Genomic DNA, 458,450 nt, shown 5'->3' on the forward strand with positions numbered 1-458,450 from the left:
TCGGTCAAGCTGACCGCTGGTTCGAAGCTGAAGGCTGCTGTAGCCAAGAAGTAAGCTTCCTGTCGAGCTTTGCGCAAGGCCCGACCCGCTCCGGAGAAATCCAGGAGGCAGGGACGGGCCTTTTGCGTTATCTGGCACCATTTGAGGCATACTTCTACTTCGCGTAGAATCAGCCATGATTGAAGATTTCCACTAAGAATGGCTGCCCACTGTGTCACAGAAACCCGCTACCCGCGTACTGCGCGGCTGGTTAGCGGCAAGCGTGTGCACCTGGACAGCTTTTGCCGCCCACGCCCACAGCGCGCCGACTGCGCTGTCGGTCGTGGCCATGGTGCTGATTACCTGCGTTTCCGCGGCGATCAGTGTTGTGCTGGTTGGCCGTAAATTCTCCCTGTGGGCAACCAGCCTGGTCGTGCTGCTCAGCCAAGGGCTCTACCACTTGAGCCTGTCGGTGATGAGCCACCCGAGCGGCGATGTTTCCGGCATGGAGCACATCCATCATGCGGGACGAAATCTGGAGCTGGCGCAGAACATCACCGCGCAGTACGCCAACGTGCATACCGAATCGATGCTCTACGCCCACGTGCTGGCCGCGATCGCCAGCGTTGTGGTGCTCAACGGCGGTGAACGCCTGCTCAAGGTCTTGGGCAGCTGCCTCACACTCTCAACGGCCCGGCGGATCCTCGCGCGCATTCGCGTGCAGGCTCCTGCTGCCCGGCCGCTCCGCGCCTACTTCCCCTTGCGCTTCCAACTCAAGCTGGCGCAACTGGGAAGGCTGCCGGAGCGCCGCGGTCCTCCCTGCTTCATTCTTGCCGCCTGAGAAAAGAATCGAAGCGCCCCGACCGGGGCTTGGAAGGAAAACCATGACCGTAGCAACCAAGAAGATCTCGCGCGTGATCGCCGTATTGGCGTTCTCCCTACTGGCCTTTGCCGGCTCGATTAGTGCCGCGAACGCCCACGACCAGCTGATCGGCTCCACCCCGAAGGACGGGGCAACCGTCAAGCAGGCCCCGGAAGACATCACCCTGGAATTCTCCGGTGTGCTCCAGAGCTTATCCGGCGTGGACTCCACGGTGGTCTCGCTGACCCTTGATGGGGAAAAGATCGACGCCGAAGCGCAGACCAAGGGCACCAAGGTCACCATCACCCCGGCCCAGGAACTGGCCAACGGAGAGTACCAGCTGGCCTACCGCGTGGTGTCCTCTGACGGGCACCCGATCGAGAACAAGATCGGCTTCAGCATCGACGCGCCGCAGGCCGAACCGACCCTGGTCAGCTCCAGCGAGCCAGCCGCTCCAAGCGAGACTGCCGGCTCCGCTGACGAGGAACGAGGCCAGAACCCGGTCCAGGAACTGGGCAGCTCGGTGAGCCCGGTCATCTGGGTGATCATCGGCGTGGTCATCCTCGGCGGTGCGCTGGGCGTGCTAGCCAAGTTCATGCGCCAGTCCAAGTAACCCCCACTCTTCCGGTGCGCCAGAGGCCACCGCAGCCTTTGGCGCGCCTGCACACCGATTTTGAAAGCTTGAGAACATGAAATTCCAAAAGACTTCTGCACTGGCCTTGGGCCTCACACTGCTGCTCGCCGGCTGCGCGCAAGGCGCCGGCTCACCCGCACCGGGCAGCGAGCAGCAAACCGTCCGGCAGGCTGAAGCGCTGACTACGAGCGAGACCTGGGCAAAGGCCGCCGAATCAGGCATGAGCGCGGCCTTCGGCATCCTGCACAACTCGTCGGGCACCCCGATTGCACTGCACCAGGTCAGCAACGCGCAGGGCGACGAGATCCAGATCCACGAAATGCGCGGCACCGGCACCGGGATGACGATGGCGCAGCTCGAAGGGGACCTGGTGATCGAACCCGGGAAGGACGCGGTGCTGGCACCGGGCGGAAACCACTTGATGTTCATGGACCTGCAACAGCCGCTGGTGGCCGCCCAAACGGCGAGGCTGACGCTGGAGTTCGCCGACGGGTCGAGCACCGAGGTCGATTTCCCGATCCGCAACTTCGACGGAGCCAAGGAAAGCTACGACGAGCATGCCGGGCATTAGTGTCGATCGCCGGGCGCTGCTGGGCACCACCGCGGCCGCCGCGCTGGGCGGGATGCTCACCGGGTTCGGCACCGGCAAGCTCAGCGTGCCAGCGGCCAGCGCCGCTGAGCCTGGCTACCGCCCGTTCTACGGCAAGTACCAGTCGGGAATCCTCGATCGCCAGCAGGCCCACGCGGTGTTCGCCGGATGGGATCTGCACTGGCGCGAAGGGTCGAAGAAGGACCAGCTGCGCGCGATGCTGCAGATGATCACCGGTGATGCGGCCAGGCTGGCCAGCGGCCGCGGAGTGCTGGCCGACACCGAACCGGAAATGGCGCAGCCCGGATGCGAGCTGACGCTCACCGTGGGGCTGGGCCAGAGCCTGCTCGATGTGGCCGGGCACGGGCAGATCGGCACGTTGCCGCATTTCGCCGGCGACCAGCTCGAACAGCAGTACGGGCAGTGCGATCTGCTGATCCAGTTCTGCGCGCAGGATCCCACGGTGCTGCAGCATGCAGTGCGGGCGGTATCCAAGAACCTGCGCGGCCTGGCCTCCCGGCGCTTCGCCCAAACCGGGTTCGCAAGCCCTGGCGTGCACGGGTTCCGCAACCTGTTCGGCCAGCTGGACGGCGTCAACAACCCCGAGGGGGAGGTGCGCGCGGAAGCGGTGTTCGGCCAGCCGGGCTGGATCGAGAACGGAACCACGCTGGCGCTGCGCAGGTTCGAAATGGACCTGGATGGCTGGGACGAGGTGGACACCGCAGGACGCGACCATGCGCTGGGCCGGCGGCAGGCCGACGGCTCGCCGCTGTCCGGCGGCAGCGTCGATGACCCGGTGGACCTCGCAGCGGTCAATGGGCTCGGGCTGCCGGCGATCGCGGCCAACGCCCACGTGGCGCTGGCCAGGCCGGGCAGCCCCGATGAAGTCATGCACCGGCGGGGCTACAACTTCGCCGGGCAGGCTTCGGGCCTGCTGTTCGCCAGCTACCAGCGCGACCCGGCAACCAGCTTCATCCCGGTGCAGCACCGGCTGGCGGCCGCGGATGCGCTGAACACCTGGCTGAAGCCGGTGGGATCAGGGCTGTATGCGATCCTGCCCGGGGTGGCTGAAGGCGGCTATCTGGGGGAGCAGCTTCAAATGTGAGATGCGCCCAACCCGCCCGGCCGCACGGTGACCGGCCGGGCGAAGAATGAGATGATGAGAAAGTTATGGATACACAGCGTACGGTTTCAGTTGCCCGCTTCATCCTGCCCGGAATCCTCGCTGCGGCGGTGGCCTTCCTGGCGGCGGTGTCGTTCACCGGGATCGCCCGGCCGGCGGAATTGGCCGATCCCGGGGCGTTCGTGCGCTGGTCGCTGCCCATCGCCCGGGCCATCCACCACGCCTCGATGGCGCTGAGCATCGCAGCACTGGTGTTCGCCGCGGCGATCATCCCGCGGGCCGCCAAGGTGACCCGCGATACCGAAGGGGACGCCCATCCGGCATTCACCCGCACGATGAATATCGCCGCCGGGGCGGCGGTGGTGTGGACCCTGTCCGCGGCCACCGTCATGCTGCTGACCTTCTGGGACCTGGCAGGCATCCCGATGAGCCTGGACCCGCAGTACTCGGCAGCGATCCTGGACTACATCCTGTCGATCACCACCGGACGGGCCTGGGCCTGGATGGTGGTGATCGCCGCGATCACCAGCTCGCTGGCGCTGGCAGTGCGCTCCAAGACCACGGTGGGGCTCAGCGCCCTCTTCTCGCTGTTCGGCATCCTGCCGCTGGCGTTCATCGGCCACGCGGCCGGGGGAGACGACCACTTCGCTGCGGTGAACTCCATCGGCCTGCACCTGCTCGCCGTGGTCCTCTGGTTCGGCGGCATCATGGTGCTGGCCCTGCTCGCCCCGACGCTGGGAGGCGAAGCGCCAGGCCGGGCCCGCGGGCAGGTGCTGGCCGGGGTGGTGCTCAAGCGCTATTCTGCGCTGGCCACCTTCGCGGTATTCCTGATGATCGGCTCCGGGCTGGCCTCCGCGGTCATCCGCATCACCGACTGGGACCAGTGGCTGACCCCGTATGGAACCCTGGTGATCGTGAAGCTGCTGATCACCCTGGCACTGGGCATGCTGGGCCTGTGGCATCGGCGGATGGTGATCCCGAAGCTGCTGGAGGGCAAGTTCACCGCGCTGCGCGCGGCCTGGCAGGTCGTGGCCGCGGAAGTCGTCCTGATGGCCGCAGTGATGTCGGTGGCCACCGTGCTGGCGCGCACCGCTCCGCCGACTTCCGACGCCCCGCCGGCCGAAGCGACCCCGGCGCGACTGCTCACCGGCTATGACCTGCCACCGGCTCCGGACACGGCCGCCTGGTTCACCACCTGGCGGATGGACTGGATCTGGGTGGCTGTGTGCCTGTTCGGCCTGGCCGTGTACCTGTGGGCGTTCATCAAGCTCGCCCGCCGCGGGGACAAGCCCAGCGTGCTGCGCCTGGCAAGCTGGATCGTCGGCCTGTTCGCGCTGTTCTACGTGACCAGCGGCGCGGTGGCGGTGTACGGCAAGATCCAGTTCTCCACGCATATGGTCGACCACATGTCGCTGACCATGATCGTGCCGATCTTCCTGGTCCTGGGCACCCCGGTCACGCTGCTGCTGCAGGTGCTGCCTTCGCGCGCCGATGGCACGCGCGGCCCGCGCGAATGGATCCTCTACCTGGTCCACTCGCGCTACTCGAGGGTGATCACCCACCCGATCTTCGCGGCCGTGAACTTCGCCGGCTCGATTGTGGTCTTCTACTTCACCCCGCTGCTCGAACCGGCCATGCGCTACCACGCCGGCCACGAGCTGATGAACCTGCACTTCCTGCTCACCGGCTACCTGTTTGCCCTGTCGCTGGTGGACGCCGACCCGGTTCCCAAGCGCTACCCGTACCCGATGCGCTTGGTGGTGCTGCTGGCCACCGTCGCCTTCCACGCCTTCTTCGGCGTCGCGCTGATGAGCACCGAAACCCTGCTGGCCCCCGACTACTTCGGGAACATGGGCCGCACCTGGGGCGGCACCGCGCTGGAGGACCAGGTGGTGGGTGCCGGGGCGATGTGGGCGATCGGCGAGGTGCCGACGCTGGTGCTGGCGATTTTCGTGGTCATCTCCTGGCTGCGCCAAGACAAGAAGGACACCAAGCGCTACGACCGCCAGGCCGAGCGCGACAACGATGCCGAGCTGGCTGCCTACAACGAAATGTTCGCCCGCTACAAGCAGGCCGACCGAAGGGACCCCCGTGCCTAGCACCAAGAAGATCCTCGCCTCCTCGCTGCTGGCCTGCGCGCTGCTCGCTGCCACCGCCTGCTCCGCGGAGCAGGAGATGCCGCAGGACAAGACCCACAAGATCGCCGTGCAGGGCACCGCGACGCCCAGCGCCTCCGAGAAAGCTGAAGAGCCTGCGGAAATGACCACCGCTCAGGTGGCCACCACCGCCGGGGCAGTGATGGCCGCCGAGCTCGGCTTCCCGGCCAGCGCGAAGATCCAGGGCAAGGACCTCGAATCCCTGGCCACGCCGCCCACCGACACGCTCAAGGACATCGTGGTGCTGCCGGCCCAGTGCTCGGCCCCGATCGAGGATTTGAACTGGTCGCCGGTGCAGCTGGGCACCGAGGCGGCGCGCACCGACTTCACCAACGAGAACCAGTCGATCACCGGTTCGGTGGAGGTCGCCAAGCTCGGCGACCAGGCGGCGAAGTTGGCGGCGCACAACAAGAACGTGGCGACCATCCTGGACGAATGCAAAACCGTGAAGCTCAACGGCCTGGATTACCGCGAGACCCTGAAGTTCTCGGATCCCGGCGTGCCGGAAGCCGATTCGGCGCTGTACTACAGCCGCGACGGGCAGTATGCGCAGGATTCGCTGGTGCTGATCAAGAGCACCGATCAGTACGCGGTGATGGTTTCCTTCATGTCCGCGACCTCGCTGCAGGATGCCACCTTCAACAAGGTGGCCACCAGCATCATGGACACCGTGCTCGCGCAGCTGCCCTAGCGGGAATACCCGGCGCGGGCCGGTGGTTGCACCAGCAAGAACTTCACACTTTTCTCAATGTTGCTTAACACCGTTCGCCCGTTCGGGCGGCGGTGGCAGATAATTGAGGTTCGAATTGCCGCAGCCGCGGCGACAGCGAAAGGATGACCATGAGCACTTCCGAATCCGTCCGCGCCAATTACAAGGTGCGCGCCAGCGAGCTGCTGGGCCGGAACTGGCTGAATACCGGCGGCAAGCAGCTGGATCTGGACGCCCTGCGCGGCAAGATCGTGATCCTGGACTTCTGGACCTTCTGCTGCATCAACTGCCTGCACGTGCTCGACGAGCTGCGCCCGCTGGAGGCGAAGTACTCCGACGTGCTGGTTACCGTCGGCGTGCATTCGCCGAAGTTCGAGCACGAAGCCGATCCGGACGCGCTGGCCGCAGCCGTGGAACGCTATGAGATCCACCACCCGGTGCTCGATGACCCGGAGCTGGTCACCTGGCAGGCCTATGGGGCGCGTGCCTGGCCAACCCTGGTGGTGCTGGATCCCGAAGGCTACATCGTCGCCCACCTTTCCGGCGAGGGCCACGCCCAGGGCCTGGGCTCGCTGATCGAGGAACTGGTGGCTGAGCACGAAGCCAAGGGCACGCTGCACCGCGGCAACGGGCCGTACGTGGCTCCCGAGGCCCGCGAAGGCGACCTGCGCTTCCCGGGCAAGGCCATCGCCCTGGCCAACGGCAACTTCCTGGTGGGCGACTCGGGCCACCACCGGCTCGTCGAGCTGGCCGGGGACCTGTCCACCGTGGTGCGCACCATCGGCGCCGGGGTGAAGGGCTACGCCGACGGCGACGCGGACACCGCCCAGTTCAATGAGCTGCAGGGCCTGGCCGCACTGCCGGCCGAGCTGGCCGCGGAACTCGGCTACGACGTGGTCGTTGCCGACACTGTCAACCACCGCCTGCGTTCGGTCAACCTGGCCACCGGGCAGGTGGGCACCCTGGCCGGCAACGGCGTGCAGCGCCTGCTGGACTCGGAGAACGCCCGCCAGGAAGTCCAGCTAACCGAGCTGGGCACCGACGCGCTGAACATCTCGCTGTCCTCCCCATGGGATGTGCTCTACCACCCTTCGGGCAAGATCATCATCGCAATGGCCGGCACCCACCAGATCTTCGCCTTCGACCCGCGCACTAGTGCGGTGTCGGTCTTCGCCGGCACCGGCCTGGAAGGGCTGGCCGACGGGGCACCGGACCAGGCCTGGTTCGCCCAGTCCTCGGGCTTGGCCCTGGACGGGGAGAACGTGTGGATCGCCGACTCGGAAACCAGCGCCCTGCGCTGGATCGAGGTCGAAGACGGCCAGGCCCAGTCGGTGCACACCGCGGTGGGCACCGGGCTGTTCGACTTCGGCTTCCGCGACGGCGACGCCGAGGCGGCGCGCCTGCAGCACCCGCTGGGCGTTGCGGTGCTGCCTGACCACTCGATTGCGATCGCCGACTCGTACAACGGCGCGGTGCGCCGCTTCGATCCGGCCACCAAGACCGTCTCCACCCTGGCCAAGGGGCTGAAGGAACCGGCCGATGTGCTGGTTGACAGCTCGGTGGACGGCGACCCGGTGCTGCTGGTCGTGGAGACCAACACCCACCAGCTGGTGCGCATCCCGATTCCTGCCGAGGCCCTGGTGGTGGATGAAGGCGCCAGCCAGACCCAGCGCCCGAAGACCCGCGTGCAGGCAGGAAAGCACGAGATCCTCGTGCGCTTCGCAGCGCCGAAGGGGCAGAAGCTCGATGACCGCTGGGGCGATCCGACCCAGCTGAAGATCTCGGCCAGCCCGGAGGAGCTGATCCTCGACGGGGCCGGCACCTCGGTGGGCCTGACCCGCACCCTGGAGCTGAACCCGGAGGTGGCCGACGGCGTGCTGCACATTACCGCCCGCGCCGCGGCCTGCGACGGAGAGCCGGGCGGCGAGATTCCCGATCACGCGGCCTGCCACCTGTACCAGCAGGACTGGGGCATCCCGGTCGTGCTTGATGCGGACGGCGAGAACGAGCTGCTGCTGGATTTGCGCGGCGTGAACTAGAAAAAGGCGCACCCGAGGGTGCGCCTTTTCCATGCCCGTCGAAAGCTGCCGGATGGCATCACAGCGATAATCTGAGGAAACCTCAGCATTTTCCTGCCCAAGTAGCTAGACTGGAGGGCGGGAGGAGCCGGAGGGATCCGGCGATAAGTATGGCGTCGAAAATGTTCCGTGCACTGGAAATACCAAATTACCGGTTGTGGGTGATCGGCGCGCTGGTCTCCAATATCGGAACCTGGATGCAGCGCGTGGCCCAGGACTGGCTGGTGCTCACCGAGCTCACGGACCACGATGCGGTGGCCACCGGCATCACCACCGGCCTGCAATTCCTGCCGGTGCTGCTGCTGGGCCCCTATGCCGGTCTGATCGCCGACCGCTTCAACAAGCGCCGGCTGCTGATCCTCACCCAGAGCTTCATGGGAGCCTGCGCCCTGATCCTCGGCCTGCTGGTGGTCACCGGCACCGCGCAGCTCTGGCACGTCTACGTGCTGGCCACGATGCTGGGCATTGGCGCCTCCTTCGACGCGCCGGCACGCCAGGCGTTCGTCTCCGAAGTGGTTCCGGGCACCCACCTGGCCAACGCGGTGGCGTTGAACAGCGCCAACTTCAACCTGGCCCGGCTGGCCGGTCCGGGCGTAGCCGGTGCGGTCATCGCCCTGGTCGGCACCGGGCCTGCCTTCCTGCTCAACGGCGCCTCCTTCCTTGCGGTGATCTCCTCGCTGGTGTTCATGCGCAAGGACGCACTGAACCCCTCCAAGCCGGTAGAGCGGGCCAAGGGGCAGGTGCGCGAAGGCATCGCCTACGTGAAGAACCGCAAGGACCTGCTGCTGATCTTCTTCCTGGCCGGGGTGATCGGCACCTTCGGGCTGAACTTCCAGATGACCAACGCGCTGATGGCTACCGAGGTTTACGGGGTGGGCGCAGGGGAGTACGGAATCCTGGGCTCCATCATGGCCGTGGGCACCTTCGGCGGCGCGCTGCTGGCGGCACGGCGTTCGGCTCCGCGTTGGCGCTACTTGATCGGCGGCGGCGTGTTCTTCGGCATCGCCGGGGTCGCCAGCGCATGGATGCCCAACTACATCGCGTTTGCCCTGGTGCTGATCCCGGTGGGACTGGGGTCGCTGACCTTCCTGAACAGCTGCAACACCATGGTGCAGACCTCGGTGCCGCCGCAGTACCGGGCGCGCGTGCTGGCACTGTACCTGATGGTGGTGATGGGTGGAACGCCCATTGGCTCGCCGCTGATCGGCTGGTTCGCCGAACTGTTCGGGATCCAGATCGCCGTGACCATCGGGTCCGGGCTGTCGCTGGCCGCCAGCCTGGCGGCGCTGCTGGTCTGGCAGAAGTTCAAGACCAACGCGGTGCCGCTGCGCAGCCAGTTCCGCGAACTGCTCGGGCGCTAGCCGGCCACCTGTTCGCCGCCGGCCACCGGGACCACCGACACTTCGGTGGTGCTGGTTGTCAGCTGGGCAGTGAAGGAGTAGTCCTCCTTGACGGTCTTCTTGGCCTTGGCACCGGTGCGCAGATCCTGCTCGGTCAACGTCAAGGTGGCGGTGGTCTTCAGCGGGGAGAGCACCCAGGCGCCGTTGTAGTAGTTCACTTCAATGGTCGGGTACTTCGAAATGGACCAGTCGATGGTTGCCGGGTCCACGCGCGCAGAGGTGTTGTAGGCGAACGGGCAGCCGGACGGCATCAGCACCTGCTGTTCGGCGCAGTCGTTGAGGTACTTCTTCACCTTGGTGTTGATGGCTGCGATGAATTCCTTGGTCGGCTCCGTCTTCAACGCGATCTCCACCGGTTCCTCGGCAGGCGCGGTGACCACCATGCCGCGGGTGTCGGCCGCGAAGTTCTTGGTGCTGAAGCTCGCGTCGAGGATCGCAGGGTAGAACACCGGCAGGGTGCTCACGCCGGCGGACAGCGGGATCTTCTGCTCGTTGACCGTGACTTCGTTGACGGTGTTGGCCTTGATCTTCACGCTGGGCAGGGTGCTCGGCTCGAAGGCCCACTTGTCGAACAGCAGCCAGGATTTGCCGGCATGGCGCAGCGTGTAGGTGGATTCCTTCTCCACACCGTGGGCCTTGTAGTGCGCGGTGACGGTGCGCAGCTGCTCATCGCCGTCGACCGGCTGGGCCTTGTCCGTGGTGAACTCCGTAATCCCGGCCTGGGTGCGCTTGAGCACGTCCCCGTCCAGGGCCACCGCGTCGCCCTCCGGGACCTGGGCCTGCATCAGGCCCAAGGCCTCGGCGCCTTCGCCCTTGGCCAAATGCTGCTGCAGCGCCTTCACCTGGTGCTGCGGGGAGAAGAGCGTGCGGTTGGCGGCAATCGACCCGGCAATGACCAGGACGATGACTGCCGCTGCGGCCATGGCCCAGCGAAGCGCCAGGCGGGCAGCGGAGATCTGCATGGAATTACGAGTGTTCATCAGTAGCTAGGCTATCTGGTTTCCGGGCCCAGATAGTAAACGGCGTGCTGGAATGAGCGGGTAATATCACCGGCGACGGCGCTTGCGGTTGCCGAAGAAACCGCGGATCAGCTCGCGGCCAATCACCTTGGCGGCATCCATGGCCATGTCCATCATCGGGTTCGCTTCCTGCCGCTCCCGGCCCTGGCGTGGTGTACTTTCCCGAGACGGTTCCGGCGCCGCCTCGGGAACCGGAGCCGCGGCCGGCTGCGCTGCCTGGGCTTTGGCGTCGAGCATTTCGCGGGCAGAATCACGATCCATCGCGGCCGAATATTGCGCCGCCAGTGCCGAGTTGCCGCGGACCTGCTCTAACCGCTCGGAGGAGGCGGGGCCGATATTCGAGCCCGGCGAGGACATCTTGGTCCATGCGACCGGGGTCGGAGCGCCCTTTTCGCCCAGCACGGTCACCACCGCTTCGCCGACCCCGGCCTGGGTCAACGCCTCCTGCAGGTCCAGCTCGCCGGAGGGGAAGGTCTTGATGATCTGCTTGAGCGCGCTCTGGTCCTTGGCGGTGAAGACACGCACCGCATGCTGGATGCGATTGCCCAGCTGGCCGAGCACCTCGTCGGGCAGGTCGGTGGGGGACTGGGTGACGAAGAACAGGCCCACACCCTTGGAACGGATCAACCGGACGGTGCTGATGATCGCGTCGGTGAAGGCCTTGGTCGCATCCTTGAAGAGCAGGTGGGCCTCGTCGAGGAAGAACACCAGCTTGGGCTTGTCCAGGTCTCCGGCTTCTGGCAGGTCCTCGAACATGTCGGCCAGCAGCCACATGAGGAAGGTGGAGAACAGCATGGGCTGGGAGCTGACCGAGGGCAGTTCCAGGATGTTGATGACGCCTGCGCCGTCGCGCACCTGCAGGAAGTCCGCGGTATCGAACTCGGGCTGGCCGAAGAACTGGTCCAGGCCCTGGGTTTGCATGATGGTGATGCCCCGCAGGATCACCGACGCAGTGGACGAAGACACCCCGCCCAGGGCTTCCAGTGCCTTGGCACCGCCGTCGCTGAGCAGGAAGCTGATGACCGCCTTCAGATCGCTCAGGTCATCCAGCGGAAGCTTGTTGGAATCGGCGTAGTGGAAGATCAGCTGCAGGCATTCTTCCTGGGTCTCGTTCAGTTCCAGGACGCGGGCCAGCAGGATCGGTCCGAAAGCGTCCACGCTGGCGCGCACCGGGACGCCCTCGCCCTTGCCTCCCAGGCTGAGGATTTCGACCGGATTGGTGCGCGCAGTGAACTCGTGGCCCAATTCGGCCAGCCGGGCTGCGAGCTTGTCCGACGGCTCGGCAGGCTGCGCCAGGCCGGTCAGATCGCCCTTGACGTCGGCCAGGAATACCGGAACGCCGGCCACCGAGAGCTGTTCTGCCATGGTCTGCAGTGTGACGGTCTTGCCGGTGCCCGTGGCGCCGGCAATCAGGCCGTGGCGGTTGAGCATCTTCAGCGGCAGGCGGACCTGGGCGGCCGGCTCGGCCTTGCCGTCGATCAGCGCAGCACCGAGCTCCAGGCACGCGGATTCGAAGTCATAGCCTTCAACGAGGCTGTTCAGCAAAGTATTCGTTTCCTGGGTCATGGCATCACTCTATTGCTTTTAGAACGGGTGCAAAAGACGCTGGACGAAACTTCGCGTGCGCGGGTTGGCAGGCGTGCCGAGCACCTGGGCGGCCGGGCCGGTTTCCACGACTACCCCGCCGTCCATGAACACCACGGTGTCAGCCACATCCCGGGCGAAGGCCAGCTCGTGGGTCACCAGCACCATGGACCAGCCCTCCTGGGCCAATTCCTTGATGACGGTGAGCACTTCGCCGACCAGCTCGGGGTCCAGCGCGCTGGTGGGCTCGTCGAAGAGCAGCAGGTCCGGCTGCTGCATCAGCGCGCGCACGATGCCCACGCGCTGCTGCTGTCCGCCGGACAGCGAATTCGGGTAGGCATCGGCCTTGGCTTCCAGGCCGACGCGGGCCAGCAGCTTCTTCGCTTCGGCCAGCACCTGGTCCTTGGGGCGATTCTGCACCTCGATCGGGCCGATGCTCACGTTCTGCAGGACCGTCAGATGCGGAAACAGGTGGTGTCCCTGGAACACCATCGCCGAACGATTGCGCAGGATCTGCGCGGACTTGGGCTTCATCCCGGGGCTGAAGGACACCTCCGGGCCGCCGGCGAATCCGACGGAACCGGCATCGGCGATTTCCAGGCCGTTCAGGCAACGCAGGGCGGTGGTCTTCCCCGAGCCGGACGGGCCGATCAGCGCCAGCACCTCGCCGGAATGCACGGTGAAGTCGATGCCCTTGAGCACCTGGTTCGCCCCGAAGGCCTTGTGCAGGCCGGAGACTGCCAGCAGCGGGGAATTACTTGGCGACATACTTTTCAAGCCTTCCTTCAACAGAGTTTTGCAGGGCCGAAAGCACCAGGCAGATCACCCAGTAGATGGCCGCGGCTTCGCAGTAGAGCAGCAGGAACTCATAGGTGGAAGCCGTGATTTCCTGGGCCTTGCGGAACATTTCGGTGACCAGGATGGTGGAGGCCAGCGAGGTGTCCTTGACCAGTGAGATGAAGGAGTTCGACAGCGGCGGCACGGCCACCCGGGTGGCCTGCGGCAGGATCAGCCGGTACAGGGTGCGTGTGCGCGACATGCCCAGGGTGTAGCCGGCTTCCCATTGGCCTTGGGGGACCGAGAGGATTGCCGCACGGATGATCTCAGCGGCGTAGCCGCCGATATTCAGGCTGAAGGCGATGATGGCGCTGGGCCACGGGTCAATGACCAGGCCCACCGAGGGCATGCCGTAGAAGATGACGAACAGCTGCACCAGCAGCGGCGTGCCGCGGATGATGGAGATGTAGATCCGGGCGATCGAGGAGACCACCCGGTTCTTGCTGATCCGCATCAGCGCCATCAGCAGGGCGATGACCAGGCCCAGGGCCATGCTGATCAGGGCCAGCGGAATGGTTGCGGTGATCGCACCTAGGGCCAACGGCCCGAGCGAGTCGAGGAATAACTGCCATTTCGGATCCATGGGCTACCTTTGCGCAAATGAAACTGGCTCCACGCGTTTCCACGTGTGGAGCCAGTCTACTGATAGTGCTTGCTACTTGCTGACGTCTTCGCCGAAGTACTTCTCGGAGATTTTCGCCAGTTCCCCGTCGGCGCGCAGCTCGTCCAGGGCGGTGTCGATGGCCTTGGCCAGTTCGGTGGAATCCTTGCGCAGGGCGACCGCGGATTCGCTCTTCTCCTCGGACTCGGCAGCGATCTTGATGCTGTCATCCGGATTGGTCTTCTGCGCGTCCAGGAAGGTCAGCTTGTCGTTCACGGTGGCATCGACGCGGCCCTGCTTGAGCAGAGTGATCGACTGGGCCCAGCCTTCAACCGGTTCGACATTCGCACCGGCATCCTTGGCGGTCTCGTAGAAGTTGCTGGTCAGCGACTGCGCGGTGGTCTTGCCCTTGAGCGTGTCGAAGGACGTGATGTCGGTATTGTCGCTCTTGGTCACCACCACGCCGGTGGAGACGGTGTAGGGCTGGGTGAACAGGTACTTCTCTTCGCGTTCAGGGTTGATCGAGACCTGGTTGGCGATGACATCGAAACGGCCGGCATCCAGGCCAGCGAAGATCGCGTCCCACTGGGTCTCCTGGAACTTGACCTCGACGCCCATCTTCTCGCCGACGGCTTCGATCACCTCGACGTCGTAGCCGGTCAGCTCGCTGCCCTCGTGGTAGGAGAAGGGGCGGTAGGTGCCCTCGGTGCCCACGGTCAGCACGCCGGAATCCTTGACCTTCTTCAAGGTGTCGCCGGTTTCGGCCGTGGCACCACCCGATGCGCTGGGGGAGGCCGGCGAGCCGGAGGACCCGCAGGCGCTCAATGACAGGGCGATGATTGTGGCGGCAGCCAGCAGGGGTGCAGTGCGCTTCATGATGACCTCACTAGGGGAGCGGATAGAACCAGTAGTCCATAGAACACTCTAGTGATGATCGCTTATTCCTGCGGCGCGAAGTTACCTCAGATTCCGAGGATGATCGCCAGCAGCATCATCAGCGGGATCGCGCAGATGGTGGTGACCAGCACGGTGTCCTTCGCTACGACCACCCCGTGGTCGTAGCGCATGGCCGTTACGAAAATGTTCTGTGCGGTCGGCAGGCCGGCCATGATGACCGAGGCCACCAGCAGCTCTCCACGCAAATTGAAGACCCAATAGGCAAGTACCCAGGCCAGGAACGGGTGCAGGAGCAGCTTGGCAGCCGTGGCGATCAGCACGTCGGCGCGGCGGCCGGTTTTCTTTTCCAGCGGCTTGGAGCCCACCAGCGAGATGCCGAAAGCCATGAGCATGGCGGGAATCGAGGCGCCGGCAATCAGATCGATGGGTTCAAGCACCATCGAAGGCAGCTCGATGCCGGTCAGCGCCACCAGCAGGCCGAGCAGCGAGCCGATGATCATCGGGTTCTTCGCGGTAGCCAGCAGCAAGGCGATCGGGGTGGTGCGGTGTCGAGAGGTGGTGGCATCCAGCATCGCCAGATTGACCGGCTGGTAGAGGGCCAGCTGGAAGAGGATGATCGGGGCCGCATAGGACATGTCGCCGAGCACGTACAACGCGATGGGCAGCCCCAGGTTCGCGGAGTTCACCGTGGAGGCGGACATCGCGGCGATGATGCTCTCCGATGCCGGGCGCTTCAGCGTCCGCACCGTCGCCAGGTAGTAGATCGCCGCAGTCAAGGCCGCGGACAGGGCAGCCACCCAGAGCAGCGGCCCGAGCACGGAGACCGGATCGGACTCGGCCAGGGTGGTGAACAGCAGGGCCGGGCTGGCCACGAAGAAGGTGACCCGGCTGAGCACGTGGCGGCCCTGGTCGCCGAGGACCCCGGTGCGGCCCACCAGATAGCCGACGAGAATGACGACCCAGATGATGGAGAAGCCTTCGAGGACTCCGGTCATCGTGCTCCTTCGCTGGCTGCAGGGACAGAAACGCCGGAGCACCATTGGTGCCCCGGCATTCGCTTGAGCGGGCGACGGGAATCGAACCCGCGTATCGAGCTTGGGAAGCTAGCGCTCTACCATTGAGCTACGCCCGCAGTGCTCCGAGCGGCCTATTGACGGCCCGGGCATCAAAAGCATATCCCACGAATCTTGCGCACCGGCAAACGGCACGGGAAATCGTGGCAAAAGTTACGAAATGCTATTCCGGACGCTTCTCGTTGAGCAGCTGTTCACGCAAAATCGCCACCCCATCAGCGGGGACTTCGAAGCTGAGCTCGTCGCCGGGGTTCACCACGAAGCCGGTGTTCTCCAATGCGCGCACCACGGTGGCGCCCTGGACCTTCACACCGTAGGGTGCCATGTCGATGTACGAGGAAGGGATCCGCTCCAGGGTGGTGAACACCGCTACCACCGCTTCGCCCGAAGGGTTGGTGAGCATCATCGGCTGGGCGTTCTTGTTCTCCCCGGTGACCTCTTCGCGGGAGAGGAAGTACACCTCCGCACTCATGAACGCGCCGATGACCGAACCGGAGAGCTCGGGTTTGTTAAGCCCGGCCTGCAGCATCATCTCGAAGTGAGTTTTGGGCTGAGCCCGCTGCTTGTCCATCGGGGTTTCGATGATCGCATCTGGGCCCGGGGCAGGCTTTTGGTTCTCGTGCGCTTCGGAGGCGTTGTCGTTGCTCATGTATTACAGCATGTCGCGATAAACCTTCAGGTGCAAACGGCGAATGCGGTTAATTCGGGGTAAAGGCCTAAAATGGCAGATGAGCACCCACGATTGAATCAAGGACTGAGCATGCCTGAATTCCGTTATGAGGATCTTCTGCCCATTGGCGAAGACACCACCAAATACCGCAAGATTTCCTCCGAAGGCGTCGAGGTAGTCGCCGGTCCGGACGGGAAGAACTTCCTGAAGGTCGCGCCGGAAGCCTTGGAGCAGCTGGCAGAAACGGCGCTGCACGATATCTCGCACTACCTGCGCCCGGCCCACCTGCAGCAGCTGCGCAACATCCTCGACGACGAGGAAGCCAGCCCGAACGACAAGTTCGTGGCGCTGGACCTGCTGAAGAACGCGAACATCGCCGCCGGCGGCATCCTGCCGATGTGCCAGGACACCGGCACCGCGATCGTGATGGGCAAGCGCGGCCAGCGCGTGCTCACCGAAGAGCAGGACGAGATCTCGCTCTCGCGCGGCATCTACAATGCCTACACCCGGCTGAACCTGCGCTACTCGCAGCTGGCTCCGATCACCACCTGGGAAGAGAAGGCCACCGGCAACAACCTCCCGGCGCAGATCGACCTGTACGCGAACACCAAGGACGGCGCTGACACCAGCTACAAGTTCCTGTTCATGGCCAAGGGCGGAGGATCGGCCAACAAGTCGTTCCTGTACCAGGAGACCAAGGCGATCCTCAACGAGAACTCGATGCTGAAGTTCCTCGACGAGAAGTTGCGCTCGCTGGGCACCGCCGCGTGCCCTCCGTACCACCTGTCCATCGTCATCGGCGGCACCAGTGCCGAGATGGCATTGAAGACCGCGAAGTACGGTTCGGCCAAGTACCTGGACTCGCTGCCCACCGAGGGCGCGATGACCGGCCGCGGCTTCCGCGACACCGAACTGGAAGAAAAGGTCCTGGAACTGACCCGCCACTTCGGCATCGGCGCCCAGTTCGGCGGCAAGTACTTCTGCCACGACGTGCGCGTGGTGCGCCTGCCGCGCCACGGCGCCTCGATGCCGGTGGCCATCGCCGTATCCTGCTCGGCCGACCGCCAGATGCTGGCCAAGATCACCGAGGAAGGCCTGTTTGTCGAGCAGCTGGAAACCGATCCGGCCCGCTTCATGCCGGACGAATCCCACCCGGCCATCGCGGCCCACGACCACGAGACCGATGGCGTCACCGGCACCGGCGGTTCTTCCGTGGTGAAGATCGATTTGAACAAGCCGATGGATGAGATCCTGGCCGAGTTGACCAAATACCCGGTCAAGACCCGCCTGTCGCTGACCGGTCCGCTGGTTGTGGCCCGCGACATCGCGCACGCCAAGATCAAGGAGCGCCTGGACGCCGGCGAAGGGATGCCGCAGTACCTCAAGGACCACCCGGTGTACTATGCAGGTCCTGCCAAGACCCCTGAGGGCATGGCCTCGGGTTCCTTCGGCCCGACCACCGCAGGCCGCATGGACTCCTATGTCGACCAGTTCCAAGCTGCCGGCGGCTCGATGGTCATGCTGGCCAAGGGCAACCGCTCCAAGCAGGTCACCGATGCTTGCAACACCCACGGCGGCTTCTACCTGGGCTCCATCGGCGGCCCGGCCGCGCGCCTGGCCCAGGATTGCATCAAGAAGGTCGAGGTGCTCGAATACGAGGAGCTGGGCATGGAAGCAATCTGGAAGATCGAGGTCGAGGACTTCCCTGCCTTCATCGTCGTCGATGACAAGGGCGAGGACTTCTTTGCCGAGACGCTGAAGCCGACCTTCACCGGCATCCCAGTGCGTGCGAAGTAGGACTTCAAGCTAGTAGGAGCCGCCAGCTGAAAGTTGGCGGCTCCTTTTCCTGTTCGGGCCGCTTTGTCCCGTCGCCGGGAACGAGGAACCAGGTCCGGGCTTGGCAGTGAATCCTGCCCCGGGGTGGCTACTGGGTGAAGCCGAAGCCCCAGTCGCGGTACGGCGGAAGGAAACGCAGGACCAGCAAGTCCTCGTCGACGACAACATCTTCGCCAGCCTTCTGGGATTCTTCCTTCGGCTTTTCTTGCTTGGCCTTTGCCGGTTCCTTCTCGATGGCAACCTCAGCTTCGCTCTGCTTGGCGCTCTCAAGCGAGTCGGCGAGCATCTGGTGGTACTCTTCGAAGGTTTCTGCGCCGGAAGCCAGCATCGCTTCGGCATGCTCGGTTCCGATGTAGCGCACATGCCATGGCTCGTACTTGTAGCCGGTGATCTCTTCCTTGCCCTGTGGATAGCGGATGACCAGGCCGTACTCCACCGCATGTTCGGCGATCCACAAACCGGCCGGAGTCTGGCCGAACTCTGCCTTCAATTCGGCACGGCTGTTGGTGTAGCCCAGGTCTGCGGCCAAACCGAGCTGGTGCTCGCTGGTCCCGGGGCGTGCAGAAATGCGTTCGGCATAGGCAGTGCCGTATTTGGCTTGGTACTGGTTGAACAGCACCGCCTGGCGCTCGTAGGAACGGTAGGCGCTGAGCAGCTTGATCGAGTGGCCGGCGGCGCGTGCGTCGGCAATGAGGGCTTCGACCGCCTTGGCGGCTTCTGGACGCAGGGTCATCGAGCTGCCGGCAACACTCACCAGCTTGCCTGGAACGTAGTCTTCTGGCGAAAGCTTCGTGCTGGGGTTGATCAGGGCCAGGGGGCTCGATGCCGTCGTCAGCTGCGAGCTCTCCACCGCAGGCAGGTCCTCAGCCGGCGCAGCGAGTGCGGCGGTGCCGGAGAGCAGCAGTGCCGAGGCGAGTACGGTGCCAGTCAGCGCGTAGGCTAGACGCATGTTGAATAAACCCTTGTGTTGCGGAGCGATGATGGGAAAACCCAACTTAACGATAGCTGGAAACACTGGGTATTTGGTGAGAAATCCGCCACCGGCGGGTGAACAGGAGGCGCCTGCGGGAATCGACTCGCCGTACATATTTGGCCCAATAGTTCGGCTGCCGGGGAAAGTCAGGATAAATTTATATCCGTGTTGTATTCAGATGGTGATATTCGTCGAGAAATAGCGTCCGGTGAGATTGGGCTGGAGCCCTTTGAACCGGCGATGGTCCAGCCCGCATCCGTGGATGTTCGACTTGACCGGTTCTTCCGGCTTTTCGACAACCACAAGTATGCGCACATCGACCCTTCGGTGGAGCAAGACGAGCTTACCCGCCTGGTCGAGGTCGACCCCGATGAGCCATTCATCCTGCACCCGGGCGAATTCGTGCTCGGCTCAACCTATGAAGTGGTGACCTTGGGCCACGGCGTGGCAGCCCGCCTGGAGGGCAAGAGCTCGCTGGGACGGCTCGGTCTGCTTACCCATTCCACCGCCGGCTTCATCGATCCGGGCTTCTCCGGACACGTGACCTTGGAACTGTCCAACATGGCAACCCTCCCTATTAAGCTGTGGCCCGGTTCGAAGATCGGCCAGCTGTGCTTCTTCAAGCTGACCTCGGACACCGAGCACCCTTATGGTTCCGGCCCTTACGGCAACCGCTACCAGGGCCAGCGCGGCCCAACGGCTTCGCGCAGCCACCTGAACTTTCACCGGACGAGCATCGAGAACTAACGGCAGCACGCCTGGTCATCTAGCAAACGGCGCTGGCTCCCAACGATTGTTGGGAGCCAGCGCCGTTTGCACTCGGGTTGGCTCAGGCGGCCTTCTTCGGCGCGCGGATCGGCAGGAGCAGCAGCAGGCCGAGAGCCAAGACCACCAGGATGCCCAGGATGCCGTAGCGCTGAGCTTCACCGGATGCCACCAGCGGGGTGGCGATGGCGATGGCCCCGGCGAACAGTGCAGGTGCCAAGAAGGACACGGCGCGGCCGGTCGTCGCATACAAGCCGAAGAGTTCCCCTTCGCGCCCTTCGGGAATCAAGCGCGAGAGGTAGGAACGTGAAGCTGCCTGTGCCGGTCCGACGAACAGGCACAGCAGCAGGCCGAAGATCCAGAAACCTGTGGCTTCGGGGGAGAAGAAGACGCCGGCGCCGGCCACCAGCAGGCCGATGAGCGAACCGACAATGACAGCCTTCGGTCCCGCCCAGTCATCGACCCGGCCGCCAAGCACGGCACCCAGGGCGGCAACCACGTTGCCGACGATCGCGAAGATGATCACTTGGGTCAATTCGAAACCGAAGGTGCCGGCGGCAATGACCCCGCCGAAGGTGAAGATCGCTGCGAGCCCGTCGCGGAAGACGGCCGACGAGCACAAGAAGAACAGCAGGTTGCGGTCGCTGCGCCACAGTTCCTTGATGTTGTTGAACAGCACCTTGTAGGTCTGAACCAACGGGATCTTCTTCGACGTGCTCGGCGGTGCTTCAGGGATCACGAAGAACAGCGGCAGCGCGAAGAGCAGGCACCATGCGGCCGAGAATATTGCCACCCAGCGCAGGTTCAGGGATTCATCGGTATTGGCACCCGGCCATTCCACAATGGGCTGCACGAAAAGGAAGAGCACCAAGGCGAGGGCGAGGATGCCGCCGACATAGCCCATGCCCCAGGCGAAGCCGGAGACCTTGCCGACCGTTGCCTTGGTGGAAATCTGGTTCAGCACCGCGTTGTAGTTCACGCCGGCGAATTCGCCGACGACAGACATGCCCGCGATAAGGATAGCGCCGAACCAGAGGTAGGAAGGGTCGGGGTAGACGAAGAAGCAGGCCGCGCAGATCACCACGAGAATCAGCGTGTTGACCACGATCCACAGCTTGCGCCGTCCGGCAACATCGGCCCGGAGCCCGGTGACTGGCACCAGCAGGGCGATGGCCAAACCGCCGACGGCCAGTGCCTGCGAGAGCACCAATGAAGCATGATCGGTATCGCCAAAAAGCTCGCTGGTCAGATAGACGGTGAAGACGAAGGTAATCATTACCGCGTTGATCGCCGCTTGGCCCCAGTCCCAGCTGGCCCAGGCCCATGTGTACCTATTAAGCCACTTTTCACGAATCGCTGACGGTTCGACCTGATTGATTCCCATGCTCGCATCGTACCGGCAACTGGTAATCAGGGAATGAATAGGAACGACTTTTTAGAAAATATCGAGCGATTCAGAAAATCAGCTGGTTGCGGAAAACGCGGGGAATATTCATTAAACGACACATTCCTGCAATGGCAGGCAGCTGCTGGCTGATAAAATTACAGATGCAGACGCTTTTTGCGGCGTTCTGGATACTCTGCCCACCACCAGCCGACAGAGGAAATGCGTGCTAATAATTCTCACTGCGCTGTTTGTGACCGCTCTTTTATGCCCACTGATATTCAGGGCCCTGAAGCGTAACGGTTTCTACGTTGTGGCGGTCGTTCCTGCAGTGGGATTCATTTGGTTGCTGACCCGCATGCCTGCGGTGCTTTCCGCTGACAATTCACTGGCCAATGGTGCGCCAAATGCGCCGCCATCAGTTCAGATGGAATGGATTCCCGGGCTGAACATCGCCCTGAATTTCCGCATGGATTCCTTGGCCGCGACAATCCTGCTGCTGATCCTGGGCGTGGGCGCGCTGGTGCTGTTCTATTGCGCCCGCTACTTCAAGAATGATGATCCTCAGATCGGCGGCTTCGCGGCGAAGATGGTAGCTTTCGCCGGGGCCATGACCGGCCTGGTGACGGCAGATGACATCATCATCATGTTCATTTTCTGGGAAATCACCAGTGTCCTTTCCTACTTGCTGATCGGTTTCAGCCAGGCCCTGATCACCGCGCGCCGTTCGGCCATGAACGCCCTGATCATCACGACCCTCGGCGGTCTGGTGATGCTCGCCGGCATCCTGATGCTCGGCGCGGCGGCCGGCAGCTACCAGCTGTCGGAAATCATGGCGTCGGCCGATGCGCTGGTGGCGCTGGGGACCTTCACCGATGTTGCGGTGGCGCTGATCATCGTCGGTGCGATCTCCAAGTCGGCCCTGGTGCCCTTCCACTTCTGGCTGCCCGGTGCCATGGCGGCCCCGACCCCGGTGTCCGCGTACCTGCACGCGGCGGCCATGGTCAAGGCCGGTGTCTACCTGATCGCCCGCCTGGCCCCCGGCTTTGCCGAGACCGCGCTGTGGGCACCCATGACCGTGGGCATCGGCATTCTGACCATGCTCATCGGAGGCTACCGGGCGCTCAAGCAATACGACCTCAAGCTGATCCTGGCCTTCGGCACGGTCTCGCAGCTGGGCTTCATCATCGCGGTCTTCGGCTTCGGCACGCCCGAAGCCGCCTTCGCGGCGCTGGCCATGACGCTGGCGCACGGCCTGTTCAAGGCGACGCTGTTCTTGAGCGTGGGCATCATCGACCACAACACCGGTACGCGCGATATCCGCAAGCTCACCGGTTTGGGCCGGGCCATGCCGATCCTGGCCACGACCACCGGCATTGCCGCGGCCTCCATGGCCGGCGTTCCGCTGCTGTTCGGCTTTGTCGCCAAGGAGGCTGTCTACGAGGCGGCCCTGCACCTGGATACCGGGTGGTCGCTCGCGGCACTCATCGGCATCCTGCTAGGCGCAGCGCTGACCATGGCCTATTCGCTGCGCTTCTTCTTCGGAGCGTTTGGCGTGCAGAAAAAGAAGCTGCCCGCGCTGCAGTGCAAGGCCCCGACGCTGATCTTCCTGGCCCCCTTGCTGGTTCTTTCGGCGGCGACGCTGTTCCTCGGCCTCTACCCGCAGCTGGTGGAGCCGTTGGCCATCCACTGGTCGGCCGCGCAGGGCGGCCCTGGCAAGATGCACCTGCTGCCCTTCGCCGGCTTCAACGCGGCCCTCGGGCTGAGTGCCATTTCCGTGGGCCTGGGCCTGTGCTTCTTCTGGCTGCGCCACCGCACCGACACCGGCGCCCCGCTGCGCCGGATGATCACCTCAGCCGAGGAGATCTATCGCATGTCGGTGAACGTGCTGGACAAGGCGGCCATTTGGATCACCGGCCGCACCCAGCGCGGTTCGCTGTCCTTCTACCTGGGCGTCATCCTGGTCGTGGTGCTGGTGATTCCGCTGGCCATCGCGCTGACCGTCTACACCCCTTGGCCGTCGAACTGGATCATCGCCGACCACCCGGCACAGCTGCTGATCGGTGCGGTGATCATCGCCGGTGCGGTGATTGCCATTACCGCGCCGAAGCGCTTCATGGCGGTGCTGATGGTTTCGGTGACCGGCTACGGGATGGTCGCGATCTTCGCCCTGCAAGGTGCCCCCGACCTGGCGCTGACCCAGCTGCTGGTGGAGACCATCGTGCTGGTCTCCTTCGTGCTCGCCCTGCGCGCCTTGCCCAAGCGGCTGTGGGTCGGGCTGACCAAGATCAAGTGGGGCCGGGCGATCTTGGCGATCTCCCTGGCCTTGATGGTCGTCTACATCGCCATCGCGATGATGGCCGCGCGCACCGAGGCACGCATTTCCCTGGCTTGGCCGGACCTGGCCTACTACGACGGATTCGGCAAGAACATCGTCAACGTGGCCCTGGTGGATATGCGCGTGTGGGATACCTTCGGCGAAATTACCGTGCTGGCGGCGGCAGCCACCGGTGTGGCGTCGCTGATCTTCGCCGGACGAAGCTTCGGCAACCGGGTACGCGCCCACCACGTGGCTCCGGGCAGCATCGACGCCGGGTCCGAAGCCATCGGCACCAAGGACTCGAAGGAAACCGAACTGCGCATCGCCCGGCGTTTCGCTTCCAGCTCCAACCAGGACTGGCTGATGGCCGGCAACACGCTCGTCGCTGAACGCCGCTCGATCATTTTCGAAGTTGTCACCCGGCTGATGTTCCACACCGTGCTGATCATGTCGGTGTACACGCTGCTGACCGGGCACAACACCCCAGGCGGCGGCTTTGCCGGCGGGCTAATTGCCGGCTTGGCGCTGACCATCCGCTACCTGGCCGGAGGCCGCGTGGAACTGTCCGAGTCGATGCGCATCGCTCCGGGCATGCTGATTGGCGGCGGCATTGCGCTGGCCGGCCTGGCCGGCATCGTGCCGCTGCTGCTGGGCGATGGAATCTTCACCACTTATGCCCTGGAATTCTGGTTCTTCGGCGAGCACAAGTTCGTTTCCTCAACGATTTTCGATATTGGAGTGTATCTGGTGGTCCTTGGCCTCGTGCAGGATGTGCTGCGTTCCCTGGGCAGCGAAATCGATTCGCTGTCCGAAGGCCGCAGCCCGGTGGACCGCCACGATGAAATCCAGGCATCACGGACAGGAGTTGGCCGATGAGCGTGAATATCACCTTCGTCGTCGTCACCGGCGTGCTGCTGGCTGCCGGCTTCTACCTGGTGCTCGAACGCACCCTGACCCGTGTGCTGCTGGGCATCATGCTGCTGGGCAACGGCATCAACCTGCTGCTCCTCACCAGTGGCGGCCGCAAGGGAGCGGCACCGCTGTTCAACCCCGAGGTGCCCGCGGACGAGTATTCCGATCCGCTGCCGCAGGCGCTGATCCTCACAGCGATCGTGATCACCTTCGCAGTGACCGCGTTCCTGCTCGCGATGATCTACCGGTCCTGGACCTTGACCAGCGCCGATGAGCTCACCGATGACACCGAAGATATCAAGGTGTCCCAGAAGACCGCCTACGACGAGGAAGAGGACTCGCCGGTGGCTGAGGACACGACCGAATTCGTCGATGAAGAAGGCCGCCCAGTGCGCGAGGGGGAAGAGTGAATTTCCTGGATCTAGCCCCGTTGGCTGTGGTGCTGCCGATCTTCGGCGCCGGTGCCGCGTTCCTGGCCCGCCGCCAGGTCCGCATGCAGCGCCTGATCACTATCGGCATCCTCACCCTGACCCTGGTGCTCGAAGCCGGGATGCTCGCCGCCGTGTGGGGCGGGGAAAGCTACGCCATCCACATCGGCGGCTGGGACTCGCCTTTCGGCATCGCGCTGATGGTCGACGGGTTCAGCTCGTTCATGCTGCTGGTCTCCACGGTTGTTTCGCTCGCCGTGCTGCTCTTCGCCACCAGCCAGGGCCTGGCCGATGGCGATGAGCCCGGACCGGTGTCGATTTTCCATCCGGCCTACCTGATCCTGCTCGCCGGCGTGTCCAACGCCTTCCTGGCAGCCGACCTCTTCAACCTGTATGTCGGATTCGAAATCCTGCTCACCGCCAGCTATGTGCTGCTGACTCTGGGCGGCACCGCTGAACGCATCCGCGCCGGCACCACCTATGTGGTGGTATCGGTGGTCTCCTCGGTGATCTTCCTGATGGCCATCGCGATGATCTACGCGGCCACCGGCACGGTGAACATGGCAGACCTCGCGGTGAAGCTGCCTGAATTGGGCCAGGGCCCGCAGCTGATCCTGCATGTGCTGCTGCTGATCGCCTTCGGCATCAAGGCCGCGGTCTTCCCGCTGTCGCTGTGGCTTCCGGACTCCTACCCGACCGCGCCGGCACCGGTCACCGCTGTGTTCGCCGGGCTGCTGACCAAGGTGGGCGTCTACGCGATCGTCCGCACCGAAACCCTGCTCTTCCCGGGCGGCTCGGTCAACGCCGGCCTGCTGGTGGTGTCCGCGCTGACCATGGTCATCGGCATCCTCGGTGCGCTGGCGCAGACGGACTTCAAGCGCATGCTCTCCTTCACGCTGACCAGCCACATCGGCTACCTGATCTTCGGCGTGGCAGTGGGCGGGCCGCTGGCGATCGCCGCGACCATCTACTATGTCGGCCACCACATCATCGTGCAGACCTCGCTGTTCATGGTGGCGGGCCTGATCGAACGCCGTGCCGGCAGCTCGAATGTCACCCGGCTCGGTTCGCTGGCCAAGCTGTCCCCGGCGCTCTCCCTGCTCTTCTTCATCCCGGCCATCAACCTTGGCGGCATCCCGCCATTCTCCGGGTTCCTGGGCAAGTTCGGGCTGCTGCATGCTGCCGCGCAGGACGCCGACCCGCTGACCTGGGTAGTGATCGGCGCCGGGCTGCTGACCAGCCTGCTGACCCTGCTGGCGATCATCCGCGTGTGGGCCCGCGTGTTCTGGCGCCGTGCCGCCGATGCCGAGGTGCCCAACCAGGAGCTGGTGGCCGAAGCGACGCAGGTCGCCGACGAGACGCTGACCGGCGGTGCGCAGAACCCGCGCCTGGGCTTGAAGCTGGCCAAGCAGCTGGAAGCCGACTCCTTGCCCTGGGGCATGCGCTATGCCACCGGTTCGCTGGTGCTGGCGGGCATCGCCCTGACCGTCTTTGCCGGGCCGATCTTCGAATTCTGCGAGCGGGTGGCCGCTGAGCTGATCGCCCGTGAACCATATATCAGCTCGATCTTGCCATTCTGATTGGAGGGATGATGCCGAACAAGAACTTTGAACCGCGCGACCAGCGCATCGATGATGCGCTGGATACCTCCGGCGTGCGCCACCGTGCGACACTCAAGCAGGAGTGGCCGCTCCTGCTGCTGCTGCTCTTCGTCTGGGGCGCCCTCTGGCAGGACTTCTCGCTGGCGAACATGATCTTCGGGGCGGTCATTGCGCTGGTGATCGTGAACCTGTTCCCGCTGCCGCCGGTGGTCCTTTCGGGCCGGATCAACCTCTGGTACTGCGTGAAGCTGTTCATCTGGTTCCTCGGGCAGGTAGTCGCGGCCAGCGTCCACGTGGCCTGGCTGGCAATGGTCCGCGGGAAGAACACCCGCAGCGCGATCATCGCCGTCCCGCTGCGCACCGGCTCGGACCTGATCGTGATGACCGTGGGCCACGTGCTCACGCTGATCCCGGGATCCTTCGTGATCGACGTGGACCGCAGCTCGTCGACCCTGTACCTGCACTACATCGACATCCAGTCGCCGGAGGATGTGGAGACGGCACGGGCAGCTATCCGGGACATCGAACGCCGGCTGATCATGGCCATCGGCAGCCGTGACGAGTACGAGGCGATCAAGAGCGAATGCGGACCGGACTTCGCTGCGAGGAAGGGATAAACATGCTGGATATCGTCATCTGGATCTGCGGCATCATGCTCGGGCTGGGTGCCATCGCCTGCCTGATCCGGGTTGCCAAGGGGCCATCAATCCTAGACCGGGTGCTTGCCCTGGACGTGATGCTGCTGATCATCTCCGCCGCCCTGTGCCTGGAGATGGTGCTGCACAAGCACACCGACTACCTGCTGTTCGTGGTTGCCGCGTGCATGCTCGGCTTCATCGGCTCGGTGACCGTCTCACGCTTCGTCTCGGATCAGAGGAATGCCTAATGGAACTCTTCCTCGATATCCTCGTCGCCATCCTACTGATCCTCGGCTGCCTGATGTCCTTGATCGCAGGCATCGGCTTGCTAACCTTCCCGGACATGCTCACCCGCATGCACGCGGCCACCAAGCCGCAGGTGCTCGGCTTCCTGCTGATCTTCGCCGGGTTGGCCATCTACCTGCGCAGCTGGGCGGTCATCCCGGTCCTCGCGTTGGCTTGGGGCATGCAGCTGCTGACAGCGCCGGTTTCCGCCCACATGATCGGCCGTTCCGGCTACCGCACCAAGCACGCGGCCAAGGAAACCCTGTTCTCCGATGAGCTCAGCCTTGTGGTCAACAAGGTCAACGGCGCACCGCCCACCGGAGCAACACCGATGTCCAAGGCCGAAGCGCCAGAGGACAAGTAATGCGAAAAGAGCGGGAGCAGTTCAGCTGAACTGCTCCCGCTCTCGGCTTGCCGCCGAAGCCTATTTGGTGAACTTGGCAACAACCTTGTTGGCGCTGCGGTCGGCCACGGTCTGCATGATCGCTGCCACCAGGGCCGAGACGATCGCGAAGCCCAATGCGCGGCGGAAGGACGCTTCAGCCGCTTCCTCGGTGCCCTTGCGTGGCGCTTTGCTGCCAGTTGCCTTCAACCAAATGAAATCAACCAGCTTGCCACCGAGCATGCCCGCGCCAACGGTGATGCCGGTAGTGACAAGTTTCTGCACTTTATCCATTTTTTCCTCGCGATCAAGCTCGTGACACATCGTTCCTCTGCCCAGCATACCTGCGGTATGGTGGGGGAGCAGTAATTATTCCGACAGGGGAGCGTCAGACTTCTACGAAGTCGCAGGACGCTGAGAGTGCGATGGATCGCAGACCCTCGAACCTGCCCCGGCTAGTACCGGCGAAGGAAGTCGAGCATCTCGGATGCGGATAGGCGCAGCATGCCCTCATTCCGTGCATCCCCCCTCCTTTCCACAGGAGGACCAACAATGAACGAAACAATTTCGAAGCATCGTACCGGCTGGCGTGTCGTCGATATCGTCGTGGCATCGGTGATCGCCGTGGCTTCAGGAGTCATTTTCTGGGCATGGAGTGCCGGCTACGGCCTGTTTTCGCTGGCCTTCGCGGCTTTCCCTCCAGCCACCGCGCTGCTCACCGGCATGTGGCTGTTCCCCGCGGTGCTCGGCGCATTGATTATCCGCAAGCCTGGCGCCGCGATCTACTGCGAGCTGCTGGCCGCCGTGGTTGAAGCGCTGCTCGGCTCGCACTACGGGTTGACCGTGCTGATCTCCGGCCTGGTCCAGGGCCTGGGCGCGGAGCTGGTCTTCGCGGCATTCCGCTACCGCAAGTGGAACCTGGGCGTGGCACTTCTGGCAGGCCTGTTCTCCGGCCTGTTCGCCGGCATTACCGAGGCATACATCCTGGCCTACTACGTCGAGTACACCGCCGGGATGAAGATCTTCCACGTGATCGCCACCGGTGTTTCCGGTCTGGTCATCGCCGGGCTGCTGTCCTGGCTGGCCACGCGCGGACTGGCGAAGACCGGTGCCCTGAGCGCACTGGCGAGCCGGCGTGCACACCTGGAAACCGCAAAATGAGTTCAGTTGCCAATTCCGATGCCGCCTCGCTGACCCAGCGCGGAGCGTCAATCACCGCAACTGGTTTCGGCTGGCAGCACTCGGAGCGGCAGGAACCTGCCATCTCGGGGCTGGATCTGCAGATCCACGCCGGTGAAAAGGTGCTGCTGCTCGGTCCATCCGGTGCCGGCAAGTCGACGTTGCTGCATGCAATGGCCGGGCTGCTGGAAGCCGATGAGGATCAGCAGCTTGCCGGCCAGCTGCTGATTGATGGCAACGATGCGTTCAGCCGGAGCCACCCGGTGGGCTTGATGCAGCAGGACCCGGAAACCCAGGTCGTGCAAAGCAGGGTCGCCGATGATGTGGCCTTCGGAGCGGAGAACCTCGGGATGGATCCGGGCGTGATCCGCCAGCGGATCCCCGAAGTGCTGGACGCGGTCGGATTGGGCGCGCTGTCCTTCGACCACCGCACCCAGCAGCTCTCCGGCGGGCAGAAGCAGCGCTTGGCCCTGGCTGGCATCCTGGCCATGGAACCCGGCCTCATGCTGCTCGATGAACCGACCGCCAACGTGGACCCGCAGAGCATCGGGCCGTTGCGCGATGCGGTGCTGAACGCCGCGAAGCTATCCGGTGCCACGCTGGTTGTGGTTGAGCATCGGCTCGAAGCCTGGGCAGAGCATATGGACCGGGTTATCGTGCTGGAACCGGGCGGGGGAGTCGCGCACGACCTGGATCCGCGTCAGCTGTACACCGAAGAACCCGTGCGCCAGGAGCTGGCTGCCGCCGGGCTATGGGTTCCCGGATATGTTCCGCAGGTGGCACCGGCCGAGAACCTTGCCGGAGCTATGCTGCTGGAAGCGCGGCAGCTGGTCTGCGCCCGCACGGCTACCGCGCCGCATACCCAGGCGGTGGATATGGAAGTGCAGGCGGGCACCGCCACGGTGATTCTCGGCGAGAACGGCGCCGGCAAATCGACGCTGGCCCTGGCCCTGGGCGGTTTGCTGGCCCCGGCCAGCGGTGAGCTGACGGCCACCGCGCAACTGGCCGACGGCCTGGGCAATTCCCCGTTTGCTTGGAAAGCCGGTGCACTGATCGGGCGGATCGGCTCGGTCTTCCAGGAGCCCGAACACCAGTTCGTGACGCAGAGCGTCCGCGAAGAGCTGGCTTTCGCACCCAGCCGTGCGCAGGCGAGCAGCGCCAACGCGCCGAAGTACGACCCGGCCCAGGTCCAGGCGCGCGTCGATGCGTTGCTTGAACGCTTGGGGTTGGCGCATTTGGCTGAGGCGAATCCGTTCACGCTATCCGGCGGAGAGAAGCGCCGGCTGTCCGTGGCCACCGTTTTGGCAGCCTCGCCAGAGGTGCTGATCCTCGACGAGCCGACGTTCGGGCAGGATGCGAACACCTGGCGGGAGCTGGCCGGGTTGCTGGTCGAAGAGCTGCAGCAGGGCACTGCGATCATTGCAGTCACCCACGATGAGCATTTTGCCTCGGTGCTCCAGGCCAACCAGCTGGTGCTCGCTTCCGGCACCCCGGATGCTGATGCCCCGCGCCAAGGGCCGGTGCTCGATGCGCCGGTAGGGCACAGCTGGCTGGCGAAGATCAATCCGCTGGCCAAGCTGGGTGCGGTGGCCGCGGCAACGCTGCCGCTGATCACCACCTTGGATTGGGTCTCGGCACTGGTGATTATCCTGGCGACCGTGGTGTTCTTCCCGCTGGCCGGGCTGAGCCTGCTGAAATTCCTCAAGCGTGCGTGGCCGTTGCTGCTTGCCGGGATCTTCGCGGCCTGGGGCATTGCCCTGGTGGGCCAGGACAGCGGCATGGTGTACGCGCAATTCGGCGCCTTCAGCATCACCGAGGGATCGGTAGCCGGCGGCATCGCCACCGGACTGCGCGCCTTCGCACTGGCCATCCCGTGCATCTTGCTGCTGGCCACCACGAACCCCAGCGATTTGGGCGGGGCGCTGTCCCAGCAGCTGAAGGTCCCGCACCGGTTTGTGCTCGGGGCGCTGGCAGGCATGCGATTGCTTGGGCTGATGGTGGAAGAATTCACCACGCTCACCCTGGCCCGGCGTGCTCGCGGTGTCGGAAACTTCGGCACCGTGGGCCAGCGCATCAGGGCAACCCTCGGCCAGGTGCTGGCGTTGCTGGTGCAGGCGATACGCCGCGCCGGACGGCTGGCAACCACGATGGAGGCCAAGGGGTTCGGCACGGCCAAGCGCACCTGGATTCGCACGGCCACCTTCACCTGGCGTGATGGCATGGTGCTGGCAACCGGAATCCTGCTTGGCACGACCGCCATGGCTGCGGCCGTGCTGGCAGGGACCTACAACCTGGTGTGGTCCTAGCGGATTGCGTCGCTCAGGGCGCTGAGCTCCTCATGGAGCTCGGCGTCCAGCCGCAACGGCTTGGCATCGATGGTGCGCACCGGGGTGAGCAGGCGGATCGATGACACCAGCCACACGCCGTCGGCCTGGTACAGGTCTTCAGGGCGAAGCGGGCCATAGCCCAGCTCCCAGCCGTCCTGCGCCGCCGCATCGAAGATCGCGCTTTGCGTGGTGCCTGGCAGAATGCCGGTTTCCAGCATCGGGGTGAGCAGCCGCTTGGTCTCGCCATCGCGCTGGGCAACCAGCACGGTTGAGGTCGGAGCTTCGAGGATGATGCCGTCAGCCGAAGTGAAGATGACGTCATGGGCGCCGTGCTTGTGCGCGTAGCGCAGGGCGGCCATGTTGATCGAATAGGAGAGGGTCTTGGCGCCCATCATGAGCCATGGTGCGCGTTCTGCCAGCTTCGAGTCGTAGCCGCGGTCCAGCAGCAGGACATCCACGCCGGTTTCGCGCTGTTCCTTGCCCAGCGCCGGTGCCGGGGTGACGGTGACCCAGCAAATGGCGGGATCGTTGTCGTGCTCGCCGCGTGCAGCGACCAGCTTCACCACGGCCTCTTCGGCGCCGCCGGTGGCGTCGAAGTCGGCCACCGCGGTGTCGACCGCGGCATACCAGCTGCGCGAATCGGGGATGGCCAGGTCTGCGACTTCAGCAGAGATTGCCAACCGTGCCAGATGCGCTTCGAATTTGCGGACGGCCTGGTTGGTGTAGAGCATCGATTCGAAGATGCCATCACCTCGCGTGACTCCCTGTGCAGTGACCAGAAGTTGCGGTGCGGTGATATCGGCAAGACGTCCGGCCGGATAGGCAGGATCCAAGAATACAAGTGAGCTCATAAAGACAGATTATCGAACCCCAGCGTCTTCTGCGTGATTTCTGCGGGCGGAGATTCAGACAAGCAGGAGATTGTTCGATAAGCTAATCGAAGGATTTTGGCCTGTATATCGCAGATCAGAGGCCGAAATGCCAACTTCGAGTGTATAGCCAAAGGGGGTGCCTACGTGTGGCCGAGCAATGAAGTCTTCTTGCAGATCGGCGGTGTTCTCTGGAGCGTGCTGGTCGCGATTGAGCTTGCGGTCCGCTACTTCATGATCGGCATCGTTCCGGGCAACCGGCGCCCCACCACCGCAATGGCATGGCTCTTGGCCATCTTCTTCCTGCCCGTGGTAGGACTTGTCGCCTATTGGCTATTCGCCAATCCACGGCTGTCGCGCAGCCGGTTGGAAAAGCAGCGGCGGGCTCACGATGAAATCATGAAGGCCACGAGCCACATGCAGCTGCCCGAAGAATTCCATTCCCAGGAGGAATGGGTCGAATCGGCGGTCATGCTCAATCGCAACCTTGGTGCCATGCCGCTGGAAGGCGGCAACCAAGTTGAGGTCCTTTCCGATTACCGTGCCTCGCTTGACGCAATGCGACTGGAAATCGAAAAGGCCACCCGTTATGTGCACATCCAGTTCTACATCATGGGCGATGACCCGGACTATGTTGGGCCGGTACTCGATGCGCTGGAAGCGGCAGCGGATCGCGGCGTGCACGTCCGATTGCTTTTCGACCACTTGGGGACCTTGCGCGTCAAGGGCTACAAGGATTTCAAGAAGCGCCTGAAGAAGTCCAATATCAACTGGCACCCGATGCTGCCCATCGACTTGATTGGCCGGCGCTGGCGACGCCCGGATCTGCGCAACCACCGCAAGATCCTGGTGGTTGACGGCGAGGTGGCTTTCACCGGAAGCCAGAACCTGATCGAACCTGGCTACAAGCGCGAGTCCGCCCACAAGGTTGGCCGCGAATGGGTTGAAATGATGTTGCGCGTCGAAGGCCCGCTGGTGCGCAGCCTGGACGTCACCTTCGCTACCGACTGGTGGCAGGAGGACGACGACCAGGAAGTGCTGATGGACATGGCCGAGGCCCGCCACCCGCTGGCCTACGAGGAACGCCCTGGCTCCACCCTGGCGCAGCTGCTGCCCAGCGGCCCAGGCTACGGGACCGAGAACAACCTTCGGCTGTTCAATACGCTGATCTATTCGGCCTCCGAACGCCTGGAGATCACCAGTCCCTACTTCGTTCCCGACGATTCGCTGCTCTACGCCATCACCACTGCCGCACAGCGCGGGGTGGAAGTCGAGTTGTATGTTTGCGAAGAAGGCGACCAGTTCCTGGTGCACCATGCACAGCAGTCGTATTACCAGCAGCTGCTGGAAGCCGGCGTGCGCATCCACCGGTATCCGGCTCCCATGGTGCTGCATACCAAGTGCTTCACCGTGGATAACGAGGTGGCGGTGGTGGGATCCTCGAATATGGATATGCGTTCGTTCAGCCTGAACATGGAGATATCCGTGATGCTGCTGGGCCGGGAAATGGTCGATGCGGTCAACCAGGTGCAGAACCACTATCGGGATATTTCTTCGGAGATCACCCTGTCGCAGTGGCGCCGCCGGCCGCGCATGCAACGTTGGATCGACAACGTCGCACGCCTGACGGCCACCTTGCAGTGACGCGTAGCGCTTAGGATTCGTCCGGGAAGCTGGCCCCCAGCGCCTGGAGCACACCACGGGATTTGGTGATGACCTCGTCCCATTCGTCGGCGGGTACCGAATCTGCGGTAATCGCTCCGCCTAAGCCCAAGCTCAAGCGCCATGACTGGTCAGCCAGCTGGTCGCAGACCAGGGTGCGGATCACCACTGAGAAGTCGGCAGCGCCATCAGCACCCAAATAGCCCACCGCCCCTGAGTACAGTCCGCGGGTACGATGGTCTTCCAGCTCATCCAGGATATTCATTGTGGACAGCTTCGGTGCACCGGTCATGGAACCGGGAGGGAACGCTTCACGCAGGGCCTCGGCGGCCAAGTGCGGGGAGGACAGCGTTGCGTCGATGGTCGAGACCATCTGGTGCACCGTCGCATAGGATTCCACCGCGCACAGCCGGGCTACCTTCACCGAACCGGGAACCGCATGGTGCGACAGGTCGTTGCGCAGCAGGTCGACGATCATGATGTTCTCGGCCCGGTCCTTGGGATGCGTAGCCAAATCATGCTTCAAAGCGAGATCCGATTCTTCATTCTCGCCGCGCGGACGGGTGCCCTTGATCGGCTCGGCCCGCAGCTGCCCGTCCTTGGACAGCGCGAGGAAGCGTTCCGGCGACATGCTGGCGATCTGCAGATTGGCGAAGCGCAGGTAGTGGGCAAAGGGTGCCGGGCTGGAGCGGCGCATGCGGCAATAGGCTTCGAATGGATCGAACTGTTCGGCATGGGCGGTCAACTCGGTGGTCAGGCACACTTCGTAGGTGTTGCCTTCATAGATCTCCCGTTGAGCTTTGCGGATCTTGTGCCTGTAGCCGGTTGCAGTATCCGCGCAGCTGAATTCCGGGATGGGCAATTCCCGCCCGCTGCGCAGTTCTGGCGGGTTGCCCAATAGGATGCTCACTGCCGCTGCGGGCTCGGCAATGCTGTGCAGATGCATCTGCTCTTGGTGATGGTCGATGACCACCACGGTGTCCGGCGCGAATAACTGGGCATCCGGGCGTACCCGTCCGGGTTCAACCACAGCCTGCAGATCTGCTGCGCCGACCTCGCGTTTCAGCTCATACCCGAGATACCCCACCCATGCGGGCAACGGATAGCCGGTTTTCGCATCGATTGGCGAGCCAGGCCAGCAGCCAGCCAGGGCGCGGAAGAAATCTTTGCCCAGCCGTACTTCAGCGCCGGGCAGTCGGATGCTCGTGCCGTGGCTGGTAGCGCTCAGCAACGGCGGCTGCTGAGCAGTGGAGAGAGCAAGCACCGAATAGCGATTGCGTCCCAATGGGTCGCTGAGCTTGTGGCTTGTCGATTCCAATAACGCGGCATGCGGAAGGGCAGCGGCCAGTTGCTCGAAAAGCGAGGCCGCATCACCTGGCGCCTCGTAGCTCTGGCGGAATTCCAGGACGCTGGGAGCCGTGTTGGGGCCTGCGCACCGCTGGCGTATTCCGGCGGGCAGGTATGGGCAGGCCAGTGCCCAGATTTGCATGGGATCGCGGTCGCTGGCGGCGTCCATCACCAGGTCGGCCGCGTGGTGCGGGTTATGGGCCTTCAGGTACCGATCTTCCTGCTCGGCCCACATGTCCCAGTACGGGCGGTAGGTCTCGCCGTCGCGGGCCAGGGCCCGGTCGCGGCGGCAGTTTTCCGGGGCCTCAAGCCAGATTCCGAGGTCGAGGTACTTCCGGGCTGCGCCATGGAGCGCGCCGACGCCTTCAACGACAACGATCTCGGCAGGCGAGAAGTTGCTGGATTGGCCGAGGGTACTCGATTCCCAATCCCAGGTGGGGTATGCAGCGGTGAGCCCTGCTGCCAGCTGCGGCAGGATCCGTTCATACAGCTCGAAGGAACTGTGCAGTCCATCCCAACCGTGGTAAAGGTCTTCAAGGCGCAAAATAGCTACGGAGGCTGTGGCTTCCAAGTATTCCGCTAGGTCTGTTGCAAAGGTGCTTTTGCCGGATCCGGAACGCCCGTCAATGGCAATAAGTGTTGGTCTAGCGGTTTCCACGAGAGGTGATATTACTCCGCACGTAATCTACAAGGGCAGGCAGGGAAGCAGAAATGAGTTTCCAGGTCTCGCGGAAATCTCCCGCGTCACCGTACCAAGGGTCGTAAATGCCCTGCTGGTCGTGCGGGGAGCTCGCGGTTCCCGGATCGAAGGAACGGAACATCCGCAGCTGCGGGCGTTCGCTCGGATCGATCTCGGCCAATTCGGGAACGAGATCCTCGAAGTGGTCGGTGTCCATTGCCAGGACAAGATCCATCTTGGCAATTTCGTCCGAGTCGATCTGGGCGGCAATGTGCTCAGCAGCATCAAGCCCATGGCTGCGCAGCGTACTGGCGGCCCGCTCATCGATGCGCTTGCCGACTTCGCCATCGGTGATGGCTCGCGAAATGACCTCCACCTGCGAGACCTCGGCGTCCTTGAGCGCATTCTTGAGCATGTACTCGGCCATGGGGGAACGGCAGATATTTCCCGTGCACACGATCATTATCCGGAACATGGCATCAGTCTATGGGCACAAGGCGATTCGATCGATAGCTACGCGCACGTTTCCCGGCAACAAAACGGCAACGATTCGGTGCGCAGGGCCATGAATGGGTTACGACTAGGGGTTCAAGACGGCTTTGGGGGAGAAAAAAATTAGTGGATCAGCAACAGCAGCGCGGCGACCAGGATGAATAGGATGCCGAAGAGGATGTTCAGCAGCTTGGCACCCCGGTAGGTGGCGGTGAAGCGCTGGAAGGTACGGGCGGTGCCGGCAAAGAAGAAGAACATCACCAGGATGTCCACCACGATGACCGTGCCGATGAAGATGGCGTATTGAGCCAGGAGCGGCTGGTCGGCGCGGATGAACTGCGGGGTGAAAGCCAGGAAGAAAACTATGGCCTTGGGGTTGAGCAGGTTGACCAGGATGCCGCGGTTGAGCATGGCCCAAGGGGTCAGCTTGTGCCCGCTGCTGGATCCGTCGGAGGCGACCTCGGGTTTGGACAGCAGCATCCGGATGCCCAGGTACACCAGATAGGCAGCTCCGGCGTAGCGGATGATGGCGAAGAGCAACGGCGAGCTGGCCACGAGCAGCCCGACTCCGGCTGCGACGATGACCACATGGATCAGCAGGGCGATCTGCTGCCCGAGCACGCCCCAGATGGAAGCGCCCCAGCCCTGCCTCAAGGAATTGCTCATGGTATTGATCGCACCGGCACCGGGGGTGAAGCTGATGACGATGCAGGCGCTGAGAAGGGAAAGCCAGAGTGAAAGGGTCACTGCTTAATGCTAGGTTGCCGGGATGCTGCGGGCTGATTCGTTGCGCGCTGTTACGGCTTCTTCGCGAGCACTGTCCACCCCGGCAACCGCTTCGGCCATGAAACGGGCTATGACCTGCAGCTGCTGTTCGTCGTAGTGGCTGATCACTTCGCGCATTTTGATGCCCAGCGGCATGAACATTTCCCTGCCCTTGCCTCGTGCTTTGGCGGTCATGGCAATGCGGATGACACGGCGGTCCGCATCCGAGCGCTGGCGCTCGATCATGCCCAGTTTTTCAAGGCGGTCGAGCATGGCGGTGGTAGCTGGGGAGCTCAGCTGCAGTTCGCGGCTCAGGTCGCGGGGAGAAGGCAGCTGGCCGCGTTGCTCGTGCTTCATGATGATCGACAGCGCATTCATGTCCGTGCGATGGGTTCCGTACAGTGCTCCGGTGGACTCAACGTACCGATCTGAGGCCTGGCCGAATTCCTGCAGGAGCATGACCAAGCGGTGCTGTTCTCTGGCGCTCATAAGCGCAATCCTAGTCTGAAAAACTCAATAGCCTAGGAAGTATTTCGATAATGGAAATACATCTTGTAGTATTGCGTTCGGGATCGCTGGTCGATCCACCGGCAGCAAATACGAGTGAGGACGGATCAGTGGCGCATCTAGCGAAAACCGGCCAGGCACCGGGCAAGAAGCGAATGAACAAGAAGAACGTCGGCATCAGGGCGGGAATCTATGCCCTGGTGATCGTCCTGTGGCTGGGTGTCGCCGGAATTGGCGGCCCGACCTTCGGCAAGCTTTCAGAGGTCCAGACCAATGACCAGACCTCATTCCTCCCGGCTACCGCGGAGGCAACCGAGGCCCTGGAATGGCAGAACAAATTCCGCTCCACCGATGCAATTCCAGCGGTCGTGCTACTCACCAGCGATGCCGGGGTCAGCCGGGAAAGCGCCGCGCTGGTGGGCGAAGCGCTCAACGGCTTCACGCATCTTGACGGCCAGATCACCGGCCCCTTCCTCTCCGAGGACGGCAAGGCCGCTGAATTCATTGTTCCGGTCTCCGACGAGGTGAAGGCCAACGAGGGAGTCGACGAACTGCGTTCGCTCCTGGCCGCCGAGAAGCCCGAGGGCGCCAGCGCCTATGTCACCGGCCCGGCCGGCTTCAGCGCCGACCTGGTCGAAGCCTTCGGGGGCATTGACGGAGTGCTGCTGGGCGTGGCGCTGGCCGCCGTGCTGGTGATCCTGCTGCTGGTCTACCGCTCGCTCCTGCTTCCGTTCACGGTGCTGCTGACCTCGGTGGTGGCGCTCTGCGCGGCAATCGTCGCGGTGTACTTCATGGCATCCGAAGGATGGATCCGCCTGGACGGCCAGGCCCAGGGCATCTTGTCGATCCTGGTCATCGGCGCGGCGACGGACTACTCCCTGCTCTTCGTGGCACGGCACAAGGAAGCCCTCGTTGCAGGTGAGGACAAATGGCGGGCTGTGGCATCCGCGTGGAAGGGTTCGGTGGAACCGATTGCCGCTTCGGGCGGCACCGTGACGGTGGGCCTGCTGTGCCTGCTGTTCTCGGATCTGAACTCGAACAAGGCGCTGGGCCCCATCGGCGCCTCGGGCATCATCTTCTCGATCATCGCCGCGCTGACTTTCCTGCCGGCAGTGCTCGGGTTGCTGGGCCGGGCCGCCTACTGGCCATTCCCGCCCAAGCCGGCGGCCGCGGATGCCCAGGGCCAGCAGAAAGAAGGCCTGTGGGGCCGCATTGCGCGTTTTGTCGCCAATCATCCGCGCCCGATCTGGATCATCACCGCGCTGGTGCTGGCCGTCGGAGCGCTGGGCATGACCCAGCTCAAGGCCCATGGCGTGCCGCAGAGCGAGCTGGTGGTGGGCGCTTCCGAAGCGCGAGATGGCCAGATCGCCCTGGGCGAGCACTTCCCTGGCGGATCGGGCTCCCCGGCCACGGTGATCATCGATGAAGCTGAAGCACAGACTGCCCTGGAAAAGGCCCTCGATGTCACCGGCGTGGATTCGGCCTACCTGCAGGCCGAAGACGGGGGACCGGCGATGGCCGCCCGAGGAGCCGAGCCGTACAGCGTCGAAGGCCGCAACCTGATATCGGTGACCCTGTCCGATGCGGCGGACTCGGATGCCGCCAAGCAGACCGTAGTCGAGCTGCGCGAGCAGATGCACGCGCTCGATGCCAACGCCCTGGTCGGCGGCACCACTGCGACCCAGCTCGATACCAACGAGACGGCGATTGCCGACCTGTTCAAGATCATTCCGATTACACTCCTGGCCATCTTGCTGATCCTGATGCTGCTGCTGCGCTCCATTCTGGCGCCGGTGCTGCTGATCCTGACCACTGTGCTTTCCTACGGCACCGCCATGGGCATCAGCGCGCTGGTCTTCAATAACGTCTTCGGGTACGTGGGCGCAGATCCGTCCGTGCCGCTGTTCGGCTTCGTCTTCCTCGTGGCGCTGGGCGTGGACTACAACATCTTCTTGATGACCCGTGTGCGCGAGGAATCCTTGAAACGCGGCACCCGCGAGGGCATGCGCGTGGGCTTGAAGGTCACCGGCGGCGTGATTACCTCCGCCGGCGCGGTGCTTGCCGCGACCTTTGCCGCATTAGGTGTTGTGCCGATCATGTTCCTGGGCCAGCTGGGCTTCATCGTGGCCTTCGGCGTGCTGCTCGATACCTTTGTGGTCCGCAGCCTGCTGGTTCCCGCGCTGGTTGAGGAAATTGGACCAAAGGTCTGGTGGCCCTCGAAATTGGCGAAGAGGAAGTTCGAATTGAACTAGCAAGAAGTTCGCAGAATCCGGGAGTGCAAGTGGTGAACATCTCCCGGCATAGCAGTGCAAATCGGGGCCGCTCACAGGCGTGCCCCGCTTGAGCACTGTAGTATGGATCTTTGTGCGTCACCGGAAAATTCTGTGGCGTATGCGTCGACAGTTTAGATTTCCCCTCCAGTAGATCGCCCGGACAACCTCCGCCGGTTCACTTTTGGTAGCAGGCCTTGGCCTTGCACGTTGCGGACTTCCTCCTGGCTCGGCGAAACCCAACGCCTGCATCAGGCGTGCGAATCAGAGAGAAAGTTTGAATATGTCCGTAACTTTTAGCGCCCTCGGTGTGCCCGAATACCTTGCCAAGGTCCTTGCCGACAGCGGAATCGAATCCGCCTTCCCGATCCAGGAAGCGACCCTGCCTTCGACTCTCGCCGGCGGCGACGTCCTGGGCCGCGGTCAGACCGGTTCCGGCAAGACCCTGGCTTTCTCGCTTCCACTGGTAGCGCGTTTGGCAGATCGCCCGCAGCGCCGCAAGGCTCGTTTCCCCCGTGCGCTGATCATGGCTCCAACCCGCGAACTGGCAACCCAGATCGCCAAGACCGTTGAGCCTTTGGCGAAGGCTGCCGGCCTGCGCACCACCGTGATCTACGGTGGCGTGGCCCAGAGCCGCCAGGAAAAGGCCATGAACGAGGGCGTTGACATCGTCATCGCCTGCCCAGGCCGCCTCGATGACTTGATCAAGCAGAAGATCGTCGACCTGTCCCAGCTGGAAATCTCAGTGCTGGACGAGGCCGACCACATGGCAGACATGGGCTTCTTGCCTGTAGTACGCCGCATCATGGACCGCATGCCAACCGGCATCCAGCACATGCTGTTCTCCGCCACCTTGGATAACGGCGTGGACAAGGTAGTCAAGCGCTACCTGAGCCACCCGACCATTCACTCGGTGGATGCTCCCGAGGCCGCTGTGAACACCATGGAGCACCACGTCTTCGTCATCGGCAACGATGATAAGAAGGACCTGATCCGCGTCCTGGCTCAGGGCACTGCCCGCCGCATCATGTTCATGCGCACCAAGCACCACGCCAAGAAGATGGCGCTGACCCTGTCCAAGGCTGGCGTTCCAGCAGTGGACCTGCACGGCAACCTGTCGCAGAATGCCCGTGACCGCAACCTTGCTGCTTTCGCTTCAGGCGAGGCGAAGGTGCTTGTCGCTACCGACGTTGCCGCTCGTGGCGTGCACGTTGATGGTGTGGAACTCGTGGTTCACATTGATCCACCTGCGGAGCACAAGGCTTACACCCACCGTTCGGGCCGTACCGCACGTGCCGGTTCGGATGGAACTGTAGTGACCATCTGCACCCCTGATCAGCAGGGCGACGTTTCGACTTTGTTGAAGCAGGCCGGGCTGAAGGTACCTTTCGAAAAGGTCAACCTGAACTCGCCAGTTGTGGCTAAGGTCGTCGGCGAAGTTGCTGAGCATGTTCCATACATTGCTCCAGTGCAGCAGAAGCGTAACCCAGCGAAGAAGAAGCCTGCTGGCGAAACTTTGAACGCACGCGGTGGGCGTGGCGGCGGACGAAATGCTCGTGGTGGGAAGCCTGCCGGTGAGGCACAGGGTCGCGGGGGAGACCGTCGCCGTTCAGATCGTTCCGGTGCATCGAACCAGTCGGAGCGTCCAGCACGTGAATCACGCGGTGCTAATGCTGAGCGTCCTTCACGTGGTGCCTACACCGAGCGTCCTTCACGTGGTGCCCGCGGTGCTAACGCGGACCGTCCAACAAACTCCTCGCGCTCAGCACGATCCGGTGGTCGCACTGCTGCAGGTGCCGCAGGTGGCCGCTCACGTGGACCACGCCGTGCATCAAGCCCTGCTACCGGCGGGCGCTAAGAACTAGTACCCAAAAGAAGCTCCAGACAGCCAAAAGCTGTCTGGGGCTTCTTTTTGGTGGTGGGGTTGCGAGCGGATCGGAAAATGAGAATCGGGACTTTTACACCAGATTGTGCAAGCGTTTCCTATGTAATAAGTTGGAAAATTACTGAAAATTTTGATGTTTTACCTGCATCCGAGTGTAAATGTTGGAAACGCTTGCACTTGATGGAATTCGCTCAGTAGTGTGGGCTGAATCACTGGCAAGCCACCTAGTGTGGCCTGCCGCTCGCACCTTCGAATTCAATGGAGCATTTCATGAACAGCCGAAACGCTGCTTCCTCCGTGCGCAGTCAGTCACTGCCACCAGGCCTTCATAAACGTAGTTGGCGTCGTTGGGTCACCGCCTTGGCCGCGACCCCGATGCTGGCGCTCGCACCCATGGCGCCACTGGCTAGTATTCCTGCCGCGGCAGATGAAACTTCTGTGACTCTGGCCGGTTCTTTTCAGTCGTTGTTGGGATGTTCCGCTGACTGGATGGCTGACTGTGAAGCTACCAGTCTGCAATCCACGGACCAGGAAGGGCAATACAGCCTGGAAGTGGAAGTTCCGGCGGGGAACTATGAATACAAAGTAGCGTTGAACAAAAGCTTTGACGCGTCTTATGGACTCGACGGGGGCGAAGAGAACATTCCCCTAGCACTGAGCGCGGATAGCCGATTGCGCTTCACCTTTGATACGGCTACGGGGCTGACGCAGGTTGTACCACTGGACCTTCGCGGAGAATATTCCGATACTGACGCCGATTTGGTCTCTGCGCCGGTCAGGCAAGCCGGCTCTGGTGAGCAGTTTTATTTCGTTATGACAGACCGCTTTGCCAATGGGTCAACGGCTAACGACACCGGCGGTTTGGAAGGCGATCGGCTAACCACCGGGTTTGATCCGACGAACAAAGGATTCTATGAAGGCGGTGACATCGCAGGCCTACGCTCCAAGCTTGACTACATTCAAGGCCTTGGCACCAGCGCCATCTGGCTCACACCCAGTTTTAAGAACATGCCGGTTCAGGGTAGTGGTGATGATGCCAGCGCCGGATACCACGGCTATTGGGTCACCGATTTCACTCAGATCGACCCACATCTAGGCACCAATGAAGAACTCTCCGAACTGATCGATGACGCCCACAAACGTGGCATCAAGGTGTATTTCGACATTATCGTGAACCACACCGCAGATCTCATCGATAATAAGGAAAAGAAGTATTCCTACGTTGAGCAATCTTCCGTTCCTTATAAGGATGCTCAGGGCCAAGCCTTTGACCCGGCGGACTACGCAGGCAGTGATACCTTCCCAGAGCTAGATGCTTCCAGTTCCTTCCCCTATACCCCGGTTGTTTCTGATCAAGTCAAGAAGGTTCCCGACTGGCTCAATGATCCAACGCTCTATCACAACCGCGGGGACTCAACATGGGAAGGCGAGTCGGTCACCTACGGCGATTTTCAAGGTCTTGATGACCTCATGACCGAAAATCCTAAGGTCGTCAACGGTTTCGCAGAGGTCTACAAAAACTGGGTGGACTTGGGAATTGATGGCTTCCGCATAGACACCGCAAAACATGTGAATTTCGAATTCTGGGAACAATGGACCAAACAAGTTCAGGACTATGCACGAGCCCAGGGTAAAGACGACTTCTTCATGTTTGGCGAAGTTTATGATGCCGATGCAAAAAAGCTATCGCCCTACGTGCGTAAGACGGAAATGAATTCCGTCCTTGATTTCACGTTCCAATCTGCGGCTGCCGGTTTCGCGGGAGGAAATTCAGCCAAAACGCTAAGCACGCTGTTCTCGGCGGATGACTACTACACCACGGCAAACACCTCAGCTGATGCCTTACCAACCTTCCTCGGTAATCACGATATGGGACGCATTGGGTACTTCCTGAACAACAGCAATCAGAAACTCAAACGTGTTGAACTGGCCCATGAACTGATGTTCCTGACCCGTGGCCAGCCGGTGGTTTACTACGGTGACGAACAAGGATTTGCCGGCACCGGTGGAGACAAGGATTCTCGCCAATCACTGTTCGCTTCTCAAGTCTCGGACTATCAGAACCAAGAATTGATTACTGGAGAAAAGCTCGGAAACCAAGATCGTTATGACAGTGATTCTCCGCTGTATCAGCACATCGCGGCCCTCTCTAAACTTCGCGGATCAAACAAAGCGCTGAAGGGAGGGGCGCAAGTAGAGCTATACGCCCAAGATTCCAAGGGAGTTTATGCTTTCTCGCGTGTGGACCGTGACGAGAAAACCGAATATTTGGTGGCCCTGAACAATTCGGAAGAATCCGCTGATATTGAGTTGTCGACTCTGACCTCCGACGCAAGTTACTCAGCGCTCTATGGCGCGGAAGGCAAACTCAGCAGTGCTGCGGACGCTAAACTCAACGTGACGGTGCCAGCGCTATCTGCGGTGGTTTATAAAGCTGACAAAGACGTAGACAGTGCTGCCTTCACACCTGAGATTGCCGCTCCAAAATCTGGGGCAGGGCTCAGCGGCGTATCACCCGTATCCGTGGATCTAGGCGAACAGGCGTGGGCTGAGACAAGCATGTCGTGGCGTGAAGTAGGCACCGAGAAGTGGCACCTACTGGGCGTGGCAGAAGGCCACACCCCACGAGTCTTCCACGACGTTTCATCGCTACCACAAGGCACCTTGGTGGAATATCGTGCGGTGAGTACCAATGCCGCAGGTGAACACAGCGCCGCTTCCACTTATGCTTCCGTGGGCAACGATGTATCCGGGTTCGCGAAGGAAAAACCGGTTGAATCGGACATCTCCATGGTCACCGTGCCAGGAAGCCATAACATCGAAATGGGTTGTGTCACGGACTGGGATCCGGCCTGCGAGGCCGCCAAACTTACTGAACAGCCTGGCGGGGTCTACTCTGGTGAATTCGAAGTCCCGGCAGGGGACTATGAATACAAGGTAGCCATCAACGGATCATGGGATCTGAACTACGGCGTTGGTGGCGTTGCCGGTGGTGACAACCTCAAATATTCTCACGAAGGCGGGTCCGTCAAGTTCTTCTTCGATCCACGCAATAACATCGTACAAAGTGATCAACAAGGTCCCATGATCACCTTGCCGGGAAGTTTTCAAGATGAGTTGGGCTGTGCTTCCGACTGGGATCCAACCTGTTTGGCAACTTTGATGGCTGACCCAGATGCTGACGGTACCTACGAATTCACTGCGGAGAAAATTCCGGCCGGCACCTACGAGTTTAAGGTGTCGCATAACTTCGGGTGGGAGGAAAATTATGGCGTTGACGGTGCTGCCGGAGGTGCTAACTACAGTCTCTCGGTGACCGAGGGGAAGCCGGTGAGCTTCAGCTATGACTCGAAGACTCACCTGCTGCAGATTGGTTCTGACACCCAAACAGTCGACGGCGTTGGTCAAATGAAAGCGCAGTGGATTTCTGCAGATACGATTGCTATTCCCCGTGATCTGGGTAGTGGCGAAAGCTATGCCCTCTACGCTGCCAAGGACGCCGGCTTGAAATTGGAGGGAAACGAGATCTCCGGTGCGAAGCCACTTGAGCTCAAAGAAGTTATTGGCGGGTTGAGTGCAGAGCAACGTAAGAAGTTCCCGCATCTTGCTGACTACCGTGCTTTGCGTATTGACCTTAAACGCGAGGACGTAGCCTCTGCATTGCGCTCACAAATGGCCTTGGCACGATTCGACGGTGAAGGAGATTCCAAGAAACTCACCGCCTTCACCGGAGTCCAGAGTGCTGGTGTTATCGATGATCTCTATGCCAAGGCGCTTGAAGATGTAGAACTCGGCGTGAGTTTCACCGGGAAACGCCCTACTTTCAGGCTCTGGGCACCCACGGCCCAAAACGCAACACTGCTGATTACTGACAAGAAGGAGAAGACCACACGATACGCTGCTAGCTATTCGGAGGACAGCGGTGTGTGGACGGTCAAGGGCAAGCCTCAGATGGCTGAGGCGAAGTACCGGTGGGAAGTCCAAGTCTTTGTCCCGGAAACCGGCAAGATTGAAACGAACATCGTGACGGATCCTTACTCGGTAGCACTCACGACTAATTCCACCCACTCGGTGGCTGTGAGCTTGGAGGATCCTCACCACCAGCCAAAACAGTGGCGTAAGGCCAAAGCCAAAAACGTCGAAAAGGACGTGGACCGCAGCATCTATGAACTGCAGATCCGTGACTTCTCGATTTCAGATGCTTCGGTGCCCGAGAACCTGCGGGGCCGCTACGGAGCGTTTGGAGCCAACGGAGCCGGAAGCAAGCAGCTCAAACAGCTCTCCGAGGCTGGCCTGACTACCGTTCACCTGCTGCCAAGTTTTGATATCGCCACCATTGAGGAGGAACAGTCTCAACGTGTTGAGACGGACTGTGATCTGAAGTCGCTGCCGGCAGCCTCGAGCAAACAACAAGAGTGCGTTACCGCTCATGGTGATGAGGACGGATTCAACTGGGGCTATGATCCCTTCCATTTCATGGCTCCGGAAGGTTCATACGCAACGAACCCTGAAGGCGCTAATCGGGTGGAAGAATTCCGCTCAATGGTCGGTTCTTTGCACAGCATGGGGCTAGAAGTAGTGCTTGATCAGGTGTTCAACCACACGGCAGCCTCAGGTCAAGCCGATCGCAGTGTGCTCGATAAGATCGTGCCCGGTTACTACCACCGGCTTGATGCTACTGGGAAAGTCGAAACTTCGACCTGCTGCCAGAACCTGGCCACGGAACATGCTGCGGCGCAGAAACTGATGGTTGATGCCCTGGTGGTGTGGGCCAAGGACTATAAGGTTGATGGATTCCGCTTTGACCTCATGGGCCACCACTCGCGAGAAACTATGGAAGCGGTACGCAGCGCATTAGATGAACTGAAACCGGGACGTGACGGAGTGGATGGCAAGTCCATTTACCTCTACGGTGAAGGATGGAACTTTGGGGAAGTGGCGGACAATGCTCGCTTCTATCAAGCGACTCAAGGGCAATTGAACGGTACCGGCATAGGGACCTTTAATGACCGACTGCGCGATGCCGTTCATGGTGGCAGTCCTGTTGATTCATCCTCAACATTCCGTCAGGGCTTTGGTACTGGCTTGGGCACGGATCCCAACGGCAATAAGGTCAATGGGAGCACCGAGGAAGCATTGAAAGACCTCGGCCACGAAACCGACCTGGTGAAGCTCGGCTTGGCTGGCAACCTGGAAGGGTTCGAGTTCCTCACTTCGGATGGCAGCGTGCACCGTGGTGATGAGTTGAATTACCGCGGAGCGAAAGCGGGCTATGCCTCGCAGCCGGGGGAAGTGATCAACTATGTTGACGCGCACGATAACGAAACGCTCTACGACCTCACTGTGCTCAAGTTGCCACGAGATACTTCCATGGAAGATCGAGTGCGAATGAATACCCTCTCGCAGGCAACCGTGATGTATTCACAAGCTGTTCCGTTCTGGCATGCCGGAACCGAGTTATTGCGTTCAAAGTCTTTGGACCGAAATTCCTATAACTCGGGGGACTGGTTTAACCGCATCGACTTCTCCGGCGTGGAGAACACTTTTGGCTCCGGGCTTCCACCCAAGGCGGACAACGGTGAGAAGTGGGATCTGATGGCTCCACTATTAGAAGACCCTGCGCTCAAGCCGGATGCAAAGGCCATGGCTGCTGCTGAAGGCGCTGCTCTGGACTTGCTGCGGACTCGTAAAGAGGTAGGTCTCTTGCGTTTGGGTTCAGCTGATCTCATCGAGCAAAAGGTGAGCTTCCCGCTGGGTGGGTCCGAAGCCGAACCAGGAATTATCGTGATGCGTATCGACGATACCGTGGGCAAGGATGCTGATCGTAAGCATGATGGGGCCTTGGTGCTCTTCAACGCCTCGCCGAAAGATAGCACGCAGACCCTTGAGGAATTAGTAGGTCACGATTTTTCGCTCGCTAAGGCGCTCTCGGGTGGAAGTGATGACCGGGTGAAGTCGGCTTCGTTCGACAGTGCCACCGGTGAGCTGACTATTCCGGCGCGCACGGCGGCAGTCCTAGTGGAATCTCAGGGGTCGGCTAAGTAGTAGATCGGAGCATTCCTACTGGATCATCTGTCGGGATTATCCGCAGGAACATTGTTGGCTGACGATCTGATCTAGCCAGTGTGGCAACCGAGGTTTTCATTGCCAAAGCGTCCACGCTGACTGCGAACAACCCGTTCTCGTTTTCGCGAGAGCGGGTTGTTTCATTGTGCCTGTAGATCAGTTTTGAGGGTCTTAGCGACGACCAAAAATGAAGTAGGAAAGGCTTCCCAGTACGTTGAGGCAACTGACCACGGCCCACAGGGGTTTTGGCCCTCTTATCAGCCGAGCAGGGCGTCGACGAAGATCGCGCAACGCTGCAAACATCAAAGTCAGTTCAATAATTCCAGCGGCGACTACAGCAATTTGAGTTCGGCGATCCAGCTCCCGGAAGGACCGTTTTTTCGGTAGGTTGTGGCGCCGGGAGCGCAGGGTGGATTGGCCTTGAGTGCCTTGCGTGTCCTGTGTCTGAAAATTATTTTTCGGCATGGGAATCATTCTTGCACTTTGTTCGTTGAACAAGACAGAACGCAAAGTTGAGTGTGATTGGCTCAAGTTAATTTGACAGTCGAAACGGGCTGAGTAAACTTGAGTGCAGAACGCTCAATGGGGTAAATCCTCAGCGTTAGTACTTTCAACCAAGGCAAAGGAGAGCCATTATGTCGCGTGCCGTAGGCATTGACCTGGGAACCACCAACTCGGTCGTATCCGTGCTCGAAGGTGGTGAGCCAACCGTTATCGCAAACGCGGAAGGCAACCGCACTACCCCGTCCATCGTTGCTTTCTCGAAGAGCGGCGAAGTCCTGGTTGGCGATATCGCCAAGCGCCAGGCAGTAAACAACATTGACCGCACCATCGCTTCGGTCAAGCGCCACATGGGTACCGACTGGTCCATCGACATCGATGACAAGAAGTACACCGCACAGGAAATCTCGGCTCGTACCCTGATGAAGCTGAAGAACGACGCTGAGTCGTACTTGGGCGAAAAGGTCACCGACGCTGTGATCACCGTTCCTGCATACTTCAACGACGCAGAGCGCCAGGCCACGAAGGAAGCCGGCGAGATTGCCGGCCTGAACGTCCTGCGCATCGTCAACGAGCCAACCGCTGCCGCACTGGCCTACGGCCTGGAAAAGGGCAACGAGGACGAGCTCATCCTGGTCTTCGACCTCGGTGGCGGCACCTTCGACGTGTCCCTGCTGGAAGTCGGCAAGGACGACGACGGCTTCTCCACCATCCAGGTCCGCGCAACCGCAGGCGACAACCGCCTGGGCGGCGACGACTGGGACCAGCGCGTTGTCGACTGGCTGCTGGCCCAGGCCAAGGCCAAGGGTGCAGACCTGTCCAAGGACAAGATCGCCCTGCAGCGCCTGAAGGAAGCTGCTGAGCAGGCCAAGAAGGAACTGTCCTCGGCTACCAGCACCAACATCTCGCTGCAGTACCTCTCGGTCACCCCAGAGGGCCCAGTGCACCTGGACGAGCACCTCTCGCGTGCCAAGTTCCAGGACCTGACCAAGGACCTGCTGGAGCGCACCCGCAAGCCATTCAATGACGTCATCGCAGAAGCAGGCATCAAGGTTTCGGACATCGCCCACGTGATCCTGGTTGGCGGTTCCACCCGTATGCCAGCAGTTGCCGAACTGGTCAAGGACCTGGCCGGCAAGGAAGCCAACAAGGGCGTGAACCCTGACGAGGTTGTCGCCGTGGGCGCAGCCCTGCAAGCCGGCGTGCTGAAGGGCGAGCGCAAGGACGTTCTGCTCATCGACGTCACCCCACTGTCCCTGGGCATCGAGACCAAGGGCGGCGTGATGACCAAGCTGATCGAGCGCAACACCGCCATCCCGACCAAGCGTTCGGAAACCTTCACCACCGCTGAAGACAACCAGCCTTCGGTTTCCATCCAGGTCTTCCAGGGCGAGCGCGAGTTCACCCGTGACAACAAGGCTCTGGGTACCTTCGAGCTGACCGGTATCGCACCGGCTCCTCGCGGCATCCCACAGGTCGAGGTCACCTTCGACATCGACGCCAACGGTATCGTGCACGTATCCGCTAAGGACAAGGGCACCGGCACCGAGCAGTCGATGACCATCACTGGTGGCTCCTCGCTGTCCAAGGAAGACATCGAGCGCATGGTTCAGGAAGCTGAAGCACACGCCGAAGAGGACAAGGCACGCCGCGAAGCTGCTGAGACCCGCAACGCTGCCGAGCAGGCAGCCTACTCGGTGGACAAGCTGATCAAGGACAACGAAGACAAGCTGCCAGAAGAGGTCAAGACTGAGGTTCAGGCCGACGTTGACGCACTGAAGGCTGCTCTTGAGAAGCAGGACAACGACGACGAGGTCAAGGACGCGTTCGAGAAGCTGCAGGCTTCGCAGACCAAGCTGGGCGAGGCAATCTACGCCAACGCCCAGGCTGAGGGAGCTGCTACTGGCGAAGGCGAGCAGGCACCTAACGCTGATGAAGACATCGTCGACGCCGAGGTCATCGACGAAGACGAAGCCGACAAGAAGTAGGGAGTTTAGGAATATGTCCGAGGCAAAGGACCAGAACGAGAACTCCGGCCAGGAGCCGGAGAACCAGCCCGAGGCCGCTGACCAGCAGCCAACTGCTGACGCCCTGGGTCAGGCCGAGGCGATCCTGAACGAAGCTGCTGCTGGCGCTGAAGCCGATGCGGAGCAGCCGGAAGATGCCGGTGCGGTGGAAACCGAACTGCGCAACGACCTGCTGCGCCTGCAGGCTGAATACGTCAACTACCGCAAGCGTGTGGAACGTGACCGGGCAGTGGCGCGTGAAAACGCCGTCCAGTCCGTGCTCAACACTCTGCTTCCGGTGCTTGACGACATCGATGCGGCACGAGCCCACGGCGACCTCGCCGACGGCCCGTTCGCGTCGATCGCCAACAAGCTGGATGGCATTCTGGCTCAGCATGGCCTGGAACGCATCAACGAGGCCGGCGTGGAATTCGACCCGAACATCCACGAAGCCCTGCTTCGCCAGGCTGTTCCGGAGATTCCAGCCGACCACGTGGGACAGGTGCTGCGCACCGGTTACCGCAAGGGAACCAACATCCTGCGCGCAGCCCAGGTGCTGGTAGCCACCGGCGAATAGCCACGAATAGCACAATCGATACTGCCCACTGCCGAGTCCTCGTCAGTGGGCAGTGTCGAATTGGCACTGAAAGGATGGGGCCCTGATGGCAAGTCAGGACTGGATCGAAAAAGACTTCTACGCCATTCTGGGCGTCTCCAAGGACGCCAGCGAGGCGGACATCAAGAAGGCGTACCGCAAGCTTGCACGCAAGTACCACCCGGATACCAACCAGGGGGACGCGGCCGCTGAAAAGAAATTCAAGGACATCTCCGAAGCCAACTCGGTGCTTTCGGATAAGGAAGAACGCGAGCAGTACGACGCGATCCGCGCCATGGGCGGCGGAGCGCGGTTCTCTGCGGGTGGCGGACCGGGTGGCCCAGGCGGGCAGGCCGGCTTCGAGGACATCTTCTCCAACCTCTTCGGAGGTGGCGGAGGCGGCGCTCGCGGTCGTGGCGGACAGCCGGACTTCTCCGACCTGTTCGGAGGCGGCGGCGGTTTTGGCGGCGGCTTCGGCCAAAGCGCACCGCCGCGCAAGGGTGCTGACCGCACGGCCAGCACCACGATCTCCTTCTCCGGATCGATCAAGGGAACCACCATTGGCCTGCGCGAACAGAACGGCGAGGTCATCGACGTGCGCATCCCGGCGGGAATCAAGGACGGGCAGTCGGTGCGCGTGCGTGGCAAGGGCCAGCCAGGAGCTGCCGGCAACGGCGACCTGCTGGTCAAGGTCAAGGTCAGCGAGCACCCGTTCTTCAAGCGCGAAGAGAACAACATCCGCATCCACGTGCCGGTGACCTTCGATGAAGCGGTGCTTGGAGCAAAGATCCACGTACCGACCCTGGACGGGGAATCCGTTGCGGTGAAGGTGCCTGCCGGATCCAACTCCGGACGCACCTTGCGCTTGAAGGGCCGCGGAGTGAAGACCTCCAAGGCCACCGGCGATCTGCTGATCGTCCTGGATGTCGCGATTCCGCAGAACCTCTCGGATGCAGCAAGGAAGGCCGTGGAGGACTTCGCTGCAGCCACGGAGGGCGAGGACCCGCGAGCGGACTTGGCAGCCCACGCCAAGCTCTGAACCCAATAACCTGTTTTCCCTGTCCTGGCATCGAACTGGCAGGGCGGGGAAGATAGACTCAAAGGCAAAAGGGCCAGTATCGTCGGCCCTTGCAGAAAGGTGGTAGAAGCAACGTGAACGGGGAGTACCTGCGACCTGTCTTCGTCATTTCCGTCGCCGCCCAGCTTGCAGACATGCATCCGCAGACGCTGCGCCAATACGACCGCATCGGCTTGGTTTCGCCCAGCCGGCAAAGCGGAAAGCAGCGCCGCTACTCGCAACGCGACGTCTCGCTGCTGCGCCAGGTGCAGTCATTGAGCAAGGAAGGCGTCTCGCTGGAAGGCATCAAGCGCATCCTGGATCTGCAAGATCAAGTCGCGTATCTGCAAACCGAAGTCAATGGGCTTCGCCAAGAACTGTCCGCCGTTCGCCAGGGCCAATCGCGCATCTTCGCCGCGGGCACCGCTGGAGGCGACATCGTTTCGCTGTCCCGGGGCATGCGTCCGGAACGACGTGAACCGACCGTGTCGCTCTTCCCTGTACGCCGCGCCATCGGCCGCTAGATCCGTCCGTGCCTCGCCAGGCGCGCTTCCAACTGGGTGCGCACGGCAGGCCACTCGTGCGGGAGGATCGAGAAGACTACGGTGTCTCGAAGCGTGCCGGTCTTCGGATCATATTTGTGATTGCGCAGCACGCCATCCTGTTTGGCGCCAAGCCGTGCAATTGCTGCGCGTGACGCAGTGTTGTGCCAGTGCGTGCAGAAAGCCACTGAATAGCAATCCAACTCCTCGAAAGCGCGGCGCAGCAGCATGAACTTGGCCGCCGGATTGATCCCGGTGCCTTGGGCGGGCACGGCCAAGAATGTCGAGCCGATTTCCACGCGATGGTTGGCCACGTCGATATTCAGGTAGCTCGTAGCCCCCACCGCTTGGCCGGTGGACAGGTCGATGATGGCGAACGGAGCCATCGCTCCAGTTTCCTGCAACGCCAGACGGCGCTCGATATCCGCCTGCATGGATTCGGCCGATGGGGTGGTGGCAAACCATGCTTCATCCAGCTGGCCGTTGGCGGCGAGCTGGATCAGCTCCGGGGCATGGTCCAATGACAGTTGTTCCAGCCTCACCCCGGCATATTCCATGCTCGGGGCTTGGGAGTAGAACTGGTTCTGAGCAGAAAAGGAGGCCATGAAATCCATCCTAGGGATTCCATGGCCTCCTTGATGCATTTCGGCCGCTAGCCGATGCGCGTGTACGCCAAATCGAAGACCAGGCGTCCAGCCTTCAGCGCCTTGCCCTCGAAGCTGGTGAGGATTCGTCGCTCGAAACGCGGTGCCCAGCCGCCCTGGACGTCAATGAAGTCAGGCTCGGGGTCAAAGCCTTCCATGCCATCGCGGCGCACCTTGGTCAAGTTGCTCTCCTCGCCGGAGAGGTTTCCGGGATGCTGGTTCTCGAAATCAGGGTGGGCTTCGAGGACCTCGCGCATCTGCTCCGCATAGTTCGACCAGTCGGTGGCCAAGCGCAGGGTGCCCCCTGGCTTGAGCACGCGGGAGACCTTGTCCAGGAATGAGGCCTTGATCAGGCGGCGCTTGTGGTGCCTCGGCTTGTGCCACGGATCGGAGAAGAAGATCCAGATCTCGTCCGCGCTGTTCTCATCAAGCATGACGTCCAGCACCTCAGGGGCATTGGCCTGCACGGCGCGGACGTTGGTGATGCCGAAGGATTCGACCTTCAGCATCAACTGGGCCAGGCCTGGACGGTAGACCTCAACGGCGAGGTAGTTGCGCTCGGGATCGTCCTTGGCGGCGTTGGCGATGCATTCGCCCAGGCCGGTGCCGATCTCCACGATCAGCGGTGCCGTGCGGTCGAAGGCCTCGGCGGGATCGAGCTGGAAGTCGTCAGCAACCGAGGTGTCGGCAATCTTGCGGGGCGGCTCGATGACATACTGCTCGGCATTGCGCTCCCAGGCGCTGGCCCGGCGGCCCTGCAGGCGGTTGCCGCGACGCACGAAGGACACCGGCTCGGCACGGAAAAGGTCTGGGTTCCTGGGGGCAGAGCCATGGGGTGGACGCTGCTGCTCGCTCGATTCGCTCATGATGATTAATCCTAGCCGAGCAACCTGCATCGATGCGTGCCGAACGGTGGGGGATTGGACACCCCTAGGGGGAATTCGGGGTGATCCCCGATGGAGCATGAGAGGTAAAAGAAGGAGAATGTAGCCATGACTGATTTAGTGCGCGGTATTCTCAACATTATCTGGCTGCTGTTCGGCGGCCTGTGGCTGGCCCTGGGTTACGTGCTGGCAGGCATCATCTGCTGCGTGCTGATCGTGACCATTCCCTTCGGCATCGCCTCGTTCCGCATTGCCGGCTATGCGCTGTGGCCCTTCGGCCGCACCGTAGTCGACAACGGACCGGTCGGCGCGTTCTCCACCCTGGGCAACATCATCTGGATCATTTTTGCCGGCATCTGGATTGCCATCGGGCACGTGGTGACCGCGATCCCGATGTTCGTATCGATTATCGGCATCCCGCTGGGCATCGCCAACCTGAAGATGATCCCGGTGTCCCTGATGCCCTTGGGCAAGGTCATCGTGCCTTCGGACAATTACATCGGCAACGTTCGCCGCTAGGCAGCACCAAGACGGCAATGGCTGCCAACTCCAATGAGTTGGCAGCCATTGCTCTAAGCCTGAATCGGATCAGCTCTTCAGGTACTCATCGTGCTGGCGGTGCGCCTCGGCGACCTCGACGCGGATCTTGTCCACGTCCTTGGCCTTGTCGCGGTATTTCTTCTCCATGGTCTTCACATACGCTTCTTCTTCCACCAGGGCGCGGTAGATGCGTTCGCGTTCGTTTGGATCCGAGGTGTAGCTCAGGTCGTTGTAGCTGCTCGCATGGCGGCGCAGGTTGCCAATGGCGGTTTGTGCCTTGCCAGCCTTGCTGAACAGCGAAGCGAGAATGGTCAGCACGAGGACGCCGATGATCACGCTCAGCGACAGCCCGGTGCTGATTTCGATGACCATCACGTGCTCGCCGTCATTGATGAATGGCAGGTTGTTCTCGTGCAGCGCGTGCAGGATCAGCTTCACGCCGATGAACGCCAGGATCGCTGCCAAGCCATAGGACAGGTAGATCAAGCGGTCCAGCAATCCATCAAGCAGGAAGTAGAGCTGGCGCAGGCCCATGAGCGAGAACGCGGTAGCGGTGAACACGATGTAGACGTTCTGGGTGAGTCCGAAGATCGCTGGGATGGAATCCAGGGCGAAGAGGATGTCGGTTCCGCCGATGGCCACCATGACCAGCAGCATCGGGGTCAGGACCTTCTTGCCGTCAATCATGGTGAACAGCTTGTCGCCGTCGTACTTGTCGGTGGTGTGGAACAGCTTCTTGGCCAAGCGGATGATGAAGTTGTTGGCCTCGTCGGATTCGTCGTCCTTCTTCAGCAGGTTGCCTGCGGTGAGCAGCAGGATCAGGCCGAACAGGTAGAAGACCCAGGCGAACTGGTTGATCAGCGCCGCGCCGACAAAGATGAACGCGGTGCGGGCGATCAGCGAGAAGACGATGCCGAAGAGCAGTACTTTCTGCTGGTCTTCGCGGGGGACCCTGAAACTGGCGATGATGATCAGGAAGACGAACAGGTTGTCGACGGACAAGGCCTTTTCGGTGATGTAGCCGGCGAAGTATTCGGCGCCCATGTCGATGCCGCCGAAGATGAGCACCAGCACACCGAATATGAGGGCCAAGCCGACATAGATACTGGACCAGATCGCTGCTTCACGCAGGGATGGAACGTGGGCCTTGCGGATGTGGAAGAAATAATCGAAGGCCAGTAGGGCGAGAATCACGACAATCGTGATGCCCCAAATCAAAGGGGAAGCTCCCATAGGGATTCCTGCTTTCGTAAGTTGCGCGCGGACGCGTCCGAGTAAGTCTCTTCACCGACACTGTGGTTGGCCGTAAAACCCGGCAGGACCATGAAGTCCTGCGTATTGACGGATTCAACGATTGTGAATACTCCCTTACGTCCTTTAATCCTAACCCGAAGCGGTGCTCCTGGAAGAATTCTGGTTTACGGATGTCATGTTGATCTGTAATGTACTTCGACTTTGCCCAGTTGGGTAGGCGTCATATGCAATTCGAAGGATGCGGTGGACGAAGTGCTCGAGTGAATTCTTCGGCCCAGGTCTCGGGTCGCCTTGGAAATCCTCGCAGGACTCGGAGCGCTGGCAACAGCATGCGCGGTACCTGCCGATGATGCGTGGCCGGCTAATTCCGTGCGGACAGGATTTGCTCACGCAGGATATCGGCGTGCCCGCAATGCTGCGCCAATTCGCGCAGCATGTGCAGCTGGATCCAGCGCAGCGGCAACGACCCGCGCCGATTGCCGGAGAAAACGTGATCCCCGGTCTTGCCCTTGACTACTTCACGTGACAGTTCGATGGCCTGGGCATAGTCACGCCGAATGGATTCGATGGTGTCGGACGCGGACAAGTCGAAGGACTTGCTGGGCGACGACGCAATGCCCAGTTCGGCCCGGCTCTTGCCGGTGGCTGCTTCGCCAAACCAGACACGTTCGACGAAGATCGCATGTTTCACCAGCCCGAGCAACGTGGTCTTGGATTCAACCAGCTTCAACCGCGCTTCGTCTTCGTCCAGCTCGTCGAGGCTGGAAAGCAGCATCTGCCGGTGCTGATCGATGAATACCTGGACCATCTCATCGTGGGGCAGGGAAAAAATATCTTGGGAATCCGGGTTGGCCATACCTCATCCTAAGACTGCAAATCGCGCTCCACAAGGGGTTTTGCCGCCGAGGCAAAGGGAAGAAAAAATATCTCGAGAATCTTGCTCTAGCTGGAATACTAGGACTAGGAGTAGAGTTGAGTTAAGTACACTCAAGTTTATGGGTTCACTCCAATAGAGAAAGGATGCGCGTGGACACGAAACTCACCACTAAGAGCCAAGAAGCTCTCTCAGCTTCCGGGATGAACGCTTCAACCGCAGGCAATCCGCAGATTGAACCTGCGCACCTGCTGAAGGCATTGCTGGACCAGCGCGAGTCCGTCGCAGTCGCCTTGCTGAAGACTGCCGGGTTGGATGTCGACGCGCTATCCGTCAAGGCGAGCGCTGTCATCAACGCGTTGCCCTCCAGCTCCGGAACTTCGGTTGCCCAAGCTCAGTACTCCCGGCAGCTGCTGCAGGTCGTGAGCAACGCCCAGGCGGCCGCCGCGGAAATGGGGGACACCTACGTCTCCACCGAGCACCTGCTCATCGCCCTGGCATCAGACCAGACCAAGGCGGGTGAAGCCCTGCGCGAATTCGGCGCCACCCGCGAACTGCTGGTGGGCACCTTGCCGACCATCCGCGGCGACCGCAAGGTCGATAACCCGGATCCCGAGGCCACCTTCCAGTCCCTGGAGAAGTTCGGCACCGACATGACCGCCCTGGCGCGCTCGGGCAAGCTGGATCCCGTCATCGGCCGCGACCGCGAGATCCGCCGCGTGGTGCAGGTGCTCTCCCGCCGCACCAAGAACAATCCAGTGCTGATCGGTGAACCCGGCGTGGGCAAGACCGCTGTGGTCGAGGGCCTGGCCCAGCGCATGATCGCTGGCGACGTCCCGGAGTCGCTGCGCGGCAAGACCTTGATCTCCTTGGATCTGGGTGCCATGGTCGCCGGTGCCAAGTACCGCGGCGAATTCGAAGAGCGGCTGAAGTCGGTGTTGGAAGAGATCAAGGCTTCGGATGGCCAGATTGTCACCTTCATTGACGAGATCCACACCGTGGTCGGTGCTGGCGCCTCCGAGGGTGCGATGGACGCCGGCAATATGCTCAAGCCGATGCTAGCCCGTGGCGAGCTGCGCCTGATCGGTGCCACCACGCTGGACGAGTACCGCGAGAACATCGAGAAGGACCCGGCCCTGGAACGCCGCTTCGCCCAGGTATACGTGGGCGAGCCGAGCGTGGACGACACCATCGCCATCCTGCGTGGGTTGAAGGAGCGCTACGAGGCGCACCACAAGGTCTCCATTGCCGACTCCGCACTGGTGGCTGCTTCCACGCTGTCCAACCGCTACATCTCCGGACGCCAGCTGCCGGACAAGGCCATCGACCTGGTCGATGAGGCCGCCAGCCGGTTGCGCATGGAGATCGATTCGGCGCCGGAGGAGATCGACGAGCTGCGCCGCGAGGTGGACCGATTGACCATGGAAGAACTGGCTCTGTCCGATGAGACGGATCCGGCTTCGGTGGAACGCCTGGATGCCCTGCGCAAGGACATGGCTGACAAGAAGGAAAAGCTGGATGCGCTGAATTCCCAGTGGGAAGCGGAGAAGGCTGGCCTGAATCGCGTCGGCGATCTGAAGGTCAAGCTCGATGAACTGCGCAGCCAGGCCGACAAGGCCCAGCGCGAGGGTGACCTGGAGAAGGCATCGCGCCTGCTCTACGGGGAGATTCCGACGCTGCAGCAGGAGCTGGATGCGGCGGCCGCCGCCGAAGCCGACAAGGCCGAGACGCACACCATGGTCGCCGAGGAAGTCACCGCGGATGACATTGCGGAAGTCATTTCGGCCTGGACTGGCATCCCGGCTGGTCGCATGCTGCAGGGCGAAAGCCAGAGGCTGCTGGAGATGGAAGAGATCATCGGGCAGCGCCTGATGGGCCAGAAGCAGGCGGTCGCCGCGGTCTCCGACGCCGTGCGCCGTACCCGTGCCGGCATTGCCGACCCGAACCGGCCCACCGGTTCCTTCCTGTTCCTCGGTCCAACCGGTGTCGGCAAAACCGAGCTGGCCAAGTCGCTGGCCGACTTCCTCTTCGATGACCCGCGCGCGATGGTGCGCATCGACATGTCCGAATACTCGGAGAAGCACGCGGTGTCCCGCCTGGTCGGTGCCCCTCCGGGCTACGTGGGATACGAAGAGGGAGGGCAGCTCACCGAAGCTGTACGCCGCCGCCCGTACTCGGTGATCCTGCTGGACGAAGTGGAGAAGGCGCACCCCGAAGTCTTCGACATCCTGCTGCAGGTACTCGATGACGGCAGGCTGACCGATGGCCAAGGGCGAACGGTGGACTTCAGGAACACCATCCTGATCCTCACCTCCAATCTGGGTTCCCAGTTCCTGGTGGATCCAAGCTTGGAAGACGAGGCCAAGAAGTCAGCGGTGATGAACGTGGTCAACGCTTCGTTCAAGCCGGAATTCTTGAACCGCCTGGATGAGGTCATCCTCTTCGATCCATTGAGCATCGAGGAGCTGGGCAGCATCGTCAAGCTGCAGATCGAATTGCTCGCGCAACGCCTGGCCGATCGCCGCCTGAACCTGGAGGTGGACCAGGCCGCCAGCGAGTGGCTGGCCCTGACCGGTTATGATCCGGCCTACGGCGCCCGTCCGCTGCGCCGCTTGGTGCAGCGCGAGATCGGCGACCGGCTGGCCAAGGAGATCTTGGCTGGGGCGGTGCAGGATGGCGACACCGTGGCTGTCACCCTGGACGAGGTCGGCGACAAGCTCAAGGTGGCCAAGAAGTCCTAGCAACTGGCAACGGCGAGGGTGTGAACAGATGGAAATCCGTTCACACCCTCGCCGTTGCTGTACTCAAGCTGCCTAGCTGTCGGTGGTCTCCCGGCCGTTGGACTTTTCGTCGGCCGGCTTTTCGTCCTCGGACTTCTTCTCTTCGGAGCTATCGGCATCTTCATCGTCGGCGCCCTCGGGCAGCAACGAGCTGCGGACGGTGCCCTCCGAAAGACTCAGGAAGCAGGAAACGGTGCGGTCGCCCTGGGCCCAGGTGCTCTCCGATGGGCGGGAGAAGTGATAGGTCCAGGTGGAATCCAACCCTGCACGCGGGTCCAGCGAGACCGACTTGCACAGGTCTTCGGACTGGGTGAGCAGCACGTTGGCACCGGGGTACTCCTCGCCGTTGACCTGGAAGATGCCGATTACTTGCGCGTTGTGGGAGGAATCACAGGTCACGACGGTCTGCGGATCCAATGGCGACGTGAATCCCCGCAGGCAATCGCCTTGCTCCAGCTGCGTAGGCGGCATCCCGGTGGCAATGATGCCGTCGAGGCCTGGATTCTCATTGCGTTCCACATTGTTCGCAGTTGGCGAAGCGGGCGGATCCACGAGCCTCAACACCACGAAAACCACTGCAGCGGCCAGCGCCAGAACAGCGACAATCATCAGGGCCCATTGGGCACTCTGCCGCTTCGGCTTCTCCGGTTCTGGCTGCAATGGCGGCAAAGCCGCCTGCGGCTCGGGCAGATTGTTTTCCACCACCTGTTGAGCTCCTTCGTGGTTGGGTCGGGCGATCGCTCGCCGGCTCAATACATAGTCGTTGGACTAATCCACAGTCTAGCTGTTTCGTTGGGTGTTGCATTCAGCGCTCGCCGGTGAATCGTGTTAACCTTTAATTACGAAAGAACTGATCACATATTCGGGGGCCTTCACCTTTCACAGGTGGACCACCTCCCGACTCTACTGAAAAGAGGGGGTCACGCCATGGGGCGCGGCCGTCAAAAGGCTAAAGCACAGCGTCAGGCGCGAGATATCAAGTACTACTCGCCATCCACTGACCTTTCGGCACTTGAACGCGAGTTGGGCGTTCGGTCCGATCATCATGCTCAGAATTCTGAGCGTAATGATTCATCGTATGACGACGAATACTCGGAATACGACGAGCTGACTAAGAAGTACTCGGGAGATGACGAAGACGAGTAGCCTCGTCTTCTGATGCCGGGAGTCCTTGGCTCAGAGTGCCACACCTTGAGCATTGAGTGGTACAGCTCTTCAGTACATTTTGCGACAAGCCGCAGCGACTAAGCTAAATTAGCTTTTAGTCGCTGCGGCCTTTGTCGTGCCCAGCAATACTAAGGTGGAACGTGAGCACTCCAGAAGAACTGTCGATCAAGATGGCGCATCATTCGGCGATCCGCTCCATGCAGCGCATTGTGGAGCAGCAAGCGGCGTCCTCGCCGGAAAACGAGGCCCGGGACGGAGTCCAGCGGATGCTGGATGCCGGGAATGTGCTCGTGGTGACTGGCGCCGGCGTATCCACGGATTCGGGAATCCCGGATTACCGCGGCCCCAATGGCTCATTGCAACGCCACCGGCCAATGACCTATCAGGAATTCCGCTTCCGTCCAGAAGCCAGGCAGCGCTACTGGGCCCGCGGCTACGTCGGCTGGCGGCATATGGACAAAGCCGAACCCAACCGCATCCACCGGCGCTTGGTGCAGTGGGAAGAACAGGGGAAAATCAGCGGCATCATCACCCAGAACGTGGACGGGCTGCACCAGCAGGCAGGATCCAAGCGCGTGATTCCGGTGCATGGCGATCTGTCGATTGTCCGCTGCCTGGACTGCGGGAACAGCGAGCATCGCATTGACTTCGATCTGCGCCTCCAGGCAGCCAATGAGGGATACCTGGAGGCCGTGGAGATCGATCCCGGCGCGGTGAACCCCGACGGCGATGTGGAGCTGCCCCAGTACCTGGTGGACCGGTTCAACATGGTGGCCTGCTTGCGCTGCGGATCGCTCGCGCTGAAACCTGACGTGGTGTACTTCGGCGAGAGCGTTCCAGCCGACCGCAAGGAGCGTATCGCGGCACTGGAAGCGGAATCCACGGCGCTGCTGGTGATGGGCTCCTCGCTTGCGGTCATGAGCGGCTACAAGATCCTGTTGAACTTCGTCAAGCGGGATCTGCCGGTGGCGCTGATAACCAATGGCCACGTCCGCGGCGAGCAGAAGGCCACCTGGCGCTGGCGGGTGCCGTTGGAAGACGCGCTGAAGCAATTGGACTAGCGGGAGAATATTTCGCTCCGCAAGGCCATCGTGGTTAAAACCCGATGCGCCGCACTGGAATCAGTGCGGCGCATCGGGTTTATAGGAGCTTTCCGTGGCCTACTTGGCGTACTTGCCGGTCAGCAGCACTGCGCCGCCGTCCACGCCCTTGGCGCCCTGGACGAAGTCCAGTCCGGCATCGGCAGCCGACGGATCGATGTTCTCGACTCCGCCCATGACCCATGCGCCCATGCCTGCAGCGTTCAGCAGCTCGACTGCACGATCAGCGACGGCAGGATCAACGACAGCAACCATGCCCACGCCCAGGTTCAGGGTGCGCTCCAGATCAGGCTGAGGCACGTTGCCCAGCTGCGCGATGGTGGAGAAGACTGCTGGCAGCGCCCAGGTGGAGCGGTCCACGCGGGCCATCAGGCCGCGGGGCAGCACACGCGCCAGGTTGGCTGCCAGGCCGCCGCCGGTGACGTGGCTGAAGCCGTGCACACCGAAGTTCTCGCCGTCGTTCAGCGCGCCGACCAGATCCAGGCAGGCGGTGGTGTAGATGCGGGTTGGAACCAGCAGTTCCTCGCCCAGGGTGCGGCCGAATTCGGCGACCTCGCGGTCCAGCTCCCACTTGGCGTGGGCGATGACGCGGCGCACCAGCGAGTAGCCGTTGGAGTGGATGCCGGAGGAGGCCATGCCGATGACCACGTCGCCGGCCTGCACGCGCTCGGGGCCGAGCAGCTGGTCTGCCTCGATGACGCCGGTGGCGGCACCCGCCACGTCGTATTCGTCCTCGGCCAGCAGGCCCGGGTGCTCGGCGGTCTCGCCGCCGACCAGCGCGGTGCCGGCCAGCTTGCAGCCCTCGGCGATGCCGCGCACGATGTCGGCGATGCGCTCGGGGACGACCTTGCCGGTGGCGATGTAGTCGGTCATGAACAGCGGCTTGGCGCCCACCACGACGATGTCATCGACCACCATGCCGACCAGGTCCTGGCCGATGGTGTCGTGGATGTCCAGCTTCTGGGCGATGGCGACCTTGGTGCCCACGCCGTCGGTGGAGGTCGCCAAGTACGGCTTCTTGTAGCCGGTAAGGAACGATACGTCGAAGAGCCCGGCGAAGCCGCCGACCCCGCCCACGACACCGGAGGTGTGGGTTGCCTTGATCGCGCCCTTCATCAACTCAACGGCACGGTCACCGGCCTCAACGTCAACGCCGGCACCGGCATAGGTGATGGAAGTTGCCTGCTGATCATTGCCGCTCATGGCAGTCGGTTCCTTTTCTGTTCGGGGCGTCGTTTTCCAGCGCCCTTTGCAACGGGATGGTTGGGGATCGTGAAGGGGATTAGCTGTTGATTTCGAACTCGGCATCAGGGCCCGGCTCGCAGCCGGCCTGGTTGCTGCGCTCCAGCAGGTTCTTGCCGCGGCGCTCCTCATTCGGCAGGGCGATCGGGTAGTCACCGGTGAAGCACGCGGTGCACAACCGTTCGCGCGGCTGGCGCGTTGCTTCGATCATGCCGTCTTCGGAAATGTAGGCCAACGAGTCGGCGCCGATGGAGGTGGCGATCTCGTCCACGGCCGCGCCGTTGGCGATCAGCTCGGCCCGCGAGGCGAAGTCGATGCCGTAGAAGCAAGGCCACTTCACCGGCGGCGAGGAGATCTTCACATGCACCTCGGCGGCGCCGGCCTCGCGCAGCATGCGCACCACGGCACGCTGGGTGTTGCCGCGGACAATCGAATCGTCGACCACGACCACGCGCTTGCCGCGCAGCACTGTTTCCAGGGCGTTGAGCTTGAGCTTGATGCCCAGCTGGCGCAGGGTCTGCGACGGCTGGATGAACGTGCGGCCCACGTAGGCGTTCTTCACGAAGCCGTGGGTGAACGGGATGCCGGATTCTTCGGCGTAGCCGATGGCGGCCGGGGTTCCGGACTCCGGCACCGGGATCACGATGTCCGCTTCCGCGCTGTTCTCGCGGGCCAGCTGGCGGCCCATTTCCACGCGGGATTCGTAGATCGAGCGGCCGGCGATGGCGGCATCCGGGCGGGCCAGGTAGACATACTCGAAGACGCAGCCCTTGGGGGTGGACTCGGCAAAGCGGGTGGAGCGCACGCCGTTCTCATCGATGGCGATCATTTCGCCTGGCTCGATTTCGCGGATGAACGAGGCGCCGACGGTAGCCAGTGCAGGCTGCTCGGAGGCAACTACCCAGCCGCGATCCAAGCGGCCCAGGACCAGCGGGCGAACGCCGTGCGGGTCGCGGGCCGCGTACAGGGTGTCCTCGTTCATGAAGACGAAGCAGAAAGCGCCTTCGATTTTCGGCAGCAGCTCCAGAGCGGTGTCCTCCAGGCTCTGGCCTTCGGAACCAGCCAGCAGGGCGGTGACCAGAGCGGTATCGGTGGTGTTGCCCTGGGCGAGCTCGCCGCGCACCTTGCCGCCTTCGGCCTGCTGCTTGGCAGAGACCATGTCGGCCAGGTCGGCGGAGTTGGTCAGGTTGCCGTTGTGGGCCAGCGCGACGGTGCCGGTCCGGGTCGGGCCCAGGGTCGGCTGCGCATTGGCCCAGTGGCTGGCACCGGTCGTCGAGTAGCGGCAGTGGCCAATGGCCAGCTGGCCCGTCATGGAGTTCAGCGTATTCTCGTCGAATACCTGGGAGACCAGGCCCATGTCCTTGTAGACGTTGATGCGTGCGCCATCGCTCGTGGCGATGCCGGCGGATTCCTGTCCGCGGTGCTGCAGGGCATACAGGCCGTAATAGGTGAGTTTTGCGACCTCTTCGCCAGGAGCCCAAACGCCGAAAACGCCGCATTCATCCTGCGGGCCCTTGTCGCTTGGAAGGAGGTCGTGATTTAAGAATCCATCGCCACGCGCCATGTTGGTTATTCTCTCATGTTCCGGTTGGTCGACACCGACCAAGAATGTGGTGGGTGGCGGCCAGGTGCGCGGCCGCCTGCTCTTCTAATTCAGGAGAAAAGCTGCCTAGCCTTGTTGTCCGCTGGAGTCAGTGTCCTCGGCCAGAGGAACTGCCAGATGCTTGGTGGTTTTGCGTGAGGTCACGCGGTCAACAATCACATATGCCAGTGCGCCGATTCCTACGCCCAAGCCTGCGCCGAAGATTGCAAAGAATCCGGAGGCCGAGGCACGGGTGTATTCCTGCGACGGTTCGCCCAGCAGGCCGATGATGAGGCCGACTAGCGCGCCGAAGACCGCGAAGGTCAAAATGAACGGCCAGAACTTGGGCGATGCGTGAATTTGCACTTCAACGCCCTGATCGGCAGGCGACGGTGTAGCGGGGTGTTGCTCCATGCCTTTAAGGGTACTCAATAAGTGGTAGGTGTGCTGACAAGTCTGCCCTAAGTCCCGAAGCGTGCAATTGCCCAGTTTGCAGGGCTTCGGCCCAACTTATGCGGCCAGTAGCCAAGGAAAGCCAGAGTTCAGCACGCATTTCGACCACATTCGGGGGAGTTCCGCGGGTATGCCGAGGCCCGGCTATGCACTGAGTCACACCGAAGGGCGGAACACGCACCTCGACCGAATTGCCCTCGGCGCGGGAAGCCAGCTCCTCCAGCGAGAAGCGCACTGCCATGGCGAGCACGGGCCGGGCTGTTTTTCCTTGTCCCTGCGCGGTTGAGGACCATTCTCGCAAGGCCGCGCGGCCAGCGGTTTCATCAACGCGCCGTTTGATTGCCATGGGTCGATTCCACTTTCTCTCAATGACAGAGAAACGTCATATTCCTCTGTTCGGGATCCCTGCCGCGGATCCGGGAAAACCGTAAATCCAGCCATGCCAACTCTAGTCCAGCTCGCCGAACGCCAGCTGACAGCTTCGAAGGTGCTCAGGTGCAGTACCGGAAGCGAAATCGCCCGGCGTGCGGGGACCCGGCAGCCGTTCGAGTGCAGGGCTGGGCGCTGGCCATGCGTGCGTCATAGACGCGGTTGGCCCATGGATTCTCCGGTAAACTCGACCGCGTGAAGGTACTGGTTATTGGCCCAGGCGGCCGTGAACATGCAATTGTCCGTGCACTGAGTGCAGACCCCTACGTCAACGAAGTTCATTGCGCCCCCGGCAACGCCGGTATCGCACAGGACGTCACCACCCACGCAATCGACGCGGAGGACCCTGCAGCAGTCGTCGCGCTGGCCCAGGAACTGGGCAGCGACCTGGTGGTTGTCGGACCCGAAGCGCCACTGGCCGCGGGCGTCGCCGATGCCCTGATCGCCGCGCAGATCCCGGTCTTCGGCCCGACCCAAGCCGCCGCGCAGCTCGAAGCCTCCAAGGCTTTCGCCAAGAATGTCATGGCTGCCGCCGAGGTTCCCACCGCGATGGCCCATGTGGCCGCCACCCGCGAGGAAGCCGCCAATGCGCTGGATGACTTCGGTGCGCCGTACGTGGTCAAGGACGACGGCCTGGCCGCCGGCAAGGGCGTGGTGGTCACCAGCGATCGCGAAGAAGCACTGGAGCATGCAGATGCCTGCTTCGCGGCCGGCGGCACTGTCGTCATCGAGGAATTCCTCGACGGCCCGGAAGTGTCCCTGTTTGTCATCTGCGATGGCAAGCATGCCGTCCCGCTGTCCCCGGCACAGGACTTCAAGCGCATCTTCGACAATGACGAAGGCCCGAATACCGGAGGCATGGGTGCCTACTCGCCGCTGGAATGGCTGCCGGAGAACTTCGTCGACGAGGTCATGGACCGTGTCGCCTACCCGACCCTGCGCGAAATGGAAAAGCGCGGCACGCCGTTCACCGGCGTGCTGTACTGCGGCCTGGCCATCACCAAGCGCGGCATCCGCGTGATCGAGTTCAACGCGCGCTTCGGCGACCCGGAAACCCAGGCTGTGCTTGCACGCCTGAAGACCCCGCTGGGCGGGGTGCTGCTGGCTGCCGCCACGGGACGGCTCGATGATGCCGAGCAGCTGACCTGGTCCGCGCAGACCGCTGTCGATGTGGTCATCGCCGCCGAGAACTACCCGGACACCCCGGTCAAGGGCGCGGTGATCTCCGGCCTGGACGCAGCCAACGCGATCGACGGCGTGCACGTGATGCATGCAGGCACCTCCTCCGACGCGGACGGGAACATCATCGTTTCCGGCGGCCGCGTGCTGGCGGTGGTGGGCCTGGGCGATGGCCTGGCGGCGGCCCGCGCCGCCGCATACGCCGGGGTCGCCGAGATCAGCTGGGATGGCGCCCAGTCGCGCACCGACATTGCGTTGAAGGCCGAACGCGGCGAGATCGTCATCGCCAACGACAGCAAGTAGAGGACAGCAGAACTCATGGCAGGATTCCAGACCGAAGTGCTCGACCTCGAAGGTTGGGACCATTTCTACTCGGGCAAGGTACGCGACCTGTACGTGCCAGCAGGAGCCAGTTTCGAGGAGACCGACCGGGTCCTCGTGGTGGCCTCCGACCGCATCAGCGCCTACGACTTCGTGCTCTCCAGCGAGATCCCGGACAAGGGCAAGGTGCTCACCCAGCTCAGCCTCTGGTGGTTCGAGCAGTTGGGCGGCTTCGCCAACCATGTGATCTCCACCGATGTGCCGGCCACCGTGGCCGGCCGCGCGATGGTGTGCAAGAAGCTTGGGATGTACCCGATCGAGTGCATCGCCCGCGGCTACCTGACCGGTTCGGGCCTGGCCGAATACAAGGTCTCGCAGACCGTGTGCGAGCTGCCCCTGCCAGAGGGGCTGGTGGATGGTTCGCGCCTGGAGCCGGCGCTGTTCACCCCGTCGGCGAAGGCCGAAGTGGGGGAGCATGACGAGAACATCTCCTTCGCCCAGACCGTGGACCGCGTGGGCACCGAGGTCGCCGAAGCGCTGCGCGAGAAGACCGTGGCCCTGTACGAGCAGGCAGAGAAGATCGCCCGCGCACGCGGCATCATCCTGGCCGATACCAAGGTGGAATTCGGTGCCGATCCGGCCACTGGCGAGATCACCCTGGGCGATGAGGTGCTGACCCCGGATTCCTCGCGTTTCTGGGATGCCGAAACCTACCAACCGGGCCAGGCGCAGGCCAGCTTCGACAAGCAGTTCGTCCGCGATTGGCTGACCTCGGCCGAATCGGGCTGGGACAAGAACTCGGGCGAAGAGCCGCCGCAGCTGCCAGCGGAGATCATCGAGAAGACCCGTGCCCGCTACATCGAAGCCTACGAACGGCTGACCGGACAGGCCTTCAGCGCCTAGCCAGATGCCCAGCAACAGGACCCCGCACCGCCGATTACGGCAGTGCGGGGTCCTGGGCTTAAGCCGAGCCCGCTGGCGGCGGTTGGAAACGGGTGGCTAGACTCGAGGCATGGCGGGCAAAGCGGAAACAGTAGAAGAGTATCTCGGTGCGCTGGAACCGGATTTCCGGGCGGAACTCGAAAGGATTCGGGCCCTGGTGAAGGAGCTGGTTCCGGAAGCAGAAGAAACCATGAGCTATTCAATGCCCACGCTGAAGTACAAGCAGCGTGCCTTGGTTTACTTCACCGCCTCGAAAAAGCACCTGAGCTTCTACCCATCCCGCTGGGCCATTGAGGAGCTGGACGACCGGTTGGCTGGCTTCAGCAAGACCGTCCATGCAATCCGATTCACTCCGGCCGCGCCGTTGCCCGACGACCTGATCAGGGACCTCGTGCTCGTCCATGTCCGGGAGATTGACGCAGGAAGGCAGTAGCCGCCGCCAGGCTACACCAGCGAGTCCTTCCATGCCTTGTGCAGGGCCGCGAAGCGCCCGTCATCGGCAATCAGCTGGGCCGGGGTGCCGTCCTCGGCGATCTTGCCGTCGTGGACCACCAGCACCCGGTCAGCGATCTGCACGGTCGACAGGCGGTGCGCGATGATCAGCGCGGTGCGGTTGCCCAGCAGGGTCTGCAGTCCGTGCTGCACTGCCCGTTCCGAAGGGATATCCAAGGAGCTCGTGGCCTCATCCAGGATCAGCACCGCAGGATCGGCCAGGAAGGCGCGGGCGAAGGAGATCAGCTGGCGCTGGCCGGCCGAGACGCGTCCGCCACGCTTGTTCACGTCGGTGTCATAGCCTTCGGGCAGGTCCATGATGAACTCGTGGGCTCCGACCGCGCGGGCCGCATCCTGGATCTGATCCAGCGAGGCACCCGGACGGCCCAGCGCGATATTCTCGGCGACCGAGCCGGAGAAGAGGAAGGCCTCCTGGGTGACCATGACGACGTGCTGGCGCAATTCCTTGTTGGACAGTTCGTTGATCGGCACCGAATCCAGTTCCAGGGTGCCCGAACGAAGGTCGTAGAAGCGGGCAATGAGCTTTGCCAGCGTGGACTTGCCGGCACCGGTCTGGCCCACCACTGCCACTGTTTGCCCGGCGGGGATCCGCAGGTCGAATTCCTCCATGATCACCGGGCCGTCGCCGTAGCCGAAAACCGCGTCCTTGAAGACCAGCTCGCCGGCCACTTTTCCGATGCTGCGCGGGGCAGCAGGCTCGCGCACGCTCGGTTCCTCCTCCAGCAATCCCGAAACCTTCTCCAGTGCGGCGGTGGCCGACTGCAGCGAGGAGTAGAACATCGCGATCTGCTCGACTGGCTGGAACAGGCGCTTGGATGCGAGCAGGATGGCCACCATCGCGCCGACCTGCATGGTGCCGTCGATGATGCGGAACCCGCCGTAGGCCAGCAGCGAGGCCACCGTCAGGTTGCCGATCAGCACCAGGCCGGGCTGCAGCACGCCGAAGAGGTTGAAGGAACGTACCGAGTTCACCCGGTACTGCTCGGCGAGATCCGAGTAGTTCTCGTCGTTGGCTGCCTCGCGGCGGAACGCCTTGACCGCGCGGATGCCGGTCATCGTCTCCACAAAAGTGGAGATGACCCTGGCCGACACCACGCGGGATTCGCGGTACAGGAGCTCGGAGCGGCGCTGGTACCAGAAGAACAGCAGCGTGACCGGGATGGCGGCCACGCAGACCACCAGCCCGCTGCGCCAGTCGAGGAAGAAAATCGAGGCCAGGGTGAAAACCACGAACACGCAGGAGGAGGCTAGTTCCGAAACGCCCTGGTCCAGCAGTTCGCGCAGCGTTTCCAGATCAGAGGTCTGCCGGGAAATGATCCGCCCGGAGGTGTAGTTCTCGTGGAATTCGAGGCTCAAGCGCTGGGTATGGCGGAAGACCTGCTGGCGAAGATCCAAGAGCATCGCCTGGGAGATCCGTGCCGCGCTGGTGATGTACCAGGAGAGCAGCACGCCGCTGAGGATCGCACCGAGGATGTAGCAGGCACCGGTCAACCCCAATGCGCCCCAGTTGCCTTCGCGCACCTGCGGCAAGGTCCAGTCGATGGCGAAGGCGATCAGCACCGGTAGCAGCACGCGCGCCGCATTGGATACCAGCACCAGCACCACGGTGAGGATGAAAAGCTTCTTCTGCGGCATGGCCAGGGCGGCCAGCAGCCGGAAGGAGCGCTGGCGCACGACCTTGCGTTCGGCCGCAGAGAGCTTGATGGCGTCTTCATTGGCAACGCCCAGGGGCTTGCTCATCGGGAAACCTCCGAGGTGGCTGGCTGCTCTTCGTCGTCCAGGCTGGCGATGACGAAACGGTAATGCTCATTGGTGCTCAGCAGATGGGTGTGGCTGCCCACCGCATCGATGCGGCCATCGCGCAGCAATGCCACCCGGTCGGCGAGCATCACGGTCGAGGGCCGATGCGCCACGATCAGCGTGGTGGTCCCGGCCAGCACGTCGCGCAGCCGCTCGGTGACCAGTTCCTCGGTGCGCACATCCAGAGCCGACAGCGGGTCGTCGAGGACCAGGACGCTCGGGCGTGCCGCGATGGCACGGGCCAGGGCGATGCGCTGGCGTTGCCCGCCGGAGAGCGAAAGGCCCTCCTCGCCGATCAGGGTGTCCACCCCGTCGGGCAGGGCATAGGTGAACTGCGCCTGGGCGACGTCCAATGCTTCTGCAAGCAGCGCTTCGCGCTGCCGCTCATCGAGGTGTTCCGGTGCGCCGAGCAACACATTGCCGCGAATGCTGGTGGAGAACAAGGTGGTGTCCTCGAAAGCCACGGCGATTTCCGCTCGCAGCTGCTCAAGGTCCCAGTCCTTGACGTCCTGGCCATGGACCAGCACCTTGCCGGCGGTGGCTTCGTGCAGGCGCGGCACCAGGTTCAGCAAGGTGGACTTGCCCGAACCGGTGATGCCCACCAGGGCCATGGTTTCCCCGGGGCGGATTTCCAGATTGATGTCGGCCAGGATCGGCCGGTGGGTGCCGGCGGTATCAGGGTAGGCGAAACGCACATGCTCCAGCTTCACGCTGCCATCGCGTTCTGCCGGGATCTGCGGCTGTGCGGGGGAGGCGATGTCGTTGATTGAATCCATCACTTCGAAATGCCGGTCCAGGGCAGTTTTGGTGCTCAGCGTCATGCCCAGCAGCATGCCCATGCCTTCGACGGGGCCGGCGATGACCGCGGCGATCGCGAAATAGGCCACCAGCGAGCCGACGCTCAACGTACCGTTGGCGACCTGGGCAAGGCCGATGACCAAGCCGATGCCCAGAATGGTTTCGGGGACGGCAACGACGGTGAGCAGGAAGCTGGCCAGCGTCTTGGCCTTGGTGATTTCGGTTTCCTGCAGGGACTTGGCCTGGGCGTTGAAGCCCTCGTAGACGTGCGGCCCGCGGCCAAAAGCCTTAATGACCCGGATGCCGTGCACGGATTCTTCCACGGCGGTGGCCAGATCGCCGGCTTGGTCCTGGCTGCGCCGGCTGGCGGCCCGGTAGTCGTTGCGGAAGCGGTAGGCCTTGATGGCAATCGGGATGGAACCCAGCAGGTAGAGCAATCCCAGGATCCACGAATGGGTGAACATCAGCACCAGGCCGGTGACGACGGTGACGGTTTCAACTACCAGCATCATCGCGCCGAAGGCGAGCCAGCGGCGCAAGAGGGACAGGTCCGACATGGACCGGGAGAGCAGCTGTCCCGAGCCCCAGCGTTCGTGAAATGCCACAGGCAGACGTTGCAGGTGCTTGTAGAAGCGGATGCGCATCTGCGCTTCAAGGCCTGCTGCGGGGTTCAGCACGAATTGGCGGCGCAGGAAGATCAGCAGCGCTTCGACGAAGCCCAGCGCGGCGATGATGCCGACGGAAATCCACACTTCCGAGGCCGCTCCATCACGCTGTAGCACGACGTTCACCAGCCAGGCGAGGACCTGTGGGATGGCCAGGGCGACAATGCCTGCTCCGAGCGCGCAGAGGAAACCGCAAAAGAGCCGAGGCAAGATCGGCTTGACGAAGGGAGCGAGACGCTTCAGTGTTGCAGTGAGCGGGACCGGATCATTGGATCCATTCGGTTGAGCCTGAGCCACGGTACCCCGCATTCATCCAGAAGTTTGACAGAGCTACAGACTACCGGCAGTAGTTGGGATAATTCAATCAATGCGCCACTTTGGGAAAGAAGTGCTTCACAATGGATGCGAATAATCCCCGGCCGAGCACCAGCAAGGTGCTAGACCGGGGATGATCTGGAAGAATTTCCTGCTTTAGCCGCGGGCCGCCAGGGTGACCAGCACGGCCTCCGGCGGGCAGGCAAAGCGGATCGGGGCGAAGCGCGAGGTGCCGATGCCGGCGGAAACATTCAACGGAACGGTGTTGCCGTTGTAGTCCCAATCGGTCAAGCCGCGGGCACGCCAAGTCGGCAGGTCGCAGTTGGAGACCAATGCGCCGTACCCGGGGATGCAAACCTGGCCGCCATGGGTGTGGCCGGCGAAAATGACATCGGCCTGCGCCTCGGTGAATTGGTCCAGGACCCGCTGGTAGGGCGCGTGGGTGAGCGCGATCCGCACGTGGGGCGCCTGGTTGCTGGAGGAGGACCCGCGCGGCCAGCCCGCGAAGTGGTCGAGATCGAGGTGCGGATCATCGACACCTGAAAGGTCCAGGCGCAGGCCGTTGAGCACGGTGGAATGCGCGCGGTTGGACATATTGATCCAGCCGGCGCTGCCGAAGGCACGGTGCATCTCTTCGAACGGCAGCTTGTCGCGGGAGGCTGGACTGGGGGTTCCGGTTGAGGGAGCCAAGTACTTGAACGGGTTCTTCAGCTTCGGAGCGTAATAGCAGTTCGAGCCGGGAACGAACGCGCCGGGGAAAGCCATCAGCGGTTCCAGCGCCTTGATCAGGGCCGGTACGCCCTTGCGGTGGCTGAGGTTGTCGCCGGTGTTGATGACGAAGTCGGGCTCCAGATCTGCCAGGCTGCGCAGCCACCGGGTTTTGGCTTCCTGCCCCGGAACCATGTGGATGTCCGACAGGTGCAGGACCTTGATGTCGCCGTATCCGCGCGGCAGGACCTTGAGCGTCTCATGGCGCAGCCCGAACTTCTGGGCCTCCAGCATGCCGTAGCCCACCAATGCGCCGCCGATGGCCAGGGCGCCGCTGGCGGCAAGGGCCGCCGTGCCACTGGCGTGGCGCAATGCCGAAACGAAATTATTCTGTTCAACCATGACTTCTGTGCCATCGTCCTTTCAAGCCCTGCGGCCACTTCTGCTGAAGTTCTCCTATGCCAATCTAAACCGGAAGGCCGCGATCAACCAAAGTTGAACGCGGCCTTCACAGCTCACTAGCTAGTCGTCGGACTTTTTGCCGTTTCCGTTGCCGTTCCCATTGCCGTTCCCATTGCCGTTGTCGTTTCCCCGGCCAATGTCCCGGGAGTCAGGCTTCGAGGTGGATTCTTCCTTTGGCTTGGAATCGTCCGTCGACTCTTCCTTGTCATTGTCCTTCTCATCCGAGTCGGACTTGGATTCCTCTTCTTCCTTCGGCTTCGGCGGAGGCGGCTGGCGGCGGGCCGAACCGAAGCTGTTGCGCTCGTATTCGTGCACAGCCTCTTCCATGAAGTCGACCCAGAGCGGGGCGGCGTAGGTCGAGGAGTCGACCATCCATGGCGCCTTTTCGTCGTTGATCATCGCACCGTGCATCTCGTTCTTTTCGGTTGCGGCCTTGCCTTCCAGGCGGCCTACCCAAGCAGCGGTGGAAATGCCGGTGGTGTAGCCGACGAACCAGGTCGAGGTGGCGTAGTCGTTGGTACCGGTCTTGCCGGCGATCGGACCGTCGACCCGCCCCTTGGACACGCGCTTGGTGGCGATCTTCTGCAGCGTGCCGTTCAGGTCGGCGATGTAGGTCGGGTCGACCTGCTGGGAGCAGGTCTCCTTCTTGACCTTGTATTCGTTGCCGTCCTTGTCGGATACACCGGTGATGGCGCGTGGTTCGCAGTACTCGCCCTTGTTGGCGAACGCTGCAAAGGCTGCAGCCTGGGACAGCGGGGTGATTTCTGCAGCGCCCAGGATGAACGACGGGTTTGCTGGACTGATTGGAGCTGGTCCGCCCTTGGCACCATGATCGAGCAGCCCCAATTTCTTGGTGTAGTCGGCGATGGTGCACAGGTCGGTCTTGTACGCTTCCTGGACGGTCGCGGTGTTAATCGACCAGTACAGGCCGGTATCCACGGTCATCGAGCGGTAGAAGCCGGGGGAAGCGTTCTTCGGGGTCCAGTCAGCGGTGTAGGTGGTGCCGCCGGGCAGGCAGGAGGCCTTCCACTTGTTGCCGGCAGTGAAGTGCTGCTTCTTGGCATTGATCTTCTCGTACATGCGGTTGCCTTCAGCAAGCCAACCCAGCGTGGTGTACGGCTTCATGGTCGAACCGCCCTGGAAGCCGCCAGCACCGCCGAGCGCACGTGGTACCGCGAAGTTGTAGTAGGTGTTCTTGCCCGAGTTCTTGATTTCCGGACCGTAGGTGGTGTTCTGCGCCATGGTCAGGATCTTGCCGGTGCCCGGCTCGACCGAAACGATGGAGGAGTAGATGTCAGTGTTGGACTTGGCATCTGGGTCAATGGCCTTCGCAGCGTCCTTGGCAGCCTTCTTGTTCAGCTTGCTGTTCAGGGTGGTCTTGACGGTCAGGCCCCCGCGGTACAGCAGGTTTTCGCGATCTTCCTTGGTCTTGCCATAGGTGTCATCGGCAAGGATCAAGTTGGTGACGTAGTCGCAGAAGTAGGCATTTTCCTTGGCCGCGGTGCAGCCGGAAGGCGAGATGCTCGGATCCAGTTCAAGATCCGACTTGACTGCCTGGTCGTATTCCTTCTTGGTGATCGCGCCGGTGCGGTACATGTTGCCCAGCACCTTGTTGCGGCGATCGATGGAACGCTCAGGGTTGTTGATCGGGTTGTAGACGTTAGGCAGCTGGACCATGCCGGCAAGCATGGCAGACTGCTGCAAGTTCAAGTCCTTGGCGTCGACCGAGTAGAAGCGCTGAGCGGCAGCCTGCACGCCATACTCGCGACCCGAGAAGAGGACCAGGTTCAGGTAGCCCTCCAGGATCTCGTCCTTGGACATTTCCTTTTCGATAGCCACCGCGTACTTCAGTTCGCGGATCTTGTCTGCATAATCCTTCTGGCCGGAGACGGTGGATTCTTCCGCACCAGTGAGCACCTGGTTGTTCACCAGCAGGTTGTTGACGTACTGCTGGGTCAAGGTGGAAGCGCCAGAGCGGCTCGAGGAGGTGAGGTTGCCGACAACTGCCCGGGCGATGCCCTTGGGGTCGATGCCCTTGTGCTCGTAGAAACGCTCGTCTTCCACCGAGATGATCGCCTTGCGCATGTTCGGCGAGATGTCATCTAGCTTCACAGGCTGGCGATTTTGCTGGTAGAAGGTCGCAATCGTCTTGCCATCCGCGTCAAGGATCGTGGAAGGCTCCGGGATAGGGAGCTTCTCGAACGAGCTCGGGAGCGCGCTGACGATGTTGTTACCAGTGGTCAAACCGGTTTTAGCGATAGCTGCAATGGGCACGAGCATGCCTGCTGCGAGCACACCACACAGGGCACTGATTCCGAAGAATGCAACGACTTTTCCCAGAGTGGTAGCTGTATCAAAAAAGGGGGACTTCTTGGCTGCCATACCCACTAGTTTACAAGGACGCGCTAACGTATCGAGTATGACTAAATGGGAATACGCCACTTTGCCGCTTTTGATTCACGCTACGAAGCAGATTTTGGACCAGTGGGGTGATGACGGCTGGGAGCTGGTAACCGTCGTTCCTGGCCCCAATGGCTCATCTCCAGTGGCCTACATGAAGCGTCCGAAAGCCTAACGGGCAACAACATCTACTGAAGGAGAAATCCCATGCAAGAAGCTACTTCCTCGCGTGTCGAGGCTCGCCTGGCCGAGCTTGGCCATGCCTTGCCAGCCGTGGCAAAACCGGTTGCGGCGTACCTGCCTGCCGTTACTTCCGGCAACTACGTTTACACCTCCGGTCAGCTTCCGCTGATTAAGGGTGAACTCACAGCGGTTGGAAAGGTTGGCGCCGAAGTTTCAGCCGAGGAAGCAAAGGCCCAGGCACAGACCGCCGCGCTCAACGCGCTGGCAGCCATCAAGGCGGAAATTGGTGATCTAGATCGCATTAAGCGCATCGTGAAGGTTGTCGGTTTCGTGTCGTCGGCACCGGACTTCACCGGACAGCCAGGAGTCATCAACGGAGCCTCCGAATTCTTCGGCGAAGTTCTCGGCGATGCAGGCCTGCATGCACGTTCGGCCGTCGGCGTAGCCGTACTGCCGCTGGATGCACCTGTCGAGGTTGAGGTCATCGCCGAATTTGAGTAATTCAGGCCAGTTTCCCGCTGCGCGGTCCCGACGGGCTTTCCCGTCGGGACCGCGCAGCGGCATGGTTCGACGGCTCTTCGACCTGCCGCCGCATCAGATTGCCACCGCCGAAAACTGGTTCTCTTTCGGTTCGCGCACCCCGCGTACCCCGCGGCGAGCGTCCTCTGTGTGCCTTGTGAGGGATTCCTCCCACGGTGTGGAAACCTACCTGACTTATCGCCCCGGGGGCTCTCCTCTGGGCAACGTAGCCTTCCCGGGCGGCAGCCATGAGACGAGCGACCGTGCCACCTACCAATGGTTCGGCCCGAGCCTGTCCCAGTGGTCCAAGCGCATGGACTTGCTGGATCAGCAGCTGGTCCAGGCCTATCTGGTTTGCGCCATTCGCGAGCTCTTCGAAGAGACCGGGATCCTGCTGGCCGGAACCGACGAGCAATCCGTCGTTGAAATGACCGATGCCGAAGACTGGATGACCGCCCGCGAAGCCATCGCCGGACAAGATCTTGCCTTTGACGAATTCCTGCGCCGCCGCGGACTCGGTTTGCGTACCGACCTTCTGCGTCCTGTATCGCACTGGCTCAATCCGAACTTTGCCCTGCGCCGCTTCGACACCTGGTACTTCACCGCCACCGTGCCGAACCGCCAGGAAGCCTCATTGCTTCGTGGAAAAGGAAAATGGGGACGTTGGTCTGCTGCCGGAGACATCTTGGCAAAGCGCGGCACCAGCGAGCTGGGGGACAGCATTGGCCAACCCAACACGGTGAACCTCACGCTCTCGGAGATCAGCTACCCGGCGGTGGAAATGATCCTGGAAGCCATGGCGGAAGCCAACGGAGTGATCGCCTACCTCTCGCGGGCGCGATCGCTGAACCTCAAGCATCCGGATCTGCTGGTGCGCGATGGAATCTACTACCTGGAAGTCCTGGGATCCATCAGCGCCGAGTCCTCCCGGCCGTGGCAGACCACTGCCGGGCACTGATCACACTGCTTAAAACACAACAGGCCGAAAATCCTCTGAGGATTTTCGGCCTGAAATGCTTTGTCGTGCTTTAGCGCGAACGCTGGCGCAGGCGCTGGATGTCCAGGATCACGACGGCGCGTGCTTCCAGGCGCAGCCAGCCGCGCTGGACGAACTCGGCCAGAGCCTTGTTCACGGTTTCGCGGGAAGCACCAACCAGCTGAGCCAGCTCTTCCTGAGTCAGTTCGTGGGCAACCAGGATGCCGTCGGTAGCCGGGCGGCCGAAACGGTCAGCCAGGTCCAGCAGCGCCTTGGCAACGCGGCCAGGAACGTCAGAGAAGACCAGATCGGCCAGGGACTCATTGGTGCGACGCAGACGTGCTGCCAGAGCCTGCAGCAGCTGGATCGAGACCTCAGGGGAGTTCAGGATAGCCTTGCGCATGTTCTCGTGGCTCAGGCCAGCCAGGCGGGTCTCCGACACGGCGGTGGCGGTAGCGTTGCGTGGGTGTGGATCGAACAAGGCCATTTCGCCAAACAGTTCGCCCGGGCCGAGAACAGCAATCAGGTTCTCGCGACCATCCGAAGAGGTGCGGCCGAGCTTGATCTTGCCAGAAACGATGAAGTACAGACGGTCACCCTGATCGCCTTCACGGAACACCGATGCACCGCGGGACAGATCAACCTCGGTCAATTCTTCGGTTAGCGCGGCGAAAACTTCATCACCAAGCGACGCAAACAGTGGCGCGCGACGCAGTACCTCGATATCCATTAAATCTCCTGTCAACAGTAGTAGGCGCTTACTTCATTGTGCCGTATTCGGTAACAATGTGACAGTTTCCACACGTGGTTTAACCAAGAAAATGTTGAAAATCACGCACATTCGACTAAAACTCGCGAATCTGCTCGCAGAAATCCATCAGCTTCTAAGGGTACCTTGGGTCTATACGAACTTTATGAATGAACTGGGGTCTGGGTGCTGGGAATTTTCAGCTGGCTCGATGTAGTCATCTGCGCTGTGTTGCTGATGTTCTTCATCGTTGGAGTTCGCCGAGGTTTCCTGCTGACAGTTGGCGACATGCTCGGCCTGCTCGTCGGTGGCGTCGCCGCATTCTTCGCGATCCCGTTGGTCTCCACCTTTGCCACGAACCCCTGGTGGCGTGTCGGTCTGATGATCGCCACCGCAGCGGTGCTGATCATCCTCGGCCAAGCGCTGGGACGGGTGATCGCGACCCGGATCAGGCACTGGATGAATGTCGATTTCCTGCGTGCCGCAGACCGCATCGCCGGTGGCGTGCTGTCGGTGTTCATCACCGCAACAATCATTGGTGGCTTGGCCTTTTCCACGGCAAGCATGGGTATCCCGAGGCTTTCGCTGGAGATCAGCAAGTCCAAGATGATCGACACGATTCGCGGCCTGACACCCGAGTTTGTCGATGCGGCCATATCCACCGCACGCTCCAAGGTGATCGCTGAAACCCTGCCCGCGTTCCTGGAGCCTTTCGCCCCTCCGGTGCAGGCGCCAGTGGACACCGAATGGGCCGCCAACGACCTGCAGCTGGCAGCCGCGCAATCGGCGGCCAAGATCTCCGGCACCGCCGTGCAATGCGGCGTTAACCTGACCGGTTCGGGCTTCGTTGTCGACCACGAATTGGTCATGACGAATGCACACGTGGTGGCAGGATTGAGTGCTGCAACCGTGGAGGTCGGCGGTGACGAAGTTCACCGCGGAAAGGTAGTTTATTTCGACCCGCAGGCCGACATCGCGCTGCTTTATGTCGAGGGACTGCAGGCAGAGCCCATCGACCTGGCCGCCGAGGACCTGATGCGTGGCGACCCGGCAACATTCGTCGGCCACCCGGCGGGCGGACCGCAGCAGATCCGCGGAGCGCTGATCGCCTCGCGCGCCTTCGTCTCCATCGCCAACATCTATGGCGAAGACCCGTCGCGGATTTCGGTCTACCAGCTCACCGCGGAAGTGGCGCAGGGCAATTCCGGCGGACCGCTGCTGGATGAATCCGGCGACGTGGTGGGTCTGATCTTCGCCAAATCCCGCAGCGATGACGAGGTGGGCTTCGCCCTGAGTCTCGAAGAGATCGAGCAAGCCTTGGAACTTGGCAGCCAGCGGCGCACCAGCATCAAGACCGGCGACTGCGTTTCCGGCTGATGCCTGCGGCTACTTGCCGAGTAAATGCGCGAGCTGCTGCACCGCAAGCTTGTAGCCATGCACGCCCGCACCGATGATGATCGAGCTGGCTACCGGCGAGATATAGGAATGGTGGCGGAAGGCCTCGCGCTTGTGCACATTGGAGATGTGCACCTCGATGGCCGGCAGCTGAACGCCGCTGATCGCATCGGCCAGCGCTACCGAAGTATGGGTGAAGGCGCCAGGATTCATGATGATGCCGGCCGCGGTCGTGCGGGCCTCGTGGATCGCGTCGATGAGCACGCCCTCGTGGTTGGACTGCACCGCACGCACCTCGAGCCCGTAGGCGGCGGCGGTGTCACGGGCCAGCTGCTCGACATCGGCCAGCGTGTCGTGGCCATAGATTTCCGGCTCCCGAGTGCCCAGCAGATTCAGATTGGGGCCGTTGAGCAGCAAGATGGTGTTCGATGCGTTCTCAGTCATGAACCCAAATCTATTACACGGCAGGCATAATCCAGCGTCGTTGCGCTGGCTCCGTAATACAAGAAGCCGCCGTTCTGCCGCACCAGCGGTGCGGCAGAACGGCGGCTTCTTTCGGCAGTGCGTGCAGGGGCTACTTGCCCATGGACTGCGCGATCTGGCTCATGACCGTCGAATCCGAGAGCGTGGTGGCATCGCCGACCTCGCGGCCTTCGGCCACGTCCTTGAGCAGGCGGCGCATGATCTTGCCCGAGCGGGTCTTGGGCAGCTCGGGAACCACCAGCACATGCTTCGGCTTGGCGATCGGACCGATGTCCTTGCCCACGTGGTTGCGCAGGGTCGCCACGACATCCTCGCCCTCTGCAGGCTCGGTCTGCAGGATCACGAACGCGACGACTGCCTCGCCGGTGGTCTCGTCCTTCGCGCCGACCACCGCGGCTTCGGCCACGTACGGGTGGGCGACCAGCGAAGACTCGATCTCGGTGGTGGACAGGCGGTGGCCGGACACGTTCATCACATCATCCACGCGGCCCAGCAACCAGATGTCGCCGTCGTCATCCTTCTTCGCGCCGTCGCCGGCGAAGTACATGTTCTCGAAGCGGGACCAGTAGGTGTCCTTGTAGCGTTCCATGTCGCCCCAGATGCCGCGCAGCATGGCCGGCCATGGTTCACGGATGACCAGGAAGCCGCCTTCGCCGTCGGCCACGGATTCGCCGGCCTCGTCCACCACGTCAATGGCGATGCCCGGCACAGCCACCTGGGCAGAACCCGGCTTGGTGGCGGTGACGCCCGGCAGCGGCGCGATCATGTGCGCACCGGTTTCGGTCTGCCACCAGGTGTCCACGATCGGGGCCGGATGCTCCTTCTTCTCGCCGTTCTTCCCATTGTTGGAGCCGATGACATCGCGGTACCACATCCAGGCTTCCGGGTTGATCGGTTCGCCCACCGAACCGAGCACGCGCAAGCTCGACAGGTCATAGCCGTCCGGGATCTCCCGGCCCCACTTCATGAAGGTGCGGATGGCGGTCGGCGCGGTGTACAGGATGGTGACGCCGTACTTCTCCACGATCTCCCACCAGCGGCCCTGGTGCGGGGTGTCCGGGGTGCCTTCGTAGATCACCTGGGTGGCGCCGTTGACCAGCGGCGCGTAGGTGACGTAGGAGTGGCCGGTGACCCAGCCGATGTCTGCGGTGCACCAGAAGACATCGGTTTCCGGGTGCAAATCGAAGGTGTCGCGGTGGGTGACCGCGGTCTGCGTGAGGAAGCCGCCGGTGGTGTGCACGATGCCCTTGGGCTTGCCGGTGGTGCCGGAGGTGTAGAGCACGAACAGCGGGTGCTCGGAGTCGTGGGCCACCGCGGTGTGCTCAGTGGCGGCGTTGCCGACCACGTCATCCCACCACTTGTCCAGCGCGCCGAATTCGGTAGGTTCGCCGTTGCGCTTGACCACCAGCACGTTTTCCACGGTGTGCCCCGGTGCTTCCAGGGCGGCATCCACTGCAGGCTTCAGCGGGCTCGGCTTGCCGCGGCGCCAGGTGCCATCGGCGGTGACCACGAGCTTGGCGTCGGCATCATCGATGCGGCTGCGCAGCGCGTCGGCGGAGAAGCCGCCGAAGACCACCGAGTGGATGGCGCCGATGCGGGCGCAGGCCAGCATGGTGATCACCGCTTCGGGGATCATCGGCAGGTAGACGGCGACGCGGTCGCCCTTGGCCACGCCCAGGGACTCGAAGGCGTTGGCGGCCTTCTTGACCTCCTCGGCCAGTTGCGCATAGGTGTAGCTGCGGGTATCGCCCGGCTCGCCTTCGAAGTAGATGGCCACGCGGTCGCCCCGGCCGTTCTCCACATGGCGGTCCAGTGCGTTATAGGCCGCGTTGAGCTTGCCGCCGACAAACCACTTGGCAACCGGCGCTTCAGACCAGTCGAGGGTTTCGGTGAAATCGGTGTCCCAGGCCAGTACCTGGCGGGCCTGGTCCGCCCAGTAGCCCAAGCGGTCTTCCTTGGCTGCGTCGTAACGGGCCTGCGTGGCGATGGCTTGATCACTGAAGTCCTTGCTTGGGGCAAAGGAGCGGGTCTCGGTCGACAGATTGTCCAGGGTTTTCGAATCACTCACTGTGTTCGCGTCCTTCCACGTAGTCACAAATGTTTCTCTGTGATCAAAGTTACAGCCTCTGAGGATGAAGATGTGCTTTGTGTCACTGCGATAGCGGAAATCGGGTAATCTGTGCGCCAAACGGTGGATTGAACGCGATGAACAGCATGCCGGGGCAGTGTCCCGGGGTGAAAACCCTGCGCGCTCATGACACGATCTAAAGCGTGGCGAAGAAACTTGAGAATGAAACCGAGCTGGGGCTGAAGCGCCGGGCTCGCAAGATCAACCGGGAACTGGCACAGGCCTATCCCTACGCGGTGCCCGAGCTGGACTTCGAGAATCCCTTCGAACTGCTGGTAGCCACCGTGCTCTCGGCGCAGACCACCGATGTGCGGGTCAATGCCATAACCCCAGCGCTCTTCGCCCGTTTCCCCGACGCCCTCGCAATGAGCCAAGCCGAGCGTGCCGAGCTTGAGCAGCTGATCCGCCCCACCGGCTTCTTCCGCGCCAAGGCCGATTCCCTGCTCGGGCTATCCGCTGCGCTGGTGGAACGCTTCGACGGCGACGTGCCAGCCAAGCTCGACGAGCTGGTGAAGCTTCCCGGAGTGGGACGCAAAACCGCCAACGTCGTGTTGGGCAATGCCTTTGGCGTTCCCGGAATCACCGTGGACACCCATTTCGGGCGGCTGGCCAACCGCCTGGGTTGGACCGCTGAAACCGACCCGGTGAAGGTCGAGCACGCGGTGGGGGAATTATTCGAGAAACGCGACTGGACGATGCTCAGCCACCGGGTGGTTTTCCATGGCCGGCGCGTCTGCCACGCCCGCAAGCCCGCCTGCGGAGCCTGCGTCATCGCCAAGCTGTGCCCGTCCTTCGGCATCGGCGAGGAAATACCGGCCAAGGCGAAAGCGTTGCTCAAGTATGAGCTTGCACCAGGACGGGAAGAGCTGCTGGCGAAAATGATCGCCGGAGCAACTCGCCGCGAGCTGAGGGCTGAAGGATACGGATTGGACGCATGAGCGCACGCTTGGAATTGGAACAAGTCATCGCCCGCCATACGGCGCAGGTCGGGGCAACGCAGCGGCTGCCCAACGAATGGGTGATGAACGAGATGGAGCTCGGAGCCGCGCGCCGGGCCGCGGTGCTGATCCTGTTCGGCGCGGCTGGCGAGGCGGCGCTGGAACCGCGGTCCCAGATGGACGACCTGGACCTGTTGTTCGTGGAGCGGGCAGCGACCCTGCGCAAGCATGCCGGGCAGATCGCTTTCCCCGGCGGCGGCATCGACCAGGAGGATCCGAGCGTTGCCAGCGCCGCTCTGCGCGAGGCATGGGAAGAAACCGGCGTGGATACCGCCGGCATCGAAGTGCTGGGTACCTTGGGGGAAACCGAGCTGCCGGTGTCGAACTTCCTGGTCACCCCGGTGCTCGGGTGGTGGCATACCGAATCCGAGGTGTATCCGGCGGACCCGGAAGAAAGCGCTGGGGTATTCCGCGCCCCGGTGGCGCACCTGCTGGATCCGAAGAACCGCTTGACTGGGGTTGTGCATCGCGGCACGCGGAAATTCAAGTCCCCGGCCTTCGATTTCGAAGACCGGATCATCTGGGGCTTCACCGCGATCGTGCTGGACCGTCTGTTCAACGAGCTGGGGTGGACCCGTCCGTGGGATAATCGGCGCGAACTGCGCATGGCCTGAGGCCCGCTATTTCGCGTCCGCGTAATTCCCTGAAATCGCAACACTGACCGGGAAACGCGGCGAGGCCTGGCCGAACAGCGAGCGTCCGGCGAGCATCGCCGCGTGGAGGATCAGCTCCTGCAGCTGCCCAGCCAATTCGGTGGGGCATTCGAAGACAATTTCGTCATGGACGAAGAACACCTGGCGGCAGCTGCGGCTCCACCCAGCCTGATGGATCAGGTGCCGCGCGTGGCCCATCCACACCAAGGCCCACTCGGCCGCGGTAGCCTGCACGACAAAATTCCTGGTGAACCGGCCACGGGCCCGCGCCGCTGAGTCAGCGGCCCGCTGCGATGCCTCATCGCTGGTGGCCCGCTGCGCCTGCAGCCACTGCTCATCTGCGGGAGGGCAGCCGCGGCCAAGGAAACTGCGCACGCCTCCACCCTGTTCGCCAGCTAGCGCCGCCTGTTCGACAAAACGCATGGCAGTGGGAAAGCTGCGGGTCAGCGCCGCGCCGACGCTGCCCGAAGCACCGCCACCTCCGCCATAGATGACCGAGAGCATGCCCAGTTTGGCTTCATCACGCGAGGCGACAAGCTTGGCATCCAGCAGCCACTGGTACAGGTCGTCTTGCTGGCCAGCCTTTTGCAGCTGCTGGTCATGGGAAATTGCCGCCAGGATGCGCGGTTCCAGCTGCCTGCCGTCGGCCACCACAAAGGTCGACCCCGCCGGGGCGCGAACGACCTGCCGGATGGAATGCGGCAATTGGAGCGCACCGCCGCCTGATGCCGCCCAGCGTCCTGAAATGACGGTTCCCAGCACGTAGTGCGGATGGAACCTGCCATTTTCCACCCATTGATCCAGCCAGGCATCGCCGTGGGTGCTGGCAAGGCGTGAGAGCTTCTTGTATTCGAGGACCTCGGTAATCAGCGGATGCTTGATCTGCTCAAGTTCCCATGCCCGCACCGAACCCACTGCGAAGCCGGCCTTTTGCAGGGCGCGCAGCAGTTCTTGCGGCGAATCGGGATTGAGCCCGGGACTGCCCAACGCCTCAGCCAGCTGCTGGGCCTTGGCAGCCAGCTTGGGAGGCCGTCCGTAGTCGGAGACGCGCTCGCCCAATTGCTCGCGCAGCAGGGCGCGGTGCCCGGGTTCATCCCACGGCAAGCCGGCCGCTTCCATCTCGCAGGCAATCACGGCGCCCACCGATTCGGCATGGATCAATAATTCCAGCCGACGGCGGACATCGGGTTCTTGCGGCAGTGCGTCGCGTTGGGCCAGGTACATGGCGATCAGCTCAGGCAGCGACTCGCCGGTGACAGGCGCGGAGAAGAGCGCATCCTGATTGGCCCATTCCCTGCCCTGGGGTGGCTGTTCAAGGTTGAAATCATCGAGCGCCTTCGCGCTCAGCGGGGAGCGGTGCAGGATGCGCTGCGCCAAGGAGAGAATGTAGGCCTTAGCCAGGAAAACCCCGGCTGCCGCCAGCGGCTGCATCCACGGGGTGGTGCGGAGCATGGCCCAGCGGGGCGAATGCCGTGCTTCGGTTTCGGCGATAAAGCCAGCCAGCTCTTCGCGGGATACCGAGGAAACCGGTTGCAGCGAGTTGCCAGTGTGCTGGTCGCGAAGGTCAATGAGGGCATAGCCATCCGGGTCGGCGGCAAGGAAGGCGATGGCACTCATGGATCTATTGTGCCGTGCCAGTGGACGATATCCCCAGCCGGTTGGCTGGCTGCACGCAGATGAATGGATGGATGCCACGCTCGATGCATGAAATGGCTATCAGAATCCCCATCGGCTAAGCCGCTGAAGAATGCACAACGATTTGTGATGACAGAATCGGATTTCGAGCAGTTGCCGCAGAAGGGGACCAGCGCGCCAGCGGCTGGTGAACGCACTGCGGATGATGAACCGATCTGCACCATCGTGAGCAACGACACGCGGATCATCGAGCGATGCGCGGTGATCGCGGTCGGCGCGGCTGTGCGAATCAACCAATGCGCAGACCCGCAGTTGTTGCCCGGCGATGGTTCGGGGCCGGTGCTGTGGGGCAGCGACATGGCAGCCCTGGCCGAAAACCCGGGCCGGCCGGTAGATGTGCTGGTCGGCTTGGAGGATAGCGAGGCCCTCATCTGGTCTCTGGCCAGCAGGATTCCCAAGGCGCGGGTGGCGGTTCTGCCGTCGGCCAGCCAATGGCTGGGCGAATACCTCGGCCTTTGGGCCATGCGGGCAGGGCATGGGCACACGCTGGCGCTGAATTCCACGGCCGGAGGGTTGGGGACGACAACCCTCTCCCTGCTGCTGGCGCACGCTGGAACACTCAGCGGACTGCGCAGCGCCATGATTGATTTGGATCCGCATTCCCAAGGAGCGTGGCCGCTGGTGTGCGCGCAGCCGCCTATCGGAATCGGCTGGGAGGAATTACAGCAATCCGGCGGTGCGCTGGCGGCCCATCAACTGGCCGAAACTTTGCCGAAACTGCGCGATACAGCCATCCTGACCTGGTCCCGCGCCAACCGAACGCAGGAGCTGGAAGACCAGCTGGTGATTCGGTTGCTGGCTGCGGCCCGGCAAGGGTTCGACCTCGTGGTGGTGGATGCCGGCCGCGCACCGCATCCGCAACGGCTGGCGATGAACCAGTTCATCGACCGGAATATCGCCACCGCCAGTTCCATGACCTTGCCGGCTTCAGGGGAAGTGGTGCTGTGCGGGGAGCAGAAACTGCGCTGCACCCCTCAAGGCTTTCCGGAGATACTTGGTGCCGTCCCTGTCCTTCCGCGGATCAGCAAGGCCCTGGAGCGCGGCCAGCTCTTCGACAGTTTCAAATCCCGGGCACTGCGCCAGCACCTGTCCAACCTGTGCCTGATTCCGCAGGTGAAGGAGCAGCACCCATGAGCCCGGGACGGCACAGCCACAATGCCAGCCCAGCAATGGGCGGGCCCGTGCTCGATGCCAAGATTCTCGAATCAGTGCGTGAACGGGCACTGCTCACCGGCGGGCAGCTCGACGCGATTGCCTTGGCCGGAGCCGTCCACGACTCGGGCGTGGCCCTGGGATCGCAGGGCGCCGCCCAGTCATTGGAATCGCTGCAGCATGAAGTGGCAGGATTGTCTGTCCTTGAGCCTTTCGCCCAGCGGCCCGAAGTCACCGATGTCCTAGTGGACGGTCAGGGGAGGGTCTGGACCGATTCTCCGGCCGGACTGGAACCCACTGAATTCCGGTTTTCCTCCCCGGAACAGGTGCGGACGCTGGCCGTGCATCTGGCGACCCTCGCTGGACGACGGCTGGATTCAGCGAGCCCATTCATGGACATGAGCTTGAAGAACTACCGGGTCCACGCCGTGCTGCCGCCAATTGCCACGGACGGTCCGTTGATCTCGATTCGAGTCAAGCGCAGTGCCCAGCTTGAACTGGGCGCGGTTCTGGAAGGATCCAAGGGCTTTTGGCTGCCGCTGCTCCAAGCCATTGTCCAGCGCCGGATGAACTTCCTGATTACCGGCGGTACAGGCAGCGGAAAAACAACCCTGCTGCAAGCCATGCTGGCCGAGACCAACCCGCAGCACCGTTTGGTCATCGTCGAGGACTCGAAGGAGCTGCAGGTGCCGCACCCGCATGTCGTGTCCTTGCAAACCCGTTCGGCCAACGTCGAATCCGCCGGCCAAGTGGAACTGAAGGATCTGGTTGTCCAGGCCCTGCGCATGCGTCCCGACCGCTTGGTCGTTGGCGAATGCCGCGGGTCGGAGATACGCGATTTCCTGGCGGCGATGAACACCGGGCATCAAGGAGCCGCGGGCACCATGCACGCCAACAACCCGCAGGCGGTTCCGGCACGCTTGGCGGCGTTGGGTGCGCTCGCCGGATGGAGTGTGCAGGCAACCGCGTTGCAGGCCTCCAGCGCACTGGATCTCGTCATTCACATGAACAGGGGCAGCCATGGGCAACGTGGACCGGTGGCACTGGGCAGCTTGGAGACCGGTAGCGACGGCCAGATGCAGATGAGGCACCTGATCGATCTGGAGGGTGCCGAACCGCTTGCCGAATATGGCCGACGCTTCTTGGCGGACAGGTTCGGCCAAGCACTCGCACGCACCGTCGCCACGGCGCTGGGTAACGAAAGCAACAAGGAGCATTGAACCATGCTGATCCTCATCTTGGGCGCGTTGGCCTTATGGCTCTGGATTCCCGCGCACCCGGCCAGCAAAAGGGCCCCGGGCTCATCGCGCAGACGGTGGAACCGCGGGGCAGAGCGCCACCAGGCAGGAGAGCAGCTGCTGAGCACCGACGCACGCATCATCCGTGAATTATCGGCGCTGCTCCGAAGCGGACTGGGGTTCCATCCAGCTGTTGATGCGTTGCTTGAAGCTGAAGATGACACCGGGGACATCATCTGTGCGCTCAAGGATCTCCAAGCAACGCATCGGCTCAGCAACAGCGTACCCGGACCAGATGCAGCACAGGGGCAGGTGCCGGCGGTGCAACGGCTGCACTGGTGCCTGGAACTCTCCGAACGCAGCGGGGCCAGTCTTGCCGACGTCTTGGAACGGCTTGCCGAAGACCTCGAAAGCGCACTGGTAGCCCAACGGGCATTTGACGCGGCCATGGCAGGACCGAAAGCAACCACCAAATTGCTGACCTGGCTGCCGCTGGTGGGGTTTGGATTCGGCCTGCTTCTGGGCATTGACGTGCTGGGCACGATAGCGCAATCATGGGCGGCGCAACTCAGCGTGCTCATTGGGGCAATGCTCTGGATCGCCAATCGGATCTGGTGCCAGCTGCTCATGCAGGCAACCTCTAGCCAGGCATTGTCATGATCCTCTTGATTCTGCTCTTTGGCGCCCTCGCCATCGCATTGGCACTAGGGCCGTCCACTGCGCGAACAATCGGCGAAGGCAAAGCAGCCCAATGGCTTTGGAACAGACGGCAGGACAACGACAAGCCAATCGAGCTGGTCCTGGACCTCAGCGCCAGTCTGCTGGATTCGGGAATGCCCATCACCGAGATCCTGGATCTGCTCGGAAACAGCATTGAACAGTGCGCGGTCCTGCGCAGCGTCGCGCGCTGCCTGGAAATGAACATGGCGTGGGACAAAGCCTGGGAAGCCGTGCCTGCCTGGCTCGCGCCGCTGAGGAAGGCCCTGCACTTTGCGCACAGGACGGGCGCTCCGGCAGCCAACCTGCTGCGCAATACTGCGATTCTGCAACGCCGTGAGCATACGCAGAAAGTTGCACGCCTCGGCGCGCAATTCGGTACCCGCCTTGTGCTTCCCCTGGGGGCCTGCGCATTGCCGGCCTTCATCGCCCTGGGCGTCGTTCCACTGATCATCGCGCTGTTCCCAAGCTTCCAGTAAATCCCGGTCGAAGGTTATGCCCAGCTCGCAAGAAACCGATCTCTGCGCCGTCTGCGCTCGCCGAAGGTAGTAGCACAAGGTCCCCGGCATCGGCGCCGGGGGCAGGTATCCAGAAAGGAAAACACAATGAACCGACGGTTCCGTGAAATCAGGGATCTGCTCCAGGAAGAGCAGGGATCCACCACAGCCGAATTCGCTATGGTCACCCTGGCTGCCGTAGCCTTTGCGGGCCTGCTGATCAGCATCCTGTCCAGCGGCGACGTACGCGGCATGCTGATGGGCCTGATCACTAAAGCATTGTCGCTGTAGGCCATGAGATTCAGTGATGAATCTGGCAGCAGCACCGCAGAATTTGCGGTGCTGCTGCCAGCAGTTGCGATCATGCTGTCCTTGGCTCTGTGCTTTGGTGTCGTTGGGATCCAACAGATTCAAGTTCAGCAGGCGGCCGGGGCCATGGCCAGGGAATTGGCCCGCGGCGAGGATGATGCCACCGCTCGCGCCAGCGGGGTTCGGCTAGCAGGAAACCAAGCCCGATTCTCGCTGTCAACATCCAGCGGCTACTCGCAAGTGCACGTTAGCAAAACCGTGCGGCTTCCAATTGTCGGCAGCCTGCAGGTCCACGGACAAGCCAGCGTGGCAGTCGAATGAGCAAGCTGCAACGCCTCCGAAACGAACAGGGCAGCGGGACGGTCATGGCGACGGCGCTCGTCGTTGTTGCGCTGCTTATCGCTGGAGCGGTCCTGGCATGGGTTGCAGCAACACGAGCTGCGATGCAGGCAGCCAGCGCTGCAGACATGTCGGCGCTGGCTGCCGCAGATACGGCCCGTGGGCTGCGTCCCGGCGAACCCTGCACCGTAGCTGCGCAGCTTGCGCAATCCAACGGTGCGCAGTTGGCATCATGCTCGGTGGAACCCGGTGGCGAGTCGGTGCGTGTAGCAACCTATGTTCCTGTCGGATTCCGTGCCATGGGCGTGGAACTGTATCAGGCCGAAGCCCGGGCGCGGGCCGGAGCGCCACCGCTGGATGCTCCGATGCCCTGAGCAGGCTCATGGGTTCAGCGGTGGTGGGCTGGTTCCACGTCATCGAGCACGGCGGTCAACAGCAAGATGGCGCCAGCCTTGTCCAACGGATTATTGCGGTTTCCGCACTTGGGGGATTGCACGCAGCTGGGGCACCCGTGCTGGCATTCGCAAGCCTGGATGGCATCTCGGGTGGCCCTGACCCAATCGGTGAAGCGCTCGAAACCGCGCTCGGCAAACCCTGCACCACCGGGCTGGGCGTCGTAGACGAAAATTGTCGGATGCCCGGTATCCATATGCAGCGCGGTGGATACTCCGCCAATATCCCAACGGTCGCTCGTGGCAACAAGGGGCAGCAAGCCGATCATGGCATGCTCAGCTGCATGCAAGGCTCCGGGGAATTGGTCAACCGCCAAGCCAGCTCGCAATAGCCGCTGCTCGGTCAGCGTGAACCAAACGGACTTGGTGTTCAGATCCCTGGCTTCAAGTTCCAGGGGCTCTTCTGAGAGCACCTCGTTGGAAGCCACCGACTTGCGCTGGAAGGAAACGACCTGGGTGGTCACCGTCACTTCGCCGAAATGAATCGTCAGGTCCCGATGGTTGCGCTCGCGTTCCTCGGATTCGATGGCGACCGTGGTGAGATCGCGTGCTGTGGTGTAGTAGTCGGGATTGACCCGGGTCACGATCACCACGTGGTTCTGCTCGTCAAGTTCTTCCACATGGTAGCTCGCACCCTGGTGGACATAGATGGCTCCTGGATGCGCCTGATAATGCGTTTGCGGGGAATCCATGGTGCCGAGCAAGGCGCCGGTTTCCGCATCGATGATGTCAACTGGTCCACCGCCATCGGTGCGGATGGAGAACATCGCCGCCGCATGCTGCGGATGTGTCCAAAACCATCCGGCAGGGCGTCGGCGCAAGTATCCGCGTTGCACCAGCGAATCCAGAAGCTGCTCGGTCTGTGGACCGAAAAGTTCGAGCTCTTCAGGGCGCAGGGGAGATTCTTGCGCGGCCGCGCAGAGATGGCCGCTGAGCACATACTTGTTTTGCGGATCAAAGACCGTTGCTTCAACTCCCAAATCGAAGATGGCTTCGGGGTGATGCGCCAGGTAGGTATCCAACGGATCTTCGGCCGCGACAAAGATCGCGAGCGCGTCCTGGCCGGAACGTCCGGCACGGCCGATTTGCTGGAAGAACGACGCGCGGGTACCCGGCCAGCCAGCCACCACAACGGCGTCCAGACCAGCAATGTCGATGCCCAATTCCAGCGCCGAGGTCGAGGTGACGCCCAGCAGCTCGCCGCTGCGCAATTGCTCCTCCACCGCTCGGCGCTCATTGGGCAGGTAGCCCGAGCGGTAGGCCGCAAGCCGGACGGATAGTTCTGGAGCAAATTTTTCCAGATGCTTGCGAGTGAGCGTTGCGATGGTTTCAGCGCCCCGGCGAGACTTGATGAAGACAATGGTTCGAACATGGTCGGCCATCAGGTCGGTGAGGATCGAGGCGCTTTCGGCAACGGCGGTGCGACGTACTGGCGCACCGTTTTCACCTCTGTGCTCGCTCATCGGAGGTTCCCACAAAGCCATCACCAGTTCGCCGCTGGCAGAGAAATCATTGGTTACCGCTTGCGCTGGTGCTCCGATGAGGCGCCCGAAGGATTCTTCCGGGTCTGAGCTCGTAGCGGACGCACCGATGAACACCGGGTAATTGCCGTAATGGGCGCAAACGCGTCGCAATCGGCGCATCAGGTTGGCGACGTGCGCGCCGAAGACTCCGCGGTAGGAATGCGCCTCATCAATGATGATGTAGCGAAGGCGCTTGAAGAACCGGGACCAAGCCGGATGGTTGGGCAGGATGCCGCGATGAAGCATATCGGGATTGGTGAAAACGAAGTTGGCATGCTGGCGTACCCAGGCACGCGTTGCCTGATCGGTATCCCCATCGTAGGGAGCGGCTCGGACACCGGGAACCTTCAAGGATTCCACCGCGGATAGCTGGTCGGCCGCCAGCGCTTTGGTGGGGCAGATATAGAGCACCGATGCTCCGGCATCGGCATCGTTGAACCCGCTGTCCTTGGCTCTAAGCAATTGTTCCAAGCTCGGCATCAGGTAGGCCATGGACTTGCCCGAAGCGGTACCGGTGGAAACGATGGTGTGATGGCCAGAGTGGATGAGATTAGCCGCCTGGGCTTGGTGCAGCCATGGCTGCTGGATGCCCAGGCCCTGGAAGATCTCGATGAGCTCGGCGCTGAGCCACTGGGGCCATGGGCTGGTGATCTCGTCCTTGGCAGCCCTGGTGCGGCGGTGCACCACCGCGTCTGGATCATTGGTCCGGTCGAAGGGATCTAAGAGAGAACGCACTGACTTCACGAGGACGCCTTCCGGACCGGGAACTGCTGGAGTTAAAGACTATCGCCGTGCTTGACGCGGATACGTCAAGCACGGCGATGAGAGCGACTGTGAAGGAGCTAGGCCTTGAACATGACAACCTTGCCCAGCGAAGTCCAGCCCAGTGAAGCATAAAGCTGCTGGCCATCGACGGAAGCGATCAGCAGGCCTTCATCAACATCGTGTTCCTGGGCCAGCGAAGCCAGCGCACGCATGATCAAGGTGCCGAGGCCCTGGCGGCGGAAATCGGCGCCGGTGATGATGCGGTCGAAGATCGCATATCCGTCGACTGCCGAGACGTGGCCGGAGGCGGCAACTACTTCCTGGTTGTCTTCAGGATGCAGCGACACATAGGCATGCGTGCCATCGCGTTCGATCTGGAAAATGAAGCCGTCTGCAGGCAGCGGGACCTCGACGTCGTGGACGGCTAGTTCAGTGACCATCAGCGCTTCGTCGTCGGCGGTGACCTGCAGGCCAACTTCGGTCGCCATTGCGACCAGATTTTCGGCGGAGTCGTCGAATGCCGTCAGGCGGCGGTTTGGGTGCTTCGCCAGAGTTTCGGCGACTGCTGCAAGTTCCTCTTTGGAAGGGCCATAGATGACGTATTCCCAGTCTTCTGTGGTGTCGTGGCGCAGCGCAGCGTGGACTCGTCCTTCGTTACGAGTTTCATAACCACGAGCCCCAGCCCAGCCTGCTACCCAGGTGCCAATCAGTTCATCGCTTGCGTTTGATGCCATAATTTGACCCTACCTTGTCTTTCCTAGGAATTAGCTGACATTGAACTAATCGTTGCCTACTTGAAACTATCGCACTGTCCGAGAGCCCGATATTCCCGGGGAAGATCAATGTGACATTGCTCTTTTCCTCGGCGTTTCGCGGCCCGAAGCTACTAACATTGTAGGGTGGCCATTCATCGCATAGTTCTGTATTACGCTTTTACTCCGCTCCCAGATCCAGAGGCAATCCGCCTTTGGCAGCGCTCTCTGCTGGAGCGCTGGGGCCTGCGCGGACGCATCATCATCTCCAAAGACGGCATCAACGGCACCGTGGGTGGCGAGATCTCCGCAGTCAAGGCCTACGTCAAGGCCACCCGGGAACTTCCCGCATTCAAGAAGATGGATATCAAGTGGTCTGAAGGCTCGGCTGAGGACTTCCCGCGTATCTCCGTTAAGGTTCGCGACGAGATCGTCACCTTCGGCGCCCCTGGGGAACTCGAAGTCGACGAGAACGGCGTGGTAGGTGGCGGCACCCACCTGCGCCCCGAAGAACTGCACGAACTGGTGGACAGCAGGAAGAAGGCCGGCGAGAAGGTGCACTTCTTCGATGGCCGCAACGCCTTCGAAGCGCAGATCGGCAAATTCAAGGACGCGATCGTTCCTGACGTGGAGACCACCCGTGATTTCGTTGCAGAACTGGATTCGGGCAAGTACGACCACCTGAAGGACCAGCCGGTGGTCACCTACTGCACCGGCGGCATCCGCTGCGAGGTGCTCTCTGCTTTGATGGTCAAGCGCGGCTTCCAAGAGGTGTACCAGATGCAGGGCGGCATTGTCCGCTATGGCGAGAAGTACGGCGATGCAGGACTCTGGGAAGGTTCGCTGTACGTTTTCGACAAGCGCATGCACACAGAATTCACCGAAGACGCGGTGACTATCGGTGAATGCGTTGGCTGCCAGGGCCCGACGAACAAGTTCGAGAACTGCTCGAACCCCGCCTGCCGCAATCTGCGCCTGTTCTGCGACGACTGCGCGAAGGATGAAGAGCTGCGCCGCTGCCCAGAGTGCAGCACCGTGGACGCCTGATCACCGCATGGACCAACTGCGGCCCGGACTGTCGAAGTCCGGGCCGCAGTCCTATATTGCCGTCGCCGGCCACAAGCCGGTCGAGGCGTCCTTGACCTCGGTCTGTTCCACCTCGGTCCGGTAAATCTTCAGCCCGCGTGCTTGGTAATTCGGCAGCGCCGCCGGCCCGTCCAATGAACACGTATGCAACCACACCCGGCTGACCGCAGGCAGCTGCGTCCAGCGCGAGCCCAGAGCCCAAGCCTGCCGCAGTGCTTCGCTGAGCAGCACTCCGCCGAGGCCGCGACCGGTAGCTTCAGGAAAGAGCCCGAAGTAGAAGATCTCGACTTCGCTGCCGGCTTCCACGACTTCCGTGACGAGCTCCACATATCCCTTGGGAGCACCCTGCTGGTAGAGCACCCACGTTTCAGAGCCGGGACGTCGGAGCACTTCGTCCCACTGCTCGCGTGTGGAGCCCAGGCGGTCAGCCCAGTTCAGCTCGCTGCCGACGCTTTGGTAAAGGAACCGCGAAAATTCCGGGGTGATCTCGTCGGCCAGTTCAATCCGGGCGTCCTCGGGCAGGGATTTGGACGAAGAGATGATCTCCGCAGGATTGAGCTGTTGCAGATAGGTCACGGTTACTTGGGTCATGCCCACATCATAGGTCGGGCCAAGTTGACTAGCCTAGCTCCCGCCGGTTGCGTTACTCGGTAGACTTGGCGTTGTGAATGCTGCTGAATTTTCTTCCATTGATGACGCTCCGCAGAGCCATAATCAACTGCTCATCGATTCGCTGGCCAAAGACCTGACTGCTGTCGGGTACAACTATGAAAATGTCGAGGGGCTGCTGGGCGAGGAAGCCGCCGCAGCATTTGCTCGCGACCAGCTGCACCCTGCATTGCGCAATCTGGATCGGCGCGGGGAGGATGCCCCTCTGGCTTGCGTAGTCCGCCTCTTCCAATTGGGCCAGACCCAGGAAGAAGCTGCCATCAATGCCGCCTTCCCGACGCTCAAGACTGACGGCCTGCTCAAGCTGGGGCTCGTCGAGTCCTGGGCCAGCGGTTACCGTGCCAAGATCGCCTTGGCACTGCATTCATCGGATGCCGATGGCGAATTGTGGGTGGCCCACGACTTGGGCGCACACCAGCGCCCCGGCGTGCTGCGCACCGACCATGTGCTTGGCATTGGCCAGGCTTCGCTGACCCTGGCGCAGATCACGATCCGCGAAAAGGTCGAGCGCGCGCTGGACTTGGGCACCGGCTGCGGCATCCAGCTCTTCCACCTGCTCTCGCATGCGGAACACGTCACCGCCACGGACCTGTCGGCCCGAGCCCTGGGATTCACCCGGTTCAACCTGATGCTCAACCACCAGGCCTTGGCACTGGATCCAGAGAACCTCGATTCTCGGGTCACCTTGCTCCAGGGAAGCCTGTTCGAGCCGGTGGCAGGATCCACGTTCAATTTGATCGCCAGCAACCCGCCGTTCGTCATCACCCCGCGAAGCAGCACAGAGCGGGCCAAGGACCGTTTCACCTACCGTGATGGGGGAATGGCTGGCGACACCTTGGTGAGCACCCTGATCGAGCAGGCCCCTGAATTCTTGGAGCCGGGTGGTTCCATGCAAATGCTTTCAAACTGGGAGATTCCTCTTCTAGACGATGAATCGAACCAAGCATGGGATGTCCGGGTGCGCCAGTGGTTCGGCGACAAGCTGGACGTATGGGTGATTGAGCGCGAACAGACGACCCCAAGCGGCTACGCGGAAACCTGGTTGCGCGACTCTTCGCAGACCGAAGACAGCAGCTCGTATGTCTCCGCCTACAACGCGTACCTCGATGACTTCGAGTCCCGCGGCGTGGGGGCCATCGGCTTCGGCTTGGTGTACCTCCGCCGCCCGGTTGCAAGCCGCCCAGTCCTGCAACGCTACGAGCAGATCTCGCATCAGGTGGAACAGCCGCTGGCCCCGACATTGCAACGCGATATCGCGATGGCTGACCAGCTGGCAGCGGCCGGCGAAGGATACAAGGATTGGCTCCTGCTGGTGCCTGAGGATGTCACCGAGGAGCGCCACCAGCGTCCGGGGGCAGAGCACCCGGGCGTGATCCTGCTGCGCCAGGGTGCTGGCCTGCGCCGAACTGAATTGCTTGATACTGCGCAGGCAGGATTTGTTTCCGCCTGCGATGGTGAATTATCTGTATCGCAACTAGTCAATGCGCTGGAATCGCTGATAGGCGAGGGGCAGGAAGACTTCTCGGACGTGCTTTATGAAGCAGTGAAGCGGCTCTTGCGACATGGCCTGCTTCAGAAAATGTGAAACAAGCGCTAAAGTTTTTCCCTATGACACGGAACACAATTGAGGAACAAGGTGGAGCCGCCTCGCAAGATGCGGCAAAAATTCCACAAGTTGTCTCGATCACTGACCCCCAAGCGATTCGAGCGTTGGCGCATGACGCTCGACTGATCGTCTTGGATGAGCTCTTTGCTTCGCAGACCACCCGCACCGCTACGGAACTTGCATCGCTGTGCGCGTTGACCCCCAGCGCAATGAGCTATCACCTTCGAGCTCTGGAGAAGTACGGATACGTTATTCGTGCCGCCAGCGAGGGTGATGCACGCGAGCGCCGCTGGCGTGCGGCCGGTGAACGGCTTGAACTGAACACGCAGATCGACTCGGCCAACGCCAAGACCGCGTACTTGAATGTGCAGTTGAACGCATTCCGCACGCGGCTTAATGCCGAAGTCCAACGCCGCGAGGCAGAAGCGAAGGCCGGAATCGCTCCGGAGCCTGACCGCCCGCCGATGCTGACCAGCGGTTTGGTCTTCCTCTCAGAGGCCAAGCAGCGCGAGTTCAACCGCCGGATGCTGGATCTCGTGTACGAATACGAGGCACAGGCAACAGCTGAGGAACGCAGTATTGATTCGCGGCGTATGTTCTACTTAATCTCATTGCTTCCCGAATACCAGAGCATGGGGGAGGCGACATCATAAGCATGCCCGGCTCAGGGAGCGCAGATCCTTCGGTGTAAGATCATCGAGAAATGTGCTTATAGAGTAGGCATGAAGAACGAAGCTGCGATGGCGGATCGAGCAAGGCCCGGGAATGGGTGCCGAAGGTCCGTGTTGTCTAAAGGAGTGCTGTGCCCCCCAAGGCCAAGGAAAAGACTGGTAAGAAACTCGTAATCGTGGAGTCTCCTGCCAAGGTGAAGTCGATCGCCAAGTATTTGGGCGAAGGCTTTGACGTGGATGCCTCTGTGGGCCATATCCGCGACCTTCCGCAGCCCTCGGAACTGCCAACCGAGCTGAAGAAAACCTCCGTAGGCAAGTTCGCTGTCGATCTGGACAACGACTTCGAGCCGTACTACATGGTCTACCCGGACAAGAAGAAGCGCGTTTCCGAACTGAAGGCGAAGCTCAAGGAAGCTGACGAACTTTACCTCGCAACCGATGCGGACCGCGAGGGCGAAGCCATCGCGTGGCACCTGCTGCAGGTCCTGAAGCCAAAGGTTCCGGTACGCCGCCTGGCCTTTACCGAAATCACCAAGGAAGGCATCGCCCGCGCCCTGGAGAACATGCGTGAACTGGATACCGACCTCGTCGACGCCCAGGAAACCCGCCGTGTCCTGGACCGCCTCTACGGTTACGAAATTTCACCGGTGCTTTGGCGCAAGGTGGCCCGCGGCCTGTCAGCAGGCCGTGTGCAGTCCGTGGCAACCCGTCTGGTCGTTGAGCGCGAACGCGAACGCATGGCCTTCATCCCCGCCGGATACTGGGATGTGAAGGGCAACTTCGCTACCAGTGACGGCGAAGCTTTTGCGGCAAAGCTGTCGGCAGTGGACGGCGCCCGTGTCGCCTCCGGCCGCGACTTCGATGACCGCGGCCAGTTGAAGGCCACCCGCAACAAGCTGGCTCACCTTGACCAGGAATCGGCCCAGTCGCTGGTGGCGAACCTGTCGAAGACCGACTTCGAGGTGACCTCTGTCGAGGACAAGCCGTACACCCGTCGTCCGGCAGCGCCGTTCACCACCTCCACGCTGCAGCAGGAAGCATCCCGCAAGCTGCGCTGGAGTTCAAAGATCACCATGCAGATCGCCCAGCGCCTGTATGAAAACGGCTACATCACCTATATGCGTACCGACTCGGTCTTCCTCTCGGGCGAGGCAGTGACTGCCGCGCGCAAGCAGGCCACCGAACTGTACGGAGCCGATTCCGTTCCAGCCAAACCACGCGTGTACAAGGCGAAGAATGATGCGGCCCAGGAAGCCCACGAAGCGATCCGACCGGCCGGTGACATGTTCCGCCGCCCGAAGGACGTTCGCTCCTCGCTGTCCAAGGACGAATACACGCTCTACGAGCTGATCTGGAAGCGCACCGTCGCCTCGCAGATGGCCGATGCCAAGGGCTTCACCGCCACCATCAAGCTGCAGGGCACCGCCAGCGATCAGCGGGTGGCAGAGTTCTCGGCATCCGGCACCGTCATCACCTTCCGCGGTTTCCTTTCCGCCTATGAGGAGGGCAAGGACGAGCAGGCTGTAGAAGCCGCGGCAGAGAATGCCGAAGCGCGCCTGCCGCAGCTGGCCGTGGGCCAGCAGCTGGCTGGCGACGAGCTGACCGCACTAGGCCACGAAACCACCCCGCCAGCCCGCTACACCGAAGCTTCCATCGTGGCTGAGCTTGAAAAGCGCGAGATCGGCCGCCCGTCGACCTACGCGCCAACCATCTCGACCATCATGGACCGCGGCTACGTCACCAAGCGCGGCGGCGCCCTGGTGCCGAGCTGGATCGCGTTCTCGGTGATCCGCCTGCTCGAAGAGCACTTCGCGAAGTACGTGGACTACGATTTCACCGCCCGGCTGGAAGACGATCTCGATGAGATCGCCAACGGCCAGCGTGCCCGCACCGACTGGCTGAACCTGTTCTACTTCGGCAAGGGCGCGGATGCCGAGACCGAGGGCCTGAAGCATGTGGTCGACAACCTGGGCGATATCGACGCCCGGGCGATCAACTCGATCAAGGTCACCGACGACATCACCTTGCGTGTGGGCAAGTTCGGCCCGTATCTGGAACGTGCCATCCCGGAAGGTGCCGAGGAAGGGACCGAGCCGCAGCGCGCCAACGTGCCTGAGGACCTGGCCCCGGATGAGCTGACTGCCGAAAAAGCCGAGGAGCTCTTCGCCAATTCGCAGGTCTCGGAAAAGGACCTGGGCAATGATCCGGAAACCGGTCGCAAGATCGTGGCCAAGGATGGCCGCTACGGCGCCTACGTCACCGAGATCATTCCGGAACCGACCGCGGAGGAATTGGCGGCGCTGCCGGTCGAGTACTACAAGAATGGCAAGCCCAAGCCGCCGAAGAAGCCAACCAAGGTCAAGCCGCGCACCGCGTCGCTGTTCAAGTCCATGACCGTGGAATCGGTGACCTTGGAAGAGGCACTGAAGCTGATGAGCCTGCCACGTGTGCTGGGGGCTGATGCCGAAGGCGAAGAGATCACGGTGCAGAACGGCCGCTTCGGCCCGTACCTGAAGAAGGGCAGCGATTCGCGCTCCATCGAGAGCGAAGAGCAGATCTTCACGATCACGCTGGACGAGGCGCTGGCGATCTACGCGCAGCCGAAGCAACGCGGCCGGCGTGCCGCGGTGCCGCCATTGGCCGAGTTCGGCGTCGACCCGACCAGCGAGAAGAACATCGTGGTCAAGGACGGCCGCTTCGGCCCGTACATCACCGACGGCGTCACGAACATCACCGTGCCGCGCGGCACCTCGCTGGAGGAGCTGACCCGCGAGCAGGCTATCGAACTGCTTGCGGACAAGCGTGCCCGCGGACCAGTGAAGCGCACGGCAAAGAAGGCGCCGGCCAAGAAGCCGGCAGCCAAGAAGGCCCCGGCGAAGAAGGCAACGGCCAAGAAGACCACCGCAAAAAAGACTGACTAGTCTTTCTTGCCAGGCCTAACGAGGAGCGCACCATGAGACTCGGTGTATTGGATATCGGTTCGAATACCGTTCACCTCTTGCTCGTCGACGCATATCCGGGCGCACGCCCGGTTCCCTATGCCTCGCACAAGCGACCCCTGTCCCTGGTGCGCTACCTCAATGAGTATGGCGCCATCACCGAGGAAGGCCAGCTCGAGCTGATCTCCTTCATCAAGGAAGCTGCGCAGTTTGCAGAAAACCACCAGGTCGAGGACTTCATGGCTTTCTGCACTTCCGCGATCCGCGAATCCTCCAACGGCGCTGCCGTGCTGGAACGCGTCGAAGCCGAGACGGGCGTGAGCCTGATGGAACTGACCGGCGAGGAAGAAGCCGGCATGACCTTCTACTCGGTACGCCGCTGGTTCGGCTGGTCATCTGAATCCATCTTGAACCTGGACATGGGCGGCGGCTCGCTGGAACTGGCCCTGGGCGTTGACGAGTTCCCGCAAACCGCATTCTCCGTGCCACTGGGCGCCGGCAGGCTGACCCGCGAATGGCTTCCCAACGATCTGCCGTCGATGAAGGAAGTCAAGGAACTGCGTACATACGTACGCGATGTCCTCGCCGACCCGACCACTGAACTGCGCCAGTACGGCAAGCCCACCTTGGCCACCGCGACTTCCAAGACTTTCCGTTCCCTGGCGCGCATCACCGGCGCCGCGCCGAGCACGGAGGGTCCTTACGTCAAGCGTGTGCTCCATCGGGATGCACTGAAATTATGGACCAACCGCTTGACGGCGATGAGCTGGGCAGAACGTGCAGAATTGCCCGGCGTTTCAGAGATCCGCGCCCCGCAATTGCTCGCTGGCGCGATCGTAGCCCACGAGGCGATGAGTGCCCTGAAGCTGAAATCTGTGCGAATTTGCCCTTGGGCTATCCGTGAAGGCTTGATGCTGAGACGATTTGATCACGTGATGTTTGACTCTGCGACACCGCTCAGTAGTAGCGTGGGAGTTGGGGAAGTAGCGCTGGACAACGAGAAGTACAAGTTTCTCGCCAAACCCAGCAGCTAACCTTCTTGGCTAAACGGTGCCTGCAAGGTGGGCACGGTAACAGGAGGCAAGGCATGGAAGACCAGAAGAGCACAATGAAGGTGCCAGTCACCCTCTCCAGCGCGTCAGTTTATCCGCTGACCGTCCATGATGCCTTCGCTATGGCCAAAGACGTGGGATACGACGGGCTGGAAGTGCTGATTACCGGCAATGCGGCCAGCCAATCTGCCACCGCGCTCAAAGCCTTGATGGACAAGTACCAGCTGCCGATCCTGGCCATTCATGCTCCGACACTGCTGCTCACCCAGCAGGTGTGGGGCTCTGCCTGGGCAAAGATTGAACGCTCGGTCATCCTGGCTCAAGCCGTCGGCGCCAGCGTGGTTGTCGCCCACCCGCCATTCAGGTGGCAAGGTTCCTACGCCGAGGAATTCGCCGAAGGCGTGCAGCGGCTGACCGACACCACTGGGATGAAAATCGCCGTGGAGAACATGTATCCGTGGCGTGCCCGGGGCCGAGAAGCCAAGATGTATCTTCCGCACTGGAACCCCGTCCCGCAGCACTACCAGAATGTGACCTGGGATTTCTCCCATGCCGCCATCGCCAATATGGATTCACGCCAAGCAGTCGAGGATCTGGGCCAGCGACTGGCGCACGTGCACCTGTGCGATGGCCTGGACAACGGCAAGGACGAGCACCTGGTGCCAGGCCTGGGAACCCAGCCGGTGGCCGAAACTCTGCAATACCTGCGCGATGCCAACTGGGACGGAACCATAGCCGTCGAGGTGTCCACCCGCAAGGCGCGCAATGCGGGACAAAAGGAAGAATGGCTGGGAAAGACCCTAGAATTTGCCCGCCAGCACTTAACAGTCGGCAGTGACCCCAAGCCAATGACACAATAGCCATATGAGTGAAGCAACAAAGAATCTGTCCCTGTCCTTCCTCGGTGCTGGCTCCATGAACGGCGCCATCCTGCGTGGCATCATCGGATCAGGCCATGATCCGAAGCTCATCACCGCCACCGTCCGCAGCGGCAAGCGCGCTGCAGAACTACGTGAGCTTGGCATCAACGTCCTGGTCAGCGAGGACGACCCAGAATCCAACCGCAAGGCCGCGGCCAGTGCCGACATCATTTTCCTGGGAGTGAAGCCGGTCGGCATCACCGACCTGTGCGAAGAGATTTCCGGATCCCTGGACGCGCAGAAGGTCGTTGTTTCCGTGGCCGCCGCAATCACCCTGAGCAGCATGCAGGCACATCTGCCGCAGGGCCAGCCGGTGATTCGCTCCATGCCGAACACCCCGTTGATGGTCGGTGCAGGCGTTGTGGGCATCAGCCCGGCTGAAAGCGTCAGCGAAGAGCAAACCCAGCTGGTCACCGACCTGCTCTCCGGCTCCGGCGATGTGCACGTCATCGGCGAGGATCAGCAAAACGCGCTCTCCGCAATTTCCGGTTCCGGCCCTGCCTATGCCTTCTACCTCGCTGAAGCCATGGCCAACGCCGGTGTGGCCATGGGCTTGGACGAGAAGCTGTCCATCGCGCTGGCCCGTGCCACCGTGGCTGGCGCAGGCAAGATGCTCTCGGACCCTGATGCGGATCCGGCGGCCCTGCGCAAGGCAGTGACCAGTCCAAAAGGCACCACCGAGCAGGCCATCGCCACCTTCGATGAGCACGGCATTCCAAAGATCATTGCTGCCGGAACCCAAGCGGCAGCGGCTCGTGCGGCCCAATTGAGCGACGAGCTCGGCTAGACCCCAACACGTGAAACGGCGGTGGCCGGCAACCAACTGGATGCCGGCCACCGCCGTTTTCGAATCCTTTGGCCCTAGGGGCGGGCCGCGAACCGCTCCAGCAGATCCACGTGTCCCGAGACGATCAGGACATCTCGACGCGTCACCATGGTATCGGGGATTGCGTAAGTGAAGTCCTCACCAGGGGACTTCACCCCGACAATGGTCACCCCGTACTTGGAGCGGACCTGGGACTGGGCCAAGGTGAAGCCCTGGGTCTCCTTGGGCGGGTACATTTTCACGATGGCGAAGCCGTCATCGAATTCGATGAAGTCGAGCATGCGACCGCCGACCAGGTGCGCGGCACGCACCCCGGCATCGGCTTCCGGATAGATGACATGGTTGGCGCCGATGCGCGTAAGGATCTTTCCATGGGACGGAGTGATGGCCTTGACCCACAGGTGCTCGATGCCCAGATCCACCAGGTTGACGGTGATCAGCACCGAGGATTCGATGGAAGTGCCGACGCCCACGACAGCAGAGGAGAATTCCTGGGCGCCGAGCTGGCGCAGCGCATCGATGTTGGTTGCGTCGGCCGCGACAACGTGGGTCAGGGTGCTGGCCCACTGCTGGACGAGCTCCGGGCTGCGCTCGATGGCCAGCACTTCGCGGCCCTGCTTGACCAGCGTCTCGGCGACAGAGGCACCGAAGCGGCCCAAGCCGATCACCAGCACCGGGGCATTGTGGTCCATGTTCTTGTCAGCCAATGAGAGGCCTTTCTTCTGGAAGTCTGAACAACGTGTTGCGGTGGCGCATGGTCAATGCGCTGGCGAGTGTAATGCTGCCGATGCGTCCGGCAAACATCAACGCGCTGAGCACATATTTGCCAGCCGGAGGCAGTTCTTGCGATACGCCGGTGCTCAGCCCTACGGTAGCAAAGGCCGAAATCGACTCGAACAGGGCACGCGAGAAGCCCACTGATTCATCAATGGTCACCAGTGCCCCGGTAGCGACCATCACCAGCGAAGCGCCCATGGCGACCACTGAGATGGCCACGCGCATGGTGCCCTGAGGAATCTGCCGGCCGAAGGCCTTCGCGTCCGTATCGCCGCGGACCTCTGCCAGAATGGCCAAGAACATCACGGCAATGGTGGTGACCTTGATGCCGCCAGCGGTGGAAGCTGAACCGCCACCGGCAAACATCAATGCGTCGGTCAGCAGGACGGTCACCTGGTGGATGTCGTTCTGGTCCACCAGATTGAATCCACCGGAACGGGTCATCGTCGAGGCGAAGAATCCATGAATGATCTTGTCGCTCAAGGACAGACCCCCAATGGTCTTGGGATTGGCCCATTCGAATACCAGCCACAGGAAGGATCCGGCAAAGAGCAGGATCGTGGTGGTGAGCATGGTCAGCTTAGTATGCAGGTTCCACTTCTTGATGTTGAACTTGTGCGCCAGGAGCACCATGATGACCGGGAACCCCAAGGAACCGGTGAAAACGCCGGCCATCAAGGGTCCCAGGATCCACAGGTCGGTTTCATAGGGAACCAAACCATCGGAGTGCGGGGTGAAGCCTGCATTGTTGAAAGCCGAGACTGCATAGAAAATTCCGTGCCAGATGGAGGACAGCACGCTTTCGCCCAGAATGTAGAAGCGCGGGATCAAGAACAGCGCGATCACCGCCTGCAGGCTGATCGCCGTGAGGATCACGATGCGCAGCAGCGAGCTGACCTCGCCCAGCGCAGAGGCTCCAGAACTGTTCATGGAGTTCTGGGCCATCAGCTTGGCTCGCACGCCCAGCTTGCGCGATACCGCCAGGGACATGATGGAGGCCAAGGTCAAAATGCCCAACCCGCCCATGAACGTCGCGACCAGCATGATCAGCTGGCCGGCAAATGACCAATGCACCGCGGTGGAGACGGTGGTGAGGCCGGTGACGCACACCGCCGACACCGCCGTGAACAATGCGTCATGCAGCGCGGTGGCTTCTCCGGTGGCCGAGGAAAACGGTGCGGCCAGCAGGGAAGTGAACAGCGTGATGGCCAAGAGGAAAGCGCCAAGAGTCAAGCGCGCGGGGGAGCGCACGGTGAAGTCGGCGACTGCGATGCGAACCGCCAGCCATTTCTTGCGTCGCCGTTCACGCATTTCAGCTGCCCGGGCACTGGGGCCCGGTGCACTGGCTGTGCTCATTTATTTCTCGCCGTTTCCTCGGGAACAGTACTTTGCCATGCGGAATTGAAGTCCTCCTAGTAATTTACGCGTTTCCACCGCTAAACGCTTGCGTTGCCCGCCTGAAGACCCGACAAGCCTCGCAATCTGCCATAAATTCATGAGTTGGATCACTATCGGGTAGCCTGAATTCGTGTTAGATCCGCAGCATGCCCCACGGTCCACCATGGTGATGTGGGATGAACAGTATCTGAAGTACAAATTCAGCGACTGGCATCCGATGCACCCTTCGCGGCTAGAGCTGACCTATCGGCTCAGCGACGAGCTGGATGTTTTCGATGCGCAGAACGTCTCGATCCAGGCGCCAGAAGTTGCCGAGGACGCGGTTATCGGCACGGTTCACGACCAGACCTATATCGACCAGGTACGACGGGTCAGCAACGATCCGGCACTGGTTGCCGAAGAATTCGGCTTGGGCACTGAAGACGACCCGGTATTCGCCGGGATGCATGAAGCAGCCGGGCGCATCGTGGGAGGTTCGGTGATGGCGGCCCAAGCCATCATGGATGAAGATGTTGTCCGTGCAGTGAATTTCGCCGGCGGCATGCACCATGCAGCGAAGAGCAAAGCCAGCGGTTTTTGCATCTACAACGACGCTGCCGCCGCGATCCAGCGCATGCTGGAACAGGGCGCGAAGCGCGTAGTCTACATAGATGTCGACGCGCATCATGGGGATGGCACCGAATCGATCTTCTGGGATGACGAACGTGTGCTGACAATTTCCATCCACGAATCGGGATTGTCGCTTTTTCCGGGAACCGGATTCGCCAATGAAATCGGCGGCAAGGATGCCCAGGGCAGCGCAGTCAATGTCGCTCTTCCGGCCATGACCGGGGACTCCGGGTGGATGCGTGCTTTCCATGCGATCGTTCCCCAACTGGTGCGCGCCTTCAAGCCGGAAATCATTGTCTCCCAGCATGGATGCGATGCGCACCGTGATGACGACATGACCAATTTGAAGCTGTCGGTCGATGCCCAACGCCAGGCCGCCTTGGATATTTCCCATCTGGCGGACGAACTGTGCGAAGGCCGTTGGCTGGCTACCGGAGGCGGGGGTTATAACGTCACTGCCGTCGTGCCGCGTACCTGGACCCATCTGACCGCGATTGTCGCCGGCAAGCCGGTGCCGTTGCGCACCTATGTCCCCGAGACTTTCCGCCGCTATGTCCTGGAAAAGTACGGGCGTGCCATGCCTTATCTCATGGGCGACGATGCCCAGTTGTGGTGGCGCAATTGGGAAGTTGGCTATGATCCGGCCGATCCGGTGGACCGGACCATCATTGCTACCCGCAAAGAAGTTTTCCCGCTATTTGGCCTTGATCCCTGGTTTGACTAGCCTCGGGTCGTTGCGACCACTGGGCGCAGCAACAGGACTTCACAGCTTTTTCGAGAAGGAAATTGATTGCCATTCATTCATATGCCGTTAGGGTTATGAGTGTGGCAATTGATGAAGTATTTTCGGCGTTGGCTGAGCCGACCCGACGCAGGATCATAGAAGCGCTCAAGTCCGAGCCGAAAGCCGTGGGCACCTTGGTCACGGAACTGGAGATTTCCCAGCCGACCGTTTCCAAGCACCTGAAGGTATTGCGCGAAGCTGAGCTCGTGAGCATGGCCGCTGCCGGGCAGCGGCGCATCTACAGCATCGACACCGCTGCGCTCGAAGACCTCGTGCATTGGTGCACCGAATTGGTTCCTGCACCAGCGGTGGACCAGGAACCGGCAACGGCCGAAACCGGAACCGAGGGGCAGCTGGCTGTGGCATCGAATCCGACCGCCCAGCAGATCGGCCGCCGCGTGGGCCAAGGCTTGGAACAAGTTACGGGACGTGCGCAGGAATTCTTCGAGAAACTTCCTCGGTTCGGACGCCGACGCTAGGCGTTGTCCAGTCTTCGACGCTGCAACCGGGCAAAATGGTCAATCTTTTAAGTTACGCGCGCAATCCTGTTTTATAACAAGAAAATTTTGTTCAGAATGCCCAGCATGGCATTCTCGTGTGCGGGGCAGTGACGCCGGCTATGAGGCCCCTCGTGCGCCTGTGCCTGCCCCAAGTGATGAGGAGAAGAACTTGGACAAGCACTTAGCGACGATTCGCGACGAAGTCTTCCGCCGCAATCCCGGCGAAGCAGAATTCCATCAGGCCGTCACAGAAGTATTCGAGAGCCTTGAAGCCGTATCGGTCAAGCACCCTGAATACGCTGAAGCCGCAATCCTGCAGCGTTTGTGCGAACCTGAACGCCAGATCATCTTCCGCGTGCCATGGGTTGACGACGAAGGACGCGTGCAGATCAACCGCGGCTTCCGCGTTGAATTCAACTCGGCACTAGGCCCATACAAGGGCGGTCTGCGCTTCCACCCATCGGTCTACCTTGGCATCGTCAAGTTCCTGGGCTTCGAGCAGATCTTCAAGAACTCCCTGACCGGCATGCCAATCGGCGGCGGCAAGGGCGGCTCGGACTTCGACCCCCGCGGCAAGTCCGATGGCGAAGTCATGCGCTTCTGCCAGTCCTTCATGACCGAGCTCTACCGCCACATTGGCGAATACACCGACGTGCCAGCAGGCGACATCGGCGTGGGTGGCCGCGAAATCGGCTACCTCTTCGGCCAGTACAAGCGCATCACCAACCGCTACGAGTCCGGCGTGCTGACCGGCAAGGGCTTGAGCTGGGGCGGTTCCCTGGTTCGCCCGGAAGCCACCGGCTACGGCGCAGTGATCTTCACCGAAGAAATGCTCAAGACCCGCGGCCAGACCTTCGACGGCCAGCGTGTGGTCGTTTCCGGTTCGGGCAACGTGGCAATCCACGCCATCGAGAAGGCGCAGGCACTGGGAGCCAAGGTCGTCACCGCCTCCGACTCGGCCGGCTTCATCGTCGACGAAGGCGGCATCGACCTGGATCTGCTGCGCCAGATCAAGGAAGTCGAGCGCGGGCGCATCTCCGAGTACGCCGAACGCCGTGGCAGCAAGAAGGTCAAGTACGTCGCAGGCGGCAGCGTCTGGGACGTCGAAGGCACCGTGGCCCTGCCATGCGCAACCCAGAACGAGTTGGGTGCCGAGGCTGCGAAGAAGATGGTCGCCGCTGGCACCATTGCCGTCGCCGAAGGCGCCAACATGCCTACCACCGCTGAGGCAACGTCGATCTTCCAGGATGCCGGAGTGCTCTTCGGCCCAGGCAAGGCCGCCAACGCTGGCGGTGTCGCCACCTCGGCCCTGGAGATGCAGCAGAACGCCAGCCGCGATGCATGGACCTTCGAGCACACCGAGCGCCGCCTGACCGAGATCATGGTCGGCATCCACGACAGCTGTGCTGCCACTGCAGACGAGTACGGCATGCCAGGCAACTACGTCGCCGGTGCCAACATCGCTGGCTTCGTGAAGGTTGCTGACGCCATGCTAGCGCAAGGCGTCATCTAGTAATTCAGTTTGTTGCAATCCGCGTGGATTCATCGGAACCCCGGTGAATCCACGCGGATTGTCTCATTCTGGCATCGAAATATGCGATTCAGATGGTCACCGGTGTGTTTCGTGATGCAAAAGTTACAAAAGTGCGATTAGACTAGTACAAAGCGAACGTGAACCTGAACCGCCGATGTTGATCCAAAGTCGTGTAAGTTCATCTTCGCTAAAATAACGCGACGAATTAGAGATCAGCGTCAGGAGAATATCCCGCATGACGGATAAACAGAATTTTGCCGGAGCCCGATTCATGACTGTGGCCGAAGTCGCCGACATGATGCGTGTTTCCAAAATGACCGTTTATCGGCTGATCCACGCCGGTGATCTGCCAGCTGTTCAGTTCGGTCGCTCCTATCGTGTTCCGGAAAACGCCGTGGAATCATATCTGAATGCCGCGGCCATTGATCCGCAGCACGGTACCGGTTCCTACGGTCGATAGTCCGCGCGATGGTCAGAGCATGGCCGAAAAGCGGGTAATCTGTTAAGGAACGTTTAACGTCCGGTCAACCTTGTCCTTGTGCTCGCGCGCAAGCAGGCGTTTGGGGTTGACGCATTTATTTAGTTTGTGAGGAACCACTATGGGCTCTGTTATCAAGAAGCGCCGCAAGCGTATGTCGAAGAAGAAGCACCGCAAATTGCTTCGCAAGACCCGCCACCAGCGTCGCAACAAGAAGTAAATCTGCTTCTGAGCGTTTGCCGCTTGGCAATCATCGCCACCGCTTCACAGTGATACTGCTGAACGGTGGCGATTGCTTTATCCAAAACCGCTCAACGCCCGCCTAAGAGCCGGAACGGCGCACGAATGAACGCCGGGCAGCCCAGAGCGCGCCAAGGACGCCAGCGGCCTTCAGGCCCAGTTTGGCGGCCCGCTGGCCGGTGCGGAAGTCATAGACCTGCCAGCCGCGGCGCTTGGCGTAGGCGCGCAGCCGTGCATCGGGATTGATGCACACCGGATGGCCCACGGCTTCAAGCAGGGGAACATCATTGTAGGAATCCGAGTACGCCCAGGACTTCGATAACGAGATTCCGCGAGCCTTCGCCAGGGAGCGCACGGCCTGGGCCTTTTCCGCAGCATGCAGGATCGGACTGGCCAGCGCTCCGGTGTAGAAACCGTCTTCGCTGGCCACTACGGTGCCCAGTGCGCCGGTAAGTTCCAGGCGATCTGAGATGACATTCGCCACTTCCAGGGGAGTGGCAGTGACCAGCCAGACCTCACGCCCCACCGTCCGATGCTGGCGGGCAATGGCTACCGTCCCGGTCCACAGCTTGGGTTCGATGTATTCGTCATAGATCTCGTTGCCGATCTTCTCGATCTCTGATACCGGAATCCCGCGAACCATCATCAACGCACGGTCGCGGATCTGGTGGATGTCCCCGAGGTGCTCGCCTCGGGCGGCGAAGCGCAGCTGCTTGAGCGCGAACCAGAGGATTTCGCGGAACTGGAAGAAACGGCGCTCATGCAGCTTGCGGGCCAGCAGATACAGCGAGGCGCCGCGCACAAGTGTGTTGTCGACATCGAAAAAAGCGGCGACCGTTTCCGGCGCCAGGGCGGAATTCGGGCTGGGGTGTGGATCGATGGAAGGCATTTGATCCAGTTTATTTCATCGCCAAGTTTAAGCGTGGTTACGGCTCGTGAGATTATAGGCAGGTGAGTACTTTGCATCAGATCCAGCTATTGGTTCGAGAAGGCTGCCACCTGTGCCACGCCGCACGCGCAACCGTGGCCGAGGTGACTGGACGGCTGAATATGGAGTTTTCCGAACTCGATATCGACCAGCACCCTGAACTGCTGGCAAAGCACCACGAAGAAGTGCCGGTGCTGCTCATCGACGGAGCAGTCCGCGACTTCTGGCACATCGACGCACAGCGTCTCGAACGGCTGCTGCGCAGCTAGCCGCGGCGGAATTCATGAATATGCGTTGTGCTCGTCCAGAGCACCGAAAAGTGCGGGAGAACGAAGATGTCAGAGCTTGAAGCCCGGGTCCTGCCTGAGGCCACGCTGGCTCGACTGACTCAATACCTGCGCGCGCTGAACGCCCTGGAAGCCCAAGGCCTGGAACGCACCAGTTCCGGGGTGCTGGCCAAGGAAGCCGGCGTTAACCCCTCCATCTTGCGCAAGGACCTTTCCTGGTTGGGATCCTACGGAACCCGCGGTGTGGGCTATGTGGTCCGCGAGCTGGCAGAACATATCAGCCGCACACTTGGCTTGAACCAGGACTGGCGTGTGGCCATTCTCGGCGCAGGCAACCTCGGCCGGGCGCTCAGCGGCTATGCAGGGTTCAGGACTCGCGGCTTCAACGTCAAGGCGATTCTGGATGTCGATCCTGCACTGGTGGGCAGCGCAGTTGGCGAACTGCATGTGGAAGCCATCGCGGACTTGGCTGCTGTCGTGGAACGCGAGGAAATCAACATTGCCGTCCTAGCCGTCCCCGGAGAAGCCGCGCAGGATCTGGTCTACGAACTGGCCGAGCTGTCGGTCCGCTCGGTGCTCTCCTTCGCGCCGAAGCCGCTGCGCGTACCAGCGGGAATGAATCTGCGGCGCGTCGACCTGTCCACCGAATTGCAGATCCTTGCCTACCTCGCCGTCCAAGGCTGAAACTCCGGCAAGCAGAAAGGCGTAGCCGCATCATCCTCCGATGGGATGACGCGGCTACGCCTTGATTGTTCTTGCGGGGCCTAGCGAAGCTGCAAGGCCAGGGGTTTAGCGGAAGCCCGCAAGGCGGGCCTGACGGCGCTGCGCAATGTATTGCGAGGACGGGCGCAGCCAGGAGAAGACCACGCCGGCAACGCCCAGCAAGATGCCCACAACGTAGACGGCATTGATGATTCCGGCCTGGGTGTCGGCGAACATGCTGATCATTGGAACGGTCGTCACGAGGTTCAGCAGCGAAATCGCACCGAGGATCGTGGCGATAATGCGCATGGCGCCCACGCCGCGGCCAACGAAGAAGCCCACCAGGAAGTACAGGCCCAAGGTGATGACCATGCCGACAATCACGAAGCTCGACATCATGGAATTGACCTGGGACATGAACGCTTCAGGGCTGGCCATCATCTGCTCGACCAGCGGATCCTGCTCCATGCCAGGAGTGCTCTGCATCTGCTTCTCGAACTCTTCTTGGACCAAGGACCACTGCTGGCCAATCATGTTCGCCATCATGTTGGAGTTGGCCATCAGCCAGCTGGCCAGGGCGCTGAAAATGCCGGCGAGCAAGATCAAGCCAAAGGCGATGGCCAAGGTCCGCGGACGCTCGGTCGGCGGCTGCACGCCAGCGTAGCCGCCCTGCTGGCCATACTGGTCGTAGCCCGGAGCCTGCGGCTGCCCGTAGGGATTCGGATTCTGGCCGTACGGGTTCTGGCCATAGGGCGAGGGCTGCTGGCCGTAGGGGTTTTCACCGTAAGGGTTCTGCGATGACCCCTGGCCCGAAGGGTTCGGGTTATAGGGCTGGCCCGGCTGGTTAGGATCGTAGTCGCTCATCATGCATCCTTCTGGGTCGAACTATCTTATTTACCAAGCGTAGTGGCAGGTCATTGTGTGCAACCCCTCCGAAAGGATGGTTTTTCCATATGGGATTCCAATGCGTGTCCTGTGAATAGTTGACGGTGGCCACAATATGGCTAATTTGCACCGAATATTTGAGACACTGGAATCATGCCATTATCGACTGTCCATTTGTTGCGCCATGGGGAAGTTTTCAACCCTGACCGTATGCTCTACGGCAGGATCCCCGGCTTCGGGCTCTCGGAACTGGGATTCCAGATGGCCGATGGGGCAGGCGAATATTTTGCCAAGCGCCAGGCCGAAGGCGGCAACGTGGTCCGGTTGGTAGCCTCTCCGCTCTTGCGTGCCCAGCAGACTGCCGCGCCGACCTCCAAGGCCTTGGACCTGCAGATCCACACCGACGAACGGGTGATTGAAGCGGGCAACAAGCTCGAGGGCCTGTCCAAGGTCGCAGAGCACCTGCGCCAGCCGAAGTATTGGCCACTGCTGGTCAACCCGCTGAAGCCTTCATGGGGTGAAGCCTACGTCGAGCAGGTAGCCCGCATGCGCCTGGCCATGGACGAGCATCGCAAGGCAGCGGTCGCCGAACACGGCGAAGGCTCCGAGGTCATCATCGTCAGCCATCAGCTGCCGATCTGGGTGACGCGCCGAGCCGCCGAGAAGAAGCGTCTGTGGCATGATCCGCGCCAGCGCGAGTGCACCCTTGCATCCATCACCAGCTTTGATTTTGAGGGAGACGAATTGGTCTCCGTGCGTTACACCGAACCGTGCCCCGAGCTGCTTGCCGGCGCGGCGAATATCCCTGGAGCCTAAAGCAAATGACTGATCCCGTGCCTAATCCTCGCCCGTTGAGCCGCCGTACCATGCTGCGATCGCTGATGGTTGCCGCCGCCGTGGTGCCGCTGGCTGCCTGCAGCGGCAAGGAAGATGCGCTGACCGCGCAAGCGAACAGCGGCGACGGCAAGAACTACATTGCCGGCGACGGTGCAGTGGAAGAATACGAAGTCTCCAAGCGCAGCGAACCGGTGGCCATCAAGGCCACCACGTACCATGGCACGGACATCGACTTCACGCAGTGGCAGGGCAAGCCGGTCGTCATGAACTTCTGGTATGCCGCCTGTGCACCGTGCCGCATCGAAGCGCCGGATCTGAAGGAAATTGCCGAAGAGTTCGGCGAGAAGGTCGAATTCATCGGCATCAACGTACGCGACGAAGCCGAAGCCGCGAAGGCCTTTGAACGCACCTTCGACATTCCCTACGAGTCCGTGCAGGACACTGACGGGGCGATCCAGCTGGCGATGACCAAGTACGTGCCGCTGCAGGCTGTTCCATCCACGCTGGTGCTGGACCGCAAGGGACGTGTCCGTGCCCGCGTGATCGGTGCGGTGGAGCCGGGTACTCTCAAATCGTTGATCAGCACCGCTCTGACCGAAGAGTTGTGAGCTGAGCAGTGACCTCTAATCCCTTTGCCGACATCGTCCTGGACGGGTCGTTGCTCCTGGCCGCACCAGTGGCCCTGCTGGCCGGATTGGTCTCCTTCCTCTCGCCTTGCGTCCTTCCGCTGGTGCCGGGCTATCTCGGCTACGTCACCGGATTGACTGGCGCAGATTTGAAGGACCACCGCCGCGGCCGGGTCGTCTCCGGCGTGCTGCTCTTTGTCCTGGGATTCTCTGTGGTCTTCATTGCCGCCGGCGTGCTCTTCAGCCAGGCGTCCGCATGGCTGAGGTTCAACGGCTCCTGGGTCACCCAGGCGTTGGGGTTGGTCGTGGTCTTCATGGGCATCGTCTTCATGGGCGGATTCTCCTGGATGCAGCGGGACCGCAAGATCCATAAGAAACCGCCTGCCGGCTTGTGGGGCGCCCCGGTGCTGGGCTTGACCTTCGGGTTGGGATGGGCGCCGTGCATCGGACCGACGTTGAGCGCGGTATTGATCATGTCCACCGGAGTGGACGCGAACGTGGGCCGCGGAACCCTGCTGACCGTGTTCTATTGCCTCGGGTTGGGCCTGCCCTTCATCCTGATCGCAATGGGTCTGCAGCGCGGCATGCAGGCGCTGGCGTTCTTCCGCAAGCACCAAGTACTGATCATGCGTTTGGGCGGGGGACTGCTCATCGCCTTGGGCCTGGTCATGGTGACAGGGCTCTGGGGAACATGGGTAGCAGAACTGCAAAACTGGTTTGCCAATGAAGTGAGGTTGCCAATTTAATGGCGAAAAATCAACGGAAGTCCAAGGGAACCGGCGACGTGCCTGCCCTGGGATTCGTGGGCTCCATGCGCTGGATCTGGACCCAGCTGACATCGATGCCGACAGCACTGTTCCTGCTGCTGCTGCTCGCTGTCGCTGCGGTGCCGGGCTCGATTTTCCCGCAGCGCGATGCCAACCCCGAATCTGTCGCCCAGTATCTGGAGCAGCACACCACCGCTGGCCCCTGGCTGGACCGCTTCCAGATGTTCGACGTGTACTCCTCGGTGTGGTTCTCCGCGATCTACATCCTGCTGTTCATCTCGCTGATCGGCTGCATCCTCCCGCGTGTGAAGAAGCACGCCAAGGCCTTGCGCACCCCGCCACCGCGGACCCCGGCGCGCCTGGACCGCCTGCCCCAGTACAGCACGCATGAAATTCTTGAAGGCGAAGCCGATACGCCCGATGACCAGCAGGTCATCGATGATGCGTTCAGGATCCTGAAGAAGCGCGGCTACCGCGTCGAGCGCCGCGAGGATGCCACCGGTGCCTCGGTGGCCGCTGAGCGCGGGTACACCCGCGAAATCGGCAACCTGCTCTTCCACATCTCGCTGGTGGGCGTCCTTGCTTCCGCGGCGATCGGCGGCTCCCTGGGCTACACCGGGCAGCGTGTGGTGGTCGAGGGGGAAACGTTCGTGAACTCGCTGGTCGCCTATGACTCCTTCACCCCGGGCACGAACTTCAATGCCGATAACCTCCCTGGCTACGCAGTGACCCTGGACAAGTTCGATATTGTCTTCGACCGCGAATCCGAATCCCACTTCGGCCAGCCTCTGGACTTCACCGCCCACGTGCAGGTGCGCGAATCGGCCGATGCCGAGCCTGTGAAGCAGGAACTGAAGGTCAACCACCCGCTGCGCATCAAGGGCGCCGACGTCTACCTGGTCGGCAACGGCTACGCGCCGGTGATTACCGTCAAGGACGGCAACGGCAACGTCGCCTACTCCGGCCCGGCGGTCTCCATCCCGCAGGACTCGGTCTACACCTCGATGTTCGTGCTGAAGGTGCCGGACGCAGAACCTTCGCAGCTGGGCTTCCAGGGCTTCCTGCTTCCCACCGCGCTGGTGGACGAGAACGGCTTCGGCATTTCCGGCGACCCCAACGCCATTAACCCGCAGCTGCACCTGAACTCGTACTTCGGCGATCTCGGACTGGACGACGGCAACCCGCAGAACGTGTTCGTGCTGGACACCGACAAGATGGAGCCGCTGAACAGCCGTGATCTGGATGCCGGCGGCATCATCCTCGAAGCCGGACAGACCTACGAGCTGCCCGACGGCAAGGGCTCGATCACCTTTGACGACCTCAAGCGCTATGTCGCACTGGACGTGAACCACGACCCGGGCAAGCTGCCGATCGGCATCTCTTCGGCTCTGGCGTTGATCGGCTTGTCGATCTCGCTGTTCACCCCGCGTCGCCGCGTTTGGGTGAAGCTGAAGAATGACGACGGCAAGCGTAGTATCGAATACGCATTGCTGGCACGTGGCGAAGATCCGCGTCTGGAACGCGAAGCCGCAGAACTACAAAAGATCTTTGACAAGGCTTGGCCATTGGCAAGCCAGGAGCAGAACCAAGGAGCCGTAAATGGATAACGCAGGGGCATTAGCGCCTATTAATGAAACGCTGGGTGAATACAGCCAGCTGTTCATGCTGCTGGCCGCCATGGTCTATGGGGTCGTCTTCATCATTTTCGCCTTGGACCTGGCAAAAACCAACAAGTCCATCAGCGAAATGGATTCCCAGGCGCTCAAGCGCGACGAGGAACTGCTGGTCAGCGCCGGCAGTGCCGCGGTGGGCACCAAGGCCCGTGCCAGCAGGGGTGCCGCCGCGCGTGCCGATAACGTCGGCGAGCACATCGTGACCGACAAGATGGAATACACCCAGCTGTCATCCAAGCGTCCGATGGCGCGCATTGCCGTGGTGCTGATGTGGCTGGCAGCGGTCCTGCACGGCGGCGCAGTGGTTTCCCGGGCAATGGCAGCGCACCGCGTGCCGTGGGGCAACATGTACGAGTTCCTGTCGACCGGTGCTTTCCTGGTGGCCCTGGTGTACCTGCTGGTGCTGATCTTCAAGGACCTGCGCTTCATGGGATCCTTCATTTCCGGCCTGGTGACCTTGATGCTGTGCGGTGCCACCATCGGCTTCCCCACACCGGTGGGCCACCTCGTTCCCGCTTTGCAGTCGCCATGGATCGTCATCCACGTTTCCATCGCGGTGCTGGCTTCGGCGCTGTTCGCCATCAGCTTCGCCATGAACGTGCTGCAGCTGATCCAGCATGCCCGCATGAACCGCCTGGCCGCTGGCCAGAAGGACAAGTTGCCCTTCATGCGCGTGGTGCCGGGCGCCGGCGCACTGGAGAACTTCGCCTACCGCATCAACACCATCGCCTTCGTGATGTGGACCTTCACCGTGATCGCCGGAGCGATCTGGGCTGAAGCCGCCTGGGGCCGTTACTGGGGTTGGGATCCAAAGGAAGTCTGGTCCTTCGTGATCTGGGTGGTCTATGCAGGCTACCTTCACGCACGCGCCACCGGCGGTTGGACGGGTCCACGCTCGGCCTGGTTGTCCATCATCGGCTTCCTGTGCGTGGTCTTCAACTTCACCATCGTGAACATCTTCTTCGACGGCCTGCACTCCTACGCCGGAGTCTAGACCCAAAAGAAATCGGCACTGCGAGCGGTTTCCCTTTCAGGGGAGGCCGCTCGCAGCGTTTTATCCGCGCAGTGAAGGGCGCCGTGTCCAGCCGAGGCGCAAGTAGCCTGCAAGTGGCCCATTGAGCCCGTCCGGAGCCCGGAGAAGCGGTCCGGGGCTAGTCCAGCCACCCGGTTGCCCGGGGCTCCAGGGCACAAATAAAGCCCAGCTGCGCTGGCTAGGCGTGCTGGGCTGGCTGCCGGGAACCCCGGCAGGTCGAGAGGGCTATTCGGAGTCAGGCGAAGCGCTGTCTGAGCCTTCTGGGTTGTTCTTGTGCTCCGCGCTGGGCTTTGGCTCCTTGGCCTCCGGCTTGGCTGGTTTCGCGTCGTCGGCCTTCTGCGCTTCCTCGCGTTTGGTGAGGTCTTGCTCACGCGCCTTCAGGTCGGCTTCACGCTGCTGCTGGCGGCGCCAGATCTCCAGCTGGCGCAGGAAATCCTCGTCATCGTCCGGAGCCATGGACTTCTGCGCCGGGGCATCATGAGATGCTGCAGGGCGCCCCAGGAGGAACCACAAACCTGCTCCGACGAGCGGTAGCAGGATGATGACCGCGAACCACGCAGGCTTAGGCAATGAACGTATGCGGCTGCGTTCTGCACGAGCGCATTCGATCAGGGTGTAGATCGTCAAAGCAACCGAAACCACTGCGGCGAAAATTATAAAGCGGACCATGCTTCCATTCTAGTGATAATCCTGTTCACAGGTTCATCGGTAGACTTGAGACTATGCAGTTCGTGAAATATACCGTTATCCGCCTAGGCGTATTCCTCGCCGTTTTCCTAGGCCTCTGGTGGGGTCTGAGGTGGCCAATCTTCGTTTCCGGAATTATTGGCCTCATCGTGGCCTTCGCGGTGGCCTACCTTTTCTTCAACAAACTTCGTCTACGGGCGAACGAAGATATCCGCAATGCCTTCAACAAGACCTCGGCCAACAAGACCAAGAAGCAGCTGGACGACGAAGCTGTCGAGGATGAATTCGACGAATCGCAGCGCAAGCAGACGCCTCACGCCGAGTAGTTCCCGCTACGCAGGTCAATCGAGAACTGCATGGCCCAGCCAACCACCCTGGCCGGCACGGCAATTAACGAGATGGGCTGGCCGGATCGCATGATCCGGCCAGCCCATCGTCTTATGCAGTCATTGCTGGAGCCTAGGCTAGAACCTCGATGGCGATCGCCAGGGCGAAGAGCACCGCGTAGACCATATTCACAATGCCGGTCTGCTTGAGCACCAACACCAGTTTGGGAAGCCGCTGCTCGCGAAGCATCAGCAGCGATGGCGCTGCCGCAGGAATGAAGGTGATCAGGATCAGCCACATCCACGGGAAGTCGCCGGTGGCCAGCAATGGCAGCAGGATGGCTACCGCCAGCATCAGCACATAGCTCAGGCGGGCGTTGTGTTCGCCAAGGCGTACCGCCAAGGTAATCTTCCCCACCTCTTTGTCGGTAGGAATGTCGCGCACGTTATTGGCCATCAGCAGGGCGCAGCCAATCAGCCCGGTGCCGATGGCACCCCACAGTGAAGCCATGGTCAGCTGGTTGATCTGGGTGAAAGTGGTGCCCAGGGTGGCAACCAGGCCGAAGAAGATGAAGACGTAGATATCGCCCAGACCTCGGTAGCCATAGGGGTTCTTGCCGCCGGTGTAGCCCCAGGCGGCGAAGATCGCGGCAACGCCGACCAGCAGCAGCGGCCAGGCTGAGGAAAGGATAACCAGGATCAGGCCGAAGGCGGCGGCCAACCCGAAGCACCCGAATGCGGCATTGCGCACGTTCTTCGGCTCCGTGAGCTTGGACCCGGTCAGGCGCAACGGGCCGACGCGTTCGTCATCGGTGCCGCGGATGCCATCCGAGTAGTCGTTGGAGTAGTTCACTCCCACTTGGAGCAGCAGGCCCACGAGCAGAGCCAAGATGAAACGGATCCAGTGAATGGTTCCGGTTTCACCGAGCGCGGCCGCGGTGCCGATGACGACCGGGGCAATGACGATGGGCAAGGTGCGCAAGCGCGCTCCGGAAACCCATTGGGAAAGTGTGGCCACTTCCTGTCCTTTCAGGGCAAGTGAAAACTCGTACCCTCTAGTTTCCCGCGATTAGCCGTGCAAGGCGAATTGAGGCTAGTCGCGAATGCCCAGTTCCTCGATGAGCAGCCGCCGGTTGAACTTGCCGTTGGGCAGCTGCGGCAAGCCGTGGGGGTAGTGGCGCACGTGCTTTGGCACAGCCTCCTTGCCCAGGGTCCGGCGCACCGCGTCAAAGGCATCGGCGGTGCTGGTCGGGCCCGAATAGGCCAGGCCCACGCTTTGGCCCCATTGCGCATCGGGCACCGGAACCACGATTGCCTGCGTAAAGAATTCCTCCAGCAGCCCTTCGATCTTCGATGCCGAAAGCTTGATGCCACCGGAATTAATCACGTCATCGACGCGTCCGATGATCTTCAAGCGCTGTCCGTCAACCGTGCCCAGATCATCGGTGACATACCAGCGCGCACCATCTCGTTCAACGAAGTGCTCGGCCGTGGCTTCGGGGGCGTTGGCGTATCCGTCGGCCAGCATCGGTCCGGAAACCCAGATGCGTCCCTCATGCTCGGCCAGCTGCACGCCGGGAAGCGCGGTGCCGTTGTAGACCAGGCCGCCGGAGGTTTCCGAGGAGCCGTAGGTCTGGAAAATCTTCAGCCCGTGATGCCGGGCGCGGGTCAGCAGATCCCGGCTGGCTCGTGCCCCGCCCAGGAGGATGGCATCGAAGCGCTTCAGCGCCTGCAGGGTTTCCGGAGCCGGGTTGTCCAGCAGCCGGGCCAGCTGGGTCGGCACCAGCGAAGTCATCCGGCGGGACTCGACCATTTGATTGGCCGCTTCGGTGAAAGCCGTGGCCGAGAAGCTCCCCCTGGTGTCCATGGCCACTGGCTTGGTGCCGGCGAACAAGGAACGGGTCAGCACGCTCAGGCCCGCCACGTAGTGCACCGGCAGGGCCAATAGCCACTGGCCTTCGAAGCCGAGGAACTCGGCCGTGGCCTGCGCGCTGGATGCCAACGCCGAAACGCTGAGCACCGTGCGCTTGGCCCGGCCGGTGGAACCGGAGGTCCGCACTACCGCCATGGGCTGCTCGAAACCCGGCAGGTCCGTTGGGGCCAGGTACTCGATGCGCGATCCGTTGGGGCTGCGCTCATCGAGCAGCACCTCAACGGCCGGGCCCTCGTCATTGGCCGCCTTGGCCAGGGCCGCGAGCAGTTCAGCGAGTTGTGCGTCCATATCCGGTCCTCGTTCCTCCGCGCTGGATTAGAAGTAGTAGGGGTAGTTGGACCAATCCGGGTCGCGCTTGCCCAGGAACGCGTCGCGCCCCTCCACTGCTTCGTCGGTCATGTAGGCCATGCGGGTGGCCTCGCCTGCGAAGACCTGCTGTCCGGCCAGGCCATCGTCGGCCAGGTTGAAAGCGAACTTCAGCATGCGGATGGCCTGCGGGGACTGGCGCGCGATATCGGCTGCATACTCCAACGCCACCTCTTCGAGGCGTTCGTGATCCACCGACTCGTTGACCGCGCCCACGCGGACCATGTCATCGGCCGAGTACTCGCGGGCGAGGAAGAAGATTTCGCGGGCTGTCTTCTGCCCGACCTGGCGGGCGAGCAGCGCCGAACCGTACCCGGCATCGAAGGAGCCGACGGTGGCGTCGGTCTGCTTGAACTTGCCGTTCTGCTTCGAAGCGATGGTCAAATCCGAGACCACGTGCAGCGAGTGCCCGCCGCCGGCAGCCCAGCCATTGACAACGCACACCACAACCTTTGGCATGGTGCGCATCAGGCGCTGGACCTCCAGGATGTGCAGGCGTCCGGCACGTGCCGGGTCGATGGACTCGCGGGTCTCGCCCTCGGCATAGCGGTAGCCGTCGCGGCCGCGGATGCGCTGGTCGCCGCCGGAGCAGAAAGCGTGCCCGCCGTCCTTCTCCGATGGTCCGTTGCCGGTCAGCAGCACGGTGGCCACATCGCTGGTCATGCGGGCATGGTCCATGGCGCGGTACAGCTCGTCCACGGTGTGCGGGCGAAAGGCGTTGCGCACCTCGGGGCGGTCGAAGGCGATGCGCACGGTGGGAAGGTCGCGCACGATGCTGCCATCAGCGGTTCGCTCAACCTGGCGATGGTAGGTGATGTCGGTGAAGTCGAATCCCTCGACCACGCGCCAGCGCGTTGGATCGAAGACATCGGAGACCTTCTCGGGCAATGCGGAATTATTCAGGCTACTCACCCTATGAATGCTAGTCGGTTTCGTCCCGAACTCTAAGAAAGGGGGAGTAGACTCTTCACGGCCCGACTGGCGGTTGCGCACGGAATCCCCGCCTCGAAGCCTTGGACCACCCAGTGAGTCACCGGATTCATTTCACGATTTTGCACGGATCCATTCAACGCTTCCGTAGGTCAGGAGTTCATCTATGCCATCTGCCCAGCATCAACCGGCAGCCCCGGAAATCAGCGCCGAGGGCTACAAGAAATCCCTGAGCCGCCGCCACGTCCAGATGATCGCGATCGGCGGAGCCATCGGCGTGGGGCTGTTCATGGGGTCCGGCGGGCGGCTGGCCTCGACCGGGCCGGCACTGGTGCTGTCCTATCTGGTGGCCGGTGCGCTGGCCTACCTGCTGATGCGGGCCCTGGGTGAATTGATCATGTACCGCCAGACCTCAGGCTCCTTCGTCTCCTACGCCGCTGAGCTCTTCGGCCCGAAGGGCGCCTTCGTCTCCGGATGGATGTACGTGCTGAACTGGATCATGACCGGCATCGCCGAATTGATCGCCATCGGCCTGTACTTCCAGTACTTCTTCCCGAATGTCCCGGTGACCGTGTCCGCATTCTGCGCGCTGCTGCTGCTGGTGGCCATCAACCTGTTCAGCGCCAAGGCGTTCGCGGAGTTCGAGTTCTGGGCGGCCTGCATCAAGGTTGCCGCGATCCTGCTGTTCCTGGCCGTGGGCACCTACATGGTGGTGACCAACGCCCAGGTCGGAGAGCACACCGCATCGGTGGCCAACCTGTTCATCGGCGATGAGAACGGCGAGGGCGGCATGTTCCCGCGCGGCTTCTTCGTCAGCATCCTGGTCCTGAATTCGGTGATCTTCGCCTACAACGCCATTGAACTGGTGGGCATTGCCGCCGGCGAGATGGAGCACCCGGAAAAGGAAGTTCCTTCGGCAATCCGCGCCGTGGTCGTCCGCATCCTGGTCTTCTATGTCGGCAGCGTGTCCCTGCTGGCCATGGTGCTGCCCTGGAACGAGTATGAATCCGGGGTCAGCCCATTTGTCACGGTCTTCGAGAAGATGGGCCTGGGCTGGGTGGGAAGCGTCATGAACCTGGTGGTGATTACCGCAGCGCTGTCCTCCTGCAATTCGGGCTTGTACTCCATCGGCCGCATCCTGCGCACCATGAGCGGCAACGGGCATGCCCCGCAGTGGCTTTCCAGGATGAACAAGCACTTTGTGCCTTCAGCCGGCATCATCACCGTGGGCGTGGTCTATCTTGCCGGCGTCATCCTGAACATCTGGCTTGGCGATTCCTTCGCCTTCGACCTTGCCTTGAACACCGCATCCATTGGTGTGCTGTTCACCTGGGCCTCGATTTTCGGATGCCAGCTGATGCTGCGCAAGAAAAAGGGCGCTGTGTCCTCGCTGCCCATGCCGGGTTCGCCCATGACCGGCTGGATCGGATTGATTTCCCTGCTGGTGATCACCGTCTTGATTTCCTTCGATACGCTGACCGGGGAGAACGGCGAGGTATTCCCGGTAGGGCTGTACACGATCGCGACGATTCCGCTGTTCGCGGTGCTGCTGTGGGTCGGCTGGCGGTTCGCCCGCAGGCACGCCCGGTCGAGCATCGACTTCTAGCCGCCGGGCTTTCGGCACCAAGCACCAAGGGGGCGCATCTGCACTGCAGATGCGCCCCCTTGGTGCTGTGCTGGCTCAGGACGTCCGGGTTTCGTCCTGTTGCACTGTGGCCAAGATGCCGGTGTCCAGGGCATCGGGGATTTCTGTCCCGCGCAGCGAGGCTCCGGCGGTCTCCGGCATGAACTTGATGGCGATCGCGCCGATGACGCAAGCTGCCATCATGTAGATCGCAGGGAAGAGCAGGAAGCCGGTGGAATCGATTGCCGCTTCGTTGACCATCGCGGCGGTACCGCCGAAGATGGCGGTGGCGACGTTGTAGGTGATCGCGAAGCCCGCGAAGCGCACCTGCGAGGGGAACATCGCCGGGAAGGTCGCGGTAATGGTCGCCAGCTGCGGGATGTACAACAGTCCCAGCACAGCGAAGCCGACAATGGCCCAGGCGAAGGACTGGCCCATGAGCCAGAACATCGGCAGCGCCAGCACGAACAGGCCGATCACCGAGGCGTACCACATCGGACGGCGTCCCACCTTGTCGGAGAGCGAGCCGGCGAACGGGATGACCGCCATCATGGCGACTTCGCCGATCAGGATGGTGGCCAGCGATGCGCTGGAGCTCAGCCCCAGCTGGGTTTCCAGGTAGGTCGGCATGTAGCTGAGCAGCGTGTAGTTGACGACGTTCAGCGCGATGACCAGTCCGGTCATGGTCAGCATCGGTCGCCAGTACTGCATGACCAGTTCCTTGAGCGAACCGCCTTGCTGGGCTTCGCCGGCCTCTTCCATCTCCTGGAAGACCGGGGTGTCTTCCAGCTTGCTACGCAGGTACAGGCCGATCAGGCCCATGGGCAAGGCGAGGAAGAACGGGATGCGCCAGCCATAGGCCATCATGGCTTCTTCGCCGAGCATCAGCTGAAGGGCCAGCATTACCGCGGTACCGAGGGCGAAGCCGCCCAGGGTGCCGAATTCCAGAAAGGAGCCGAAGAAGCCGCGCTTGCGGTCCGGCGCGTATTCGGCCATGAAGGTTGCCGCGCCGCCGTATTCGCCACCGGTGGAAAAGCCCTGGACCATGCGCAGCAGCACCAGCAGGATCGGGGCTGCGACGCCAATGGCTTCATAGGTGGGCAGGACACCGATGAGGAAGGTGGCCAGCGACATCATGATGATCGTCAGGGCCAGGATCTTCTTGCGGCCCAGCTTGTCGCCCAGCGGGCCCCAGACCAGGCCGCCAATCGGGCGGACCAGGAAGGAGAGGGCGAAGGTGGCCAGGGCCATGAAGGTGCCGCCCTCGGTGGGGAAGAAGTGGGCGGTGATGTAGGTGACGGCTACGGCGTAGACACCGTAGTCGAACCATTCGGTCATGTTGCCCATGGCCGAGGCGGCAGTGGCCTTGCGAACTTCTTGCCGGCCTTCCTGCGTGTTCATGTCCGGGCCGATGTCGTGGTCCAGGTCGGGTGTGAAATTATGAGAATTCGAGTTGTCGTTTGGCTGGCTATGTTCCGGTTGCATTGCTGCTCCGTTGTTTTCAGCTTTCCGTCGACCGATCGCCCAAGGGCCAGATAGAAATTCATCGCCTTGGCCGCGGTCCACGATCCGAGGGTTTCCCGGAGTCGGTTAAATACCAGAGGCTATTCGAATCATTCTGCAAAATCAAGCACTGACATGGATTTGGTTCCGAGGGTTCGCGGATAAAACGGTAGTTGGCCTGTGGGCTGGCCACGTGGAATAGCAGGCCTGAAAATGTTCAATTGTGAAAAAGCGGCGATCCGCGACTTTATTATTGAACGAATGGTCGGTAAGTTTAGGTGTTGAGGGTCACTAACCATTTCGGCATAAGGAGCACAAATGACCGAGGCATTTCTCGTAGGTGGAGCACGCACGCCGGTAGGCCGCTACGGAGGGACGCTCAGCGCTGTGCGCCCCGACGACCTGGCTGCGCTGACGATCCGCCGCGTCATCGACGACGCAGGCATCGACCCGGCAGACATCGATGAAGTCATTTACGGAAACGCCAACGGCGCCGGCGAGGAGAACCGCAACGTGGCCCGCATGGCTGCGCTGCTGGCAGGACTTCCCATCACCGTTCCTGGCATCACGGTCAACCGCCTCTGCGCCTCCGGCATGAGCGCCATCACCATGGCCAGCCATATGATCAAGGCCGGTGCCGCCGACATCGTCGTCGCCGGCGGCACCGAATCCATGTCGCGGGCTCCCTGGGTCATGGAAAAGCCGGCCAAGGCCTTCGCCAAGCCGGGGGCAACCTTCGACACCTCCATCGGCTGGCGCTTCACCAACCCGCAATTCCTTTCCGGGGAGTACGCCCGCGATGGCAAAGCCACGTTCTCCATGCCGGAAACCGCCGAGGAAGTCGCCCGGGTCTACAACATCTCGCGCGAGGACTGCGACCAGTTCGCCGTCGAATCCCACGCCAAGGCCATCGCCGCCATCGAAGCTGGGCGCTTCCGCGATGAAATCGTTCCGGTGACCGTCAAGGGCCGCAAGGGCGACACCATCGTGGATACGGATGAAGGGCCTCGGCCTGGCACCACCATGGATGTGCTGTCCGGACTGCGCCCAGTAGTCAAGGGCGGCAGCGTGGTCACCGCCGGCAACGCCTCGACGCTGAACGACGGAGCTTCGGCGATCCTCGTGGTTTCCGAACGCGCCATCAAGAAGTACGGCCTGACCCCGCGGGCACGTATCGTCGACGGGCAGGCCGCGGGCCTGGAACCGGAGATCATGGGCATGGGACCGGTTCCGGCGACGCGCAAGGTCCTCGAACGCGCCGGCGTGGGCATCGAGCAGATCGGCGCCATGGAAATCAACGAAGCCTTCGCCAGCCAGTCCCTGGCCAGCATGCGCGAGCTGGGCGTAGACGCCTCAATCGTCAACCGCGACGGCGGCGCCATTTCGCTGGGCCACCCGCTGGGTTCCAGCGGTTCGCGCATTGTCATCACCCTGCTGGGCCGCATGGAACGCGAACTGGCCTCCGAGCAGCGCAAGCTGGGCGTGGCCACCATGTGCGTGGGCGTCGGCCAGGGCACCGCAATCTTGCTGGAAGGCGTCTAGGCATGAGCGATCTGAAGAGCGAATTCACCACCCTCAAGCTGTCGGAAACCGATGACCGGCTCTGGGTGCGCCTGCACCGGCCGGATGTGCGCAACGCCATCGACCAGGCCATGGTCGACGAGCTGCACGCCATCTGCGCCTACCTGGAGAAGAACCCCAAGATCCTGATCATCGCCGGCACCCCCGCAGAAGCGCCGAGCGAAGCCAACCCCAAGGGGCGCAAAGGCATCTTCGCTTCGGGCGCGGACATTGCCCAGCTGCGCGAACGCCGTCGCGATGATGCGCTCGCCGGGATCAACTCGGGCATCTTCGACAGGATCGCCAAGCTGCCGATGCCGGTGATTGCAGCCCTCGACGGCTTCGCGCTGGGCGGCGGTGCCGAGCTGGCCTATGCCGCGGACTTCCGCATCGGCACCCCCGAGCTGCGCATGGGCAACCCTGAAACGAACCTGGGCATCATGGCCGCGGCCGGCGCCACCTGGCGGCTGAAGGAGCTGGTCGGCGAACCGCTGGCCAAGGAAATCCTGCTGGCCGGCAAGGTGCTCACCGGCGAGCAGTGCCTGGCCGCCAACCTGGTCACCGAATTGCATCCCGCCACCGAGCTGGATGCGGCGGCCGACGCCTTGGCGGACCGCATCGGAGCCCAGGATCCTCTGGCGGTTCGGATCACCAAGTCGGTCTTCCATACTCCCCGCGAAGTCCACCCGGTCATCGACACCTTGGCCCAGGGCATGCTGTTCGAGTCCCAGGCAAAATTCGACCGCATGCAAGCATTCCTAGATCGAAAGAAGAAGTAAGCATGAGTGCACAGACCAGCTTCACCTCCGGCGCACTGCCGCAGCAGATGGGCGTGCTCGGCGGAGGGCGCATGGGCGCCGGCATCGCCCACGCGTTCCTGATCAGCGGCAGCTCGGTGACGGTTGTCGAACGCGACAGCGAGTCGGCGCAGGCCGCCTATGAGCGCGTGGCAGCATCAGTGGACAAGTCGATCGCCCGCGGCGGGGTGAGCGAAAGCCGCGAAGAGCTGCTGGCTCGTTTCTCCACCAGTACCGATTACGGGCAATTCGCCAGCGCGCAGCTGGTGATTGAAGCAGTCCCCGAAATCTGGGATCTGAAGGTCTCCTCGCTGCAAGCGGTGGAGCAGGCCTTGGGCAGCGATGCCGTGCTCGCATCCAACACCTCGTCGCTGTCGGTCAGCGGACTGGCCGAGGAATTGCAGCGTCCGCAGAACTTCCTGGGCCTGCACTTCTTCAACCCGGTCCCGGCTTCCACCCTGATCGAGGTCGTGATCGGCAAGCAGACCGACCAAGCGCTGGTGGGTGCATCGCGCGGTTGGGTTGAAGGCTTGGGCAAGATCGCGGTCGTGGTCAATGACGCTCCGGGCTTCGCATCATCCCGCTTGGGCGTGGCAATCGCGCTGGAAGCGATGCGCATGGTCGAGGAAGGCGTCGCCAGCGCCGAAGACATCGACAATGCGATGGTCCTCGGGTACAAGCACCCCACCGGCCCGCTGAAGACCACCGACATTGTCGGTCTGGACGTGCGGCTGGGCATTGCAGAGTACCTGCATGAGACGCTGGGGGAGCGCTTCGCTCCGCCGCAGATCCTGAAGGACTTGGTGGCCGAGGGCAAGCTGGGCCGCAAGACCGGGCAGGGCTTCTATACCTGGTAGGACATCGATGAAAAGGGCTGCGCATGCAGCCCTTTTCGCGTTCCGGCAGGTGTTTCAGGCGATCAAGCCGCTGTGGCGCGCACGCAGCACCGCATCGAAGCGATTCGTGGCGACGAGCTTCCGCGCCGCCGGCGCCAGATAGCTCGTGACGGTGCTTTCGGCTAAGCCCATATGCGCGCCAATCAAGGCATTGCACGGGACCAGCACCAGATGGGAATCCACTTCGAGCTGACGCGGCGAAAGGACAGAGAGGCCGACGCCTTCATTTGCCTGGCCATGGAAGCCTTCAGCGCAAGCACGCTGATTCACGAGCTCGGCGGCTGGCCGGGCCGGATATCACCGCACTCCTGGCCTGGTACGGCTTTTGCCATCGGCGACAACACCACCTGGCGTCGTGCGGTGCTGCCCGTCTGAGCCCAGTGGGCGTACAAACCGGTGGTCGGCAAGCGCCGGCTCAGAACAGATGGCTCAGCAACGAAGAAAACAACTCATCCGGGTCATTGGGCAGTCCCTTGGAAGCGAACCACTCGCAAAGATTCACGCAATCGCGATGCAAGAAGTCCAAACCGTTCGGGTTGCCGGCGAGATCGACGCACTGCGGAACATCGATCACCACCAGGCGTTCGCCGGATACGAGAAGGTTGTATGCCGAAAGGTCGCCGTGGGCGACCCCGAGTCCGGCAAACCTCTCCAACGCGTCGACGAGCTGGTCCCACAGCGCTGGCAGGCGCGGATCAAAGCGCGAGAGCTGCTGCAACCTCGGAGCCGCCGCATGCTGGTCCTCGGGATCGGCGATGAACTCCATCAGGATTTCGGTGCCGTCGATTTGCACCGGATAGGGGACCGGAATTCCCGCCTCGTAGCAGCGCAACAGGTAGGTCCATTCGGCGTTGGCCCACTGCAGCGCTGCCACCTGCTTGCCGTAGGTGGAGTTGTTGCGGATGGCGCGGTTATCACGCGAACGCCGTGCGGAGCGCCCATCGCTGTAGGCCTGGGAACGGCTGAACTGCATTTGCTCACGTGAACGGTAGCGCTTTGCGGCCAGAAGGCTGCTGCGATCTTCGGTGGCACGTTCCAGCAGGAAGACATCGCCTTCCTTGCCGGTTTTCAGGATTCCCAGCTCCGTGTCAATAGCGGCGGCGTCTTCGATGAGCCAGTGCGGATACGGCTTCGGCCCGCGCAACCCCTTTTCGATAAATGGCCACGTCGAGTACCGTTGGCCGTCATCCGGTTCACCGGTATCGGATTCGTTCCAGACAGGCTTGTGCTTGCTGAATTTCAGTTGCTCATCGGCATCTGCGGAGCCGGCATCGATCAGTGGTGAATGTGCGGCCGCGAGGCCAGCGGGGTAATGCATTGGAAATAGTCCTTGGAAGTAGTGGGGAGTGACGGGTACAGGCGGAAAGCAATCATCGTTACCCCTCCTTCGCTAGACTGATTGACGTTTGTCAATGACTAAAACTCTACAACATGCCAGCGATGTGTTGCAATGGGCCTATGAACCAAAGCCTGAATTACCGCAAGCAAGCCGGAGATCTGGAATGGAACGGAGCCGTCAATGCGCGGCATGTCTGCGGGGCGTTCTACCGCATGGGCAGGCACGAGTGGCTGACCGACCAGGGGTGGCGGCAGCTGCAGGATGACGGCATTGACCGGATCATCGACCTGCGCAACCCGAGCGAGATCAGGCGCCGCGAACATGACCCGGTGGTTGCCGAGCCGAGCATGCGGGGTATCGAGCTGATCAATCTCCCGCTGGAATCCCCAGGTAACGAGCGTTTCGAAGCGGTCGCGGTCCCGTATATGAACCACACCGGGATGTACCGGCTGGTTTGCGAGGAATTCGGGGATCAGCTGGTGGCGGTCTTCGAGAATCTGGCGGCAACCCGCAGCGGAGCGGTGATCCACTGCTCCGCCGGGAGGGACCGCTCGGGCCTAGTGGCGACGCTGCTGCTGGATTTGGCCGGGCTCCGCGACGAAATCCTGGCGCAGGACGAAGCGGCGGTGCGCGGCATCAATGAATGGCATCGGGTCTCGCCGCGCAAGCACCCCCATGAGTCCCACCAGTCTGCCGGTGAGCTGGAGGCTATCATCAGCAGCCGCGCCGCCGAATTGGAGAAGTTCCTGGACTGGCTCGGCTCTGCGGAGGACTACCTGCTCGGCCAAGGCCTGAGCGAGGACAGCCTGTCCGCTGTCCAGGCGCTGGCTCGACTCAATATCCCATGACAGCGCCGCAGCCGCGCTGTAGGCTCGGGGAATGGATGGAATACCGCGGCATCATGCCTTGAACTATGTTGAACTGACCGTCACCGACCTGCAGGCGGCAACGGATTTCTACGCGGCCGCCTTCGGCTGGAAGTTCATCGACTACGGTGACCAGTACGCTGGCATCCTCATGCCGGAAGCGAGCACTGAAGAGTCCGGGGGACTGCTGCTGTCCGACAAGCCGCGGCCTGTTGGCGGGCCCTTCGTGCTGCTGTATTCCGACGACCTGGATTCCACGGCGCGCGCCATCGAGGCCGCTGGCGGATGGCTCGACCAGCCGGCCTATCCCTTCCCCGGCGGTCGCCGGCTGCATTTCACTGATCCCTCCGGCAACGAGCTGGGTGTCTGGGCCAGCCGATAGCGAGCTTCGGCCGGTTGTCGGCGCTGGCGCTTCACCTCGTTCTCTTGCGCAGTCATTCAGGTGTCGTCGATCACGCCAATGCTGATATGGTTAACACTATTACTGACCGACCGTTCAGAAAGGAATTGCGTCGATGACGACAGCCCAGATTGGTGCAGTACCAAGTTTCATTGCCGGCCAATGGCAGACCCCAGCAGCCGAGGGAGGTACCGAAGTCCTCGACGCCAACACAGGCGAGCTGCTCGCCACCGTCACCAAGGAACCCCTTGATGTCGCCGGCGCCGTCGCCTACGGCCGAGAGACCGGCCAGCGGGAACTTGCCAAGCTGTCCCTGCATGAGCGCGCGCTCAAGCTCAAGGAACTGGCGCTGTACCTGAACGAGCGGCGCAAGGACCTGTACGAGGTCTCCTTCAAGACCGGTGCTACCAAGATCGATTCGGTGGTGGACATCGACGGCGGCATCGGCGTGCTGTTCACCTTCTCCTCCAAGGGCCGGCGCGAGCTGCCCAACTCCAACGTGATCCTGGATGGGCCAACCGAACCCCTGAGCAAGGACGGCTCGTTCATCGGCACCCACATCTACACCGCGATGGCCGGTGTTGTTGTCCAGGTCAACGCATTCAACTTCCCTGTGTGGGGCATGCTGGAGAAATTCGCTCCTGCCTTCATCGCCGGCGTGCCAACAATCGTCAAGCCGGCGACCCCCACCGGTTACCTCACCGAAGCGGCGGTGCGCATGATGCTGGATTCGGGCATCCTTCCTGAAGGATCCCTGCAGCTGCTCTCCGGATCCGCCCGCGACATCATGGACCACCTGGACTACCGGGACATGTTCGCATTCACCGGCTCGGCATCCACCGCCAGCAAGCTCAAGGCGCACCGCAACGTCATCGACGGGGGTGTCCGCTTCGCGGCAGAAACCGATTCCCTGAATGCGGCCATCCTCGGCCCGGACGCGGTGGAAGGAACCCCTGAATTCGACGCTTTCGTCAAGGTTGTCGTCAATGAGATGACGTCGAAGGCCGGACAGAAGTGCACCGCCATCCGCCGCAACATCGTGCCGGCCGCTCAGGTTGACGCGGTCATCGCCGCCATCGGCAAGCGCATCGATGAACGCGTAGTCATCGGCGACCCGCGTGTTGAGGGCGTCACCATGGGCGCTTTGGCTTCGCTGGAGCAGCTGGCCGACGTGCGCGGGGCCGTCGAGGACATGATCGCTGCCGGCGGCGAGCTGGCCTACGGCCGGCTGGATGCCCCGGCGGTACGAGTGGCTCCGGAAACCGATGCCGTAGCGGAATCCGGTGCCTTCATGTCGCCTGTGGTGCTGCGCTGGAACGACGCGCGCAACCCGATCGTGCACTCGCGCGAAGCGTTCGGCCCGGTCAGCTCAGTCATCGGCTATGGCAGCGTCGAGGAGGCAGTGGAGCTCGCCGCCATGGGCGCCGGATCGCTGGTCGCGACCGTGTGCACCAATGACGCCGAATCCATGCGTGCCCTGTCCCTAGGCATCGCCGCCCACCACGGGCGCGTGCACATCCTGAACCGCGAAACCGCCCGGTCCACCACCGGCCACGGATCCCCGGTTCCGCACCTGGTCCACGGCGGCCCAGGCCGCGCCGGCGGCGGCGAAGAACTCGGCGGCATCCGCTCGGTCAAGCACCACATGCAGCGCACCGCGGTCCAGGGCTCGCCCAACATGATCACTGCGCTCAGCGGAGTCTGGCATACCGGCGCCCAGCAGTCGCTGGCAGGCAGCCCGAAGTTCGGCGGCAAGCCGGAGAACGTCCACCCGTTCCGCAAATCGCTGGCCGAGCTGAAGATTGGTGACGGTTTCGCTTCGGACCTGCGCGAAGTCAGCTTGGAGAAGATCACCGAATTCGCCAACGAAACCGGTGACACCTTCTACGCGCACACCGACCAGGCCGCCGCGGAAGCCAATCCGTTCTTCCCCGGCATCGTGGCCCATGGCTACCTGCTGGTTTCCTGGGCCGCGGGGCTGTTCGTAGAGCCTGCTCCGGGACCGGTCCTGGCCAACTACGGATTGGAATCCCTGCGCTTCATCACCCCGGTGGCTGCCGGAGATTCAATCCGCGTGACCCTGACGGCCAAGAAAATCACGCCGCGAGTCACCGATGAATATGGCGAGGTCGCATGGGATGCGATCTTGCACAACCAGAATGATGAGATTGTCGCGACCTACGATGTCTTGACCTTGGTGGAGAAAGAAAACCTCACCTACGCCAACTTCGAAGGCTAAAACGCAACTTCAGCAAGGGTGGATGCCGTCAACCACGGCATCCACCCTTTTGCGTGCTCGGAGCCAGGACAGCTTTGCCGGATATCTATGAAAGCGTTTCCAATTTTGGCAAGATTTGACGCGGAGTGAAAAAATTTTAGGGCAATTTACGCGGACATTTTCGCGGGTTTAATGTATTTACAGAAATTTACTTATTGGAGAGAGATAAGAAAACGCTTACAGTTGTGTCGCAGGTCACGCGTTGATGGGGAACGTGTGGTTGAGCGATCCCGACGCTGTCGCGTCGAGCTATCGCAGCCCGATCATCACAACAAAGGAGTTTTTCTGTGGGACTTTTGCCATCACGCGCCAAATCAACACAACGCCGGCACGGAGCCAGGACGGTGAAGCCGGTGGCAGCACTCGGCGCCTCGCTCGCCCTGCTCGCCGCACCGTTGTTCGCAGCACCCGCCCAAGCCGCCACCCCATCCAACGACGGCAAGGATGTCATCCTCAACCTGTTCCAATGGAACTGGAATTCGGTAGCCCAGGAATGCGAGTCCAGCATCGGTCCAGCAGGATATGGCTACGTCCAGGTCTCGCCTCCAGCTGAGCACCTGCGCGGCACTGCATGGTGGACCTCGTACCAGCCGGTGAGCTACAAGGTGGACTCGAAACTGGGCAACCGCGAGGAATTCTCCGCCATGGTCAAAAGCTGCAACGACGCAGGCGTGAAAGTGATCGCAGACGCCGTGGTCAATCACATGACCGGAGCCGGGCAGACCGGTACTGGAACCGCAGGCTCGGCTTTCTCCGATGACAACTTCCCAGAGTATTCGGCCCAGGACTTCAACGATTGCCGCACCAACATCACCAACTATGCCGACCGCTGGCAAGTGCAGCACTGCCGCCTTGTGGGCTTGCAGGATCTGAAAACCTCCAGCAGCTACGTCCAGCAAAACATCGCCGACTATCTCGATGACCTAGTCTCGCTTGGGGTATCCGGATTCCGCATCGATGCCTCGAAGCACATCCCCGCAACGGACCTCGAAGGCATCAAATCCAAGATGAAGAACCCCGGCGTGTACTGGGTCCACGAGGTGATCGGGGCGTCGGGTGAACCGATCCAGGAGAGCGAATACCTCGGCAGTGGCGACTCGCACGAATTCGACTATGCGCGGCAGCTCAAGCATGATTTCGACGCGCAAATCGCCAACTTGCGCTTCATCGGCGACGGCAAGCTCACCAGCGACCGGGCCGGGGTTTTTGTCACCAACCACGACACCGAACGCAACGGCGAATCCATGAACTACAAGTGGGGCGCCAAGTACCTGCTGGCCAATGTTTTCATGCTCTCCTGGCCTTACGGATCGCCCACCGTGTATTCCGGATACACGTTCACCGACAAGGATGCAGGCGCTCCGGGCGCCAGTGACGCATCGGTACCCAATGCCGACTGCGACTCCTCCGCCTGGACCTGCGAACAGCGGCAAGATGAAATCACCGGAATGGTGGGCTTCAACAACGCCGTCGGCGACGCGGCTGTCAGCAATTGGTGGGACGATGGCGGCAACCAGATCGCATACGGCCGCGGCAATAAGGGATTCGTAGCCATCAACAACACCTCGGCGGCAACCACCCGCGAATACACCAGCTCGCTGGCCGCTGGCACCTATTGTGATGTGGTGTCCGGAGGCGATTGCTCGAAGACCATCACTGTGGGCGCCGACGGCAAGTTCACCGCGACACTGCCTGCCTACGGTGCCATGGCCCTGCACATCGGTGCCGTATCCGATGGCGGATCAGGAACGCCGGATCCGGTCGAAGACACCGCTGATGTCAGCGTCGTGGTCACCGCCCAAACCGTCTGGGGGCAGAACATCCGCATCGTCGGCAACCGACCGGAACTAGGCAGCTGGGATCCGGCCAAGGCGCCACAGCTATCAGCTGCCAGCTACCCGAGCTGGAGCGGAACGGTGGACCTTCCGGCAGGAACGCAGTTCGAATACAAGTACGTCAAGTACGACCAGAGCGGCAATGCCACGTGGGAATCAGGGGCCAACCGCATCGCGACCGTGAATGCGGACGGTTCCCTGAACCTGAACGACAGCTGGCGCAATTAGCCACAAAAAAATGATCCCGCCCCAGTTCACACTGGGGCGGGATCATTCTAGGTTCAGCTACTTTTCGGTTTTGGCATTCAGCTTGTCCATGGTTGCCTGCTTGGCTTTTTGCAAGGCCAGCTCTTCCTCGTCCAGCTCGACCTGCACCGGCTCGGCAGCCTGGGCAGGAAGGCCGCGCCACAGGAAGTAGCCGTACGCGGCGGCCAGGGCGATGAAGACGAACAGGCCCATCATGCCCAGCATCGGGGAGATCAGGAAGTAGACAACCAGATCGGCAACGGCAGCCACGGCCAGCACCAGCCAGCCGGCGCGCACGCCGCGGGCAACCATGACAAATGACGCGAAGATGGCCGCATCGGCGAAGTAGAGGACCCAGATTTCCGGGGTTGCGCTCATGAAGCCGCCATTGAACAGGAACGGGCCGAAGCGCAGGGCAACCAGCAGGACCAAACCCACGAACAGGCCGAGCGCGGACCATGGCGTCACGGCAGTGCTCGTGACCACGCGGGTGAATTTGCCCTTGAGCTCGAAGCGGGAGAAACGCCACAGGCCGAAGATGGCGATCAGCAGCAGCGGAACGGCGTAGATCAGTCCCAGTAGATCGAACTGCATCGAGGTAATGACCGGGCCAACGAAGACGCCCAGAATCAGGGTCCACCAGCCCAGGTCATTGCGGTGCGCCAGCAGAGCCGCGGAGACGAAGACAAGCAGCATGCTCGCGGCAGAAAGCAGGATCTGGACAAAGGAACTACTGCTGTCGGCGGTAGCCATGAAAAGGGTTTCTAAGATGGAATCCACAGCGCTCTTCACTTGGTTGATCGAGAATGTCCGGTGCTGGAAGCACCCCTTCGATGCTAGCTGTGAATTCTGTGAGGATGGCAAGATTGCCAGGTTGGATGCGCCACATCCAGGTGCCTCCGCACCCGGTTAACGACATTGGCTCCCACCTGGAAGGCGGGAGCCAACGCGTAGCCTTGCCGTGCAACTAGGCGTTCACGGTATGCAAGCCATTGAAGAGCAGGGAAACGGCTTGCTCTTCAAGTTCGGTTCCGTTGATGGGCCCGTCGGCGCGGTACCAATCCACCACCGAGTTGATCAAGCCGAAAAGCAGCCTTGCAGTTGCCCGTGGTTCCAAATCGGCACGCAACTTGCCATCCGACTGCGCGGCGGTCACCAGCTCCGCCAGCTGGCGGTCCATGGCGCGGCGGCGCTGCAGTGCTTGGCGCTCCAGTTCAGTGTTGCCGCGCAGTCGCAGCAGCAAGGTCACGTAGGAACGCTTGTCCAGCAGGATCCGGAACGTCGCGCGCAGGAAGAATTCCAGGCGTTCATCTGCGGTGCCCTCATGGGAGCGGACCTCGGCGATCACTGCTTCCAGGGGAATCAGCGCTTCGTCCAAGGCCAGCCTCAACAGGTCCTCTTTGGACGGGACATGGTGGTAAATCGCGGATTTGCTGATACCCAGGCGGTCGGCGAGCTTGCCCATGGAGGTTGCGTCGTAGCCGTATTCGTTGAATGCCTCGACAGCAATGCGCAAAACGGCTTCTTGATCGTATCCGGGGCGGCCACGCTTGGCCGGACGGTTGGCAGTATCGGTAAGTCCCATGATTACTTCATTATCCCATGTCCCGGCCGGGACTAGTTGGAGCGCATGTCGTAGATGCGCTTGAGCTTGCCCATGGAGCGTTCCAGCGATTCCGGCTCGACAACGTCAATGGCGCAGGACGAGCCGACATGGATCTTGATGAGCTTGGCCAGTTCCTTGGCACCGTTGGTTGCATCTTCGATGGTCGCCTCGCTGCGGCGCTCCACCTTGACTGCCAGCTGGTCCATGCGATCCGGACGGGTCAGGATCAGCTGGAAGTGCGGCGAAAGGGTCGGCACCTTCAAGATCAGTTCCTCGATCTGGCTTGGGAACAAGTTCACGCCGCGCAGGATGATCATGTCATCGCTGCGCCCGGTGATGCGGCCCATGCGGCGGTGGCCCGGGCGGCTGGTGCCTGGCATCAGCCGGGTCAGGTCATGGGTGCGGTAGCGGATGATCGGCAGGGCCTGCTTGGTCAGCGAGGTGAAGACCAGTTCACCGTGCTCGCCATCTGGCAGCACCTTGGTCTCGTCGAAGGCATCAATGATTTCCGGGCGGAAGTGGTCTTCCCAGATGTGGCTGCCATCCTTGCGTTCTCCGGATTCGCCAGCCACGCCAGGGCCCATGACCTCGGAGAGGCCGTAGATATCGCAGGCGGTGATGTTGAACATCTCTTCCAGCTCGTGGCGCATCTCTTCGGTCCACGGCTCGGCGCCGAGCACGGCCACCTTCAGCGAGGTGGATCGCGGATCAAGGCCCTTGCGCTGCATGGCATCGCCAATGGTCAGCAGGTAGGTCGGAGTGCAGAGGATCGCGTCAGGCTCGAAGTCCTGGATCAGCGAGATCTGCTTGTCGGTCTGGCCTCCGGACATGGGGATGACGGTGGCGCCAAGGTACTCGGCTGCGGCATGCGCACCCAGGCCGCCGGTGAACAGCCCGTAGCCGTAGGCGTTGTGGACCTTCCAGCCTGGCTTGACCCCGGCCATGCGCAGGCAACGGGCGCCGAGCTTGGCCCAGTCTTCCAGGTCCTTCTTGGTGTACCCAACCACGGTGGGCTGTCCGGTGGTGCCCGAGGAAGCATGGATGCGGGCGACCTCATGCTGCGGAACGGCAAACATGCCGAATGGATAGTTCTTGCGCAGATCTTCCTTGTCGGTGAAGGGGAACTTGGCGAGGTCGCTCAGTTCCTTCAGATCATCGGGGTGCACGCCAGCGGCATCGTACTTCGCCTTGTAGTACGGCACGTTGTTGTAGGCATGGTGCAGAGTTTCCTTCAAGCGGGTCAGCTGGATCGCTTCGATCTGCTCACGGCTCATGGTTTCTTCTGGATCAAGCGGATTCGGAAGGCTGTCGCGGTCGGTGTTCTGGGACATGCTGGAACTTTCGTGTCGAGTGGGCTGGGTGCTTAGCGGTTCTTTGGTTTCGGGACGGTGCGCGAACGTCCGCGGAACTCTGCGACGGTTTCGATTGAGCCGTCGCCCGCTGGCTGGGTCACCTTGATGTCGTAGATCCCGCTGCGGCCTTGCTGCGAGACACGGTTGCCGGTGGCAGTCAGCACTCGTCCGGGAATGGCTGGCTTGAGGAAGTTGACGTCGGCACCGGACGCGACAGTGATGGTCTCATCCGAGCCTGCCTGCGGATTGCAGCTCAGTGCGAACGCAGTGTCGGCCAGAGCGAAGATCATCCCGCCGTGGCCAATGCCGAAACCGTTGAGCATTTCCTGCCGGAGCGTCATGGTGATGACAGCGTGGCCGTCGGAGACCTCAACGACTTCGATTCCCATCCACTGCGTGGCGTAGTCATTGTGAAGAATGGCGTGCGGGACCGAATTCTCTACCTGCGTTTCGCTCATCATCTTCCTTCGCCGAATTATTTACCGAACGATCATTAGGTAATAACATTATGTGAGCTAAGTCAAGTTAGGCGAGCGTTTTGGCGGTACTGTTTCAGCGAGGGCAAACAGGAGAACTAGCGGGTGAAAATTCGCTGGTGCACGTCGAGGATGAACGGCTCCTTGATCCGGTTGTAGTCCATGACCAGTCCATTTTCGCCATCGCTCGCAGCCAGCGCACGGGCAGCGTTCCGCTTGACCGAGGCATATGCCAGGCGGTCAGTTTCGTTGTGTTTCAGATGCTCGCGGAAAATCAGGTGCCGCAGGTACTCGGGGCTTCCCGCGCTGAAGACATGGATATTGGCTTCGGGAAGCAATGAACCGGCAACCGGCTTGAGCATGCGGTGGCCGTACCACCCGGGTTCGCGGTGCCAGAGAATGATGCCGGTGGAATCCAGCGCTGGGACGTAGGACGCTTCCTGGTTCGCATCGGGGACCAGCAAGATGATGTCGATGATCGGCTTGGCTGGAAGGCCTGGAACGGACGTGGAACCGGTGTGCTCAATGGCCAGCGCGGTGGAACCCAGTGCATCGGCGATCTGATCGCGCAGGCGGTGGAAGTCCTTGGCCCACTGTTCGGTCGGTTCGGCAATCGCGATCAGTCCGCGCATCAGTTCGCCGCCGACAGCCTCGTATCCCGGATCTTCTTCCGGCTGGCTGGTCAGCAGCGGGTAGCAGGGCAAGGTGCACAGGTACCGCTGGGCCTCCGGCCAGCGCGGGTCGGCAGCCGACGGCGAGACGAGGCAACCGAGCGCACGGTAGAAGCCCACCGCATCATCATCGGTGGTGGCCCAGATGTTCTTCTGATAGGTGTCGCGCAGTCCAGCCAGCAGGGCGGAGCCCAGACCCTGTCCTTGCAGTGCTGGATCGACGGCAAGATATTCGACGCAGATCGCGTAGCTATCGCTGTGCCGGTATGCAGCCAGTGCCGTGACGTCGCCTGAGGCAGTCGTGCTGGCAAGGACCTCTAGTCCTTCGCATCCATCGAGCAGCGTTTCAAGCGCCTGCTCGCTGGCAGGTTCGGCGGCCAGCACCAGCAAGCGGCGTACCGCAGGGTCGTTGCGGTAGTCGCTGATCTTGATGTGGTGCATGGCCGCCGTTCCTCCGGTTGTCAGATTTCTTCAGTACATCCCAGCGCATCCAAGGCGAAGGAATAGTCCCACGCACGGGACTTCCAGGACTCGTAGCGCCCCGACGCGCCGCCGTGCCCGCCATCCATCTCGGTCTTCAGCACAATCGGTTCCTGCCCGGTGCCGATTTCACGCAGCTTGGCCACCCATTTGGCTGGCTCTACGTACAGTACACGGGTGTCGTTCAGCGAGGTGACCGCAGCGATCTTCGGGTAGTCCTGTGCCGTGACATTTTCGTAAGGGCTGTAGGACTTCATGTAGTCGTAGACCTCCTTGCTCTCGATCGGGTTGCCCCATTCTTCCCATTCCAAGGCCGACAGCGGCAGCTCTGGATCAAGGATGGAGGTCAACGCATCGACGAAAGGCACCTGTGCGATGATCGCCGTGTACAGCTGCGGGGCCATATTCGCGATGGCTCCCATCAGCAGTCCGCCGGCCGAACCGCCCAGAGCGGCGATGCGCTGCGGATCGGCCCAGCCGGAATCGAGCAGGTACATGGTGGAATCAATGAAGTCGGTGAAGGTGTTCTTCTTGTGCAGCTTCTTGCCCTGCAGGTACCAGTTGCGGCCGAGCTCTCCGCCGCCGCGCACGTGGGCGATGACAAAGACCACGCCGCGATCCAGCACGCTCAAGCGGGGGATGCCGAAACCAGGATCCATGGAAGCCTCGTAGGAGCCGTAGCCGTAGATCAGCACCGGCTGGGGAACCGAGGTATCCAGGTCGGCCCGGCGCATGATGGTCAAGGGAATCCTGGTGCCATCGGCCGCGGTGGCCCACTCGCGCGTGGACAGGTACTTGGCCGGGTCGAAGTTGTTCACCGGAGTCTGCTTGCGCAGCACCAGCGACTGGTCTTCCAGCCACAGGTCGTAGACGCGTGCGGGGGTGAAGTCAGCGGTATAGCCGATGCGGATCAACGGCGCCTCCAATTCGGCGAAGGTCGCCGAGGCGGTGAACAGCTCATCCTCGAAGTCCGGTTCAATGGCCGGCTGCTGGGCTTCGGTACCCAAGCCGTCCAAGGCAAGCAGCTGGACGCGCTCGCAGGTGTCGCGGCGAACCGAGAGCACCACGTGCGAACCGGTAATTGCCGTGCCTTCGATCTTGACGGTGTCCTCATGGGCCACCACGGTGCGCCACTGGGCGGGGTCGGTGTTCTCTCCCAGCTGATTCACGGAAGCCAGCGACACCATATTGTTCGGTGCTTCATGGTCGTGGGTGATTAACGCCTGGCCAGCGCCCGGCATCAGATCGATTCCGTGCAGCAGGCGCAAGCTGCGCGGCACCAGCAGGGCTACTGCCGCCGAAGGATCGAGCAGGTCCAGCATGCTGGTTTCGGCGAATTCGGAGTTGCCGCTGGAGATCATCAGCGTCTTGCGGTCCGGGCTCAGATCGAAGCCGAGCCACATGCCTGGATCAGTCTCTTCGAAAATGATCTTGTCGTCCGCTGGGAGGGTGCCCAGCCGGTGGGCGCGGATCTGGTGCGGCCGCCAAGTCTCGTCAACTACCGTATAGAAGATCGTTGAAGAATCCGGGGAGAAGGCCAGCCCGTAGAACACCCCTTCAATGGTGTCTTCCAGCAGCTTGCCGGTTTCCAGGTCCTTGATGAACAGGGTGAACCGTTCATCGCCGGCATTGTCGACGCAGTAGGCGAGCAGGTTGCCGTCCTCATTCAGGGCCATGCCGCCGAGCGAGAAGAACGGCTGCCCTTCGGCCAATGCGTTGCCGTCGAGCAGCACCTCTTCGGCAGGCAGCGCGGTTTCCGGGTCGATGACCGGGGGCGTCCAGTCGGCCACCAGGTCCCCGGTGTCCGAGGCTTTGACACGGCACTGGATCGTGTAGGGCTTGCCTTCGGCCGAACGGGTGAAGTACCACCAGCCGCGTCGGCGCACCGGAACCGACAGGTCGGTTTCAACGGTGCGGTCCTTGATCTCGCTGAACAAGGCATCGCGCAACGGCTGCTGGCCAGCGGTAATGGCGTCGGTGTACTCGTTCTCCGCGGTCAGGTGGGCGATGACCTCCGGGTTGGATTTCTCGCGCAGCCATTCGTAGTTGTCAATGAAGTCGTCGCCGTGGAAGCTGCGGGTGGTGGGCAGCTTCGCGGCACGAGGAGCATTTGCGGTCAATGATTCAGGAGTCATACCACTATTCAATCCCACCGCCGATGCTTGCGGGGGTAGCTATGCTCAGCGCGGACAGAACCGCGGTTTCAAACCGGTAACGATGCAAGTGCAGGCGAGTCGTGGGGTACCGGCTAGGCTTTATTCGTCCTAGGCTTGCAGGCAGAACGTATCATCTGCACCTTGGGCCATTCGCCCTTCAGCACGAGAAAGCGATTCATCAGTGGAAAAGAAAAGAACAGCTGCCCCCGCCGGGCGCCTGGCCAGGTGGATAGCCGCGGCTGCCATCGGTTTGATGGCATTGGTCGTGGGCGCACCGTCGGCCCTGGCCCAAGGCAGTGAAAGCGTCGAGGGCCAAACCTATGTCATCGGCACGGATACGACGTTCGCGCCGTTCGAGTTCCGCCAGAACGGCGAGCTGACCGGTATCGACATGGATTTGCTGCGCGCCATTGCCGAAGACCAGGGATTTGAAGTCGAAATCAGGTCCTTGGGCTTCAACGCCGCGTTGGCAGCCCTCTCCTCCAACCAGGTGGACGGCGTGATCGCCGGCATGTCGATTACCGACGAGCGCAAGGAGATCTACGACTTCTCCGAGCCCTACTTCGAGTCCGGCGTCCAGATGGCTGTCGCTGCGAACAATGACGAGATCACCAGCTATGAGGACTTGAAGGGCAAGACCGTTGTCGCCAAGACCGGCGCCGAGGGCGAGACCTACGCCAAGTCCATTGCCAAGGAATACGGCTTCCAGGTCAAGTCCCTGGATCAGTCGGCCACCATGTACGAATCGGTCAAGGCCGGCTCCGCCGTTGCCGTTTTCGATGACTACCCGGTGCTGGCCTACGGCATCGCCCAGGGCAATGGCCTGAAGACCGTCACCGACAAGGTTCCTGGCGGTTCCTACGGCTTCGCTGTGAACAAGGGCGAGAACACCGCGCTGCTGGCGGCCTTCAATGACGGGCTGGCCGAGCTGAAGGCCAGCGGAGAGTACCAGCAGATCCTGGACTCCTACCTTGCCGATCCGACCGCGGCGCAACCGAGCAACTTCTTCGATCTGCTGGTCAAGTCCATGCCGGCGCTGATGACCGGTTTGTGGCACACCCTGCTGGTGACAGCGATTTCCTTCGCCATCGCGATGGCGTTGGGCCTGATCTTCGGATTCATGAAGATCTCCGGGAACATCGTGCTGCGCGGCATCGCCACGACCTTCGTGAACATCTTCCGCGGCACCCCGCTGCTGCTCTGGGCATTCATGTTCTACTTCGGCCTTCCGCAGGTGACCGGCTGGGAGATCAGCGTCTGGACTGCTGGTGTGCTGACGCTGTCCCTGAACGCCGGCGCCTATGTCGCCGAAATTGTTCGCGGCGGTATCCAATCGGTGGATCCAGGCCAGCTCGAAGCGTCCCGTTCGCTGGGCCTGGGCTACGGGAAGTCGATGCAGAAGGTCGTGATCCCGCAGGCCTTCAAGATGATGACCCCGTCGCTGATCAACCAGCTGATCATCAGCCTGAAGGACTCCTCGCTGCTGCTGGCTATCGGCTTCACAGAGCTGCTCTACCAGGGCCAGCAGATCTACGCGGCGAACTTCCGTGTCACTGAAACCCTGCTGATCGTCGGCATCATCTACTTCATCGCCATCATGGCGCTGACCAAGTTGGCAAATTATGCCGATCGGAGGTTCAACAAGTGAGCACCTCAACCGTGCAAAGCGACAACGTGAAGATCCAGGTCAAGGACCTGCACAAGTCCTTCGGGTCCAACAATGTGCTCAAGGGCATCGACATGGACGTGCGCGAAGGCGAAGTGGTGTGCGTGATCGGACCGTCGGGGTCCGGCAAGTCCACCTTGCTGCGTTGCCTGAACAAGCTCGAGGACATCACCTCAGGCAAGGTCGTCGTGGACGGCTTCGATGTCACCGATCCGAAGGTGGATATCAACGAGGTGCGCCGCCATGTGGGCATGGTGTTCCAGCACTTCAACCTGTTCCCTCATATGAGCGTCGCAGAGAACATCATGCTGGCGCCGGTCGAGCTCAAGAAGATGGGCAAGGCCGAAGCGCGGGAGCGTGCCCTGGAGCTCTTGGAACGCGTTGGCCTGCGCGAGAAGGCCAACGCCCGTCCGGCCTCGCTTTCCGGCGGCCAGAAGCAGCGTGTGGCGATCGCCCGCGCGCTGGCTATGGCTCCGGGCATCATGCTCTTCGACGAGGCGACCAGCGCTCTCGATCCCGAGATGGTCGGCGAAGTGCTGCAGGTCATCAAGGAGCTCGCCGATACCGGAATGACCATGGTCCTGGTGACGCACGAGATGGGCTTCGCACGTGAAGTAGCCGACCGGGTGGTCTTCATGGCTGACGGAGTTGTCTGCGAGCAGGGCGAGCCTGAACAGTTGTTCGGCAATCCGCAGCAGGCGCGCACCCAGGACTTCTTGTCCAAGGTCCTCTAGGCAGCAGCCGCACAGCCGGCCGGAAACCGTGCTGTCCGCAACTAGTTGAATCTGGTTGCGGGCAGCACGGTTTTTTCGTGACAAAGCTTACGCGGCAAATCCCTTCATATTATTGAAGTTTCAACTAATTTTCCAATAGGGTTGGGGCAATAAATGAATGGGACTTGTCCCTGCATCTCAATCCTTAGGAGTTCACTAATGTCCGCTCTGGAAAATAGCGCAGGCCTGCAGACCGCTGCCCGCACCCTGCTTCGCTTTGCTTTCGGTTTCCTCTTCCTGGCCCACGGCTGGCAGAAGTACTTCCAGTTCACCATCGAGGGGACTACCGCTGCCTTTGGGCAGATGGGTGTTCCTGCCGCCAACCTGCTTGCCCCGCTGGCTGCAACCTTGGAGATCGCTGGTGGTGCCGCGATTATCCTCGGTCTGCTGACTCGCGTGTTCGCAGGCCTGTTGGGGGTGCAGATGATCGTCGCGCTGTTCATGGTTCACGCTGCAGGTGGAGTCTTCGTGGAAAATGGCGGCTTCGAGCTCGTCTTGGCACTGGCTGCCGGCGCACTGGCGCTGCTTCTGGTGGGCCCTGGCCGGATCTCGCTTGATGCGCTGATCTTCAAGGGCAAGAAGGCGGACAAGGTGCTCGTCAACGCCTAAGCCCCAGCTTTCGCAAACCCCGGGAAATCTTTCCCGGGGTTTTGTTGCGCCTGGAGGCGGGTTCATGTTGACGTGATCGAGCGCACTCTGACATACTGAACGAACGGTCAGTATGTAATTTGTTTTCGATGAGGTGAACCCATGGCCCCGACCACACCGCAGGAGCCGGGACTGAGTGCCGTCCCGAGCTACGAAGAAGAGCAGTCCCAAGCGCGTTTCGACGCCTTGATCGATCAGGACTCCCGCGTCGAGCCACGCGACTGGATGCCTGAGAAGTACCGCAAGACCCTCAGCCGCCAGATCTCGCAGCACGCGCACTCCGAAATCATCGGCATGCAGCCTGAAGCGAACTGGATTACCCGCGCTCCATCGCTGAAGCGCAAGTCCATTCTGATGGCCAAGGTGCAGGACGAAGCCGGTCACGGCCTCTACCTCTATTCGGCCGCCGAGACCTTGGGCACCACCCGCGACGAGTACAACGAGCAGCTGCTCTCCGGCAAGGCCAAGTACTCCTCGATCTTCAACTACCCCGCACGCACATGGGCGGACATGGGTGCTATCGGCTGGCTGGTCGATGGGGCGGCCATCGCCAACCAGGTTCCGCTGTGCCGTGCTTCCTACGGCCCCTACGGCCGTGCCATGGTCCGCGTGTGCAAGGAAGAATCCTTCCACCAGCGCCAGGGCTTCGAGATCCTGCTCTCGCTCTCGCGCGGCACCGAAGCGCAGAAGAAGATGGCCCAGGATGCCATCAACCGCTTCTACGAGCCAGCCCTGATGATGTTCGGCCCGCCAGATGAGCAGTCGCCGAACTCCCAGCAGTCCATGGCTTGGAAGATCAAGCGCTTCTCCAACGACGAACTGCGCCAGCGTTTCGTCGGCATGATCGCCGAACAGGTCAAGGTTCTCGGCCTGACCCTGCCGGACCCGGAGCTGCACTTCGATGAAGAAAAGAAGCAGTGGATCCACAAGGATCTGAACTGGGACGAATTCATGGCAGTGATCAAGGGCAACGGCCCAGTGAACGCGCAGCGCATGGAACGCCGACGCGAAGCGCACCGCGAGGGCGCCTGGGTCCGTGAAGCCGCCGCAGCATACGCAGCAAAACAAGCACAAAGTGAGGTTGCCTAGCATGAGCCAACAGAGCAATTGGCCCCTGTGGGAAGTATTTGTCCGTTCATCTCGTGGACTCTCGCACGTCCACGCCGGATCCCTGCATGCGCCGGATGCCCAGATGGCCGTGCGCAACGCCCGTGATCTGTACACCCGTCGCAACGAAGGCGTGTCCCTGTGGGTTGTGAAGTCCACCGACATCATCAGCTCCGACCCTGATGAGAAGGACGCCTTCTTCGAATCCCCGCAGGGCAAGGACTACCGCCACGCGACCTATTACAAGGCCAGCGAGGGAGTGAAGCACCTGTGAAGCACGAAGAACTCGACGAAGCCCTCGACAGCTTCGGTGATGCGCTGGCTTCGGCCACCCGCGTCACCCCGGGCAACGCCTTGCGCCCGGAAGACATCGCTGTGGACGGCGTCAAGCCGAGCGAAGAAGTCGCGCAGTACGCACTGACCCTGGGCGATGACGCCCTGATCCTGGCGCAGCGCATGTCGCACTGGATTTCCCGCGCTCCCGAGCTGGAAGAAGACGTTGCCCTGGGCAACATTGCACTGGACGTCCTGGGCCACGCCCGCTCCTTCCTTACCTACGCCGGGCTGGCGTGGGACAAGACCGAGGACGATCTGGCCTACTGGCGCGAGGAAGAGGAATTCACCTCGCTGTGGATCGTCGAGCAGCCCAACGGCCACTTCGGCGTCACCATCATCCGCCAGCTGATCGTCTCGATCTTCCAGAACCTGCTGTACAAGCAGCTGACCGAATCCAAGGATGAAACCCTGGCCGCCATCTCGGCCAAGGCAGTCAAGGAAGTCGACTACCACCGCGACCACGCCATCCAGTGGACCATCCGCCTGGGCCAGGGCACCGAGGAATCGGCCGCCAAGATGCGCCACGCCCTGGAAATCCTGTGGCCGTACGTCGACGAGATGTTCCGCGATGAAGAAGTTCACCAGAACCTTGAGGGCATCGCCGTGCTGCCTTCCACCCTGCGCTCCGCGTGGGAAGAAGAAATCACCGCGGTACTGGACGCAGCCGGCTTGGAGATCCCTTCCACCGGTCAGGCCATGGCCTACGGCCGCCGTGGCGAGCACTCCGAACACCTGGGCTACCTGTTGGCGGAGATGCAAGTTCTCGCCCGCAAGCACCCCGGTGCCAGCTGGTAATTACGCAACTTTTGCCCGAATAAGGGGGAAGCAGTCTTGAGCAAAACGATCGCTGACGCCAAGGATCTGTTCGCTATCGCGTCCAAAGTGACCGACCCGGAAATCCCGGTGCTGTCCATTGCAGACCTGGGAATCCTTCGTGAAGTGAATATGGCCGAGGACGGAACCGTGCAGGTGGTCATCACCCCAACCTATTCAGGTTGCCCGGCGATGGATGCCATCAATGAAGACCTGTACGCCGTTTTCGGCGATGCCGGATATGAAAAGGTTGATGTCAAGCTGGTGCTGACCCCAGCGTGGTCAACCGATTGGATGACCGAGGAGGGGAAGAGCAAGCTCGAAGAGTACGGGATCGCTCCACCCACCGGCAAGGGCCACGCAGGCCGCGTCACCCTCGGCATGAGCGTGAAGTGCCCGCGGTGCCACTCGCTGAACACGCGTGAGCTGGCCCGGTTCGCCTCGACTTCCTGCAAGGCGCTCTACACCTGCAAAGACTGCTTGGAACCCTTCGACTACTTCAAGGTGCTCTCATGACCGAACAAACCACACCCACCCGACGCCGGGCGTCCTTCCATCGGCTCACTGTCTCGAACGTGCGCCGGCTGACCAAGGACTCAATCGAAGTCACTTTCGCCATTCCTGCGGAACTGAGCGATGAATACGACTACGTTGCAGGCCAGTACGTGGCGTTGCGCAAGGAAATTCCCAACGCCGAGGGCGAACTCGTCGAGCTGCGCCGCTCCTACTCCATTTGCGCCGCTCCAACCGGGGATGAGATCAAGGTAGCGATCAAGCGCGACCTCGGAGGCCTGTTCTCCACCTGGGCCAACGAATCCCTGGCTGCGGGCGACCAGATCGACGTGATGAGCCCCGCTGGTGCTTTCATTTCCAAGCACAAGCTCACGGAGATCAACGATCCATCGACCATCGACACCAAAGCCCAGGACCGCTTCGTGGCCGTGGCCGCCGGCTCCGGCATCACACCGGTGCTGGCCATCGCCCGCACGATCCTGGAAGCCAATGACCACACCCGCTTCGACCTGATCTACGCGAACAAGGCAGCCATGGACGTCATGTTCCTTGAGGAATTGGCTGACCTGAAGGACCGCTATCCATCGCGTCTGGCGCTGCACCACGTACTCAGCCGCGAACAGCGCATCTCGCCGCTGCTCTCCGGCCGCATCGACGCAGAGAAGCTCACCACGTTGCTGACCAACGTGGTCCAGGCGCCGAACGTGGACGAATGGTTCCTCTGCGGCCCCTTCGAGCTCGTCCAGCTGGTCCGCGACCAGCTAACCAGCCTGGATGTTCCCGCGGAAAAGGTCCGCTTCGAGCTGTTCACCACCGGTGAGCCGACCAAGCCGCAAGGGCATATCGGCCGCCCGGTCGAGGTGGACGAGAACGAGGAAAGCTATGAGATCAGCTTCAACCTCGATGGCCTTAAGGGCGAAGTCAAGTCACCGGTGCGCGCCAACGAAACCGTGCTGAACGCCGCACTGCGCGTCCGCCCGGACGTTCCGTTCGCCTGCGCCGGCGGCGTGTGCGGCACCTGCCGTGCCAAGGTCACCTGCGGCACGGTCACCATGGCCGAGAACTACGCGCTGGAACCCGAGGAAGTCGAGGCTGGCTACGTGCTGACCTGCCAGTCGCACCCGACCAGCGAGAAGCTGAGCGTCGACTTCGACGCCTAGAAAGGCCAGGACGAATCCATGATCGAACTGACGATTGCCGATTCAATCGCACGCGTGGTGCTCAACGCGCCGCAGAAGATGAATTCCCTGGACGAGGTGGCACTGGCCGAATTATCCGAGGCCTATGACAAGGCCGCGGCGGCCGTGGACACCGGAGAGGTCCGCGCCCTGGTGCTTTCCGGCGAAGGCCGCGGTTTCTGCGCCGGACGCGATATCTCAGGAGTCAACCCGGCAGATGACGACGTCATCGGCTACCTCGACGGTAAGGTGCAGCCGCTGCTGGAGAAGATGTCCAGCTTCCCGGCTCCCACCTTCGCCCTCGTGCAGGGCGCTTGCCTGGGTGTCGGCCTCGGCCTGGCTGTGGCCACCGACGTGGTGTACGTTGCGGAGAACGCCAAGATCGGCTCGCCGTTCGCTAACTTGGGCGCGACCTTGGACTCCGGGGGACACTGGCTGTTCACCGAGCGGCTCGGGGCTCACCGCACCTTGGACATGATCTACACCGCCGAGCTGATTTCCGGTGCCGAAGCTGTGCGTTCGGGCCTGTTCTCCCGCGCCTTCCCGGCGGAGGAATTGGCCGAACGCGGCGAGGAGATCGTCGCCAAGGTGGCCCAGGGGGCCACCCAGGCCTTCGTCGCGTCCAAGCAGCTGGTTGCGGAAATCCGCGACCAGCGGGTAGGCCTGTGGAACTCGATGCGCACCGAAAACCGGGCGCAGGCAGCCTTGTGCGACACCGCTGATTACGCCGAAGGATTCAAGTCTTTCCAGGAGAAGCGCAAGCCGGTGTTCACTGGCAAGAAGTAGTTTCCCAGCAAACACGAGAAGAGCACCTGGTGGCATCCAGGTGCTCTTCTCGTGCGTTAAACGAGCCGGCTATCGGGTGTCGGTGTCTTCGAAAATCAGCAGGGTCTGCGTATCCAGAACCGTTGGCAATGACTGCAATTGCTCAAAGACCACACGGCGCAGGTCCAGATTGTCTTTGGCGCGCACCAGCAGGATCACGTCGAAATTGCCGCCGACCAAGCCCACATGGTGCACCTCGGGAATCGATGCCAGATGGTCACGCAACTCGCGCCAGGAATGCTGGCGGAGTTTCAATGTCACGTAGGCGCTGGCCTTGAGTCCCGCCTTGACCGGATCAATCACCGCCGTATACCGGGTAATCACCCCGGAATCCTGGAGCTTTGCGATACGCGAGTAGGCGTGGGCCCGCGATACGTGCACCTTTTGCGCCACGGTGGTGACCGACTGGCGTCCGTCGCTGGTCAGCTCCGCGAGGATCGCATGATCGACATCATCGAGTTTTAGCTCCGCTTCCGCGGCCATTGATTCTCCTTGTTGACGTGCCGGACGTCTCTATTCCAAACACAATCTATTGACACTTTTCGTCTACGAGTATACGGATACTATTCGCAACTTTCCACGATTCCCCGCCGGACTGGATACAGAATGCCACTCATACCCATAATTGATTGCAAATGATGTTTAGGTGAAGTGAGTCACAAGCTGTTGTGCTCATGGACCAGCCAGAACCACGAAAGGTGGGAGAACATGAGCACTGAAGCGCATGCGGATCGCATCTCTGAGGTCAGCAAGAAATTCGGGATTACCCCTGAAGACTACATGCTGCCAGCACGCCACATGATCAACCTGTTGAACCCGGACGGAACCCTGCGCCCAGAGGATCAGCAAGGCACTGAACCGGGCCACGAGTACCCGCTGCCGAGCCCGGCCCGGCTGCTCGAAGCCTACGCTGCCCTGGTCACCGGCCGACGCGTCAACGACCAGAACTCCGCGCTGGTCCGCCAGGGCCGCATGGCGGTCTATCCCTCCAGCCATGGACAGGAAGCCTGCCAGATCGCGGCAGCATTGTGCCTGGGCGAGAACGACTGGCTCTTCCCGACCTACCGCGACACCGTAGCGGTGCTGACCAAAGGCGTTGCACCGATGGAAGTCATGACCAGTTTCCGCGGCGAATGGCACTGCGGTTATGACCCGAAGGCCTATAACTGCGCACCGATGTCCACTCCGCTCACCACCCAGCTGCTGCACGCAGTGGGTGTTGCACACGCTGCCAAGCTGCGCGGCGAAGACACCGTTGTCGTGGCGATGTGCGGCGATGGCGCCACGAGCGAGGGCGACTTCCACGAAGCGCTGAATTTCGCAGCGGTCTTCAACCTGCCGGTGATCTTCTTCGTGCAGAACAACAAGTACGCCATCTCGGTTCCGCTCTCGCAGCAGAGCGCAGCCCCATCCTTGGCTCACAAGGCTGTCGGCTACGGCATGGCCGGCGAGCGCGTGGATGGCAACGACCTGATGGCCTTGATGGCCATCATGACCCGCGCGGTGCGCATGGCCCGCGAGGGCAACGGCCCGCTGCTGATCGAGGCCCACACCTACCGCATGCAGGCGCACACCAATGCCGATGACGACAAGCGCTACCGCGAGGACTCCGAAGTCCAGGAATGGATCGCCAAGGATCCGGTGACCCGGATGAAGGCATACCTGGATGATGCAGGTCTGTTGACCGATGAGACCGCCGCCAAGATCACTGCGGATGCCGAAGCCGTTGCCAAGACCCTGCGCGATGGCATGAACCAGGAAGCCAACACCGATCCACGCGAGCTGTTCGAGCATGTGTACTCGGCCAAGAGCCCGCAGCTTGCGGAACAGCAAGCCATTCTTGTCGACGAACTAGACCGTGAGGAAGCCTAGGATGACTGCCACTACTTCGCGCGTGAACCCGAACGTCAGCGCTGCCACCGCACGAGCCGCAGCAAAGGCTGCCAACGAGAACCAGCCGGTGACGTTCGGCAAGGCGCTGAATACCGCCTTGGCCGATGCGCTGGTTGCCGATGACTCGGTAGTGATCTTCGGAGAGGATGTGGGAACCCTCGGCGGTGTCTTCCGCATCACCGATGGCCTGACCGCACGCTTCGGCTCCGAGCGCTGCTTCGACACCCCGCTGGCCGAATCCGGCATCGTCGGCATGGCCGTCGGCATGGCCATCAACGGCATGCGACCGGTCATCGAGATGCAGTTCGATGCGTTCGCCTACCCGGCCTTCGAGCAGATCGCTTCGCATGTTGCCAAGATGCGCAACCGCACCCAGGGCAAGCTGAACCTGCCAATGGTGATCCGCATTCCTTACGCCGGCGGCGTCGGCGGCGTGGAGCACCACTGCGATTCCTCGGAAGCCTACTACGCGCACACCCCGGGCCTGAAGGTCTTCACCCCCTCGTGCGTCGAGGACGCCTACCTGATGCTGCGCGAAGCCATCGATTCGGATGATCCGGTGGTCTTCTTCGAGCCGAAGAAGCTGTACTGGTCCAAGGAGCAGGTTGACCTTGGGCAACTGGCCGAACAGTACGAGGCAAAGAAGAGCGCCACGACCGAGGGGCAGGCACGCATCGCCCGCCCGGGCAGCGATGCCACGCTCATCACCTATGGTCCAAGCGTTTCCACCGCAATGGAAGCCGCCAAGCTGGCAGCCGAGGAAGGCATCAGCCTGGAAGTAGTGGACATCCGCAGCATTGTGCCATTCGATGACGAGACCGTCTGCGCATCGGTCCGCAAGACCGGTCGGGCCATCGTGGTCGCCGAAGCCCAGGGCTTCGCCTCGGTAGCCAGCGAAATCGTAGCCCGGGTGCAGGAACGCTGCTTCCACTCGTTGGCGGCTCCGGTGCTCCGCGTGACTGGATTCGATATTCCTTATCCGGCACCAACGCTGGAGAAGTTCCATCTGCCAAGCGCCGAACGAATTCTCGACGCAGTTGACCAGCTTCAGTGGGAGGCGTAAATGAGTATCAAGACTTTCCTCTTGCCAGACCTTGGCGAAGGGCTGACCGAAGCCGAGCTGGTGCGTTGGATGGTTGCCGCCGGTGACGTCGTTGCGGTCGACCAGCCCATTGCAGAGGTGGAAACCGCGAAGTCGCTGGTGGAAATCCCTTGCCCATTCGAAGGTGTCGTCTCCACCTTGCATGGGGATGCCGGCCAGATGATGCTGGTGGACGAGCCTTTCATTTCGGTGAACACCGGCGGTGAAGACGCTGCGGCCCCTGCCGGCGAAGAAGCCGAACGTGCCCAGTCCTACCGCGAGGAAGAGCGCGCCGGCACCCAGGTTCCTGCCGAGGATGATGCAGAATCCGATGAAGGCAGCGGAAATGTGCTCATTGGCTACGGCACCTCCTCTGCCCAGCGCAAGACCAGCCGCCGGCGCAAGCCGCGCTCAGGGGTCGCGTCGGCCGCGGTCCAGGCACCAGCTGAAGCGGTGCGCGTGATCAACCCGCTGGTACGCAAGCTGGCTCGTGACAACGCATTGGACATCACCACGGTTAAGGGCACCGGTCCAGAAGGGCTGATTCTGCGCACAGACGTGGAAGCCGCCTTGTCAGCCGATGCGGTGCAGCCTGAACCGGCAACACCTGCAGCGCCGATGCCAACTCCCGCAGCCTCAGCTTCGGCCTCGGTTGCGGTGCCGGTGGCCCAAACTGGGGAAGCTGATGCGAAGACCGGCCTGCCTGTAGCTTCCTCACAGGTGCTTTCGGGCGTGCGCAAGACCATCGCCAACGCGATGAGCACGTCGCGCCGGGAGATCCCCGAAGCGACCGTGTGGGTGGATGTCGACGTCACCAAGCTGCTGAAGCTGCGTTCGAAGATCAAGGAGGCAGACGGCCAGGCCCCGAGCGTCATGGCGCTGGTCGCCCGCTTCGCTGTGGCCGGATTGCAGCGTTTCCCGGAACTGAACAGCCGCATCGACGTTGAGGCTGATGGTGGATTGCGCCATACCCTCTTCGAGGGCGTGAACCTTGGCTTCGCCGCCCAGACCGACCGCGGCCTGGTTGTGCCCAATGTGCGCGATGCCCACAAGCTGAATGCCAAGGAACTGTCGGCCGAGTTCGCTCGGCTGGCTTCGGTGGCGCGCGAGGGCAAAGCGGGCGTTGCCGACCTGTCCGGCAGCACCTTCACCATCAACAACTATGGCGTGTTCAATGTTGACGGCTCCGCGGCCATCATCAACTACCCGGAAGCTGCCATCCTGGGGCTTGGGCGCATCGTCGAGAAGCCATGGGTGGTCAATGGCAAGATCAAGGTCCGCTCCATCTGCGAGATGACACTGAGCTTCGACCACCGGGTTTGCGATGGCGGAACTGCGGCCGGCTTCATGCGCTATGTCGCTGACGCGATGACAGATCCAAAGGCCGCGCTGGCGTCGCTCTAGCGTCCACAGTGCCCAGTTCTCGCTCTTTCGAGTGACCATGGTGCCCGTCGAACCTCGCGAGGAACGGCGGGCATCATTCTTTTTGCTGGCATTCTGTCAATGCTCGACGATTTATTCCCATGTCAAATACTAGTTGGTAGAGTTAGATCGTTAATCATTTCTGTGCTGGAAATAAGTTGTGCCCGTCTGCTTGCTTGGAAAGTGGGCCAACCGGCACAAAGCAGCGAGAGCAGGGGATTGGGATGGCAATCGCAGGGACCGGAATCAGGAATCGGCCGCTGACCTGCCTGCTGCTTCTTCTCCCAGCAGCTCTTTCGGGTGCCACCTATGCGCTGCTTGCTGGCGACCTGCCGGAAATGACCGCCACGCACTGGAGCTCTACCTACCCGGACGGGTTCACCCGAACCGCCGTCTTTGTCCCGGTCTGCATCGGGCTGACCATCGTTGGTGCCATCACCGGGATGTTGTCCTTGAAGCTGCGCAACAAACCGGCTTTGCTCATGATGCTGCTCTTCGCCGGTGGCCTGCTCGCGTGGAGTGCAGCTGGCGTTTTCGTCAGCTCGGCGGTATCGACAGCGCTCGCCGAAACACCTGAAACGGCAGTGCTGGGCGGCATGATGGTTTTGCTTTTTGCCTGCGCGTTGCTGGGCATAGCGCCGCTGTGGGCCAGCGGCATCTACCAGCAGTACACACGGCAATTCAACGAGGACCGCCAGCAACGAATCGATGCAGCCCAAAGCGTACAGCGGACTGACGCGACGGAGGCATTCGCCGAGCCACAGCCAGATTCCAGGCAAGCGGAGTTCAAGCAAACTATGGCCGCACCATGGTGGATGTGGATGCTATGCCTCGTGCTGTTCGCAACACTGATCGTTGCTGTAGTGCTGCCCTTTCTGGCCGGTGGAAGCCACGACGGCAGCTTGGCGAGCGTCATCCTTCCCGTGGCCCTGTCAGCCGCAGTCTGCGTGCTGATGCTAGGCGTGATCTGGATCCGCGTATCCATCATCGGCGATCGTTTCCGGGTATCTTCCGCGCTCTTGGGGATCCCAATGCGAACTATCAAGATCACTGACATTGAATCTGTGACCAGTGAAAAGATCAATCCCATGATGTGGGGAGGCTGGGGCTGGCGGATCATTCCAGGCGGTTCGGCCATCGTGATGAGAGAACACGACGGCCTCGTTTTCGACCTCAAGAACAAGAAGCGATTCGCCGTGACCATTCCGGACTCAAGGCAGGCTGCGAACGTTCTCAATGCCCGCATGGGCTAGGCGGAACAGCAGCATGCTTGATTCCTGTGCCGGTGCCCTATTTCTTCAAGGTGCGCATGGGGCCGATGACCACCGAGCGCAGCACTAAGCCGGATACCAGCGACGCGGCCACGACATGGATAATCCCCAAGGCAGCGTAGGCCAATTGCAGGAACTCCGGAATTTTCTGGATGTGCGGGTGCGGCAGGACGAAGGACAATCCGATGACCGCAGCCCAGAGAACCAAGCTGCCGGCCCCGACGTTCCTCGACCAGGATCCCTTGGGAACTTCGTGGCTCAGCGGCTGGATGCGCTGGAGCACTGCCGAAGCCAGAACCAGCCAGAATCCTGCCACCACGAATCCAGCGGCAATGTCGCTTGGGCGGTGCCAGCCGCAGATCAGGGTGGCCAGTCCCGTCACCGTGGCGAATAACCAGGCAATCGGTTGCACCACTGGACGCAGTTTCGGTGGCGACACCAGATACATCAGTCCCATGGCGGCAGCGGCGGCGGTGGTATGCCCCGAGGGGAAGGAATTTCCTGTAGTGCCGAAATTGAAATCCGGGCGGGTCAAGACCTCGTGCTTCAGAAGCTGCGTGGTGCCGGCTGCGGCTGCGGCCGCGAGGATCGCTACGATGGCCCGAAGGAAATGGCGGTCGCGAATCACCCGATACAGCAGGAATACTGCAGCAATCGCGCCACAAATTGCTGGCAAGAGATCCAGGAATTCGCGGACCGGATTGAGCAAGTCGGTCCGGGGCCACCATTGCGACCACGCGATGAATCCTGCCTGATCCGCCCATTGCCCACTGCGTTGCTGAACGAAAAATATGTACTCAAGACAGAAAAGCGCAACCAGCAGCAGCAAGGCCCACCACCACCTGATATGGTGCGGGCGCGTGGAGGCTGAATGGCGGGGCATATCTCTAGGGTGTCATATCCGGCAGGCGGAACGGCACCGTTCAGGCATGTAACCATGCCCACGCTCGCTAGGCTTGGACTATGAGCTTTGAACTACCGCCCCTTGAAGAATTGCTGGCGCATTCCCATGTTGTCCGCCTTCCGATGCGCGTGAAATTCCGTGGCGTCACCCAGCGCGAGGCCCTCCTGATCGAAGGGCCGGAAGGCTGGGGCGAATTCTCTGCCTTCACCGAGTACGGAGCTGCGGAAGCCGCACGATGGCTGGCCGCCGGAATCGAGGCCGCCTACCAGCCGTTCCCCGAACCGCTGCGCACCAGCATCCCGGTCAACGCCACCCTGCCAGCGGTTGCGGCGAAGGATGTAGGGGCGGTTCTTGAACGCTACGACGCGCCGCACACCATCAAGATCAAGGTGGCAGAACAGGGCCAAGGCCTCGACGAAGACCTGGCCCGCGTGGCTGAAACCCGGCGGCTCTACCCGCAGGCAGCGCTGCGCGTGGACGCCAATATGGGGTGGGATATCACCCAGGCGGTTCCCGCACTGAAAGCACTGAGCGAGTACGACCTGCAATACGCAGAGCAACCGGTGCCTGGCATTACCGGTCTGGCGGAAGTCCGCGAGCAACTGCGCAACGCCGGAAACCCGTTGAAGATCGCCGCAGATGAAGCGGTACGCAAGCACACCGACCCCCTGGAAGTCTCGCGGTTGGGCGCGGCGGATCTGATGGTCATCAAGGCCCAGCCGCTGGGCGGCATCAGCGCTGTGCTGGACATTGCCAAGCACGCGGAACTGGATGTCGTCGTCTCCAGCGCACTGGATACCTCGGTAGGCCTGGCCCAAGCGGCGGCATTGGCCAGCGCACTGCCAGCATTGCCCTATGCCTGCGGCCTGTCTACCGGCACTTTATTATCCGAAGACGTTTGTGCCGAGCCGTTGCTGGCTACCGCCGGATATTTGCCGGTGCGCCGCATTGAGCCGGATCACCAGAAACTGGAGAGCCTGCGTCCAGAAGAGGCGCGCGTAGGCTGGTGGCGGCAGCGGCTGGAATCCTGCTATGCGGAACTGGCTAGGGCATAGCACTACTCAGGAATCTGTTTCCCTGCCGTTCACCTTTGCGTTGCATTTAGAACACTTCCAAGTGAAAACCTCAGTTCGAGTCATTCCCCTGACGATGAGCCACATACTGAGGAAGTGAGCGGATCATGAATCCAACCCGTACCCTTTTGCCAATGCTGGGCCACACCCGCGGCGGCCGTTCTGCAGCTACTTGCCACTTCAAGTGCGCTGACGCCTGCACCAAGCCGGATTGCAACACTTCGTCCAATGGCTACTTCAAGGACATCGCCGACAAGTCGATGTCCCGCCGCAGCATGCTGGGCCTGGGCGCCGTCGGCGCCTCGGCACTGGTCATCGGCCCGCAGCTCTTCGGCGCTGCTGACGCGACCGCGGCGCCACTGGTGCCAATGAAGCCAGGCAAGGGCGGGCACCTTTCGTTCGACGCCATTGAGCCGGTGTCACGTTCGGTAGATACCGTTTCAGTTCCTGACGGCTATGACTGGAACGCCATCATCCGCTGGGGCGATCCGCTCTTCAAGAACACCCCGGCATTCGACGCCTCCAAGCAGTCGGCCCGCAAGCAGGCAGAGCAGTTCGGCTACAACTGCGACTACCTGGACATCATCGTCGACAAGTACTCGGGCCGTACCGGCGTACTGGTGGCCAACCACGAATACACCAATGAAGACATGATGTTCGACGCTGCCTGGTTCGAAGCGAACAAGGACGAAGCCCGCAAGATCGCGATGAACGCCCATGGCTTCTCGGTCGTCGAGGTCAAGCGCAAGAAGAACGACAAGAAGTGGAGCTACGTGCAGGGTGGCGAGCGCAACCGCCGCATCACCGCCAGCACCGAATTCCTGGTCGACGGCCCAGCGGCAGGCAGCGACCTGCTCAAGACCGCTGCTGACCCAACCGGAACCAAGGTCCTTGGCACCCTGAACAACTGCGCCGGCGGCACCACCCCGTGGGGCACCGTGCTCTCCGGCGAAGAGAACTTCGACCAGTACTTCCGCGGCAAGGGCACCGCTCAGGAAGCCCGCTACGGCATCGGCACCGGCGCGACCGACCGCGGCTGGGAAGACATCGACCCGCGCTTCGGCCTGCACAACGACGGCTACGAGAACGAGGCCAACCGCTTCGGCTGGGTCGTCGAAATCGATCCGCAGGACCCAACCTCCACCCCGGTCAAGCACACCAACCTGGGCCGCTTCAAGCACGAAGGCGCCAACGTGCGCATTGCCAAGAACGGCAAGGTCGTTGCGTACTCCGGCGACGACTCGCGCTTCGAATACCTGTACAAGTTCGTCTCGAAGAACACCTATTCCAAGCACGATCGCAAGCACAACATGGGCTTGCTTTCCGAAGGCGACCTGTACGTTGCGAAGTTCGAAGGCAACTCGCCAGCAAGCGAAATCGACGGCAGCGGCGCTGTCCCGTCCGATGGCGCCTTCGACGGCATGGGCACCTGGCTGCCGCTGGTGAAGAACGGCGAATCCAAAGTCGATGGCATGAGCATCGACGAGGTGCTGGTCTACACCCGCCAGGCAGCCGACAAGGTCGGGGCCACCAAGCTGGACCGTCCGGAAGATGTCGAGCCGAGCCCGGTCTCCGGCAAGGTCTACGTGGCGCTGACCAACAACACCGACCGCGGCAAGGAAGGCAAGGAAGGCGCCACCGAAGTCAGCCCGCGCGTCCGCAACCGCGACGGCCACGTACTGGAAATCACCGAGGCCGGAAACGACGCCACCGCGGCGAAGTTCACCTGGAACATCCTGCTGGTGGCCGGTGACCCCAATGTGAACGGATCGACCTACTTCTCCGGCTACCCAGCCGACAAGGTCTCGCCAATCTCCTGCCCGGACAACCTGGCCTTCGACTCCAAGGGCAACCTGTGGATCTCCACCGACGGCGCCCCCGGCACCATCGGCTACTCCGATGCACTGCACAAGGTCACCCTGACCGGCAAGGACCGCGGCCGCGTCGAGCAGTTCCTGGCCGTGCCAACCGGCGCAGAGACCTGCGGCCCGCTGATCCATGACAAGGACAACTCGGTTTTCGTTTCCGTGCAGCACCCGGGCGAAGGCGGCAGCTTCGCCAGCCCTACCTCGCTGTTCCCGGATTTCGTGAAGAACGCCGCTGATGCAGGCAAGGGCCAGTTCTACGGTCCACGCCCATCGGTAGTCCAGGTCTTCAAGGAAGACTCGAAGCCGGGCAAGGGCAAGGGCCGCAACAAGTAGACGCAGCCAGCCCGAGCCCCCAGGGCGCCGGCAGGATCCATCAGCGGATCCTGCCGGCGCCCTGGCGCATTCCAAATCGGTTCTCCGGCAGCCCAAGGCATAGACTTGGATAATTGCCTTCAGCTATGGAATCTAAGGAGTCATGCCGCGTGGGAATGCAGCAACCTGACGAGCAACGCGCCATCACCACCGCTCGCCACGTACTCTCCGCAGTGATCCGCGCGGGAATCAGGGATCTGGTGATTTCTCCCGGTTCACGCAGCGCCCCATTGGCCTACGCCGCGGCCGAGGCCGCCGCTGCCGGGATCCTGGATATCCACGTGCGCATCGATGAACGCTCTGCCGCCTTCATGGCCCTGGGCCTGGCCCAAGGCACCGGGCGGCCGGCAGCAGTGGCCGCCACCAGCGGCTCTGCCGTCGGGCAGATGCTGCCGGCGGTGATGGAAGCCAACCATACCGCGACACCGCTGCTGGTTCTTTCTGCTGATCGCCCCGATGAATTGCACGGCACCGGGGCAAGCCAGAGCACCCGCCAGAAAAACCTCTTTGGCGAGCACGTGCGCCTGGCGGCCAATGTCCGTGCCGGTGCTGACCCGCAGCATGAACTCGCACAGGCCTTGGCTGCCTTGGCCGGCAACGAGCAGGATCCGGCCGGACCGGTCCAATTGAACCTGCAGTTCCGGGATCCGCTGACTCCAGCACCCCAAGAGCGCATCGAGGAACAACGCTGGACTGCGATTGAACCCGGGCAATGGCCGGCACCGCGCCAGCCGGATATGTCGACCCTGCCCGTCCAGCAGCTCAAGCCACGCCGGAGCGTGGTCGTCGCCGGGCATGGGTCTGGCGAGGAGGCGCAGCAATTCGCCCAGGACCTGGGGTTGCCATTGTTCGCCGAGCCATCGTCCAACGCACGTTTCTCGGCCAATGCCATAGGCCACTACCGCCCGCTGATCACCGTGGGCCTTGAGCGCATTGAACGCGTGGTGCTCTTCGGCCGCCCGACCCTGAGCCGCCCGGTGGGCAAGCTGCTAGCCGACCCGGCGATCGAATCGGTGATCTGGCAGCCGGTGCCGGTGGCATGGTATGAGCAGGGCCGGCGACGCGAGACCCCGGTCAGCTCGTGGAACGAACTGCAGGAATTCGCCGGCTCTGGTGCACCGGGCTGGCTCGAAGCGTGGCAGCAGCTCGATACCCAAGCCTTGTCGGTGCGCCAGGATCTGGGCCGGGAGTCGGCGGCCAATGGGGCAGATGTCGCCGAGGCCATCTGGGAGCACGCACCGGAAGTGCTCCTGCTCGGCTCTTCGAACATCGTCCGCGATTTCGACTTGGCGGCCCGCCCGGCACCAGCACGAACCATGACCGTGCACGCCAATCGCGGCCTGGCCGGAATCGATGGAACCATCGCCACCGCCCTGGGCCTGGCCCAGGGCAGCAAGCGTCCGACACTGGCGGTGATGGGGGACATCACCTTCGCGCATGACGCCAGCTCGCTGTCCTGGACTCCGGGTGAAGAGCAGCCCGTGGTGGACATCGTGGTCTACAACGACGGGGGAGGAGCAATCTTCTCCACCTTGGAGCACGGTGAAGTTGACCGTTCGGGCCGCTACGCCAATGCGGTGGAACGGCTCTTTGCCACCCCGCAGCGGCTGAGCCTGCCTGCGCTCGCCGAAGCCTATGGGTGGCAGTACGCCAAAGCAGAAACCAAGGAAGAGCTTGGCGCCGTTCTGGCCGCACGGCGCACGGCGAACCTGCGGCTGATTGAAGTGCCGGCCTCGCGCAGCAGCCTGCGCGCCGAGACGCTTGAGCTGAACCAGGCGATCGGGCAGCTGTCCTGGCCAACCCCCTGAAGGCCGCTGCGAGGCAAAAAGGAATCCCCTGCGCTGCCAGTACATTTCACTGGCAACGCAGGGGATTGCTGATGCGCTGTGGTGCTTAGATGTCGACGTGCGTCGGATCGAGCACGCGGCGCAGGAAGTCCTGCGTACGCGGCTGCTGCGGATTGCCGATGACATCCGCTGCCTTGCCTTCTTCCACCACGACCCCGCCGTCCATGAAGAACACCCGGTCTGCAACTTCCTTGGCGAATGCCATCTCGTGGGTGACCACGAGCATGGTCATGCCCGCCTGGGCCAGGTTCTTCATGATGGACAGCACCTCGCCTACGGTTTCCGGGTCCAACGCACTGGTTGGCTCATCGAAAAGCATCAGGGTCGGTTCCATGGACAGCGCGCGTGCGATGGCTACGCGCTGCTGCTGGCCGCCGGAAAGCTGATCGGGGTAGCGGTCGCCGAAGTCGCCCAGCCCTACGCGTTCCAGGTGGCCCAAGGCGATTTTCTCCGCCTCGGCCTTCTTGCGCTTGAGCACCTTGATAGGCGAAACGGTGCAGTTTTCCAGCACCGTCAGGTGCGGGAACAGGTTGAACTGCTGGAAGACCATGCCCACTTGCTGGCGCATCTTGTCCAGGTTCACATCGGGATCGGTGGCGTTGAAGCCGCCGACCATGATGGTGCCGCCATTTGGCTGCTCCAGCAGGTTCACGCAGCGCAGCAGGGTGGACTTTCCCGAGCCGGAAGGACCGATCAGGCAGACCACCTCGCCCGGAGCAACATTCAGGTCAATGCCCTTGAGCACTTCGTTGCTGCCGTAGGCCTTGCGCAGTCCGGTGATTTCCACGCCCGAAGCATGGACTGAAAGCTTATTGGTGTCGCTCGACATTTCCAGGTCCTCTCTATCGCTTGGTCTTTGCGGCGCGGGATTCGAACTTGCGGGCCACCAAGCTCAGCGGGATGGTGATCACCAAGTAGAACAGGCCGGCGACAACCAGCGGGGTGATGCCGGCATCGATTTGCGAGATGCCGTCGCGGCCGAACTTGGTCATTTCGTACTGGGCCATCGAAGCACCGAGGATGAAGGCCAAGGAGGTGTCCTTGGTCAGCAGGATGATTTCGTTGGTCATCGGCGGCAAGACGATCTTGAAGGCCTGCGGGATCACGATGGTGACCATGGCGCGCCATGCTGGCATGCCCAGTGAACGAGCGGCTTCGGTCTGCCCCTTGGGCACTGCCTGCAAGCCTGCACGCAGGGTTTCTGCAATGTATGCTGCCGAGACCAAGCCCAGGGCGCACATGACGTTGACCGGCTGCGGCCACTGTGTTCCAAAGGCCTGCGGCAAGCCGAAGCCGAAGGCCAAGAGCACCAGGATTGCCGGGACGCCGCGGAAGAATTCAATGAATGCGGTGGCGAACCAGCGGTAGGGCGCAAATGACGCCATTTTCATCAGTGCCAGAAGCAGGCCAAGGACCAAGCCGAAGGCGAAGGAAATGATGGTGTAGAAGATGGTGTTCTTCAGGCCCACCAGGATCATGCCTGGGAACATTGGCCCCAGCTTGTCGAAGGAGAAGAAGGCGTAGACTGCCTTGTCCCAGTCGACTGCCAAGACCAATGCGATGATCGCGATGATGAAGATGGCGATCTGGATGGTCTTGCTCATGCGGGCGCGCTGACGGGTGGTCATTGCCATGCTTGATTACCTCTCATGCAGGAAGCGGAGGCAGGGCTGCCAACCTGTGGGCGCAGCCCGATGCCCCCGCTTGCCTTGAAATCAGATGATGCTCGAGAATTACTTCTCGCCGAACCACTTCACGGTCAGTTCTTCCATGGTTCCTGCATCGGTCAAGCGCTTGAGGGTGCCGTTGACCAATTCCAAGGTCTTTGGCTGGTCCTTTGGAACTGCAACGCCCAGCTGCTCGCCGGTCTTGAAGTCGGCAACAACGCTGAAGCCTTCTTTGTCCTTGATGGAGTAGCCGAGTACCGACTGGTTGCCCAGCAGCGCGTCGACCTGGCCAGCCAGCAGTGCCTGGGTCTGCAAGCCGGCATCCTCGAAGCCTACGATGTTGGTCAGGCCCTGTTCCTTGGCGTACTTCTCACCGGTGGTCGCCTGCTGGACGCCGACCTTCTTGTCCTTGGCGGATTCAAGATCCTTGATGCCTGAACCGTCTGCCGAAATCAGCACCAGGTCGTCATCCATGTACGGGGTGGAGAAATCCATCTTGGCCGAACGCTCTTCGGTGATCGAGATGGAGGAGATCGCTATATCGCACTGGGTGTTGAACAGGCCGGATTCGATGGAGTCGAAGCTGGCGTCGATGACGTTCAGATCCAGTTCTGCATCCTTGGCAATCTCAGCTGCGATGTCCATGTCGAATCCGACGTTCTTGCCATCCTTGACGAACTCGAATGGCTCGTAAGGAATATCTGAGCAAATGGTGAGCTTGCCTTCGTTCAGCGGGAATGAACCAGCTTCGGCTTCACCTTCAGAACCGGAGCCGGAACCGCAGGCGGTGAGCGCCAGCAGTGCAACGGAGGTGACAGCAACTGCGGAGGCGAACTTCTTCTTGAGACTACGCATAGGATCAGAACCTACTTTCGGGTAATGCGAGTGGATCATTGCGTAGCCATAATCATAACCACGCCAGCACTAGGCTGAGATTCACCTCACACATGACGCGCCGAGAGTAAGGATTGTTTATGCTCAACCGGGTGCTACCCGGCCGCCTTCCCTTGTGCGGACTGGGCCTACTCGGCGCCCAAGGCTTGGCGCATGGGACGCATCTTGGCCCACGACTCGGCTAATTCATCTTCCGCCACCGAGCCGGGGACAATGCCGCAGCCGGCGTACAGGCGCATCAGCTTTTCGTCTTCCAGGATTCCGCCGCGCAAGGCGATGCCGAATTCGCCATCTCCACGGCTGTCAACCCAGCCGACCGGACCTGCATACGGGCCGCGGTCCATTCCTTCCAGTTCGCGCAAGAGCACGCCGGCCTTCTTGGTCGGGGTGCCGCATACGGCTGCGGTCGGATGGAAGATCTCGGCAACATCCAGTGCGGTAGGCAGGGTGCCGGCGGCATCTGCGCGCAACTGGGCACGGACGTCGCTGGCCAAATGCCACACATTGGGAAGCTGGAGAATGAATGGTTCCTCCGGGGCATTCATGCCGTGCGAAATGGGATTCAAGGACGCGGTGAGCGAATCGATGGCCAGCTGGTGCTCATTGCGCTGCTTCGGATCCTCAAAGAGGTTGCGGTGCGCGAAGTCGGGATCCTCGGCACCAGCGGCAGCGCGGTCCAGGGTTCCGGCCAAGACGCGGGCCTCGGCCAAGCCGCCGGTCACGCGCACCAGCATCTCCGGGGTGGCGCCTACCAAGCCGTCAACAGAATAGGTCCAGCAATTGCCATACTGCTCGGTTAGCGCATCGACGATGCGGGCCAAGTTGATCGGGGTGGAACTATGCGCCAACACGTCACGGGCCAGCACCAGTTTGGAGATTCCGCGTTCCTCGAAATGTCCCAGCGCATGGTCCACGGCTTCAAGGTAGGAACCGGCGGTCAGTTGTCCGCTGGTCAGCTCGATGCTGCCCGTTTCGGCTGCCGGCAAGGATGCATCTGCCATCGCTGATTCGGCGCGTGCCAGGGCCTGCTGGTAGGTCAGTCCGTTAAGTTCCTCGGCGCTGCCGGTAACGGTGATCCATGACTTCTCCTCATCGCGGCCGATAACCAGCTGGGGGATGACCATGCGCGATTCGAAAACGCTGGTGAAGGAAAATGCGAAAGAGCCAAAAGACACCAGGCCGCTGCCCGGGCGGGAGATCGGGTCGATGATCCGAGACTGCTCGATGACCTGTGCGAACCATGCGCGTGCACGCGCAAAGCGCTCTTCACCGTGCGTGTGCAGGCGGGCGGCAGTGCCGAAGCCGACCAAGCCGTGGCCATTGCGGGTCCATACCAGGCTTCGGTGACGCAATGAGTCGGCCAGCAGTGTTTCGGGGGCATCGAGGTATTCGAAGGTGATGCTGGTGAGAACAGGAGCCGACGGCTGATGAGCGCTGGCGCTAAGAACGGGCGAATCTGCAGACATGATAAGGCTAAGCCTACCGCGCAATGCCGGGGAAAAAGGCTTGCGGGTGTCCGTGGTCACCCCTGTGAGATCGGCCGGGTCGGGTGAGAAGTGCAGGGGGAACCCGGTAAACTCTAAATCGACCTCTCAGGTCGCTGGTACCAGACCGGTAGGCCCGGCTCCGGCCATGCCAGCAATGTGCAGTCGAAAGCATCGGCTAGAGTGAAGAGATGTTTGCGTGCATCTTGCAGGCAAGATTGCCTTCGCACACCGCGATGGCCAACCCGATGAAAGATAAGTAAGCCGTAGAACAGTGACTGATTCGAAGAGCAACTGGACCGCAGCCGGACATGACGTGTCCGACTCGATTGAGCTGAATCCTGAAACCGCTGCATTAGCTGCGGCCATCAATCTTCCCTCGGGCTTCGCTTTGCTGGCCGAGGATCCGGACTTCGGTCCGGCTATTTCCATGGGCATGGCAAAGGTGGAGAAGCTGCTGCGCGATGCGCTGGCCAACTCCGACCCCTTGATCGACGCATCCAGCCGCCACCTTGTCGAGGCCGGGGGCAAGCGCGTACGCCCGCTGCTGGTGCTGCTGACCTCCCTGCTCGGCGAGGGCGTCAACGATGAGGTCATCAAGGCGGCGGCTGTCGTGGAACTCACCCACCTGGCCACCCTGTACCACGATGACGTCATGGACTCCGCTCCGATGCGCCGCGGTGCACCGACCGCACATGAAGTGTGGGGAAACTCCGTTGCCATTCTCGCCGGCGACCTGATCTTCGCCCGTGCCTCGGTGTTCGGCTCCGAACTGGGTCCAGAAGCAGTCATGTGGCAATCACGCACCTTCGAACGCCTGTGCCTGGGACAGCTGCATGAATCCATCGGCCCCCGCGAGGGCGATGATGCCATCGAGCACCACATCCAGGTGATCAGCGACAAGACCGCATCGCTGCTTTCGACCTCCGGCGCTTTCGGCGCGCGTTTCGGCGGTGCGCCTGACTACATCGAGGTGCTGCGCGAGTACGGCGAGAAGGTTGGCATTGCCTTCCAGGTCGCCGATGACGTGATTGACCTGGCGTCCAAGGAAGCCGATTCGGGCAAGACTCCGGGCACTGATTTGCGCGAAGGCGTGCCGACCCTGCCGATTCTGCTGCTTCGCCAGGCGGCTGCGGACGGCGACACCCAAGCACAGCAGGCTGTCGAACTGGTCGATGCGGACCTGACCAGCGATGAAGCCCTGGCGGCCGCTGTAGAAGCAGTGACCGCCCATCCGGCAATCCACGAGGCCTGGAAGGCCGCGCGCAAGTGGGCCGATGATGCGATTGCCGTCCTGGCTCCGCTGCCAGAAGGCACCGTGAAGCAGGCGCTGATCTCCTTCGCCGATGCGGTGGTTACCCGCGAAGCCTAGACGGGATTGAACAAGCAAACCCCGGAAGACTGCGAAAGCCTTCCGGGGTTTCCTTGTGCTCGGGGCCTGCTTCTGCCCACATGCATGCTCCTGCCTATCTGATGATATCCTCGCGGGTCAGCGGCTGCGGATGTTTGGGGGAGAAGAGCGCCAGGCGCAGCTGTTCCGCTTTGCTCGCCCGCTCCTGGATTGAAACCCGGTGGCGCAGCTGCCGATAAAGCTCGTCATCGGCGTAGCGCGGGAAAACATGCTGGTGATAATGCCACACGTGCTGATTGCCCGCCGGCTCATTATGCTGCCGGGTACTCGTGCCTTCCGGATCCCAGGCCAGCTTCATCGCCAAGGCGACGCGCTTGGTCTCGCGCATGATGGCGGCACCAGTGGCCTCATCGAGGTCATAGAGCGCCTCCAGATGCGCGGTAGGAATGATCATCACATGACCGCCGTAGTTCCCGAACCCATCACAAGCCATGATCGCTGCCACAAGTTCGGTCTGATAGATCAGATCTGTGGGCGCGCACAAGTTGTCCTGACTGAAGGGCAGGTCGTTGACCAGCTCGCAGAAAGGGCACGCGTAATTGGCTGGTTCATGGGAACGGTGGAGCACTAGTCCTCCAATTCGGCGGCCAGCTCTTCGAAGACCCAGGCGAACATGTCCAGGGTGAATTCGCTGAAGGTGCCTTCCTCGCTGGTCCATTTGCCCTTGGCATTGTTGCGGCGGTAGACGATTGGATCGGGAACATCGAGCTGGGACGCCTTGAAGCCCCAGACGAACTTCTCTTCCTCGTCTTCCAGGAACAAGAGGTAGCCGTCTTCGATTTCCAGTTCTTCCGGATCGAAGAAGTAGTGGTAGGCCTCCATGAAATCTTCATTGTTGCCCAGCGCACGATAGAACTCTTCAAGGACGAAGGGAATCGGCACCTCGGACTGCGCCAGCCCTTCGCGCAATTCTTCGGCGCTCAGGCCATCGGTCTCGTTCCACTGGTCTTCCAAGTACTTGGGAACCAGGGAACAGAACTTCTCTAGAAACATGTCTGCCATGTCTTTATCCTATCGAGATTAGCCCAGCTCAAGGGCGCTCAACGCGATCCAGAGCTGGACTCGGTCGCTAGTCACATTCGGGTCGTAGCCGGAAAGGTCTGAAATCTGCTGGATCCGGTAGCGCACCGTGTTGCGGTGCAGGCCCATGGACTCTGCCACCGCGCCCACCGAGCCATCGCGGTTGAGATACTCGCTCAACGTCAGCAACAGGTCGGAATCGTGGGAGGCATCGAACTCCTGCAGCGGCCCCAGCACTTCGATGGCCAAATCCTGCAGGGGAACATCGTGGGCGGCGAGCAGGAGCGAGGTGAGTGACAGCTTGGTAGGCTCGTTGACCCGTTCGCCGTGGCGCAATGACTCCAGGGCCTCGAAGTAGCTCCAGCGGATGCCGGTGGTATTCGGGTAGCGTCCGCCGTAGCCCACGCGCGCCGGAATGCCGGCCGCGAGCAGATACTCATCGAGGTGCTTGACCGACAGCTGCACCTTGCTATGCGCAACGATGATTGCCAATCGGCCATCGATGATCGCCGAAACCTGCGAGGAGAGATCGGAAGGCAGCGGCAGGGTTTGCAAGCGCTCGATCTGGCTTGGAGCCTGGACCAGGATGACCGAATGCTCGCGCTGGGTGTTCAAGCCCAGAGCGCCCAGGCGTCCAGCCGCATCGGCGCCGACCAGGGCGCCGCCGGCGAGGTCTTCGAGCACTTGGCCGTTGGCGTGGCGCTGCGAAGCGCGCAGCCGGGACTTGTTCGCCAGTTCCAGGCCGATCAGCGACTGCGCGTAGTCGACTACTTGCTGGTGGACGTAGGGCTCGGCAATATGCAAGGTGCACTTGTCGCGCAGCCCGGTGGCCACCGGGCGTTCATGCCAGGAACGCGCCGGATCATAGTCGCCGCTGATCACTTCTCCGTGCAGGGTCAGTGCCACTTGGGTGCCGAGCATGCGTTCGAGTTCCTCGAGCATGCTGTCAAGATCCGAGGAGAGCAGTGTCTGGGCCAGCTTCTGGTGGGACTTCAGCAGGCTTTCAACGCGCTTGAGATGATCGGAGTTCAGTGCTTCGGCAATCAGCCGGGTGATCGCAGCAAAAGGTATCTGATAGGGAACCTCGAAGACGGGAAGTCCTACTTCGCGGGCGGCGTCAACGGTCGCCTGCGGTACCGAATCGTGCTCCAGTCCTGTGCCAAAACCCAAAGCTACGGCATCATTGGCCGCAAGGACATGGACGAACTGCCGTTGCGCGGCTTTGGTCTTCTGGCGAACGCCCGTGGTCAAGACAATTTCTCGTCCGGTCAAGAACTGCGAAGGGTCGAGTAGTTCGGTCACCGCACCCCAGGTGATGACCATGCCATCGCGGTGACTGTGTTCAGTTAGCGGCCGAAGATCGAGCTCGTCATGTTCCAGAAGACCGCGTAAACTAATTGCCATATAGTCATTCTAGTGGGAGAGCGAAAAGTTCCCGATTTAGCAAAATGCTCAAAATGTGGACACGCAAGCTCTAGAAATGACCACAATGTGAAAGTTTTGCAGTAGCTTAGACACATGAGCACTCCATCTTCATCGCAGGGCGCTCCACTCGCAACAGAGAAGCGTGAGACTTTCAGCTCCCGAAAGTTGTTCATCCTCTCAGCGATTGGTTCGGCCGTTGGTCTGGGAAACATCTGGCGTTTCCCCTATGTCGCCTACGAAAACGGCGGCGGCGCATTCTTGATCCCGTACCTGGTCGCAATTCTCTGCGCCGGCATCCCGCTGCTGTTCCTCGACTACTCGATCGGCCACCGCTACCGCGGCTCCGCCCCGCTGGCGTACCGCCGGGCTAACCGCAAGGCTGAGGTCCTGGGTTGGTGGCAGGTACTGATCTGCTTCATCATCGCCATCTACTACGCGGCCATCATTGCCTGGGCCGCCATGTACTGCTGGTTCTCCATCACCAAGGCATGGGAAACGAACGCAGACGGCGCCTCCGGCTTCTTCATGAACGACTTCCTCAAGGTCTCGGACAACGTCAATGTCGGGTTCGACTTCGTGGGCAACATCTTCATCCCGATGTTCTTCGTCTGGCTGGTCACCATCGTGATCATGGTCGCCGGCGTGAACAAGGGCATTTCCCGAGCCAACGCGGTCTTCATGCCGCTGCTCATCGTGATGTTCCTGATCCTGGTCGTCCAGTCGGTCTTCCTGCCAGGCGCCATCGACGGCCTGAATGCATTCTTCACCCCGGACTTCGCGGCACTGTCCAACCCGGCGGTGTGGGCTGCAGCCTTCGGGCACATCTTCTTCTCGCTGTCCGTTGCCTTCGGCATCATGGTGACCTACTCGTCGTACATGAAGCGCAAGAGCGATCTGACCGGTTCGGGCTACGCTGTCGCCTTCGCCAACTCCAGCTTCGAACTGCTGGCAGGCATCGGCGTCTTCGCCGCTCTGGGCTTCATGGCCTACAACGCCGGCAGCTCCGTGGACGAGGTTGCCACCTCCGGCATCGGTTTGGCTTTCATTGCCTTCCCGACCATCGTGTCCGAAGCGCCGCTGGGCTCGCTGATCGGTGTGCTGTTCTTCGGCTCGCTGGTCTTCGCAGGCCTGACCTCGCTGATCTCCATTCTTGAGGTGATCGTGGCGGCATTCCAGGACAAGCTGGGCTGGAAGCGCGTCCCAGCGACCCTGGTCGTGGGCATTCCGGTTGCAGTGATTTCGCTGGTGCTGTTCCCGACCACCACTGGCCTGTACCTGCTGGACACCATGGATGCCTTCGTCAACCAGTTCGGCATCCTGGCCTGCGCCCTGGTCCTGGTAATCGTCTTCGGTGCCGGGCTGGGCATGCTGCCGAAGCTGGCTAAGCACCTGAACCGCCATAGTTCCATCAAGCTGGGAACCGGTTGGAAGGTCCTCGTTGGCGGCATCGGACCAGCAGCCTTGGGCTACATGCTGATCAACGAATTGCAAAGCAAGATGGCCGAGTCCTACAGCGGTTACCCTGTCTGGTTCAACGGCATCTTCGGCTGGGGCATGGCCGGTGCGCTGATCGTTGGCGCGATCGTGCTCTCGCTGATTCCATGGAGCAAGAACTCGAAGATCGATGACCCCGAGTTCGACCAGCATCGTGCGAATGTCGAGGCCGAGGAAGTTCCTGAAGCCGCTGGAAAGGAGTACTAGCCATGAGTGCCATCGCGATTGTCTTCATGATTATCTCCATGCTCACCATCTGGGGCGGCCTGGCCGTCTCGCTGATCAACCTGAGTCGTCATCCTGAAAAGCAGGACGACGATGTGATTGAGCCAGCTGGCTCGGCAGGAAACTAGAACCTGCACGCAGCATCAGGATTGGAGGCCTCTGCGCTTCAAGCTACGGCTTGGAACGCAGAGGCCTCTTTCTTGTGCAAATGCACTAGGCGACACGGAATGCGTTGTGCCATTCAGCGTAGTCCGCTGGTGGCCAGGAGAATACTCTCTAGTTATAGAGAAAACTGGGCAAGCGAGCTCACCAACAAGTTCTGGAAGGACAAGCACATGGACGTTACCTACCGCATTGATCAGAAGCGCAAGATCAACGGTCCGTTCCCCGGCCCGAAGTCGCAGGAACTGACCGCCCGTCGAGCCAAGGCAGTTGCCGCAGGCGTGGCTTCCAGCCTGCCGGTATACGCCGCAGAGGTGGATGGCGGCATCATTGTCGATGTCGACGGCAACCAGCTGATCGACCTGGGATCCGGCATCGCGGTGACCACCGTTGGCGCTTCGAATCAAGCGGTAGCCAAGGCCGTCGCCGAGCAGGCAGCCCGCTTCACGCACACCTGCTTCATGGTCGCCCCGTACGAGAACTACATCGAGCTGGCCGAGAAGCTCGCTGCCATCACCCCGGGCAACTTCGAGAAGCGTGCGGTCTTCTTCAACTCCGGTGCCGAAGCGGTAGAGAACGCCATCAAGGTCGCCCGCATTGCCACCGGCCGCCAGGCAGTGGTCGCCTTCGACCACGCCTACCATGGCCGTACTAACCTCACTATGGGTCTGACCGCCAAGGCAGCTCCATACAAGCGCGGCTTCGGACCGCTGGCACCGGAGATCTACCGCATGCCAATGAGCTACCCGTTCCGCGAGGAAAACCCGAACATCTCCGGCAAGGAAGCTGCCGAGCGCGCCATCCTGGCCATGGAGAAGCAGATCGGTGGCGACCAGATCGCGGCGATCATCATCGAACCGATCCAGGGCGAGGGCGGCTTCATTGTTCCAGCCACAGGCTTCCTGCCGCGCATTGCCGAGTGGGCCAAGGAAAACGGCATCGTCTTCATTGCCGACGAAGTCCAGGCAGGCTTTGCCCGCTCCGGCGCATGGTTCGCGTCGGATATCGAGGGCATCGAGCCTGATATCGTCACCCTGGCCAAGGGCATTGCCGGTGGCATGCCGCTGTCGGGCATCATCGGCCGCGCCGAACTGCTGGACTCGGTGCACGGCGGCGGACTGGGCGGCACCTACGGCGGCAACCCGGTAGCAGTGGCCGCAGCCCTGGAATCCATCAAGTTCATGGAAGAGCAGGACCTGGCGGGCCGCGCCCGGCAGATCGAAGAGAAGTTCTTCACCCGCTTCGGAGCGCTGCAGAAGGACATCAAGGAACTGGGCGACATCCGTGGCCGTGGCGGCATGGTCGCGATGGAATTCGTCAAGGCCGGGGGCAAGGAGCCGGATGCCGCACTGACCAAGGCGATCGCCGACGAATGCCTGGCCCAGGGTGTGCTGATCCTGACCTGCGGCACCTACGGCAACGTGGTGCGCCTGCTGCCGCCGCTGGTCATTGGCGACGAGCTGCTCGAAGATGCGTTCAACGTCCTGGAAGACGCCATCCGCAAGGCTATCGCCTAAGCAGCTGCGATCTAGGCCGAGTACGGCGAAAGCCTCGAATCTCCCTTCGGAGATTCGAGGCTTTCGCTTACTCAGTTCTCATGCCAACCGGTGCTCAGCCCAGCTTCTTCGGTTCGGGCATGGAACCAGTGCGAGGAATTCGCATCATGTCCACGAGTACGAAGATGACTGCAACCCAGACCAGTGCGAAGCCAACCCAGCGTTCAAATGGCATGTGCTCGCCGAAAACCAGCAGCCCCAGGATGAACTGCAAGAGCGGGGCGAGGAATTGGAGTGAGCCCAGCGTGCTCAATGGCAAGCGGCGAGCCGCACCCCCGAAGAGCAATAGTGGAACAGCGGTGATGATGCCGCTTCCGGCCAGGAGCAGGAGCCCCGGAACGTCAGCCGAGAACAGTGCCGACTGATCGGCAGCAGCCAGCCAGATCAGATAGCCGAAGGCCAACGGGGTCAGCCAGACGGTTTCAATGGTCAAAGATCCCAAGGCGGTGCCGCTTTGGCCCACCTTGTTCTTCACCAGACCATAGAAGCCAAAGGAGAATGCCAGCCCGAGGGAAATCCACGGAACCCGTCCCAGTCCGACGGTCAGGACAACCACGGCAACAGTGGCGACGCCGACGGCGATCCACTGCAGGCGACGCAATTTTTCCTTCAGGACCACGACGCCCAGGAGGATCGCCACGATTGGGTTGATGAAGTAGCCCAACGATGCTTCCAGCACATGCCCGGTCAAGACAGCCAGCGCGTAGAGCGTCCAGTTGGCCGCGATCAGCACACTGGCCAGTCCCAGCTGCCACATGGCCTTGGCGTCCCTAAACATGGCCAGGAACTGCTTGAACTGGCGGGTGAATGCCAGCAGAAGCAGGCAGAAAACCAGCGAGAAGATTACCCGGACGCCAACGAATTCGAGGGCCGAGATGGCAGGCAGCAGTAGGAAGTAAGCCGGGAGCATGCCCCAAATCAGGTATGCGGAGGTGCCTTGGATCAGCCCATAACTATGTTCCGAGCGGATCGGTTTGGCAGTACTTAAGGACATGCAGGGCGCACACTTTCAGAATCGCAATAGGTCGGAGGAACGGGCTAGCCGGAAATAAGCTGTGGCACCGCATCTTAAAACTACAACGTCCAGCCTCCCGGTATATTCCCCTGCCCTGCGGGTGCCTGCAACCGGGGGTGCCGATGTGATCTTCTCACCGGAACATATTTGGAATTCCAGTCGTTGACTAGACTAGAGAACACCAACTTGGTTTGCTTCATTGAGGGAGTGCATCGCCGTGCATGGACATAACAACGGACTCAAAACCGCCTTTTTGATGGGTGGAATGTTCGCCCTGTTGCTGGCCATCGGCTCGCTGATTTCCGCGGGTACCGGCCGTTCGATGTTCATTTGGATCTTCGCCTTGATCGGCCTCGCAAGTACCGCCTACAGCTATTGGAATAGCGACAAACTGGCCCTGCGCTCAATGCATGCCTACCCGGTCATCGAAGCGGAACAACCGGAAATGTACCGCATCGTTCGCGAGCTTTCGATGAACGCGCAGCAGCCGATGCCGCGCCTGTATGTTTCCCCAACCACTTCGCCGAATGCCTTTGCTACCGGCCGCAACCCGCAGAACTCGGCGGTGTGCTGCACCGAAGGCATCTTGCAGCTGCTTAACGAACGCGAGTTGCGCGGCGTGCTGGGCCATGAACTGATGCACGTCTACAACAGGGATATCCTCACCTCATCGGTGGCCGCGGCCATTGCCGGCGTGATCACTTCGGTGGCGCAGTTCCTGATGTTCTTCGGAGGCGGCAACAGCAACGACAACCGCGGGGTGAACCCGATCGCTTTGATTGCCTTGTCGCTGCTGGCACCATTGGCTGCGTCCATCATCCAGATGGCTGTGAGCCGCACCCGCGAATACGACGCCGACGAAGATGGTGCCAAGCTGACCAATGATCCCCTGGCGCTGGCAAGCGCGCTTCGCAAATTGGAATCGGGGATCTCCCACGCTCCGCTGGCGTCGAATGACCAGAAGCTGGTCAACAGCTCGCACCTCATGATCGCCAACCCCTTCGGTTCGCGCCTGAAGCGCATGTTCTCCACCCACCCTCCGATGGAAGATCGCATCGCGCGGCTTGAAGCAATGGCCGGCGGCCGCGGGTACTAAGCCGAATGCGCTGGAGCAGGTGACCGCTCCTGCGGATCGACCTGTTGTAGCAGCGCTCCATGGGCGATCGGAGACTCGCGTCTGCGGGAAGTTGAAGCCCTGGGGGGAAGCCTCAAAGGCGTTAACCCAGAACCGTGATCGCGGCATGCTTCTCATCAACAGACCACGAGGAGAAAGAAAAATGACCGACAGCGAAATCCGTTTTCCTTCGCTGGGTGATGCGATTGCTGGCCGGTTGACGACAGGTGTGGTGAAGGGAGCGGTTGCCCTCCTGCTCGCGTGGATCATTACGCTGTTCATCGATGTCGACATGGCGTTTGACAGGATCGCGGTCGCACTAGTTCTTGCGTTTGTCCTATCCGAGATTGCGGGCGCAGTCATTGAGCGGCCCATCGTGCTCCGCGATCGCAGGCCCAATCCCGGCGGGTTTGCCTACGTTTTCCTGCCGTTCACGGCGTCAATAGTGATCAGTTTTGTTGCTTCTTACGCTCTCCACCGTTCCATAAGTGCCAGTGCAGTGGTGACGGCTGCAGTGGCAATCTGCAATTTGGCAGAGCTGCTCTGGATGAAAAGTTGGATTCCTGGGCCGACTCCTGAGGAAGAGCAGGCCACGATCGATGAATTCACGGCGATGACGAAGGAGCATTTTGCCGACGATGTGGAGGAGATCAAGCGTGGTGCCAGGGAGAGGACCCGCGACAGGTACTACAAGAAGAAGGCCCGTGACGAGGCCAAGGCGCAAAAACGCAAAGGCGATGGCAAACGGACACGTTGAGCAGTCGGACGAGAGTTTTCGGTAATCCAGCAAGAGCCGAGGGCTGTCACCCATCCACCACGGATGGGTGACAGCCCTCGGCTCTTGCGAAGTACGCCTAGCAGGCTGAGATGAGCCCTACCGGAAGTTCACGAACTGCAGGTCTGCTTCTTCGAAGTCGCGCAGCAGAGCCATGGTGGCCTGAAGATCATCGCGGGACTTGGACGAAACGCGCAGCTCATCGCCCTGGATCGTGGACTTGACGCCCTTAGGTGCCTCATCGCGGATCAACTTGTTGATCTTTTTGGCGACATCCTGGGCGATGCCCTCCTTGATGCTCGCTTCGATGCGGTATTCCTTGCCCGAAGCGAAAGGGTCACCGGCATCCAACGACTTCAGCGAAATGCCGCGCTTGACCAGTTTGGACTGGAAAACATCCAGTACAGCGTTGACGCGCTCTTCCGAGTTGGCCTTCATCAGGATCTTCTCGCCGCTGAAGTCAATTTCAGCGCCAACGCCCTTGAAGTCGTACCGCTGGGCGATTTCCTTCTGGGCCTGGTTCATCGCGTTGGCGACTTCCTGGCTATCAACCTTGCTTACGACGTCGAATGTGGAATCACTAGCCATGTGAATACTCCTAGTTGAAACGGGTCTGATTCGCTTCATAGCCTACCGGTTTTAACCTTCAAATTCGGGGTGTGATCAGGCTTACAGCAAAAATGCCCCTCTCGATTTCACAACTCCGGAAAACTCCTGTAGAGTTATTTCTCGTTCCGACAAGAGCAAATGTTCTTGAAGTGAACATACTCGGCAGATTACCCGAGTGGCCAAAGGGGGCTGACTGTAAATCAGCTGGCAACGCCTTCACTGGTTCGAATCCAGTATCTGCCACAAAATAACTCCCGGATCCCAGGATCCGGGAGTTTTTTGCATATGGAGAACTTGCGCGCCCATCGGGTTGGTTTTATTCCCGTGCTCAACCAAGATCACGTTTCTACGTATTTCAAATAAGGATCGGCTACCGTATAACCATGGCAACGAAAAATGTGAGCGAAGACGAATTCGCGCAGCTGATTGATGAGAACGACATCGTCCTGGTGGACTTCTGGGCTGCCTGGTGCGGTCCATGCCGCAATTTTGCGCCGGTGTACGAGCAGACTTCCGAGAAGTTCCCCGATGTAGTGTTTGCCAAGGTGGATACCGAAGCGGAACAAGGCTTGGCCCGCGCTGCGAACGTCACCTCGATTCCGACCATCATGGCGTTCCGCGAGAATGTCCTCGTGTTCTCGCAGGCTGGTGCGCTGAACCAGACCCAGCTCGAAGACCTTGTTACCGCCGTCAAGGGCATTGACATGAGCGAAGTGCATAAGCAGATCGCAGAGGAAGCCGCGCAGGCAGACTCCTAGGAATTCCCATAGACTTCGGGCTCCCTTACCGCCGCCGGTGATCCAGCGGTGCGTATCGGGGCCCGAAGCTTTGTTTTCTCTGCCCTGAAAGCTGCAGCAAGCGGACCACGCGTTGCCGATGCGGGGCATAGGGCGCCAGTAGGTCAAGCATCTGCGCATCGCTGATTCTTGAACCGGCAAGCACCTGTCCAACGAAATCTGCCAGATGGAAATCTCCGACGGAAATGTGATCAGCAGATCCATGGGAACGCTGCAGCGTCTCGGCAATGGTCCATGGTCCGATGCCCGGCACCGACGCCATCGCCGCTTCCAGGGTTCCCGGTGCCATTGCCTTGGGCTTTGGCTGGTTTATCGGCTTATCCCCCCACCACTGCAAGCTGCTGGCAACCCGCACCACGCGCGTCATCGTGGTGGCCCGCTGCCCCTCAACACGCGCTGCTTGCCAGTCCCACCGCTTCATCGTTGCCAATTTCTGCGGACCGGGGAAAATCATCAGGCCCTCGGGCGCCGGGCCCGGGGCCCGGTGGCCCAGATGGCGGATCAGCCAGCGCCACGCGTAATTCGCTTCGATCCCGGTGACCCGCTGTTCCAGGATCGCCCCGGCCACGTGCTCGAAGATCCTGCCGGTGCTGGGCAGAATGAAATCCGGATGATCGAAGCGGGAGCGCGCGATGATCTCCGGGAACTTGCCTTCTTTGACTCCCGCGTCGAAATCGGTCCAGTCATCTTTCGCACCCAGCAAGTTCGGTGCCGATTCCATGGCCCACTGGGCGCCAGGACCCCAGGCCTGCAATGCGGCTGGCGAGCTCGGGGAGGGCTTATGGATATGCAAAGTTGCATCCCCGAGCGGCGTCGCAAAGGCCAGCCACGCCTCGGTCTGCGACAGGCGGATCGTCGGATCGCCCAGGCCGCGGCGCAAGATGCCCAAGGTCTTGGGCAGGGCCACCGGACGCTGCGGATCGTAGCTGGCGGTCAACGACTTCTCCATGAAACGCATCCTATAACTTCGTGCTCGGGATTCCTGGGCCAGCATCGCTATCACCAGAGAAAAGCGTGCGTCCACTGCGTGACGTTTCGCTACGCCTCGGAACGACATGTATGACATCCGCCGGTAAAGTTCTTGACATGAAGTATGCGTCCACAGTTCTAGACCTGATCGGCAATACCCCTTTGGTGAAGCTCAACCGAGTCACCGACGGGATCAAAGCCACCGTACTGGTGAAGCTCGAGTACCTGAATCCGGGCGGTTCCATCAAGGACCGCATCGCATTGAAAATGGTCGAGCGTGCCGAGGAATCCGGCCAGCTCAAGCCTGGTGGAACCATCGTGGAACCGACCAGCGGCAACACCGGCGTCGGCCTGGCAATGGTAGGCCAGCTCAAGGGCTACAACACCATTTTCGTCACCCCCGATAAGGTGGGCGAGGAAAAGCGGGACGTGCTGCGCGCCTACGGTGCCAAGGTAGTAGTTACCCCAACCGCGGTGGCTCCGGATTCGCCCGAGTCCTACTACGGCGTATCCGACCGCCTGGTCACCGAAATCGATGGCGCATACAAGCCCGACCAGTTCTCCAACCCGGGAGCGCCTGACAGCCACTTCGAGACCACCGGCCCGGAAATCTGGAATGACACCGACGGCAAGCTGACCCATGCGGTCATCAGCGCAGGAACCGGCGGCACCATCACCGGCACCGGACGCTACCTCAAGCAGATCTCCGCTGACCGCGCTTCCGGCCCGGTGAAGATCATCGCCGCTGACCCGGATGGCTCGGTCTACTCCGGCGGCACCGGACGCCCCTACTTTGTCGAAGGCGTCGGCGAAGACATGTGGCCGGGAAACTACGACCCCTCCGTGCCGGATGCCGTGGAGCCGGTCACCGATGCCGAAGCATTTGAGATGACCCGCCGTCTGGCCAAGGAAGAGGGCCTGCTGCTGGGTGGTTCCTCGGGCATGGCTGTCGTCGCCGCGTTGCGCGCCGCCAAGGATCTGGGCGAAGACGACGTGGTTGTCGTGATCGCACCGGATGGCGGCCGCGGCTACCTGGCCAAGATCTTCAACGACCAGTGGATGCTGGACCAGGGTTTCACCACCGATGAATACTCCGCGCTGGACTTCATCGGCGAGGCGCTGGCCAAGCAAGGCACCGCGACAGTGCCATTGGACACTACCCTGGCCGAGGCGGCCAAGGCGCTGCGCGAGCAGGGCGATGACGCGCTGGTCGTAGCCACTGCACCACTGCCTGCGCGAATCGGCGAGATCCGCGGCGTAATCGGTGCCAGCGACATCACCGACGCGCTGCTGGCCGGTGCAGAACCAACCAGCACGCTGGCAGATCTGGGCGACCTGGCAATGCCATTCATTGGCACCGCAGACACCCCGGAGCATGCGCAAGACTTGCTCAAGAGCCACCCGGCCGTGCTGCTGACCAAGGGCGGCGAAGTGATTGCCGCGGCCACCGCAGCCGACCTTCTGGCCTACACCACCCGCTAGAGACTTCACCACAAAGGATTGATATCGATGACTGAAAACCATCAGGGCGCAAACACCCGCTTTGTCCACGCGGGCCAGGAATTCGAACCGGTTACCGGCGCGGTAGTTCCGCCGCTGCACTTCTCCTCCACCTACGCGCAGGACGGCATTGGCGGCCTGCGCAACGGCTACGAGTACGGCCGCGGCACCAACCCGACCCGCGACTCGCTGCAGGCGCAGCTGGCCGGCGCCGAATTCGGCAACTACGCTTTCTCCTTCAGCTCGGGCCTGGCCGCCGAGGATTCGCTGATCCGCGCCATCCTGCGCCCGGGCGACCACATTGTGCTGGGCAACGACGCCTACGGCGGAACCTTCCGCCTGATTGACCGCGTCCTGGGTGCATGGGGCATCGGCAACACCCCGGTGGACATGGGGGACGAGGCGGCCCTGGCCGCTGCCATCGAGAAGAACAAGGCGAAGTTGGTGTGGGTGGAAACCCCGTCCAACCCGATGATGAAGATCACCGACATCGCGAAGGTCGCTCAGATTGCCCACGCCGCCGGCGCACTGCTGGTCGTGGACAACACCTTCGCCAGCCCGTTCCTGCAGCAACCGCTGACCCTGGGGGCCGACATCGTGGTCCACTCGACCACCAAGTACATCGGTGGCCACTCCGACGTGGTGGGCGGCGCGGTGATCGTCAAGGACGCCGAGCTGGCCGAGAAGATCGGCTTCATCCAGTTCGCCGTGGGCGCCGTTTCCGGTCCCATGGATGCGTTCTTGACCACCCGCGGCCTGAAAACCCTGGGCGTGCGCATGCGCACCCACTCGGAGAACGCCGCGCAGGTGGCCCAGTGGCTGCGTGAACGCAGCGAGGTCGAGCGCGTGCTCTACCCGGGCTTCGAAGACCACCCGGGCCACGAGATTGCCAAGAAGCAGATGTCCGGCTTCGGCGGCATGGTCTCCGTGCAGTTCAACGGCGGGGAATCGGCAGCCCGCAAGATTGCCGAGAGCACCAAGCTGTTCACCCTGGCTGAATCCCTGGGCGGCATCGAGTCGCTGATGAACTATCCGTCGGAGATGACCCACGCTTCGGTGAAGGGCACCGAGCTGGCAGTTCCAGTGAACCTGCTGCGCCTGTCGGTCGGCATCGAAGACCCTGCAGATCTGATCGAAGATCTGGAGAAGGCCTTCACCAACCTGTAAATGCGCATGACGCAAAGGACCTGGGTTCTGCTGCCCGCCAAGGGCAGCAGAACCCAGGTCCTTCGTGCATTGAACCGGGTTCCGGTCCGGCTACCGGCGGCGCTTGGCCGGCTTGGGATCGACGATCTTGAAGTACCTGTTGCTCGCCGGCATCCACATCAGCACCACGCTGAACATGATGATGGCGGCCAGCAGCGAGTAGCGTCCGAACCGCAGCAGCAGCGGCAGTGCGGCAATCAGTCCCAGCCAGGACAGCTGGGCGCGCGCTGCCCGGTCGCCGGTGAACAGCCGGTATCCGAGCACGCCGCAGGCGAGGCCCGCTGCGGCGAAAAAGACCATCAGCGCAATGCTGCCGAAATCCAGTGCGGAGTCCCGGCTCTGCTCATAGGCCAGGAAGCCGCCGAAGCCGAGAAAAAGCACTCCGGCCAACAGCCAGAGCATCTGGGCGACGAACAACCCGCCGGGGGTGGGCTCATCGGGACGTCGTGGAAAAAGTGGTTTCTTCACGTGCTTAACCCTACGTGCTCTGGCGCGGTGCCCGATCTCACACGGCTTCGACACTGACAACTCAGTGCCGTTCAAGCTAGCATTAAGTGTTCGCGAACATCAGGGTATCCCTCTCGCATCCAGCCCAATTTTTGAGGCTGGAGCCTTCTCGTGTTGTATTTTCCGCAAAGTGTGTGCGGGTCTTTATGTCATAGGGGAGCGCTTGATGAGCGTGACTTGTATCTGACTGTGCAGCCTATACGTCGTTTCTTTGGGGACGGCCAAGGCCTATCCCCAAACGAATGAGGTAATTCTTCGTGTCTTCTGACATGCCCGTAAACACCAACGACAACCAGACCCCGGAAGAGCCAACCGTGCTCTTCTCCGAGCTTGGCCTGGATGCCCGCGTGCTTGCATCGCTTGCCGACCTTGGCTACGAGAAGCCATCGCCAATCCAGGCAGCGACCATTCCACTGCTCCTCGAAGGCCGCGACGTTGTCGGCCTGGCCCAGACCGGTACCGGCAAGACTGCTGCTTTCGCACTGCCTGCCCTGTCCCGCATGGCCGAACTGGCTGACACCAATGGCCCAGCCAAGACCCCGCAGATCCTGGTCCTGGCTCCAACCCGCGAGCTGGCCCTCCAGGTCGCCGAGGCCTTCACCTCCTACGCCAAGTACCTGCCGAACTTCACCGTTCTGCCCGTGTACGGCGGCTCCCCATACGGCCCGCAGCTCAACGGCCTGCGCCGTGGCGCACAGGTCGTCGTGGGCACCCCCGGCCGTGTGATCGACCACATCAACAAGGGTTCCCTGGACCTGTCGAACCTGCAGTACGTGGTGCTGGACGAGGCCGACGAAATGCTGCGCATGGGCTTCGCCGAAGAGGTCGACAAGATCCTGGAAGCGACCCCGGAAGAGAAGCAGGTTGCCCTGTTCTCGGCCACCATGCCACGCACCATCCGCCGCATCGCCTCTGAATACCTGCGCAACCCGCAGGAAGTCGCCGTGAAGTCCAAGCAGTCCACCGGCACCAACATCACCCAGCGCTTCCTGCAGGTCATGGGCGCCCACAAGCTGGACGCCATGACCCGCATCCTCGAATCCGAGGAATTCGACGGCGTGATCACCTTCGTGCGCACCAAGATGGCTACCGAAGACCTGGCCGACAAGCTCAAGGCCCGCGGCTTCACCGCTGCCGCCATCAACGGCGACATCCCGCAGCAGCAGCGCGAGCGCACCGTGGAGAACCTGCGCTCGGGCAAGATCGACATCCTGGTGGCTACCGACGTGGCGGCCCGCGGCCTGGACGTCGAGCGCATTTCGCACGTGATCAACTTCGACATCCCGCATGACACCGAGTCCTACGTGCACCGCATCGGCCGCACCGGCCGTGCCGGCCGCAAGGGCGACGCGATCCTGTTCATGACCCCGCGCGAGAAGTACCTGCTGCGTGCCATCGAGAAGGCGACCCGCCAGCCGGTGACCCAGATGCAGCTGCCGTCGCTGGATTCGGTCAACGACCGCCGCATCCAGAAGTTCACCGACCGCATCGACAAGACCATCAGCGGCCAGGACCTGACTACTTTCCGCGAGATCGTGGAGAAGTTCGCTGCCGAGCACGAGGACCTGGACCACCTGGAAATCGCGGCTGCACTGGCTTTGATGGCCCAGGGCGGACGCCCGCTGCTGATGACCGAACCGGTCATGTCGCCTGCGAAGAAGGCCCGCATGGATCGCCCGGAGCGTGGCGAACGCGGTGAGCGCGGTCCACGTGCCCGCAAGACCGCTGCCGAGGGCAACGCCATGTACCGTCTGGCAGTTGGCCGCCGCAACCGCGTGCAGCCAGGCTCGATCGTTGGCGCACTGGCCAACGAGGGCGGCTTCGATTCTTCGGAAATCGGCGGCATCGACATCCGTTCGGACCACACCCTGGTGGAGCTGCCAGCAGAGCTGAGCAAGGACCAGTGGCGTGCACTGTCCAAGACCCGTATTGGCGGCGAAGCCATCGATCTCCAGCTCGACAGTGGCCGCAGCCCGCGCCGTGACGACGATGGCGACCGCGGTGGTTTCCGTGGCAGCCGTGGCGGCTACGGTGGTGGACGTGGCGGCCGTGGCGGCTACGGTGGCGGACGCAATGGCGGACGTGGCGGATTCGGCGGCGGACGCGGTGGCAAGGACCGCTACAGCGATTCGAACCGCAGCGGTGGACGTCGCGACTACTAAGCCTGCAGCGCACAGCTGAATAGCACTGGAAAACGCCCTTGGGGCAAGCCGAAAGCTTGCCCCAAGGGCGTTTTCGCATGCCCGGGCTCATTACTCGGCAGGGGTCCCGACGGGGATCTCGTCCCCGAGATAGACCGTGCCCCCGCTTTCCAGGAACTGCCTGCTTTTCTGCGCCATCCCGGCCAATGCCGCCTGCGCCTCGGCCGAGCCGTATTCGTCGCGAATATCCTGGGAAATGCGCATGGAGCAGAATTTCGGCCCGCACATGGAACAGAAGTGGGCAGTCTTCGCAGGCTCGGCCGGCAGCGTCTCGTCATGGAATTCCTGCGCGGTGACCGGATCGAGGGACAACGCGAACTGGTCATTCCAGCGGAATTCGAAGCGAGCCTTGCTCAGCGCATCATCCCGTGCCGTGGCACCCGGATGCCCCTTGGCCAGATCTGCCGCGTGCGCCGCGATCTTGTAGGTGATCACCCCGGTCTTCACGTCATCCCGGTTGGGCAGCCCCAGATGCTCCTTGGGGGTGACATAGCAGAGCATCGCGGTACCGTAGCGGGCAATCTCCGTGGCGCCGATGGCGCTGGTGATGTGGTCGTAGCCCGGCGCGATATCGGTAACCAGCGGGCCCAGGGTGTAGAACGGGGCCCCGTCGCACAATTCCTGCTGGCGCTCCACATTCTCGCGCACCAGATGGAAGGGGATATGCCCCGGGCCCTCGACCATCACCTGCACATCGTACTGCCAGGCGCGCTTGGTCAGCTCGGCCAGGGTATCCAGCTCGGCGAATTGCGCTGCGTCGTTCGCATCCGCGATGGAGCCCGGGCGCAGCCCGTCGCCCAGCGAGAAGGCCACGTCGTACTGAGCGAAGATCTCGCACAGCTCATCGAAGTGGGTGTAGAGGAAATTCTCCTGGTGGTGCGCCAGGCACCATCCGGCCATGATGGAGCCGCCGCGCGAGACCATGCCAGTGACCCGGTTGGCGGTCAGCGGGATGTAGCGCAGCAGCACACCGGCATGGATGGTCATGTAATCCACGCCCTGCTCGCACTGCTCGATGACGGTGTCGCGGAAAATCTCCCAGGTCAGCTTGTTGGCTTCGCCATTGACCTTCTCCAGCGCCTGGTAGATCGGCACGGTGCCGATGGGCACGGGGGAGTTACGGATGATCCATTCGCGGGTGGTGTGAATGTCCTCTCCGGTGGACAGGTCCATCACCGTGTCGGCACCCCATTTGGCGGCCCACTGGAGCTTGGAGACCTCTTCAGCGATGGAGCTGGTCACCGCCGAGTTGCCGATATTCGCATTGATCTTGACCAGGAACGCCTTGCCGATGATCATCGGTTCGGATTCCGGATGGTTGATGTTTGCCGGGATGATGGCTCGTCCGGCGGCGAGCTCGCTGCGCACCAGCTCGACATCGCATTCCTCGCGCAGCGCCACATAGCGCATTTCCGGGGTGATGACCCCGGCGCGCGCATAGTGCATTTGCGTCACGCGGGCTCCTCCAACGGCCCGCAGCGGAGGGGCCGAACGTCCAGCCCATTCCGCGCTGGCCGTGCCGCGGCGGACCGCTGAGCGCCCGTCGTCGTGCAGATTGCGCTCGCGGCCGGCATAGGTTTCCACATCCCCGCGCTCCCGGACCCATCGCTCGCGGAAGGGTGGCAAGCCCTGGGTCGGTTCGCTTCCCGGTCCGCTGGTGCGATACACCGACAGCGGCTCGTTGGGCTTTCCATTGGGGGAGTCTGCCAGATGGATCTGCGTGACGGGAACAGAAATTCCCGCAGATTCGCGGTAGGCAAGGGTGTGGGCAGGGTGCTGTTCAAATTGTTCCACTTGGAAACTCACTTCCTTCGCCGGCATTACCCGGACAGGTTCAACGGTCGCGGACGGCGATAGCCCGATCTCAGCCCTTGCCAGGGCACCCGTGTGGTCGCGAACAACTTAGCACGCTTGGGAGGAGGAAACGCAAATCCAGTGGTCAGAACAGTGACATCAAGTCAGGATACGGGCACTGGCCCCGGCGGCAGGAGATAGTTTCTGGAAGCGATCAGTCTCTTGCGGCGCGAATACGGAATCTGGGAAAAGGGCGTGGCAGATAACTGGCGAAGCAGCGCGGGCGCAGGCTGAAGCGATGGCCGCGCGATGGGGCACTGAGAGCGGTAGATAAACGAAAAGAGAAGCAATCTGGAACCAGATTGCTTCTCTCATTTCGAGCCCCCTGCCGGAATCGATCCGGCGACCTCGTTCTTACCAAGAACGCGCTCTACCACTGAGCTAAGGGGGCAACAGGTAAATACTTTACACAGGTTTTCGAGGTTTGCAAAATCTGCCGGGGATTTGTTGCTGACATCACAATGTTCCTAATCAAGACGGAAATGGAGGTCGGTGAACGTAGGGGGATTCTGCGCCCGCAATAGCTTGCCTTCATGCCACTGAATTCCGGTTGCCGCACGTGGTGGAGAGTTCACCCACCGGATGCCGCGCACCCAGCCGGATGTCGCGCACCCTTCCGGACGACCCGTGGCCCTGGAGTTCGGGGGGCAGGGGGAGTGTTCTCTTCTGGAGTATTTGTGTTGGAAGATTTGCCGGCTACCTCAAGGGAATTCGGCGCGGAACTCTATCCTGTAAGCCTGAGCGAAGCGGCGATTGACCGCGAGGGGCAACCCAGTGAGCATCGTCACCAGAACACTTTTTGTCCCAGCCTTCGTCCCTGATTGTCTTCAAGGTCTGGCTAAAACCGTTTTGACTAGCAGTTTTATGGAAATCCCCGGGCGCTTTCCAGATCGGTTTGCCGATTTTTCTTTGCCGGGAAATGCGTGTAGAGTATTTACTCGTTGCCCCCTTAGCTCAGTGGTAGAGCGCGTTCTTGGTAAGAACGAGGTCGCCGGATCGATTCCGGCAGGGGGCTCTGAGTGAGAAGCTTTCTTGGCTTCTACTGGATTGTTTCTCACTTGTGGCGGCGTAGCTCAGCTGGTTAGAGCGCACGACTCATAATCGTGAGGTCCCGGGATCGAGTCCCGGCGCCGCTACCAAATCAAAGATCCTCAGCTTCGGCTGAGGATCTTTTTTTGGTTTCCGGGTTCGAAACGGTCTTCGGCGGACCTTGAGCGCTAAAGCCATTAAGGCTTAGTTGTCGGCACACTTTTCGGGGCCTCTGGTGCTGGCTTGCTGTGCCAGCGACAGCAGTCCTTGGAAGGCCTTCGTATCGAATGTCGCCTCGTGGCCTGCTTGGTCATTGGCATCATGGCCGTGTACTTCGGTATGCAACCGTTGCATTTGCATATCGAGTTTCGTTGCAACAGCTGCCGCATCGGCGAGCTCCTGTACCAGATGCTCTGGAACCTCGCCCTCGTACTTGTAGAAAATCTTATGTTCCAGGCTTGCCCAGAAGTCCTGGGCGATGGTGCGGATCTGCAACTCCACTACAACGTCGACAGGGCCGTCGGACAAGAAGACCGGAATTTGCACAATCGCATGAACACTTTTATAGCCGCTAGGCTTCGGGTTCTTGATGTAATCCTTGATCTGGATGACCTTCAGGTCATTTTGAGCGGTCAAGGTGTTCAGGACCTTATAGATGTCCTTGACGAAACTGCAGGTGATGCGCACACCCGCAATATCGCTGAGGTTCTCGCGTATGGCAGTAAGAGACGGTGCGATATTCCGGCGGGCAACCTTGCGCATGATGCTCTCCGGAGTTTTCACCCGGGAACTGACATGTTCGATTGGATTGTATTTGTGCAAGTACAAGAACTCTTCGCGCAAGATCGAGACCTTGGTCAGTACTTCGTCCACCGCAAACTGGTATTCCATCATGAAGCGCTGGAAATCATGGTGGAAGGCCTTCGTCAATCGCTGCAACTCAGCCGGGGAAGGGGTAGTTCCAGCAGCTGAGATTGCCACTGCACGCGTCTCGTCATCAAATGGGACAGAAATCCTGGATCACCTCAACAGATTGTGGCCCGGCCCGCGGTACGTTTCCGGTGCAGTTTCAGCCTACGGGCATCTCCTAAGAATTAGGCCAGAACCAATCGGGAATTTGTTCAGCTAACTTTCGGACTTTGTGTATCGGCCAACCTGTCCGCCGGACCTGGCCATCTGCGGTGAACTATCGTTGGGAGGGGAAACTTCAGAAAGGTCCTGATGGAATTCGCTTCAGCTACCCGGCAGCTATGCCACGGCATCAGCTTCGCAGAACATGAACCCGCCCCGATGCTCCGGCTGCGCAGCGGTGAAACCTGGGGTACCGAGTACCTGGAAGCGGGGCGTTCACTGGCCCTGGAGATCGGAGAACTGAAGTTCTGCCTGGGCTACATCACGATGAAGGCCGACGGCTCGCGCAATACGCTGCCGTGCCCCAAGAACCAGGCCCTGCGCACCGGTACCCAATGCGAGAGCTGCCGCCGGCTGGACCAGTCGAAGTTCATGCACCATTTCCACAAGACGGGCGAAGCCCCCGAAGGCCTTCGCAAGTACCTGGAACAGCCGCACTTCTTGTATATAGCCAGCTTCGCCCACGGCGCGACCAAGGTCGGCACCACCTCGACCAGTAGCAAGTGGACCCGGCTGGCGCAGCAGGGCGCGGTCATTGCGCGTTATGTCGCCCGCGCCAACGACGGGGCGGCCATCCGGGTGCTCGAAGACCTGGTCACCGAGCATGTGGGCCTGAGCCAGCAGGTGAGGCAGAAGTCCAAGGTCAAGGGCTTGGCTAGCTGGGAACTGGACTACGCCCAGCTTGATCAGATCAACGCCGACGCAGCAGGCAGGGCCCGGGACTTCCTCGGCGCGCAGCGGGGCTTGGAGGCCTACGGCGTGCAATTGCGCGACGAGCTGTGGGAGCAGCCGGCTTTCGCCCGCCCAGTCATTGGCGCCTGGGATGCGCATGCGCTGCATGCCTGGACCACGGCCCTGCCCGGAAGCACCGTGAACCTGCGCATCCGCGGCGTGCTGGGACAGAGCATCCTCGCCGACAGCGGCGATGGCACCACCCTGCGCGTGCTGGATGCCGCCGAGCTGAAAACCCGCGAGGTCGCGGTGGTGGAGCAGCGCGGGGACTTCAAGGAAGAGCAATCCGCCTTGTTCTGAGACCAGAATGCTGTCGGGGGAGTCACGCGGAAATGCCCCGGCGGCAATGAGCGCTCCCGGCCCGGGCTGAACTAGACTTGAGCCATGACCAACACTCCTTGGGAATCCGCCTCGCCGCGCTACAAGAAGCTCGTCTTCGCCGCCATGGGCATCATGGGCGTGGGCATCATCCTGGCCATCATCGGCGCCAACATTCCGTCCCTGCCCACGGTCTACACCGCGATCGGCATCATGGTCATCGGCATGCTCTGCCACATCGCCAGCCTGGTTGTCCGGGCCAAGGACGCACGCCAGTGGCGCATCGAGAATGGCCTTGCCGCACCACGGACCAACAAGCGCCCCTCCGACGGGCAGAACTAGGCTCCCGCAAGAATTCCACAGTGTGACCGGGCAGCTGCGCCCGGATTTCGTATCCGGCGGCATCCACGCCCGGCCACGTCCAACAACGTTCAGGAGAACCCATGGGCATCAACCCTGACCTGGTAGGGCGCATCTACCCTGCCGGCGAGTCCTACCAGGTAGGCCGCGAGAAGATCCGCGAATTCGCCGCCGCCACCAAAGCCGCCAACCCGGCGCACTACGACGTGCAGGCAGCCCGCAAGCTGGGCTACAGCGACGTTGTCGCCCCGCCGACCTTCGCAATCATCATCGCACAGCGGGCCGATGCGCAGCTGATCTCCGACCCGGCCAGCGGCATCGACTTCTCCCGCGTGGTGCATGCCGACCAGCGATTCACCCACCACCGACCGATCGTGGCGGGTGATGAACTGCTCGCCGAGCTCTACGTGGACCAGGTCCGCGAGATGGGCGCCGGCGCGATGATCACCACCCGCGCCGAAATCACCACCGCGGCCGGCGAGAAGATCGCCACCACCGTTTCATCGCTACTGGTACGAGCTGAGGACTAAGCATGATTGAATTCGACAGCCTCGAAAAGGGACAGGTCATTGGATCGCACACGGTGCAGGTCAACCGCGCGGACCTGGTTCGCTATGCCGGAGCTTCGGGCGACTTCAACCCGATCCACTGGAATGAGCGCTTCGCCAAGGAGGTGGAACTGCCTTCGGTGATCGCCCATGGCATGTTCACCATGGGTTCGGTCATCGACCTGGTCTCGCAGTGGGTAGGGAACCCGGGCGCCATCATCGACTACCAGACCCGCTTCACCAAGCCGGTCGTCGTCGAGGACCCGGAAGGCTCCAACCCATCGGAGCATGAAGGCACCACCATCTCGGTGGAAGGCAAGGTCGGCGCCTTGGACGCCGAAGCCCGCACCGCCCGCATCGACTTGGCAGTCTCGGCCGATGGAGCCAAGGTGCTGCTCAAGTGCCAGGCAGTGGTGCAGCTCTAGGCATGCAGCTTCCAGGTGATGCGCAGCGGCCGGCAACCCAGTGGCGCAATGCGCTGATGGCCGCCTACCTGGCCAGCGGCCTGCTGATCTCGGCCCTGGTCTCGCGCTTGCCGGCGGTGCGCGACGCCCTGGCGCTAGACCACGCCAGTGTCGGCCTGCTGCTGCTGTGCCTGAGCGCAGGGTCCTTCCTGTCCGTGTCGGTCTCGGGGCAGCTGGTCCTGCGGCTGGGCGCCACCAGCGTCATGCGCATCGCCGCGACCCTGGCCGGCGGCTCGCTGATCCTCGTCGGCGTCGGTGCCGGGATCTTCGGCAGCGCCGTCATCTGCGGCATCTTCCTCTTCGCCCAGGGACTGGGCACCGCCTCATGGAATGTCGCCTCCAACGTCCAAGGCGCGGCCATGGAACGGGCCCTGGGCAAGAGCATCATGCCTGCCCTGCACGGCTTCTTCTCCATTGGCACGGTAATCGGCGCCGGTGCCGGCGCGCTGGGCGCACGCCTGCAGATCCCGCTGCAGTACCACTACGGCCTCATGGGCCTTCTCATCATCGCCACGGTGCTGTTCAGCGCGCGATTCTTCGGCGAAGACTTCAGCCGGACCCCGCGCACCAGCAGCAACGGGTCCTCGCTGAAGAAGGCCTGGACCGAGCCGCAGACCGTGCTCCTGGGCGTGCTGGTGCTGGGCATGGCCCTGGCCGAAGGCGCTGCCGGAGACTGGGTGGCCATGGCGCTGGTGGACGGATACCAGACGAAGGAAGGCGTGGGCGCCATCGGCTACGGCGTCTTCGTGGCCGCCATGACCCTGACCCGCCTGCTCTCCGGCGATTTGATCCTGCGGATGGGCAGGGTTTTCATGATCCGTGCCAGCGCCATCAGCGCGCTGGTTGGCGTGCTGCTCTTCGCCTTCGGCAACAATCTGCCCCTGGCCTTCGTGGCCTTGGCCATCTGGGGCATGGGCGTGGCCCTGACCTTCCCGTTGGCCATGAGCGCTGCCTCGGATGATCCGGTGCATGCCGCGACCCGCGTCTCGGTGGTGTCCACCATCGGGTACGGCGCGTTCCTCGGCGGCCCGCCCCTCCTGGGTCTGCTGGCCGAAGTCATCGGGCTGCTGCCGGCCCTGGGCTCCATCTCCATCCTGGTGGTTGTGGCCTTCTGCCTGTCCTCGAATGCCGCCGGAAGCCGTGCCGGCGGCGAGCCCAAGGCCTAACTGGCCGGGCAGGAAGCCCACACCTACCTCCTCATACGGAAAGTAAACTGAAGCAATGCTGAAGAACCTGACCACGACCCGCGTCGGCGGGCCAGCCCGGCAAATGGTGACCGCAACCAGCGAAGCTGAACTGGCTCACGCAGTAGCCGCCGCGGATGCCGCAGGGCAGGACGTCCTGCTCATTGGCGGGGGGTCCAACCTGGTGATCTCCGATGAGGGCTTCCCGGGTGTTGCCGTGCAGATTGCCACCCGTGGATTGCACCTGGACGAGCAGCCGAATGGCAAGGTGCTGCTGCGTGCCGCAGCCGGCGAGAACTGGGACACGACCGTTGAATACAGCTTGGCTGAGGGCCTGAGCGGGCTGGAAGCGCTCTCGGGCATCCCAGGGTGCACCGGTGCCACCCCGGTGCAGAACGTTGGAGCCTACGGTGCAGACGTGTCCCAGACCTTGGCGTGGGTGCGCGCCTATGACCGCGAGAGCGACCAGGTGCTCAAGCTGGATAACGCCGAGCTTGAATTCGCCTACCGGGAGTCGCTCATCAAGCGCACCAGCACCAATGGGTCCCCGCGCTATGTGGTCCTCGAGGTGGCGTTCCTGCTGGCCCGCGAGAACGAATCGGCTCCGATCCGCTACACAGAGCTGGCCCGCCGGCTCGGGGTTGAAGCGGGAGACCGCGCCAACGCGCTCCAAGTGCGCCAAACAGTGCTCGAATTGCGCCGTTCCAAGGGCATGGTCTTTGATATCAAGGACGCTGACTCGCATTCCACCGGTTCCTTCTTCACCAACCCCATCGTTGAATCCAGCGTCCTGGACAAGCTTCCGCCGAACGCCCCGAACTACCCGGTGGAACAAGCCGGCTTCGTGAAGCTGTCCGCTGCGTGGCTTATCGACCAGGCCGGTTTCTCCAAGGGCTACGGTTTGGAGGGGACCTGCGGATTCGCGCTCGCCGATGGCCGCGCCTCGCTGTCCACCAAGCACACGCTGGCCATCACCAACCGCGGGGAAGCCACTGCCCAGGACATTTTGGCCATCGCCCGCTCAGTACGTGCCGGCGTGCAGGAACGTTTTGGAATTGAACTGGTCAACGAGCCGTTGCTGATTGGCGAAGTGCTCTAAGTGAAATGCTTCCCGGCGGTTGCCGGGGCAAGGGAGGAATGCCGTGGCGGAAGTATCCCTGCGAAAGCTCTGTCCAGCAGATATCGACCTGCTGGAGGTGAACTTCCAATCCGTCCAGGGCGCCGGCGAAGCCCAATGGTTCGGCTTCTGGGATACCAGCAAGCTGCGCAACCGCGTGGCCCAAGACCAAATGATCGGCAGCGCTGACGGTGCGCTGGCAATTTGCCTGGGAGAGCAGGTCATCGGCAAAGCCGATTGGTTCACCGTCACGTCGTGGGGCCGGGCCAACACCTCTGCCTGCTGGGAAATCGCCATCGGCATCTTTGCCGAGTTCCGCGGCCTGGGCCTTGGCACCCGAGCGCAGGAGTTGCTTGTCGATTACTTGTTCTCCCATTACCCGCGGCATCGGATTCAGGCCACGACAGCCGCTGAAAACCTGGCTGAGCAGAGGTGCCTGGAGAAGCTGGGGTTCACCCGCGAGGGTGTCATCCGGCAAGCGCAGTGGCGTGCCGGTGCGTGGCATGACCAGCTGATCTATTCGCTGCTCAGGAATGAGTTGGCCCGCTAGCGCTCACCTGCAGGAAAATGGCACACAGCCCGGAACAGAAATCCTGTTCCGGGCTGTGTGCCATGGTTTGCGCTTCAGGGATGGCTAGAGGCGGCCCTGGGCGATAGCGAGCATGCGGCGCAGCGGCTCCGCTGCGCCCCACAGCAGCTGGTCGCCGACGGTGAAGGCCGAGATGTATTCCGGGCCCATTTCCAGCTTGCGGATGCGGCCTACCGGGATGTCCAAGGTGCCTGAAGCCGCGACCGGAGTCAGCTGATCCACGGTCGCTTCCTTCTCGTTCGGGATGACCTTGGCCCACTCGTTGTCGGCTGCCAGCAGCGACTCGATTTCGGAGACCGGCAGGTCTTCCTTCAGCTTCAGCGTCAGTGCCTGCGAGTGCGAACGCATGGCGCCAATGCGGACGCACAGTCCGTCCATGATGATCTGCTGTTCACCGGAAGTCTGCAGGATCTTGTTGGTCTCAACGCCTGCCTTCCATTCCTCGCGGGACTGGCCGTTGCCCAGATCCGCGTCGATCCATGGGATCAGCGAGCCGCCCAGCGGTACGCCGAACTGGGAAGCGTCGAGGTTTCCGCGCTGGGTTTCCAGAACCTTGCGGTCGATTTCCAGGATGGCGCTTGCCGGGTCAGCCAGTTCGCTGCCCACCGATGCGTTGATGTCGCCGAACTGGGTGAGCAGTTCGCGCATGTGGCGGGCTCCGCCGCCGGAAGCGGCCTGGTAGGTCATCGCGGTGCCCCACTCGACCAGGTTGTTCTTGAACAACCCGCCCAAGCCCATGAGCATGCACGAGACGGTGCAGTTGCCGCCGATGTAGTCCTTGGTGCCAGCGGCCAGGGATTCGTCGATCACCGAGCGGTTGACCGGGTCCAGGACGATGACGGAATCATCGTTCATGCGCAGCGAGGACGCGGCATCGATCCACAGGCCGTCCCAGCCGGACTTGCGCAGCTCGGTGTGGACCTTGGTTGTGTAGTCGCCACCCTGGGCGGTGACGATAATCGGCAACTTCGACAGCGTGTCAATGTCGAACGCGTCCTGCAGCGGGCCGGCGCCCTCAGCGAATGCCGGGGCGTTGCCGCCAGCATTGGAAGTCGAGAAAAATACCGGGTCGATCTGGGCAAAATCGCCCTCGTCGAGCATGCGCTGCATCAGCACGGATCCAACCATGCCTCGGTAACCTACAAAACCAACAGATGAAGTCATGTCTCCATGGTAGGTGCGATGATCGGGCAGAGCCCGGTTCGTTACAAGAGTTAAAGCAGAATCACACCCAAGCCCCAGCAGGGTTCAGGTGTGATTCGGTACAGCGAAAGTTTTACTTTTCCTCAAGCAGCAGCTTGCGGTTCTTGATCGCCCACATCGCCGAGAAGATGAAGATCTGCGTGGGAACCAGCAATAGGATCAGTCCGAAAATCTTGTGGCCGCCCAGAACCATGAAGAAGCCGAGTACGGCCACCACCAATGCCAGCAGCGGGAAGAGCATGTATCCGAGAATGAAGAGTGCCTCGGGGTGCTGCTTGAGCTCTCCGATGTATTTTTTCATGGTCGTTCTAGTCCTTTTGGCGAAGCCAGGTTTCAAAGCGGTAGCGGGTACCGGTGGAGGAAGTATGCCAACGGGCAGCTTCCGATTCTTGGGATGGATCGCAAGCACCCAGAGCGAAGTCGGCGGTGAGCGCGGGTGCAGAGGTGTCTCCTTCGGGGGAGACATCAAGCTTGGTGACCACTGCGAGGTCCAGCAGGTCCAGTGCCTGTGCGTAGACCTTGCCGCCGCCAATGATCCAGACTTCTTCGCCGCCTTCGCTGCGCTGTGCCAGGGCAACGGCTTCTTCCAGGCTCGAGACGGGTACTGCGCCGTCCTTGCGAAGTTGCCCATGGGCATCGGCCTGAGTGGTCAGCACGATGTTGGTGCGGCCTGGCAGGGGGCGGAACCTCGCCGGAAATGAGTTCCATGTGGTGCGGCCCATGATTACCGGATGGCCTGCGGTGGTGCGCTTGAAATGGGCCAGATCCTCGGGAACATGCCATGGCATAGCACCGCCAGCGCCAATGATGCCGTTCTCGGCTTGGGCCCAAATGGCGCCAATTAGCGGTTGCGCTTCGTGCGCGTGGCGCGGATTGGAGGTCATACGGCTACGGTTCCCTTGATGGTCGGGTGGTGCTGGTAGTCGTTGACGCTGAAATCTTCCAGCGTGTAGTCGAAGATCGACTCTGGCTTGGAATTGAAGCTGAGCGTCGGGTATGGGTAAGGATCGCGGGAGAGCTGTTCCTTTACCTGTTCCAAGTGGTTGGTGTAGATGTGCACGTCGCCGCCGGTCCAGATGAACTCGCCTGGTTCCAGGTCGAGCTGGTGCGCCAGCATGCGGGTGAGCAGGGCATAGGAGGCGATGTTGAAAGGCACGCCCAGGAACATGTCTGCACTGCGCTGGTAAAGCTGGCACGAGAGCTTGCCTTCGGCGACGTAGAACTGGAAGAACACGTGGCATGGCGGCAGCGCCATGTTGTGGATTTCTGCGACGTTCCACGCCGAGACGATATGGCGGCGGGAGTCAGGGTTGTTGCGCAACGAGTCGACCAGCTGGGAAATCTGGTCAATGTGGCCGCCTTCGGGAGTTGGCCAGCTGCGCCATTGGACGCCGTAGACCGGGCCGAGTTCGCCGTGCTCATCAGCCCATTCGTTCCAGATGCGAACGCCTTGGTCCTGCAGCCACTTCACGTTGGACTCGCCGCGCAGGAACCACAGGAGCTCGGCAGCCACAGACTTGAAGTGCACCCTTTTGGTGGTGATCAGCGGGAAAGAATCCTTCAGATCGAAGCGGATCTGGCGGCCGAATACCGACAGGGTTCCGGTTCCGGTGCGGTCTTCCTTGGAGGCGCCGTTTTCCAGCACGTCTCGAAGCAGATCTTCATAGGGGGTCGCGATTGAACTCGTCATCATACCTGTCGTGCTGGTGGTCGGCGCTGGCTTATTCACACCTTCCAGTTTAGATCACTCGGGATGCTGCCGGAACAAGGCGCAAGGATGACCCTGCTCGCATTCGAGGCTAGCTGGCGGAAACCACCATGTCGTTGTATTCCGGGTAGCGGTGCAGGTAGTCCTGGACGTAGCTGCATTCGGGAATGATCTTCAGGCCCTCGTCGCGGAACTTGTCCAGAACCAAGGTCACCAGGGCACGAGCATATCCGCGGCGGCCGAATTCCTCATTGACGATGGTGTGCTGAATCGTGGCGATCCCGTCTTCTTCGTGGTAGCCGAGAAAGCCGACGAAAGTGGAACCGTGCCACAGCGAATAGCGGCCACGGCTCGCGTCGTGATCCAGACGCAGGCCATGGTGCACAATCTTCTCGACTGGCTGGTGCGGCTGCTTGGCAGTCATGGCATTACCTCATTCTCGGCTGTGACGTGTGTCCTATTTACAGTCTTATCCCTAATCGGAGCCAGATGCAACGGGTCGAGCCAAGCCATGAGAGAACATCGATGCACGGCATGCAATGGACGGGCAGCGGTCGTCGAGGCTAATCGTGGTACGGCGTGTGGATCTCGAATGAGACAATGCGCGGTTTGCCGGCTTGGACCTGCTGTGCAACGATCAAGGATCCTGGTTCCAAATAGGGATCTTGATCCGGCAGCGCCTGGGCCAGTTCAGCGGTGGAGTTCTTTGCGAGGACCTCCAGTACGAAGGGCAGCACCGGCCGATGGGTGCAAATGACCTGGGAACGGTACTTGTCGAACAGCTTCTGCACGGCCTTGCGGGCTCGCTCAGGCTTGCGCGTGGCAGCATGTTCGGTCAGTGCCTTGATGCTCTTGAGGTTCAACGCGTGCAAGGCTGCGTAGGGCGTAATCGTCTGTACGCAACGCATCCACGGCGAAGAAGCCACGTGCATAGGCTTCCACGCTTCGAGCATCCGCGAAACAGCCTGCGCTTGGCGCCGTCCGGTCGCCGCCAGCGGGCGGTCGCCCTCGGCGCGCGTCCATTTGCCACGCGGCTTGGCCTTGGCATGGCGGACGATCAGCACCGGGTGCGTATCGAGCACGCCAGCGTCATGGGCCCGCACCAGGTCGTCCAGCGGCTGGTTGTCGGTGGCCGCGGACAGCATCCTGGCAGCTTTCTTGGGGCTGACCCAGCGCGTCTCGTCGCATTCTGCGCCGTCGGGTTCGATCACCGTCTGCGGATCGGTCTTGGCCGCCCAGTAGTAGACGACCTTGGTTTTCTGCCCGACTGTGTAGGCAGTGGCCGAAAGCGGGATGCCCAAGGTTATGCGCAACCCGATTTCCTCGCGGACCTCGCGCAACGCGCACTCTGCGATGGATTCGCCCTGGTCCAGCTTTCCCTTGGGCCAGGACCAGTCGTCGTACTTGGGACGGTGGATCAAGAGAACTTGCAGTTTGCCGTCCTTCAGCCTCCAGGGGATCGCCCCGGCAGCCACGATGTCGTATTCGCCAAGGCGGATTTCCTCGGCGTCTGCGGATCGGATGATGTCACGAGCCCTGGTGCGGGTATCGCGCAGCTCTGATTCGTTCACTAGCTGTTACGTCCACTGTTCCGTCGGCGGGCATGTTCTTCTACTAGCCAGAACTGGACATCGGAGAGCGGCTTGCCATCCTCGTCCTGGTAATGGCGGATCCATTCTCCATCGGAGTTCAAGTGCCAGGAAGCGGTCTTGTCATCCATGTAGCGGGCCAGCAGCGTGATCATGCGATCGATGTCTTCCGGGTTGCGCAGCGAAACCAGGGCTTCCACGCGCCGGTCCAGGTTGCGGTGCATCATGTCGGCGGAGCCGATGTACACCAGTGGATCTCCGCCATTTTCGAACATGAACACGCGGCTGTGCTCAAGGAAACGGCCAAGGATGGAGCGCACTTCGATGTTCTCGCTCAGTCCGGGGACACCCGGGCGCAGGGCGCAGATGCCGCGAACAATGACTTCCACCTTGACGCCTGACTGGCTGGCCCGGTACAGCGCATCGATGATGGCTTCATCCACGATCGAGTTGACCTTGATGACGACCTTCGCCGGCTTGCCCGCGGTGGCGTTGACGATTTCCTTCTCGATGTGCGCCAGCAGTCCGGTGCGTACCGAACGCGGAGCAACCAGCAAGCGGTTGTATGTCGAGCGCGGGGCGTAGCCCGAGAGCTGGTTGAAGAGCTTGGAGATATCCTCGCCAACCTCGTCGTCGCAGGTGAGCAAGCCGAAGTCCTCGTAGTAGCGCGCGGTGCGCGGGTGGTAGTTTCCGGTGCCGATATGGCAGTAGCGGCGCAGCTTGTCGCCTTCGCGGCGAACCACCAGGGAGAGCTTGGAGTGGGTTTTCAGGCCAACGATGCCGTAGACCACGTGCACTCCGGCCTGCTCCAGCTTGCGAGCCCAGGAGATGTTGGCCTGCTCGTCGAAGCGCGCCTTGATTTCCACCAGGGCCAGGACTTGCTTGCCGGCTTCTGCCGCGTCGATCAGCGCATCGACAATTGGCGAGTCGCCGCTGGTGCGGTACAGGGTCTGCTTGATGGCCATGACCTTCGGGTCAGCTGCGGCCTGTTCCAGGAAGGCCTGCACGCTGGTGGAGAAGGAATCATAGGGATGGTGAAGCAGGATGTCGCGGCGGCGTACGGCCGCGAACACATTGGCGGCCTTGGCAGTTTCCGATTCGTTCAGGTAGTTGGAAGTATGGCCGACATGCTTGGTGTAGTGCAGCTCGGAACGATCCAGCGATGCGATGACACCGAGGCCGCGCAGGTCCAATGGGGTGGGAAGCTTGAAGACCTCGTCCTCTTCCACACCTAGTTCGCGCGTGAGCAGTTCCATGATTTCGGGGTTGATGTCATCGGCGACCTCCAAGCGAACCGGTGGACCGAAGCGGCGGCGCAGCAATTCCTTCTCCAGCGCCTGCAGCAGGTTTTCTGCATCGTCTTCTTCAACTTCCAGGTCTTCGTTGCGGGTAACGCGGAAGAAGTGGTGCTCAACGATTTCCATGCCGGGGAACAGCAGCTCCAGGTGTACCGCGATGAGCGCTTCGAGCGGGATGAAGCGGGCGGTGCGCAGCGACGAGTGCGCAGCGCGGGTGCCGTCGATGCTGATCAGGCGGGCGATGGTGTCCGGCACCTTCAAGCGGGCGAAGAGTTCTTTGCCGGTCAATGGGTTGCGGACTACCACAGCCAAGTTCAGCGAGAGGCCGGAAATGTAGGGGAACGGGTGGGCGGGGTCAACGGCCAGCGGGGTGAGTATCGGGAACACCTGGGAAACGAACCATTTGGAAAGCAGTTCTCGTTCGGAGGCCGAAAGGTCTTCCCATGTGGTGATGCGGATCCCTTGCTCGGTCAAATCCGGGTAGACCGAGTCGGCGAAGACCTTGGCGTGGCGGGTCTGCAGTGCGTGGGCCGAGGAGAGCAGCAGCTCCAGCTGGTCTACCGGGTTCATGCCGTTTGCCGCTGGCACTGCCAGTCCTGCGTGGATGCGGCGCTTCAGCCCGGCAACGCGAACCATGAAGAACTCATCGAGGTTCGAGGCGAAGATGGACAGGAAGTTCACACGTTCCAGCAATGGCAGATCGGTGTCTTCGGCCAGTTCCAGTACACGGGCGTTGAAGTGCAGCCAGCTGAGCTCGCGGTCAAGGAAACGTTCATTTTTGAATCCGCCATCAGGATGCAAGTCCGGCAGCGAATCGGCAGGTTCTATGCGGTCCTCGTTGACTTTCGAAGAAGGGACATCGCGTAGTTGAGTACCAGTTTCCTTGGGGTAGCTATTCATCTGCTGAACTCACTTCTTTCCTGCAAGTGGACGCTAAAGACACCGCTAGTGGCAGTCCCGAAATAATCGGAACTGCCGATACCCCTAGTCTATCTTCTGCGGACCGTACATGATGTCGGCATCCCAAAGTGTGAAGCCCAGCGAGCGGTAGAGCTTCACCGCTACCTCATTATCGGCATCGACGTACAGGATCACCGCATCAACGCCCAATTCAAGCAGGTAGTTGACGCCGGTGGTGGTCAAGGAACGGCCCAAGCCCAGTCCCTGCGCCTCGGGAACCACCCCGACAACATAGACTTCGCCGGTGGGACGTGCCGCGTCAGCGGAGGCAGGATGGATCTTGGTCCAGTGGTAGGCGAGCAGATTCTCCTCCGCATCGAATGCGAGGAAGAAGCCGGTTGGATCGAACCAGTCCTCGGACATGCGTGCTTCGAGGTCGTCGAGGGTCAGCGAGCCCTGCTCGGGATGGTGGGCGAAGGACTTGGCGTTGGCTTCCAGCCACTGCGGCTCATCCTCGCCAACGCGGAACGTGCGAACCATGATGCGGCGGTCAATCGGGGATTCTTCCAAATAATCGGTGCCTTCGCGGCGCATCCGGAACAGCTCGCGTACGCGGTTCAGTCCTACGCCGGCGGCCAGCTTCTTGGCCGCCTCGTGGTCGCCGTGCGCCCACGCCTGGATTTGCGAGAGGTCCAGCAGCTCGCCGAGCTTGCCCAACAGGGCGCGGCCAATACCGGCCCGACGATGCTCAGGGTGGACCACCAGTTCCAGGACCCAAGGGTGCTCCTCGGATTCCCGAACCGCGACAGCCACACCGGCCAACGTGGAATCCGCACCTTCACCGGCTTCAGCGAGCAGTGCAATTAGATTTCCGTTTGACTCATCGGCTGCCAAGGCCACCAGGGTCTGATCGCTCAACGGCGGATTGCCATCGGCTTCCTGCGCATCGAGTGCTAGTTGACGCACGTCGGACAGCACCCGTTCATCAAGCTCACCGGGGACGTGCTGAATGGAAACAGTGTTCTGTGGCAGTTCGCTCATGCATTTCACGATAGTCGCAAAATGTGGGAAGTGGGTAGGAGTTATCCGAAAGTTATGATTCGGTGTGGAAGCGGTAGCCGACGTTGCGCACCGTTCCAATGAGCTGCTCATGATCGGTGCCGAGTTTCGCGCGCAAACGGCGCACATGCACGTCAACGGTACGGGTGCCGCCGTAGTAGTCGTAGCCCCACACCTCATGCAGCAGCTGCTCGCGGGTGAAGACCCGACCGGGAAACTGCGCGAGGTACTTGAGCAGTTCAAACTCTTTGTATGTCAGGTCCAGCATGCGGTTATCGATACGGGCGGTGTAGCTCAACTCATCGATGCGCAGGCCCGAAGAGCTTTCGGGCTCGACCTGCGCCTGGGCAGGCGCCGATGCGCGTGAGAGCATCAGACGGATGCGTGCATCAAGTTCGGCAGGAATCGCGGAAGGCAGCAGGAAATCCGTCGCGTGCCAGTCCGAATTCAAAATGCCCAGTGCGCCCTCGCTGACAACCAGCAGCAAGGGGAGATTCAAGTTGGCGTGCAAGAGCTGTGCCAAAGAGCGAGCCGGAATCAGATCGGTGCGGGCATCGAGAATGAGCGCATCGCATTCCGGGAGTTGGCTCAGCGACTCTGTGGTTGCAGGGAAGAATGAAATCTCGTGCATCAACAGTTCAAGTGCCGGAAGAACTTCAGCGGCATTTTCGGCATGATTACTTAGGAGCAGTAGGTGAGCCAATCGGTCTGCCTCCTGCCAGATAGTTGCGAAAAAATCACTTTTACGTGTCACAGTATAAGGAATGAATCAGTTGAAGCACGCATGTGAACACGCAAGTGCGGACACATTACCGTCAGGAATCGGAATTTGAGAATCAAGGTTTTATTCAGTGGGCTCGTTGCAGCAGCACTGCTTGTCATTGCCGCAAGTCTGGATTCGATGAGCTGGCTGATGGGTGTGCTCACCGCGGTATTGCAGCTGATTTTCGCCTATACGTGGCCTCGCATGGTTCGCTCCGATGCGCCATGGCCGATCACCATCATCTTGGCGCTATGCTCGTTGGCTGCCACGGCCTTGGCCATGTTCCTGCCGGGCGGGTCGATGATGTCACATAGCGTCGAAGTCATCGCGGTTGGCGTGCTTCTGGTATTTATCAGCCAAGTATTGCGCGGTGCAGAAGCCGAAGGCCGGTTGGCCGGCGTGGTTTCCGGTGTCACTGGCATTGTCCTGGGCGTGCTCGGTTCTGCCTGGGCCGCCAGCGCTTACGCGCCATACGGCTTTGGGTTGACCGTGATCACCGTGGTCGCGCTGCTCGGGGCCGGCGCGGTGTCTGCAACCCGACTTCCGAACCGGATGACGATGATTCTTGCGCCGGTGGTCGCTGCCGCATTGGGCGCGGCGTCCAGTGCGTTGCCCATGGATCTGCTTTGGTACCAGGGTGCGATCCTCGGGTTGCTGGCAGGACTGCTGGTTGGTTCGTTACGCGCCTTGGCTTTGGTCAGCCGCAGCGTGCGCAATCTGAGTGGAATCCTGGGCTTGGCCTGCGCCATCTTGCTGATGAGCGGTGCTGTCAGCTGGTATGCGATGGAAGTTCTGGCATTCATTTAACGGTGAGCGGTTCAAATATGATGCAAGCTGCGTCACGCGTGTCGAAGTTGTCCGGGCTCGCACGCTAAGATGAAGCCATGAATGAAAATTACCTTGCAATCGAAATTTTCTTCCAGGCACTTGTAGTGATCGCCGGTCTCGGAATGGCCGGGTTCGCGGGCCTGGTAGTGAAGCGCCTCTTCCAGGGCCAGAAGTAGAAACAGCGCACACAACAACGTGTGCGCTGTTTTCTTTTCATCACTAACTAAATTAGGAGCGAGTAGTCCATGGCCTTTGACATACCTACGGACCTCACCCCGGAACTTGTACCTTTCGCTTGGCTCATTGGCACCTGGGAAGGTGCCGGCCGTCTTGGCGAAGGCGAAGCCGAGGACGAGTACTTCTGGCAGCAAGTCATCTTCCGCGACCTTGGCGGCCCTTACCTTGAATACCGCAGCGAAGCCTGGTTGACAGAAGCCGATGGCACGAAGCTGCGCATCCTGGCGGTTGAATCCGGATTCTGGTCGCTGGACCGCGAACAGCAGGATGCCGATGCGGGTCCTGGCATGGTGCCGGGGGATATCTTCCCGGTATTGCGTTCGGCTGACGATGTGCAGAAGCTGCACACCGAGGACGGCTTCAAGATCCAGGCGCATATCGTCCGGCCTGATGGCATCTCAGAGCTGTATTACGGCCTGATTGATGGGCCGCGTATTCAGCTTGCCACCGAGAGCCTGCTGCGCAGCAAGAATGCCCAGGCTTACGCATCGTCCACTCGCATCTACGGTCTGGTCAATGGCGAGCTGTTCTGGCGCTGGGATGTCTCCAAGGGCAATATGGACCTCCAGGCGCACGCCTCCGCGGCGCTCAAGCGTGTCACGACCGAAGGGACGGCGAACTGATCATGGCCGCTGGATACCGTTCAGTTCTGCTTGATCGCGCTGGGGCTGTGGAAGCTGGCGGTGTTGATGCCGGTGTCGCAGCCCACTACGGCGCGCCGACCCGTGAAGCACGCAAGCTCGCCGAGGGCCAGGCAGTTGCCGATCTGAGCCACTTCGACGTTGTCGAGATTCGGGGCGAGGATCGGCAGAGCTGGCTCGATACGCTCAGCAGCCAGCGAATTTCCCATCTGAACCCAGGGGGCAGCACCCAGGCGCTGTTGCTTTCGGTCCAGGGTCGCATTGAGCACGAGATGAAGGTGCTCGCCGCCGAAGACCGATTGCTGCTGATTGTTGAACCGGGCGCCGGGGCAGCGTTGGAGCAGTTCTTGAACTCGATGCGCTTCATGCTGCGCGTTGAGGTCAATGACCTTTCCTCCAGCTATGGCGTGCTGGCAGCTACCCGCAAGATCGGCACCGCTGGATCGCTGGTCTGGGAGAACCCATGGCCAGGCATTGCCGAGGGCGGGTGGGCCTATTCCCGCGAAGACCACCCAGGCAAGGAACGTCCATGGTTCTTGCACATCGTGGAGCTGGAGAATCTGGCCGAAGCCGTAGGTGACGAAGAACTAGCCGGCATGATGGCTGTCGAAGCCTTGCGCATTGCCGCGTGGGAACCGCGTTTCGGCGCTGAGATCGACGACAAGACCATTCCCCACGAGCTGGACTGGCTGCGTACCTCGGTGCATTTGAACAAGGGCTGCTACAAGGGCCAGGAAACGATTGCCCGCGTGCACAACATTGGCCACCCGCCGCGCCGACTGGTGTTCTTGGACCTTGACGGTTCCATGCACACGTTGCCTGCCGCCGGCGCCGAAGTGAAGCTGGGAGAACGCACGGTAGGCCGGATTACTTCCGCGACCTTGCATTATGAAGCCGGGCCCATCGCCTTGGCCGTGGTCAAGCGCAACGTCGATCCGGAAGCGGAATTGGCCGTGATTGATGGTGAAACGAGCTATCCGGCGACGCAGGAAGTCATTGTGGCTACCGATGCCGGCCAGGTCGCTGGGCGCTTTACCGGGTTCCTGAGGACTCCGCCCCAAGGCTAGAAGCCTACGACAAGGGCGTGGGGTGAAATGCTTTCCAAGGCATTTCACCCCACGCCCTTGTTGCGTCTCCAGGATCAGCCGAAGAGCACAGCGGCTTCTTCGTAGCGTTCCATGGGCACGCGCTTGAGGTTGTTCAAGGCGGCCCGCAGAGGCACGCGCAGCACCTTGGTGCCGTGCAATGCCACCATGGTTCCCCATGCCTCGGCGTGAATGGAATCCACAGCTGCCATTCCCAAACGGGTGGCAAGGACACGGTCGAAAGCCGTAGGCACGCCGCCACGCTGAATATGCCCCAGCACCGTTGCACGCGTTTCAATGCCGGTACGTTCCTCGATCACTGGCGCGAGCATCTCGCCAATGCCGCCAAGGCGAGCACGGCCGAAGGAGTCGAGGCCGCGTACCGAGAAGGCCTCTTCCATGCCTTCGGGCACGAAGCCTTCGGCGACAACCACCAATGGGGCGCGTCCGCGTTCATGGGCTTCGTTCACCCACTGGCAGATCTGCTCCATGGTGGTGGATACCTCCGGGATGAGTACGGCGTGCGCACCGGATGCCATGCCCGCGTGCAGGGCAATCCAGCCCACGTGCCGGCCCATCACTTCAGCGACCATGCAGCGGTGGTGCGAGTCGCCGGTGGTGCGCAGGCGGTCAATGGCTTCGACGGCGATCTGGTTGGCGGTATCGAAACCGAAGGTGTAGTCCGTGGCGTCCAGGTCATTGTCAATGGTCTTGGGGACGCCAACGATAGGCAGGCCCGCCTCGCAGAGGCGCTGGGCGCCGGCGAGCGTGCCTTCGCCGCCGATGGCGATCAGCGAATCGATGCCATTGGACTTGAGGACTTTGGAAATGTTCTCGGCGCCACCGAGATCACCCTCGAACGCATTCGTGCGCGAGGTGCCTAAGATGGTGCCGCCCTGCTTGGCGATGCCGCGCACAGCGGTTCGGGGAAGATCAAAGTAGTCGCCTTCCTTGACGCCACGCCAGCCGTCGCGGAAACCGACGAACTCGTAATCGTAGCTTTTGATGCCGTTCAGTACCGCTCCGCGGATAACAGCGTTCAAACCTGGGCAGTCGCCGCCCGAGGTCATGATTCCAATGCGCATTGGCCCTCGCTTAGTAAAGGGAAAGCCTTGTGCAGCAGCTGGAGCAAGCAGGCTCCCGATATAGCTGCGACAATAAGGATTTCCATTCGGATGTCATTCAATATCCGCGCGCCATTGAGCATCTACTCTGCGTGCCATTGTACGTGCTTAAAGCCACTAGGGCGAGTCTCACGTCACGGATGTGCGTGAGACCCGCCCTAGCCGGATCATGGCGCCAAGCCTCGTTCGCCGAGTTGGCCGGTCGGGACCAGAACTTAGAATTTGCGCAGCCAGTTCTGCAAGATGATGGTGTTGTCCTGTGCCGGGATCAGGATCCACGCCAGAATATATGCGGCAATGCCCATGACCGGGAGCAGGAACGAAAGCAGCAGCGCAATGCGCACCAAGGTGACATCCCATCCGAACTTGTCGGCAATGCCTCCGGCGACGCCGCCGGCCAAGCGGCCTGGTCCGCGGCGAAGCGGCATGGAACGAAGCGAGTTGAAGAATGCGTCCATCAGATAACTCCTAATAGTTGGAAAGCGTGGAAACTTAGAGGTTGGGGTCCGTGGGCAGAGGTGGTTCAGCTGCGGATTTCCGGGCCTTGCCGGCCGCGGCCAGACCGGAGAAGATCATGGCAACACCAGCCAACGCGACGATGGTGATGAAGAACAACGGCATGTCGAAACTCCATTGCAGAACCAGTCGGCTGAGCGATGCCAGGGCGACAACGATCATGATCAGCCCGAAGACCAAGGTTCCGGTAGGGAATTTTCTAGCTGGAGTGGAAGAAGAATTCATGAAGCTCAGTCCTTAGAAATCCTTGTTGCTGGGGTTCAGGATGGTGGGAGTATCGACGCTGGTGGAGAAGGAGGAAAAAGCGCCGTCGACTTCAACGGTCAGCGTTGGTGCATCGCCGGGCAAGGTCCGCAGATCCTGAGGCAGCTCCAAGTCCATGCCGGATAGGAACGCGCCTTCGGTTTGTACCTTCACCGGAACATTCTCCGGCAGGAGCAGGTCCAGCTTGGAAAATACGGAGTCGATCTCTACCGTAGTGGGCTTGGTAATCGTGCCCAAATGGGTCAGGTCTACCGTGGAGCTGCTGAATGCTGCACTGTACTGGCTGTCGTCTCCGGTTGCCGAGCGAACGAACCCGCGGGTTGAATCACCGAAGGACGTTACAGAGAAGATCACCGTCAACACCAGCAGAGGAATTGCCAAGCCCAAGAGGCCTCCACTGGTGCGCCCGGAAAGGGCGGCCAGGACTATGACGAGCCCAACCAGCAGCAGTCCGCAAGCCAAGGCCACCGTCCAGCCCGAACCAGGCAAAGCAACGATATCCAAGTAATCGGCCAGCATGACCACAGCGATCACCAGCACGGTGAGGCCGAAGACGGTCGTTCCGAGCCATCCCGGAATCGGGTGGCTGACCGTCTTGCGATTCACCTTGGGGTTGTAGGCCTTGGTGTATGCAGGATCTGGTGAGTAGCTATTCTCGTGCTGGCGTGTGGGGCCAGAATCATCTGAACTCATGGGGTGCTCCTTGGTTGGCGCATCTGGATTACCGGCCGCGAACCGGTTCACCGCGCTTGCATTGAAACTCTGGGTGCCATCTCCACGCCATGGATGCTCCAGCGCCGTGGTCTTGCTGGCAGGCTTGGGCGAGGCGGCAGGACTAGTACCGGTTGGCGCCGTCTTTCGGGCCCCGTCCGGCCGCGCAAATCGGGTGTTTTTCCTGCTGAAGATGATGAATGCGATGGCCGCGACAATTGCCACGGGCCATAAGATCGGTGCCAGCGAATCCAGGAACCAGGGAGCCGGGAAGATGCCAAACGCAAAGATGATGACTGCGCCGGTCATGCCGCTGGTCCAGTTGCGATTCACTGCACTTTCCAGATGCATCTTTCCAGCGGCATCAGGCAGCAATGCCCAAGCCAGACCGTAGAGCACCATGCCCAAGCCGCCGAGGACACCGAGCACCACGAAGATGCCGCGGATCAGGACCACATCGACCTTGAAATAATCGGCCACGCCAGTTGCGACGCCGCCGAGCCACTGCGAGTCCTGGCGGGTGACCGGTGATTTGCGCAGCTGTTCGTATATGCCGCGACGACGTTGAGACCCTTCGTTATTCATAGTTCAATGTTCTCGCGTTGCCGGGGTCCAGCGCTATGAGGGGATACCCTGAACTTCCCCTAGGGGTGCCCCTAGATCCGGTGATCAACCGCGAAGAATCGCCAAGAACGTGCTTGACTTAGAACCATGGAAAGTCCTGAACGACGTTTGATGGTTCGCAGCGAAAACCGGCTCGTTGCTGGTGTCTGCGGCGGCCTCGCGGAGCATCTGAATCTGCCGCTGAAGTACGTCCGGCTGGGGTTTCTGGGACTGTCCGTTTTAGGCGGCGTCGGCATACTGCTCTATGCCTGGCTCTGGGTATTCGTCCCGAGCGCAGAAGAAGCGCACGCGGACGAGCTCCGCTCCTGGGGCACCAGGTCTCGCAGCCTTGCTGAAGAGATGAACCGAGTGCAGCAAGGCATTTTCCGGCCACGCGAAGGGTGGGAAAGGAACTCCACCTGGCGTGACACGCTAATCGGTGCGGGCTTGCTGGCGCTCGCCGTCCTGGCCTTCGGGCAATGGACCGGCTGGAATATCCGCTGGGATCTGATCTGGCCTTCCTTGTCCATTATTGCTGGCATTGTGCTGGCCTGGATCCAATTCGATGAGGGAATCACCGAGGGCAGGAAACGTCTGGCACTGCCGTTGCTGCTGCGCTTGGCCTTTGGGCTGGTCCTGGTTATCGGCGGGCTGCTGGCCTTGCTGGGAAACATTGTCGGTGCCGCGGACCTGCTCGGCGGCCTGTGGGCGGCTTTGGCGATTATCGTCGGCGCGACCGTTGTCTTGCTTCCTTGGGGCACCCGGCTATGGCGGGATTTCATCGCTGAACGAAGCTCTCGACAGGCTGCGGCCCAACGAGCCGAGTTCGCCGCTCACCTGCATGATTCGGTTTTGCAAACCTTGGCGGTGATTCAAAAACGCAGTGAAGACCCGGCTGCGGTGAGGACCCTGGCACGTGTCCAGGAACGTGAACTGCGCCAATGGCTGTATGGCAACCACGACCTTGATGACGAAGATGTCATCGTTGAGATTCAGCACGAGGCAAGCCACATTGAACAGTTGCTCTTGCGCGATGTTGAAGTCGTTTCGGTAGGCAATGCGCAGGGCTTTGCCGGACAGCAGGCACTGGTGGCCGCTAGCCGCGAGGCCATGATGAACGCGGCCAAGCATGCTGATGGCAAGATTTCAGTTTTCATCGAATGCTCGGCCGCGCAAGTAGAAGTGTATGTGCGCGACCGCGGCACCGGTTTTGACATCGAAGGAATACCGGCGGATCGTCACGGCATCAGGGAATCAATCATTGGCCGCATGGAACGCGCAGGCGGCACGGCGCAGATCCGCAGCGGCGCATCCGGAACTGAAGTGCAGCTGAGCATGCCATTGGACATGGAGGAAGAATAGGAATATGAGCGCAGAAAACGCCTCCGGGCTGTACCGAGTAGTGCTGGTGGATGACCATGCCATCTTCCGCTCCGGATTACGTGCCGATTTGGCCCAGGATATCGAGATTGTCGGCGAAGCCGGCACCGTGGAAGACGCCATTGAGGTGATCAGTGCGCAGCAGCCGGATGTGGTGCTATTGGACGTGCATCTGCCCGGCGGCCGTGGCGGCGGCGGGGCCGAAGTGCTCAAGGGCTGCACCGGGTTGCTGGGATCAACGCGCTTTCTGGCATTGAGCGTTTCCGACGCGGCGCAGGACGTCGTGACGGTTATTCGTTCCGGTGCCCGCGGGTACGTCACCAAGAGCATTTCCGGGGCGGAGATTTCTGATGCGGTGCGGCGCGTGGCCGGGGGAGACGCCGTGTTCTCGCCACGCTTGGCCGGGTTCGTCTTGGACGCCTTTGGCAGCAGCGCGCCGGTGGCGGAAATTGATGAAGAACTCGATCTGCTGTCCGACCGCGAATTGCAGGTCATGCGGCTGATCGCCCGCGGATACAGCTATAAGGAAGTCGCCAAGGAGCTGTTCATCTCGGTGAAGACCGTAGAATCCCATGTCTCAAATGTGCTGCGCAAACTCCAGCTATCAAACCGGCATGAGCTCACCCGTTGGGCTGTTGACCGCAAGATATTCTGAGCAGCACTGGGGAAAACAATGAAGCCGGGAAATCCATGATCGTGGTGGATTCCCCGGCTTCTTGCGTGGTGACTCTCGCTTACTTGGCTTCGCCCAGCAGCTTGGCCATCCGCGCGACGCCTTCTTCAAGGTCTGCATCACCGAGCGCATAGGACATGCGGATGTATCCGGACGGGCCGAACGCTTCACCTGGAACGACGGCAACTTCGGCGTGCTCCAGGATGAAGGCCGCCAGTTCTGCACTGGTGTTGTTCACAACTCCGCGGATCTCTCGACCCAGCAGTCCGCGCACGTCCGAATAGGCGTAGAACGCGCCCTCGGGGGTTGGGCAGTGCAGACCGTCAATTGCGTTCAGCGACTCGACGATGGCCAGCCGGCGGCGGTTGAAGGCGACCTTCATTTCGTTGACTGCATCCAGCGGCCCGGCCACGGCTGCCAAGGCGGCGCGCTGCGAGACGTTGGAAACATTCGAGGTCGCGTGGGACTGCAGGTTGGTGGCCGCCTTGATGACATCCAGTGGACCTGCCATCCAACCCACGCGCCAGCCGGTCATGGCGTAGGTCTTTGCGACGCCGTTGAGAATGACAACTCGATCTTCGAGCTCCGGGACCAAGGTCGCGATGGAGCTGAAAGAGGCATCGCCGTAGGTCAAGTGCTCGTAGATTTCATCGGTAACGACCCACAGGCCCTTGGATGCGGCCCACTGGCCGATCTCGCGGACCTGCTCTGGGGTGTACACCGCACCGGTCGGGTTCGATGGGGAAACGAACAGCAGCACCTTGGTACGTTCGGTCAGCACGGACTCAAGCTGTTCAACGGTCACCTTGTAGCCCTGCTCTGGCCCGGCGAAGATCGATACAGCCTTGCCTCCGGCAAGCTGGATGGCTTCAGGATAGGTGGTCCAGAACGGCGCTGGAACGATGACCTCGTCGCCTGGATCAAGCAGCGTGGCAAACGTGTTGTACACCGCCTGCTTGCCGCCGTTGGTGACCAGAACCTGGTTGGCGTTCAATGCGTAGCCCGAATCGCGCATGGTCTTCGTGGCGATTGCTTCGCGCAGCTCGGGAAGACCGGCAGCAGGGGAGTACCGGTGGTTCTTCGGATCCTTGGCGGCCTTGACTGCTGCTTCAACAATGTAGTCAGGGGTTGGGAAGTCAGGTTCACCGGCACCGAAACCGATGACTGGTCGACCTGCTGCTTTAAGAGCCTTCGCCTTGGCATCTACTGCGAGAGTCGCGGATTCGGAAATTGCGCCGATGCGGCGAGAAATGCGAGACATTGGGGATTCGTCCTGAAATCTATGGGGACAGCTGTTACACCTCAGTTTAGTTTGCGACCCTGCACTTCAGCATCACAATCTTGAAAATGACACAATAAGGTGCAGATCGGGGTCCGGGAATGCGTTCTGCGCCACACCGGAGGTTGTCAGTTCGACATTTCCGATTTCGTTGCGTAAAGTTATTTCTCGTTGCCGAGACATCGCAACGGACAAAGCAGGAAGTTTTATCCGCTAAGATGTTCTAGGTGGGAGCGGTAAAAAGCTCCGAAGGGTAGTGGCGCAATTGGTAGCGCAGCGGTCTCCAAAACCGCAGGTTGCAGGTTCGAGTCCTGTCTGCCCTGCGCAATAGCGATTTATCGCTTAGCGAATTATCTCATCACGGTGTGTTGCAGTCGAATAGACTATGGCACACCGTGATTGTTTCAACTGGCCAAATTTTTGAAACGAGGAAGAACATGACCGAATCTGCTCTCAGCTCCGGTAAGGGTGGACAGAAGTTGGGTTTCTTTGCCCGGATCTTCTTGTTTTTCCGTCAGGTAATCGCAGAACTTAAAAAGGTCGTCACCCCGACCCGCAGCGAACTGGTGAATTACTTCCTGGTTGTTGTCGGTTTCGTAGTCGTGGTGATGCTGATCGTGACGGCCCTGGACTTCGTCTTCGGGCAGGGGTCGATCCTCCTGTTCACCAACAAGGTAGAACAGTAATTTTTTGCCTCGGCGGTATGATTACCCCGAGGCAATTTAGTGTCATTCAGTCAAAGAAAGCAGGAGCTGCAGTGTCCGACAAGGAACTCGAACCGCAGATTAATGACGAGGTCGATAACGAGTTCGTTGAAGCCGCCGGCGATCAGGTAGAGCCAGCTGTTGAAGCTGGCATCGACCCAACCGAAGCACCAGCACAGGACGCTGAAGACGCTCAGGTTTCCGAAGGCGCAGCTGAAGAAGCTGAAGGCGACGACAACGAAGCCGAAGCTGAAGACAACGTAGCAAAGCTCAAGGAAGAATTCCGCGCTAAGCTCCGTCGCCTTCCGGGTGACTGGTTTGTGATCCACACCTACGCTGGCTATGAAAACCGCGTGAAGGTCAACCTCGAGACCCGTATCCAGACCCAGGACATGGATGAGTACATCTTTGACATCCAGGTTCCAATGGAAGAGGTCGTTGAGGTCAAGAACACCCAGCGCAAGATCGTTCGTCGCGTGCGCATTCCGGGCTACGTCCTGGTTCGCATGGAACTGACCGACGCTTCGTGGGGTGTTGTTCGCCACACTCCAGGTGTCACCGGATTCGTTGGCAACGCCCACGATCCAAACCCATTGAACCTTGATGAAGTGTTCTCCATGCTGGAGCACACCATCGTTGATCCGGTAGAGCAGCCGTCGGCTTCGAAGCCAGGCCGTGCTCCAATTACTGAGGTCACGGTTGATTTCGAAGTTGGCGAATCGGTCATCGTGAACGACGGACCGTTCGAGACGATGCCGGCAACCATCTCGGAAATCAAGCTGGATGCCGCTCAGCTGGTCGTGCTGGTTTCGATCTTCGAACGCGAAACCCCAGTGACCCTGAACTTCAACCAGGTCACCAAGATCCAGTAGTATTAAGTCTTCGTGCTCCATATCGGTCGCTTATCGATGTGAGAGCACGGTTGGCTGTCGCGCCACGACAGCCAGATCCCCGTACCACGCTCCTGTGCTGCGGGAAACGCAAGAGTAGAAGGACCCGACATGGCCCCAAAGAAAAAGGTCACCGGACTCATCAAGCTGCAGATCCAGGCAGGTGCTGCTAACCCAGCTCCTCCAATCGGTCCAGCCCTTGGTCAGCACGGCGTCAACATCATGGAATTCTGCAAGGCTTACAACGCAGCGACCGAGTCGCAGCGCGGTAACGTGATTCCAGTTGAAATCACCGTATACGAAGACCGTTCGTTCACTTTCATCACCAAGACTCCGCCTGCAGCTGAGCTGATCAAGAAGGCCGCTGGCATCGCCAAGGGCTCGGGTGTCCCGCACACCAACAAGGTCGCCAACCTGACCCAGGCACAGGTCGAGGAAATCGCCAGCTCCAAGATGGCTGACCTGAACGCCAACGATCTGGCTGCTGCAGCCAAGATCATCGCCGGCACCGCCCGCTCCATGGGTGTGACCGTAGAAGGCTAATTGCGCCTTCCGCTATTCACCTCGTGAACAGCAACAAAGAATTTAATCTAAGGCGTTTCGATCCGTTGATCGATTCGCCCGTGGCAGGACCGGGCGCGGTCCATATGACCACGACTGCATAAGGAGATAACGCAGATGGCAAAGCGCAGCAAAGCATACGTAGCCGCCGCGGCTAAGATCGACGCGGACAAGTTCTACGCTCCAGCCGAGGCAATCGCCCTGGCCAAGGAGATCGCAGGCGACAAGGCAAACTCGACCGTTGAGGTTGCTTTCCGCTTGGGTGTTGACCCACGCAAGGCTGACCAGATGGTTCGCGGTACCGTGAACCTTCCACACGGCACCGGCAAGACCGCCCGCGTGGTTGTTTTCGCTAACGGCGACAAGGCAGAAGCAGCTCGTGAAGCTGGCGCCGACTTTGTTGGCTCGGACGACCTGATCGAAAAGATCCAGGGCGGCTGGACCGACTTCGACGCAGCAGTTGCAACCCCTGACCTGATGGGCAAGGTTGGCCGCTTGGGTAAAGTTCTGGGTCCTCGTAACCTGATGCCAAACCCTAAGACCGGCACCGTGACCATGGACGTGGCCAAGGCTGTCACCGACATCAAGGGCGGCAAGATCGACTTCCGCGTCGACAAGCACTCGAACCTGCACTTCATCATTGGCAAGGTTTCGTTCGATGCAAAGCAGCTGACCGAGAACTACGCAGCAGCCCTGGACGAGGTTCTGCGCCTGAAGCCTTCGGCTTCGAAGGGCCGCTACATCTCTAAGGCAACCATCGCTACCACCTTCGGTCCAGGTATTCCTGTTGACGCGAACGTAACCCGCGTTGAGGCCTAAGCCTAGTAGTTAGCTAGTTTGAGGGAGCATGTCGAAATTCGGCATGCTCCCTCAACTTTTAAGCCAATAAATTCCTTCGCTGCCGGCACACGAAAGCATGTCTGCGTTTCATGCCGGGCGGCCGCCGGTGATAAGCTTTGACTACCGAGTATTCGGTCGTCCGCGTATGGATCCCCCAAGGCCCTACGCGGGCGAGGCACGAAAGTTTCCCCAAGACTTTCATGTCGGCGGGGCTTGTTGCCAGCGTTCCCCAAGCGCGGGCAAACGAGTCCCGCCATTCTAATTTTTATCTTCCCAGTGACCAGGATCATGGGGATGCTTCCGGCATTGATTTGCTGTCGCGTCGACTGCTCCTATAAACTGGAACTACCGAAGACCGTCGGTTGAACATCTGGTTTCCATTTGTTCCTAAGGATCCGCAAGGATGACCAACGCAGGTTACATAGATTTTTTGACTTTGAATAAGTTGAAACGCCCTGTGCTCCTGCGCGGGGCTATTTTTATGGCCTCGCCGGTTTTGAAACGGTACCGAACAAATCCCCGGAAGGAGTGTTATGGCAACCCCAAGCAAGACTGCAGCGATTGAAGAAATCACTGCGGAATTCAACGATTCGTCGGCGGCTGTCTTGACCGAATACCGTGGGCTTACCGTTGCACAGCTCAAGGATCTGCGCCGCTCGCTTGGTCAGGAGACCAAGTACGCAGTCGTGAAGAACACCTTGACCGCAATCGCAGCGAAGAACGCTGGCATCGATGCTTTCGATGAGCAGCTTTCTGGTCCAACCGCAATCGCCTTCATCAAGGGCGACGCAGTTGCTGCCGCTAAGAGCCTCACGGAATTCGCCAAGACTAACGACAAGCTGGTCATCAAGACCGGTTGGTTCGAAGGCAAGGCACTGGATCAGAGCGGCATCGCTGCTCTGGCTGCGCTGGAATCCCGCGAAACTCAGCTCGCCCGCGTTGCAGCAGTGCTGCAGGCTCCAGCTTCCGCTGCTGCCCGCGCTGTCGAAGCTCTGCGTGCAAAGCTCGAAGAGAACGGTGGCGAAGCTGCCGAGGAAGCTCCGGCAGAAGCCTAAGCTTTCGAGTTCTCTCGCAACGTAAACCCAAATTCATCGGCCCTCAAGGCCAAAAACCGAAAGGACGCCCATCATGGCGAAGCTCAGCAACGAAGAGCTGCTTTCCGCATTCAAGGAAATGACCATCATCGAACTGTCCGAGTTCGTTAAGGAATTCGAAGAGACCTTCGACGTAACCGCTGCTGCTGTTGCAGTTGCTGGTCCAGCTGCCGGCGGCGAAGCTGCTGCTGAAGAGAAGACCGAATTCGACGTAATCCTCGAATCGGCTGGCGACAAGAAGATCGCAGTCATCAAGGAAGTTCGCGGCATCACCTCCCTGGGTCTGAAGGAAGCTAAGGAGCTCGTTGACGGCGCTCCAAAGGCTCTGCTGGAAGGCGTTGCCAAGGACGCAGCCGAGAAGGCTAAGGAAGCTCTGGAAGCTGCCGGCGCAACCGTCACCGTTAAGTAAGTTCAGCGGTCACTCGCAACTTATTGCCAAAGGTCCACAGACGAAAGTCTGTGGGCCTTTGGCCGTTAAGCTGGGAAATTGATACCAATAGTTTTATAACGTTTCTATTAACAGGGTTCATTCAAGTTCATTGTTTACAGTGAAAATGTGCCAAAAACCGTCGCTACCCAGACCCAGAAGCCAGCACCGCGCCTAGGGCTCCTAGACGCCCTGAGAATCACTGCTGCGCTGATTGTCGTGCTCTACCACTACACCGCATGGGGACACGATCATTGGGGAACGCAAGCTGCCGAGTTCTGGCCGGTGCTTTCCGAATTCACCCGCTATGGACAGCTGGGCGTCCAGCTGTTCTTCCTGATATCGGGCTTCGTGATCCTGATGTCCCTCCAGGGGAAGAACGTCATTGGCTTCATCGGTTCGCGCGTCGGAAGGCTCTACCCGGCGTACTGGCTCGCGGTGATCGCAGCGGCAGTACTCTCCCTTCGCATCTGGCCCTCCGGTAACGAAGGCAGGTCAGCCAGCGATATTCTTCCCAACCTGACCATGTTGCAGGCTGGATTCGGCATCACCGATATGGACGGCGTCTACTGGACACTGTGGGTCGAGTTGCGTTTCTACGTGCTGCTCGCCGTGCTCTTGTCCTTGGGCTTCGTGAAGAACAAGCACATCCTTGTGCTTTCGGCTGTTTGGCCAGCATTGGGCCTGTACCTGCATTTCACCAGCTTGGACAAGCTGCAGGAATGGATCGCAGGACAGTATGCGGCATTGTTCGCGGCCGGTATGGTGCTCTTCTTGATCTATCAAAGCGGCCATAGCCTTCTGCGGTGGTTCATGGTCGCTGCCAATACGGCCATCGCAGCATTCTTTACCGGCATCAAGGGGCGCAATGACGCGGACTTGCTCTCAGGCCTGGATATCCCCGCTTGGCATTTCCAGCTGCTGACCGTATTGTGCGTAGCCCTGTTGGCAGCATGCACCCTGACCCCGCTCAAGAATGTCCAGGGCAAGTGGCTCGCGGTGGCAGGTTCCCTGACCTACCCGTTGTACCTGGTGCACCAGTTGTGGGGATGGTGGCTGATCAACCAGCTGCACGATGCCGTGAACAAGTACGTCCTGCTAGCCGGTGTGCTGGTGCTGATGCTGGTCGTCGCCTACCTGGTGGCGCGCTTCGTCGAGCAGCCATTGGGACTGCGGCTGCGCAACGCAACGATCAGGGGATTGACTGCAGCGCAGGCCTGGACCAAGAAAATATTTGCCAAACCTGGGCTGGTTATTCCGGAGTCGAAATATCAGCAATCGTGGCATCAAATCCGCTAACCAAATCCTTGGCGCGAACGAGTAGCCCATGAGCGCGGTCTCCGCTGCCCAATCCGATCTGTTCTGGAACAGGCTCTTCGAAGACGCTGGCATCGACGTAAACCGGCAGTACCGTGTGGGAGCCGAAAGGAGTGATCGTTCCGCTCTCGTAGTGCGTGACATCCCAAGCGATATCGGAGGATGGCAGCGAGAGCTTGTTGACTCCCATGACGCCACGAAGCTTCGCCCAATCAAGTTTCCGTCCACCGGGAATGAGCGCGAAGACGAAGGTGCCATCCGCGCGTTTGATCACCAGTGTCTTGAGCAGTGCCGAGGTCGAGATGCCCATGGCGTCCGCTGCCTCTTCCAGAGAACGGACCTTGTCGCGAGGGACAATCTCAATCGGGATGTTCCTGCGCGAGGCGTCGAGGGTGACTCGGGTAAGTGCCTCATCTGATTGCAGCTTATTCACTTCGTCTCCTATCCGTGGATGTTTGCTCGATCATAGCTAGTGGCCATGGAAGAAGCCACCGGACACACGACGGCGTGGACGCTTATTACCTGCTCGGGAAAACAGCAGTCCAATGTCCTGGGATGACCCGGGAAAGTTTTCAGTAACGCTCGCCGGGAGGCTGGAATCGATGATTTTGATGGCTTTCGGAACTCATTGGACGTGGATGTGACAAAACGCATAGCTGTGCTGGATGACCGGAATATGAATCACGCCATCAATGAATCCCAAGCCTTTGCTTTTCTGGGGGATCCACGCAAACTCGGGCATCAGTTGGGAAAATGCGTAGGGTTATCGTGAAACGATGACGCCAGGTTTCGTTCCTGAACTGCGCCGAGGCACCGAATTGGGGGAGCAGGCGAAAATGGGGGCGAAAACTATAGCACGAATTTCTGCACCGAGTATCGACAACCGGATTTTCCTCCGGTAGAGTAGAAATTTGCGCCTTGCTGTTTGCGCGCGCGGCCTTCATATAGCGGTGGGTTCGTGCGGACGAAAAAGAGGAACTGTCCTATGGCAGGAACCTTAGCACGGTAAGCGTTCGGAAACCTGACGGTCTTTGGAAGGATCCATCTTGGTCGCCTCGAGCAACCCTAACAACCAAACCGCTAGTTCGGCTCGCGATGCTGCATACGCTGGCCGACTTTCTTTTGCAAAGATTCACGAACCCCTTGAAGTGCCTAACCTGCTGGCATTGCAGACGGAGAGCTTTGACCGCCTCGTCGGCAACCAGAACTGGGTAGAGCGCCTGGCCAAGGCAGAAGCCGCTGGCGACTTCAGCGTGCCCAACACCTCGGGCCTGGCAGAAATCTTCGAGGAAATCTCCCCGATCGAGGACTTCCAGGACACCATGTCCTTGAGCTTCTCGGATCCGGAGTTCGCTGATCCAAAGTACTCGATCGCTGAGTGCAAGGACCGCGACGCCACCTACGCGGCACCGCTGTATGTCAAGGCCGAATTCATGAACAATGAAACCGGCGAAATCAAGCAGCAGACCGTGTTCATGGGCGATTTCCCGCTGATGACCGAAAAGGGCACCTTCATCATCAACGGCACCGAGCGTGTCGTTGTTTCCCAGCTGGTTCGTTCCCCAGGCGCATACTTCGAGTCCGCGCCGGACAAGACCAGTGACAAGACGATCTTCTCGGCACGCATCATCCCATCGCGCGGTGCATGGTTCGAGCTGGAAATCGACAAGCGCGACCAGATCGGCGTACGCCTTGACCGCAAGCGCAAGCAGTCGGTCACCGTCTTGCTCAAGGCCCTGGGCTGGAGCGAAGAGCAGATCCTGTCCGAGTTCGGCCAGTACGATTCGATGCGCGCTACCTTGGAAAAGGACAGCATCAAGGATCAGAACGAAGCCCTGCTGGACATCTACCGCAAGCTGCGTCCAGGCGAGCCTCCTACGGTTGAGGCTGCCCAGGCACTGCTGAAGAACATGTACTTCGAGCCAAAGCGCTACGACCTGGCAAAGGTCGGCCGCTACAAGCTCAACCGCAAGCTGGGCGTGGAGACTCCGGTCAACGCCGAGAACGCTTCGGTGCTGTCGCTGGACGACCTGGTGGCCATGATCCGCTACCTCGTTGCACTGCACGCAGGCGAGAAGACTGTCCAGGGTACCCGCAAGGGCGAGATCGTCGATATTCCTGTGAACGTCGACGACATCGACCACTTCGGCAACCGCCGCATCCGCGCCGTGGGCGAACTGATCGAGAACCAGGTCCGCACCGGCCTGTCCCGCATGGAGCGTGTTGTGCGCGAGCGCATGACCACGCAGGACGTCGAGGCGATCACACCGCAGACCCTGATCAACATCCGCCCTGTCGTGGCTGCGATCAAGGAGTTCTTCGGTACTTCGCAGCTCTCGCAGTTCATGGACCAGAACAACCCGCTGGCCGGCCTGACCCACAAGCGCCGCCTGTCGGCTCTGGGCCCAGGCGGCCTGTCCCGCGACCGCGCAGGCATGGAAGTCCGAGACGTGCACCCTTCGCACTACGGACGCATGTGCCCGATTGAAACCCCCGAAGGCCCGAACATCGGCCTGATCGGTTCGTTGGCTACCTACGGCCGCATCAACGCCTTCGGCTTCATCGAGACCCCGTACCGCAAGGTTTCCAACGGCCTGGTGTCCAATGAGGTCGAATACCTGACCGCGGACGACGAGCTGCAGCACTACATCGCGCAGGCCAACGCGCCGCTGGATGAGAACGGCCGCTTCGTTGAAGAGACCGTACTGGTTCGCGAAAAGGGCGGTGGCGGCGAGCCTGTCATCGTCGACGCCGCTGAAGTGACCTTCATGGACGTTTCGCCTCGCCAGATGGTGTCGGTTGCAACTGCGCTGATTCCATTCCTCGAGCACGACGACGCCAACCGAGCACTGATGGGCGCCAACATGCAGCGCCAGGCTGTGCCGCTGCTGAAGTCCGAGCGCCCGCTGGTGGGTACCGGCATGGAGAAGTTCGCCGCAGTTGACGCCGGCGACTCCGTGGTCGCATCCAAGCCTGGCGTGGTCACCGAGGTTTCGGCTGACCTGGTTGTCGTCATGAACGATGACGGCACCGAGTCGATGTACCCGATCATGAAGTTCGCCCGCTCCAACCAGGGCAACGCCTACAACCAGCGCGTGCGCGTTTCGGAAGGCGACCGCCTGGAGTACCAGTCGATCATCGCCGACGGTCCGTCGACCGACTCGGGCGAGCTCTCGCTGGGCAAGAACCTGCTCGTGGCATTCATGTCCTGGGAAGGCTACAACTACGAGGATGCGATCATCCTCTCCCAGCGCATGATCTTCGACGACGTGCTCACCTCGATCCACATCGAAGAGCACGAGGTCGACGCCCGCGATACCAAGCTGGGTGCCGAGGAAATCACCCGCGACATCCCGAATGTCTCGGAAGACATCCTCTCGCAGCTCGATGACCGCGGCATCGTCTACATCGGTGCAGAGGTCGAGGCCGGCGACGTGCTGGTTGGCCGTGTCACCCCTAAGGGCGAGACCGAGCTGACCCCGGAAGAACGCCTGCTGCGTGCCATCTTCGGCGAGAAGTCCCGCGAAGTGCGCGACACCTCGCTGAAGGTTCCGCACGGCGAGTCCGGCACCGTGATCGGCGTGCGCATCTTCGACCGCGACAACGACGACGACCTGTCGCCTGGTGTCAACCAGCTGGTCCGCGTTTACGTTGCGCAGAAGCGCAAGATCTCCATTGGCGACAAGCTTGCAGGCCGCCACGGCAACAAGGGCGTCATCTCGCGCATCATGCCGCTGGAGGACATGCCATTCCTCGAAGACGGCACCCCGCTGGATGTCATCCTGAACCCGCTGGGTGTTCCAGGCCGCATGAACGTCGGCCAGGTCATGGAAATCCACCTGGGCTGGGCTGCCAAGCAGGGCTGGAAGATCGAGGGCGAGCCTGAATGGGTCAGCGCGCTGCCGAACCTGCCTCGCGAAACCGGTTCCACCACCGTGGCAACCCCGGTCTTCGATGGCGCTTCGGAAGAAGAGATTCGCGGCATCCTGGATTCGACCAACAAGACCCGTGACGGCGTGCGCCTGATTGGCAACTCCGGCAAGGCGAAGCTGTTCGACGGCCGCTCCGGCGACCCGCTGCCGGATCCGGTATCCGTGGGCTACATGTACATCTTGAAGCTGCACCACCTGGTGGACGACAAGATCCACGCCCGTTCCACCGGTCCATACTCCATGATCACCCAGCAGCCGCTGGGCGGTAAGGCCCAGTTCGGTGGCCAGCGCTTCGGTGAAATGGAAGTTTGGGCACTGGAAGCATACGGTGCCGCTTACACGCTGCAGGAAATCCTGACCATCAAGTCGGATGACATCCACGGCCGCGTGAAGGTCTACGAAGCTATCGTCAAGGGCGAGAACGTTCCAGAGCCTGGTGTTCCAGAATCGTTCAAGGTGCTCATCAAGGAAATGCAGTCGCTGTGCTTGAACGTCGAGGTACTCGGTACCGACGGCAACACTATCGAAATGCGTGAGTCGGACGAGGAATCGTTCCGCGCCGCTGAAGAGCTGGGCATCGACCTTTCACGGTCGGAGCCGAACTCCGTAGAGGAAGTGTAATCTGGCGCCCTGCCTGCAGGACCTGCAGGCAGCGGCGGCACATTTCCAACCTCATTCGTATCGACTTCAGACACCACAGAAGAGAGAAAAGGACCATATGTCCAGCGATTCCTCATTCGGCCTCATGCGAATCAACCTTGCCACCGCGGATGAAATCCGTGGCTGGAGCTACGGCGAGGTCAAGAAGCCGGAAACCATCAACTACCGCACCCTGAAGCCGGAGAAGGACGGTCTTTTCTGCGAAAAGATCTTCGGCCCTTCCCGCGACTGGGAATGCTACTGCGGCAAGTACAAGCGCGTGCGCTTCAAGGGCATCATCTGCGAGCGTTGCGGCGTCGAGGTGACCCGCGCGAACGTACGCCGTGAGCGCATGGGCCACATCGAGCTTGCAGCCCCAGTGACCCACATCTGGTACTTCAAGGGCGTTCCATCGCGCTTGGGCTACCTGCTTGATCTGGCTCCGAAGGACCTCGAAAAGGTCATCTACTTCGCTGCCTACATGATCACCAGCGTGAACGAGGAACGTCGTCACGCCGAGATGCCGAACCTGCAGGCCCAGCACGACCTGGAGCTGCGCAACCTTGCGAACAACGCGGAAGCCGACAAGAAGGCTGTTGCAGCCGACCTGGAAGCCGAGCTGGAGCGCATGGAAGCAGAAGGCGCCAAGAACGCCGAGCTGAACAAGGCACGCACCCTGGCCGAGAAGACTGTTCTGCAGATCGACAAGCGCGCCAAGGCCGAGGCCGAGCGCCTGCGTGCGGTTTGGGAGCGCTTCAAGAACCTGAAGGTCGCCGACCTGGAAGGCGACGAAGGCCTGTACCGCACCATGCGTGAGAAGTACGGACTGTTCTTCGAGGGCTCCATGGGTGCAGAAGCCATCCAGAAGCGCCTGGAGAACTTCGACCTGGCGGCCGAAGCTGAAGAGCTGAAGACCGTGATCGAGAACGGCAAGGGCCAGAAGAAGGCCCGCGCCCTCAAGCGACTCAAGGTCGTCAACGCGTTCCTGGCCAACGGCAACTCGCCCAAGGGCATGGTCCTCGACGCTGTTCCGGTGATCCCGCCAGAACTGCGCCCAATGGTCCAGCTCGACGGTGGCCGTTTCGCCACCTCGGACCTGAACGACCTGTACCGCCGCGTGATCAACCGCAACAACCGACTCAAGCGCCTGCTTGATCTCGGCGCGCCTGAGATCATCGTGAACAACGAAAAGCGCATGATGCAGGAAGCTGTTGACTCGCTGTTCGACAACGGCCGCCGCGGCCGTCCGGTCACCGGTCCAGGCAACCGTCCGCTGAAGTCCCTGAGCGACATGCTCAAGGGCAAGCAGGGCCGCTTCCGCCAGAACCTGCTGGGCAAGCGCGTCGACTACTCGGGCCGTTCGGTCATCGTGGTCGGCCCGCAGCTGAAGCTGCACCAGTGCGGCCTGCCGAAGCAGATGGCGCTGGAGCTGTTCAAGCCGTTCGTGATGAAGCGCCTGGTTGACCTCAACCACGCACAGAACATCAAGTCGGCCAAGCGCATGGTTGAGCGCTACCGTCCGCAGGTGTGGGATGTCCTTGAAGAGATCATCACCGAGCACCCGGTACTGCTGAACCGTGCACCGACCCTGCACCGCTTGGGCATCCAGGCCTTCGAACCACAGCTGATCGAAGGCAAGGCCCTGCAGCTGCACCCATTGGTCTGCGGCGCGTTCAACGCCGACTTCGACGGCGACCAGATGGCAGTGCACCTGCCGCTGAGCCCAGAAGCCCAGGCTGAAGCACGCATCTTGATGCTGTCCTCGCACAACATCTTGAAGCCTTCCGATGGCCGCCCAGTGGCACAGCCTTCGCAGGATATGATCATCGGCTTGCACCACTTGACCACCAAGCGTCCAAACGAAAAGGGCGCCGGCCGAGTATTCGCCACCGTTTCCGAGGCCATCATGGCCAAGGATCTGGGCGAGCTGCACCTGAACGCACCGATCAAGGTCCGCGTGGAGAACTTCGTTCCTTCCGCAGACCAGCCAGCCCCTGAGGGTTGGGAGCCAGGTACCCCGGCACTGCTGGAGACCTCGCTCGGCCAGGTGCTGTTCAACGACACCCTGCCTGCGGACTACCCATGGGTTGCCACCGTGGCCGGCAAGGATGCGCTTTCGGAGATCGTGAACGATTTGGCAGAGCGCTACCCGAAGATCGTTGCAGCTGCCACCCTGGACAACCTGAAGGACGCCGGTTTCTACTGGTCGACCCGTTCGGGTGTCACCGTGGCGATCTCGGACATCACCTCGAACATGGACAAGACCGCAATTCTTGCTCCATACGAGGAGAAGGCCGCCAAGGTCCAGGCTTCCTACGACAAGGGCCTGATTGCCGATACCGAACGCCGCCAGGACCTGATCGACATCTGGACCAAGGCTACCGACGAGGTTGCCGAGGCGATGAAGAACGGCATGGAAGAGCTGAACACCATTAACCGAATGGTGACTTCCAAGGCTCGCGGTAACTACCTGCAGCTGCGTCAGATCGCGGGTATCCGTGGTCTGGTGTCCAACCCCAAGGGCGAGATCATCCCGCGCCCGATCAAGTCCTCGTACCGCGAAGGCTTGTCGGTTCTGGAGTACTTCATCGCTACCCACGGCGCCCGCAAGGGCCTGGCGGATACCGCGCTGAAGACCGCGAACTCGGGCTACCTGACCCGTCGCCTGGTCGACGTTTCGCAGGATGTCATCGTTCGCGAAGAGGACTGCGGCACCAAGCGCGGCCTGACCGTTGCCATCGCGGACAACTCCGCCGGCATCCGTGTCAAGCACGAGACCGTGGAGAACTCGGCGTACACCCGTACGCTGGCTGCCGACGTGAAGGACGCCGAAGGCAACGTGCTGGCTACCGCCGGCTCGGATGTCGGAGACGTGCTGATCGACGAGCTGTACGCTGCAGGCGTGGACGAGATCCGCGTCCGCTCCGTGCTGACCTGCGACTCGGCTGTTGGAACGTGCGCGCTGTGCTACGGCCGTTCGCTGGCCAGCGGCAAGACCGTGGACATCGGCGAGGCTGTGGGCATCATCGCCGCGCAGTCCATCGGCGAGCCTGGTACCCAGCTGACCATGCGTACCTTCCACACCGGTGGTGTGGCATCGGCTGACGACATCACCCAGGGTTTGCCTCGTATCCAGGAATTGTTCGAAGCCCGTACCCCTAAGGGTGTGGCTCCGATGTCCGAGGTCGCCGGTCGCGTGTCGATCGAAGACGACGAGAAGCAGCTGCGTGTTGTGGTCACCCCGGACAACGGCGACGAGAAGCAGGCCTACCCGGTTCTGCGTCGAGCCCGCCTGCTGGTTGAAGAGGGCGAAAGCATTGCTGCCGGTACCCAGCTGACCAGCGGTACCCTGGATCCGAAGCAGGTTCTTCGAGTCCTCGGCCCGCGTGAGGCACAGAAGTTCCTGGTCCGCGAGGTCCAGGATGTGTACCAGTCGCAGGGTGTAGGCATCCACGATAAGCACGTGGAAGTCATCGTCCGCCAGATGCTGCGCCGCGTCACCGTCATCGAGTCCGGCGACACCGACCTGCTTCCAGCCGAGCTGGCCGATCGTTCGCGCTTCACCGCTGCGAACCGCAAGGCTGTCTCGGAAGGCAAGCGTCCTGCTGCCGGCCGTGACGAGATGATGGGCATTACCAAGGCCTCGCTGGCCACCGATTCGTGGCTGTCGGCCGCTTCCTTCCAGGAAACCACTCGCGTCCTCACCCAGGCCGCGATGGAAGGCAAGGAAGATCCGCTGCGCGGCCTGAAGGAGAACGTGATCATCGGTAAGCTGATCCCGGCCGGTACCGGTCTGGACCGCTACACCCAGGTCAACGTCGAGCCAACCGATGAAGCAAAGGCAACTTTGTTCACCGGCACCTCGGCCTTCTCCTCCGGCCTGTACGACGATGCACTGGAAGGCGGGCTGTCGCCTGAATTCCGTGCCATCTCGATGGACGACTACGACCACGGCTCGGACTTCCGCTAAGCCGGAAGCCGGGACGCCGTAAGGTAGCCTGAACCAATGCCTGCCCGCACACTGTGCGGGCAGGCATTGGGCGTTTAACCGAGACTGCAGCCGTCTACTGGGGGAGAAGTGGTGGGCTGCTGGCAGCGCAGATAATCAGGTGATGGATCTTCTGGATGATTTGACTACCGGTTTACCGTGACGATAAAACCGGCGTCCGGTAGCAGGTGGTCAACAAGCAGTGGCCAGCGCCGGGTTCAGGTAGTTTTCACCTGGCGGCCCAGTGGCGTTCAGCTGCGGCAGATAGCGTGGTCACTGCCCAAACAGGCTCGATGGCGTAAGGGCGAGCGGGGCCTTCGCGGTGAGTTAGCTTACTGTACATGGTGGCTCGGTGGATTAATGCTAGACTGAGATCAATTGTTTTATGTGTGGCAAAATGGACTCCGTCCGGGTTGCGGGTAGGTTGCGCAACGAATGCCACACTTTCGCACGCCTAGGGACTTTTGATTCTGAGTGCGCGGTAAAGCAAGCAGCTAGCTACATTGCGAAGCGCTAAAACTTTTCTAGGCTTAGGCGTTTTCGTCGTGTTGCCGAAGAACTTAGACAATGGAAGGACACGAAAGTGCCTACTATTCAGCAGCTGGTCCGCAAGGGCCGCTCGCCTAAGGTCGTCAAGACCAAGGCCCCTGCCCTTAAGGGCAACCCAATGCGCCGTGGCGTGTGCACCCGTGTGTACACCACCACCCCGAAGAAGCCAAACTCGGCTCTGCGTAAGGTCGCACGTGTGCGCCTTGCCGGTGGCGTCGAAGTTACCGCTTACATTCCAGGTGTCGGACACAACCTGCAGGAACACTCCATCGTGCTCGTTCGCGGTGGTCGTGTGAAGGACCTTCCAGGTGTCCGCTACAAGATTGTTCGTGGTGCTCTGGATACCCAGGGTGTGAAGGATCGTAAGCAGGCTCGTTCCCGCTACGGTGCAAAGAAGGATGGTAAGTAATGCCTCGTAAGGGTCCGGCGCCAAAGCGCCCACTAGTTTCTGATCCAGTCTTCGATTCCCCATTGGTCACCCAGTTGATCAACAAGGTTCTCGTAGACGGCAAGAAGTCCACTGCAGAGCGCATTGTTTATGGTGCACTCGAAGGTGCCGCGGCAAAGTCCGGCACCGATGCTGTTTCGACCCTCAAGAAGGCCATGGACAACATCCGTCCAGCCCTCGAGGTTCGTTCCCGCCGTGTCGGTGGCGCTACCTACCAGGTTCCTGTTGAGGTCAAGCCAGGCCGTGCAACCGCACTGGCTCTGCGCTGGCTGGTTGGCTACTCGAAGGCTCGCCGCGAGAAGACCATGATCGAACGTTTGATGAACGAGATCCTGGACGCATCGAACGGTCTGGGTGCCGCTGTGAAGCGTCGCGAAGACACTCACAAGATGGCTGAGTCCAACAAGGCCTTCGCCCACTACCGCTGGTAAGAACCGCTCGGAAAAGCTGGGCATCAACCGATGCCCAGCGATTCCGGCCTCACCTTATAGGGAGACAACGTGGCACAGGACGTGCTTACTGACCTTAACAAGGTCCGCAATATCGGCATCATGGCTCACATTGACGCCGGTAAGACCACTACCACTGAGCGCATCCTTTTCTACACGGGTGTGAACCACAAGCTCGGTGAAACCCACGACGGTGCTTCGACCACCGACTGGATGGAGCAGGAAAAGGAACGCGGTATCACCATTACCTCCGCGGCCGTGACCTGCTTCTGGAACAAGAACCAGATCAACATCATCGATACCCCGGGCCACGTTGACTTCACCGTTGAGGTGGAGCGCTCGCTGCGCGTGCTCGATGGCGCCGTAGCCGTCTTCGATGGCAAGGAAGGCGTTGAGCCTCAGTCCGAGACCGTTTGGCGCCAGGCTGACAAGTACAACGTTCCACGTATCTGCTTCGTCAACAAGATGGACAAGCTGGGTGCTGACTTCTACTTCACCGTAGACACCATCATCAACCGCCTGGGTGCCAAGCCGCTGGTCATGCAGCTGCCAATCGGTTCCGAGTCGGACTTCATCGGTGTTGTCGACCTGCTGACCATGAAGGCTTTCGTTTGGGAAGGCGACGCCAAGGGCGACGTTTCGCTGGGCGCCGCTTACGAGACCCGCGAAATCCCTGCAGACCTGCAGGAAAAGGCTGAAGAGTACCGCGCCAAGCTGGTTGAAGATGTCGCTGAGGCATCCGAAGAGCTCATGGAGAAGTACCTCGAAGGCGAAGAGATCTCCCTCGAGGAACTGAAGGCTGGCATCCGCAAGCTGACCGTGAACTCGGAAGCTTACCCGGTATTCTGTGGTTCGGCGTTCAAGAACCGCGGCGTGCAGCCAATGCTCGACGCTGTTGTCGACTTCCTGCCAAGCCCGCTCGACGTGGGCGCAATGGTCGGTCACGATCCTAAGAACGAAGAAATCGAGCTCACTCGCGAGCCTTCCGAGGATGCACCATTCTCGGCACTGGCATTCAAGATTGCCGCTCACCCATTCTTCGGCCAGTTGAACTTCATCCGCGTTTACTCCGGCAAGGTAGAGTCCGGCGCGCAGCTGCTGAACTCCACCAAGCAGAAGAAGGAGCGCGTTGGCAAGCTCTTCCAGATGCACTCCAACAAGGAGCAGCCGGTAGATGAGATCCACGCAGGTCACATCTACGCTGTGATCGGCCTGAAGGACACCACCACCGGTGACACCCTGTGCGATCCGCAGAACCCAATCGTCCTCGAATCGATGACCTTCCCGGATCCAGTGATCTTCGTGGCCATCGAACCAAAGACCAAGGGTGACCAGGAAAAGCTGTCGACCGCTATCCAGAAGCTGTCCGCAGAAGACCCAACCTTCACCGTGTCCCTGAACGAAGACACCGGCCAGACCGAAATCGGCGGCATGGGCGAGCTTCACCTGGACATCCTCGTTGACCGCATGAAGCGCGAATTCCGCGTTGAGGCCAACGTTGGCAAGCCGCAGGTTGCATACCGCGAAACCATCAAGAAGGCTGTGGAGAAGGTCGACTTCACCCACAAGAAGCAGACCGGTGGTTCGGGCCAGTTCGCAAAGGTCCAGGTCTCGTTCGAGCCTCTGGAAGTTGTCGACGGCGTAACCTACGAGTTCAAGAACGCTGTTACCGGTGGTCGCGTTCCTCGCGAGTACATTCCTTCGGTCGACGCAGGTATCCAGGACGCAATGCAGTACGGTATCCTCGCAGGCTACCCACTGGTTGGCGTCAAGGCTACCCTCATCGATGGTGCTTACCACGATGTCGACTCCTCGGAAATGGCCTTCAAGATCGCTGGTTCCCAGGTATTCAAGGAAGGCGCACGCCGCGCTAACCCTGTTCTGCTTGAACCACTGATGAGCGTTGAAGTCCGTACCCCAGAAGAGTACATGGGCGACGTTATCGGTGACTTGAACTCCCGCCGTGGTTCCATCCAGGAGATGTCCGACGCTGCTGGCGTCAAGGTCATCCGCGCTGGTGTGCCGCTGTCCGAGATGTTCGGTTACATTGGTGACCTGCGTTCCAAGACCCAGGGTCGCGCAGTTTACTCGATGACCTTCGACAGCTACTCTGAGGTTCCGAAGGCAGTAGCCGACGAGATCATCCAGAAGTCCCGCGGCGAGTAATCGTCTCGGAATAAAACCTGGCCGTGACCCCCATTGCGGGGAAGTGGCCGATCGCGGGCCGGTTCCGTTGGGAAACGGAGCCGGCGCCGCAAACGGCCAACGAGGGATTTGCATCACAATGCAGGTCCCGCAGAGGACCGGAATTTCCTAAATTATCCAAGCCCCCAGTAGACTATTTCTAGTTCGTTTGCGAACCGCGCAGACGAAGAATGTCTTCTGTAAATGTTTCTAGGAGGAACTTGTGGCAAAGGCAAAGTTCGAGCGCAACAAGCCGCACGTCAACATTGGTACCATCGGTCACGTTGACCACGGTAAGACCACTCTGACCGCGGCTATCTCCAAGGTTCTGGCTGACAAGTACCCAGACCTGAACGAACAGCGCGACTTCGCTAACATCGACTCGGCACCGGAAGAGCGCCAGCGCGGTATTACCATCAACATCTCGCACATCGAGTACCAGACCGAGAAGCGCCACTACGCACACGTAGACGCTCCAGGTCACGCTGACTATGTCAAGAACATGATCACCGGTGCTGCACAGATGGACGGCGCAATCCTCGTTGTTGCCGCCACCGATGGCCCAATGGCTCAGACCCGCGAGCACGTTCTGCTGGCCCGCCAGGTTGGTGTTCCAACCCTGATGGTCGCACTGAACAAGTCGGACATGGTTGAGGACGAAGAGCTGCTCGAGCTCGTGGAGATGGAAGTTCGCGAACTTCTGTCCTCGCAGGGCTTCGATGGCGACGACGCTCCAGTGATCCGCGTTTCGGGCCTGAAGGCTCTGGAAGGCGATCCAAAGTGGGTTGCAGCAGTTGAGGAACTGATGGACGCTGCTGACAGCTTCATCCCGGATCCAGTTCGCGACCGCGACAAGCCATTCCTGATGCCAATTGAAGATGTCTTCACCATCACCGGCCGCGGTACCGTTGTTACCGGTCGCGCCGAGCGTGGCACCCTGGCAATCAACTCGGAAGTTGAGATTGTCGGCATCCGCCCAATCCAGAAGACCACCGTTACCGGTATCGAGATGTTCCACAAGCAGCTCGACGAAGCATGGGCAGGCGAGAACTGTGGTCTGCTGCTTCGCGGTCTGAAGCGCGACGATGTTGAGCGCGGCCAGGTTGTCGTAGCCCCAGGCTCGATCACCCCGCACACCAACTTCGAAGCTAACGTCTACATCCTGTCGAAGGACGAAGGCGGACGTCACAACCCGTTCTACTCGAACTACCGTCCGCAGTTCTACTTCCGCACCACCGACGTTACCGGCGTTATCACCCTCCCAGAGGGCACCGAAATGGTTATGCCAGGCGACAACACCGAAATGTCGGTTGAGCTGATCCAGCCAATCGCTATGGAAGAGGGCCTCGGCTTCGCAATTCGCGAAGGCGGCCGCACCGTTGGTTCGGGCAAGGTTACCTCCATCACCAAGTAGTCATTACTTGACGGTGTAGTTCCCTAGCGGACTGAGAAAATCCCCCAGCACTTATGTGCTGGGGGATTTTTTTGGTTAATTGAGAGCGTCAGCTAGTGAATATATCTAGAAGGTGGTCTAATTGGAGAGCGCACCAATTTATTAACTGGGGGAGTGGCTTCAATGATCGGCTGGGTCATCGTATCTATCATCTTGATCCTGCTGGCCTTCGGCCTTGGCCGACGCCAAGGAAAACGGGCTGCTTCGCACAGCCCGCAACAGCTGGATGCTCTGGGTGAAGCCTGGCAGAGAGGCTACGACGAGGCCGTCAGATACTTGGGGCAATCCGGTGGGAAGGCTCCCGCGGAGCCAGCCGTCGACGAAGCCCTGGGGGCCCCGGGGGGGCCGGTACCGCCGGATAATGCGCAACCCGCGCAGCCGCAACCAGCAGCCGTCAACGACGCCGCGCCGGTCGTATCAGGGGCCGAGGCGGTTCGTGGCAGCCAGCCGTACCTCCAGCGAGTTCCTGCTAATGCAGCTTCCGCCTACCGCGCTCCTGCCCCCGCGGCGGCGACCGGGTCTGCGGTGCCGGCAAAGCCGATGAAGGCCCTGACCAAGCGCGAGCGCGAATTGCGCAATATCAATATCACGCTCTACGTCGCGGCTCTGATGATCGTTGCTGCCGGCGCGCTATTCCTGAGCTTCGCGTTGCCACCGCTCTCCAAGCTCATTGCCCTCTTCCTGCTCTCGGCTGCGTTCTACGGCGGCGGTCTGATCACCTATTCTGTAAAGCCTTCCTTGCGGCCAGCGGGTGCCGCTTTCGCCGGCACCGGTTTGGCCTTGCTGCCGTTGTGCGCCATCGCCACGCATAGCACGCTGGAGCTCTCCGGGCCAGCGACCTGGCTGATATTCTCGGCAATCGGCACGGTAGCAGTGGGCTATGCGACGCTGACGCTCAAGTCCCGTGTTTTGGCCTGGGTGGCCGTGCTGATTCTGGTCAGCACCGCCATGGCAGGCGCGGCCACCATGCAGCGCGGAGTCCTCTACTACATGCTGATCCTGCTGGTGCTCTCGATCGTGCTGATGCTTCTCGCCGCACGCAGCGAAAGGATCCGCGCGTCGATCTTCTTCCAAGCGCTGATCGCCACCGCGCAGCTGCTGCCTGCGTTCGTCTTCGTGCTGGCGGCGATCCTTGTCGAGATGCTCACCAGCCGGGATCTGTTCTGGATCTTCGCCTTCCTCACCGCCCAGTTGCTGATCAGTGTCAGGCTGCTCGCCAACCGGCGTTTGCTTCGCACGTATGCTGCCCGCGCCTCGTTCATGGCCATGCTCGTGTCCGGCTGCAACTATCTTGGCTTGACCGCAACGAGCACCTGGCTGGTGCTTGCCTGCGCATTGGGACTACAGGCCGTGGCAGTCCTGCGCTGGGCTACCGGCTATCGGCAGAGATTCGGATTGGCACTCAAGCACTTGCAAATTGAACGCGCGGTGCTGTGGAGCGCCGGGATTGCGTCCGTCTTCTTCGCGTACTTTGCCGCAGAGGGCTTCGAAGCCTTCATGCTCAGCTGCATCGCGGTCCCCGTCTTCATGGCGTTGGCAGTCCCGGGCCTGCTGCGCGGAACCAAGCTGGAAATTGGTGCCATTGCGGTACTTCCGCTCGTGACGCTGGTGGATCTGCAGAATTACAGCTGGCGTCCGCTGCCGGCTTTCGTGCTGGCACTGGTCGGTCTTTCGCTGGCGCATCGCCGCACTCGCAGCCTGCTTAAGGAAATCACCGGCCACGTGCGCTGGGTACTGGAGCTGATTGGCGCAGGAGTGCTCGGCGCGGCGCTCCAGGAGCTCACGACCGATGGTGACGGATCTGCGAATGGCACCGCCTCGTTGATTGCAGTGCTCCTGGTGATGTTCATCTTGTGGGTGGCGAATCTGGCGAGCCGATCTTTGCTGGAACGAGGATTGGCGCAGGCGCACCGGCTGGGGCGTGTGGGTGCTTCGGCGCTGCTCGGCGTGGTACTGCTGCTCGGCCTGAGAATCCTGTCAACCAGGGGCGAAGATGGCTACGGTGCAAGTTCCATGGCGTTCCTCGGGCTCAGCTCGCTGGCTTGGTTCATCGTCGGCTTGGTGGTTGCAGCGGGCCTGGTCATTGCCTCGGGGTGGCGGCTTCGAGACCTTGCTGTCCAGCGACCCGAGCTGGGACAGTCGATCAGCCTGGGGGCAGCAGGACTGCTGCTGGGGCTCTATGCGCTCAGCTTCGGCAGGCATTTCTGGCCGCTGGCGATTTTCATCGGGGCGGCTTCCTTGGGTTATTTCATCTGGTGCCTGCGCCGTAGCATCAATCAGCGGTGGAAGGTCATCTACGCCGCGTTGGCCCAAGTGCTCTTCAGCTCCATGGTGTGGTGGCTTGCCTACAGCATGGAATTCGATATCCACGCCCGGTTCTGCCTGCTGCTGGTTTCGGTGGCCATCCCGCAATTGGTCCGGTTGCTGGCCAGCATCCGCAGAGGCAATGCGCTGCGTAGCGAATTGCGGTGGATGGCAGTTGGCCTGCTGGCGGGCATTCCGGCGGCAACGTTGGCTTACAGGCAGTTCGCCGGCGGCTTGGATCGGGGAGCGGTTCTCCTTGCCTGCTTGTTCTTCGGGCTGCACGGACTGGCTGCATTCAAGGCTGAGACCGGTCTGGCGATAGTGAAGCGGCAGCTCTATCTGCTGGCCCCGATTCTGTCGCTGACCCTGCTGATCAGCATTCCGGCGCTGGCGATGCCCGATGCGACCGGGTGGGTCCGCACCATCTGGTGGAGTTCGCAAGCTGCTTGCGCCATGCTGCTGGCGGTGGGCCTCGGCGCCCTCATCCTTGAATGGCGTTTGAGTGCCAAGAAGCAGTATTCGCTGGCCGTGGCGCTGGCTATCTTCCTTCCTGCGGTATGGGCCGCCGCATGGCAGGCAGGTTCTTGGTGGGCAGTTGCTGCGCACTTGTTAATGGCTTGCGCGCTCATCCTCATGGTGCACACGCGTTCGAGTGCCTGGTATGCCGCCGGATCGAGCATCATGCTGGCTGTGGCAATCCTGCGTGCGGTCTTCGAAGTGCGGCAAGCTGGTGGCGCCTTGATGATGGAACTGATGGATGCCGCATGGGCGCTGGCGGGCACGGGCATGGTGCTGTATCTGCTTGCCATCTTCCATGGGCGAATGAAGGAACCAACACCGGGATATCCTCGCTTCGGCTGCCTTCATGCGGATCCGCCCGGTGCTGCTTCGCGATTGTATTTTGCTGGCATGCTCTTCGCGTTGCTGCTGGCAGGTGGGATCGGCCACCTCGACGCTGGCGCAACATGGCAGGTGGTCGGCGGTGCGCTGCTCATCTTCGGTGTTGCGGTGCTGGTGCGGCTCTACGAGCTTCCCCAGGCGCTGGTGATTTTCGGAGTGGACGGCTTCATTCTCCTCGGGGCCCTGCTCTCGCTCAGCAGCTATGCGCAGATCGCCGGCGCACCGCGGGCCAGCAGCGTGGCAGCCTATGCCTGCATTGTTGCAGCAGTGCTGGTGGTGTGGCGCAATGTCAGAGCCGATGCGCGATTGCAGAAGATCTACCTGCTGGCTGCATCGGCCGCCGGCAGCCTGGCTTTGCTGACGGCGCTGGTCGAATCCAATGGTGCAGCCCAGGTGATCGGCCTGGTCTTCTTCGGCGCACTGGTGGCGTGGGGGCTGAAGCTGGGGGAGCGGCTATTCATCTGGTGGGGTGCGGCAGCCATCACCCTGGCAGTCTTGTGGTTCCTGCGTGACCTGGCGTTCCTCTGGCTGGTGGTCATCGGCCTGGGGCTGATTGCCGCCGCGGTCTTCAAGCTGGTGAAGGTTGACAAGCAGGAATCCGTGCCGGCGAAGCAGGGGAGCCTGGCAGATCCACCGATGCCTGCGGAGCCGGAGCGGACCGGACAGGATGGGCCAGAGCCGTCGTGAGGTCAAGATCACGGGCACGGATAGGCATAAAAGATTTGCGCGATCGTGGCCGACCTGTCAGACTAGATAAGTTGCTTCAGTGCAACCCGGTCCCCATTTATGGGGTAACCGGATCTGGTTTGAACGACCGGGATCGACTCTCACGCAGGATAATGCCTGGGGTTCGGGATCGATACAACTGCTTCAAATTATAAGGCCCCTCGATAAGGTGAAAACTTTGTGGGTGTTTTGTGACTGAAATTTTCACGACACGCCCGAGCGCGGGGGTCGGAGCCTCCTGCGGGTGAGGAACCCGGATCTGATCCGGATTCAGCCGCAGAGCAAGGCGTGCCGGTCCGGAAGGACCCGTATATAGGCACAGAAACTTTAGATAGTGCTAACAGAAAGAGGCATGACGCCATGGCGGGACAGAAAATCCGCATCCGGCTGAAGTCGTATGACCACGAGGTCATTGACGTTTCGGCCCGGAAGATCGTTGAGACGGTCACGCGCGCAGGCGCAACCGTAGTCGGCCCAGTGCCGCTGCCAACGGAGAAGAACGTGTACTGCGTTATCCGTTCGCCACACAAGTACAAGGACAGCCGTGAGCACTTCGAAATGCGCACGCACAAGCGTCTGATCGACATCGTTGATCCGACCCCGAAGGCTGTTGATTCGCTGATGCGTCTCGACCTGCCAGCGGATGTCAACATCGAAATCAAGCTTTAAGGGGAGGTGGCGAGAAAACTATGACCGCAACCCGTAATTTCAAGGGCCTGCTGGGCACGAAGCTCGGCATGACCCAGGTTTGGGATTCGAACAACAACCTGATCCCTGTCACCGTCGTGCAGGCTGACAGCAACGTTGTCACCAAGCTCATCACTGAAGAGCGCGATGGCTACACCGCAGTTCAGATCGGCTACGGCCAGATCGATCCTCGCAAGGTCACCAAGCCAATGGCTGGCCACTTCGAGGCTGCTGGCGTTACCCCACGTCGCCACCTGGTAGAACTGCGCACCGCAGACGCTGCCGAGTACACCGCAGGCCAGGAGCTCTCCGTAGAGGTCTTCGAAGCCGGCCAGAAGGTCGACGTCGTAGGCACCTCGAAGGGTAAGGGCTTCGCCGGCGTTATGAAGCGCCACAACTTCTCCGGTGTTGGCGCATCGCACGGTGCTCACAAGAACCACCGTAAGCCAGGTTCCATCGGCGGCGCATCGACCCCAGGTCGCGTATTCCGCGGACAGAAGATGGCCGGTCGCATGGGTGCTGAGCGTGTTACCACTCAGAACCTGACCATTCACGCTATCGACGTTGAGAAGAACCTCCTGCTGATCAAGGGTGCCGTTCCAGGCGCCCGCGGCCGCGTCGTTCTCGTACGCAACGCCGTGAAGGGAGCATAAGTAAATGACTAAGGCACTTAACGTCGAACTGCCTGCAGAGATCTTCGACGTACAGACCAACGTCCCGCTGCTGCACCAGGTTGTCGTCGCACAGCTTGCTGCTGCCCGCCAGGGTACCCACAAGACCAAGGACCGCTCCGAGGTTTCGGGTGCAGGTCGCAAGCCGTTCAAGCAGAAGGGTACCGGCCGCGCCCGCCAGGGTTCGATCCGTGCTCCGCACATGACCGGCGGTGGCATTGTCCACGGTCCAACCCCACGTGACTACTCGCAGCGTACCCCGAAGAAGATGAAGGCTGCTGCACTGCGCGGCGCCCTGTCTGATCGCGCACGCTTCGATCGCGTCCACGTGATTGAGAACCTGGTTGCTGGCGAAACGCCTTCGACCAAGGAAGCTCTGGCTACCTTGCGTTCGCTCACCGAGCGCAAGAACCTGCTTGTCGTCATCGATCGCGCCAACGATGTTGCTGCCCTCTCGGTTCGCAACCTCGTCAATGTGCACGTTCTGTACGTCGACCAGCTGAACACCTACGATGTTCTGGTTTCGGATGACGTAGTCTTCACCAAGGCTGCCTTCGATGCCCTGGTCCAGAAGGAGGAAGCCAAGTGAGCGCGTTCTCAAAGGCTCCACACGACGTGGTCATCGCACCTGTCGTATCGGAAAAGAGCTACGGTCTGATCGACGAAGGTCAGTACACCTTCGAGGTGGCACCAGGCTCCAACAAGTCGGAAATCAAGTACGCCGTTGAAGCCATCTTCAACGTCAAGGTTGACTCCGTTAACACCATCAACCGAGCTGGCAAGCGCAAGCGCACCCGCTTCGGGTGGGGTGCGCGCAAGAACACCAAGCGCGCCATCGTCACCTTGAAGGACGGCTCGATTGACATCTTCGGCGGTCCGCTTTCCTAAGCGGAGACCACTTTAACGAGGAATATAAATAATGGGAATTCGTAAGTACAAGCCGACTACCCCGGGCCTTCGCGGCTCGTCGGTAGCCGACTTCGCAGAAATCACCCGATCGACTCCGGAAAAGTCGTTGGTTCGTCCACTGACCAAGTCAGGCGGCCGTAACAACTCCGGTAAGATCACCACCCGTCACAAGGGTGGCGGACACAAGCGCGCCTACCGCGTGATCGACTTCCGTCGTCACGACAAGGACGGCGTTCCGGCAAAGGTCGCTCACATCGAGTACGACCCGAACCGTACCGCACGCATTGCGCTGCTCCACTACGTGGACGGCACCAAGCGCTACATCATCGCACCGAACAACCTGAAGCAGGGCGATGCCATTGAGGCCGGCGCAAACGCCGACATCAAGCCAGGCAACAACCTGCCACTGCGTAACATCCCGGTTGGTACCGTGATCCACGCTGTTGAGCTCCGCCCAGGCGGCGGCGCCAAGATGGCTCGTTCCGCTGGTGCATCGATCCAGCTGGTAGCCCGCGAGGGCCGCTACGCTCAGCTGCGTTTGCCTTCGGGCGAAATCCGCAACGTTGATGTGCGCTGCCGCGCAACCATCGGCGAAGTTGGCAACGCTGAGCAGATCAACATCAACTGGGGCAAGGCCGGCCGTATGCGCTGGAAGGGCGTACGCCCAACCGTTCGCGGTGTTGTCATGAACCCAGTTGACCACCCACATGGTGGCGGTGAAGGCAAGACCTCCGGTGGTCGTCACCCGGTTAACCCTAACGGTAAGCGTGAGGGACGCACCCGTCGTCCAAACAAGGAAAGCGACAAGCTCATTGTGCGTCGCCGCAAGACCGGCAAGAACAAGCGATAGGAGCCTGGAAACATGCCACGCAGCCTGAAGAAAGGCCCCTTCGTCGATCAGCACCTGTTCCTGAAGGTCGTTGCTGAAAACGAAAAGGGCACCAAGAACGTCATCAAGACGTGGTCCCGCCGTTCGATGATCATCCCGGACATGCTGGGACACACCATCGCCGTACACGACGGTCGCAAGCACATCCCAGTGTTCGTCACCGAATCGATGGTTGGACACAAGCTCGGAGAGTTTGCCCCAACCCGTACGTTCCGTGGCCACGTGAAGGACGACAAGAAGGGCAAGCGCCGCTAGGCCCCGCGAGGGTACTAGTATCGCTTAGCACTTCTTCGATAGACGAGAGAAGGATAGCAATGGAAGCCAAGGCAATTGCGCGTCACATCCGCGTAACGCCTATGAAGGCCCGGCGCGTCGTCAACCTTGTTCGTGGTCTGCAGACCAACGAGGCACTGGCCATCTTGAAGTTTGCCCCACAGGCAGCTTCGGAGCCGGTATACAAGGTTGTCGCATCGGCAGTGGCTAACGCCCGTGCCGCCGCGGACCGCGCAGGTGAAGCATTCAATGAGGACGAGCTGTTTATCAGCGAAGCGTTTGTTGACGAAGGTCCGACCATGAAGCGGTTCCAGCCGCGTGCACAGGGTCGCGCATTCCAGATCAAGAAGCGCACCAGCCACGTGACTGTGGTTGTTTCAACCACGCAGAAGGGTGGGGAGAACTAAATGGGACAGAAGATTAACCCGAACGGTTTCCGTCTCGGCATCACCACCGATCACGTTTCCCACTGGTTCGCTGATTCCAGCAAGCCAGGCCAGCGCTACGCTGACTACGTGAAGGAAGATGTCCAGATCCGCGCCCTGCTGTCTAACGGCATGGACCGCGCTGGCATCGCCCGCGTCGAGATCGAGCGTACCCGTGACCGCGTACGTGTGGATATCCACACTGCACGTCCAGGTATCGTCATTGGTCGTCGCGGCGCAGAAGCTGACCGCATTCGCGGCGAGCTGGAAAAGCTCACCAAGAAGCAGGTTCAGCTGAACATCCTCGAGGTCAAGAACCCTGACATGGAGGCCATGCTGGTCGCCCAGGGCATTGCCGAGCAGCTTGCTTCCCGCGTGGCTTTCCGCCGTGCGATGAAGAAGGCAATGCAGTCGGCAATGCGCGCTGGTGCCAAGGGCATCCGCGTTCAGTGCTCCGGTCGACTTGGCGGCGCAGAAATGTCCCGCAAGGAGTTCTACCGCGAAGGCCGTGTGCCGCTGCACACCCTGCGCGCGAACATCGACTTCGGCAAGTTCGAAGCCAAGACCACCTTCGGCCGCATCGGCGTGAAGGTCTGGATCTACAAGGGTGACGTTACCGCCAAGGAACTGGCTGCACAGCAGGCTGCTGCTCCAGCTCGTGGCGGCCGTGGCGGCAACGACCGTCCACGTGGCGGCGAACGCCGTCGTCGCAACGATCGCAAGGGCGCTGCAGCTCCGGCTGCGGAAGGAGGACAGGCTTAAATGCTTATCCCACGTCGTGTGAAGTTCCGCAAGCAGCACCACCCGAAGCGTTCGGGCGCTGCTAAGGGCGGCACCACCGTAGCATTCGGTGAGTTCGGTATCCAGGCGTTGACCCCGGCTTACGTGACTAACCGTCAGATCGAAGCCGCTCGTATCGCCATGACCCGTTACATCAAGCGTGGCGGTAAGGTCTGGATCAACATCTACCCAGACCGTCCGCTGACCAAGAAGCCTGCCGAAACCCGCATGGGTTCCGGTAAGGGTTCGCCGGAGTGGTGGGTCGCCAACGTCAAGCCAGGACGAGTCATGTTTGAACTCGGTGGCGTCAGTGAAGAGGTAGCTAAAGAGGCATTGCGTCTTGCAATCCACAAGCTGCCAATGAAGGCACGCATCGTGCGTCGTGAAGGTGGTGAATAGGGATGTCTATCGGTTCGAAGGACCTTAGCATTGAGTCCCTGGACGGCTTCGATACCGCTCGTTTGAACGAGGAATTGAAGAAGGCCAAGGCAGAACTGTTCAACCTGCGTTTCCAGTCGGCTACCGGCCAGCTGGAATCCCACGGGAACCTGAAGGCAATCAAGCGCGATATCGCCCGCATCTACACTGTGCTGCGCGAGCGCGAGCTGGGCATTCGTGAGGATGTCGTTGTTCCGGTTGAAGAAACCAAGAAGGATTCCAAGTAATGAGCGAGAAGGAGAACGGTGTGGATAACGCTACCGAGCGTAACGACCGCAAGACCCTCCGTGGTTACGTGGTATCCGACAAGATGCAGAAGACCATCGTCGTAGACGTTGAGGACCGTGTGAAGCACGCCCTCTACGGCAAGGTTATGCGTCGCAACAAGAACGTAAAGGCTCACGACGAGAACAACGAAGCCGGCATCGGCGACTTGGTTGTCATCGCTGAGACCCGCCCGCTGTCCGCTGACAAGCGCTGGCGTCTCGTTGAGATCGTAGAGAAGGCTAAGTAAGCTTCCCCGCGATTTCACGGATCTCGTGATTGACGAAACGCCCCGGACTTTTCGCAAGAAGAGTCCGGGGCGTTTCTGTATTCAATGCCGTGAATGGCATCTGGCACCGACCCACAGAACGGGACGTGCACTAATTGACCGCAGCTGACGGCTACCTGACCGCTAATAGTAACTGCGGTGTTGGCAGGCTAGATTCTGCCCTGCCGATAAGTTCGAGGGGAATAACCCAGCACCTTCCGGAAATCGGCAGCGAGATGGGCTTGATCTGAATATCCCAGCTCTGCGGCAATGCCAGCGATGGAGGCCCCAGGGTCATCGCGCAGCCTACGGGCTGCTTCTTGCAAGCGATAGCGCCGAATCACTGCCAGCGGTCCCAGACCCAAATACCGTTCCGACATCCGTTGCAGGCTGCGCGAACTGAGCGAAAGGTGTTGGGCCAATTGGGAAACCCTCACGATCCCACGTTCCATGGCGACGGCGTCGAGCAATTCATTGGCACGCAGGCCTTCGCGCGACACGTGTGGAAGATGGGCGTTGAACCACGAGCTGAAGGCATCAGCACAGGCGGCCCCGTTGCTTTCGTGGGAGCCCCGCGTTTTGATCTCGGTGATCGCGGCCAGCAGCTCAGGCGCGTTGAACTGGATTTCCTGGTCCAGCAGCTGCACAGGCTCCACGCCCAGAGCCTGAGCAGCAGCGGGCCGGAGCAAGGCTGCAACGGCCCATCCGCTGCCGGACAAGTCGCGGTGCGATGCTCCGCTGGCCGGGCCGGAAAGCGTTACCCCCTCTGCCTGAACGACCAGATTCATTTGCGGAAAGGGCAGCAATTCCTGCCTTGAGGTGCGTCCCGGGGCAATATCCCATTCCACTAGCCAAAACCACGAGACCAACTGTCTGAGGCACGGATCGGGCGAGTAGCGCTCGATTGCCGGTAGGCGGGCGGGATACAAAACGCCGCGCGGATCTGCTGCAGCTTCCTCCATGGCCTACCACCCGTACAAGTTGTCGCATATTTACAAGATCCAGCGTGCCACACACTCCTAGGCTGAAGATATGGAAAATCTCGAAGAAGCCACGCACGGCGTGACAGGAAGGCATACCACTGCTGGCGTGCCGCATGGGGTCACCAGCTTGACGCCATTCTTGGCGGTACCCAACGCAAGGGCAGCCCTGGAATTCTATGCAGAAGTCTTTGGCGCCACCGTATTGGATTCGACCGAAATGGGCGGGGCAGTAGTCCACGCGGAGATAGATTTCGGCAATGGCCACTTGCAGATTGGCGAACCGTCACCTGCCTATGGATTGGTCGGGCCACCGGCCGCCCCGAACGCCTGCTATTCCTTGGGATACTACTGCGAAAATGCAGATGCGGTAGTGGCCAGGGCCAAGGCCGCAGGTGCCGCGATTCGAGAGCCACTGAGCAACTTCGTCTCGGGGGACCGCTTTGCATCAATCCTCGATCCCTTTGGCGTCCGCTGGTCCATCATGTCAAGGGTTCAGGATCTGTCGACGGAAGAGAGCGCACGGCGTGTAGCGCAGTGGGCATCGCAGCAATCGTGAATTGGACAAAGGCTTAGCTGGACGCGAACCGACCAGCAACGAACGGATGGGAAAGCGTCCTGACCGGAATCACAATTCGGATCGCGTAGGCTCGGGGCGTGATGATTCGACGACGAATGCCGTACTTTCGGTGGTCTGCCGGTGCGGTTCTGGTTCTCGCCCTGGCTATTGGAGCCCTGCCGTATCTGGGTTTCCTCGGCGGCGGATGGATTCCCAAGCTCCAGGCCTTCCAGCCTTACCTCCTGCTCCTTCCGGCAGCGGGCCTCGTTATGGGCCTGCTGCGCAAGAAGTGGATGATCAGCGGATGCCTGTTCGTGCTCCTGCTTTGCGGGACAGTGCCCAACGTGCAACTGAACGCTGTCGAGGGGCAGTCGGGAAACGACAACTCCGAGCTGGTCGTCTTATCGTTCAATGCGTTGAAAGCCGGAGCGGACCCTGAACAGCTCGCGGAAGTGATCAGCAGGACGGAACCGCAGATTCTCGTCCTGGTGGAAACCAGCGAACCATTGCACCGGCAGCTCGCAGGTCGCGGGGCCCTGGACGACCTCGGCTATCGGAGCCACGAGACGCCCAGTGGGGGAGAACGGGATACCGTGATCTTTTCAAAGTATCCATTGCAGGAACGCGCCACCGATCTGGATGCAGAAGCCACGGGTTGGTATTCCTTGCCTGTCGTCGATGTGCAGGCACCTGGCGGCCTCGTGAGCGTGGCCGGCATCCATATCTATCCGCCAGTCGGCGATGCGCAAAGGTGGGCGCGGGGCTTGGCTTCAGTCATCGACTGGTCGGAACAGCAGAAGAACAATCCGGTGATCCTTGCCGGCGACTTCAACTCCGTTCGCTCGCATCCTGCATTCCGGGCCCTGGGGGGAGGATTCGTGCAGGCTGGCGGCTTCTTGCCCAGCCCGACCTGGCCAGCTGGCCGGAGCTTCCCGCCGCTGATCGGCATTGACCATATATTGGCGAAGGAACTCACTGTTACGGGGTCTTCTTCCCATGCGGTTGGAGGTTCGGATCACCTGGCGGTAAGCGCAACGTTCGAGTTCTTGGATTGAACCGAAAAATAATCCCACTTATGGCATTTTGCCCGGCTTTCGTCCGCGAGAGCGCTCGGAGGGAACTCGAAAGGCAGACGGAAGCCGCTGCAAGCGGCGAGCTGCCTCAACCGATGCCAGCACCAAAACCCCGGAATTCAGGGATTCTGGAGTGCCAACGGTGTGACGAACGACGCTCGCCTTTCTCATACCACACCATTTCGGATTCGCGCCACTCTAGGCTAGACTTAAGAATCTGTGCGCATGATGTTCGAGGACTATCCACCTTCGGCATAATGCAGTGCGGTCCAAATCCGTTTGGCCGCGCAAGCGCAGCCTCGATATTTTACGCCTCGGCCCTGCCGGCAATTGGGATCAGCATTCGGTGCGCCCGCGCCAGTGGGGGTAAGCGATACGTATCGTGGAGACCATATCCGTTCCGCAAGGCTCATTCATGAGAACCAGCGAGACGACAGGAGTAAGAAGTGATTCAGCAGGAGTCGCGACTGAAGGTTGCCGATAACACCGGTGCCAAGGAAATCCTTGCCATTCGTGTTCTTGGCGGCTCGAAGCGTCGCTACGCAAGCATTGGCGACACCATTGTCGCTACCGTCAAGGATGCAATTCCTGGCGGCAACGTGAAGAAGGGCGACGTCGTCAAGGCAGTCGTCGTTCGCACCAAGAAGGAAATCCGTCGTGCAGACGGTTCCTACATCAAGTTCGACGAGAACGCTGCAGTGATCCTCAAGGGTGACGCTGCCGATCCTCGTGGCACTCGTATTTTCGGCCCAGTGGGCCGCGAGCTTCGTGACAAGAAGTTCATGAAGATCGTTTCCCTGGCTCCGGAGGTGCTGTAACCATGGGCGCAAAGATCAAGAAGGGTGACCTGGTCCAGGTCATCGCTGGCAAGGATCGTGGCCTGCAGGGCAAGGTCCTGAAGGTCATCACCGAGACCAACCGCGTGCTGGTCGAAGGCGTCAACCGCGTCACCAAGCACACCAAGGCAGGTCAGACCGAATCCGGTTCGGCCACCGGCGGCATCGAGGTTGTCGAGGCTCCAGTGCACGTTTCCAACGTTGCAGTGGTTGACCCAGAGACCAAGAAGCCAACCCGCGTCGGCTTCCGCGAGGAAACCGTTGAAAAGAACGGCGTGTCCAAGACTGTACGCGTCCGTTACGCCAAGGCTTCCGGAAAGGATCTGTAATGACTGAAGCAGCCACCAAGATCCAGCCACGTCTGAAGGCTAAGTACGCAGCAGACATCCGCCCTGCCCTGCAGGAGCAGTTCAACTACGCCAACCCAATGCAGGTACCATCCCTGACCAAGGTTGTCGTGAACATGGGTGTTGGCGAAGCGGCCAAGGACTCGAAGCTCATTGAAGGCGCCGTGCGCGACCTGACCGCAATTACCGGTCAGAAGCCAGTGGTTACCAAGGCCCGCAAGTCGATCGCTCAGTTCAAGCTGCGCGAAGGCATGCCAATCGGTACCCACACCACCCTGCGTAACGATCGCATGTGGGAATTCGTCGACCGCCTGATCACCCTGGCACTGCCTCGTATCCGCGACTTCCGCGGCCTGAGCGACCGCCAGTTCGATGGCAATGGCAACTACACTTTCGGTCTGACCGAACAGTCGATGTTCCATGAAATCGATGTGGACAAGGTTGACCGCGTACGTGGTATGGACATCACCGTCGTTACCACCGCCAAGACTGATGACGAAGGCCGCGCCTTGCTCAAGGCTCTGGGCTTCCCATTCAAGACCAACAACTAATCTCACTACGTTACAGGTCCGCTAAGGAAACCGTAACGAGGAAGGGCTGAAGCCCACATGTCTATGACAGATCCAGTCGCAGATATGCTGACTCGTCTGCGCAACGCCAACTCGGCTTACCACGACACTGTGTCGATGCCGTCGAGCAAGCTGAAAGTGCGCATTGCAAACATCCTCAAGGAACAGGGCTACATCGCCTCGTTCGAGGAAGTAGCAGCAGAAGTCGGCAAGACTCTGACTATCACTTTGAAGTACGGCCCATCGCGTGAGCGTTCGATCGCTGGCGTACGCCGTATCTCCAAGCCAGGTCTTCGCGTTTACGCAAAGTCCACCAACCTGCCTCACGTGCTCGGTGGCCTTGGCATCGCTATCCTGTCCACCTCCTCCGGTCTGCTTACCGACCGTCAGGCTGCAAAGAAGGGCGTGGGTGGGGAAGTCCTCGCCTACGTCTGGTAACGGGAAAGGGGAAACATACAATGTCACGTATTGGACGTCTTCCGATTTCCGTACCTGCCAACGTTGAGTTGAACGTCGACGGCCAGCTGGTCGCCGTCAAGGGTCCCAAGGGTGAACTTTCGATCACCGTCAAGGCTCCTATCACCGTTGCCAAGGACGAGAACACTGTTACCGTCAGCCGCCCGAACGACTCCCGCGAGGCTCGTTCGCTGCACGGTCTGACCCGCACCCTGATCAACAACATGATCGTTGGTGTGACCGAGGGTTACGAGAAGAAGCTCGAAATCCACGGTACCGGTTACCGCGTACAGGCTAAGGGTGCCGACCTGGAGCTTGCTCTGGGCTACTCGCACCCAGTGAAGGTTGCTGCCGTTGACGGCATCACCTTCTCGGTCGAGGGCAACAACAAGATCACCGTTGCTGGTATCGACAAGCAGCACGTCGGTGAGGTTGCCGCTAACATCCGCAAGCTGCGCAAGACCGAGCCTTACAAGGGCAAGGGCATTCGCTACGCTGGCGAGATCATCCGCCGCAAGGTCGGAAAGGCTGGTAAGTAAACATGGCTATCGGAATCAAGGGCAAGAGCAAGTCCGCTCAGCGCGGTCGTCGTCACCAGCGTTTGCGCAAGCACATCGTTGGTACCTCCGTTCGTCCACGCCTGGTTGTCAACCGCTCGGCTCGTCACATCTTCGTACAGATCGTAGACGACTCGCAGGGCATCACCCTGGCCAGCGCATCGACCATGGAAGCAGATCTTCGCGCAAGCGATGCCGACAAGACCGCAAAGTCCAAGCGCATTGGCGAGCTCGTTGCAGAGCGCGCCAAGGCTGCTGGCATCGAAGCAGTTGTCTTCGACCGCGGTGGCAACAAGTACCACGGTCGCGTGGCTGCTGTTGCTGAAGGCGCACGTGAAGGTGGGCTGGCACTGTGAGCGAAGCAACTAACAAGAAGGAAACTCAGGTGTCTGAAGCTACTGAAGCAGTCGAGACTGCATCGGCTCCCGCTACCGAGAACGCAGGATCCCGTCGCGGCGAAGGCCGCGGTCGTGGTGAAGGCCGTGGACGTGGCGAAGGCCGCGGTCGTGGTCGCGACCAGAAGGATAACCGCAACGAAGACAAGGACAAGTTCCTTGAGCGCGTTGTAGCTATCAACCGCGTCTCCAAGGTCGTCAAGGGTGGTCGTCGCTTCAGCTTCACCGCACTTGTGGTCGTTGGCGACGGCAACGGTCTGGTTGGCGTTGGCTACGGTAAGGCCAAGGAAGTTCCTGCTGCTATCGCCAAGGGCGTTGAAGAGGCCAAGAAGTCCTTCTTCCGCGTTCCACGCGTTGGCACTACCATTCCACACCTGGTCAAGGGTGAGGCCGCCGCTGGCGTCGTCTTGCTCCGCCCAGCAGCTCCTGGTACCGGTGTTATCGCCGGCGGTCCAGTGCGCGCCGTGTTGGAGTGCGCAGGCATCCACGACATCCTGTCGAAGTCGATGGGTTCGCAGAACCAGATCAACATCGTTCAGGGCACCATTGCTGCACTGAAGGCTCTGGAAGAGCCCCAGGCTGTTGCTGCTCGCCGCGGTCTTCCGCTGGACGAGGTTGCACCAGCAGCAATGCTGCGTCACATCCAGTCCCAGAAGGCAGGTGCTTAATCAATGGCTAAGAACATTGTTCCAAGCGACGCCAAGCTGGCAATCACCCAGGTCAAGTCCATCATTGGTGGTAACCAGAGCCAGCGCGACGTTGTTCGCTCGCTGGGTCTGAAGCGCATCGGTCACACCGTTGTCCGCACCGCCGATCCTGTGACTGTTGGCATGGTCAACAAGGTCCCACACCTGCTGAAGGTCGAGGAGGCGAAGTAGAGATGGCTGAAGAAAAAGCACTTAAGGTTCACCACCTGCGCCCAGCTGAGGGTGCCAAGACCGCTAAGACCCGCGTGGGTCGCGGTGAGGGCTCGAAGGGCAAGACCGCAGGTCGCGGTACCAAGGGTACCAAGGCTCGTTACCAGGTGAAGGCAGGCTTCGCAGGTGGTCAGCTTCCGCTGCACATGCGTCTGCCAAAGCTGCGCGGCTTCAAGAACCCATTCCGCGTCGAGTTCCAGGTTGTAAACCTGGACAAGATCTCGGAGCTGTTCCCAGAAGGCGGCGAAGTCACCGTCGAGGCACTGGTTGCCAAGGGCGCCGTTCGCAAGAACCAGCCTGTCAAGGTCCTGGGCACCGGCGACATCACGGTCAAGGTTGACGTGAAGGTTGACGCCTTCTCGACTTCCGCAGCCGAGAAGATTGCTGCTGCTGGCGGCTCGGCAAACACCCTCTAATACAGGGTCAAGCCTTTGAATAGTCCCGGTTCGGGTTGAGCAATCAACGCGAACCGGGACTTTCTTTTACTCTCGGCGAAACATTCTAAGATTTCTAATAATTGCTTGGCTGATTAGTCAGTTTAGTCCCAATTCTGCAAACATTCCTGCGCTTTTCGTGTGGCGCATTTGGCAGGATTGCCTAACTGACCGCTAGAATCGTTAGGTCTGGGAAGAATCTCTTCCCCAGACTCAAGCACTTACTTCAGGAGGACGCTTGTTCAGCGCCATAGCCCGAGTTTTTCGGACGCCTGATCTGCGCAACAAGTTGCTGTTCACGCTTGGGATCATTGCGATCTATCGTGTGGGCGTATTCATTCCCGCACCGGGCATTGATTACAGCAACGTTCAGCAGTGTCTGGCAATGGGTGAAACCACCGGTGGACTTTATTCATTCGTGAACCTGTTCAGCGGCGGAGCCCTGTTGCAGGTATCGGTTTTCGCAATGGGAATCATGCCGTATATTACTGCGGCAATTATCGTCCAGTTGCTGCGTGTGGTGATCCCGCACTTCGAGGCACTGCACAAGGAAGGCCAAGCCGGCCAGGCCAAGATGACGCAGTACACGCGTTACTTGACCATCGCCCTGGCACTGCTGCAGGGAACCACCTTGGTCACCCTGGCGCGCACCGGCAGCCTGTTCCCAAGCTGCACCCTTCCGCTGATCCCGGATGACTCGCTGATCGTCATCTTGCTGATGATCATCACCCTCACGGCAGGCACCGGCCTGATCATGTGGATGGGCGAGCTGATCACCGAACGCGGCATCGGCAACGGCATGTCCATCTTGATCTTCATCTCCATCGCTTCGGGCTTCCCATCCTCGATGGGCGCGATCTTCCAGGCACAGGGCATCATGACCTTCATCGGCGTACTGCTGGTGGGCCTGCTGATTGTGGCCCTGGTGGTCTTCGTTGAGCAGTCCCAGCGCCGTGTCCCGGTGCAGTACGCCAAGCGCACTGTGGGACGCCGTACCGTGGGCGGCACCTCCACCTATATTCCACTGAAGCTGAACATGGCGAACGTGATCCCAGTGATCTTCGCCAGCTCCATCCTGGCGCTGCCGCAGATGATCGTCCAGTTCAACCAGAACGACGACGGCACCCTGCCCGAGTGGGCGATGTGGCTGCAGGAGCACTCGGCGACGTCCTCGCCGTGGTACATGCTGGTGTACACCCTGCTGATCATCGGCTTCACCTACTTCTACGTAGCGATTACCTTCAACCCTGAAGAGGTCGCAGACAACATGAAGAAGTACGGCGGATTCATCCCGGGCATTCGCGCAGGTCGTCCGACCGCGCAGTACCTGCAGTACGTGATTTCCCGTATTACCTTCCCGGGCGCCCTGTATCTAGCGTTCGTTGCGTTGATTCCACTGATTGCCTTCGTGCTGTTCAACGCTGATCAAAGCTTCCCATTTGGCGGTACATCGATCCTGATTATGGTTGGTGTGGGTTTGGAAACCGTCAAGCAAATCAATGCTCAAATGCAGCAACGGAACTATGAAGGGCTTCTGCGATGAGTCGACTGCTAATTATTGGACCTCCCGGTGCCGGCAAAGGCACCCAGGCCGTAAAGATCTCCGAGCGCTTGGACATTGTTGCCATCTCGACCGGTGACATCTTCCGTGCCAACGTCAAGGGCGGCACCCCGCTGGGCCTCGAAGCCAGCAAGTACATTGACAACGGGGACTTCGTCCCTGATTCGGTCACCAACAACATGGTTGAAGACCGCCTGAACCAGGACGACGTAGCCAACGGCTTCCTGCTGGACGGCTACCCGCGCACCAGTGCGCAGGTCGATGCACTGGATGCGATGCTGGCCAACAAGGGCATCGCCCTGGACGCAGTGCTGCAGCTGACCGCCGATGATGACGAGCTGGTTGCCCGCCTGCTGAAGCGTGCCGAAATCGAAGGCCGCGCCGATGACACCGAAGAGGTCATCCGCCACCGCCTGAGCCTGTACAACGAAGAGACTCGCGTCGTTGTAGAGCGCTACGAGGAACGCGGCATCGTGCGCAAGGTCGACGGCCTGGGCGCTATCGACGAAGTCACCGAACGTGTTCTTGCGGCGTTGAACGTCAACGCCTAGACACAAGCGTTACAACGCGCAGGGACCGTGCAGCAACAATGGATGTTGCAGCCCGGTCCCTGCGCACTTTTTGCATTGATGGACCTTGCCGAAGCCGGCAACGGCACAGGGCGGGACATCACACTTTAAGGCAGGGGAATCACATTGGCATTAGGACAGCCGAAAATCGAGTACAAGTCCAACTCCGAGATCCTGAAAATGCGCAAGGCCGGGTTGGTTCTGGCTGAAGCACTGGACGAAGCTGTCGCGATGGCCCGCCCGGGCGTGCGGACCGAAGCTATCAACGAGGTTTTCGGCACGGTGCTGGAACGCCACAACGCAACCAGCAACTTTCTCGGCTACCACGGTTTCCCGGCCAACATCTGCGCGTCGGTCAACCATGAGGTAGTCCACGGCTTCCCGTCCGACTACGAGCTGAAGGACGGCGATGTGCTGAAGATCGATGGCGGCGCGGTCGTGGAAGGCTGGCACGCCGACTCGGCCCGCACCGTTCTGGTCGGGGAAAACATCGACCCGGCTGACCAGCGCCTGAGCGATATCACCGAGCAGGCCATGTGGGCCGGCATTGCTGCCGCTGCCAACGCACGCTTCGTCGGCCAGATCGGGCAGGCCATCGATGACTACGTCGCCAGCCAGCCAGGCGACGAGCTTGGCATCCTCGAAGACTACTGCGGCCACGGCATCGGCTCGCAGATGCACATGGCACCGGACGTGCTCAACTACAACTCCGGACACCGCGGCCCACGGATCAAGCCAGGTATGTGCTTGGCCATTGAACCAATGCTCGTACGCGGCGGCATCGAGACCTCCGTGCTGGAAGATGACTGGACGGTAGTCACCAACGACAAGTCCAACGCCTCGCAGTGGGAGCACACCGTAGCCTTCCACATGGGTGGCATCTGGGTATTGACCGCGCACGACGGGGGAGCGGCGGGCCTGGCCCCATTCGGCGTGACCCCATCGCCGATCCAGGGCTAACGCCACCCCGGAATCCAAGGGATCCAGTACGCCACCGCGTTGTGGCGTGCTGGATCTAACATTTTAAATATCGATGAACGATTGGCACTGCGAGAACTAATGCCGTATCGTTGTTTGTTGGTTCTTGATTTAATTGCGCCTAAAACCCTTAGGTTTTCGGTACAGGGATCAAGAGCCGGAACCAATTACTTGTTGGTGGAAATTGCCAACAAAAAAAGTTAGCGGGGAAAATGGGCAAGAAGGAAGGCGTCATCCAGGTAGAGGGCACCGTCTCGGAGGCACTGCCGAACGCGATGTTCCGCGTGGAGCTGCCAAATGGACACGTAGTGCTCGCCACTATCTCGGGTAAGATGCGTCAGCACTACATTCGAATCCTCCCAGAGGACCGAGTGCAGGTTGAAATGAGCCCATACGACCTCAACCGAGGTCGCATCGTCTACCGCTACAAGTAAATCTGCACAACCCAAGACTTTCCCAGCAGGCCAAAGCGCAGTCATGCGCAACAACCGCTGGATGATTGTTCTTCGGCGAAGCTATTTACTGCTCCACATTTAACTGCAACCGCAAAAGGACAAAGCCTTGAAGGTTAACCCTAGCGTGAAGCCGATCTGCGACAAGTGCAAGGTGATCCGTCGTAACGGCGTGGTCATGGTGATCTGCGAGAACCCACGCCACAAGCAGCGTCAGGGCTAATTCCGTTCTTACGGGATTCCCACGCGTAGTCAATTAGGCAGTATCAGCCAGGACAGTAGTTCTGGTGCACCCCCGGATTCGGAGGCCGGGGCCGTGAGCAATCACGGAAGATGCTGCTCCAGACCTCCGTTCGTTGAAAGGTAGCCACTTGGCTCGTTTAGCAGGCGTGGATATTCCACGCGAGAAGCGCGTAATCATCGCGCTGACTTACATCTACGGCGTGGGCAAGACCCGTGCAGAAGAGACCATCGCAGCGACCGGTATCAACCCGGACACTCGCGTCAAGGATCTCACCGATGACCAGCTCGTGCAGCTGCGCGACTTCGTCGAAGGCACCTACAAGGTAGAAGGTGACCTGCGCCGCGAGGTTCAGGCCGACATTCGCCGCAAGGTAGAGATCGGATCCTACGAAGGTATTCGTCACCGTAAGGGCCTGCCGGTCCGCGGTCAGCGCACCAAGACCAACGCACGTACCCGCAAGGGCCCGAAGCGTACCGTCGCCGGTAAGAAGAAGACTCGCTAAATCTTAGCGATCTAGTTCAAATACTTTTTTCGTAGGAGAAGAAATGCCCCCAAAGACTCGTGGAGCGGTACGTAAGCCGCGTCGCAAGGACAAAAAGAATATTGCGCAGGGACAGGCGCATATCAAGAGCACCTTCAACAACACCATCGTATCGATCACCGATCCGACTGGCGCTGTGATCTCGTGGGCTTCGGCCGGCGAGGTAGGCATGAAGGGTTCGCGCAAGTCGACCCCATACGCTGCCCAGATGGCTGCCGAGTCCGCTGCAAAGCGCGCTCAGGAGCACGGCATGCGCAAGGTTGACGTTTTCGTCAAGGGCCCAGGCTCGGGACGCGAAACCGCGATCCGTTCGCTGCAGGCTGCTGGCCTTGAGGTTGGATCCATCCAGGATGTTTCCCCAAGCGCTCACAACGGTTGCCGCCCATCGAAGCGTCGCCGCGTCTAATTGATTCGCTAGGCTTAGCCTAAGAAGTCACCGAAGCATTCACTCGTGGGTGCTCCGGTGACTATCTTGGACTTATTAGCCTGCAAAAGACGAACGGCCACCTCAGGCTACCGTCGTTTCCACCCCCGTGAGGCGTCATATAGCGGACGCTCGCTGAAAGGAAATGTAAGTGCTCATTACGCAGCGCCCAACCCTGACCGAAGAAGTAGTTGCCGAAAACCGCTCCCGGTTCGTTATCGAACCACTGGAGCCAGGCTTTGGCTACACCCTTGGTAACTCGCTCCGCCGTACCCTGCTCTCTTCGATTCCTGGTGCTTCCGTCACCAGCATTCGAATTGACGGTGTACTGCACGAGTTCACCACCGTAGCCGGTGTCAAGGAAGACGTCACCGAACTGGTCTTGAACATCAAGAACCTGTCGGTATCTTCCGAGCACGACGAGCCAGTCGTTGCCTACCTGCGCAAGCAGGGCCCGGGCATCGTTACTGCAGCGGACATCACCCCTCCAGCAGGTGTGGAGTTCCACAACCCTGATCTGCACATAGCCACCCTCAACGCCAATGGCAAGTTCGACATGGAACTGACCATTGAGCGCGGCCGTGGCTACGTGTCTGCCGCTCAGAACAAGAACATCGATGGCGAGATTGGCCGAATCCCAGTTGATTCGATCTACTCCCCAGTTCTGAAGGTGACCTTCCGCGTGGAAGCAACCCGTGTTGAGCAGCGCACCGACTTCGATCGCCTGATCGTTGACGTGGAGACCAAGGAATCGATCACCCCGCGCGATGCAGTTGCATCCGCAGGTACCACCCTGGTTGAGCTGTTCGGTTTGTTCCGCGAACTGAACACTCAGGCTGAAGGTATCGAAATCGGTCCATCGCCAACCGATGCAGCCATGGCTGCTGACATGGCGCTGCCGATCGAGGATCTGGAACTCACCGTTCGTTCGTACAACTGCTTGAAGCGTGAGGGCATCCACTCCGTGGGTGAACTCGTTACCCGCTCCGAGGCCGACTTGATGGACATCCGCAACTTCGGTGCAAAGTCCATTGACGAAGTCAAGGCCAAGCTGGTTGAACTGGGTCTGGCCCTGAAGGATTCCCCTCCAGGCTTCGATCTGGCCGCTCGTAGCGCCATCGACGATGGCGACGAATACGACGAAGGTCTGTAAGACCCGCGTCTAGCGACACACTACTTCATCCGACTGGACGACAGATTCGTCCAGTACGGGTTATTCATCTAGGAGAACTACCATGCCTACCCCTACCAAGGGTCCGCGTCTCGGCGGCAGTGCAGCACATGAGCGATTGATTTTCGCTAACATGTCGGCACAGCTCTTCGAGAACAAGAAGATCACCACCACCCTGACCCGTGCCAAGCGTCTGCGTCCACACGCAGAGCGCCTGATCACCTTCGCAAAGCGCGGAGACCTGGCTTCGCGTCGCCGCGTCCAGGCCGTCATCGCTTCGCGTTCGCGCACCAACAAGTCGATCGTTCACGAACTGTTCGAGAACATCGCACCAGCAATGGCAAACCGCGAGGGTGGCTACACCCGCATCACCAAGATCGGCAACCGCAAGGGCGACAACGCTCCTATGGCTGTTATCGAGCTCGTGATGGAGCCAGTTTCGCCAAAGCAGGCTGTCGTCAAGGAAGCCACCCAGGCTGCCGAGAAGGCTGCTGAGACCGAAGAGGCCTAAGCTTCTTCGAGCTGAAGCTCCCTCGCCTGCAAGGGCAAAAAGAGTCCCGTTGGATCCGCAAGGAACCAACGGGAATCTTTTGTTTAAGCCTGTTCAGTGATGCATGCCGGAGCGCGTGCCCGTCAGATGGCGGGTCTCGAGCATCCGCAACGTGGAATTTCCTAGCTGAACGAATCCATGTCCGGGCATGCCGTATTCAGGTATTCAGTAGCCTCTGAGGCTTCGGCAGTGTCGAGCTCGGCGACTTTTTGCGAAATCTCCATCATATTGGTGCCGTCTGCTTCAGCCAACAAGTCTGCCATTTCCTTGTTCTGCCCGGCAGCTGCGTTCAAGGACGTGGCAAGCTTGCTGTCCTTGGTATTTTCAGCGGCTTCACCCAAAATGGCATTGAACTCATGCATGACCTCGACGTATGCCGAAGTTTCGCCCACCATGAGCTTTGCGCTGGAATCATCCGCCTTCTTTTGCAGATCGCGCTGGACTACCTGGTCATTGATAAAGGAGCAGGTGTCCTCGGTGGACATTTTTCCAGCACCGCAACCAGTGAGCATGAGTGAAGCGAGCGCGAGCGCAGCGGCAGGTGCCGCGAACTTTTTCAGCATGGAGATCCTTAGATGATGAACCGCTGGTCTAGCAGGGTAGCCATTGATGACTACTTGATTATTCTATAGTCAGGATTTACTGCAGGCGGTGTGTGACGTGCTTGGGTCTGCGGACGAAACGCATTTACGGTTCGACCGTGCCGGATTCCTCACCGGAAATTGGGCAGGTCTGATCCACATAGTCCGAATATTGATCTGTCAGATCGACCGCGGCCGCTTCAAGGTCTGCCCCGAACGTTGGATCATCGAAAGCGCGGCCCTCAATGAGGTCGACGAAGTCTTGGAACCTGCTGATTTCTGAGTCCAATGCAGTGCGCAGTTTCCCATTGCTGGTCTGCTCGGAAACTTCGTGGTAGATGCCGATGGTGGCTTCCATGACATCTACGACAGGTTGCGTGTCTTGCTCAATAGCGCCCATATATGCCAGCCCCCACTTGTCCCCGATCGATTGATCGATAGCCAATTCATGAAGCAGGTCGCATGACTGCTCGGTGTTCAGCTGGCCGGAACTGCAGCCACTCAAGCAAAACCCAAAGGCGGTTGATGCTCCAATGATGCTTGCGGTAGTCCTTCGCATGGGAAGTCCTTAGAACGGTGATGATGGCCTTGCCGCCTAAGCGGCAGGACGTTGGATGCACACAGGCTACCTCCGCGGGAGTCCCGCGTTTTTGCGCCTGTGGATAACCGGCCGGAAGGCGGCCATTGATTCGACGGTTGCACAGGTCCTTACGCATAATTGAATGCATGAGTATCCAGCCAGAGAGCATCGATCCCATGGGCACCAACGCATTGGGGGACACCGCCGCACCAGCGTGGATCCGGATGCGCATGGTCCTCGGATACGACGGCGCCGCCTACAGCGGTTGGGCGCGCCAGCCCAATGTCCTAGGCGTGCAGCAGCTGGTTGAGGAAGCATTGGAAATGCTGGTCCGCCGCCGTGTGCGAGTAGTTGTCGCCGGCCGCACCGACGCAGGCGTGCATGCGCGCCACCAGGTGGTGCATTTCGACCTGACAGATGACGAATACGCGGGCCTGCCGCGCAAGGCGCCCCTGGCTCCCGGCCCAGCGCTCGTACGCCGCATCAATGGCATTCTTGGCCGCCAAGAGGGTGCCGTGTGGGTCCATGAAGCCGAGCGTGCTCCAGAAGGCTTCGATGCCCGGTTCTCGGCGCTGGCCCGCCGCTATTCCTACCGGATCGCCGATGGGCAGCAGCGCTGGGATCCGCTGACCCGACACCTGACCGCATGGCACCGCGAAGAGCTCGATGTCGAGGCCATGAATCGCGAGGCGCAAAGCGTGCTGGGCCGCCATGACTTCTTGTCCTACTGCAAGCCTCGTCCGCACGCCACGACCATTCGCACCTTGCAGGAATTCTCCTTCACCCGCGGTGCCGACGGCCTGGTGCTGGCGCACCTGAAGGCCGATGCCTTCTGCCACAATATGGTCCGTGCGCTGATTGGCGCCGCAATGATGGTGGGGGACGGGCGTGAGCAGCCGGGCTTCTTGGCCCAGCGGCTGGCGCAGATGGTCCGTGACTCGAAGACCAAGCTTTCGCACCCGCGGGCGCTGGTTCTCGAAGAGGTCTATTATCCGGAAGCGGGAGAGCTGGCAGAGCGGGCACTTAGAACCCGCGCGCTGCGCACCGATGATGAAGCAGATACGGCCCGCTCGGAAGGCTGATTGGCGTTGAGCCCCGGAATCTTAAGGGTGTTGTTGCTCACGGCATACATCCTTTTTTGGCCGGAAACACTTTAATCCGCTAAACTTTTATGAGTTGTGTATGTCCACGTTCGACACTACACGCCCAAGCGTGACGGCTTAGTTGCATAGTCGCTGGTCTGCTGGGTGTGCGAACAGCATATGGACGGCCGGTTATCATCAGTCCTCACCTGACGTACTGGTCTAAACACAAGAACAACACGACAGTGCCTGTCACTGGGGGATCTCACCGCCTTCAGCCAAGCGACTGTTTGACCAGAAACGAATCAACGTAAGGCAATTACTGTGCGTACGTACACCCCAAAGCCGGCTGACCAGACTCGTCAGTGGTATGTCATTGACGCCACCGACGTAGTGCTCGGCCGTCTCGCCGTCCAGGCCGCAACCCTGCTGCGCGGCAAGCACAAGCCAACCTATGCTGCACACATGGACATGGGCGACCATGTCATCATCATCAATGCAGACAAGGTTGCACTGACCGGTAAGAAGCTGCTGAACAAGCGCGCTTACCGCCACTCCGGTTTCCCAGGTGGCCTGAAGAGCATCAACTACGCAGACCTGCTGGAAAAGAACCCAGTACTGGCTGTTGAGAAGGCTATCAAGGGCATGCTGCCTAAGAACAAGCTTTCGGATGCCCAGCTGTCGAAGCTGAAGGTATACCGCGGCGCAGAGCACCCACACGCTGCTCAGTCGCCGAAGGCACTGGAAATCACCCAGGTCGCTCAGTAGTCCTGGCCCCGAGAAGAAATACTTAATAGGAGATTATCGTGGCTCAGAACGCTGAAGAAACCACTGAATTCGAGGGTGAGACCCCTTCGACCTACACTACCGAGACCGCAGCTTCGACTGTTGTTGCTGACACCGAGCGCGCTCCACTGACCGTGCCAGGTGCGGCTGTTGGCCGTCGCAAGCAGGCTATCGCCCGCGTTCGCCTGGTACCAGGCTCCGGCAAGTGGACCGTAAACGGTCGCGAGCTGGACAACTTCTTCCCAAACAAGCTGCACCAGCAGGATGTTAACGAACCATTCAAGGTTCTGGGTCTGGAAGGCGCATACGACGTTATCGCACGCATCAACGGCGGCGGCATCTCCGGTCAGGCTGGCGCACTGCGCCTGGGCATCGCCCGCGCCCTGAACGAGATCGACCGCGACGCGAACCGCGCCACCCTGAAGAAGGCCGGTTACCTGACCCGCGACGCACGCGTCATCGAGCGTAAGAAGGCTGGTCTGAAGAAGGCACGCAAGGCTTCGCAGTTCTCGAAGCGCTAAACCTTACTTCAAGGTCTTTCCAAGGGCCCTGTCATCCTGCAAAGGATGCCAGGGCCCTTGGGCATTTAACGCCGAGGAACGCAAAATGCTATTAAACTTTTCTCATATCACTGTTATTCCGGGGCTTTGAGCCATTTAAATCAATGCAGAGGGCATATGATTGAATGCGATGGCAAGGTTATTTGGGACCGATGGGGTCCGAGGAAAAGCAAACGAACTGTTAACTCCCGAGCTCGCGCTGGAACTGGCGCAGGCGGCATCCGTGGTGCTGGGCTTGAGCCAACCAGAGGACGGCTACAAGCCAGTCGCAGTGGTTGCCAAGGATCCGCGCATCAGCGGTGACTTCCTGTCCGCCGCAATCGAGGCCGGCCTGGCTGCCTCCGGCGTCGACGTGATGGATGCCGGCACGCTGCCCACTCCCGCGGCGGCATTCCTGGTAGGGGACTTGAACGCTGACTTCGGCGTCATGATTTCCGCCTCGCACAACGCGGCTCCGGATAACGGTATTAAGTTCTTGGCCCGTGGCGGCAAGAAGCTGGACGATGCGTTGGAAGACGCCATCGAAGCCTGCTTGAAGATGCCAAAGCCACGCCCAACCGGCGGCGAAGTAGGACGTGTCTCGCGTTTCGCCGACGCTGAAGACCGCTACATCATGCACCTGCTGCAGGCACTGCCTAACCGGCTCGAGGGCTTGAAGGTAGTCCTGGACTGCGCCCACGGCGCTGCTTCGGGATGCTCCCCGGAGGTCTTCAAGGCTGCCGGCGCCGAAACCATCGTCATCGGCGCAGATCCGGATGGCATCAACATCAATGACGGCTACGGCTCCACCCATCTGGAGAAGCTGCAGGCCGCTGTGCTGGAGCACGGAGCGGACTTGGGCATCGCCCACGACGGCGACGCCGACCGCTGCCTGGCCGTTGACCATGAAGGCACGATCGTTGACGGCGACCAGATCATGGCCATCATGGCACTGGACATGAAGGACCGCGGCGAGCTGAAGGACAACACCCTCGTTGCCACCGTGATGAGCAACCTCGGCCTGACCCTGGCCATGGAAGCTGCAGGCATCACCGTCAAGCAGACCGGCGTGGGTGACCGCTACGTGCTCGAAGGCATGCGTGAAGGCGACTTCTCCCTGGGCGGCGAGCAGTCCGGCCACGTGATCTTCTCCAAGCACGCCACCACCGGCGACGGTGTCCTGACCGGCCTGATGATCGCGGCTCGTGTGAAGGCTACCGGCAAGACCTTGAAGGAACTTGCTGCTGTGCTGACAGTCCTGCCGCAGGTCCTGATCAATGTACGCGGCGTCGACAAGGCCGGAGTTCCGGACTGCGATCCGCTGCAGGACGCTGTTGCCGCCGCCGAGGCCCGCTTGGGCACCACCGGTCGAGTGCTACTGCGCCCATCGGGGACCGAACCTGTAGTCCGCGTCATGGTCGAGGCGGCTACCCACGACCAGGCCCAGACAGAAGCTGAAACCCTGGCCGAGTCGGTCAAGGAGCACCTGTCCCTCTAGGCTCCGCAACTGCCCAGCAACCACTACGTAAATATCAAGAAAACTCACACCCCCGCAGCGCGTTCCATACCGGAACACGTTGCGGGGGTGTGGCATGCTAACTAGTAGGAACCGATCTGGGTTCGCGTTCTCGGAGAGAAGGACTTTCGTGACTCTACGCATCAGCGTGATCGGCACCGGCTACCTCGGTGCAACCCATGCCGCCTGCATGGCTGAACTGGGCTATGAAGTCATTGGACTGGACGTGGACACGGCCAAGCTCGAAGCCTTGGCCGCTGGTGTTCTGCCTTTCCACGAGCCGGGCCTGCCCGAGCTGCTGCGCAAGCACGTGGCCTCCGGGCGCCTGCGGTTCACCGACAGTTACGCAGAAGTCGCTGCCGGCGCGGATATCCACTTCATCACCGTGGGAACGCCGCAGCGTGCTGATTCGCAGTCCGCAGACATGTCCTACGTCGATGGTTCCGTGGACTCCCTGCTGGAGCATATCACCGGCGAAGCGCTGATTGTCGGCAAGTCCACCGTCCCGGTAGGCACCGCACGACGGCTGAGCGAGAAGATTGCCCAATCTGCCAAGCAGGGAAGCGACATAGCGCTGGCCTGGAATCCAGAATTCCTGCGTGAGGGTTTTGCTGTCCAGGACACCCTGCGCCCCGACCGGCTGGTCTATGGATTGCAGGATGGGCGAGGCCTGGAACTGCTGCGCAAAGTCTATGCTCCGATCCTCGCCTTGGACACGCCGGAGATCGCCACGGATCTGGAAACCGCGGAACTGGTCAAGGTCGCGGCCAACGCCTTCCTGGCTACCAAGATTTCCTTCATCAATGCTTTTGCCGAAGTCACGGAGACCGTGGGTGGCGACATCAAGGTCCTCGCCGACGCCATTGGGCACGATAAGCGCATTGGACGCCGGTTCCTGAACGCCGGGGTGGGGTTTGGCGGTGGATGCCTGCCGAAGGACATCCGCGCGCTCCAAGCCCGGGTCAGCGAGCTTGGGTTGAGCCAGACCATGGGCTTCTTGGCAGAAGTCGACCAGATCAACCTGCGCCGCCGCGACCGCGTGGTCTCGCTCGCCTCGCACATGCTCGGCAACGAGCTGGCAGGCAAGCAAGTGTGCGTACTCGGCGTGACCTTCAAGCCGGACAGCGACGACGTGCGCGACTCTCCAGCCCTGGATATCGCCGTACGCCTGTACAACGAAGGCGCTGAAGTCTCGGTCTACGACCCAGAAGGCAACGCCAACGCTGCCCGGCGCTTCCCGCGCTTGAACTATGTGGACTCCTGCAAGGAAGCCGCGCAGAAGGCAGATTTGACCTTGGTGCTGACCGAATGGAACGAGTTCCGGGAAATGAACCCGTCCGACCTTGCCGACGTGGTTGCAAGCAAGCAGCTAATCGACGGTCGCAATGTCCTGGACCGCCCAGAATGGCGGAAGCAGGGCTGGACCATCACCGGCCCGGGAGAGTACTTCGAGCTGGGCAACATGGCTCCGGCGACCACCTCGATTCCGGCGCAGGCCTGAACGGTGTAGCCGGACATGGAAGGGGCGGTTCTCCGCATTAGGAGAACCGCCCCTTTTACGTGTTGCCTACGCAGGCTAGAAGCCGAACTGCTTCATGACCTTGGGAAGATTATCGATCAGGCGAGAAGCATTCACGGTGCCGTCCGCGGCGGTCACCCGGCCCAGATGGCCGTGGATGTACGCCGCGCACGCAGTCAACTCCATCATGCGGCGGTTGGGCACGGTTCGCAGGCCTTCAGTGCCCGTCAGCGAGCTGTCGGAGAGCATGTAGCCGAGGATGCCGGTCAAGACGTCTCCGCTGCCCGCAGTGGCCAGTTCTGGTGCTGAGTGGCTCACCATCAGGCTGTCGCCGTTAGGCGCAACAATGTAGCTGGTCGGGCCCTTGAGCAGGACTACAGCGTTGTAAGCCAAGGCGGCCCAACGGGTCCAGCGAATCGGGTCCTGGGAAAGCTCATCAGGGGTGATCTTCACGCCCGCGCGGCCGAGCAGCATACGAAGTTCCTTTGCATGGGGCGTCAGCACGCGGGGCTGCTCGCTGGGCCCGGCAGGAACCACATCCAGGCCGGATGCGTCGATGACAGCTGGCTGGGGGCTGGCGAAGACATCAGCGATGGCACCAGTCGGGGGAGTGCGTCCATCCAAGCCCGGACCAATAGCCCACGCCTTGATCTTGGCGCTCTTGCCGTGGATCTGGCGGCGCGAGAATGACAGCGCTTCCTTGATCTGCTCATCATCCAACGGCACGGACTCCGGCACGGAGACTGCCATAAGCGGCTGGATGGAATCGGGTACGTGGGTGCGGAGCAGCCCGACTCCGCAAGCCACGGCGGCCTTGGCAGTCAGCTGGGCAGCTCCGGGATACAGGTCGGAACCGGCGATGAGGCCAAGGACTCCACGCTGGTATTTGTGGCGTCCGGCATCCCGCCAGGAGCGGTGCTGGTCCAGCAGCTCGCGGGCAGCCTGCTCGTCCACTAGCTGGGTGCCGGGCTGGACGGAAGAAAAGTCGAATTCCAGATCAGCCACGGTGATCTCGCCGGTAACCAGCGGTCCATCCACGGACAGCAGGCCGGCCTTTATGGCGCCGAAGGTCACCGTGCGTTCAGCTCGGAGAACCGAGTCCTGCGCAACGCCGGTTTCAGGGTCCAACCCTGAGGGAACATCGCAAGCCAGCACCCGTACGCCAGCCGGAACCGACGGCATGTCGGAACCGGCTCGATATCCAAGACCATAGATGGCGTCGATAACGAGCGAGGCATTCGCTAGTTCGCCGTCGCCATCTGACAGATCCAGTATGGTGCCGCCGGCGGCTTGGTACGCTGCAGCAGCCTCTGCGTTAATCTGCTCGTGGCATTGCAGAGCCAGCGTGGAAATCTTCTGCTGCTGAAGCTCTGCCAGTGCATACAAGCCATCGCCACCGTTGTTGCCCGGGCCGATCAATCCGACCACGAACGCCGGTTCGGTGCTGTGTCCTTCGGCCAGCATGGCGACAGCCGTTGAAGCCAAATGGGCGGCGGCTTGCTTCATTAAGCTGGTCTCGCCCCGCTTGGATTTCTCCTGGGCTTCAACCGCACGAATTTGCGCAACACTGTAGACAGGAATCATAAGACAAACAATACTCAAGGCTTCTGTGCGATGCCCTATTTAATGAGATACGTGTCGTTATTCCTTCGTCGTGGCGTTGGTGCTCAGCGTTCGGCAACCACCATTGCGATCGCCATGTCGCCATCGTGGGACATGGTCAGGTGCCAGGATTTGATGCCGCGCAGCTCGCTGGCTGCGGCCACTGAGCCGGTGTTGTGAATCTGGGGATCACCGGCTTCGTCCTTGCGGATGGTGCAGTCCTGCCAGTTCATCCCGGCAGGAGCGCCCAGTGCTTTGGCGATTGCTTCCTTGGCTGCGAAACGGGCTGCAAGAGAACGCAGGGGCAGGTCCCGTTCTTCTTCGGTGAAGAGCCGGTCGCGCAACCGTGGAGTCTTCTCGAGCTGACGACCGAAACGTGGCACATCAACGATGTCCACTCCAATACCTGCAATCATGCCTATCAGTTTATCCAGTGCCTGCAAGGCAAAAAAATTGCGGGCACTCCCGAAAGGGAATGCCCGCAATGATTCATGCTGGGTGGATTACTCCACGGTCACCGACTTGGCCAGGTTACGTGGCTGGTCAACGTCGAAGCCCTTCGCGGATGCCAGCTCGCAAGCGAAGATCTGCAGTGGCACAGTGGCCAGCAGCGGCATCAGCAGGGTTGGGGTTTCTGGTACGTAGAAGACCCACTCGGAGAAGTCCTTGACGGCGGAATCGCCGTCTTCGGCAATAACCAAGGTCTTGGCGCCACGGGCGCGGACTTCCTGGATATTGGAGACAACCTTGGAGTGCAGCGAGTCGCGGCCACGAGGGGAAGGCACTACCACGAACACCGGCTGGCCGTCGTCGATCAGCGCGATAGGACCGTGCTTCAGCTCGCCGGCGGCGAAGCCTTCGGCGTGGATGTAGGCGATTTCCTTGAGCTTCAAGGCGCCTTCCATTGCCACCGGGTAGCCGACGTGGCGGCCCAGGAACAGCACGGAGTTGGCTTCCGACATGTTGCGTGCCAGATCCTTGATCTCGTCCGCACGGTCCAGGATGTCCTGGATCTTGGAAGGGATCTTGCCCAGGTCGGCAAGGATGTCCTTGATCTGGCCCTGGAACAGGTTGCCGCGCAACTGCGCCAGGTACAGGCCCAGCAGGTAGGTCGCGGTGATCTGCGCCAGGAATGCCTTGGTGGAAGCCACAGCGATTTCTGGACCAGCGTGGGTGTACAGCACCGCATCCGACTCGCGCGGGATGGTCGATCCGTTGGTATTGCAGATCGACATGGTCTTGGCGCCCTGCTCCTTGGCGTAACGCACGGCCATCAGGGTGTCCATGGTTTCGCCGGACTGGGAGATCGATACGATCAGGGTCTTGTCGTCAACGATTGGCTCGCGGTAGCGGAACTCGTGGGAGAGCTCGACCTCGACCGGGATACGGCACCAGGACTCGATCGCGTACTTGGCAACGGAGCCGGCGTAGGCCGAAGTGCCGCAAGCAAGAACCACGATCTTGGAGATGGCAGCCAGCTCTTCCGGAGCGATTCGCAGTTCGTCCAGGGTCAGACGGCCATCGGCGTCCGAGCGGCCCAGCAGGGTATCGGCAACAGCTGCCGGCTGGTCGAAGATTTCCTTCTCCATGAAGGATGGGAAGCCGCCCTTTTCAGCGCTGGCTGCGTCCCAGTCAACGGTGAATTCCTTGCCTTCGGCAGGGTTGCCTTCGAAATCGGTGATGGAGTGGGTATCCGGGGTGATGGTAACGATCTGGTCCTGGCCCAGCTCGACGGCGCGACGGGTGAAGTCGATGAAGCCGGAGACGTCCGAACCCAGGAAGTTCTCGCCTTCGCCCAGGCCCAGAACGAGAGGGGAATTGCGGCGGGCCGCGACGACAACGCCTGGGTGGTCCTGGTGAACGGCCAAGAGGGTGAAAGCACCTTCCAGCTGCTGAACAGCAAGCTGCATGGCGCGGGTCAAATCGCCCTCCGCCTCGGTGCTGTAGAGCTTGCCCAGCAGCGCTGCGGCAACCTCGGTATCGGTATCCGAGAGGAATTCAACGCCCTCGGCTGCCAAACCGGCCTTGATGCCGGCGAAGTTTTCAATAATTCCGTTGTGGATCATGGCAAGCTTGCCACCATCGGCCAGGTGAGGGTGAGCGTTTTGATCGCTCGGTCCACCGTGGGTTGCCCAACGGGTATGCCCAATGCCGGTCATCGACTGAGGCAAAGGGGACTCGGCAATTTCATTTTCAAGGTTGACCAGCTTGCCGGCCTTCTTCCGAGAATGAATGGCGCCGTCGGCAACTACCGCGACTCCAGCCGAGTCGTAGCCTCGGTATTCCAAACGACGCAAACCTTCAATTAGAACGTCGAGGGCGCCGTGCTCGGCGATCTGGCTCGAGGTTCCTGCATATCCAACAATTCCGCACATGGGAAAAATCCTACCGGTTCAATCCCCATCGATGGGAATAATCGTGGCACAGCACTCAAAATTACCTATGTCTTAGCTCACCAGGCCGCCGTATTTCACCGAAACTAATTGCCTTGTTGATTTTGTTAATTGGGATGTGGAGCATATTCTTGGCAGAATTTACCCTCGTGGAACCACACGGAACACTAGAATCATCCATCTCGCCGTTTGTTGAACTTGAACGAGAGACATGGGCGCGACTGTCCAACAAGATGGAACAGCCGCTGAACTACTCCGACATCGAACGTCTTCGCGGCCTCGGCGATCAGCTGGACCTCCAGGAGGTCCGCGACGTCTACCTGCCACTGAGCCGCCTGCTGTCGCTGTACGTGGAGGGAGCCGGTGCAACGCATCAGGCGACTACTACCTTCCTGGGTGAGCAGACCAATCGGACGCCTTTTGTCATTGGCGTCGCCGGATCCGTTGCCGTGGGAAAATCCACGACCGCTCGTGTATTGCAGGAAATGCTGCGCCGCTGGCCGCATACTCCTGATGTCCAGCTCATCACCACTGACGGTTTCCTGTACCCCAATGCGGAGCTTGAGCGCCGCGGCATCATGCACCGCAAGGGTTTCCCTGAATCCTATGACCGTCGTGCATTGCTGCGCTTCGTCTCGGCAGTGAAGTCTGGTGCCCCAGAAGTCAGTGCCCCGGTGTATTCGCACCTGACCTACGACATCATCCCGGGGGAGCGCAATGTGATCCGCTCGCCGCAGGTGCTCATTGTCGAGGGATTGAACGTGCTGCAGCCAGCGCGAACTCGTTCCGATGGAACCGTGGGACTCGCGCTGAGCGATTTCTTCGACTTCTCCGTATATGTCGATGCCCGTACGGCGGATATCGAAGAGTGGTACATCAAAAGATTCATGCGCCTGCGCTCGGGAGCCTTCTCCGACCCGGCGAGCTACTTCCATCGCTATTCCCAGCTCACCGATGTGGAAGCGCGGGAAACCGCGCACGGCATTTGGAAGCGCATCAATGAACCGAATCTCAAGGAGAACGTCTTGCCCACGCGAGGACGGGCGCAATTGGTACTGCGCAAATCAGCCGATCATTCGGTGCGGCGAATGCTGTTGCGGAAAATCTAGGCTTCTTCAGCTGATTTTTAAGCAAACGAATTCTGTGAATTTGCCGAACTATTGGAAATCGCTCTACAAAATCGTAGTGGTGCTGTGATTTTCCTGTGTATGCTCTAACCATGCTAAAAGGTTTCCGCGATTTTATTATGAAGGGCAACGTTGTCGATTTGGCCGTTGCCGTTGTTATCGGCGCTGCCTTCGGCGCCGTAGTTACCGCCTTGGTCGACAATGTGCTGATGCCGTTGATTGCCGCCCTGGTTGGTTCACCAAGCTTCGACGACTTCCTGTTGCTCACTATTAACGGGGTAGAGATCAAGTTCGGCGTCTTCCTGACCGCGCTGGTCAACTTCCTGCTGATTGCCGCAGCCGTTTACTTCGCGTTGGTTCTGCCTATGACCAAGCTGAACGAGCGCATCGCAGCGCGCCGTGCTGCAGGTGTCGAAGAGCCTGAGGAAGAAGTAGATCCACAGCTGGAGCTGCTTGCCCAGATCCGCGATGAGCTGAAGACTCTTCGCTAACCCCCGATAAAACATCCGTCTTCAAGGAGCGGGTTCGAACAGCAAAGTTGTTCGTACCCGCTCCTTCCGGCTTTAACCAGCATCATGTGCCGAACTGCGCATGGGTGAACAAGGCAAGTGGTTCAGAAAAGTGCGAAGATGAATGGGTGAACTCTGAAGCGCTTGAAGAAAGCAACCTGACAAACAGCACCAGCAGTGCACAGGCGATCGGCTTTGAACGCCGCGCAGTCATTGACCTGTCGGCCATCCGCAACAACGTCAAGCAGATATCTGATGTTGTGGCCCCAGCTGCAGTCATGGCCGTCGTCAAAGCTGACGCGTACGGGCACGGTGCCATCCCGGTAGCCAAGGCTGCCTTGGAAGGCGGAGCCCGGTGGATAGGTTGCGCCCATGTCACTGAAGCACTCGCCCTGCGCGACGCGGGAGTCGATGCGCCCATGATGGCTTGGCTGCATACCGAAGACACCCCGTTCGAGGCCGCCATAGACGCCGGTCTTGACCTCGGTGTTTCAGGCTGGGAACTTGAATACGTTGCCGCCGCGGCTCGTGCTGTGCAGACTCCGGCACGGATCCACATCAAGGTAGATACCGGGCTTGGCCGCAATGGCTCCACCATGGATGCCCTGCCGGATCTGCTGAACCGCGCCAGCGATTTCCAGGAAGAAGGGTTATTGCGTGTAGTTGGCATCTTCTCCCACCTGGCGGTGGCAGATGAACCTGAACGCCCGGAAACCGATGAGCAGCTGGAAGTCTTCGACAGGGCCATAGAACTGGTGGAAGCTGCTGGCTTCGATTTGGAAGTGCGTCATATCGCCAACACTCCTGGCATCCTTTCTCGACCGGATTCACATCACGAAATGGTGCGCCTGGGTCTGGGCCTGTATGGACTTAGCCCGTTTGACGGTGAATCGCCAGAGAGCTTCGGGCTGCGCCCAGCCATGACAGTGAAGACCCGGGTTGCGAATGTCAAGAAGGTTCACCCGGGGCAGGGTGTTTCCTATGGCCTGAATTACAAGACCGAAGGCGAAACCTACCTCGGCCTGATCCCCATGGGTTATGCCGATGGACTGCCAAGGATCGCAACCGGTGCTCCAGTGACTGTCAATGGGCGCACCTATCCAGTACGTGGTCGCATTGCCATGGACCAGTGCGTCATCGATTTGGGATCAGATATCAACCCAGAAGAATTCCTGGGAGCTGAAGCAATTATCTTCGGTGACGGCGGGCAGTCGGTCAACACCTGGGCTTACGCAGCGAACACCATCAACTACGAAGTGGTAACCCGCATCTCGCCACGTGTACCTCGCTACTACATTGAAGGCAGCTGGGGTGAGGCCGGTGAATAACCCGGTATCGGAGTTCTCCTGCCAGCTCGATGACCTCACCGTCACCGAAGCAATGGGCGAAGCCTTGGGTGCTCAGCTCAAAGCCGGCGACCTCGTCATCCTTACCGGTGCCCTTGGCGCTGGCAAGACCACGCTGACCCAGTCGCTGGGCGTGGGACTGAACGTCCGTGAAGGAATCATCTCCCCGACGTTCGTACTGGCTCGCCAGCACCCATCACTTGGGGATGGACCCGGTCTGATCCACGTAGATGCCTACCGTCTCAAGGACCATGATGACGTGGACACCCTGGATCTTGAATCCACGCTGGCAGATTCAGTTACCGTCGTGGAATGGGGCTTGGGGAAGGTCGAACACCTTACCGATTCACGCTTGGAAATCCAGCTGGATCGCGAAGCCCTGGCCGCACCAGTCGGCAATCCATGGGAAGAAGCTGAAGAGGAACTGGATGAGCCGCGGTTGTTCAGCCTGAAAGCTATCGGCCCGCGCTGGGACGAAGATGCCTTTGCCCAGCTGAAAGATTCATTGCTGTCTGCGGTTTCTGTACAGCGCACGGAAGAAAAACATGTCTAATTACTTAGCAATCGACACCTCTGCCAACGCATCGGTGGCACTAGTTGACGAAACCACCGGTTTACTTGTCGACAAGCGTGTTTCCTCCAAGGGAAACGACCAGACCGAAACCTTGTCGGCATACGTCAAGGAGCTATTGGACACCCACGGCCAGAAGGGCCAAGACCTTGCGGGAATCATCGTCGGCGTTGGCCCGGGTCCTTTCACCGGCCTGCGCGTTGGCTTGGTGGCCGCGCGTACTTTCGGATTCGTATGGCAAGTACCTGTGCACGGAGTGATGTCGTTGCATGCGCTCGCCGAACAGGTGCTCGAGTCCAGCGATGTTCCTGCTGAATTCGTTGTCGCCTCGGACGCACGACGCAAAGAAGTCTACTGGGCACGCTACGACAATTCCGGAATCATGGTTGGAGGGCCGCACGTTTCAGCAGCGTCAGCTCTTCCAGCGATGCCAGTTTTCGGTGTCGGGGCCGGCATCTACGCCGAGCAGCTTGAGGAAGCCGGTGCCAAGCCAATGCCTGAGTCCTTCGAATGGATTGCCGACGCCGGCTTCCTGGCCCGTCGGGCATTGAGCGACCTCGCTGGAGGCAAGGACCTCTCAGATACTTCGCCTCAGTATCTGCGCGAATCCGATGCCCAGATTCCTGCCTTCATGAAGCAGGCCAAGGCGTGAGCGAGCAGCACGAGGTTCTCCTGCGCCGCATGCAGCCGGATGATCTGAAAGCCGTCCATGATCTGGAGCAGCAGCTTTTTCCCGAGGATGCATGGCCGCTTGCCGGTTTCGAATCGGAGCTGGCGCAGCGCGATACCCGCACCTACTGGGTCTATGAGGACGCTGGTCGAGTTGTCGGCTATGCAGGGCTTTGCGTGGTTTTGCCGATAGCCGATGTCCAGACCATTGCCCTTCACCCTGATTACCAAGGCCGGGGCTTGGGACGCAAGCTGTTGTCATTGCTTGTCCAGACGGCGGGCGAGAAAAACGCGCTGGATGTGATGCTCGAAGTTCGCTTTGACAACCCCACCGCCATTGGCCTGTATGAATCCTTTGGATTCACCACCATCCATCGCCGCAAGAGGTACTACAAGGGCGGGGTCGATGCACTAATTATGAGACTCCCGCTGGATGCACAGCACGGACAAGAGGAAGAACGCAACGCATGAGCTTCAACGAACCCGTAGTACTAGGCATCGAGTCCTCTTGCGACGAAACCGGCGTAGGCATCGTGCGCGGCAACAAGCTTCTGGCCAACGCTGTCTCCAGTTCCATGGATGAACACGTGCGCTTTGGCGGTGTCATTCCCGAGATCGCGGCCCGTGCGCACTTGGAAGCATTCGTGCCAACCTTGCAGTCCGCGTTGGACACAGCCGAACTGGCTCTTGACGATATTGATGCCATCGCTGTAACCAGTGGTCCGGGCCTGGCTGGAGCGCTCATGGTGGGCGTTTCAGCGGCCAAAGCCTTGGCCCTGGCAACCGGCAAACCGCTCTACGGCATCAACCACCTGGTTGCCCATGTAGGCGTAGGTGTTCTCGAAGGAACCGTATTGCCACCGACCTTCGGTGCTCTGCTGGTCTCGGGCGGGCATACCGAAATCTTGAAAGTCACTTCGCTGACCAACGATGTGCAGCTGCTGGGCTCGACCATTGATGATGCGGCCGGCGAAGCCTATGACAAGACTGCTCGTCTGCTGGGCCTGGGGTATCCTGGCGGGCCAGCCATCGACAAAGCGGCCAAAGACGGAGATCGCAAGGCATTCCGCTTCCCTCGCGGCTTGTCCTTGCCGAAGTTCGTCGGCAGCGCCGCGAATCCTGGCAAGCACCGCAACAACTTCTCATTCTCGGGACTCAAGACTGCTGTAGCCCGCTGCGTAGAGCACTTCGAGGCCAATGGCGAAGAAGTCCCAGTCGCCGACATTGCCGCTTCATTCCAGGAAGCAGTCGTGGATGTCATCACCTCGAAGGCCGTGCGTGCCATGCAAGAACAAGGCCTGAAGACCTTGCTTTTGGGCGGGGGAGTGGCAGCTAATACCCGCTTGCGCGAACTGCTGGCAGCGCGTTGCACCTCGGCGGGAATCGAACTCGTGGTTCCGCCGTTCAGCCTCTGCACGGATAATGGCGGCATGGTCGCGGCGCTCGGCGCACAGTTGGTCGCTGATGGTGTGGCTCCGTCGGGCCTGGATTTCGCTACTGACTCGTCGCAGCCGGTAACGCAGATCACCTTGCGGTAAGCGCAGATCTGCATTTCTTAGAACCGGATACTCGTACTGGTCCTCTAGTCCCTGGGAGGCTTAGGCAAATACCGGAACGCCATTATGCCTGTGCTTTTCGGTTCAGATGGCCTGCTGCACGCTGGTTATTCAGCGTCCAGCAGGCCTCACTGCTATGGAAGAGGAAGCGGCTCGTCGATCGGCTGGGCCTTGGTGCCCATATCGATGCCCAGATCCTTGGCAAAGATGGTGCGGGTTCCGGTATAGACCCCGTCCCTACTCTCGTCGAGTTCGAAGACGCGGGCGCCACGAAGCTCGTGGTTCTCGGTACCGCCTAATCCGTAGGTGCCGAATCCGGTACCTGGCGCGTAGCCCAGCTCGATGCCGTAGTAGTCGCCCTTGAAGGTGTTGATGTGGTCGTGGCCGCAGTACACGCCACGCACATCTCCGCGTTCCTGCAGGGCAGTGAACATGCCCGAGTTGAACGCTGCGGTGTAGATGCCCTCGTTCTTGACTCCCTCGATGGAGTGCTTCTTGACGGCCTTCTCATGGTCGGCATCATTCGAAGTGAACTGGGCTCCGTACCACATGTGGTGGTGCTCCCACAGCGGGATGTGGAAGAACATCAATGACTGGACCTTGCCGTAGCGTAATTCGGTGGCCTTGGACGCGTCGCGGTACCACGCGATCTGCTCCGGACGGATCCAGTCGTAGGACATGAGCCCTTCGAAATCCTGGCCTCCAATGGCATCTGGCGCGTAGCGATTCGAGTCGAGCAGCCAAATGCCGAAGGCGGGCTTGGCGTTCTTGGACGAAGCGATCAAAAGCTGGGAGTTCGACTCGCCCTGGATCTTGTCATTCTTCGCGTTGACATTGAACTCGTACCCGCGAATGAAATCGAGGATCTTGGCATCGGACATATTCGTGCCGTTGGGCATCGAATCCTCGTCATGGTTGCCAAAAGTCAAAGCCCAGGGGATGCCCCGCGATTCCATTGGCTGCACCACGTTGTTGATAGCTTGCTTGACCTCAGTGACGGTTTTCGGCGAACCGTTGATGACGTCGCCGTTGATGAGTGCGAAGCCCGGCTTCTCGGTATCGAGCACCTTGTTCATCAGTTCAAGCGTGCGTCGGTCGGTGCGTGGCCCATCCTGGGTGTCATTGAACTGGACGATCTTGAATTTGCCGTCGGCAGCGAACTTGAGCTTCGGGGCAGATGCCGTGGACTTCTTGGCTGGAGCAGCAGCTGCTGCGGTGCCGCTGGCGGCGAACAGACCGGTAATCGCGGCAGCGGTGCTGCCAATCAATACTCCACGACGGGGGACAGGAGACGAAGTGCTCAAAGAACTGCCTTTCACATGAAATTAGTAGCCAGCTGCAAAGTGGACCGGCTGATAACTCCTAGAGCGTATGGATGTCTAGTGACCGGTTGGTGAACATTGGTAGTCCGCAGGCATTGTTGTGCATAAATAAAATGGGCGAACTTGCGTCTTTCGCGCTTGTGCCGGTCAGAACGTGGAACGAGTCACATGATTCGCTAAGCTAAACATCAAACGTCTAATGTTTAAACGTGATCGACAACTCCTCTGAATCAGTTCTTCCGCCAGGGGCCAACCTTCCGCGCAAATCCCCATGGCTGGCTGGTGCACTCGCTGTAGCAGCCGTTATTCTTGTGGGCCTGAACCTGCGCATGGGCATTGCCTCGGCATCGCCGCTATTCCATGACCTGCAGGAGATGATGGGGTACGGGACATTCGTCGCTTCGTTGCTGCCCACCATCCCGGTTTTGTGCTTTGCCGTAGCTGGCGCGGCAACGAGCCTGGTGATCCGCTGGACCGGCCTGGAACTGGGCATAGCGCTGTCCTTGCTGCTGCTCACCGCAGGCCTCGCCCTGCGTGTTGTCGATTCAACCTGGGCTTTGCTGGCCGGCACCGTTGTGGGCATGTGCGGCTTGGCCATCTGCAATGTGGCGATGCCATCGTTCATCCGTGAACACCACAGGAATCGTGCTGCGTCGATGACTGCTGCCTACACGACAACCATGTCCATTGGCGCGACGCTGGCCTCGGCGGTCAGCGTTCCACTGGCGGTCCAGGCAGGTTCTCCGACAACCGCCTTGGCCTTGTGGGCTATTCCCGCATGCATGGCTTTGCTGGTCATGGTGCCGCTTTCCATTTCCGGGAAGGGGCCTGCCGTTGAAAAAGGCGCGCATGTTTCCCCATGGCCGTTGCTGGCTACGCGCAAGGGCTTGCTGTTCACCACCGTTTTCGCCCTCCAGTCGCTGCTGGTCTACACCGTGGTCAGCTGGCTGCCGCACATTCTCATTTCGCGCGGGTTGGAGCCAGTTGATGCCGGATTGATGCTGGGCATCGTGCAGGGCGTCAGCATTCCGGCAGTCATGATCATGCTCTGGATGGCGTCGAAGCCGACCTTGCTGCGCAGTGCCTTCCTGCTGACGACCAGTTGCTCTGTCCTTGGCTTTATCGCGTTGCTGCTGTTGCCAGTGGAGCTGTCCTTGATCAGCTCGATCCTCATCGGCCTGGGTTTCGGGGTGTTCCCGCTGGTGATGCTCATGATCAGCCGCAGCGGCGGCAGCGCAGCGGAAACCACTGCACTGTCCACCGTGGCCCAATCTGTCGGCTACCTGCTTGCGGCCATCGGCCCTTTCGCACTGGGACTCATGCAAGGTGCTTTGGGGTCGTGGACGGCTGGCCTGGTGATCATCCTTGGCTTCTCCGTGATGCAGCTGTTGTTCTGCTTCAAGCTCGGCGGCTTGCGTACCGAAACCGATGACCACCAGCTGATTGAAGTCGACAGCGATGCCGAAGTGGAGCGATCATGAGCAAGACCCCGTTGCGTCCGCCATTGTCCGAAGAGGTCGGAGCGAAGTTGCAAGCCGCCGTAGCCCAAGGCCGCTGGAAGGTCGGGGAACGGATACCAGCAGAGCCCGAGCTGATGGCTGAAATGGGTGTCTCCCGGGGAACCTTGCGCGAAGCTATCAAGGCGTTGGCCAGTACTGGCATCTTCGAGGTTCGCCGCGGTGATGGGACCTATGTGCGGGCGACCAGCGAGATCAGCGGCACCGCTCAACGCGTGTTCCGAGACCACTCAGACCAGGACGTGCTCCAAGTGCGCTTCGCCCTCGATACCCAGTCGGCCCGGCTCGCAGCGAAAGCTGGTGATGCGAAAGTCATCGAAAAGCTGCGAACGCTGCTGAGCCAGCGAAGCGAGGCGTGGGAATCCCGGGACTTTCCGGCCTGGGCGCAAGCCGATTGGAAGTTCCATTTGGAAGTGGCGCGGGCATCCGGAGTTCCGCTGATGAGCGAGATCTATGAGAGCTTCGGGGATGTCTTCCACGGAACCAAAATGGTCCAGCGGCTTTCCGACGGATTCGATGGCTGCCTGCACGAGGGCCACGAATCATTGGTGGACGCAATCCAGGCAGGCGACTCTGAAGCCGCCGCCAGAACCGTCATCAAGAACCTCGACTACTGCATGAGCTGGATGCCATAATTTTTACAATTTAAACCTGAAGTCACACAGTTTGATTTGAGGCTAAATGCAAAGCAAATCAGTGTTCCCGGAAATTTACTGTGTCGTCCCTCAGCTCAACTACGATCCCATAGTGCGACTAATTCTTGTTTTGAACTGATCGACTCTTAGCGTGAAACGCTTCGACAATGAGGTATTTGTCTTTATCTGCAACACTGTAGATTTGGTAATGAACACTCTAATGATACGAAAAATTGGGAACCGTTTTGGCAAAGTACACTGTAAATCAATTGCCCGTGAGCACCTTGCTGTCACAGGTGCAGAGCGAACAAATCGCAATACCAGAGCTTCAACGACCATTTGTTTGGGACAGCGTCAAAGTTCGCGATCTCATGGACTCGCTCTACCGTGGGTATCCGGTTGGATATCTCATCACCTGGCAATCTGTTGGCGCGCATTTGAAGGGCGGGGGCATCGCAGCCCATCAACAAATCTTGATTGACGGGCAGCAACGCGTAACGGCAATTCAAGCGGCTATTGCGGGCATGACAGTCATGACCAAGAAGTACAGTCGGAAGCGTATAACAATTGCTTTCAATCCCATGACAGAAGAATTTGCCACTCTAACTCCAGTGATTCGAAGAGACCCGCAGTGGATTTCTGATATTAGTGAGATTTTTAAGAGTGCAGCCGCTTTTAAGTTTGTCGGCACCTATCTCCAGCACAATCCTGGTGTGGATCAAGATGTAGCCGCCGAGAATATTGCCCATCTTGCTGAGATTAGGAATGCTCAAATCGGAGTCATTGCATTGAGCGATGATCTCGACGTTGAAACCGTCTCTGAAATTTTCATTCGAATCAATTCAAAAGGCGTCCCATTGTCCAGCGCGGACTTTGCAATGAGCAAGATAGCCACGTATGGCGATCGAGGCCGCAACCTTCGAAAGTTGATTGATTATTTTTGTCACTTGTCTGTTGCTCCTCACGCATACGAAGATATAGCGGAAAATGATACAGAGTTTGCTCAATCAGGGTTTTTATCAAGGATCAGTTGGTTGAAAGAAGACGCGGAAGATCTATATGACCCAAGCTATAACGACATCGTTCGAGTGGCTGGTCTAGTTGGGTTCAATCGCGGAAAGGCTTCGTCCATCGTAAGCGAACTATCTGGTCGAGATCCGGAAACTCGTAAAATCGATGAATCCCGTATCCCGGTAGCCTACGACAAACTCGAGTCTGCATTGATCGAAATCACGTCGAAATATCAGTTTGAGAATTTTGTAATGCTCATCAAATCGGCAGGGTTCATATCGTCGAAGCTCATAAATTCTAAGAACGCATTGAACTTCGCATATGGTTTGTACCTTAAATTGCGTCAAGACAAGCAGATGAGCGAAGGCGAGCGAAAGAGGATAACGCGTCGATGGTTCGTGATGTCTGCGCTGACCGGTCGTCATTCTGGAAGCTTCGAATCAACCTGGGAACAGGACATGCGCAGAATCACCCAACACGGCGCTGCTGAATACCTAGAGCAGATCGAGAAGTCCGAACTTAGCGAAGGCTTCTGGGCCGTGAACCTGCCCCAGAATCTGGAGACAACAAGTACTAATAGTCCGTATTTCCAGACGTTTATTGCTTCTCAAGTTGCGAGCGGAGCCAGAGGTTTTCTTTCCAAGCACATTTCCGTGGCAACGATGCAGGAGCACTCAGGGGATATCCATCATATCGTTCCAAAAAACTACTTGATAACTTCCGGTCTTACGGACCGATCAGATTATAACCAAGTCGCAAACTATGCGTTGACCGAAACCGCAGTTAATATAGCGATTAATGATGCATCGCCTGCCCAATACTTGGCGCGAATACATCAACAAATTGAAACCAAGATTCTGGACCTAGGGGAAATCAAAGATAGGGCTGACCTATTGCAAAACTTCCAAGAAAATGCCTTGCCGGAAGGTCTTGAGCAAGTCGATGCGACTAACTACTTTGAGTTCCTAGCGAAACGCCGAGTACTAATGGCTGCCGCAATTAAGGACTATTATGAGGCGCTTTAGAGCTGAATTTATCTAATTAGCCATAATAAAGCTTGGGTATGTTGGAGTTTCATTTATATGGAACGCTAGGTAGTCCCGGTCCGCGAATTATGGAAGGTAGTTGTCTCTAGACAGCCTTCATTCGGCTCACGTTTTCCTGCACCACAGCCTTGAAGTCCCCGCCCGCAGCCGCAAAAGTATTGCGCTGCAGCTGGTATTCGGCACCGCGCTCAATCAAGCGGATGATGCCCTGCAATTCTTCGGAGCACCCCAGCTGCTCGGCGATCGGCGCCAGTCGCTTGACCTCTGAGCGCAGGTGATCGGTCACCAGCATCTCATCGCCCTGCGCATTGAGGATGATGATGGCATCCAGTCCGTAGCGGGCGGCGCGCCACTTGTTCTCCACACGGAACCAGGCCGGCATGACCGGAATCTTGTAGCCGGCTTCGATGGACAGCGACATGTCGTGCACCAGGCACTGGGTCAGCGCGGTGATCGCGGCAATGTCCTCCAGCGAGCTGACGCCATCGCAGATGCGCATTTCCACGGTGCCCAAACGCGGCACCGGTCGCACATCCCAACGGATTTCCGAGACATCGTCAATGACCCCGGTGTGCAGCATGTCTGCCACGTGGGCTTCGTACTCGGACCACGAATCGAAGTGGAAAGGAATCCCTGCCGCCGGCAGCTGCTGGAACATCAGCGAACGCTGCGACGCGTAGCCGGTGTCTTCCCCGCCCCAGTAGGGGCTGGAAGCGCTGAGGGCCTGGAAATGCGGCTGGTAGTTGATCAGCCCGTCGGTGATGGGCAGAGCCTTCTCGCGGTCATCGAGTCCCACATGTACGTGCACGCCGTAGATCACCATCTGCCGTCCCCACCACTGGGTACGGTCAATCAGCTTGGCGTAGCGGTCTTTGTCCGTCACCGGCTGCAAGGTCGGTGCGGCAAACGGATGCGAACCTGCAGAGTACAAGTCCACCCCGTGATTGCCCGCCACCTCGTTGAGCATGCGCACATTGGTGCGCAGTTCCTCGGCCGCATCGGCCACGGTGGTGTGGACGCCGGTGACTACCTCGACGGTATTCATCAGCAGCTCCGGCTTCACCGTGGGATGCTCTTCATCATGGGCGAGGCCGGCCTCGTCCTTGAGCTGGTTGAGAATGTTCTCGGCAACCGAGCACAAGTCCGCACTTTCGCGATTGACCAAGGCAATTTCCCACTCGACACCGATGGTGGATTGGGAAGACTGGGCGAACTCGATTTTCTGCACGGCGCTCCTATTGATGACATCTCGGACGGACTGCTCCGGAGCCGAACCAAACGGATGGAGTACGCACCGATTGCCCGGTGATTCTCCATAATTATTGTATGTATTGCGCCGCTCCCGCCAGGGCAATGTTCCGGTGGGACCTGCGTCACCCCAGACTAGTGCGGGATCACCTCGAATGCTACGCGCTTGTCTCCCAGACGGGCCAGGATCAGCGTGGCCTTGTTCTTGGCGCTCTTGGGAGTGCCCGCCAGCAAAATGCGCCGCAATTCTTCCGGAGTGACGTCGACTCCGCGCTTCTTGATATCCAGCGTGCCGATGCCGTTTGATTTCACCCAGCTGCGCAGCTTCTTGACGTTGTAGTCGTGGACTGCCAGGACTTTGTAGCCGCGCGCAAACGGCGTGGAAATCTGCTGCTCATGGGTGAAGTAGGCAATATGCTCATCGAGCAGATGGCCGCCAGTCTGCTCCAGCAACGCCGAAATCAGGTGGGAGCGGATCACTGCGCCATCTGGTTCGTAGATGTGCGCTTGCAAGTCGCCTACCGGTGCTGGCTGGTCGTTCTCCGCGGTATCAGCACTGGACAATTCGTGGGCGCCGTCCTTGTCGATCACCAGCGCGGCGCGGGCAATGTCCTTGCGCTTCAGCTTGCCGAACCAGAGGCAGGCCTCGATGACCGAGCCATGGTCCGAGATCCAGACCGCCTCGGCATTCTCCGGGATCGCTTCATGAGGAAGGCCAGGGCCCAGCTTCACTCCGACATCCAGCCCCGTGTCCACCAGTTTCTCCACGAAAGACAGCGGAGGGGAGAACGCCTCGGGGTCGAAGAGCCGACGGGTGCTCCCTTTCACGTCGGTGCGCCGCGCAGGATCCAGCCAGATGCCATCAATGCCGGTCAGGTCCGTATCCTCGGCACTGCCGTGGATTACTTTGGCGTTGTCAAAGGGCATCAGGTTCAAGGTTGTGGCGGCCGCAGTCGTTTCATCCAGCTCAACGGCGGTGACCTGCAGTCCTGCGCTGGCAAGCGCAATCGAATCGGTGCCGATGCCGCATCCGAGGTCTGCCACATGGGTGGATCCGGCATTCGTGTAGCGGCGTGCATGCAACCCGGCAATGGTCAGGCGGGTCGCTTGCTCCAATCCGGCCGGGGTCAGGACCAGCGAATCGGCGAATGGGCCGAATTTCACCCGAGCCCTGAATCGCAGCTCGGCCTGGGCCATGACAGCGCGGACCACCTTGGGGTCGTGGCCCTCCTTGCGCAGCTTCTCGTTCAGCGCCCAGGCGGCATCCTTTGAAGCCACCATGGATGGATCGATGGTGGAAAGCAGCTTCCAGCCATCTTCCGAAAGCAGAGCGGCGAATTGTTCAATCAGCGTGGAGTCATTTGAAGCCTGGGCCATGAACCAAGACTATCGTCGATGAGCCTCGGGCATGTGCGGGCATCATGGTGCGTCCAACCCGCAAAGAACGTGATCTATGTGACAAAAGCGCGTCATATTCGGAATTCACAGAATCACCGAGAAGGCATTGCCACGACTTGGTACGCGGGCCGGGAACACCCGGGAAAGAAGCATCTTGAAGCCGGAGGATCTGAAATCCGAAACGCGCTAGAGTAAGGGATGCTTTTTCATGAGCATCAAATTGGTTAGAAAGCGTAATCCTTATTGCCATCTGGTGCATCCGACTAACAAGTAGAGCTCTCGCTGTTCTACAGTTCACCGTCGCCGTGCACCGGTTATCTGGACCGTGGAGAAGTATTGCCGGCAAGCGGGCAAACGCCTTCAGCAAAACGTGAAGTGATCCGCGTCGCATTCCGTCGCGCGACTGGTGTTGTATGGCACCTGTGATGAAACCTATGCAGCGAACGACAACGACGTCGACTATCGACCAAAAGACCGCGGCCGTTGCGCCGGGGGATCCGGCGCCTCAGGCGCAGAACCAGCTCAAGCGCGGCATGAGCAGCCGCCACCTGCAGATGATCGCCATTGGCGGTTCCATCGGCACTGGGCTGTTCGTGGCCTCGGGCGGCACGATTGCCCAGGCGGGACCCGGCGGCGCATTGCTGGCCTATGCGGCCGTAGGACTCATGGTGTACCTGCTCATGCAGTCCCTGGGCGAGATGACCGCGAAGATCCCGGTGGCAGGATCCTTCCAGACCTTCGCCACCCGCTTCGTCTCTCCGTCCTTCGGATTCGCCATTGGCTGGAACTACTGGTTCAACTGGGCCATCACCGTCGCGGCGGAACTGGTCGCAGCCGGCATCGTGATGAGCTTCTGGCTGCCCGATGTTCCCGGTTGGGTCTGGGCCGGAGTCTTCCTGGTTGCGCTGACCGCCTTGAACGCGCTGTCTGCCAAGGCCTTCGGCGAGGGCGAGTTCTGGCTCGCCCTGATCAAGGTGGCCACCGTCATCGCCTTCCTGGCCGCCGGCGTGCTGATGATTTTCGGCGTCCTCGGATCGCACGCCGATCCCCTGGCGAACTGGCGCGAAGGCAAGGATGTTTTCCATGGCGGCTGGCTGTCCATCGTCTCGGTCTTCATGATTGCCGGTTTCTCCTTCCAGGGCACCGAGCTGGTGGGTGTAGCCGCCGGCGAGGCCAAGGATCCGCGCCGCGAAGTGCCCAAGGCCATCCGCCGGGTGTTCTGGCGCATCATGCTCTTCTACATTGGCGCCATCTTCATCATCGGCTGCCTGATTCCCTTCACCGACCCGAGCCTGCTGGCCAGCGGCGAAGCGGATGTGGCGTCCTCGCCGTTCACCCTGGTCTTCGAGCGGGCCGGCATCGCCTTTGCCGCGGCTGCCATGAATGCCGTCATCCTCACCGCCATCCTGTCAGCCGGCAATTCCGGGCTCTACGCGTCGACCCGCATGCTCTATGCCATGGCCCATGACGGCAAGGCGCCGAAAATCTTCGGGCGCACCAACTCTCGCGGCGTGCCGATCATGGCGCTGCTGGCCACCGCGGCGGTCGGCCTGTTCGGATTCCTCACCGCGCTGGTGGGCCAGGGAGCGGCCTATACCTGGCTGCTGAACGTCTCGGGCCTGTGCGGATTCATCGTCTGGGTGGGCATCGCCGTCTCCCATTACCGGTTCCGCCGCGGCTACCTCGCGCAGGGCTACAGCGCAAAGGACCTGCCCTATGTGGCCCCGCTCTTCCCGCTGGGGCCGATAGTCGCGTTCCTGATGCTCATCGCAGTGATCATCGGGCAGAACTACCAAGCGGTGCTCGCAGGCCATGCCCTGGAAGTGCTCTCGGCCTATATCGGCTTGCCGCTGTTCCTCGGGCTGTGGCTGGTGCATCGCATGGTGACCAAGTCCAAGCTGGTCAAGCTCACCGAGATGGACCTGAATGCTCCGGAGGACATCGAGGAGTCCGCGGCTGTGCGCTCTGCGCGAACCGGTATGAAGAACTAGGGCAATGATTAGCACTCACCTTGACCGAGTGCTAAAGCTCGTCCTAAAGTCATGTGTGGGTGTCGCATTGGAAGTTGCATCTGCAGCTTGCAGCGTGGCACACCGCCTGACTGGATACCACCAACTGGCACCGCGACGACGGTTGGTCCAATGCCATAGGGCGCACCCCTACAACCATTGGTTCATACACGAAAAGGAGAGACCATGTCTGTCTCCATCAAGCCGCTCGAAGACCGCATTGTCATCAAGCAGGTCGAAGCCGTAACCACCACCGCTTCGGGCCTGGTCATCCCAGACTCCGCTAAGGAAAAGCCGCAGGAAGGCACCGTAGTTGCAGTAGGCCCAGGCCGCATCGACGACAACGGCAACCGCATTCCTCTGGACGTCGCAGAAGGCGACGTAGTCCTGTACTCGAAGTACGGCGGAACCGAGGTCAAGGTCGGCAACGAAGAGTACCTGGTGCTCTCGGCTCGCGACGTACTGGCAGTCGTCGTAAAGTAACGCCAACCTCTCTAAAGTTTCAGGAGAAAATGCATGGCTAAGCAGCTAGCATTCAACGAGGATGCACGACGCGCCCTCGAAGCGGGCATCGATAAGCTCGCAAACACGGTGAAGGTCACCCTCGGCCCACGCGGCCGCAACGTGGTGCTTGCCAAGACCTGGGGCGCCCCGACCATCACCAACGACGGTGTCACCATTGCGCGTGAGATCGATCTGGAAGATTCATACGAGAACCTTGGCGCGCAGCTGGCCAAGGAAGTAGCCACCAAGACCAATGACGTAGCAGGCGACGGCACCACCACCGCCACCGTGCTCGCCCAGGCCCTGGTCAAGGAAGGCCTGAAGAACGTCGCCGCTGGCGCCGCTCCGGGCGATGTCCGCAAGGGCATTGAACTGGCTGTCGAGATCGTCTCTGACGCACTGGCAGCAAACGCCGTGGCCGTCGAGGACAAGGTTGCCAACGTTGCCGCGATCTCCGCGCAGTCGGATGAAATCGGCGAACTGCTGGCCAAGGCCTTCAAGACCGTGGGCACCGATGGCGTAATCACCATCGAAGAGTCCTCGACTACCGCCACCGAGCTGGTCCTGACCGAAGGCATGCAGTTCGACAAGGGCTACCTCTCGCCGCAGTTCATCACCGACCAGGAGCGCCAGGAAGTTGTCCTGGAAGACGCACTGATCCTGATCAACCCGGGCAAGATCTCCACCGTGGCAGAATTCCTGCCGCTGCTGGAAAAGGTCCTGGAAGCGAAGAAGCCGCTGCTGATCATCGCCGAGGACGTCGAGGGCGAAGCCCTGTCCACCCTGGTGGTCAACAAGCTGCGTGGCCTGCTGAACGTGGTAGCCGTCAAGGCTCCAGGCTTCGGCGACCGCCGCAAGGCCATGATGCAGGATCTGGCCATCCTCACCGGTGCCCAGGTTGTCTCCTCGGAACTGGGCCTGTCCCTGGACCAGGTCGGCACCGAGGTGCTCGGCTCGGCACGCCGCGTGACCATCACCAAGGATTCCACCACCATCGTTGATGGCGCTGGCACCGACGAGGATGTGGCAGAGCGCGTAGCCCAGCTGAAGGCTGAGCTGAACCGCACCGATTCGGAGTGGGACCGCGAGAAGCTCTCCGAGCGACTGGCCAAGCTGTCCGGCGGCATCGGCGTAATCAAGGTGGGCGCTTCCACCGAGGTCGAGCTGAAGGAACGCAAGCACCGCATCGAGGACGCAGTGTCCTCGACCCGTGCGGCGCTGGAAGAAGGCATCGTTGCCGGTGGCGGTACCGCCCTGGTTGACGCGCTGGCTTCGCTGGATACCGATGCCCGCATCGCGGCCACCGAAGGCGACGTAGCAGCAGGAGTAGCGATTGTTCGCCGCGCCCTGGTACAGCCGCTGTTCTGGATCGCTACCAACGCAGGCTTCGACGGTTCGGTAGTTGCCTCCAAGGTCGCAGAGTCCGGCGCCAACGAAGGCTTCAACGCCAAGACCGGTGTCTACGAGAACCTGCTGCACGCAGGCGTCATCGACCCGGTCAAGGTCACCCGTTCGGCACTGCGCAACGCAGCGTCGATCGCGGCCTTGGTGCTGACCACCGAGACCCTGGTGGCAGAGAAGGCCGAAGAAGCAGACGAAGAAGCGCACAGCCACTAAGGCCAAGCGTGAAGCATGGGCATAGTGCCCGTGCGCGAAAGCCGCCGCCGGGACCAACCTCAAGCTGGTTCCGGTGGCGGCTTTCTCCATGCTGCCTTCAGATAGCGAGACAGGTTGGAAAGCATGGAACCGGAAAAGCACGCCGGGTCCAAGCTGTGGCCAGGTAGTACCCTTGGCCAAGCTTCGAGCGGAGCGCCATGCATCTGGCAGAGTACATGCATCTTCCTGTCCTGAGCCGTAGCAACTGCCTTTTCGGCATCCCAATTGCGCCGTGTCGGGCCCAAGGCAAATTGCGCCATTGCATGTTGGAATAGGCCGAGATGCGTGGTTTTGAGCATGAACCGCCGGAATTCCGGTGACATTTTTCCAAGGAGCCGCAACTAAACCATCACAAGTCAGCACTATGGGAGCTTTCTGCATTCGAGGCAGAACAGTTGTGGAAAGCGCTAGATGGGGAAGAACGCGTGGTGCGGATTGATAAGATGGTTGGTTGTCTGACGTGATTCGAGAAGAAAGCGCCGAGGACCATTTCCTGTTCCCGACGAAAGCGCAGCCAGTGACCCATACCTTGGATCAGCCTCGGAAAACCACGGAACGTGCCGGTTTCCGAGTTGATTTGCAGGGACTTCGCGCCCTCGCAGTCCTGCTGGTGATGTGCTATCACATCTGGTTCTCCCGGGTCTCCGGCGGTGTGGACATCTTCTTGATGCTCTCCGCTTTCTTCCTGACTTCCTCCACTGCCCGGCGCATTGCCCGCGGGCAGCGCCCGCCCCTGCTGGACGGCTGGCTGCATCGATTTTCCCGCCTGATCCCGCAAGCCGCGGTGGTCATCATAGGCGTGGTCATCGCTGCGTGGATCATCCTGCCAAGCACCCGTTGGCTGGAACTGATTGACCAGTCCAATGCCTCCCTGTTCTATTGGCAGAACTGGTACCTCTCGAACCACCAGGTGGACTACTACGCCTTCAACACCGCTGCCGCCTCGCCGCTTCAGCATTTCTGGTCCTTGTCGGTCCAGGGCCAGATCTTCATCATCTGGCCGCTGGTGCTCGCCGGCAGCGCACTGGTCTGGAAGAAGTTCTTCTCCCGCCGCAGCTTCGCGCTGGTAGCCGGCAGCGCCTTCGGTGCCATCTTCGTAGGCTCGCTGGCATATTCCATCCACATCACCGCCACCAACCAGCAGGTCGCGTATTTCCACACTGGCGCGCGACTGTGGGAATTCGCGCTCGGCTCGCTGCTGGCTTTGGCCCTGCCATGGCTGTCCACCCTGCCGGAGAAGATCCGCCGCATTGGCGGCTGGGCAGGACTGGTCACCGTGATCGGCAGCGGTGCCGTGCTCGATGTGCAGGGACAGTTCCCGGGCTTCATGGCGCTGGTTCCCACCGTCGCCGCCGCGCTGGTGATTGCCGCCCCGGCTCCGCGCAGCTGGGCCAACCCATCCGGCCTGCTTTCACTGCCCCCGCTGGTCAAGCTGGGCGACCTGTCCTACGGCATGTACCTGTGGCACTGGCCCATGCTGGTCTTCTACCTTGAGGTCTCCGGCAATGAGAAGGCCTCCTTCCTGGCTGGTGCCATCCTCATCGCGGCATCCATCGGCGCCTCGTGGTGCACCACCAAGTTCATTGAGAAGCCGGCCATCGCCTGGCAGGCCAGCCCAAGCTTCTCGCGCTTGATACCGCAGGCCGGCTTCAAGCTGATCGCCCAGTTCGCGGTTGTTGCATTGGGAATTGGCGTAGCCAGCCTCCCTGTACTGGCATGGGAGAACAATGTCGAGCACCGCCGTGCCCTGGCTGCGGCGCAGACCGATACCGACAACCCCGGTGCCAACGCGACCGAGGACTGGGATCCATCGCCTGCTGCCTTGACCTTGCCGCTGGCCACCGAACTGGATGGCGAGTGGCAGACCCCGGGCATCGCCTGCGAAGGGCCCAACGCCCCCGAGGATGAGCGGATCCACTTCTGCGAGCAGGGCGGCGACTTTGACGGGGGAGCACCGGACCTGGTGCTGCTCGGCGATTCCCACATGCAGCACTGGTCTGCGGCGGCATCGGCAATGATCGAGGAAGCCGGCGGAAGCTGGATCCTGGTCTACGAGCCAGGATGCCGCTACGGTTCCGATGCGGATCGCGTGGATGAAACCTGCTCCGACTTCCAGGATGCGGCGCAGGACTATGTCGCGGATTTGGCGCCGCAAATGGTGCTGACCACCGCCAGCAAAACCGTTGCTGCCCCGGATGCCATGCTGCGCAGCCCGGGAGAGCAGGAAACTCTGGTGGACAACTACGCCGAGATGATCCAGCCGCTGCTGGATGCGGGAAGCCGCGTCATCGCGATGCGCGATACCCCGCGCTACACCTACTCCATTCCCGAATGCGTGGATTCCAACAAGGGCGAATTGGACAACTGCGATGGCTCGGCCGGCTACGCCTTGAATAGCGTGAACCCTGTAGAGCAGTTCCTGGATTCGAAGGATTACGGGAACCAGGTTGTTTCCCTCGACATGACGGGGTTGCTCTGCCCCGACGGGGTCTGCAAAGCTGTCATTGGAAATGTCCTGACGTATCTGGACGATTCGCACCTGTCCAAGACCTTCGTGCTCAGCGCCAAGCGCCAGTTCGCCACCTCCTTCAAGGAAGCAACAAACTGGGAATAAGTCACCATGGATACGGTGCGAAGCATGAGCTTGAACACAGTGCACCACGAAGGAATAACTGGAACGCCAAAAGAGCTCTACCATTTAACCAACCTCCGCTGTCGCCCCGAAAGGTTTCCACGTGACTGAGTTCAACCCCTTTGCTTTTGAAGGACTCACCTACGACGACGTTCTGCTGTTGCCTGGCCCGACGGATGTGATTCCTTCGGAGGCGGACACCACCACTCGCTTCACCAAGCGCATCAACATCCAGGTGCCAATCAGCTCCGCCGCCATGGACACCGTGACCGAGGCTCCAATGGCCATTGCGCTGGCACGCCAGGGCGGCATCGGCGTGATCCACCGCAACCTGTCCATCGAGGACCAGGCTAAGCAGGTTGACCAGGTCAAGCGCAGCGAATCGGGCATGATCACCGACCCGGTCACCGTCCACCCGGGTGCCACCTTGGCCGACTGGGATGAGCTGTGCGCGCAGTACCGCGTCTCCGGCCTGCCGGTAGTGGACGAGAACCGCAAGCTGATGGGCATCATCACCAACCGCGACACCCGTTTTGTTCCACGCGAGCAGTACATGACCACCAAGGTCTACGAAGTCATGACCGGCATGCCGCTGATCACCGCCAAGGAAGGCGTATCGCGCGAGACCGTTATCGAGCTGCTGTCCAAGAACCGCATCGAGAAGCTGCCGCTGATCGATGACGAGGGCAAGCTGACCGGCCTGATCACCGTCAAGGACTTCGACAAGGCAGAGCAGTACCCGTTGGCCACCAAGGACGAGGACGGCCGCCTGCGCGTAGCCGCAGCCGTGGGCTTCTTCGGCGAAGGCTACGAGCGCGCCATGACCCTGATCGACGCTGGCGTTGACGCACTGGTTGTCGACACCGCCAATGGCCACTCGCAGGGCGTGCTCGACATGATCGCCCGTCTGAAGAAGGACCCAGCCGCTGCGCACGTGGATGTCATCGGCGGCCAGGCAGCAACCTACGACGGTGCCAAGGCGCTGATCGATGCTGGTGCCGACGCGATCAAGGTCGGCGTTGGCCCAGGCTCCATCTGCACCACCCGCATTGTTGCCGGCGTGGGCGTCCCGCAGGTAACCGCGATCTACGAAGCAGCCAAGGCCGCGATTCCAGCTGGCGTGCCAGTGATCGCCGACGGCGGTCTGCAGCACTCGGGCGACATCGGCAAGGCACTGGTTGCCGGCGCCGACTCGGTCATGCTTGGCTCCCTGCTGGCAGGCACCGCAGAATCCCCCGGCGATCTGGTCTTCATGGGCGGCAAGCAGTTCAAGGCCTACCGTGGCATGGGTTCGCTGGGCGCCATGGAAACCCGCGGCAAGAACACCTCGTACTCCAAGGACCGCTACTTCCAGGCGGATGCCCCATCGAACGAGAAGCTGATTCCTGAAGGCATCGAAGGCCAGGTGCCTTACCGCGGCCCGCTGTCCGCAGTCACCCACCAGCTGGTTGGCGGCCTGCGCCAGACCATGTTCTACGTTGGCGGCCGCACCGTTCCGGAGCTGAAGGCACGCGGCAAGTTCGTCCGCATCACCGCTGCAGGCCTGAAGGAATCCCACCCGCACGACATCATGATGACCGTTGAGGCTCCGAACTACCGTTCGCGCTAAACGCATCTGATACGGAAACCCCACCAAGCAAAGAGTTCTGCTTGGTGGGGTTTTTCGTTGCAACTTTCGCCGGAGTTCTCACGACCACATGCCAATGTGCCAGTGGCAGCTAGGAGGTCGGTTGCCCAATGCCAGGAGCAACACGGTTCGCAGCGGGGCACGAGCCGAGGTGCCCACGGGCGCAACGCCGCAGGCAATGCGTTCAGAAACGAATCAGGCTAGGGATGATCGTGTTTCCTAGAGGTCTGGTGGCCGATGGGGTTCGTCTTCAGCTTTCGAATGGAGGCCAATCTTCACGAGTTGCCACGTATTTGAATTCTCCATCTTGTGTAACCACTGTGACAGAGCGAAGGTTCTTGTCCTGTTCTCCGACCCGAAGCATCGTGTTGCTGCCTACGTAGGCCAAATCGGACCGGGCGTCGACTTCCCACTCATAGGGTTCAAGGGTAATCAGCAATTCACCGTATTCGGGCGCTTCAAAGGGAAGCATATGCCCATGTGGATCCGTTGGGTACCACTTCAGGAAATCCTCCGGTTCATCGATGTCCATGACAACGTCCTCCCAGCCCTCATTGATTTCGTCCATCCATTGCTGCATCTTTTCATCGGCCCAGTCCTGCAGCTCTTTGTCCGAATAGTCCTCGGGTGCTTTCGAAGCCGTCGGTTCTGCAAGTGCTGGCAGTTCGGATGTTTCCTGTTGCCCAGGAGCAGGCTCGACTGCAGTTGTGGAGGCCCGGACCTGCTCAAATCCGGTAGAAGTGCAAGATGCCAAAGCCAGAGCTGCGATGGCAAGCAGAGGCAAACAGGTCAGCGATTTGCGCACGGTTATCTTTCTGAAGACGAGGGGATTGATGCTAGACGTCAGTCTAAGGGAACACAGAGACAAAGACGCCTCATCGCGATCTAGTGGACTCATGCGTGGGACTGACTTGTCCAGAAGCACAGTGCACAAGGCATCCAGTACCAGCGACCCCACGTAGAATGAAAGCTCGGCAATACCTCTCGGTGCGCGGGAACCACCCGCAAGTGAGCGAACGTCAACGAAGGACATCAATTTGGGCCAGCCAGCCAATCTGAAGAAGCAAACTCGCCAGCGCATGGAACGCACGGGGGAGAGCTACACGACCGCGCGCAAGAACATCCTGGCCGGCAAGCCTGAAAGCCCGCGGGCAGCCCGCGCCGCGGCCGCACGCGACTACGCCAAGGAAGCACGCGAGAAGGCCAAGGCGCAAGCCAAGAAGGACAAGGAAGCTCCGGCAGCTTCGCCGGCTGACGAGTTGCCTGAATACCCGGCCCCAGAAGATGTCATCCAATACGATGCCGCGCTGTGGCACCGCGTGCTGGTTCAAGCTGGCGTCACCAACAAGCACACTGGCCAACCGCTGAGCCAGGCGCTGCTCGCCGGTCTTGCTGGCGGCATTGGCTTCATGGCCTTCACCCACGAAGGCGGCGAAGAAACCGCAGTAACCCTGGTGACCCGGAACAACCCGGAGCCGTACACCCAGAACCTGCTGGCCCGCTGCGGTGCCACGGTCACCGAACGCACCACCGGCTCAGCTGAACGCGCCGCCGAATACATGGACGCCGCCCTGGACGCAGGCCGCGCCGTCGTGGTTCGCGTGGCAATCAGCGCGCTGCCATGGATCGACGGCACTACGGTGGATGAAGCCGAGACCCTGGACCTCGCCGTGGTTGGCGAGCACAAGAAAGACCTGCTGGTCGATGACGGATCCGGTGCCCTGAACCTGATCAGCCCCAAGGAGTTGGCCGTCGCCCGTGCGATGCGCAAGAAGGAAAAGCACTGGCAGGCGTGGATCCCGTCCTCGCGCTCGCCGAAGACCGAAACCCTGGCCGCCAACGCTGTGGAGGCTATCGAGGAAACCACCGCTCGGTTGCTGGGCACCAGCGAGCTGTCCGGGGTCCCGGTGCACTTCGCCAAGAATTTCGGCATTACCGGAATGCGCACCTTGGCCACGCGACTGCGCGATTCCGAGTCCAAGACCGGCTGGTCCCAGATCTTCGCAAGCCAGCAAGCGCTGGCCAATGGCCTGGACCAGCTGGCCGGGTTTTTCTCTGATACGCGCTTCAGCGGTGAAGGCGCATTGCGCGGGCTATACTCCGACTTCCTTGCCGAAGCAGCCGAACTTCCGGGTCTCTCGGCGTTGGCAGCGCACGTGGATGCGTATCAGCAGTTGTCTGCGCAATGGGACGAATTCGCTGACCTGATCGATCCAGAGATCGAATTCTCACAGCGCGCAGAGCACTTCGCATTACTGGCAGACGCGATAGAGCGGATCGCCGAAGCCGAGGAGCAGGCCGCGACCGCCTTGGCCGCAACAGCAAAGCAGTTGGCCGCCAAGACGGCGAAGTAAATCTGGCTCAACATTCGCTCCGGCATCGGGTGATATTGCTCACCGAATGCCGGGGCATTGTTGTCCCGGTGCGCATCCAGCCGCCGGATGCCTCGAAGCTGTCGACGCCGCATCATCTATGGCCAGCGCACTGCCAAAAGCGGGATTATCCCGGAATCTTGGTAACCTAGTTAGGTGAGTAACGAGATTGAGATCGGCCGCGGCAAGCGGGCAACTAAGGCATATTCCCTGGACGACGTAGCGATCGTACCGAATCGCCGTACCCGTGATCCGAAGGACGTATCGGTGTCCTGGCAGATCGACGCCTTCCAGTTCGACACCCCTATCCTGGGCGCACCAATGGATTCGGTGACCTCCCCGGCGACCGCCATTGCACTGGGCAAGCTCGGAGGACTGGGCGTGCTGAACCTCGAGGGCCTGTGGACCCGCTACGAGAATCCGGAAGCAGTGCTGGCTGAAATCGCCGGCCTGGAGTCCGAGGCGGCGACCCGCAACGACCCCAAGATCACCGCCAAGCTGCAGGAACTGTATGCGGCTCCAATCCAGCCAGAGCTGATCACCTCGCGCATCTCCGAGATCCGCGACTCGGGTGTTGTCGTTGCCGGCTCGCTGACTCCGCAGCGCACCCAGGAGCACTACAAAACCGTGGTCGCCGCTGGCGTTGACATCTTTGTCATCCGCGGCACGACGGTCTCGGCCGAGCACGTCTCGAAGACCACCGAACCGCTGAACCTGAAGCAGTTCATCTATGAACTCGACGTCCCAGTGATCGTCGGCGGCGCAGCTGGCTACACCCCGGCCATGCACCTGATGCGCACCGGCGCAGCAGGCGTGCTGGTCGGCTTCGGTGGCGGCGCATCCTCGACCACCCGCCGCACCCTGGGCATCCATGCCCCGATGGCTACAGCAATTGCCGACGTGGCAGCTGCCCGCCGCGACTACATCGAAGAGTCCGGCGGACGCTACGTCCATGTCATCGCCGACGGCGGCATGGGCAACTCCGGCGACATCGTCAAGGCCATCGCCATGGGCGCCGACGCAGTGATGCTTGGTACCGCGCTGGCCCGCGCCGATGAAGCGCCAGGCGCTGGCTACCACTGGGGCATGGAAGCTGTTCACGAGGCCAGCCCACGCGGTGACCGCGCCAAGGTCGGTACCGTCGGCTCGCTGGAGAAGGTACTGCACGGCCCATCGCATGAGACCAACGGCACCTCGAATCTGGTTGGCGCGCTGCGCCGCTCGATGGCCACCACCGGCTACTCGACGCTGAAGGAATTCCAGCGCGTCGATGTCGTGCTTTCCCCTTACGAATCGGATCGCTTCTAGCGGATCTCGATCTGGCCCCGTTCTTCTGCTGAAGGGCGGGGCCAGTGCCATGTGCACGCTGGGTCTCAACGAATGGATAAGCAAGTTGGTTCCACCAGCGGAAAATAAGGCAACAGGGCTAATCTCACGCCCTTGCATTTCGAGTTCTACGCCAAATAGAAGTACCGTTAGAGTGTGCTTAAAACCGCTCTGAAGCCCAAATGGATCGTCGCACTGCTTGCCGCGCTAGCGATCGCCACCGGATTCGTCCTGCTCTCCGGATGGCAGTTTGGCGCCTCCGAAACCGAGCCGCCGGTCAAGATCGACAAGACCGAGAAGCCGGTTGCGCTGATCGAGCATCAGGAAGTCGGCAAGGAACTGCTGGGCATCAAGGCAGACCAGATCATCACCATGGAGGGCGAATTCGTCCCCGGCACCGATCAGCTGATTTCGCCGCGGCTCAATGGGGAACAGCGCGGTGTCTGGGTGGTCACCGAGTTCAAGGTCGAGGGCGCGGACAAGGACGCCGGCATCGCCGTGGTACGCGGCTGGCAGCCTGAAGCAACCAAGCCTGCACCGGCACCGGAGGGCGAACTGGAAATCACCGGCCGCCTGCTGCCAAGCGAAGGCCCGGAATTCCGTGTGGACCTGCGCAGCCCGACGCTGCCTACGGTCGCCTCGGCGCAGCTGGCGAACATCTGGGATTCGATCCTCTATGAAGGATTCGTCTCGGCCCACGAAATCACCACGGCCAAGGGCGAAGCTGTCATGCAGCCTGGCCTTGAGCTCGTCCACGTCGGTCCGCAGCCCCAGGAAGGCCAGATCAACTGGCTGAACGTCTTCTACGGCCTGGAATGGGTACTTTTCGCAGGCTTCGCCATCTTCCTCTGGTACCGCATGGTGCGCGATGACTACCAGCGAGACCTTGATGAGATTGCTCAGCGCGCCGCCGAAGCGCATCGCAAGGGCGGCAATGCCACCCAGGCTGACAACAGCAACGAATAGCATTTCACGCACACCGCACTTCTTACCGAAATCGGAAGGAACCACCAACGATGTCCAGCACCACCCCGGCACCGAAGCCCCGGAAATTCGGCGGCACCCCTAAGCAGATCCGTGCAGCCGCGAACTTCTACAAGGTCTTCGCCTACGTCACCGGCGTGATGCTGCTGCTGCTCGTGCTGGAAATGATCTTCAAGTACTTCTGGTCCTTGGAACTGTTCGTGGGCGGCACCCTGGTGGATGGCACCGCCAACGCCATCGGCATGTACAACCGCGCCGAGGTAGCCGGGGGACTGAACCTCTCGCTGGGCATCCTGATTGCGCACGGCTGGCTCTACGTGGTGTACCTGTTTGCAGACTTCCGCCTGTGGTCGCTGATGCGCTGGCCGTTCATGCGCTTCATAACGATTGCGCTCGGCGGCGTGGTTCCATTCCTGTCCTTCTGGACCGAAGCCAAGGTGCACGCTGAAGTTGATCGCGAGCTGGCGGCCCATCCGAAGGCGGCCAAGCGCTACTGACACTGCAGCGCAGTGCATTGCAAGGGCGGATCGGTTCATCCCAGATGAACCGATCCGCCCTTGCTTTTGCCAAAAATGCACTTGGTGACGCTGATGACATCACCTTGGCTGTTTCGCGCGCAGTGAACCGCGTAGACTGTAACGGTGACTACTGCTCCCCTCAATCCAGAACATAAGCCGGTTCTGGTCGTCGACTACGGGGCCCAATACGCGCAGCTCATTGCTCGCCGCGTACGCGAGGCCCGTGTGTACTCGGAGATCGTTCCGCACACCCTGTCCACCGAAGCCATCCTGGCCAAGAACCCTGCTGCGATCATCCTTTCCGGTGGTCCTTCCAGCGTCTATGCCGATGGCGCCCCTTCCGTAGGGGCCGACCTGTTCGAGGCCGGCGTCCCGGTCCTGGGCATCTGCTACGGCTTCCAGGCCATGGCCAACGCCCTGGGCGGCACCGTGGCCGAGACCGGCCTGCGCGAGTACGGCCGCACCGCAACCACCTTCGAGGGCGAAGCCCGCTCCATCCTGGCAGGCGCCGCACAGGCGCCTACCGTCTGGATGAGCCACGGCGACGCCGTCTCCCAGGCGCCGGAAGGATTCGAGGTCCTGGCCACCACCGCTGGTGCTCCCGTGGCGGCCTTCGCCAACGAAGCCAAGCGCCTGTACGGCGTGCAGTGGCACCCGGAGGTGAAGCACTGCGAGTACGGCCAGGACGTCCTGGAGAACTTCCTGTACAACGGTGCCGGCCTGAAGGGCGACTGGACCGCCGACAACATCGCTGACGAGCAGATCGAGCGCATCCGCGCCCAGGTCGGCACCGGCAAGGCCATCTGCGGCCTGTCCGGCGGCGTGGACTCCGCTGTGGCGGCCGCCCTGGTGCAGCGCGCCATCGGCGACCAGCTCACCTGCGTGTTCGTGAACCACGGCCTGCTGCGCGAAGGCGAAGCCGAGCAGGTTGAGAAGGACTTCGTCGCTTCCACCGGCGCCAAGCTGTACATTGCCGACGAGCGCGAGCGCTTCCTGACCGCTCTGGACGGTGTCACCGACCCGGAGACCAAGCGCAAAATCATCGGCCGCGAATTCATTCGCGCGTTCGAAGCAGCCGAAGCTGCGATCATCGCCGAGGCCGCTTCCGAGGGCGAGCCGGTGAAGTTCCTGGTCCAGGGCACCCTGTACCCGGACATCGTCGAGTCCGGCGGCGGCGAAGGCACCTCCAACATCAAGAGCCACCACAACGTGGGCGGCCTGCCAGAGGATCTGCAGTTCGAACTCGTGGAGCCGCTGCGCACCCTGTTCAAGGACGAAGTGCGCGCCGTGGGCCGCGAGCTGGGCTTGCCTGAGGAAATCGTTGGCCGCCAGCCGTTCCCCGGCCCGGGCCTGGGCATCCGCATCATTGGTGCGGTCAACGAGGAGCGCCTGACCATCCTGCGCAAGGCCGACGCGATTGCCCGCGCCGAGCTGACCGCCGCAGGCTTGGATGACGAGGTCTGGCAGATGCCGGTAGTGCTGCTCGCCGACGTGCGCTCGGTTGGCGTTCAGGGCGATCACCGCACCTACGGCCACCCGATCGTGCTGCGTCCGGTATCCTCCGAGGATGCCATGACCGCCGACTGGTCGCACCTGCCATACGATCTGCTCTCGAAGATCTCCAATCGCATCACCAATGAGGTCGATGGGGTGAACCGCGTGGTGCTGGACGTCACCTCCAAGCCACCGGGAACCATCGAGTGGGAGTAATCCCGTAGCCTGGAATTCCCCTGCCTGCTGCCGCGCTTGCGGCAACAGGCAGGGGAATTTTTTGCGTTCTGGCGCGCGGAACCCTCTTGAGGGTCAAGGCAGCGTCGCGAAGCAGACGTCGTAGCTGGAAGGTGGCCGCAAGCGCATCATGCCCAATGGGCAGGGATCGTGCACGAGAGCGCGGGCCACACGCCACGGCTTCATGAAATCGCGCATCCAATATCCGCAGTTTGCTGAGCGAGGGCCATAAGCGAACACCGCGAGCATGAGCTTGCGCATCCCGCGGATAAAACGTGTTTCGCGCACAGGTTCTGCACGGTCCGTGCACTACGTTAGAAAGAGGCGTATCTGCACCTGTGGTGCGCCCGAATGTGGTCGGTTCAGTGAAGGGAATGACTGTCGTGACTAGTGGACAGAATGCTGCCGCCGAGCGTGTAGCTGCCTGGGTTAAATCGCTGGGGCAGAGTGCCGGGGCGGATACGACCCTGCGGTTTGCTCCGTCGACCTCCAATAGCATCGACATAACCCATGCCAATCCATCGGGGCTGGCCCAGTTCCTTGCCGGACGGAGAACCCGCCTGTCCACCCTGCTGCATGATGCGGACCAGTACGCCACCGCGCGCCGCACCGCCCGTGCGCTGTCGGCCAAGATCAGTGAACTGTGGGAAGAACGCGGCATCGATGTCGGCTACCTAGCCGCCGGTGTCGCCAACTGGCGTGCCGTCCATGATGGCAAGAGCGAGCCGGTTTCCGCTCCCATCATGCTCGGACGCATCACCCTGGCCAAGCACGTGGATGCCGACGACTACGACCTGCAGCTCGTTGGACGCGCTACCGTATCCCCGGCGTTCGTGCGACAGTTCGAGGCCGACCACAACGCCAAGGTCGACGTCGACGCCGTTGATGCCGCCGCCTATTCCATCGCCCGCTTTGATCCGGTCCGGGGCATGGATGCCCTGCGCCACCAGATGGCCGAGGTCCCCGGCGTAGTCGTGGGCCATCGCCTGCTGCTCTCCACCTTCTCCGAACTGATGGACCCGGCAGACCCGGCGAAGCTCAACGGCTCCCACCCGGTTATCGAGGCACTGATCCGCTATGACACCGTGGTAAAGCAGGCAGGGAACAGCCAAAGCAGCAAGACTTCGGAGGCGCTGGCCAACCTGGTGGCTTCAAAGCCGGGCGCCGCGAAGCCCGAGGATTCGAAAGCCGAAGGATCGAAGCCCGAGGACGCCACCGAGGATCCTGCTGCAAAGAAGCAGGACGGGCAGCCAGCCGCGCAGGCTGGCGAGGCCAAGGGCAATGAAGGCTCCGGTTCGAGGCTGAGCCGCGTGAAGAACATCCTCAAGGAAAGCGCGCGCTCGCGGAAGCAGGGCGCAGTCTCCGAGGAATCGTCGGCCCGCAAGGTCCACACCGGCACCACGACCATTGCCAAGTCTTCTGACGACCGCGATCCGGAAGACGAGCTGTTCCTGCTGGACGCCGATGAATCCCAGTCCAAGATGCTCGACTACATCGCCGCCGGCGAATCGGTGGCCATCAATGCCGCCGCCGGCACCGGTGCCACCCAGACCGCATTGAATGCAGCCGCGCTGCTGGCTGCCCAGGGCAAGCGCGTGCTGGTTGTTGCCGAACAGCGCTCCGCTGCCGAGGAATTCGTGTCTCGCTTCAACGAGCAGCTGGATGCCGGCAGCATGCTGCTGGAACCGAATGAGGATCCCGAAGCGCTGCGCGCCATGCTCACCAAGGCGATCCTGCGCAATGAACGCGCCGCCGAGCCGCAGCTGGGCTCCATGTTCAAGCGCCTGCGCGAATCCCGCCATGCGTTGCACGAGCATGTGAAGTCGCTGCATTCGGTCCGCAGCCGCTGGGGCTGCTCGCCGTACCAGGCGATGCAGGAGCTGGCACGCCTCTCTGCACTGGAACCTGCGCCATCCACCACCGTGCGCCTGAAGCGTTCGGTGCTCGATTCCATGGGCCAACGCGGACATGTTGCCGCGCAGCTCAAGCGCGCCGCCCAGCTCGGTGCCTTCTCCAAGGTGCACACCACCAGCCCTTGGCACGGCGCTCCGCTGCGCAACACCGAAGCCACCGAGAAGGCCCTGAACCTGGCCAGTGGCCTGGGTCGCGACCTGCCAATCCTGCATGACCACATGTTGCAGATTGCCGAGCGTTCGCAGATCAGGCTGGAAGAAAGCTACGACAAGTGGGGAGACCAGCTGCAGCTGCTGGTCGCCGTCCGCGGCTCGCTGGACAAATTCGAAGCCGATATCTTCGAGGGCGATATCGACGATCTGATCGCCGCCACCGCAACCAGCGCATGGCGCCGTGAACACGGTGTCGAGATGGGTTCGATTGTCCGTTCCCGGCTGCGCAAGATCGCCAAGGAATACGTCCGTCCAGGCATGCACGTCGCCGACCTGCAGTCCGCACTGCAAGCCGTATCGGTCCAGCGCGATGCGTGGCGAGCCATCGCCACAAGCCAGCGCAACCCCCAGGTCCCGGGCGGACTGCTGGATGTCGAGGCCGGCTACCATGACGCCGGTGCCCGCATCGACAAGCTGGCCGAAATGCTGCCATCCTCCCTGGGGTCGCGCCTGCGCGAAATGCCGATCAAGGAACTGCTCTCGGTGATCGCCTCGCTTGTTGAACGCCGCGAGGACCTGGGAGAGCTGCCCGAACGCACGCTGATCTCCGAGCAGCTGGCCGAAGCCGGTCTCGGCGATTTGCTCGATGACTTCGCCGAACGCGAGATCGATGCCGACCAGGTAGACAGTGAATTGGAACTTGCCTGGTGGCAGTCCGTGCTGGACGCCATGATCTCAGGCGATGACTTCCTTGCCATGAACGACGGATCCAAGCTGGAGAAGATCGAAGCGGACTACCGGCTGGCTGACGGTGCGCATATCGCCGCCGGACCGCAGCGCATCCGCTGGGCGCTGGCCCGGAACTGGAAGGCCGCACTGGCTGACCACCGTGCCGGCTCGCGGGCGCTGCGCGAGATGCTCAAGGGCGGAACCCCGAGCATTGCAGGGTTGCTGGATCTTGGCGCGCCGCTGGCCAATTCGCTGACTCCTGTCATCGTTTCGGCTCCGCTGCTGCTGGGCAGCGCTCTGCCGGAGGACACGAAGTTCGATGCCGTCATCCTGCTTGAAGCCAACTACCTGACCCTGCGGGAAGTCCTGGATGCGATCCGCCGCTCCGAGCAGGTCATTGCCATCGGCGATGAAATGCTCGGTGGCCCGAAGCGCTTCGAAGTCTCCGTGGACCCCACCGCCCGTGTTCGCGAGCAGGGCGTGGACCGTTCCGCGCTGGAAGCGCTGAACAAGGTGCTGGTCACCGGTTCGCTGTCCACCGTGTACCGCGGAATCGACGAAGGCCTGGTGGAACAGCTGTCCACCACCTACTACGACGCTGCGCTCTCGCGCCTGCCAATGGCGGTGAACCTCACCGGCAACTCGTCGCTGCTGCGCGGCGAATATGTCCCGGATGCCACCGGATCGCTGTCCAGCAGCGAAGACGGCGTGCAGACCACCGCCGCTGAAGTGGCGCGGGTAGTGGATCTGGTCTTCGAGCATTTCAAGAACCACGGCGGAGAATCGCTGGCGGTCATTGCCTCGAACCGCAGCCACGCCTCGGCCATCGCCGAAGCGATCCGTGTCCAGCTGCCAAACCACAAGTACGCGATGGAGCACCTGCGCTCCAAGCGCGAACCGTTCGTGGTGACCACCATGGACCGGCTGATCGGCCTGCGCCGGGATTCGGTGATCTTCGCCTGGGGCTACGGACGTACCCCGCACGGCAAGACGCTGCACGAATTCGGCGCCTTGTCCCGCGAGGGCGGCGAGCAGCTGTTCGTCGCCGCGATGACCCGATCGCGCACCCGCATGACCCTGGTTTCCAGTCTGCTGCCGGAAGACGTCGACCTGAACCGCGTCTACCGCGGAGCCCGCCAGTTCTTCGAGCTGTTCGGACGCGTGCAGGCCGGGGATTCCGGAGTCAGCTCGATGCGCAACCCGCGCTTCGACCCATTGGTCTCGGATCTTGCCCGCCGCTTGCGCGAAAGCGGTGCGATCGTTTCCGAGGATTACCGTGGCGTGCTGGATTTGTCGGCACATGCCTACGACTCGGCGCACACCGGCATCCGCCCGCTGGCCGTGGTTTACGACGGCACCGAGCACTATGCGGGCCTGACCGTGCGTGAGCGCAGCCGCCTGCGCCCGGAATTCTTCGAGAAGCACGGTTGGCGTTATGTTCCGCTGTGGACCATCGATGTCTTCACCGACCCGGGTGCTGTCGCCGATCGCCTGGCCCATGCCCTGGGCCTGAAAAAGACGACGGCTGCTGAACAGCCATCGGCCCGCAGCGGCATGGCCGCCGCACGACCAGTCTCGGCCCGTGAAGTCACCACCGAGCCGGAGGCGCCGAAGGAAAAATCGAAACTGCTGAAGTCCACCAAGACGCGCCAGGAACCCAAGGCAGAGAGCAAGCAGGAAGCAGCGGTTGCTGACAGCGCGGCCAAGGCTGGAACCGAGTCGCCTGCCAAGGACGATGCAGGCAAGCCGGTGACCCCAGCTCCTGTGCCAGCCACCAGCAAGATCGATGAATCGGAACCGAAGAAGCCATGACTTCTGAGCAAGAACCAACGCGCGGCCGCCGCAAGCGGCCGCGCGTTGTGGCACCGCCGCAGCATTTGGCTGCACGTGTCGAACTGACCGGCAGCTACACACCGGTGCCCCATTCAGAATCCGTCAACCGTGCGCTGGCGGGCCCGCAGGGTGCCGGTGCGCCCGAGAACACGATGGCGGCAGCAGCCAAGAAGCGCACCACCGATCCGCTGGCTGATTTGCTCGCCAAGGACCAGGACCCGCGAAATTGGGGCGACTCCAAGGGAGATCTTGCTGAAATGATGAAGCGCGAGAAGCCGCCGCACTGGGGCTGAACGCCTAATTCACCAAGACGGCTGAAACCTTGCCGCGCGATACCGCCCCTGCCAGATCATCCGAGAGGCTGTTGGCCGCCGCAACGACGACAATCCCCTCGCCGGTCGGGTCAGCGCTGCTGAGCATGCCGAATTCAGAACCAGTGGCATTATCCGGAACCCAGAGCACCGGCACCGCTTTGGCGATGGTTTGCGAGCTGATTTCCTTCTCAAAACCGTCGCCGGTGGTCAATACAATATCCACCAATTGCCCTGGATGCAGCAGCGTCACCGTGGCCGGGTCGCTCAGACGCAGCGGAACTGCGACGGTACCTTCCGGTGATCCGTGCAGAAGCTGCGGTCCCACCAGCGAATAGTCGCGCAGCACCGTTCCTGCACGCAGGGCCACGGCCGCGCGTTGCCCTGCTACGGCCTCAATGCCTTCAAAGACCTCGGCATCATGCGGGTCGAGCCGCACAGTTTGCACCTGCAGCTGGTTGGCGGATATCCGGGAACCGGCAGGAATGTCGCTGAGCGCCACTACGACCTCGCGTTGGGCCAATTGCCCGGAAGAAAATACATTGAGCATGCCTGCCAAGGCGAGCAACGCACAGGCAATGGCCAATGGCTTTCGATAGCGGCGCAACAGCTCATTGCGATTACGGACCGGCCTGATTTTCGGCTTGGGAATCACCGGAGGACGGGGCGCGGCTTGGGTCCTGGAGAAGTAGCTCATATCCCCATGCAACCCGCCAGCACTGGAAACCGTGGCTCGCCGCCCGCGAGCTGTGGGTAAATCAGATGATCTGATGCACCTGCTGTGGCGTGAACACCAAGTCCACCGGCTGGTCATGTTCGTCAATCCGGAAAGCACCGGATGGAACATACTCATGCTCGTACACCACCGCAGCTACCCGTACCGGGGCGTCTTCGATCAACGGCAGGAAGCGATCGTAATAGCCACCGCCCTGGCCCAGGCGCAACCCGTCCTCGTCGATGGAGAGGGCTGGCATGATCAACGTATTGATCTCGTCGAAGAGTTCCGTGCCGATCCGTTCGCCCACAGGTTCCATCACCGGGGCCAAAGCGCTCGGCGCGAATTCCATGCCGGGGGTGTACTCGACCCATGACAGCGCATAGTCCGGTTCGCACACCGGCAGGTAGACGTCAATGCCCTCATTGACCAGCGCATCCAACAACGCCTCGGTTGGCGGTTCATCCGGAGCAGAGCAGTAGGCCGCGACCTTCTGGACGACTCCGGTGCTTTGGCTCAGGTAGCCGATCACCGTGCGGGCCAGATCCTGGCCGAGCTGCTCGCGCTGGATCGGATCAAGCGCCCTGCGCCAACTGCGGACGGCGGCACGTGCGGCCTTCTTGTCGGATCCAGGATGCTGGTCAGCGGTGAGGTTCATGCCTACAGCTTACGCGTACGCAATGAATCGCTGCCCGCTGGTGCCGTTGCCGGCTGCGGGCATGACGAAGTAATACGATGTGCACATGTTCATCTCTCGTCGGGCAAAGCACCTGGTTCCGGATCTGGCCTCGGAACGGCTGCTGCTGCGCCAGCTGACCGCGCGGGATGAGGCCGAGTGGATCAATCTGCGCTATGCCAATGCCAAATGGCTCAAGCCATGGGATCCCACGAGTCCCTTGGGCCCGCCGGAATCCATGACCTTTCGGGAGATGCTCAGGGCAAGGGACGAATCGGCAATTGACGGAAGCGGATACTCCTGGGCACTGGCCCTTCCCCAGCTGCATAGGGGGCGCCCGCCACTGATCGGGCAGGTTTCCGTGTCTTCCGTGCAATACGGGGCCGCACGCACAGCGTCCATCGGTTATTGGATTGACCGCAACCATGCCGGGTTCGGCCTGATGCCGGAAGCCTGCGCCTTGGTCATCGACCACTGCTTCGAGCAACTGCAGCTGCACCGCCTGGAAATCAATATCCGCCCGGAGAATGCCGCCAGCCTTCGCGTTGTGGACAAGCTCGGTTTCCGCGATGAGGGCCTGCGCAAGGGCTATCTGCACATCGACGGGCAGTGGCGGGATCACCGCACCTTCGCGCTGACCCGTGAAGAGCTGAAAACTCCGATGCTCGAACGCATCTACGAATACTGACCCGGAATCCGTGCCATTTCGATCAATCAAGCTCTGATATGAGCGAACCGGATCGAAAACATGCGGACACGCCTAGGGATGTGCGTGAGCGCGCACCCAAGGTTGCATAGTGTTGATTTGACGGAACCATATTTGGTTCCACAAGGATTTGACCGAATCAATCGGTGATGGAGGACCCACATGGCTGGCACGTCACAGAGCGCTCCGCAGGAAAGTGCTGCGACCAAACTCAAGATTCGTGTGCGCTATGGCCGGTTGTCCGTCGCACTCGTTGGTGCCTTGGCAGTCATCGCGACCGTTGTCGGTCTCATCCTGGCTCCGTTCACGGCCCTGACCTTTGGTGCCGTCGGCTTGTTCGCGCTGGTTGCCGTCGCTTCCTTCGCCACCCTGCGCGGCCTGGCTGTGCGCGACCGCAACCGCAAGCTGCTTGAGCACCTCGAAGCCACCCGGCAGAAGGCGCTGCAGACCCCGGCCTTCGACGACGCCGCCAATCAGGTCGTCTCGCGCAAGCATGAAAAGGACGAGGTCTTTGACGCCCGACCAGGTTCTTCCCGCCGTGCTCCAGCAATTACCGCTGAAGAATTGCGTGCCGAAGCGCTGCGCGTGGCGCACGGCCACGGCGGCGTGAAGCAGCCAGAGACATGGGAGCCAACGCGTGTCCCGAAGCCTACCTATGTGGAAGCCACTGAGCGGATTGCCAAAACTGTGGAAAAAGCAGCTGAGCAGGGTGCACATCGTACCCACAAGCCTGCGCTTCCAGTCCAGCAGCAGTTGCGCCCGAGCAAGCAGATCAGCCTGAAGGCATCGGAGGACGCCAAGCGCCTGGCTGCCGAGGTATCAGCTGAAGAGCGCGCAGCAGTTCCATCGGTTGCTGCCAAGCGTTCCGAGAGCGCTCCGGCAGACAAGGAAGCCGTTGCTCCGGTGGCTCCGGCGCCAGAAGCCGCGCCGGCAGTTTCCGCAGCTTCCAAGCCTCGGCTGAACCTCGATGCGGTCATGCAGCGCCGTCGCGCATAGGACATCCACGCTCAACGACGTGTGGCCCGGACCCTTTTCCCAAGGTCCGGGCCACACGTCTATTAAATGCTGTCAGCTGATCATGTCGTCGAATGGCAGCGGTCCGCGATTGCCGCGGTGATGAGCGAAGACCAAGGTGGTTTCGGTATGACCCACCGACTCATCGGTCGCCAGGTTATCAAGCACCCAATCCCGCAGCGCATCGGTGGAGCCAACCGCGATATGCAGCAGGTAGTCGGTGCCGCCGGATACATGGAACATGGAGAGGACCTCAGGCAGCTGCGGAATGCGTGCCACGAACGCATCGATTTTCTCGCGATCGTGCGCCCGCAGCTTGACCGAGATCAATGCCTGCACGGTACGGCCGACAGCTGCCAATGACACCTCGGCGTGGTAGCCGGTGAGGATGCCGCGTTCGACCAGGGAACGGGTACGCAGCAGCGCAGTGGATGGTGCGATGCCGGCACGCTGTGCGAGGGTCGCGTTGGAGATACGCGCATTCGCGACCAATTCGTCGATGATGATTCGATCGATTTCGTCCAGATCGACGTTTGATGAAAGCTCTGATTGCTGGGCCATAATAATATTTCATCATATTCGCAAGGCATCAGCGGGATCTTTGAGGTAAAAATCGGCGTATGCCGTCCGCGTACGAACAAATAATCGGTGAACAAACGGATATATTGGGGATATGACACGTCGTTCTGAGCACACCGGTGAATCCTTCGATACCAGGCTGGCAGCCTATTGCTTGGTGGAACACGAAGGAAAGGTACTGCTTACGCTCTGGGATATGCGTCATCGCGATCCGCGCTTCACGCCGCGCTGGTCCCTTCCAGGTGGCGGTATCGACTTGGGGGAGCCTATCGAGGAAGGCGCCCGCCGTGAGGTCTATGAAGAGACCGGCTACGCCGTAGACGCATTGGAGCTCCTGGATGTCACCACGGGAGTTATTCCCGGTTCGAAACGCTACTCGGGCGCAGGCCACGCCATGCAAACGGTGGCCGTCACCTATCGCGCCAGGCTGACCGGTGGCGAATTGCGCCATGAAGTCAACGGCTCGACCAGCCAGGCGGCCTGGTTCACGCGCGAGGAGATTGCCAAGCTGAACTGCATTGAACGCGTCGAGAGCATTTTGCGACTGACCGCACCCGGCAAGTAGCAACGGATCGCAGGTGACCTGCCCTAGAATCAATAGGGACATGAACTTGCGAAATTCCATCACCGTCGGCACGCTCAGCGCAGCACTGCTGCTCACCCTGTCTGCGTGCACTGAAGACGAAACCCCAACAACAGAGCCGAGCAAGGAGATCACCTTGCGGATTGCTGCCGGCACCCAGCCGGCTGACCAGGCCCTGGCTCATGTCTACGCCAACGCCCTGAAAGCCGAAGGCTATAAGGCATCGCTGAACGAGCCAGCGGCGAATCCCTACCAGCAGGTTGTTGATGGAAAAGCCGACCTGGCGTTGGACCAAGCGGCCAAAGCACTGTCCCTCGCTGCTGACCCGGCAGCTATCAGCGGCGAAGACCAGCTGCTCAGTGCCGAGGAATCCCAAAGCCTGCGCAGTGCCATCAATGACGCTGAGGGTAAAGTGACTGCTTTGGAGCTCAGCCCTGCTGATGCCGGCAAGATCCTGGTCATGAGCCAAGCCCAGGCAACACTGCACAAGGTCGATTCCGTAGAAACCCTGATTGCTGCCTGCGCTGATCTGACGATCATCAGCGATGAAGCCAGCTCCGAATCCTTGAAAACTGCATTGAAGGATGCGGGCTGCGAGAAGCCAAAAGTCGTAGAAGAACAGACCGCGAACTTGGCAGGCAAGCTGCGTACTTCGGTGGACAGCGCGGTGGTGCTGAGCGCCGGAAATGCAGTCATCTCGGATGAGGGCTTCTACACCATTCCCGGAAGCGCAAGCTTCTTCAATGCGGAGAATTACATGCTGCTGGCCGATAACGACGTGGATGACAAAGCTCGGGCGCAGTTGGACAGCATCACCAGTGAATTCTCGCAACAGTCGCTCGTTGACCTGAATCGGATGGTCAGCCAAGAAGACGGCCTGAGCCCGGAACAAGCGGCCGCCCGTTGGGAATGGATCATCGAAGAGTAGGCCCTAGCCATCGCTCCCAAGATTTCGGCCGCTGACCATAGCGGTCGAGTAATAAGGTGTGTGCATCGCACCTGACGTGAGAAAGTGTAATCATGGCAGAATTCAAGCAATCAACGAAACTGCACAATGTCCTCTACGATATCCGTGGCCCGCTGTTGGAGCATGCCACGCGCATGGAGTCCGAAGGACACCGCATCCTGAAGCTGAACATCGGCAATCCCGCGCCGTTCGGCTTCGAGGCGCCTGATGCGGTGCTCGTTGACATGATTCGCAACCTGCCTAATGCCCAGGGCTACTCGGATTCCCGGGGTATTCTCTCGGCACGCACCGCCGTCTCCCAGTACTACCAGACCCGTGGCATCCAGACCATCGGCGTTGACGACATCTACTTGGGCAACGGCGTCTCCGAGCTGATCACCCTCTCGCTGAACGCGCTGCTGAACAACGGCGACGAGATCCTGATTCCAGCCCCCGACTACCCGCTGTGGACCGCATCGGTTTCGCTGGCTGGTGGCACCCCGGTGCACTACCTGAATACCGAAGAAGAAGGGTGGCTTCCAGATCTTGAAGATATGGAAGCGAAGATCACCGATCGCACCAAGGGCATTGTGATCATCAACCCGAATAACCCCACCGGTGCGGTGTACCCGAAGGAAACCCTGGAGGGCATCCTCGAACTGGCGCGCAAGCATGGGCTGATCGTGTTCTCTGACGAGATCTACGAAAAGATCCTCTACGACGACGCAGTGCACATCAATACCGCTTCGTTGGCAGATGACGTGCTGATCTTGACCTTCTCCGGCCTGTCCAAGGCCTACCGCGTGTGCGGCTTCCGTGCGGGCTGGATGGCGATCTCCGGGCCCAAGCACCAGGCCGGCGATTACATCGAAGGCATCAATCTGCTGACCAACATGCGACTTTGCGCCAACGTGCCGGCGCAGCACGCAATCCAAACCGCCTTGGGCGGCTACCAGTCGATCAACGACTTGATCCTGCCTGGCGGACGCCTGCTCGAACAGCGCGACGCGGCCTACAACTTGCTGACTGCAATTCCAGGAGTGAGCGTGCAGAAGGCCAAGGGTGCGCTCTACATGTTCCCAAAGCTGGATCCAGAGGTATACCCGATCCACAATGACGAGACTTTTGCCCTTGAACTGCTTAAAGCGCAGAAGATCCTGATTTCCCAGGGCACCGCCTTCAATTGGGTCCGTCCGGATCACTTCCGCTTGGTCACTTTGCCGAACGTGCGCGACCTGACTGATGCGGTTGGACGCATCGGACAGTTCCTGGAGGACTGGCGTACTCGCGCCTAACTTGCCTTGAACCGAACAGGCCCAGAATCGCTGACGTGATTCTGGGCCTGTTGTAATTAAAGGGAGCGCCAGGAGAGCAAGGCCCCGGGAGGTCCGGGGTGCTGCGTGGAGGCAACTGCGGCAGGGGGAGCGTTGGCCATTCCCTCTTCTCACCATGCCACCAGCGACAGTAGGCTGACTACAACGAAGAGCAGTACTTCCACACATGCCTGAGGAGTCATTGATGAGCGCTTACCCTGCAAACCTGATCGAAGCTTTGCGTGCAGAACCCGGCCTGAAGCTTTCTCAGCGTGCGACCAAGGATGCTCAGTGGTGGCCGGCGGATGCCCCGCAGGACAAGAAAGCTGCAGAGAAACGCATGGACGAGCTGGCACCGCTGCTCTCGGAATTGCAGGAACGGTTGTTTGCCGCCTCGGTATCTGGCGGGACGGCGCCTGCAGTGCTGCTCATGCTGCAAGGAATGGATACTTCGGGCAAGGGCGGGATTGTCCGCCATGTCCTGGGCATGCTGGATCCGCAGGGCGTCGAGCATCATGCCTTCAAGGCGCCTACCGAAGAAGAAGCGGCGCATGATTTCCTGTGGCGCATCACCAAGCAATTGCCTGCCGGGGGATTGGTAGGAGTCTTTGACCGTTCCCACTATGAAGACGTGCTGGTCGCCAAGGTGAAGGGTTACGCAAGCCCGGATGTGATCGAATCACGTTACGGGAAAATCGTCGACTTCGAGAAGCAGCTGCTTGAGCAGGAAATCCTTCCGATCAAGGTGATGCTGCACATCAGCCGCGAGGAACAATACGAGCGGCTCGCGGAGCGCTTGGAGCGTGCCGACAAGCATTGGAAGTATTCGCCCGGCGATGTCGATGACCGGCTCCTGTGGGATGATTTCCAGGCAGCATACGAGGTGGCGATCAACCGCACCGATAACCAGAATGCACCGTGGCATATCGTTCCCGCTGACCAGAAGTGGAAGGCCCGCTTGTGCGTCGCCGAGCTGCTGCTGGCGGCCTTGGAGCGCGTGGCTCCGGACTGGCCTGCTGCCACCTTCGATGTGAAGCGCGAACAGGCCCGGCTCGAAGCGGCGAAGTAATCCGCAGCAATGCGACGCTACTCGCCGGCTGCCTGCTCGTGGTTGGCACGGGCCTGCTCCAGGCGCTGCGATACGCCGTTGAGCCAGTTCTCGCAGTGGGCGGCCAAGGCTTCGCCGCGCTCCCACAACGCCAACGAGGCTTCCAACGCCACGCCGCCGGTTTCCAGCTGGTTGACCACTGTCAGCAGTTCTTCGCGAGCCTGCTCGTAGGAAAGCTTGGCAATGTCTTCAGGGATCTGTGCAGTCATGATTACTCCAGTTTGGTATGTGGGGCGGCTAGTTTGCGTGCTCGCCGGCGGGGACGGATTCAAGGGTTTTCGCGACCAGTTGTCCTGATGCCAACCGGATGAACAGCTTGCTGTCCGCTGGTGCCTGGGTGGCTTCGCGTACGATGCTCCCGTCTTCCAGCTGGGTGACCGAATAGCCTCGGTCCAGGGTTTGCTGCGGGGAGAGCGCACGCATCTGGTTCTTCAGGTGGTTGATCTCGTCGCTGGCGCGCATCACGCGATGGCGCAGCAAATCCGTGGAACGCTGTTTCCAGCGCTCCAGATCTTCGGCGCGGGAGGAGACCATCACCTGGGGGTTGGCCAGAACGGGGCGTTCGCGTACCGATGCCAGCATCTGGGCCTCGCGTTGCAGCAGGTTGTTGATGGAACGGTCCAGGCGGCTGCGGGCCATATCCAAGCCGGCGAACTCCTCATGCAAATCAGGGACAATCCGCTTGGCCGCATCAGTAGGGGTCGAGGCGCGAAGATCAGCCACATCATCCAGGATCGGGCGGTCCGCTTCGTGCCCGATGGCCGAGACGACCGGTGTGGCAGCGGAGAAGACAGCACGTACCAGATCCTCATTGGAGAAGGGCAACAGGTCTTCCAACGCGCCGCCGCCGCGGGCGATCACGATGACATCGATCTCCGGGTCCGCATCCAGCTGCTGCAACGCGGCGATGACCTGGTTGGCGGCATCCACGCCCTGCACTGCGGTATTGATGACCTTGAACTGCACCGATGGCCAGCGCAGAGTGGCATTGCGCAGCACGTCCTTCTCCGCATCCGAATCCCGTCCGGTTATCAGGCCAATGCGGTTGGGAAGCACAGGCAACGGGCGCTTGTGCTCAGGGGAGAAGAGGCCTTCTGCCCCCAAGGCTTGCCGCAGGCGTTCCAGGCGCACCAGCAGCTCGCCCAAACCAACCGGGCGCAGATCCGTGGCATTCAAGGAAAGCCGGCCGGTTTTGGCGTAGAAGCTCGGTTTGACCTGGGCTACCACGCGCGATCCAACCTGCGGGGTGGATTCCAGCCGGCGCATTGTCGAGGCCCAAATGGTCACCGAGAAGGAGAAGTCCGCATCGACATCGCGCAGCGTGATGTACGCGTGCCCATTGCGCACATTGGCTTCAAGCAGCTGGCCCTCGACCCAAACCACCGGCGAGTTCTCAATGTGGATTTTCAGCTTCTCCGAGAGCAGGCGCAACGGCCAAGGATTGTCCGCCGTAGTTTGACCAGCGGTGGCTGGCAAACTGGCGGGGGCTTGGTGATCCATAGGGGCCGCTCCTTGGAAAATCGAATGTCTGGTGCATCTGTGAGATTACCGCATGGCACCGACGGCTGGCCGGATTGCCGGTAGCCGGGCCGGGTGCCAACAGGTGTAGAGCAGGTTTCGCTATGGGAGATTTTCAACACTGCTGGGCCTTGCCGGGCCCGGGGAAATGGGGTTTTCAACGATTCGGACAAGCCGGACTCAGGGCATTGCGAGGGGCACTGTGCGGGTGGACACTATTGAGCATCGGGGAAGATTTCGAGAAGGATTCATGGCCATGCTTGGGGCATTGGGGAATAGGACTATTGGACGTTCGGGGTGGATTTGGGTGGCAGCATTCAGCTTGCTTACCGGTTCCATTCCGTTGTCCGCCGCGGCCTCGGTGCCCGCACCGGTAGTTGCGGCGGTTCCCGCCGCAACGGTGTCGCTTGCCGGCGCCCTATCCATCGATTGGCCGGTGCGGGTGCGCACGACGGCGAACCTGAATCTGCGCACCGGTGCTTCGACCGCGTACCGGATCCTGGCGCAGATACCCAAAGGGATCTCGGTCCCGGTCTCGGGGCGTGCCTCCAACGGCTGGTACAAGGTCAGCTACAACGGGTACACCGGTTACGTGAGCGACTACTACGTGGTCGCTTCAACGGTGCGCACGCTCGATGACTTGAACCTGCGCACCGGACCATCCACCAGCTACCGGATCCTGCTGAGCATCCCGAAAGGCAAAGCGGTGCCTGCCTACGCCCGCGCTTCCAACGGGTGGTACAAGGTCAGTTATGCAGGGTCCACCGGCTGGGTCAGCAGCAGCTACGTGACCAGCTATCCAAAGCCGCCGTCGGCACCGCAGTCCACCGGGCCAAACCGGACATCCAGGGTAGTGCTCACCTTCGATGACTGCCCGCGAACGCTCAGCTCCTTCACCTCGGTGGTGGACTACGCAGCCAGCAGCAATATCGGCCTGGTGATAGCTCCCACCGGCGATTGCCTCGGATCGTTCAAATCGCGCTATGGTGTGGATTTGGCCGCCCTGGCCCGGGCCAAAGGCCAATGGGTGATCAACCATTCGGTCAGCCACCCGGACCTGCGTCCGCTGTCCTGCCAGGAAGCCGGCGCGCAGCTGGGCGGTTCAGGGGTGCACGCTAACTTTGGGCGCCCGCCCTACGGGGCCATCGACGGTTCGGTGCGCTGCGGCTACGACAGCCGCGGCATGGCCATCTGGACCTGGTCGCGGGACACCCGGGACTGGGACGTGAAATCAAAGTCGATCACGGTGTCCCGGGCTTCGGCAGCGCTACCCGGGGATACCGTGCTGATGCACATGCAGTGGTACGGCTTCTCGCCCGATGCGCTGCGCCAGATCAAGGCGAACCTCGGCGCCCGTTCCGTGGGCGTTTGCCGGGCCTACCGCGGGTCCGATGGCACCGGAGCCGTGGTGCGCACCCCGGTGCTGCTGCCCAGTTCCCTGCCGTGCTGAACCGGCAGGCACGCTGCGGAGGCAGATCTCACAGTCGCGGGAGGGTGGCGCGCATCATATGAGCATGGGCTAACTTGCATGCACTTCGTAGAATGGAGGCATGGCTACTTCCACTTCCACAACGGTTTCGCTGTCAATGCCTCGGATCCCGCGGGTGCGCCGCACCCCGGCCGAAATTGCGGCCGCCTCTCCGACGGTCACCGAGCGCAAGGTCCTGCTGGCCGCTCCTCGCGGCTACTGTGCAGGCGTGGACCGGGCAGTGGTTGCCGTTGAAAAGGCGTTGGAGCACTACGGTCCGCCGGTGTACGTGCGCAAGCAGATCGTGCACAACCTGCACGTCGTTTCCGAGCTGGAATCCCGCGGCGCAATCTTCGTCGAGGAGAACGAGGAAGTGCCCGAAGGCGCACTGGTGGTCTTCTCCGCCCACGGCGTTTCCCCGGCAGTGGTGCAGTCCGCCGCGGACCGCAACCTGCAGACCATTGACGCCACCTGCCCGCTGGTCACCAAGGTGCACCGCGAGGCCGTGCGCTTTGCCAAGAACGACTACGAGATCCTGCTCATCGGCCACGAAGGCCATGAAGAGGTCGAAGGCACCTACGGCGAGGCTCCGGAAGTCACCACCATCGTGAACAACCCCGAGGAAGCCGACACCGTCCAGGTGAAGAACCCGGACAAGCTGATCTGGCTCTCGCAGACCACGCTGAGCGTGGAAGAGACCATGGAGACCGTGCGCCGATTGCGCGAGCGCTTCCCGAACCTGCAGGATCCGCCCAGCGACGACATCTGCTACGCCACCACCAACCGCCAGGCAGCGATCAAGAACATCGCGCCGCAGTCGGATCTGGTGATCGTGGTCGGTTCGGCGAACTCCTCGAACTCGGTGCGCCTGGTCGAGGTGGCGCTGGACCACGGTGCCAAGGCCGCCTACCGGGTGGACTTCGCCAATGAGGTGGACGAGGCTTGGTTCGAGGGCGTCTCCACCGTCGGCGTGACTTCCGGCGCCTCGGTGCCCGAGGTGCTGGTCCGCGAGGTCGTGGCGCTGCTGGCGGAGTACGGCTTCACCGACGTTTCCGAGGTCACCACCGCGCAGGAAGACATCATCTTCTCGTTGCCCAAGGAAATCCGCGGCAAGCTCAAGGAAGCCGGGGACGAGGATCGCGCCCTGGGCGGCCACGCTCGCCCGCAGGCCTGACTTCACCCTAAGAATTCAAGCGCCAGTACACCATTGCGCGCTCATCACTAGTAAAAGGTAGAATTTTCTCCCGTGGCTCTTACTATCGGAATCGTCGGACTGCCCAACGTCGGCAAGTCCACCATGTTCAACGCGCTGACCCGTGCCCAGGTGCTGGCGGCCAACTACCCGTTCGCAACCATTGAACCGAATGTCGGTGTCGTGCCGTTGCCCGACGAGCGCCTGAAGGTGCTCGCCGGAATCTTCAACTCGGAGCGCATCCTGCCGGCAACCGTGTCCTTCGTGGACATCGCCGGCATCGTCAAGGGCGCCTCGGAGGGCGAAGGCCTGGGCAACAAGTTCCTCGCGAACATCCGCGAAGCCGACGCCATCTGCCAGGTGACCCGCGCGTTCGTGAACGATGACGTGATCCACGTGAACGGCAAGGTCGATCCGGAGTCGGACATCGAGACCATCGCCACCGAGCTGATCCTCGCCGACCTGCAGACCATCGAGAACCAACTGCCGCGCCTGGAGAAGGAACTGCGCAGCAAGAAGATCGAGAAGTCCTTCATGGACAACCTGCTCGCAGCCCAGAAGGTGCTCGAGGACGGCAAGACCCTGTTTGCCGCCGGCAAGGCCGCCGGCATCGACATGGACGAGCTGGCACCGATGCAGCTGATGACCACCAAGCCGTTCATCTACGTCTTCAACACCGACGAGGCCGGCCTGGCCGACAAGGACATGCAGGCCAAGCTCTCCGAGCTGGTGGCCCCTGCCGAGGCGATCTTCCTGGACGCCCAGTTCGAGGCCGAGCTGGCCGAGCTGGAAGAAGACGAGGCCGCCGAGATGCTGGAAGACGCCGGCATCGAGGAATCCGGCCTGGACAAGCTGGCCCGCGTCGGCTTCGACACCCTGGGACTGCAGACCTACCTGACCGCAGGTCCGAAGGAATCGCGCGCCTGGACCGTCCGCAAGGGCGCCACCGCCCCCGAGGCTGCCGGCGTCATCCACACCGACTTCCAGCGCGGCTTCATCAAGGCCGAGGTCATCGGCTTCGACGACCTGGTCGCCGCAGGTTCGGTGGCCAACGCCAAGTCCGCCGGCAAGGCCCGCATCGAAGGCAAGGACTACATCATGAAGGACGGCGACGTGGTTGAGTTTAGGTTTAACGTGTAGTCGAGTTTCGCTTTAACGTCTGGTTCAAGTGCCCGGATCTCCCTGTGTGAGATTCGGGCACTTGATTTATATGCCACAAGCAAGCAGCTCGCCGTCGCCAGGGCTAGCGGAATGTTCGGCTGATCGCGCTGCCAGTTTGGAACAGGGTGATCCACACCAGAAACTTTTGGATTGGACGTAGCGGCCATGCGACAAGTCCTCGCCACCCTTGGCGTCGCGACCAGGACCTGCTGATCCGCAGCTGTGTGCCACCGGTCGTGTTCACCAAGGTGAATTCCGTCAGAACCGAATTACTTTGTGCGACGTCGGGATATCCGAAGCTCCATGCGATCCTCTCCGGTTGGTGAATTGAGATGAGTTCAACGCTGCGTCGACGAAACTGAGGTTTGATCTTCACAGGCTTCCCGTCCGGGTAATTTGTGGGCGCAACGCCTTCCCAAACCGTACCTGGCGTCGCTTCTTGACTGGTCTGATCGAGGATGCCGATGCTCGGTTCCCACTCGGGGATACGTGCGGGGTCTGCGAGGAACGCCCACACCTCGTCCAGCGGTGCGGATACGAAAGTCTCAGTCGTTCCCATTGTCCGCCCCTTCACTTTCGCTGTGGCGGGCATGGACTTCGTGGAGGGCGAGTCTGCCCGATCGAGGCGGTCGATGAGCGCATCGGATGTCGTGCCAAGGCGGCCGAGGATATCCGTGATCAGACCGCTGGGTTCTGCGACGAGTTCCCGGAGAACGGCGGCTGCGTCGCCTGGCTTGCCTTTGCTGCTGGCCTTCGCGATGAGGTCCCGAGCACGAGCAGTCCACTCGTACCCATCTGTCTCGTGGAACACGATGCGCCCGGCCTCGGGGAACGACGCCTCTATGCCGAGCGAGGTCAGTTGTGCGTCACGTTGTTCCTCGACGGCGAGGCGGGCGCTATCAATGTCGATACCGAGCTCGCGCAGAGCGCGGCCGGCGGACTGGTCGTTGATGACCAATGCGAGGAACAGGTGGTCGATGTCGGCTTCGCGGAGCCCGAGCCGGGATGCTTCCTCCATAGCGGCCAGGGAAAGCGATTGGGTGGTTTGTGCAGCGCGGACGAGTTTGTTCATTTGTTCCTCCTGGGCGTCGAGATCGCGGGATCAATTCTTTTGGAGTGCTTCTTGTGGGCGGCTTGTCGCGTCACTCCGAGCGCGTCGGCGATCTCCTGCCAACTCATGCCTGAACGCAACGCGGCCTCGACCTGCCGAAGTTCCAAGGTGTCCGCGAGTACGCGCAAGGACGTTACGGCCCGCAATCCTGCTTTCGGGTCGCTGGTATCGGCTGCTACTGCTGCGATCCGCGGAGACTCCATGCCGTCAACCTACGTTGCTAAGTAATGGGTTGTCAACCTGGGTTGCTTCCTTGCTCGGCGGGCTCGATAATCGCAGGGCCAGGAAAAGGTCGGCACTTCGAGGGATTCGCCGGGTTCTCGGAGGTTGGTACGTGCGGCGACGCAGTTGAATTTAGGTTCAATGTCTAATACAGGCTTCTGACCCACCTACCTGCGCATCAGTCCCTGACACCGGGCACTCCCGTAACATTGAGGGTATGAATGGGGCGTTTTCAAGGAGCCGAGCGAAGGTGCCACCGGCACGAGCTGGCCGACTCGACTCCACGGACCGCCGGTACGAGCCTTTCGTGCGCCTCGTCCCTGCGCCAGTGCGGCGGGTGGCCTCGTCGTGGAGGTGGGATGCGCCGGACGGGGGTGGTTCGTGGGACCTGCACATCGAGCACGTGGGTGCCCCGGCGGCTTCGGTCCGAATGCTGCTGGTCCATGGAGCGGGAGGGAACGCGGCGGCGATGTGGCCCTACGCTGCGCACCTGAGTCGACTGGGCGCTCGGGTTACGGTGGTCGATCTGCCCGGTTACGGGCGAACGATCCGGGTGCGGCGTGGACGCCGCAGCGTTAGTTATGGTGACTGGCAGCAGCTGCTCGTCGATCTCGTGGGTCGCGAGCATGACGAGCGGCCACTGGTCCTCGTCGGGGCGAGCATGGGTGGTGCCCTCGCGGTCGACACCGCTGCAGTGACCGGACTGGCCAAGCGGGTCATCGCGACCTGCCTGCTCGACCCGACTCGGCCGGGCATTGCTGCCGCCATCGTGCGAGCCCCGTGGATAGCGCGGCTGGGATTGCCACTGCTGCAGTTCGCCCGGGGGCCAGCGGCGAATCTACGGATCCCGGTCCGCGTGCTGACCCCTATGTCTGCAATTTCGAACGACCCTGGCCTCAGTCATGCAGTGCTCACCGACCCGTGCGGCGGTGGTGGCTCGATGCCGGTGGGCTGGTACCGCTCGTTCCTCGAGGCAGGTCCGGCTATTCCACCCGAGCAATACCAAGGACCACCGGTCGTGCTGTTGCATCCGGCCGAGGATCGTTGGACTATGCCGGAGCTCAGCCTCGACTACCTCGGTCGGCTTCACGGCAAGACCCGGGTCGTGATGCTTCCTGGCTGCGGCCACTTCCCCCTCGAGGAGCCCGGCTTCCAGGTCCTCCTGGACGAGGTTTCGGATGAGATTGAACAGGTGCTGGATGACCATCGGAGAGGCAGCTGAGTCGGCCGTGCGAGGTGAGGGACCGTAGCCCTGAGACCGGTCTGGCCCGGTGAGGCGTGCATGCGTTCCTAGCTGTGGCGACGTGCTTGAGTTCCGCTTCAACGTCTAGAATCGCGTGAACTCAGCACTCCTCCTTCCGCCCTGAACCGCGGAAAGAGGAGTGTTCGTCTTTAATGCCAATCTCTTCAATAGGATGGTGGTTCGCGACCCGGAGATTCTTCCGGGACCTGCCTGTTATCCATCAAGGAGCCCTGAACCATGAGTTTCAACGTCTATCTCTCCGGCGAGATCCACACCGGCTGGCGCGACGAGATTCGGCGAGGCGCTGAAGCGGCCGGACTGGACATCGTTTTCACCGCGCCGGTGACCGACCACCCGGCTGGCGATGCCGCGGGCGACCATTTGGGCGAGACCGACACCGGGTTCTGGCGGGACCACCAGTCCGCCAAGATCAACGCCATCCGGACCCGCACCCTGATCGAGAAGGCGGACTTAGTCGTGGTGCGTTTCGGCGACAAATACAAGCGGTGGAACGCCGCGTTCGATGCCGGGTACTGCTCGGCGCTGGGCAAGCCCTATGTGACCCTGCACGACGAGGACATCGTCCACCCGCCCAAGGAAGTGGACGCCGATGCGCAGGGCTGGTGCAAGACCACCGTCCAGGTCGTCGAGACCCAGCGCTACGTGCTCCAGGGCTAAGCAAGGCCGGCCAGCCGGCCGCGCCGGCGAAGCATTGCCAAGGGAATCAGATCACGCACCGGCGCATGGAATTTCCCCGCTGTCCGCTGGTTGCGTGCCGTACGCACAGGGTGCGGCGGCCGCCGCGTTGCTATTATCGCTGCATGGAAGCTTCCCAGCAGAATCCGCGCTCCTGGCAGGAAATGCGCCAGTGGCAGGTCGAGCTGCTCGAACGCACCACCGGGCATTCCCTGGAGGCGTGGAACGAGCTGGTCCGCCGAGAGGGACCGGCCGCCGAAAAGGATCTGCGTGCCTGGCTGGCCGAACGCTCGGTCACCGGCTACAGCCAGATGCTGCTGGTCTTCGAGCGCTTCGGCTACCCGGACTTCTTCACCCGCAGTGCCGACGAACTGGTCCAGGGCCGCCGAAAGCCAATACGCCGACCGGCCTCAGCTGCGGGAAATCTACGACGCGGTGCTGGCTCTGCTGCCCCAGCTGGGGGAAGTGGCCATCCAGACGCGCAAGACCTACGTCGCCCTGCTCACCGCCCGCCGTGCCTTCGCGGTCATCGCGCCGGTGACGCGCACCCGGGTGGACCTGGGGCTGCGCTGGGAGGCCGCGCCGGACTCTCCGCGGCTTTCGGCACCCGGCAGCAGGCTGGGCAGTGCGGTGACCGTCAAAGCCGGGTTGCACTCTGCCGGGGACGTTGACGACGAGCTGATCGGTTGGTTGCAACAGGTCTACGACGCGAACCTGTGAGGTGCGCAGCATGGCAACCACCGCGTAATTAACCGCAAGGTTGACGCCCACCGCGTCCACCCGGCTTCGAGGTACCTGACAGTTTTTCTTTGGCACGCCACGAGAACACTTCGACATGAACATCTTTGCAGCGGCGTTCGTGCTGAATTGCAGTCGGTGCCGGTGATGCGTGTTGGAAAGTGCTTCCGCAAGGACAGTCGGAGTCTTGCCAGGCCAACACCAACGGTTCAAACAGCGGCGACCTGGCTTGGGATTAAATCCAGACCGCTTCGTGAGGGTGGCAGTGGAGCTTCTGCGACGGAACCAGCCCATTTTTTGCTACGTTGACGTGATGACCATACTTTCGTTTGCTGAGCAATCCGCATGGATGCGCTCGATGCGGCCGCTGGCCACTCGCATCGAGTTCGTTTTCAACGATGGAGACGAAGGGCATCCGCTCCTGGAACTGCTGGCGCACCTCGATTCGAAGAGAACGGTAGGTGTCGGGCCAGGCTATGGCTATTACGAGCGGGGTCGCCCAACCGTAGTAAAGCGCAGCTACGCATACGACAGGGGCATCATTCGAGCAATCGAAAGCCTCGGTTGCTTCTTCCCAGAAGCAGGGAACAACGAGCAATGGACCGAGCTGGGCGATGTCGATGTCATCTTCCTTGACCATCGCGGCAAGATGCTCGGTGCGACTGTGACCCACGAAGGCATGATCATCACGCCCGAAGACGAGGAACACATGACTCGCTGACCCTGGGAACGGCTTGTGCCCCAGTCATGTGGCGTTCGTGGTCAACGCGTAGGATTGTGCACAGTGTCCTGTGGCTGGACATGGTGCTGCACAATCTGTACGAGGTGCCCGTCCGGATCCTCGACCCACGCGATGAGCAAGCGATCGAGCCATGGAGACGGAGCCTTAATAGGCTTCGCACCGAAGCCGATGAGACGGCCATAGCCTGCCGGGACATCATCGGTCCAAAGTATCACCGCGGCGCGCTGGCCGTCGGCGACCGGGCTGAGCCCATGGTCTTTGCGGGTGCTGCTTTCGGTGGCTAGGCCGAGCCTGTACCCGTCGAGGGCGAGGTCAACATGGATTGGCGTTCCCGCTTCGGGCGTGCGGAACACTTCCCGAAAGCCCAGCGCACCATAGAATGCTGTCGCGCGGTCGATATCACGCGTGAATAGAACAACTTGAGGAGTCCGAAAGTGGCCCCTGCCCCAAGTGTGGTCCAACCCGACGCTTCCCGCAACGGATACGGCCTGTCTTTCGTATGCAGTTTTCGTTTGCCGGACCAATCAGTTGACCTGGGGCCTGATAGCTCAACGATCATCTTCTTGATGATCGAGTCCAGACCGAGCCTCGGCCGGACGGGCAGAGGCCGAACCCTTCCCGGGAATTTCGGCTGATGCATTCAGCATTCGAACGTGGAAGCGCCCGGTGCCTCATCCCGCAGAATCTGAAATGATCCACGGTATAGAGAAAATGATTGGAGAACTAATGCGGAGGCTTTCCAAAACTGCCTGGAAACGAGTCGCGGTGTACCTCGGCGTCTCGGTCGCGGGTCTGGCCTTGTTCCTTGCGGCCTATTGCCTCATTTCAGGTAGGCCAGTGCTTGAAGCTCTTGACAGTTTTTGGATCGCCATCGCGATTTCATTGGCCGTTTCAGCCGTTACTGCAGTTCGCGACCAACGGGAGGAGCCCGGAACGACGCCTGGCGATCAGGATCTTTAGCTTTCGCGTTTGGCTCACTTGGACGGCTTCGTCGCGATGCCGTCGAGCCACAGCACATCTGATTCGTCATTGTGCGTGCCGCCGGACCCAACATGTTTGCTGGAGATGCCAGGTCCCTTCTGGATGACATGCACCAATGCCATGCCATGTCCTCTTCCCAGTTCGTAGTCATCCTTGAGCCAAGCCAGGATTTCCCCGGCTTTGACACCTTCCTGGTCTAGTCCTTTTTCGTGGGCGATACCGACTAGCTGGCGCGGAGTAAGTCCGGTCTTTTTCTCGATGGTGTCCAGATAGGCCTGGAATGACATGGCGAATCCTCTCGAAGGCCCGAGTATGTGCCACGAATACTACTACCGAAGCGAAGCGCCGAACAATAGAGTTATCAGGCTCGTGCCGGCCAAGCCTTGTCGAGAAGGTTAGTTGCGTCCGACGAATTCCAACGTGTAATTTTCGGAAGTTGGCAGGTGCCCTGGGTCATCTTCAAAAGGCATGTAATCCACCGAGTGAAGGTATCCGTCAACAACCCAAAGAGTCAGTTGCCCAAGGTATTCCCCACCTTTTCCAACGTCAACGGTGGAGAACGGGCCATCGCCATGCCGGATACTGCGGCAATCCCGCTTGCTAATGAACGAAATCAAGAAGCACTCGCAGTCCTCGAACTCGTAGCCGCCCCAGCGTGCAAACTCCAGTTGCTGCCGGGCTAGAGCCGATTCAGCATCTTTGCCGCTGCAGAGCAAAGCCAGCAGCTCTAGTTCAGCAGGCCTAAGTTCTTCGCCTGGTGTCCGGGGCGGCCTATGGTCCATGAGGAAAGTCTATATTGGCCTGTGACTAGTGCTCGAATCGCTGCTTGCCTACAGGCGCAGCATTGAATCAGCAACCTGGGAGAAGGCAGAAGCAGGTATGGCAGTCGAAGCGTTTTCAAGCACGAGCAAGGAAGCGTTCGGTATCTCCCTGGCCAGCGCTTCGCCATTGCCGACGGGGAAGAACGGATCCTTGGCTCCGTGTACGACCAGTGTGGGGATAGCTAACTCGGGAAGCCGTTCGCGCCAGCGTGGAGTGCAGTCCAACTTGGAAAAGACAATCCCGATCTGGTTTGCCATGTGGACTTCTGGCTCTGCGCTCGCCGTACGGTCCCAGATGCGGGAGGCCAGATCCAGGGCGGCTTCCGGATCGTTGGCAAGGATTTGGGAGCCCTCGGCGGAGTGCTGGGCAACGGACTCGCGGTCTGCCCAATCTGGCATGGGGCGGGAAAACAGCTTGCCCATGGTTGCTTGGTCATGGTCTGGCAGATCATTGTCCACCGGTCCTGGCGCTACCGGCCGTGTGCCAACCAATGTCAGGGCGCTAAACTTTTCAGGATAATCCAGCGCCGCCACCTGGGCGATCATCCCGCTGACCCCGATACCCGCCACATGTGCTGGACGGTCATCCAGCAGTTCAGCCAATGCCGCGGCATCGGCAGCTAAATCACGCAGGTTGTAGGCGGGTTTCATCGGGTTCCCAGCGGTTGATTCTCCGCAATCCCGAAGGTCGTAGCGCACCACATGGCGCCCACCAGCAGCCAATGCCTCGCATAGGGCCTCGGGCCAGGCAAGCATGGTGGTGCCGCCAATGAGGAGAATCAATGGATCGTTTTCGTTTCCGAAGGATTCGACACCGAGGTCTACCTTGTTTGCCTTGACCGTTCCCATGCGCGACCTGTCCTTTGCTATCCGACTCCTAGAATGGCTTGCAGGCTGCCCTGCGGTCAACAGAAAACTGCGTGCTAGAAAAGCGGCCAGGGCACGGCAGGCATCTGCCCGCGATGCGCAGGGAATCGCCCTTCACTGAGCAGATCCGTGCAACGGTCGGCGAGCGCGGCGATTTCTTCACCGGTCAACAACGCGGCCAGTTCTTGCCCAAGATCCGCGTCCAGCGCATCGCTGACCCTCTGGACACCGGCCAGTTCGTCGTCGGTCAGCGGCTGGCCAACCCATCCCCAAAGCACGGTGCGCAGTTTGTGCTCTTCATTGAAGCAGAGGCCGTGGTCGACACCGTAGCGGTGGCCATCTGGCATTGCTAGCACGTGATCGCCTTTGCGGTCGGCATTGTTGACCAGCACATCGAAGACCGCCATGCGTCGCAGTGCAGGAGTATCTTCGTGAAGCAGAGCCATCTGATGCCCCGATTCGTCCTCTCCGTGCAGGACGGTCTTCCAGCCGTCTTCAGGCACCTTGTCCGCGGCTACGATGTCTACTGGGTGCTGTTCCCGATCAATGTCTTGCCATAGCTGCACCATGCCTTCGCCGAATCGCCCGTTGCGCAGCCACGTCTGGGGGACGAGGTTCCATCCCAGGGCTTCAGATACTCGAAAGGCGGCAACCTCGCGGTAGGCCAGTGATCCATGGGGAAAGTCCCAAAGGGGTTTCTCTCCAGCTACGGGCTTGTAGACAACGCTTTTTTCACCGATGCTGCCCAAGAACGTCGCGTTGGAAGCGGTGGCGATGCGGCCGGTCAGTTCCAGCTGCGCAGTCAGCAGATCGGGCGCATTCACTGTCCGTTCTCGTCCCTGCAGGTATGCCCATCCGGATCAATCGGATAACCGCAGTTGGCGCACATCGGCCGTCCAGCGGCCACGATCTCGTGGGTGCGCATCGCGAAAGCGCGTGCGGTGCCTACGGGCATGCGCACGCGCATGACTGCGCCCGGTCCATCCGGATCGAAGTTCTCGTCATCTTCGTCATTCAGGGAGAAAGCTTCCAGAACTACCTGCGCTACGGTTGCGTCCCATCCGAGATTCATGGATCCGACGCGGAATGATTCGTTCACTTCTTCCAGCGGATCGTTGTCGACCAGTTCCACCGGGGTATGTTCGGGAACGTTGAAGGGGTTGCCCTTGACGGTGGAAAGCTGATCCAGGATCTCGTCAATCATCTCTGCAACCACAGCGGCTTGCTGCTTTTCCAAGGCGATGCTGGAAAGCTCCGAGCCGGCTCTTGCCTGCAGGTAGAAGGTTCGGGACCCGGGCACGCCGATGGTGCCGATGACTACGCGATCCGGCCAGTTGAATTCGTTGACTGTTGCCGTCATTTCAGTCTCCTTAATGTCCTGCTCCGCCGCCGACCGGGGCATCGGTTGTCTTGAGGCCGGGGGCTAGCCACGAGAGGTCTCCGGCGTCGGTGTTGATGGAGTACACGCGGGGCGCGCCGGACCCGTAGTGCACAATCGATGCGGACGCCGGACCTACGTTAATGCGTTGGAACAGATCCAAATGCATGCCCAGCGCGTCAGCCAGTACCGACTTGATGATATCGCCATGGCTGAATGCCGCCCAGACTGCTTCAGCACCATGCTCGGCTTCGATCGCCGCGTCATGGCGCCTGATGGCTGCTACAGCCCGGGATTGCATTCCGGCCATGGATTCCCCGCCCGGGAAGGTCACCGCTGACGGCGCGGACTGCACTGTTTTCCAAAGTTCCTCGGCAGCCAAGTCCTGCAGCTTGCGGCCCTGCCACAGGCCGTAGTCGCATTCCGAGAGTTCTGGCTCAATCAGCAATTGTGCGGCTTTGCTTTGCTGTTGCATGGCGAATTCCGCTGTCTGCACGCAGCGTTCCAGCGGGCTTGAGACGATGCCAGCCAGGGGGATTGCCGCTAGCCGCTCGCCAGTGCGCATCGCCTGTTCTTCCCCAGTATCGTCGAGGAACACGGAGGGCGTGCGTCCAGCCAGTACGCCGGTGGCATTGGCGGTGGTACGTCCATGCCGTACAAGTATTACTGTTGCCATGAACCCAGCCTAGTCATCGAGAAGAAGCCAGGCGACTATTGGACCGGCATCCTTTGTGCTATTTCAAAGGGCCGCCAGGATCGGCAGTTGCTCCGCGCCATGTTCATCACGGCCTGATACCTCCTGAAGATTTTGTGAGTTCAGTCCTCTTGCCTGTTGTTTCACTCGTGCAGGATCACGGCATCGGGGTACGATGAAGGTTGGCCAATTCGGGGCGGCAGGCTCCCGGAAGTCCCTTGAGAATGACCCGCAGTGAGCGGCGACGCCATGATCCACTCATGGATGTGGCCCCTAAATGGAGTGATAGTTCTTGCCTGGAGTCTTCCAGCATCCAGCGGCAGAAGTGCGGTCTGATTCCCAGGCGCGCACCATTGTCATCGACGGCGAGCATGCAGGCCGGCGCATCGAAAAGTTCCTGAGATCCCGGCTCAAAACGGTCCCGGCAGGAGAACTGTTCCGGCTCATGCGCAAAGGGCACTTGCGCGTGAACGGCAAGAAAGTCCAAGAAGGCTACCGGCTAGCCGAAAATGACAAGATTACCTTGCCGGCGCTACTTGCGGCACCGGGCCAGGCACCAGAACCCGACGTCCCGGAGTACTTGGTCAGGCGGCTGCGCAACACCGTGGTGCACGAGGACCAGGATGTGCTGGTCATCGACAAGCCTGCCGGCATCGCCGTGCACCAAGGTACAGATAATCCTGCGGGCGTGATCGAAGTTTTCCGCCAGTTGCGCCCGGAACTGCCGGATCTGGAATTGACTCACCGTCTGGATCGCGACACTTCAGGGCTGCTGGTGCTGGCGAAGACCCCAAGCATGCTGCGCTATCTGCATGAGTTGCTCCGGGACCGGGAAGACGAAATTGAACGCCACTACCTGGCGCTCGTGGCAGGGCACTGGAAGCAGGGCATCGAATCGATCCACGCGCCGCTGCTGCGCCGCGCCGACAAGGTCGTGGTTGACCCGCACGGGCAACGAGCCGAGACCCGCGTCGTGGTCAGGCAACGCGTAGGACAGCGCGCCACCATCTTGGATGTGCAACTGATGACTGGACGCAAGCACCAGATCCGTGTCCACCTGCAAAGCCAAGGGCATCCGATTGCCGGTGATGACCGGTATGGTTTTGCGAAGTTCAATCGCCGTGTTGAACAGCTAGGAGGCCGCGGGCTCTTCTTGCATGCGACTAAGCTGGTGATTCCCAAGCCCGATGGCCAGGAACTGGTGGTCGAGGCACCCATGCCGCTGCGCTGGAAACAGTTGCTGAAGGCAGGACTCTAGCCAAGCAGAGCCGGCAGGACGGTCAATGATGATTGAAGGAATCTGGAACCAGGTAGCCCCGGGGGTATTCCAGAGGCGTTATGATCCGTTGGATATTTCCGTTGGTGCGGTGCTCGGCGGACACGGCGTGACGATTATCGATACCCGCAATAACGAACGCGAGGCACGAGAAATCATCGACGAGGCCGCAGCGCAGTTTGGTCTTCCAATAGTTGCGGTGATCAACACGCACGCCCACTACGACCACACCTTCGGCAATCAGCTCTTTGCCCAGCAGGGAATCCCGATTTACGGCCATCACCGGATCCCTGCGCATTTCGAGCAATTCGAGAAGCCCCGGCTTGAGTTGGTTCGGCGCTCGCCGGAACTCGAACCCGACATGGATTGGGACGGTGTGCAGCTGACACCGCCGAACCACCTGCTGGAAGATCGCTGCACGCTGAGCCTTGGCGGGCGGGATATCGAGGTAATCCCGCTGGGCGAAGGGCACACCGACACCGACCTGGCGATCCATATTCCTGATGCCAAGACCTGGTTCCTGGGCGATATCATCGAGCAGTCGGGCCCGCCGATGTTCGGGTCGGGCGCCCATCCAATGGGCTGGCCGGGAGTGCTCGAATTCCTGCTAAAGCACATCCAGCCCGGTGACGTGGTAGTTCCTGGCCACGGGGAACCTGTGGGAAGGGAATTCGTGATCCAGCAACTGCACTGCTTCGAGCAGCTCGCAGCGACCCTGGGTGCGGCGCTTCAGAACGGCACAGCCATCAAGGACATCGTGTTCCCGGCTGAAGTGCGCGCGTTGTGGCCTGCTGATTTCCTGCTAGAGGCAGCCAAGGATGCCTACGCGCAGTTGCCGGGTGCCCAGTAGGATCCACGAAAGCGCGGGGCAGCAGTCCATTCTTCGAAAGGTCAGTATTCGTTCTTGATCACGAAGTAGGAGCCGCGGATGGTTCCTGCCAGCTTGGACTTCTGCCGCGCGAACTTGAACTTCTCTTGCAGCTCGTCTGGCACCTCCATGCCGTCACTGAGCTTGAAGCCGACGGCGCGCTTCTCACCGGGTTCCAAGCCGTAGAGGACATTAATGGACAGGCCTGACTCGTAGAAGACGTAGGCGCGCTTGGCCCCGTCGGCCTCAAAGATGGTCGCCTGCAGCGGCGTGGATGCGATGTGCAGGTCGCGTTCTTCGGCAAGAATCTTGTTCACCCACGCAATGGTGTCCTGAGCGTCGGCCGCTTGCTCGACGGCAAAGTCGTGGTTGAACTTGTTCTTCAGATAACGCGCTTCGTTGGCGCGCAAGCCTGCGAGTGCATCGGCAACGGGCGAGGACTCAAGGCCCTGGGTGGAGACGTCCTTGAAATCGACTAGGTATGGCATGGGCAGTCCTTCGGTCGTTGGCCAAGCGGTAACGCAAGATTCATCATTATCGTACTCCGCAGATCTAGCTGAAGGCGCTGAAGCCGGTCAGATCCCTGCCGAGAATCAATGCCTGGACCGACTCCGTTCCCTCGTAGGTGTGCAGCGCCTCGATGTCCCCGACATGGCGAATGACATGATTTTCCAGCAGGATTCCATTGCCGCCCAGCAGATCGCGCGCGGTGGATGCGATCCTGCGGGCAGCGCGGGTGTTATGGAACTTCAGCAATGATGCCTGAGTGTCCTTCAACTGGCCGGCGGCCTGGATGCCGGCGACGGCGGCACACTGCAACTGCATGTTGGTGATTTCGGCCAGCATCTGCGCCAAGCGTTCCTGGATCATCTGGTGTGCGGCGAGCGGTTTGCCGAACTGCGTGCGCTGCTTGGCATACTGCAGTGCAGCTTCAAAGAGGAACTGCGCATGGCCCAGAGCCGACCAGCCGACATTCACCCGGGTATCAACCAGCGCCCGCGAGACATCCTTGAACGATTCCGCCCCGGTGAGACGGGCGGACTCCGGGACGCGAACATCCGTCAGCCGGATCTCTGCCTGCTCGATGGCGCGCAGCACGCCCTTGCCGCGCACAGGGGCGGCCTCGTAGCCGGGGGTGCCCTGGTCGATAATGAACCCCTTGACCTGCGAATCGGCAACATCCCGCGCCCACACGATGGTGATGCCGCCGGCAGCTCCATTGCCGATCCATTTCTTGTGCCCATTGATGATCCAGTGCTTCCCGTCGCGCCGGGCGCTGGATTCCAGGCCGACAGCGTCCGAACCATGGTGCGGTTCGGTCAGCGCGAAGCCACCGAGCAACTTACCTGAAGCCACCGGTTCCAGGTATTGCTCCTGCTGTTCGGGGCTGCCAAAGAATTTTAGGCTGCGCAAGACCAGGCCGCCCTGCACTGCAGCGGCCGCTGCCATCGAGCCATCGGCACGAGACAGCTCCATGGCTACCAGTCCTGCGGCCAGCGGGGAGAAGTGTGCGTGGCCGGGGATCCTCAGCCCGTCGGTGAACAGATCGAGCTCGCCCATGCGCCGGACCAGGTCCAGCGGGTAATGCCCGTTCTCCCAGTGCTCGTTGATGACCGGCAGGATCTCTTCGCCGTATTGCCGGGTGCGAGCCCAATGCCTGCGATCCTCGTCGGTGGCAGTCGCGAAAGCGGACAGGTAGTCGACATCCACCGCGGTGGCGAGCTCGTAGGGTGCCCACGGGTCGCGGTTCATTGGGCGCCGCCCGAAGCCGTGTTGCGTTCAGCGCGCGACTTGCGCTTGAGCAATTTGCCCGATTGGTTGCAGCGCATGAGCGCACCAATGGTGTTCGGGTCATCGGGTTTCATCGCCGTATCGGCGGGCAATGCGCTCATGGGTGGTTTCCTTCGTGGCCGGTGCCGGAAGCTAGAGGCGTTCGATGATGGTGACGTTGGCCTGTCCACCGCCTTCGCACATGGTCTGCAGGCCAAAGCGGGTATCGCTGTGTTCCAGCTCGTGCAGCAGGGAGGTCATCAGCCGTGCGCCGGTGGCACCAATCGGATGGCCCAAAGCAATGGCGCCGCCGTTGACATTGACCTTGGACATGTCGGCACCGGTTTCCTGCTGCCACGCAAGGACCACCGCGGCGAAGGCTTCGTTGATCTCAATGCGGTCCATGTCCTCGATGCGCATGCCAGCGCGGGCCAGAGCATGCTGGGTGGCGCGGATCGGCGCTGAAAGCATCATGACCGGGTCATCGCCTCGGGCAGAGATGTGGTGGATGCGGGCGCGGGGCTTGAGCCCATAGCGCTTGACCGCGGACTCCGAGGCAATGAGCAGCATGGCGGCGCCATCAGACATCTGCGATGCGGTAGCCGCTGTATGCACTCCTCCGTCGATGATCGGGGCCAGTGATTGCATCTTGGCGCGGTCCACAGGGCGCGGGCCCTCGTCGGCGGCCAAGCCATCCAGGGCCAGGATCTCGCGGTCGAAGTATCCCTGCGCTTGGGCGTTCAACGCGCGCTCATGGGAACGCACGGCAAAGTCCTCCAACTGGGTGCGGTCCAGGCCCCAGCGCTCCGCCATCTTTTCTGCACCGCGGAACTGGGAAATTTCCTGCTCGCCGTAGCGTGCCGCCCATCGCTTGGAGCCGGTGTAGGGGTCAGGGAACCCGAAGTCCTTGGCGGCGGAATTGGAATGGGACAGCGGGATGCTGGACATGGATTGGACGCCGCCGGCAACGACGAGGTCGCTGGTGCCGCTCATGACCGCTTGCGCCGCATAGGAGACTGCTTGCTGCCCGGAGCCGCACTGGCGTTCCACCGTGGTCCCGGGAACGTGTTCCGATAGGCCGGCGGCCAGCCAGGCGTTGCGGGCAATGTCCATGGCCTGGGGTCCCAGCTGGTCGATGCAGCCGAGGACGATTTCATCGTATTGCTCGGAATCGATATTGTTCCGGTTCACCAGTTCTCCCAGCGGCGCCGCGGCGAGATCAAGTGGATGGATCTGCGCCAGCGATTTCCCCCGGCGTCCAACCGGTGTACGCAGCGCATCAATGATGTAGGCCTCGGCCATGGAGCTCCTCCATTAGGGGTTTCGAGCAGACCGGAAACGTCTGTTGAACCAACAATGCCCAATTCACCATCAGTTGTCTAGGTCACAATTGATGTGGTTGGCTTGGGGATATGCATGTTGTGCCGGAGCGACTACTGATTAGTAGGAGCGGCTGGGGCAAAGTTCCATGCGAAGAATTATTGCGCGATTGGTGCGGACCGTAGGATGCCTGACGGGACAGTGCATGCCGGCAGCGAAGCAACCGACAATGAGCCGGCTTCACCTAGGCAAGGCAAGAATTGTTGCGCACCCCGGCACCTCGACCGGAAACTCTGAGAACGGAATAGGACCATGTGAGCATGACCGACTATGATCCACGACTCACGGAACTCTACGACACGGATAATCCCGATGGACCGGATCATGATTATTACCGTGCACTCGCGGCTGAAACCCAAGCCGATCGGATCCTGGATCTAGGCTGCGGCACTGGGCTCTTGACGGTAACGCTTGTTGGCGAGCGAAGAACTGTTGTAGGAGTTGACCCCTCACCGGTAATGCTTTCCTACGCCAGGCGTCGGCCCGAAGCTGGGAGAGTCACCTGGATCGACGGCGATTCTTCGGCTATCGACGGCGGGCTCTTCGACTTGATGGTGATGACTGGGAACGTCGCCCAGCACATCCCTGGCCAGCAGTGGGAACGAACCTTGAAACAACTGCGCGAAGCTGCGAGGCCCGGAGCGGTGCTGGCTTTTGAAAGCAGGAACCCGTCGACGCGTGCCTGGGAAAAGTGGGATGCAGAAGAAGCCGCCACTCGGCAGACGCCATTCGGCCCGCTGACCGAATGGTTCGATGCCGACGAAAGCAGCCCGGGAGTCGTCCGCCTATTGTCCTACGCCAAGTTCGAGCAGTCGCAGGAAGTAGTGGTCGAAAAATTGGAGTTGGCCTTCCGCAGCGCCGAGCAGATCAGTAGAGATCTTTCCGCCGCAGGGTTCGAGGTTCGCGCTATCTGGGGCGACTGGACGCGAGAACCATTCAACGGCGAGCAGCCGCTGATGATCTTCGAAGCTGAAGCGGCCAAGGGAAAAACCGGGGAGACGGCTCATGGATAAGCGGTCTTCCCAGCTCCAGTTAACCAGGCTTTCCATCGAACAGGCAGCCTGCTTGCAGCGGTTGATGGAAAGCAACCCGGGGCATTCGCAAAGTGTTACCGGCGCAGTTCCCGCAGCTGATGCCTCAATCGAGGCATTGACCGCCCTGCCGCCGACGGCGCGGGCCGAGCAGAAAATCGATCTTGGCCTTTGGCTGGATGCAGAACTCGTCGGATTCGCTGATCTGATTGTCGGCTGGCCGAGAACGGACACGGTCCACATCGGATTGCTCATGATTGACGGCGCAAGGCAAGCAGAGGGGTTGGGGAAGCAGCTCCATGAAGAGGTACTCGCGCTGGTGCAGGATTATCCGTCGATCACCACCTGCCGGATAACGATTGTCGATACGAACGCCGCCGAAGCGGAACCGTTCTGGACGAGCCTTGGCTACAGGCCTACCGGGGAGGCCAGCAACCATGCGGCAGGGGACCAGAATTCATGCGCCCGTACATGGACGCGTCCGGTGACAAGCACGAGAAAGGAATAGCCGGATGAGCAGATCCCCAGATAACATCCTGTTGCGCTTCTCGGCCGAGCAGGAGCAGCAAGTGCGGGAAATCTTTGCCCAGCTGGAAAAGCGAGGGTTTCCAGCACAACACCAGACTCCGCATATCACCATCACCTTTTCGCCCAGCATGAGCGATGCTGTAGCGCAGCGGGCCGCAGAGCTGCTCCCAGATCTCATCCCCGCCTGCTTCCACCGGGTGGGCACGATTGTTTTCGGTACCAAGCGCAAGCAGACGGTTGCCTGGCTGCTGGAAACGACCGACGCCCTGGAAATGGCGGCCCGGGAAATCAGCGCCGTGAATCCCGACGGACGAGGACCCAGATGGACCCCGCATCTGACCATGGGCCTGCGCCTTCCACGCGAGATCGTTCCCGACTATATCCGTGCACTGGATGAGCTGGCATCAGCGCAGCTCAGGGAACTGACTGCTTGCAGGGCAGCACTGTGGAAGCCCCGGCTGCAGGAATTGACGCTCCTGGCCGGCGACATGGAGCACAACGGCCGTGACTAGCTGGCCGAGGACCTCTGCGTTTCGGCCGAAGCACGCATAATGCGCAGATAGCCGAAGCCGACAAATAGATGCAGCACCGTGCCGGCTGCCAAAATGGCTACGCCCGGTGCGGCCAGCACCGTAAATTCGGGGATTCTGCCAAAGGCCACGCAGGCCAGGCCCAGCATCATGATGGCAGTGCGGATCTTTCCCAGCCATGTGGAAGCCGGCGGGGATTCAAGGCGCAAGAAGAAATAGGTGCACAGCAGAACCAGGTCAGTGACGAAAACGGCCAGGCCAACCCAGACCGGGATCGCTCCGCTAATTACCAGCGCGATAGCGATAGCCACGATGCCCAAGCGATCGGCAATGGGATCCAGCAGGATGCCAAGCTGCGAGACCTGGTTGAACTTGCGGGCGATAAACCCGTCAACCCAGTCACTGAGGCCGAAGGCAAGAAGCAGCACCGCAGTCAGCACCGGTTCGGTATCGGCCACCAGAAAGCCAACGATGGGAAGAACCAGGAGAAAACGAATGATCGTGATGGCGTTCGGAATCGTCGCCCATTCATGTTTGCGTACCGCGCGCGTTTCCACTGTTTTCCCCTTTCCCTTAGTTGAACGATGACGCACGGAGCCGCAATATACAAGGCTGCGAGCCAGCTGGCCCGGGAAAAAATATCCGTCAAGTTGGCCGAGGTAATTTGTTAAATAACTGCGGGGGCCGTCCCGAAGGACGACCCCCGCAGCCAAAGCTAAAGGGCAGGGTGCGGCATTAACCCTGTTCGAGAAGCTGGAAGCTCACGCCGCCCTGCTCGTCTACTGCCGCATCGAGTACTTTGCTATCCAGTGCGTCGGCGATCGCCTCGTCCACATAGACAGGGCTGCCTTCGGTATCCACCACGCCATCGGTGCTTTCGGGCGCGGGGACAATCTGCAATCCGAAAGCTGCATCTTCAGGGTGGGTGCTGTCTGCCTGCATGATGCGCAGGCCAGCGGTTTCTTCCTCGGCTTGGTTGGTGACGATCGCGGTCACGATCGATGCTGCTTGGTCGGTCAGTGCGAGCACGATGGCTCTCCTTCCGGTTGAGGACATGCCAAGTTCAGGGCATGTGCGTGCCACGATTCCAAAAATGGCAATGAAACTCAACACCGCTTAACAGCTGCGCAACATGCTTGGACTTGGACCCAGCCAAGCGATAGGTTTCGCCCCAATGCATTGATAGGAATTGAACCGCGAAGGAGAAAACGAATGAGCAACAATCCGCCAGCCCACGGCGTGACTACCACGGAGCCTGAATTGCGCTTGACTGACTTCCGTGCTCAAGACCTGTCTGCGGTGCACAACTTCGCTGCTGACCCACTGGTGTGCCGGTACTCGACGTGGGGCCCTAACCAGCTGGCCGATACCCAAAAATTCCTTGCCGATGCACTAATCGAGCAACCGCACCGTCGCTTGCGAGCGATCATGCTTGGCGATGTGCTCATTGGTTCTGCGTCAGTGTTGGCAACCGACCGGAATGCCAAGGCCGGAGAGCTTGGCTACACGCTGAATCGGGAATACTGGGGCAACGGATACGCCACGGCTGCCGTGGGACACCTGCTCCGACTGGGGTTCGAAGATCTTGGTTTGGAACGAATCAGCGCAACGTGCGATGCCAGGAATGCAGCTTCCATCCGCGTCCTTGAGAAATCCGGTTTCAAGCTCGAAGAGCGCAGCACCGAAGACCCGGAAAACAACAAAGGACGGGTTGAAACCCTGGTCTTCGGATTGCACCGAACCTAACTGTGGTCAAGCGCCTTGCAGGTACATTGGCAGTACTGCGATGAGCATGTCTAGAGACGAGGAAACCTGAATGAGACTCCATCACGTTCAGATATCAATGCCACGTGGTGAAGAATCTGAAGCTCGACGATTCTACGGTGAAGCGCTGGGACTTGCCGAAGTTCCCAAGCCTGCCTCCCTCGCCAGAAGGGGAGGATGCTGGTTTCGTGCTTTCAAAGCGGATGCCGTGGTGGCGGAAATCCATCTTGGCGTAGACGATTCATTCGTACCGGCCAAGAAAGCGCATCCGGGATTAGTTTGCGACTCGATCCACGAGCTGGAAACTCTCGCTGAACGCATCGGCTCCATGGGCTATGAACTGTCTTGGGCTGAGCGTGAAACCTTTGAAGGATATCTGCGGTTCCACGCGCGTGACGGATTCGGGAATCGATTGGAAATCATGACTCCGGCAAGCTAGCACAATCACATTACGTTCGGGAGGCCTTGTGGAACCGATGACTTTCGCAGCAACCAGGGATCAAGCCGTGCCAGATGATGTCGCGCGATTGCTTGCCTCTGTTCCCGAGTGGTTTGGCCAACCTGAATCCAACGCGGAGTACATCCAAGCCGCGCGGAGCAAGGAAACCTGGACCGTGCGCAATGCCGCCGGCACGGTACTCGGTGTTCTCTTGGTCGACCGGCACTACGCCCACAGCATCGAGATCCATCTAATGGTGGTCGACCGCGAACTCCATGGAACTGGAATCGGGTCGGCCTTATGATCAGCCATTGAAGCCGACGCGCTCGCCGGGGGAGTTCAGCTGCTGCAGGTCAAGACCTTGGGGCCTTCGCACCCGGATGCAGGCTATGCGAAGACTCGTCGCTTCTATGAAAGCCAGGGATTCCTGCCGCTGGAGGAAACTGACCTCTGGGGAGCTGGAATGCCCTGCCTGATTATGGTGAAACCGCTAGCCGGCAAGCAGTGAAAGAGCTGAAATGGCGCTGGATTTAGGGGCTGAATGGGGGAAAGCTGGGAGTTCATCTTGCGGTTGTTTCGCTAGGGGGCCTGGAGCCGTAGACTGGGCGCAATCCGCCACGACGTTAGGAGATCTCCTTGTCTGATATTTCAGCTCTTGCCCAGAACCTCGCCCAGCAGCATGCTTCAGGGAAGTTGCTGGTCATGCCCACCGTGTGGGATACCTTCAGCGCCAAGGTGGCGGTCGAAGCCGGGTTCGAATCCCTGACCATCGGCAGCCATCCGGTCGCCGATTCCATAGGCAGCGCTGACGGCGAGCAGATGGACTTCGCAGACTACTTGGCTGTGGTGCAACGCATCACCAGCAGCGTCGACGTGCCGGTCAGCGCCGACGTCGAGTCCGGCTACGGACTGGATCCCGAAGAACTCTTCGAACGCGTCGCCGCAGCGGGTGCAGTTGGAGTGAATATCGAAGATGTCCTCCATCGGGAAGGAGGCCGTGTGCGCGAACGCCAGGAGCATGCGGACTACATCCACGGCGTCCGCCAAGCGGCGGATGCTGCTGGCATCGACTTCGTGATCAATGGACGCACCGATGCTGTGAAGCTGGCTGACAAGTTCGCCGACCCGCTGGGTGAGGCTATCGAGCGCATCAAGCTGATGGAGCAGGCCGGTGCGCGCAGCGTGTATCCGGTGGCGCTGGCCGATGCGGATCAGGTAAGGCAGGCCGTGCAATCGGTTGGAATCCCGGTGAATGTCACTGCCCACCCGGTCACGGCGCACGCCGCCGGAGACTTGGCGGCCTTGCGAGAGCTGGGAGTTCGCCGGGTGAGCTTCGGACCGCTGTGGCAAATGTGGCTGGCGGAGGTCTCCGGCAGGCAGCTCGGGGAGTGGCTCTGAGCTCTTGCCAGATCGTGTAATTGCACCTCGCTGAGGCAACAGTCGTACGCTGGAGGCATGGACGATCGGCAAACCCCGCATGAAACGGCACCCTCCAGACCTCGGGTTTTCCGTGAGATCCTGGAGAACCTGTCGCCAGGGTATTTCGCCCTGACGATGGGCACTGGCATTGTTTCCATTGGCCTTCACGAAGCCGGATGGGACCTTCTCTCCGGGATCCTGCTGGCGTTTGCCGTGCTGTCGTATGCAGTGCTGTGGGTGCTGTACATCTGGCGGGCAATTGCCTTCAGCGGAGCCATGAGGGCGGAACTTCGCCGACCGGAAATGGCCTTCGGGTACTTCACAGTCGTTGCCGGCACCGATGTTCTCGCGGTGCGGTTGGGAGCCGAAGGGTTCAGCGCGATCTCCATGGTGCTCGTGGCCCTGGCCGCCATTCTCTGGTTCATCTTCGGCTACGTGCTGCCGTGGCAGGTCTTCCTGAGCCGGGACGGAAAGCCGATCCTCTCCCGGGTCAACGGCACCTGGTTCATCTGGGCGGTGGCCAGCCAGTCCTTGGCCATCGGCCTGAGCGTTATCCAGCCGCATGTTGCGAACGGGCAATCACTGATCGGCTTGCTTGCCGTGCTGACCTGGTCGGTAGGCGTCGCGCTCTATGCCGGCATCGCCGTGCTGGTGCTGCTGCGGATCGTGCACTTCGGGATGACTCCGAAAGAATTCGAACCACCGTATTGGGTGGCCATGGGAGCCATGGCCATAGCCGTTGTTGCGGGCAGCAAGATTGTCGGCATGGAATCCACGCCAATGGTTGATGCCACCCGTGCGCTGATTGCGGGGACAGTGGCGGCTTTCTGGAGCTACTGCCTCTGGCTGATTCCAATCCTGGTGGGAGCTGGCGTGTGGCGGCATGTGGTGCACCGCGTTCCGCTGGTGTACGTGCCCACGCTATGGTCAATCGTCTTCCCTGTCGGAATGTTCGCGGTCGCCTCGATCAACCTTGGACGGGTCGACTCGTTGCCGGTGGTGGAAAGCATCGGCCACGGGTCGCTGATCGCCGCGGTGCTGGTGTGGGCTGTGGTCTTCGTTGCGATGATCCGCCACTATGTGCTGCTCGCGTGGCGCAGCCGCACCCGCAGCTAATTACTGATTCCTTAGGCCTTGCCGATGCTCTGGGTGTCCTCAATGGTTGCAGCATGAACGCGGACAGATCGGCACGCGGTATGGTTCCGCCCAACCGGCCGGGTTCGCCATGCCGTGTGCGACCGTTTCGCGGCCGCTGCTGGGGCAGCGGGGATCGAACCGAGCAGCTGCCCCGACAGGCCGAAAATCATTCTCCGCATTCCCCGTACCCGTTAAGCATTATTCATGGTCGGCGAGTTGATGAAATGCTAACTTAGGCCACAGGCGGCTATATCAACCCAAAGCACCGAGGCGCGTCATAATGAATGATTTTCCTGCTCAATCTCCATCTGGCATGAAGCAACGTCGAAGAGCATTCGCGTGGCAACCCGAATCCGATACGCTCATTGCTCTGGCCACCTTGCTGGCGTTTTCCCTGTGCTACTACGCGGGAACCTCGATCAACAGCCTTTTCCTCTGGCTTGGCATTCTGGTCTTCGGCACCGCCATCCCACTGTGGACGGTGCTGTGCCAGCGGCGTGAAACCTTGGCCGGGGTGGGGATCACGAGAAAATTCCTGCTGACGTCCCTGGCTGTCTCTCTGGTTCTGGGTGCCGGATCCGCCTACCAATTGTTTGCCTTGTCCAATGCCATGGGTGCCGATTTTGCAAGCCACCTTGTGGCGAACTTCCTGGTCCTGTGGGAACCATTCTTCGTCTTCGGCTGGCTGTATCTGCGGTGGGAACGCGCCTTCGGATGGTTGCCCGCTATTGTGCTGACCGGACTTGGCTTCATGATCCAGCACCTCGGATCGGTCCAGTTGGAAGCGGCAGCAGGCTTCGGTGTTTTCGCAATCATGTTCGCGATTGCTTTCTCCCTGGTGCGCAATCTGGCCGTGCTGTGGCCGCTGTTCTATCCTGTAGCCAGCGGGATCGGGACCTTGCAGGCGGGGTTCGTGATGGGATGGGGCGATGCCGGCATTTCGGCCATTGTCCTGGTGCTCCAGCTAGCGATTTTCTGGTGGATCAACAAGAAGGCCAAGAGTCTGCCTGCGGCTTAGATCATCGTGCCGGCAGCGTAGGCTGCCTGCCCGACATGCACGGACGCATCGTCGATGATCGATACCAAGCGCACCGCACGCGTTACTGCTGGATTCCAGCTGCGATCGATGATTTCGTCCAGTTCTTCTTCGCCCAGCGTGGCGGCGTAGCCGCTGAGCGCGGACAGGCACGCGGCCAAGTAGTCCACGAGCAGCTGCTGGTCGCTCACGGTAATCTGGCGGGCCTGTTCGGCACTATGCCCGTAGCCCATCGAATCACCGAGCTCGCCCAGGTTGAAGCGTGCACGGAACTGCGCCCAGAGTTCGGGTTGGCCGCTCAGCGCCGAGAGCTGGGTATCGGCTTCGCGTCCGGCATGCCACAGCAGCCAGGCAATCGAGTTGGGATGGTTTCCCGGATGGGCATTGAGCTGTTCGGCGCTCAGCTGCGGCAGGGCCTGCGCCGCGTCAATTGGGCGCTGGGCCAGATCGGCCAGAATCTCGGAGGCGTTCATGATTCCACCGGTTCCTCTTCCCCGCGATGCCAGTCGCGGTCTTCGGTATCGGCAACGAACCCGGCGGCGAGATAGGTGGCAACGGCTGCGCGGTTCTCGCTGGGCGTGCACACCAAGGCACTGGACGCACCCATTGACCGCAGCTCTGCGGCGGCGGCCAGGCTGATCGCCGTGCCGAACCCCTGGCCGCGAAAAGCCGGGTGCTCCGCAATGGGTTCCAGCAGTCCTGGCCGCCCGGAACCAGCGGACCAGACCCCTGCGACGGCCAGCGGGTTCATCTCCCCGTCGTAGGCGGTGAGGCATTGGCACTGATCATAGATGGGAGTGCTGGCCATGGTGTGCCAGCGCTGCAGCGCCTGAGCCAGATCCTCCTGCGTGAAATCGCTGCCGCGAAAGGCGTTGAGGTGCACTTCCATCCACTGGCCGGCCAGGGAAGCATCAATCCGCCGGAAGGCCAGTTCAGGCAGCTGCACCGGAGCATCCAGAGCACGGCGCAGGGGAGTCCAGGCTTCACCGGGCATCCAACCATGGTCCTGCAGGATCTTGCCCAGTGCCGTTGCGCCGCGGGCTTCGATGCTGGCGCTTTCGGCCGGGAAGATCTGGTTTTCCGCAGAGCTGAGGTCGGCATGGATCTGCTCGGCCAGGGGCTGGATGTCGACAAAGTCGGGATGCAGCGCCATGCGAATCAGGTTCGGTCCATCGAGCAGGCCGATGGCATAGATGGATTCGCGGTCCGCCCAGGCCCGCAGGCCTTGTGCGGCGGCTTCCATGCCCCGCATGGCGTACCAGCCCACATCGCCTGGATGAAGTTGCACCGGCAGGCCGTCACGTTGCCAGCTGGCGAGCTCGTCAACGAGGTCGGCAACCTGCGCCGCGGCTGGAGTATGCATTCGAAGGCCCATTGGCCAATTCAAGCACTGGGCCTGCCCGGCGGACAAGGGTACGCAAAGGGCAGCGGGATGGCAGCTTCCCCAGGATGCTGCGCTCCCGCTGCCCATGCGTGCGAGTGCCTCCGGCCTACAGTTCGACGGTGGCTTCCCAGGCCGAGTGGATGGCGCCGTGGATGTAGTTCACGGCGCCGGCATCGCCGACCACGTCGACGCTGAAGCCTGCGCCGCGCAGCTCGTCGGCCACCGGTGCGGCGGCGGTGGTGCCGTCCGCGTAGACCACCATGTCGGCCGGGGCGCTCTGCGCTTCGCCGTTCACCGTGAACTCCACGGACTTTTCGGTGATGCGGTCCACCGTGGCGTTGCGGTGGATCTGCACGCCGTGGGCCAGGTTGTCCTTGACCGCGGTCCAGCGGCGCGGCATGGCCAGCGGCAGGCCCAGCTGCTGCTTCTCGTGCACCAAGGTGACCTTGCGGCCGCGTTCGGCGAGGAACTCGGCCAGCTCCAGGCCTACCAGCGAGCCGCCGATCACCACGACGTTCTTGCCCATCGGCAGCCAGTACTTGGTGAACTGGCGGACGAACTCCGGGGACTTGGTCAGCCCGGACAGGCGTCCCAGCTTGCCCATGGTGCTCAGCACCAGGCCGGCCTCGGCGGCGGTGGCGGTACCCAGCATCATGGCGCGCAGGGTGTCGCCGGTCTGCACGTTCGGCAAATCGCCGCCGGGCATGTCGGGCTTCGGGCGCACCGCGCCGGTGGCAACGATGATGTGGTCCGGGTTCAGCGCGCGGATGGTCTCCACGGTGGCAGGGGTGTTCAGCTTGACCGCCACGCGCAGGCGCTTGAGCTCTGACTTCAGCCAGCGCAGCAGGCGCTCGTTGTCCGGGGTGGTCATGGTGGAGAACCACATGGTGCCGCCCAGGCGGTCGGCCTTGTCGATCAGGGTGACGCGGTGCCCGCGTTCGGCCAGCACGCGGGCCGACTCCATGCCCGAAGGTCCGGATCCGACAACCACGATGTGCTTCGAGGCGCTGGCAGGCTTCAGCGGCAGCAAGTTCTCATTGCCCAGCGCCGGGTTCACCGCGCAGAACGGGGTGTCGTCGAAGAAGTTCTCTCCCACGCACAGGTAGCAGTTGATGCATGGGCGGACCTGGTCGAACTTGCCCTCGCGCAGCTTGTTCGGCAGTTCCGGGTCGGCCAGCAGCTGGCGGCCCATGGCGGCGAAGTCGACCTTGTTCTCGGCAATGGCCTTCTCCGAGATTTCCGGAAGCATGCGGCCCACGGCGATGACCGGGATGGAGACGTGCTTCTTGATTTCGGCGGCGTTTTCCAGGTAGGCGCCGACCTTGTTTGGCAGCGGGCCGTCGGTGAAGTTGTCGAACGGGTTGCGGCCCCAGCCGGTGACATGGATGGCATCCGCGCCGGCGGCTTCGAACAGCTTGGAAGCTTCGATGGACTCCTGCAGGCTCAACGCGCCTTCCTGGCCGTATTCCTCGCCGGCCACGCGCACCAAAATCGCCAGCTTGTCGCCGACGCGTTCCTTGACCGCGGAAATGACTTGGCAGGCCAGGCGGGCGCGGTTCTCCAGCGATCCGCCGTACTCGTCGGTGCGCAGGTTGTCGCGCTGGTTCAGGAACACACCCAGGATGTAGCCGTGGGCCACTTGGATCTCGATGGCGTCGGCCCCGCCCTTGGCCACGCGCTCGGCGGCGTCGGCCCAAGAGGTGATCAGCCAGTCGATGTCTTCCTTGGTCATCGTGTGGTAGGTGGTCTGCTTGCCCGCGGTGGCGGCGCCCATCTTGGCGAGCTCTTCCGGGGTGCAATCGGCCAGTGCGTCCAACGAGTAGCGGTAGTCCGGCTCATTCGGGGCGAGGACCGGGCGGTCATTGGCGGTGTCGACTCGGGCCACCTTGCCGTGGTGGGTCGACTGGATGCACAGTTTGGAGCCGGCAGCGTGGATGGCGTCGGCCAGTGCCTTGATGCCGGGGATGAACTTGTCGTCAGACAGTCCCGGTTCCTTCATCGACGCGGCGCCGTAGGGGACGGCGATGGCGCAGGCGCCGGTGATGATCAGGCCGGCGCCGCCAGCGACGCGAGCGGCGTAGTGATCGATTTCGGACTGCTCAATCTCGCCGCCTTCGGACACATTCATGTCCATCGCCGGAAGCACGATGCGGTTCGGGGTGCCCATGGACCCGATCCGGCCTTCTGACATTAGATGGGAAATTCCTTGTTGCTCATGACAACATGGTACCGGTGGAAAACACTCCGATTTGAGTGAGGGTACCAGATTGACTGCGATAAAAGCAGGTAAAATTAATGACTAGCGTAAATACAATCAGTCCACCTAAGTAATCTAATCTTTGGTTCGATCTACTATCGACAGAGAATTACTGAAAAGAATTCTATTTATATTGCCTAAGTCAACGATAATTAATTTCCATATGCGGAGATTAAATGTGCGCCCCAATCCCATTGCAAAGTGATGGGCATCACTGTCGCGGTAGGCTTGAAGCATGTACTGGGAAAATATCGTCTTCGATGCCGAGAACCCGCGGCGGCATGGGGAATTCTGGGAGGCTGCGCTCAAATGCCAGATGCTCACCGATAACCAAGGGGGCTACGAAACACGCTTGCAGTTGCCTGGGGAGCGTTACCTGGATCTGTGTTTCCCAATCGTCCGTGATCCGGATCGTGCCCGGCAGCGCGCGCACCTGATCCTCGGCAGCGGCGCCCCTCCTGCCGAAGACCTTGGTGCGGAGCTGCTGGATGCTCTGGAAACCCGGCTCGACGCCGCAGGAAACGAGTATCTGCTCCGAGCCGACGGCAAGCCGGCAAGTGGCTTGGTGCTCGAAGCCTTCCAACTTGCCTGCGCTGACCCGGCAGGTGATGCAGAATTCTGGAAGCAGCTGCTTGGCTGGGAAATCGTAGCGCGATCCCCGATGGTGCTGGCTGACCCAACCGGCGTGGGCCCGCGTCTGGTTCTCGTCCGCGAAGCGTCGCCCAAGACAGCGGCGAAGAATGCGATCCACCTTGATTTGCGTCTTGAGCAGGCGGAGAGCATGGATGACGCGCTTGCTGCGATCTGCGCATCGGGTGGAGCTGAGCTGGATGGGCCGTGGGAGGGATTGCCATGGCGGGTATTCCAGGACCGCTCAGGAAACGAATTCTGCGTCTTGGCGCCGTCGGCTTCCTCTGATGACTGATCCGGAGACGTCCGGGGTGGCCAGCCGGAAGAATCGATTCTACGCAAGGAAAAACGTGCAGCTGCATCTCGGTACAGAGCACTCCCACGCAATGGTCCCAGGACGGCCACGTCGTGGAATCGTGGTGCTGGCGCTGCTGCTGGCCACTTTGGCTCATTTGCTGGCCCAGCTGTTCTGGCCTTCCGGGTTGCTGGCCAATGCCACGCAGATCCTGCTGATGCCGCTTTTGGCAGGAGCGGTTATCTCCTTCACCACTTCGCCGCGCGGCAGGCTGATCCGGCTGGTGCTGGCAGCGCTGTTCTTCTCCTGGGTCGGTGATGCCCTGCCGCGGTTCATGGATGGAGACCCGGCATTCCTGGCCATGGTGGGCGCGTTCCTGGTCGCGCAGTTCTTCTACATTGGCGCTCTGGCAAGATACTGGAAATCTTCGATACTGCGCCGATGGTGGATGCTGTTTCCCTATCTTGCGGCATTCGCAGTGCTGCTGATCCTTTGCTCACCCGGTGCCGGAGCGCTGCTTGCCCCGGTGATCATCTACGGCTTGGCATTGATGGTGATGGCCATCCTCAGCACTGGGCTGGGACCCGTCGCGGGTTCCGGCGGCGCAATTTTCTTCCTTTCCGATTCCTTGATCGCACTGCGCTCATTTACGGACATTGGCATTCCCGCGATGGGATTCTGGATTATGCTCACCTATGTGGCCGGGCAGGCCATGATCAGCTATGCCGCGAGCCAGCGCGATGCACAGGAGAAAAGCACGACGACATGCAGGTAAACCACCTCAGCAGAATCCCGTTGTTCATGGTGCATGGCAACGGCGTAGACCACCGGATTCTCAAGCCGCTAGAAGCAACGCTGGAGAAAATGCGGATTTTCGACTTGCACTACATCGACTTGCCTGGCTTCGGCACCTGCCCGCCGCTTGAAAATTCCGGTGGCCTGCCAGAACTGGCAAGCTGGTTGGAAGCGCTGATCCGGCAAACCGCGGGCGAGGGAAGATTTGCGCTGCTGGGCAATTCCCTTGGCGCCTTGCTCTGCCAAGAGATGGCCGACAGGTTTCTTGGCCAAGCTCAAGGGCTTTTCCTCCTGGCGCCAGTAGTCTTTCCTGATGCCGCTCGGCGTACCGTGCCAGAGCAGCAGGTGTCAGTAGCAGACCCTCTGCTTCTGGCTGAGCTTGATCCACACCATGCGCAATTATTCTCTGACGTAGCAGTGGTTCAATCACCAGAAGCATGGCGGAAGTTCGCGCAGTGGGTGCTGCCCGGGTTGGACTGCGCGAACTTGCGAGCCATGGCTAAGCTGTCACGGCGGTACTTCCTGGACCCGCTGCCCGTCGAGCGTGGAAACCAGCTGGATATTCCGGTCACGATCGTGTGCGGGAAGCAGGACCATGTCACCGGATACCTGGATCCCGAGCGGCTCGTCCACCGGTATCCCCTGATGAAGCTCTGCGTGCTTGAACCAGCGGGCCATAACGTGCACCTTGAGCAGCCCGAACAGGTCTTGGCCGAATTGCGGGACTGGGCGCAACGTACCGGCGGCCTGCAGGAACGATCTTGATCCGGAAGGAAAGGTCCTATCCGATGACGCGCAACGCTCGATTGGGACTTGAGGAAATGCCGGCATCCGGCTACATTTCGAAGCAGCAACTACGGTTTTGCCTGAGCAAGAAGGAACTTGGCATGGACGAAGCTCTCGTGCTGCGCGAGTTGGCGAGCATTGATGAAGTGCCTGACCTATTGGATATCTGGCGCAGTTCGGTGGAACGCCGGAGGGACTTCCTCTCAGCTGCTGACATTGATGCAGTGGCAATCGCCCTGGAAGCAATCTATAGCCAGTCGGTGACCGTCAGAATCGCCCAGCAAGGCCAGCGCATCATGGGCTTCGCAGCCTGGAGCGATACACGCATTGAGCTGCTCTGGGTGCGGCACAGCGATCGCCACAAGGGTGTGGGCCGTGTTCTGCTGGAAGCAATCGTCGCGCACACTCCCGGCATCAGCGTGCATCTGGATTGCCAGCGACAGCCTGCCATTTCATTCTTTGGCGACTGCGGATTCTTGGCAGTCGACGGAGGTCCAGAACTGGTGCCACAACGGATCACGTTGCGCCACACAGAATCTTTGCCCCGAATCGTGGCACCATAGTTCCATGAGTGAAAATAGCCGTGAAATACGGGAAGTCAGCATCAAACGCGTCGAATCACGCAAGTACCAGGCCACCAGCCTGGAATCCGGCGCCAGCCTGGAATTCGGCCAGGGCGAAGGGCTGCTGACGCCGGTGGAGCTTCTGCTGGCTGCCATTGCCGGGTGCTCAGCGATCGATGTTGATGTGGCGACTACCCGCAGAAGCGAGCCTGAGAACTTCGAAGTCAAGGCGAGCGGCTACAAGGTCTCCGAGGACTCGGCTAGCCGAATGGAAGACATCCGCCTTGGCTTTGATTTGAAGTTCCCCGATACCGAGGAGGGGCGCAAAGCGGCCGGCATGGTTGAACGCATCGTCAAGCTATCCCATGACAAGTACTGCACGGTTTCTCGCACCGTTGAGCTAGGTGCCTCAGTGCAGAGCGAAGTCCTCAACCAGGCCTGATGCATTTCGTGCGGATCCCAGATTGCTAATGGCCAATGGCTGACTCCGCAACAGCTTCCAAGGCAATTCACGGATTCGAGCGCGACACGAATTTCCCAACATTGCGTGAATCAGTTGTCGTTATGGCTTGATTGTTCGAAAAACGTTGAATCCAGTGTGAATGAATCATGCATCCGCAATTCGGGGTATGAAAGTCCATCGATTCAAGCTGGCAGTACGGGTCTTTGCCCTAGTCAGCGGAGAACCTTCATCGTAGGGTCAGATTGTCCCTACGTTGAAGGAGCAGCAATGCAGTCTGAGAACGTTTTAGGCAATATCGACTGGGCGTCGATGCTACAAAAGGTTGGCATCGCGCTAATCATCCTCATCATTACGTGGCTTCTCGCGCGCATCGTTCGGTGGGCTGCCGCCAAATTGGTGACCAGGGTGAAGTTCCTGCAGAAGCAGGGCAATGACGGAGAGCAAATAGGCCAATCTCTGGGCAAGGTTGCGGGACTGATCGTCTGGCTGTTCGGCCTCGTGGCAATCCTGCAAGTATTCGCGCTATCTGAAGTGCTATCGCCGGTGCAGGGCCTGCTCGGCGGCGTCATGGCCTTCATCCCCAACCTCATCGGTGCGGGCTTCATCTTCTTCATCGGCTACGTGATCGCCAATATCGTTCGCCAGCTGCTGAAGACCGGTTTGGGAACTGTCGACTTCAGCGGGCTGGTCCGCAAATTGACCCCAGGCGATGAACCGGTTGACGAAGTCCAGTCTCGCGAGTCCCAAGCGAAGATCGTTGACATCATTGCCAATATCGTCTTCGCCTTGATCCTGCTCGTCGTTGCCATTTCGGCACTGCAGGTCTTGGGCATCGCGGCAATTTCGGACCCTGCCCAGCAGATGCTGCAGCTTGTCTTCACCGCAATACCGCAGGTCATCATGGCCTTGGTGCTCTTGGCCGTCGGTATTCTGATTGCCAAGTTCGTCGGCCAGCTGCTTGAATCAACCCTTCACGGGGTGGGCACCGACTCCGTTGTTGCCCAATGGGGTGTTGTTCCCGAAGGCAAGAGCGCTTCGGGAATCATCGCTGGCATCGTCAAGATTGCCATCGTGCTGTTCTTCGGCGTGATGGCGGCCCAGATGCTGAACTTCCCGGCGATCACCAACATCCTCAATGAAATCCTGGCCTTGGGCGGCAAGATTCTCTTCGGCGCAGCAATTATCGCCGCAGGTTTCGTCATCGCCAACGTCATCGGCCGTTTCTTGGGCGACACCACCGCTTCAAAGATCATCCGCTACACGGCAATCGCGTTGTTCGTGGCAATGGGCTTGAAGTACATGGGTATCGCTGATTCGATCATCAATATGGCCTTCGGTGCAATCGTCATTGGCGCGGCTTTGGCCGCGGCGCTGGCCTTTGGACTTGGTGGCCGCGATGCTGCGGCTCGCACGCTGAAAAAGATCGAGGCCAATCAGGCCACCGACGGCCCGGATTCGACGCCGCCGGCATCAACTCCAGGCATCTAGCCAATATCACTAAACCTGAGGGACAGATAAAAAGTCGCGGAACCCGAAACCGGATTCCGCGACTTTTTGTTGCCCGCCAAGCTACGGCTGCGTGCTCCACGGCAACGGCACTACGTCGGGGACCTGATCAGTCCGCAACCGCGCGTAGGCGTACACGTCAACGCGTTCTCCAGCAACCAGGAACTTACCGCGCTCGACACCCTCGCGCAGGAACCCGTTGCATTCGGCAACACGCTTCGATCCAGGATTGTTCGCCCGAAGACCTAGTTCCAAACGGTACAAACCGAGCTCGCCAAACAGGTGGTTCACCAAAGTAGCCACTGCGCGAGTGGCCAGAGACCTCCCGCGGTAGTCCTGGTTCATCCAATACCAAACCCATGCGTTCTGATTGGCTGGATCGACAGTATCGCAGACCAAACCGACCAGCCGGTCTCGATAGGCGATGGCCAAAGCCTGCTGCCGTTCGCCGGCCTCCATCAGGGCACGCACGTACGATGCGGCCTTTTCCGGAGTGTCGGCATCTCCTTGGCGATCCATATCGGCATTGGAGGAAAAGGCTTCGAAAACAGCTTCGGCATCCGATTGGCGCAGCCTGCGAACCGAGAAATCGTCGTCGACTAATGCGGCCTAGTTCGGTTCTGCAAAAGAAAGCTGCCGCGCAGCGGGCGTGCCCTGATGGAAGAACAGCTGCCAGCGATCCTGCTCATGGATCCACAGCGAACTGCGCTCGCTGGCGGATCCCGATAGCAACCTCCAGCGCAGAAGCACCGCTTGATCGGCAACCTGGATTGCCACGGGGCTGCCGACTTCCCGAGATCCGGAATCCCGTTCCGGCTCCTGGGCCAGCTGGGCAATGATCGACTCGCGATCGTAGACACGGCCGCTGGCACCCACTTCGGAGAACTGCGGATGCAAGTACCGTTCCAATTGCCTTCGGCTATGGCGCTGGCTGGTTTCCAAGAGCTCCTGCTCCAACGAAATGATCGTGTTGGACAACGCAGATCCCTGGGGAAGCACGCGGGGGAAGTCATGAGATGCCATGTCAACTAGTACATCACAGAAGATGACGGAGCTGCGGTTGCTCCAGTTCGACTTTATGAGCTGGATCATGCCTATAATCGCAGTACTCCGCGGGAGCCTGAATCGACCAGGCTGAGAGGGCACCGAGCCGACCGCTACACCTGATGCGGGTCATGCCGCCGTAGGAAGGATGCGTGCTCTCGTGCATGTGAATATTGTTGGCGCCGGAATCATCGGCCTGTCAGTTGCGTTCGAACTGGAATCACGGGGACATACTGCCACCCTCATCGATCCAGCACCAGGCCAAGGTGCAAGCTACGCGGCAGCCGGAATGCTGGCCCCGGCAGCTGAAACGGTCTGGGGCCATGGCCCGCTTCACGAGCTGCTTGCCGCCTCGAATGCCGCCTATCCAAAGTTCATTGAGCGCATCGAATCCGTGACCGGGCAACGCCCGGACTACCTGCAGAACTCAACCCTCGTCGTCGCGGCCGAACCGGCTGACCGCGAAGCCCTGCATGAGCTGGCCGAACTGCAAGCCTCCCTCGGCCTGTCAGCGGAAAAGCTCTTGCCCAGCCAAGCCCGCAAACTCGAACCAGCCTTGGCCGCGAATATAGCAGGCGCAGTCCTATGCCAAGATGACCACCAAGTCGACCCACGGTCAGTCGTCAAAATCCTGCTTGATCACCTGCGTGGCCGCCTGATCGAGGAGCGGGCGCAGGCGCTGGTGGGCGACGGGAGCCGAACCAACGCGGTACGCACCGCATCGGGCAAGATCCTCGAAGCGGATCAAACCATCGTGGCCACCGGACTGGGCACCATTGACGGCCTGGACCGGGTGCCGGTGCGCCCCGTCTACGGAGATATTCTCCGGATCCAGGGGCCAGCCGGTCCGCCATTGATCACCCGGACCATCCGCGGCATCGTGCACCGGGAGCCGGTGTATCTCGTGCCGAGAAAGGACGGCAGCCTCGTGCTCGGAGCCAGCGTCCGGGAAGACCGCCAGCCTGCAGTGAACATCGGAGCCATGCATTTGCTGCTGGACAATGCGCGAAAGCTCATACCCGGCATCAGCGACTGCACGCTGAACGAGGCAACTGCCCGGGCCCGTCCCGCCACTCCCGATGACCGTCCGCTGCTGGGGCGCATTGACCCGGGCCTGGTGCTTAGCACCGGATACTCCCGGCACGGAGTGCTGCTGGCTCCGCTGGGCGCAACACTCACCGCTGATCTCATTCACGGCTCTGAAACCCATCCGTTGCATCAGGCTGTGAATCCACACCGCTTCGCCACAGCAACCCAGACCACCCACCGAACGGAGCAGCACCCATGAAAAGCATTGGCATCAAGTTCAATTCCCGGGAACTGAACCTGGACGAAGGAATCACCCTTCGCGAATTCATCAGCATGCAGATCGGCAAGGATCTGGATAGCAACTCGGCGGCCGTGGACGGCAGCAAGCTTGGAATAGCCGCCGCGGTCAATGGCGCTGTCATCCCGCGCAGCGCCTGGAACAGCTACACGCTGGCCGAAGGGCACAGCATCGAACTCGTTACCGCAGCCCAGGGAGGCTAGGCGTGGACACGCAAAACATCACCGAACTGGACATCAACAGCGATCCATTCCAGGTTGCAGGACGCACCTTGTCTTCGCGCTTGATCCTCGGCACCGGGGGAGCGAGTTCGCTGACCACCCTGGAAAGCGCATTGCAGGCCTCTGGAACCGAACTGACTACCGTGGCCATCCGACACTTTTCGGCGGCAGGCGAGTCCAACGTGTATGACTTGCTGCAGCGCAACAACGTGATTGCGCTGCCGAATACCGCTGGATGCTTCACCGCCCGCGACGCGATCCTCACCGCGCACCTGGCCCGCGAAGCGCTGGAAACGAACTGGATCAAGCTCGAAGTGATTGCGGACGAGCACACGTTGCTGCCTGATCCGCTGGAGCTGCACGCTGCCACCGAACAGCTGGTCGCCGACGGATTCCAGGTCTTTGCCTACACCAACGATGATCCTGCCCTTGCCCAGCGCCTCCAGGACGCCGGTGTTGCGGCCATCATGCCAGCCGGCGCACCAATCGGATCCGGCCTGGGCATCTTGAACCCGCACAATATTTCCACCATCGTCTCCCGGGCCCAGGTGCCGGTCATCCTGGACGCCGGAGTCGGCACCGCCTCTGACGCCGCCCTGGCCATGGAGCTCGGCTGCGATGCCGTGCTGCTGGCCAGTGCGGTGACCCGGGCGCACAACGCGCCGCTGATGGCGATGGCCATGAAGGATGCGGTGCGTGCAGGACGAGCCGCACGGCTCGCGGGCCGGATCCCGCGCCGCGACACCGCCCTGGCATCCTCGCCCACCGAAGGCATGATGCAGACCCTGGTCGGTGACTTCTCGTGAACCAGCCAGCATTGGTAGCCCCGGGGCCGGAGCTGGCACCGGAAGAATTGGCGCGTTATTCCCGGCATCTGTCGCTTCCCGGCGTCGGCGAAGAAGGGCAACGCAGGATCGCCAATGCCAAGGTGCTGGTAATCGGAGCCGGGGGACTGGGCAGCCCCATTGCCAGCTACCTGGTCGCCGCGGGGATCGGCACCCTCGGGGTCGTGGACCACGACACGGTTGAACTGTCCAACCTGCAACGCCAAACCATGCACAGGCAACAGGACGTAGGCCGCTTGAAGGTGGAATCGGTCCGCCGGATGGCCCACGAGCAGAACCGGAATGTCCGGGTTATCGCCGTGGATGGCAAACTGGATGAGACCAACGCAGTGGCACTTTTCAGCGACTACGACCTGGTCATCGACGGCAGCGACAACTTCGCCACGCGCTACCTGTCCAACGACGCCGCAGAAATCACCGGCACCCCACTGGTCTGGGGGACGCTGTTCCAATTCTCCGGGCAGGTGTCCGTCTTCGACCCGCGCACCGGTCCGATGCTGCGCGACCTTTTCCCTGAAATCCCCGATGCGGACTCCGTGCCCAGCTGCGCCGAGGGCGGGGTCTTTGGCGCCCTGTGCGGCGTCATCGGCTCGGTGATGTGCACCGAGGCCCTGAAGCTCATCACTGGAATCGGCACCACGCTCAGCGGAAAACTTTGGCTCTACGATGCACGGGAAGCCAGTGTGCGAACACTCGACTTTGCCAGGGACCCGCAACGCGAACCGGTGAGCCGGCTGGCCGAGTACCAGCCAGCGTCCTGCGCTGTCGATGGGCATGTTCCGGAAATTTCCGTTGAGCAACTGGCGGACCTTGAAGCGGAGGAACCGGTGCTGCTGGTGGATGTGCGTGAAGCCTGGGAACGCGAGATCATTGCGATCCCGCACAGCCAGCCCCTCCCGCTCGCGCAACTGGAAGAACAAGGACTGGGAGGGCTCGCGCAGGGTGCCTCGGCGATCGTGTTCGTCTGCAAAACGGGTGTCCGTTCACAGCAGGCGGCGCGGATTGCCAGGCCGGATCTGCAGCCAGCCGTCCAGGTGTACAGCCTCAGCGGCGGCACCGTGGAATGGGCCAGGCAGGTTCAGGGGCAGCAGGTGGCCTACTAGCGCCCGGCCTTGCAGTGCCTGCGCTTCTTGGAGCCGGCCCAGCTCTGGCATACTTGCGCCATGGCTATGGGAATTGCGCTGGAGATCCGTGAATTGGAAATCGGCGACGAACAGCAGGCAATCGATGCCCATCATTTGATGCTTGGCGATGATTTCGAGTTCTTGCCCACCTGGACTTCCGCTGAGGCTTGGGAGGACTATGCCTACCGGATGAAGGCAGGGCGCCGTGGCGAGCACATCCCCGAAGGATGGGTTCGCTCGGCGCTGTTTGCCGCCTTCGACGACGGGGAACTGGTGGGCCGTGTATCTGTGAGGTATGAGCTCAACGAGGGCCTGCTTCATTACGGCGGGCATATCGGCTATGGTGTAGTTCCCGAGTATCGTCGCCGTGGTGTGGCACAGCAACTGTGCAGATTCGGATTGCAGGAACTGCGCGAATCAGGAATTGAGCGCGCACTGGTTACCTGTGCTTCCGATAACATCGGTTCAAGATCGACCATTGAAAAATGCGGCGGATTGCTGGACGCCAAGCTTCCGGAAATTGAAGCCAGCCATGGCGCCGGCACGCTGCGTTTTTGGATACCTACCCAGTCGATCCGCTGAATTTCTCGCGACCGGTACATGAAATTCCTGTATGTTCTGACACAGATCAACAGACTATTAGTCTCGAGAGCGTAAACTGGATTGTTGGGTCGACTTTGGCCCCGACTCCACAGACCCAATTTCTCGAGCGGAAGTGAGCCTTCACGCATGTCAGCAAACACCATTACTCGCGATGAACTTCGCAATGTAGCCATTGTGGCGCACGTTGACCACGGCAAGACCACCCTGGTCAACGCCATGCTCCAGCAGACCGGCGCATTCGACAGCCATGGTGAAACCGAAGACCGCGTGATGGACTCAGGTGAGCTGGAACGCGAGAAGGGCATCACCATTCTTGCCAAGAACACCACCGTGTTCTACAGCGGCCCAGCGGCCGAGGGCAAGAAGATGACCATGAACATCATCGACACCCCGGGCCACGCCGACTTCGGTGGCGAGGTTGAACGCGGCCTGTCCATGGTCGACGGCGTTGTCCTGCTCGTCGACGCATCCGAGGGTCCGCTGCCGCAGACCCGCTTCGTGCTGCGCAAGGCGCTTGGCGCCAACCTGCCAGTGATCATCGTGGTCAACAAGACCGACCGCGCCGATGCCCGCATCGACGGCGTCGTCTCCGACTCCATGGATCTGCTGCTCGGCCTGGCTTCCGACCTGGCTGACGAAGCTCCGGACCTGGATCTGGATGCCATCTTGAACGTTCCCGTGGTCTTCGCTTCGGGCAAGGCCGGCTACGCATCGATGAACCAGCCAGTTGACGGCACACTGCCTGACAACGAAGATCTTGAGCCGCTGTTCGAGACCATCATCAAGCACGTTCCTGCGCCGACCTATACCGAGGGTGAAGTCCTGCAGGCCCACGTCACCAACCTTGACGCTTCGCCATTCCTCGGCCGTCTTGCACTGCTGCGCATGATCAACGGCACCCTGCGCAAGGGCCAGCAGGTCAACTGGGCACGCCAGGACGGCACCATGAAGCAGGTCAAGATCACCGAACTGCTGGCCACCCAGGGCCTGACCCGCGTTCCAGCTGAAGAAGCCGGACCGGGCGAGATCGTTGCAGTCGCCGGTATCGAAGACATCATGATCGGCGAAACCCTCACCGACCTGGAGAACCCTAAGCCGCTGCCGCTGATCACCGTTGATCCACCTGCGATCTCCATGACCATCGGCATCAACACCTCGCCACTGGCTGGCAAGGTCAAGGGCGCCAAGGTCACCGCACGCCAGGTCAAGGATCGCCTGGACAAGGAACTGATCGGCAACGTTTCGCTGAACATCCTGCCAACCGAGCGTCCAGACGCTTGGGAAGTCCAGGGTCGTGGCGAACTGGCACTGGCCATCCTCGTTGAGCAGATGCGCCGCGAAGGCTTCGAGCTGACCGTTGGCAAGCCGCAGGTTGTCACCAAGATGATCGACGGCAAGGTCCACGAGCCAATGGAGCGCATGACCATTGACGTGCCGGAAGAGTACCTGGGCGCTATCACCCAGCTGATGGCATCGCGCAAGGGCCGCATGACCGACATGGCCAACCACGGTACCGGCTGGGTTCGCATGGAATTCATGGTTCCAGCACGTGGCCTGATCGGCTTCCGCACCCGATTCATGACCGAAACCCGTGGTGCCGGCATTGCCGCTTCGCTGGCCGAAGGCTACGAGCCGTGGGCAGGCGCCATCGAGTACCGCATCAACGGCTCGATCGTGGCCGACCGTGCCGGCGTGGTGACTCCATTCGCGATGATCAACCTGCAGGAACGCATGAGCTTCTTCGTGAAGCCAACCGAAGAGGTCTACGAGGGCATGATCGTGGGCGAGAACTCGCGCGCCGATGACATGGACGTGAATATCACCAAGGAAAAGAAGCTCACCAACATGCGTGCAGCTTCCTCGGATTCCTTCGAGAACCTGACCCCGCCACGCACCCTGACCCTGGAAGAGTCGCTTGAATTCGCTCGCGAAGACGAGTGCGTTGAGGTCACCCCGGAAGCAATCCGCATCCGCAAGGTGCTGCTGAACGCCAACGACCGTGCCAAGGCCAGCCGTGCACGCGCACGCTCCTAATAATCGCAATTCCCTCGGAGGCAACTTCTCCGCGCTGTGGCGCGGTGCGGTTGCCGCCGTGGCTGCAGGATTGTTCGGCACGGCAATCCACGCCTCCATCAGCTATATCGGCAACGATTTCCCGCTGGTTTGGGGCGTGCTTGTTGCCTGGCTCCTGCTCGGAGTACTGGTGTACTGGGCTGCGGTTTCCTCCGCGAAGCTGTGGGCCGGTGCGGTGGCGTTCATCGGATGCTATGTGACTGTTGGCCTGATTTCCTATGTGGGCGACGACCAGCTGATCTTGGGCATGCAGTACTACGAGTACCTGCCCGGACCGGCGTTGGCCTCTGCACTGTGGATGTACGGAATGGTCATTCCATCGGTGATTGCCTTGCTGTGCTCCTTGCGGGTGTTGCGCAAGCAGCAACGGCAGAATTGAAAAACAGTAGGAGTTCTTCCCCAACGGGAGGAACTCCTACTGTTTTTAATAAGGTTTTGGGGAAGCGGTGACCGGCCTACTGGCCGTCACGCGCATTGCCGGTGATATCCAGATGGTGGGCCAAGAACAGCGAGGTGGCCACGCCATCGGGATCCGGGTCGCGTACTGCGTAGTCCTCGATAACCGCGCGCAGCCGGCTCATCAGTTCCTTCTGGTTTTCTTCATTGAGTTTCAGACCCAAGCGGATGACCTGTATTTCCTGCGGATCAAGTCCCTCGATTTCCTGCAGGAAGGTGTCCACGAGCATCGGAGCCGCGTCGGGAATGCGGGTGCCCCAGGACTGCTTGGTGCTTCGATAGGGCACTTCTTTGGCACCGCGGTTGCCTCGGCGCGGTTCTTCCGCGGCGAGGTAGCCGTTGCTGACGAGGGTGCGCACGTGATGCAAGGACGTGGCGGGATTCAAATCCAGAATGTCCGCAATTTCCTTGTTCGTGCGTGACTCATGGAGGCACAAGCGCAAGATGCGAAGCCTCAGCGGGGAGCTGAGGGCTCGTGCTCGCGATTGGACAAGTTTATCGGAGGGCATGAAAACAGCATACGCGAAAAGTGTTAAGTGATTGGAAGATTCAAATCGCATGTCTTCCCAAGCCGGATCAAGGGAGCTGCGACCCGGATAAGTGGCATCGTGAAAATCTTGCGGCTTGCCAGGACGCTATTCGCTGCGCGGGACGCGGGGCCTGCGGCGCGCCGGAGCCTGCGGTACCCGCTTGGCGTGGGTGATCGCCGCGCGGGGGATGCGTACCAGCTCGGTGCGGGTCTGGATGCTCACCGATTCCTCGGTCACTTCCCTCAGCTCTCCCAACGCGTCGGAAAAATGTCCGCCGGCCTGGCCCTCGGCCAATCGGTAGCGGACAACTAGCCGTTCACCGGGCGTCACATCACTAAAACTAAGCATTTGGTAGCGTCATCTTTTCGTAAGAAGAATTCATTTGCACCACGGGAAGCTGAAATGTGAATGGTCGATTACGTCACAGCGCGCCGATAGGCGGTTCGATGAATGGTTATACAGGACTAGACTGTAGTTTGAGCTGGTAAAGGATTCAAAGAGCATCTGCTGAAACCACTAGCTCTGTTGAAACCACCCAGTGCAAGGAAAGGTCTCGGCCCTCGTGACTTACATCATCGCTCAGCCGTGCGTCGACGTGAAAGACAAGGCGTGCGTCGAAGAGTGCCCGGTAGATTGTATCTATGAAGGTGAGCGCTCGCTCTACATTCATCCCGATGAATGTGTTGACTGCGGCGCCTGCGAACCTGTCTGCCCCGTCGAAGCCATCTACTACGAAGATGATGTGCCGGACGAGTGGGCCGACTATTACAAGGCAAACGTCGACTTTTTCGACGAACTTGGATCCCCGGGCGGCGCCGCTAAAATTGGTAACACCGGCACTGACCACCCACTGATCAGCGCCTTGCCACCTCAGAACCAAGGCTAGGTTTTCACTTTCATGCTTGAACTCCCCGATTACCCCTGGAACCAGCTTGCCCCGTATCGCGAGCAAGCGTCCGCACATCCGGGGGGAGTCGTGGACCTGTCGATCGGCACGCCCATCGACAGCACGCCGCAGGTCATCCAGCAGGCGCTGGCCGACGCTGCCAACTCGCACGGCTACCCGACCACGCACGGGACCATTGAGGTCCGCCAAGCCATCGTCGACTGGTTCGCCCGCCGACGCAACGTCACCGGATTGAGCACCGATGATGTCATGCCGACGGTTGGCTCCAAGGAAATGGTGGCGTGGCTGCCGTTGTTCCTGGGCCTGGGCGCTGGCGATATCGTGGTCCGTCCCGAAATCGCCTACCCGACCTATGACATCGGTGCCCAGCTGGTCGGCGCGACCCCTATCGCCACCGACGACCTCTCGGAATTGACTGCTGAGCAGCGCGAGCGCGTGAAGCTGATCTGGGTCAACTCGCCTGGCAACCCGACCGGAAAGGTCCGCGATACCGCCCAGCTGGCAGGCATCGTGGCTCAGGCCCGCGAAATGGGTGCCGTCGTCGCCTCCGACGAGTGCTACGCGGAACTGGGGTGGGATGAATACGAGGGGCAGGTGCCCAGCATCCTGGACCCGGCGGTCAACGCTGGAAACCTCGATGACCTGTTCGCGCTGTATTCGCTGTCGAAGCAGTCCAACCTCGCCGGATACCGCGCCGCCTTCGTTGCCGGTGCTCCCAATCTGATGCCGTCTCTGGTCAATAGCCGCAAGCATGCTGGCATGATCGTTCCCGGTCCAATCCAGCACGCCATGGTGGCGGCCCTGAATGACGACGAGCATGTCGCGGCGCAGCGCGAGCTGTACCGGGCACGCCGTGACATGCTGCGGCCGGCGCTGGAGAATTTCGGCCTGGCCATCGAGGATTCGGTGGCGGGCCTGTATCTGTGGTGCACCGCTGGGCGTCCGAGCTTTGAAACCATCGGGGCGCTGGCGGAACTGGGCATCGTGGCCGGTCCCGGGGCCTTCTACGGCACCGCCGGGGAACGCCACGTGCGCGTGGCGCTGACTGCATCCGACGAACGGATCGCGGCTGCCGTTGAACGGTTGAATTCTTCCGCCAATCGGTGAAGATGACGCCCTAATTAGCTTGAATGGGTCAAATCGCGGTATGTTCTACGGTGACGACTGACCTTTCGGAACTACACGCTTTCCGGTTAGGAGATGCAATGACAGATACTACGTCTGCACAGCTACACTTTGGAGAATCCAGCCTCGAGCTGCCGGTAATTCAGGCAGCAGAGGGCAACGACGGATTCGGCGTAGCCCCACTTTTGAAGACCACCGGGAACGTGACTTACGATCCCGGCTTCATGAATACCGCGGCCACCAAGTCCGCGATTACCTACATCGACGGCGACGCAGGCATCCTGCGCTACCGCGGGTACCCAATCGAGCAGCTGGCCGAGAAGTCCAGCTTCATCGAGGTCACGTACCTGCTGATCTACGGCGAACTGCCAACTGCCGACCAGCTGGCCGAGTTCGACAACTCGTTGCGCCGCCACACCCTGCTGCACGAAGAGCTCAAGGGCTTCTTCGGCGGTTTCCCTCGCGACGCGCACCCGATGCCGGTGCTGTCCTCGGCTGTTTCGGCCCTGTCAACCTGGTACCAGGATTCGCTGGATCCGAAGGATGACGCACAGGTTGAGCGTTCGACCCTGCGCCTGCTGGCAAAGCTTCCGGTCTTGGCCGCGTACGCGCACAAGAAGTCCATTGGCCAGGCGCTGCTGTACCCGGACAACTCGATGAACATGGTCGAGAACTTCCTGCGCCTGTGCTTCGGCACCGCTGCCGAGCCGTACATCGTGGATCCAGACGTTGTCAAGGCTCTTGACCTGCTGCTGATCCTGCACGCTGACCACGAGCAGAACTGCTCGACCTCCACCGTGCGCCTGGTTGGCTCCTCGGAAGCCAACATGTTCGCTTCGGTTTCGGCAGGCATCCACGCGCTGTCCGGCCCGGCCCACGGCGGCGCCAACGAAGCCGTCCTGAAGATGCTCCGTGAAATCCAGTCTTCGGGCATGACCCCTGAAGAGTTCATGACCAAGGTCAAGAACAAGGAGGACGGCGTACGCCTGATGGGCTTCGGCCACCGCGTGTACAAGAACTACGATCCACGCGCCAAGATCATCAAGAAGACCGCTCACGACCTGCTGGCAAAGCAGGGCAAGAACGAGCTGCTTGATATCGCGATGAAGCTGGAAGAAACTGCGCTGAACGATGAATACTTCATCTCGCGCAAGCTCTACCCGAACGTGGACTTCTACACCGGCCTGATCTACACCGCCATGGGCTTCCCGGAGAAGATGTTCACCGTGCTGTTCGCCATCGGCCGCCTGCCAGGCTGGATCGCGCAGTGGCGCGAAATGATCAAGGACCCGGAGCTGAAGATCGGCCGCCCACGCCAGCTGTACATGGGTGAAACCGCTCGCAACTACCCGGGCTACCAGGCCTAGGCTAGCTGCCGGATTCCTGCGGCAGGACCTGTCTTCCCACGATAGTGGGGGACAGGTCCTTCCCTGTTTTAAGTGGTATTTCGGGAGTATCCTTTGAGGCAGAGGAAACGACAAGTGTGCCGAAGAATCAGGTGGTATGCATGTACTTACGTCGTGGAAATAATTGGTCGCTGGCCATAAATACCAATCAGAATATGCTGATGGCGTTGTACCTGCGCGAACTCTCAGGCGTCCACCCCGCGGAGGCCGGACCTAATAGCCGGCTTGCTTCCAATATCAAGAACCGCAACACGATTGACGACTCGCACGGACAGCTCAAGCAGGAATGGAGTTCCTGGTGGGATTCGCTGACCGCGGTGGCGCCAGCCAGTGAACCGGAGGCCAGCGATGCACTGATCAAGCGGCTGGAAGACGAGGGCTACCCGGCCCTGGCCCGGCTGGCGCGGGCACACTACGGCCAGGCCACGGTGTTCGCCCAGCAGCATGCCCAGGACTTTGCAGAAAACAGCGGCAAGTACGTGCCGCACCGCATGGATGAGCTGGAGCGGATCCTGATTGACCACGGCGTGGAACACGATATGCAAGCCACTCGGCAGGAGATCCAGCTCATTGACGTGCCCTTGGACGAGCCCAGGGCTTGGCTGACTGGCCGGGCAACCATCGTGGCCAGCACGTCGCTGCTGCGCGACTCCAAGGCTTTCCACGGCTTCATCCAGCCGATGGTGACCATCATCTTTCCCGGCGGCTAGCCGAGCAGCAAGAAACTGGGCAATAAAAACTGGCAGACCACTTTCGTGATCTGCCAGTTCGAATGCAACAGGAGAATTAGTTGGCGTGAAGCGCGCTGTTCAGCTCAACGGTCTGGCCTGCGCGCGGCAGGGCCTCAACAGTGCCGGTGATCGAATTGCGGCGGAAGAGCAGGTTTGGCACGCCGGAAAGCTCCAGTGCCTTGACCTGCTTCTCGCCCAGCACCACACGCGTGCCGGCGGTGACGTACAGGCCAGCTTCGACCACCGAGTCATCGCCGATCGAGATGCCCACACCGGCGTTTGCCCCCAGCAGCACGCGTTCGCCGATGACAATGCGTTCCTTGCCGCCACCGGACAAGGTGCCCATGATCGATGCGCCGCCTCCAACGTCCGAGCCATCGCCAACAACGACCGATGCCGAAATGCGGCCTTCCACCATCGAGGTGCCCAAGGTGCCGGCATTGAAATTGACGAACCCTTCGTGCATGACGGTGGTGCCCGAAGCCAGGTGGGCGCCGAGGCGCACACGTCCAGCGTCGGCAATGCGCACGCCGGCCGGAACCACATAGTCGACCATGCGCGGGAACTTATCCACGCCGTACACGGTGACCGCACCACGAGCGCGCAACTTCAACCGGGTCGTTTCGAAGCCCTCGACCTGGCAAGGACCGAAATTCGTCCATACGACGTTTGCCAGATGGCCGAAGATGCCGTCGAGGTTGATGCTGTTCGGCTGGACCAGGCGGTGCGATAGCAAGTGCAGGCGCAGCCACACATCGGCGGTGTCAGCCGGAGCTACATCAAGATTAATGGTCAGTGAAACTACCTTCTGGGTGGTGCCGCGGGCTGCATCATCCTGCGCGGCGGCAGAGAGTTCACCGGAGAGCTCTTCAGCTTGGGCGAGTTCGCCCAAGACTGGAGCCGGGTACCAAACATCAAGGATCGTTCCATCGGATGCGACCGTTGCAAGGCCATGCGCTGAGGCTAAACGGACAGATGATTCGCTGGATGTCACAGATTCTGAAGTCATACACCGATCGTATCTTTGCTGACCGGAGTAACGTTGATAAATGACAAAAAAGTGAAGCTAGAGACTCAGGATGTAGCCAGCCGTGAACGAATTGGACCTGCAACAAGACGTTGCCCTGCTCACCGAGCAGATCATGAACATTGAATCCGTTTCCGGCAATGAGCAAGAGCTGGCCGACAAGGTGCACCACGCGCTGCAGCAGCTGGCGCATCTTGAGGTCCATCGGGACCAGGACGCCATCGTGGCGCGCACCAGCTTTGGCCGCGAACGCCGCGTCGTGCTGGCCGGGCATCTGGACACCGTGCCGTTGCCACGCACCGAGGGCGCCAAGGGCACCGTCCCCGCACAGGTCATCGGCGGGGTGCTCTATGGCCGCGGTGCGACGGACATGAAAGGCGGGGTTGCCGTACAGCTTGCCCTGGCGGCAGAGCTGACCGACGCCAAATACGATGTCACCTACGTCTTCTACGACCATGAGGAAGTTGAAGCGGCCAGGTCCGGATTGGGCCGGCTGGCCAAGAACAGCCCGGAACTGCTGGAAGCTGACTTCGCGATCCTGCTGGAACCGACCAACGGCACCGTCGAAGGCGGGTGCAACGGAACCAGCCGCTTCGTCATCCGCACCCGCGGCAAGGCGGCCCATTCGGGACGCGCATGGATGGGGCATAACGCGATCCACGACGCGGGGGAGATCCTGCAGCGGCTGGCTGCCTACCAGCCCCAGAGCATCACCGTCGAAGGCCTGGACTACCGCGAGGGAATGAACGCAGTCCGCATTGCCGGCGGCATCGCGGGCAACGTGATTCCGGATTACTGCGAGGTGGAAGTGAACTACCGATTCGCCCCGGACAAGACGCTGGCCGAGGCTGAGGCCGTTGTCCGCGAGCTTTTCGCTGGCTTCGATATCGAGCGCACCGATGGCGCCGATGGAGCCAAACCGGGATTGGACCAGCAGATTGCCGCGGACCTGATCAAGGTGCTGGGCCAGGAACCCAAGCCGAAGTACGGCTGGACCGACGTGTCGCGCTTCTCGGCCTTGGGAGTTTCGGCAGTGAACTTCGGCCCAGGAGATGCGCTGCTAGCACACAGCGATGATGAGCATGTACCGCAGCAGGCTATCCGTGATTCCCTGCAGAGCCTGCGCGCGTGGCTGCGCTAGCGATGCCCTGTCACTGAGCAATTGTCGTGGCAAGAAAAAATCTCCGTACCGTGTGGTTGATGCCCAAGCGGTACGGAGATTTTTCTGTTGCGGTGGCTAGGCCTTGGGATCTTCGCGATCCTGGCCCGCTTGCGTGCCCAGATCCGCGGGGGCTCCAACCACTGCCGCCGTCGGGTTGGCGGCTGCAGTCTTGTCCTTCTTCACCCGGCTGCTCAAGCGGCGCGAGACGATCACTGCCAGCTTGCTCAGGGTGAAGTTGATGATGATGAAGATCGCCGCCGCCACGATCAGAGCCTGCAGCACATTGCCGTTCGGCGAGGAGTAGGTGCGGGCGAAGAACAGCAGCTCGTTGAAGCTGATGATGTAGCCCAGGGCCGAGTCTTTCAAGATCACCACGAACTGGCCGATCAGCGCTGGCAGCATGGCCACCAGTGCCTGCGGAATCTCGATGTAGCGCAGGGACTTGCCGCGGGTCAGGCCGATCGCGATACCGGCTTCGCGTTGGCCCTTGGGCAGATTGTGCACTCCGGAACGGACCAGCTCCGCAACGACCGAGCCGTTGTAGAAGATCAGTGCTGCGACCACGGCCCACATCGCGGTATCTCCTGGCAGCTGCAATGAGCGGGAGAAGAAGACGTTGAAGAACACGATCATCAGCAGCACTGGAACCGCACGGAAGAATTCGACAATCACGGTGGATACACCGTTGATCAGCTTGTTCTGCGCCAGGCGTCCAACACCGAAGATCAGGCCGAATATCACCGAACCGACAATGCCGAAGATGGCGGCCTTGACGGTGTTCCACAAGCCGGGCAGCAAGTAGTTCTTCCAGGTGCTCGACTCGATGAAGTCATCCCACTGGGAAGCCTGCATCTGGTCCTTGGCGGCGAGGCCCAAAATGATCCAAGCAACGATGCCCAGGGCAATCAGGGCACCGATGATGTTGACAGCCAGGATGCGGCGCCGGGCCTTGGGCCCGGGCGTATCGAAAAGAATCGAGGCGCTCATCGTGCCACCGCCAGTTTCTTCGAAGCCCACGTGGTCAGCAGGCCCACTGGAATAACGATGATCACGAAGCCCACCGCGAAGGTCAAGAAGATCGGGATGACGATATCGGCACGGAACTCGATCATGGTCTTCATGACCGAGGAGGATTCGGTGGCTACCGAACCGACCGCCGCGACCGTGGAGTTCTTGATCAAGGCGATCAGGGTGTTGCCCAGCGGCACGATGGCTCCGCGGAAGGCCTGCGGCAAGATCACCATGCGTGCTGCGGGCAAGAAGCTCAAACCGATGGCACGGGCAGCTTCCGCCTGTCCCAGCGGAACCGTGTTCACGCCGGAACGGATGGCTTCGCACACGAACGCCGCGTGGTAGACCGCAAGGCCAAGGACGGCCAAGCGGAAGAAGTTGTTCTGGAAGTCTGAGCTGAGCACGAATCCGAGCTGGCCATAGAGCGCCAGCACGCAGAACAGGATGATGATGGTCAGCGGCGTATTGCGGATCAAGTTGACGTAGCTGGTGCCAATGGCCTGGAAGCTCCCTACGGGAGAGATGCGCAGCAGGGCCAGAATAGTGCCCAGAACGAGGGCGCCAATGGCAGCCCAGAACGTTAGTTGGATATTGACCCAGAAAGCTCCGGGAATGTCGTACTCAGTGAATATGGATAAATAGTTCTCCACTGCAAGCCTCTGTCTCGATGGCCGGAATACCGGCCAAGTGGCTATGGGTCCGATACCTGCATCAGCCGGTTACCGGAGTAACGCAGATTGCAGATGGGGGCCAAACACGCTGCGTTTGGCCCCCATTGCATCAGGTGCTGCTAGGCGCAGGAATCCGAAAGGGTTGGCGGGTTGGTCTCAGCGTTTGGCTTGTAGCCGGTGCCTTCGGTGTTCTTGTCCAGGGCCTTCTGCCATTCGCCGGACTCGATCATCTTGGTGATCGCCGCGTTGATGTCGGCGCACTTGTCGGTGCCATCAGGCAGGCCCACGCCGTAGTTCTCTTCCGAGAACGGCGCGCCAACTACCTTGAACTTGCCCTTGTAGGCTGGCTGCGCAGCCAGACCCGCGAGGATGATGTCATCGGTGGTCACCGCGTCAATGGTGCCGCCGCTCATCTGGGTGGTGCACTCTGCGTAGCCCGGAAGCTCCTGCAGGTTGGTGTTCTGGGCGTAGTTGTCCTTGACCTTCTGGGCCGAGGTGGAACCGGTGACCGAGCAGAGGTTCTTGCCGTCAAGATCTTCCGGGCCGGCAATATCCGAGTCGGCTGGAACCAGCAGGTCCTGGCCGGCAACGAAGTACGGGCCGGCGAAGTCGACGACCTTGTTGCGCTCATCGGTGATCGAGTAGGTCGCGAAGATCATGTCGACCTGGTCGTTCTGCAGCATGGTCTCGCGGTTGGCCGAAGGGGCCGAAACGAATTCGATCTGATCCTCGGTGTAGCCCAATTCGTTGGCTACGTACTTGGCGACGTCCACATCGAAACCGGTGTAGTTGTCGCCGTCCTTGAAGCCGAGGCCTGGCTGGTCGAACTTGATGCCGATGCGGATCTTGTCGCCGTCGGCTTCGCTATCGCCGGAGCCGCCGCATGAAGTCAGGGCCAGGGCTGCGACGGCGGCCATTGCGGCTACGGTACCGAAACGAGTCTTGCGCATTGTTCCTCCTAGTGGATGCGTGATGATGAAATCAGTGGTTGGTGATCAGCTTGCCAAGGAAGTCCTTGGCACGGTCGGATTTGGGATTGGTGAAGAATTCTTCCGGTGCGGCCTGCTCGACGATCTGGCCGTCGGCCATGAAGATCACGCGATCCGCGGCCTTCCGCGCGAAGCCCATCTCGTGGGTGACCACGAGCATGGTCATGCCTTCCTTCGCCAGTCCGACCATGGTGTCCAGGACCTCGTTGATCATTTCCGGGTCCAGGGCGCTGGTCGGTTCGTCGAAGAGCATGACCTTCGGCTTCATGGCCAGTGCGCGGGCGATCGCCACGCGCTGCTGCTGGCCGCCGGAAAGCTGTGCCGGCAGCTTGCCGGCCTGGTTGGCCACGCCGACCCGCTCCAGCAACTGCATTGCCAAGTTCTTCGCTTCGTCCTTCTTCATGCCCTTGACCTTGATCGGTCCGAGGGTCACGTTTTCCAAGATCGACTTGTGGGCGAAGAGGTTGAACGACTGGAAGACCATGCCGACATCTGCACGCAGATTGGCCAGCGCCTTTCCTTCTTCGGGAAGGGTCTTGCCGTCAATCTTGATGGTGCCTTCATCGATGGTTTCAAGCCGGTTGATGGCGCGGCATAACGTCGACTTGCCCGAGCCGGAAGGGCCGAGGATCACAACGACCTCGCCCTTGGTGACTTCGAGATTGATGTCATTGAGCACATGCAGCGCACCGTAGTGCTTATTGACCCCAGTCAGCTGGACGATAGGGCCGTCAGAAGAAGCCTGAGCCTGATGATCGCTTTTCATGTTGTAGACATTACTTGATGTGACGCCGGCTACGCGACTCTTCGACCACGTCACATCGAGTTGTTATCAAACTGTTCTTCAAGCAGCGGTAGGTCACATCCAAGGATGGGCAGAACTAACCGATAGAGTGAAGGCATGGTTCATCAGCGTAAGAGTGAAGAAAATGCCCGGATCGGGCAAAAGCACCACATCGAAGCGAGCTGGCCAGGGAAGCAGCCAGAAGATCAGCTTGACCACTATCTCCTGGACAGTCCGCAGGCCGACGTCACGCACACCGATGTGTGGCGAGTGCTGCGGATCCAATCGGAATTCGTCAGCGGCTTTGGAACCATGGCCGATACCGGACCCGCCATTGCAGTTTTCGGTTCGGCGCGCACCGACCGGAACAGCCCTTACTACGCGATGGCCGAGCGTGTCGGCAGCCGCCTGGCCGAGGAAGGCATCACCACGATCACCGGTGGCGGCCCTGGCGCAATGGAAGCCGCCAACAAGGGTGCCGCCGAGAAGGACGGGATCTCGGTGGGCCTGGGAATTGAGCTTCCCTTCGAGACCGGACTGAATGCCTCGGTGAACAAGGGCCTGAACTTCCGCTACTTCTTCGTGCGCAAGACGATGTTCGTGAAGTACTCGCAGGGCTTCATTGTGCTGCCTGGCGGTTTCGGCACCCTTGATGAACTCTTCGAAGCGCTGACCCTTGTGCAGACCAAGAAGATCACCAGTTTCCCGATCGTGCTTGTCGGCACCGACTACTGGGGAGGCTTGGTGGACTGGATGGCCAGCACGCTCGTTGCCGAAGGCACCATATCGCCGGCTGATATGGACCTGTTCACGATCACGGATGATCCTGACGAAGCGGTGGATCTGGTGCTGCGCGCACATCAGGAGAACCAGAAGGTCGGCAACTTGGCGAAGGGGCAGTAACGGATGCCAACGCTCCTGATTGCCATTGCGGTATTGCTGGTCGGCGCGGTCGCGCTGCTGCTCTCCAGCCAGCGGAAGAGCGTGCCAGCCGGCCGCCACTTCGAATCCACCGGGGAGGCCATCACCGGATTGGTCGAGCACCAGGCGTCGCTGCCACCGGTGCTGCTGCCCAAGAATCCGCGCGCCGAGGACGTGGACAAGGTCCGCTTCTCCCTGGGCTTGCGCGGCTACCGTTGCGACCAGGTCGATGATGTGCTCGATGTCCTGGCGGCCGAAATCACCAACCTCGAGAATACGATTCGTGACCTGGAGTCACGGCGTGTGATTAGCGACACGAACGAAAATTAGTAATAATAAGAGATAAGTGTCCCAACTCAGCCGGGATTCCTTGCTGAGGATGGACTAGGCATTCGGTTGCATGCGTGGCAGGCGCCAACGCATGCGTTAGCCACAGACGAAGGGAACAGCTTAATGGCTGCTATGAAGCCACGCACCGGTGACGGGCCAATGGAAGTCGCTAAGGAAGGCCGCAGCCTCATCTTGCGCCTGCCAATCGACGGAGGCGGACGACTGGTGGTCGAGTTGAACAACGACGAGGCAACCGAATTGCGCGAGTGCCTGCTCAAGGTCACCGAGTAGGGTTGCTCAAGTTCCAGCTTGGCCGCACGAGGTGCTCGTGCGGCTATTGAGGACCGGCAGAAATGTCGGTCCTTCGTTTTGCCTGAAAATGGCTCCTAGCGCCGCGTGGCCGGCCTGGCCGGAAGGACAGTTGCCACGAACAATCCCTGCTCGGTTGGGACAAGGTGAGTTTGCAGCCGCGGATCCTCGCGCATCATGCGCAGTGCATCGCGGGTCGTGACGGTGGAAGGCCGTCGCACTGCGGGCTTGGCCAGGCGGTGCTCGTCGAAGGCATTGTTCACGATGATCACGCCGCCGGTTCCCACCAGCCGCTTGGCTTCGGCTACATATTCGAGCAGCAGTTCGGCGCCGGCATCGATGAGCACCAGATCGTAGGCGTGGTCCGCCAAGCGCGATAGGACGTTCTCCGCACGCTCATTGATGATGCGGGCGCGGGCCGAAGGTATTGACGAGTCGCGCAGGCCCTGCCGCATCGCATTGGCGTGTTCCAGATCCGGTTCGATCGCGGTCAGCGTCATGGCGCTGCCCATGGCTTCCAGCATTGCCAGGGACGCGACACCCACGCCGGAACCGATTTCCACGACGTTGCGCGGCTGGCGCAGGGTGCACAGCAGCTGCAGCATTGAGCGGCCCGCCGGGTCAATGCACCGCACGCCCAGGTCTTCCGCGCGCTCGCGAACCGCGGCGACATGCTCCGGCTCGTTGACGTGGGTCTGGGCGTAGGTCCAGCTCGCAAAGAGTTCTGGATTCATCGAAGGCATCTGCGGTGGTCCTCAAGAGTTGAATTGGCGTGGCCAGTATCAATCGTACCTACGCCGTTACCCGAAATTGTTGAACTTGCAGGTTCTCGCGCAGAGGATTCTTAGCTTCAGCTCAGCTTCCCATTTCATACTTGGAGTGTGAACAATGCACGAAGTGAATCTGTTTCTGCCGCTGCGACTGGCGAAACCGCGACCCCGACCTGGGACCAGATGGTCCAGGAGCATGGGCAGCGGGTTTTCCGTTTGGCCTACCGGTTGACTGGCAACCGCCAGGATGCCGAGGACCTTTCCCAAGAGGCATTTGTTCGCGCGTTCAAGGCACTGGAGAACTACACCCCGGGAACCATGGGCGGGTGGCTGCACCGCATCACCACCAATCTGTTCCTGGACCAGGCGCGGCGCAAGAGCAAGATCCGCTTCGATCGTTTCGCCGAGGGAAGCGAAGACCGGATGCCCGGTACAGCTGTGACCCCGGAACGCTATTTCGAATTCAACAACCTGGATGTCGACGTGCAAGAGGCCTTGCGCGCCCTGTCCCCGGAGTTCCGTGCGGCCATCGTCCTGTGCGACATGGAAGGCTTCTCCTACGAGGAAGTCTCACGCATATTGGACGTGAAGCTAGGCACGGTGCGCTCGCGGATCCACCGTGGCCGAGCCATGCTGCGAGACGCGCTGGCTCACCGCAATCCGGCAAATCGCCCAGCCAAGACCATGTCGTTGCCACGCATCCCGCGAGGCTTGCGCGCCGCCAGCTAACCCCGTTCACCGGGTGTTCACCGTTGGCATGGCGCGGTGACTTCGTCAGTCGCTCTGGAACAAGGTAATCTTCTTACGTGGATCTTTTTGGTATTAATGGTGGCGAGTTTGTCGTTCTCGCCGTGCTTGCGGTCGTTATTCTGGGCCCCGAAAAGCTTCCCGAGTACGCCAAAAAGCTAGCGAACCTGGTCAAGGAAGTGCGGCGCATGGCCAATGGGGCCAAGGAGCAGCTGCGCGAGGAAGTCGGCGACGAAGTTGCCGATATCGACTGGAAGAAGCTGGATCCCCGCCAGTATGATCCTCGCCGAATCATCAAGGAAGCGCTTATCGATGAATTCGATGATGCCGTGAATGTTGCCAAGGGTGCCCCTGCCAAGACGGTGGCCCCGGCTCCGGTGCGTACCGCGGTTCCTTCCATCACCACGCAGCAGCAGCTGGGCGCCAACGAACCGGCTCCGTTCGACTCCGAAGCAACCTAGGCCTGCAACCCACTTTAGAAAGTCATTGGCAGCGATCGCCCGGCAAGTCCGCGCGGTCGCTGTTCCAATTTTCCTGCAAGCTCCCGCATTGCCGCGGCGGCCGGAGCATCCGGGGTGCTGAGCACCACCGGCTGGCCGTGATCCGAGCCCACGCGTACGGATTCTTCCAATGGAATCTGGGCCAGCAGCTCGACCGGGTATCCCAGTTGCTGGCTCAGCGAGTCGCTGAGCTTGGCGCCGCCGCCGGAACCGAAGACCTCCATGCGCGTGCCGTCGGGCAGCTGCAGGAAGCTCATGTTCTCCACCACGCCGATCACCTTCTGCTTGGTCTGCAAGGCGATGGTGCCGGCGCGTTCGGCAACCTCTGTCGCAGTGGACTGCGGGGTGGTGATCACCAGGAGCTCGCTATTGGGCAGCAGCTGGGAAACTGAGATCGCCATGTCCCCGGTGCCGGGCGGCAGGTCGAGGAACAGGTAGTCCAGGTCGCCGAAGTAGACATCCGAAAGGAACTGTTCCAAGGCGCGGTGCAGCATCGGTCCACGCCAGATCACCGGCTGGTTGGAATCCAGGAACATGCCAATGGAAATGACCTTCACCCCGTGCGCTACCGGAGGCAAGATCATCTCATCCACCCGGGTGGGGTTCTGCGAGATTCCCATCAACGAGGGAATGGAGAAGCCGTGCACATCGGCGTCGATCAGTCCGACCTTCAGCCCCTGGGCTGCCAGCTGGCAGGCAAGATTCGCGGTCAGCGACGACTTGCCGACTCCGCCCTTGCCGCTGGCCACCGCGATCACCCGGGTCAAGGACGCAGGGTCGGAGAACGGCGTGCGGCGGCTGGCCAGGGACTCGCGCAACGCTGCCCGCTGGTGCGGATCCATGACACCCAGCTGCACCTCGACGTGCTGCACGCCGGCGACGGCCAGCAGGGCCGCAGTGGCGTCCTGCTCGATGGTGGAGCGCATCGGGCAACCGGCGATGGTCAGCAAGATTTTCACCGTGGCCGTGCCATCGGCCAATTCAGCGGATTCCACCATGCCCAATTCGGTGATGGGCCGGCGAAGCTCCGGGTCGTTGACTTGTGCGAGGGCGGCGAGGAGTTCTGGGGTGTTGCTCAATGCTCAGTGGTTCTTCCGGTGCTGGCTCTGCTGGGGCTTGACGGTTTCGATCATCCCGGTTTGCGGCTGGGAGTTCTTGTTGCCGCCTTTTTTCTTGGCGCGCAGGTGCAGCTCTTCGCCGTCGGTGGTTTCCAGCAGCTCTTCAAGGACATTGCGCAATTCTGAACGGACGTAGTCGCGGGTGGCGACATCGCGCAGGGCCAGACGCAGGGAAGCCAGCTCGCGGGTCAGGTACTCGGTGTCGTACAGGTTGCGTTCTGCACGGGCGCGGTCCTCGGACAGCGAGACGCGGTCGCGGTCATCCTGGCGGTTCTGCGCCAGCAGCAGCAGCGGAGCCGCGTAGGAAGCCTGCAGGGAAAGCATCAGCGTCAGCGCGGTGAAGCCGATGGTGGCATCGTCGAAACGCCAATTGATCGGCGCGACCGAATTCCAGATCAGCCAGAAGGCGCAGAATACCGTCATGTACAGCAGGAACTGCGGGGTGCCCATGAAGCGGGCGAACTTCTCCGTGGCCGAACCGAAGAGGTCGGGGTTCGGGGAGAACCGCGGCCAGAAGCGTTGCCGTGCTGCAAGCGGGGTATCCAGGCCGTTACTCTTGCGCTGCTCAGCCATAGCTGGAACTCCTTTGCTGCTGGTGGGTAGTTGGGGCGTTGGCTAGTCCTGGGAACGCCAGTCATCCGGAAGGATGTGGTCCAGCACGTCATCCACGGTGATGGCGCCGACCAGCCGGCCCTCCTTGTTGGTCACGCCTACACTGGTGAGGTTGTAGGTGGCCAAATGGCGAACCACTTCGGTGATATTGGCCAGATCCGACATCGGTTCCAGCTCGGTATCTAGGATATCGCCCAGCGGTTCCGGGGGAGCGGCACGCAGCAGCGCCTGGATGTGAACTTGGCCCAGGTAGCGTCCGGTGGGGGTTTCCAGAGGCGGGCGCACCACATACACGGTGGAAGCCAGCGCGGGGCTCAACTCCTCCAGACGCACCGAGGCCAAAGCTTCCGCGACCGTGGATTCCGGGGTGAGGATGACCGGAACAGGGGTCATGATCGATCCGGCGGTGCCTTCGGGGTAGGCGAGCAGGCGGCGGACGTCCTTGGCCTCTTCCTCGTTCATCAGATCCAGCAGCTGGTGCTTGGTCTCTTCGCTGACTTCGGCCAGGAGGTCGGCCGCGTCATCCGGGTCCATTTCCTCAAGCACGTCCGCGGCGCGTTCCAGCCCCAGTGCGGAGAGGATTTCCACCTGCTCGCGGTCCGGGAGCTCCTGGAGCACGTCAGCCAAGCGCTCATCTTGCAGATGGGCGGCAATTTCCAGGCGTCGCTTCTCATTCATTTCGTGCAAGGCGTCGGCGAAGTCTGCGGGCTTCATCTCGTCGTGGGCTGCCACGAAGGTGTCAGCGGACTGCGGTTCGCTCTTCGAACCGTGGCTGACCTCGTCCCAGGAGACCAGGACCTTGTTGCGGCGGCGCGAACGCAGGCCCAGCAGATTGGCGGTCGGTTCGCCGCGCTGGACATAGTATTCGTTGATTTCCCAGTCGCCGCGACGGGTCTGCGCAAGGCCGATATCCTCGATGACGCCGCGGCCGGACCCGTCAGTGAAGGTGATGGTGCGGTCGAACATTTCGGCGGCCACCAGAATTTCCTGGCCGCGCTGCTGGAAGCGGCGCATGTTCACCAGGCCGTTGCAGATCACCTGGTTGGCTTCCATGGACTGGATGCGGGTCATCGGAACGAAGACCCGCCGCTTGCCGGGGACCTCGACGACCAGGCCCACGCAGGCGGCGGGTTTCTTGGGGCCGCGGGAGACCACCACGACATCGCGTAAACGGCCTAGGCGGTCGCCCAAGGGGTCAAAGACATCAAGCCCGAGCAGCCGGGCGACGAAGATTTTAGACACTTGTGCGCTCACCTTCCTAGACTATCGCGTTCACGGCCTGTTCCCGGTGTGCCAAGCCACAGGCGACGCCCTGTTTCTTTCACCCACAGCGATAGTTGCTTCACAACTATGCAGGCTCACAGTAAACCCGTGCACAATATAGATATGACCTCGCCTCATGGAGTAAATTCGATTAGCACCAGCGGCCTGCCGCGCGGAGAACTGCTTGGACGTTACACCAGCTATCTCGATGCCCAGAAGCTCGTGGATTACCTGGCCGATAATGATTTCCCGGTTGCTGCGGTAAGCATCGTCGGCAACGACGTGCGCACCGTGGAGCGGGTCACCGCGAAGCTTTCCTACCCGCGCGTGGCGCTGGCCGGTGCGGCCCAGGGCGGCATGATGGGCCTGTTCGTCGGCCTGCTGCTGACGCTCTTCGGGGGCGGCGGAAACGGGCTGTACCAGATTCTCTCCGCAATCGGCCTGGGCATGGCTATCTGGATGATCGCTGGCGTGATCAGCTATTCGACCCGTCGTGGCAAGCGCGACTTCGCGTCTTCCAGCCAGTTCGTGGCCACCAGCTTCGACGTAGTGGTTGATTTCGAGCATGCGCAGGCTGCCCGCACCCTGGCCTCCAAGTTGCCTATGCGCCCGCAGCAGGCCCCGGCGCACCCAGCTTCCCAGGCCCCGCAGCAGCAGGCGCCTGCCGTCCCCGCCACGCCTCCAGCACAGCCTGCCGCGGCCGCACCGGCCAGTGGTGCGCAGCCCGCAACGGGCGCGGAGCGCAGCTCGCAGTTCCCCGACCTGCCAGATGGCCGCCCGCGCTATGGCGTGCGAGTGAACGAGGCCCAGCCAGCAGCTCCAGCGGCACAGCCGGCCAAGGAGGAAGCCCAAGCACCGGCATCCGAGGCCAAGGAAGCGCAGGACCTGTCGGAAGTCGAGCCGAAGGTTGATACCTCGCAGCAGCCGCAAGCCCAAGCCGAAGAACCTGACCAGGACTCGGCATCCCGCAAGGATTCGGAAGGCTAGGCGACAGCCGGGCACAAGCAAGGCCTGGGTGCAGTTACCACGGTAACCGCACCCAGGCCTTCGCCGTTTAACGCTGCCGGAGGATTCAGCCGCGCAGCTTAGCCATCCACGCTTCGACCTCGTCAGGCTTGCGCGGCAGGGCAACGCTCAGGTTCTCGGCGCCATCGGCGGTGACCAGAATGTCATCCTCGATGCGCACGCCCAAGCCGCGGTATTCTTCGGGGATCGCCAAATCCTCGTCCTTGAAATACAGGCCAGGTTCGATGGTGAAGACCATGCCTTCTTCCAGCTTGGCATCCAGGTACAGGTCGGCGCGTGCCTGCGCGCAGTCGTGCACGTCCAGGCCCAGATGGTGGCTGGTGCCATGCGGCATCCAGCGGCGGTGATGCTGGCCTTCTGGATCCATTGCTTCTTCCACGGAGACCGGCAACAGGCCCCAGTCGGACAGGCGCTCGGCCAGGACGCGGGTAGCGATCTGGTGCAGGTCGCGGAACTTCAGTCCCGGCTTGGCCGCGGCGAACGCGGCATCGGCGGCATCCAGTACGGCCTGGTAGACCTTGCGCTGTACCTCGGTGTACTTGCCTGACACCGGCAGCGAACGGGTGATGTCCGCGGTGTACAGCGATTCGGCCTCGACACCGGCGTCCAGCAGCAGCACCTCGCCCGGCTTGACGGATCCGGTGTTGCGGATCCAGTGCAAGATGGTGGCGTTGTTGCCCGAGGCGGCGATGGTGTCATAGCCCAGCTCGTTGCCCTCAAGGCGGGCACGGGCGAAGAAGGCGCCTTCGACAACGCGTTCGCCGCGTTCGTGGGCGACGGCCTTGTCCAAGTTGCGCACCACATCTTCGAAACCGTTGATGGTTGCGGCAACCGACTTGCGCAGCTCCGCGATTTCGTATTCGTCCTTGATGAGGCGAAGCTCGGAAACGAACTCGGACAGCTCGGTATCCAGGGCGTCGCTGGCTTCCAAGTCCTGCCCGGTGTTGATGCGCGAGGTGTCCACCAGCGCCTCGATGTTCAGGTCGACTTCGCGCACCAGGCGGATGCGGATGCCGCCCAGGGCCTGCGGGCCGGAGTTCTTGGTGATCGCCATTTCCAGCTGTTCCAGCGAGTCGGTAGGCATCCCGGTGCGTGCCGACAGCGAGGAGAGGGTAGGGCGCGGGCCGACCCAGAATTCGCCGGACCGCGAGTTCAGGTAGAAGTCGGTGGTGTCGCGGCCGGCCATCGGCGCGAAGTACAGGGTGGAGACATGGTTGGAGCCGTGCTCACCTGCGCCGTCATCGGTTGGTTCCATGACCAGTACTGCGTCGGGCTCGTGGTCGACGCCCAGACCGGTGAGGTGGGCGAAGGCCGAATGCGGGCGGAAGCGGTAGTCGGTGTCGTTGGAACGGACCTTGAGCGGGCCGGCCGGGATTACGATGCGTTCGCCTGTGAAGTTTTCCGAGAGCTTGACACGACGGGCCGCCGCGTAGCTGGCAGCGGCATCCTGCTCTGGCAAGTCCGAGGTGTCCTGGGCCCACGAGGAGGCCATGAATTCCTGGAATGCCTTGGACGTTGGACGCTGGGAACGGTTGTTCACGCGGTCTTCCAACGGCTGATCAGTGCTTGGTGCAGTTGAATCTTGATTGGTCATGCTCCAAGTGTGTCACCATCAGGTGTATCCCAGCAAAGAATCAGCGCAGGGGATAACCTAGGCATATGCGAATTGACCTGCACACCCACTCCAATGTGTCCGACGGAACTGAAACTCCGTCCGAGCTGATGCGCGCAGCGTCGGCTGCCGGCCTGGATGTCGTGGCGTTGACAGATCATGACCAGACCAGCGGTTGGGACGAAGCCACGGCGCAGGCGCGGAAGCTGGGACTGGGGTTCGTTCCGGGCATGGAAATCACCTGCCAGGATGCCCACGGCATCAGCGTGCACCTGCTCAGCTACCTGCACGACCCCACCTACCAGCCACTGCTCGATGAGCTGGGCCGCGCGCTGAACTCGCGGATCATCCGCGCCCGCCGCATTGTCGATCTGCTGGCCGAGGACTATCCGATCAGCTGGGATCTGGTGGGGGAGCATTGCCTTCCGGGCTCCACCGTTGGCCGCCCGCATATTGCCGATGCGCTGGTGACCGCGGGAGTGGTGGAGAACCGCAACGAGGCGTTTGCCAACATCCTGTCCTCGCGTTCGCGCTATTACGTGTCGCATCCAGCGGTGAATCCGGCCACTGCCGTGCAATTGGTACGGGAAGCTGGCGGCGTTCCGGTGTTCGCGCATCCCAAGGCCTCAGCCCGGGGACGGGTGGTTCCCGACTCGACCTTCTACGAGATGATCGAGGCCGGTCTGGCCGGGGTTGAAGTGCACCACCGGGACAATACCGCAGAGGGGAAATCCTGGCTGCTCGAGCTGGCCGCCGAGCACGATCTGATCGTTACCGGCTCGTCGGACTACCACGGGACCGGAAAGCTGAACCGGCTCGGTGAGAATCTCACCGAGCCGGACATGCTGCAAAGAATAATCGCCGAGGGGACTGGGACTCAGGCCTCGATGTAAGTGGTGCCTTCAGGCAATCGGGCCTTCATCACCTCGATGGCTTCGACGTTCTGGTCAATCAGCACATACTGGCGTCCCAGCTTCGCCGCCACCGCACCGGTGGTGCCGGAACCGGCGAAGAAGTCCAGCACCCAATCGCCGGGGCGCGAGGACGCGGCCACGATCCTGCGCAGCACGCCTTCGGGCTTCTGCGTCGGATAGCCGGTCTTTTCCTTGCCAGTAGGCGAGACGATCGTGTGCCACCAGACATCCGTGGGAAGCTTGCCCAGGGCGCGCTTCTCCGGGGTCACCAGTCCGGGAGCCATATACGGTTCGCGATCCACCTCGGCCGAATCGAAGTGGTACTTCTTCGGATCCTTCACATAGACCAGGATGGTGTCGTGCTTGGCCGGCCAGCGGCTCTTGGCACGAGCCCCATAGTCGTAAGCCCAGATCAGTTCGTTCAGGAAGCACTCCCGGCCGAAAATCCCGTCGAGCAGCACCTTCACATAATGCACCTCGCGGTAATCCAGGTGCACGTAGAGCGTGCCGTCCTCGGCCAGCAGGCGGTGGGCCTCGCGCAGCCGCGGCTCGATGAAGCTGAGGTAGTCGTCAAAGGCATCGTGATACGACCGGGCGATCCCCAGCTCGGTGTTGTACTCGCGCCCCTTGAATCCGGTGCGGTCGCCTTCGCCTTCGGCAGCGCGGACCATGGTGCGCTGGGCGCGGGTCTGCTTGCGTCCGGTGTTGAATGGCGGGTCCACGTAGATCAGGGTGAAGCTCTGATCGGGCAGGGCGCCGAGGATGGAGAGGTTGTCGCCGTGGTACACGGTATTGCCCGAGGCTGGAACGCCGGACGCGTGGGCGTCTGGTGTTCCAGCATCAGGCAAAGCTGGTTCTTCGGGTAGAGCGAGCACCGCTGGTGTGAGTTCCTTTCGGAAAAGTTGACTGGCCGATTGGACTGGGATCAGTCCTGGCCGCCTGCTTCGGTGCTGCGGGTGCGGCGGCGCGGACGGCGGCGGCGTGCCGGTGCTGCGCCCTCGGCCGCTGCCTGCTCCTCGCCGGCCACATGGGTTTCGCGGTGGCGCTCGTTTTCGCGTGCCGGACGATCCTGCTTGCCCTTGGAATGGCCGTGGCGTGCGCCGTCCTGCTCGGCACCGGAGCCCTGCCCGCCGCGCTGGCGCGTCTGCACGCCGTTCACGGTGCGGGTGCGGGTGCGCGAATTGCTGCGGCGGCGCGGGGTGCGCGCTGATTCCTCGCGGCGCGGCGAACCATCGCCCTCGGCGGCGGCAGTCTTCTTGGCACGCTGCAGCCGGCCTTTGGTGCCCTTGGGGATATCCAGGTCGGTGAAGAAGTGCGGCGACGAGGAGTAGGTTTCCACCGGCTCGGGAACGTTCAGGCCCAGCGCCTTGTTGATCAGCGACCAGCGCGGCACCGAGTCCCAGTCCACGAAGGTCACCGCGGTGCCGGTGTTGCCGGCACGGCCGGTGCGGCCCACACGGTGCAGGTAGGTGTTCTCGTCATCCGGGCACTGCAGGTTGACCACGTGGGTGACGTCATCCACGTCGATGCCGCGGGCCGCGACGTCGGTGGCGACCAGGATGTCGACCTTGCCCGAGCGGAAGGCCTTCAACGCCTGCTCGCGGGCGCCCTGGCCCAGATCGCCGTGCAGCGAACCGGCATTGAAGCCGCGGTCCACCAGCTCATCAGACAGCTTGGCAGCCGAGCGCTTGGTCTGGGTGAAGATGATGGTCTTGCCGCGGCCTTCGGCCTGCAGCAGGCGAGCGACCATCTCGTCCTTGTCCATGTTGTGCGCACGGTAGACCAGCTGGCGGATGTTGCGTTTGGTCAACGAATCGTCATCGCCCGGGTCCTGGGCGCGGATGTGCGTAGGTCGGGTCATGTAGCGGCGGGCCATGGTGATCACGGCGCCGGGCATGGTGGCCGAGAAGAGCATCGCCTGGCGTACCGGCGGCAGTGCGGCCAGGATGCGCTCGACATCCGGCAGGAAGCCGAGGTCCAGCATCTCGTCAGCCTCGTCCAGCACCACGGTGCGCACCTGCTTGAGGTTCAGCACGCGCTGGCGGTTCAGGTCGATCAGGCGGCCCGGGGTGCCCACAACCACGTCGGTGCCGGCCTTCAGCGCGGCAATCTGCTCCTCGTAGGGGCGCCCGCCGTAGATGGTGGTGATCGAGATGTTCGAGTGCTTCGAAGCCTGGGCCAGGTCGGCGCCGACCTGGATGGCCAGCTCGCGGGTCGGTGCGACGATCAAGGCCTGCGGGGCACCGGGGAATTCAAGATCCCCGTAGCCCTTGTCGCCCTCGCGGATCACGCGCTGCAGGGCAGGAATGCCGAAGCCCAGGGTCTTTCCGGTACCGGTCTTGGCCTGGCCGATGATGTCGTTGCCGCCCAGGGCAACTGGCAGGGTCAGCGCCTGGATCGGGAAGGGGTACTCGATCCCGGCTTCCGAGAGCGAAGCAACAATGTCTTCGCGAACGTTCAGATCGGCAAAACTCTGCTTGGCCGGTTCTGCGGGGGTTGGCTCGTTGTCTTGTGGTTCGGCAGCTGCGGCCGAAAGCGTCGTGTCAGTCACGATGTCCGTGTTCTCGTTTCATGCGGGCACGGCACCTGTTCCCTTCCGGCTTGCAAGAAGCCGGGAGCATGCAGGGTGCCGTACGAATCCAGCGGAGCCGATCGCTGCTTTCACGCTCGGTAGCTTGGTCAAGCACCTGCGGGATGGCGACCGCTGGGAAGTCGCCATAAAACTGTTTCATCTATCAGCCCATTGCGATCGGGCATCCTAATTGCTAATAGGCCAAGCATAGCCGGTTTTGACCGGAAACCCGGGCTTAGGAGTCCGAAGCCACGATTTCGAAGCTGATCTTGCGCACTTCGGGATCGGCCTGCACCAGCTTCACGCGCACCAGGGTGCCTGGCTGGGCGGATCCGGTAAAGGATCCGGTAATCGGTTCATCTGCCAGCTGGAGGACACCGGGACGAATCTTGCCGTCCTCTTTCTGCTCAGCGGACTTCAGCACGATGGCCTGGAATTCTTCCCCGACCCGTGTTTTGAGCACATAGGCTTCGAGCAGGTCAACGGCCGCATTGTTCACCCGGTTGGCGGCAGTGCTGCTGCTGCGCATCAGCCCGGGCAGATCCTCCAACGCCGAGCTGAGCTGTGCCGGGAGCGGCTGGCCGGTGGACAGCAGGTTGCAAGTGAGCAGCACGAAGCGGTCCACGAGACGGCGCAGCGGCGCGGTGGTGTGCGCGTAGGGCGCTGCCAGTGCCGCCTGGATGAGTTCTTCCTCGGGCTGCCCATTGATGACCTGGTAGTCCGCGCCGCGGAACAGGGCGGCGGCGCGATGCATGATGACCAGCTGCTTCGGGTCGCTGACGTCCAATGCATGCAGGTACTGCCCGTAGCTGAGCGATTCATCCCACGGAGTGCCGAGCAGCTGTGTTTGGGTACGGAATTCGCGCTGGTCTGCGTCGTCCGGGGCAGGCATGGTGCGCAAGATGCCCACGCCGGCTTTGAGCATGATGCGGGCCGCGGCAATGCCGGTGAGCAGGGAAATCTGCGCGTTGTGGCCTTCCAGCGGCAGGGGAGTGCGGCTGACCAGCTTGTAGCCCTCGCCTGCTTCTTCAATTTCCTGATCCGGCAAGTTCAAGGAGGCGCCGCCGCGCAGTTGCTCTTGGCGCAGGCGGGCCGCGCCGATTTCGGCGAGCAGCTCGAGCTGCTCATCGGGTTCTCCCGAATCCAGCCGGGCCTGGGCCGAGGCGTAGTCCAGCTGCGCCCTGGAACGGATGCGCGCGCGGTTCAGTTCGACCTTGCCGAGGGCGCCATCGGCGTCCAGGGAAATTTTCCAGTGGAATGCCGGTCGTTCCTTGCCCGGCAGCAGCGAGCCCTGGTCCTCGGAGATCAGCGGCGGGTGCAAGGTGATCTTGCGGTGCGGCAGATAGTAGGTCTGGCCGCGTTGGCGGGCCACCGCATCAAGCTGGCCGCCCAGGGCAACGAAGGCTGGCACGTCGGCGATGGCGTAGTGCACTGTGTAGCCGTCGCCGTGCCGTTCAAGGAACATCGCCTGGTCGAGATCGGTGGCGCCGGGTGGATCAATGGTGAAGAAAGGGATGCCGGTCGCGTCCTGGTCGGGGAGCTGCAATTGGGCTACCGCCTGCTCTGCGGCTTCCAAAGTCTGCTCGTCGAAAGGTGCCGGCACCTCGAACTCCGCTTCCAGGCCGAGCAGCAGCTGGGCCAGCGAGTTGGCGGGAACCGGGCGGGGGCTTCGGATTCTTCGTTCAGTCACACCCAAGGAATATCACGACTCGGTGACTCGAATCACTATTTGGGCAAAGAAATAGCCGGTTTCGCATTCGGGCGAAACCGGCCACCAGCTGCCAAGGCGGGGCCTTGGCGAGCTGCAAGCGCTACTGTGCGAAGCCGACGCGGCGCACTTCTTCCGGGCCAACCTCAACGTAGGCGATGCCAGCGGAAGGCACCAATACCTCGCGGCCCTTTGGATCCTTCAGTGCCAGAACGGTTCCGTCGGCGATAGCCTTCGCTACCAGCTCGTTGACTTCGGCGTTGCTCAGCTCGGAGTCAAGCACTACTTCGCGGGCTACATTCTGAATGCCAATGCGGATTTCCATGATTGTCGCAGATCCTCTCGAACGAAATAGGTGTCCCGTGTGGGGCCTCTGGTCACTAATTTAGCTAGTTTTCCTTCGGGAACTGCGAAATTCCGCGCCAAGCTAAACGGGAGATCAGCTCGACTGCTGCCTCCTGGTCCACCGAGGACTCGCTGGTGGCCCAATAGCGAGCCGAAACCTGCGAGAGCCCGGCCAGTGCGCGGCCTGCCAGCAGGCCTTCGTCCTCGCTCATATCGGTATCCTCGACGACGACGCGGGCGATGGAGGAAGCCAGCGAGCTGTTGAACTGCTCGATGCGATGGGCGATCAGCGGATCGGAGAGGACATCGGATTCGAAGATCAGGCGGTAGGCCTGGGATTCGCCCTTGATGTAGCTGTAGTACGTGTTGATGGTGGCGAAGACACGCTCGCGGTTGTCATTCGTGGAGCGGATCGCTTCATCGAGCTGCCGGCTGAAGTCGGCCAGGTGGGAATCGAGCAAGGCGAGATACAGTTCGCGCTTGCCGGGGAAGTGCTGGTAGAGGACCGGCTTGGAGACCAAGGCGACTTCAGCAATTTCGTCCATCGACGCGCCATGATAGCCGTGGGCCACGAAAACCTGGTGCGCTGCCTGCAGCAACTGGCGCCGACGCGCTTCACGTGGCATCCGTTGGGGGCGGGTGCCTTTGATATTTTCGAGTTCCGTCATGTCGAATGGGGCCTTTCCAGCTGCAGAGTGATCAGCTCCCAAGTCATCGAAGGAATTGTCGGGAGAGTAATCTACTTGGAAGTAGTATTCCATGCTTCTGTGCGGAAAGTGGAAAAAACCGACGGGAAATCAGATTTTCTACGCTGATTTGACTTCAGGCGCGGCAGGGCAGTTGCCCTGGGCCTGCAGTGGTTCCGATTTCTCGGCAACGGGCTGGTCAAGTTCCAAGCCGTAGAGGGTTTCCAAGGCCGCGACATACTCGCTGGTGCGGCCTTCGCCTGCCAGCTCGCGGGCGCGCATGGTCGGCACGTGCAGCAACTGGCGCACCATGCGGCGCATGGCGAGTTCCACTTCCTCGGCGGCGGCGCTGCAGCCGTGCTGTGCGCGGACCTTGGCGATTTCCGCATCCAATACGGTCTTGGTGTGCTGGCGCAGGGCGACAATCGCGAAGTCGGCTTCGCGTTCCCGCTGGGCTGCGGCGAACTCAGCGGTGGCCTTCTTGACGATCCGGCTCGCCGCGTGGACGGCCATCGCCTGTTCGGTCGGGGCAGCCATGCGCACCGATTCCAAGGTAATCAGCTCGACATCCGGCAGTTCCACCAGGGTCGGGTCGAAGTCGTGGGTGAGCGCCATGTCGATGGCGATCAGCGGGTGGTTCTTCACCCGCAGGGCTTCGAGCTCTTCGCGGGCCAGCTGGTGCCCGCCTCCGGAGCAGCCCACGATGATGTCGGCTTCGCGTAGGGCCTGCGGCAGCAATTCGTCGTTCAACGGGAATCCGCCGCGCTTGGCGGTGAAATCTGCGGCGCGTCCCGAATGCGAGTAGACCGAGATGCGCTGGACCCCGCGTTCCTTGAGCAACGCCATCGTGGCGCCAGCGTAGGAACCGGTGCCAAAGAGCACGACGTCCTGTTCGGACCAGTCGCTGGCTTCATCGCGTAGCTCTTCGGCCAGATCGAGGGCTACCGAAACCACGGACTTGCCCTGGGTGCCGAGGTTGGTGTTCGAACCGACATCCTTGGCTGCGCGGGTGGCGTTCTGGAACAGCCGGGTGAGGTTGCTGGTCGTGGTCTTCTCCTGCTGCGCCTGGGTCAGGGCGCGACGCACCTGCCCAGCGATTTCGCGTTCGCCGACCACGGCAGAGTCCAGGCCGGCGCCGACGGAGAAGAGGTGCTCGATGACCGGGTCGCCTTCCAGCGTGGTCAGGCGGCGGGACAGGAATTCGGGGGAGAGGCCTGCGTTGGCGGCCAGCTCGTTGACCAGATGTTCCGCTGCATCCTCCGCATGGTCCACGTCTGCGTAGACCTCGAAGCGGTTGCACGTAGCAAGCACGACGGCACCATTGATAACTGCCGATCCGTTAACGGAGGCAGCTGCCAGCCCATCGGCCGAAGCACTGATCTGTGCCACGGTCTCCAGATCGAGCTGCGAATGCGATGCGACAAGAGATAAGAAAACCACAGTGACCCCAGAATAGGCCGGAAAATACCGGCAGACAACGCAGGTGTGCCTAATATGGCATGGTTCCGTGGGGTTAGTTTGCTCACCTTCACCTGCGGGCGAACGCCGTAAATGGGCTTTTAATCCCAAGACTTGGCAGAATTGGGGCATGACCCTGTCGCAGAACCATCCGATGCTTGATGGACGTACCCAAGATTCCGCTTTGATCCAAGCCTTGACCGGCAAGAAGCCTTCGCATCACCCGGTGTGGTTCATGCGCCAGGCCGGCCGCTCGCTGCCTGAGTACCTGAAGCTGCGCGAAGGGGTGAGCATGCTCGACTCCTGCCTGGATCCAGCCATGGCCAGCGAGATCACCCTGCAGCCGGTGCGCCGCCACAAGGTGGACGCTGGCATCTTCTTCTCGGACATCGTCATCCCGCTGCGCCTGGCAGGCATCGGCGTGGACATCGTGCCAGGAGTCGGCCCGGTGCTGGACACCCCGATCCGCACCATGGAACAGGTCGCGGCGCTTCCCGAGCTGACCGACGAGTCGCTGGAACCGATCCGCGAAGCGGTGCGCCTGACCGTAGCAGAGCTGGGCAAGACCCCGCTGATCGGTTTCGCCGGTGCCCCGTTCACCGTGGCCGCCTACATGGTCGAGGGCAAGCCGAGCCGCGACCACCTGGGCCCGCGCACCATGATGCACACCGATGCGGAGGTCTGGGACGGGCTGATGACCTGGGCAGCTAACGCCTCGGGCCAGTTCCTGCGCGCGCAGGTCGAGGCCGGCGCCTCGGCCGCCCAGCTCTTCGACTCGTGGGCCGGGTCGCTGTCGCTGCCGGACTACCAGAAGCATGTCGCCCCGTACTCGGTGAAGTCCCTGGACTACGTCCGCGATCTGGGCGTGCCGCTGATCCACTTCGGCACCGGCACCGGCGAGCTGCTGACCGCGATGCGCGATGCCGGCGTGGATACAGTCGGCGTGGATTACCGCATCCCGCTTGCAACGGCGATCGAGCGTTTGGGCCAGGACGTTTCGGTACAGGGCAATATCGACCCGGCACTGCTGGCAGCCCCATGGGAAGTCCTCGAAGCGCACGTGCGCGAGGTGGTTGCGGCCGGCAAGAAGGCCCGCGGCCACGTGGTGAACCTGGGCCACGGTGTTCCCCCGACCACCGACCCAACCGTGCTGACCCGTGTGGTCGAGCTCATTCACTCGCTGTAATTCAACAGGTCTAAGCTAGGTTTAACGCCGTGTCCCACTGGCCCTCGACGCCACGGCCAGCGGGACAGGGCCTCGGCATATCGTGAAGGTGGAAGGTGCAAGGCACGTGAGCAAGGAACAACGCAATGTGCGCGCAGGGGAATCAGCGCAAGCCACCGGTGCATCCAAGCCGCGACGGGATATTGCCAACGATGCCGCGGCGCACGCCTTGCGCCTGCTGGAAAAGGTGCGCAGCGCCAGCGAAGCACGCCTAGCGAAAACCGGATCAGCGGACCAGGCTGAGAAGCCATCGGCACCGCATGCGGTAGTGGTCGGCGGCGGCATCGCCGGGCTGGTCGCTGCCCGTGAGCTTCGCCAGACCGGACACGAAGTAACCGTGCTGGAAGCAACCGGTACCTTCGGCGGCTGCGTGCGCACGACCGAAGTCGCCGGGCTGGCCATCGATGCCGGCGCGGAATCCTTCGCGCTGCGCGGAGGCATTGTTGCCTCCTACCTCGACGAGCTGGAGTTGGGCGGGCAGATTGCCAAGACCTCAGGTGCGCGGGCCTGGCTCGTCCAGGGCGAGGAGCAGGACATCCTGGCCCACCCGATGCCTGAAACCGCCTTGCTGGGCATCCCGGGCAATGTGCGCACCGACGAGGTGCGCTCGATCATCGGCCGGCCCGCCACCGTGCGCGCCGCGGCGGACCTGATCACTCCGATGAACAAGAAGTGGGCTACCGAGCCGCTGTCCATTGCCGAGGTGGTTCGTTCCCGCATGGGCCAGGCGGTGCTGGACCAGCTGGTGGCCCCGGTCGTCAACGGGGTCTATTCCACCGACCCCGCCAAGATTTCCATTGACGCCGCTGCCCCTGGCCTGCGCCAAGCGATGCTGGAGACCGGTTCGCTGGCTCGCGCCGTCACCAAGCTGCAGGAATCGGCGCCGGCAGGCTCCCGGGTCGCCGGCCTGAACGGCGGCATGTACACCATGGTCGAAGCCCTGGTTTCCCAGCTGGGGGAGGCAGGCGTGGCGCTGGTGCGCAATTCGCCGGTCACCGCGGTGCGCCACGACGGGCAGTCGCCAACCCCGTACACGGTGAGCACCCTGGGCCAGGAACTGCACGCGGACCGGCTCGTCCTGGCAACGCCCGCGGCGTCGGCACTTGCGCTGCTGAACCCGCTGCTGGCACCCGAAGACCAGCTGGCCAGCGAAGGCGGCGACAACGCCATCGCCTTGGCGATCCTGGTGGTCGACAAGCCCGAACTCGACGACGCCCCGCGCGGTTCCGGCGTGCTGGTCTCCAAGGGAGCCCCGCTGACTGCCAAGGCGCTGACCCACTCCACGGCCAAGTGGCCATGGCTGGCGGACGAGGCAGGGCCCGGCACCCACGTGCTGCGCCTGTCCTTCGGGCGCATCGGCGAACATGATGCACTGGTCGAATCCGGGGATGACTCGGCTCTCATCGAACAGGCAATCAAAGACGCTTCAAAGATTCTCGGTGTTCAATTGCATCTTGATGATGTCTTGGGAAGCACCGTTTCACGCTTCAGCGACATGGTTCCGCTGCAAGGCCAAGCCGCTGCCGCGCGCCGTGGCCAGCTGCAGCGCAGCCTGTCGGACTTCGAAGGGCTCGATGTGGTTGGCGCATGGATCGCCGGCACCGGATTGGCACGAGTGATCAGCCAAGCCCGCAGTGCCGTCGCGATCAGCGCCCGCTAACCGCGCCCGGGACAACCAACCTGGACTTTTGTCCGAAACCAGATCAAGGAGAATATCAAGTGAGCAACGCACCGGAGCATAATTCCCCAGTTATTCGCGAACGCGAAAACGCAGGAGAAAACCCGACGTTCTTCTACACTCTCTGGACCATTTTCAAGCGTTCCGACATCGTTGAGCGTTCCGAGGCGGCTGCCGCTGAATTCGATGCACTGGTCTCCGAGCTGGCCGCCGAAGGCGCCACCGTCCGCGGCATCTACGACGTATCGGCCATGCGCGAAGACGCCGACCTGATGGTCTGGGTGCACGGGCCATCGGCCCAGCTGCTCCAGGCTTCGATGCGCAAGATCCGCCGTTCGGCCCTGCTAGAAGGCACCGAGATCGTGTACTCCACCATGGCCGTGCACCGCGAAGCTGAATTCGCCAAGGACCACTCGCCCGCGTTCGCCCGCGGGGTGGCCGCCAAGGAATGGATGACCGTCTACCCGTTCGTCCGCTCCACCGAGTGGTACACCCTGGACCCGGCGGCCCGCGGCAAGATGCTGCGCGACCACGGCATCCTGGGCCGCGAATTCCCCAACGTGCTGGCCAACACCGTGGCCGCGTTCTCCTTCGGCGACTACGAATGGCAGATCTGCCTGGAAGCCGATGACATGATCGACCTGGTCGACATGATGCGCCACCTGCGCTACACCGAGGCCCGCCACCACGTGCGTGAGGAGACTCCGTTCTACACCGGCCGCCGCATTTCGGCAGCCGAAGCGCTCGAGGTGCTGAAGTGAGCCAGGCCTTCGATCCCCGCGAGGGATATGACAGCAACGGCCAGATGATTCCCAAGGCCTACGAGGCCATCCTGCTGGCATCCTTCGGCGGCCCGGAGGGGCAGGATGATGTCATCCCGTTCCTGCGCAAGGTCACCGCGGGCCGCGGCATCCCGGATGAGCGGCTGGAAGAAGTGGCGGTGCACTACCGCAAGAATGGCGGCGTCTCGCCCATCAACGCGCAGAACCGCGCGCTGAAGGCAGCGCTGGAAGCCGAATTGGCCGACCGCGGCATCGACCTGCCGATCTACTGGGGCAACCGCAACTGGCATCCGTTCATCGACGACACGCTCAAGCAGCTGGCAGCCGACGGCCACCGCAAGGTGCTGCTCATGGGCACCGGCGCATACTCCGGCTACTCGGCCTGCCGCCAGTACCGCGAGGATGCCGGCATGGGCCTGGTCAACACCGGCCTGGACGGCGTGGTGGAAGTGGACAAGCTGCGCCAGTTCTTCGACACCCCTGCCTTCATTGCTCCTTTTGTGGATTCCTTGCGCACCTCGCTGGCCAACGTGCGCGCCCAGCTGGCCGAAACAGGCAAGGAAGACGGGGCGATCAAGATCGTCTTCGTCACCCACTCCATTCCGATGTCCGATGCCGAGGCCGCTGGGCCCGAAGGCATCCGGGGCGAGGGATACGAGAATCTCTACACCCGCCAGCACCAGGCCGTAGCCAACGGCATCCTGTCCCAGGTGGAAGAAGCCCAGGGACTGGAGCACAGCCTTGTCTACCAGTCCCGCTCCGGGGCACCGCATGTGCCATGGCTGGAACCGGATATCAACGACGCGCTGGAAGAAGATGCCGCAGCCGGCATCGCCGGTGTCGTGGTGGTGCCCATCGGCTTCATCTCCGATCACATGGAAGTCATGTGGGATCTGGATACCGAAGCCAAGGACACCTGCGCGGAACTGGGCCTGGCCTTTGACCGCGTCGCCACCCCGGGCACCCACCCCGGGTTCATCTCCGGCCTGGTCGACTTGGTCGAAGAACGCCTCGCCGGTCCCGACGGCAAGGCCTTGCGCGCAGGACGCGCCTCGGTGGTCGAGGGCGGCCCATGGTTCGACGTCTGCCGTCCAGGCTGCTGCGAAAAGCGCGCGCTGGATGGAACCCTGCGCCCGACCATCGGCGCCGTCGACTCGGAAGTAGGTGTGCCGGCACCATGAGCGAAGCATTCCGCGTAGGAACCCGCGGCAGCGCGCTGGCAACCACCCAGACCGGGTGGGCCGCCCAGCAGCTGGCCGAGATCTCGGGCCTGGAGGTGCAGACCGTGCTGGTCAAGACCGAAGGCGATGTGGTGACCGGTTCGCTGGCCACCCTCGGCGGCACCGGGGTCTTCGCCGCCGCGTTGCGCCAGCACCTCCTGGATTCCGGGTGCGACCTGGCCGTGCACTCGCTCAAGGACCTGCCCACCGCGCAGCCCGAGGGCCTGGTGCTGGCCGCCATCCCGCCGCGCGAGGACGTGCGCGATGCGTTGTGCTCGCGCGACTCGCTGGGCTTGGACCAGCTGCCGCAGGGCGCGAAGATCGGTACGGGTTCGCCGCGCCGCGCCGCCCAGCTGCTGGCCTACCGCAGCGATTTGCAGATTGTCGATATCCGCGGCAATGTCCCCACCCGCTTGGGACGAGTCAAGGGTGTCGGGGAGACCTTGGATGACGGCAGCGTGGGACGCAGCACCCAGGGCGACCTGGACGCGGTGATCCTGGCGGCAGCCGGCATGCGCCGGTTGGGCTTGGAGAAGCACATCACCGAGTACCTGGATCCTGCCATCATGCTGCCGGCCCCGGGGCAGGGCGCGTTGGCGCTGGAAACCCGTACCGCCGGCTCCGGCCACAAGTCACTGGATGCGGCGTTGGCGCAGTTCGACGATGCCGCCACCCGCATGCAGGTCGAGGCCGAACGCGCGCTGCTGGCTGAACTGGAAGCCGGGTGCGCCGCCCCGATTGGCGCCTTGGCGCATATCGAGGGCGATGAGCTGGTCCTCGAAGCCGTGGCCTGCAACCCTGATGGCTCGCAGACCATGCGCCGCAGCGCCCGCACCGCGGCCAGCTCTGTTCAATCGGCGCAGCAGCTGGGCCGTTCGCTGGCGCAGTCGATGATCGCTGACGGCGCGGCCGTCGTCGCCGGACTGGCCTAGTCCCAGCAGATGGCCTACCAAGCACTGATCCTGCGCAACCCGGCACGCGCCGCGGCCACCGTGCAGGAATTCGAGCAGCTGGGCATCACCTCAAGGTGTGCCCAGCTGATCGATACCGTCTGGCCCGAGGACCGCAGCCAGCTGCACCGCATGGGCGAAGAACTGGTGGCCGGCCGCTTCAGCTGGCTGGTGTTCACCTCGGTGAATACGGTCCATGTTGTTGCACAGGTGCTCGATGGCCGGCAGCTTCCCGCAGATCTGCGGATTGCCTCGGTAGGCCAGAAGACCACCGGCGCAATTGCCCGGCTGCTGGGCCGGTCGGTGCACTTCCAGCCGGCCGAGCAGTCTGCGGCCGGGATGGTGGCCGAATGGCGCCTGGAAGCAGGGGCGCGGATCTGCTATCCGCATGGGGACCTGGCCAGTTCCACGCTGGCTGACGGGCTGGCCGAGCATCCGGTCGAGGTCAGCGAATGCATCGCCTATGAAACCGTTGATGCCGGCCGTGGCGGCCAGCCGGTCACCGAAGCAGTGGCCGCCCCGGGGATCAAGATCCTTCCGGCGGAGCAGATCGGTGCCACACTGGAAGAGCTGGACCTGGTGGTCTTTTCGGCCCCGAGCGTGGTTCGCCGCTTCATCCAGCTGGCAGGCAGCCGCTTGCCGTCCCGGACGCAGGCCATCGCCATCGGCAAGCCGACGGCCGCGGCCATGGAACGCGCCGGGCTGCCCGTGCATGCGATTTCCGCGCAGCCCACGCCGCAGGGCCTGGCCCGTGCGGCCCAAGATTTGCTCCGGCGCACCGGTCCTTCCGGTGCCGCGGAGCGTACCGCAGAATAAGAAGTTATTGAGAACTGGAGAAAGAGGAGCCATGGGTTTCCCCCAGCATCGCCCGCGCCGGTTGCGGCAGAATCCTGCGATCCGCCGTCTGGTGGCCGAAAACGAGCTTTCGACCCGGCAGCTGATCCTGCCCGCCTTCGTGCGCGAAGGGCTGAGCCAGCCCAACGAGATCACCTCCATGCCTGGGGTCTACCAGCACACCATGGATTCGCTGAAGGCGGCCGCCAGCAACGCGGCCGAACTCGGGCTGGGCGGCATCATGCTCTTCGGCATCCCCGAGGAACGCGATGAGAACGGCTCGGCCGGAATCGACCCGCAGGGCATCCTGAACCAGGGCATCGCCGCGGTGCGCGCCGAAGTGGGGGACGAACTGGTGGTCATGTCCGACGTGTGCCTGGATGAATTCACCTCGCACGGCCACTGCGGCGTGCTCGACGAGCACGGCATCGTGGACAATGATGCCACCCTTGAAATCTATGGCCAGATGGCCATGGCGCAGGCCGAGGCCGGCGCCCACATGCTGGGTCCCTCGGGCATGATGGACGGCCAGATCGGCGTCATCCGCCAGGCCCTGGACACTGCCGGACGCCAGGACGTCTCGATTCTCGCCTACAGCGCCAAGTACGCCAGCGCCTTCTACGGCCCCTTCCGCGAAGCCGTGGACTCCCAGCTGGTGGGGGACCGCCGGACCTACCAGATGGATTCGGCCAACCGGAGCGAAGCAGTGCTGGAAGCAGAGCTCGATATTGCCGAGGGAGCCGACATGATCATGGTCAAGCCGGCCATGAGCTACCTGGACATCGTGCGCGACATTGCCGATATCTCCCCGGTTCCCGTTTCCGCCTACCAGATTTCCGGCGAGTACTCGATGATCGAGGCCGCCGCGGCCAACGGCTGGATCGACCGCAAGGCCTCCGTGCTCGAATCGCTGCTGTCGATCAGGCGCGCCGGTGCCCAGCAGATCCTCACCTACTACGCAGCCGAAGTTGCCGGCTGGCTCAAGGAAGGCAAGTAATAAATGTCGAACTCTGAAAAGCTCTTCGCCGAGGCCCGCGAGGTCATGCCCGGCGGCGTGAATTCCCCGGTGCGTGCGTTCGGCTCGGTCGGCGGCGTTCCACCGTTCATGGTCGGCGCCAAGGGCGCGTACCTGAGAGACGCCGACGGCAAGGAATATGTCGACCTGGTCTGCTCGTGGGGTCCGGCACTGCTGGGCCACGCCCACCCGGAAATCCAGGCAGCCGTGCACGCGGCCGTGGACCGCGGCCTGTCCTTCGGCGCATCCACCCCGGATGAGGCCAAGCTCGGCGCGCTGATCAAGTCCCGCATGGGCGGGGTGGACCGCGTGCGCATGGTCTCCACCGGCACCGAAGCCACCATGACCGCGGTGCGCCTGGCCCGTGGCTACACCGGCCGCGACCTGGTCATCAAGTTCTCCGGCTGCTACCACGGCCACCTCGACGGCCTGCTGGCCGACGCCGGCTCAGGTGTTGCCACCCTGGCCTTGCCGGGTTCCGCCGGGGTCACCGCAGCCACGGCGGCAGAAACCCTGGTCCTGCCCTACAACGACCGATCGGCCATCGAGGCGGCCTTCGCGGAGCACGGTGCGAACATCGCCGCGGTGATCACCGAATCGGCTCCGTGCAACATGGGAGTTGTCGTTCCCGAAGACGGCTTCAACAAGTTCCTGAAGGAAACCACCGCCAAGCACGGCGCGCTGCTGATCCTCGACGAGGTGCTTACCGGCTTCCGCGCATCTTCCTCGGGCTACTGGGGTTTGACCGGAAAGGAAGAGGGCTGGAACGCAGACCTCTACACCTTCGGCAAGGTCATCGGTGGCGGCCTGCCTACCGCTGCCTTAGGCGGACGCGCCGAGGTCATGGACTACCTCGCTCCGCTGGGCCCGGTCTACCAGGCAGGCACCCTGTCGGGCAACCCGGTGGCCATGGCCGCCGGCATCGCCCAGCTGACCCACGCCACCGAGGACGTTTACGCGCACCTGACCAAGCAGTCCGAGGCGCTGCAGACCGCGATCACCGAGTCCTTCAACGCCGCAGGCCTGGATCACTCGATCCAGCGCGCAGGCACCTTGTTCTCGGTAGCCTTCGGCACCTCCGAAAAGGGCGTGCACAACTACGCCGATGCGCAGGGACAGGAAGCGTTCCGCTACGCACCGTTCTTCCACTCGATGCTGGACTCCGGTATCTACCTGCCGCCTAGCGTCTTCGAGGCATGGTTCGTCTCGGCAGCCCATGATGATGCGGCGATGGAGAAGATCTTCGCTGCCCTTCCAGCAGCGGCCCAAGCTGCTGCGGCCGCTACGGCTTGATCGTAGTCACTGGAACAAAAGGCTAGGCCTGGCAGGCACCGCACGGTGCCTGCCAGGCCTAGCCTTTTAATTACTGCTGTTCCATCCCGGACAACGGCGGGAAACGCGACTGCCCGAGTTCCTTGCAAGGAACTCGGGCAGTCGCGGATCACGCAGGGACTACGCCCCGTGGCTGGAAAACCGGATTAGAAAGCGGCGATAACGCTGCCGTCGGTCCAGGTCTTCTCGATGTAGTCGCGGACCTCATCGGAGTGCAGCAGCTCTTCGAGCTTCGCAATTGCAGGAGTTTCTTCGCCGTCGCGCCAGGTCAGGAAGTTGGCGTTCGGATTGTTCTCGCCGGATTCCTGGGCAAGAATTTCGTCCTTGTTCAGCTTCGCCTGGACGATGTAGTTGCCGTTGATAACTGCCAGGCCGATGGAGTCATCGGACTTGTAGTACTGGACGACCTGCTCTGCGTTGGCGTCAGTGATTTCCAAGTTCAGCGGGTTCTTTTCCTTGTTGCCATTCACGGTCAGCAGGGAGTCGTCATCGCTGAGGTTCTGCAGCAGGCCAGCTTCTTCCAGTACACGCATGCCGCGGATCTGGTTCACCGGGTCGTTGTTCAGCAGCACCTTGGTGCCCTCGGCGACATCCTTCGGGTCCTGGAACTTCTTCGAGAAGACGGTCATCGGTTCCACGTGCACGCCCGCGCCGTGCGCGAACTCGTAGCCCTTTTCCTTCATTTCGGTAGCCAGGTAGGCCTCGGTCTGGAAGTAGTTGGCATCCAGCGAGCCGTCGGCAAGTCCGGTGTTCGGCGTGACGTAGTCGTCGATTTCCATGACGTCCAGGTCGATGCCGGCATCCTTGGCCAAATTCTCATCGATGAAGTTCAGGATGTCTGCCTGCGGGACCGGGCTGGCGCCCACCTTGATCACCGTAGGGTTTGCTGGATCCAAGGTAGCTGCGGTGTCTGCAGTTGGTTCGCTGCTGCCGCAAGCGGCCAGGGCGAATGCAGTGGCAACACCGGTGATGGCGAGTGCGAGTTTCTTGCGCATAACTTGTCTTTCCTTAGGTAGAGCCGTGAGGCACAATGCGAGTGGTTGGCCGTGTCCTCAGCGATTCGACGGCTCCGCCGGATCAACCGGCGGAAGTTCTAATTAGCGGTGATCAACCTTGCGGGCAATGGCATCGCCGATTACTTGCACCAGCTGGACCATGATCACGATAATCACGATGGTCGCAAGCATGATGGGCATGTTGTAGCGGACGTAGCCGTAGTTGTAGGCCAGACGGCCCAAGCCGCCGCCGCCTACGAGGCCGGCCATGGCGGAGTAGCCGATCAGGGTCACCATGGTGGTGGTGACCGCCGAGATGATGCCGGGCATGGCTTCCGGAACCAGGACCTTGCGAATGGTTTGCAGCTTCGTTGAGCCCATGACCAGGGCAGCATCGACCTTGCCGCTATTGACATCGCGCAGGGCGGTTTCCACCAGGCGGGCAAAGAACGGGATGGTGCCGATAGTCAATGACACGGAGGCGGCGATCGGGCCCAGCGCGGTGCCGATGAGCATCGCGGCGAATGGGATCAGGGCAACCATCAGGATGGCGAACGGGATGGAACGGGTGATGTTCACGATCACCGTGGAGAGAATCGCGTTCAACCAGCGCACGGGCGCCAGTCCGCCCTTGCCGGTCACATGCAGCAAAATGCCCAGCAGCAGACCGATGACGACGGTGATCACACCAGAAATCACGACCATCTGCAGGGTTTCGACGGTCGCTTGGCCAACGGCCTTGAGCACGGTGGGGGTGAAGAAATCCATTGCTTACTTGGCTCCCTTCACGGTAACGGCGATGCCGCTGGACTTCAAGTAGTTCACGATTGCCTCCAGGTCCGCGTCGGGAGCCAGTTGCAGGCGCAAGTGCGCGTACTGCTGCTGGCCGAGCTGCTCAACGGATCCAGCCAAGACATTGACATCGGTGTTGAACATGCGCGAAATGGAAGAGATGACTGGTTGGGTCGCCTGGTCGCCGGTGTAGAGCAGATCGAGGATCGGGCCCTCACCGTCCACGCGTGGTGCATCGCCCGGAAGCGGGAGCAAAGTGGAAGCCAGGCTTCCTGCGGCGTTGGTAATGACCTGCTCGATGTTGCCGTGCTCCACGATCTTGCCGGCTTCAAGCAGCGAGACGGAATCGCAGGCCTGCTTCACGACATGCATTTCGTGGGTAATGATCAGCACGGTGATGTTCAACCGATCGCGCAGCTTCTTGACCAAATCGAGAATTTCGTCGGTGGTCTTCGGATCCAGTGCACTGGTCGGCTCATCGCAGAGCAGGACATCCGGATCGGTTGCCAGCGCCCGGGCGATGCCCACGCGCTGGCGCTGGCCACCGGATAGCTGGGATGGGTAGCCCTTGGCGAACTTGGACAGTCCCACGAGCTCCAGCAGTTCGGCGACCTTTGCGTCGATTTCCGCCTTGGGCGTGCCGACAAGCTCTAGCGGGTAGGCCACGTTCTGCTCGGTGGTGCGCGAATCGAAGAGGTTCGCGTGCTGGAACACCATGCCAATTCGACGCCGCGCGTTCCGCAACTCGTCGGGGCTGACGTTGGTCAGCTCCTTGCCGTTCACGGCGACGGTCCCGGAGGTGGGCTGGTCGAGCAAGGTCAAGCAGCGGACGAGAGTGGATTTACCCGCTCCGGAATGTCCGACAATGCCATGAATTTTCCCGGTAGGGACTTCAAGGCTGACACCATCAAGGGCAACAACATCTTTGCCGTCTTGCTGGTAGACCTTGCGCAGGTCACTAACTGTGATCACTAGGCGTGTTCCTTCAGATTCTCATAGGGTGTAGAGAGTACCCTCTATTGAATCACTATCGAACAAAATCGCCCGAATCAAGGGAAAACCGCGGTCAAGATTCTTAGTATGAGGACTTAGTAGGCAAGCCTTCGAATATAATTTGCTGAATTATGACAGAAAATGAACGATTGACTTCCGCATAGTGGTCCTCGCGCCCAGCGTGACCTATGTGAAATGGCGCACAGGAAGCAGGATCTCTCGAGGTTACGATTCCGTGATGGGCCACGCACCATCGACGACAGCTTCGGGCTTCGTCTTGCGCAGGTACTTCTGGAAACTTTCGGCCTGCTCTTTCGCCCAGCCAATCTGCCAGCCGTGCAGCACCATCGGATCCACTTGCAGCTGCGGGTAGCGTTCTCCCAATTGGCGGGCAACCTCCACGCAGGCGATGGCATCAGCCAGAGACGTGTGCGCGTTTTCAAGGACTACACCGTAGAACTCGCACGCCGCGGCCAGGGTGCGCTTGCCCTTGCGGAATTTGTCGACCTGCTTGTCAATGATGAACGGATCGATGACATTGCCCGGGAAGAACGGTTCAAGGTCGTAGCGAACGGCTTCGCTATAGAGGACCGAAAAATCATAGGAAGCGTTGAATGCAACAATCGGCGCTTGCTCAGAGGCGAACTTCAGCAAATTCAAGATCTCCTGCACCGACTGTTTCGCCGGAGAGCCTTCAGCACGAGCTTTCTCGGTAGAGATTCCGTGAACCGCCGCTGCAGCCTCCGGGATCTCGACCCCGGGGTTCACCAGCCACTCGCGGTTGTTCACCACCTTGCCCTCAGCGTCGAGCAGCACCACCGAAGCGGTCACGATGCGAGCCGTATTGGTATCAACGCCAGTAGTTTCCAGATCAAAGCCAATTGCCAGGCCCTTATGCCATTCAGTCATGGATACAACGCTACAGCCAACGCAGGATAGGACAGCCCCGCGCATTGCGTGTTGTGGAGGACTGCAAGCTAATTGGCAGAATAGGGCTATGACATCTGACGCAGCCGAAAAGCCTCTGGATTATTCCGAGGCGGTGCATCGACTCGCGGCGCTGGTCCCCGCCGGTGCGGTGATCAGCTACAAGGACGTAGCGGAACTACTCGGTAGCGGGGGAGCACGCCAGGCCGGAAAAGCGATGGCCAGTGCTCCGGCCGGGACGCCGTGGTGGCGGATCATCCGTTCCAACGGTTCCATGACCGAGGCACTTGCCGAAGCAGCAGAACAGCACTGGATTTCCGAGGGGCTGGCGGTGCCAGGTCGGCACGTGAACATGGCCAAAAACCGCTGGAACCCCAGCGAAACGGCCTGGGGAAAAATAGATGCACTGCGTGCCGCGTTGGGCAACCCCAAAATGTCCGAGATGGATGATCAACTATGAGTATGGAAGAAACCCGAACCCATTCCCGAGAGGACACCGCCAAGCTGCGTGGCCACCTGCATTCGGTGAAAAGCCCCGTGCTGGTCACCGGGGCGCCGGGTACGGGAAAAACCAGCCTGCTCATTGACACGGCGGTTGCGCATCTGGCCACCGGGCTTGACCCGCAGTCCCTGCTGATCGTTGGCCCAACTCGACTGACCGCAGCCTCGATCCGCGACGAGCTCAGCCGCCGAGCCGAGCGGACCTTCACCGAACCGGTGGTCCGCACCTGGTCGGCCTATGCCTTCGATTTGATCCGCCGTGCTCGCGTCGAAGGGCTCTTGCCCCAGCTTGAACGCGTTCCCCGACTGCTCTCCGGACCGGAACAGGACACCTTGATCGGGCACCTGCTGGAAGGCCATGCCGCGGGGCTTACCGAAGGGCCGCAGTGGCCAAGCGAGCTGGAACTGGCAGTGGAGACCCGCGGATTCCGCAAGGAAATCCGCGAGTTCTTCGACCGTGTCTCGGAGCTCGGTTTGGAACCTGCCGACATCGCAGACCTCGGCCAGAAAGCCAACCGCCCCGAATGGCACGCTGCGGCGCTGTTCTACCAGGAATACCGCGACCTGCTGGATTTGGGCAGTGCCGAGGCATTCGATCCGGCCGGACTGATTACCCGTGCAGCGGAAATCCTGGAAGACAACGAGGCCTTCCTGCACGCAGAACAGGATCGGCTGGCCCTGATCCTCGTGGACGACCTGCAAGAAGCCACCCTGTCGCAGCACCGCCTGCTGTCGCTGCTCGGCAAGGACCGCGCGCTGGTTGCTTTCGCAGCACCCGACAGCGTAGTCCAGGGATTCCGCGGTGCACGCACCGACGAATTGCACCGTTTCGCACAGAACTACGCGAGCACTGGCGAAGCAACGAGCCTTGAACTGACCCATGGTTATCGCATGTCTGGACCGATCACCGAGGCCTGGCAGCGCATCGTCAGCCGCGTACCGCTGGCAGCAGGCTTGAGCGGACGGGCCATCGAGCCGATGAACACCCCGGAGCATGCGCTCTGCCAGGGACTGGTCTTCGAGAATTCCACCTTGGAAGAACGGTTCATCGCCCAGCGGATCGTACAGCTTAACCTCTTCGAAAACCGCAGCCTCGCCGATATTGCGATCGTGGTGCGCAACGGCTCGCAGGTGCGATCCTTCAGCCGATTCCTTGAAGGCCAGGGCATCGCGGTGCAAGTGCCACCAGCTGAAATTCCGTTAAAGGACGAGGGGGCGGTTCGCCCGCTGCTCGACCTGCTGTCATTGGCGTTCAGTGATTCTGTTGCGGATGATCCGCTGCTGATGCAGAACCTGCTGCTCTCGCGCTACGGGATGAGCACCGCGTTGGAAATTCGGCGGATCCGCCAGCTATTGCGCCAGCAGGAAGCCACGGCAGGCGGACGCCGCTCTAGCCAGGAACTGCTTGAAACCTGCCTGCGTGAACCGGCCATGGCCGAGAATCTGGGAAAGCCGGGGTACGGGCTGCAGCGCCTGCTGAAAATGTACGCTGCCCTGCAAGCGGAACTGGCCAGCGGAACCGCTACACCGGAAACAGCGCTCTGGGCAATGTGGGAAGCTTCGGGCCGTGCCAAAGCCTGGCGCGACGAGGCTCTGGGGGCCGGAACCGCCGCCCGCCGGGCTGACCGTGACCTGGACGCTGTCCTGTCGCTATTCCAAGCCGCAGAGCGTTTCGTGGACCAGCTCCCCGGAGCCAGCGTCCAGCAGTTCATTGAGCACATCCTGCACCAGGAACTGCCCATGGACTCATTGGCCACCCGCGCCGCCGGAGGGCAAACCGTCACGGTGCTCACCACCGCGGCAGCCGCAGGAAAGCAATGGCCGGTGGTGTTCATTCCGGGACTGCAGGAGGGCTCCTGGCCCAACCTGCGGCTTCGCGGCGAGCTGCTCGGCTCCAACGCGCTCGCCGATGCCGCGGAACACGGCATTGATTTCCTGGCCACGCGAACGCCAACGCAACTGGTGCGCCAAATCCGCAACGACGAATTGCGCAGCTTCAGCAATGCCGTCTCCCGTGCCGCCGACCAGCTGATCTGCACTGCGGTGGACAACGAGGACAGCCAGCCATCCTCCTTCCTGGACCTGGTCGAGCCGCCGGGGCCAGACGGGCGGAAACCTACTGCGGTTCCGCGCATCCGCTCGCTACCGACCCTGGTGGCTGAGCTGCGCAGCACCGCCGAAAGTGCCAAGGCAGCAAGCCTCGGGGCTGTGCCGGCCCCGGATGACGCCGATGCCCAGGGCCTGTACCATGACGCCGTCCACGTGCTGGGGCGCCTGGCCCGCGCGCAAATTCCTGTGCGCGGAGCGCATCCCGACACCTGGTGGGGACTGCGCGAGCTGTCCACCCAAGGCCCGGTGATTCCGGAGGACCAGCCCCGGCGGGTATCGCCATCCAAGGTGGAAACCCTGGTCAAATCGCCGCTGAACTGGTTCGTGCAAAGCGCCGGTGGCACCGCCGCCCACGATTTCGCGGCATCCCTGGGCACCCTGATCCACTCCATTGCCGAAGAGCACCCGGAGGCCAGCGGACACGAATATGAGCAGATCCTCGAACAGCGCTGGCCGGAACTGGAAAAACCGGAAAACTGGGAGGGCCAACGGGACTTCGACCGCGCCAACGCCATGCTCAAGAAGTTCGCAGCCTACTGCATGACCATGCGCCAAGAAGGACGCGAATTGGTGGCCCGGGAAATGCCATTCCAGCTGGAAGTACCAGCCCCTGACGGCACGCAGATCCAGCTTCGCGGAATCATTGACCGCGTGGAAGCCGGCGCCGACGGGAACGTTCGGGTCGTGGACCTGAAAACAGGGTCCACCGCACCAACCAAGGACGCGACCTTGGAGCACCCGCAGCTGGGCGTCTACCAAACCGCAATCCAGCTGGGCGCATTGCAAGAGCACGAGGCAACTGCAGGGCTTTCCGATGAGCCGGCCGGCGCGTCCTTGGTCTACGTGGGTACCAGCACCAAGAGCGCCTCGGTGCGAGAGCAACCATCCATCGGCGAAGCGGACTGGGCCCGCACGCTCATCTTCGAAGCCGCCGCCCTGATGGGCAACAGCGAATTCATCACCCGGCACGTTTCGGGAGCCGCCGGGATCCTCGGCAACTGCACGCTGCCTGAAATCTGCCCGTTATGCGCCCAAGGACGACAGGTTACCGAACCATGAGCAATATCAGATTCACCCCGGAAGAGCTCTCAGCAGCGCTCGGCGAGCAATTCCCGCCCACCGCCCAGCAGTCCGAAATTGTCGCCGCGCCGCTGGAACCCATGCTGGTCATCGCCGGCGCCGGCTCGGGCAAGACCAAGACCATGGCGGACAAAGTCGTCTGGCTGGTCGCCAACCAGTTGGTCAGGCCGGAACAAATCCTCGGCGTGACCTTTACACGAAAGGCCGCCGGAGAGCTGTCGGTCCGCATCCGCGCCAAGATCGCCCAACTGGTGTCCACCGGGCTGCTCAGTGCCGAAGAAACCCGCGACTTCCTCGATCCTGCGGTATCCACCTACCACTCCTACGCCAACACGCTGGTCCAGGACCATGGGCTGCGGCTTGGCCTTGAGGAAGACAGCGCCTTGCTGGGCGCGGCCCAGTCGTGGCAGGTGGCGCACTCGGTGCTGGAACGGTACACCGGCAATTACGAGCATCTGAACAGCGCCACCAGCACGTTGATTGATGCCATCGTCTCCTTCAGTTCCGAAGCCTCCGAGCACCTGGTCACCGCACCACAGGCGCACCAGTGGATCGATCAGCTGGTGGCACGCCTGCGCAGCCTGCCGATGGACGCAGAAAAGCCGAAGAAGCCGACCCAGGCAGCCCTTAAGCTCATCGACAAGCTGGCCTCGCGTGCCACGATCGCCGAGCTTGCAGAGGAGTACGCGCAGGAAAAGAAGCGCCTCGGGGTGATGGACTATGGCGATTTGGTAGCCCACGCGGCGCGTATCGCCCAAGAGGTGCCGGCGGCTGCGCTCGCCGAACGGGAGAGCCACAAGGTGGTGCTGCTCGATGAATTCCAAGACACCTCGCACGCGCAGATGGTGCTCTTCTCGCAACTCTACGGCGAGGGCCATCCGGTTACCGCAGTAGGCGACCCCAACCAGTCAATCTACGGATTCCGCGGGGCCAGTGCCGGACAGCTGTTCCGATTCCCGGAAGTCTTCCCGATTGTCCGGGACACTGGCCGGGAAGTTGCCCATGTAAAGCACCTGACCATCGCATGGCGCAACACCGTCAACGTGCTTGCCGCAGCGAATAGCATCACCGCCGGCGGACCGCAGCATCAAGGTCCGGTCTCGGTCAAGCCTTTGGATTCCTCCGCGCATGCCAAGGCCGGCCGGGTGGTGCTCAACCGCTGTGCGACGGTTCGCGACGAAGCGGAAGCCATTGCGGACATGATTGTTGCCGAGAATCGGTCAACTTCCGAGCCGAAAACCAGTGCAGTGCTCTCGCGCAATCGCACCCAGCTGAGCATCATGGGCGAGGTGCTTGCCGAGCGCGGCATCAAGTACCAGCTCGTGGGACTTTCGGGATTGCTCAGCACCCCTGAGCTCACCGACCTGGTCGCATGCCTGCACGTGCTGGTGGACCCGCTGCGCTCGGATAAGCTCATGCGCCTGCTGGCAGGAGCCCGCTGGCGCCTGGGCGCCTCCGACCTGATGGCTTTCGCAGATTGGTCCCGCCAGCTGGAACGGCGGCGGGCCCGCGGCCTGCAGCCAGATCCGGCCGAAGACGAAGAAACGCCAACCCCGGACGAGGCAGCCGCTGAAGCTGCCCGCGCCGAACTCAACGATGCGGCTAGCCTTGTCGAAGCATTGGACTTCCTGCCCAAGGAAGGCTGGAAAAGCAATGACGGCCGGAGCATCAGCGCTGCCGGCTACGAACGGCTGGCTGCCTTGCGCGATGAATTGGCAAGCTTGCGGCTGCTGGCCAATGATGACCTGGAGACCCTGATTCGCGAGACCGAACGCGCCATGAACCTGGACATCGAGGTGGCCGCCCGCCCGTGGATTTCCCGAGACAAGGCACGCGCCAATCTCGACGCCTTCGCCGATGTGGTGCGCGAGTACTGCCGCAATGCGCCACGTGTCGAGCTGGCTGGATTCCTGATGTGGCTGGAACAGGCCGCCGAAAAGGAAAAAGGCCTCCCGCTGCCCAGCGAAGATGCGGATCCGGCCGCTGTACAGTTGCTGACGGTTCACGCTTCCAAGGGATTGGAATGGGACATCGTGGCGGTGATGACCCTGAACGACGGGGTGTTCCCGGGTGCCAAGTCGGATCGCTGGACCAGCGGCGACAAGGCGCTGCCCTGGGAACTTCGTGGCGATGCCCGCGACCTGCCCCAATGGGACACCGAGCAGCCGGCCTTGAAGGAGCTGCTGGAAGCCGAATCGATCTTCAAGGACCAGGTCGAGGACCATCATATTGCTGAAGAACGCCGCCTGGCCTATGTCGCGGTAACCCGCGCCAAGTCCTTGCTGATTTGCAGCAGCAGCGTCTGGACGAGCACCCGCACCAAGCCCACCGAGGCCTCGGAATTCTTCAACTGCCTGCTTCCGCTGGCCGAAGGCGAAGACCCCCAGGCTGAAATCGGCCTCTGGGTGAAGGATGAGGAAGCTCCGGAACAAAACCCGAGCACGTTGACACCCCTCGAAGCGCTGTGGCCCTACGACCCGTTGGAAGGCCCCGTGGTCACCGGGGGAGTGCAGAAGACTCCCTATCCGTACTCACGCCGCAAAATCATTGCGGATGTGGCGGAGGATCTTGAATCCATTCCCGCCGACTATGAGCCGTTGACCGGTATTGGCCAGCAGTGGGCTGAAGAAGCGGAGAAACTTCTAGGCCAGCGAGAGTTCTTGGCTGTTCGTGAGCGCAGCATCGAGGTACCAGAGCATGTGCGTGCTTCATTGTTTGTCGAGCTGGCCGAAGACCCGGTAGGCGTGCTGGAAAACCTCCGGCGCCCGGTGCCACGTCGCCCGGGCCTGGCAGCACGGCGAGGTACCGCGTTCCACGCCTGGATCGAGGAGTTCTACGAGAAGACCTCCATGCTGGATCTGGGAGACCTGCAGGAACCAGCCGATGGCTATCTTGACGAGGCACTGGACCTCGAAGCGATGAAGGAAGCGTTCCTGGCGAGCGAATGGTCCAAGCTGCAGCCCGCCTACGTCGAGGTGCCCTTGGAGACCCGTGTGGGTCCGGTCGCTGTGCGCGGCCGCATAGATGCCGTCTTCCAGATGGATGACGGGACCTGGCTGATGCTGGACTGGAAAACGGGCCGGGTACCGAGCGGCAAGGATTTGAGGAGCAAGCTGGTCCAGCTCGCAGTGTATCGCTTGGGCTGGTCACGCCTGCACGGAATCCCGCTGGAGGAGATCAAGGCCGCCTTCTACTATGTGTCGGCGGGCATCACGATCCACGCGGAGCATCTCTCCGATGAGCAAGAACTGGAACAGATGATCAGCAGTGCATTCGAACAGCTCAACGGCTAGCGGCCGGAGGATGCCGGGAAGTGCCTACTTCCCGGCATCCTTGGCAGGCTCGTTCTCGTCTCGAGCAGGCTTCTGCGCGTCGGCTGTCCCATCTGCAGACGGCTGTGCTTCCGCTGCCTCTTTCTCCTGATCGGCGTGCTTTTGTCCGGGCTCCTGCTTCGATGGGGTGCTGCTATCTGAACCAGCCTCGTCAGCATCCGCAGTTGGCTGATCCGCAGATTCTCCGGAATCCTGCTGGTCCTGTGGCGAGGCGCCCTGGGGCGTTGCGGACTTCGGCGGTTCGGCTGCCAGGGCAGTGACCTTGTCGGTGTTGATGCTTGGGGCGGTGATCGCCACCGGTTTTTCCGGAACCTTCTGGGACGAAGTTTCCGGCTGGGCAGCCAACGGACGCGGGGCCTCCACGACCGACAACGGCTGGCCGCCATACTCGGCAATGTTCTGGTCCAGTTCTCGAAGCATCTCCTCGGCCTCGGCGATGCGTTCGTAGTCCTTGGAATCCAAGGACTTCACTAGCCACTGCGCCAAAGCGAATTCTGCGGCCAGCGCGGCGCGGCGCATGATGTGCGGATCGGCGGCCTTCCCGCGAGCTTCGACGTAGGCGGAGAACACGCGCTCGCTGAAGCTCTGGTCTTCGATGGCTGAGAGCCAAGCGAAGTCATCTGCTGGGTCGCCGACATGCAAATCGGTCCACCCTTTGACCGCAGTGATGCTGGAATGCGAAATCTGCAACTGCTCTTCATCGAAGTCGCCGTGAACTACGGCAGCGTTGAAACGCCACAGTGCCACGTCCTCCATGGCGTGTTCCCAGCGGCGCAGCAAACGGCTTGGCACCTTGCCGGTCGCCGCTGCGGTATCCAGCTCGTTGAGCTTGCGCTGGCGGATCTCGTCGGCGGTATAGGTCGGCAAACCTGCAACTTCGACTGCTTCATCGGGAATCTGGTGGATGGCAGCCATGCAATTGCCCAAGGACTTGGCCAGGTTGCTGCCCACATCAACCAGTTCGTCGAGGCTAGGAACATGACCGGGCATGTCCTTGTAGACAAAGGTCCGCAGTGGGCCCTGGCGCACTGTACCGGCTACGGCTGGCAAGGAAAAAGGCAGTGAAGCGCGGACCTTGGCTGAAAAAGCGCGCAAGGCCGAAAGTTCGGCTTCCAAGCGCATGCTTGCTTCATCGTGGCGAGGTGAACGGACGCGCCAGCGATGCTTGAGTGCGTCGACGACCAATGCTGAATCAAAGTCTTCCGCATCGTCGGACAGCGCCGCGAAGCCAACCGGGGTCAATCCGGGGACGGCGGCGGTGGCAATTGCGGCGAGTTCCATGGCAGTGCGTTTCACAAGTTCCACCGTATGCGAGATTCTCTTTTCTATCGTTGAATGACGCACGGAATATGGCGGGATTCACCGGCAACGTTCAGAGTTGCGATGAATCTCATTCATCAACTGCAATCCACAATGAGAATGCATCAAGATTCTGGGGTGTAATGTGCATTAGGTTAGAGGTATGGCTCTGGCAGAAATTTATCGAACCCCGCTTACCGGACTTCACTTCGGGCAGTCGCTGATCGAGCGACCGCTGACCGAAAAGCAGGATCCGACGCTTGTGCCGAACCTGTTGAATCAACCCAGTACCAAGGTGCTGCTGATCAGTGGCGGTGGCGCGGCAACTTCCGGAACTGAACTCTTCTTCCTCGACGGAACGCAGTATCGTGCGAAAGACTCTGAACGCCAGGTGTATTTGGGGCGCGCGGCAGGCACCGAATACGTGTTGGCTATCGTTGATGCCGAAGATTATGCCACCAGTGGTATTGACCGCTGGGTGACCTTGCGTGAAAGTTTCACCGTGCTTCGCGAACTGCATGCAGAACTTTTCGTGGAAGCGCAAGCGATCGCCAACTGGATTCGTTCGGAGAAGTTTTGTCCGCGTTGCGGATCGCCAGTCGTGGCAGCCACCTTCGGCTGGGGCCAGCGCTGCGTAGAGAATGACCACGAGCTTTTTCCACGCACCGACCCGGCAATCATTGCCTCGGTGATAGACAGCCAAGATCGACTTCTGCTGGGATCCAATGCCGCCTTCAAGCACCGGATGTATTCGGTGCTGGCAGGATTTGTCGAGGCGGGGGAGTCCCTGGAGTCTGCCGTGCGCCGCGAGATTTATGAGGAATCTGGCGTGCGCGTTGGTGATGTCGCCTACCGTGGTTCCCAGCCTTGGCCAATGCCGCGTTCTCTGATGCTTGGCTTCGCGGCTGAAGCCCTGAGCGAAGAGCTGGTTCCCGACGGCGCAGAAATCATGGACCTTCGCTGGTTCACACGAGCTGAACTGCGTGAGGCCTTGGAATCAGGAACAATAGATATACCGCGTGGAGTCTCGATAGCCCACGCATTGATCCGTACGTGGTACGGCGAACCCCTTCCGGAGGCCCTGAGCAAGTGACCGAATACGACAATCCGCCAGCAACCGATTTGCTAGCGGGACTGGATGCTGAACAGCGGCAAGCAGCTGAAACCCTCAGCGGTCCACTGTGTATTCTGGCAGGCGCAGGAACCGGAAAGACCAGGGCCATTACCCACCGGATTGCCTACGGCGTGCATACCGGCATCTACAACCCGACCAGCGTTCTGGCTCTGACCTTCACCACTCGTGCTGCCGCGGAAATGCGCACCCGCTTGCGTCAGCTCGGCGCCCCCGGCGTGCAGACGCGAACGTTCCACGCGGCGGCGTTGCGCCAGCTGCAGTACTTCTGGCCGCAGGCCATTGGCGGAACCCTGCCGAACCTGGTTGAGCATAAGGCCCCGTTGATCGCAGAAGCAGCGCGTCGCCTGCGCATTTCCAGCGACCGTGCCATGGTCCGTGATCTTGCTGCCGAAATCGAGTGGGCCAAGGTGTCCATGCACACACCTGAGAGCTATGCCAAGATCGCAGCATCCCGCGAACTGCCCAACGGTCTTGAATCAGTCAGCATGGCTCGAATCTTCCAGACCTACGAAGAGCTTAAAGATGACCGCGGTGTGATCGACTTCGAGGATGTGCTGCTGCTGACCATTGCGATTCTGGAAGACAACGAAAAAGTCGCAGCCAGTGTACGCCAGCAGTACCGCCACTTTGTCGTGGACGAGTACCAGGACGTGTCGCCGCTGCAGCAGCGGCTCCTGGATCTCTGGCTCGGACAACGCAACGAGCTGTGCGTGGTGGGCGATGCCTCCCAGACCATTTACTCGTTTACCGGTGCGCGCCCTGACTACTTGCTGAACTTCAGTGCACGCTTCCCGGAGGCGAAAGTCGTGAAGCTGGTCCGCGATTACCGTTCCACACCTGAAGTGGTCAATTTGGCTAACAAGGTGCTGGCTAACCGGCGCATTGAATCCCAGGTCCCAGACCGCCATGTCACCTGGCCAGAACCGCTGGAACTCATCGCGCAACGCGACCACGGTCCAGCCCCCGAATTCTTTGAAGCGACTGACGACGAAAACGAAGCCGTTGAAGTCGCACAGCGGATCAAGCAGCTGCTCAAAAACGGCCAGGACATTTCCGAAATTGCCATCCTGTACCGCACCAACGGACAGTCCCAGGCCTTTGAGCAGGCTCTGACGGGACATTCCATTCCCTATGTGATGCGTGGCGCAGAACGATTCTTCTCCCGCCGCGAGGTGAAGGAAGGCATGCTCGCGCTGCGGGCCGGCTTGAGTGTTGCCGCGGATGCTCCGGTCGCGCAGATGGTACGCGATATCCTTTCCTCGCATGGCTACTCGGTGAACGCTCCGAGTGGCGGCACCGGTGCAGTGCGCCAGCGTTGGGAGTCGATGTCGGCACTGGTTCGCCTGGCCGATGAAGTCGTTGCTTTCAAGAAAGAACAGGACATCGATGCCACGCTGCACGATGTGGTCAAGGAGCTCGAAGACCGCGCGGCGATCCAGCACGCGCCGACGCTAGATGGCGTCACTTTGGCGTCCTTCCATGCGGCTAAGGGGTTGGAGTGGGACGCCGTATTTCTTGTCGGGTTGAACGAAGGCTTGGTCCCGATTTCCTATGCCAAGGATCAAGCGGGCTTCGACGAAGAACGGCGCTTGCTGTACGTGGGCATTACCCGTGCACGGAAGCACCTGTACCTGTCCTGGTCGCTTGCCAGGACGCCGGGTGGACGTGCGCACCGTTACCCATCGCGATTCTTGGATGGGATTAAATCAGTACGCCAAGCCAGCAGCAGGCAGCAGACCAGCTATCGCAAGCGTGAACAGAAAATCACGCCAGCCGTCTGCATGACCTGCGGCTCGTTCTTGACCAGTGCGAAGGAGCGGAAGCTCAAGCGTTGCGCCTCATGCCCGGCTGCTTATGATGAGGCACTGTTCGAGGACTTGCGTGAATGGCGATCGGAAGTTGCCCAGTCCAATGCGGTCCCCGCTTTCGTCATCTTCACCGATGCAACCCTCATGTCTATCGCGGAGCACCAGCCGGATTCAATCCAGGGATTGTCGAAGATTCCAGGAGTGGGTCGCAGCAAGCTTGAACGATATGGCGAGGCGGTATTGGCGGTCGTTGGCGAGCGCCGCGCCTAGGGTTCTCCACAGCCGGTGTACCAGAGGCGAAGTGCTTCGGGCCCCGGGCTTAGCTTAATGAGATGACTCAGTGGGTGGATAGGACGATCCGCTTCACTGCCATAATCGAGGAATGGGGCGCTGTGCCATGCCAGCTTTTCCAAATACTGTCGACTTCGTAGCGCCGGACGAAATTCCCGTGCGGATTCTCCGTTCAGCCAAGCGCAAGAAAACTATTTCATCCCAATGGCGCGATAATCGGCTGATTATCCAGGTTCCTGCGGCGCTGGACGAAAGAACGGAACGTGCCTTCGTTGAAGAGATGATCGCGAAGTATCGCAAGGGACGCCAGGCACGCACAGCTGGTCTTACCGATGACGCGCTGGCTCGCCGTGCTGCGTCACTCGACCAGCAGTACTTTGCCGGCAAGGCCGCGCCGCAATCGGTGCGCTGGGTAGCCAACCAGAACAAGCGCTGGGGCTCGGCTTCATATCGGCAGCGCAGCATCCGCTTATCGATCACGTTGCAGCATATGCCCAGCTGGGTGCAGGACTATGTGCTCGTCCATGAATTAGCGCATCTCGTGGCTCCTAGTGCCGGCCACGGACCAGGATTCCAGGCGTTGCTGAACCGATTCGAACGCAGAGCGCATGCGGATATTTTCTTAGAGGCCTTTCACGCCGGATACAACGCCCACGCCAAGGAACTGGGCCGTGACGAAGATGAGCTGTCCGGTTTCGGCCATGACGAGGAACAGTAGTCCAACACAAAAAGGAGGGGTGTGCACGTGTGCACATCCCTCCTTCGATGTCTTAGCCTAGTCAGCTCTTTGGATTCTCTGGCTTGCCAGGATCGTCGTCCTCGGAATCGGATTCGACATTGTCGAAACCGCCGTCCAAGAGCTTGCCCAACGCCGCGTCGAAGTCATCGAACTCGGTTGCGGCAACTTCACGGCGATGCGTAAACCCCTTGGGATCGGTGAGATCTTCTGCAGTAGGCATCAGGTCAGGGTGGTCCCATACGGCGTCACGGCCGTCGATACCACGCTCATCGTACAGATGCTCCCAGAGTGCAGCCGCTTCACGAAGCTTGCGCGGGCGCAGTTCAAGGCCAACCAGAGATGCGAAAGCGGTCTCCGCCGGACCACCGGATGCACGGCGGCGACGCATCGTCTCGCGCAGGTGGCCGGCAAATGGCAAGTTCTGGGCAGCCAAGGAAACTACGTGGTCAACCCAGCCTTCGATCAATGCCAACGTCAGCTCGAGGTTCTCAAGAGCTTTCTCCTGGGCTGGGGTGCGCTGCGGGGTGAATATCCCTTCGCCCAGCATCGACTGCAGGGCTTCCGGGTTGGACGGATCAATGCCGCGTACGGCATCTTCGATTCGCGACATGTCGATGTGGATGCCGCGAGCGTAGGATTCGACGGCGCCAATCAACTTGGAGCTCAGCCATGGCACCCGGTTGAACAATCGCGTATGTGCGTTCTCGCGGAGAATCACATACAGCAGGACTTCCTGCTCGGGGATTTCAAGGCCGTCGCCAAACTTGCTGACATTGGTCGCGATAATTCCGGGAGTGGTTCCTGCCAGCGGCAAGCCGATATCGGTGCCGCCAAGAACATCGGTTGCCAAGCCGCCCAAAGCAGTACCCAGCTGCATGCCGAACATGCTGGCCCCGAGGTTGCGGAACATGCCATCGGCGTTGCCGAGCATGCCCTTCATCTCTTCGGGAATCTGGTCTTTCATCGCGGTGGTGATGGCCTTGGCCACGGACTCGGCAACAGGTTCGGTGACCTGCTTCCACGTGGCCAAAGTCTTGTCGTACCATCGTTTGCGAGTCCACACCTCTGTCGCGTGGCCGTTCGACTCGAACACCGTGGCGTTATCCAGCCACAATCCCGACAGGTTTGAAGCATCGCTGATGGCGCTGTTCCGCGCTTCGGAAACAGCAGGATCATCGCTGGCATATGCCTGCAACGCTGTGTCGGATGCAAGCTTCCAGTTCACCGGACCAGAAGAAGCGTTATTGCTCATCATCGCGGACATCATGGCCTGGGCCTGCTGCATCATTTTCTGCATCGCAGCCGGATCGCCTTGAGCGCCAAGGGCATCACGAAGCTGCGGCGGGAGGTCATTCGGGTCGAATCCGCCACCGAAGAGCTGACCAAACATCGCAGAAAATGGGTCCTGCGGATTGTTTTCGTCGTCATCGCCGTTTGGGCGGTTGTTCGGGGGGTTCTGTGCCATGCCTTTAAAACTACCGCGAGCGCCTGATAGTTCCCATGAATCTGGGCTCCAGTTCGCTTTCGGCACATCGAATACGCCTTGGTGCTGATGTTTTTAGACCCATGGCTTCAGTAGGCTAAGAGTGGGGATGTCTGCGAGGACGGATCCGCGTATTTTTTGACAGTTGGCGGGAGCAAGATCAGTGCACGTACGGGAACCACAAGACTCGACTCAGGAGCCAGGTAATTCCGGCCGTGCTCCTCAAGGTTCCAAAACCATGAAACGCACCAGTTCCGGCATCGTTGCACTGCTCCTGATCGGCGTAATGATGTTTCTCCCCACGCATTTCATGATCCGATCGCCGGGCCCCGTGTTCAACACGTTGGGCGAGGACAATGGACACGATGTGGTGTCCATCAAGGGGGCCGAATCATACCCTTCGGACAGTGTCTTGGACCTGTTGACCATTTATGTCCAGGGTGGCGGGCAGAACCGGATTACCATTCCTGTCGTGCTCGAAGCACTGATTAATCCGGCCAAGGATGTCGTCCCCGAAGAAACGATTATTTCCCGTGGAGTCTCCTCGGAAGAAAAGAATGAGCAAAACGATTTCCTGATGACTTCTTCGCAGGACTTGGCTGTAGCGGCGGCGTTGACCGAGCTCGGCAAAGACTTCACCGAATGGCTGACAGTCGCGGACTTCTCCGCCGACACGAATGAAAAGGTGCTGGAACCGAAGGACCGCTTGCTGGAGTTCGAAGGGGAGAAGATTACTTCGCTGGAGCAGCTGAAGGAGAGCCTGAACGACCACGGGGCAAAACCAGCAACCCTTACCGTCGGCCGACCGGATAAGCATGGTGTCTACAGCAATGTGGACGTCACCGTCCATACCAAAGAGGCCGAGAATGGCGAACGCCAGTTGGGTGTCTTCTTGGGTAGTGAATACGAGTTCCCCATCGACGTGAGTTTCGGGTTGGAAAACGTAGGCGGTCCGAGTGCCGGGATGATGTTTGCCTTGGCGATCATTGACCGCTTGACTGAAGGCTCGCTGGCGGGGGACCACCACATTGCCGGCACCGGCGAAATTTCTGCCGGTGGTGCGGTCGGTCCAATCGGTGGCATAGCCCAGAAGATGGTGGCAGCCAAGAACAATGGGGCGACGGTGTTCTTGGCACCAGCCGATAACTGTGCTGAAGTCATTGGCCGAGTTCCCGCCGGACTCGATGTCATCAAGGTAGCGACCCTGTCGGAGGCCCGCCATGCCTTAGAGAAAATCGCCAAGGGGCAAGACCCGGCGACTTTCACGACATGCGAATAGATTTAGCCGTGCATCAAAGGAAGAATTGATGCAAGGAAACCAATCTCGTGCATAACGCCCGTTCATGAATTAGGTACACGAGTTCTCCCGTTGGAAACGGCGGGAAGAACCCAAAGTAAGGAATAGTATAGTGTCATTCGGATCGGATAGTCCGTTCGGGGGTCCTCCGCGACCCCAAGAGCCACAACGACCTTCCAACCCTTCAGGCAAGAAAGCGTCGCCGCTGACCCTGACCATCTTCGCGGTGGTCATCCTCGTCGCGGTCTTCGTTTTCTTGTCGAATTTCTACGCTGATATCCTCTGGTTCAACCAGCTGGGTTTCTCCGAGGTCTACTGGACTGAGCGGATCGCCAAACTAGTGATCTTCCTGATCGCTTTGGTGTTGATGGCAGTTCCCATGTGGTTCTCGATGCGCAGTGCCTACAAGCACCGCCCGGTCTATGCACCCAACTCGAACCGTCCCGATTCCATGTCGCGCTACCAGGCCCAGTTGGAACCAGTGCGCCGTTTCCTGATGGTGGGCATTCCACTGGTGATTGGCATTTTCGCCGCCGTTGCCGTGGCAGGACAGTGGCAGACGATCTTGCTGTTCTTCAACCAGGTCGGTTTCGGAAGCACTGACCCCCAGTTCAATATGGATCTGGGCTTCTTTGTCTTCTCCCTTCCCTTCATTGCGCTGGTCAACGGCTTCTTGATCTCGGTCGTGCTGCTCAGCGGCGTGGCCGGTCTGCTGACCCACTACCTCTACGGCGGAATCCGTGTCGAAGAACGCGGTGGCATTACTGTTGGCAAGGCTGCTCGCGTGCACACCGCAGTTGTTGTCGGAATCTTTCTGCTCTTCCAGGCCGTGAACTTCTGGATCGGCCAGTACGAGACCCTCACTGACCAGTCAGGCCGTGTCGCCGGTGCGCTGTACAAGGATGTCCATGCAGTCATCCCGGCGCAGATGATTCTGGCCATCGTGGCGATCCTGATCGCCATCACCTTCGTGATTGCGGCGATCAACGGGCGTTGGCGCTTGCCATTGATTGGCACCGCCATGCTGGTAGCAACGATGATTGTTGCCAGCGGCGTCTACCCGTTCCTAGTCCAGCAGTACAAGGTGGTCCCTTCGCAGAAGGCGCTGGAGAGCGAGTACATTGAGCGCAATATCGAGATGACTCGTTTGGCATTCGGCCTGGATGACGTGGAAGTGACCGACTACGACGCAAAGATCTCGACCGAGAAGAATGCGCTGGCGAAGGAAACTGCCACCACCGCGAACATCCGTCTGCTGGATCCGAACCTGGTTTCGGCTGCTTTCGCACAGCTGCAGCAGTTCCGTGGCTACTACACCTTCGCCGAGACCCTGAACGTTGATCGCTACGAGATCGACGGCAAGGTGGAAGATACCGTTATTGCCGCCCGTGAAGTGAACGTCGATCCAACCGACACCTGGGTGAACCAGCACATCAACTACACCCACGGCTACGGCCTGGTGGCCGCATACGGCAACCGTGTCGCTGCCGGTGGTCGTCCGGACTTCATGCTCGGTGGCATCCCGACCTCTGGTGATTTGATCACCGACAAGGAATACGAACCGCGGATCTACTTCGGTGAGAATTCTCCGTCCTATTCGATTGTGGGCGGACCGGATGAGGGATGGACCGACCAGGAGCTTGACCGCCCGGGTACCGGTGGCGAGAACCAGGACACCCGCTATACCTTCAAGGGCGATGGCGGTCCGAACGTTGGCAACTTGTTCAACCGCCTGGTCTACGCACTGAAGTTCGCCTCCACCGACCTGTTGCTCTCACAGAACGTCAATAGCGAATCGCAGATCCTGTACGATCGCGACCCTCGCGATCGTGTCAGCAAGGTTGCACCGTACCTCACGTTGGATTCCCAAGCGTACCCTGCCATTGTCGATGGCCGGGTGCAGTGGATCATCGATGGCTACACGACCTCGAATGACTTCCCATATTCCCAGCAGCAGCAGCTGGATTCGGCAGTGACCGACTCGCTGACCAACGCGCAGGATCTGTCGCTGACCGGTCGCGTGAACTACTTGCGCAACTCGGTGAAGGCCACCGTCGACGCCTATGACGGATCGGTCAAACTCTACGCCTGGGACACCGAAGATCCAATCCTGCAGTCTTGGCAGAAGATCTTCCCTACGGCCCTGAACCCGCTGGATGATATGTCCGCTGAGCTGATGGAGCACGTGCGCTATCCGGAGGACATGTTCAAGGTGCAGCGTGAAGTGCTGACCACATACCACGTGGACAACCCGGATGCGTTCTACGAGTCCAACGATGCGTGGGCCGTGCCGGACGATCCAACCTCGTCTGCTGCCGGCGTGAAGCAGCCGCCATACTTCATGTCCTTGAAGATGCCTACCCAGGACGAAGCGTCGTTCTCGCTGACCTCGACCTTCATCCCGGCTGCGGCAGCCAATGGCCAGCAGCGCAACGTGCTCTTCGGCTTCCTATCGGCGAATGCCGATGCCGGCTCCACGCCGGGGGAGAAGGCCGACGACTACGGCAAGCTGCGGCTGCTTGAGCTGCCACGAGACACTGCCGTTCCTGGCCCGGGTCAGGCGCAGCAGAACTTCGATACCAACACCCGTGTGACCACCGAACTGAACCTGCTGCGCCAGGGTGCCTCGGAAGTAAAGAACGGCAATCTGCTGTCCTTGCCAGTTGGCGGCGGTATCCTCTACGTCCAGCCTGTATACGTCCAGTCTTCGGGCCAGACTAGCTACCCTACCTTGCGCAAGGTTCTGGTTTCCTTCGGTGACAAGGTCGGCTTCGCCGATACGCTGGCTGAAGCACTGGATGAAGTCTTTGGTGGCGATTCCGGTGCGGTAACCGGTGAGACCGAAGGCGTGTCGCCGAGCGAAGACCCTGAGGGCGAGGCCGAACCGACCCAGACCGATACCGAGAAGCTGACTGAAGCTCTGGCGGATGCGAACGAAGCCATCAAGAATGGTCAGGAAGCATTGGCCAAGGGCGACTTCGGCGCTTACGGTGAATCGCAGAAGCAGCTGGAGGACGCCTTGAACCGTGCGATGGAGGCAGATGCTGCCATCAACGGCACCGAGGTTGAGGGGGACGTGAAACTGGACGAAGGCCAGAATAACGATGCCTCCCAGTCGCCAGCGCCAACCGATGGCGCTGAAGGCTAGGAATAGCAGTAACTGCCGATTTGCTTTCACACCGCGATGATGCAAGAATTGTCTAGTCATCGCGGGGTGGAGCAGTTCGGTAGCTCGCCGGGCTCATAACCCGGAGGTCAGAGGTTCAAATCCTCTCCCCGCCACGAATGGCAAAATGGAGATCCGAAAGGATCTCCATTTTGCGTTAACCTGAAACTCTCCAGCCACCGAACCCAGAAGACGCCCGGGAGGCAATTGGGGGCTGGGCTCTGGACGCGTCGCTAATCCGTACGCAGGGAGATCGTCTGGTGGCACAAGACAACGTCTCTCTGACGCCACCCCGCGGTCGATGAATGCCCGTTACACGGCTACGGGCAAGGACATCGGCAGATGCATTTGATTTCCCTGGTCCGAGCACGGCCGCTCGCAATCTTGCGGGCCGGGTGCAGTCAGTGCAAGAAATATGGGCAGCACCGCGGAATAATTCGGGTCAGGTGAGGCATTCGAGCGGAGTGGGATTAAGGACACGCTTTTCGATTCGCTATTGAGTTCAACAGTTGGTAATGTTGTATTTACCGACGCGGGGTGGAGCAGTTCGGTAGCTCGCCGGGCTCATAACCCGGAGGCCAGAGGTTCAAATCCTCTCCCCGCCACGAATGTGGAAACGGAGATCCGAAAGGGTCTCCGTTTTCTTTGTCTTGGCAGCTTGGCGCCGCCGCCGGATCACGGCCAGTCGTCGATCAGACCCGCGAAATCAGAAACTCGGATCTCTGCCCCGCCGCGAGTCGGTGCGATTGGCCACCTGGTTCCCGACAGCTAATTCTCTTGCAGGCCTACCAGGTGCATCTGAAAAGATCCTTCGTTACCCGCTCATGCTGTGTGGGACTGGTGCATTGCTCGATGCCTTCAGAGTGCTGGATCTTTGCGTGACCAAGCGCACTTCCTCAGGATTGGCCAAGTCATTCACCGATTGGTAAAGTTGTATTTACCGACGCGGGGTGGAGCAGTTCGGTAGCTCGCCGGGCTCATAACCCGGAGGTCAGAGGTTCAAATCCTCTCCCCGCCACGAAAGTGGAAACGGAGATTCGAAAGAGTCTCCGTTTCTTGTTTAATCATCAAAAGCAATTGGCTGGCATGCTTGCGCACTACCAGCCAATTGACTATATCCCGTTATTCGAGTTCCTAGCTCTCCAAAGTACCAGCCTGCTTGGCCTTCAGAGCCGCCAGACGAGCTTCAACTTCGGTCTGCTCACCCAGATCTTCCAAGGACTCGAACTGGGCGTCCAGGCTTGACGCCTGCAATTCTGCAGCACCGCGGACTCGGGCTTCTTCGCGGCGAACCTTTTCCTCGAAGCGGCCGATCTCGCTGGATGGATCCATGATGTTCACGGATTTGATGGCTTCGTTGACCTGGTTCTGAGCGTGAGCCGACTTGGCGCGGGCGACCAGCTCGTCGCGCTTGCTGGCCAACTCTGTGCGCTTTTCCTTCATCATGTTCAAACCGCTCTTGAGCTTGTCCACGATTTGGCGCTGCGATGTAATCGTTGGCTCTGCAGTCTTCATCTCGGACTCGGCCTGCATCTGGCGCTGGATGGCGACCTTAGCCAAGTTGTCGAACTTCGCGGCATCATCTGCCTTGCCTGCGGAGCGGAATTCCTCCGCCTTGTTGGACGCTGCCAGTGCTTTGGCACCCCACTCGGAAGCTGCCTGCTCGTCCTCGCGGTAGTCGTCTTCCAGCATGCGCAGGTTGCCGATGGTCTGGGCAATCGCCTGCTCTGCTTCAGCGATATTGTCATTGTAGTCGCGCACCATCTGATCCATCATTTTCTGAGGGTCTTCAGCTGCGTCGAGCATCGCATTGATGTTGGCCTTGGCCAGCTGGGAAATGCGTCCGAAGATTGACTGCTTGATCATGGTTGGACCTTTCTGTCCGTCAGGAAAAACATTAGGTACTTCAAAACAACTAGTGAATCTATTCCGGCAAACTAGAAATTGCCGCCTCCGCCGCCTCCGAAGTCACCTCCTCCGAAACCGCCTCCGTCGCCAAAGCCGCCGAAGCCGCCCCCGCCGAAGAATCCTCCGCCGTCGCCGCCATCCGAATGACCGCCGTGGCTTCCGCCACCGAGGATAGTGTTTATCAGGATGCCGCCGAGCATGGCACCGCCGATGCCATCAAACATCCCGCCACCGCGGCCGCGGCCGTAGTTGCCGTAATTTCCGTATCCGCGGGAGCCGCCAAAACCGTCAAATCCACTGACATCGTTTTCGGCCATCTGCGCAGCCTGATCAGCCAACTGAATTGCACGTTGCGCCGAACCCACGGCACGCAGCGGATCGCTGCCGGAAAGCGAACGGGCTTCATCGAAGGTGCGTTGCGCTTCAGCAAGACGGGTGCGCGCCGAGGAACGTACGCCACCGCGACGGGCACGGATGTAATCGTCCGTGCCGCTGATGCGTGATGCCGCCGTGTGCAAGAGAGAATCAAGCTGCGCACGGGCAGACTGTTCCTGCTGCGCCCGGTCACGCGAACTGGACAGGGCCTCTGAGAGCGGGCGCACGGCCTCGTCGAGCTGGGTGATCAACGCTAGCGGGTTGTATCGGTCGCTGTTCAAGGCTTGCTTGGTATTATTCAGTGCGCTTTCCACACCGGCCACGGCACTCGCCAACCCGGGATTCGAACCGTTTGCCATGAAAGCTTTCGCTTGGGCCAGGTCCCGTTCGGCTAGTGCCATTGACGACTTCAAGTCTTGCTGGGCTTGCTCCAAGGCTTCGCCGGCTTTGTTGATGGCTTTGAGCAACACGTCGGCTTGGTCCTGCGCTTCTTCCGCGTTTTGGATCAAGATCGCGGCATTGGGACGGTCATTGGCCAGTTTCTGCGATGCCTGCTTCAAGGCAGATGACGCAAAGGTCAAACGTTCTGCGGCTTGTTCGGCATTGTCCTTGATCTGTGCAACTGCGCTGGCATCGTATCGGCCAGCGAGGCGTTCCAAATCGGCAACTCTAGCCGAAAGCCTCTGATTGAGCGGTTCTTGATTCGCTGAAACCTCAGTAATGCGATCCTCCGCATTCTGCTCCAGCTGGCGCAACTGCTTGAACTCGTTGGCATGAGCCTGCAGGGAATGATTAACCTTCTGGCAACGGTCAATGATTTCATTCAGCCAAGAACGCTGATCCTGTTCGGTATCCGGGATATCGTCATCCAACTGCTGCTGCAAACGGAAGGATTCCGACAGGTGGGCCTTGGCCTGTTCGATATCTTCCAGATAGACCTGGACCGCTTGCCTCCCGTACTGAGCCTCGGCGAAGCCCAATTCCTGCTGGGAAGAACGAATCGAGTCGTCTGCTGCTACCAGCAATTGATCTGCCTGTAAACGGAGCTTGTCCAGCGGGATCAACTGTTGTCGCGGCGCAGGAGAGCCATAATTTCCAGGGTGTTGACCCGGGCCCTGGCCGAGTGAGGCGGTCTTCTTCTTGCTGCGCCGTGAAAGGAACAGGTACCCAACCACAGCGACTGCGCCAATGACCAGAACGACTGTTAGGAAACCCCCGCCAGAGGAAGAGCCATCGGGGCTGCCACCGCCTTCAACACTGCGCATGCCATCGATAGCGCCATCAACGGCGCCAGCCCAGTCATTTTCGCCGAGTGCTGGACTGATCTGGCTGCTGTAGATTTCGGTGGCGGCCGCGGCAATTGGGCCTCCCTTCGCGCCAGCAAAATATGCCTGCCGGGTCTGGGTAGCTACCACCAAGATGGAGTCGGCACTGCCCAGCCCCTTCTTGTTGGCAACCTCGGTGGCCCATTGATCAGCTTGGGCTGGGTTCGAGAACTCATCGACGAATACCGCAAATAGATTCAACCCTGTATCGCTGCGGAGCTCTTTGATTTCGGACTCCAAGCGCGACTCGTCCGAACCAAGCACACCTGAAGAATCGACTACGAAATCGCCGGGTGGAATAGTAACCGGCGATTCAGCGATTGCCGGTGCCGATAAGCCGAAAGAGGCTGCAGCTGCCAATAGTGCTCCAGCAATGAGCCGTCTAGCTTTCATACGCATGTCTTGTTTCCCGCCTGAAATACAACAGCCAATCCAAAGATCAGGAGAGGGCCGATCTGGCAATCCCCAGAGATTGGGTTCACACTTATGATTGATTCTATTTGCCCTAATGAACCACGTCTACGCCATTCAGCTGGCAGAATAGTTAACTCACAGCAGGTGCTCAGACACCACAATTCGATGCCACAGACCTGAGTTGAATAATTGAACTCAAGAGAATTCGACAGTTCGAAAGAGGCAAGCCATGAGCCAGACACCGAATGAGCCACGTGGGAACGATGCGGGCAATTCATCAGAACCAAAGGACAACAACACCGACCCAGTGGCTTCGAGTGAACCAACAGTGAGCTACCCGCGGGTGAACCCGGGCCCAAGCGCCAGCGAGCAGCCAACCAGCGCTTACCCAACGGCGGCTGCCGACAGCACGCAGAATTCGGCCCATCAACATGGCCAGCATTCCGATGCCCAGCCAGTCCAGAACGGATCTCCCTACGGTTCGAGCTACGCCATGCCGCCCAACGAGCCAGCGCACTACCCAGTCCCACCGGAGAAGCCTTCCCAGAACAAGAAGTCCTTCTCCGGCAGCACCCTCATCGCGGGAATGGTCGCGGCGGCACTGGTCGGCGGCGTCACCGCCGCTGGCACCACCTATCTCATGAATGACAATGCAGGCTCTTCCTCGGTCACGAGCTCGCCGCGCGAAGGAGTGGTGATCAACAATCCGGACAAAGTCACCGAAGTCACCGCCGCCGCCGCCAAGGCCAGTCCTAGTGTGGTGACCATCGAAGTATCAGGCAACGGCTCCGGCGGATCCGGCTCGGGCATCGTTTTGGATGACAAGGGAAACATTCTGACCAACACCCACGTGGTCACCCTAGGCGGAGAAGTTGCCAATCCAAAGATTTCGGTTCAGATGAACGACGGTACCGTGCATAGCGCCACTGTCGTCGGAACCGATCCGCTATCGGATCTGGCTGTCATCAACATCCAGGCCGATGGTCTGGTTCCTGCCACCTTGGGCTCATCGGCCGAACTGAACGTCGGGGATACCGCGGTCGCCATTGGCGCCCCCCTGGGCCTGAGCGGCACCGTCACCGACGGCATCATTTCCACCCTCAACCGCACTATCTCCATCGCGTCTTCGGCCGTGCCCGAGGAAAGCGACCAGAGCGATGGCGGAGACGGCAATCGGTTCAACTTCCAATTCCCCGGGCAAGAACAGCAACAGCAGCAATCAAGCGGTTCGATCTACGTGAATGTCATCCAGACCGACGCGGCGATTAACCACGGCAACTCCGGCGGCGCACTGGTTGATGCCAATGGTGAAATTATCGGCGTCAACGTCGCCATCGCCTCGGCTGGCAACAGCGAGGAAGGCGGTTCGATTGGCGTGGGCTTCGCTATCCCTATCGACTATGCAAAGCGTGTTGCCCAGGAACTGATCGACAACGGCGTCGCAACGCACGGTCTGCTCGGTGCCACGGTGACGCCACAGGGCGCCTCGGGATCCAACCAGCAGAACGCATCGGCCTTCTCGGTTGGTGCCCGCATTGTTGAAATCAGCCCCGACTCCGCAGCTGACAAGGCGGGCTTGAAATCCGGCGACGTGATCACCGGCGTCAATGGCCGCGCGGTCCAGGACTCGCAGACGGTGACGGCCGCCATTCGCGAGATTCCTGCCGGGGGAGAAGCGAAAATCACCTATCTTCGCAATGGCCAGGAGCATACCGCAACCGCAACGGTCGGGACGCTGTCAAATAACTAAACAAATCGTCATGATGACGCTGTGGATCAAGTGACGCAGGCTGGTGACCAACCAGCCTGCGTCACTTGATGTTCTCAGAGCGATAAACGCCCGGTGAACTGCATTGTGTCGATACGATAGAGGTTGAAGGAATAAGCCTGCGCCCGTGTTTTGCACCGGAGCGGGCATGGATGCTTGTAGGAAGGCGCGAATGAGCGAGGAAAGCACCACGCCACTGAAAATAGTGGTCCTGGTCAAACACGTCCCAGATGTTCAATTTGACCGTCACATCGATTCGGGGACGCTGCGCCTGGACCGTGCGGAATCAGTCCTCTCGGAGTTGGACGAATACGCTGTCGAAGCCGCCGTTTCCATCGTGGAAGCCAACGGTGGATTCGCGGCCGGGCATGAAGTCATTGCTGCGACCATGGGTGGTAAGGGGGCGGGCAACTCGGTCAAGAAGGCCTTGCAGATGGGCGCCAGTTCTGGCCTGCATCTCAGCGATGAAGCCCTGGCCGGCTCCGATACCGTCGCCACGTCCAAAGCACTTGCCGCTCTGGTTGATTATGTTGGCAACGTGGACCTGGTTGTTACCGGCATGTCCTCGACTGACGCAGAGACTTCGGTTGTCCCAGCTCAGCTCGCAGAGCGACTGGGCTTTGCACAGCTGACTCACGCGCTCGCCGTCGAGTTCGACGCAGCACAGCGCGAACTGGCGATCAAGCGCGATCATCTGGATCGTACCTTGACCCTGACAGCTAGCCTGCCTGCAGTGCTTTCGGTCACCGACCAGGCCAATGAGCCCCGCTACCCGAATTTCAAGGCCATCATGGCCGCCAAGAAGAAGACCGTTACCGAGCTGGATTTGGCGGCTATCGGCTTGGATGCTGCGGCTGTTGGGGCCATTGGTTCGAACACCGAGGTTATCGGAGCCGAAGCCCGTCCTGCACGTGAAGCTGGAACTGTCATCAACGACAGCGGCCAGGCAGGCATTGCCTTGGTTGATTTCTTGGCCGAACAGAAGCTGATCTAAGGAATATTGAACATGCCTTCAGCCCTTGTATTTTTCTCTGAATTTTCCGAAGCACCGTCCAAAGCCCAACGCGAACTGCTGACCCTGGCATCCGGCTTCGAGAACCCAGCTGTGGCCGTTGCAAGCGAAGTCAGCTCCGCAGCACAGGAAGTGCTAGCTTCTTACGGCGTGGTGAAGCTCTACACCGCCTCCAGCCAGGCGCAGGTTTTCGGACAGCACGAGCTTTCCGTGCTTGACGCAGCCCTACAGGCTACCGGCGCCGGATTGGTTTTGCTTGCCAACGACAACTTCAGCCGTGAACTCGGGGCCCGCCTGGCTGTCCGCCACAACGGTGCGATTATCACTGACGTCATTGGCATCACCGGTGACTTGGTGGCGACCAAGGACGAGCTGGCCGGAAGCTACAGCGTTCAGGCCAAGCCAACCAACGGGACTCTCTTCGCCACTTTGAAGCCAAACAGCATCGAGGACGCTCCTGCTGCTGCCAACATCCCGTTGGCGGTAGAAGAACTGGCGCTGGAGGATTCCAGCGATGCCAAGGTCCGTATTGCGGCCGCCGAGGCCAAAGCAGCCAGCGACCGCCCGGCACTGACCGAAGCGCGCGTCGTGGTTGCTGGCGGACGTGGTGTCAATGGAGACTTCGGGCCGGTTGAAGACCTGGCCGATGCTTTGGGAGCCGCCGTGGGCGCTTCCCGCGCAGCAACCGATGCCGGTTGGATCTCGCATGATGCGCAGATCGGCCAGACCGGCGTTACCGTCGCGCCACAGCTGTACATTTCTGCAGGCATCTCCGGAGCGATCCAGCAGAAGGCCGGCATGCAGACCAGCAAATTCATCATTGCCATCAACAAGGATGTCGACGCACCAGTATTCGAAATCGCCGACCTGGGCATCGTTGGCGACCTGGCCAAGGTCCTGCCGCAGGCAGCCGAAGAGATTCGACGTCGCAAGGCATGATCGATACAGCGCGATTCATTGGCGCAGGCTCCCAGCGGGTTCTGGCCTTCGGCGCCCACCCGGATGATCTGGATTTTGGGGCGGCCGGCACCATCGCGGCACTGACCGCTGCGGGTGCAGAAGTCCAGTATTGCATCATGACCGACGGAGACGCCGGAGGCTTTGATGATCGGGATCCCGAAGAAACAGCCAGGCTCCGCCATGAAGAGCAGAAGCAGGCCGCGGCCAAGGTGGGCGTGAAGACCGTCCATTTCCTCGGTGAACGCGACGGCTTCTTGGAAGCCAACCACGATGTCATGCGCAAGGTGGTACGGCTGATGCGCCAGGTGAGGCCTACTATCGTGATTGCCATGCACCCAGAGCGCAAGTGGGATCGGATCCAGGCCTCGCACCCAGATCATCTGGCTTGCGGTGAAGCGGTCACTCGCGCGATATATCCGGCGGTGGAGAATCCGTTCTCCTATCCAGAACTGCTGCATGCCGAAGGACTGGAACCGTACAAGGTGCCTTGGCTCTGGTTGTGCGGCGCTCCGCAGGAACGCGAGAATGCCTACGTGGACATCACCGAATTCTTCGGCAAGAAGATGGATGCCTTGCGTTCGCACTTCACGCAGCATCCGGACGTTGCGGCCATGGAAAACTATGTTCTGCAGCAGTGCGAAGAAAACGCCGTGCGGGGACAACTAGGAAAAGGCAAGCTTGCCGAAGCCTTCCACGCAGTGGCGGTGAACGCCAGCGACACGATTGCCGGGTTCTAGCGATCCGGGTGATGTGCATATGAAAAGAGCTCGGGGCGAAGATCATTAAATGGTCTTCGACCCGAGCTCTTTGCTTAGCCGGTGGTGAGTTGCTAGCTCGCGTCCTGCGTTTCCTGGTCTTGGGCCAGCGGAAGGTCCACTGAAGCTTCAGCATCTTCAGATGGCATGTCCGGGATCTTGGCACCCTCAATGGTGATGTGAAGCGCAATCACATCATCGGCTGGGGTCAGTCCAGCCGAGGCGTCTTCACCGGTGCTGGAAACGATCACCGAGACACTGCCGGACTCATGCACGGCCCAAGCAACGTACTGTTCCGACCCGTCCAAGGCCGGCAGCTCGGAAAGCTCGACACCCACAGCATTTTCGGACTCGGAGGAGCTGAGCACCGCTTGCCCGCCGCTCTTCAACTCGACGGTCTGGGTGACCGCATCATCGGCTTTGGATGCCTTAGATGCTTTCGTGCCTCCATTGAGCAGGGTGAAAATCACCAACGCTAGGACAACGATGATGGCAAGTCCTGTAACTGCGAAGATCCAGCGCTTGGGCTTTTTCTTCGCTGCACGTGAACTGCTGGCCACTTGGCTCACCAGGTCTAGACCCAGGTTCTCGTCCTGGGGTTCGTCGCGGTGCTGGGAATGGCTACCGTTCATGGTCTTGGAATCTCCCGAAATGTAGTCGGCACAGTTCAATACCCGTGAAACTGCGGGTACAGACTCGAGCCTACTTTATAAAGATTAGGTAAAGCTGTACGCGTGGCGTTGGCGAGCTGGTACTTTATGCGCCAGCGAAGCCGTGCTGGCGCCACGCTTCGAAGGCCACTACGGATGCAGTGTTGGCCAGGTTCATCGAGCGGCGTCCTGGAAGCATTGGCAAGCGGACCAAATCGGTGACGCGAGGATGCTGCTTATCCTCTGCGCTTAATCCAACAGATTCACGGCCGAAGAGCAGGATGTCGCTGGTCTCGTAGCTGATGTCCGAGTAGACAGTGGTTCCTTCGGAGGTGAAGGCGTAGACCCGGCCTTCGCCCAACGCATCAAAGGCAGCATCAAGATTTTCATGCACCGTGACGTTGGCCAGATCGTGGTAGTCCAATCCAGCGCGACGCAGGTTGGCATCCTCGAAGTTGAAGCCCAGCGGCTTCACCAGATGCAGTTCTGCGCCGGTGATGGCTGCTAGTCGGATGGCATTGCCGGAATTACCCGGGATCTCTGGGGCATTGAAAACGATACGAAACACTCAACTAGTTTAAGCTCTCGCCATGAAGATTTAAGCCATTGACCTTAGTACATCGCCTCACGCAACTTCGCCAGGGCCAGACGGTCAACAACATTTGGCGATGGACCGGAGCCCAGGAAGAGTTTCAACTCGCGGATCAATCCCGCGGCGTTGAGCACATTCGGCGTCGATGCCAGGGTTGGATCGGCATTGCGGCGGTACTCGATGACCGGTTCGTGATGATTGCCGTTGGCAGAAAGCACCAGGGTGAACGCGACAACGTTCATCTGCATGAACTGGCGTTGCATTCCGGAGATGGAGAACTGCGGAGGCTGCGTCAGCTTATTGCCGTGGCGCAAAACGTTGCCGTCAAAGGAATAATAGCCATCGGGCAACGTCATCGTGTTGATCACTGCCATGCGGTAACCTGCAAACAGCACATGGTCGTAGTGGCCGGATGCCGGCGAACGCAATCCATTGACCAAACGGGCCGCCGGCAAGATATTCATTACATTCTTGGCCAGCAAGTTGATGGTCTGGGCTTCGCGAAGCAGCCTCGATCGGTTGGAGAACAGGCCGCGCTTGCGAGGCTCTCCGTGTACCCGCTGCTCACAGATCTTCTTGTCCGGCAGCGCCAAGGAGGATTCTGACAATGGCGGTACATACTCGGTGGGCAACTGGGCCTTGGGTTGCTGTGGGCTCTTGCGCAAGCGCTCGTCGAACGGACGGGCGCTGAATCCGGCGCGCGGAGCGTTGCCCGGAGCCGGGAAGCTCTGCTCATAGTCCAGCGGAGCTGCCAGATCGTTCAGCTGCTGGAAAGCACGCTGCACTTCTTTGAACTTGTCTTCGCTGCCACCGAGATCTGGATGCGTGGCGCGAGCGGCTCTCCGGTATGCGATCTTGATCTCTTCCAAGCTCGCAGTGGGCGCGACACCAAGAATTTCATAGGGACTTGGTGTGCTCATTGAACGGAATAATCCTCTCGGTGCAAATGACCAGATGGCCAGTGCTTCCCATTTTAGCGAACGCAACCCAGCAAATTCTTTGTAGAAGCGTCAAGTTGCTAGGTAATCTCTATGCTCATGAGCTCGTTTGCGCACGCCGAAAAGATTCGAATTATCTTCCACCCGGCCTCAGGACGAGGACGGGGGAGGCGCCGTGCCCAGCAACTTGCTCAACAGCTGGGGGTTCTGGGACTGGAGCACGAGCTGGTTGATACCTCGGTTACCAGTGTGGAACAGGTCGGCGGTCGGCTCAGAGCTTCGCGGATCATCATCGTTATTGGCGGTGATGGCCTGATCCATCACTGCATCCAGCATGTTGCGGGTACTGCGATTCCCGTTGGGATTGTTCCGGCTGGCAGCGGCAACGACTTCTGGCGCATGACGGGGGACGCGAAGGCAGAAGATTCCTTGGCCAAGATGATTGCATTTTGCAGGCAACCGGGAGCAACGACGCCCATCGACCTGTTGGAACTGCGGTTTGACCAGGCCGGGGGATCACCGCGTTATGCGCTGGGTGCGGTCTCCTGGGGCTTTGAAGCCACCGTCAATGCGAAAGCCAACGCGCTGCCACGGCAACTCGGATCCTTGCGGTACATCGCCGGACTGATCCTGTGCATCCCGCAGCTGCGCGGATGGCACAGCGAGATCAAGGCCAATGGACTGGAATTTAGCGGGAGTGTCCTGGCCGCCAGTTTGGCCAATATAAAGTCCCTGGGCGGAGGAATCAGGCTCTTCCCGCGTGCCGAAATAACCGACGGCACCGCAGAATTGGCGATCGTACGGGGACCACGGATTCTGCGTGTCCTTCCGTATCTGCCGAGAATCCTCACCGGCGCACCACACCCATGGAAAGTCAGCGCACACCTTGCACAAGCCCGCGTGGAAACTAGTCGGAGCAGCTATGCCGACGGGGAATACGTCGGCGAGGGGCCATTCGACCTATCTGTTATTCCGGCTGGGATTCAGCTGATCTCCTGAACCGGTAGTCGCAGAAGAGCATGCTGCCCTCTTCGAAAAGGGAATGCAGCTCGAACTGGAGGAAAACCTGCTGCTCGTGAACCGCAATTCGCATGCCATCGCCTGCCACCAGCACCGGTGAGTGGCTGATGCAAGCCGAATCCACGGCGCCAGCGGAGGCGAACTGACCGAAAATATGGGGACCACCCTCGGCATGGATGAAGCCAAGACCTCGGGAATGCAGGTAGTCGACAATTTCCTGCGGCGCGCATCCCCCGTCCTTGTCAGAAACCTGCACGAGCGTGACATTGGGTCCGAAAGCCTCACGCTGTTCGTCAGATACGTTGACGCTGGTGAAAACCAAGACTGGAATCGGAGACTTGGCAAAGACCGGCGCAGTTGGCTCCAGATGCAATCCGTGGGAAACGAGCGCCAGCACAGGCTGTGGTGGCATCCCACGCTCGATTCGCCATGCCATATCCTCTTCGGATAGGAGCTGTCCTTCGTATCCCTCGGCACGCACCGTTCCCGCACCGACCAGGATTACGTCGGCAAGTCGGCGCAAGAGCGAAAAAATCCTTCGATCACCCGGTGAACCCAAACCGCCGGAAAGCCCATCAACCTGGGCGCTGCCATCGATGCTGCTAACGAAGTTGAAACGCACGAAAGGGCGTTGCCCGCTGGAGTAGCGTTCAAGCAGGAACTGGTCATCGACCTGATCAGAATGATGGGGGAGCAGGGCACGCATCTGGAGAACTCCTTACTTACTGGCTTCGCGTTCTGGGTGCGCAGGAGGATTGACATCCCCCATGTTGTGAATCTGGTAGGCAGGTTCCCGCCAACCCTGAGCTGCTTCTAGCAGGCGTACAGTCTGCACCGATTCAGGAATGTTGTGCATCCGCAGAATCCGGGCGCCATTCATGGCGCAGATTGTTGCTGCCACCATAGATCCGACCATGCGCTCGGCCTTCGGCAGGTTCAGCGTCTCGCCAATGAAGTCCTTATTCGAAACTGCAGCCAATGCCGGATAGCCCAAATCAGCAAAGGCCTGGAACCCGGCGGTCAGGTCCAGCGTGTGGCGGGTGTTCTTGTTCAGGTCATGGCCCGGATCGACAATGATCTTCGCTGGCGAGATACCAGCATCCAACGCGACCTGGACCTTCTCCACCAGGTACTGGCGGATTTCGTCTACCACATCGTCATAGTGCGGGCGCGGATAGACGGTGCGGGGCTTGGCCAGCGAATGGGTGATCACCACGTGCACATTGTTCTTGGCCACCACCTGGGCCAATTCCGGGTAGGAAAATCCTGTGGTGTCATTGATGACATCCGCACCGGCATCAATGGCGGCTTGCGCCACCTGGGGGTGGAAAGTGTCGGCCGAGATGATCACCGAACTGCGTTGGCGCACTTGGCGGATCACCGGGACAATTCGCGCCGCCTCCTCCTGCCACGGAAGCTCGGGGCCAGGGGAGAAGGGCACCCCGCCGATGTCCACCCAGTCTGCGCCCGCCTCAACCGCACGCATGGCAGCGGCTACTGCATCGTCCAAGCCAAAGGTCGACCCTGCATCGTAGAAAGAATCCGGGGTGCGGTTGATCACGGCCATCACCGCGATCCGCTTTGAGAAATCCAAGGAACGCTGTGAAAAATCATGGACGGGAACCAAGAAGTCAGGCTTGAACATGCAGGAAGGCTCCCTTAGCTGGTTTCGACAAGTCATCTGTTGTTCTTCTATTCATACCACCGACTATGGCAGAGAGACGGAATTCCTCTGCTGATCTCGCTAGGCTTAGAGCATGCAGTTTTCCCACCTCTCCGCAGATCACGGGCAATGGATCGCGTCCGCTTGCGCATCGGCCGACCCCAGCACGGTTGTTGCCCAAATCCCTCACGGCTTTGAACGCTACGTTCGCATCTTGCACCCAGCCCTGGATGAAGATGACCAACTAGTGCGCTGGGAGACGGTGGCGCAGAGCCGCAAGCACATCATCACCGCGGCCGATCTTTTCGAAACCGTGGCCGGACTGGACGCGCAAGGCCGTCCTGAAACCGAGGATGCCTGGGTGGATTCCGATCTGCCCCTTGACCAACTCCCGGAATCCCAATGGCATGCCCTGGCCGCAGAACTTGTCGCGGCTTCCCCGCAGGACCAGAAGTTCGTGGTGGGCTTGTGGGCAGGCTATGCCTTTATCGAAGGCGGTGATCGAATCCAGATTGAGCGCGAACCGGATCCTGCTTTGAACGATGAAGAGAACCAAAGGGAGTACGAACTGGCGCTCGCCGAAGCACAGAAGCCGGCCTTTGGCCCCGAGGTCATCCACGCGGACCTGCTGGAGCTGGGTGGCGGATACCGGAACTACCACCTGTTCGAAGCGGACGCCGAGTTCCTGGCGCGACCCGAATGGGCAATAACTGCCGACGGTGCCCAGCGCCAGCGCCCTGCCCTGGCCTTTGCAGCAGACCACTCGTGGATGCTGTCAACCGAACCCTTCGATGACTGCACTATTCTGGGCGGACCCGCGTCATTGATCGAATCGATCCTGAATAATCCGGTCCTGGAAGCCATTGAGGTCGGCCAATTCACACGGATTGGCCATTCTAACTAGGGCACCAAACCCCGTACCATTGAAGAGTTATGAATACTTCCGCCGTATACCTGGATCACGCGGCAACCACCGATCTGAATCCAGCAGCTCTCGCTGCGATCACCGAGCAATATTCCCGCACGGGAAACCCGTCGTCCTTGCACACGGCAGGACGTCGTGCCAACCGTACGGTGGATGATGCCCGCCAGGCTATTGCCAATGCCGCCGGGGCGCACCCCAGCGAATTGATCTTCACATCTGGCGGAACCGAATCGGATAACCTGGCGCTGAAGGGCCTTTTCTGGAACCGCGTAGCGGCCAACGAGCAGGCGCGCGCCATCGTGCTCACCGGCATCGAGCACCACGCGATCCTGGATACGGCAACCTGGTTGCAGGACCACGAGAATGCCACCTTGCTGTGGTTGGCCGTTGACGGGGACGGCGTAGTTGATCTCGATGCGGCAGAGAAGCTTTTTGCAGAGCACCACCAGCGCATTGCCTTGGCGACCTTGATGTGGGCCAACAATGAAGTCGGCACCGTGCAGCCAGTTCGTGAATTCGCCGCCTTGGCTGGCCGCCACGGGATCCCTGTGCACTCGGATGCGGTCCAGGCCTTCGGAGCGGTGGAGGTCGACTTCGCCTCCTCGAATTTGGCCACCATGGCGATCAGCGCGCATAAGATCGGAGGCCCGGTAGGTATCGGCGGACTGCTGGTTCGCAGGGATGTAGTGCTCACCCCTGTGCAGCACGGCGGCGGACATGAACGCAAGCTGCGTTCGGGCACCCTGAACGCCGCCCACGCGGCCGGCTTCGCCGCTGCGGCTACTGCGGTGCGTGCCGAATTGCAGCAGGAAGCCGCGCGGCTGAGCGAACTGCGCGAATACGCTGTCGAGAAGATCAGCGGCTTAATTCCAGAAGCCGTGCTGAACGGTCCACGGGACCAGGCCAACGAAGGCAAGCGGTTGCCCGGCAATCTGCACTTCACTTTCCCCGAATGCGAAGGGGATTCCCTGCTCTTCGGCTTGGATATGGTGGGCATTGCCTCATCCACTGGTTCGGCCTGCACCGCTGGCGTTCCGCAGCCTTCGCATGTTTTGCTGGCTATGGGACGCGATGCGCGCACCGCGCGCAGTGTGCAACGCTTCACATTGGGGCATACATCCACGCGCGCCGACGTTGACGCATTACTAGAGGCTTTGCCGCAAGCATATGCCCAGGCAAAGAAGGCTGGCATGGCAGCCGATGAAAGCAGCATCCACACGGCAGGAACAGGTTTTACACGATGAAAGTACTAGCAGCGATGTCCGGAGGCGTGGACTCGGCGGTCGCCGCCGCCCGCGCAGTTGAAGCCGGCCACGATGTGGTCGGCGTGCACCTGGCCCTGTCCCGCATGCCAGGGACCCTGCGGACCGGTTCGCGCGGTTGCTGCACCTTGGAAGACTCCAACGACGCTTGGCGTGCCTGCGACAAGCTGGGCATCCCGTATTACGTTTGGGATTTCTCTGACCGCTTCGCCGAGGACGTGGTGGATGACTTCGTAGCTGAATACGAGGCCGGCCGCACCCCGAACCCGTGCATGCGCTGCAATGAGAAGATCAAGTTCGCCGCCTTGCTCGAGAAGGCCCTGGCCCTGGGCTTTGATGCGGTCTGCACCGGCCACTACGCCAAGGTGCTGCGCGACGAGCAGGGCAACCCGGAGCTGCACCGCGCCGCGGACTGGGCCAAGGACCAGTCCTACGTCTTGGGCGTGCTGACCCACGAGCAGCTGGAGCACTGCATGTTCCCGCTGGCCGAGACCCCCTCCAAAGCGGAAGTCCGTGCCGAAGCCGCCGCGCGTGGCCTGACGGTCGCGAACAAGCCCGACAGCTACGACATCTGCTTCATCCCTGATGGGGATACCCGCGGATGGCTGGCTGAACGCATTGAGATGAAGCCAGGGGAGATTGTCGACCACGAGGGCAACCAGCTTGGCGAGCACGAAGGCGCGCAGGCCTTCACTGTTGGCCAGCGCAAGGGCCTTCGCCTGGGCCGTCCGGCTGCCGATGGAAAACCGCGTTTCGTGCTGGAAATCCGTCCGAAGGAGAACAAGGTGATCGTCGGTCCGGAGGCTCTGCTGGCCGTGGACCAGTTGCGCGGTATCCGCATTTCCTGGGCGGGCGTGCCAATCGCTGAAGTCTTCAGCGGAGACACCTTCGATTGCATGGTGCAGGTGCGTGCGCACGGCGATCCGGTGGCTGCTGTGGCTCACATGGAGCGCTCCGATGAGGGCCGTGACGAGCTGGTAGTCAATCTCCCTGAAGGCATGCGCGGAGTCGCGCCGGGCCAGACCATGGTCGTTTACCAGGGCAGCCGGGTGCTGGGCCAGGCAACCATCGATTCTGCCCGTTCCAGCGCCTGGGACTCCAGCAAGGTCAACTGATTATGCCGATGCAAAGAAGCCCTTGGTTCCATTCGAAAGAGAATGGAACCAAGGGCTTCTTTGCGTCATAGGCTCTTTAGCTTCGCCAAAGGGCAAAAGATGGGTTGTTGCGCCGCTCGCGGAATGTCCGAGCAGCCGGGCGAGCCAATTGAAACGGATGGAGACAGCTTCTAGTCCTCGTCGACAATGCCGAACATATGGGCCGAAATATCCTGGTACTCCACGCGGGTCTTGCCTTTTTCCAGCTTTGGCAGCTGCGCCGGGGAGTGCGTGTGGCAGTGCACGAAATCGAAGGCAGGCCACCACTTCTTGGGACGCTCGTATTCGCTGAAGCCGCAGACTTCGCAGACCAGGTGAATCCACACGGGCCGTTTGCCGGTGCGATTCGCACGCGACTGGGCCAGCCATGCAGGCGGGTTCGAATTCAGCTCACGAAACTCGGCTTCGCTCAACTTCGACGGGATGCCGTGCTTCTTGGCCATTTCAACTGGGATATCCAACGCGATTGCCGCGTCTCTACGAGTCATCATTGGTATCTAGCTTATGCCACCGGGCGAACGCCCGGAAAGCCATGCCAGCCCATCGCAACGGTGAGTTAGCGCGGCTATGGGCTGAAGCGCAAAAAGCGGGTTTTGAGACCGCGCTTTTGCAAATTTCCACCTCTTCCATTCGTATTTCGTGCCCTGCATCACATAGGCTATGTGAAGCATGTGCTAATCATCACAGTGCATGCATGTATCTAGACGAAGGATGACTCATGACTCGCAAGAAGAACGGACTGCGACTCGCAGCAGCCGTTGTGGGTATCTCTGCCCTGGCTCTGACCGGCTGCACCCAAGCTGCAGACAGTGGCAATGACGGCGGCGGCAATGGCGATGCCAGCGCCCCGATCACCCTGGGCACCACCGACAAAGTGACCTCTCTGGACCCTGCTGGATCCTACGACAACGGTTCGTTCATGGTCATGAACCAGATCTACCCCTTCCTGCTCAACTCCGAGCCGGGCAGCCCGGACCCATCGATGAGCCTTGCCGAGTCCGCAGAGTTCACCACCCCGACCGAATACACGGTCAAGCTGAAGTCGGGCTTGAAGTGGGCCAACGGCCACGACCTAGACTCCAAGGACGTCAAGTTCACCTTCGACCGCCAGCTGAAGATCGCGGACCCCAACGGTCCTTCCTCGCTGCTTGGCAACGTCGAGTCCATCGAAGCGCCAGATGCCACCACCGTGGTCTTCAAGCTGAAGGTCGCCAACGACCAGACCTTCCCGCAGGTGCTGACCTCTCCGGTCGGCCCGATCGTTGATGACGAAGTGTTCTCTGCGGACAAGGTCATGGACGACCAGGAGATCGTTGAGGCCAAGGCCTTCGGCGGCCAGTACGTCATTGATTCGTACAACAAGAACAACCTGATCTCGTTCAGCGCCAACGAGTCCTACCAGGGCGTGCTGGGCCCAGCTGCCAATGACAAGGCGGCGATCAAGTACTACGCCGACGCCAACAACCTGAAGCTCGAAGTCCAGGAAGGCAAGATCGACGTCGCATGGCGTTCGCTGACTCCAACCGACATCGAGGACCTGGGCAAGGATGAGAACCTCGTGGTCCACAAGGGCCCAGGCGGCGAGCTGCGCTACATCGTCTTCAACTTCGATTCCATGCCGTACGGCGCCAAGACCGATGACGCTGATGAAGCGAAGTCGCTGGCCGTGCGCCAGGCCGCCGCGCACCTCGTGGACCGCGAAGCCATCGCGAAGAACGTCTACAAGGACACCTACACCCCGGCCTACTCCTACGTGCCGCAGGGCTTCACCGGTGCGATTGAGCCGCTGAAGGACCTGTACGGCACCGACGGAAAGCCGGATGCCGCCAAGGCCAAGAAGGTACTGGAGGATGCCGGCGTCGAGACTCCGGTCAAGCTCGCACTGCAGTACAACCCGGACCACTACGGCCCGAACTCCGGTGACGAATACGCACTGGTTGAGAAGCAACTGGAAGCCGATGGCCTGTTCGACGTCGACCTGAAGTCCACCGAATGGGTGACCTACCAGAAGCAGCGCGTCTCGGATTACCCTGCCTACCAGCTGGGCTGGTTCCCTGACTACTCGGACGCCGACAACTACCTGTCGCCGTTCTTCGCCAAGGACAACTTCCTGTCGAACAACTACGACAATCCCGAGGTCGACAAGCTGATCTCCGAGCAGCGCGGCATGACCGACGCTGCCGAGCGCACCAAGGCCATCGAAGAACTGCAGACAATGGTCGCCGAGGATCTGTCCACGCTGCCGCTGCTGCAAGGTGCCCAGGTGGCCATTGCAGGCAAGGACGTCAAGGACGTCGACAAGACCCTGGACGCTTCGTTCAAGTTCCGTCTCGGTGTGCTGAGCAAGTAATTCCGCTCCAGCCTCGCAGACAGCAAACCTGAGGGGATCCGCCACGCGCCAGCATTGGCGCACGCGGTGGATCCCCTTGGCATGCGCCGTCAACGGCAACTCTCCACGGCGCATCGCCATGCATCCTGAACCAAAAGGACAGACGATGACTATCACGTCGCCACCGGGCCAAGAAGCAAGCCCGCTAGCAACACCCAAACCAGCAAAGCAGAAGGGCGGGGGATTCCTCCGCTACCTGATTACCCGATTCTTGCTGATCATTCCCACTGTCTTCATCCTCATCACAGTGGTGTTCTTCCTGATGCGCGTGACCGGCGACCCGATCACCGCGGCCCTGGGCGGACGGCTCACACCGGACCAGCTGGCCCAGCGCATCCACGAAGCCGGCTATGACCGGCCGATCCTGATCCAGTACTTCGAGTACCTGGGCCAGATCGTCACCGGAGACCTGGGCCGCACCATGAGCGATAACCGCGCGGTCACCGAAGTGCTGGCCACCTACGGCGCAGCCACCTTGGAACTGGCCATCAATGCGATAATCGTCGCGCTGCTGGTCGGCATCCCGCTGGGCCTGGTCGCCGCAAAGTTCCGCGACCGCTACCCCGATGCCGTGCTGCGCATCCTGGCCATCCTCTCCTACGCCACCCCGGTCTTCTTCGCCGGCCTGCTGCTCAAGCTGGTTTTCGGCGTGTGGCTCGGCTGGCTGCCCATCAGCGGACGTGCCGACTGGCAGACCGAACTCGAGCTCACCGGATTGCAGAGCCCCAGCGGCATCTATTGGCTGGACGCGCTGCGCAGCGGCAACATGGAAGCATTCGCCAACGTCACCGAGCATGCGATCCTGCCGGCATTGGCGCTGGGCCTGCTCACCGGCGGCGTGTTCCTGCGCCTGGTGCGCACCAATGCGATTGGCACGCTGGGCCGTGAATACGTCGAAGCCGGCCGCTCGCGCGGTGTCAGCGAATACCGGCTGACCACCAAGCACGCCTACCGCCCGGCACTGATCCCGATCATCACCGTCATGGGCCTGCAGATCGCCATGCTGCTCGGCGGCGCGGTGCTCACCGAGACCACCTTCGAATGGTCGGGGCTTGGCTTCAAGCTTGCCGAATACCTCACCGCCCGCGACTTCGTGGCAGTGCAGGGCATCGTGGTGCTGCTGGCCATTATCGTCGCCGTCACCAACTTCATTGTCGACGTGCTGGCCGCCTTGATCGACCCGAGAGTCAGGTACTAATCATGAGCACAGCAACCCTGCCCGCCTCGAACAAATCCTGGCTTGACCGGCTCCCGGTCATTTCCCACCTGCGCATGTCCTCGGGCCTGCAGCGCGGCATGCTGATTGCCGGCCTGATACTGTCCGGACTGTTCATCATCACCGCCTTGTTCGCACCGCTGATCGCGCCCTTCGACTTCGCGCAGTCCTCGGACGCCTCGGGCGACTTCCCGCGCCAGGCTGCCCCGGACAGCAAATTCATCTGGGGCACCACCGCCACCGGCTACGACGTGTTCTCGCGCACCCTCTTCGGCGCGCAGACGGCCATCTGGGTGATCTTGGCCGCGGTGGTCATGTCCCTGTTCCTCGGCGTGCTGCTGGGACTGGTCTCCGGCTACCTCGGCGGCTGGTTCGACCGCATCGCCGTGGTGCTGTCCGACGCGATCTACGCCTTCCCGTCCCTGCTGCTGGCCATCGTGATGTCCATCGTGATCTCGCAGGGCCAGTCCTCGCTCTTCGGCGGCGTGATGGCGGCAGCCATTTCCATCACCGTGGTGTTCATCCCGCAATACTTCCGCGTGGTCCGCGCCGAGGTGATGCGCCTGAAGGCCGAGCCGTTCGTGGAATCCGCCCAGGTGATCGGTGCCAGCCCATGGCGGGTGATGTTCGCCCACCTGCTGCGCAACGCCACCCGCACCCTGCCGCTGATCTTCACGCTCAACGCGACCGAGGCGCTGCTGACCCTGGCCGGCTTGGGCTTCCTGGGCTTCGGCATCGAGCCGACCAGCGCGTCGGAATGGGGCTACGACCTGAACCGCGCAATGTCCGATGCGACCAGCGGCATCTGGTGGACCGGCCTGTTCCCGGGCTTGGCCATCGTGCTAACCGTCATGGGCCTGACCCTGGTGGGCGAGTCCATGAATGACCTCAATGACCCGCGCCTGCGCCGCTTCAGCCGCAAGAAGGCCAAGCGCATCACCCAGTCCGGACAGGTAGGAGCAAGCAAATGACCAATAGTCCTGTCCTCAATCCAGAGGCCAACGCCGGCACCCCGGAGGTGCTGCGCGTCGAGGACCTGAACATCGATTTCGTCACCGACGCGGGCGCCGTGCCAGCGGTGCGCGGTGTCGACCTGCAGGTCAAGACCGGCGAGATCCTGGCTATCGTGGGCGAATCCGGTTCCGGGAAGTCCGTCACCGCGCGCACCGCCTTGGGCATCCTTGCCGAGAACGGCGCCTCGCGTGGCGGCGTCTACCTCAAGGGCAAGAACATGCTGACCCTGCGCGGCCACGAGCTGCGCGAAGCCCGCGGCCGGGATGTGGCCATGGTCTTCCAAGAGCCGTCCACGGCGCTGAACCCGGTGTACACCGTGGGCTGGCAGATCATGGAGGGCATCCGCGCGCACAACAAGATCTCCAAGAAGGAAGCCAAGTCGCGCGCCATCGAGGCGATGCGCCAAGTCGGCATCCCGGATCCGGAGCAGCGCGTGGACTACTACCCGCACCAGTTCTCCGGCGGGCAGAAGCAGCGCGTGGTCATCGCCGCGGCGCTGGCCCTGAAGCCGGAGCTGATCGTGGCCGACGAGCCGACCACCGCATTGGATGTCACTGTTCAGGCCGAAATCCTGCAGCTGCTGCGCGATTTGCGTGACGAGCTGGGCACCGCGATTGTCATCATCACCCACAATATGGGCGTGGTGGCCGATATCGCGGACCGCGTGATCGTGATGAACCAGGGGCAGATCGTCGAGCAAGCACCGGTGATCCAGCTCTTCGAAGCCCCGCAGGAGGACTACACCAAGTCCCTGCTGGCCGCCGTGCCGCACCTGGGGCGCGAAAGCGCCTCGGAAGGGCTGGCCGAACGCCCGCACCAGGATGCTGAAGTGCTGGTGGAAGCGGCGGGCCTGAAAGTGCATTTCCCCGGTCGCCTCGGCGCTCCGGGCTTCACCGCGGTCAACGAGGTGGACCTGAAGATCCACGCCGGGGAGGTCTACGGCCTGGTCGGCGAGTCGGGATCGGGCAAGACCACCATTGGGCGCAGCATTGCCGGGCTCAACCGCATCACCGGCGGCTCGCTGAAGGTGCTGGGCTACGAAATGGCCCAGTTCAAGGAACGCACCTTCAAGCCGCTGCGCGAGCAGATCGGATTCGTGTTCCAGGATCCAGCGGCGAGCTTCAACCCGCATCTGACCGTGGGCGAATGCGTTGCCGAGCCGCTGGCAGTGCACCGCGACCTGAATCCGCCGCAGACCCGTGCCAAGGTGGCCGAGCTGCTGGAGTCGGTGCAGCTGCCGGCCGGATTCGCGAACCGGTACCCGCACGAGCTCTCCGGCGGCCAGCGCCAGCGCGCCTCGCTGGCCCGCGCCCTGGCCCTGGAACCGAAGCTGCTGATCGCCGATGAGCCAACCAGCGCGTTGGACGTTTCGGTGCAGGCCAAGGTGCTGGAGCTGTTCCGCGAATTGCAGGCCGAACTGGGCTTCGCCGCCCTGTTCGTCTCGCATGACCTGGCAGTGGTCGACCAGCTGGCGACCTGGGTGGGCGTCCTGTTCCGCGGCAGCCTGCTGGAAGAAGGGCTGGGCTCCAAGGTGCTGGCCAACCCGATGCACGAGTACACCCAGCGGCTCATTGCCTCGCTGCCGGTGCCGGACCCGCGCGAGCAAGCCCAGCGCCGCAAGCTGATCGAGCGGCTGAACGGATCCTGAGCCATCGGCAATCAAGGAACCGCGGGCATGCCCCGGACACGGATTGGCACCGTGTCCGGGCACGTCACCTTGTGCGCAATCCGGCATGTGAACCCGTAAACTGGTGCCATGAACGAGCCGAAGAACACTGAGACCACCCAGTCATTCGACCCGCACGCGAGCTCGTTGCAGGGCGAGGTGAAGAATGAAGTCCTCGAAGAGCTGTACGCAATCCGCGGCAGCATCGACAACTTCGATGCCCAGCTGGTCTTCCTCTTGGCCGAACGCTTCAAGGCGACCCAGCGCGTCGGAATCCTCAAGGCCAAGCACCAGCTGCCGCCCAGCGATCCGAATCGCGAGAAGGCGCAGATCGAGCGCCTGCGCGCCCTCGCCCACGAAGCGCATCTTGACCCGGAATTCGCCGAGAAGTTCTTGAATTTCGTGATTTCTGAAGTCATCCGCCACCACCAGAACATTTCAGACTCGCACAACAATGCCTGAGCAAGAACTGCAGGTCGCTGAACGCCGCGATGTCCACGCCACTGCCTTCTGCCAGTTCCCGGGCACCGACCCGCTGGCCATCCATGAAGTGGTGCGCGGCGAGTTGGGCGAGCCCAACCTCGCGGTCTTCCCGCAGCTGCCCGACCGCGGTGTCGGTGCGGACGCGGTAGGCCGCAGCGCCGCGCTGCTGGCTGACCTCGGCTTCGATTTGCAGCCGCATGGCTGGAGGATCGGCGTCACCGACGGCATCGATGCCCGCCGGGCGCGCAGCATCCTGCGCAGCGACGAGAACCTGCTCGCCGATGTTCTGGGCGCCGAAGCCCGTCCTGCCCAGCGGCTCAAGCTCACCCTGCTCGGACCGTGGACCCTGGCCGCCAGCCTGTACCTGCCCAACGGGGAGCGCGTGATCAGCGATCACGGGGCCCGGCGCGATGCCATCGAGTCCTACGCCCACGGAGCCCGCGAGCAGCTGGACCGCCTGGCCCGCATCACCTCGCTGGCCGACTTCACCATCCAGCTTGATGAGCCGCTGCTGGGCGACGTGCTTGACGGCACCATCAGCACCGCCAGCGGCTACCGGACCCTGCGCTCGATTCCGCGCGCCGAAGTGCGCAGCTCCTATGAGCAGTTCCTCAAGGTGCTCGGCGGCGATTCCCAAGGCCAGCGGGTTGCCTCGCTGCTGAACCTGCCAACCCAGGACGAGCACTGGATTAAACGGGTCGATCTGCTGCACCAGGCCGGTGCCGGCGCGATGGTCATCGACCCTTCCGGCCTGACGCACCGCAAATGGGAACGGGTCGCCGGGCTGGTCGAAGGCGGGGATCGCGTCTTCTTGCAGGTGCTGGCCCCTTCAGAGCGGGCCCCGGGTGTTGTCGAGGCGGTGAACTCCATCCTGCGTCCATGGCGCCAGCTGGGATTGGGACTGGGTCAGCTCGGGGCGCTGACCCTGATGCCGCGCGGGGATTTCTCCCGCAGCAGCTCGGCCCAGGCCATCGAGAACCTGCAGCGGCTGGCCAGTTATGCCCAAGCGTTGGAGCAGACACGCGTCGATGCCTAGCCAACGCCCTGATTCCTGCCGGTCACAGCGGAAAAGGGCCGTTGATCATGTATCTTAGGAATAGTGGGGTAGCGGATCTACCCGGTTTGGCCAGTTGGCGGAAAACCTCAGACCTACGGTTTCAGGGGGACATGGGATGAAGGCCCGGATTTTAGTCGTTGACGATGACGAAGCGTTGTCGGAAATGATTGGCATTGTGCTGCAAAACGATGGCTTCGATGCCTCGTTCTGCTACGACGGTTCCGGCGCTCTCGAAGCGTTCCGCGAAGCCAATCCGGACTTGGTGCTCCTTGACCTGATGCTGCCAGGCATCGACGGCATCGAGGTCTGCAAGCAGATCCGTGCCGAATCCGATGTTCCCGTCGTAATGCTCACCGCCAAGTCGGACACTGCCGACGTGGTCCGCGGCCTGGAATCCGGTGCCGACGACTACGTGCCCAAGCCTTTCAAGCCAGCTGAACTGGTAGCCCGCGTGCGTGCACGCCTGCGTCCGAGCGAAACCCACGCCGCAGAGACTTTGCAAGTTGGCGAAGTATCCATCGATGTCGCCGGCCACCGCGTGACCCGCGGATCCGATGTTGTTTCGCTGACTCCGCTGGAATTCGATCTCCTGGTGACCATGGCCCGAAAGCCTTGGCAGGTCTTCAGCCGCGAGCAGCTGTTGGAAGCGGTCTGGGGCTACCGCCATGCGGCAGATACCCGCCTGGTGAACGTCCACGTGCAGCGCCTGCGCTCGAAGATTGAAATCGATCCGGAGAAGCCGCAGATCATCCAGACCGTTCGCGGTGTCGGTTACAAGGCTGGTTCGGCAAGTTGAGTTCGCACACGTCGGCCGGTACAGAGTTGGTTCCGGTCGATGTGCATGTCCATTCGCAGTCCAAGCCCGCGCGGTGGAGCAATATCGAGCAGTGGATCAAGCGCCCGTGGCACACGGCCAAGCTGCGCTGGCAACGCCACCTGCTGTTCCGCACCGTCATATCGACGCTGCTTTTCACCGCTTTGGCCCTGGTTGCGGCAGGCGCCTTCCTCTCCAACCAGATTGCGTCCACGCTCTACGAGGAGCGCGTCAACCAGATATCCAAGGAATCCGAGCGCGGCTTGACCCAGGCGCGCTCGATTCTTGAATCGGCATCCACCACCGACCGCGCCTCCACCCAGGCCCTGGTGAATTCCACCTTGGCTTCGCTGGAAGGCGATGGCGCAACCGTGGTGCGCGATTTCGTGCTGATGCCCATTGCCGGCGACCAAAGCCTTTATGTCGGTCCGATGGCTTCCGGTTCGCTGACCACCCGTGTGATCCCCGGCGATCTCGCGGAGCGGGTTGCAGGGGAGCAAGGCATCTATTGGCGTTCCATTGAACTGGGGGCCGATAACGCAACCAAGCCCGGACTCATTGTCGGCACCAAAGTCCTGATTCCGCCTGGCCGCGAATACGGTTTGTACCTGGTCTATGACCTTTCCAGCGTGCAGGACACCCTCGAATTCATCAACCGCGCAATGGCTTTCACCGGCCTCATCCTGCTGGCTGTAGTAGGCTTCGTCGCGTGGTCGGTGGCCCGCACAGTGGTCCGCCCGGTGGCCGATGCCGCCTACGTTTCGGAGAGGATTGCCTCCGGTGATCTGGACCGGCGAATGAAGGTCGCAGGCAAGGACGAGGTGGCCCGATTGGGTACTGCCTTCAACCACATGGCGCACTCGCTGCAAGAGCAGATCACGGCGCTGAATAATCTCTCGGCCATGCAGCAGCGCTTCGTCTCCGACGTCTCGCATGAACTGCGCACCCCGCTGACCACCGTGCGCATGGCGGCCGAAGTGATCCACGATGCCCGCGAAGACTTCGATCCGCTGACCGCGCGCTCGGCTGAACTGATGTACAACCAAATCGAGCGTTTCCAGCACCTGCTCAACGACCTGCTGGAAGTATCCCGCTTCGATGCCGGTGTTGCGGTGCTTGACCGCGAATCCACCGACTTGAACGTCATTGCCCGCAAGGTCATTGACATCGCCACCCCGGTAGCCGATGAATACGGTTCGCTCATCCGCCTGAACGCGCCGAGCGAAGGCTGCGTCGCAGAGGTTGATCCGCGCCGGGTCGAGCGCGTCATCCGCAACCTGGTGCTCAACGCGGTGGAGCATGGCGAAAGCAAGCCGATCGACATCACCATCGGATCCAACCAGAACGCGGTAGCGGTCACCGTGCGGGACTACGGCATCGGCATGACCGAGGAAGCATGCAACCATGTCTTCGACCGATTCTGGCGTGCCGACCCCGCCCGTGCACGGACGACCGGAGGCTCCGGCCTCGGCCTGTCCATCTCCATGGAAGACACCCGGTTGCACGACGGCCGGCTGGAAGCATGGGGCAAGCCGGGCATCGGATCGGTGTTCCGCCTGACCTTGCCGCGCAGCGAAGGCCTGGAAATCGTGTCGTCGCCGCTTCCATTGGAACCGCCAGTTCCGGAGAGCCTGGCTAGCGTCATACTGGGGGACAGCTTCCCGCTGACCGGCGAGGTGCCGAAGATCGGGTATACCCCGCTGGTTCTCGATCCGGATATGGATGAGGAACAGCTGCATGATGATGTCACCGATCCGACCCTGGGCAGCAGCGAACAGAAGAAGGAAGGGGAGAACTGATGAGGAAGAGAATCTTTTCCAGCCTCGCCATCATTCTCTCAGCGGCGCTCGCGCTCTCGGGCTGCGCTTCGATTCCCAGGACTTCCACTGTCCAGCAGATCGAGGCCGAGACCGATGCAAGCGGCGCCGAAAGCTACAGCTACGCGGCGGAGGGGCCTGCAGCAGGTGCTGACGCGCGGGCCATCGTCGAAGGTTTCGTCGAGGCAGGCCGCTCGGTATCCGAGGACTACGCGGTCGCCCGCGAATTCATGGACGCGCAGCTGAGCAACACCTGGCGTGGCGACACGCAGACGCTGATCTACGATGCCTTCAACGTGGTCAACGGCGCGGATGCGAACCAGTACACGGTTCAGCTCGAAATCACCGGCGAAGTCGATGAGCATGGCGTGCGCACCAACTACCCGGATCATTCCACCCGCGCCGTGGATATCGAGGTCGCCAAGGTGGACAATGAATGGCGCATCACCAAGGCTCCGGACGGCACGATGCTCGAAGCCTCGACGTTCACCAAGATCTTCGCGGCGCAGACCCTGTACTTCTATGACGCGAGCTTCGCCTACCTGGTACCCGACATCCGCTGGTTCACCTCGGGTTCGGGCACCACCACCTCGATGGTGGAGGCCTTGCTGGACGGCCCGGCGCCGTACCTGCAAAATGCCGTCATCTCCGCTTTTTCAACGGCCAGCGAGCTGGTGCGTTCCGCGGTGCCGGTGCGCGATGGCGAAGCCACCATCGACTTGAATTCCAATACCTTCGCGGAAGCCACCGACCGGAGCATCCTGCTGATGCGCCAGCAGCTGGAAACCACGCTGACCGGCCTTGCCTCGGTGGACTCGGTCAAGCTGCTTCGCGAGGAAAACGAAGTCAACCTGTCCACCGAGGACACGAATATCGAGCCGGCGAAGGTCAACCCCAGCACGCAGGATACATTGATCGGCATTTCGGACCAGTACCTGGTCTACGTCAAGGGGCTGTCGATCATCCCGGTGGGCGGGGTGCCGGATATTTCCGGCTACGACCCGCGCGACCCGGCCATGTCCCCGGTCGGCAATCGCTATGCCTTCCTCAATGGCCGCCGCACCCAGCTGTGGGGCATCGACGACAGCGGCCAGCTGCGGCTTTCGCTGGAAGGCCAGGAGCTGATCCAGCCGTCAATGGATCTGGCCGGCTGGACCTGGACCGCGGATAACGGGGCATCCACACCGATCAGGGCGGTCCCCGCCGACACCGAAATGAAGGGCGAGGCCCGTCCCATCGACGTGGCCTGGCTGGAAGGCGCCCAGATCGATTCACTGCGGATTTCCCGCGACGGCGCGCGGGCCCTGATCGTGGCCACCGAGGGCAACAGCACTTCGGTCTACGTCGCCGGAGTGATTCGCGATGCTGAAGGCGTTCCACGCGGGCTCACGGATTCGCCAATGAAGATCTATCCAGAAGTACCGGTTAACACCGCATTATGGGATTCCGACAGCTCCATCATCGTTGCCGAGCTCGGTGATGACGAAGCCGTTGAAGCGGCTCAGATTACCTTTGAAGGCGGCAGCGAGCACCTGCAGCTGCTGCTGGGCATGGTCGGCATCGCTACCGGGGTCGGCAACCGGCGCGAGGTATATGCCGAGACCAATGAAAAGCTGTATACCCGGGTCGGAAACTCATGGCATGAGCTTGACGATTTCGCCCAGGATGTCGCCTATCCAGGTTAAGCCGGGGCCGGTTCCACAGTTCGCCGGCGGCTAGTCCGGCCCAGTCGGATCATCCGCCATTCTGGCCGCATGGAGATTCCCCAGGAGTATTTGCGCTTCCTTGATGAGCTGTGCTGCAGCCGATCCCTGCGCTGGCTGGGATTCGGCACCAGGGAACTTGCCAACTTCCTGCTGCCCGCCAGTTGCGCGGTCTGCGGCCGAGCAGATTTTCGGCTTTGCTCCGAATGCCGCAGCGAGATCCAACGCCAGCTGAGCCTGCCGCCATTGCCCGACAACCAGCATCTCTACGTCGAGCTTCCGGCGCTCGGGCTGCAGCTCCCAGTGACGTCTTGCGGCACCTACGGCAAGGCGCTGGCTCGCGGATTACTGGCCTACAAGGACAAGCAGCGCTACTTCCTGGGCGCCGTCTTCGCCCCGTATCTGGCTGCCGCGCTGAACGCGGGGTGCATCCCCCAACGTCAGAACCTTCCTACTCTGGTGGTGCCGGTGCCCAGTTCCCTCAAAGCCACGGCGCAGCGAGGATACTCGCCGGTGATGACCATGCTGGAGCACGGACAAGCACGGGGGCTGCTCTCGGCAGCTCTCCAGTGCCGTTCGCTGCTTCACTACCGCCTGGGTTCCGCGCTGGGAGGTGCGCAGAAAACCAAGAGCGGCTCAGACCGGCGCGGCGGCCAAACCCACTTCGTTGCCGAGCGTGCCAGCACCATAGGCCAGCCGGTTATCCTGGTCGACGACGTGCTCACCACCGGTTCTACCTTGCGGCACGCGGCCATGGCCTGCCATGAGGCAGGATATGACGTCACCTGCGCCGTCGTTCTGGCATTGACGAAACCGCCCAATACCGGCCCTGAACAGTGATTACGCTAAACGCGATCGGAATTTGTGGGCCTGGATACTTGAATCTTGGCCACGGTGGCATAAGGTGAAGTATGGGTTGCATCACAGATGCAGCGAAAAGCCCATCTTCAGTCCGGAAGGATGGATCTTTCGGACTGTTGTGTCACCCGACTCTCTATTGGAGGACACCATGGAGCTGAACTACAGCGGACGAAACATCACCATTTCGGATCGTTTCCGTGAGTATGTTGATGAGAAAATCACCAAGGTCGACCAGCTGGCCACGAAAGTGCAGCGCATCGACGTCAAGGTCCTCAAAGAAGCACATGCTCGTGATCAGAGCACTGCACTGTCCGTTGAGTTGACCGTTGTTGGCCGTGGTCCAGCAATTCGAGCCGAGGCTCGTGGTGCAGACAAGTTCGCGGCTTTCGACATCGCGTTCGCCAAACTGCTTGAACGCCTGCGCAAGGCCCGTGATAAGCGCAAGGTCCACCGTGGCAACCACACTCCTGTAGCTGTCCACCAGGCAACTGGCAGCCTGCCAACTGCATCCAGCGGCAAGACGCTGGTTGAAGAAACCATTGAAGCCCAGAAGGCCGCGGAAGCTGCCGAAGCAGAGGCCAACGCCGAGTACTCGCCAGTGGTCATCCGCCGCAAGTCCTTCCCGGCTGAAGTGATGAGCGTGGATGACGCTGTGGATCGCATGGAATTGGTCGGCCACCCGTTCTACTTGTTCATCGACGAGGCCACCGGTGAGCACGCTGTGGTCTATGGCCGTACCCAGTACCAGTACGGTGTCATCACCCTGGACCCATCGCTGAACGCCAACGAAGAAGCCACCAAGGAAACTCGTGGCTATCGTGATAAAGCACTGGCTGCCGAAGGCTAGTCATCGCAACTGCAATTAGCATGGGCGGCCAACGCAACCTCAGCCTCTCACAGGCACGGAGAGTCGCGTTGGCCGCCCAAGGCCTGTCCAAAGGCAGGAAAGAACAAGCTGTCACCGCACGGAAAATCGCCACTGCCATTAGTGGCATTGCGCAATTGCAGATTGACTCGGTGAACGTGGTTCGCCGGGCCCACTACATGCCGATGTTCGCCCGGCTCGGCTCTTATGACACCGGCATCCTGGATCAGCTGTTGGCCAAGCCGCGCAGCCCGATCACCGAATATTGGGCCCATGAGGCTTCGGTGGTCAGTTCCGAGCTGATTCAAGACCTGCGCGTATGGCAGCGCCGTACCTGGGTAGACCGATCGGACGGGTTCTCCGCAGAACAGCTGGAGCTCTCGGATCGCGTCCTTGACTATTTGTCCGAGAATCCCGGCTCCAGCGCACGGCAAATCAGCCGCGCGCTGGATGTCGCCCCGGTCCAGGAAAAATCGCATTGGGGATGGAACTGGAATGACACCAAGTTCGTCACCGAATCGCTTTTCGCCCAGGCCAAGATCCTCTCGCTGGGACGCAACTCCCAGTTCGAACGCCGTTACGCACTGGCGGCGGATGTCGTTGGCGAGCAAGGAGAAGTTGATACGCCGCACCGGCAGGAAGCCCTCGCCCGTTTGGTCGCCCGCGCCATGGATGCCCTGGGGATTGCCACCGCTCACTGCGTCGCAGAATACTTCCGGCTGCCCATGCGCGCTGCCAAGGAAGAGCTCGCGCGGCAAGCGCACGACGGGCACGTCGAAGAAGTGGCCGTTACCGGCATCTCCGAGCCCTGCTACCTGCAGGCCGGGACCAAGATCCCGCGCAAGGTCGATCACGACCTGCGTTTGCTCTCGCCTTTCGACTCGATGGTTTTCAACCGCCGCCGGCTGGAAATGTTCTTCGGGTTCGAGTACCGTATCGAAATCTATGTGCCGGAAAAGCTGCGCCGCTATGGCTACTACGTCTTCCCGATGCTCTACGGCGAAGAATTCGTGGGTCGAGTGGATCTGAAAGCCGACCGGGCCAAGTCGGTGCTGCATGCTAAGCAGGTGCACTACGAACCGGGCATCGATGCCGGCATCGAACCTGAATTGCGAGCCGAGCTGGATCGACTAGCGCGCTGGCTGGATCTTGGAGAAGTGAAAATCGGGCTGTGAAAGGCCTGTTGCCCGGATCGCCGTTCGCTATAAGAACAGTGCAAACGGGATTGAAATAGACAAATGCGCTGTTTTCCTCACGTAGACTGAAGACGCCAGAAATTACTGTGCTTGAGATATTGGGAGCTACCACGTGGCATCATTGCTAGAACGTATTTTGCGTACCGGCGACAAGAAGACCTTGAAGACTCTTCGTAAGTACGCCGACACGATCAATACGTTGGAAGTCGAAATTCGCGAACTTTCGGACGAAGAGCTCAAGGGTGAAACCGACAAGTTCCGCGAACGTTTGGCTAACGGCGAGACGTTGGATGGCCTGCTCCCAGAAGCTTTTGCAGTGGTCCGCGAGGCCTCGGACCGTGTCCTTGGCATGCGCCACTTCGATGTCCAGCTCATGGGCGGCGCCGCCCTGCACATGGGAAACATTGCGGAAATGCGCACCGGCGAAGGCAAGACCCTGGTAGCGACCGCACCGGCCTACCTGAACGCCTTGACCGGCAAGGGCGTGCACGTGGTGACCACCAACGACTTCCTGGCCCAATACCAGTCGGATCTGATGGGCCGCGTCTTCCGCTTCCTCGGCTTGAGCTGCGGCTGCATCCTTTCGAACCAGAAGCCTGCCGAGCGCCGCAAGCAGTATGAAGCCGATATCACCTACGGCACGAACAATGAATTCGGCTTCGACTACCTGCGCGACAACATGGCGTGGAGCAAGGACGAGCTGGTCCAGCGCGGCCACCACTTCGTCATTGTCGACGAGGTCGACTCCATCCTCATCGACGAGGCCCGTACGCCGCTGATCATTTCCGGTCAGGCCTCGGGCGACGTGAACCGCTGGTACACCGAATTCTCCAAGATCGTTTCGCGCCTGAAGCGCGAAGACGATTACGAGGTCGACGAGAAGAAGCGCACCATCGGCGTGCTGGAGACGGGCATCGAAAAGGTCGAGGACTACCTCGGCATCGACAACCTCTATGAAGCCAACAACACCCCGCTGATCGGCTTCTTGAACAACGCCATCAAGGCCAAGGAACTGTTCAAGAAGGACAAGGACTACGTCGTGGTCAACGGCGAAGTCATGATCGTCGACGAGCACACCGGCCGCGCGCTGCAGGGCCGCCGCTACTCCGAGGGCATGCACCAGGCAATCGAGGCCAAGGAAAGCGTTGAGATCAAGGCCGAGAACCAGACCTTGGCCACCGTGACCTTGCAGAATTACTTCCGCATGTACGAGAAGATCTCCGGGATGACCGGCACGGCGCAGACCGAGGCCGCTGAATTCATGAGCACATACAAGCTCGGCGTGGTGGAAATTCCTACCAATAAGCCTGCTATCCGCATTGACCAGTCGGACTACATCTACAAGAATGAAGTCTCCAAGTTCAACGCTGTGGTCGAGGACATCGCCGAGCGCCATGCTACCGGGCAGCCGATCCTGGTGGGCACCACCAGCGTCGAGAAGAGCGAATACCTCTCGCGCCTGCTGTCCAAGAAGGGCATCCGCCACGAGGTGCTCAATGCCAAGCAGCACGCTCGCGAAGCTGCAGTCGTCGCGATGGCCGGCCGCAAGAACGCTGTCACCGTTTCCACCAACATGGCCGGCCGCGGTACCGACATCATGCTCGGCGGCAACGCGGAATTCCTTGCCGTGGCCGAGATGGAACGCCGCGGCCTGGATGCCGAGAACAACCCGGAGGAGTACAACAAGCTCTGGGACGAGGTCTTTGCCAAGGCCAAGGAAACAGTTGCCAAGGAGGCGAAGGAAGTTGCGGAGCTTGGCGGCCTGTATGTGCTGGGCACCGAGCGCCACGAATCACGCCGCATCGACAACCAGCTTCGCGGCCGTTCCGGTCGCCAGGGCGACCCGGGCGAATCGCGCTTCTACCTGTCGATGACCGATGACCTGATGCGCAGGTTCAACTCCGGCATGGCCGAACGCATCATGAACAACCCGTCCATGCCAGATGATGTGGCGCTGGAATCCAAGATGGTGTCCCGTGCCATCGAATCCGCCCAGGCCCAGGTGGAAGGCGTCAATGCCGAGCAGCGCAAGAACGTGCTGAAGTACGATGACGTGATGAACCGCCAGCGCGAAGCGATCTACGCTGACCGCCGTTCCATCCTGGAAGGCGGGGACCTCGAAGAAAAGGTCGGCAATTTCCTCGAGGATGTCGTCAAGGCCATGGTCCTGGAAGCAACCCAGGTTGGCGGCCCGGACGAGTGGGAGCTCAAGCAGCTGTGGACCAACCTCAAGCAGTTGTACCCGATTGGCATCACCATGGATGAAGTCATCGAAGAGGCTGGAGGCGTGGGGCACCTGTCCGCGCAGTTCCTGGAACGCGAGATCCTCTCGGATGCCCAGTACCAGTACGAAGAGCGCGAGAAGCTGGTAGGTTCCTCCACCATGCGTGACCTGGAACGCCGTGTTGTGCTCTCCACCATTGGCCGCAAGTGGCAGGAGCACCTGTACGAGATGGATTACCTCAAGGAAGGCATCGGCCTGCGTGCCATGGCCCAGCGCGACCCTCTGGTCGAGTACCAGCGCGAGGGCTACACCATGTTCCAGACCATGATGGAAGGCATCCGCGAGGAAAGCATCGGCACGCTCTTCAATTTGGAGATCCCCACCGGCGCCGAAGCGGCCGCCGCACCGGTGATCGACGAATCAGCGAAGCCGAAGAACCTGCAGTTCACCGGACCGGATGAAGATGGTGAAGCCAGCACCACCCGCGCCCAGGCTTCTTCGAGCAAGAAGAAGACCAAGAACAAGAAGGCGAAGCGCAGCTAGATCAGCTCCATATCCGTCACCTGCCACCGTCCGTGCCAAGGCTCAATTTTGAGGGCCACGGCACGGACGCGGTATTTAAATCCCAGGATAACTGTGCATTCCCAAGAGCCCGACAAGCAGCGATCCAGGTGCAAGGAGATGATCTGGCCGTGCGCTGTGCCCGGCAGCGGTTCGAGCGTGTAGCTCGCTGTTTCCAGCAGGGCACGTCGCCGGAGCTTGGCGATGCACGAAGGCTCCATCACGAATGCCAGCTGATTGACGGTACGATAACCGGCCACGATTTCGAACACTGCACGGGCTACGGCGTGGGAAATTTCTATGATCGCCCGGTGCTCGGTACGGTAAACGGCCGAGCGGTGGAAGATATTGTCCAAGGCTCGACGCAGGTGCGCCGGCGCTTGGCATGGGTCGGTTTCCGGAACGGTTTGCGCCGGGATCGGCTCGGTGTGATTGGCAGCGTAGACGCCTGGATTGTAGTAGCTGGTGTTGGCGCTACGCGGGCTGATGGCTATGGTGCTCATGATGACTCCTCAGTGGATTCGGGCGATGGTCGTGATGGCGGCTAGCTCGCTGGCGGCAGTTCAAGCACTGTGCCGATGCGCAGCAGGTCAGGGTCGGCGCCGATGGTCTTTTTGTTGTGCTGGTAGATCTTGGGCCAATAAGCGGAAATCTCTTCCACGGTGGCCTGCGCTCCCAGATGCTCAGCGGCAATGCTCCACAGGTTCTGCCCTTCGGCGACCACCACTTCGTTGCGCTGCACCGCGCGTTGGCGAGGATGGTTCGTGCCTGGGGATACGAGCGGGCTCAGCGGAACGCTCATGGCTTCGGGGAACCACTGCGGGCTGGGTACCGAGGTCTGCTGGCGGACCGGATAGCTGGCCAGCTCGTGGTTGGCTCTGTCGCTCGCCGGGGACTGTGCCAGCGAAGCTGGCAGGGGCTCGCCCGCATAGGCAACGGCAACCGAGGAGAAAGCAATTGAGGTTCCAAGCATTGAGCCGAGGATCCTCTTGCTCAGTCTGGGTGCGAATCGCTGGAAGAACCGCGTCAATTTCAGTTTCTTGTGGGTGAACGCCCAGCGGATCAGCTGGGCCAAGGCCATCCGCAGCAGGTACAGCGCGAGCAGGGTGAGGAACGAAAAGCTGACGAGAAGCCTGATGTAGTCAGCTGTGGTGCGCTGGTCGCCCACGGATTGGACGTAGCCGGTGATCCACTGGATTCCCACATAGATAATGACCATTGATGCTGCCGAGAAGAGCAGCAGCATGAATTTTCGTCGCTGGCGAGACACCTATACCATCTCCTTAAATGAGATTTGATGTCATTTGATAATGTTTGATTTTTATAGTTGCACTTAGAGATAGTTTTGTGAATAGGGTTACGCAAAAATGTTTAGTCTCGTACAGTTGGCGCATGCGGTGGGATTCGCTGTTCGATGACTTGGAGGCTCAGCTAGCTGAACAGAGCCGAGCGCAGTTGCGCGACGAAATTGCCGAAAACGTCAGGGCCGAACGGGCGACTGCAGAACTTTTGCCCACACTGATGCGGTTCCATGGACGTGAATTGTGCCTCAGGCTGGCCGGGGGAACGGAGCTTCGCGCAAAGCTCGGTCCATGCGCCGCAGACTATATCTGCCTTGAAACAGAGCAGGCGCAGTGGGTCGTCCGCAGTGCCGCAGTAGAGTCCTTCTCGCTTCCGCAGGGGCGCGTCACTGCTGCGGGACAACGCGCACCTGGCAGCGCGGTGAAGTTTTCCACCGTTCTGCGTGGGATGCTTCGGGATCGAGCTCGATGCCACGTTTTTAGCCGCGCGGGAGGCTCATTGGCTGAAGGAACGCTGACGCAGGTAGCCAGGGATTTCCTGGTAATTCTGGTGCATCCTCGCGATGAATTCGCCAGAGCGAAGCAAGCCTCATCGCAATTGCTGATACCACTCGATGCCATCGGATGGGTCGAAGCGATCAACCTCTCGTAATCCACAAGTGCGCTAGAGGTCTTTCCAGCAGGCCCAACTTGTCGTAGGCTCACCATCCATAAGCACCCATGCTGGCGGAAGGTCAATGCCTTGATCACAGAACAGATCGCCCAGGACACGCGGACAAACACTGCATCACGTGTGCGACGGCCCAGCTGGAAGGACCCGCGCTTAGCACTCGGTGCCGTGCTCGTGGTCGCGTCGGTTGCAGGAACCGTGTACTTGGTCGGTGAATTGCATCAGACCTCGACGGTGTACGTGGCCAGCACGAATATCACCCTTGGCGAGAAGCTGACAAACGAGAACATGAAAACTCAAGAAGTCCAGCTTGGCGGAACGCTTGAAAACTATCTGCACACAAATGCGGAGCTCGGCGAGGAAGCCCGCGCGAATACCTTTATCAGCGCTGGGCAATTGATACCTGTCACCTCAATTACGCACAGCGACCTCGGATCGCGCAGGCCGGTCAATGTCGAACTCCCGGCAGACCTCTCTTCTTCGATCACGCCAGGCAGCTTCGTCGACGTCTGGATTGCCAAGCGTGAAAGCAGCGGTAACACCTACGGAATCCCGGAAAAGCTTTCGTCCATGGTCGAAGTCGCTGCACGCGTTGAGAGCGGCGGGGGACTGGTGGGAACCCATGGCACCAACCTGGAACTGCTGGTCGAACCTAACCAACTCGAACCGCTGCTCCAGGCGCTGGCCAACGAGTCGAGAATCATCGTCGTCTACAACCCGGCAGGAACCGCGCAATGAGCATCTCGGTCGTGGTGCTCGGCGACCAGGAGAAAATCGTCCGGCAAATAGAAGGCTACCGTGGCGAACTGATGGTCACCCGGGCTTGCGCCGATATCGCTGAAGCCATCGCTGCCTGCGATACCGGAATGGCTGACGCGCTGATCATCGCGGACGCCCAACTGGTGCCACCCATGGAACAACTCGATGCGCTCTTGCTGCAGCAGACAGCAGTGGTGCTGCTCTTTGACCGGCCTGAAAACTGGCAGCCTTTGCCAGACGTTCTGCATTTGCCGGCCGCTTCAGCCATGGCCGAGCTCGAAGGACGCATCAGAACCGCTGTTCAGTCCCTGAATCATGCCGGAGCCGACGCCGCGCTCGGCGGATTCGAGCCGGAGGACTATGGCAACGGGCAAAGCGGCCGAATCGTCAGCTTCTGGAGCGCCCCAGGGTCTCCCGGGCGCAGCACCGTAGCACTGAACTACGCAGTGGAAGTTGCAGCAGCAGGAAAAACCGTGGTGCTTCTTGACGCCGACACCTATGCCGCCAGCATCGCCATTCAATTGGGGCTCATGGACGAGTCGGCTTCAATCGCGCAGTTATGCCGCGCCATCGACGCCGGTACTTCGGATGTGGCCCGGCTCGACGCCGCATGTTCCCTGGTCCAGGTCGGGGAGGCGACCATGCGCGTGGCTACCGGAATTCCACGTGCCAGCCGGTGGCCCGAAGTCCGTGCCTCGGCGCTGCGTCGAGCTGCGATGCTGCTCAAGGTCCACTACGACTATGTCGTACTGGATTTGGCTCCGTATACTGAACTCGACGAACAGCTCAGTTTCGATACTCAAGCACCACAGCGCAACGCTGTCACGGTGGAGATGCTGCAGTGCTCCGATGAGCTGTTCATGATCGTGCGCGCCGACAGCCTGGGAATTCCGCGTGCGCTTCGGGCCATCGACGAACTTGACGAAGCGCTGCCCGGACTGAAGCCGAGAATAGTCTTCAATCGGGTGGGTTCCAGCAGCACCGGACGCAACCCGAAACGCAGGTTGATCGAAGCGTGGGACAGGTTCGGTCCGACCCACGACGTCGCCGGGTACCTGCCCGAGGACCATGCCGTGTGCAACGCGTCTGTGCTCGGTGGAAGTCCGTTGCTTGAAATCGCCCCAAAGTGTTTATTGCGTACGGAAATACGGGCTTTGGCGGGCATAAAATCCACGGATTCAGCCAAGAAACGGAATAGTCGTCGAATTCGCACCGAAGCTTGAACCGCAGAGTTGAAAAACGAGTAATGTGGGTAAAACTAGATACCCGCAAAGGCGCGGGTTAATCGAACTTTGTTCTTGGAGGCGTTCTTTTGAACTCGTCGGAATCCAGCATGTCAGAATCATTCATGGATGAGACACTCACCTCGAAACTGGTGAGCGAGTACTACGGCCAAATTGCGACCGAAGACGTGGCGGCCTATCGGCCAGACGAACTCGAAGCTCGCGTGGCAGCACATCTGGAAATCGGGTATCAGCGTGATGCGGAAAATGCTAACGTCGCCATTACCCGCAACAACGGAATTTCAGTGGTCCACATCGTCACCGATGACATGCCGTTCCTTGTTGACTCCGTAACGGCCGCACTGGTGCAGCTGAAGTCACCGATTCAGCTAGTCGTGCATCCGACGTTCGTTGTATCACGAAAAACTGAGACCGGTGAAATTACCAAGATCAGCCACGCGGGCCTGCAGCACGTTGCCAGCGGCGACACCGCTGCGCTCTCGGATTTGAGTACGCTGATTTCGGCCGGTGCGGAAACCCGCATCGAGTCATGGATTTCAGTCGAGCTGGCTCGCGAACTCACCGATGCGCAGGCCAAGGAATTCGTTGAACGGCTTTACAGCGTTCTGGCTGATGTACGTGTCGCCGTGAAGGACTGGCCAGCCATGCTGGATCGTGCCAAGGAGATTGCGCAGAGCCTTCCGCAGACCCCCAAGGCCGAGGAAATTGCCGAGGTGCACCAGGCTGCGGAACTGCTGAACTGGCTGGCCGACGGAAAATTCACCTTCCTTGGCTACCGCGACTACTCGCTGGAAACCATCAACGGCGAAGACGTGCTGGTAGCCCGCCCGGGCAGCGGCCTGGGCCTGATGCGCGACCTGGCGGACCAAGGCCCGCAGCACCTGACCAAGCGCGGCCGGATCACCGCCCGTGACAAGCGCGCGCTGATCGTCACCAAAGCCAATTCCCGTTCCACTGTGCACCGTGGCGTGTACCTCGACTATGTCGGCGTCAAGAGCTTCGATGCCAACGGCGAGGTCAACGGCGAACGCCGCTTCATCGGACTTTTCTCCTCCAGCGTTTACACCTCCAGCGTGAAGACCGTTCCGCTGGTGCGCGAAAAGGTGGAAGCCGTCCTGAAGCGCACCGGCTTCGCTCCCGATTCGCACTCGGGCAAGGACATCACGACCATCCTTGAAAGCTACCCTCGTGACGAGATGTTCCAAATCTCCGTCGATGAGCTGACCAAGATTGCCCTCGGAATCCTGCGCCTGCAGGAACGCCGGCGCACCTCGGTCTTCCTGCGCAAGGACGATTACGGCCGCTTCGTCACGGCCATGGTTTTCCTGCCGCGCGACCGATTCTCCACGGCAGTGCGCCTGCGAGTGGAGCAGGAGCTGCAGCGCAGCTTCAACGCAGAATCCGTTGAATACGAAGCGCAGCTGGGTGCCGGCGCATTGGTTCGCCTGTTCTACCGCCTGCGCTTGCAGCGCCACGGCCTGGCACCGGTGGTCGACCGCAAGGCACTGGAAGATCGAATCGCCAAGGCGGTGCGATCCTGGTCCGATGCTATTGTCGACACCGCACGTGCGCGCCTGGAACTGGGCGATGCGAACACGCTGTCCAACGCCTGGGCCGAAGCTTTCCCGGCGTCCTACAAAGTGCAGTTCGAAATCGAAGATGCGCTGAAGGACATCGATCTGCTCGCCGAGCTGAGCGAGCAGGACGCCGATGGTCCGGTGGTCTCGTTCTACGATGACGAGAAGCAGGACGAGGATTCTGCTGTTTCCAAGCGCATGAAGATCTACGTGACCAAGCCGCTGCTGCTTTCGCGCATACTGCCAGTTCTGCAGCATCTTGGCCTCGACGTCGTCGATGAGCGGCCATATGAGCTGAATCCCGAAGGAATCGGCGAACGCTACATCTACGACATGGGCTTGAAGATCGATGAGGAGATCAATTTCGAGGCCGTGGAAGCCAAGTTGGCTGATGCCTATTGCGCAGTGGTGAGCAACCTCGCCGAATCGGACAGCCTCAACGCCTTGGTCCTGCACGAAGGGCTTACGTGGGAGGAAGTCGCGATGCTTCGTGCCTACGCCCACTACCTGCTGCAGCTCGGTGTTCCGAATTCCACCGGGTTCATTGCCAACACCCTGGTCGGCAACCCGTCGGTGACCCACGCCATCGTGGAACTGTTCCAAGCGACCTTCGACCCGAAGCTGAGCTCCGAGGAATCCGAAGCTGCTCGGGAGGAAGCGCACGCCAAGATCACCGAAGCACTGGAATCAGTGCCGACGCTGGATGCAGACACGCTGCTGCGCCGTTTCGTGAAGGTGATCGAAGCCACCAAGCGTACCAACTACTTCACCACTCACCAGGCGTTGGCATTCAAGCTCGCGCCGGAAGAGATCGACTTCGCGCCGTTCCCGCGTCCCAAGCACGAACTGTGGGTCTACTCGCCGCGTGTGGAAGGTACCCACTTCCGCTTCGGTGCGGTGGCCCGTGGCGGCCTGCGCTGGTCGGATCGCCGAGAAGACTTCCGCACTGAAGTGCTGGGCCTTGTCAAGGCGCAGATGGTCAAGAACTCCGTCATCGTGCCAACGGGCGCCAAGGGCGGTTTCTACGCCAAGCAGCTTCCTAATCCAGCCTTCGACCGAGGCGCTTGGATGGAAGAGGGCAAGGGCGCGTACAAGGTCTTCATCCGCACCCTGCTGGACCTGACCGACAATCTGGTGGCCGATGAAAACGGGGAGCACATCGAGGCGCCGGCCAGCGTGGTCCGCCGCGATGGCGATGATTCCTACTTGGTGGTTGCTGCCGACAAGGGCACTGCGAGCTTCTCCGATATCGCGAACTCGATCTCGGCCGACAAGGGACATTGGCTGGGCGATGCCTTCGCATCGGGCGGCTCGGTGGGCTATGACCACAAGGGCATGGGCATCACCGCACGCGGTGCCTGGGAGTCGGTCAAGCGCCACTTCTTCGAGCTGGGCATCGACACGCAGAAGGACGAGTTCACCGCCGTTGGCGTGGGCGACATGTCCGGAGACGTGTTCGGCAACGGCTTGCGCCGTACCCCAACCGTGAAGCTGGTGGCCGCCTTTGACCACCGCGACATCTTCCTGGATCCGAACCCGGATCCCCAGGTCGCTTTCGACGAGCGCCAGCGCCTGTACGACCTGCCGCGCTCCAGCTGGGCAGACTACAACAAGGAACTGCTGTCGGCCGGCGGCGGCGTGTACTCGCGCAGCCTCAAGTCCGTGCCGGTCAGCCCCGAGGTCCGCGAGGTCTTGGGCCTGGACGCCGGCATCACCCAGCTGAGCCCCAACGAACTGCTCAAGGCCATCCTCTCTGCGCCAGTGGACCTGCTGTACAACGGCGGTATAGGCACCTACGTGAAGTCGGCGGCCGAAACCCATGGCCAGGTCGGAGACCGTGCCAACGACGCCATCCGCGTCAACGGCGCAGATCTGCGCGTGAAGGTAGTTGGCGAAGGCGGCAACCTGGGCATGACCCAGCTGGGCCGTATCGAGGCAGCACGCAACGGTGTCCTGCTGAACACCGATGCCATCGACAACTCCGCTGGCGTCGACACCTCCGACCGCGAAGTGAACATCAAGATTTTCGTGGACCGCCAGATCAAGGCCGGAAACCTCTCCGAGGCCGAGCGCACCGAGTTCCTGCTGTCGATGACCGATAACATCGGTGACCTGGTGCTGAAGACCAACTTCGAGCAGAACGTGTTGCTGTTGAATGAAAAGCACGCGGCATTGACCTGGACTCCTGCCTATGAGCGCTTGATGCAGTGGTTGGAAGCCCATGCTGACTTGAACCGCGGCTTGGAGTTCCTGCCGAACGCGGAAGAGCTGGAAGAACGCCGTGCCGCTGGCGACGCGATGACCACTCCAGAGCTGTCGGTGCTTGCCGCCTACGCGAAGATCCAGCTGGCGAACGCGCTGGCCGAATCCGATCTGGCCGATGATCCGTACTTCAACCAGACGCTGCGCCGCTACTTCCCAACAAAGCTGGTGGAGCGTTTCGGGGATCAGCTCGAAAGCCACCCATTGCGCCGCGAGATCATTGCGACGGTGATTGCCAACGATATCGTGAACATGGGCGGCATCACTTACGTCTTCAGGGCCATGGAAGAAACCAGTGCCAGCGAAGTCCAGATTGCCAAGGTCTTCTGCGCCCTGCGTGAGATCTATGGCTTCGACCGCCAGTTCGATGCAATCAATGCACAGCCGGCCGGAACCGATCTGGAACATTGGGGACGCCAGCACCACGACATGCGTCGACTGCTGGATCGCGCCACGCGCTGGTTCATCAACCGCGTCGACCAGCAGCTGCTGGTCACCGAAGCGGTCAATCGCTACGAAGCGACCGTGACCGAACTGCGCGAGGCACTGCCAACCCTGGTCCGCGGCAACGACCTGCAGCGTTTCCAGGAATGGCGGGAAGAAGCCATGGCCCAGGGCATCCCGGAGCGTCGTGCCAGCATGTGGGCGACCCAGTTCGAATCCTACGCGCTGCTGGATGTGGCAGAGTACGTCCACCGCACCGGAACCGCTCCGGTCAAGGTCGCAGAAACCTACTACGTGCTCTACGACCTGTTCGGCGTGGACAGCCTGCTGAACCGCATCACCAACCTTCCTCGTTCGGATCGTTGGCAGGCGTTGGCCCGTGCAGCAATGCGCGATGATCTGTACACCACAATCATCGACCTGACCGCCAACATCCTGGATGCCCACGGCGATATTGCGGACCCGGCAGAGCGTGTTGCTGCGTGGGAAGAAGCAAACGCGGCTAACCTTGATCGTGCGAAGACTATGTTCGCGGAAGTGAACAGCCTGGAACGAGACGACATGGCCTCGCTTTCCGTGGCGCTTCGCCTCTTGCGTTCCATCGTCCGAAGGTAAACACCGCTAATGGCCCTCATCACCGAAGAACTACGTCAACGTGCCGCACTTGCACCGGGTGATGAGGATTGGCTCCATCTTCTGGTGGGGGACTGGCAGCTGGTCTCGGATCTCGCATTCGCAGACCTTGTGCTCTGGTTCCCCACCGGGGACGGCTCCTACACGGCCCTGGCACACGTGCGTCCTTCTACCTCGCATACCGCGTTCCATAGCGACTTCGTGGGCGAACGCATCCGCAAGGACCTGCGCATCATGGTTGACCACGCCTGGGAAACCAAAGAAGTGCAACGCTCTGCGGAACAGGCCGGCAAAGACATCATCATGGGCTTGACTACTGTGCAGGCGATTCCGCTGGTGCGCCAGAACCGCCCGGTTGCGGTGATCACCTCCCACTTCGACCCCAACCAGTCCCGCACGCCCAGCAACCTGGAATTGGTCTACCGGCAAAGCGCGGATGACCTGTTGCAGATGGGCACCCAAGGACTGTGGCCTGACTTCGCCAGCCCCACGGGATCGCGCCGAGGAGCGCCACGCGTCGGCGATGGCTTCATCCGTCTCGGTGTTGATGGCGCCGTCGAATTCGCCAGCCCCAACGCTGTTTCAGCTTTCCGCCGTCTAGGCGCAGCCGACGTACTGCAAGGCCAGCCGCTGGCTGACCTGACGATGGCGCTGGTCAGCGACCGACGCGTCGTCGATGAAACTCTTCCACTGGTTCTCCAGGGCAAGATGCCATGGCGTACCGAGGTGGAACACCGCGGAGTCACGCTTTCGCTGCGCGCCATCCCGCTTCGCAACGAATCAAAGCGCTGGGGTGCTCTAGTGCTCTGCCGCGATGTGTCTGAACTGCGCCGCCGCGAAAAGGAACTGGTTACAAAAGACGCGACAATCCGTGAAATCCACCATCGTGTGAAGAACAACTTGCAGACTGTCGCGGCGCTGTTGCGCATGCAATCTCGCCGGATGAGCTCGGAGGACGGCAAGCAGGGGCTGGAGCAGGCCATGCGCCGGGTCTCCACTATCGCTTCGGTCCATGACTTCCTGTCCAAGGGCCTGAACGAAACCGTGAAATTCGATGATCTGATGGATCGCCAGTTCCGATTGATCGTGGAAATTGCTTCTCCGGAACAAAGGGTCTCTACCCGCCGTGAAGGCGATTTTGGCATGCTTGACGCTGATTTGGCAACACCGTTATCGCTGGTGATCAACGAGTTGGTGACCAACGCGGTGGAACATGGATTGGCGCATCGTGATGGCGAGGTTGCCCTGGTCGCAGAACGATACAAGGGTGCCGATAGCAAAGATTGGCTGCGTGTTGTCATTGAGGATGACGGCCATGGCTTGCCGGAGGAACCGCGCCGCGAGGGTCTTGGGCTGCAGATTGTGCGAACCCTGGTGACTAGCGAGCTATCGGGTGAAATCCGTTGGCTGCAGGGCGAGAAAGGCGGCACCAAAGTGGTGATCGACATGCCGTTGGATCTTGACCGGCGTACAGCCTAAAGATCGGATCTAGCCGCAATACGAAGAGGCGAACCAAGCACTCTACGTGTTTGGTCCGCCTCTTCTGTGTCTTTTTAGCGGTAGTTCTTCATGTGAGCCTTGATGCTGGCTACATAATGCTTGGTGTCTTCGTACATGCCGTTGTTGCGAACGCCAGCCAACCCCTGGTAGTAGGATGCGATTGCATCGTCCAGGTTGTCGGTGTTGTCCAAGTTGTAGGCAATAACTGCGACGCCAGCAACGACGTTGTCGCGAGGGTTCAGGACATTCAGGTCCTGGCCAATGACCGATGCGATCCAGTCACCAGTGCTTGGCAGCACCTGCATGGCGCCCACGGCGTTTGCAGGGGATACCGCGCGCATGTTGAAGCCAGACTCCTGGTATGCGTGTGCCAATGCCAGTGCAGGGTCAACGCCCATGCTCTGTGCAGTGGAACGGATCAGGGCCTGCATCTCGCCCCGACTCGGCACATCGATCGAGTCAAGGTAATCCTTGTTCGAGTTCGCGTTGCTCACAACGTGGTCTGGATAGGTGCGACCAGCAAAGGTATTGCCGATCTTCTGTTTCTTGACCTCGCCAGACGGCGCAACCGACGAGCCCGATACCTTCAGCTTGGCGCCGATCTTCAGAGGCGAGCTCGCGCTGAACTCCGGGTTCAGATCAAGCAGCGCAGCCAGCTTCATACCGTGGCTGGTCGCGATGCCACTGAGGGTATCGCCGGACTTGACCGTGTAGGTCGAGCTCTTTGCTTTAGGCGCAGCGTTGCTCTTCGGTGTGGAGCTTGACGATGAACCGCCGGATACCTTGATCTTGGCGCCTGGGAAGATCGGCTTGCTGGCTGAAATGTCATTGATCTTCAGCAGATCGGACAGACTCATGCCGTGCTTAGCGGCGATGCCGCTGAGGGTATCGCCGGACTTGACGGTGTAGCTCGAAGGAGCAGACGAGGAGGACTTCTTCTGGGACGACTTCGGAGACGAGCCGGAGGAGGACGAACCCTTGACCTTGATCTTGTCGCCGGGGAAGATCACCTTGCTTGCCGAGATGTCGTTCTTGCTCAGGAGCGACGACAAGCTCATGTTGTGCTTGATGGCGATGCTTCCGAGGGTGTCACCGCTCTTCACGGTGTAAGTCGAAGAACCAGAGGACGAAGACTTCTTCGCATGGGTTGCACCGCTGGAGCTCGAAGCCGAACCCTTGACCTTGATCTTGTCGCCGGGGAAGATCACCTTGCTTGCCGAGATGTCGTTCTTGTCTAGCAGGTCCGACAAGCTCATATTGTGCTTGCTAGCAATGGCGCTGAGTGTATCGCCATTTTTAACCGTGTAGGTGGACGCCGATGACGTAGAGCTTGAAGACTTGCCCTTGGAGCTGCTCTTTGAAGCATGACCGGAGACCTTGAGCGTCTTGCCGGCAATGATCGAATCGTTCTTGAGGTTATTGAGCTTCTTCAGCTCGGATACCGTGGTGTCGTATTCCCGAGCGATACTCCACAGGGATGCGCCTGCTGGAATCTTGATCTCGGAAACATCTCGTTTCGCTGGCAAGCCCAACGTAGATACGCGCGAAGCGATCAGGTGGGCTTTTATCTGGTCCTCAGCAACCTTGATGGTCTCTGGAGTTACCGCCTTGGCAAAGCTTCCTGAGGTGTTAGGAATAATCGTCGGTGCTGCCTGCGCTGCTGGAGCCAAGGCGAGACTACCGATGACCGCAGCGGGAATGGCCGCGCCTGCTACAACGCCTAACGCATGCTTGGAAGCATGTTTGGATTCGTGGGCCATGAAGTCAATCCTCATTTATACGGTGAAAATAACGGGCTTTGCTCCGCAGGTAACAAAGGGAAATCGTTCCTCATGTTGTCTGTGATGCAATTGTTATCAAAGTGATACAAGAAAATTTACACTACTACTGTGACTGATGGGAACTGCTGAGGTGGGTTTCATCCAAATTTCTGCGCGGATCAGGAATTTGTGGGAACCTTGAGAGGTGAAGGAAACCGTAGAACTCGTCGGCCAGTGGCTGACCCTGCCCGATGTGGCTGAAGAATTAGAAGTAGACATTCGCCGTGTGCACCGCCTGCTTGATGAGCGTGCCATTGTTTCGTTGAGAATTGGCGAACGCAATGTCCGTTCGATCCCTGCAGATTTTCTCCAAGACGGCATCGTGGTTGAAAGCTTGAAAGGCACCCTCTCGGTACTGTCGGATTCCGGCTTCTCGGATGAAGAAGCCATTGTATGGCTGTTCACCGAGGATGAGTCGCTGCCTGGCACGCCAATGAATGCTTTGCGTACGGGGCGAAAAACCGAGATCCGCCGCAGGGCGCAGGCACTGGGCTGGTAGGTCCGAAACAAGTTGCCCCAGCATAAACAAAAGGTCTCAACCATCATCCTGACGGATGCATGGTTGAGACCTTTTGTTTAGTTTTGGTAACGTTTCGCTATTTACTTCTCTTTGTCACGGCGTCGCTAAGCTGTTGCATTCCCGCCAGGGCCAAGGGGGAGACCTGCAATGCTTCGAGCGCGAGATCTGATTGGGTAGTCAATTCGCTAATGCTCTGCTCCGTTGCCGCCAAAGCACCGCTATCACGCAGAATATTGCTGAGCCGTGCAACTTCCTCTTGAGAGAGATCCGCTGCGCCGAGACGCCCCTGAATGAAGTCCTGTTCGTCAGGAGTTGAAAGCAGCAGTGCATGGGCAATCAACTCAGTCCGCTTGCCTTCCAGCAGATCGCCGCCTGTCGGTTTGCCGGTGATTTCTGGATCGCCAAACACGCCCAGGACATCGTCACGTAGCTGAAACGCCTCGCCCAGTGGAAGCGCGAATTCAGAGTAGTGATTCAAAAGCACTTCACTGGCCCCTGCCAACGCGCCGCCAAGTAAGAACGGGTTTTCGGTGGAGTATTTCGCTGACTTGAAGCGCACGATGGTGCGAGCGCGCTTGACCGCTTCCTTCGGATCGTAGGCAGGACCTGCAGACTCTTCGAGAACATCGAGATATTGACCGGCCATCACTTGGGTGCGCATTTGATTGAAGATGGTTCGCGCCCGAGGGGTGAGGGACGTAATGCCCGAGAAAACTTCCTCGCTTAGTGACAGGCATAGGTCACCGGCAAGGATTGCGCTGGCCGTGCCGTAGCTCGAAGCGCTCCCTGACAGTCCAAGCTGCAGGTGCTGGGCCTCGAATCGCTTATGGACGCTCGGCTGGCCGCGTCGGGTATCCGAGTTGTCAATGATGTCATCGTGGATAAGCGCTGCACCCTGGAAGAGCTCCAAGGCGGCCCCGAGGCGAACAATGTCGCGATCTTCAGGTTGTCCGCCGGCGCCAAGGTAGCCCCAGAAAGCGAACAGCGCACGGAGACGCTTGCCGCCACGGGTCAGCGAGGTGATTGCATTGACGATTTCGATGGCGCTGCTGGTGATTTGACCAACTTCATCGCTTTTCGCAGCCAGAAACTCCTCCAGTAGTTGAGCAACATCAGAGGTGTAGCTGCGGCTCAAGCCCTGGGCTTCACTGCTGAGGGCCGGCACGGAATCAGGCATCGACATGCAAAATCATTTCTACGGGTAAGCAACTGGTGGTTAGCAACAACTCTACCGGTGATTCTCGTCTGGCAAAGAAGGCACTGCTGGATTCAGCTCGTGGGCTAAACTCGAATATACATTCGAGCACGCTGATGGCGCGGCCATAAGCAAGGGGAGAGGGTTGGAATGACGGAGCGAGCGATCCTGCATGTCGATATGGACGCCTTTTTCGTTTCCGTGGAACTGCGCGACCGCCCTGACCTGGTGGGCAAGCCAGTCATTGTGGGGCACCCTTCAGGACGCAGTGTCGTGCTCTCTGCCTCTTATGACTGCCGAGCCCGAGGGATCCATTCGGCGATGCCGATGAGCCAGGCCATCCCGCTGATGCCGGAAGCTACTGTGATCGAGCCAAGCCATCACAAGTACTCGGAAGCCTCAGCGCAGATCATGGCCTACTTCCACACGTTGACTCCCCTCGTTGAGCAAGTCAGTGTTGACGAAGCATTCCTGGACGTTACGGGAAGCATGCGCATGCTTGGCGGTCCGGTGCAAATTGCCCAGAAAATCCGCGAATACATACGCGCGGAAATGGGCCTGACAGCAAGCGTGGGCATCGCAAGGAACAAATTCGTTGCGAAACTGGCCTCGACCTACGCCAAGCCAGACGGATTGGCTGTAATTGCCCCCGAGAGAACCGAGGAATTCCTGCACGACTTGCCGGTGTCAAAAATGTGGGGCGTGGGAAAACGTACCGCCGACCAGCTCCATGCCTTGGGAATTGAGACCGTTGGGCAGCTTGCTACCGAGCCCGAAGCGCGATTGATCAGCCGGCTGGGGGAGCATGGCCGGGCCCTGCGCCTGCTCTCTCGGGGGATAGACAACCGTCCGGTGGAAGTTAGCAGGGATGAAAAAAGCATCTCCTCTGAACACACGTTCGCGGTTGACATCACCGAGTCGCAGGTGCTTGAGGGTGAGCTATTGTGGCTAAGCCATAAGGTCGGTCAGCGACTGCGGCAGCACGGCAAATCAGCCAACGGTGTTGGGATCAAGATCAAGTACAAGGACTTCTCTGGAATTACGCGTTCGAAGGCTCTTGCTGCCGCTACAGATTCATCTACGAAAATTAGCGAGTCCGCTCTGGCACTGTTGCGGAAATTGACCCCGTTGGCCCAACCAGTCCGGTTGATCGGAGTGAGAGCTGAAAGATTGCAAGATTACGAGTTGGGTCTGCAATTCAGCTTGGACCCGCGTGAAGAGAAAGCGCGAGAAGCAGAACGGATCGCTGACCAGATCGGACAGAAATTTCCGCAGTCCATTGTGACCCCGGCTCGTTTTCTGCGACCCAAGGAATAAACGCATTCTGTGTAGAACGTATGGATATCTGGACAGTGGTGAAGATCAACTAGCAGGGCGAGTGCAAAAGAGTCTATCCTTGAAGTAAGTTCAATCGAATCCGGGGAACTTTTCCCATTGGCGCGACGTTGAACTTGGAGACGGTGGACGACCGTCAAGTTTGCCTTTGGAAGGAGAAGACGATGCCGCTATCGGAGCACGAGCAGCGTTTGTTGGAGCAGTTGGAAAAGCAGCTGCATGAAGACCGTCGCTTCGCTTCCAGCATGAAGGGCCCATCGGGCACGGGGCGCCTGTCGACCCGCAATATTGTTTTGGGCATCTTGCTGGTAATCGCCGGCCTTGCGGGGCTCATTTTTGGAATATCCCAGCACATCATCATCGTTGGCGTCCTCGGTTTCGCCGTGATGTTCGCAGGTGTACTGCTCGCCTTGACAAAAACGGCTACCGGAAAAATCGGTCCTTCCAAGGGAGCGGGCGCAAAATCGGCCAGCAAGAATAATTCGCAGTTCCTTTCCGGCCTGGAGGAAAAATGGAACCAGCGGAAACGTGATCAGTCCGATAGCTGATCAGCAATAGATATTGAGGTGTGACCCTAAGGGTTGCACCTCTTTTTCGTTTAAGCTGTGCTCCTTGCGCCGCGGCAGCCCCTGTGCGCCAGATGCCGCGATGCGAGAGATTTGGCTTAGTGCCGAGAATGGTTGCCCTGGATACTCGGCATGCCAGCGTCGGGGGAACGCACCAAATTCTAGTGATCTTGAATTCTCTGCAGATTCCAAGGTTCGGTTCCACCTGGTTGGCCGAGACGGCCTCCACTTTCCTCCCCCGGGTCCTCCACTTTCCACCACAGCGCCTGAAATTAGCTATATTCCGGGTATTCTGCGCGTCAAATTTC

431 protein-coding genes, 9 tRNA genes, 1 pseudogene and 3 riboswitches are annotated in these 458,450 nt (G+C 61.1%); of the genes and pseudogenes, 285 read left to right on the top strand and 156 right to left on the bottom strand.

What is annotated here, in order from left to right:
* Window positions 1-211: 211 nt before the first annotated feature.
* The 8 genes from BKX98_RS16940 (at window position 212) to BKX98_RS00040 (ending at window position 9,491) form a co-directional block, all read left to right on the top strand.
* The gene (locus BKX98_RS16940) at window positions 212-820 is read left to right on the top strand and encodes a hypothetical protein (RefSeq protein ID WP_073705793.1); all 609 of its coding nucleotides are present in this window, start codon (window positions 212-214) and stop codon (window positions 818-820) included.
* A gap of 43 nt (window positions 821-863) precedes the next feature.
* A complete protein-coding gene (locus BKX98_RS16945; RefSeq protein WP_073705794.1) occupies window positions 864-1,454 on the top strand; it encodes a copper resistance CopC family protein in 591 nt (196 codons plus the stop codon).
* A 76-nt stretch (window positions 1,455-1,530) separates the two neighbouring features.
* A complete protein-coding gene (locus tag BKX98_RS00015; RefSeq protein WP_083586557.1) occupies window positions 1,531-2,046 on the top strand; it encodes a copper chaperone PCu(A)C in 516 nt (171 codons plus the stop codon).
* A complete protein-coding gene (locus BKX98_RS00020) occupies window positions 2,033-3,169 on the top strand; it encodes a Dyp-type peroxidase (protein ID WP_038990290.1) in 1,137 nt (378 codons plus the stop codon). Before BKX98_RS00015 ends, BKX98_RS00020 begins: the two co-directional genes overlap by 14 nt.
* A gap of 65 nt (window positions 3,170-3,234) precedes the next feature.
* Window positions 3,235-5,286 carry a cytochrome c oxidase assembly protein gene (locus tag BKX98_RS00025; RefSeq protein WP_073705795.1) on the top strand — a complete coding sequence of 684 codons (2,052 nt, stop codon included), beginning with the start codon at window positions 3,235-3,237 and terminating at the stop codon, window positions 5,284-5,286.
* Complete coding sequence (locus BKX98_RS00030; protein WP_073705796.1) at window positions 5,279-6,034, top strand: hypothetical protein; 756 nt, start codon at window positions 5,279-5,281, stop codon at window positions 6,032-6,034. Before BKX98_RS00025 ends, BKX98_RS00030 begins: the two co-directional genes overlap by 8 nt.
* A 149-nt stretch (window positions 6,035-6,183) precedes the next feature.
* Complete coding sequence (locus BKX98_RS00035; protein ID WP_073705797.1) at window positions 6,184-8,091, top strand: NHL domain-containing thioredoxin family protein; 1,908 nt, start codon at window positions 6,184-6,186, stop codon at window positions 8,089-8,091.
* 161 nt (window positions 8,092-8,252) lie between these two features.
* Complete coding sequence (locus tag BKX98_RS00040; protein ID WP_073705798.1) at window positions 8,253-9,491, top strand: MFS transporter; 1,239 nt, start codon at window positions 8,253-8,255, stop codon at window positions 9,489-9,491.
* On the opposite strand, the gene BKX98_RS00045 is transcribed toward BKX98_RS00040, so the two are convergent.
* The 8 genes from BKX98_RS00045 to BKX98_RS00080 form a co-directional block, all read right to left on the bottom strand.
* Entirely contained in the window at window positions 9,488-10,510 is a 1,023-nt protein-coding gene (locus BKX98_RS00045) for a hypothetical protein (protein ID WP_141358465.1), read from the bottom strand. The genes BKX98_RS00040 and BKX98_RS00045 overlap by 4 nt on opposite strands.
* Window positions 10,511-10,576: 66 nt before the next feature.
* Complete coding sequence (locus BKX98_RS00050; protein WP_073705799.1) at window positions 10,577-12,115, bottom strand: helicase HerA-like domain-containing protein; 1,539 nt, start codon at window positions 12,113-12,115, stop codon at window positions 10,577-10,579.
* An 18-nt stretch (window positions 12,116-12,133) separates the two neighbouring features.
* Entirely contained in the window at window positions 12,134-12,901 is a 768-nt protein-coding gene (locus BKX98_RS00055; RefSeq protein ID WP_073705800.1) for an amino acid ABC transporter ATP-binding protein, read from the bottom strand.
* Window positions 12,888-13,553: an ABC transporter permease subunit gene (locus tag BKX98_RS00060; RefSeq protein WP_038990297.1), complete on the bottom strand. Its 666-nt coding sequence runs from the start codon at window positions 13,551-13,553 to the stop codon at window positions 12,888-12,890. Before BKX98_RS00060 ends, BKX98_RS00055 begins: the two co-directional genes overlap by 14 nt.
* Window positions 13,554-13,625: 72 nt before the next feature.
* Entirely contained in the window at window positions 13,626-14,447 is an 822-nt protein-coding gene (locus BKX98_RS00065) for an amino acid ABC transporter substrate-binding protein (protein WP_066141138.1), read from the bottom strand.
* An 86-nt stretch (window positions 14,448-14,533) separates the two neighbouring features.
* Window positions 14,534-15,463: an AEC family transporter gene (locus BKX98_RS00070; RefSeq protein ID WP_038990299.1), complete on the bottom strand. Its 930-nt coding sequence runs from the start codon at window positions 15,461-15,463 to the stop codon at window positions 14,534-14,536.
* Window positions 15,464-15,529: 66 nt separating this feature from the next.
* Window positions 15,530-15,600, bottom strand: a tRNA-Gly gene (locus BKX98_RS00075).
* Between the two features lie 104 nt (window positions 15,601-15,704).
* Window positions 15,705-16,190: an SseB family protein gene (locus tag BKX98_RS00080; RefSeq protein WP_073705801.1), complete on the bottom strand. Its 486-nt coding sequence runs from the start codon at window positions 16,188-16,190 to the stop codon at window positions 15,705-15,707.
* Window positions 16,191-16,301: 111 nt separating this feature from the next.
* Between BKX98_RS00080 and BKX98_RS00085 the strand changes: the two genes are divergently transcribed.
* A complete protein-coding gene (locus BKX98_RS00085; protein ID WP_073705802.1) occupies window positions 16,302-18,008 on the top strand; it encodes a fumarate hydratase in 1,707 nt (568 codons plus the stop codon).
* A gap of 127 nt (window positions 18,009-18,135) precedes the next feature.
* Here the strand turns inward: BKX98_RS00085 and BKX98_RS00090 are convergent, their stop codons facing one another.
* Window positions 18,136-18,996 carry a D-alanyl-D-alanine carboxypeptidase family protein gene (locus BKX98_RS00090; RefSeq protein ID WP_073705803.1) on the bottom strand — a complete coding sequence of 287 codons (861 nt, stop codon included), beginning with the start codon at window positions 18,994-18,996 and terminating at the stop codon, window positions 18,136-18,138.
* Between the two features lie 189 nt (window positions 18,997-19,185).
* Between BKX98_RS00090 and dcd the strand changes: the two genes are divergently transcribed.
* Window positions 19,186-19,767: a dCTP deaminase gene (gene dcd, locus BKX98_RS00095; RefSeq protein WP_038991749.1), complete on the top strand. Its 582-nt coding sequence runs from the start codon at window positions 19,186-19,188 to the stop codon at window positions 19,765-19,767.
* An 82-nt stretch (window positions 19,768-19,849) separates the two neighbouring features.
* Here the strand turns inward: dcd and BKX98_RS00100 are convergent, their stop codons facing one another.
* Entirely contained in the window at window positions 19,850-21,169 is a 1,320-nt protein-coding gene (locus tag BKX98_RS00100) for an MFS transporter (RefSeq protein WP_073705804.1), read from the bottom strand.
* Between the two features lie 226 nt (window positions 21,170-21,395).
* Between BKX98_RS00100 and BKX98_RS00105 the strand changes: the two genes are divergently transcribed.
* The 6 genes from BKX98_RS00105 to mnhG are packed head-to-tail and all read left to right on the top strand — an operon-like array spanning window position 21,396 to window position 27,717.
* Window positions 21,396-24,365, top strand: coding sequence for a Na+/H+ antiporter subunit A (locus BKX98_RS00105; protein WP_073705805.1), 2,970 nt, complete (start codon window positions 21,396-21,398; stop codon window positions 24,363-24,365).
* The gene (locus tag BKX98_RS00110) at window positions 24,362-24,811 is read left to right on the top strand and encodes a Na(+)/H(+) antiporter subunit C (RefSeq protein WP_073705806.1); all 450 of its coding nucleotides are present in this window, start codon (window positions 24,362-24,364) and stop codon (window positions 24,809-24,811) included. The genes BKX98_RS00105 and BKX98_RS00110 overlap by 4 nt, the downstream gene beginning before the upstream one ends.
* Window positions 24,808-26,409, top strand: coding sequence for a Na+/H+ antiporter subunit D (locus tag BKX98_RS00115; protein ID WP_073705807.1), 1,602 nt, complete (start codon window positions 24,808-24,810; stop codon window positions 26,407-26,409). Before BKX98_RS00110 ends, BKX98_RS00115 begins: the two co-directional genes overlap by 4 nt.
* Window positions 26,410-26,420: 11 nt before the next feature.
* Complete coding sequence (locus tag BKX98_RS00120) at window positions 26,421-27,047, top strand: Na+/H+ antiporter subunit E (RefSeq protein ID WP_307723211.1); 627 nt, start codon at window positions 26,421-26,423, stop codon at window positions 27,045-27,047.
* Between the two features lie 2 nt (window positions 27,048-27,049).
* Window positions 27,050-27,316, top strand: coding sequence for a monovalent cation/H+ antiporter complex subunit F (locus BKX98_RS00125; RefSeq protein WP_038991741.1), 267 nt, complete (start codon window positions 27,050-27,052; stop codon window positions 27,314-27,316).
* Entirely contained in the window at window positions 27,316-27,717 is a 402-nt protein-coding gene (gene mnhG, locus BKX98_RS00130; RefSeq protein WP_073705808.1) for a monovalent cation/H(+) antiporter subunit G, read from the top strand. Before BKX98_RS00125 ends, mnhG begins: the two co-directional genes overlap by 1 nt.
* 60 nt (window positions 27,718-27,777) lie before the next feature.
* Here the strand turns inward: mnhG and BKX98_RS00135 are convergent, their stop codons facing one another.
* Window positions 27,778-28,020, bottom strand: a complete 243-nt coding sequence (locus BKX98_RS00135) for a DUF4235 domain-containing protein (protein WP_052253819.1) — start codon at window positions 28,018-28,020, stop codon at window positions 27,778-27,780.
* Between the two features lie 84 nt (window positions 28,021-28,104).
* A riboswitch (TPP riboswitch) is annotated at window positions 28,105-28,225 on the top strand.
* Between the two features lie 62 nt (window positions 28,226-28,287).
* Here BKX98_RS00135 and BKX98_RS00140 point away from each other — a divergent pair.
* Together BKX98_RS00140 and BKX98_RS00145 are read left to right on the top strand one after the other, a co-directional pair.
* Window positions 28,288-28,896: an ECF transporter S component gene (locus BKX98_RS00140; RefSeq protein WP_073705809.1), complete on the top strand. Its 609-nt coding sequence runs from the start codon at window positions 28,288-28,290 to the stop codon at window positions 28,894-28,896.
* Window positions 28,893-31,220: an ATP-binding cassette domain-containing protein gene (locus BKX98_RS00145; protein WP_073705810.1), complete on the top strand. Its 2,328-nt coding sequence runs from the start codon at window positions 28,893-28,895 to the stop codon at window positions 31,218-31,220. The genes BKX98_RS00140 and BKX98_RS00145 overlap by 4 nt, the downstream gene beginning before the upstream one ends.
* Here BKX98_RS00145 and BKX98_RS00150 read toward each other — a convergent pair.
* A complete protein-coding gene (locus BKX98_RS00150) occupies window positions 31,217-32,092 on the bottom strand; it encodes an aminodeoxychorismate lyase (protein ID WP_038991732.1) in 876 nt (291 codons plus the stop codon). The two genes, BKX98_RS00145 and BKX98_RS00150, sit on opposite strands and share 4 nt — an antisense overlap.
* A 165-nt stretch (window positions 32,093-32,257) precedes the next feature.
* Here BKX98_RS00150 and cls point away from each other — a divergent pair, with 165 nt between their 5' ends.
* A complete protein-coding gene (gene cls, locus BKX98_RS00155; RefSeq protein WP_255314538.1) occupies window positions 32,258-33,754 on the top strand; it encodes a cardiolipin synthase in 1,497 nt (498 codons plus the stop codon).
* Between the two features lie 10 nt (window positions 33,755-33,764).
* On the opposite strand, the gene BKX98_RS00160 is transcribed toward cls, so the two are convergent.
* From BKX98_RS00160 to BKX98_RS00175, 4 genes are all read right to left on the bottom strand, one after another.
* On the bottom strand, window positions 33,765-35,690 hold the full coding sequence (locus BKX98_RS00160) for a chorismate-binding protein (RefSeq protein WP_233125250.1): 1,926 nt from the start codon (window positions 35,688-35,690) through the stop codon (window positions 33,765-33,767).
* A 73-nt stretch (window positions 35,691-35,763) separates the two neighbouring features.
* Complete coding sequence (locus tag BKX98_RS00165) at window positions 35,764-36,273, bottom strand: low molecular weight protein-tyrosine-phosphatase (protein ID WP_038991730.1); 510 nt, start codon at window positions 36,271-36,273, stop codon at window positions 35,764-35,766.
* A gap of 140 nt (window positions 36,274-36,413) precedes the next feature.
* Entirely contained in the window at window positions 36,414-37,037 is a 624-nt protein-coding gene (locus tag BKX98_RS00170; protein ID WP_066141102.1) for a LysE family transporter, read from the bottom strand.
* A gap of 9 nt (window positions 37,038-37,046) precedes the next feature.
* Window positions 37,047-37,544, bottom strand: a complete 498-nt coding sequence (locus tag BKX98_RS00175; protein ID WP_038991728.1) for a MarR family winged helix-turn-helix transcriptional regulator — start codon at window positions 37,542-37,544, stop codon at window positions 37,047-37,049.
* A gap of 173 nt (window positions 37,545-37,717) precedes the next feature.
* Here BKX98_RS00175 and BKX98_RS00180 point away from each other — a divergent pair, with 173 nt between their 5' ends.
* The 3 genes from BKX98_RS00180 to pulA all read left to right on the top strand — a co-directional run bounded on the left by BKX98_RS00180 (window position 37,718) and on the right by pulA (window position 47,762).
* Complete coding sequence (locus BKX98_RS00180) at window positions 37,718-39,814, top strand: MMPL family transporter (RefSeq protein WP_073706407.1); 2,097 nt, start codon at window positions 37,718-37,720, stop codon at window positions 39,812-39,814.
* Window positions 39,815-40,115: 301 nt separating this feature from the next.
* Window positions 40,116-41,690 carry a DEAD/DEAH box helicase gene (locus BKX98_RS00185; protein ID WP_073705812.1) on the top strand — a complete coding sequence of 525 codons (1,575 nt, stop codon included), beginning with the start codon at window positions 40,116-40,118 and terminating at the stop codon, window positions 41,688-41,690.
* A 297-nt stretch (window positions 41,691-41,987) separates the two neighbouring features.
* The gene (gene pulA, locus BKX98_RS00190) at window positions 41,988-47,762 is read left to right on the top strand and encodes a pullulanase-type alpha-1,6-glucosidase (RefSeq protein WP_083586562.1); all 5,775 of its coding nucleotides are present in this window, start codon (window positions 41,988-41,990) and stop codon (window positions 47,760-47,762) included.
* A 192-nt stretch (window positions 47,763-47,954) separates the two neighbouring features.
* Here the strand turns inward: pulA and BKX98_RS16705 are convergent, their stop codons facing one another.
* Window positions 47,955-48,248: a PLD nuclease N-terminal domain-containing protein gene (locus tag BKX98_RS16705; protein WP_158024631.1), complete on the bottom strand. Its 294-nt coding sequence runs from the start codon at window positions 48,246-48,248 to the stop codon at window positions 47,955-47,957.
* 170 nt (window positions 48,249-48,418) lie between these two features.
* On the opposite strand from BKX98_RS16705, the gene dnaK reads away from it, so the two are divergent.
* From dnaK to BKX98_RS00215, 4 genes are all read left to right on the top strand, one after another.
* On the top strand, window positions 48,419-50,272 hold the full coding sequence (gene dnaK, locus BKX98_RS00200; RefSeq protein ID WP_066141090.1) for a molecular chaperone DnaK: 1,854 nt from the start codon (window positions 48,419-48,421) through the stop codon (window positions 50,270-50,272).
* Between the two features lie 13 nt (window positions 50,273-50,285).
* On the top strand, window positions 50,286-50,867 hold the full coding sequence (locus tag BKX98_RS00205; RefSeq protein WP_073705814.1) for a nucleotide exchange factor GrpE: 582 nt from the start codon (window positions 50,286-50,288) through the stop codon (window positions 50,865-50,867).
* A gap of 85 nt (window positions 50,868-50,952) precedes the next feature.
* Window positions 50,953-51,924: a DnaJ C-terminal domain-containing protein gene (locus tag BKX98_RS00210; RefSeq protein ID WP_038991724.1), complete on the top strand. Its 972-nt coding sequence runs from the start codon at window positions 50,953-50,955 to the stop codon at window positions 51,922-51,924.
* A gap of 113 nt (window positions 51,925-52,037) precedes the next feature.
* The gene (locus tag BKX98_RS00215; protein ID WP_038991723.1) at window positions 52,038-52,466 is read left to right on the top strand and encodes a heat shock protein transcriptional repressor HspR; all 429 of its coding nucleotides are present in this window, start codon (window positions 52,038-52,040) and stop codon (window positions 52,464-52,466) included.
* On the opposite strand, the gene BKX98_RS00220 is transcribed toward BKX98_RS00215, so the two are convergent.
* Together BKX98_RS00220 and trmB are read right to left on the bottom strand one after the other, a co-directional pair.
* Complete coding sequence (locus tag BKX98_RS00220; RefSeq protein WP_198934338.1) at window positions 52,463-53,089, bottom strand: GNAT family N-acetyltransferase; 627 nt, start codon at window positions 53,087-53,089, stop codon at window positions 52,463-52,465. The two genes, BKX98_RS00215 and BKX98_RS00220, sit on opposite strands and share 4 nt — an antisense overlap.
* 47 nt (window positions 53,090-53,136) lie before the next feature.
* Window positions 53,137-53,994, bottom strand: a complete 858-nt coding sequence (trmB, locus tag BKX98_RS00225) for a tRNA (guanosine(46)-N7)-methyltransferase TrmB (RefSeq protein ID WP_073705815.1) — start codon at window positions 53,992-53,994, stop codon at window positions 53,137-53,139.
* Window positions 53,995-54,120: 126 nt separating this feature from the next.
* On the opposite strand from trmB, the gene BKX98_RS00230 reads away from it, so the two are divergent.
* Window positions 54,121-54,531, top strand: a complete 411-nt coding sequence (locus tag BKX98_RS00230; protein ID WP_038991721.1) for a YccF domain-containing protein — start codon at window positions 54,121-54,123, stop codon at window positions 54,529-54,531.
* A gap of 69 nt (window positions 54,532-54,600) precedes the next feature.
* Here the strand turns inward: BKX98_RS00230 and BKX98_RS00235 are convergent, their stop codons facing one another.
* Both BKX98_RS00235 and BKX98_RS00240 read right to left on the bottom strand, forming a co-directional pair.
* A complete protein-coding gene (locus BKX98_RS00235) occupies window positions 54,601-55,785 on the bottom strand; it encodes a TerC family protein (RefSeq protein ID WP_038991720.1) in 1,185 nt (394 codons plus the stop codon).
* 382 nt (window positions 55,786-56,167) lie between these two features.
* On the bottom strand, window positions 56,168-56,662 hold the full coding sequence (locus BKX98_RS00240) for a DinB family protein (RefSeq protein ID WP_073705816.1): 495 nt from the start codon (window positions 56,660-56,662) through the stop codon (window positions 56,168-56,170).
* 170 nt (window positions 56,663-56,832) lie between these two features.
* On the opposite strand from BKX98_RS00240, the gene clpB reads away from it, so the two are divergent.
* Window positions 56,833-59,421: an ATP-dependent chaperone ClpB gene (gene clpB / locus BKX98_RS00245; protein ID WP_073705817.1), complete on the top strand. Its 2,589-nt coding sequence runs from the start codon at window positions 56,833-56,835 to the stop codon at window positions 59,419-59,421.
* Between the two features lie 72 nt (window positions 59,422-59,493).
* Here the strand turns inward: clpB and BKX98_RS00250 are convergent, their stop codons facing one another.
* A complete protein-coding gene (locus BKX98_RS00250) occupies window positions 59,494-60,165 on the bottom strand; it encodes a septum formation family protein (RefSeq protein WP_073705818.1) in 672 nt (223 codons plus the stop codon).
* A gap of 222 nt (window positions 60,166-60,387) precedes the next feature.
* Here BKX98_RS00250 and BKX98_RS00255 point away from each other — a divergent pair, with 222 nt between their 5' ends.
* Both BKX98_RS00255 and BKX98_RS00260 read left to right on the top strand, forming a co-directional pair.
* Window positions 60,388-60,606: a DUF3073 domain-containing protein gene (locus tag BKX98_RS00255; RefSeq protein ID WP_038991764.1), complete on the top strand. Its 219-nt coding sequence runs from the start codon at window positions 60,388-60,390 to the stop codon at window positions 60,604-60,606.
* Between the two features lie 191 nt (window positions 60,607-60,797).
* Window positions 60,798-61,688, top strand: a complete 891-nt coding sequence (locus BKX98_RS00260) for a Sir2 family NAD-dependent protein deacetylase (RefSeq protein ID WP_073706409.1) — start codon at window positions 60,798-60,800, stop codon at window positions 61,686-61,688.
* A 99-nt stretch (window positions 61,689-61,787) separates the two neighbouring features.
* Here BKX98_RS00260 and purM read toward each other — a convergent pair whose 3' ends face one another.
* From purM to BKX98_RS00280, 4 genes are all read right to left on the bottom strand, one after another.
* Window positions 61,788-62,930, bottom strand: coding sequence for a phosphoribosylformylglycinamidine cyclo-ligase (purM, locus tag BKX98_RS00265; RefSeq protein WP_073705819.1), 1,143 nt, complete (start codon window positions 62,928-62,930; stop codon window positions 61,788-61,790).
* Between the two features lie 79 nt (window positions 62,931-63,009).
* A complete protein-coding gene (gene purF / locus BKX98_RS00270) occupies window positions 63,010-64,533 on the bottom strand; it encodes an amidophosphoribosyltransferase (protein ID WP_073705820.1) in 1,524 nt (507 codons plus the stop codon).
* 105 nt (window positions 64,534-64,638) lie between these two features.
* The gene (locus tag BKX98_RS00275; protein ID WP_038991710.1) at window positions 64,639-64,965 is read right to left on the bottom strand and encodes a hypothetical protein; all 327 of its coding nucleotides are present in this window, start codon (window positions 64,963-64,965) and stop codon (window positions 64,639-64,641) included.
* Window positions 64,966-64,969: 4 nt separating this feature from the next.
* A complete protein-coding gene (locus BKX98_RS00280; protein ID WP_073705821.1) occupies window positions 64,970-65,350 on the bottom strand; it encodes a sterol carrier family protein in 381 nt (126 codons plus the stop codon).
* 278 nt (window positions 65,351-65,628) lie between these two features.
* Between BKX98_RS00280 and purD the strand changes: the two genes are divergently transcribed.
* The 3 genes from purD to BKX98_RS00295 all read left to right on the top strand — a co-directional run bounded on the left by purD (window position 65,629) and on the right by BKX98_RS00295 (window position 68,308).
* The gene (gene purD / locus BKX98_RS00285; protein ID WP_073705822.1) at window positions 65,629-66,915 is read left to right on the top strand and encodes a phosphoribosylamine--glycine ligase; all 1,287 of its coding nucleotides are present in this window, start codon (window positions 65,629-65,631) and stop codon (window positions 66,913-66,915) included.
* Between the two features lie 15 nt (window positions 66,916-66,930).
* A complete protein-coding gene (locus tag BKX98_RS00290; RefSeq protein ID WP_073705823.1) occupies window positions 66,931-67,836 on the top strand; it encodes a phosphoribosylaminoimidazolesuccinocarboxamide synthase in 906 nt (301 codons plus the stop codon).
* 109 nt (window positions 67,837-67,945) lie between these two features.
* Window positions 67,946-68,308, top strand: coding sequence for an iron chaperone (locus BKX98_RS00295; RefSeq protein WP_073705824.1), 363 nt, complete (start codon window positions 67,946-67,948; stop codon window positions 68,306-68,308).
* Window positions 68,309-68,319: 11 nt separating this feature from the next.
* Here BKX98_RS00295 and BKX98_RS00300 read toward each other — a convergent pair whose 3' ends face one another.
* The 4 genes from BKX98_RS00300 to BKX98_RS00315 all read right to left on the bottom strand — a co-directional run bounded on the left by BKX98_RS00300 (window position 68,320) and on the right by BKX98_RS00315 (window position 75,380).
* Window positions 68,320-70,128 carry an ABC transporter ATP-binding protein gene (locus BKX98_RS00300; protein ID WP_073705825.1) on the bottom strand — a complete coding sequence of 603 codons (1,809 nt, stop codon included), beginning with the start codon at window positions 70,126-70,128 and terminating at the stop codon, window positions 68,320-68,322.
* On the bottom strand, window positions 70,125-71,948 hold the full coding sequence (locus tag BKX98_RS00305; protein WP_073705826.1) for an ABC transporter ATP-binding protein: 1,824 nt from the start codon (window positions 71,946-71,948) through the stop codon (window positions 70,125-70,127). The genes BKX98_RS00300 and BKX98_RS00305 overlap by 4 nt, the downstream gene beginning before the upstream one ends.
* 174 nt (window positions 71,949-72,122) lie before the next feature.
* The gene (locus BKX98_RS00310) at window positions 72,123-73,076 is read right to left on the bottom strand and encodes a metallophosphoesterase (protein ID WP_073705827.1); all 954 of its coding nucleotides are present in this window, start codon (window positions 73,074-73,076) and stop codon (window positions 72,123-72,125) included.
* A gap of 120 nt (window positions 73,077-73,196) precedes the next feature.
* Window positions 73,197-75,380, bottom strand: coding sequence for a transglycosylase domain-containing protein (locus tag BKX98_RS00315; RefSeq protein WP_233125251.1), 2,184 nt, complete (start codon window positions 75,378-75,380; stop codon window positions 73,197-73,199).
* A gap of 363 nt (window positions 75,381-75,743) precedes the next feature.
* Between BKX98_RS00315 and BKX98_RS00320 the strand changes: the two genes are divergently transcribed.
* On the top strand, window positions 75,744-76,220 hold the full coding sequence (locus tag BKX98_RS00320; RefSeq protein WP_073705829.1) for a RidA family protein: 477 nt from the start codon (window positions 75,744-75,746) through the stop codon (window positions 76,218-76,220).
* A 61-nt stretch (window positions 76,221-76,281) separates the two neighbouring features.
* On the top strand, window positions 76,282-77,196 hold the full coding sequence (locus tag BKX98_RS00325) for an NUDIX hydrolase (RefSeq protein ID WP_038991698.1): 915 nt from the start codon (window positions 76,282-76,284) through the stop codon (window positions 77,194-77,196).
* Between the two features lie 70 nt (window positions 77,197-77,266).
* Here the strand turns inward: BKX98_RS00325 and BKX98_RS00330 are convergent, their stop codons facing one another.
* A complete protein-coding gene (locus BKX98_RS00330; RefSeq protein ID WP_022874282.1) occupies window positions 77,267-77,944 on the bottom strand; it encodes a Crp/Fnr family transcriptional regulator in 678 nt (225 codons plus the stop codon).
* Between the two features lie 204 nt (window positions 77,945-78,148).
* On the opposite strand from BKX98_RS00330, the gene BKX98_RS00335 reads away from it, so the two are divergent.
* Window positions 78,149-79,339, top strand: a complete 1,191-nt coding sequence (locus BKX98_RS00335; protein ID WP_038991697.1) for a MarP family serine protease — start codon at window positions 78,149-78,151, stop codon at window positions 79,337-79,339.
* A gap of 9 nt (window positions 79,340-79,348) precedes the next feature.
* Here the strand turns inward: BKX98_RS00335 and aroQ are convergent, their stop codons facing one another.
* Both aroQ and acs read right to left on the bottom strand, forming a co-directional pair.
* Window positions 79,349-79,801, bottom strand: coding sequence for a type II 3-dehydroquinate dehydratase (gene aroQ, locus BKX98_RS00340; RefSeq protein ID WP_038991696.1), 453 nt, complete (start codon window positions 79,799-79,801; stop codon window positions 79,349-79,351).
* 130 nt (window positions 79,802-79,931) lie between these two features.
* The gene (gene acs / locus BKX98_RS00345) at window positions 79,932-81,908 is read right to left on the bottom strand and encodes an acetate--CoA ligase (protein ID WP_121867181.1); all 1,977 of its coding nucleotides are present in this window, start codon (window positions 81,906-81,908) and stop codon (window positions 79,932-79,934) included.
* 203 nt (window positions 81,909-82,111) lie between these two features.
* On the opposite strand from acs, the gene nth reads away from it, so the two are divergent.
* Window positions 82,112-82,906 (top strand): endonuclease III, encoded by a 795-nt coding sequence (nth, locus tag BKX98_RS00350; RefSeq protein WP_038991694.1) that lies wholly within the window; start codon window positions 82,112-82,114, stop codon window positions 82,904-82,906.
* Window positions 82,903-83,580, top strand: a complete 678-nt coding sequence (locus BKX98_RS00355) for a CoA pyrophosphatase (RefSeq protein WP_073705831.1) — start codon at window positions 82,903-82,905, stop codon at window positions 83,578-83,580. Before nth ends, BKX98_RS00355 begins: the two co-directional genes overlap by 4 nt.
* A gap of 6 nt (window positions 83,581-83,586) precedes the next feature.
* Here BKX98_RS00355 and BKX98_RS00360 read toward each other — a convergent pair whose 3' ends face one another.
* The gene (locus BKX98_RS00360) at window positions 83,587-85,236 is read right to left on the bottom strand and encodes a bifunctional 3'-5' exonuclease/DNA polymerase (RefSeq protein WP_073705832.1); all 1,650 of its coding nucleotides are present in this window, start codon (window positions 85,234-85,236) and stop codon (window positions 83,587-83,589) included.
* Between the two features lie 147 nt (window positions 85,237-85,383).
* Between BKX98_RS00360 and BKX98_RS00365 the strand changes: the two genes are divergently transcribed.
* The 7 genes from BKX98_RS00365 to BKX98_RS00395 all read left to right on the top strand — a co-directional run bounded on the left by BKX98_RS00365 (window position 85,384) and on the right by BKX98_RS00395 (window position 89,940).
* On the top strand, window positions 85,384-86,448 hold the full coding sequence (locus tag BKX98_RS00365) for a hypothetical protein (protein WP_073705833.1): 1,065 nt from the start codon (window positions 85,384-85,386) through the stop codon (window positions 86,446-86,448).
* Complete coding sequence (locus tag BKX98_RS00370; protein WP_073705834.1) at window positions 86,445-87,686, top strand: TadA family conjugal transfer-associated ATPase; 1,242 nt, start codon at window positions 86,445-86,447, stop codon at window positions 87,684-87,686. The genes BKX98_RS00365 and BKX98_RS00370 overlap by 4 nt, the downstream gene beginning before the upstream one ends.
* A gap of 3 nt (window positions 87,687-87,689) precedes the next feature.
* Entirely contained in the window at window positions 87,690-88,364 is a 675-nt protein-coding gene (locus BKX98_RS00375) for a type II secretion system F family protein (protein WP_073705835.1), read from the top strand.
* Window positions 88,361-88,900 (top strand): type II secretion system F family protein, encoded by a 540-nt coding sequence (locus tag BKX98_RS00380; RefSeq protein WP_073705836.1) that lies wholly within the window; start codon window positions 88,361-88,363, stop codon window positions 88,898-88,900. Before BKX98_RS00375 ends, BKX98_RS00380 begins: the two co-directional genes overlap by 4 nt.
* Window positions 88,901-89,026: 126 nt before the next feature.
* A complete protein-coding gene (locus tag BKX98_RS00385) occupies window positions 89,027-89,209 on the top strand; it encodes a DUF4244 domain-containing protein (RefSeq protein WP_038991688.1) in 183 nt (60 codons plus the stop codon).
* A gap of 3 nt (window positions 89,210-89,212) precedes the next feature.
* Window positions 89,213-89,548: a TadE family type IV pilus minor pilin gene (locus BKX98_RS00390; protein WP_052253803.1), complete on the top strand. Its 336-nt coding sequence runs from the start codon at window positions 89,213-89,215 to the stop codon at window positions 89,546-89,548.
* Entirely contained in the window at window positions 89,545-89,940 is a 396-nt protein-coding gene (locus BKX98_RS00395) for an Rv3654c family TadE-like protein (protein ID WP_073705837.1), read from the top strand. The genes BKX98_RS00390 and BKX98_RS00395 overlap by 4 nt, the downstream gene beginning before the upstream one ends.
* A gap of 14 nt (window positions 89,941-89,954) precedes the next feature.
* Here BKX98_RS00395 and BKX98_RS00400 read toward each other — a convergent pair whose 3' ends face one another.
* On the bottom strand, window positions 89,955-92,285 hold the full coding sequence (locus tag BKX98_RS00400; RefSeq protein WP_073705838.1) for a DEAD/DEAH box helicase: 2,331 nt from the start codon (window positions 92,283-92,285) through the stop codon (window positions 89,955-89,957).
* Window positions 92,286-92,383: 98 nt separating this feature from the next.
* Window positions 92,384-93,040, bottom strand: coding sequence for a GNAT family N-acetyltransferase (locus BKX98_RS00405; RefSeq protein WP_038991682.1), 657 nt, complete (start codon window positions 93,038-93,040; stop codon window positions 92,384-92,386).
* A 165-nt stretch (window positions 93,041-93,205) separates the two neighbouring features.
* Here BKX98_RS00405 and BKX98_RS00410 point away from each other — a divergent pair, with 165 nt between their 5' ends.
* Entirely contained in the window at window positions 93,206-94,105 is a 900-nt protein-coding gene (locus BKX98_RS00410; protein WP_038991681.1) for a rhodanese-related sulfurtransferase, read from the top strand.
* Window positions 94,106-94,156: 51 nt separating this feature from the next.
* On the opposite strand, the gene BKX98_RS00415 is transcribed toward BKX98_RS00410, so the two are convergent.
* Entirely contained in the window at window positions 94,157-94,735 is a 579-nt protein-coding gene (locus tag BKX98_RS00415; RefSeq protein ID WP_038991680.1) for a GNAT family N-acetyltransferase, read from the bottom strand.
* Between the two features lie 73 nt (window positions 94,736-94,808).
* Here BKX98_RS00415 and BKX98_RS00420 point away from each other — a divergent pair, with 73 nt between their 5' ends.
* From BKX98_RS00420 to proC, 6 genes are all read left to right on the top strand, one after another.
* Window positions 94,809-96,398, top strand: coding sequence for a methyltransferase (locus BKX98_RS00420; RefSeq protein WP_073705839.1), 1,590 nt, complete (start codon window positions 94,809-94,811; stop codon window positions 96,396-96,398).
* Window positions 96,399-96,421: 23 nt separating this feature from the next.
* Complete coding sequence (locus BKX98_RS00425) at window positions 96,422-97,072, top strand: helix-turn-helix transcriptional regulator (protein ID WP_038991753.1); 651 nt, start codon at window positions 96,422-96,424, stop codon at window positions 97,070-97,072.
* Window positions 97,073-97,221: 149 nt separating this feature from the next.
* On the top strand, window positions 97,222-100,011 hold the full coding sequence (gene topA, locus BKX98_RS00430) for a type I DNA topoisomerase (RefSeq protein WP_038991676.1): 2,790 nt from the start codon (window positions 97,222-97,224) through the stop codon (window positions 100,009-100,011).
* 32 nt (window positions 100,012-100,043) lie between these two features.
* A complete protein-coding gene (locus BKX98_RS00435) occupies window positions 100,044-101,063 on the top strand; it encodes a Ppx/GppA phosphatase family protein (protein WP_038991675.1) in 1,020 nt (339 codons plus the stop codon).
* 53 nt (window positions 101,064-101,116) lie between these two features.
* On the top strand, window positions 101,117-101,941 hold the full coding sequence (locus tag BKX98_RS00440; RefSeq protein ID WP_038991673.1) for a sugar phosphate isomerase/epimerase: 825 nt from the start codon (window positions 101,117-101,119) through the stop codon (window positions 101,939-101,941).
* 4 nt (window positions 101,942-101,945) lie between these two features.
* A complete protein-coding gene (proC, locus tag BKX98_RS00445) occupies window positions 101,946-102,788 on the top strand; it encodes a pyrroline-5-carboxylate reductase (RefSeq protein ID WP_038991672.1) in 843 nt (280 codons plus the stop codon).
* Window positions 102,789-102,862: 74 nt separating this feature from the next.
* On the opposite strand, the gene BKX98_RS00450 is transcribed toward proC, so the two are convergent.
* Complete coding sequence (locus BKX98_RS00450) at window positions 102,863-103,519, bottom strand: TrkA family potassium uptake protein (protein ID WP_038992348.1); 657 nt, start codon at window positions 103,517-103,519, stop codon at window positions 102,863-102,865.
* A 7-nt stretch (window positions 103,520-103,526) separates the two neighbouring features.
* Window positions 103,527-104,960 carry a TrkH family potassium uptake protein gene (locus BKX98_RS00455; RefSeq protein ID WP_038992320.1) on the bottom strand — a complete coding sequence of 478 codons (1,434 nt, stop codon included), beginning with the start codon at window positions 104,958-104,960 and terminating at the stop codon, window positions 103,527-103,529.
* Between the two features lie 205 nt (window positions 104,961-105,165).
* Here BKX98_RS00455 and BKX98_RS00460 point away from each other — a divergent pair, with 205 nt between their 5' ends.
* The 5 genes from BKX98_RS00460 (at window position 105,166) to BKX98_RS00480 (ending at window position 109,127) form a co-directional block, all read left to right on the top strand.
* Window positions 105,166-106,335, top strand: coding sequence for an acetoin utilization protein AcuC (locus tag BKX98_RS00460; RefSeq protein ID WP_073706410.1), 1,170 nt, complete (start codon window positions 105,166-105,168; stop codon window positions 106,333-106,335).
* Window positions 106,336-106,436: 101 nt separating this feature from the next.
* On the top strand, window positions 106,437-106,874 hold the full coding sequence (locus BKX98_RS00465) for a helix-turn-helix transcriptional regulator (protein ID WP_066140976.1): 438 nt from the start codon (window positions 106,437-106,439) through the stop codon (window positions 106,872-106,874).
* A gap of 190 nt (window positions 106,875-107,064) precedes the next feature.
* Entirely contained in the window at window positions 107,065-108,408 is a 1,344-nt protein-coding gene (gene gdhA, locus BKX98_RS00470) for an NADP-specific glutamate dehydrogenase (RefSeq protein WP_038992317.1), read from the top strand.
* A 256-nt stretch (window positions 108,409-108,664) separates the two neighbouring features.
* On the top strand, window positions 108,665-108,889 hold the full coding sequence (locus tag BKX98_RS00475) for a helix-turn-helix domain-containing protein (protein ID WP_013349804.1): 225 nt from the start codon (window positions 108,665-108,667) through the stop codon (window positions 108,887-108,889).
* 139 nt (window positions 108,890-109,028) lie between these two features.
* Window positions 109,029-109,127: a 30S ribosomal protein bS22 gene (locus tag BKX98_RS00480; RefSeq protein ID WP_005504750.1), complete on the top strand. Its 99-nt coding sequence runs from the start codon at window positions 109,029-109,031 to the stop codon at window positions 109,125-109,127.
* A gap of 102 nt (window positions 109,128-109,229) precedes the next feature.
* Here the strand turns inward: BKX98_RS00480 and BKX98_RS00485 are convergent, their stop codons facing one another.
* Entirely contained in the window at window positions 109,230-110,036 is an 807-nt protein-coding gene (locus BKX98_RS00485; protein ID WP_038992316.1) for an HAD family phosphatase, read from the bottom strand.
* 62 nt (window positions 110,037-110,098) lie between these two features.
* Here BKX98_RS00485 and BKX98_RS00490 point away from each other — a divergent pair, with 62 nt between their 5' ends.
* Both BKX98_RS00490 and BKX98_RS00495 read left to right on the top strand, forming a co-directional pair.
* The gene (locus BKX98_RS00490; protein ID WP_307723203.1) at window positions 110,099-110,344 is read left to right on the top strand and encodes a glutaredoxin family protein; all 246 of its coding nucleotides are present in this window, start codon (window positions 110,099-110,101) and stop codon (window positions 110,342-110,344) included.
* A gap of 27 nt (window positions 110,345-110,371) precedes the next feature.
* On the top strand, window positions 110,372-111,046 hold the full coding sequence (locus tag BKX98_RS00495) for a redox-sensing transcriptional repressor Rex (RefSeq protein WP_255209569.1): 675 nt from the start codon (window positions 110,372-110,374) through the stop codon (window positions 111,044-111,046).
* 105 nt (window positions 111,047-111,151) lie between these two features.
* Here BKX98_RS00495 and BKX98_RS00500 read toward each other — a convergent pair whose 3' ends face one another.
* Entirely contained in the window at window positions 111,152-111,928 is a 777-nt protein-coding gene (locus BKX98_RS00500; protein ID WP_073705840.1) for a DUF3824 domain-containing protein, read from the bottom strand.
* A gap of 174 nt (window positions 111,929-112,102) precedes the next feature.
* Between BKX98_RS00500 and BKX98_RS00505 the strand changes: the two genes are divergently transcribed.
* From BKX98_RS00505 to ccsB, 5 genes are read left to right on the top strand one after another with little or no spacing between them, the layout of a single operon-like run.
* Window positions 112,103-112,765, top strand: coding sequence for a histidine phosphatase family protein (locus tag BKX98_RS00505; protein WP_038992310.1), 663 nt, complete (start codon window positions 112,103-112,105; stop codon window positions 112,763-112,765).
* Between the two features lie 5 nt (window positions 112,766-112,770).
* Window positions 112,771-113,394: a TlpA disulfide reductase family protein gene (locus BKX98_RS00510; RefSeq protein WP_038992308.1), complete on the top strand. Its 624-nt coding sequence runs from the start codon at window positions 112,771-112,773 to the stop codon at window positions 113,392-113,394.
* Between the two features lie 8 nt (window positions 113,395-113,402).
* A complete protein-coding gene (locus BKX98_RS00515) occupies window positions 113,403-114,158 on the top strand; it encodes a cytochrome c biogenesis CcdA family protein (protein ID WP_073705841.1) in 756 nt (251 codons plus the stop codon).
* A complete protein-coding gene (locus BKX98_RS00520; RefSeq protein WP_073705842.1) occupies window positions 114,158-115,786 on the top strand; it encodes a cytochrome c biogenesis protein ResB in 1,629 nt (542 codons plus the stop codon). Before BKX98_RS00515 ends, BKX98_RS00520 begins: the two co-directional genes overlap by 1 nt.
* Window positions 115,779-116,846 carry a c-type cytochrome biogenesis protein CcsB gene (gene ccsB, locus BKX98_RS00525; RefSeq protein WP_038992305.1) on the top strand — a complete coding sequence of 356 codons (1,068 nt, stop codon included), beginning with the start codon at window positions 115,779-115,781 and terminating at the stop codon, window positions 116,844-116,846. The genes BKX98_RS00520 and ccsB overlap by 8 nt, the downstream gene beginning before the upstream one ends.
* A 264-nt stretch (window positions 116,847-117,110) precedes the next feature.
* Here the strand turns inward: ccsB and BKX98_RS00530 are convergent, their stop codons facing one another.
* Entirely contained in the window at window positions 117,111-117,554 is a 444-nt protein-coding gene (locus BKX98_RS00530) for a PLD nuclease N-terminal domain-containing protein (RefSeq protein ID WP_073705843.1), read from the bottom strand.
* Between the two features lie 53 nt (window positions 117,555-117,607).
* On the opposite strand from BKX98_RS00530, the gene BKX98_RS00535 reads away from it, so the two are divergent.
* Window positions 117,608-117,898 carry a DUF4229 domain-containing protein gene (locus BKX98_RS00535; RefSeq protein WP_038992302.1) on the top strand — a complete coding sequence of 97 codons (291 nt, stop codon included), beginning with the start codon at window positions 117,608-117,610 and terminating at the stop codon, window positions 117,896-117,898.
* Window positions 117,899-118,031: 133 nt separating this feature from the next.
* Here the strand turns inward: BKX98_RS00535 and BKX98_RS00540 are convergent, their stop codons facing one another.
* The 3 genes from BKX98_RS00540 to BKX98_RS00550 form a co-directional block, all read right to left on the bottom strand.
* Entirely contained in the window at window positions 118,032-118,916 is an 885-nt protein-coding gene (locus tag BKX98_RS00540; protein ID WP_073705844.1) for a 1,4-dihydroxy-2-naphthoate polyprenyltransferase, read from the bottom strand.
* A 75-nt stretch (window positions 118,917-118,991) separates the two neighbouring features.
* The gene (locus BKX98_RS00545; protein WP_073705845.1) at window positions 118,992-120,119 is read right to left on the bottom strand and encodes an AMP-binding protein; all 1,128 of its coding nucleotides are present in this window, start codon (window positions 120,117-120,119) and stop codon (window positions 118,992-118,994) included.
* A gap of 27 nt (window positions 120,120-120,146) precedes the next feature.
* Window positions 120,147-121,109, bottom strand: coding sequence for a 1,4-dihydroxy-2-naphthoyl-CoA synthase (locus BKX98_RS00550; protein WP_198934339.1), 963 nt, complete (start codon window positions 121,107-121,109; stop codon window positions 120,147-120,149).
* A 184-nt stretch (window positions 121,110-121,293) separates the two neighbouring features.
* Between BKX98_RS00550 and BKX98_RS00555 the strand changes: the two genes are divergently transcribed.
* Complete coding sequence (locus BKX98_RS00555; RefSeq protein ID WP_073705846.1) at window positions 121,294-122,733, top strand: amino acid permease; 1,440 nt, start codon at window positions 121,294-121,296, stop codon at window positions 122,731-122,733.
* A 75-nt stretch (window positions 122,734-122,808) separates the two neighbouring features.
* Here BKX98_RS00555 and BKX98_RS00560 read toward each other — a convergent pair whose 3' ends face one another.
* Window positions 122,809-124,236, bottom strand: a complete 1,428-nt coding sequence (locus BKX98_RS00560; RefSeq protein WP_174787669.1) for an MFS transporter — start codon at window positions 124,234-124,236, stop codon at window positions 122,809-122,811.
* A 336-nt stretch (window positions 124,237-124,572) separates the two neighbouring features.
* On the opposite strand from BKX98_RS00560, the gene BKX98_RS00565 reads away from it, so the two are divergent.
* The 3 genes from BKX98_RS00565 to BKX98_RS00575 are packed head-to-tail and all read left to right on the top strand — an operon-like array spanning window position 124,573 to window position 127,468.
* Window positions 124,573-125,796, top strand: coding sequence for a thiolase family protein (locus BKX98_RS00565; RefSeq protein ID WP_073705847.1), 1,224 nt, complete (start codon window positions 124,573-124,575; stop codon window positions 125,794-125,796).
* Window positions 125,797-125,798: 2 nt separating this feature from the next.
* Entirely contained in the window at window positions 125,799-126,593 is a 795-nt protein-coding gene (locus BKX98_RS00570; protein ID WP_073705848.1) for an enoyl-CoA hydratase/isomerase family protein, read from the top strand.
* A gap of 2 nt (window positions 126,594-126,595) precedes the next feature.
* Window positions 126,596-127,468, top strand: a complete 873-nt coding sequence (locus tag BKX98_RS00575; RefSeq protein ID WP_073705849.1) for a 3-hydroxyacyl-CoA dehydrogenase family protein — start codon at window positions 126,596-126,598, stop codon at window positions 127,466-127,468.
* 54 nt (window positions 127,469-127,522) lie between these two features.
* Here BKX98_RS00575 and BKX98_RS00580 read toward each other — a convergent pair whose 3' ends face one another.
* Together BKX98_RS00580 and BKX98_RS00585 are read right to left on the bottom strand one after the other, a co-directional pair.
* Complete coding sequence (locus tag BKX98_RS00580) at window positions 127,523-127,777, bottom strand: LuxR C-terminal-related transcriptional regulator (protein WP_073705850.1); 255 nt, start codon at window positions 127,775-127,777, stop codon at window positions 127,523-127,525.
* 145 nt (window positions 127,778-127,922) lie between these two features.
* Window positions 127,923-128,825 (bottom strand): serine protein kinase RIO, encoded by a 903-nt coding sequence (locus BKX98_RS00585; protein WP_066140929.1) that lies wholly within the window; start codon window positions 128,823-128,825, stop codon window positions 127,923-127,925.
* Window positions 128,826-128,965: 140 nt separating this feature from the next.
* Here BKX98_RS00585 and BKX98_RS00590 point away from each other — a divergent pair, with 140 nt between their 5' ends.
* From BKX98_RS00590 to BKX98_RS00605, 4 genes are all read left to right on the top strand, one after another.
* Window positions 128,966-129,694 carry a tyrosine-protein phosphatase gene (locus BKX98_RS00590; protein ID WP_073705851.1) on the top strand — a complete coding sequence of 243 codons (729 nt, stop codon included), beginning with the start codon at window positions 128,966-128,968 and terminating at the stop codon, window positions 129,692-129,694.
* Window positions 129,695-129,725: 31 nt separating this feature from the next.
* Window positions 129,726-130,094: a VOC family protein gene (locus BKX98_RS00595; protein ID WP_073705852.1), complete on the top strand. Its 369-nt coding sequence runs from the start codon at window positions 129,726-129,728 to the stop codon at window positions 130,092-130,094.
* Between the two features lie 133 nt (window positions 130,095-130,227).
* Entirely contained in the window at window positions 130,228-132,351 is a 2,124-nt protein-coding gene (gene paaZ, locus BKX98_RS00600; RefSeq protein ID WP_073705853.1) for a phenylacetic acid degradation bifunctional protein PaaZ, read from the top strand.
* Between the two features lie 326 nt (window positions 132,352-132,677).
* On the top strand, window positions 132,678-134,453 hold the full coding sequence (locus BKX98_RS00605; protein ID WP_233125252.1) for a carbohydrate-binding module family 20 domain-containing protein: 1,776 nt from the start codon (window positions 132,678-132,680) through the stop codon (window positions 134,451-134,453).
* Window positions 134,454-134,510: 57 nt separating this feature from the next.
* Here BKX98_RS00605 and BKX98_RS00610 read toward each other — a convergent pair whose 3' ends face one another.
* The 6 genes from BKX98_RS00610 to BKX98_RS00640 all read right to left on the bottom strand — a co-directional run bounded on the left by BKX98_RS00610 (window position 134,511) and on the right by BKX98_RS00640 (window position 141,191).
* Window positions 134,511-135,224: a nicotinamide mononucleotide transporter gene (locus BKX98_RS00610; RefSeq protein WP_143180981.1), complete on the bottom strand. Its 714-nt coding sequence runs from the start codon at window positions 135,222-135,224 to the stop codon at window positions 134,511-134,513.
* Window positions 135,225-135,438: 214 nt separating this feature from the next.
* Window positions 135,439-136,056 (bottom strand): TetR/AcrR family transcriptional regulator, encoded by a 618-nt coding sequence (locus BKX98_RS00615; protein ID WP_038992289.1) that lies wholly within the window; start codon window positions 136,054-136,056, stop codon window positions 135,439-135,441.
* 32 nt (window positions 136,057-136,088) lie between these two features.
* Entirely contained in the window at window positions 136,089-137,408 is a 1,320-nt protein-coding gene (gene paaK / locus BKX98_RS00620) for a phenylacetate--CoA ligase PaaK (protein ID WP_073705856.1), read from the bottom strand.
* Window positions 137,409-137,440: 32 nt separating this feature from the next.
* Entirely contained in the window at window positions 137,441-137,887 is a 447-nt protein-coding gene (paaI, locus tag BKX98_RS00625; protein WP_038992287.1) for a hydroxyphenylacetyl-CoA thioesterase PaaI, read from the bottom strand.
* Between the two features lie 116 nt (window positions 137,888-138,003).
* The gene (locus BKX98_RS16600; protein WP_083586564.1) at window positions 138,004-139,017 is read right to left on the bottom strand and encodes a GNAT family N-acetyltransferase; all 1,014 of its coding nucleotides are present in this window, start codon (window positions 139,015-139,017) and stop codon (window positions 138,004-138,006) included.
* 20 nt (window positions 139,018-139,037) lie between these two features.
* Window positions 139,038-141,191, bottom strand: coding sequence for a S9 family peptidase (locus BKX98_RS00640; RefSeq protein ID WP_073705857.1), 2,154 nt, complete (start codon window positions 141,189-141,191; stop codon window positions 139,038-139,040).
* Window positions 141,192-141,393: 202 nt separating this feature from the next.
* Here BKX98_RS00640 and BKX98_RS00645 point away from each other — a divergent pair, with 202 nt between their 5' ends.
* From BKX98_RS00645 to BKX98_RS00685, 9 genes are all read left to right on the top strand, one after another.
* On the top strand, window positions 141,394-142,860 hold the full coding sequence (locus BKX98_RS00645; protein WP_121867156.1) for an amino acid ABC transporter substrate-binding protein/permease: 1,467 nt from the start codon (window positions 141,394-141,396) through the stop codon (window positions 142,858-142,860).
* Window positions 142,857-143,612 carry an amino acid ABC transporter ATP-binding protein gene (locus BKX98_RS00650; RefSeq protein WP_038992283.1) on the top strand — a complete coding sequence of 252 codons (756 nt, stop codon included), beginning with the start codon at window positions 142,857-142,859 and terminating at the stop codon, window positions 143,610-143,612. Before BKX98_RS00645 ends, BKX98_RS00650 begins: the two co-directional genes overlap by 4 nt.
* Before the next feature lie 198 nt (window positions 143,613-143,810).
* Entirely contained in the window at window positions 143,811-144,260 is a 450-nt protein-coding gene (locus tag BKX98_RS00655) for a DoxX family protein (protein ID WP_073705858.1), read from the top strand.
* A 141-nt stretch (window positions 144,261-144,401) separates the two neighbouring features.
* Window positions 144,402-145,388: a 1,2-phenylacetyl-CoA epoxidase subunit PaaA gene (paaA, locus tag BKX98_RS00660; RefSeq protein ID WP_038992281.1), complete on the top strand. Its 987-nt coding sequence runs from the start codon at window positions 144,402-144,404 to the stop codon at window positions 145,386-145,388.
* A gap of 1 nt (window position 145,389) precedes the next feature.
* Window positions 145,390-145,680, top strand: a complete 291-nt coding sequence (paaB, locus tag BKX98_RS00665) for a 1,2-phenylacetyl-CoA epoxidase subunit PaaB (RefSeq protein ID WP_038992280.1) — start codon at window positions 145,390-145,392, stop codon at window positions 145,678-145,680.
* A complete protein-coding gene (gene paaC / locus BKX98_RS00670) occupies window positions 145,677-146,537 on the top strand; it encodes a 1,2-phenylacetyl-CoA epoxidase subunit PaaC (RefSeq protein ID WP_038992279.1) in 861 nt (286 codons plus the stop codon). Before paaB ends, paaC begins: the two co-directional genes overlap by 4 nt.
* Window positions 146,538-146,573: 36 nt before the next feature.
* Window positions 146,574-147,071: a 1,2-phenylacetyl-CoA epoxidase subunit PaaD gene (gene paaD, locus BKX98_RS00675; RefSeq protein WP_038992277.1), complete on the top strand. Its 498-nt coding sequence runs from the start codon at window positions 146,574-146,576 to the stop codon at window positions 147,069-147,071.
* Complete coding sequence (gene paaE / locus BKX98_RS00680) at window positions 147,068-148,228, top strand: 1,2-phenylacetyl-CoA epoxidase subunit PaaE (protein WP_073705859.1); 1,161 nt, start codon at window positions 147,068-147,070, stop codon at window positions 148,226-148,228. The genes paaD and paaE overlap by 4 nt, the downstream gene beginning before the upstream one ends.
* A gap of 18 nt (window positions 148,229-148,246) precedes the next feature.
* Entirely contained in the window at window positions 148,247-149,032 is a 786-nt protein-coding gene (locus tag BKX98_RS00685; protein WP_066140888.1) for an enoyl-CoA hydratase/isomerase family protein, read from the top strand.
* Window positions 149,033-149,101: 69 nt separating this feature from the next.
* On the opposite strand, the gene BKX98_RS00690 is transcribed toward BKX98_RS00685, so the two are convergent.
* Window positions 149,102-149,554, bottom strand: a complete 453-nt coding sequence (locus BKX98_RS00690; RefSeq protein WP_038992273.1) for an Lrp/AsnC family transcriptional regulator — start codon at window positions 149,552-149,554, stop codon at window positions 149,102-149,104.
* A 225-nt stretch (window positions 149,555-149,779) separates the two neighbouring features.
* On the opposite strand from BKX98_RS00690, the gene pdhA reads away from it, so the two are divergent.
* From pdhA to BKX98_RS00710, 4 genes are all read left to right on the top strand, one after another.
* Window positions 149,780-150,943: a pyruvate dehydrogenase (acetyl-transferring) E1 component subunit alpha gene (pdhA, locus tag BKX98_RS00695; protein WP_073705860.1), complete on the top strand. Its 1,164-nt coding sequence runs from the start codon at window positions 149,780-149,782 to the stop codon at window positions 150,941-150,943.
* A 1-nt stretch (window position 150,944) separates the two neighbouring features.
* Window positions 150,945-152,027, top strand: coding sequence for an alpha-ketoacid dehydrogenase subunit beta (locus tag BKX98_RS00700; protein WP_073705861.1), 1,083 nt, complete (start codon window positions 150,945-150,947; stop codon window positions 152,025-152,027).
* Window positions 152,028-153,449, top strand: coding sequence for a dihydrolipoamide acetyltransferase family protein (locus tag BKX98_RS00705; RefSeq protein WP_073705862.1), 1,422 nt, complete (start codon window positions 152,028-152,030; stop codon window positions 153,447-153,449).
* Between the two features lie 176 nt (window positions 153,450-153,625).
* Entirely contained in the window at window positions 153,626-154,720 is a 1,095-nt protein-coding gene (locus tag BKX98_RS00710; protein ID WP_158024632.1) for a hypothetical protein, read from the top strand.
* Window positions 154,721-154,757: 37 nt separating this feature from the next.
* Here the strand turns inward: BKX98_RS00710 and BKX98_RS00715 are convergent, their stop codons facing one another.
* Window positions 154,758-155,447 (bottom strand): phosphatase PAP2 family protein, encoded by a 690-nt coding sequence (locus tag BKX98_RS00715; protein ID WP_066140870.1) that lies wholly within the window; start codon window positions 155,445-155,447, stop codon window positions 154,758-154,760.
* A 254-nt stretch (window positions 155,448-155,701) separates the two neighbouring features.
* Between BKX98_RS00715 and BKX98_RS00720 the strand changes: the two genes are divergently transcribed.
* The 3 genes from BKX98_RS00720 to menD all read left to right on the top strand — a co-directional run bounded on the left by BKX98_RS00720 (window position 155,702) and on the right by menD (window position 160,763).
* The gene (locus BKX98_RS00720) at window positions 155,702-156,697 is read left to right on the top strand and encodes an o-succinylbenzoate synthase (RefSeq protein ID WP_073705864.1); all 996 of its coding nucleotides are present in this window, start codon (window positions 155,702-155,704) and stop codon (window positions 156,695-156,697) included.
* A gap of 125 nt (window positions 156,698-156,822) precedes the next feature.
* The gene (locus BKX98_RS00725; protein ID WP_073705865.1) at window positions 156,823-158,916 is read left to right on the top strand and encodes a PhoX family phosphatase; all 2,094 of its coding nucleotides are present in this window, start codon (window positions 156,823-156,825) and stop codon (window positions 158,914-158,916) included.
* A gap of 155 nt (window positions 158,917-159,071) precedes the next feature.
* A complete protein-coding gene (menD, locus tag BKX98_RS00730) occupies window positions 159,072-160,763 on the top strand; it encodes a 2-succinyl-5-enolpyruvyl-6-hydroxy-3-cyclohexene-1-carboxylic-acid synthase (RefSeq protein WP_073705866.1) in 1,692 nt (563 codons plus the stop codon).
* Window positions 160,764-160,848: 85 nt separating this feature from the next.
* On the opposite strand, the gene BKX98_RS00735 is transcribed toward menD, so the two are convergent.
* The 4 genes from BKX98_RS00735 to BKX98_RS00750 form a co-directional block, all read right to left on the bottom strand.
* The gene (locus BKX98_RS00735) at window positions 160,849-161,631 is read right to left on the bottom strand and encodes an amino acid ABC transporter ATP-binding protein (RefSeq protein WP_066140860.1); all 783 of its coding nucleotides are present in this window, start codon (window positions 161,629-161,631) and stop codon (window positions 160,849-160,851) included.
* Window positions 161,632-161,644: 13 nt separating this feature from the next.
* The gene (locus BKX98_RS00740) at window positions 161,645-162,436 is read right to left on the bottom strand and encodes an amino acid ABC transporter permease (protein WP_073705867.1); all 792 of its coding nucleotides are present in this window, start codon (window positions 162,434-162,436) and stop codon (window positions 161,645-161,647) included.
* 99 nt (window positions 162,437-162,535) lie between these two features.
* Complete coding sequence (locus BKX98_RS00745; RefSeq protein ID WP_038992261.1) at window positions 162,536-163,324, bottom strand: ABC transporter substrate-binding protein; 789 nt, start codon at window positions 163,322-163,324, stop codon at window positions 162,536-162,538.
* 167 nt (window positions 163,325-163,491) lie between these two features.
* Complete coding sequence (locus tag BKX98_RS00750) at window positions 163,492-164,829, bottom strand: isochorismate synthase MenF (RefSeq protein ID WP_073705868.1); 1,338 nt, start codon at window positions 164,827-164,829, stop codon at window positions 163,492-163,494.
* A 292-nt stretch (window positions 164,830-165,121) separates the two neighbouring features.
* Here BKX98_RS00750 and BKX98_RS00755 point away from each other — a divergent pair, with 292 nt between their 5' ends.
* Window positions 165,122-166,219 (top strand): polyprenyl synthetase family protein, encoded by a 1,098-nt coding sequence (locus BKX98_RS00755; RefSeq protein ID WP_066140850.1) that lies wholly within the window; start codon window positions 165,122-165,124, stop codon window positions 166,217-166,219.
* 94 nt (window positions 166,220-166,313) lie between these two features.
* Here the strand turns inward: BKX98_RS00755 and BKX98_RS00760 are convergent, their stop codons facing one another.
* The 3 genes from BKX98_RS00760 to BKX98_RS00770 are packed head-to-tail and all read right to left on the bottom strand — an operon-like array spanning window position 166,314 to window position 168,682.
* Window positions 166,314-166,826, bottom strand: a complete 513-nt coding sequence (locus BKX98_RS00760; RefSeq protein WP_073705869.1) for an HIT family protein — start codon at window positions 166,824-166,826, stop codon at window positions 166,314-166,316.
* Complete coding sequence (locus tag BKX98_RS00765; protein WP_073705870.1) at window positions 166,826-167,260, bottom strand: hypothetical protein; 435 nt, start codon at window positions 167,258-167,260, stop codon at window positions 166,826-166,828. Before BKX98_RS00765 ends, BKX98_RS00760 begins: the two co-directional genes overlap by 1 nt.
* Before the next feature lie 18 nt (window positions 167,261-167,278).
* Complete coding sequence (locus BKX98_RS00770; RefSeq protein ID WP_066140841.1) at window positions 167,279-168,682, bottom strand: PucR family transcriptional regulator; 1,404 nt, start codon at window positions 168,680-168,682, stop codon at window positions 167,279-167,281.
* A gap of 114 nt (window positions 168,683-168,796) precedes the next feature.
* Between BKX98_RS00770 and BKX98_RS00775 the strand changes: the two genes are divergently transcribed.
* From BKX98_RS00775 to gabT, 3 genes are all read left to right on the top strand, one after another.
* A complete protein-coding gene (locus BKX98_RS00775) occupies window positions 168,797-170,404 on the top strand; it encodes a sodium-dependent transporter (protein ID WP_073705871.1) in 1,608 nt (535 codons plus the stop codon).
* Between the two features lie 2 nt (window positions 170,405-170,406).
* The gene (locus BKX98_RS00780) at window positions 170,407-170,550 is read left to right on the top strand and encodes a methionine/alanine import family NSS transporter small subunit (protein ID WP_073705872.1); all 144 of its coding nucleotides are present in this window, start codon (window positions 170,407-170,409) and stop codon (window positions 170,548-170,550) included.
* Between the two features lie 207 nt (window positions 170,551-170,757).
* Window positions 170,758-172,101 carry a 4-aminobutyrate--2-oxoglutarate transaminase gene (gene gabT / locus BKX98_RS00785; RefSeq protein WP_038992253.1) on the top strand — a complete coding sequence of 448 codons (1,344 nt, stop codon included), beginning with the start codon at window positions 170,758-170,760 and terminating at the stop codon, window positions 172,099-172,101.
* Window positions 172,102-172,195: 94 nt separating this feature from the next.
* On the opposite strand, the gene rarD is transcribed toward gabT, so the two are convergent.
* A complete protein-coding gene (gene rarD, locus BKX98_RS00790; RefSeq protein WP_038992251.1) occupies window positions 172,196-173,134 on the bottom strand; it encodes an EamA family transporter RarD in 939 nt (312 codons plus the stop codon).
* Between the two features lie 238 nt (window positions 173,135-173,372).
* Here rarD and htpX point away from each other — a divergent pair, with 238 nt between their 5' ends.
* Both htpX and BKX98_RS00800 read left to right on the top strand, forming a co-directional pair.
* Window positions 173,373-174,251 carry a zinc metalloprotease HtpX gene (htpX, locus tag BKX98_RS00795; RefSeq protein WP_073705873.1) on the top strand — a complete coding sequence of 293 codons (879 nt, stop codon included), beginning with the start codon at window positions 173,373-173,375 and terminating at the stop codon, window positions 174,249-174,251.
* Window positions 174,252-174,432: 181 nt separating this feature from the next.
* Window positions 174,433-175,026, top strand: coding sequence for a hypothetical protein (locus tag BKX98_RS00800; protein WP_038992248.1), 594 nt, complete (start codon window positions 174,433-174,435; stop codon window positions 175,024-175,026).
* Between the two features lie 117 nt (window positions 175,027-175,143).
* Here the strand turns inward: BKX98_RS00800 and BKX98_RS00805 are convergent, their stop codons facing one another.
* On the bottom strand, window positions 175,144-175,632 hold the full coding sequence (locus tag BKX98_RS00805; protein ID WP_038992247.1) for a YajQ family cyclic di-GMP-binding protein: 489 nt from the start codon (window positions 175,630-175,632) through the stop codon (window positions 175,144-175,146).
* Window positions 175,633-175,814: 182 nt separating this feature from the next.
* Between BKX98_RS00805 and BKX98_RS00810 the strand changes: the two genes are divergently transcribed.
* Window positions 175,815-175,896, top strand: a tRNA-Tyr gene (locus tag BKX98_RS00810).
* A 140-nt stretch (window positions 175,897-176,036) separates the two neighbouring features.
* Complete coding sequence (gene trxA, locus BKX98_RS00815; protein WP_038992246.1) at window positions 176,037-176,411, top strand: thioredoxin; 375 nt, start codon at window positions 176,037-176,039, stop codon at window positions 176,409-176,411.
* Window positions 176,412-176,436: 25 nt separating this feature from the next.
* Here the strand turns inward: trxA and BKX98_RS00820 are convergent, their stop codons facing one another.
* Window positions 176,437-177,399 carry a DNA-3-methyladenine glycosylase gene (locus BKX98_RS00820; RefSeq protein ID WP_143180984.1) on the bottom strand — a complete coding sequence of 321 codons (963 nt, stop codon included), beginning with the start codon at window positions 177,397-177,399 and terminating at the stop codon, window positions 176,437-176,439.
* A 137-nt stretch (window positions 177,400-177,536) separates the two neighbouring features.
* Here BKX98_RS00820 and BKX98_RS00825 point away from each other — a divergent pair, with 137 nt between their 5' ends.
* Entirely contained in the window at window positions 177,537-178,901 is a 1,365-nt protein-coding gene (locus BKX98_RS00825) for a pyridoxal-phosphate dependent enzyme (protein WP_038992244.1), read from the top strand.
* A gap of 27 nt (window positions 178,902-178,928) precedes the next feature.
* On the top strand, window positions 178,929-180,086 hold the full coding sequence (locus BKX98_RS00830; RefSeq protein ID WP_073705875.1) for a cystathionine gamma-synthase: 1,158 nt from the start codon (window positions 178,929-178,931) through the stop codon (window positions 180,084-180,086).
* A 90-nt stretch (window positions 180,087-180,176) separates the two neighbouring features.
* On the opposite strand, the gene BKX98_RS00835 is transcribed toward BKX98_RS00830, so the two are convergent.
* Window positions 180,177-180,593 carry a hypothetical protein gene (locus BKX98_RS00835; RefSeq protein ID WP_143180985.1) on the bottom strand — a complete coding sequence of 139 codons (417 nt, stop codon included), beginning with the start codon at window positions 180,591-180,593 and terminating at the stop codon, window positions 180,177-180,179.
* A gap of 308 nt (window positions 180,594-180,901) precedes the next feature.
* Here BKX98_RS00835 and BKX98_RS00840 point away from each other — a divergent pair, with 308 nt between their 5' ends.
* Window positions 180,902-182,794: a DEAD/DEAH box helicase gene (locus BKX98_RS00840; RefSeq protein ID WP_073705877.1), complete on the top strand. Its 1,893-nt coding sequence runs from the start codon at window positions 180,902-180,904 to the stop codon at window positions 182,792-182,794.
* 90 nt (window positions 182,795-182,884) lie between these two features.
* Here the strand turns inward: BKX98_RS00840 and thiC are convergent, their stop codons facing one another.
* Complete coding sequence (gene thiC / locus BKX98_RS00845; RefSeq protein ID WP_038992337.1) at window positions 182,885-184,627, bottom strand: phosphomethylpyrimidine synthase ThiC; 1,743 nt, start codon at window positions 184,625-184,627, stop codon at window positions 182,885-182,887.
* Window positions 184,623-184,730, bottom strand: a riboswitch (TPP riboswitch). (Overlaps the previous gene by 5 nt.)
* Window positions 184,731-185,006: 276 nt before the next feature.
* Window positions 185,007-185,078, bottom strand: a tRNA-Thr gene (locus tag BKX98_RS00850).
* A gap of 552 nt (window positions 185,079-185,630) precedes the next feature.
* Here BKX98_RS00850 and BKX98_RS00855 point away from each other — a divergent pair.
* Window positions 185,631-185,702, top strand: a tRNA-Thr gene (locus BKX98_RS00855).
* A 47-nt stretch (window positions 185,703-185,749) separates the two neighbouring features.
* A tRNA-Met gene (locus BKX98_RS00860) sits at window positions 185,750-185,826 on the top strand.
* Window positions 185,827-185,920: 94 nt separating this feature from the next.
* On the opposite strand, the gene BKX98_RS00865 is transcribed toward BKX98_RS00860, so the two are convergent.
* Window positions 185,921-186,697: a GTP pyrophosphokinase family protein gene (locus BKX98_RS00865; RefSeq protein ID WP_052253876.1), complete on the bottom strand. Its 777-nt coding sequence runs from the start codon at window positions 186,695-186,697 to the stop codon at window positions 185,921-185,923.
* Between the two features lie 240 nt (window positions 186,698-186,937).
* On the opposite strand from BKX98_RS00865, the gene BKX98_RS00870 reads away from it, so the two are divergent.
* The 7 genes from BKX98_RS00870 to BKX98_RS00900 all read left to right on the top strand — a co-directional run bounded on the left by BKX98_RS00870 (window position 186,938) and on the right by BKX98_RS00900 (window position 192,120).
* A complete protein-coding gene (locus tag BKX98_RS00870; protein WP_083586566.1) occupies window positions 186,938-187,879 on the top strand; it encodes a DUF2797 domain-containing protein in 942 nt (313 codons plus the stop codon).
* An 84-nt stretch (window positions 187,880-187,963) separates the two neighbouring features.
* Window positions 187,964-188,239 (top strand): hypothetical protein, encoded by a 276-nt coding sequence (locus BKX98_RS00875; RefSeq protein WP_038992239.1) that lies wholly within the window; start codon window positions 187,964-187,966, stop codon window positions 188,237-188,239.
* A 101-nt stretch (window positions 188,240-188,340) separates the two neighbouring features.
* Window positions 188,341-188,787 (top strand): MaoC family dehydratase N-terminal domain-containing protein, encoded by a 447-nt coding sequence (locus BKX98_RS00880; RefSeq protein ID WP_073705879.1) that lies wholly within the window; start codon window positions 188,341-188,343, stop codon window positions 188,785-188,787.
* A gap of 2 nt (window positions 188,788-188,789) precedes the next feature.
* Window positions 188,790-189,230 carry a MaoC family dehydratase gene (locus BKX98_RS00885; protein ID WP_038992237.1) on the top strand — a complete coding sequence of 147 codons (441 nt, stop codon included), beginning with the start codon at window positions 188,790-188,792 and terminating at the stop codon, window positions 189,228-189,230.
* A gap of 2 nt (window positions 189,231-189,232) precedes the next feature.
* A complete protein-coding gene (locus BKX98_RS00890) occupies window positions 189,233-190,435 on the top strand; it encodes an MFS transporter (RefSeq protein WP_073705880.1) in 1,203 nt (400 codons plus the stop codon).
* Window positions 190,436-190,490: 55 nt separating this feature from the next.
* Window positions 190,491-191,552, top strand: a complete 1,062-nt coding sequence (locus BKX98_RS00895; RefSeq protein WP_073705881.1) for a UDP-N-acetylmuramate dehydrogenase — start codon at window positions 190,491-190,493, stop codon at window positions 191,550-191,552.
* A 43-nt stretch (window positions 191,553-191,595) separates the two neighbouring features.
* On the top strand, window positions 191,596-192,120 hold the full coding sequence (locus tag BKX98_RS00900) for a GNAT family N-acetyltransferase (RefSeq protein WP_073705882.1): 525 nt from the start codon (window positions 191,596-191,598) through the stop codon (window positions 192,118-192,120).
* A gap of 84 nt (window positions 192,121-192,204) precedes the next feature.
* On the opposite strand, the gene asd is transcribed toward BKX98_RS00900, so the two are convergent.
* The 9 genes from asd to BKX98_RS00945 all read right to left on the bottom strand — a co-directional run bounded on the left by asd (window position 192,205) and on the right by BKX98_RS00945 (window position 200,619).
* A complete protein-coding gene (gene asd / locus BKX98_RS00905) occupies window positions 192,205-193,323 on the bottom strand; it encodes an aspartate-semialdehyde dehydrogenase (RefSeq protein WP_073705883.1) in 1,119 nt (372 codons plus the stop codon).
* Window positions 193,324-193,435: 112 nt separating this feature from the next.
* Entirely contained in the window at window positions 193,436-193,663 is a 228-nt protein-coding gene (locus BKX98_RS00910; RefSeq protein WP_038992232.1) for an NF038396 family protein, read from the bottom strand.
* A 7-nt stretch (window positions 193,664-193,670) separates the two neighbouring features.
* Window positions 193,671-194,246 carry a dihydrofolate reductase gene (locus BKX98_RS00915; RefSeq protein WP_073705884.1) on the bottom strand — a complete coding sequence of 192 codons (576 nt, stop codon included), beginning with the start codon at window positions 194,244-194,246 and terminating at the stop codon, window positions 193,671-193,673.
* A complete protein-coding gene (locus BKX98_RS00920; protein WP_073706414.1) occupies window positions 194,243-195,052 on the bottom strand; it encodes a thymidylate synthase in 810 nt (269 codons plus the stop codon). Before BKX98_RS00920 ends, BKX98_RS00915 begins: the two co-directional genes overlap by 4 nt.
* 109 nt (window positions 195,053-195,161) lie before the next feature.
* Window positions 195,162-195,494, bottom strand: coding sequence for a GNAT family N-acetyltransferase (locus tag BKX98_RS00925; protein ID WP_066140787.1), 333 nt, complete (start codon window positions 195,492-195,494; stop codon window positions 195,162-195,164).
* Window positions 195,495-195,633: 139 nt separating this feature from the next.
* Complete coding sequence (locus BKX98_RS00930) at window positions 195,634-196,641, bottom strand: NUDIX hydrolase (protein WP_233125253.1); 1,008 nt, start codon at window positions 196,639-196,641, stop codon at window positions 195,634-195,636.
* On the bottom strand, window positions 196,641-198,857 hold the full coding sequence (locus BKX98_RS00935) for an RNA degradosome polyphosphate kinase (protein ID WP_038992229.1): 2,217 nt from the start codon (window positions 198,855-198,857) through the stop codon (window positions 196,641-196,643). Before BKX98_RS00935 ends, BKX98_RS00930 begins: the two co-directional genes overlap by 1 nt.
* Before the next feature lie 84 nt (window positions 198,858-198,941).
* Complete coding sequence (gene mshD, locus BKX98_RS00940) at window positions 198,942-199,898, bottom strand: mycothiol synthase (protein WP_073705885.1); 957 nt, start codon at window positions 199,896-199,898, stop codon at window positions 198,942-198,944.
* A 52-nt stretch (window positions 199,899-199,950) separates the two neighbouring features.
* Window positions 199,951-200,619: a response regulator transcription factor gene (locus BKX98_RS00945; RefSeq protein ID WP_073705886.1), complete on the bottom strand. Its 669-nt coding sequence runs from the start codon at window positions 200,617-200,619 to the stop codon at window positions 199,951-199,953.
* A gap of 198 nt (window positions 200,620-200,817) precedes the next feature.
* On the opposite strand from BKX98_RS00945, the gene BKX98_RS00950 reads away from it, so the two are divergent.
* From BKX98_RS00950 to BKX98_RS00960, 3 genes are all read left to right on the top strand, one after another.
* Window positions 200,818-201,486 (top strand): hypothetical protein, encoded by a 669-nt coding sequence (locus tag BKX98_RS00950; protein ID WP_038992227.1) that lies wholly within the window; start codon window positions 200,818-200,820, stop codon window positions 201,484-201,486.
* A gap of 266 nt (window positions 201,487-201,752) precedes the next feature.
* Window positions 201,753-202,367, top strand: coding sequence for an FABP family protein (locus BKX98_RS00955; protein WP_073705888.1), 615 nt, complete (start codon window positions 201,753-201,755; stop codon window positions 202,365-202,367).
* A 2-nt stretch (window positions 202,368-202,369) separates the two neighbouring features.
* Entirely contained in the window at window positions 202,370-203,452 is a 1,083-nt protein-coding gene (locus BKX98_RS00960; protein ID WP_073705889.1) for a folate-binding protein YgfZ, read from the top strand.
* Between the two features lie 74 nt (window positions 203,453-203,526).
* Here the strand turns inward: BKX98_RS00960 and BKX98_RS00965 are convergent, their stop codons facing one another.
* From BKX98_RS00965 to BKX98_RS00980, 4 genes are all read right to left on the bottom strand, one after another.
* Window positions 203,527-204,555 carry a 6-phosphofructokinase gene (locus BKX98_RS00965; RefSeq protein WP_038992222.1) on the bottom strand — a complete coding sequence of 343 codons (1,029 nt, stop codon included), beginning with the start codon at window positions 204,553-204,555 and terminating at the stop codon, window positions 203,527-203,529.
* Window positions 204,556-204,809: 254 nt separating this feature from the next.
* Window positions 204,810-205,052 (bottom strand): PspC domain-containing protein, encoded by a 243-nt coding sequence (locus tag BKX98_RS00970; RefSeq protein ID WP_038992221.1) that lies wholly within the window; start codon window positions 205,050-205,052, stop codon window positions 204,810-204,812.
* 34 nt (window positions 205,053-205,086) lie between these two features.
* Window positions 205,087-205,335, bottom strand: coding sequence for a hypothetical protein (locus BKX98_RS00975; protein ID WP_141356555.1), 249 nt, complete (start codon window positions 205,333-205,335; stop codon window positions 205,087-205,089).
* Window positions 205,336-205,347: 12 nt separating this feature from the next.
* Complete coding sequence (locus BKX98_RS00980; protein WP_073705890.1) at window positions 205,348-206,670, bottom strand: PspC domain-containing protein; 1,323 nt, start codon at window positions 206,668-206,670, stop codon at window positions 205,348-205,350.
* Between the two features lie 150 nt (window positions 206,671-206,820).
* Here BKX98_RS00980 and BKX98_RS00985 point away from each other — a divergent pair, with 150 nt between their 5' ends.
* Complete coding sequence (locus BKX98_RS00985) at window positions 206,821-208,050, top strand: ATP-binding protein (protein ID WP_066140765.1); 1,230 nt, start codon at window positions 206,821-206,823, stop codon at window positions 208,048-208,050.
* A 4-nt stretch (window positions 208,051-208,054) separates the two neighbouring features.
* Window positions 208,055-208,723 (top strand): response regulator transcription factor, encoded by a 669-nt coding sequence (locus tag BKX98_RS00990; protein WP_038992217.1) that lies wholly within the window; start codon window positions 208,055-208,057, stop codon window positions 208,721-208,723.
* Window positions 208,724-208,802: 79 nt separating this feature from the next.
* Here BKX98_RS00990 and BKX98_RS00995 read toward each other — a convergent pair whose 3' ends face one another.
* On the bottom strand, window positions 208,803-210,002 hold the full coding sequence (locus tag BKX98_RS00995) for a pyridoxal phosphate-dependent aminotransferase (RefSeq protein WP_073705892.1): 1,200 nt from the start codon (window positions 210,000-210,002) through the stop codon (window positions 208,803-208,805).
* Between the two features lie 268 nt (window positions 210,003-210,270).
* Here BKX98_RS00995 and BKX98_RS01000 point away from each other — a divergent pair.
* The 8 genes from BKX98_RS01000 to BKX98_RS01035 all read left to right on the top strand — a co-directional run bounded on the left by BKX98_RS01000 (window position 210,271) and on the right by BKX98_RS01035 (window position 215,835).
* Window positions 210,271-210,343: transfer RNA gene (locus BKX98_RS01000), tRNA-Trp, on the top strand.
* 114 nt (window positions 210,344-210,457) lie between these two features.
* Entirely contained in the window at window positions 210,458-210,706 is a 249-nt protein-coding gene (secE, locus tag BKX98_RS01005) for a preprotein translocase subunit SecE (protein ID WP_038992215.1), read from the top strand.
* 71 nt (window positions 210,707-210,777) lie between these two features.
* Entirely contained in the window at window positions 210,778-211,596 is an 819-nt protein-coding gene (gene nusG, locus BKX98_RS01010) for a transcription termination/antitermination protein NusG (protein WP_038992214.1), read from the top strand.
* 129 nt (window positions 211,597-211,725) lie between these two features.
* Entirely contained in the window at window positions 211,726-212,157 is a 432-nt protein-coding gene (gene rplK, locus BKX98_RS01015; RefSeq protein ID WP_038992213.1) for a 50S ribosomal protein L11, read from the top strand.
* A 135-nt stretch (window positions 212,158-212,292) separates the two neighbouring features.
* The gene (gene rplA, locus BKX98_RS01020) at window positions 212,293-212,994 is read left to right on the top strand and encodes a 50S ribosomal protein L1 (RefSeq protein ID WP_038992212.1); all 702 of its coding nucleotides are present in this window, start codon (window positions 212,293-212,295) and stop codon (window positions 212,992-212,994) included.
* A gap of 554 nt (window positions 212,995-213,548) precedes the next feature.
* Window positions 213,549-214,070 carry a 50S ribosomal protein L10 gene (rplJ, locus tag BKX98_RS01025; protein WP_038992211.1) on the top strand — a complete coding sequence of 174 codons (522 nt, stop codon included), beginning with the start codon at window positions 213,549-213,551 and terminating at the stop codon, window positions 214,068-214,070.
* A gap of 73 nt (window positions 214,071-214,143) precedes the next feature.
* The gene (gene rplL / locus BKX98_RS01030; RefSeq protein WP_038992210.1) at window positions 214,144-214,518 is read left to right on the top strand and encodes a 50S ribosomal protein L7/L12; all 375 of its coding nucleotides are present in this window, start codon (window positions 214,144-214,146) and stop codon (window positions 214,516-214,518) included.
* Window positions 214,519-214,665: 147 nt separating this feature from the next.
* The gene (locus BKX98_RS01035) at window positions 214,666-215,835 is read left to right on the top strand and encodes an acyltransferase (protein ID WP_073705894.1); all 1,170 of its coding nucleotides are present in this window, start codon (window positions 214,666-214,668) and stop codon (window positions 215,833-215,835) included.
* Here the strand turns inward: BKX98_RS01035 and BKX98_RS01040 are convergent.
* The gene (locus BKX98_RS01040; RefSeq protein WP_073705895.1) at window positions 215,789-216,286 is read right to left on the bottom strand and encodes an aminoacyl-tRNA deacylase; all 498 of its coding nucleotides are present in this window, start codon (window positions 216,284-216,286) and stop codon (window positions 215,789-215,791) included. The two genes, BKX98_RS01035 and BKX98_RS01040, sit on opposite strands and share 47 nt — an antisense overlap.
* A 613-nt stretch (window positions 216,287-216,899) precedes the next feature.
* Here BKX98_RS01040 and BKX98_RS01045 point away from each other — a divergent pair.
* The 18 genes from BKX98_RS01045 (at window position 216,900) to rpsQ (ending at window position 239,011) form a co-directional block, all read left to right on the top strand.
* Window positions 216,900-220,406 carry a DNA-directed RNA polymerase subunit beta gene (locus tag BKX98_RS01045; RefSeq protein ID WP_073705896.1) on the top strand — a complete coding sequence of 1,169 codons (3,507 nt, stop codon included), beginning with the start codon at window positions 216,900-216,902 and terminating at the stop codon, window positions 220,404-220,406.
* Between the two features lie 97 nt (window positions 220,407-220,503).
* Entirely contained in the window at window positions 220,504-224,394 is a 3,891-nt protein-coding gene (locus tag BKX98_RS01050; protein ID WP_038992206.1) for a DNA-directed RNA polymerase subunit beta', read from the top strand.
* Window positions 224,395-224,995: 601 nt separating this feature from the next.
* Window positions 224,996-225,370 carry a 30S ribosomal protein S12 gene (gene rpsL, locus BKX98_RS01055; RefSeq protein WP_013349694.1) on the top strand — a complete coding sequence of 125 codons (375 nt, stop codon included), beginning with the start codon at window positions 224,996-224,998 and terminating at the stop codon, window positions 225,368-225,370.
* Window positions 225,370-225,840: a 30S ribosomal protein S7 gene (gene rpsG / locus BKX98_RS01060; RefSeq protein ID WP_038992204.1), complete on the top strand. Its 471-nt coding sequence runs from the start codon at window positions 225,370-225,372 to the stop codon at window positions 225,838-225,840. The genes rpsL and rpsG overlap by 1 nt, the downstream gene beginning before the upstream one ends.
* A 69-nt stretch (window positions 225,841-225,909) precedes the next feature.
* Window positions 225,910-228,024, top strand: coding sequence for an elongation factor G (gene fusA, locus BKX98_RS01065; RefSeq protein WP_038992202.1), 2,115 nt, complete (start codon window positions 225,910-225,912; stop codon window positions 228,022-228,024).
* A gap of 241 nt (window positions 228,025-228,265) precedes the next feature.
* Window positions 228,266-229,456: an elongation factor Tu gene (tuf, locus tag BKX98_RS01070; RefSeq protein ID WP_038992200.1), complete on the top strand. Its 1,191-nt coding sequence runs from the start codon at window positions 228,266-228,268 to the stop codon at window positions 229,454-229,456.
* A gap of 153 nt (window positions 229,457-229,609) precedes the next feature.
* On the top strand, window positions 229,610-233,386 hold the full coding sequence (locus tag BKX98_RS01075) for a hypothetical protein (protein WP_073705897.1): 3,777 nt from the start codon (window positions 229,610-229,612) through the stop codon (window positions 233,384-233,386).
* A gap of 399 nt (window positions 233,387-233,785) precedes the next feature.
* Complete coding sequence (rpsJ, locus tag BKX98_RS01080) at window positions 233,786-234,094, top strand: 30S ribosomal protein S10 (protein ID WP_013349689.1); 309 nt, start codon at window positions 233,786-233,788, stop codon at window positions 234,092-234,094.
* A gap of 20 nt (window positions 234,095-234,114) precedes the next feature.
* Window positions 234,115-234,765: a 50S ribosomal protein L3 gene (gene rplC / locus BKX98_RS01085; protein WP_038992198.1), complete on the top strand. Its 651-nt coding sequence runs from the start codon at window positions 234,115-234,117 to the stop codon at window positions 234,763-234,765.
* Between the two features lie 4 nt (window positions 234,766-234,769).
* Window positions 234,770-235,372 carry a 50S ribosomal protein L4 gene (gene rplD / locus BKX98_RS01090; RefSeq protein ID WP_038992197.1) on the top strand — a complete coding sequence of 201 codons (603 nt, stop codon included), beginning with the start codon at window positions 234,770-234,772 and terminating at the stop codon, window positions 235,370-235,372.
* Entirely contained in the window at window positions 235,369-235,671 is a 303-nt protein-coding gene (gene rplW / locus BKX98_RS01095) for a 50S ribosomal protein L23 (RefSeq protein WP_038992196.1), read from the top strand. Before rplD ends, rplW begins: the two co-directional genes overlap by 4 nt.
* Before the next feature lie 31 nt (window positions 235,672-235,702).
* Entirely contained in the window at window positions 235,703-236,542 is an 840-nt protein-coding gene (gene rplB, locus BKX98_RS01100) for a 50S ribosomal protein L2 (protein ID WP_038992195.1), read from the top strand.
* A 12-nt stretch (window positions 236,543-236,554) separates the two neighbouring features.
* Complete coding sequence (gene rpsS / locus BKX98_RS01105) at window positions 236,555-236,836, top strand: 30S ribosomal protein S19 (RefSeq protein ID WP_022874134.1); 282 nt, start codon at window positions 236,555-236,557, stop codon at window positions 236,834-236,836.
* 59 nt (window positions 236,837-236,895) lie between these two features.
* Window positions 236,896-237,261 carry a 50S ribosomal protein L22 gene (gene rplV, locus BKX98_RS01110; RefSeq protein WP_013349683.1) on the top strand — a complete coding sequence of 122 codons (366 nt, stop codon included), beginning with the start codon at window positions 236,896-236,898 and terminating at the stop codon, window positions 237,259-237,261.
* On the top strand, window positions 237,262-238,041 hold the full coding sequence (gene rpsC, locus BKX98_RS01115) for a 30S ribosomal protein S3 (protein WP_038992194.1): 780 nt from the start codon (window positions 237,262-237,264) through the stop codon (window positions 238,039-238,041). It begins immediately after the preceding gene.
* On the top strand, window positions 238,042-238,458 hold the full coding sequence (gene rplP / locus BKX98_RS01120) for a 50S ribosomal protein L16 (RefSeq protein ID WP_022874131.1): 417 nt from the start codon (window positions 238,042-238,044) through the stop codon (window positions 238,456-238,458).
* Window positions 238,459-238,460: 2 nt separating this feature from the next.
* Window positions 238,461-238,724 carry a 50S ribosomal protein L29 gene (rpmC, locus tag BKX98_RS01125; protein ID WP_038992193.1) on the top strand — a complete coding sequence of 88 codons (264 nt, stop codon included), beginning with the start codon at window positions 238,461-238,463 and terminating at the stop codon, window positions 238,722-238,724.
* Entirely contained in the window at window positions 238,724-239,011 is a 288-nt protein-coding gene (gene rpsQ / locus BKX98_RS01130; RefSeq protein WP_013349679.1) for a 30S ribosomal protein S17, read from the top strand. Before rpmC ends, rpsQ begins: the two co-directional genes overlap by 1 nt.
* Before the next feature lie 188 nt (window positions 239,012-239,199).
* Here rpsQ and BKX98_RS01135 read toward each other — a convergent pair whose 3' ends face one another.
* The gene (locus BKX98_RS01135) at window positions 239,200-239,991 is read right to left on the bottom strand and encodes a helix-turn-helix domain-containing protein (RefSeq protein ID WP_073705898.1); all 792 of its coding nucleotides are present in this window, start codon (window positions 239,989-239,991) and stop codon (window positions 239,200-239,202) included.
* Window positions 239,992-240,061: 70 nt separating this feature from the next.
* Here BKX98_RS01135 and BKX98_RS01140 point away from each other — a divergent pair, with 70 nt between their 5' ends.
* From BKX98_RS01140 to rplQ, 20 genes and pseudogenes are all read left to right on the top strand, one after another.
* The gene (locus BKX98_RS01140) at window positions 240,062-240,568 is read left to right on the top strand and encodes a glyoxalase/bleomycin resistance/extradiol dioxygenase family protein (protein ID WP_073705899.1); all 507 of its coding nucleotides are present in this window, start codon (window positions 240,062-240,064) and stop codon (window positions 240,566-240,568) included.
* A gap of 116 nt (window positions 240,569-240,684) precedes the next feature.
* Window positions 240,685-241,623 carry an endonuclease/exonuclease/phosphatase family protein gene (locus tag BKX98_RS01145; RefSeq protein ID WP_073705900.1) on the top strand — a complete coding sequence of 313 codons (939 nt, stop codon included), beginning with the start codon at window positions 240,685-240,687 and terminating at the stop codon, window positions 241,621-241,623.
* Window positions 241,624-242,087: 464 nt separating this feature from the next.
* Window positions 242,088-242,459, top strand: a complete 372-nt coding sequence (rplN, locus tag BKX98_RS01150; RefSeq protein ID WP_038992191.1) for a 50S ribosomal protein L14 — start codon at window positions 242,088-242,090, stop codon at window positions 242,457-242,459.
* Between the two features lie 2 nt (window positions 242,460-242,461).
* Window positions 242,462-242,806: a 50S ribosomal protein L24 gene (gene rplX / locus BKX98_RS01155; protein ID WP_038992190.1), complete on the top strand. Its 345-nt coding sequence runs from the start codon at window positions 242,462-242,464 to the stop codon at window positions 242,804-242,806.
* Window positions 242,806-243,375, top strand: a complete 570-nt coding sequence (gene rplE / locus BKX98_RS01160; protein ID WP_038992189.1) for a 50S ribosomal protein L5 — start codon at window positions 242,806-242,808, stop codon at window positions 243,373-243,375. The genes rplX and rplE overlap by 1 nt, the downstream gene beginning before the upstream one ends.
* A gap of 57 nt (window positions 243,376-243,432) precedes the next feature.
* The gene (gene rpsH, locus BKX98_RS01165) at window positions 243,433-243,831 is read left to right on the top strand and encodes a 30S ribosomal protein S8 (RefSeq protein WP_013349671.1); all 399 of its coding nucleotides are present in this window, start codon (window positions 243,433-243,435) and stop codon (window positions 243,829-243,831) included.
* 20 nt (window positions 243,832-243,851) lie between these two features.
* Window positions 243,852-244,388, top strand: coding sequence for a 50S ribosomal protein L6 (gene rplF / locus BKX98_RS01170; protein WP_038992188.1), 537 nt, complete (start codon window positions 243,852-243,854; stop codon window positions 244,386-244,388).
* Between the two features lie 2 nt (window positions 244,389-244,390).
* Window positions 244,391-244,762 carry a 50S ribosomal protein L18 gene (rplR, locus tag BKX98_RS01175; RefSeq protein WP_038992187.1) on the top strand — a complete coding sequence of 124 codons (372 nt, stop codon included), beginning with the start codon at window positions 244,391-244,393 and terminating at the stop codon, window positions 244,760-244,762.
* Window positions 244,763-244,791: 29 nt separating this feature from the next.
* On the top strand, window positions 244,792-245,469 hold the full coding sequence (rpsE, locus tag BKX98_RS01180; protein WP_174520608.1) for a 30S ribosomal protein S5: 678 nt from the start codon (window positions 244,792-244,794) through the stop codon (window positions 245,467-245,469).
* A gap of 3 nt (window positions 245,470-245,472) precedes the next feature.
* Window positions 245,473-245,679 carry a 50S ribosomal protein L30 gene (rpmD, locus tag BKX98_RS01185; protein WP_073705901.1) on the top strand — a complete coding sequence of 69 codons (207 nt, stop codon included), beginning with the start codon at window positions 245,473-245,475 and terminating at the stop codon, window positions 245,677-245,679.
* A 2-nt stretch (window positions 245,680-245,681) separates the two neighbouring features.
* Window positions 245,682-246,134 carry a 50S ribosomal protein L15 gene (gene rplO, locus BKX98_RS01190; protein ID WP_038992183.1) on the top strand — a complete coding sequence of 151 codons (453 nt, stop codon included), beginning with the start codon at window positions 245,682-245,684 and terminating at the stop codon, window positions 246,132-246,134.
* A 256-nt stretch (window positions 246,135-246,390) separates the two neighbouring features.
* On the top strand, window positions 246,391-247,695 hold the full coding sequence (gene secY, locus BKX98_RS01195; protein WP_038992182.1) for a preprotein translocase subunit SecY: 1,305 nt from the start codon (window positions 246,391-246,393) through the stop codon (window positions 247,693-247,695).
* Complete coding sequence (locus tag BKX98_RS01200) at window positions 247,692-248,264, top strand: adenylate kinase (RefSeq protein WP_038992181.1); 573 nt, start codon at window positions 247,692-247,694, stop codon at window positions 248,262-248,264. Before secY ends, BKX98_RS01200 begins: the two co-directional genes overlap by 4 nt.
* Window positions 248,265-248,408: 144 nt before the next feature.
* On the top strand, window positions 248,409-249,242 hold the full coding sequence (gene map / locus BKX98_RS01205) for a type I methionyl aminopeptidase (protein ID WP_073705902.1): 834 nt from the start codon (window positions 248,409-248,411) through the stop codon (window positions 249,240-249,242).
* Between the two features lie 230 nt (window positions 249,243-249,472).
* The gene (infA, locus tag BKX98_RS01210; RefSeq protein ID WP_013349662.1) at window positions 249,473-249,694 is read left to right on the top strand and encodes a translation initiation factor IF-1; all 222 of its coding nucleotides are present in this window, start codon (window positions 249,473-249,475) and stop codon (window positions 249,692-249,694) included.
* A 127-nt stretch (window positions 249,695-249,821) separates the two neighbouring features.
* Entirely contained in the window at window positions 249,822-249,935 is a 114-nt protein-coding gene (gene rpmJ, locus BKX98_RS01215; RefSeq protein ID WP_013349661.1) for a 50S ribosomal protein L36, read from the top strand.
* Between the two features lie 148 nt (window positions 249,936-250,083).
* On the top strand, window positions 250,084-250,458 hold the full coding sequence (gene rpsM, locus BKX98_RS01220) for a 30S ribosomal protein S13 (RefSeq protein WP_022874115.1): 375 nt from the start codon (window positions 250,084-250,086) through the stop codon (window positions 250,456-250,458).
* 43 nt (window positions 250,459-250,501) lie between these two features.
* Window positions 250,502-250,903 (top strand): 30S ribosomal protein S11, encoded by a 402-nt coding sequence (gene rpsK, locus BKX98_RS01225; RefSeq protein ID WP_038992179.1) that lies wholly within the window; start codon window positions 250,502-250,504, stop codon window positions 250,901-250,903.
* A 169-nt stretch (window positions 250,904-251,072) separates the two neighbouring features.
* The gene (locus BKX98_RS01230) at window positions 251,073-252,074 is read left to right on the top strand and encodes a DNA-directed RNA polymerase subunit alpha (RefSeq protein ID WP_038992178.1); all 1,002 of its coding nucleotides are present in this window, start codon (window positions 251,073-251,075) and stop codon (window positions 252,072-252,074) included.
* 82 nt (window positions 252,075-252,156) lie between these two features.
* A pseudogene (gene rplQ, locus BKX98_RS01235) lies at window positions 252,157-252,597 on the top strand (50S ribosomal protein L17); the annotation flags it as partial.
* A gap of 167 nt (window positions 252,598-252,764) precedes the next feature.
* Here rplQ and BKX98_RS01240 read toward each other — a convergent pair.
* On the bottom strand, window positions 252,765-253,205 hold the full coding sequence (locus tag BKX98_RS01240) for a hypothetical protein (protein ID WP_143180986.1): 441 nt from the start codon (window positions 253,203-253,205) through the stop codon (window positions 252,765-252,767).
* A 124-nt stretch (window positions 253,206-253,329) separates the two neighbouring features.
* Complete coding sequence (locus tag BKX98_RS16710; protein ID WP_143180987.1) at window positions 253,330-253,581, bottom strand: hypothetical protein; 252 nt, start codon at window positions 253,579-253,581, stop codon at window positions 253,330-253,332.
* Window positions 253,582-253,949: 368 nt separating this feature from the next.
* On the opposite strand from BKX98_RS16710, the gene truA reads away from it, so the two are divergent.
* The 5 genes from truA to BKX98_RS01270 all read left to right on the top strand — a co-directional run bounded on the left by truA (window position 253,950) and on the right by BKX98_RS01270 (window position 259,227).
* Entirely contained in the window at window positions 253,950-254,885 is a 936-nt protein-coding gene (gene truA, locus BKX98_RS01250) for a tRNA pseudouridine(38-40) synthase TruA (protein ID WP_083586568.1), read from the top strand.
* Between the two features lie 324 nt (window positions 254,886-255,209).
* The gene (gene rplM, locus BKX98_RS01255) at window positions 255,210-255,653 is read left to right on the top strand and encodes a 50S ribosomal protein L13 (RefSeq protein ID WP_038992172.1); all 444 of its coding nucleotides are present in this window, start codon (window positions 255,210-255,212) and stop codon (window positions 255,651-255,653) included.
* Between the two features lie 38 nt (window positions 255,654-255,691).
* Complete coding sequence (gene rpsI, locus BKX98_RS01260) at window positions 255,692-256,192, top strand: 30S ribosomal protein S9 (protein ID WP_052253868.1); 501 nt, start codon at window positions 255,692-255,694, stop codon at window positions 256,190-256,192.
* 169 nt (window positions 256,193-256,361) lie between these two features.
* On the top strand, window positions 256,362-257,708 hold the full coding sequence (gene glmM / locus BKX98_RS01265; RefSeq protein ID WP_066140711.1) for a phosphoglucosamine mutase: 1,347 nt from the start codon (window positions 256,362-256,364) through the stop codon (window positions 257,706-257,708).
* A gap of 148 nt (window positions 257,709-257,856) precedes the next feature.
* The gene (locus BKX98_RS01270; RefSeq protein WP_073705904.1) at window positions 257,857-259,227 is read left to right on the top strand and encodes a UDP-glucose/GDP-mannose dehydrogenase family protein; all 1,371 of its coding nucleotides are present in this window, start codon (window positions 257,857-257,859) and stop codon (window positions 259,225-259,227) included.
* A 75-nt stretch (window positions 259,228-259,302) separates the two neighbouring features.
* Here BKX98_RS01270 and BKX98_RS01275 read toward each other — a convergent pair whose 3' ends face one another.
* The 3 genes from BKX98_RS01275 to glmS all read right to left on the bottom strand — a co-directional run bounded on the left by BKX98_RS01275 (window position 259,303) and on the right by glmS (window position 263,222).
* Window positions 259,303-260,751: an NAD(P)H-hydrate dehydratase gene (locus tag BKX98_RS01275; protein WP_158024634.1), complete on the bottom strand. Its 1,449-nt coding sequence runs from the start codon at window positions 260,749-260,751 to the stop codon at window positions 259,303-259,305.
* Between the two features lie 161 nt (window positions 260,752-260,912).
* A complete protein-coding gene (locus tag BKX98_RS01280; protein ID WP_066140694.1) occupies window positions 260,913-261,263 on the bottom strand; it encodes a holo-ACP synthase in 351 nt (116 codons plus the stop codon).
* Window positions 261,264-261,350: 87 nt separating this feature from the next.
* Entirely contained in the window at window positions 261,351-263,222 is a 1,872-nt protein-coding gene (glmS, locus tag BKX98_RS01285) for a glutamine--fructose-6-phosphate transaminase (isomerizing) (RefSeq protein WP_038992166.1), read from the bottom strand.
* Window positions 263,223-263,356: 134 nt separating this feature from the next.
* Between glmS and coaA the strand changes: the two genes are divergently transcribed.
* The 7 genes from coaA to tsaD all read left to right on the top strand — a co-directional run bounded on the left by coaA (window position 263,357) and on the right by tsaD (window position 269,000).
* Entirely contained in the window at window positions 263,357-264,349 is a 993-nt protein-coding gene (coaA, locus tag BKX98_RS01290) for a type I pantothenate kinase (RefSeq protein ID WP_233125254.1), read from the top strand.
* Window positions 264,350-264,459: 110 nt separating this feature from the next.
* Window positions 264,460-264,858, top strand: a complete 399-nt coding sequence (gene mscL / locus BKX98_RS01295; RefSeq protein ID WP_073705906.1) for a large conductance mechanosensitive channel protein MscL — start codon at window positions 264,460-264,462, stop codon at window positions 264,856-264,858.
* Window positions 264,859-265,004: 146 nt separating this feature from the next.
* Entirely contained in the window at window positions 265,005-266,204 is a 1,200-nt protein-coding gene (alr, locus tag BKX98_RS01300; protein WP_038992322.1) for an alanine racemase, read from the top strand.
* On the top strand, window positions 266,197-266,775 hold the full coding sequence (gene tsaE / locus BKX98_RS01305) for a tRNA (adenosine(37)-N6)-threonylcarbamoyltransferase complex ATPase subunit type 1 TsaE (RefSeq protein ID WP_073705907.1): 579 nt from the start codon (window positions 266,197-266,199) through the stop codon (window positions 266,773-266,775). The genes alr and tsaE overlap by 8 nt, the downstream gene beginning before the upstream one ends.
* Entirely contained in the window at window positions 266,768-267,445 is a 678-nt protein-coding gene (gene tsaB / locus BKX98_RS01310; RefSeq protein ID WP_073705908.1) for a tRNA (adenosine(37)-N6)-threonylcarbamoyltransferase complex dimerization subunit type 1 TsaB, read from the top strand. The genes tsaE and tsaB overlap by 8 nt, the downstream gene beginning before the upstream one ends.
* Complete coding sequence (gene rimI, locus BKX98_RS01315; protein WP_083586569.1) at window positions 267,442-267,933, top strand: ribosomal protein S18-alanine N-acetyltransferase; 492 nt, start codon at window positions 267,442-267,444, stop codon at window positions 267,931-267,933. The genes tsaB and rimI overlap by 4 nt, the downstream gene beginning before the upstream one ends.
* Window positions 267,930-269,000 carry a tRNA (adenosine(37)-N6)-threonylcarbamoyltransferase complex transferase subunit TsaD gene (tsaD, locus tag BKX98_RS01320; protein WP_073705909.1) on the top strand — a complete coding sequence of 357 codons (1,071 nt, stop codon included), beginning with the start codon at window positions 267,930-267,932 and terminating at the stop codon, window positions 268,998-269,000. The genes rimI and tsaD overlap by 4 nt, the downstream gene beginning before the upstream one ends.
* A 152-nt stretch (window positions 269,001-269,152) precedes the next feature.
* Here the strand turns inward: tsaD and BKX98_RS01325 are convergent, their stop codons facing one another.
* A complete protein-coding gene (locus BKX98_RS01325) occupies window positions 269,153-270,322 on the bottom strand; it encodes a metallophosphoesterase family protein (protein ID WP_073705910.1) in 1,170 nt (389 codons plus the stop codon).
* Window positions 270,323-270,549: 227 nt separating this feature from the next.
* On the opposite strand from BKX98_RS01325, the gene BKX98_RS01330 reads away from it, so the two are divergent.
* The 3 genes from BKX98_RS01330 to BKX98_RS01340 all read left to right on the top strand — a co-directional run bounded on the left by BKX98_RS01330 (window position 270,550) and on the right by BKX98_RS01340 (window position 274,528).
* Complete coding sequence (locus BKX98_RS01330) at window positions 270,550-271,821, top strand: CynX/NimT family MFS transporter (RefSeq protein ID WP_073705911.1); 1,272 nt, start codon at window positions 270,550-270,552, stop codon at window positions 271,819-271,821.
* A complete protein-coding gene (locus BKX98_RS01335) occupies window positions 271,818-272,492 on the top strand; it encodes a FadR/GntR family transcriptional regulator (RefSeq protein WP_073705912.1) in 675 nt (224 codons plus the stop codon). The genes BKX98_RS01330 and BKX98_RS01335 overlap by 4 nt, the downstream gene beginning before the upstream one ends.
* 275 nt (window positions 272,493-272,767) lie before the next feature.
* On the top strand, window positions 272,768-274,528 hold the full coding sequence (locus BKX98_RS01340) for a DUF262 domain-containing protein (RefSeq protein ID WP_233125256.1): 1,761 nt from the start codon (window positions 272,768-272,770) through the stop codon (window positions 274,526-274,528).
* Window positions 274,529-274,634: 106 nt separating this feature from the next.
* Here the strand turns inward: BKX98_RS01340 and BKX98_RS01345 are convergent, their stop codons facing one another.
* Window positions 274,635-275,777: a glutamate--cysteine ligase gene (locus tag BKX98_RS01345; protein ID WP_066140672.1), complete on the bottom strand. Its 1,143-nt coding sequence runs from the start codon at window positions 275,775-275,777 to the stop codon at window positions 274,635-274,637.
* 155 nt (window positions 275,778-275,932) lie between these two features.
* A complete protein-coding gene (locus tag BKX98_RS01350) occupies window positions 275,933-277,174 on the bottom strand; it encodes a class I SAM-dependent methyltransferase (RefSeq protein ID WP_073705914.1) in 1,242 nt (413 codons plus the stop codon).
* A 455-nt stretch (window positions 277,175-277,629) separates the two neighbouring features.
* Between BKX98_RS01350 and BKX98_RS01355 the strand changes: the two genes are divergently transcribed.
* The 5 genes from BKX98_RS01355 to guaB all read left to right on the top strand — a co-directional run bounded on the left by BKX98_RS01355 (window position 277,630) and on the right by guaB (window position 285,605).
* Window positions 277,630-279,186, top strand: a complete 1,557-nt coding sequence (locus tag BKX98_RS01355; RefSeq protein WP_083586570.1) for an amino acid permease — start codon at window positions 277,630-277,632, stop codon at window positions 279,184-279,186.
* Window positions 279,187-279,390: 204 nt separating this feature from the next.
* Window positions 279,391-279,687: a co-chaperone GroES gene (gene groES, locus BKX98_RS01360; protein ID WP_013349608.1), complete on the top strand. Its 297-nt coding sequence runs from the start codon at window positions 279,391-279,393 to the stop codon at window positions 279,685-279,687.
* 33 nt (window positions 279,688-279,720) lie between these two features.
* Window positions 279,721-281,325, top strand: a complete 1,605-nt coding sequence (gene groL, locus BKX98_RS01365; protein ID WP_038990688.1) for a chaperonin GroEL — start codon at window positions 279,721-279,723, stop codon at window positions 281,323-281,325.
* Window positions 281,326-281,824: 499 nt separating this feature from the next.
* The gene (locus BKX98_RS01370) at window positions 281,825-283,978 is read left to right on the top strand and encodes an acyltransferase family protein (RefSeq protein ID WP_083586571.1); all 2,154 of its coding nucleotides are present in this window, start codon (window positions 281,825-281,827) and stop codon (window positions 283,976-283,978) included.
* Window positions 283,979-284,099: 121 nt separating this feature from the next.
* Window positions 284,100-285,605, top strand: coding sequence for an IMP dehydrogenase (gene guaB / locus BKX98_RS01375; protein ID WP_038990687.1), 1,506 nt, complete (start codon window positions 284,100-284,102; stop codon window positions 285,603-285,605).
* A 268-nt stretch (window positions 285,606-285,873) separates the two neighbouring features.
* Here guaB and BKX98_RS01380 read toward each other — a convergent pair whose 3' ends face one another.
* Window positions 285,874-286,428 carry a hypothetical protein gene (locus tag BKX98_RS01380; RefSeq protein ID WP_073705915.1) on the bottom strand — a complete coding sequence of 185 codons (555 nt, stop codon included), beginning with the start codon at window positions 286,426-286,428 and terminating at the stop codon, window positions 285,874-285,876.
* 232 nt (window positions 286,429-286,660) lie between these two features.
* On the opposite strand from BKX98_RS01380, the gene BKX98_RS01385 reads away from it, so the two are divergent.
* The 7 genes from BKX98_RS01385 to BKX98_RS01415 all read left to right on the top strand — a co-directional run bounded on the left by BKX98_RS01385 (window position 286,661) and on the right by BKX98_RS01415 (window position 297,472).
* Entirely contained in the window at window positions 286,661-287,977 is a 1,317-nt protein-coding gene (locus BKX98_RS01385; protein WP_073705916.1) for a BtrH N-terminal domain-containing protein, read from the top strand.
* Between the two features lie 174 nt (window positions 287,978-288,151).
* A complete protein-coding gene (locus tag BKX98_RS01390; RefSeq protein ID WP_066140656.1) occupies window positions 288,152-289,303 on the top strand; it encodes a GuaB3 family IMP dehydrogenase-related protein in 1,152 nt (383 codons plus the stop codon).
* 174 nt (window positions 289,304-289,477) lie between these two features.
* Window positions 289,478-290,287, top strand: coding sequence for an SURF1 family cytochrome oxidase biogenesis protein (locus tag BKX98_RS01395; protein ID WP_073705917.1), 810 nt, complete (start codon window positions 289,478-289,480; stop codon window positions 290,285-290,287).
* Window positions 290,288-290,337: 50 nt separating this feature from the next.
* Window positions 290,338-290,802 (top strand): DUF3817 domain-containing protein, encoded by a 465-nt coding sequence (locus BKX98_RS01400; RefSeq protein WP_038990681.1) that lies wholly within the window; start codon window positions 290,338-290,340, stop codon window positions 290,800-290,802.
* A 144-nt stretch (window positions 290,803-290,946) separates the two neighbouring features.
* Window positions 290,947-292,533 carry a glutamine-hydrolyzing GMP synthase gene (gene guaA / locus BKX98_RS01405; protein WP_038990680.1) on the top strand — a complete coding sequence of 529 codons (1,587 nt, stop codon included), beginning with the start codon at window positions 290,947-290,949 and terminating at the stop codon, window positions 292,531-292,533.
* 392 nt (window positions 292,534-292,925) lie between these two features.
* The gene (locus tag BKX98_RS01410; RefSeq protein ID WP_233125257.1) at window positions 292,926-297,158 is read left to right on the top strand and encodes a DNA helicase; all 4,233 of its coding nucleotides are present in this window, start codon (window positions 292,926-292,928) and stop codon (window positions 297,156-297,158) included.
* Window positions 297,155-297,472 (top strand): hypothetical protein, encoded by a 318-nt coding sequence (locus BKX98_RS01415; RefSeq protein WP_073705919.1) that lies wholly within the window; start codon window positions 297,155-297,157, stop codon window positions 297,470-297,472. The genes BKX98_RS01410 and BKX98_RS01415 overlap by 4 nt, the downstream gene beginning before the upstream one ends.
* Window positions 297,473-297,476: 4 nt before the next feature.
* On the opposite strand, the gene cpaB is transcribed toward BKX98_RS01415, so the two are convergent.
* Complete coding sequence (cpaB, locus tag BKX98_RS01420; RefSeq protein ID WP_158024635.1) at window positions 297,477-298,187, bottom strand: Flp pilus assembly protein CpaB; 711 nt, start codon at window positions 298,185-298,187, stop codon at window positions 297,477-297,479.
* Between the two features lie 61 nt (window positions 298,188-298,248).
* Window positions 298,249-298,863, bottom strand: coding sequence for a 5-formyltetrahydrofolate cyclo-ligase (locus BKX98_RS01425; RefSeq protein ID WP_073705920.1), 615 nt, complete (start codon window positions 298,861-298,863; stop codon window positions 298,249-298,251).
* 85 nt (window positions 298,864-298,948) lie between these two features.
* Between BKX98_RS01425 and BKX98_RS01430 the strand changes: the two genes are divergently transcribed.
* The gene (locus BKX98_RS01430; RefSeq protein ID WP_073705921.1) at window positions 298,949-299,569 is read left to right on the top strand and encodes a GNAT family N-acetyltransferase; all 621 of its coding nucleotides are present in this window, start codon (window positions 298,949-298,951) and stop codon (window positions 299,567-299,569) included.
* 180 nt (window positions 299,570-299,749) lie between these two features.
* A complete protein-coding gene (locus BKX98_RS01435) occupies window positions 299,750-300,583 on the top strand; it encodes a hypothetical protein (protein ID WP_073705922.1) in 834 nt (277 codons plus the stop codon).
* Between the two features lie 72 nt (window positions 300,584-300,655).
* Here the strand turns inward: BKX98_RS01435 and BKX98_RS01440 are convergent, their stop codons facing one another.
* Window positions 300,656-301,162 carry an Lrp/AsnC family transcriptional regulator gene (locus tag BKX98_RS01440; RefSeq protein ID WP_038990673.1) on the bottom strand — a complete coding sequence of 169 codons (507 nt, stop codon included), beginning with the start codon at window positions 301,160-301,162 and terminating at the stop codon, window positions 300,656-300,658.
* Window positions 301,163-301,274: 112 nt separating this feature from the next.
* Between BKX98_RS01440 and BKX98_RS01445 the strand changes: the two genes are divergently transcribed.
* From BKX98_RS01445 to BKX98_RS01460, 4 genes are all read left to right on the top strand, one after another.
* Window positions 301,275-301,745, top strand: coding sequence for an NUDIX hydrolase (locus BKX98_RS01445; protein ID WP_073705923.1), 471 nt, complete (start codon window positions 301,275-301,277; stop codon window positions 301,743-301,745).
* 40 nt (window positions 301,746-301,785) lie between these two features.
* A complete protein-coding gene (locus BKX98_RS01450; RefSeq protein ID WP_073705924.1) occupies window positions 301,786-302,691 on the top strand; it encodes a glycine betaine ABC transporter substrate-binding protein in 906 nt (301 codons plus the stop codon).
* A 92-nt stretch (window positions 302,692-302,783) separates the two neighbouring features.
* A complete protein-coding gene (locus BKX98_RS01455) occupies window positions 302,784-304,004 on the top strand; it encodes a pyridoxal phosphate-dependent aminotransferase (RefSeq protein ID WP_038990670.1) in 1,221 nt (406 codons plus the stop codon).
* A gap of 223 nt (window positions 304,005-304,227) precedes the next feature.
* Window positions 304,228-305,091 (top strand): phosphate--nucleotide phosphotransferase, encoded by an 864-nt coding sequence (locus tag BKX98_RS01460; protein WP_038990669.1) that lies wholly within the window; start codon window positions 304,228-304,230, stop codon window positions 305,089-305,091.
* A 17-nt stretch (window positions 305,092-305,108) separates the two neighbouring features.
* On the opposite strand, the gene BKX98_RS01465 is transcribed toward BKX98_RS01460, so the two are convergent.
* Together BKX98_RS01465 and xseA are read right to left on the bottom strand one after the other, a co-directional pair.
* Entirely contained in the window at window positions 305,109-305,339 is a 231-nt protein-coding gene (locus BKX98_RS01465; protein WP_038990668.1) for an exodeoxyribonuclease VII small subunit, read from the bottom strand.
* A 28-nt stretch (window positions 305,340-305,367) separates the two neighbouring features.
* Window positions 305,368-306,630 (bottom strand): exodeoxyribonuclease VII large subunit, encoded by a 1,263-nt coding sequence (xseA, locus tag BKX98_RS01470; RefSeq protein WP_073705925.1) that lies wholly within the window; start codon window positions 306,628-306,630, stop codon window positions 305,368-305,370.
* 325 nt (window positions 306,631-306,955) lie between these two features.
* On the opposite strand from xseA, the gene BKX98_RS01475 reads away from it, so the two are divergent.
* The 3 genes from BKX98_RS01475 to ychF all read left to right on the top strand — a co-directional run bounded on the left by BKX98_RS01475 (window position 306,956) and on the right by ychF (window position 310,448).
* Entirely contained in the window at window positions 306,956-308,098 is a 1,143-nt protein-coding gene (locus tag BKX98_RS01475) for an SH3 domain-containing protein (RefSeq protein WP_073705926.1), read from the top strand.
* A gap of 100 nt (window positions 308,099-308,198) precedes the next feature.
* Window positions 308,199-309,290, top strand: a complete 1,092-nt coding sequence (locus BKX98_RS01480; protein ID WP_073705927.1) for a 4-hydroxy-3-methylbut-2-enyl diphosphate reductase — start codon at window positions 308,199-308,201, stop codon at window positions 309,288-309,290.
* 72 nt (window positions 309,291-309,362) lie between these two features.
* Window positions 309,363-310,448, top strand: a complete 1,086-nt coding sequence (ychF, locus tag BKX98_RS01485; protein ID WP_038990663.1) for a redox-regulated ATPase YchF — start codon at window positions 309,363-309,365, stop codon at window positions 310,446-310,448.
* 103 nt (window positions 310,449-310,551) lie between these two features.
* Here the strand turns inward: ychF and BKX98_RS01490 are convergent, their stop codons facing one another.
* Window positions 310,552-311,541 (bottom strand): Clp protease N-terminal domain-containing protein, encoded by a 990-nt coding sequence (locus BKX98_RS01490; RefSeq protein WP_073705928.1) that lies wholly within the window; start codon window positions 311,539-311,541, stop codon window positions 310,552-310,554.
* Window positions 311,538-311,783 (bottom strand): hypothetical protein, encoded by a 246-nt coding sequence (locus tag BKX98_RS17180; RefSeq protein WP_073705929.1) that lies wholly within the window; start codon window positions 311,781-311,783, stop codon window positions 311,538-311,540. Before BKX98_RS17180 ends, BKX98_RS01490 begins: the two co-directional genes overlap by 4 nt.
* Window positions 311,784-312,232: 449 nt before the next feature.
* On the opposite strand from BKX98_RS17180, the gene BKX98_RS01500 reads away from it, so the two are divergent.
* The 4 genes from BKX98_RS01500 to BKX98_RS01515 all read left to right on the top strand — a co-directional run bounded on the left by BKX98_RS01500 (window position 312,233) and on the right by BKX98_RS01515 (window position 315,200).
* The gene (locus BKX98_RS01500) at window positions 312,233-313,024 is read left to right on the top strand and encodes an alpha/beta hydrolase (protein WP_158024636.1); all 792 of its coding nucleotides are present in this window, start codon (window positions 312,233-312,235) and stop codon (window positions 313,022-313,024) included.
* A 258-nt stretch (window positions 313,025-313,282) separates the two neighbouring features.
* Window positions 313,283-313,723, top strand: coding sequence for a YtoQ family protein (locus BKX98_RS01505; protein ID WP_073705931.1), 441 nt, complete (start codon window positions 313,283-313,285; stop codon window positions 313,721-313,723).
* Window positions 313,724-314,101: 378 nt separating this feature from the next.
* A complete protein-coding gene (locus BKX98_RS16605) occupies window positions 314,102-314,461 on the top strand; it encodes a DUF5655 domain-containing protein (RefSeq protein ID WP_083586574.1) in 360 nt (119 codons plus the stop codon).
* Between the two features lie 331 nt (window positions 314,462-314,792).
* Window positions 314,793-315,200: a hypothetical protein gene (locus BKX98_RS01515; protein ID WP_143180991.1), complete on the top strand. Its 408-nt coding sequence runs from the start codon at window positions 314,793-314,795 to the stop codon at window positions 315,198-315,200.
* Between the two features lie 41 nt (window positions 315,201-315,241).
* Here BKX98_RS01515 and BKX98_RS01520 read toward each other — a convergent pair whose 3' ends face one another.
* Window positions 315,242-315,745 (bottom strand): glyoxalase/bleomycin resistance/extradiol dioxygenase family protein, encoded by a 504-nt coding sequence (locus tag BKX98_RS01520; RefSeq protein WP_083586575.1) that lies wholly within the window; start codon window positions 315,743-315,745, stop codon window positions 315,242-315,244.
* A gap of 142 nt (window positions 315,746-315,887) precedes the next feature.
* Between BKX98_RS01520 and BKX98_RS01525 the strand changes: the two genes are divergently transcribed.
* The gene (locus BKX98_RS01525; protein WP_143180992.1) at window positions 315,888-316,181 is read left to right on the top strand and encodes a hypothetical protein; all 294 of its coding nucleotides are present in this window, start codon (window positions 315,888-315,890) and stop codon (window positions 316,179-316,181) included.
* A gap of 14 nt (window positions 316,182-316,195) precedes the next feature.
* Here BKX98_RS01525 and BKX98_RS01530 read toward each other — a convergent pair whose 3' ends face one another.
* The 6 genes from BKX98_RS01530 to BKX98_RS01555 form a co-directional block, all read right to left on the bottom strand.
* Entirely contained in the window at window positions 316,196-316,489 is a 294-nt protein-coding gene (locus tag BKX98_RS01530) for a DUF4287 domain-containing protein (protein ID WP_038990654.1), read from the bottom strand.
* 108 nt (window positions 316,490-316,597) lie between these two features.
* Window positions 316,598-316,984, bottom strand: coding sequence for a hypothetical protein (locus tag BKX98_RS01535; RefSeq protein WP_073705935.1), 387 nt, complete (start codon window positions 316,982-316,984; stop codon window positions 316,598-316,600).
* Window positions 316,985-317,032: 48 nt separating this feature from the next.
* A complete protein-coding gene (locus BKX98_RS01540; RefSeq protein WP_073705936.1) occupies window positions 317,033-317,872 on the bottom strand; it encodes an alpha/beta fold hydrolase in 840 nt (279 codons plus the stop codon).
* 74 nt (window positions 317,873-317,946) lie between these two features.
* On the bottom strand, window positions 317,947-318,714 hold the full coding sequence (locus BKX98_RS01545; RefSeq protein WP_073705937.1) for an SCO1664 family protein: 768 nt from the start codon (window positions 318,712-318,714) through the stop codon (window positions 317,947-317,949).
* Window positions 318,711-319,250, bottom strand: coding sequence for a DUF3090 domain-containing protein (locus tag BKX98_RS01550; RefSeq protein ID WP_038990650.1), 540 nt, complete (start codon window positions 319,248-319,250; stop codon window positions 318,711-318,713). Before BKX98_RS01550 ends, BKX98_RS01545 begins: the two co-directional genes overlap by 4 nt.
* A gap of 10 nt (window positions 319,251-319,260) precedes the next feature.
* Window positions 319,261-319,944 (bottom strand): MSMEG_4193 family putative phosphomutase, encoded by a 684-nt coding sequence (locus BKX98_RS01555; RefSeq protein WP_073705938.1) that lies wholly within the window; start codon window positions 319,942-319,944, stop codon window positions 319,261-319,263.
* A gap of 310 nt (window positions 319,945-320,254) precedes the next feature.
* On the opposite strand from BKX98_RS01555, the gene BKX98_RS01560 reads away from it, so the two are divergent.
* Both BKX98_RS01560 and BKX98_RS01565 read left to right on the top strand, forming a co-directional pair.
* Window positions 320,255-321,220, top strand: coding sequence for an RluA family pseudouridine synthase (locus BKX98_RS01560; protein ID WP_083586576.1), 966 nt, complete (start codon window positions 320,255-320,257; stop codon window positions 321,218-321,220).
* A 25-nt stretch (window positions 321,221-321,245) separates the two neighbouring features.
* On the top strand, window positions 321,246-322,088 hold the full coding sequence (locus BKX98_RS01565) for an MBL fold metallo-hydrolase (protein WP_073705939.1): 843 nt from the start codon (window positions 321,246-321,248) through the stop codon (window positions 322,086-322,088).
* A 41-nt stretch (window positions 322,089-322,129) separates the two neighbouring features.
* Here the strand turns inward: BKX98_RS01565 and BKX98_RS01570 are convergent, their stop codons facing one another.
* From BKX98_RS01570 to BKX98_RS01580, 4 genes are all read right to left on the bottom strand, one after another.
* Complete coding sequence (locus tag BKX98_RS01570; RefSeq protein WP_038990647.1) at window positions 322,130-322,594, bottom strand: hypothetical protein; 465 nt, start codon at window positions 322,592-322,594, stop codon at window positions 322,130-322,132.
* A 64-nt stretch (window positions 322,595-322,658) separates the two neighbouring features.
* Complete coding sequence (locus BKX98_RS01575) at window positions 322,659-323,858, bottom strand: acyl-CoA dehydrogenase family protein (RefSeq protein ID WP_073705940.1); 1,200 nt, start codon at window positions 323,856-323,858, stop codon at window positions 322,659-322,661.
* On the bottom strand, window positions 323,855-323,998 hold the full coding sequence (locus BKX98_RS16950) for a hypothetical protein (protein WP_158024637.1): 144 nt from the start codon (window positions 323,996-323,998) through the stop codon (window positions 323,855-323,857). Before BKX98_RS16950 ends, BKX98_RS01575 begins: the two co-directional genes overlap by 4 nt.
* A 31-nt stretch (window positions 323,999-324,029) precedes the next feature.
* The gene (locus BKX98_RS01580; RefSeq protein ID WP_073705941.1) at window positions 324,030-325,178 is read right to left on the bottom strand and encodes an acetyl-CoA C-acetyltransferase; all 1,149 of its coding nucleotides are present in this window, start codon (window positions 325,176-325,178) and stop codon (window positions 324,030-324,032) included.
* A 338-nt stretch (window positions 325,179-325,516) separates the two neighbouring features.
* On the opposite strand from BKX98_RS01580, the gene BKX98_RS01585 reads away from it, so the two are divergent.
* The 3 genes from BKX98_RS01585 to BKX98_RS01595 are packed head-to-tail and all read left to right on the top strand — an operon-like array spanning window position 325,517 to window position 327,327.
* Complete coding sequence (locus BKX98_RS01585; protein ID WP_073706420.1) at window positions 325,517-326,269, top strand: bifunctional 2-polyprenyl-6-hydroxyphenol methylase/3-demethylubiquinol 3-O-methyltransferase UbiG; 753 nt, start codon at window positions 325,517-325,519, stop codon at window positions 326,267-326,269.
* Window positions 326,262-326,795 carry a GNAT family N-acetyltransferase gene (locus BKX98_RS01590; protein ID WP_073705942.1) on the top strand — a complete coding sequence of 178 codons (534 nt, stop codon included), beginning with the start codon at window positions 326,262-326,264 and terminating at the stop codon, window positions 326,793-326,795. Before BKX98_RS01585 ends, BKX98_RS01590 begins: the two co-directional genes overlap by 8 nt.
* Window positions 326,796-326,799: 4 nt before the next feature.
* On the top strand, window positions 326,800-327,327 hold the full coding sequence (locus BKX98_RS01595; protein WP_038990643.1) for a 2'-5' RNA ligase family protein: 528 nt from the start codon (window positions 326,800-326,802) through the stop codon (window positions 327,325-327,327).
* Here the strand turns inward: BKX98_RS01595 and BKX98_RS01600 are convergent.
* Both BKX98_RS01600 and BKX98_RS01605 read right to left on the bottom strand, forming a co-directional pair.
* Window positions 327,324-328,058 (bottom strand): CDP-alcohol phosphatidyltransferase family protein, encoded by a 735-nt coding sequence (locus BKX98_RS01600; protein ID WP_233125258.1) that lies wholly within the window; start codon window positions 328,056-328,058, stop codon window positions 327,324-327,326. The genes BKX98_RS01595 and BKX98_RS01600 overlap by 4 nt on opposite strands.
* Window positions 328,059-328,080: 22 nt before the next feature.
* Window positions 328,081-328,374, bottom strand: a complete 294-nt coding sequence (locus tag BKX98_RS01605; RefSeq protein ID WP_038990641.1) for a hypothetical protein — start codon at window positions 328,372-328,374, stop codon at window positions 328,081-328,083.
* Window positions 328,375-328,557: 183 nt separating this feature from the next.
* Here BKX98_RS01605 and BKX98_RS01610 point away from each other — a divergent pair, with 183 nt between their 5' ends.
* The 6 genes from BKX98_RS01610 to BKX98_RS01640 all read left to right on the top strand — a co-directional run bounded on the left by BKX98_RS01610 (window position 328,558) and on the right by BKX98_RS01640 (window position 333,122).
* The gene (locus BKX98_RS01610) at window positions 328,558-329,091 is read left to right on the top strand and encodes a GNAT family N-acetyltransferase (RefSeq protein ID WP_073705944.1); all 534 of its coding nucleotides are present in this window, start codon (window positions 328,558-328,560) and stop codon (window positions 329,089-329,091) included.
* 70 nt (window positions 329,092-329,161) lie between these two features.
* A complete protein-coding gene (locus BKX98_RS01615; protein WP_073705945.1) occupies window positions 329,162-329,548 on the top strand; it encodes a VOC family protein in 387 nt (128 codons plus the stop codon).
* Between the two features lie 67 nt (window positions 329,549-329,615).
* Complete coding sequence (locus tag BKX98_RS17185) at window positions 329,616-329,852, top strand: GNAT family N-acetyltransferase (RefSeq protein ID WP_233125259.1); 237 nt, start codon at window positions 329,616-329,618, stop codon at window positions 329,850-329,852.
* Window positions 329,853-330,184: 332 nt separating this feature from the next.
* Window positions 330,185-330,946, top strand: a complete 762-nt coding sequence (locus BKX98_RS01625; protein ID WP_073705946.1) for an isocitrate lyase/phosphoenolpyruvate mutase family protein — start codon at window positions 330,185-330,187, stop codon at window positions 330,944-330,946.
* A gap of 57 nt (window positions 330,947-331,003) precedes the next feature.
* Window positions 331,004-332,083, top strand: coding sequence for a tellurite resistance/C4-dicarboxylate transporter family protein (locus BKX98_RS01630; RefSeq protein ID WP_083586577.1), 1,080 nt, complete (start codon window positions 331,004-331,006; stop codon window positions 332,081-332,083).
* A gap of 334 nt (window positions 332,084-332,417) precedes the next feature.
* The gene (locus BKX98_RS01640) at window positions 332,418-333,122 is read left to right on the top strand and encodes a hypothetical protein (RefSeq protein ID WP_073705948.1); all 705 of its coding nucleotides are present in this window, start codon (window positions 332,418-332,420) and stop codon (window positions 333,120-333,122) included.
* Here the strand turns inward: BKX98_RS01640 and BKX98_RS01645 are convergent.
* The 3 genes from BKX98_RS01645 to BKX98_RS01655 form a co-directional block, all read right to left on the bottom strand.
* Window positions 333,119-333,613, bottom strand: a complete 495-nt coding sequence (locus BKX98_RS01645) for a DinB family protein (protein WP_066140554.1) — start codon at window positions 333,611-333,613, stop codon at window positions 333,119-333,121. The genes BKX98_RS01640 and BKX98_RS01645 overlap by 4 nt on opposite strands.
* Entirely contained in the window at window positions 333,610-334,503 is an 894-nt protein-coding gene (locus BKX98_RS01650) for an N-acetyltransferase (RefSeq protein ID WP_158024638.1), read from the bottom strand. The genes BKX98_RS01645 and BKX98_RS01650 overlap by 4 nt, the downstream gene beginning before the upstream one ends.
* A gap of 127 nt (window positions 334,504-334,630) precedes the next feature.
* The gene (locus BKX98_RS01655) at window positions 334,631-336,715 is read right to left on the bottom strand and encodes an NAD(P)/FAD-dependent oxidoreductase (protein ID WP_073705950.1); all 2,085 of its coding nucleotides are present in this window, start codon (window positions 336,713-336,715) and stop codon (window positions 334,631-334,633) included.
* A 301-nt stretch (window positions 336,716-337,016) separates the two neighbouring features.
* Between BKX98_RS01655 and BKX98_RS16955 the strand changes: the two genes are divergently transcribed.
* The 6 genes from BKX98_RS16955 to BKX98_RS01685 all read left to right on the top strand — a co-directional run bounded on the left by BKX98_RS16955 (window position 337,017) and on the right by BKX98_RS01685 (window position 341,801).
* Window positions 337,017-337,706 (top strand): VOC family protein, encoded by a 690-nt coding sequence (locus tag BKX98_RS16955; protein ID WP_073705951.1) that lies wholly within the window; start codon window positions 337,017-337,019, stop codon window positions 337,704-337,706.
* 55 nt (window positions 337,707-337,761) lie between these two features.
* The gene (locus tag BKX98_RS01665) at window positions 337,762-338,481 is read left to right on the top strand and encodes a lysoplasmalogenase (protein WP_158024639.1); all 720 of its coding nucleotides are present in this window, start codon (window positions 337,762-337,764) and stop codon (window positions 338,479-338,481) included.
* A gap of 26 nt (window positions 338,482-338,507) precedes the next feature.
* The gene (locus tag BKX98_RS01670) at window positions 338,508-339,266 is read left to right on the top strand and encodes an alpha/beta fold hydrolase (RefSeq protein ID WP_158024640.1); all 759 of its coding nucleotides are present in this window, start codon (window positions 338,508-338,510) and stop codon (window positions 339,264-339,266) included.
* A gap of 122 nt (window positions 339,267-339,388) precedes the next feature.
* Window positions 339,389-339,850 carry a GNAT family N-acetyltransferase gene (locus BKX98_RS01675; RefSeq protein ID WP_158024641.1) on the top strand — a complete coding sequence of 154 codons (462 nt, stop codon included), beginning with the start codon at window positions 339,389-339,391 and terminating at the stop codon, window positions 339,848-339,850.
* A 4-nt stretch (window positions 339,851-339,854) separates the two neighbouring features.
* Entirely contained in the window at window positions 339,855-340,292 is a 438-nt protein-coding gene (locus BKX98_RS01680) for an OsmC family protein (RefSeq protein ID WP_066140532.1), read from the top strand.
* A gap of 288 nt (window positions 340,293-340,580) precedes the next feature.
* The gene (locus BKX98_RS01685) at window positions 340,581-341,801 is read left to right on the top strand and encodes a mechanosensitive ion channel (protein ID WP_073705954.1); all 1,221 of its coding nucleotides are present in this window, start codon (window positions 340,581-340,583) and stop codon (window positions 341,799-341,801) included.
* 81 nt (window positions 341,802-341,882) lie between these two features.
* Here BKX98_RS01685 and BKX98_RS01690 read toward each other — a convergent pair whose 3' ends face one another.
* Entirely contained in the window at window positions 341,883-342,392 is a 510-nt protein-coding gene (locus BKX98_RS01690; protein WP_073705955.1) for a GNAT family N-acetyltransferase, read from the bottom strand.
* Between the two features lie 36 nt (window positions 342,393-342,428).
* The gene (locus tag BKX98_RS01695) at window positions 342,429-342,842 is read right to left on the bottom strand and encodes a DUF4440 domain-containing protein (RefSeq protein WP_073706423.1); all 414 of its coding nucleotides are present in this window, start codon (window positions 342,840-342,842) and stop codon (window positions 342,429-342,431) included.
* Between the two features lie 79 nt (window positions 342,843-342,921).
* Window positions 342,922-343,026, top strand: a riboswitch (TPP riboswitch).
* Here BKX98_RS01695 and thiO point away from each other — a divergent pair.
* The 7 genes from thiO to BKX98_RS01730 all read left to right on the top strand — a co-directional run bounded on the left by thiO (window position 343,024) and on the right by BKX98_RS01730 (window position 349,435).
* Complete coding sequence (gene thiO / locus BKX98_RS01700) at window positions 343,024-344,151, top strand: glycine oxidase ThiO (RefSeq protein WP_158024642.1); 1,128 nt, start codon at window positions 343,024-343,026, stop codon at window positions 344,149-344,151. It overlaps the preceding riboswitch by 3 nt.
* Window positions 344,148-344,393 carry a sulfur carrier protein ThiS gene (gene thiS, locus BKX98_RS01705; protein ID WP_052253651.1) on the top strand — a complete coding sequence of 82 codons (246 nt, stop codon included), beginning with the start codon at window positions 344,148-344,150 and terminating at the stop codon, window positions 344,391-344,393. The genes thiO and thiS overlap by 4 nt, the downstream gene beginning before the upstream one ends.
* 2 nt (window positions 344,394-344,395) lie before the next feature.
* Window positions 344,396-345,217: a thiazole synthase gene (locus BKX98_RS01710; RefSeq protein WP_073705957.1), complete on the top strand. Its 822-nt coding sequence runs from the start codon at window positions 344,396-344,398 to the stop codon at window positions 345,215-345,217.
* On the top strand, window positions 345,214-346,359 hold the full coding sequence (locus tag BKX98_RS01715) for a ThiF family adenylyltransferase (protein ID WP_073705958.1): 1,146 nt from the start codon (window positions 345,214-345,216) through the stop codon (window positions 346,357-346,359). Before BKX98_RS01710 ends, BKX98_RS01715 begins: the two co-directional genes overlap by 4 nt.
* Before the next feature lie 60 nt (window positions 346,360-346,419).
* A complete protein-coding gene (locus BKX98_RS01720) occupies window positions 346,420-346,962 on the top strand; it encodes a GNAT family N-acetyltransferase (protein WP_083586582.1) in 543 nt (180 codons plus the stop codon).
* Between the two features lie 147 nt (window positions 346,963-347,109).
* Entirely contained in the window at window positions 347,110-349,017 is a 1,908-nt protein-coding gene (typA, locus tag BKX98_RS01725) for a translational GTPase TypA (protein ID WP_066140514.1), read from the top strand.
* Window positions 348,998-349,435 (top strand): hypothetical protein, encoded by a 438-nt coding sequence (locus tag BKX98_RS01730; RefSeq protein ID WP_038990620.1) that lies wholly within the window; start codon window positions 348,998-349,000, stop codon window positions 349,433-349,435. The genes typA and BKX98_RS01730 overlap by 20 nt, the downstream gene beginning before the upstream one ends.
* 76 nt (window positions 349,436-349,511) lie before the next feature.
* Here BKX98_RS01730 and BKX98_RS01735 read toward each other — a convergent pair whose 3' ends face one another.
* Both BKX98_RS01735 and BKX98_RS01740 read right to left on the bottom strand, forming a co-directional pair.
* Window positions 349,512-350,021 carry a helix-turn-helix domain-containing protein gene (locus BKX98_RS01735; protein ID WP_073705959.1) on the bottom strand — a complete coding sequence of 170 codons (510 nt, stop codon included), beginning with the start codon at window positions 350,019-350,021 and terminating at the stop codon, window positions 349,512-349,514.
* A 126-nt stretch (window positions 350,022-350,147) separates the two neighbouring features.
* Window positions 350,148-350,390 (bottom strand): hypothetical protein, encoded by a 243-nt coding sequence (locus BKX98_RS01740; RefSeq protein WP_066140506.1) that lies wholly within the window; start codon window positions 350,388-350,390, stop codon window positions 350,148-350,150.
* A gap of 214 nt (window positions 350,391-350,604) precedes the next feature.
* Between BKX98_RS01740 and fdxA the strand changes: the two genes are divergently transcribed.
* The 4 genes from fdxA to BKX98_RS01760 all read left to right on the top strand — a co-directional run bounded on the left by fdxA (window position 350,605) and on the right by BKX98_RS01760 (window position 354,190).
* Window positions 350,605-350,928 carry a ferredoxin gene (gene fdxA, locus BKX98_RS01745; RefSeq protein ID WP_013349521.1) on the top strand — a complete coding sequence of 108 codons (324 nt, stop codon included), beginning with the start codon at window positions 350,605-350,607 and terminating at the stop codon, window positions 350,926-350,928.
* Between the two features lie 12 nt (window positions 350,929-350,940).
* Window positions 350,941-352,056 carry a succinyldiaminopimelate transaminase gene (gene dapC, locus BKX98_RS01750; RefSeq protein WP_073705960.1) on the top strand — a complete coding sequence of 372 codons (1,116 nt, stop codon included), beginning with the start codon at window positions 350,941-350,943 and terminating at the stop codon, window positions 352,054-352,056.
* 98 nt (window positions 352,057-352,154) lie between these two features.
* Window positions 352,155-353,441, top strand: a complete 1,287-nt coding sequence (locus BKX98_RS01755; RefSeq protein ID WP_038990615.1) for a citrate synthase — start codon at window positions 352,155-352,157, stop codon at window positions 353,439-353,441.
* A 140-nt stretch (window positions 353,442-353,581) separates the two neighbouring features.
* Entirely contained in the window at window positions 353,582-354,190 is a 609-nt protein-coding gene (locus BKX98_RS01760; protein ID WP_143180993.1) for a hypothetical protein, read from the top strand.
* 76 nt (window positions 354,191-354,266) lie between these two features.
* On the opposite strand, the gene dapD is transcribed toward BKX98_RS01760, so the two are convergent.
* On the bottom strand, window positions 354,267-355,220 hold the full coding sequence (gene dapD, locus BKX98_RS01765) for a 2,3,4,5-tetrahydropyridine-2,6-dicarboxylate N-succinyltransferase (protein WP_038990612.1): 954 nt from the start codon (window positions 355,218-355,220) through the stop codon (window positions 354,267-354,269).
* An 82-nt stretch (window positions 355,221-355,302) separates the two neighbouring features.
* Between dapD and dapE the strand changes: the two genes are divergently transcribed.
* Entirely contained in the window at window positions 355,303-356,379 is a 1,077-nt protein-coding gene (gene dapE / locus BKX98_RS01770) for a succinyl-diaminopimelate desuccinylase (RefSeq protein ID WP_073705962.1), read from the top strand.
* A 96-nt stretch (window positions 356,380-356,475) separates the two neighbouring features.
* Here dapE and BKX98_RS01775 read toward each other — a convergent pair whose 3' ends face one another.
* The 4 genes from BKX98_RS01775 to BKX98_RS01790 all read right to left on the bottom strand — a co-directional run bounded on the left by BKX98_RS01775 (window position 356,476) and on the right by BKX98_RS01790 (window position 359,795).
* The gene (locus BKX98_RS01775; RefSeq protein ID WP_073705963.1) at window positions 356,476-357,387 is read right to left on the bottom strand and encodes an amino acid ABC transporter permease; all 912 of its coding nucleotides are present in this window, start codon (window positions 357,385-357,387) and stop codon (window positions 356,476-356,478) included.
* Window positions 357,384-358,061 (bottom strand): amino acid ABC transporter permease, encoded by a 678-nt coding sequence (locus BKX98_RS01780; RefSeq protein ID WP_038990609.1) that lies wholly within the window; start codon window positions 358,059-358,061, stop codon window positions 357,384-357,386. Before BKX98_RS01780 ends, BKX98_RS01775 begins: the two co-directional genes overlap by 4 nt.
* Before the next feature lie 140 nt (window positions 358,062-358,201).
* Complete coding sequence (locus BKX98_RS01785; protein ID WP_073705964.1) at window positions 358,202-359,032, bottom strand: glutamate ABC transporter substrate-binding protein; 831 nt, start codon at window positions 359,030-359,032, stop codon at window positions 358,202-358,204.
* A gap of 31 nt (window positions 359,033-359,063) precedes the next feature.
* Window positions 359,064-359,795 carry an amino acid ABC transporter ATP-binding protein gene (locus BKX98_RS01790; protein ID WP_038990719.1) on the bottom strand — a complete coding sequence of 244 codons (732 nt, stop codon included), beginning with the start codon at window positions 359,793-359,795 and terminating at the stop codon, window positions 359,064-359,066.
* Between the two features lie 177 nt (window positions 359,796-359,972).
* Between BKX98_RS01790 and BKX98_RS01795 the strand changes: the two genes are divergently transcribed.
* The 3 genes from BKX98_RS01795 (at window position 359,973) to BKX98_RS01805 (ending at window position 361,397) form a co-directional block, all read left to right on the top strand.
* The gene (locus BKX98_RS01795) at window positions 359,973-360,758 is read left to right on the top strand and encodes a TIGR00730 family Rossman fold protein (protein WP_073705965.1); all 786 of its coding nucleotides are present in this window, start codon (window positions 359,973-359,975) and stop codon (window positions 360,756-360,758) included.
* A gap of 3 nt (window positions 360,759-360,761) precedes the next feature.
* Window positions 360,762-361,106, top strand: coding sequence for a DivIVA domain-containing protein (locus tag BKX98_RS01800; RefSeq protein WP_073705966.1), 345 nt, complete (start codon window positions 360,762-360,764; stop codon window positions 361,104-361,106).
* A 123-nt stretch (window positions 361,107-361,229) separates the two neighbouring features.
* Window positions 361,230-361,397 (top strand): DUF3117 domain-containing protein, encoded by a 168-nt coding sequence (locus BKX98_RS01805; RefSeq protein ID WP_013349509.1) that lies wholly within the window; start codon window positions 361,230-361,232, stop codon window positions 361,395-361,397.
* Between the two features lie 95 nt (window positions 361,398-361,492).
* Here BKX98_RS01805 and BKX98_RS01810 read toward each other — a convergent pair whose 3' ends face one another.
* Complete coding sequence (locus BKX98_RS01810) at window positions 361,493-362,158, bottom strand: O-methyltransferase (protein ID WP_083586583.1); 666 nt, start codon at window positions 362,156-362,158, stop codon at window positions 361,493-361,495.
* Between the two features lie 138 nt (window positions 362,159-362,296).
* Between BKX98_RS01810 and sigE the strand changes: the two genes are divergently transcribed.
* A complete protein-coding gene (gene sigE / locus BKX98_RS01815; protein WP_038990605.1) occupies window positions 362,297-362,914 on the top strand; it encodes an RNA polymerase sigma factor SigE in 618 nt (205 codons plus the stop codon).
* 77 nt (window positions 362,915-362,991) lie between these two features.
* The gene (locus tag BKX98_RS01820) at window positions 362,992-363,393 is read left to right on the top strand and encodes a sec-independent translocase (RefSeq protein WP_038990604.1); all 402 of its coding nucleotides are present in this window, start codon (window positions 362,992-362,994) and stop codon (window positions 363,391-363,393) included.
* Window positions 363,394-363,407: 14 nt separating this feature from the next.
* Here the strand turns inward: BKX98_RS01820 and BKX98_RS01825 are convergent, their stop codons facing one another.
* The 3 genes from BKX98_RS01825 to BKX98_RS01835 are packed head-to-tail and all read right to left on the bottom strand — an operon-like array spanning window position 363,408 to window position 366,416.
* Window positions 363,408-364,511 (bottom strand): Mrp/NBP35 family ATP-binding protein, encoded by a 1,104-nt coding sequence (locus BKX98_RS01825; RefSeq protein ID WP_073705967.1) that lies wholly within the window; start codon window positions 364,509-364,511, stop codon window positions 363,408-363,410.
* A gap of 3 nt (window positions 364,512-364,514) precedes the next feature.
* The gene (locus BKX98_RS01830; protein WP_073705968.1) at window positions 364,515-365,123 is read right to left on the bottom strand and encodes a DUF1003 domain-containing protein; all 609 of its coding nucleotides are present in this window, start codon (window positions 365,121-365,123) and stop codon (window positions 364,515-364,517) included.
* A gap of 42 nt (window positions 365,124-365,165) precedes the next feature.
* Entirely contained in the window at window positions 365,166-366,416 is a 1,251-nt protein-coding gene (locus BKX98_RS01835) for a magnesium transporter MgtE N-terminal domain-containing protein (protein WP_038990601.1), read from the bottom strand.
* Window positions 366,417-366,548: 132 nt separating this feature from the next.
* Here BKX98_RS01835 and BKX98_RS01840 point away from each other — a divergent pair, with 132 nt between their 5' ends.
* Window positions 366,549-367,412 carry a general stress protein gene (locus BKX98_RS01840; RefSeq protein ID WP_073705969.1) on the top strand — a complete coding sequence of 288 codons (864 nt, stop codon included), beginning with the start codon at window positions 366,549-366,551 and terminating at the stop codon, window positions 367,410-367,412.
* Between the two features lie 85 nt (window positions 367,413-367,497).
* On the opposite strand, the gene BKX98_RS01845 is transcribed toward BKX98_RS01840, so the two are convergent.
* Window positions 367,498-369,045 (bottom strand): aminopeptidase P family protein, encoded by a 1,548-nt coding sequence (locus BKX98_RS01845; RefSeq protein WP_073705970.1) that lies wholly within the window; start codon window positions 369,043-369,045, stop codon window positions 367,498-367,500.
* A 65-nt stretch (window positions 369,046-369,110) separates the two neighbouring features.
* On the opposite strand from BKX98_RS01845, the gene BKX98_RS01850 reads away from it, so the two are divergent.
* Window positions 369,111-369,956 (top strand): PHP domain-containing protein, encoded by an 846-nt coding sequence (locus BKX98_RS01850; RefSeq protein WP_073705971.1) that lies wholly within the window; start codon window positions 369,111-369,113, stop codon window positions 369,954-369,956.
* Here BKX98_RS01850 and BKX98_RS01855 read toward each other — a convergent pair.
* The 6 genes from BKX98_RS01855 to BKX98_RS01880 form a co-directional block, all read right to left on the bottom strand.
* Entirely contained in the window at window positions 369,941-370,825 is an 885-nt protein-coding gene (locus BKX98_RS01855; RefSeq protein WP_073706425.1) for a site-specific DNA-methyltransferase, read from the bottom strand. The genes BKX98_RS01850 and BKX98_RS01855 overlap by 16 nt on opposite strands.
* 77 nt (window positions 370,826-370,902) lie before the next feature.
* Window positions 370,903-372,528 (bottom strand): DEAD/DEAH box helicase, encoded by a 1,626-nt coding sequence (locus BKX98_RS01860; protein WP_038990597.1) that lies wholly within the window; start codon window positions 372,526-372,528, stop codon window positions 370,903-370,905.
* Window positions 372,529-372,784: 256 nt separating this feature from the next.
* Window positions 372,785-374,239 (bottom strand): RNB domain-containing ribonuclease, encoded by a 1,455-nt coding sequence (locus BKX98_RS01865; RefSeq protein ID WP_073705972.1) that lies wholly within the window; start codon window positions 374,237-374,239, stop codon window positions 372,785-372,787.
* Between the two features lie 121 nt (window positions 374,240-374,360).
* Window positions 374,361-374,582, bottom strand: a complete 222-nt coding sequence (locus tag BKX98_RS01870) for a DUF3107 domain-containing protein (RefSeq protein ID WP_038990596.1) — start codon at window positions 374,580-374,582, stop codon at window positions 374,361-374,363.
* Window positions 374,583-374,646: 64 nt separating this feature from the next.
* Window positions 374,647-375,270 carry a TetR/AcrR family transcriptional regulator gene (locus tag BKX98_RS01875; protein ID WP_052253668.1) on the bottom strand — a complete coding sequence of 208 codons (624 nt, stop codon included), beginning with the start codon at window positions 375,268-375,270 and terminating at the stop codon, window positions 374,647-374,649.
* 138 nt (window positions 375,271-375,408) lie between these two features.
* The gene (locus BKX98_RS01880; protein ID WP_073705973.1) at window positions 375,409-376,728 is read right to left on the bottom strand and encodes a glutamyl-tRNA reductase; all 1,320 of its coding nucleotides are present in this window, start codon (window positions 376,726-376,728) and stop codon (window positions 375,409-375,411) included.
* Window positions 376,729-376,876: 148 nt separating this feature from the next.
* Between BKX98_RS01880 and hemE the strand changes: the two genes are divergently transcribed.
* From hemE to hemL, 8 genes are all read left to right on the top strand, one after another.
* A complete protein-coding gene (hemE, locus tag BKX98_RS01885; RefSeq protein ID WP_073705974.1) occupies window positions 376,877-377,932 on the top strand; it encodes a uroporphyrinogen decarboxylase in 1,056 nt (351 codons plus the stop codon).
* Between the two features lie 106 nt (window positions 377,933-378,038).
* On the top strand, window positions 378,039-379,631 hold the full coding sequence (gene hemG / locus BKX98_RS01890) for a protoporphyrinogen oxidase (protein WP_158024643.1): 1,593 nt from the start codon (window positions 378,039-378,041) through the stop codon (window positions 379,629-379,631).
* Window positions 379,632-379,723: 92 nt separating this feature from the next.
* On the top strand, window positions 379,724-380,410 hold the full coding sequence (gene hemQ / locus BKX98_RS01895) for a hydrogen peroxide-dependent heme synthase (protein WP_073706427.1): 687 nt from the start codon (window positions 379,724-379,726) through the stop codon (window positions 380,408-380,410).
* Window positions 380,407-381,612, top strand: coding sequence for a ferrochelatase (locus BKX98_RS01900; protein WP_083586585.1), 1,206 nt, complete (start codon window positions 380,407-380,409; stop codon window positions 381,610-381,612). Before hemQ ends, BKX98_RS01900 begins: the two co-directional genes overlap by 4 nt.
* A complete protein-coding gene (gene hemC / locus BKX98_RS01905; RefSeq protein WP_038990589.1) occupies window positions 381,609-382,583 on the top strand; it encodes a hydroxymethylbilane synthase in 975 nt (324 codons plus the stop codon). The genes BKX98_RS01900 and hemC overlap by 4 nt, the downstream gene beginning before the upstream one ends.
* A gap of 9 nt (window positions 382,584-382,592) precedes the next feature.
* Complete coding sequence (locus BKX98_RS01910; protein WP_073705976.1) at window positions 382,593-383,417, top strand: uroporphyrinogen-III synthase; 825 nt, start codon at window positions 382,593-382,595, stop codon at window positions 383,415-383,417.
* A 31-nt stretch (window positions 383,418-383,448) separates the two neighbouring features.
* Window positions 383,449-384,432 (top strand): porphobilinogen synthase, encoded by a 984-nt coding sequence (hemB, locus tag BKX98_RS01915; protein WP_073705977.1) that lies wholly within the window; start codon window positions 383,449-383,451, stop codon window positions 384,430-384,432.
* 3 nt (window positions 384,433-384,435) lie between these two features.
* Window positions 384,436-385,743: a glutamate-1-semialdehyde 2,1-aminomutase gene (gene hemL / locus BKX98_RS01920; protein ID WP_038990586.1), complete on the top strand. Its 1,308-nt coding sequence runs from the start codon at window positions 384,436-384,438 to the stop codon at window positions 385,741-385,743.
* A 185-nt stretch (window positions 385,744-385,928) separates the two neighbouring features.
* Here the strand turns inward: hemL and BKX98_RS01925 are convergent, their stop codons facing one another.
* The 4 genes from BKX98_RS01925 to BKX98_RS01940 all read right to left on the bottom strand — a co-directional run bounded on the left by BKX98_RS01925 (window position 385,929) and on the right by BKX98_RS01940 (window position 389,471).
* Window positions 385,929-386,777, bottom strand: coding sequence for a MetQ/NlpA family ABC transporter substrate-binding protein (locus BKX98_RS01925; protein WP_073705978.1), 849 nt, complete (start codon window positions 386,775-386,777; stop codon window positions 385,929-385,931).
* 102 nt (window positions 386,778-386,879) lie between these two features.
* Complete coding sequence (locus BKX98_RS01930) at window positions 386,880-387,545, bottom strand: methionine ABC transporter permease (RefSeq protein WP_073705979.1); 666 nt, start codon at window positions 387,543-387,545, stop codon at window positions 386,880-386,882.
* Between the two features lie 3 nt (window positions 387,546-387,548).
* On the bottom strand, window positions 387,549-388,541 hold the full coding sequence (locus BKX98_RS01935; RefSeq protein ID WP_038990582.1) for a methionine ABC transporter ATP-binding protein: 993 nt from the start codon (window positions 388,539-388,541) through the stop codon (window positions 387,549-387,551).
* Window positions 388,542-388,787: 246 nt separating this feature from the next.
* On the bottom strand, window positions 388,788-389,471 hold the full coding sequence (locus BKX98_RS01940; protein WP_038990580.1) for a 3'-5' exonuclease: 684 nt from the start codon (window positions 389,469-389,471) through the stop codon (window positions 388,788-388,790).
* Window positions 389,472-389,559: 88 nt separating this feature from the next.
* On the opposite strand from BKX98_RS01940, the gene BKX98_RS01945 reads away from it, so the two are divergent.
* From BKX98_RS01945 to BKX98_RS01955, 3 genes are read left to right on the top strand one after another with little or no spacing between them, the layout of a single operon-like run.
* Window positions 389,560-389,949, top strand: a complete 390-nt coding sequence (locus BKX98_RS01945) for an MGMT family protein (RefSeq protein ID WP_038990579.1) — start codon at window positions 389,560-389,562, stop codon at window positions 389,947-389,949.
* Window positions 389,946-393,158 (top strand): ATP-dependent DNA helicase, encoded by a 3,213-nt coding sequence (locus BKX98_RS01950; RefSeq protein ID WP_073705980.1) that lies wholly within the window; start codon window positions 389,946-389,948, stop codon window positions 393,156-393,158. The genes BKX98_RS01945 and BKX98_RS01950 overlap by 4 nt, the downstream gene beginning before the upstream one ends.
* On the top strand, window positions 393,155-396,472 hold the full coding sequence (locus tag BKX98_RS01955) for an ATP-dependent DNA helicase (RefSeq protein ID WP_073705981.1): 3,318 nt from the start codon (window positions 393,155-393,157) through the stop codon (window positions 396,470-396,472). The genes BKX98_RS01950 and BKX98_RS01955 overlap by 4 nt, the downstream gene beginning before the upstream one ends.
* Before the next feature lie 24 nt (window positions 396,473-396,496).
* On the opposite strand, the gene BKX98_RS01960 is transcribed toward BKX98_RS01955, so the two are convergent.
* A complete protein-coding gene (locus tag BKX98_RS01960) occupies window positions 396,497-397,816 on the bottom strand; it encodes a phosphotransferase (protein WP_233125261.1) in 1,320 nt (439 codons plus the stop codon).
* Window positions 397,817-397,973: 157 nt separating this feature from the next.
* Between BKX98_RS01960 and nudC the strand changes: the two genes are divergently transcribed.
* From nudC to BKX98_RS01975, 3 genes are all read left to right on the top strand, one after another.
* On the top strand, window positions 397,974-398,903 hold the full coding sequence (gene nudC / locus BKX98_RS01965) for an NAD(+) diphosphatase (protein WP_073705982.1): 930 nt from the start codon (window positions 397,974-397,976) through the stop codon (window positions 398,901-398,903).
* Window positions 398,900-401,023 (top strand): ATP-dependent DNA helicase UvrD2, encoded by a 2,124-nt coding sequence (locus tag BKX98_RS01970; RefSeq protein WP_073705983.1) that lies wholly within the window; start codon window positions 398,900-398,902, stop codon window positions 401,021-401,023. Before nudC ends, BKX98_RS01970 begins: the two co-directional genes overlap by 4 nt.
* Before the next feature lie 127 nt (window positions 401,024-401,150).
* Window positions 401,151-401,762, top strand: coding sequence for a M48 family metallopeptidase (locus tag BKX98_RS01975; protein WP_158024644.1), 612 nt, complete (start codon window positions 401,151-401,153; stop codon window positions 401,760-401,762).
* A gap of 61 nt (window positions 401,763-401,823) precedes the next feature.
* On the opposite strand, the gene BKX98_RS01980 is transcribed toward BKX98_RS01975, so the two are convergent.
* Window positions 401,824-403,248, bottom strand: a complete 1,425-nt coding sequence (locus BKX98_RS01980; protein ID WP_073705984.1) for a zinc-dependent metalloprotease — start codon at window positions 403,246-403,248, stop codon at window positions 401,824-401,826.
* A gap of 181 nt (window positions 403,249-403,429) precedes the next feature.
* Here BKX98_RS01980 and BKX98_RS01985 point away from each other — a divergent pair, with 181 nt between their 5' ends.
* From BKX98_RS01985 to BKX98_RS02005, 5 genes are all read left to right on the top strand, one after another.
* The gene (locus BKX98_RS01985; RefSeq protein WP_143180994.1) at window positions 403,430-404,545 is read left to right on the top strand and encodes a PDZ domain-containing protein; all 1,116 of its coding nucleotides are present in this window, start codon (window positions 403,430-403,432) and stop codon (window positions 404,543-404,545) included.
* 130 nt (window positions 404,546-404,675) lie between these two features.
* Window positions 404,676-407,711 (top strand): UPF0182 family protein, encoded by a 3,036-nt coding sequence (locus BKX98_RS01990; RefSeq protein ID WP_052253641.1) that lies wholly within the window; start codon window positions 404,676-404,678, stop codon window positions 407,709-407,711.
* Between the two features lie 60 nt (window positions 407,712-407,771).
* Window positions 407,772-407,845, top strand: a tRNA-Met gene (locus tag BKX98_RS01995).
* Between the two features lie 415 nt (window positions 407,846-408,260).
* Window positions 408,261-408,334, top strand: a tRNA-Met gene (locus BKX98_RS02000).
* Window positions 408,335-408,673: 339 nt separating this feature from the next.
* Window positions 408,674-408,747 (top strand) — tRNA-Met (locus tag BKX98_RS02005).
* A 116-nt stretch (window positions 408,748-408,863) separates the two neighbouring features.
* Here the strand turns inward: BKX98_RS02005 and BKX98_RS02010 are convergent.
* Both BKX98_RS02010 and BKX98_RS17095 read right to left on the bottom strand, forming a co-directional pair.
* The gene (locus tag BKX98_RS02010; protein WP_038990570.1) at window positions 408,864-409,595 is read right to left on the bottom strand and encodes a PspA/IM30 family protein; all 732 of its coding nucleotides are present in this window, start codon (window positions 409,593-409,595) and stop codon (window positions 408,864-408,866) included.
* Between the two features lie 71 nt (window positions 409,596-409,666).
* Window positions 409,667-411,799: a TPM domain-containing protein gene (locus BKX98_RS17095; protein ID WP_198934340.1), complete on the bottom strand. Its 2,133-nt coding sequence runs from the start codon at window positions 411,797-411,799 to the stop codon at window positions 409,667-409,669.
* Between the two features lie 181 nt (window positions 411,800-411,980).
* Here BKX98_RS17095 and BKX98_RS02020 point away from each other — a divergent pair, with 181 nt between their 5' ends.
* The 4 genes from BKX98_RS02020 (at window position 411,981) to BKX98_RS02035 (ending at window position 416,228) form a co-directional block, all read left to right on the top strand.
* Window positions 411,981-413,501 carry a S1C family serine protease gene (locus BKX98_RS02020; protein ID WP_073705987.1) on the top strand — a complete coding sequence of 507 codons (1,521 nt, stop codon included), beginning with the start codon at window positions 411,981-411,983 and terminating at the stop codon, window positions 413,499-413,501.
* A 190-nt stretch (window positions 413,502-413,691) separates the two neighbouring features.
* Complete coding sequence (locus tag BKX98_RS02025) at window positions 413,692-414,513, top strand: electron transfer flavoprotein subunit beta/FixA family protein (protein ID WP_174787696.1); 822 nt, start codon at window positions 413,692-413,694, stop codon at window positions 414,511-414,513.
* 12 nt (window positions 414,514-414,525) lie between these two features.
* Complete coding sequence (locus BKX98_RS02030) at window positions 414,526-415,470, top strand: electron transfer flavoprotein subunit alpha/FixB family protein (RefSeq protein ID WP_073705988.1); 945 nt, start codon at window positions 414,526-414,528, stop codon at window positions 415,468-415,470.
* Window positions 415,467-416,228 (top strand): PIG-L deacetylase family protein, encoded by a 762-nt coding sequence (locus BKX98_RS02035; RefSeq protein ID WP_073705989.1) that lies wholly within the window; start codon window positions 415,467-415,469, stop codon window positions 416,226-416,228. Before BKX98_RS02030 ends, BKX98_RS02035 begins: the two co-directional genes overlap by 4 nt.
* Before the next feature lie 92 nt (window positions 416,229-416,320).
* On the opposite strand, the gene BKX98_RS02040 is transcribed toward BKX98_RS02035, so the two are convergent.
* From BKX98_RS02040 to BKX98_RS02050, 3 genes are all read right to left on the bottom strand, one after another.
* Window positions 416,321-416,878, bottom strand: a complete 558-nt coding sequence (locus tag BKX98_RS02040) for an anti-sigma factor domain-containing protein (RefSeq protein WP_073705990.1) — start codon at window positions 416,876-416,878, stop codon at window positions 416,321-416,323.
* 124 nt (window positions 416,879-417,002) lie between these two features.
* A complete protein-coding gene (locus BKX98_RS02045) occupies window positions 417,003-417,464 on the bottom strand; it encodes a tRNA (cytidine(34)-2'-O)-methyltransferase (protein WP_038990563.1) in 462 nt (153 codons plus the stop codon).
* 44 nt (window positions 417,465-417,508) lie between these two features.
* A complete protein-coding gene (locus tag BKX98_RS02050) occupies window positions 417,509-418,408 on the bottom strand; it encodes a DnaJ domain-containing protein (RefSeq protein WP_038990562.1) in 900 nt (299 codons plus the stop codon).
* Between the two features lie 117 nt (window positions 418,409-418,525).
* Between BKX98_RS02050 and BKX98_RS02055 the strand changes: the two genes are divergently transcribed.
* Window positions 418,526-419,425 (top strand): diacylglycerol kinase family protein, encoded by a 900-nt coding sequence (locus BKX98_RS02055; protein ID WP_158024645.1) that lies wholly within the window; start codon window positions 418,526-418,528, stop codon window positions 419,423-419,425.
* Here BKX98_RS02055 and BKX98_RS02060 read toward each other — a convergent pair.
* Window positions 419,394-420,068: a dihydrofolate reductase family protein gene (locus BKX98_RS02060; RefSeq protein ID WP_158024646.1), complete on the bottom strand. Its 675-nt coding sequence runs from the start codon at window positions 420,066-420,068 to the stop codon at window positions 419,394-419,396. The two genes, BKX98_RS02055 and BKX98_RS02060, sit on opposite strands and share 32 nt — an antisense overlap.
* A gap of 96 nt (window positions 420,069-420,164) precedes the next feature.
* The gene (gene folP, locus BKX98_RS02065; RefSeq protein WP_073705992.1) at window positions 420,165-421,091 is read right to left on the bottom strand and encodes a dihydropteroate synthase; all 927 of its coding nucleotides are present in this window, start codon (window positions 421,089-421,091) and stop codon (window positions 420,165-420,167) included.
* Window positions 421,092-421,203: 112 nt separating this feature from the next.
* Here folP and BKX98_RS02070 point away from each other — a divergent pair, with 112 nt between their 5' ends.
* The 3 genes from BKX98_RS02070 to mnmA are packed head-to-tail and all read left to right on the top strand — an operon-like array spanning window position 421,204 to window position 424,411.
* The gene (locus BKX98_RS02070; RefSeq protein ID WP_073705993.1) at window positions 421,204-422,013 is read left to right on the top strand and encodes a hypothetical protein; all 810 of its coding nucleotides are present in this window, start codon (window positions 421,204-421,206) and stop codon (window positions 422,011-422,013) included.
* 29 nt (window positions 422,014-422,042) lie between these two features.
* A complete protein-coding gene (locus BKX98_RS02075) occupies window positions 422,043-423,278 on the top strand; it encodes a cysteine desulfurase family protein (protein WP_073705994.1) in 1,236 nt (411 codons plus the stop codon).
* Window positions 423,275-424,411: a tRNA 2-thiouridine(34) synthase MnmA gene (mnmA, locus tag BKX98_RS02080; protein ID WP_073705995.1), complete on the top strand. Its 1,137-nt coding sequence runs from the start codon at window positions 423,275-423,277 to the stop codon at window positions 424,409-424,411. Before BKX98_RS02075 ends, mnmA begins: the two co-directional genes overlap by 4 nt.
* Window positions 424,412-424,581: 170 nt before the next feature.
* Here the strand turns inward: mnmA and BKX98_RS02085 are convergent, their stop codons facing one another.
* Window positions 424,582-424,941, bottom strand: a complete 360-nt coding sequence (locus BKX98_RS02085; protein ID WP_038990554.1) for a hypothetical protein — start codon at window positions 424,939-424,941, stop codon at window positions 424,582-424,584.
* Window positions 424,942-425,168: 227 nt separating this feature from the next.
* Between BKX98_RS02085 and BKX98_RS02090 the strand changes: the two genes are divergently transcribed.
* From BKX98_RS02090 to secA, 13 genes are all read left to right on the top strand, one after another.
* Entirely contained in the window at window positions 425,169-426,800 is a 1,632-nt protein-coding gene (locus BKX98_RS02090) for an ABC transporter substrate-binding protein (RefSeq protein ID WP_038990553.1), read from the top strand.
* 145 nt (window positions 426,801-426,945) lie between these two features.
* A complete protein-coding gene (locus tag BKX98_RS02095) occupies window positions 426,946-428,037 on the top strand; it encodes an ABC transporter permease (RefSeq protein WP_073705996.1) in 1,092 nt (363 codons plus the stop codon).
* 2 nt (window positions 428,038-428,039) lie between these two features.
* Window positions 428,040-429,026 (top strand): ABC transporter permease, encoded by a 987-nt coding sequence (locus BKX98_RS02100; protein WP_038990550.1) that lies wholly within the window; start codon window positions 428,040-428,042, stop codon window positions 429,024-429,026.
* The gene (locus BKX98_RS02105) at window positions 429,023-430,717 is read left to right on the top strand and encodes an ABC transporter ATP-binding protein (protein ID WP_073705997.1); all 1,695 of its coding nucleotides are present in this window, start codon (window positions 429,023-429,025) and stop codon (window positions 430,715-430,717) included. Before BKX98_RS02100 ends, BKX98_RS02105 begins: the two co-directional genes overlap by 4 nt.
* A gap of 108 nt (window positions 430,718-430,825) precedes the next feature.
* Window positions 430,826-431,197: a chorismate mutase gene (locus tag BKX98_RS02110; RefSeq protein ID WP_038990548.1), complete on the top strand. Its 372-nt coding sequence runs from the start codon at window positions 430,826-430,828 to the stop codon at window positions 431,195-431,197.
* Window positions 431,190-432,254 (top strand): hypothetical protein, encoded by a 1,065-nt coding sequence (locus tag BKX98_RS02115; RefSeq protein WP_073705998.1) that lies wholly within the window; start codon window positions 431,190-431,192, stop codon window positions 432,252-432,254. Before BKX98_RS02110 ends, BKX98_RS02115 begins: the two co-directional genes overlap by 8 nt.
* 136 nt (window positions 432,255-432,390) lie before the next feature.
* Window positions 432,391-433,071 carry an MtrAB system response regulator MtrA gene (mtrA, locus tag BKX98_RS02120; protein ID WP_038990547.1) on the top strand — a complete coding sequence of 227 codons (681 nt, stop codon included), beginning with the start codon at window positions 432,391-432,393 and terminating at the stop codon, window positions 433,069-433,071.
* Window positions 433,068-434,888: an MtrAB system histidine kinase MtrB gene (mtrB, locus tag BKX98_RS02125; RefSeq protein WP_073705999.1), complete on the top strand. Its 1,821-nt coding sequence runs from the start codon at window positions 433,068-433,070 to the stop codon at window positions 434,886-434,888. The genes mtrA and mtrB overlap by 4 nt, the downstream gene beginning before the upstream one ends.
* Entirely contained in the window at window positions 434,888-436,591 is a 1,704-nt protein-coding gene (locus tag BKX98_RS02130) for an LpqB family beta-propeller domain-containing protein (RefSeq protein WP_073706000.1), read from the top strand. The genes mtrB and BKX98_RS02130 overlap by 1 nt, the downstream gene beginning before the upstream one ends.
* Window positions 436,592-436,660: 69 nt before the next feature.
* Window positions 436,661-437,449 carry a ComF family protein gene (locus tag BKX98_RS02135; RefSeq protein WP_083586588.1) on the top strand — a complete coding sequence of 263 codons (789 nt, stop codon included), beginning with the start codon at window positions 436,661-436,663 and terminating at the stop codon, window positions 437,447-437,449.
* 169 nt (window positions 437,450-437,618) lie between these two features.
* Window positions 437,619-438,317: a ribosome hibernation-promoting factor, HPF/YfiA family gene (gene hpf, locus BKX98_RS02140; RefSeq protein ID WP_038990704.1), complete on the top strand. Its 699-nt coding sequence runs from the start codon at window positions 437,619-437,621 to the stop codon at window positions 438,315-438,317.
* A gap of 20 nt (window positions 438,318-438,337) precedes the next feature.
* Window positions 438,338-439,510, top strand: a complete 1,173-nt coding sequence (locus BKX98_RS02145) for a winged helix-turn-helix domain-containing protein (protein WP_073706002.1) — start codon at window positions 438,338-438,340, stop codon at window positions 439,508-439,510.
* Between the two features lie 133 nt (window positions 439,511-439,643).
* Window positions 439,644-442,298 carry a preprotein translocase subunit SecA gene (gene secA / locus BKX98_RS02150; protein WP_073706003.1) on the top strand — a complete coding sequence of 885 codons (2,655 nt, stop codon included), beginning with the start codon at window positions 439,644-439,646 and terminating at the stop codon, window positions 442,296-442,298.
* Here the strand turns inward: secA and BKX98_RS02155 are convergent.
* Window positions 442,295-442,819 (bottom strand): Rv3235 family protein, encoded by a 525-nt coding sequence (locus tag BKX98_RS02155; RefSeq protein ID WP_073706004.1) that lies wholly within the window; start codon window positions 442,817-442,819, stop codon window positions 442,295-442,297. The genes secA and BKX98_RS02155 overlap by 4 nt on opposite strands.
* Window positions 442,820-442,860: 41 nt before the next feature.
* Window positions 442,861-443,586 (bottom strand): LysM peptidoglycan-binding domain-containing protein, encoded by a 726-nt coding sequence (locus tag BKX98_RS02160; RefSeq protein ID WP_143180995.1) that lies wholly within the window; start codon window positions 443,584-443,586, stop codon window positions 442,861-442,863.
* A gap of 122 nt (window positions 443,587-443,708) precedes the next feature.
* Between BKX98_RS02160 and BKX98_RS02165 the strand changes: the two genes are divergently transcribed.
* The 5 genes from BKX98_RS02165 to BKX98_RS02185 all read left to right on the top strand — a co-directional run bounded on the left by BKX98_RS02165 (window position 443,709) and on the right by BKX98_RS02185 (window position 452,685).
* The gene (locus BKX98_RS02165) at window positions 443,709-444,269 is read left to right on the top strand and encodes a hypothetical protein (protein WP_073706006.1); all 561 of its coding nucleotides are present in this window, start codon (window positions 443,709-443,711) and stop codon (window positions 444,267-444,269) included.
* Between the two features lie 90 nt (window positions 444,270-444,359).
* Window positions 444,360-445,025, top strand: a complete 666-nt coding sequence (locus tag BKX98_RS02170) for a hypothetical protein (protein ID WP_158024647.1) — start codon at window positions 444,360-444,362, stop codon at window positions 445,023-445,025.
* Entirely contained in the window at window positions 445,022-446,269 is a 1,248-nt protein-coding gene (locus tag BKX98_RS02175) for a P-loop NTPase (protein ID WP_073706007.1), read from the top strand. The genes BKX98_RS02170 and BKX98_RS02175 overlap by 4 nt, the downstream gene beginning before the upstream one ends.
* A 125-nt stretch (window positions 446,270-446,394) precedes the next feature.
* Window positions 446,395-451,188, top strand: coding sequence for an NAD-glutamate dehydrogenase (locus tag BKX98_RS02180; RefSeq protein ID WP_083586640.1), 4,794 nt, complete (start codon window positions 446,395-446,397; stop codon window positions 451,186-451,188).
* 9 nt (window positions 451,189-451,197) lie between these two features.
* The gene (locus BKX98_RS02185; RefSeq protein WP_038990534.1) at window positions 451,198-452,685 is read left to right on the top strand and encodes a sensor histidine kinase; all 1,488 of its coding nucleotides are present in this window, start codon (window positions 451,198-451,200) and stop codon (window positions 452,683-452,685) included.
* A gap of 74 nt (window positions 452,686-452,759) precedes the next feature.
* Here BKX98_RS02185 and BKX98_RS02190 read toward each other — a convergent pair whose 3' ends face one another.
* Window positions 452,760-454,466: a LysM peptidoglycan-binding domain-containing protein gene (locus BKX98_RS02190; protein ID WP_073706008.1), complete on the bottom strand. Its 1,707-nt coding sequence runs from the start codon at window positions 454,464-454,466 to the stop codon at window positions 452,760-452,762.
* A gap of 205 nt (window positions 454,467-454,671) precedes the next feature.
* Here BKX98_RS02190 and BKX98_RS02195 point away from each other — a divergent pair, with 205 nt between their 5' ends.
* The gene (locus BKX98_RS02195) at window positions 454,672-455,025 is read left to right on the top strand and encodes an Rv2175c family DNA-binding protein (protein WP_038990532.1); all 354 of its coding nucleotides are present in this window, start codon (window positions 454,672-454,674) and stop codon (window positions 455,023-455,025) included.
* A gap of 97 nt (window positions 455,026-455,122) precedes the next feature.
* On the opposite strand, the gene BKX98_RS02200 is transcribed toward BKX98_RS02195, so the two are convergent.
* Entirely contained in the window at window positions 455,123-456,229 is a 1,107-nt protein-coding gene (locus tag BKX98_RS02200; protein WP_083586590.1) for a polyprenyl synthetase family protein, read from the bottom strand.
* 162 nt (window positions 456,230-456,391) lie between these two features.
* On the opposite strand from BKX98_RS02200, the gene dinB reads away from it, so the two are divergent.
* Together dinB and BKX98_RS02210 are read left to right on the top strand one after the other, a co-directional pair.
* Window positions 456,392-457,558, top strand: coding sequence for a DNA polymerase IV (gene dinB / locus BKX98_RS02205; protein WP_073706009.1), 1,167 nt, complete (start codon window positions 456,392-456,394; stop codon window positions 457,556-457,558).
* 182 nt (window positions 457,559-457,740) lie between these two features.
* Window positions 457,741-458,124 carry a DUF3040 domain-containing protein gene (locus BKX98_RS02210; protein WP_038990529.1) on the top strand — a complete coding sequence of 128 codons (384 nt, stop codon included), beginning with the start codon at window positions 457,741-457,743 and terminating at the stop codon, window positions 458,122-458,124.
* Window positions 458,125-458,450 lie beyond the last annotated feature (326 nt).

It is taken from the genome of Glutamicibacter sp. 0426, assembly GCF_001906485.1.
Taxonomy (GTDB): domain Bacteria; phylum Actinomycetota; class Actinomycetes; order Actinomycetales; family Micrococcaceae; genus Glutamicibacter; species Glutamicibacter nicotianae.

What these genes read in the sequence shown, in the direction of transcription:
- BKX98_RS00405 (WP_038991682.1), bottom strand. Translation starts at nt 93,040, where the DNA reads ATGGCATCAAACGCAAGCGATGAACTGATTGGCACCTGGGTAGCAGGC.
- BKX98_RS00885 (WP_038992237.1), top strand. Translation starts at nt 188,790, where the DNA reads ATGATTGAATTCGACAGCCTCGAAAAGGGACAGGTCATTGGATCGCAC.
- BKX98_RS01530 (WP_038990654.1), bottom strand. Translation starts at nt 316,489, where the DNA reads ATGTCATTCCAGGCCTATCTGGACACCATCGAGAAAAAGACCGGACTT.
- BKX98_RS02165 (WP_073706006.1), top strand. Translation starts at nt 443,709, where the DNA reads ATGCGGTGGGATTCGCTGTTCGATGACTTGGAGGCTCAGCTAGCTGAA.
- BKX98_RS01135 (WP_073705898.1), bottom strand. Translation starts at nt 239,991, where the DNA reads ATGGAGGAAGCTGCAGCAGATCCGCGCGGCGTTTTGTATCCCGCCCGC.
- cpaB (WP_158024635.1), bottom strand. Translation starts at nt 298,187, where the DNA reads ATGAGCTACTTCTCCAGGACCCAAGCCGCGCCCCGTCCTCCGGTGATT.
- rplE (WP_038992189.1), top strand. Translation starts at nt 242,806, where the DNA reads ATGACTGAAGCAGCCACCAAGATCCAGCCACGTCTGAAGGCTAAGTAC.
- BKX98_RS00595 (WP_073705852.1), top strand. Translation starts at nt 129,726, where the DNA reads ATGGATGGAATACCGCGGCATCATGCCTTGAACTATGTTGAACTGACC.
- mnhG (WP_073705808.1), top strand. Translation starts at nt 27,316, where the DNA reads ATGGAACTCTTCCTCGATATCCTCGTCGCCATCCTACTGATCCTCGGC.
- truA (WP_083586568.1), top strand. Translation starts at nt 253,950, where the DNA reads ATGAGTATCCAGCCAGAGAGCATCGATCCCATGGGCACCAACGCATTG.
- BKX98_RS01655 (WP_073705950.1), bottom strand. Translation starts at nt 336,715, where the DNA reads ATGTCAGAAGGCCGGATCGGGTCCATGGGCACCCCGAACCGCATCGTG.
- BKX98_RS00655 (WP_073705858.1), top strand. Translation starts at nt 143,811, where the DNA reads ATGTCCGCTCTGGAAAATAGCGCAGGCCTGCAGACCGCTGCCCGCACC.
- BKX98_RS00070 (WP_038990299.1), bottom strand. Translation starts at nt 15,463, where the DNA reads ATGACCGGAGTCCTCGAAGGCTTCTCCATCATCTGGGTCGTCATTCTC.
- proC (WP_038991672.1), top strand. Translation starts at nt 101,946, where the DNA reads ATGAGTGAAGCAACAAAGAATCTGTCCCTGTCCTTCCTCGGTGCTGGC.
- BKX98_RS01480 (WP_073705927.1), top strand. Translation starts at nt 308,199, where the DNA reads ATGGCTACTTCCACTTCCACAACGGTTTCGCTGTCAATGCCTCGGATC.
- BKX98_RS02115 (WP_073705998.1), top strand. Translation starts at nt 431,190, where the DNA reads ATGCCTGAGCAAGAACTGCAGGTCGCTGAACGCCGCGATGTCCACGCC.
- groES (WP_013349608.1), top strand. Translation starts at nt 279,391, where the DNA reads ATGTCTGTCTCCATCAAGCCGCTCGAAGACCGCATTGTCATCAAGCAG.
- BKX98_RS00750 (WP_073705868.1), bottom strand. Translation starts at nt 164,829, where the DNA reads ATGTCTGCAGATTCGCCCGTTCTTAGCGCCAGCGCTCATCAGCCGTCG.
- BKX98_RS02105 (WP_073705997.1), top strand. Translation starts at nt 429,023, where the DNA reads ATGACCAATAGTCCTGTCCTCAATCCAGAGGCCAACGCCGGCACCCCG.
- BKX98_RS01755 (WP_038990615.1), top strand. Translation starts at nt 352,155, where the DNA reads ATGACAGATACTACGTCTGCACAGCTACACTTTGGAGAATCCAGCCTC.
- BKX98_RS00210 (WP_038991724.1), top strand. Translation starts at nt 50,953, where the DNA reads ATGGCAAGTCAGGACTGGATCGAAAAAGACTTCTACGCCATTCTGGGC.
- thiS (WP_052253651.1), top strand. Translation starts at nt 344,148, where the DNA reads ATGAAAAGCATTGGCATCAAGTTCAATTCCCGGGAACTGAACCTGGAC.
- trmB (WP_073705815.1), bottom strand. Translation starts at nt 53,994, where the DNA reads ATGAGCGAATCGAGCGAGCAGCAGCGTCCACCCCATGGCTCTGCCCCC.
- BKX98_RS00510 (WP_038992308.1), top strand. Translation starts at nt 112,771, where the DNA reads ATGACTGATCCCGTGCCTAATCCTCGCCCGTTGAGCCGCCGTACCATG.
- BKX98_RS00555 (WP_073705846.1), top strand. Translation starts at nt 121,294, where the DNA reads ATGCCATCTGCCCAGCATCAACCGGCAGCCCCGGAAATCAGCGCCGAG.
- gabT (WP_038992253.1), top strand. Translation starts at nt 170,758, where the DNA reads ATGGACGTTACCTACCGCATTGATCAGAAGCGCAAGATCAACGGTCCG.
- BKX98_RS00300 (WP_073705825.1), bottom strand. Translation starts at nt 70,128, where the DNA reads ATGAGCAAGCCCCTGGGCGTTGCCAATGAAGACGCCATCAAGCTCTCT.
- BKX98_RS01910 (WP_073705976.1), top strand. Translation starts at nt 382,593, where the DNA reads ATGGCCTACCAAGCACTGATCCTGCGCAACCCGGCACGCGCCGCGGCC.
- BKX98_RS01465 (WP_038990668.1), bottom strand. Translation starts at nt 305,339, where the DNA reads ATGACTGCACAGATCCCTGAAGACATTGCCAAGCTTTCCTACGAGCAG.
- BKX98_RS00380 (WP_073705836.1), top strand. Translation starts at nt 88,361, where the DNA reads ATGATCCTCTTGATTCTGCTCTTTGGCGCCCTCGCCATCGCATTGGCA.
- BKX98_RS00280 (WP_073705821.1), bottom strand. Translation starts at nt 65,350, where the DNA reads ATGGCAATCAAACGGCGCGTTGATGAAACCGCTGGCCGCGCGGCCTTG.
- coaA (WP_233125254.1), top strand. Translation starts at nt 263,357, where the DNA reads ATGTGGAGCATATTCTTGGCAGAATTTACCCTCGTGGAACCACACGGA.
- BKX98_RS02145 (WP_073706002.1), top strand. Translation starts at nt 438,338, where the DNA reads ATGGGCGGCCAACGCAACCTCAGCCTCTCACAGGCACGGAGAGTCGCG.
- rplJ (WP_038992211.1), top strand. Translation starts at nt 213,549, where the DNA reads ATGGCAACCCCAAGCAAGACTGCAGCGATTGAAGAAATCACTGCGGAA.
- BKX98_RS01515 (WP_143180991.1), top strand. Translation starts at nt 314,793, where the DNA reads ATGACCATACTTTCGTTTGCTGAGCAATCCGCATGGATGCGCTCGATG.
- BKX98_RS01200 (WP_038992181.1), top strand. Translation starts at nt 247,692, where the DNA reads ATGAGTCGACTGCTAATTATTGGACCTCCCGGTGCCGGCAAAGGCACC.
- BKX98_RS00740 (WP_073705867.1), bottom strand. Translation starts at nt 162,436, where the DNA reads ATGGCAATGACCACCCGTCAGCGCGCCCGCATGAGCAAGACCATCCAG.
- BKX98_RS16710 (WP_143180987.1), bottom strand. Translation starts at nt 253,581, where the DNA reads ATGGAAGCCACCATCGGCATCTACCACGAAGTTTCCGAGCAGACCAGC.
- BKX98_RS01805 (WP_013349509.1), top strand. Translation starts at nt 361,230, where the DNA reads ATGGCTGCTATGAAGCCACGCACCGGTGACGGGCCAATGGAAGTCGCT.
- infA (WP_013349662.1), top strand. Translation starts at nt 249,473, where the DNA reads ATGGGCAAGAAGGAAGGCGTCATCCAGGTAGAGGGCACCGTCTCGGAG.
- BKX98_RS01335 (WP_073705912.1), top strand. Translation starts at nt 271,818, where the DNA reads ATGAGCAAGACCCCGTTGCGTCCGCCATTGTCCGAAGAGGTCGGAGCG.
- BKX98_RS00935 (WP_038992229.1), bottom strand. Translation starts at nt 198,857, where the DNA reads ATGAATAGCTACCCCAAGGAAACTGGTACTCAACTACGCGATGTCCCT.
- BKX98_RS00640 (WP_073705857.1), bottom strand. Translation starts at nt 141,191, where the DNA reads ATGACTCCTGAATCATTGACCGCAAATGCTCCTCGTGCCGCGAAGCTG.
- rarD (WP_038992251.1), bottom strand. Translation starts at nt 173,134, where the DNA reads ATGTCCTTAAGTACTGCCAAACCGATCCGCTCGGAACATAGTTATGGG.
- BKX98_RS00435 (WP_038991675.1), top strand. Translation starts at nt 100,044, where the DNA reads ATGAGACTCGGTGTATTGGATATCGGTTCGAATACCGTTCACCTCTTG.
- rplD (WP_038992197.1), top strand. Translation starts at nt 234,770, where the DNA reads ATGACTAAGGCACTTAACGTCGAACTGCCTGCAGAGATCTTCGACGTA.
- BKX98_RS01640 (WP_073705948.1), top strand. Translation starts at nt 332,418, where the DNA reads ATGAAGCAACGTCGAAGAGCATTCGCGTGGCAACCCGAATCCGATACG.
- BKX98_RS00585 (WP_066140929.1), bottom strand. Translation starts at nt 128,825, where the DNA reads ATGCATTACCCCGCTGGCCTCGCGGCCGCACATTCACCACTGATCGAT.
- rplR (WP_038992187.1), top strand. Translation starts at nt 244,391, where the DNA reads ATGGCTATCGGAATCAAGGGCAAGAGCAAGTCCGCTCAGCGCGGTCGT.
- BKX98_RS01810 (WP_083586583.1), bottom strand. Translation starts at nt 362,158, where the DNA reads ATGCCTTCGATGAATCCAGAACTCTTTGCGAGCTGGACCTACGCCCAG.
- BKX98_RS00565 (WP_073705847.1), top strand. Translation starts at nt 124,573, where the DNA reads ATGACCGAGGCATTTCTCGTAGGTGGAGCACGCACGCCGGTAGGCCGC.
- BKX98_RS00895 (WP_073705881.1), top strand. Translation starts at nt 190,491, where the DNA reads ATGCTGAAGAACCTGACCACGACCCGCGTCGGCGGGCCAGCCCGGCAA.
- rpsK (WP_038992179.1), top strand. Translation starts at nt 250,502, where the DNA reads ATGCCCCCAAAGACTCGTGGAGCGGTACGTAAGCCGCGTCGCAAGGAC.
- BKX98_RS00455 (WP_038992320.1), bottom strand. Translation starts at nt 104,960, where the DNA reads ATGAGCACAGCCAGTGCACCGGGCCCCAGTGCCCGGGCAGCTGAAATG.
- BKX98_RS01795 (WP_073705965.1), top strand. Translation starts at nt 359,973, where the DNA reads ATGGTTCATCAGCGTAAGAGTGAAGAAAATGCCCGGATCGGGCAAAAG.
- BKX98_RS01350 (WP_073705914.1), bottom strand. Translation starts at nt 277,174, where the DNA reads ATGGCCCAGGCTTCAAATGACTCCACGCTGATTGAACAATTCGCCGCT.
- BKX98_RS02130 (WP_073706000.1), top strand. Translation starts at nt 434,888, where the DNA reads ATGAGGAAGAGAATCTTTTCCAGCCTCGCCATCATTCTCTCAGCGGCG.
- BKX98_RS00110 (WP_073705806.1), top strand. Translation starts at nt 24,362, where the DNA reads ATGAGCGTGAATATCACCTTCGTCGTCGTCACCGGCGTGCTGCTGGCT.
- BKX98_RS00880 (WP_073705879.1), top strand. Translation starts at nt 188,341, where the DNA reads ATGGGCATCAACCCTGACCTGGTAGGGCGCATCTACCCTGCCGGCGAG.
- rplP (WP_022874131.1), top strand. Translation starts at nt 238,042, where the DNA reads ATGCTTATCCCACGTCGTGTGAAGTTCCGCAAGCAGCACCACCCGAAG.
- purF (WP_073705820.1), bottom strand. Translation starts at nt 64,533, where the DNA reads ATGGCGCGTGGCGATGGATTCTTAAATCACGACCTCCTTCCAAGCGAC.
- BKX98_RS00910 (WP_038992232.1), bottom strand. Translation starts at nt 193,663, where the DNA reads ATGAAAAAATACATCGGAGAGCTCAAGCAGCACCCCGAGGCACTCTTC.
- BKX98_RS00020 (WP_038990290.1), top strand. Translation starts at nt 2,033, where the DNA reads ATGCCGGGCATTAGTGTCGATCGCCGGGCGCTGCTGGGCACCACCGCG.
- BKX98_RS00100 (WP_073705804.1), bottom strand. Translation starts at nt 21,169, where the DNA reads ATGGGAATCAATCAGGTCGAACCGTCAGCGATTCGTGAAAAGTGGCTT.
- BKX98_RS00255 (WP_038991764.1), top strand. Translation starts at nt 60,388, where the DNA reads ATGGGGCGCGGCCGTCAAAAGGCTAAAGCACAGCGTCAGGCGCGAGAT.
- BKX98_RS00065 (WP_066141138.1), bottom strand. Translation starts at nt 14,447, where the DNA reads ATGAAGCGCACTGCACCCCTGCTGGCTGCCGCCACAATCATCGCCCTG.
- BKX98_RS00260 (WP_073706409.1), top strand. Translation starts at nt 60,798, where the DNA reads ATGGCGCATCATTCGGCGATCCGCTCCATGCAGCGCATTGTGGAGCAG.
- BKX98_RS00220 (WP_198934338.1), bottom strand. Translation starts at nt 53,089, where the DNA reads ATGGCCTCCTTTTCTGCTCAGAACCAGTTCTACTCCCAAGCCCCGAGC.
- rplO (WP_038992183.1), top strand. Translation starts at nt 245,682, where the DNA reads ATGGCTGAAGAAAAAGCACTTAAGGTTCACCACCTGCGCCCAGCTGAG.
- BKX98_RS01740 (WP_066140506.1), bottom strand. Translation starts at nt 350,390, where the DNA reads ATGCTTAGTTTTAGTGATGTGACGCCCGGTGAACGGCTAGTTGTCCGC.
- BKX98_RS01595 (WP_038990643.1), top strand. Translation starts at nt 326,800, where the DNA reads ATGAGCAGATCCCCAGATAACATCCTGTTGCGCTTCTCGGCCGAGCAG.
- BKX98_RS01840 (WP_073705969.1), top strand. Translation starts at nt 366,549, where the DNA reads ATGACCTCGCCTCATGGAGTAAATTCGATTAGCACCAGCGGCCTGCCG.
- BKX98_RS01430 (WP_073705921.1), top strand. Translation starts at nt 298,949, where the DNA reads ATGTTCATCTCTCGTCGGGCAAAGCACCTGGTTCCGGATCTGGCCTCG.
- dnaK (WP_066141090.1), top strand. Translation starts at nt 48,419, where the DNA reads ATGTCGCGTGCCGTAGGCATTGACCTGGGAACCACCAACTCGGTCGTA.
- paaI (WP_038992287.1), bottom strand. Translation starts at nt 137,887, where the DNA reads ATGAGCGAAACGCAGGTAGAGAATTCGGTCCCGCACGCCATTCTTCAC.
- BKX98_RS01940 (WP_038990580.1), bottom strand. Translation starts at nt 389,471, where the DNA reads ATGACTGAATGGCATAAGGGCCTGGCAATTGGCTTTGATCTGGAAACT.
- BKX98_RS01410 (WP_233125257.1), top strand. Translation starts at nt 292,926, where the DNA reads ATGACTGTCGTGACTAGTGGACAGAATGCTGCCGCCGAGCGTGTAGCT.
- purM (WP_073705819.1), bottom strand. Translation starts at nt 62,930, where the DNA reads ATGAGCGGCAATGATCAGCAGGCAACTTCCATCACCTATGCCGGTGCC.
- dinB (WP_073706009.1), top strand. Translation starts at nt 456,392, where the DNA reads ATGACGGAGCGAGCGATCCTGCATGTCGATATGGACGCCTTTTTCGTT.
- BKX98_RS00125 (WP_038991741.1), top strand. Translation starts at nt 27,050, where the DNA reads ATGCTGGATATCGTCATCTGGATCTGCGGCATCATGCTCGGGCTGGGT.
- BKX98_RS00060 (WP_038990297.1), bottom strand. Translation starts at nt 13,553, where the DNA reads ATGGATCCGAAATGGCAGTTATTCCTCGACTCGCTCGGGCCGTTGGCC.
- BKX98_RS00825 (WP_038992244.1), top strand. Translation starts at nt 177,537, where the DNA reads ATGAAGTATGCGTCCACAGTTCTAGACCTGATCGGCAATACCCCTTTG.
- BKX98_RS01680 (WP_066140532.1), top strand. Translation starts at nt 339,855, where the DNA reads ATGAGTGAAAATAGCCGTGAAATACGGGAAGTCAGCATCAAACGCGTC.
- BKX98_RS00370 (WP_073705834.1), top strand. Translation starts at nt 86,445, where the DNA reads ATGAGCCCGGGACGGCACAGCCACAATGCCAGCCCAGCAATGGGCGGG.
- BKX98_RS00180 (WP_073706407.1), top strand. Translation starts at nt 37,718, where the DNA reads ATGAACAAGAAGAACGTCGGCATCAGGGCGGGAATCTATGCCCTGGTG.
- BKX98_RS00415 (WP_038991680.1), bottom strand. Translation starts at nt 94,735, where the DNA reads ATGACCCAAGTAACCGTGACCTATCTGCAACAGCTCAATCCTGCGGAG.
- trxA (WP_038992246.1), top strand. Translation starts at nt 176,037, where the DNA reads ATGGCAACGAAAAATGTGAGCGAAGACGAATTCGCGCAGCTGATTGAT.
- BKX98_RS02025 (WP_174787696.1), top strand. Translation starts at nt 413,692, where the DNA reads ATGAGCGAGGAAAGCACCACGCCACTGAAAATAGTGGTCCTGGTCAAA.
- BKX98_RS01565 (WP_073705939.1), top strand. Translation starts at nt 321,246, where the DNA reads ATGATGATTGAAGGAATCTGGAACCAGGTAGCCCCGGGGGTATTCCAG.
- BKX98_RS00050 (WP_073705799.1), bottom strand. Translation starts at nt 12,115, where the DNA reads ATGACCCAGGAAACGAATACTTTGCTGAACAGCCTCGTTGAAGGCTAT.
- BKX98_RS00720 (WP_073705864.1), top strand. Translation starts at nt 155,702, where the DNA reads ATGAGCTTTGAACTACCGCCCCTTGAAGAATTGCTGGCGCATTCCCAT.
- rplF (WP_038992188.1), top strand. Translation starts at nt 243,852, where the DNA reads ATGTCACGTATTGGACGTCTTCCGATTTCCGTACCTGCCAACGTTGAG.
- folP (WP_073705992.1), bottom strand. Translation starts at nt 421,091, where the DNA reads ATGTTCAAGCCTGACTTCTTGGTTCCCGTCCATGATTTTTCACAGCGT.
- hemC (WP_038990589.1), top strand. Translation starts at nt 381,609, where the DNA reads ATGAGCGAAGCATTCCGCGTAGGAACCCGCGGCAGCGCGCTGGCAACC.
- BKX98_RS01275 (WP_158024634.1), bottom strand. Translation starts at nt 260,751, where the DNA reads ATGAAGCAAGCCGCCGCCCATTTGGCTTCAACGGCTGTCGCCATGCTG.
- BKX98_RS01575 (WP_073705940.1), bottom strand. Translation starts at nt 323,858, where the DNA reads ATGAACCGCGACCCGTGGGCACCCTACGAGCTCGCCACCGCGGTGGAT.
- BKX98_RS02050 (WP_038990562.1), bottom strand. Translation starts at nt 418,408, where the DNA reads ATGAGCACACCAAGTCCCTATGAAATTCTTGGTGTCGCGCCCACTGCG.
- pdhA (WP_073705860.1), top strand. Translation starts at nt 149,780, where the DNA reads ATGAGCACTGAAGCGCATGCGGATCGCATCTCTGAGGTCAGCAAGAAA.
- BKX98_RS01435 (WP_073705922.1), top strand. Translation starts at nt 299,750, where the DNA reads ATGGCTGGCACGTCACAGAGCGCTCCGCAGGAAAGTGCTGCGACCAAA.
- BKX98_RS02190 (WP_073706008.1), bottom strand. Translation starts at nt 454,466, where the DNA reads ATGGCCCACGAATCCAAACATGCTTCCAAGCATGCGTTAGGCGTTGTA.
- BKX98_RS01570 (WP_038990647.1), bottom strand. Translation starts at nt 322,594, where the DNA reads ATGCCATACCTAGTCGATTTCAAGGACGTCTCCACCCAGGGCCTTGAG.
- BKX98_RS01540 (WP_073705936.1), bottom strand. Translation starts at nt 317,872, where the DNA reads ATGGGAACGGTCAAGGCAAACAAGGTAGACCTCGGTGTCGAATCCTTC.
- BKX98_RS00725 (WP_073705865.1), top strand. Translation starts at nt 156,823, where the DNA reads ATGAATCCAACCCGTACCCTTTTGCCAATGCTGGGCCACACCCGCGGC.
- BKX98_RS01735 (WP_073705959.1), bottom strand. Translation starts at nt 350,021, where the DNA reads ATGCCCTCCGATAAACTTGTCCAATCGCGAGCACGAGCCCTCAGCTCC.
- BKX98_RS00275 (WP_038991710.1), bottom strand. Translation starts at nt 64,965, where the DNA reads ATGGAGCAACACCCCGCTACACCGTCGCCTGCCGATCAGGGCGTTGAA.
- BKX98_RS00295 (WP_073705824.1), top strand. Translation starts at nt 67,946, where the DNA reads ATGGCGGGCAAAGCGGAAACAGTAGAAGAGTATCTCGGTGCGCTGGAA.
- BKX98_RS00025 (WP_073705795.1), top strand. Translation starts at nt 3,235, where the DNA reads ATGGATACACAGCGTACGGTTTCAGTTGCCCGCTTCATCCTGCCCGGA.
- mscL (WP_073705906.1), top strand. Translation starts at nt 264,460, where the DNA reads ATGCTAAAAGGTTTCCGCGATTTTATTATGAAGGGCAACGTTGTCGAT.
- BKX98_RS00615 (WP_038992289.1), bottom strand. Translation starts at nt 136,056, where the DNA reads ATGGGACTTACCGATACTGCCAACCGTCCGGCCAAGCGTGGCCGCCCC.
- BKX98_RS00330 (WP_022874282.1), bottom strand. Translation starts at nt 77,944, where the DNA reads ATGGATATCGAGGTACTGCGTCGCGCGCCACTGTTTGCGTCGCTTGGT.
- BKX98_RS01650 (WP_158024638.1), bottom strand. Translation starts at nt 334,503, where the DNA reads ATGCATACTCCAGCCGCGGCGCAGGTTGCCGACCTCGTTGACGAGCTC.
- rplK (WP_038992213.1), top strand. Translation starts at nt 211,726, where the DNA reads ATGGCCCCAAAGAAAAAGGTCACCGGACTCATCAAGCTGCAGATCCAG.
- BKX98_RS01145 (WP_073705900.1), top strand. Translation starts at nt 240,685, where the DNA reads ATGCCGTACTTTCGGTGGTCTGCCGGTGCGGTTCTGGTTCTCGCCCTG.
- glmS (WP_038992166.1), bottom strand. Translation starts at nt 263,222, where the DNA reads ATGTGCGGAATTGTTGGATATGCAGGAACCTCGAGCCAGATCGCCGAG.
- BKX98_RS01140 (WP_073705899.1), top strand. Translation starts at nt 240,062, where the DNA reads ATGGAAAATCTCGAAGAAGCCACGCACGGCGTGACAGGAAGGCATACC.
- tsaB (WP_073705908.1), top strand. Translation starts at nt 266,768, where the DNA reads ATGTCTAATTACTTAGCAATCGACACCTCTGCCAACGCATCGGTGGCA.
- hpf (WP_038990704.1), top strand. Translation starts at nt 437,619, where the DNA reads ATGGAGCTGAACTACAGCGGACGAAACATCACCATTTCGGATCGTTTC.
- BKX98_RS02055 (WP_158024645.1), top strand. Translation starts at nt 418,526, where the DNA reads ATGAGCTCGTTTGCGCACGCCGAAAAGATTCGAATTATCTTCCACCCG.
- rpsH (WP_013349671.1), top strand. Translation starts at nt 243,433, where the DNA reads ATGTCTATGACAGATCCAGTCGCAGATATGCTGACTCGTCTGCGCAAC.
- BKX98_RS00355 (WP_073705831.1), top strand. Translation starts at nt 82,903, where the DNA reads ATGAGCGCACGCTTGGAATTGGAACAAGTCATCGCCCGCCATACGGCG.
- BKX98_RS00045 (WP_141358465.1), bottom strand. Translation starts at nt 10,510, where the DNA reads ATGAACACTCGTAATTCCATGCAGATCTCCGCTGCCCGCCTGGCGCTT.
- BKX98_RS01415 (WP_073705919.1), top strand. Translation starts at nt 297,155, where the DNA reads ATGACTTCTGAGCAAGAACCAACGCGCGGCCGCCGCAAGCGGCCGCGC.
- BKX98_RS01845 (WP_073705970.1), bottom strand. Translation starts at nt 369,045, where the DNA reads ATGACCAATCAAGATTCAACTGCACCAAGCACTGATCAGCCGTTGGAA.
- mnmA (WP_073705995.1), top strand. Translation starts at nt 423,275, where the DNA reads ATGAAAGTACTAGCAGCGATGTCCGGAGGCGTGGACTCGGCGGTCGCC.
- rpsQ (WP_013349679.1), top strand. Translation starts at nt 238,724, where the DNA reads ATGAGCGAGAAGGAGAACGGTGTGGATAACGCTACCGAGCGTAACGAC.
- BKX98_RS01945 (WP_038990579.1), top strand. Translation starts at nt 389,560, where the DNA reads ATGACATCTGACGCAGCCGAAAAGCCTCTGGATTATTCCGAGGCGGTG.
- BKX98_RS00995 (WP_073705892.1), bottom strand. Translation starts at nt 210,002, where the DNA reads ATGTCTCGCATTTCTCGCCGCATCGGCGCAATTTCCGAATCCGCGACT.
- BKX98_RS00390 (WP_052253803.1), top strand. Translation starts at nt 89,213, where the DNA reads ATGAGATTCAGTGATGAATCTGGCAGCAGCACCGCAGAATTTGCGGTG.
- tsaD (WP_073705909.1), top strand. Translation starts at nt 267,930, where the DNA reads ATGAGCTTCAACGAACCCGTAGTACTAGGCATCGAGTCCTCTTGCGAC.
- BKX98_RS00395 (WP_073705837.1), top strand. Translation starts at nt 89,545, where the DNA reads ATGAGCAAGCTGCAACGCCTCCGAAACGAACAGGGCAGCGGGACGGTC.
- BKX98_RS00610 (WP_143180981.1), bottom strand. Translation starts at nt 135,224, where the DNA reads ATGGCTACCGCCGACAGCAGTAGTTCCTTTGTCCAGATCCTGCTTTCT.
- BKX98_RS00590 (WP_073705851.1), top strand. Translation starts at nt 128,966, where the DNA reads ATGAACCAAAGCCTGAATTACCGCAAGCAAGCCGGAGATCTGGAATGG.
- BKX98_RS01760 (WP_143180993.1), top strand. Translation starts at nt 353,582, where the DNA reads ATGTACTTACGTCGTGGAAATAATTGGTCGCTGGCCATAAATACCAAT.
- BKX98_RS00925 (WP_066140787.1), bottom strand. Translation starts at nt 195,494, where the DNA reads ATGACTGCCAAGCAGCCGCACCAGCCAGTCGAGAAGATTGTGCACCAT.
- BKX98_RS00175 (WP_038991728.1), bottom strand. Translation starts at nt 37,544, where the DNA reads ATGAGCGCCAGAGAACAGCACCGCTTGGTCATGCTCCTGCAGGAATTC.
- menD (WP_073705866.1), top strand. Translation starts at nt 159,072, where the DNA reads ATGCAGCAACCTGACGAGCAACGCGCCATCACCACCGCTCGCCACGTA.
- BKX98_RS01975 (WP_158024644.1), top strand. Translation starts at nt 401,151, where the DNA reads ATGCCAGCTTTTCCAAATACTGTCGACTTCGTAGCGCCGGACGAAATT.
- BKX98_RS02090 (WP_038990553.1), top strand. Translation starts at nt 425,169, where the DNA reads ATGACTCGCAAGAAGAACGGACTGCGACTCGCAGCAGCCGTTGTGGGT.
- BKX98_RS01490 (WP_073705928.1), bottom strand. Translation starts at nt 311,541, where the DNA reads ATGAACAAACTCGTCCGCGCTGCACAAACCACCCAATCGCTTTCCCTG.
- BKX98_RS01355 (WP_083586570.1), top strand. Translation starts at nt 277,630, where the DNA reads ATGCAGCGAACGACAACGACGTCGACTATCGACCAAAAGACCGCGGCC.
- BKX98_RS01535 (WP_073705935.1), bottom strand. Translation starts at nt 316,984, where the DNA reads ATGGACCATAGGCCGCCCCGGACACCAGGCGAAGAACTTAGGCCTGCT.
- rplV (WP_013349683.1), top strand. Translation starts at nt 236,896, where the DNA reads ATGGAAGCCAAGGCAATTGCGCGTCACATCCGCGTAACGCCTATGAAG.
- BKX98_RS01685 (WP_073705954.1), top strand. Translation starts at nt 340,581, where the DNA reads ATGCAGTCTGAGAACGTTTTAGGCAATATCGACTGGGCGTCGATGCTA.
- BKX98_RS02010 (WP_038990570.1), bottom strand. Translation starts at nt 409,595, where the DNA reads ATGATCAAGCAGTCAATCTTCGGACGCATTTCCCAGCTGGCCAAGGCC.
- mtrA (WP_038990547.1), top strand. Translation starts at nt 432,391, where the DNA reads ATGAAGGCCCGGATTTTAGTCGTTGACGATGACGAAGCGTTGTCGGAA.
- BKX98_RS00820 (WP_143180984.1), bottom strand. Translation starts at nt 177,399, where the DNA reads ATGGAGAAGTCGTTGACCGCCAGCTACGATCCGCAGCGTCCGGTGGCC.
- glmM (WP_066140711.1), top strand. Translation starts at nt 256,362, where the DNA reads ATGGCAAGGTTATTTGGGACCGATGGGGTCCGAGGAAAAGCAAACGAA.
- BKX98_RS00325 (WP_038991698.1), top strand. Translation starts at nt 76,282, where the DNA reads ATGGTTCGACGGCTCTTCGACCTGCCGCCGCATCAGATTGCCACCGCC.
- BKX98_RS00425 (WP_038991753.1), top strand. Translation starts at nt 96,422, where the DNA reads ATGACACGGAACACAATTGAGGAACAAGGTGGAGCCGCCTCGCAAGAT.
- hemL (WP_038990586.1), top strand. Translation starts at nt 384,436, where the DNA reads ATGTCGAACTCTGAAAAGCTCTTCGCCGAGGCCCGCGAGGTCATGCCC.
- BKX98_RS00090 (WP_073705803.1), bottom strand. Translation starts at nt 18,996, where the DNA reads ATGCGTCTAGCCTACGCGCTGACTGGCACCGTACTCGCCTCGGCACTG.
- BKX98_RS01675 (WP_158024641.1), top strand. Translation starts at nt 339,389, where the DNA reads ATGGACGAAGCTCTCGTGCTGCGCGAGTTGGCGAGCATTGATGAAGTG.
- BKX98_RS00185 (WP_073705812.1), top strand. Translation starts at nt 40,116, where the DNA reads ATGTCCGTAACTTTTAGCGCCCTCGGTGTGCCCGAATACCTTGCCAAG.
- BKX98_RS00575 (WP_073705849.1), top strand. Translation starts at nt 126,596, where the DNA reads ATGAGTGCACAGACCAGCTTCACCTCCGGCGCACTGCCGCAGCAGATG.
- BKX98_RS00975 (WP_141356555.1), bottom strand. Translation starts at nt 205,335, where the DNA reads ATGAATTCTTCTTCCACTCCAGCTAGAAAATTCCCTACCGGAACCTTG.
- BKX98_RS01930 (WP_073705979.1), bottom strand. Translation starts at nt 387,545, where the DNA reads ATGGATTTCTTCACCCCCACCGTGCTCAAGGCCGTTGGCCAAGCGACC.
- BKX98_RS00735 (WP_066140860.1), bottom strand. Translation starts at nt 161,631, where the DNA reads ATGTCGAGCGACACCAATAAGCTTTCAGTCCATGCTTCGGGCGTGGAA.
- BKX98_RS01460 (WP_038990669.1), top strand. Translation starts at nt 304,228, where the DNA reads ATGAGCGCTTACCCTGCAAACCTGATCGAAGCTTTGCGTGCAGAACCC.
- BKX98_RS01775 (WP_073705963.1), bottom strand. Translation starts at nt 357,387, where the DNA reads ATGAGCGCCTCGATTCTTTTCGATACGCCCGGGCCCAAGGCCCGGCGC.
- BKX98_RS00035 (WP_073705797.1), top strand. Translation starts at nt 6,184, where the DNA reads ATGAGCACTTCCGAATCCGTCCGCGCCAATTACAAGGTGCGCGCCAGC.
- BKX98_RS00475 (WP_013349804.1), top strand. Translation starts at nt 108,665, where the DNA reads ATGACGGATAAACAGAATTTTGCCGGAGCCCGATTCATGACTGTGGCC.
- paaB (WP_038992280.1), top strand. Translation starts at nt 145,390, where the DNA reads ATGAGCCAACAGAGCAATTGGCCCCTGTGGGAAGTATTTGTCCGTTCA.
- BKX98_RS02210 (WP_038990529.1), top strand. Translation starts at nt 457,741, where the DNA reads ATGCCGCTATCGGAGCACGAGCAGCGTTTGTTGGAGCAGTTGGAAAAG.
- BKX98_RS01695 (WP_073706423.1), bottom strand. Translation starts at nt 342,842, where the DNA reads ATGGCATCTCATGACTTCCCCCGCGTGCTTCCCCAGGGATCTGCGTTG.
- pulA (WP_083586562.1), top strand. Translation starts at nt 41,988, where the DNA reads ATGAACAGCCGAAACGCTGCTTCCTCCGTGCGCAGTCAGTCACTGCCA.
- aroQ (WP_038991696.1), bottom strand. Translation starts at nt 79,801, where the DNA reads ATGACTGAGAACGCATCGAACACCATCTTGCTGCTCAACGGCCCCAAT.
- BKX98_RS01440 (WP_038990673.1), bottom strand. Translation starts at nt 301,162, where the DNA reads ATGGCCCAGCAATCAGAGCTTTCATCAAACGTCGATCTGGACGAAATC.
- BKX98_RS01555 (WP_073705938.1), bottom strand. Translation starts at nt 319,944, where the DNA reads ATGGCAACAGTAATACTTGTACGGCATGGACGTACCACCGCCAATGCC.
- BKX98_RS16955 (WP_073705951.1), top strand. Translation starts at nt 337,017, where the DNA reads ATGTACTGGGAAAATATCGTCTTCGATGCCGAGAACCCGCGGCGGCAT.
- BKX98_RS01800 (WP_073705966.1), top strand. Translation starts at nt 360,762, where the DNA reads ATGCCAACGCTCCTGATTGCCATTGCGGTATTGCTGGTCGGCGCGGTC.
- BKX98_RS01980 (WP_073705984.1), bottom strand. Translation starts at nt 403,248, where the DNA reads ATGGCACAGAACCCCCCGAACAACCGCCCAAACGGCGATGACGACGAA.
- BKX98_RS00690 (WP_038992273.1), bottom strand. Translation starts at nt 149,554, where the DNA reads ATGGCCGCGGAAGCGGAGCTAAAACTCGATGATGTCGATCATGCGATC.
- BKX98_RS00830 (WP_073705875.1), top strand. Translation starts at nt 178,929, where the DNA reads ATGACTGAAAACCATCAGGGCGCAAACACCCGCTTTGTCCACGCGGGC.
- BKX98_RS01615 (WP_073705945.1), top strand. Translation starts at nt 329,162, where the DNA reads ATGAGACTCCATCACGTTCAGATATCAATGCCACGTGGTGAAGAATCT.
- BKX98_RS00745 (WP_038992261.1), bottom strand. Translation starts at nt 163,324, where the DNA reads ATGCGTAGTCTCAAGAAGAAGTTCGCCTCCGCAGTTGCTGTCACCTCC.
- rplB (WP_038992195.1), top strand. Translation starts at nt 235,703, where the DNA reads ATGGGAATTCGTAAGTACAAGCCGACTACCCCGGGCCTTCGCGGCTCG.
- BKX98_RS00800 (WP_038992248.1), top strand. Translation starts at nt 174,433, where the DNA reads ATGACCGACAGCGAAATCCGTTTTCCTTCGCTGGGTGATGCGATTGCT.
- BKX98_RS00085 (WP_073705802.1), top strand. Translation starts at nt 16,302, where the DNA reads ATGCCTGAATTCCGTTATGAGGATCTTCTGCCCATTGGCGAAGACACC.
- BKX98_RS00165 (WP_038991730.1), bottom strand. Translation starts at nt 36,273, where the DNA reads ATGTTCCGGATAATGATCGTGTGCACGGGAAATATCTGCCGTTCCCCC.
- BKX98_RS02040 (WP_073705990.1), bottom strand. Translation starts at nt 416,878, where the DNA reads ATGAACGGTAGCCATTCCCAGCACCGCGACGAACCCCAGGACGAGAAC.
- rplX (WP_038992190.1), top strand. Translation starts at nt 242,462, where the DNA reads ATGGGCGCAAAGATCAAGAAGGGTGACCTGGTCCAGGTCATCGCTGGC.
- dapC (WP_073705960.1), top strand. Translation starts at nt 350,941, where the DNA reads ATGCTTGAACTCCCCGATTACCCCTGGAACCAGCTTGCCCCGTATCGC.
- BKX98_RS02100 (WP_038990550.1), top strand. Translation starts at nt 428,040, where the DNA reads ATGAGCACAGCAACCCTGCCCGCCTCGAACAAATCCTGGCTTGACCGG.
- BKX98_RS02135 (WP_083586588.1), top strand. Translation starts at nt 436,661, where the DNA reads ATGGAGATTCCCCAGGAGTATTTGCGCTTCCTTGATGAGCTGTGCTGC.
- BKX98_RS00970 (WP_038992221.1), bottom strand. Translation starts at nt 205,052, where the DNA reads ATGGACGCATTCTTCAACTCGCTTCGTTCCATGCCGCTTCGCCGCGGA.
- paaK (WP_073705856.1), bottom strand. Translation starts at nt 137,408, where the DNA reads ATGTCCCAGAACACCGACCGCGACAGCCTTCCGAATCCGCTTGATCCA.
- hemB (WP_073705977.1), top strand. Translation starts at nt 383,449, where the DNA reads ATGGGTTTCCCCCAGCATCGCCCGCGCCGGTTGCGGCAGAATCCTGCG.
- BKX98_RS00775 (WP_073705871.1), top strand. Translation starts at nt 168,797, where the DNA reads ATGAGCACTCCATCTTCATCGCAGGGCGCTCCACTCGCAACAGAGAAG.
- BKX98_RS01455 (WP_038990670.1), top strand. Translation starts at nt 302,784, where the DNA reads ATGGCAGAATTCAAGCAATCAACGAAACTGCACAATGTCCTCTACGAT.
- BKX98_RS01610 (WP_073705944.1), top strand. Translation starts at nt 328,558, where the DNA reads ATGAGCAACAATCCGCCAGCCCACGGCGTGACTACCACGGAGCCTGAA.
- BKX98_RS01280 (WP_066140694.1), bottom strand. Translation starts at nt 261,263, where the DNA reads ATGATTGCAGGTATTGGAGTGGACATCGTTGATGTGCCACGTTTCGGT.
- BKX98_RS00235 (WP_038991720.1), bottom strand. Translation starts at nt 55,785, where the DNA reads ATGGGAGCTTCCCCTTTGATTTGGGGCATCACGATTGTCGTGATTCTC.
- BKX98_RS16950 (WP_158024637.1), bottom strand. Translation starts at nt 323,998, where the DNA reads ATGAGCGCATTGCCCGCCGATACGGCGATGAAACCCGATGACCCGAAC.
- BKX98_RS00875 (WP_038992239.1), top strand. Translation starts at nt 187,964, where the DNA reads ATGACCAACACTCCTTGGGAATCCGCCTCGCCGCGCTACAAGAAGCTC.
- BKX98_RS01505 (WP_073705931.1), top strand. Translation starts at nt 313,283, where the DNA reads ATGAGTTTCAACGTCTATCTCTCCGGCGAGATCCACACCGGCTGGCGC.
- BKX98_RS00840 (WP_073705877.1), top strand. Translation starts at nt 180,902, where the DNA reads ATGCCCGTAAACACCAACGACAACCAGACCCCGGAAGAGCCAACCGTG.
- BKX98_RS00545 (WP_073705845.1), bottom strand. Translation starts at nt 120,119, where the DNA reads ATGGACGCACAACTCGCTGAACTGCTCGCGGCCCTGGCCAAGGCGGCC.
- BKX98_RS00980 (WP_073705890.1), bottom strand. Translation starts at nt 206,670, where the DNA reads ATGAATAACGAAGGGTCTCAACGTCGTCGCGGCATATACGAACAGCTG.
- BKX98_RS00990 (WP_038992217.1), top strand. Translation starts at nt 208,055, where the DNA reads ATGAGCGCAGAAAACGCCTCCGGGCTGTACCGAGTAGTGCTGGTGGAT.
- BKX98_RS00965 (WP_038992222.1), bottom strand. Translation starts at nt 204,555, where the DNA reads ATGCGCATTGGAATCATGACCTCGGGCGGCGACTGCCCAGGTTTGAAC.
- BKX98_RS01950 (WP_073705980.1), top strand. Translation starts at nt 389,946, where the DNA reads ATGAGTATGGAAGAAACCCGAACCCATTCCCGAGAGGACACCGCCAAG.
- rplC (WP_038992198.1), top strand. Translation starts at nt 234,115, where the DNA reads ATGACCGCAACCCGTAATTTCAAGGGCCTGCTGGGCACGAAGCTCGGC.
- BKX98_RS01500 (WP_158024636.1), top strand. Translation starts at nt 312,233, where the DNA reads ATGCTGCTGGTCCATGGAGCGGGAGGGAACGCGGCGGCGATGTGGCCC.
- xseA (WP_073705925.1), bottom strand. Translation starts at nt 306,630, where the DNA reads ATGGATCACCAAGCCCCCGCCAGTTTGCCAGCCACCGCTGGTCAAACT.
- BKX98_RS02070 (WP_073705993.1), top strand. Translation starts at nt 421,204, where the DNA reads ATGCAGTTTTCCCACCTCTCCGCAGATCACGGGCAATGGATCGCGTCC.
- BKX98_RS01785 (WP_073705964.1), bottom strand. Translation starts at nt 359,032, where the DNA reads ATGCGCAAGACTCGTTTCGGTACCGTAGCCGCAATGGCCGCCGTCGCA.
- BKX98_RS00460 (WP_073706410.1), top strand. Translation starts at nt 105,166, where the DNA reads ATGGTGATGTGGGATGAACAGTATCTGAAGTACAAATTCAGCGACTGG.
- BKX98_RS01590 (WP_073705942.1), top strand. Translation starts at nt 326,262, where the DNA reads ATGGATAAGCGGTCTTCCCAGCTCCAGTTAACCAGGCTTTCCATCGAA.
- BKX98_RS00805 (WP_038992247.1), bottom strand. Translation starts at nt 175,632, where the DNA reads ATGGCTAGTGATTCCACATTCGACGTCGTAAGCAAGGTTGATAGCCAG.
- BKX98_RS02175 (WP_073706007.1), top strand. Translation starts at nt 445,022, where the DNA reads ATGAGCATCTCGGTCGTGGTGCTCGGCGACCAGGAGAAAATCGTCCGG.
- paaZ (WP_073705853.1), top strand. Translation starts at nt 130,228, where the DNA reads ATGACGACAGCCCAGATTGGTGCAGTACCAAGTTTCATTGCCGGCCAA.
- BKX98_RS00120 (WP_307723211.1), top strand. Translation starts at nt 26,421, where the DNA reads ATGCCGAACAAGAACTTTGAACCGCGCGACCAGCGCATCGATGATGCG.
- BKX98_RS02155 (WP_073706004.1), bottom strand. Translation starts at nt 442,819, where the DNA reads ATGAGCACCATAGCCATCAGCCCGCGTAGCGCCAACACCAGCTACTAC.
- BKX98_RS00985 (WP_066140765.1), top strand. Translation starts at nt 206,821, where the DNA reads ATGGTTCGCAGCGAAAACCGGCTCGTTGCTGGTGTCTGCGGCGGCCTC.
- BKX98_RS00780 (WP_073705872.1), top strand. Translation starts at nt 170,407, where the DNA reads ATGAGTGCCATCGCGATTGTCTTCATGATTATCTCCATGCTCACCATC.
- BKX98_RS00375 (WP_073705835.1), top strand. Translation starts at nt 87,690, where the DNA reads ATGCTGATCCTCATCTTGGGCGCGTTGGCCTTATGGCTCTGGATTCCC.
- hemE (WP_073705974.1), top strand. Translation starts at nt 376,877, where the DNA reads ATGACCCTGTCGCAGAACCATCCGATGCTTGATGGACGTACCCAAGAT.
- BKX98_RS00385 (WP_038991688.1), top strand. Translation starts at nt 89,027, where the DNA reads ATGAACCGACGGTTCCGTGAAATCAGGGATCTGCTCCAGGAAGAGCAG.
- BKX98_RS00535 (WP_038992302.1), top strand. Translation starts at nt 117,608, where the DNA reads ATGCAGTTCGTGAAATATACCGTTATCCGCCTAGGCGTATTCCTCGCC.
- BKX98_RS00560 (WP_174787669.1), bottom strand. Translation starts at nt 124,236, where the DNA reads ATGCAACCGGAACATAGCCAGCCAAACGACAACTCGAATTCTCATAAT.
- BKX98_RS01870 (WP_038990596.1), bottom strand. Translation starts at nt 374,582, where the DNA reads ATGGAAATCCGCATTGGCATTCAGAATGTAGCCCGCGAAGTAGTGCTT.
- BKX98_RS16705 (WP_158024631.1), bottom strand. Translation starts at nt 48,248, where the DNA reads ATGCCGAAAAATAATTTTCAGACACAGGACACGCAAGGCACTCAAGGC.
- BKX98_RS01550 (WP_038990650.1), bottom strand. Translation starts at nt 319,250, where the DNA reads ATGACGGCAACAGTCAACGAATTCAACTGGCCGGATCGCGTAGTCATC.
- BKX98_RS00950 (WP_038992227.1), top strand. Translation starts at nt 200,818, where the DNA reads ATGAGCTGGCTGATGGGTGTGCTCACCGCGGTATTGCAGCTGATTTTC.
- paaE (WP_073705859.1), top strand. Translation starts at nt 147,068, where the DNA reads ATGACCGAACAAACCACACCCACCCGACGCCGGGCGTCCTTCCATCGG.
- BKX98_RS01240 (WP_143180986.1), bottom strand. Translation starts at nt 253,205, where the DNA reads ATGCTGAAAAAGTTCGCGGCACCTGCCGCTGCGCTCGCGCTCGCTTCA.
- BKX98_RS01630 (WP_083586577.1), top strand. Translation starts at nt 331,004, where the DNA reads ATGGACGATCGGCAAACCCCGCATGAAACGGCACCCTCCAGACCTCGG.
- BKX98_RS00040 (WP_073705798.1), top strand. Translation starts at nt 8,253, where the DNA reads ATGTTCCGTGCACTGGAAATACCAAATTACCGGTTGTGGGTGATCGGC.
- BKX98_RS00150 (WP_038991732.1), bottom strand. Translation starts at nt 32,092, where the DNA reads ATGAGCTCACTTGTATTCTTGGATCCTGCCTATCCGGCCGGACGTCTT.
- rpsG (WP_038992204.1), top strand. Translation starts at nt 225,370, where the DNA reads ATGCCTCGTAAGGGTCCGGCGCCAAAGCGCCCACTAGTTTCTGATCCA.
- BKX98_RS01850 (WP_073705971.1), top strand. Translation starts at nt 369,111, where the DNA reads ATGCGAATTGACCTGCACACCCACTCCAATGTGTCCGACGGAACTGAA.
- ccsB (WP_038992305.1), top strand. Translation starts at nt 115,779, where the DNA reads ATGGATAACGCAGGGGCATTAGCGCCTATTAATGAAACGCTGGGTGAA.
- BKX98_RS00520 (WP_073705842.1), top strand. Translation starts at nt 114,158, where the DNA reads ATGGCGAAAAATCAACGGAAGTCCAAGGGAACCGGCGACGTGCCTGCC.
- BKX98_RS00080 (WP_073705801.1), bottom strand. Translation starts at nt 16,190, where the DNA reads ATGAGCAACGACAACGCCTCCGAAGCGCACGAGAACCAAAAGCCTGCC.
- BKX98_RS02200 (WP_083586590.1), bottom strand. Translation starts at nt 456,229, where the DNA reads ATGTCGATGCCTGATTCCGTGCCGGCCCTCAGCAGTGAAGCCCAGGGC.
- BKX98_RS02110 (WP_038990548.1), top strand. Translation starts at nt 430,826, where the DNA reads ATGAACGAGCCGAAGAACACTGAGACCACCCAGTCATTCGACCCGCAC.
- BKX98_RS02095 (WP_073705996.1), top strand. Translation starts at nt 426,946, where the DNA reads ATGACTATCACGTCGCCACCGGGCCAAGAAGCAAGCCCGCTAGCAACA.
- BKX98_RS00205 (WP_073705814.1), top strand. Translation starts at nt 50,286, where the DNA reads ATGTCCGAGGCAAAGGACCAGAACGAGAACTCCGGCCAGGAGCCGGAG.
- rpmD (WP_073705901.1), top strand. Translation starts at nt 245,473, where the DNA reads ATGGCTAAGAACATTGTTCCAAGCGACGCCAAGCTGGCAATCACCCAG.
- rpsC (WP_038992194.1), top strand. Translation starts at nt 237,262, where the DNA reads ATGGGACAGAAGATTAACCCGAACGGTTTCCGTCTCGGCATCACCACC.
- BKX98_RS16945 (WP_073705794.1), top strand. Translation starts at nt 864, where the DNA reads ATGACCGTAGCAACCAAGAAGATCTCGCGCGTGATCGCCGTATTGGCG.
- BKX98_RS00015 (WP_083586557.1), top strand. Translation starts at nt 1,531, where the DNA reads ATGAAATTCCAAAAGACTTCTGCACTGGCCTTGGGCCTCACACTGCTG.
- BKX98_RS00705 (WP_073705862.1), top strand. Translation starts at nt 152,028, where the DNA reads ATGAGTATCAAGACTTTCCTCTTGCCAGACCTTGGCGAAGGGCTGACC.
- BKX98_RS02030 (WP_073705988.1), top strand. Translation starts at nt 414,526, where the DNA reads ATGCCTTCAGCCCTTGTATTTTTCTCTGAATTTTCCGAAGCACCGTCC.
- BKX98_RS02035 (WP_073705989.1), top strand. Translation starts at nt 415,467, where the DNA reads ATGATCGATACAGCGCGATTCATTGGCGCAGGCTCCCAGCGGGTTCTG.
- BKX98_RS02020 (WP_073705987.1), top strand. Translation starts at nt 411,981, where the DNA reads ATGAGCCAGACACCGAATGAGCCACGTGGGAACGATGCGGGCAATTCA.
- BKX98_RS00570 (WP_073705848.1), top strand. Translation starts at nt 125,799, where the DNA reads ATGAGCGATCTGAAGAGCGAATTCACCACCCTCAAGCTGTCGGAAACC.
- groL (WP_038990688.1), top strand. Translation starts at nt 279,721, where the DNA reads ATGGCTAAGCAGCTAGCATTCAACGAGGATGCACGACGCGCCCTCGAA.
- BKX98_RS00145 (WP_073705810.1), top strand. Translation starts at nt 28,893, where the DNA reads ATGAGTTCAGTTGCCAATTCCGATGCCGCCTCGCTGACCCAGCGCGGA.
- BKX98_RS00700 (WP_073705861.1), top strand. Translation starts at nt 150,945, where the DNA reads ATGACTGCCACTACTTCGCGCGTGAACCCGAACGTCAGCGCTGCCACC.
- BKX98_RS01050 (WP_038992206.1), top strand. Translation starts at nt 220,504, where the DNA reads ATGTCCAGCGATTCCTCATTCGGCCTCATGCGAATCAACCTTGCCACC.
- BKX98_RS01830 (WP_073705968.1), bottom strand. Translation starts at nt 365,123, where the DNA reads ATGGCTGAGCAGCGCAAGAGTAACGGCCTGGATACCCCGCTTGCAGCA.
- BKX98_RS00480 (WP_005504750.1), top strand. Translation starts at nt 109,029, where the DNA reads ATGGGCTCTGTTATCAAGAAGCGCCGCAAGCGTATGTCGAAGAAGAAG.
- BKX98_RS01875 (WP_052253668.1), bottom strand. Translation starts at nt 375,270, where the DNA reads ATGACGGAACTCGAAAATATCAAAGGCACCCGCCCCCAACGGATGCCA.
- BKX98_RS01955 (WP_073705981.1), top strand. Translation starts at nt 393,155, where the DNA reads ATGAGCAATATCAGATTCACCCCGGAAGAGCTCTCAGCAGCGCTCGGC.
- dapD (WP_038990612.1), bottom strand. Translation starts at nt 355,220, where the DNA reads ATGACTTCAGAATCTGTGACATCCAGCGAATCATCTGTCCGTTTAGCC.
- BKX98_RS01720 (WP_083586582.1), top strand. Translation starts at nt 346,420, where the DNA reads ATGGCTATGGGAATTGCGCTGGAGATCCGTGAATTGGAAATCGGCGAC.
- BKX98_RS00770 (WP_066140841.1), bottom strand. Translation starts at nt 168,682, where the DNA reads ATGGCAATTAGTTTACGCGGTCTTCTGGAACATGACGAGCTCGATCTT.
- BKX98_RS00310 (WP_073705827.1), bottom strand. Translation starts at nt 73,076, where the DNA reads ATGGTTGAACAGAATAATTTCGTTTCGGCATTGCGCCACGCCAGTGGC.
- BKX98_RS02085 (WP_038990554.1), bottom strand. Translation starts at nt 424,941, where the DNA reads ATGATGACTCGTAGAGACGCGGCAATCGCGTTGGATATCCCAGTTGAA.
- BKX98_RS01445 (WP_073705923.1), top strand. Translation starts at nt 301,275, where the DNA reads ATGACACGTCGTTCTGAGCACACCGGTGAATCCTTCGATACCAGGCTG.
- BKX98_RS00290 (WP_073705823.1), top strand. Translation starts at nt 66,931, where the DNA reads ATGGCAGGATTCCAGACCGAAGTGCTCGACCTCGAAGGTTGGGACCAT.
- BKX98_RS02075 (WP_073705994.1), top strand. Translation starts at nt 422,043, where the DNA reads ATGAATACTTCCGCCGTATACCTGGATCACGCGGCAACCACCGATCTG.
- rpmC (WP_038992193.1), top strand. Translation starts at nt 238,461, where the DNA reads ATGTCTATCGGTTCGAAGGACCTTAGCATTGAGTCCCTGGACGGCTTC.
- BKX98_RS00870 (WP_083586566.1), top strand. Translation starts at nt 186,938, where the DNA reads ATGGAATTCGCTTCAGCTACCCGGCAGCTATGCCACGGCATCAGCTTC.
- rpsJ (WP_013349689.1), top strand. Translation starts at nt 233,786, where the DNA reads ATGGCGGGACAGAAAATCCGCATCCGGCTGAAGTCGTATGACCACGAG.
- BKX98_RS00915 (WP_073705884.1), bottom strand. Translation starts at nt 194,246, where the DNA reads ATGACCTCCAATCCGCGCCACGCGCACGAAGCGCAACCGCTAATTGGC.
- BKX98_RS00530 (WP_073705843.1), bottom strand. Translation starts at nt 117,554, where the DNA reads ATGGTCCGCTTTATAATTTTCGCCGCAGTGGTTTCGGTTGCTTTGACG.
- BKX98_RS02185 (WP_038990534.1), top strand. Translation starts at nt 451,198, where the DNA reads ATGGCCCTCATCACCGAAGAACTACGTCAACGTGCCGCACTTGCACCG.
- BKX98_RS01925 (WP_073705978.1), bottom strand. Translation starts at nt 386,777, where the DNA reads ATGCGCAAGAAACTCGCACTCGCCATCACCGGTGTTGCCACTGCATTC.
- BKX98_RS01400 (WP_038990681.1), top strand. Translation starts at nt 290,338, where the DNA reads ATGTCCAGCACCACCCCGGCACCGAAGCCCCGGAAATTCGGCGGCACC.
- BKX98_RS01450 (WP_073705924.1), top strand. Translation starts at nt 301,786, where the DNA reads ATGAACTTGCGAAATTCCATCACCGTCGGCACGCTCAGCGCAGCACTG.
- BKX98_RS00360 (WP_073705832.1), bottom strand. Translation starts at nt 85,236, where the DNA reads ATGAGTGCCATCGCCTTCCTTGCCGCCGACCCGGATGGCTATGCCCTC.
- BKX98_RS00485 (WP_038992316.1), bottom strand. Translation starts at nt 110,036, where the DNA reads ATGCCTTCCATCGATCCACACCCCAGCCCGAATTCCGCCCTGGCGCCG.
- BKX98_RS00955 (WP_073705888.1), top strand. Translation starts at nt 201,753, where the DNA reads ATGGCCTTTGACATACCTACGGACCTCACCCCGGAACTTGTACCTTTC.
- nudC (WP_073705982.1), top strand. Translation starts at nt 397,974, where the DNA reads ATGGCTCTGGCAGAAATTTATCGAACCCCGCTTACCGGACTTCACTTC.
- BKX98_RS01580 (WP_073705941.1), bottom strand. Translation starts at nt 325,178, where the DNA reads ATGGCCGAGGCCTACATCATTGATGCGCTGCGTACACCGGTTGGACGC.
- BKX98_RS00365 (WP_073705833.1), top strand. Translation starts at nt 85,384, where the DNA reads ATGACAGAATCGGATTTCGAGCAGTTGCCGCAGAAGGGGACCAGCGCG.
- BKX98_RS00505 (WP_038992310.1), top strand. Translation starts at nt 112,103, where the DNA reads ATGCCATTATCGACTGTCCATTTGTTGCGCCATGGGGAAGTTTTCAAC.
- BKX98_RS02180 (WP_083586640.1), top strand. Translation starts at nt 446,395, where the DNA reads ATGGATGAGACACTCACCTCGAAACTGGTGAGCGAGTACTACGGCCAA.
- BKX98_RS01585 (WP_073706420.1), top strand. Translation starts at nt 325,517, where the DNA reads ATGACCGACTATGATCCACGACTCACGGAACTCTACGACACGGATAAT.
- BKX98_RS00960 (WP_073705889.1), top strand. Translation starts at nt 202,370, where the DNA reads ATGGCCGCTGGATACCGTTCAGTTCTGCTTGATCGCGCTGGGGCTGTG.
- paaA (WP_038992281.1), top strand. Translation starts at nt 144,402, where the DNA reads ATGGCCCCGACCACACCGCAGGAGCCGGGACTGAGTGCCGTCCCGAGC.
- BKX98_RS01645 (WP_066140554.1), bottom strand. Translation starts at nt 333,613, where the DNA reads ATGAACGCCTCCGAGATTCTGGCCGATCTGGCCCAGCGCCCAATTGAC.
- BKX98_RS00140 (WP_073705809.1), top strand. Translation starts at nt 28,288, where the DNA reads ATGAACGAAACAATTTCGAAGCATCGTACCGGCTGGCGTGTCGTCGAT.
- BKX98_RS00440 (WP_038991673.1), top strand. Translation starts at nt 101,117, where the DNA reads ATGGAAGACCAGAAGAGCACAATGAAGGTGCCAGTCACCCTCTCCAGC.
- BKX98_RS00320 (WP_073705829.1), top strand. Translation starts at nt 75,744, where the DNA reads ATGCAAGAAGCTACTTCCTCGCGTGTCGAGGCTCGCCTGGCCGAGCTT.
- secE (WP_038992215.1), top strand. Translation starts at nt 210,458, where the DNA reads ATGACCGAATCTGCTCTCAGCTCCGGTAAGGGTGGACAGAAGTTGGGT.
- BKX98_RS00765 (WP_073705870.1), bottom strand. Translation starts at nt 167,260, where the DNA reads ATGGCAGACATGTTTCTAGAGAAGTTCTGTTCCCTGGTTCCCAAGTAC.
- BKX98_RS00685 (WP_066140888.1), top strand. Translation starts at nt 148,247, where the DNA reads ATGATCGAACTGACGATTGCCGATTCAATCGCACGCGTGGTGCTCAAC.
- BKX98_RS00890 (WP_073705880.1), top strand. Translation starts at nt 189,233, where the DNA reads ATGCAGCTTCCAGGTGATGCGCAGCGGCCGGCAACCCAGTGGCGCAAT.
- BKX98_RS16600 (WP_083586564.1), bottom strand. Translation starts at nt 139,017, where the DNA reads ATGCACCACATCAAGATCAGCGACTACCGCAACGACCCTGCGGTACGC.
- rplL (WP_038992210.1), top strand. Translation starts at nt 214,144, where the DNA reads ATGGCGAAGCTCAGCAACGAAGAGCTGCTTTCCGCATTCAAGGAAATG.
- typA (WP_066140514.1), top strand. Translation starts at nt 347,110, where the DNA reads ATGTCAGCAAACACCATTACTCGCGATGAACTTCGCAATGTAGCCATT.
- rplA (WP_038992212.1), top strand. Translation starts at nt 212,293, where the DNA reads ATGGCAAAGCGCAGCAAAGCATACGTAGCCGCCGCGGCTAAGATCGAC.
- BKX98_RS00230 (WP_038991721.1), top strand. Translation starts at nt 54,121, where the DNA reads ATGACTGATTTAGTGCGCGGTATTCTCAACATTATCTGGCTGCTGTTC.
- BKX98_RS00055 (WP_073705800.1), bottom strand. Translation starts at nt 12,901, where the DNA reads ATGTCGCCAAGTAATTCCCCGCTGCTGGCAGTCTCCGGCCTGCACAAG.
- BKX98_RS01425 (WP_073705920.1), bottom strand. Translation starts at nt 298,863, where the DNA reads ATGAACCTCACCGCTGACCAGCATCCTGGATCCGACAAGAAGGCCGCA.
- BKX98_RS01670 (WP_158024640.1), top strand. Translation starts at nt 338,508, where the DNA reads ATGGTGCATGGCAACGGCGTAGACCACCGGATTCTCAAGCCGCTAGAA.
- BKX98_RS00450 (WP_038992348.1), bottom strand. Translation starts at nt 103,519, where the DNA reads ATGGACCACAATGCCCCGGTGCTGGTGATCGGCTTGGGCCGCTTCGGT.
- BKX98_RS00500 (WP_073705840.1), bottom strand. Translation starts at nt 111,928, where the DNA reads ATGAGCGACTACGATCCTAACCAGCCGGGCCAGCCCTATAACCCGAAC.
- mshD (WP_073705885.1), bottom strand. Translation starts at nt 199,898, where the DNA reads ATGAGCGAACTGCCACAGAACACTGTTTCCATTCAGCACGTCCCCGGT.
- BKX98_RS00240 (WP_073705816.1), bottom strand. Translation starts at nt 56,662, where the DNA reads ATGGCCAACCCGGATTCCCAAGATATTTTTTCCCTGCCCCACGATGAG.
- rpsS (WP_022874134.1), top strand. Translation starts at nt 236,555, where the DNA reads ATGCCACGCAGCCTGAAGAAAGGCCCCTTCGTCGATCAGCACCTGTTC.
- BKX98_RS00920 (WP_073706414.1), bottom strand. Translation starts at nt 195,052, where the DNA reads ATGACGAGTTCAATCGCGACCCCCTATGAAGATCTGCTTCGAGACGTG.
- asd (WP_073705883.1), bottom strand. Translation starts at nt 193,323, where the DNA reads ATGACTTCATCTGTTGGTTTTGTAGGTTACCGAGGCATGGTTGGATCC.
- BKX98_RS17180 (WP_073705929.1), bottom strand. Translation starts at nt 311,783, where the DNA reads ATGGAGTCTCCGCGGATCGCAGCAGTAGCAGCCGATACCAGCGACCCG.